Origin of the sequence: Microbispora cellulosiformans, assembly GCF_008728085.1 — a bacterium.
GTDB classification, from domain to species: Bacteria; Actinomycetota; Actinomycetes; order Streptosporangiales; family Streptosporangiaceae; genus Microbispora; species Microbispora amethystogenes.
The window spans coordinates 402,470-858,968 of sequence record NZ_VYTZ01000002.1 but is presented as its reverse complement, the minus strand read 5'-3'; the positions used below and the strand labels follow the sequence as shown (position 1 = coordinate 858,968).

The following is a 456,499-nucleotide window of genomic DNA, read 5'->3' as shown; positions in this document are numbered from 1 at the left end:
GGCGGGTGCCCGAGGACGTGAGCGTGGTGGGGTTCGACGACGTGCCGGAGGCGGCGTACTTCTGGCCGCCGCTGACCACCGTGCGGCAGGACTTCGGCGAGCTCGGCCGCCAGGCGTTCCGCCTCCTGCTGCACCGCATCGCGGACCGCGACGTCGGCCCGGCGCGCCTGGTGCAGCCCGAGCTCGTGGTCAGGGAGAGCACGGCCGCCGCTCGACCGGCCTCGGCGTAGCCGGGGAGATGCGTCGGCGATCGGGGCGATGATTTCGGGCACGCGTGGGGTGCCGGCCGCTCCGGTGCGCACCACCGCGGCTTTGGACCGCTCCGCCGCCACTCCAAGCGATCACCGTCGGTGCAGGCGAGGCTGGTGAACAGGCGTTTCCGGTCACGCTATGCGCTCCTCGGGCAGTTCTGTTAACGATAACACAGCGTCCCGGCCCGTGGGTGAGCGTTAACAGCCGAGATTAGGTCAACAGTTAAAGCTGATGTGGCACATCCGTCAATATGGTGTTACCAGGATGTTTCGGCGTAACCGGACCGTGACCGGCGCCCTCCTTGACGCAGGGTTGTGTTAACGCTCACAGTTCTTGCCAAGCAGTTGAGAGGAGCGACCGTGGGACCCAGCGTCGAGCGCCGCCCGCCCGTCATGGCCGACGTGGCCAGGCTGGCCGGAGTGTCGCACCAGACGGTCTCGCGGGTGCTCAATGATCATCCGAACGTCCGCGCCGAGACCCGCACCCGGGTCATGCGGGCCATCGACCAGCTCGGATACCGCCGCAACCTCGTCGCCCGGGCACTGGTCACCAAGCACTCGCGCACGCTGGGCGTCGTCAGCTTCGACACGACGCTGTACGGCCCGGCGAGCACGGTATACGGAATCGAGCAGGCCGCAAGGGACGCGGGCTACTTCGTGAGCATCGTGAGCCTGCGGACCATCGACAGGGCCGGCGTGAACGACGCGATCGGCTACCTCGCCGAGCAGGGCGTCGACGGCATCGTCGTCGTCGCTCCGCAGCGATCGGCGGCCCGTGCGCTCGACGACCTGCCGGCGGGCATGCCCGCCGTGGCCGTCGAGGGCTGGCATCAGGGCGACGTCTCCGTGGTGAGCGTCGACCAGGTCGAGGGAGCCAGGCTGGCGACCTCGCACCTGCTCGGCCTCGGCCACGAGACCGTCTGGCATGTCAGCGGCCCCCCCGACTGGCTGGAGGCCGAAGGGCGATGCGAGGGCTGGCGCGCGGTGCTGACCGAGGCGGGGCGCCGCGTACCCGACCTGCTGACCGGGGACTGGAGTCCTCGATCGGGCTACCAGGCCGGGAAGCACCTCGCCGCGATGGTCGGCGACGTCACCGCGGTGTTCGTCGCCAACGACCAGATGGCGCTCGGCCTGCTGCGCGCGTTCACGGAGGAGGGGGTGAAGGTCCCCGAGCAGATCAGCATCGTGGGCTTCGACGACATCCCTGAGTCGGAGTTCTTCTCCCCACCGCTCACCACCATAAGACAGGACTTCGGGGCCGTCGGCAGGCGCAGCATCGACGTGCTGCTCCGGCAGATCGAGTCGAGCGAGTCGTTGCCCCATGAACGGCTCGTGGTGCCTCCCCAGTTCGTACGAAGGGGAAGCACGACCGGCGTGCGCTAGCCGTACGGAAATCAACCAAATGATCAGCGCTGACCACCTGACCTGTGTTAGCGCTAACAGCGATGAAAGGATCCCCCCAGTGTTGAAGAGGATCTCGGCACTGATCCTGGCGGGCGTCACCGCCCTGACGATGGCCGGATGCAGCGGTGGCGGCGACGGCGACTCGTCGGCCGGCAACGGCTCGTCCGGCGGTGGCGACGACAAGATCGTAATGGGCTTTTCCCAGGTCGGCGCGGAGAGTGGCTGGCGTACCGCCAACACCAAGTCCGTGCAGGAGTCGGCCAAGGAGGCCGGCATCGACCTGAAGTTCTCCGACGCCCAGCAGAAGCAGGAGAACCAGATCAAGGCCATCCGCTCCTACATCCAGCAGAAGGTCGACGTGATCGCCTTCTCGCCGGTCGTGGAGTCGGGCTGGGACACCGTGCTCAAGGAAGCCCAGAACGCGAAGATTCCGGTCATCCTGACCGACCGGGCCGTGGATTCCAAGGACACCAGCCTGTACAAGACCTTCCTCGGCTCCGACTTCGTCGAGGAGGGCAAGAAGGCCGGCCAGTGGCTGGTCGACGAGTACAAGGACAGCAAGGACACGGTGAACATCGTCGAGCTGCAGGGCACCACCGGCTCGGCGCCCGCGAACGACCGCAAGGCGGGCTTCTCGGAGATCATCTCGGCCGACCCGAAGTTCAAGGTCATCGCTTCGCAGAGCGGCGACTTCACCCGCGCCAAGGGCAAGGAGGTCATGGAGGCCTTCCTCAAGTCCAACCCCAAGATCGACGTGCTCTACGCGCACAACGACGACATGGGCCTCGGCGCCATCGAGGCGATCGAGGGCGCGGGCAAGGTCCCGGGCAAGGACATCAAGATCATCACCGTTGACGCGGTGCACGACGGCATGCAGGCCCTCGCCGACGGAAAGATCAACTACATCGTCGAGTGCTCCCCGCTGCTTGGCCCCCAGCTGATGGACCTCGCGAAGAAGGTCGTCAAGGGCGAGCAGGTTCCGCCGCGCGTGGTGACCGAGGAGACCACCTTCACCCAGGAGCAGGCCAAGGAGGCCCTGCCCAACCGCAAGTACTGATCGTAAGCACTGGTTTCCTCACCGGGCCGCCTCTTCCCGGGGCGGCCCGGTGCCGCGACAGTGATGAGGACGAGAGAGGGGCTCCGCTATGGCCGCGCCCGCGCCGATCCTGCGGATGAGCGGGATCGGCAAGCAGTTCCCCGGCGTCAAGGCGCTGGACGACGTCGACTTCCGGCTGTTGCCGGGAGAGGTGCACGCCCTGATGGGCGAGAACGGCGCCGGCAAGTCGACGCTCATCAAGGTGCTGACCGGCGTCTACGACATCGACGCCGGCGAGATCGAGCTGGAGGGAAGGCGGGTCGCCTTCTCCAGCCCGCTGGCCGCCCAGCAGGCAGGCATCAGCACCGTCTACCAGGAGGTCAACCTCTGCGCCAACCTCTCGGTGGCGGAGAACATCTTCATCGGCCGTGAGCCGCGCCGGCTCGGCCGGATCCAGTGGAAGAAGATGCGCCGCCGGGCGGAGGAGATCCTCTCCCGCCTCGACCTCGACCTCGACGTGTCGGCGCCGCTGTCGTCGTACTCGCTGGCCATCCAGCAGATGGTCGCGATCGCGCGGGCGGTGGACATCGACGCGAAGGTGCTCATCCTGGACGAGCCCACCTCCAGCCTGGACGCGGGGGAGGTCGCCCAGCTCTTCCGGGTGATGCGCCGGCTCAAGGAGCAGGGCATCGCGATCCTGTTCGTCTCGCACTTCCTCGACCAGATCTACGAGATCTCCGACCGCATGACGATCCTGCGCAACGGCACGCTCGTGGGGGAGTACCTCACCTCCGAGCTGAGCCAGGTCGAGCTGGTCGGCAAGATGATCGGCCGCGAGCTGGCCGACCTGGAGAAGCTCGAGGGCCGCCCGCCCGCCCGTGAGGGCGCGCCGCTGGTCGAGACCGAGCTGCTGGGCCGGACCGGGGCGATCGAGCCGTTCACGCTCACCATCCACGAGGGTGAGGTCGTCGGCCTGGCCGGGCTGCTCGGCTCGGGCCGTACGGAGATCGCCCGGCTGCTGTTCGGCGCCGACCACGCGGGCACCGGCGCACTGAAGATCGACGGCCAGGCGGTCAGCCTGCGCACACCCCGGTCGGCGGTCGCCCGCAAGATCGCCTTCTGCTCGGAGAACCGGCGGGCCGAGGGGCTCATCCCCGACCTCACGGTCCGGGAGAACATCATCCTGGCGCTGCAGGCGGCGCGGGGCTGGACCAGGCCCATCCCGCGGCGCAGGCAGGACGAGCTGGTCGAGAAGTACATCTCCGCGCTGAACATCCGCCCGGCCAATCCCGAGCAGCTCGTCAGGAACCTGAGCGGCGGCAACCAGCAGAAGGTGCTGCTGGCCCGCTGGCTGATCCTGGAGCCCCGCCTGCTCATCCTCGACGAGCCCACCCGGGGCATCGACGTCGGCGCCAAGGCGGAGATCCAGCGCCTGGTCGCCGAGCTGTCGGACGGCGGGATGGCCGTGCTGTTCATCTCCGCCGAGCTGGAGGAGGTGCTGCGGCTCAGCCACAAGGTCGGCGTGCTGCGCGACCGCCGGCTGGTCGCCGAACTGGACAACGACGAGGGCCTCACCACCGACAGACTCACGGAGACGATCGCGAGCGGAGCCATCTCATGACGCGGTTCCTCAGACACCGGCTGTTCTGGCCCGTTGCCATCCTGGTCGCCCTGCTGGCGCTCAACCTCGTCTTCACCGACAACTTCTTCCGGGTGCAGATGAAGGACGGCCACCTCTACGGCAGCCTCATCGACATCGTCCGCTTCGGCGCTCCGCTGATCCTCGTCTCGCTCGGCATGACGCTCGTCATCGCCACCAGCGGCATCGACCTGTCGGTGGGCTCGGTCGTGGCCATCGCCGGCGCACTGGCCTGTCTGCGGATCAGCGACCTGGGCGACCAGAACTCGATCGGCGGGGTCCTCGGAGCGGTCGGGATCGCGCTGGCGCTCTCGGTGGCGCTCGGCGTGTGGAACGGCCTCCTGGTCGCGGGCATCGGCATCCAGCCAATCATCGCCACGCTGATCCTGATGGTCGCCGGGCGCGGGCTGGCCCAGCTCATCACCGACGGCCAGATCACCACGGTCAACAGCTCGCCGTACAAGCTGATCGGCGGCGGCTACTGGCTCACGCTGCCGTTCTCGATCATCATCGTGGCGGTCGTGCTCGCGCTCACCGCGTTCCTCACCCGGCGCCTCGCGCTGGGCCTGCTCATCGAGTCGGTCGGCGGCAACGCCGAGGCGAGCCGCCTGTCGGGCATCAGCGCCCGCGGCGTGCTCATCACGGTGTACACGTTCTGCGCGCTGTGCGCGGGCATCGCCGGGCTGATGATCAGCTCGAACGTCTCCAGCGCCGACGGCAACAACGCCGGCCTGTGGATCGAGCTCGACGCCATCCTCGCCGTCGTGATCGGCGGCACGTCCCTGGCGGGCGGCCGCTTCTCGCTCGGCGGCACGGTGCTCGGCGCGCTCATCATCCAGACGCTGACCACCACCATCTACTCGATCGGCGTCCCGCCGGAGACCACGCTGCTGTTCAAGGCGCTCGTGGTGACGATCGTCTGCCTGCTGCAGTCCCCGGCCTTCCGCGAGAAGGTGTTCCACCGCCGCAGGCGCCCGCAGGCGCCGAGCCCGGTGACCGAAGAGAAGGTGAGGGTCTCGGCATGACGAGTGTGACCGGTCTGCTGGACCTCCGCCGCACGGTCCCGCAGAAGTACATCCCCGTCATGGTGACGGCGGGCCTGTTCGTCGCGATGTTCGTCGCGGGCGGCATCCGCTACGAGGGCTTCGCCACCGGGCAGATCGTCCTCAACGTCTTCATCGACAACGCCTTCCTGCTGGTGGTCGCGGTCGGGATGACGTTCGTGATCCTCACCGGGGGCATCGACCTGTCCGTCGGATCGGTGGTCGGGCTCTCCACGATGGTCAGCGCCAGCCTGCTGAAGGACGGCTGGCCGGCCTTCGGGGTCATGGCCCTGGTGCTGGTGATCGGCGCGGTGCTCGGCCTGGGCATGGGCGCGATCATCCACTACTTCGAGATCCAGCCGTTCATCGTGACGCTCGCCGGGATGTTCCTCGCCCGGGGCCTGTGCTACACGATCAGCACCGACTCGATCCCGATCGAGAACGCGACGTTCACGGCGATCGCCCAGACGCGGGTCGACCTCGGCGGCGACATGTGGGTCTCGCCGAGCGTGCTGATCGCGCTCGTGGTCGTGCTGGCCGCGGCGTACGTGCTGCACTACACCCGGCTGGGGCGCAACGTGTACGCCACGGGAGGCAGCGAGCAGTCGGCCCTGCTGATGGGCCTCCCGGTGGCCCGGACGAAGATCGCCGTCTACACCGTCAGCGGGTTCTGTTCGGCGCTCGGCGGCCTGCTGTTCGCCTTCTACTCACTGTCGGGATACGGGCTGAGCGCCGTCGGGATGGAGCTGGACGCGATCGCCGCGGTCGTCATCGGCGGCACGCTGCTCACCGGCGGCAGCGGCTACCTGCTCGGCACCGTGCTCGGTGTGCTCGTGCTCGGCCTGATCCAGACGATCATCAGTTTCGAGGGCACGCTGAGCTCGTGGTGGACCAAGATCTTCATCGGCCTGCTGCTGTTCGCCTTCATCCTGCTGCAGCGGCTGATCACCGCCAGGCGCAGATAGCGCGGGCGGGTCCGGGTCCCCCTCTCCCTTCTCCCTGGTTTGGAGTGCTTGTGAGCGCTAACAGCGAGCGTTACGTCATCGGCGTCGACTACGGCACACTGTCCGGCCGTGCCGTGGTGGTGCGGGTGAGCGACGGCGAGGAAGTGGGCGGCGCCGTCCACGAGTACGCCCATCGGGTGATCGAGGAGGCGCTGCCGGGCTCGGGGGTCCGCCTCGGGCCCGACTGGGCGCTGCAGTCGCCGGCGGACTGGATCGACGTGCTGCGGCACGCGGTGCCGAAGGCCCTGGCCGCCGCGCAGGTCCCGGCCGAGCGGGTGGTCGGCATCGGCACCGACTTCACCGCCTGCACGATCCTGCCCGTCACCGCCGACGGCCACCCGCTGTGCGAGCGCTTCCCCGAGCGGCCGCACGCCTGGCCGAAGCTCTGGAAGCACCACGCGGCCCAGCCCCACGCCGACCGGATCAACGCCCTGGCCGCCGAGCGCGGCGAGCCGTGGCTGCCGCGGTACGGCGGCAAGATCTCCTCGGAGTGGCAGTTCGCCAAGGGCCTGCAACTGCTGGAGGAGGACCCGGAGCTCTACGGCCTCGCCGACCGGTGGATCGAGGCGGCCGACTGGATCATCTGGCAGCTCGCCGGCGTGGAGACCCGCAACGTCTGCACCGCCGGATACAAGGGGATCTTCCAGGACGGCGCCTACCCGTCGGAGGACTTCCTGGCCGCGCTCAATCCCGGCTTCGCGGGCTTCGCCGGGAAGCTGGGCGCCGACCTCGCGCCGCTCGGCGGCCTCGCCGGCCGGCTGACCGCGCGGGCGGCCGAGTGGACCGGGCTGCCCGAGGGGATCGCCGTCGCGGTCGGCAACGTCGACGCCCACGTCACCGCGGCCGCGGCCGACGCCGTGCGGCCGGGTCAGATGGTCGCCATCATGGGCACCTCCACCTGCCACGTCATGTGCTCCGACCAGCTCGCCGAGGTGCCCGGCATGTGCGGGGTCGTGCGCGACGGCATCGTCCCCGGGCTGTGGGGCTACGAGGCGGGCCAGTCCGCGGTCGGTGACATCTTCGCCTGGTTCGTGGACAACTGCGTGCCCGCGTCGTACGCCGAGCGGGCCGCGGAGGCGGGGCTCGGGCTGCACGAGTACCTGACCTCGCTCGCGGACGGGCAGAAGGTCGGGCAGCACGGGCTGGTCGCGCTCGACTGGCACGGCGGCAACCGTTCGGTCCTGGTCGACCACACCCTGTCGGGGGTCGTCGTCGGGCAGACGCTCGCCACCCGCCCCGAGGACGTCTACCGCGCGCTCATCGAGGCCACCGCGTACGGCGCCCGCACGATCGTGGAGACCTTCGAGGCCGCCGGGGTGCCGGTCGAGGAGTTCGTGGTCGCCGGCGGCCTGCTGAAGAACCGGTTCCTCATGCAGATCTACGCCGACGTGCTGCGCCGCCCGCTGTCGGTGATCGGCTCCGACCAGGGACCGGCGCTGGGCTCGGCGATCCACGCCGCCGTCGCCGCCGGGGACTACCCCGACATCACCGCCGCCGCGGCGGCGATGGGCAAGCGCGAGACCGCGGTGTACGCGCCCGACAAGGAGCGTGCGGACGCCTACGACCGGCTGTACGCCGAGTACCGGAGGCTGCACGACCACTTCGCGGACGGTGATCTCCTGCACCGGCTCCGCGCGATCAGGAACGAGGCCAGTGCATGATCGAAGAACTGCGCAGGACCGTGTGCCGGCTCCACGCCGAGCTGGTGCGGTACGGCCTGGTGGTGTGGACGGCGGGCAACGTCTCGGGCCGGGTGCCCGGGGAGGACCTGTTCGTCATCAAGCCGAGCGGCGTGTCGTACGACGACCTGACGCCCGAGTCGATCGTGGTGTGCGACCTGGACGGCAATCTCGTCGAGGGCGACCTCGCGCCCTCCAGCGACACGGCCGCGCACGCCTACGTCTACCGGCACATGCCGGAGGTGAACGGCGTCGTGCACACGCACTCCACGTACGCCTCGGCCTGGTCGGCCCGCGGGGAGGCGATCCCGTGCGTGCTCACCGCCATGGCCGACGAGTTCGGCGGCGAGATCCCCGTCGGGCCGTTCGCGCTGATCGGGGGCGACGACATCGGCAAGGGGATCGTGGAGACCTTGACAGGTCACCGTTCCCGTGCGGTGCTGATGCAGAACCACGGAGTGTTCACCATCGGGGAGTCGCCGAAGGCGGCGGTCAAGGCCGCCGTCATGTGCGAGGACGTCGCCCGCACCGTCCACCTCTCCCGCCAGCTCGGTGAGCCGCTGCCGATCGCCCCCGGCGACGTCGACAGCTTGTACGACCGCTATCAGAACGTCTACGGACAGAGGAGTCACCTGTGAGGTTTTGGTTCCTGACCGGCAGCCAGGGCCTGTACGGCGAGGACACGCTGCGGCAGGTGGCCGAGCAGTCCCAGCGCATCGCCGAGACCCTCGGCGAGGGGCTGCCGTTCGAGCTCGAGTGGCGGCCCGTGCTCACCGACGCGGCGGCGATCCGCCGGGTGTGCCTGGAGGCGAACGCCGACGACGAGTGCATCGGCCTGATCGCGTGGATGCACACGTTCTCCCCGGCCAAGATGTGGATCGCCGGCCTGGACGCGCTGCGCAAGCCGCTGCTGCACCTGCACACGCAGGCCAACGTGGAGCTGCCGTGGAGCTCCATCGACATGGACTTCATGAACCTCAACCAGGCCGCGCACGGCGACCGCGAGTTCGGCTACATCCAGTCCCGGCTGGGTGTGCCGCGCAAGACCGTCGCCGGGCACGTCAGCGACCCCGCGGTGGTGGCGCGGATCGGCACCTGGGCGCGGGCGGCGGCCGGCCGGGCCGAGGTCGGCTCGCTGCGCCTGGCCCGCTTCGGCGACAACATGCGCGACGTGGCGGTGACCGAGGGCGACAAGGTCGAGGCGCAGCTGCGGTTCGGGGTGTCGGTGAACACCTACGGCGTCAACGAGCTGGTCGAGGCCGTCGACGCCGCCTCGGACGCCGACGTCTCCGCCCTGGTCAAGGAGTATGACGACCTCTACCGGATGGCGCCGGAGCTGCGCGTGGGCGGCGACCGGCACGAGTCGCTGCGCTACGCGGCGCGCATCGAGCTGGGCCTGCGCCACTTCCTGGAGGGCGGCGACTTCAAGGCCTTCACCACCAACTTCGAGGACCTCGGCGGGCTGCGCCAGCTTCCCGGCCTGGCCGTGCAGCGGCTGATGGCCGACGGCTACGGCTTCGGCGGCGAGGGCGACTGGAAGACGTCGGTGCTGCTCCGCACGCTCAAGGTGATGTCGGCGGGCCTGCCCGGCGGCACCTCCTTCATGGAGGACTACACCTATCACCTCACCCCCGGCGAGGAGGTCATCCTCGGCGCGCACATGCTGGAGGTCTGCCCGACGATCGCGTCGGACACCCCCTCCTGCGAGATCCACCCGCTCGGCATCGGCGGGCGCGAGGACCCGGTCCGGCTCGTGTTCGACGCCGAGCCCGGCTCCGCCGTGGTGGTCGGCCTGTCCGACATGGGGGACCGGTTCCGGCTGGTGGCCAACGAGATCGACGTGGTAGCCCCGCCCGAGCCGCTGCCGGCCCTGCCGGTCGCGCGGGCCGTCTGGCGGCCCCGGCCCGACCTGCGCACCTCCGCCGAGTCCTGGATCACCGCGGGCGCCCCGCACCACACCGTCCTGTCGTCGGCCGTCGGGGCGGAGGAGCTCACCGACTTCGCCGACATGCTCGGCGTCGAACTGCTCGTCATCGACGAGGCGACCACTCCCCGGCAGTTCGCGAAGGAACTGCGGTGGAACCAGGCCTACTACCGGCTCGCGCAGGGATTCTGACGTCCGCACGGGCCCTTCCCGCTTCCCAGGGGCTTCCCGGGGAGGGGCCCGTCCGCCGGTTACCCGGCTCAGCGCGGACTCCTATACACTGGCTGCGTCGCACGGGGCTATAGCGCAGCTGGTAGCGCACCTCCATGGCATGGAGGGGGTCTGGGGTTCGAGTCCCCATAGCTCCACAGACAGGATCGCCGAGGGGCGGTCGGACGCGTTTCCCGCGGTCCGGCCGCCCTTCGTCGTCGTTCCCCCGGGCCGACGGCCTAAGGGTTGACAATGATCATTGACTCGGATTCCCGGCGAAAAGCCTAAATAGCTTCGGTATGTCTTGACTTGATCGGGCGAAGCCCCCTATCTAGAAGAAAGCAAATACAGCTGATCACCAATGGCGGCCATGATGACAATCGAGTCAGGACCGGACAATCCGCGTCGGGAGTACCGAGCTATGCAGGCCGAGGCGTTCAATCGCATCGGCGCCCGGTACGACGAGGCGTTCCCACACAAGGAGGGACAGGTCGCCGCCGGTGAATGGTTGATCAAGCAGCTCCAGCCGGGAGCGCGGGTCCTCGACGTGGGCTGCGGCACCGGCGCTCCCACCGCTCAGCAGTTCGCCGAGGCGGGCTGCGAGGTCACCGGCATCGACATCTCCCCGGTCATGCTCGACCTGGCCAGGAAGAACGTGCCGGTCGGCACGTTCTTCGAGACCGACGTGCTCGACCTCGACGCCTCGCTCGGCACGTTCGACGCCGTGACGGCCTTCTTCAGCCTGCTCATGCTGCCCCGGCCCCAGATCGAGCGGGCGCTCGGCCGGATCCACGCCGTGCTCGCGCCCGGCGGCCTGTTCTCGCTGAGCATGGTGGAGATCGACCTCGACGACGTGCCCTTCCAGTTCCTCGGCGCGCCGGTGCGGGTGACGGGGTATCTGCGCGACGAGTTGCGCGAGATCGTCGAGGCCGCGGGATTCACCGTGCTGTCGGAGAACCACATCTCGTACGCGCCGGCGACCACGCAGGCGCCGCCGGAGATCCAGCTCTTCGTCAACTGCCGGCGTGACCATCGCTGAACGGCCGAATCCGTGTGGGGAGACGGTGAGCCGTCGACCATGCTGCACGACGTCAGCGCGATCGCCCGGGCCGTGGGCGACAGCCCCGGCCCGGAGGAGGCGACCAGGGCCCTGTGCGAGGCGGCGGTGCCGGGGCTGGCCGACGCCGCCGCCGTCTACGTGGACGGCGCCGTCTGGCACCGGGTCGATCCCGGCGACCGGCTCCCCTCGCGGTGGACGGGCCACGAAACCGGTGAGGAGGCCGGTGAGACCGCCCTGCTCGACGGGCGCCTGCTCGCCGTGCCGCTCCGGGCGTACGGGACGGTCGTGGGCTGCGCGCTGCTGGCGCGCGACGCCGGGCGGCCGCCCTTCGGCCCGGCGGACCTGTTCGCCGCGGGACAGATCGCCGTGCCCGCCGCACTCACGATCTTCCACGGCCGGCGGGACCGCCGCCAGGTCGAGATCGTCGAGACGCTGGAGCGTGACATGCGCCCGGGCGCCCCGCCCGACCTGCCCGGGCTGGAGATCTCCTACCGGTACCGGCCGGCGGCCGAGCGGGTGGGCGGCGACTGGTACGACGTGATCCCCCTGCCGGGCAGCAGGGTGGCCCTGGTCGTCGGCGACGTGATGGGCCACGGGCCGGCCGCCGCGGCCGTGATGGGCCGGCTGCGCACGGTCGTGCAGACCCTGGCCGCGCTCGACCTCCCGGCCGAGCAGGTGCTCCACTCGCTGGACGAGGTGGCGCAGCGGCTGGCCGAGCAGACCATCACGACCTGCGTCTACTGCGTGTACGACCCGGTGCTGCGCCGGTGCACGATCGCGAGCGCGGGCCATCTGCCGCCGATCCTCCTGGGCGCGGACGGCCGGGCGGAGGTGCTGTCGCCGCCCCGGTGCCCGCCGATCGGCGGGCTGGGCCGCACCCCGTTCGAGACGATGGAGATCGCGGCGGAGGACGGCAGCATGCTCGTCCTCTACACCGACGGGCTCGTGGAGGAACGCGGGGAGGACATCGGCCAGAAGGTGGAGGACCTGCGCCGCCGGCTCTCGGACGGCACCTCGATCGAGGACCTGACCGACGCCGTGCTGTCGGCCGCCCGGGCCGACGACGTCACCATGCTGGCCATCCGCTTCCGCGGCATCCCGAGCGAGCACGTCGCCCAGTGGATGATGGAGCCCCAGCCGATGACGCCGTCGCGTGTCCGCGGCCTGGTCCGCCGTACGCTCGACGCGTGGGGTCTCGCGTCGATGACCTCCGTGGCCGAGTTGCTCGTGTCGGAGCTCGTCACCAACGCCGTACGGCAGACGTCGCGGCCCATCACGATCAGGCTGCTGCGCACCGACCACCTGCTGTGCGAGGTCAGCGACGACAACCACCGTCTGCCGGTGCAGCGGGAGCCCGGGCTGCTCGACGAGGACGGCAGGGGGCTCTACCTCGTCGGCCAGCTCGCCGGGCGCTGGGGGACGAGCCGGGTCGCGGGAGGCAAGACCGTGTGGTTCTCGATGCCGATCCCAGGCTGACGGGATCTCCCCGGGGCGGGCCCGCTGACCGGTTTTCGGTTAGGCGCTGCCCCGGAAGTCCTATACACTGGCGACGCGCCGCCGGGCGGCGTGGGTAAGGGGCTATAGCGCAGCTGGTAGCGCACCTCCATGGCATGGAGGGGGTCTGGGGTTCGAGTCCCCATAGCTCCACCGTCACCGAATCATCTCAGGAGCCGTCCTCCGCCGGGAGGGCGGCTCTCGGTGTTCCGGCCGGTCAGTGGCCGGTGCGTACGAAGGCGACCGCGTCCAGCGGGACGGTGTGCCCCTCGGGGTCGGTGAAGGACACGTCCAGCCGGGCCCCGGTCCGCCGATCGCGGCGTTCGACCGTCGGTCCCGCCAGCCGGGGCACGTGGCGGTCCCCCCACTGCTGCAGCGCTCCGAGGATCACGAGTGCGTCGCGGCCCGAATCGGTCAGGTGGTACTCGTACCGGGTGCGGGCTCCGGTGTCGCGGTAGGGCCGCTTCTCGACGACGCCCGCACGGGCGAGCGTCGCCAGCCGGGTGGTCAGCAGATTCGTGGCGATCCCCAGGCGCTGCTGGATGTCGGCGAAGCGGACGACTCCCGTGTGCAGCTCCCGCATTATCAGCGGCGTCCACCGCTCTCCGAGGAGGGTCACCGCCCGCTCGATGGAGCACGTCATCGAGTCAGGGAGTTCGGTGGTCGTCATCGCACGCCTCGATCGCTCGTCGCCGGTGGGGTCCAGGCTAGCCCGGGAAAGCTAGCTTGCAATTTTAAAGTTAGGTCTCTACCGTGGACGCCAAGCCGTCGAGGGATGGAGACACGATGAGGATCGAAGGATCGGCCGCGCTGGTCACGGGCGCGAACCGCGGGCTGGGACGACGTTTCGCGACCGCGCTGCTGGACCGCGGCGCCGCCAAGGTGTACGCGGCGGCGCGCAGGCCGGAGACGGTCGACCTGCCGGGCGTGGTGCCGCTCGCCCTGGACATCACCGACCCCGCGTCCGTCCGGGCCGCCGCCGAGCGGGCCCGCGACGTGAACCTGCTGATCAACAACGCGGGGATCTCCACGGGCTCGTCGTTCCTCGCCGGTGCGTTCGACGACATCCGCCTGGAAATGGAGACGCACTACTTCGGCACGCTCGCCATGGCTCGTGAGTTCGCCCCTGTCCTGGGCCGCAACGGGGGCGGCGCGATCCTCAACGTGCTGTCGGTGCTGTCGTGGTTCACCGCCCCGCAGGTGGCCGGCTACTCCGCGGCCAAGGCCGCCGCGCTGCAGCTCACCAACAGCCTCCGCCTCGAACTGAAGGAGCAGGGCACGCTCGTCACGGCGCTGCACGTCGGATACATGGACACCGACATGGCCGCCCACGTCGACGGCCCCAAGATCGACCCGGCGGAGGTCGCCGCCCAGGCCCTGGAGGGGATCGAGCAGGGGAGCTTCGAGGTGGTCGCCGACGACACGAGCCGCCAGGTGCGGGCCATGCTGTCCGGCGACGTGGCCGGCCTGTATCCGCAGCTGGCGTCCTGAACGGCGGGCACATGATCGCGCTCGCCCCGGGTAGGGGCGAGTGCCATGAAGAGAATCCTTCAGCTCGTCGTCACCCGCTGGCTGGCCCGTACGCCGATCGGGATGGTCGTGCTCGGCCTCGGCTGGCTGTTCGCCCGCAAGCGGCGCGCGGACCAGCGGCAGCAGTCGCAGACCCAGGTGCGCCGTGCGCCGGGCCGCCGGTCGGACCACCGGTACGACCGGCGGAGGCCGGTCGCGGGCGGCCGCCGCTGATCACCCGTCAGGAGAGCGCGGCGGGGGTGCGGAACGTCTGCCGGTAGGCGAGCGGGGACACCCCGACGGCGGCGTTGAGGTGCTGCCGTAGCGAGACCGCGCTGCCGAACCCCGCCTTCCCGGCGATCGCGTCGACCGGCAGGTCGGTGGTCTCCAGCAGATGCCGGGCGTGCGCGACGCGCTGCCCGGCGAGCCACCTGGCCGGGCTGAGGCCGGTCTCCTCCCGGAACCGCCGGGTGAAGGTCCGCACGCTCATGCGGGCGTGCGCGGCGAGGGCGGCCAGGTTGACCGGTTCCTCCAGATGTTCCAGCATCCACGCCCGGGTGGGGGCGGTGGTCGTCCCCGCCGGGTCGGGCAGCGGCCGCTCGATGTACTGGGCCTGGCCGCCCTCCCGGAACGGCGGCGTCACGCACCGGCGGGCGGTGCGGTTGGCCACCTCGGTGCCGTGGTCGCGCCGGATCACGTGCAGGCACAGGTCGATGCCCGCCGCCACCCCGGCCGAGGTCAGCACGTCGCCGTCGTCGATGAACAGCACGTCCGGATCAAGCCGTACGCGGGGGAAGAGGGCGCGGAAGGCCGCGGCGTGGCGCCAGTGGGTCGTCGCGGGCCGCCCGTCCAGCAGACCGGCCGCGGCGAGCACGAAGGCGCCGGTGCAGATCGAGATCAGCCGGGCCCGCCCGGCGACCGCCAGCAGCGCCTCGCGCACCTCCTCGTCGAGCCTGCCGTCCGTCAGCGCGCGCCCGTCGTGCACGCCCGGCACCACCACCGTGTGCGCCGTGGCCAGCACGTCCAGGTCGTGGTCGGGGAGGACGCGGTAGCCCGTCCGGGTCCGCACCGGCCGCCCGCCGGGGGAGCAGGTGACGACCTCGTAGAGCGGCCCCCGTCCGGAGTCACGGCCGGGGGCGCGGTCGCGCGCGGCCGGGAACACCTGCCCGGGGATGCCCAGGTCGAGCGGCGCGAAGTGGTCCAGGACCATTACAGCGACCCGATGCACGGCTGGGTGCACGGGTGGGCGCACGGCTGGGTGCGTGACCGGAGACATGGCCGGATTCTTTCACATGTTGACCTCCCGGCCACTGTCCGCCCGGTAGGCGCGACGGGAGGATGCTCGCCATGAAGTCGTTGCACCGTGCCTGGACAGTGGCCGCCGTCGCCTTCGTCGCGATCATCGGGGCGGCCGGCTTCCGGGCGACGCCGGGCGTGCTGATAATGCCGCTGCAGGACGAGTTCGGCTGGACGAGGGGCACCATCTCACTGGCGGTGTCGGTCAACCTCATGCTCTACGGGCTGTGCGCGCCGTTCGCGGCGGCCCTGATGGACCGCTTCGGCATGCGCCGGGTGGTCGCCTGCGCCCTGCTGCTGGTGGCCGCCGGCAGCGGCCTCACCGTGTTCATGACCGCGAGCTGGCAGCTCGTCGCGCTCTGGGGGGTCCTGGTCGGGGCGGGCACCGGCTCGATGGCGCTCGTATTCGCCGCCACGCTGACCGACCGCTGGTTCGTCCGGCACCGCGGCCTGGTCACGGGCGTGCTCACGGCGGGCGGCGCCACCGGGCAGCTGGTCTTCCTCCCGCTGCTCGCCCACCTCGTGGAGGCGCAGGGCTGGCGGCCGGCCTCGCTCACGGTGGCCGGGGCCGCGCTCGCCGTCGTCCCCCTCGTGTGGTTCCTGCTCAGGGACACTCCCGAGGAGATCGGCCTGACCGCGCTGGGGGCGGACGGGCCGGTCGTCCGCACACCGGGAGGGGGCGCCGCCGCGCGGGCCGTACGGGTGCTGCGGGACGCGGCGCGCACCCGCTCCTTCTGGTACCTCGCCGGGGGTTTCGCCATCTGCGGCGCGAGCACCAACGGCCTGGTCGGCACCCACTTCATCCCGGCCGCCCACGACCACGGCATGCCCGAGACCGTCGCGGCCTCGCTGCTGGCCGTCATCGGCGTGTTCGACATCGCCGGCACGATCTTCTCCGGGTGGCTGAGCGACCGCGTGGACGCGCGGCTCCTGCTCGTCGTCTACTACGCCCTGCGCGGGCTGTCGCTGCTGGTCCTGCCGCAGTTGTTCGCCGCCACGACCGAGCCGAGCATGCTGGTCTTCATCGTCTTCTACGGCCTCGACTGGGTGGCCACCGTGCCGCCGACCGTCGCCCTGTGCCGCAGGATCTTCGGCGCGGACGGCGCGGTGGTGTTCGGCTGGGTCTTCGCCTCCCACCAGGTCGGCGCGGCCGTCGTCGCCACCGTGGCCGGCGTCACCCGCGACCACCTGGGCAACTACGACCTGGCGTGGTACGGCGCCGGCGCCCTGTGCCTGCTCGCGGCGCTCATGTCGTCCCGCATCGTCACGCGTGTCCGGGACCGCGGCGAAGCTGCGATCCTTGTCGGGTGACCGAGCGCGTTCTTCCCCTGGTCGTACGCATCGAGCGGGCGGCGCCGCCGCGCCGCACCGACGCGCTGGAGGCGGCCGCGGCCGCCGTGCCGCGGCTGCTCGACCATGCGGAGAACAGGGCGGAGAACAGCGCGGAGGACGGGGACGAGTGGAGCGGGGAGATCGCCGAGTGGCAGGACGGCCGGATCAGGAAGGTGGTCAGGCGGGCCCGCGGGGCGGAGTGGCGGCGGGCGCTCGCCCTGCCCGGGATCACCGTCACCGTGGGCACGGCCGAGGTGCGGGTGCATCCGCCGGTGCCGCTGGACGACTGGCCGCGTGACCTCGCCCGGCTCCAGGTGTCGGGCACCGATCTGGAGGACGACGCCGTTCCGCCGGAGCCCGGCCCCGGCGACGTGGTGCTCTGGGTCAACCCCCGGCTGACGATGACGGCGGGCAAGGCGATGGCCCAGGCGGGCCACGGCGCGCAGTTCGCCTGGTGGGGTGCGGGCGAGGCGGACAGGGCGGCCTGGCGGGGGCGCGGCTTCGCCGTACGCGTCCGGACGGCGGGCGCCGGCCGGTGGGACGCGCTGGCCGGGAGCGGCCTGCCGGTGGTCCGGGACGCCGGGTTCACCGAGATCGAACCAGGCTCGGCGACGGTCGTCGCGGACGCCCCCTGGCTGCGGGTGGGCGTTCCCGATCTGTGATGGGGAAGGCACCCGAAAAACCGGGATATGCCGTACGCTCCCGATCGTGTCACCTGGGGACTATGGGACGAAGGCCGTGCCCTCCTACATAGCGGCCGAGGCCGAGACCACGCCACTGCCGAAGATCACGGTCCCGCCGCCGGCACCGGCGACGAATTCCGGCAAGGGCCTCGGGGACCTGCCGATGCGGGTGGTCTACCGGGCGGTCGCCGTGGCCGCGGGGGTCGGCATCCTGGGCGCGGGCGCCGCCTTCGTGGTGCTCGGCCGGGGCACTCCCGCGCCGGCCGAGGTACGGGGCCCGGCCGCCCAGGGAGCGACCCAGCAGGTGGTCCTGCCGAGCGGGTTGGGCAGCCCGGCCGCGGTGGCAGGCGGCGCGGGGACCGACACAGGGAACGGCGGAGGGATCGGCACGGCGACCGAGGCCGTGGCGACGCCCGGCCTGAGCCCGCTGTCGAGTGCCAGCCCGCTCAGTGCCAGTCCACTCGGTGCCGGCCCGCAGGCCAGTGCGAGTCCTCCCGGTGCGAGCCCCGAGCCCTCGCCCGACACCGCGATGGCGGCGGCCCTGCACGATCCCCGGGTGCCCACGCTGCCCGCGAACGAGCGCAAGCTGCGCCGCCTGCACGGGCATCCGGCCCGCATCCGCGGCCTGGTCAAGGACCGGCGTTCGGGCGTGGCCCTGCCGCGCTTCACCAAGTCGTGGACGCTCGCCAAGGCGAGCCCGTTCGCCTCCCGGCAGGTGCTGCCGAAGGTCAAGGGCATGTCGTACCGCGGCCTGCTGGTCTCCTGCCCGGTGCCGATCCCGCAGCAGGAGACGCTGCGCGACACCGCCTTCCTGGCCGCGCGGTGGACGCTCAACCACCACCCGTCCGGCGCGACGATCACCTGGACCGCCTCCCAGCCGATGAAGGCGGGCAAGCGGAAGGGCTGGCTGCTGGGCTACACCGTGCACTACACGGTGAAGGGCAAGAAGCGGACCTCCGCGGCGGCGCTGGCCCTCGTGGACGTCAAGGACAAGAAGCCCGCCGTCGTGTTCGTCACGATCCCCGACAGCCAGAAGAAGCGCTGGCGCGACATCAACGCGGTGATGTCCTCCGTCAAGGCGCTCTGACTCAGCGGGAGCGCGGGCGCCGCCACAGGCGGCCGGTCAGGAGCACGGCCACCGCCAGCCCGGCCGTGGTGAGGGCGCCGCCCTCGCCGACCATCCAGGCCGACCTGTCATGCGTCGAGGTCATCGCCTCGGCCACGAAGTACAGCGACGCGTTCACCGTGGCATGGCACACCAGGACGGGCCAGATGCTCCGGGTGCGAAGCCGCAGCCACACGAGCGGGAAGGCCAGCGTGACCGTCTGGAGTGTGAACATCAGCATCGCGTACGGCACCGCCACGCCCTCTTCCACCGCCCCCGGCACGAACAGCATCAGCGGGTAGTGGAACGCGGCCCAGGCCAGGCCGAGGATCACCGCCGTTGTGGCCGGGCTCCTGCGCGCGGCGAGCCTCATGACCAGCAGGGAGCTCCAGCCGAGCTGCTCGCCGAGCGCCAGGACGACGAACGGCACCACACCGGGAACGAGGCCGAGCAGCACGCCGAGTGCCGGATGCAGCCCGGTGGACCCGGCGAGGTCGCCCGGGTCGAAGCGGGCGGCACCGGTCAGCCAGGCCGTGCCGTACGCGATGCCGATGCCGAGGACGGGAACGGCCCAGGCGGCGGCGAGCGTGCGCCAGGGTACCCGGTGGAAACCCCAGTCCACGGCGCGGACGCCTCCGGCGGCCAGGCACGCGACGAGCGCGGCGAGCGCGGGCATGAACGCCTGGCTGTACATGGCGATCTGGGTCCCGATGGGAGCGTCGCCGATTCGGTCGAGGTCGGCGCCCTGCGAGACGGCGAGGGCGACGACGGGCAGCACGAGGGCGGCCAGGGCGACGCCGTAGACCCCGAGCCGCGGCTCGCGGGCGGTGGGAGCGGCGGTCCTGGTGTCGGTGTCGGTGTCGATGGCGGTTGACGTGTTCGTTCGCATGGGCCGATTCCAGCGTCCCGGCGGTCCCGCCCGCCTGAGGGTGAGGTCCCGTTCCGTCCCGTGCGACGGACCTGGGCGGAGTCCCGGATGGGACGGGACCCGGGTCCCATTCCCCTTCGTGCGCGAATGTCCAATGATGTCCTGATGCGAAGCGGTGTGTGGCCCCGAGGTCTCTGGGCGATCCCTGTCCTGTGCGGGGCGGCCGTCGTCGCCGGCGTCGCGCTGACCGCGGCCGCGCCCGTCCTGGACACCACCTATCTCGTGCTCGACGCGGTCGCCGGCCTGACCTGTCCGGCGGTGGGCGTGCTGATCCTCTCGCGATGGCGGCGGCACCTCGTCGGCCTGCTGTTCTGTCTCAGCGGCGCCGGGCTGGCCCTCCAGGCACTTTCCGGGGGATACGCCGCGTACGCAGAGTCGCACGGGCTGCCCGGCGCCCTGGCGGCCGCGTGGGTGACGAACTGGGTGTTCTTCACCGGCTTCGGGCCGCTCCTGCTGCTCCCCATGCTGCTGCCCGACGGACGGCTGCCGTCGCCGTGCTGGCGGCCGGTCCTGGTCGCGGCCGTCGCCGGGATGACGGTGCTCCAGGTCATGCTCATGCTTCGGGACCGCATCTGGGTCTGGGGGCGGGAGGTGCCCAGCTCGTTCGGTTTCGTCCCCACCAAGCCCGTGGTGGAGCTCACGTTCGGCGTGGTGGCGCTCGGGCTGGCCGCGTCGGGGATGGCGGCGCTGGCCGCACGGGTCACCCGATCCGACGACAGGCGACGTCTCCTGCCGGTGTTCGCGGCCGTCGTCGCGGTGGGGCTCGCGGTGGCCGCCGACACGCTGCTGCCGCCCGATCCGCCCGTGGGCGTGTGGCTGCTGGCCGTGGCGCTGCCGCTGTTCCCTGCGGCCACGGCGGTCTCGATCTTCCGCTACCGGTTGTTCGACATCGAGGTGCTGATCCGGCGCACCGTCGTGTACGCGCTGGTCACGGTCACGCTGCTGGGGGCCTACCTGGTCACCGTGGCCACGATCGGCACGCTCCTGCGGGCCGGGAGCGGGATGTTCGAGCCGCTGGCCGCCACCGCCGTCGTCGCGGTGGCGTTCGCACCCGCGCGCGACGCCGCGCAGCGGGCCGTCGGCCGTCTGCTGTTCGGCAACCGGGGCGACCCCGCGGCCGCGTTGTCCCTGCTCGGCCAGCGCCTCGAGTCGTCGGCCGACCCGACGCGGCTGCTCGAACGGGCGGCGGAGACCGTGGCGCACACCCTGCGGCTGCCCGCGGTCGCCGTGCTCGCCGCCGACGGCACGCCGGTCTGCGCGGAGGGCGGTGTCCCCGGCGACGGCGTACGTCTGCCGCTCGTGGTGGGTGGACGCGTGGAGGGGGAGCTGCGCGCGGCTCCCCGGTCGCCGGGCGAGGTTCTGTCGGCGGCGGACCTGGCGGTGCTCGACGACCTCGCCCGCCAGCTCGCGGTCGCCCTCGCGGCCGTTCGGCTCGCCAGGGAGGTGCAGACGTCGCGGGAGCGGCTGGTCATCGCCAGGGAGGAGGAACGGCGCAGGCTCCGCCGTGACCTCCACGACGGTCTCGGGCCCGGCCTCGCCGCCATCGGCGTAAGGCTCGACGTGATAGAGGCCACGGCCGCGGGTGTGTCGCCTGCCGTGCGATCGTCGCTGTCGGAGGTCGGGCAGCTCGTCCGGGGGCTCGTCGGGGACGTGCGGAGGATCGTTCACGACCTGCGCCCGCCGGCGCTCGACGAGCTCGGGCTGGCCGGAGCCTTGGAGGACCTGGCCCTGGAGACGGAGGAGACCGCGCAGGGCGGCCCCGCGGTCAGGGTCCGGGTGCCGGAGCCGCTTCCCGAGCTGGGGGCCGCCGTCGAGGTGGCGGCGTACCGCATCGCCCAGGAGGCGCTGGCGAACGCCCTGCGGCACGCGCAGGCCAGGACCGTCGAGATCGTCGCACGGATCGAGCGGGGCGGGCTGGTCCTGCGGGTCCGCGACGACGGCCGGGGGCTGCCCGAACCGCTCGTCGAGGGCGTGGGGTCGGGCAGCATGAGAGAGCGCGCCGTGGAACTCGGCGGCGTGCTGTACAGGACGTCCGCCTCCGGGGCGGGCACGACAGTGGAGGCGGTGCTGCCGCTGTGATGAACCCCGAGGCCGATTCGGAGACCGCCGAGCCGATACGCGTCCTGCTGGCGGACGACCACCCGCTGCTGCGGCACGGCCTGCGGACGCTGCTGGAACAGGTCGGTGGTGCCGAGGTGGTGGGCGAGGCGGGGGACGGCGAGGAGGCCGTCGCCCTCGCCCTGTCGCTGCGCCCCGACGTGGTCGTGATGGACCTGGTGATGCCGGGCACCTCGGGGATCGAGGCCACCCGCCGGCTGATCGACCGCGAGCCCGCCCTCGGCGTGCTCGTGCTGACGATGAGCGAGGACGACGCGTCGGTGTTCGCCGCGCTGCGGGCGGGCGCGCGCGGCTACGTCCTGAAGGGCACGGGCGGGGCGGAGTTCATCGCCGCCGTTCGGTCCGTCGCCCGGGGGGAGGCCGTGTACGGCCCCGCCGTGGCCCGGCGCATCCGCAGGTTCCTGGCGTCCGGCCCGGACGTCACGCCCTTCCCCGAGCTGACCGCCAGGGAGCGTGGTGTTCTCGACCTGCTCGCGTCCGGCAAGTCGAACGCGGAGATCGCCCGCGCCCTGTTCCTCAGTCAGAAGACCGTGAAGAACCACCTGACGTCCGTCTTCGCCAAGCTCCAGGTGGCCGACCGGGCGCAGGCCGTGGTGCGCGCCCGCCGCGCGGGCCTCGGCGAGTGAGCGGCGGGGACGGCCGGGCTCAGCATTCGGCGAGGACGATCACGGAGTCACCGGCGGTGAACGTCACCGCCCGGGACCGGTCCGGGTTGAGCACGACGCCGTAGTGGGGCGGCTCCCCGGACTTCGCCGCCACGCGGTAACCGATCGCGGTCTCGCCACGGCGCAGGGCCGACTCCACGATCGTGCGGAAGGCGACGGGCCCGCCGGTCGTCACGTAGTCCTCCACGGGCCGGGGATAGACCTCCGAGCCCGCGGAGTCGAAGAGATAGCCGAAGACCTCGGCGAGGTGCGGGTTCTCGGCGAGCTGGGCGAGTAGCAGGCCGATGACGGTGTCGCTGATCACGATGTCGTCGGCCTCGGTGACCTCGGCCAGCGCCCGGTTGTTCTCGTCGTGCATCTCGCTCACGATCGAGTACTTCTCCCCGAGGGTCGCCTGCATGTCGCGCAGTTGCAGCAGCGTCATCAGCGTCCGGTTGTCGGCGTGGCGGGGATCGTGCCGGTCGTCGGAGAGCACGATGACGTGCTGGTAGACGCCGACGCCGAGGGACTCCAGGGCGTACCTGTCGGTGCCGTCGCACTCCTTGACGTTCACCGTCAGGTTGCGCAGGTCCGCCAGGCCGGCGCCGGCGCCGGGGTGGTCGCCGGCGACGTCGAGCACCGATCCGGGGGTCACGTAGCCGTCCAGGTAGCGGATGATCCGCGCGGCCCGGCCGTTCCAGCCGAGCATCAGGGTGCGCTCCGGGGCCGGCGCCGGGGCCGTCGCGGGGACGATGTGCCGTTCGTCCGCGGGAGCCGTTCCGTTCGCCAGGCGGATGAGCGAGTCGTCCTGGGCGAGCACGACGATCTCGTCGGACGTCCCGATCACCGTGTCCGGCGGCGGGTTGAGCATCACACCGCCGGGTGTGCGCAGGCCGAGGACGGTCGCGGTCGCGTACGCGTCGAGGGCCTGGCCGTATGTCCTGCCGGCGAGGGAGGGATCGCGCCGGAGGTAGATCTCGCCGCCGTCGAAGTTCAGCAGGTCCATGCAGACGACGGACACGCCGGACTGCCGGGACGACTGCACGATCAGCCGCGCGGCGATGTCGTCGCTGTCGACCAGGTGGACGCCGGGCCCTCCGGCCAGCCGGGCGGCGGCCATGTTGCGCGAGGAGGCGATGGCGGCGACCACCGGCGGATGCTCGCCCGCCCGCTTGGCCAGCGCGAGCAGGGTCTTGACGACGTGCGCGTCCGGGTCTTCCGTCTCGGGGGACAGCACCACGATCGCTCGCGCGGTGCTCAGGCTCAGCAGGTCGAGGTCGGCCGGCTCGGTGGGCCGGCCGGTGCGGCACACCAGGCGCGTCCTGCCCGTGTCGCCCACGTGGGCCCGGATCGCGTCCTCCATGGCGGGCTTGTCCCTGTCGGCCAGGATCGCGATGACCGAGCCGTGCTGGCTGGCGTGCGCCCTCGTGAGCTCGGAGACGATCGTGTAGAGCTGCTCGGACCAGCCGAGGATGACGGTGTGGCCGCTCTCGATGACGCGGGAGCGGCCCTTGCGCAGCTCCTCGATCTTGGCGCGCAGACCGGTGGAGAGCACGCCCACGAGGATGCTGACGATGAAGATGCCGCCGAGGGACGCCCCCAGCATGATCGCGAGGAACGGCGCCGTGCCGGCGTCTCCGGCGATCTTGCCGGGGCTGAGGGCGTGCATGAGCGACAGCCACAGCACCCCGGGCCAGCCGTCGTGCCGGAGCGCCTCGTCGGGGGCGAACCACATCGTCAGCGCGCTGACCACCACGATGAGCGCCAGCGACACCAGGGCCAGCCACCCGATGAGGGCGGCCGTGCCCTTGGCCATGGTGTTGTCGAACCAGTAGCGCGCGCGCTCTTTGAGCGTGGCTTTTGACACCGGCGTCCCCCATGTGTGATCGGTAAACGTCAGACATAGTAGAAGCGACTAGGCTTCACCATGTGACGGAACTGGTGCTCGCCTCGGCCTCGCCCGCCCGCCTCGGTGTGCTGAGGGCGGCCGGGCTCGACCCAAAGGTGATCGTCAGCGGGGTCGACGAGGACGCGATCACGGCCGCCACTCCCGAGGAGCTCTGCCTGAAGCTGGCCGTGGCCAAGGCCGTCGCGGTGTCGCTGACGCTCGGCGACGGCATCGTGATCGGCTGCGACTCGGTGCTCGAACTCGACGGCGTCGCGTACGGCAAGCCGGGAACGCCGGAGGAGGCGGTGCGCCGCTGGCACATGATGCGGGGCAGGACCGGCCGGCTGCTGACCGGGCACTGCGTCAAGGACGTGGCCGGAGGACGCACGCGATCCGAGGTCGCCGCGACCGTGGTGCGGTTCGGCACGCCGTCGGACGAGGAGATCGGCACGTACGTCGCGAGCGGTGAGCCGCTGCGGGTGGCGGGGGCGTTCACCCTCGACGGCCTGGGCGGCTGGTTCGTGGAGGGCATCGAGGGCGACCACGGCAACGTGCTCGGCATCTCGCTTCCGTTGATCCGCCGCCTGCTCGCCGATCTCGGCGTGCCGGTGACGCGCCTTTGGCGCTAGCCTGCCCGCCATGAGTGGCATCGAGCGGCCCGCCGGGCGGCGTGGCGTCGGCGGTTTCGCCGAGGGGATCGGCTTCTGCTTCCGCGGGCTCGGATGGGTCGCCCGGCATCCCGGCTGGTGGTTGTTCGGGCTGATCCCGGCCCTGATCTCGCTCGCGATCTACGTCGCGGCGCTGGTGTGGCTGGGCACGCACGCCACCGACGTCGCGGCCTGGGTGACGCCGTTCGCCGACGACTGGGGCTGGCGGGACACGTTCCGTGCGCTGGTCGGCTTCATGATCTTCGTCGTGGGGCTCGCGCTCTCCGTACTGACCTTCACCGCCGTCACCCTCGTGATCGGCGACCCGTTCTACGAGAAGCTTTCGGAGAAGGTCGAGGACGACCTGGGCGGGCTTCCCGGCGGCGACCCGCCCTTCTGGTCGTCGCTGTTCCGGTCGGTCCGAGACAGCCTCGTCACGCTGTGGTACGTCGTGCTGTTCACGGTGCCGCTGTTCGTGCTCGGTTTCGTGCCGGTCGTGGGCCAGACCGTGGTGCCCGTGGTCGGCGCGTTCGTCTCCGGGTTCTTCCTCACGGTCGAGCTGACCGCCCTCGCCATGGAGCGGAGGGGCCTGCGGCGCAGGGAGCGCTTCGCCCTGCTCCGCGCCAACCTGCCGGTCACGCTCGGGTTCGGCGTGCCGCTCTTCCTCTCGTTCATGGTGCCGCTCGTGAGCGTGGTCGCGATGCCGGGCGCCGTGGCCGGAGCCGCGATGCTCGTGCGCCTCCGGCTCGCGCCGGCGCCCGCACCGGAAGATCAGGCATCAGGAGGCCGGGCGCCGGGAGGTCAGGCCAGGGACACGAGACCGGCGTAGCCGGCGTTCCACATGTCCTCGACCCCGTCGGGCAGCAGCAGGACGCGGTCGGGACGCAGGGCCTCCACGGCTTTCTCGTCGTGGGTGACCATCACGACGGCGCCCTGGTAAGAGGCGACCGCCGCCAGCACCTCGTCCCGTGACGCCGGGTCGAGGTTGTTGGTGGGCTCGTCGAGCAGCAGCACGTTGGCCTGCGAGCCGACCAGGGTGGCGAGCGCCAGACGGGTCTTCTCGCCGCCGGACAGCACGCCCGCGGGCTTGCCCGCGTCGTCCCCCGCGAACAGGAACGAGCCGAGGATCCGCCGCACCTCGCCGTCGCCCAGGTGCGGCGCGGCGGCGGCGAGGTTCTGGGCGACGGTGCGCGCCGGGTCGAGGGTGTCGTGCTCCTGCGCGAAGTAGCCCAGCCGGAGACCGGGACCGTGCACCACGCGGCCCGAGTCGGGGCGTTCCCGCCCGGCCAGGATCCGCAGCAGCGTGGTCTTGCCCGCGCCGTTGAGACCGAGCACGACGAGCCGGCTGCCCCGGTCCACGGCCAGGTCCACGCCGGTCAGCACCCGCAGGTCGCCGTACGCCTTGGCCAGGCTGATCGCGCCGAGTGGGGTGCGGCCGCAGGGGGCGGGCTCGGGCAGCCGGATGCGCGCGACCTTCTCGGCGCGGCGGACCGGCTCCACCGCGGCCAGCATGCGGTCGGCCCGGCGCGCCATCTCCTTGGCCCGCACGGCCGTCGACTTGCCGGCGCGCATCCTGTCGGCCTGGGCGTGCAGCGCGGCGGCCTTGCGTTCTGCGACCGCCCGCTGCCGGGCGCGCCCGCACTCGGCGGCGTCACGGTCGGCCAGATAGGTGCGCCAGCCGGTGTTGTGCACCTCCAGCGCGGCCCGGTCGGCGTCGAGGCGCCAGATCCTGTTCACGGTGTCGTCGAGCAGCGCGGTGTCATGGCTGATCAGGACCAGCCCGCCGGCCCGGCTCGCGAGGAACGACCGCAGCCAGGCCACTGAGTCGGCGTCCAGGTGGTTGGTGGGCTCGTCGAGCAGCAGCGTGCCCTGCCCGGCGAACAGGATGCGGGCGAGTTCGACGCGGCGGCGCTGCCCGCCGGACAGGGTGCCGACCGGCTGGGTCATGACCCGGTCGGGCAGGCCGAGCCCGGCGGCGATGCGGGCGGCCTCGGCCTGTGCGGCGTATCCGCCGCGGGCCTCGAACTCCGCCTCGGCCCGGACGTACCGCCGCATCGCCCGCTTCCGCTCGGCGGGGTCGGCCATGGCCGTCTCGGCGGCGCGCAGCGCGCGCTCGGCCTCGTCGAGGCCGCGTGCCGACAGGATGCGGGCGGCGACGGAGAGGGACGGATCGGCCGCCGCGGGATCCTGCGGGAGATAGCCGACCTCGCCGGTCCGGGTGACGGTGCCCGCGACCGGCTGCAGTTCGCCGGCCAGGGTCTTCAGCAGGGTGGTCTTGCCCGCGCCGTTGCGGCCGACCAGGCCGACGCGGTCGCCGGGGGCGACGTGGGCACTGACGTCCGACAGCAGGAGACGGGCGCCGACGCGCACGTCGACACCGCGAAGGGTGATCATTTGTTGACGCTCCGGAGAAGCTCAAGGACACACGGGTGGCGTGGAAGCGGGTGTCCGAGCTAAGAGATCCGGGGCAGAGACATGGCGGCGAGTGTAGGCCGAGTGCCCGGCCCGGTGCCAATGGTTTTCCGGCTGCCGGGTTGTCCACAGGGGGACGGCTGTCCCCAGAGCGCGCTTCGGCCGTCTTGGGGGTGCGGCGGTCCGGCGAGGCTTGCCGCTATGACGACTCCGAAGCTCGTGCTCTCGAGCCCGGCGGACATCCTCTCCGCGGTGCCCTATCTCGTCGGTTTCCACCCGGCCGACAGCCTCGTGGTGACCGGGTCCACCGGTCCCGAGGTGCGGCTGACGACGCGGTGGGACCTCCCGGCCGATCCCGGGGAGCTCGACCGGCTGGTCCCGCTGCTCCGCCGCGAGGCGGTGACCTCCGCGTTCCTCGTGGGGTACGGCCCAGGCGCGCTCGTTACCCCCGTCGTCGACGAGGTGACCCGGCTGCTGCTGGCCGGGGACATCCGCGTGACGGAGAGCCTGCGGGCCGAGGGCGGGCGCTACTGGTCCTACTCCTGCGGCAGCGCGACCTGCTGCCCCGCCGAGGGCACGCCGTACGACATCGGCGGCAGCCGGGTCGCGGCCACGGCCGTGATGCACGGGCTGGTCGCGCTCCCCGACCGGGGCAGCCTGCGCCGCTCCGTCCAGCCCTGCGGCGGGACGCGGATGCGGCAGGCCACGCTCCGCGTCGTGGCGGCCCTGCGCACGCGCCTCGCGGCCCTCGATGCGGCGACTGCGGCGGCGGGTGAGGCGGCGACGGACCTGGATGAGGAGGCCGCGCGGTTCGTCGGCGAGGCGCTGGCGCGGGTGCGCACGGCGATCGAGCTTTACGACTCGGGAGGCCGGCTGGGCGACGAGGGGGCCGCGCGGCTTGGGCTGGACCTCGCCGTGATCCGGGTGCGGGACGAGGCGTGGGCGCTGATCGACGACCGGGACGCGCATCTGGCGTTGTGGCGTGATCTCACCCGGCGGCTGGAGCCGGGCCACGCCGCTCCCGCCGCCTCGCTGCTGGCGGCGGCGGCATGGCAGCGGGGGGAGTGCGCCCTCGCGGGCATGGCGCTGGAGCGGGCCCTCGACGCCGATCCGGGCTACTCGATGGCGCTGCTGCTACGGCAGGCGCTGACGCACATGATGTCCCCCGCCATGCTCCACGACCGCATGCCCACCCCGGCGGAGCTCGACGACGAGATGGGCGCCCCGAGGGCGGTCTGGCTCGCGCCGCTGCGCGCGCTGCTGACGCCGGCTCAGACCGGGTCGCTGTCCTGAGCCTGGCGACGGCGCTCGTTGTAGGCGCGCATCCGCGCGGGATACCCGGTGAGCTGCACGTCGTAGACCGGCAGGGCGAGATCTCTGGCGACCTTGGCGATGACGGCGGGCGATCCGACGCGGCGGCGGGTCCACTCCCCGTCGTGGGCCACGGCCACCGCCGTGGTGTCGGTGGCGAAGGTCTCGGGCTCGACGTAGAACTCCACACCACGCCGGGTCTTGGCGAACTCGATGAGCGCCTCGATGTCGGCGTCGGTCGCCTCGCGGTCGAACTTGGCCACGCGGAGGCCGCGCCGCCGCCGGAGCCCGTAACGATCTCGCCATCTCATAGTGCTTGTATACCGTGCCACAGATCACGATGGCGTTAAGGGAACGGTCTCGGGGCCATGTCGGGGATGTCCCTGATGCCGGGGGCGCCTCCCCGGAGCAGGATGGAGGCAGACTTGAGACAAGCCGAGCAGGCCGTCGACGGAAGGCGATGTTCATGATGCCCGCGACAGCGACACCACCGTGGCAGGGCCGCCCGGCCCCCATGCCGCACCCTCAGTTGCGCGTGACGAACCAGGACCGTGAGCAGGTGGTCGAGCACGTCAAGGCGGCCTACGCCGAGGGCAGGCTCGACAAGCACGAGATGGACGAGCGGCTGGACCGGGCGATGACCGCCCGCACCCACGCCGACCTCATGCCGATCATGAACGACCTGTACGGCGCCCGCCCGGCGTACGTGCCCCGGCCGCCCGCGTCCTTCGCTCCCAATCCCGCCCTGGAGGGAGGCGACCGGGCCGGAGCGGCGGCCGCGCACCTGTTCGCGCTGGCGGGCTTCTTCGTCGTCGGCCCGCTGCTGATGATGGTGACCGCGGGCCGCACGTCCCCCTACATCAGGCGGCACGCGGTGGAGGCGCTCAACTTCCACCTCACCGTGCTCGGCGCGACCATCCTGCTGCCGTTCACCGTCGTCGGGGTCGTGCTGGTGCCGGTGGTCTGGGTCCTCGGGCTGGTCCTGTCCGTCGTCGGCGGGGTGTCGGCGATCGCCGCCACCGAGTTCCGCTACCCCCTGACGGTCCGCCTCGTGAAGTAGGCCCGTGAAGTAAGCCCGTGAAGTGACGCCGGTGACGTCAGGGCATGATCGCGCGGACGGCGGCGACGGTGTCGGCCTCCTCCGGCCGCTTGTCCGGGCGGTAGCGCAGCACCCGGGCGAACCGCAGCGCCATGCCCCCGGGATAGCGGCTTGACCGCTGCACCCCGTCGAAGGCGATCTCCACCACCAGCGTGGGCGTGAGCGCGACGACGTAGCCGTCCCCAGGGCCGTCCCCGGGGCCGTTCCCAGAGCCCTCGGCAGGGCTCTCCGCGATCCGCAGGAACTGCTCGGTCTGCCAGGTCAGCAGTTCGTCGGTGAGGCCCTTGAACGTCTTGCCGAGCATCACGAATCCGCCCGTCTCCGGGTCGTAGGCGCCGAGGTGCAGGTTCGACAGCCAGCCCCGGCGTCGTCCGCTGCCCCATTCGGCGGCCAGCACGACCAGGTCAAGGGTGTGCCGGGGCTTCACCTTGATCCAGCCCGCCCCCCGCCGGCCCGCGGCGTACGGCGTGCCCAGCGACTTCACGACGACGCCCTCGTGCCCCCGGCGGACCGCGTCGCCGAAGAACGCCTCGGCCTCCTCGGCGTCCCCGGTGACCAGGCGCGGGGTGATCAAATCGGCCGGGACCGCCGTCTCCAGCGCGGCGTGCCGCTCCTGGTCGGGCAGGTCGAGCAGGTCGGCCCCGCCCACCCGCAGGGCGTCGAAGAAGAAGACGGTCAGCGGCACGGTCTCCCGCAGCGACGCGACGCCGGTCCTGCTGGCCACCCGCCCCGAGGTGACCTGGAACGGCTCGGGACGGCCGTCGGGGCGCAGGGCGAGGACCTCGCCGTCCAGGACCAGATCGGTGCCGGGCAGGCCCAGCACCGCCTCGACCAGCTCCGGAACCTGACCGGTGATGTCGTCGAGCGTCCGGGTGAAGACGGCGACGTCGTCGCCCGACCGGTGCGCCTGGACCCGTACGCCGTCGAGCTTCCACTCGACCGCGGCGGGGGCGCCGGCCTTCTCCAGCGCGGCGGTCACACTGGCCGCGCTCTGCGCGAGCATCGGCGCGACGGCCCGCCCGACCTCCAGATGGAACGCCTTGAGCTCCGCCACCCCGCCGCGCAGCGCCGCCGCCCCGACGGCGGGCAGCGAGCCACGCAGGGTCAGGGCCCGGCGCACCTCGGCGGAGGGAACGTCCGCCGACCTGGCGATCGCCTCGATCATCACGCCGTCGAGCGCCCCCTGGCGCAGCTCGCCCGTCAGCAGCCGGTGCAGGAACGACTGCTCCTGCCGCGTCACGGCGCCGAACAGCTCGCCGAGCAGCTCCCGGCGCGCGGCCTGGGAACCCGTCCCCGACTGGGCCTTGATGCGTTCGAGCAGCGCGTCGACCTGGCCGAGGGTCGCCGTCGCGATCTGGCGCGGCTCGGGAAGGTCGGAAAGGCTCCGCCAGCCCACGCCGATCTGACGCTGCGGCAGCTCCCCCGACAGGTAGGCGATGGCGATCTCGGCCTCGTCCGGGCCCACCCTGCCGAGCAGCTCGGCCAGGTGCCTGATCTTGGCCAGCCGCGCCGAGTCTGCCGCCACGGCCGCGGACGTCCGGGCAAGGTCGATCAGCAACACAACGTAATCCTGCCTTACCGGATGGGCACGTGCCCAGGCAGGGGGGCGAGTCGCCTCAACTGTAGTGACGCATGAGCGGCCACAGCTCGCGCCAGGGCCGGAGGGGGTCACGGCAGACCGTGATCGGCACGCCCTGCTCCTCGCCCGGCATCCCGCTCACCGTGCCCGCGACCGAGCAGGCGGCGAAGACCGTGCGGAGACGGCCGGGCGGATAGCCGACGGAGACCGTCACCCGGGTCCCCTCCGGCGGCGGGCCCCACCACCACAGCTCGTTGTGGCCGCTGTAGACCGCGGGCAGGCCGAAGTCGCCCGCCCAGCGGCGCAGCGCGCCGGCCTCGCCGTAGTTCCCCGCGAGCAGCACGGCCCCCGCCCGCTCGCCGGCGGGCAGCATGGCCACCACCCGCCCAGTTTGCGCCGCCAGGTCACGCATGCCCACCGACTCGCGGGCGACCTCGTTGATCGCCGCGACCGGCGTCCCCGCGAGTGACGCGGCCGGGACGACCGGCAGCGCCAGGACCACCGCGACCACGGCGTTGAGCGCCAGCGCCACGACGAGGACGGGCCGCCTCCGCCATCCGGCCGCCGTCACGCACCCGGCCGCGAACAGGTAGAGCAGGAAGGCGCCGGCGTAGTCGGGGCGGCCGCCCGACAGCAGGATCAGCGCGCAGGCCACGGGGTAGGCCAGGGCCAGCGAGCGGACCCGCCGGTCACGCCAGAGCCGCAGCCAGCCCGCCACGCACACCACCGCCTGCGGGGGACCCAGCAGCAGGATCTGGAGGGGGACGAAGGCGATGCGGTTGTCCGCCCCCTCGTCGACGCGCAGCGCCTCGGCCATCTGGAGTTGCGGCCAGTCATGGGTGACCTGGTAGACCAGGTTGGGCGAGGCGATCGCCAGGGCCAGGAGGGCCCCGAGCCACAGTCGCCTGTCCCGCAGGGCCCCGCGCGGGCCGGCGACGACGAGGCCCAGGCCGGCGCAGCCGAGCAGCAGCACGATGAGGTCGCGGTTGTAGGACGTGATCCCGGCCAGCAGGCCCGTCCAGAGCCAGTAACGGCCGTCGCCGCGCAGCAGCACCCGGAGCAGGCACAGCGTGACCGCGAGCCACAGCACGAGATCGGGGGTGAGGGTCAGCAGCGAGTGTCCCGCGAGCAGCGGCAGCACCGCGCCCGCCGTGCCGGCCGCGGCGAGGACCTGCGCGGAGCGGCCTGTCTCCGAATCCCGGGCGGCCAACTCCCGGGCGACCAGCGCGGCGAGGACGACCAGCGCCCCGGCGCACAGGGAGGGGACGATCCGCAGCGCGACGACCGTGTCCCCGAAGACCGCCGTAGAGAGCCGGGCGATCATCGGCGTGAGCGGCGGCGTGTCGAAGTATCCGAGCCGGGGGCGTTCGCCCAGCATGCGGAAGTACAGCTCGTCGCGGTGGTAGCCGTACCAGGGGCTCACCGCGAGCAGCACGGCCACGACCGCGGCGGCGAGCGCGACCACGGCCCGGGGCAGCCGGACGAGGGGTGACTCCACGGGGGGCGGCTGTGTGGGAGGCGGTTGTGCGGGAGGCACGGTGCTCGCCGGGCCGCCCGCCGCGGCGCTCGGAGGCTCGGCCATACGGGGACCGTCATGAGAGGGGCCGTCATGAGGAAGATCGCCGTTCATGCGGCAATCATCCCCGACGAGGCCGGGACCTCATAGGCTTCGCCGGGCGGCCTCCCACGGCCCGGGCGGCGTCCCGCGGGGCCCAGACCCGCCCCGGACACCCCGATCCCGGACGCTCGATCCTGGGCGCTCGGCCCCGGGCGGCCTGCCACGGCCCGGGCGGCGTCCCGCAGGGCCCGGACCCGCCCCGGACACCTCGATCCCCGGACGCTCGATCCCGGACCCTCGATCCTTGGCGGCCTGCCACGGGCCGGGCGGCCTCCCACGGGCCCGGACCCGCACCGGACACCCCGATCCCCGGACGCTCGATCCCGGCTGTCGGCCCGGACGCCCGGACGTCCCGGGGTGCGCGTGGCCGGGCGGCGGGGGAGCGGTCAGCCGACGCCGAGGAGGTCGACGACGAAGATGAGCGTCTCGCCCGGCTTGATGACGGTGCCCGCGCCGCGGTTGCCGTACCCGAGGTGCGGGGGGATCGTCAGCCGCCGGCGGCCGCCGACCTTCATGCCGGCCACGCCGCGGTCCCAGCCGGCGATGACCCGGCCGCCGCCGAGCGGGAACTGGAACGGCTGCCCGCGGTTCCAGGAGGCGTCGAACTCCTCACCCGAGGAGAACGCCACCCCGACGTAGTGGACGGTCACGTTCTGCCCCGGCCTGGCCTCCGGGCCGGTCCCCTCAACGAGATCGGCGATCTCCAGGTCGGCGGGCGGCTCGCCCTCGGGGAAGTCGATCTCGGGCTTCTCCAGTGCCACGTGGCTCTCCTGTCCTGTCCGTGCCGGACGTTCCGGCGGCAGACGACTCTACCGCCAGGGCCGTGCGGTGATCCCGCGACGGCGGCCGACACGACGACGCCTTCCCCGCCGTGTCCGGACGCAGGCGGGGTCCGGAAGCAGGTGGGGAAGGCGTCGTGGTGTCCGTGGAAACGGCGCTGTGGGAAACGGCGCTGTGGGAGGACGCGAGGGAAACAGCGCCGGGGGACGTCACATCCGGCGGCCCCGCGACAGCCCGGCCTCGTCCCGCGCCTCCTCGTCCCGAATCTCCCTGTCCCGAATCTCCCTGTCGCGGACGTCCCTGTCGAGGGAGTCCTCAGCGCGCTCCTCGTCCGTACGGAGGTCCTCCTGCGGGGCGGTGTCGCCGGAGACCGCCGTAGGCGGCGTCACGGGCTCGGTGACGGCCGGTGTGGCGGGTCCGGCGGACGGCGGCCGCTGGACGACGACCGTGTCGGCCGGCTGCACCCCGCCCTGCAGCAGGGCCTGCGCCTGGTCCAGCATGGTGGCGGCCACCAGCACGTCGTAGCGCCCGGCGACGATCGAGCTCCGGGAGGAGAAGTCGCGCGTCCCGCCGGTGAAGGCGTGGCCGACGAAGCCGAAGGCGGCGCCCGCGATGGCCCCCCACAGGATCGACCACAGCACGAGCCCGAAGAACGAGGTCGTGGTCGAGGTGAACAACCCGAGGAACATGCCGACGATGAGCCCGAAGACCGCGCCGCTGATCAGGCCGGTCAGCGCGGCCCTGCCGTTGGTGAGCCGCCCGGTGACGGTCTCCTCCAGGCGCAGGTCGCTGCCGATGATCGCGCTGTTCTCCACCGGGAAACCGGCGTCGGACAGGGTGTCGACGGCGCGCTGCGCCGCGGCGTAGTTGTCGTAGCTGACCAGCAGCCGTCTGTCGACCGCCGGACTGGCCGGCTCTGCGGCCGGTGAGTACTGCATGAGCGCCTCCGCGGGATAGTGCGGCCGGTACGAGGAACCCCACTACCCCGGCGGAGCCCGATATTCCTTCCGGGAATCGGTGCGGTCACCAGCTCTGGTGCAGCGGCATGCCCTCGCTGTAGCCGGATGCGCTCTGCATGCCGACCACCGCACGCTCGTGGAACTCCTCCAGCGTGGTGGCGCCCGCGTAGGTGCAGGAGGACCGCAGGCCGGCCACGATGGCGTCGATCTGGTCCTCCACGCTCGGCCGCGCGGGGTCGAGGTACATCCGGGAGGTCGAGATGCCCTCCTCGAACAACGCCTTGCGGGCCCGCTCGAACGGTGTGTCCTCGGCGGTGCGCAGCCGTACGGCGCGGGCGGAGGCCATGCCGTAGTTCTCCTTGTACTTGCGGCCGTCGGCGGCGGTGCGGGTGTCGCCGGGGGACTCGTACGTGCCGGCGAACCACGAGCCGATCATGACGTTGGCCGCGCCCGCCGCGAGCGCGAGCGCGACGTCGCGGGGGTGGCGCACGCCTCCGTCGGCCCAGACGTGCCGCCCGAGACGGCGGGCCTCGGCCGAGCACTCCAGCACGGCGGAGAACTGCGGGCGCCCGACGCCGGTCATCATCCGGGTCGTGCACATGGCGCCGGGGCCCACCCCGACCTTCACGATGTCGGCCCCGGCCTCGACCAGGTCGCGTACGCCCTCGGCGGTGACGACGTTGCCCGCGGCGACCGGCACGGCGGGGTCGAGCGCGCGTACGGCCCGCAGCGCGCCGATCATCTTCTCCTGGTGGCCGTGCGCGGTGTCGACCACCAGCACGTCGACGCCGGCGTCGAGCAGTTCCTTGGACTTGGCGGCCACGTCGCCGTTCACCCCGACCGCGGCCGCGATCCGGAGCCGGTTCCGCGCGTCGACGGCGGGCTGGTAGAGGGTGGAGCGCAGCGCCCCGGTGCGGGTGAGGATCCCGACGAGCCCGCCGTTCTCGTCCACGACGGGGGCGAGCCGGTGGCGGCCCCCGTGCAGCGCCTCGAACGCCGCCTGCGGGTCGATCCCGCGCGGCAGCGTCTGCGGCGAGGGGGTCATGACCTGGGAGAGCTGGGTGAACATGTCGACGCCGTGACAGTCGGCCTCGGTCACCACGCCGACCGGGCGGTTGTCCCAGTCGACCACGATGACCGCGCCGTGGGCCCGCTTGGGCAGCAGGGTCAGCGCCTCTCCGACGGTGTCGTGCGGGGTGAGGGCGATGGGCGTGTCGTGGACAAGGTCGCGGTTCTTGACCCAGTCGACGACGTCGGCCACGACCTCGATCGGGATGTCCTGGGGGATGACGGCGACGCCGCCGCGCCGGGCGATCGTCTCGGCCATGCGGCGGCCCGCGACGGCCGTCATGTTGGCGACGACGACGGGGATCGTGGTGCCGCTTCCGTCCACCGTGGACAGATCCACGGCCAGGCGGGACCCGATCGAGGAACGGGAGGGCACCATGAAGACATCGCTGTACGTGAGATCGTAGGGCGGCGTCACATCGTTGAGGAATCGCACGTTTGTCCAGCCTACGTTGTGAGCGGTCGTTTCCGGCATTCCCGCCCGCCGACGAGAGCAGACCCGTCCACGGGATACATTGACCTCGCCTGAGAGGAGCACAAGTGATCATCGTTGACCGTCCGGAGACGCTTGTCGTCGGCTACGTCGTACGGACGACCAACGCGGCGGAGGTGGACCCCTCCCTCGCCCGGCTGCCGGCCCTGTGGGCCCGCGCCGGAGCGCCGGGGGCGTTCGCCCACGTGCCGGGCCGGGTCGACGAGAACCTGTACGCCGTGCTGACGGACTACGAGAGCGACCACAACGGCGCCTACACGCAGATCGTCGGCGTGGCGGTGCGCACGGCCGCGCGACTGCCGGAGGGCATGGTCGCCGTACGGGTGCCCGGCGTGCCCTCGCTGATGGCCGAGGCGCGGGGACCCCTGCCCGGGGCGCTGATCGACGCCTGGCAGCAGGTGTGGAAGCACACCGAGTCGGGCGCGACCCCGGCCCGCGCCTTCACCACCGACCTGGAGATCCACCACCCCGGCGGAGTCGACCTCTACGTCGCGACCCTGCCGTCCTTCGGCGAGCCCTCCGGGCCCCCGGCGCAGGTCCAGGCCGCCCCCGCGTAATCATTCGGGCCTGATCAGGCCCGTCGTCCGGATCAGGCCAGGACGCCGGCGGCGCGCAGCGCCTCCGCCTCGCCGTCGGGCAGCCCCCACGCGCTCAGGTCGTGCAACCGGGTGGCGGGGGAGAGGTCGCCGTGCCCGGCGCCGGGCAGCCGGGGGGCGGGCGCGGCCTGCGGGACGCCGCCGACCTCCACGAACGTGCCGCGCGCCACGTTGTGCGGGTGCCCGGCGGCCTCGCGCGGGTCGAGCACCGGGACCACACAGGCGTCGGAGCCCTCGAAGACCGCCTCCCACTCGGCCCGCGTACGGGACCGGAACGCCTCGGCCAGCCGTTCGCGGATGACCGGCCAGTTGGCCCGGTCGTCGCGGCCGGGCAGGTCGCCGATGCCCATGCGGTCGAGCATCTCCGCCCAGAACCGCGGTTCCAGCGCGCCCACCGCGAGGAACCCGCCGTCGGCCGTCTCGTACGTGTCGTACATGGGGGCGCCGGTGTCGAGGAGATTGGTGCCGCGCGGACCCCACTGCCCGCCGTGCACCGCGCCGTGGAACATCGAGAACAGCAGCGCGGCGCCGTCGACCATCGCGGCGTCCACCACCCGGCCGCGGCCGGTCCGCTCCCGTTCGATCAGGGCCAGCAGCACGCCGTACGCGAGCATGAGCCCGCCGCCGGCGAAGTCGCCGAGGATGTTGATGGGCGGGGTGGGCTTGCCGCCCGCGCGGCCCAGCATCGACAGCACCCCCGCGATCGCGATGTAGTCGATGTCGTGCCCCGCGGTGTGGGCGAGGGGGCCGTCCTGGCCCCAGCCGGTCATCCGGCCGTACACGAGCCGCTCGTTGACGGCGTGCAGGTCGGCCGGCCCGATGCCGAGGCGCTCGGCGACGCCCGGGCGGAACACCTCGATCACCACGTCGGCCCGCTCCGCCAGCCGCCGGAACGCGGCCACGCCCTCGGGCGACTTCAGGTCGAGGCCGATGGTCCGCTTGCCGCGGTCCATCACCTCCCGCCGGGGCTCGTCGCCCACCGCGGCCACCCGGTCGACGCGCAGCACCTCGGCGCCGTGGTCGGCGAGCATCATCCCGGCGAACGGCCCCGGCGCGAGCCCGGCCAGCTCAAGCACCCGGATCCCCGTCAGCGGCCCCCGTGACGCATCCATGCGTTCCTCCTCACCACCCAGTGGAACACGCCCGTCGGCCCAGGTCCTGACGGTTTCCACAGTTACGGCAGGGGCGCGCGAGGCGAAGAACACGGGAAGGATACGATCTGTCCCGACGGGGTGTCGCGAGGCTACTCGATAGTTTTCGCGGGCGTAACGTGTCTACTCTGGTCTGCGTCCCCGTCCGGGGATAGCGTGCCAAGAGGCGATCACTACGATCCATGGGGGTGGTGTCATGCCAGAGCGCACGGCCAGTATGACCGCCCATATCAAGGCAGTCGAGCAGATCAGGGACTCCTACGCCGCCATCCCCGAAGACGCCGCTCCTCGGCTGGCGAAGGCCACGACGAACCTGTTCCGCTTCCGGGCGCCGGCCAAGACGGCGGCGCTGTCCGCCCGGGACCTGGACCAGGTCATCCACGTCGACCCGGTCACCATGACGGCCGAGGTCCAGGGCATGACGACGTACGAGAACCTGGTGGACGCCACGCTGCCGCACGGGCTCATGCCGTACGTCGTGCCGCAGCTGAAGACGATCACGCTCGGCGGCGCGGTCACCGGCCTCGGCATCGAGTCGAGCAGCTTCCGGGACGGCCTGCCGCACGAGTCGGTGGAGGAACTGGAGATCCTCACCGGCGACGGGCGGATCGTGGTGGCCCGGGCCGAGGGCGAGCACGCCGACCTGTTCCGGGCCTTCCCCAACTCCTACGGCACGCTCGGCTACGCCCTGCGCATCCGCATCAAGCTGGCCCGGGTCAAGCCGTACGTGAAGCTGACCCACATCCGCTTCGGCGACGCGGACAAGTGCATGCTCGCCATGCAGGAGATCTGCGAGAGCCGCGAGCACGACGGCGAGCCGATCGACTTCGTCGACGGCACGTTCTTCAGCCCTGACGAGCTGTACGTCACCGTCGGGTCGTTCTCCGACCGGGCGCCCTACACCTCCGACTACACCGGCATGCGGATCTACTACCAGTCGATCCGCAGCCGCGCCCGCGACTGGCTCACGGTCCGCGACTACCTGTGGCGCTGGGACACCGACTGGTTCTGGTGCTCGCGCGCCTTCGGGGTGCAGCAGCCGCTGGTCCGCTCGCTCCTGCCGCGCCGGTGGATGCGCTCGGACGTCTACCGCAGGCTCGTCGGCCTCGACCAGAGGTACGGGCTGACGGCCAGGATCGACCGCTGGCGGAACAACCCCGTGCACGAGTCGGTGATCCAGGACGTCGAGGTCCCGGTCGAGCGGGGCGCGGAGTTCCTTGAGGTCTTCCACCGCGAGGTCGGCATGACCCCGGTGTGGATGTGCCCGCTCAGGGCGACCGGCGAGTGGTCGCTCTATCCCCTCGAACCCGGCCGCCTGTACGTGAACTTCGGCTTCTGGGGGATGGTGCCGCTGCCGCGCGGCCAGTACGACGGGTATCACAACCGGCTGATCGAGCGTGCCGTGCACGCGCTCGACGGCCACAAGTCGCTGTACTCCACCTCCTTCTACGGTCGTGAGGAGTTCTGGCGGCTCTACAACGGGGACGCCTACTGGCCGGTCAAGAGTGCCTACGACCCGGGCGGCCGGCTGCTGGACCTGTACGACAAGTGCGTCAGGGCCAGGTAGGTGGGCGTCAAGACGTCGGGAGAGGTGCAATGACTCTTGCGGAGATCTTCGAGAAGATCGTCGGTCCTGACGCGGGCGTCGAGTTCGTCGCCTACGACGGCAGCAAGGCGGGATCCCTTGGTGCGGACGTCCGCGTCGAGGTGAAGAACCCGGCGGCGGTGGCCTACCTCGCGCAGGCGCCGGGAGAGCTGGGGCTCGCCCGCGCCTACATCGCGGGGCACATGGACGTGCACGGTGACATGTACACCCTGCTCGACCGGATGTGGTCGCTGACGCTCAACGACCTGCCGCTCGGCGAGAAGATCGCCGCCGTCCGCTCGCTCGGGCTCAAGCCGCTGCTGATGCGCCTCCCGCCGCCGCCGCAGGAGGCGCGGCAGAGCACGCTGGCGAAGCTCGGCAGCCGGCACGCCAAGCAGCGCGACGCCGAGGTGATCCACCACCACTACGACGTCTCCAACCGGTTCTACGAGTGGGTGCTCGGCCCGTCCATGGCGTACACCTGCGCGGTCTTCCCCCGGCCGGACGCGACGCTGGAGGAGGCGCAGCACACCAAGTTCGACCTGGTCGCCAGGAAGCTGGACCTCAAGCCCGGCATGCGGCTGCTCGACGTCGGCTGCGGCTGGGGCGGCATGGTCATGCACGCGGCCAAGGAGTACGGCGTGAAGGGCCTCGGCGTCACGCTGTCGCGCCAGCAGGCCGAGTACGCGCAGAAGGCCATCGCCGAGGCCGGGCTGTCGGAGCTCGCCGAGGTCCGTTTCATGGATTACCGCGACGTCGCGGAAACCGGTTTCGACCGGGTCAGCTCGATCGGCCTCACCGAGCACATCGGCAAGGACAACCTGCCGTCCTACTTCTCCTTCCTCTACGGCAAGCTCAAGCCGGGCGGGCGTCTCCTCAACCACTGCATCACCCGCCCGACCAGCACGGAGAAGACCCTGAACAAGGGCGGCTTCATCAACCGCTACGTCTTCCCCGACGGCGAGCTCGAGTCGGTCGGCCACCTGATCCGCCAGATGGAGGACATCGGCTACGAGGTCCGCCACGAGGAGAACCTGCGCGAGCACTACGCGCTGACCCTGCGCGAGTGGTGCAAGAACCTCGACGAGCACTGGGAGGAGGCCGTGGAGGAGGTCGGCCAGGGCACCGCCCGGGTCTGGCGGCTCTACATGGCCGGGTGCGTGGTCGGGTTCGAGCGCAACAAGGTGCAGCTCCACCAGGTGCTCGGCGTCCGGCTCGACGAGGGACGGTCGCATGTGCCGCTCCGCCCGTCCCTCGACTGGCCGTGACGGCGGCTACCGCAGCTCGCGCTTGAGGATCTTGCCGGTGGCGGTCATCGGCAGGGACTCGCGGAACTCCACGATCCGCGGGTACTTGTAGGCCGCCATCGTCTCCCTGCTCCACGCCACCAGTTCCTCCTCGGTGGTCGTGTCGCCGGGCGTCCGGATGACGTACGCCTTGACCTCCTCGCCGTGCGACTCGTGGGGCACCCCGACGACCGCGGCGAGCGAGACCGCCGGGTGGGTCATGAGGACCTCCTCGATCTCCCGGGGATAGACGTTGAACCCACCCCTGATGATCATGTCCTTGGCCCGGTCGACGATGAAGTAGTAGCCGTCCTCGTCGCGCCGGGCCATGTCGCCGGTGCGGAACCAGCCGTCCCGCATGACCTCCGCGGTCGCCTCGGGCCGGTTGTGGTAGCCCTTCATGATGTTGTGGCCGCGGACGGCGATCTCGCCGATGCCGTCCGCGTCGCCGACGGTGTTCCACTCGGGGTCCACCAGTTTCATCTCGACGCCCCAGACCGGGGTGCCGATCGAGCCGGCCTTGGCGGGGCGGCCCGGCTGGTTGAACGAGGCCACCGGCGAGGTCTCCGACAGGCCGTAGCCCTCCAGGATGTCCACCCCGAACGTCGCGCTGAAGTCCTTGAGCACCTCGACCGGCAGCGCGGACCCGCCGGAGGCCGCGGTGACCAGCGACGACGGCGCCGCGGCGGCCCCTGTGCGCACCGCGGTGAGCATCGCCCAGTACATCGTCGGCACCCCGGCGAACAGGGTGACCTCCTCCTGCTCCATCAGGGCGAGGGCCCCGGCCGGCTCGAAGCGCGGCATCAGCACGAGCGTGGCGCGGCGCCGGAACCCCGCGTTCATCAGCACGGTCTGCCCGAAGGAGTGGAACAGCGGCAGCGCCACGAGGTAGGCGTTCCGGTCCTGGCGCCGGAACATCTCGTCACTGATGACGGCGTTCATCACCATGTTCTGATGGGACAGTTCCGCGCCCTTGGGCTGCCCGGTGGTGCCGCTCGTGTAGAGGATGACCGCCGTGTCCTCCGGGGAGGTCTGCACGGTCTCGAACTCGCCCGGCATCCCGTCGAGCGCCGCCCACAGCGTCTCGCCGTACGCGGACTCGGTGGCGAACGGGGTGGCCGGCAGCACGACGAAGTGCTCGGCCCGGCCGGCCTCGGCGAACCCGGCCCGGCCGCGCTCGCCCAGCGGCAGTTCCGGCGTGCCCTCGAAGCAGAAGAACGCCTTGGCGTCGGAGTCGTCCAGGTGGTAGGCGATCTCCCTGGCCTGCAGCAGCACGTTCAGCGGGACCACGGTCGCGCCCGCCTTGAGGATCCCGTAGTACACGAACGGGAAGTACGGCAGGTTCGGGCAGGCGAGGGCGACCTTGTCGCCCCTGCCCACACCGCGGGCGGCGAGCAGGTTGGCGACCTGGTTGGCGATGGTGTTCACGAGTGAGTACGGCAGGCGGAGGTCTCCGAAGACGACCGCGGTGGCGTCGGGCGTGTCACGTGCGCTGTCCTCCAGCACGACGGCCAGGTTGAGCATCTGCCGCTCCTCTTTCTGTCGGACGCGTGGTCCATACCAACCGGTAGGTACCTCAGCGTAACGGCTGATTCGCCCGATTTTGAGTGCCCGGTCGGCAGCGTCGTCAGCGGTGTGGTCAGCAGTGGGCGTACTCGTCGCGCCGGTGAAGCATGGCCGCCAGCATCAGCGGGAACATCGCGACGTGCGCGAGGACCATCACGGTCATCCCGTCGATCAGGCCCAGCCACAGGAGCGGGAACAACGGCACGACCGGGACGAACATGGCGCCGCACATCTCCAGCGTCGCGGCCCAGGCGTGGCCGCGCACGCGCATCCACACGGCCATGCCCACCGACATGTCGAACGCCATCAGCAGGTAGGCGAGCTCGGGGTCGCGGGTGTGGGAGAGCTCGATCCCCAGAGCGGACCACAGCAGGCCGAGCGCGAACATCCCGGCGAACATCGCCACGACCATTTCGAGGTAGTGCAGGGCGAATCGTCTCCATCGCCGCGGGGCGGCCGGGTGGCTGGACGGGGTGCCGGTGTGCTGGGCGGGCGTCGTCTGTGTCATGGCTCGACTGTCCCGGCGGCCGGGGGCTCCGCGAAGTATCCGGCCGCCGAGAGGTCCGGAAACTTGGGATACCGGTCCCTGTGACGTACAGTCCGGGTGTGATCTCGCGGCGGGTGGTCGTGGTCGGGTACCACGCGGCGGAACTGCTGGACATCGCGTGCGTGACGTCGAGCCTCATCATGGCGAACGTCCAGGGCGCCGCGCCTCCGTACGAGGTGTGCCTGGTCACCCCGTCCGGACTGCCCATCACCTGTGGCAGCGGGCTGACGCTGCAGGCGCAGCAGGCCCTCGAACGCGTCACCGGGCCGCTGGACACGCTCGTGCTGTCCGGGGGGATCGGGCACGAGCTGGCCGCCGCCAACCGGGTGATCGTCGGGCACGTCCGCCGTCTGGCCCGGGAGAGCCGCCGCGTCGCCTCGGTGTGCACGGGCGCGGCGGTGCTGGCCGCCGCCGGGCTGCTCGACGGCCGGCGCGTCACCACGCACTGGGGGTACGCCTCCACGCTCGCCTCGCGCCACCCCGAGATCACCGTGGACGCCGCCCCGATCTTCATCCGGGACGGCAACGTCACCACGGCGGCGGGCGTCACCAGCGCACTGGACCTGACCCTCGCCTTCATCGAGGAGGACAACGGCTCCGCCCTGGCCCGGGAGGTGGCCCGCCATCTGGTGACCTATCTGCAGCGTCCCGGCAACCAGGCGCAGATGAGCATGTTCACCGAAGGCCCGCCCCCCGGCGACGACCTGGTCAGGCGGGTCGTCGACCACGTCACCGGCCACCTCGGCGCCGATCTGGGCACCGCCGCCCTCGCGGCCGCGGCGGGGGTGAGCGAGCGTCACCTGACCCGGCTGTTCCTCCGGCACCTCGGCCAGACGCCGGGCCGGTTCGTCCGCCGGGCCCGGGCCGAGGCCGCCGCCCATCTTCTGGCCACCACCTCGTTGCCGGTGGCCGCCGTCGCGGCCCGGTGCGGCTTCGGCACGGCCGAGACCCTCCGCCAGGCCTTCGTCGACCTGTACGGCATCCCGCCCTCGCGCTACCGGCAGGCGCAGGCCTCCGCCCTGCCGCAATCCTTCCGCTCCTGATCCCGGCGCTGTGGCAGACTGACCACCGAATGTCGTTCTGGTCTACGTCGAAGGGCGGGTCCATGACCACGTGGCCCACGGGGCGGGCGCCCATCACCTCCGTGCCGGACATCGACCTGTCGAGCTGGGACTTCTGGGCCCGGCCGGACGAGGAGCGGGAACACGCCTTCCGGCTGCTGCGCGACCTGGACACACCGGCCTTCTTCGCCGAGCCCGAGATCAACTTCGCCGGGACGCGCGGCCCCGGCTACCACGCGCTCGTCCGGCACGCCGACATCCTGGAGGCCAGCCGCACTCCCGAGATCTTCTGCTCCGGCGACGGCGGGGCGACCAACATCCCCGACCTGCCCGCGGAGTTCACCGAGTACTTCGGCTCAATGATCAACATGGACGACCCGCGGCACGCCCGCCTGCGGCGCATCGTCTCCCGGGCGTTCACCCCACGCATGATCAGGCAGTTCGAGGCCGACGTCGAGGCGGCGGCGTCCCGCATCGTGGACGACCTGCTGGAGACCGGGCCCGGCTGCGACTTCGTGACCGAGGTGGCCGCGAAGCTGCCACTGAAGATCATCTGCGACATGGCCGGAATCCCGGAGAAGGACTACGGCTTCGTCTTCGACCGGTCGAACGTCATCCTCGGTGCCACCGACCCCGAGTATGTCGGCGACCCGCAGGGCATCGCCCACGCGCTGCTCACCGCCGCGATGGAGCTGCAGCAGCTGGTGGAGGACCTCGCCGCGCACCGGACCGAGCGGCCCACCGGCGACCTCATCTCGTCGCTGGTCAACGCCAACATCGACGGGGAACGGCTGACCGCCCAGGAACTCGCCTCGTTCTTCATCCTGCTCGTCGTGGCGGGCAACGAGACGACCCGCAACGCCATCTCCTCCGGCATGCGCCTGCTCACCCTCAACCCCGGGCAGCGGCGGCTCTGGCTGGAGGACTTCGAGGGCCGCGCGCCGCGCGCCGTCGAGGAGATCGTCCGGCTGGCGGCGCCGGTCAACTACATGCGCCGCAAGGTCACCCGGGACCACGAGATGAACGGCACGCGCTACCGCGCGGGCGAGAAGGTGCTGCTGTTCTACTGGGCGGCCAACCGGGACGAGCGGGTGTTCGCCGACCCGCTGCGGTTCGACATCACGCGCGACCCCAACCCGCACGTCGGGTTCGGCGGCCCCGGCCCTCACTTCTGCCTCGGCGCCCACCTGGCCCGCCGCGAGATCACCGTGATGTTCCGCGAACTGCTGCGCCGGGTCCCCCGCATCGAGGCGGGCGAGCCGGAGCGCCTGCTGTCCAGCTTCATCAACGGCATCAAGCACATGCCCTGCACGTTCTGACGGCGCGTGTTCTGACGGCGGGGCGGGTCCTCAGCGGATCGGCTTGATCGAGCGGACCACCGTGTTGACGTCGGGCAGCAGGTCGTTCTTCAGCTCCGGCACCGCCATGTAGACGATCGTGGGAAGGTCCGCGCCGGTGTCGACGGCGGCGATCACGACCGTGGTGGAGCCGCCGTCGGCGGTCACCTTGTAGGAGGCCAGCAGACCGGTCATGCCGCCCCGCGACAGGCGCTGCTGCGCGGTCTTGGTGACCTTGTTGTCCTTGGGGAACTGCGTCAGCCGCGCGCGGTACATGACCGCGCTGAGGACGGAGCCCATCTTGTCGGGCGTGGTGTACTTCACCGCGAGCGACTGCGCCAGCGGCCCCGACATCACCACGGCGAACTCCCGCTTGCCCTTGGTGGTCATGCCGGCGGGCACGTACTGCCGGGTGGTGAAGCCGTACGTCGCCTTGGTCTGGGCGGGGTCGGTGTCCGCCTGCCAGGGGCCGCCGAGCCTCGGCAGCGTGATCCGGCCGGCGGTGTCGGTGAGCACGCCCTTCACCGGGGAGGCGGTGCCCTCGTAGACGGGCAGTTGCGGCACCTGTGCCTGTGGCTTGGCACTGGCGCGGGGCGCGGTGGCCGAGGGCTTGGGCGGGGTCGCCGCCTCGGCCGACCTGCCCGAGCTGAGCGGCCCGGCGCCGAACGCCCAGACCAGCACCGCCACCAGCACGGCCACGACCGAGGCCACCAGCGCGTACAGCCAGACCGGACGGCCGGGCCCGTCGTCCTCGTACTCGTCGATCGCCCGGTAGTTCTCCCCGAAGACCGTGTTCCACAGCTCCTGCTGCCGGTGCGCCGGAGGCGTCTTGGGCCCGCTGATCTGTCCCGCCGTCACGAACGGCCGGTACGGGTCGTCCGGCTGGGGCGGGGGCGGCGGAGCCGTCGACATGGGCGGCTGGGCGTGCGGGGGGACGGGCCGGGACGGCGGCGAGACGGGCTGGGAGGTCTCGGCGTACGACCGGACCGAGGGGGTGAACGGGGCGGCCGGGGTGGCGGGGCCGGCCGGGCCCGCGGGGGACCGCGGCGGCGGGCCGGGCTCGCCGAAGGCGGGGGTGGGCATGCGCGGGGCCGCGCCGGGCGGGGGGCCCGCCATGGTCGCCGCGTCCGTGTCGCGCGGCGCGCCCTCGACGAAGGAGCGCACAGTGGGCGTGAAGGAGGCCGGCGGAGGGATCTCGGGCCAGGCCGGGGGGACCTCCGGCCAGGCCGGCGCCCGCTGGGGCTCGCTGCGGTCCGAGGGCACGCTACCTCCCGAGATCATGCCCGAATTGGGGGTGCCTGGCATGATCTCATGGGAGCCGGGGGCTGCCGCAGCGAAACCGGAGAATGCCCCGCGGAACTGCTCACCGGTGGGGTCGGTGGGCGGGTCCTGCATCGGCAAGTCCGGAGGCGGGAAAGAGTTGGCCACGCAAGCACAGTAAGCGAGCGGACATAAGAGGTCACAACGGAACTATCACCATCGGGTATCGCACTTTGACACGCAAGGTCAGCCCCGGATGATCGGAACCGCGGCCACATGGGCGACTGCGCTACGCTTGACACGCGTGCCGCCACCCTGCACTGCGTCACCTGCACTGGGCCACCCCGTACTTGGGGCATCCGTCTCACAGCTCGGCGCGTGAGAGCGCGCAGGCGCGGGCCGCCCCGATCGTATGGCAGGGGTTGCCCGGGCGGGCGTCATCAACCCTGATTCTGCCGCCGGGCGAGGAGTGGAAGTGGACGAGCCGGTGTACGACCCGCAGGCGCTGCAGGCCAAGTGGCTGCCGCGGTGGGAGGAGTCGAACCCCTTCGCGGCGGTCGAGGACGCCGCGGACACCAGGCCGCGCAAGTACATGCTCGACATGTTCCCCTACCCCTCCGGCGACCTCCACATGGGACACGGCGAGGTCTTCGCGATCGGCGACGTCGTCGCGCGGTACTGGTTCCAGAAGGGCTACAACGTCCTGCACCCCATCGGGTGGGACTCCTTCGGCCTGCCCGCCGAGAACGCCGCGATCAAGCGCAACGCCCACCCGGCCGAGTGGACGTACGCGAACATCGAGACACAGGCGAACTCGTTCAAGCGGTACGCGATCTCCTTCGACTGGTCGCGCCGCCTGCACACCAGCGACCCGGAGTACTACCACTGGAACCAGTGGCTGTTCACCCGCTTCTACGAGCGGGGCCTGGCCTACCGCAAGGGCGGCCTGGTCAACTGGTGCCCTCAGGACCAGACCGTGCTGGCGAACGAGCAGGTCGTCGCGGGCAAGTGCGAGCGCTGCGGCGCCGACGTCGTCCGCCGCGAGCTGACCCAGTGGTACTTCAAGATCACTGACTACGCCGACCGCCTGCTCGACGACATGGCGCGGATCCAGGACGGCTGGCCCGAGCGTATCCTGACGATGCAGCGCAACTGGATCGGCCGCTCCACCGGCGCCGACGTCCGGTTCGAGATCGAGGGCCGCGACGAGCCGGTCACCGTCTACACCACCCGCCCCGACACGCTGTACGGCGCGACGTTCTTCGTCGTCGCGGCGGACGCCCCGCTGGCGGAGGAGATCGTCGCCCCCGAGCAGGCCGAGGCGCTGGCCGCCTACCGCGCCGAGGTCGCCAAGCTCTCCGACATCGAGCGGCTGTCCACCGAGAAGGAGAAGACCGGCGTCTTCCTGGGCGTCTACGCGGTCAACCCGGTCAGCGGGGAGCGCATCCCCGTCTGGGCCGCCGACTACGTGCTGTCCGACTACGGCCATGGCGCGATCATGGCGGTGCCCGCCCACGACCAGCGCGACCTCGACTTCGCGCGGAAATTCGGCCTGCCGGTGAAGGTCGTCGTGCACACCGGCCTGGCCGACCCGGGCGAGACCGGTGTCGCCACCCCCGGCGAGGGCACGCTGGTCAACTCCGGCCCCCTCGACGGGCTGACGAAGGCCGAGGCGATCCAGAAGATCATCGAGGTCCTGGAGGAGCGCGGCACCGGCAGGGCCGCGGTCAACTACCGCCTGCGCGACTGGCTGCTGTCGCGGCAGCGGTTCTGGGGCACGCCGATTCCGATCATCCACTGCCTGGACTGCGGCGAGGTCCCGGTGCCGGACGACCAGCTGCCGGTCACGCTGCCCGACCTGCGCGGCGCGGACCTCAAGCCGAAGGGCGTCTCGCCGCTGGCCGCCGCCACGGACTGGGTCAACGTCTCCTGCCCCAAGTGCGGCGGCTCCGCCCAGCGGGACACCGACACGATGGACACCTTCGTCGACTCGTCGTGGTACTTCCTGCGCTACTGCGACCCGGGCTACACCGACGGCCCCTTCGACGTGGAGAAGGTCGGCAAGTGGGGCCCGATCGACCAGTACGTCGGCGGCGTCGAGCACGCCGTGCTCCACCTGCTGTACGCGCGGTTCTTCACCAAGGTCCTGCACGACATGGGCATGGTGGACTTCGTCGAGCCCTTCGAGCGCCTGCTCAACCAGGGCCAAGTGATCAACCGGGGCAAGGCGATGTCGAAGTCGCTGGGCAACGGCGTGGACCTGGGCGAGCAGATCGACAACTACGGCGTGGACGCCGTCCGGCTGACGATGATCTTCGCCGGGCCGCCGGAGGACGACATCGACTGGGCCGACGTCTCGCCGGCCGCGTCGCAGAAGTTCCTGGCCCGCGCGTTCCGCGTGATGACGGAGGCCGGAGCGGCGTCCGCCCCCGGGACGGGCTTCTCCGGCGGCGACGTCGAACTGCGCAAGGTCACCCACCGGACCATCGACGAGGTCACCCGGCTCGTCGACGGCCACCGCTTCAACGTCGCGGTGGCCCGCATGATGGAGCTGACCTCGGCCGCCCGCAAGGCGATCGACGCCGGCCCCGGCGCCGCCGACCCCGCCGTCCGCGAGGCCGCCGAGACCCTGGCGGTCATGCTGTCGCTGGTCGCGCCGTACGTCGCGGAGGAGGGCTGGGAGCGGCTCGGCCACGCGCCGTCGGTCGCGAAGGCGGGCTGGCCGCAGGCCGACCCGGCGCTGCTGGTGCAGGAGTCGGTCACGGCCGTGGTCCAGGTGGCGGGCAAGGTCCGCGACCGGCTGGAGGTGTCCCCGGACATCTCCGAGGCCGACCTGGAGGCGCTGGCCCTGGAGTCGGAGAAGGTCAGGGCGTACCTGGACGGCGCGCCGCGCAAGGTCATCGTGCGGGCGCCGAAGCTCGTCAACATCGTCCCGTGAGCGGACGTTGACGATCGGGCAGCTGTCCGGACAAAATTACGCCCGAGCCACAAAACCACTCATACAGATGAGGCGTGCGGTCAGGGCATGCCGCGACCACCACCGCTCCGGCGGTGGTCTGGGGTGCGCGCCTGACCGTACGGCTCACCGGTGGCGTGCGCCCCGCGTGGGAGGCACGTCTTGTACAGACGCATTCTCGGCGGGCTGGCGACCGCCGTCGCGATGGCGGCGACCGTGCTCGTCGCCACCGGTTCACCGGCGAACGCGGCCGGCACGGGCACCGGCTACCTGCACACCAGCGGGAACAAGATCGTCGACAGCACCGGCGCCACCGTCCGGCTGACCGGCATCAACTGGTTCGGCATGGAGACCGACAACAAGACCTTCCACGGGCTGTGGGCCAGCAACCCGTGGAGGAGCCAGCTCGACCTCATGGCGAACCTGGGCTACAACACGATCCGGGTGCCGTTCTCCGACGACGCGCTGAAGCCGGGCGCGCAGGCGACGAGCGTCAACACCGCATCCAACCCCGATCTCATCGGCCTGTCCCCGCTGCAGATCCTCGACAAGGTCGTGGACTACGCGGGCCAGAAGGGCATGCGGATCATCCTCGACCGGCACCGGCCGACCAGCGCGGGTCAGACGGCGCTGTGGTACACCTCGACCGTGCCGGAGTCGACCTGGCTCGCCGACTGGAAGTCGCTGGCCCAGCACTACGCCGGCAACACCACGGTCATCGGGGCCGACCTGCACAACGAGCCGCACGCCGACGGCACCAACCCGAACGCTACCGGCTCCTGCTGGGGCTGCGGCGACCAGGCGCGCGACTGGCGGCTCGCGGCCGAGCGGGCGGGCAACGCGATCCTCTCCGTCCAGCCCAACTGGCTGATCTTCGTGGAGGGCGTGAGCTGCCCGAGCGGCGGCCTGTCCAACGTCTGGGACAACGACACCAGCAACGACGAGGACTGCGGCTGGTGGGGCGGCAACCTCACCAAGGCCGGGCAGTTCCCCGTCCGGCTGAACGTCGCCAACCGGCTCGTCTACTCGCCGCACGAGTACGCCACGTCGGTCTACCACCAGCCGTGGTTCGACGACCCGACGTACCCGGCGAACATGCCGGCCATCTGGGACAAGTACTTCGGCTACATCTACAAGCAGAACATCGCGCCGATCATGGTGGGCGAGTTCGGCACCACGCTGGCCAGCAACACCGACAAGATCTGGCTCCAGGAGCTCATGAAGTACCTGGGCACCGGCGTGAACGGCATGTCCTTCACCTACTGGTCGTGGAACCCCAACTCGGGTGACACGGGCGGCATTCTGAAGGACGACTGGGCCACCGTCGACCAGGCCAAGCAGAGCATCATCTCGCCGTACCTGATCCCGCCGGTGGGCGGCAATCCGCAGTCGCCCTCGGCCTCTCCGTCGGTGTCCCCGTCGGTGTCCCCGTCGGCGTCCCCCTCGGCCTCTCCGTCGGCGTCCCCGTCGGCGTCCCCATCAGCGTCACCGTCCGCGTCCCCCAGCGGGAACGGGGGCAAGTCCTGCACCGCCACCTACAAGGTCGTCAACCAGTACAGCGGCGGCTTCCAGGGTGAGGTCACGGTGAAGGCGGGCGGCTCCGCCATCTCGGGCTGGACCGTGAAGTGGGCCTTCCCGAACGGGCAGAGCATCAGCCAGCTCTGGAACGGCACGCTCAGCGCGAGCGGATCCAACGTCACGGTGACGAACATGTCCTACAACGGCGCGCTCGGCGCCGGGGCGTCCACGGCGTTCGGGTTCAACGCGAGCTGGTCCGGCACCAACGGCGTGCCGTCGCAGGTCACCTGCACGGCGAGCTGAGCGAGCGGATCACTTCAGCGCGGCGGCGATCCTGGCCAGGATCTCCTCCAGGATCGGCGCCGACGTCGCGAAGTTGAGGCGGGCGAACGTGTCGCCGCCTCCGTAGTTGGGGCCCGGGTTGAGCCTGACCCGGGCCTCCCGCTCGACGAAGGAGGCGGCGTCGGGGATGCCGAAGTCGAGCCATGCGAGATAGGTGGCCTCGGGCAGGCGGTACCCCACCCCGGCCGGGAGCCGCTCGGCGACGAGCCGGCGGTTGCGGTCCAGGATCGCCAGCACCTCCTCCAGCCACGTGTGGCCGTGCCGCCACGCGGCCACCGTGGCCTCCACGCCGAGGACGCTCGGCGCGCCGTAGAGGTGCGCGGGCTGACGGCCGAGCGCGTCCCTGACGTCCCTGGCGCCCAGATGGGCCACCGAGCAGCGCAGCCCGCCCATGTTGAACGCCTTGCTGGCGGAGGTCAGCGTGACCGTCCGCTCGGGCAGGATCGTGGCGAACGGGATGTGCCGGGCCGGGGCGTACGTCAGGTCGGCGTGGATCTCGTCCGCGATCACCAGCGTGCCGTGCCGGTCGGCGTACGCGGCGAGCCCCTCCAGCTCCTCCCGGGTGAACGACCGGCCCGACGGATTCTGCGGGTTCACCAGAAGGAGCACGCGTACGGGCTCGGCGGGGACCTCGAACCGGCCCTCGGCCGTCAGCGGCATCGGCACCAGGCGGCGGCCCATCCCGGTGACGGTGACGAGGAAGGGGTCGTAGGCCGGGACGTGCAGCGCCACGGCGTCGCCGGGCTCGGTCATGAGGTGCAGCAGCACCTGGAGAGCCTGGTTGATGTCGGTGTAGGACCGCACGTGCGCGGGATCGGCCCGCCAGCCGTACCTCGCCTCCATCCGCTCGGCGAAGGCCTCCGCCAGCAGCCCGGCGGTCGGCTGGTCCAGCCACGCGGGGTAACCGAGATCCGTGGCCGCGCGGCGCGCGACGGCCTCCCGGACCGCCTCGGGCACGGGAAAGTCCATGTCGGCGACCCAGGCGGGGATGACACCGGGCGCGGCCAGGGCCCACTTGATCCCGTCACGGGCGCGGGCGGCCTCCAGGGAGAGCGAGTCGAGTTTCACGGGACTCACCCTAATCGCCAGATATCGGTCATCCGGAGAGTGATCATGCCGGCGTCCCGCGGCGGGACGCCGGCACAGGATCTACAGCTTGCGCAGGACGGCCGTGACCTTGCCGAGCACGGTGGCCTCGTCGCCGGGGATCGGCTCGTAGTTCGGGTTGTGCGGCACCAGCCACACGTGCCCGTCCTTGCGCTTGAACGTCTTCACGGTGGCCTCGCCGTCGATCATCGCCGCGACGATGTCGCCGTTGTCGGCGACCGGCTGCTGCCGCACCACGACCCAGTCCCCGTCGGCGATGGCGGCCTCGATCATCGAGTCGCCGGAGACCTGGAGCAGGAACAGCGTGCCCTCGCCGACAAGCTGCTTGGGCAGCGCGAACACGTCCTCGATGCTCTGCTCGGCGAGAATGGGGCCACCGGCGGCGATGCGGCCGACCAGCGGCACGTACGCCGCGGTGGGCCGGTTGAAGCCGGTCTCCTCCTCGGCGGCGTCCGGGTCGACCCACAGGACCGGCTCGCCGGGGAGCCTGACCTCCAGCGCCCGGGGGCGGTGCGGGTCCCGGCGGAGGTAGCCCTTACGCTGGAGCGCCGTGAGCTGGTGCGACACGCTGGAGGTGCTGGTCAGCTGGACGGCCTCCCCGATCTCCCGCATGGACGGCGGATAGCCGCGCTGCTGGACCGAGTCGCGGATCACCTCGAGGATCTTCCGCTGCCTGGGGGTGAGGCCAAGCGAGTCGCGCCGACGAACCGCGAGGTCGCCGACGCCATTCGCCTGCTCACTTCGGTCACTCACGATGCCACCTCTCAATCCGTGTTCCTCATGTCGCACAGAGCGACCGTACCGCGATTCAAGATCACCGTCAAACAATTGTTCGATATCCAGCGAAATCGCCGATCTCGCCGTTCTCCTCATCGTACGGGAGTTCGATCGATCCCGTGTTCGATTTACCCGATCTTCCTGGCCGGTCGTACGCCCAGCTCAGAAGGAATGGAGAAATCCCGGCGCGAAAATGCCGTACGGCCTATTCCCCCGCGCCCGGGGCAGGGGATGCGCCTGGGGCGCGTGGGGCGACACGCGCGGCGAACAGGAACTTCCCCCGCCACGGCCGGTTCGACTTGCGTTCAAGGACGGGCACTTCTACCGTTGGACCCCAACATCTAGTAGTCACAGCGGTGTAAGTTCACTACACCTTGTGTTCGGGATGTGCGTTCAGGGAGGCGATGAAGTGCACTGTCCGTTCTGTCGCCACCCGGACACACGGGTCGTGGACAGCCGCGCAGCCGAAGACGGGGCGGCCATCCGCCGCCGCCGCACCTGCCCCGAATGCGGGCGCAGGTTCACCACTCAGGAGACCGTGCTGCTCATGGTGAGCAAACGCAGCGGGGTCACCGAGCCGTTCTCCCGGGAGAAGGTCGTCGCGGGCGTACGGCGGGCCTGTCAGGGGCGCCCGGTCGGCGAGGACTCCCTCGCCCAGCTCGGGCAGCGCGTGGAGGAGACCATCCGGGCCACCGGCGCCGCGGAGATCGCCTCGCACGAAGTGGGGCTGGCCATCCTGGGCCCGCTCCGCGACCTGGACGAGGTGGCGTACCTGCGGTTCGCGTCGGTCTACCGGAGCTTCGAGACGCTGGCGGACTTCGAAGCCGAGATCGAGCGGCTCAGGGCGGCCCACGGCGGCGGGGAGTAGCCGCCGGGCCGGCGGGCGGGGCGAGGAGCGAGCCGTGCGGCGCGACGATGAGGGTGTAACGAGCGTGGTCGGAAAGAGGGGCTCCATCGGGCCCCGGGAGGGGGAAGTCATGACGGAGACCGTGAGCGGCACAGAGGCGGGTGCGGGAGGCCGGGGAGCGAGGCGTCCGCGCAAGGGCCTGAAGATGAAGCGCATCTTCACCACCCCGGGCGTCCACCCGTACGACGAGGTCCGCTGGGAGCGGCGCGACGTCGTGATGACCAACTGGCGCGACGGCTCGGTCAACTTCGAGCAGCACGGCGTGGAGTTCCCGGCCTTCTGGTCGGTCAACGCCGCCAACATCGTGACCACCAAGTACTTCCGGGGTGCGGTGGGCACCCCGCAGCGCGAGTCGAGCCTGCGGCAGCTCGTCGACCGGGTGGTGGGCGTCTACACCCGGACCGGCGTCGAGAACGGCTACTTCGCCTCCGAGGAGGACGCGGAGATCTTCGACCACGAGCTCAAGCACGCGCTGATCCACCAGACCTTCAGCTTCAACTCCCCGGTCTGGTTCAACGTCGGCACCCGCTCCCCCCAGCAGGTCAGCGCGTGTTTCATCCTCGCGGTGGACGACACGATGGAGTCGATCCTCGACTGGTACAAGGAAGAGGGTGTGATCTTCAAGGGCGGCTCGGGCTCGGGGGTCAACCTCTCCCGGATCCGCTCGTCCAAGGAGCTGCTGTCCAGCGGCGGCACGGCGAGCGGCCCGGTCTCGTTCATGCGCGGCGCCGACGCCTCCGCCGGGACCATCAAGTCGGGCGGCGCCACCCGCAGGGCGGCGAAGATGGTCGTCCTCGACGTGGACCACCCCGACATCGAGGAGTTCATCGAGACCAAGGCGCGCGAGGAGGACAAGGTCCGCGCGCTGCGCGACGCCGGGTTCGACATGGACCTCGGCGGCAAGGACATCGTGTCCGTCCAGTACCAGAACGCCAACAACTCGGTCCGCGTCTCGGACGAGTTCATGCGCGCCGTGGAGGCCGGATCGAACTTCGGCCTGCGGGCCCGGCTGACGGGCGAGGTCATCGAGGAGGTGGAGTCCCGGTCGCTGTTCCGCAAGATGGCGCAGGCGGCCTGGGAGTGCGCCGACCCCGGCGTGCAGTACGACGACACGATCAACGACTGGCACACCTGCCCGGAGACCGGGCGCATCACGGCGAGCAACCCCTGCTCGGAGTACGTCCACCTGGACAACTCCTCCTGCAACCTCGCCTCGATCAACCTGCTGAAGTTCCTGCGCGACGACGACAGCTTCGACGTCGCGACCTTCGTGAAGATCACCGAGCTGATCATCACGGCGATGGACATCTCCATCACCTTCGCCGACTTCCCGACGCAGAAGATCGCCGAGACCACCCGGGCGTACCGGCAGCTCGGCATCGGCTACGCCAACCTGGGCGCGCTGCTGATGGCGACCGGCCACGCGTACGACTCCGACGGCGGCCGGGCGATCGCCGCGGGCATCACCTCGCTCATGACCGCCGTGTCCTACCGCCGCTCGGCCGAGCTCGCCGGGATCGTCGGCCCGTACGACGGCTACCAGCGCAACGCGGAGCCGCACAAGCGGGTCATGCGCAAGCACGCCGCGGCCAACGACGACCTGCGCACGCTCGACGACATGGACAAGGCCCTGCACGCCGAGGCCACCCGGCAGTGGCAGGAGTGCCTCCGCACCGGGGAGAAGAACGGCTACCGGAACGCGCAGGCCTCGCTGCTGGCGCCCACGGGAACCATCGGGCTGATGATGGACTGCGACACCACCGGCATCGAGCCCGACCTGGCGCTGGTGAAGTTCAAGAAGCTCGTCGGCGGCGGCTCGATGCAGATCGTCAACCAGACGATCCCGCGGGCGCTGCGCCAGCTTGGCTACCTGGAGGAGCAGGTCGAGGCGATCGTCGAGTACATCGCCGAGCACGGTCACGTCGTGGACGCTCCCGGCCTGCGGCAGGAGCACTACGAGGTGTTCGACTGCGCGATGGGGGAGCGGGCCATCGCCCCGATGGGCCACGTCCGGATGATGGCGGCGGTCCAGCCGTTCCTGTCCGGCGCGATCTCCAAGACCGTGAACCTGCCCGAGTCGGCCACGGTGGACGACATCGAGCAGGTCTACCTGGAGGGCTGGCGGCTCGGCCTCAAGGCGCTGGCCGTCTACCGCGACAACTGCAAGGTCGGCCAGCCGCTGTCGATCGCGAAGAAGACCTCCGAGGAGGCGCCCGCCGCGGAGGTCGCCGAGAAGGAGCCGGTCGTCCAGGTCGTGGAGGTCGCGCGCCCGACCCGGCGGCGGATGCCGAACCAGCGGCCCAGCACCACCACCCGCTTCACGGTGGGCGGGGCCAAGGGCTACATGACCGCCTCGTCCTACCCCGACGACGGCGTGGGCGAGGTCTTCCTCAAGATGTCCAAGCAGGGCAGCACGCTCGCGGGGGTGATGGACGCCTTCTCGGTGGCGATCTCGATCGGCCTCCAGTACGGCGTGCCGCTGGACACGTATGTGCAGAAGTTCGTCAACATGCGGTTCGAGCCCGCCGGGATGACCGACGACCCGGACGTCCGGATGGCGCAGTCCGTGATGGACTACATCTTCCGGCGGCTCGCGCTCGACTACCTGCCGTACGAGGACAGGGCGGCCCTCGGCATCTTCTCCGCCTCGGAGCGGGCCGCGCAGCAGCGTGGCGAGGACCCGGGCGCGATCCAGGACGTCGACACCGCCGCGCTGGCGCAGTCGGCGCCCATCGAGAAGCGTGCCGACGCGCCGGTCGAGGGGGTGGCGCAGCCGGCGGCGGCGCCCGAGCCGCGCCGGTCCGGGGCCTCCCTGGAGAGCCACCAGGGCCGTACGGCGGACGCGCCGCTGTGCCTGACCTGCGGCACGAAGATGCGCCCGGCCGGAAGCTGCTACGTCTGCGAGGGCTGCGGCAGCACCAGCGGCTGCAGCTGACCTCGGGTCACACCCCGTGAGGGAAGGGGGCCGGCGGACTCGCCGGTCCCCTTCCTCGCGTGAGATGACCGCAGGGACGGATGCCATCGAAAGTTTCGATCACGATGCGATAGTTTCCGCTTCGAACTGTGAACGGATCATCGGTGCCCGTCGAGTGCCGTGCGTGCGTCGTTCAGTACCGCACGGCCGGGAGGAGCGCCCTCCACAGGCCCGCCACCAAGGCGTTGAACAGGGGAGACGGGCCCGAATCGCGGGTGCTCCTCTCCTGGCACGATGAACCGAAATTTTCGGAATTGTTCCTGATATATTGAGTCAAATCTTTCGGCGTGTTATCTCTGTGAGTGTTCCGATCCGGTGTCGCCCTCGGCATGAGCCCCCACCGACCGCTCAGCGCCGCGCCGCGGCCACGCGACGCCGGCCCTGTCCCGAGGTGCCTTCATGGGCGCACAAACCCCTCGACACCGGAGTAGCCATGCGTAAACACGCCCTCGCGGCCGCACTGCTCGTCGCTCCACTGATCGGGCAGGCACAGCCGGCGGCCGCGTCGACGGTCACCATCGACATCGACAACAGCGTGAAATACCAGAAGATCGACGGGTTCGGCGTCTCCACCGCGTTCCGGCGGAACGAGCTGATCAAGGCCCTGCCGGAGGACAAGCAGCAGGAGATCCTCGATCTGTGGTTCAGCCGTGAGAAGGGGGCCGGGCTCAGCATTCTCCGGCTCGGCATCGGAGCGAGGCCGGCGGGCAGCCCGTACGACCAGATGGTCTCGATCCAGCCGGACGACCCGGGCGGCCCGACGGCGCCACCCAGGTACGTCTGGGACGGTGACGACAACAGCCAGGTCTGGATGGCCAGGGCCGCCCAGAGGTACGGGGTGAACCGCTTCTTCGCCGACGCGTGGAGCGCGCCCGGCTACATGAAGGACAACGGCGACGCGAGGAACGGCGGCACGCTGCTGCCGGAGTGGCAGCGGGCGTACGCGAACTATCTCGTGCAGTACACGAAGTTCTACGCGCGGGAAGGCATCAGGATCACCGACCTGGGCTTCACGAACGAGCCCGACTGGACGGCCGGCTACGAATCCATGCGCTTCACCCCCGAGGAGGCCGCCCGGTTCGTCAAGGTGCTCGGCCCGGTCGCCAGGGCCGCGGGCGTGAACATGGTGTGCTGCGACTCGTTCGGCTGGGACCAGGCCAAGACGTACACGCAGGCGATCGAGGCCGACCCCGAGGCCGCCCGCTGGGTGAGGGTGCACAGCGGACACTCCTACGCCAGCCCCCCGACCTCCCCGCTGCCGACGGACCGCAACACCTGGATGTCGGAGTGGGGCCCCGGCGGCAGCACGTGGGACGAGAAGTGGGACGACGGCAGCGGCCAGGACGGCATGACGGTCGCGCAGGCCGTCAACGACGCGCTGACGCTCGGCGACGTGTCCGGCTACATCTACTGGCTGGGGGCTTCGAGCGGGGCCACCAGGGCGTTCATCCGCATCGACACCACGACGAAGACCTACCAGGTGTCGAAGCGGCTGTGGGCGATGGCCGCCTACAGCAGGTTCATCAGGCCCGGCGCGGTGCGGCTCGGGGCGACGGCCTCCGACCCCGGCCTGAAGGTCTCCGCGTTCCGCAACGCCGACGGTTCCCGCGTCGTCGAGATCCTCAACACGGGCACGGAGCCCGTCACCTGGGACAAGATCAAGGGCCATGGCCGGGCCAGGGCCTACCTGACCGACGAGAACAACGCCGTGGCCCCCATCCCTCTGCGGGACAAGGGCGTGACGATCGCACCACGCGCCCTGACGACGATCGTCCTCGGCTAAGTAGCCCCGCGTCGGTGCGGCTCGCCTCCGCCGGCCGGGAATGACACCGGGGGTTCCCGTGTTGCCGCAGCCATGGTCATCGGATTCATCGGCAGCGGCAAGATCGGCGGCACCCTGGCGAAGCTGGCGGTCGACGCCGGCCACTCAGTGGTGCTGAGCAACTCCCGCGGGCCCCAGACGCTCTCCGACCTCGTGGCCCGGCTGGGCCCGGCCGCGCGTGCCGCAACCCCGGCCGAGGCCGCGGAGGCGGGCGACATCGTCGTCGTCACGATTCCCTTCGGGCGATACCGGGAGGTCCCGGCCGAGCCGCTGAGAGGGAAGACGGTGATCGACACGAACAACTACTACTTCGAGCGGGACGGTCGTTTCCCCGAGATCGACTCGGATGAGACCAGCGACAGCGAGGTGCTCGCCGCGCACCTGCCCGAGGCCCGCGTCGTGAAGGCCTTCAACTCCATCAGCCACGTCCACCTGGCCGAGCAGGGCCTGCCCGCGGGCGCGGAGAACCGGCGGGCGCTGCCCATCGCGGGTGACGACGCCGAGGCGAAGAAGCGGGTCGCCGAGCTGATCGACTCCTTCGGCTTCGACGTGGTCGACGCCGGCCCGCTCGCGGAGGGACGCCGCTTCCAGCGGGACAGGCCCGCGTACGGCCCGCGTCTCACCGTCGCGGAGCTGCGCGCCGCCCTCGCCGAGGCCTGAGCGCCGATCCCGGGCCGGCCTGGATCGGCGGCCCGGGACGGTTCGGGCGGCCGGTCAGCCGGTCTCGAAGGCGATCCGGCCGGTGAGCCAGCGGTAGAACTTGATCGAGAACCTGACCCAGTGGGCGATCACCGTGCTCAGATGCTCCCTGGTCACTCCCGCGCCGATGTAGAGCTGGGAGTCTCCGACCAGCCGGAGGGCGCCGTTGTCCTGGGTGAAGGTGTAGACCTTCGGCCACATGGTGTCGGCGTTCCACTCGTTGAGCGCCGTGAGCAGCATCGGCTTGTCGTCCACCGAGTACGGCCTGTCGTAGAAGGTGCGGACCGTGAACAGGTCTCCCTCCTTGCCGAACAGGAAGAAGATGGTGAGGTGGGCGGTGGAGATCGCCAGGTCGCCCTCTGTGTCTATCGTGTGCTCGATGTCCAGCTCGTCCAGGATCTCTTCGACGAGTTCCCGGTCCGGCTGGACGACCGCTGGGGAAGGCGTCACGGATCCCATCCTGCCGCATCGGGCGTACGCCACGGGGGCGGTCGTGACAGGGGAGCCGGCAGAGGAGTGAGGCGGTCACCGATCCGGGGCGTGTGGTAGGGGCGCTTACCGAAAGGTGATTGAACGGCCACGAAGCGTCACTTACGCTCACGCCATGAGCATCCCCACCGAACCCATCGGCAGTATCCCCCGCCCCGCGTCCCTCTTGGCCGCTCTGGCCGGTCACGCCGAGGGGCGGGTGAAGGACGGCGAACTCGCCGCGCGGCAGGAGGAGGCCGTCGCCGACACCATCGGCAGGCTGGAGCGGATCGGCTGCCCGGTCGTGGTCGACGGCGAGCAGGCCAAGCCGAGCTTCGCCACCTACCCCGTCGCGGGACTGGAGACCCTCGCTCCGGACGGTGCCGTCATCCCGTTCGCCGACGGCCACACCCGGCAACTGCCCCGGCTCGCCGAGGGGCCGTTCCGCTACGCCACCCGCGCCGACACGTACCTGCTGGCCGCCCGGCGGCACACGGACCTGCCGGTCAAGCAGGCGGTGATCGCGCCCTCCGCGCTGAGCCTGCTGTATCCGGCCGAGGGGCTCGACGGCTACCCCCGTGAGGAGTTCCTCGACGATCTGGCCGCCGAGGCCGAAGCGGACATCCGTGCCTGTCTCGACGCGGGCGCCCACGTGGTGCAACTGGACTTCACCGAGGGCCGCCTGTCGCTCAAGCTCGACCCCTCCGGCGGCCTGCTGGACGATTTCGTCGCGCTCAACAACCGGGTGCTGGAGCGCTTCACGGCGGCCGAGCGCGCCCGGATCGGCGTGCACACCTGCCCGGGCGGCGACCAGGACTCCACGCACAGCGCCGATGTGGACTACGTCGATCTGCTGCCGAGGCTGTTCCGCCTGCAGGCGGGCAACTTCTACGTCCAGCTCGCCAGCGAGCCCGACCGGGAGCGGGTGCTCGCTGTCATCGCGGACGTCCTCCCGGCCGACGCCAGGATCTTCGTCGGCGTCGTCGATCCGATCGATCCCGTGGTCGAGACGAGCGAGCAGGTGCGCGACCGCGTCCTGGAGGCCGCCCGGCACATTCCGCCCGAGCGGCTCGGCACCTGCGACGACTGCGGGTTCGCGCCGTTCGCCGACGACACCTCGACGTCGCGGGAGACGGCGTTCGCCAAGATCGACGCTCGGCTGGAGGGCACCCGGCTCGCCGCGGATGCGCTGGGGCTGTGACCCGTCAGGGGCGCGCAGCGGCCTCCACCTTGGGCGGCTCGGCAACATAGCCCTCCGAGAGGATCCACTGGGCGACGGCGGCGTACCCGTCGGGGTCGTCGGGCGCGACCGTGGCGAGGCCGTCGACGTAGCGGTTGAACATGCAGAAGGCCGCGGCGATGAGCACGGTGTCGTGGATCTCCAGGTCGGTCGCGCCCTCGGCCAGCGCCGCGGCCACCTCCTGCTCGCCGACCTCGCGCCCGCCGCGCTGGACGGCCGCGGCGATGTCCAGCAGGGCCCGCAGCTTGGCCGGGATCGGGGCCGTCGCCGGGTCCCGCCGCACCTGCTCGACGAGCGTCATCCCCTGCGGCAGCTGGGCGGCGGCGAAGGCGGCATGGGAGGAGTAGCAGAAGCGGCACTCGTTCAACGCCGACACGTACGCCGCGATCAGCTCCCGCTCGCCCCGTGACAGGGTGTTGTCACCACGAAGCAGCGTCTCCACGAGCGCGTTGAGCGGACGTGCGGTCTCGGGACGGAACTCGAAGAGGCCGCGGATTCCCGGCGCGTCCGACCCCAGGGTGATGTGAGGCATAACCGCTCTCCTTTGCCGGCGGATGAGGAACAGGCGTTCTTCCAGCAGCGTCGGACGGCACAGCGCCCCGCGACAACTCCCCCCGTGCTCACCCGGCCCCCCACCGCGCTCACGACGCCCGGTGAGATCGACCTCACCGAGGTCCACCGCCGGGTCCTCCCGGCGTGGCGGCCGGTGATGGGCTCCTGGGTGCTGATCCCCGTCGACGACCTCGGGCGGTAGGTTCTCCCGATACCGGGAAGCCGGATCAACCCATCGGGATCGGAGCTCTGGCAGATGTAGGGACTGTGCGACGTCACGATGAACCGGATGGCTGGGAAGTGCTCCTTGAGCCATTCCCCGATCTTCTTCTGCCAGCTCATGTGAAGGTGCACGTCGATCTCGTCGATGAGGACGACGCCGGGCAGATGGACACGCAATCGATCTGCCGCTGTGGGGTCGGGGCGATAGGCGTCGTGCCCGGCGATTCTGCTGCCTTGCTTGTCGGTGTAGACCTGATCCATCTGCCTGATCGGGTCCAAGACAAGTGCGGTGACCGTACGGTAGCCGTCATTCATCTCGCGCAGTGAGATGACATGGCCGTTCCGCCCTACCCACAGACCTTCGCTGTCGACTCACTGGATGCGAAACTCGATGGCATCCTGGAAGACCTCCTCACGATGCTCGGAGACCATGATCACGTTTCTTGCGTGGGATTGACTGGGAAGAAATGTCTCGACGCGAGGACGTGAGTCGAGTACTGTACGTAACGACGCCGCCGCTTTTCGGAGCGGTTGGAAGTGGGCCCGGGAAGATCCCTCCGGAGGTGGGGTCCCGGGCTCGCGGCTTTCATGGGCCGATTCGGTGGATCTCGATGCGCCCGTCCAGTCGCTTGAGGTAGCCGGGATCTCCGATGCGGCTAGCCACCACGGCTCCCGCCAGGCAGTCGGCCATCCAGAGCAAAGGCTCCAGCGCGCCAACCATGTGGCGGATGCGAGCCCGCTCGGGCACCCGCCGCCGCGCGAGCAGCGCGTCCATGAGGTCTCGATCTCTCTTGTTCTGCGATGCCTCACGAGATTCAAGGACGATCTCTGCGACTCCCGACCTGGACAACTCCTATAGCAGCCGGTCCAAACACTTTCGGCGCCGTCGCTCAGTGCTCGCGACTGGGTCGCCTTCGTGCACCACGACGCAGAAGAGCGCGTCGAGGTCGTCGATGACGGCGATGATCTCCATGCGCCTGCACGCCGACTCCTTGGCCCAGTGCAGCTTGCGCTCGCCACGGACATGAAGTGCGGCCATCCGACTGCGCATGAAGGAGACGGCTTCGGCACAGACAAGTACGGCGGCGAGGATGTACACGTTTGGATCGAGGGCCGAGTTGGACTCGGACTCGTCGACGAAGGCAATCCAGCGTTGTCCGTCTGTGATCGGGGGAGGCGGGAGTATGGCGAATACAATACGCAATCACTTGGATACTCATCGCACACGGCTGCCACCTCCTGCACAGGGCGAGAAGATACGGGGTGCCTTCGTGCCGGCTCGCAGGTCACCATCCGATGCGCCGGAGAACCGCTTTCGCACAGGTCGGCGGGGGCAGGTCCGGCCCATACAGCATGGCCAGCAGGCCGAGCAGGCGGATGGTTCCGTACGAGGCGTCGAACAGCGGCGTTGGCTTACGTAGAACGCGCTCTCGGGCGTTGACCGAACCGGCCGCGAACCCGGCGACGGAAGGATAGGTCCCGGGCTCGCGGCATCCGGGTCCTTGTCGTCGAAACTCAGCACCGAGAAGGCGCCTTCCAGGCCGCCATGAGCAGCGGCTGTCAGGAGGAGGACCTGGAATGACGTTGGGCCAGGTCGCGGCCCGGAGGATGTCGTCAAGCTGGCGACATTTACGCCTGGTGCTCCGACGGCATGGCGTAGCACGTGTTCGTCTACAAGGGCGTGTAGCGTCGGCGCTCGCGGCCCCACCAAGTAGATCTTCCGCGCCATCCGAGCATCCACGTGCCTGCTCACTTCCTCGGCGGTCAGCTCCGGTCTGGCCGCGGAGATGATCTCGTGAGCGTAGCCCTCGTTCTGAAGTAGGCCGGCCCGAGGATCGGCTCCCCACTTGCGGATCGTCGTGCACTCGGTCTCGAGCCCGATGTAGCTGCCGGTGAAGACATCGGAGTAAGCGGTCCACCACCCTCACCCGCCGGCGTCCTTGCCGAGCCGGACCAGACCGGCCTTCCCGGTGCCGTCCACGCTGTACAGATCGCAGGCCTTGCCGATATCGGCCGCGCCTGGAAGAAATCGCGCGTTCTCGACTCGCTTGAGCTTGGATCGGCTCCAGCCGAGTTGGCGAGCGGCCGCATCGGACGGCCCGGGCGGAACCGTGACTGGGACGGGCACCGCGACGGACGTGCATCCCTTCTGGGAACCGGTCCTCGGAAAGTGGCTTACCGCCGACTGGCTGAAGCTGGGCATGTGGCTACGCACCGGCTCGGGCACCCATTCCAGGTCACCTCGGTTGCAAGATAGACAGCTCGCACACGGATATACAAACCTGACCTCTGCCCATCTGCACACCTATCATGTGCTGGCGGGCTCTACCTCCGTCCTCCTTCACGACAGTGGATGCCGGATGGGCTGGCACATGTCCACCTGCACCCGCCGGCTGCGCCAGGTGAGGTGGGGCCCAGCGGCATTCTGTCCTGGCTGTTGAATATTGAAGGAAGTGATGGAATTTAACAAATTTCCTGAATGGATGCAGGAGTTTCGTGATCCGCCGCCAAGCTGGGCACCGCCGGAAGAACTGACGGTGCCCACGCCGGTGCCATCGCTGAACCTTGCACTATCGATTCTGGCGAGCCCGGTTATCGGGAATGATCTCGTCGAACTTGTCGGTTCGTGGATCTCTGCGATGGCCAGACTGAACATGTGGTACAAGGATCCTGGCCGACGCCCACTCCGCAAGGGTGAGCTTCCTCAACTTCTCGTGTTGTCAGGCAACGTGGCCGGCGAGATCTACGGTTTTTGGCAGGCGTATCTGCGTGCCCTTGAGAACCCGTCTTCGGAATACGGTGATCGTGAGTACCAGGCCTTGCTTGACGCGGTTCGTGATGGGACGCATGCCATCCACGCTGCAATGACATAAGTCCCATGGTCCACCGCAGGACGAGGGCCGGCCTGCCGCCTGCAATACGCTGAGGTGCCGCTGGTCGGACACTCTGAACTCGCCCACGCTCGGCCGCTGTTGAACGCGGCCCATTCCGACGAGCGGCTGCGCGAGCTGTTTCCCTATGCCGGCCACGGCGCGCTGCGCCTTTACCGGGATGTTCGCGACACGTCGCTGGGGGAGCTTCGGCTCGTGCCACTGCCTGGCAGAAGGTTCCGGGTCGAGGTGACCTGGAACGGCTCGGCGGCTGAAGCGGACTCACTACAAGAAGCGGTCAGGACAGCCCGCTCTTATTTGCCCTGACCGTCCGGGTCAGTCGGCGGACCCGGGCGGGTGAGGATGTGTGGGGGGATGGGGTGGTGGGCTGCCCGGGGGTCGGTTACGGGGGGTTGCCACGATGTGGTGAGCGGCAGGATTCCGGCCCAGACGTCGTGCGGGTCGTCGGCGTCGTCGGGGTGGCCTTCACGTACCTTCACCGACGCCTCGTCGAGGGGGATCGCCGAGATCGTGGTCGCGGCGAGTTCCCTGCGGTTCGGCCGGCGGGCGTGATCCCACTGGCCGGGAGCGACGTGTTCGGTCAGGAGGCGCAGGGCGGCGAGCTTCTCGTCGCCCTCCAGCACGCGTGGCACGCCGTAGATCATCGCGCTGCGGTAGTTGACCCCGTGCTCGAAGACCGAGCGGGCCAGCACGAGGCCGTCCACGTGGGTGACCGTCACGCAGACCGTCGTGCCCCGGGTGAGGCTCCGGCTGGCCACCGAGCCGTGTACGTAGAGATGGTCGGCGTCGAAGCCGTAGACGGTGGGCACGACCATCGGGTCGCCGTCCACGACCACGCCCAGATGGCAGACGAACCCGGCCTGGAGAACCTCGAACAGCGCCTCCCGGCCGGTGCGGCCCTGCTCGCGCAGACGGCGATGCCGGGTCCGCTCCGTGGCCGACAAAGGGTCGGGCAAAGGGGCCGACAAAGGGGCTGACGAAGGAGCCGACAATGAGGCGGACGAAGGGGTGGACGAATCGCTCATCGGGGGATATTCAACCAGTGAAGCGTGCGGCCCGCCCGGCGGGCACGCCGGGCGGGCCGATCAGCGCGCATCGAGCAGGGTCAGGCCGCCGAGGTGGGACCCGACGTCCGGGGAAAACGGATGACGTTCCCGCCCGTGTAGGCCTTGAGGTCGACGATTTTCCTGTCCCGCTTGGGCCTGCGGCGCAGCGCGGGCCTGATGTCCCTGACCTTCGCGAGCGACGGCACCACCGTGACCATGTTGCATCCCCCCGACCGTGATGGTTCCGTTACCTTTCCGAATAGATACAGGAGGACGGGTAAAGCGGGCGTAAAGCTTCAGCCGTCACAGGAGTCTCAGTAGGGCAGGCGCCGTCCGGAGGGCGTGCGCAGGTCGAGATCGGCGGCGGGCCGGCGGATACGGCGAGGCCTCTGGATCCTGGTACGTTTCATGACCCTTGTCCTTCCGTGACACACGCAGACTATTCGCCCCGCCCGCCGCCGTCCTCCTGTTTTTGCACGAGCGGCCGTTTTCGCGGTTCCGCCAGGTCAGACCCCCGAGCCGGGGACCGTACGGCTGATGACGCAGATCCGGTTCCAGGCGTTGATCTGCGCGACGGCCACGATCAGCGCGGCCAGTTCCTCCTGGGAGTAGTGCCGCGCCGCCTCCGCCCAGACCTCGTCCGGCACCGGGTCGGGCCGGTCGGCGAGCCGGGTCCCGGCCTCGGCCAGCGCCAGCGCGGCCCGCTCGGCGTCCGTGTAGTACGGCGCCTCCCGCCAGGCGGCCACCGACCACAGCCGCTCGTCGCTTTCCCCGGCCTTCTTCGCGTCCCTGGCGTGCATGTCCACGCAGAACGCGCAGCCGTTGATCTGGCTGGCCCGGATCTTGACGAGCTCCAGGGTGGCGTGTGGCAGGCCGCATCCGTGCAGGAACCGCTCCACCCCCCGCATCGCCTCGATCGCCTCCGGGGCCAGCTCACGCACACGGATTCTCGCGGTCATCGTCGGTTCCTCGTCTCGTCGGCCCGCGTCAGGCGGGCGAGTTTCTCCGGATTGAGGACCATGTCGACGGTGGTGATCCGGCCGTCCGCGACGGTGAGCCCGATCACGGTCACCAGCCGGCCCTCGCGGTAGCGCAGCAGCCCGGGCCGGCCGTTCACCGAGGCGGGCACGATCTCGAATCGGCCGAACCTGCGCAGGCCCATCAGCAGCCGGGCGACCTTGGCGGCGCCCAGGACGGGCCGCCGTGCCGCGCGGACCACTCCGCCGCCGTCGCTGCGCAGCACGACCTCCGGGTCGAGCAGCGCGAGCAGCGCGCCGACGTCGTCGCCGAGACAGGCGCGGGCGAAGGCGTCCACCACCCGCCGGTGCGCGGAGGGATCCACGTCGAATCGGGGAGCGCGGGACGCGACGTGCGCCCGCGCCCGGGCGGCGAGCTGCCGGCAGGCGGCCGGGCTGCGCCCGACCGCCTCGCCCACCTCGGCGAACGTCAGGCCGAACACGTCGTGCAGCACGAAGGCGGTCCGCTCGGCCGGGCTCAGCGACTCCAGCACGACGAGCATGGCCATGCTGATCGACTCGTCCAGCGTCACCCGCTCGGCGGGCCCGGTGGCGACAACCCCACCGGTCACGGGACCGGTGAGAACGGGCTCGGGCAGCCAGGGCCCCACGTACTCCTCCCGGCGGTGCCGGGCCGAGCGCAGCACGTCGAGGGCGAGCCGGGAGACGGTGACCACCAGCCACCCGGTCTCGTCCTCGATCTCCGCGCCGCCCTCCTCCTGGTGGCGGCGCAGCCGCAGCCAGGCGTCCTGCACGACGTCCTCGGCCTCGTCGAGGCTTCCGAGCAGCCCGTACGCGACGCCGAGCAGCCGGGGCCGCAGCGCCTCGAACCCGGCGCCCCCATCGGTCACGCTGTCGATCACGCCGTCGTCATGGTCGTTCACGTCGTGAGGACGAGACAGCCCCTCCATGTGTGACATCGCCTCGCCCCCGAGGTCAGGCGGAGTCGCGCACGACCAGCGTCGTGGGGAGGATGACCGGGTCGACGCGGTCGGCTCCGTCGACCAGTTCGAGCAGCAGGCGTACGGTCTCCTCGGCGACCTGGGCGAGCGGCTGCCTGATCGTGGTCAGCGGCGGGTGCGTGGAGACGGCGATCGACGAATCGTCGAAGCCGCCCACCGCCACGTCGTCGGGCACCCGCCGGCCCGCCGCCCGCAGCGTCGCCAGGGCTCCGGCCGCCATCAGGTCGGAGGCCACGAACACCGCGTCGAGGTCGGGCGTGCGCTCCAGCAGCCGCGCCATCGCGCTCTCGCCGCTGAGCCGGCTCCAGTCGCCGTGCTCGATGAGCCGCCGGGACGCCTTGCGGCCGAGCACGTCGGCGAAGCCCTCCAGCCGCTGGATGCCGCCCGGGGTGTCCATCGGGCCGGTGATGGTGGCGATCCTCCTGCGTCCCTGCTCGACCAGGTACCGCGCCATCTGCCGGGCGCCTTCGCGGTCGTCGGCGGCGGCGTACGGGATCGCGTTCTCCCGTCCGACCACCGCGCCCTGCGCGACCGCCGGCACCCTGGTCTTCACCAGGGCGTCCGCCAGCGCGTCGCCGGCGTGGGCGGACACCAGGAAGACGCCGTCGGCGTGGCCGCCGCGCACGTAGCGCAGCACCCGCTCGCGGTCTCCGTCGTCGCCGGCCAGCATGACGACCAGCGAGACGTCGCGCTCGGCCAGGCGGCGGATCGCGGTGCGGATCAGCACGCCGTAGTTGGGGTCCTCGAAGACCTTCTCGTGTGGTTCGGACAGCACCATGACCACCGACCCCGTCCGCCGCGTGACCAGGCTGCGGGCGTTGCGGTTGACGATGTAGCCGGTCTCGGTGATCGCCCGGCGGACGGCGGCGTGGGCGGCGGGGCTCACGTACCGGTCGTCGTTGAGCACACGGGAGACCGTGCCGCGCGAGACGCCGGCCGCCGCGGCGACGTCGTGAATGGTCGGACGCTTCCCCATATCCGTAATTGTCCCCCGGCCGATCAGCGCGTTTCCCCCGCTCGTCAGCTTTTCACGGCTCCGCCGGACAGGTCGGCCCGCCAGTGGCGCTGCATGGTGAGGAACAGCGCGACGAGCGGGACGAGCGACAGCAGCGTCCCCGTGATGATCAGGTTGTAGAGCGAGGGCTGGTTGGCTCCGGCGGCGAGCAGGGTGTAGAGGCCGACCGTCAGCGGGAACCGGTGGTCGTCGCCCAGCATGATGAACGGCAGCAGGAAGTTGTTCCAGATCGCGACGAACTGGAACAGGAAGATCGTCACCATGGCCGGGGTGAGCATCGGCAGCGAGACCCGGCGGAACAGCCGCCACTCGCCCGCGCCGTCCAGCCGGCCCGCCTCCAGCAGCGACGCCGGGATCGCGGCCCGCGCGTAGATCCTGGCCAGATAGACGCTGTACGGGCTGAGGATCTGGGGCAGCAGCACCGACCAGTAGGTGCCGGCCAGGCCGGCCTCGGAGAACAGCAGATACTGCGGGATCGCGAGCACGACGGGCGGCACCAGGATCCCGCCGACGAGCAGGTTGAAGATCAGGCCGCGGCCGCGGAAGGCGTACGTGGCGAGGGCGTACCCCGAGACGGTCGCCACCGCGGTCGCCAGGACCGCGCCGCCCCCGGCGTACAGGACGGTGTTGAGCAGCCACAGCCAGAAGACGCCGTCGCGGTAGGCGAACAGGTCGGCCAGGTTGGACAGCAGGCCGGTGCCGGGCGAGAAGGTCGGGGTGGAGAACAACTCGGCCTTCGACTTGGTGGCCGCGACCACCACCCAGCTCACCGGGAACAGGGTGTAGACCGCGCCCAGCACGAGCACCCCGGTGGGGACGATCCCGGCCGGCCGGCGTGTCCCGGCCGGCGTGGCGGCGGTCATCGGCCCTCCCCGACCCATCAGTCCTCCCCGAACGCGTGGTTCTTCACGATCCGCAGGAAGCCGAACGACACCACGAGGGAGATCCCGGCGATCACCATGGACGTCGCGGCGGCGGAGTGGAGGTCGCCGGTGACGAACGCGTCGCGGTACACCTTCATCAACGGGCTCCAGGTCGAGCTGATCGTGTTCGTCAGCGGCCGCAGCGTGGTCGGCTCGGTGAACACCTGGATGGTCGCGACGACGGAGAACACGGTGGTGAGGATGATCGCCGGGACCAGGATCGGGATCTTGATCCGCAGCGCGATGCCCAGTTCGCCCGCGCCGTCGATCCGGGCCGCCTCGTAGTACTCGCGCGGCACGGCCCGCAGGTTCGTGTACAGGACCAGCATGTTGAAGCCGGTGCCGCCCCACACCGCCACGTTGGCCATCGAGAACGTGACCAGGCCGGCGCTCAGGAACGGGTGGTCGCCGAACGGGCTGAGCCCGGGCAGGTAGAGGAACCCCCACATCAGCGTGGCGGCCACCCCCGGCACGGCGTACGGCAGGTAGATCGAGATCCGGGTGATCCGGGCCAGCCGCACGTGCGCGGCGTCGAGCATCAGGGCGAACACCAGGGCGAGCCCCAGCATGAGCGCGAGCACGAGCGCGCCGTAGCCGAGGACGCGCAGCCATCCGGCCCACAGTTCGCCGTCGCCGATCGCCGCGGCGTAGTTGCCGAGCCCGGCGAAGACCTCCGTACGGGCGCCTGCGCCGAGGCCGAGACCGGAGACCTTGGTGCGGCGCAGGCTCAGATAGGCGGTGTAGCCGATGGGCAGGGCCATGAAGAGCGTGAACAGCACCATCGCCGGGGCGAGGAACAGGTAGGGCACGGCCCCCGCGCGGGGAGCCCCCTGCCGAATCCGCGTCGTCACTGGGCGGCCGTCACTGGGCGAGGGTGAAGCCGGTCTTGCGCATGTCCGCGACGGTGGCGTCCTGCATCGTCCGGACGGCGGCGGTGAAGTCCGACCTGTCCGCGACGGCCTTGTCGAACGCGTCCCGGTAGGCGTTGTACGTCACGTTCACGTCCGGGCCGAAGGTGAAGCCGCGGGCGGTGGCGCCGATGGCGGCGGCCTGCTTCCAGAAGTCGGGCTGGTTGGAGAAGTAGCCGGGGGCCTCGGTCATGAGCGCGGCGCCCTTCGTGGAGGCCGGGTAGACCGCGCCCTCCTTGATCAGCAGCCCGAGCGCCTGCGGGTCGGTGTTCAGCCAGGTGGCGAACGTCGCCGCCGCGGCCCTGGCGGCCGACTTGGCGGCGACGGCGGTGGAGGAGCCGCCCCAGAAGCCGCTGTGGTTCTCGCCGGCGTTCCACTGGGGGAGCGGCGCGACGGCCCACCTGCCCTTGCCCTTCGGCGCGTTGCTGGAGAGCACACCCGGCCCCCACACCGCCGACGGCCAGGTGAGCAACCTGCCGTCGTTGAGCGCCTTGTTCCATTCCGGGGTGAAGTAGGGCGTGTCGTCGATGACGCCCTCCTTCACCAGGCCGCCCCAGTAGGAGGCGACCTTCCTGGTGGCCTCGTCGTCGACCGCGACCTTCCAGGCGTCGCCGTCGATCGACCACCACTGGGCGCCCGCCTGCTGGGCGAGCCCGGCGAACCAGCCCGGGTCCTTGCTGGAGAACGTGCCGAGGAAGACCTTCGGGTCCTTCCGGCGTACGGCCCGGGCGGCCTCGGCGTACTCGGCCCAGGTCTTCGGCACCTCGATGCCGTATTTGTCGAACAGGTCCCTCCGGTAGTACAGCATCATCGGCCCGCTATCCTGGGGGACCGCGTAGACGGCGTCGGTGCCGAGCGTCACCAGCCCCCAGACGCCCTCGCCGAACTCGCCCCTGGCCTTCGCGGTCTCCGCTTTGATGTCGGCCACGGCGCCGGCGGCGACGAAGGAGGGCAGCATCTGGTATTCGGCCTGGACCAGGTCAGGCGGGTTGCCCGCCCTGGCGGCGGTGAGGAACTTGGCCGCCGCGTCGTCCCCGCCCGCCTGCTTGCTCACCGTGACCTGGATGTCGGGATGGGCCTGGTTCCACACGCTGACGATCTTGTCCATGTTCGGAACCCAGGTCCAGTACGTGAGCGTCACCGGGCCGCCGGACGCGGCGCCGCCGCCGGTCGTGGCGGACGGCTCGCCCGAGCCGCCGGAGCAGGCCGCGCCGAGCGCGGCGACGAGGATCGCGGCCGTGGCCAGCGCTGACCGGTACACGCGCATCTGTTCCTCCAGGCGGGGGAGAGCGTCTGGGAGCGTTCACAGACTGAAGAGTCGCTACCGCGCTGTCAATGGCCGTTACGTGGTTGTTAACGGTCCTCCCTTATCTGGGTGAATCACCTCAGACCTTCTCGGAGTGGTCGTTGTGGACTACTGTGCACGTTCACAGAAGAAGAGCTGAGGGGGAGACGTGCCCGGTTATCCCGTCCTGCCCGCGGGCCTCGCCTACGGCGGCGACTACAACCCCGAGCAGTGGCCGGAGGACGTGTGGCGGGAGGACGTCCGGCTGATGCGGGAGGCCGGGGTGAACCTGGTCACCGTGGGCGTCTTCAACTGGGGGCTGATCGAGCCGCGGGAGGGAGAGTTCGACTTCGCCCGGCTCGACCGGATCCTCGACCTGCTCCACTCGGCGGGCGTGTACGCCGATCTCGCCACCCCCACCTCCTCGCCGCCCACGTGGTTCCGCCACCGTTACCCCGGCAGCCGCCTCGTGAACGAGGAGGGCCGCGTGCTCGGCGGGGGTTCCCGGCACAGCTTCTGCCCCAGCTCGCCCGACTACGCCGCCGCGTCGGAGCGGGTCGTCGCCGCCCTCGCCGCCCGGTACGCCAGGCACCCCGCCGTGGCCATGTGGCACGTGCACAACGAGTACGGCTGGGCCAACGCGCACTGCCACTGCCCGGTCTCGGCCGGGGCGTTCCGCGCCTGGCTCAGGGAGAAGTACGGCGAGGTCGGCGCGCTCAACGCCGCCTGGGGGACCGTCTTCTGGGGGCTGACCTACGGCTCGTTCGACGAGGTCGAGCCGCCCGTCGCCGCACCGCCCGGCCTCCTCACCGGCCTCCGGCTCGATTTCATGCGCTTCTCCGTCGACGCCCACATCGCCTGCTTCCGCCGGGAGCGCGAGACGATCCGCCGCTTCGCCGGCCAGCCGGTCACGACAAACTTCATGATCCCCAACTGCAAGCCGATGGACTACTGGCGCTGGGCGGAGGAGGTCGACGTGGTGGCCAACGACCACTACCTCGTCGCCGAGCGCCCCGACTCGCACATCGAGCTGGCCCTGGCCGCCGACCTGACCCGGTCGGTCGCCGGTGACCGCCCGTGGATGCTCATGGAGCACTCGACCGGCGCGGTGAACTGGCAGCCGCGCAACGTCGCGAAGCGGCCGGGGGAGATGCGCCGCAACACGCTCGCCCACGTGGCGCGGGGCTCGGACGCGGCGATGTTCTTCCAGTGGCGCGCCTCCCGCCACGGCGCGGAGAAGTTCCACTCGGCGATGGTGCCGCACGCCGGCGCGGACTCGGAGGTCTGGCGTGACGTGGTCGCGCTCGGCGCGGACCTCCGCCGTCTCGGCGGCGTGCGGGGGGAGCGGGTGACGGCCGAGGTCGCCCTGGTCTGGGACTGGGAGTCCTACTGGGCCGTCGAGTTCGAGTGGCGGCCCTCGGCCGACCTGCGCTTCCGGGACCGGGTGGAGGCCTACTACGAGGCGCTGTGGCGCGAGCACGTCACCGCCGACTTCGTCCACCCGTCGGCCGACCTGTCGCCGTACCGGCTGGTCGTCCTGCCCAGCTCCTATCTGCTCGGCGAGGCACCGGCCAAGAACCTGCACCGCTACGTGGAGGCCGGCGGCCACCTGCTGGTCTCCTGCTTCTCCGGGATCGTCGACGAGAACGACACCATCCACCCGGGGCCGCACCCCGGGGCGCTGCGCGAGGTGCTCGGCCTGACGGTCGAGGAGTTCCACCCGCTCCGCGAGCACGAGACGGTGCCGCTCCGGCGATCACAGGAACCGGACGGCCCGGGCCCGGCGGGCCGGATCTGGTCCGAGCGCGTACGGCTCGCGGGGGCGCGGGCCGTGCACGAGTTCGCGGGCGGCCCCGACGCCGGGCATCCCGCGGTCACCCGGAACGACCTGGGCGGGGGCACGGCGTGGTACGTCGCCACCGCGCTCGACCCGGCGCCGGGCGACGGCGCGCACGACGCCGACCTGCGCGGGCTCGTCGTCCGGATCCTCGACCACGCGGGCGTGTCCCGGCCGCGCGGCCTGCCCGACACCCTGGAAGTCGTCCGGAGGGGCGACCACCTCTTCCTCCTCAACCACGCGGACGCCGCGGTGACGGTCGGCGGGGTGACCGGAACGGGCGTGCTGGACGGCGCCGCCTACACGGGGTCGGCGACGGTGCCCGCCGGAGGCGTCGTCGTGGTCCGCCTGTGAAAACACATGAAAGTGCGTGAAAACACCTGAAATCAGCTGAAATCTCCCCTGGTGCTGCCGGGGGCGGGGGATCCTTTCGGGGGAATCCATCACATCCTTCCCTGACCGGAGGACACATGAGAAAGTTCCTGGCGGCGCTCGTCGCCTGCGCCGCCGCGGCTCTGGCCGCCGGGCCGCCGGCGCTCGCCGCGGCCCCGCTGACCATGCTCGGCGCCGACGTCTCCTCCGTACAGCGCGCCCTGGATCTGGGCGCGAGGTACTACGACGCGGCGGGCAACCAGAGGGACCCGCTGGACATCCTCAAGGGCGTCGGCGTCAACTACGTCCGGCTGCGGATCTGGAACAACCCCGCCAGCGGCTACAACAACAAGGCCAAGGTGCTGCAGTACGCGAGGACGGTCAAGTCCAGGGGCCTCAAGCTGCTGATCGACTTCCACTACTCCGACACCTGGGCGGACCCGGGCAAGCAGTACAAGCCCGCCGCCTGGTCCGGCCACGGGATCGGCCAGTTGCAGAGCGACGTCTACAACTACACCTACGACGTGTGCTCAAGTCTCAAGGCGCAGGGCACGACCCCCGACAGCGTGCAGATCGGCAACGAGATCAACGTCGGCATGCTGTGGAACGACGGCAAGGTCGTCAACAACGACTTCACCAACCTCAGCCTGCTGCTCAAGGCGGGCTACAACGCGACGAAGGCGTGCAACGGCGGCACCCAGGTGATCATCCACACCGCGGACGCCGACAGCGACGCCAACGCCCGCTGGTTCTACGACGGCATCAGGGCCAAGGGCGTCGCCTGGGACATCACCGGCCTGTCGTACTACTGCATGTGGCACGGCACGCTGTCCAACCTCTCCTACGTGATCTCGGACATGCGGTCCCGCTACGGCAAGCCCGTCGTCATCGCCGAGACGGCGTATCCGTTCACGGCCGACAACGCCGACTCCACCGGCAACTCGGTCACCTCGGGATGCTCCGGGTACGGCCTCACCTGGCAGGGCCAGGGCGCGGAGTTCGCGGCGGTGCAGAACACGGCCCGCGACGCGGGCGCGATCGGCGTCTTCTACTGGGAGCCGACCTGGTACGCCGTGCCCGGCAACGGCTGGGACCCGGCCAACATCAACGGCAGCGGAGACGGCTGGGACAACATGGCCGTGTTCAACTGGACCGGCCACATCAACCCGAACGTCAGGTGGACCCCGTAGGCACTCGTGTCAGGCGGGCCGTCTCGCGGGGAGCACCCCCTTGCGCGGCCCGCCCCGGCATCCGGGCCGCCTCTACCCGAACAGTTCGTCGACCGAGGTGATGACGGCGGCCCCGCGAGCCCAGGCATCCAGTTGCTCCGGGTCCTCGCACAGGCGGATCCGCTCGCGCGCCTCGTCGGAGATCCGCAGGCCACGAGATTCGAGCACGAGGAGAATCGCCTTCGCCTCTCCTCTCGCCTCACCCCTTTCCAGCCCTCTCGCCTCGCCCGCCGCCGCCCGGTCCTCGTCAAGCGTCGCGAGCCCGGCCAGCAGCGCTTCCAGGGCGGGCCCGTCATCTGCCTCCTCGGCGTGGGCCACGACCGACATCACCGTGAGCTCGGGGCAGGTGCGCGCGACGGTGGGGTCGGCCGCGCTGCACCTCCACGATGACGGCCATGGTCGCCTTGCCCTTCTCGTCGCGGACCACGACGACCGAGTCGGCCCGGCGTTCGACCGGCACCGGCTGGCTGCTGTCCACCGCTTCCACCCGGGCGGCCGTGAAGGGCGGGATCGGTTTCCCGGTCGCGACGTGGAGGAGTTCCAGCGCGGTCTCCGGCCGGTTGTGGATGAGGGCGATGGGCATCTCGTGGTCGAGTCCAGGCATGGGCGGGATATTACTCTTGGTCACATCCCGGCTACTGGGAGTTCTGGTAAGTCTGTGGGGTGAGCCGGAGGGGGTTGGGGGCCGTTATGGAGAGCATGAGAACTTCACGTGCCGCGCTGCTGTCGCTGGTGGTTCTTTCCATGGCGGCCCTGACGGGCCCTGCCGAGGCGACGACGGCGCCGAAAAGGCCGCTGGTCGAGCTGCGCGAGCAGGGCGGGTTCGCGGGGCTGGACAACCGTGTCCGTGTTTATGCCGACGGCTGCGCCCTGCTGAGCCGCCGTACGGGCCCGGTCACGCGCAGGTGCCTGACGGCGTCCGAGTGGCGCGGGCTGCGCGGGGCGTTGAAGAACCTGCGGCTCGGCCGGTCCGAGGCCCCGCCGCAGGGGGCCGACTTCCTCGCGTACGGTCTGACCTACCAGGGGCGCCGGGTCACCCGATACACGGTGCCGTCGTCCTGGCGGCCGGTGGTGGAAAGGCTGGAGAAGATCCTGGTGAAGTACCGGCCCCGTTAGCGGTGGTCAGGACTCGGGGACGGCCTCCCACTCGCGGCAGTGGCTGAGCGCGTAGTGGTGGTAGATCATGCCGATGGCCGGGTGCGGCCAGCCGGGCATCGCGTCGACGGCCGTGTCGCCGGTGGGGGGAGGGGCGGGCTCGCCGATGTCGGCGGCGGTGACGGACTGCCCGCCCGGACCGCAGACGCAGCCGGGGCTGCCCTCGTGGTCGATCACGTCGTCGATCGGCATCACGTGTACGAACCTGTCCATCCACATCACCCGCCCTTGACCAAGGATTGCGGACACATTACCTGAAACTGTCATAAACGGGAATAACCTGCGCAAACTCCGCCCCAGCAGGACCATTGATTTTTGTTGGGATGGACGGCAAACTAACTCCACAATCGCCGGATGAGCTTGATGGAGTGCCGCAATGCCGTACCGCCCCCCGTTGGTCGCGCGCGAGTTCTTCGTGGCCGATCCTCCCGAGCTACCGGTGCGTGAGCCGGGCGAGACGGGCCTGTCCGCGCTGACCGGCGCGGAGGTGGTGGCCGCCGACGGGCAGGGCGTGACGCTCAAGGGCTCCACCTCGGCGGAGGAGACGCTCGTCGTGCAGATCTCGGCCGCGGGCGAGGGGGTGATCCGGGTGCGGCTGTCGGAGGACCCCGACGCCCGCACCCGGTCCGCCCGCGCGATCGGCATGGTCACCCCCGGCGAGTACGCCGGGACCGTCGTGGAGGCGAACCACAGCCGCGTCGTCGTCGACGCCGGGTCGCTGCGCGCCGAGGTGCGGCTGAGCCCGTGGAACCTGCGCTTCACCGACCGGGCCGGCCGGACGCTGGTGGAGCAGGACCCGGGCCACCCCGACATCAGCGGCCGCCTCCGCACGCTGCCGTTCGGCCGCTCCGCCGTCGACGGCGCCCCCGTCGCCTACCACGACACGTTCCTCGCCCCGGCCGACGAGGCGTTCGGCGGGTTCGGCGAGTCGTTCACGCCGCTCGACAAGCGCGGCCAGCGCCCGCTGATGTGGAACTTCGACGCGTTCGGCGCCGAGTCGCAGCGCGCGTACAAGAACGTGCCCTTCTACCTGTCCAGCAGGGGATACGGCGTCTGCGTCGACAGCGGCACGCCGGTCGAGTTCGACATGTGCCAGTCCACCCACAGCGCCGTGCAGATCGTCGTGCCCGACGACCTCATCGACTACTACGTGATCGCGGGGCCCACCCCGGCCGAGGTGCTGGACCGGTTCGACGGGCTGACCGGGCGGCCGGAACTGCCGCCGAAGTGGGCGTTCGGCACCTGGATCTCCTCGGGCTTCTTCCGGGACAGCCAGGAGCGGGTGCTGGAGCGCGCCAGGAAGATCAGGGAGCGCGGCATCCCCTGCGACGTGCTGCACCTCGACTGTTACTGGCAGGCGGACGGCCACTGGTCCGACCTCCAGTGGGACCCGGAGACGTTCCCCGACCCGGCGGGCATGCTCGCCACGCTCAGGGAGCAGGGCTTCCGGGTCTGCCTCTGGATGAACTCCTACATCTCGCATCTCAGCCCGGCCTTCGCCGAGGCCGCCGCGAAGGGCTACTTCCTCAGGCGGCCCGACGGCGAGACGTACGTCGCCGACACCTGGCACGGCTCCTATCCCGCCTGCGGCATCGTCGACTTCACCAACCCCGAGGCCGCCGAGTGGTTCAAGGGACTGCTGCGCGACCGGCTGCGCGAGGGCGTCGCGGCGTTCAAGACCGACTTCGCCGAGGGCGTGCCGGCCGACGCGGTGGCGTTCAACGGCATGACCGGCACCGACCTGCACAACGTCTACACGCTGCTGTTCAACGACCTCGTCGCCGAGGTGACCCGTGAGGTCAACGGGCACGGCCTGGTCTGGGCGCGCTCGTCCTACCTCGGCGGCCAGCGCCACTCGGCCCAGTGGAGCGGCGACGTCGACACGACCTACCCCGCGATGGGCAGCACGATCAGGGGCGGCCTGTCGCACGGTCTCTCGGGTGTCCCGTTCTGGAGCCACGACGCGGGCGGCTTCACCGGCACGCCCACCCCGGACCTCTACATCCGCTGGTCGCAGTTCGCCGCGCTGTCCCCGCTCGTACGGTTCCACGGCACGACCACCCGGGAGCCCTGGGAGTTCCCGCCGCACGCCGAGCAGGCCGCCATCGAGGCCCTGCGGCTGCGGTACCGGCTCATGCCGTACATCTACTCGGCGGCGGTCACCGCGGCCGAGACGGGCGCGCCGATGCTGCGCGCGCTGTGCGTCGACCACCCGGACGACCCGGTGGCCTGGCAGGCCGATCTGGAGTACCTTCTCGGGACCGACCTGCTCGTCGCCCCGATGATCTCCGCCGACGGCACCAGGAAGGTCTACCTGCCCTCGGGGGTGTGGGTGGACTACTGGACCGGCGAGACGGTGGACGGCGGGCGCTATGTCACGGTGTCGCCGCCGCTCGACCGGATCCCCCTGTTCGGACGGCACGGCTCGATGGTCCCGGTCACCGAGCCGGGGGACACCGTGGCCGACGACCCGCGGGTATCCCTGCTCGTCTTCGGCCTGCCGGAGCGCGAGAGCCGTACGACGATCAGGGACCTGGACGGGGACACGAGGGTCAGGGCGGTGTGGGACGGCGAACGGCTGACCGTCACCGCCGACGGCCCCAAGCGGATCGGCGGCGTCGAGTTCGCCGGCCCCGGCGCCCCGGTCGTCATCAACTGAAGCGATACCCCCTGGAGAACAACCATGGTCAAGTTAGGCAGGAGCGCGGCGGTGGCGGCACTGGCCGCGGCCGTCCTGGCGCTGGGCGCGTGCGGCGGAAGCGACGGCAAGTCCGAGGGCGGCGGCGCGAGCGGCGGTGGTTCCGCGGAGGCCAAGACCCTCACCCTCTGGCACTACGAGACGGGCAACAGCGCCATGGGCACCGCCTGGGCCGAGGCGATGAAGGAGTTCGAGGCGAGCCACCCCGGCGTCAAGGTGAAGTTCGAGGAGAAGGGCTTCGAGCAGATCCAGAAGACCGCCGGCATGGTCCTCAACTCCGACGAGGCCCCGGACATCATGGAGTACAACAAGGGCAACGCGACGGCCGGTCTGCTGTCGAAGCAGGGCCTGCTGACCGACCTGACGGAGGAGGCGACCAAGCGCGGCTGGGACAAGCTGCTCAGCCCGTCGCTGCAGACCACCGCGAAGTACGACGAGCGGGGCATCATGGGCTCGGGCAAGTGGTTCGGCGTGCCGAACTACGGCGAGTACGTGATGGTCTACTACAACAAGGACATGTTCGAGAAGGCGGGCGTGAAGGTGCCCACCACCTTCGACGAGTTCACCGCGGCGCTCGACACGTTCGCGAAGAAGGGCACCACGCCGATCGCGATGGCGGGCGCCGAGTACCCCGCCCAGCAGCTGTTCTACCTGCTCGCCCTGAACAAGGCCAACCGCGCCTGGATCGACTCCTTCGAGCTCTACAAGGGCAAGGTCGACTTCCATGGACCCGAGTTCACGTACGCCGCCCAGACCATCTCCGACTGGGTGAAGAAGGGCTACATCGCCAAGAACTCGGCCGGCATGAAGGCCGAGGACATGGGCGTGGCGTTCATCGGCGGCAAGTTCCCGATCATGGTGTCGGGCAGCTGGTGGTTCGGCCGCATGCAGGAGGAGATCAAGGGCTTCAAGTGGGGCTCCTTCCTCTGGCCGGGTCAGTTCGCCCCGGGCTCCAGCGGCAACATCTGGGTCGTGCCGGAGAAGTCCAAGAACAAGGACCTCGCCTACGACTTCATCGACATCACGATGAAGAAGGAGGTCCAGAACCTGCTCGGCAACTCCGGCGGCATCCCGGTCGCGGCCGACCCCGCCGCGATCACCGACGAGCAGAACAAGGAGCTCATCGAGAACTTCAACAAGCTCTCGACGCAGGACGGCCTGGCCTTCTACCCCGACTGGCCCGCCCCCGGCTACTACGACGTGCTCGTCTCCGGCGTGCAGGAACTGATCAACGGCGACAAGAAGCCGGAGGAGGTCCTGGACGAGATCGCCCAGCCCTACAACGACAACCTCGCCGACATCGGCAACTAGGAGACCCGCCGCATCTTCCTCCGACCCCGGCGGCGGGATCACCTGACCGGTCTCCGCCGCCGGACCCACCCCTGAAAGGTCCGCACATGGCACCACCCGACGCGGGTGCCGCCCGCCCGCGCGGGAGGGGCGGCTACTGGCTCTACCTCCTGCCGAGCCTGGTGCTGTTCCTCGCGATCATCGTCGTGCCGTTCCTGATGAACGTCGCGACGAGCTTCACCCGCTGGTCCGGCGTCGGCACCCCCACCTGGATCGGGCTCGACAACTACACGAAGCTCTTCCGGGACGAGCGGTTCTGGGCGTCCTTCCAGCACAACGTGGCGCTGATCGTCGCGATGGCGGTGGTGCCGACGATCGTCGGCCTGGTGCTGGCCGCCGCGTTGTTCGACTACATCGCCAAGCGGTTCGGCGCGCGTACGGCCTCGGCCCTGCGCGCGGCGTTCTACCTGCCGCAGGTGCTGCCCGTCGCGGTGGCCGGCGTGGTCTGGGGCTGGATGCTGCACCCGTCGTACGGCGCGGTGAACCAGATCTTCGGGCTCAAGGTCAACTGGCTGGGCGATCCCGACCTGGCGCTGGCCACGGTCATGGCGATCATGGTGTGGTTCCAGCTCGGCTACCCGGTCGTCATCTTCATGGCCGGGCTCCAGCGGGTGGACCCCTCGCTGTACGAGGCGGCCGAGATCGACGGCGCCTCCTGGTGGCGCAGGTTCTGGCACATCACGATCCCCCAGATCCGGCCCGAGATCTTCGTGGTCCTGCTCACCTGCACGATCGCGGCGCTCAAGGTGTTCGGCCCGATCTTCGTGCTCACCCGGGGCGGCCCGGGCTCGGCCACGATGGTGCCGTCCTACTTCTCCTACCTGAACTTCTTCCAGAAGGTGAACGTCGGATACGGCTCGGCCATCGCCACCGTGCTCGCCCTGATCATCGTCGTGGTGACCTTCCTCTTCCTGCGCGTCCAGGACCGTGACCAGGAGCGTGACTCGTGACCTCCGATCGCCACTTCGGCCAGCCGGGGCGCTGGGCGGTCCTCGCGGCGCTGGTCGTGCTCGCGGTGGTGATGCTCGTCCCCTTCGCGATCGTCACGCTCAACGCGTTCAAGTCGCCGGCCGAGTACTCGTCGGGCGGCCCGCTCAGCCTGCCGCAGGGGCTGTACCTGGACGGGATCGTCACCTTCTGGCAGCGCGTCGACTTCGGCCTGAAGCTCTGGAACAGCCTCCTGATCAGTGGCGTCGTGGCGGTCGCCGCGGTGCTGCTGTCGGTGCTCAACGCGTACGCGCTGGGGGTCGGCCGGGTCCGCGGCCGGCTGTGGCTGCTCGTGCTCTTCCTGGTCGCCAACACGCTGCCGCAGGAGGCCCTCGTCTACCCGCTGTACTACCTGGCCAAGCAGGTGGGCCTGTACGACTCGAAGCTCGCGGTCATGCTGATCTTCACGGTGATCCAGGGGGCCTTCGGGACCTACCTGCTCTCGTCGGTGCTCGGGCAGTTCCCCCGGGGGATCCTGGAGGCGGCCGAGATCGACGGGGCGAGCAGGTGGCGGATCCTGTGGGGGATCGTCGTGCCCGTCAGCCGCCCGACCCTCACCGTGCTGCTCATCTTCTTCTTCATCTGGACGTGGAACGAGTTCTTCCTGCCGATGGTGTTCCTCATCTCCAACGACAACCAGACCGTGCCGGTCGCCCTCGGCGTCCTGCAGGGGGAGAAGATGATGGACGCCACCATGTCCAGCGCGTCCGCGCTGCTCGGCATCGTGCCGGCCGTGGCCTTCTTCCTGATCTTCCAGCGCACGCTGACCCGTGGCATCACGGTCGGCGCGATCAAGTAAGACCCCCACCCGAGAGAAACCCCAACCCGAGAAACCGAAGAAACGCGTCACTACCTGACCTGGAGGCGCAATGTCCCGTCGCCGTTCGGCGATGCTGTCCGCGTCGGCCGCCCTGGCTCTGGCTCTGAGCCTGGGCGCCGGCCCTGTGCGGGCGGCCGGCGACTATCCGTTCCGAAATCCGTCGCTGCCGCTCGCGCAGCGCGTCGACGACCTGCTCGGGCGGCTCACGCTCGACGAGAAGGTGTCGATGTTGCACCAGTACGCCCCGGCGATCGACCGCCTCGGCGTCGGCATGTTCAAGAGCGGCACCGAGGCGCTGCACGGCGTGGCCTGGTCGACCGACATCGACAACAACGGCGCCGTGGTCACCGCCACCGGCACCGTCTTCCCCCAGGCGCTCGGCCTGGCGAGCACCTGGGACCCCGCCCTGATCAAGCGGGTCGGCTCCGCCGTCGGCGACGAGGCCCGCGGCTTCCACGCGCAGAACCCGCGCGTGTGGGGGCTCAACCTGTGGGCGCCCGTCGTCAACCTGCTGCGCGACCCGCGCTGGGGCCGCAACGAGGAGGGCTACTCCGAAGACCCCCTGCTCACCGGCGCCATCTCCACGGCGTACGGATCGGGCATGGAGGGCGACGACCCCGACCACCTCAAGTCGGCGCCGACGCTCAAGCACTACCTGGCCAACAACAACGAGATCAGCCGGGACGTCACCTCCTCGGAACTGCCGCCGCGGGTGAAGCACGAGTACGACGAGGCGGCGTTCAAACCGGCCATCTCCGCGGACGCCGCGACCGGCGTGATGGCGTCCTACAACCTCGTCAACGGCCGGCCCAACACGGTCAGCCCGGACCTGAACGACGTGGTCCGCTCCTGGACGAACCGGACCCTGTTCAACGTCTCCGACGCCTGGGCGCCGAACAACCTGGTGCAGAGCGAGAAGTACTACGCGACCCAGGCCGAGGCCGACGCCGCGCTGATCAAGGCGGGCCTCGACAGCATGACCGTCGACGACACCAACGGCGGCCCGACGGTCGCGGCGGTCAAGGAGGCCCTGTCGAAGGGGCTGCTGACCCAGGCGGACGTGGACGACGCCGTCCGGCACCAGCTCAGCATCCGGTTCCGGCTCGGTGAGTTCGACCCGGACGGCGGGCCGTACGGGAAGATCACCAAGGACGTCGTCAACAGCCCGGCGAACCAGAAGCTGAACCGCGAGACCGCGGCCAAGGCCATGGTGCTGCTGAAGAACTCCGGCGGCGCCCTGCCGCTGAAGCCCGGCAAGAAGGTCGCCGTGGTCGGCCCGCTGGCCGACGTCCTCTACACCGACTGGTACTCCGGCGCCCTGCCGTACAAGGTGACCCCGCTCGCCGGGATCAGGGAGCGCGCGAAGGCGGTGTCCTCCTCCGAGGGCGTCGACCGGATCGCCCTGAAGGACGTCGCCACCGGCAGGTACATCAGCGCGCCCGCCACCGGGGGAGACCTGAAGGAGAGCGCGGCCACGGCCGGCGCGACCGAGCAGTTCGACGCGTTCGACTGGGGCCAGGGCGTGCTGACGCTGCGCAGCGCGGCCAACGGCAAGTACGTCAGCCGGGCCAACTGGTCGACGCTCGCCAACACCGCCGACCAGCCGTCCGGCTGGTTCGTGCAGGAGCAGTTCAAGCTGGAGCAGCAGACCGACGGCACCTTCCTGCTGCGGTACGCCGGCTACGAGACGAGCGAGAGCTGGTTCGGCCCGAACGCGTACGTCAAGGCCGAGGCCGACGGCTCGCTCAGCCTGACCACCGCCGACCAGGCCACGCACTACGCCAAGGAGGTCGTCTCCCGCGGCGTGGACGACGCGGTCGCCAAGGCGAAGGACGCCGACGTGGCGGTCGTCGTGGTCGGCAGCATGCCGTTCATCAACGGCCGCGAGGCGCACGACCGCACCGACATGAACCTCGCCGAGGGCCAGGAGGCCCTGGTCAAGGCGGTGAAGAAGGCCAACCCCAACACGGTCGTGGTGCTGCAGAACAGCTACCCGACGACGATCAACTGGGAGCAGGCCAACGTCCCGGCCATCCTGTGGACCACCCACGCGGGCGCCGAGACCGGGCACGGCCTCGCCGACGTGCTGTACGGCGACGTCAACCCCGCGGGACGGCTGACGCAGACGTGGTACCGGTCGGCCGCCGAGCTGCCCGACATCCTCGACTACGACATCGTCAAGAAGGACCGCACCTACCTGTACTACCGGGGCAGGCCGCTCTACCCCTTCGGGTACGGCCTGTCGTACACGTCGTTCGCCTACCAGGGCCTGAAGGCCGTGCAGAAGGGCGACGCGTACGAGGTCTCGGTGAAGGTGACCAACACCGGCTCCCGGGCCGGCGACGAGGTCGTGCAGCTCTACACCCACCAGCACCGGTCACGGGTGAAGCAGCCGGTCAAGCAGCTCCGCGCGTTCGAGCGGGTGTCGCTGGCGCCGGGGCAGACGAAGACGGTCACGATGACCGTGAAGAAGGCCGACCTCGCCCTGTGGGACGTCACGCGGAACAAGTGGACGGTCGAGAACGCGACCCACGACATCCTCGTGGGATCGTCGTCGGAGGCCGTCCGCCAGCGCTCGACGATCAACGTCAGGGATGAGGACATCCCGCACCGCGACCTGTCGAAGACCACCCGGGCGATCGACTTCGACGACTACTCGGGCGTCCACCTGGTGGACGAGACCAAGGTCCGCGGCGACGCCGTGGCGGGCGCGGACGGCGGCTGGATCGCGTTCAGGGACGTCCAGCTCCGCAAGCCCGCCAAGGTGACCGTGGGTGTGGCCGCCGAGGCCGCCGGGAAGATCGAGGTGCGCCTCGGCTCCCCGAACGGCACGAAGGTGGCCACGATCCCGGTCGCCGCGACCGGCGGTGTCTACCAGTGGGCCGCCGCCACCGCTCCGGTCTCCGGCGCGAACGGCGTGAAGGACGTCTACGTGGTCTTCACCGGCGACGTCCGGGTCAAGGACCTGACCCTGAGCTGAGCCTCGGGCGGCAGTGCCGGACCGGACATCGAGGACGCCCCGCGGGTGAGCACCGCCCATCCGCGGGGCGTTCCGTCGTCGTACGGCGGCAGCCGGCCGGCATCACCACCGGCCGGTGCGGACCCAGGCGTTCTGGTTGAACCAGCAGGGGCCGCCCCGCCGCCTGCAGACGTTGCCCTGGGAGTTGCCGTTGCCGTTCACGCCGATCGTGGCCTGCTGCAGGCCGTTCGCGTTCTTGAGGCTGCCGATCACCATGTAGTTCCCGTAGACCCCGCCGTTGCCCACGGTGATGCGGGACCCGTTGCCGTTCCTGTCGGACGCCACCACGCCTCCGCCCCCGTCTCCGCCGCCGCGCGTCGGCACGGCGTACGCGGCGGACGTGAGGCCGGGCAGGAAGCCGATCGCGAGGGCCGCCCCGAGGACCGCCGCGACCGCGACCACGAGTGACGCACACCGGCACCGGGCCACTCGGATGAGCGCGTCGCGCGCAGCATGCACCTTCATCTCCGCCGGCTCCGCTCCTCTGGTGGACGTGTGAACGTGTCGCCTTCTGCGACCGCAGTCGTGACGTACCCCGATGCGCGGTCTCGCTCGCGGTCCACGTCGAGCCCCGACGCAGCGGATACCGTTCCTTTCCCGGCACAGGGCGACTTAGGAGCATTCATCCCATTCGACTGGGGCGCGGGTCAGGCCGGCGCCAGCACGTCCAGCGCCCTGTGGTCCTCGTCCACCCCCGGGAGGAGCACGGCGTCCCCCGAGGAGTTCCGCGTGCGCAGGGGCAGGATCTCCTGGTAGGCGGGCGACCGGTACCAGGCCCGCGCCGTGTCGAGGTCGGGGAACCCGATGACGATCAGGGTCTGCGGCCAGCTGCCCTCCAGCACCTCCGCCTCGCCGCCGTGGATGACGAAACGGCCGCCGAACGGCTCCAGCGTGGCGTCGATGCGCCGCAGGTACTCGACGATGTCCGCGCCGACGGCGACGTCGCGGAGCTGGGCGATGGCGTAGGCGGGCATGGGTTCCTCCTGTGGCCTGGGCGGTGGTGCCGGGGACGGGCGTCCCCTCCTGGTTCCGAGCATGTCCCAGGCCGGTCACGGAGGCGATGACCCGTGAGGTAATGCCCGGGCGGCGGGGCCGTCCGCGTCTCGCCCGTCGGACGGGACCGGCGATAAGGAGGGCGATCGATCACGCTTTCGCTATTCTCCCCGTTATGGCCGAATCGCTGGGGGAGCCACTGGCCTCGCGATACCACCTGCTGACCCCGCTGGGCTCCGGCGGCATGGGCCGGGTCTGGCTGGCCAGGGACCCGGTGCTGGACCGCGAGGTGGCCGTCAAGGAACTGCGCCTCCCCGACGGCCTCGGCGACCGGGAGCGGGCCGAGCTCGTCGCCAGGGTCATGCGCGAGGCCGAGGTCACCGCGCGGGTGCGGCACCCCGGGATCGTCGCGCTGCACGACGTGCTCGTCCAGGACGACCGGCCGTGGATCGTCATGGAACTGCTCCGCGGCCGGGACCTCGCCGCGCAGGTCGCGTCGTACGGGCCGCTGCCGTACCGGCAGGTGGCCGACCTCGGCGCCCGGCTCCTGGAGGCGCTGTCGGCCGCGCACGCGCAGGGCGTGCAGCACCGGGACGTCAAGCCGGGCAACGTCTTCCTGTCCGCCGACGGCCGGGTGGTCCTCACGGACTTCGGCATCGCCCGGCCCGCCGGCCAGGCGTCGATCACCGAGGCGGGACTGCTCGTCGGCTCGCCCGGCTTCATCGCGCCCGAGCGGCTCGCGGGCGACCGCGGGGGCCCGGCCGCCGACCTGTGGTCGCTCGCGGCCACGCTCTACACGGCGGTCGAGGGCGTCCCGCCGCACCAGGGCACCCAGGCCGAGGTGATCGCGGCGACGCTCACCCGGGATCCCCGGCCGCCGATGCTCGCGGGGCCGCTCGGCCCGGTGCTGACCCGGATGCTGGCGCGTGACCCCGCCCACCGCCCGGACACGGGCGCGGCGCTCGCGACGCTGCGCCGGATCGCCGGCGGCGGCACGCCCGGCCCCGAGGTCCGGACCGACGCCCCCGCCGGGCCCGCCCGGCGCCGCCGGTGGTGGATCGCGGCCGTCGCCCTCGCCGTGGCCGCCGCCGCTGCGCCCCTGACGGCGTACGCGCTGCGGGACGGCGAGCCCGGCACGCCCCCGCCGCGGGTCTCGCCGGTCTTCACCCGCGCCGTGGACCTGTGCCGGGCGCTGCCCGGAGCGGAGGTGCGCCGGATCCTGGGCGCCCCGGCGGACCCGCGCCCGGAGAAGGCGGGCTGCCAGTGGACCGTCACGGGCGCGGGCGTCGAACTGGGCGCCGAGACCGACTCCGACACCCCGGAACCCTGGGCACTGGACCTCGCCTCCGCGCGGACGCTCATGCAGGGACTGCGCCGGCAGTACGCCTCGGGGCCGCGCGACGGCGACCTGATCTGGTACGAGGTCGGGCTCGACCGGAAGACCCAGGTCGTCGAGTCGGCCGCGCGGGACGTGCCGGGGCTGGCCGACGAGGCCTTCGCCGTGGACGTCACCACGCCGGAGGGCACGGCGAAGGCCGCCTGGGTGTACTTCCGGCTGGGCGACCTGGTGGGCGTGCTGCGGTACGCCCACCTGGACGTGACGTCCCCGGCCCGGCTGCGGGACGCGGCGGTCGCGGCGGCCCGGTCGGCCGCCGGCGGCCTGAGCGGGCTGGCGTAGCCGTGGAGGTGCTCGCCGGGCGGTACCGCCTCATCGAACGGCTCGGTGAGGGGGGCGGCGGCACGGTCTGGCGTGCCCACGACGAACTGCTGCGCCGCGAGGTGGCGATCAAGCAGCTCCGCGTCCCGCCGGATCTGGACGACCGGCGGCTCGCCGAGTTCCTCGGGCGGGCCGTCGACGAGGCCCGGGCTGCGGGGCGGCTGAGCCATCCCTCCATCGTGACGATCCACGACGTCGTCGGGCACGCCGGACAGCCGTGGATCGTCATGGACCTGGTGCCCGGCCGCTCACTTGACAGGATCGTCCACGAGCACGGGCCGCTGCCCTCCGAGCGGGTCGCGGAGATCGGGCTGGCCGTGCTCGACGCGCTGGAGGCGGCCCACGCGCGGGGCATCCTGCACCGGGACGTGAAGCCGGCCAACGTGCTGATCGGGCCGGACGGCCGGGCCCTGCTCACCGACTTCGGCATCGCCGCGCCGATGGGCGAGGGCGGCGCCTCCTGGCGCAGCTCGGCCGGGTCGCCCGCCTACATGGCGCCGGAGCGGTTCCGCGAGGAGCCCGACGGGCCCGCCTCGGACCTGTGGTCCCTCGGGGCCACGCTCTTCACGGCGGCCGAAGGCGAGACGCCCTTCCACCGCCCCACCGCCGCCGCGCTCGTCGCCGCCGTCCTGCTCCACGAGCCCCCGCCGATGACGCGGGCGTCCCGGGTGCTGGCCTGGATCGTGCTCGCCCTGCTCGACAAGGACCCGGCGCGGCGCCCGCCGCCCGACGTCGTGCGGCAGGCCCTGCGCGCCGCCGCCGCGCCGCCCGTCCCCGCTCCCGCCGTACGGCCCGCCCGGTCGTGGCGCCTGGCCGTCGTGGCGGCCCTGGTGATCGTGACCGGCCTGGCGGCGGGCCTCGGCGCCTGGCTCCTGACGTCGGGGCGGGACGAGGGCGGCGGGCGCTTCGCCGCCGTCCCCGACGCCTGCCGCAGCCTCACCGACACGCAGATCCGCGACCTCCTCGGCGCGACGACCCGCCCGGAGCCCGCTGGGGACGAGGGGAGCGAGGGCGGCGCAGGCGCGCGTCCGGGCGGGAACGGCGGAGGCGGCGCGGGCGGATGCGCGTGGACCGAGCGCGTCAGCGGGCACGCGGGGACGATCACCGTCGGCTTCCGGCTCCCCGGCGACGGCGCGGGCGAGGCCGCCGCCGCCCGCGACCTCGCCTCGGAGCGGGCGGTCCGGGGCGCCGCGGCGCGCGACCGCCCGGGGATCGCCGACGAGGCGTTCGCCTGCGACACGGCCGACCCCGGGGCCGGGACCACCGGCGCCACGGTTTGGTTCCGCCTCAGCAACCTCGTCGTCGAGGTGGCCTACCGGCGCACCGGTGACCCGTCGGTCACCCAGGCCGACCGGAGCACCGCCGAGCGCGCCGCCGAACTCGTCGGCATCGGACTCGGCTGAGGGCGCCCCCCATTCGACCCTCCCGTTCGCACCCCCTGTAGGAGACCAGATGACCAGCGGTGACGACAGGCCCGTCGGCCCCGGCGGGCACCCGCCCGAGGACCGGCCCTCGCGAGGCGGGCCGCCGTACCCGCCGCCCTACCAGCCTCCCCAGCAGTCGCCGCAGCAGCCGCCGTACCCGCCGCCGCCCCAGCCCCCGTACGGCCCGCCGCCCGGCGCCGCCCAGCCCGGCCCGCCACAGGGTCCGCCACCGGGCCCGCCACAGGGCGGCCAGCCGGGCTCTTACCCCGGCGGTCAGCCCGGCCAATATCAAGGCCCGCCCCAGCAGGGACCCCCGCAGGAGCCGCCGCCGGGTGAACAGCCTGGCCACTACCCGGGTGGGCAGCCCGGCCAATATCAAGGCCCGCCCCAGCAGTACCCGCCGCAGTACTCCCAGCCGTACCCCGAGCAGTATCCGCAGCAGTCCGGCCCGCCCGGGCAGCAGTACGGGCAGCAGTACGGGCAGCCGCCGTACCAGTCGGGGCAGCAGCAGTATGGGCAGCCGCCGTACCAGTCCGGGCAACAGCAGCCCTGGCAGGGGTGGCAGGCGGCGACGCCGCCTCCACCGGAGCTCTGGCAGATGCCGACGCAGCCGTCGGCCCCGGTGCGTCGGGGATGGGTGCTGCCCGTGGTGGCGGTCGGAGCCGTGCTGCTGGTGGCCGGGGGCACCTTCACGTACATGACCGTGCGGCAGGGCACGACCCCCGCCCGGCCGGTGGCGACTCCGGCCCGGCCGGCCGCCTCGTCCGCCACGGCGGCGCCGCAGGCGGCGGCCGCGGACGTGTGCGCGATGCTCGACCCGGCCGAGGCCGAGCGCCTCGTGCCACGCGCCGAGATCAACTCGTCGAGCAACGACAACCGCGGCGGCACCCTCGTCAGCTACGTCCGGTGGACCTGCGAATGGAGGAACCGGAACATCTCCTACAAGGACGTCACCCGCAGCCGCGAGATCACGGTGAACGTGTCCAGGTTCGACGCGCTCGGGACGACCACCGCCGAACAGGCGGCGCGCGTCCAGTACAACGGTGAGCTCAGCCAGTACAAGTACGGCGCGACCCACTCGGACAAGGAGCACTACTACTCGAAGCCCAGGGAGTTCCGGGAGATCGGGAACGGCGCCGTCGCCCGCTACCAGTGGACGCGGGAGGGCAAGCAGTACTGGTACTCGTTCGGCGAGGGGGCCGGCCGCGTCGGCGACGTGTACTTCCAGGTGAAGTACGAGGCCAGCCAGAAGAAGAAGGAGGCCGACTTCCTCTCGGCCGAGTCGACTCAGTCGATCACCGAGGAGAACGCCATTCGTGAGGTGAAGGGACTGCTCGCCCAGGTCGCGAAGTCGGTGACCGCCTGGCGGGCGGGGCAGCCGCTGCCCTACCACGCGCGTCCCAAGCCGAGCCCCACGCCGTCGCCCTCGCCCACCCGGATCCCGCTGCCCAGGGCCTGCGTGAACCTCAAGTCCCTGGCCGCCGGTCTGGTGCCGGGCACCGAGGGCGCGGCGGCGCGGAGCAAGGAGGGCAACTCGACCGTCACGCAGTGCCAGTGGTGGAACGACGCGCTTCCGGTCGGCGGTGGCAAGGTCCGGTGGCGCAACCTGCGCATCGCCGTGCACACCTTCTGGGACGCCGAGTCCGCCCGCTACTACTTCATCGACGAACGCTCGAAGACCAAGTTCACGGCCAGCAGCCAGATCGGCGGCATCCGGTGGGGCAAGGTCGAGAAGCTGAGCGGCTTCGGGCAGGACGCCTTCGGACAGGCGATCCGGCAGCGTACGGACACGGCCCAGTCCAACCGGTACGAGATCTACGCGCTCGACGGCAAGAACGTCATATGGGTGCTGTTCGGCGGCAGCGACCGTCCGGAGAAGACGCCGATCAACTCGTCCGACTCCGTGCTCATGGACCCGAAGGAGGCCGCCACCGGGGCCAGGTCACTGGCCAAGGCCCTGCTCGACGCCCTGTGACATGACGGCTGCCGAGCGACGCGTCGTCACTCGACGAGCTGGGACGTGGCGGCCTGTGATGTCGTGGCCTGGGGTGACGGTGTTCGTCCGGGATCGCGCGGGTATCTCCCCCCTCGACCGCGAGTCGACGGGGGGACGACCATGGCTACGTGTGAGGTCTGCGGCAACGACTACGACATGGCCTTCGAGGTGCACAGCCAGGGGGCGGTGCACGTCTTCGACAGTTTCGAGTGCGCCATCAGCCGGATGGCTCCCGTGTGCGAGCACTGCGGGTGCCGGATCGTGGGTCACGGCGCGGAGTACGACGGCCGCTGGTTCTGCTGCGCGCACTGCGCCCGGCAGGAGGGCGCGACCAGGATCGTCGACAGGGAGGTCACCGGCGCCGGCATGCGCTGACGGGTGATCATGGTTCGAAGGCGACGAGGCGGATGACGAGGAATCCCTCGCCTTCGGGCTTTGGAGGCAGTGTCGCGCCGGGCACTGCCTCGAACACCTCGGGGTGCTCGTCGCGGGTCACGACCCCGAACAGGTCGTCCGGCGAGGCGACGCCGAGCCTCAGCGCGCGCCTCGCGACGGCGTGGACACCACCGCCCGCCTCCAGTTCGGCGGCGACCGCCTCCGCCGCCGACCGGCTGGACACGCGCAGCCGGGCGACCCGCGCCCGCTTCGGCGGAGCCGACCTGGCACGGAGATAGTCTTCGATCTCCCACACGAGCAGTTCGCCGAGATAGTGCGACTTATCCCTCTTCACGATGACCAGGGTCGCCTGTCGCGTTTGATTCTCGTTTGCACTCGGCTTGCCCCGCCGGCCGCCCACCGGCTGCCCGCCAGCCGCCCGCCGGCAACGGGGCCGACGCCGGGCCGCGAGCATGCGTTGCCGCCGAGACACGCGTGGCGGCGCGGCCCCTGGATTCACGTGCCGCCTCACGGTAGGCTTTAGTTAGTTCCATAGCCAAACAAACGCGGAGGAGCGGGTGCCACCAGGGTACCGGGGAGGCGCTGGGACCGGCGGCCGGTGCCGAGCCGCGCGTGACGGAGCCGGAGCGGCCGCCCGTACCGCCGATCTCATGTCGGATTGCGCGCAATTGCGGCATGATGAGCCCAAGCGGGAACGAGGCGGACAGTGATCACTTCGCACAACGGGCCACAGCCGGCCGACTTCACGGACGTACGGGCGACCAACCTCGCCGTCGTGCTGCGGTTCGTCCGTGAGAACGCCCCCTGCTCCCGGGCCGACATCGCCGCCTCCACGGGCCTCAACAAGGCCACCGTGTCCAGCCTCGTCGCCGACCTCATCGACCGGCGCCTGCTGCGCGAGACCGGCCTGACCGAGCACCGGGTCGGCCGCCCCGCCACCATGCTCGTCCTGGACGGCTCGCCGTACGCCGCGATCGGGATCGAGGTCAACGTCGACTACATCACGGCGGTCGCCGTGGACCTCAAGGGCGAGGAACTGCTCAACTGGCGGCGCTCCTTCCCCGGCGGCACCTCGGGGCCGGGGCGGGCCGTCGTCGCGATGGCGGCGCTGGCCCGGCGGGTCGTCAGCCGGATGACCAAGGAGGCCCGTCAGGTACTCGGCCTGACCGTGGCCGTCCCCGGCCTCGTGGACGTCGACGGCATCGTGCGGGTCGCCCCCAACCTGGGCTGGCGCGACGCCGACCTGGCCGGTGACCTCACCAAGGCGCTGCGCGACCCCGGCTTTCCCGTGCTGGTCGACAACGACGCCAACCTCGCCGCGCTGGCCGAGCACCGGTTCGGGCCCCACCGCAACGCCGCCAACCTCGTGTACGTCACCGGCGAGGTGGGCGTCGGCGCGGGCATCGTCCTGGACGGCCGGCTCAGACGGGGCGGGCAGGGCTACAGCGGCGAGATCGGGCACCTCCAACTCGATCCCGCCGGGCCCGTCTGCCGCTGCGGCCGCCGCGGCTGCCTGGAGGCCGTCGCCGGGGTCGGCGCGATCCTCGCCCACACGGCCCCCGACGCCTCGCCGTCCGATCTCGAACTCGAGATCGACGAGGTCGTACGGCGGGCACGGAACGAGGACCGGGAGGTCCTCGGCCTGCTGGAGAACCTCGGGCGCCACCTCGGCCGGGGGATGGCGGTCGTGGCCAACCTGCTCAACCCCGAAGTCGTGATCCTCGGCGGCTACTACGTGCCGCTCGCCCCCTGGCTCGTCGGCTGCGCCGAAGAGGAGATGTACGGCCGGGTGCTCGCCCCCGGCGGGGGCGGCTGCCGCCTGGAGGTCTCCACCCTCGGGTACGGCGCCGCCGCGCTCGGGGCGGCCGCGCGGGTGCTGGACTCGGTCGACTCCGGCCGCCTGCCCGCCCAGCGCTGACCCGCGCCCCGCCGGCCGACTCTGGCGATTCCCCCTGCCCATGCCCTCTCTGCCATGCCCCTGCCGACGCGGCGGGCCATGACGCCGGGGCATCGGGCGGAGCGCGAGCCGCTCCGATGTCGCACGGCGGCGAACCAACCGGGCCCGCCAGGCGTCGAATGACGGCACACCCGAGGAATTGGAAAAGCATTGAACACTCGCCTGCTCTCCGCCGCCGTGCTCGCGGCCGCACTGGTCGCCCCCGCGACCGCCGCCGCTCCGGCCGGGGCCGCCGCCGCGCCGAAGCCCCTCACCGGGGCGGCCGTCTACCTGTCGCACGGCAAGGGCTACCCGATCAGCCGTTACGAGCCCGGCAAGGGCTTCACGAAGCTGGGCGCCATGCCCATGACCGGCCAGTTCTCGGCGTCCCCGGACGGCAGGAGGATCGCCTGGATCACGGGCGGAGGAGCCGTACAGGTGAGCGACGGGCGCACGGTCTCGACGGCGGCCAAGGGCGCCGGGGCCGGGGCGCCGTGCCTCACGCCGGTCTGGTCGCCCGACTCCAGGCAGGTGGCCTTCCTGGCGCAGGGCCAGGGCGACGCGCAGCGCGTCGTCGTCGTCAACGCGGACGGCACCCGCCGCCGCACCGCCGGCAGCACACGCGGCGTCTGTCACCTGGCCTGGTCCGCCAACGGCCGTTACCTCGCGGGGTACGCCGGGACGACCGAGGGCGTCTACCGGTTCGACCTCAGCACCGGCAGGTCGGTCCGGGCCAAGGGCATCGGCCTCGCCAACCACGTGCAGAGCCTGTCACCCGACGGGATGAAGGTCGTCGTGGCGCCGCTGTCGCGGGACGCGCCCGGGGGCGACGGCTCCTGGCCCGGCGGCTTCCGGCCGGCGATCGTCGACATCGTCACCGGGAAGAAGGTGCCCATCCCGGTGAAGGGCTCGCTGATCGGCGCCTTCTACCTGCCGGACGGCCGCCTGGCCGTCCGGGTCGCCGGGCGCGCCGCCAACACCCTGGTCGTGCTGGACGCGAACGGCAGGCAGTTGCAGCGCCTGGCCGAACCGGCCGCCGCCAAGCGGCAGGCACTGCTCCAGATCGTCCGCTGACCGGCCTTCCCGGACAGCCACGAAGCCGCTGACGCGGAACCCTCATCCACGAACCCTCACGCGGGGCATGCGAGCGCCCCGTCGCGCCGAACAAACGGGCGTGAGCCCCGGCCGTGCGTGCGGCCGGGGCTCACGCCCGTCCCTCACGACCTCTCTTTCCGTCGTCCGTCTCGCCGTGCGGGCCCGTGTGACCGGTTGACATCGCGATGAAACAGGCGCGACGCGGGTCTTGACCTGAGACGAGTGAAAGGGCAATCTTCCGGATAAGCCCGGATTTACACGCCGGAAACGTCCGGTAGCCCTTTCGAAGCGCTTCGACAGGCGGCGCTTCCCAACCGAACAGCGGATCCACGCGACGCCCCCGTGGGCACCTCTTTCGGCAGGTCATCGAAGCGCTTCGACGCGAAGGGGAAGTCTCCAGATGAACGAACCGGCCCAGGACCCGGCATTCAGGAACCCCGCGCTTCCTCCCGCCGACCGGGTGGAGGACCTGCTCGCCAGACTCACGCTCGACGAGAAGATCGGCCTTCTGCACCAGTACCAGGCGCCCGTCGAGCGGCTCGGGCTGCGGCCCTTCCGCACCGGCACCGAGGCCCTGCACGGCCTGGCCTGGCACGGCCCGGCCACCGTGTTCCCCCAGGCCGTCGGGCTGGCCAGCACCTGGAACCCCGACCTGGTCCGCCAGGTGGGGGAGGCGGCGGGCGACGAGGTCATGGCCTTCCACCACAAGGACCCGCAGAGCGTGGGCCGCAACGTCTGGGCGCCGGTCGTCAACCCGCTGCGCGACCCCCGCTGGGGCCGCAACGAGGAGGGCTACTCGGAGGACCCCTGGCTCACCGGCGTGATGGGCACGGCGTACGCCTGGGGCCTGCGCGGGAGCCACGAGGTGCTCAAGACGGCGCCGACGCTGAAGCACTTCCTGGGCTACAACAACGAGACCGACCGGTGCGTCACCTCCAGCGGCCTGCCGCCCCGGGTGCTGCACGAGTACGAGCTGAAGGCGTTCCGGCCCGCGCTCGAAGCGGGGGCCGCGGTGGCGGTCATGCCGTCGTACAACCTCGTCAACGGCCGCCCGGCCCACCTGTCGCCGCTGATCGGCAGCCACCTGCGGGAGTGGGCGCCCGACGACATCCTGGCGGTCAGCGACGCCTACGCGCCGGGCAACCTCACCACGCCGCAGGGCTACCACAGGGACCTGCCCGAGGCGTACGCGCACGCGATCAAGGCCGGGCTGGACAGCTTCACCCAGGACGACGCCGACGGGGCCGCGACCCTGGGCCACATCAGGACGGCGCTCGGCCGCGGCCTGCTGACCGAGGCCGACCTCGACGCCGCCGTGCGGCACACCCTGTCGATACGGGTGCGGCTGGGGGAGTTCGACCCCGCCACGCCGTACGACGAGATCACCCACGAGGTGGTCAACAGCCCCGAGCACCGGCGGCTCGCACGGGAGGCCGCCCGCCAGTCGATCACGCTGCTCAAGAACGACGGGCTGCTGCCGCTGTCCGCGCCGCGCACCGTCGCGGTGATCGGCCCGCTGGCCGGCGCCCTGTTCGAGGACTGGTACAGCGGCACGCTGCCGTACCAGGTGACGGCGCTGACGGGGCTTGCCGAGCGGTGCGCGACGGTCTACCACGAGGGCGTGGACCGGGTGGCGCTGCGCACCGAGGGCGGCTACGTCGGAGCGTCGCCGGACCCCGGCGGCGGGCCGCTGTACGTCGGGAGCGAGCGGTCCTGCTTCGACGTGTTCGACTGGGGCGGCGGCGCGTTCGCCTTCCGTGCGTGCGCCAACGGACGCCACGTGCAGGCGGGCGAGGACGGCGTGCTCGTCAACGACCAGCCCGGCCCGAGCGGCTGGGAGGTGCGCCAGACCTTCCGGATCGAGGAGCGGCCGAGGGGCGTCGTGCTGCGCAACATCTCCTCCGGCCGGTACGTCACCGTGGCCGGCGGCGTCGTGCGGACGACCGACGACCCGGACGCCGCGTCCGTGCTGTCCGTCGAACTGGTCGAGAGCGGCGCCGCCCGCGCGGCGGAGGCGGCGGCCGGCGCCGACGTCGCGGTCGTCGTGCTCGGCGACCACCCCCTGGTGAACGGCCGGGAGACCGAGGACCGGACGACGCTGGCGCTGCCCGAGCGGCAGGAGACCCTGCTGAAGGCCGTCCACGCGGCCAACCCGGCGACCGTGCTGGTGATCTCCAGCGGCTACCCGTTCGCGGTCACCTGGGCGCAGGAGCACCTGCCCGCGATCGTCTGGTCGGCCCACGGCGGGCAGGAGTACGGCAACGCGCTCGCCGGCGTGCTGCTCGGCGACGACGACCCGGGCGGCCGTCTCACCCAGACCTGGTACCGCTCGGCCGCCGAACTGCCCGACCTGCTCGACTACGACGTCATCGCCTCCGACGCCACCTACCTCTACTACCGCGGCCGGCCGCTGTACCCCTTCGGGCACGGCCTGAGCTACACCCGCTTCGCCTACTCGGGCCTGGAACTGTCCGCGGCGGAGGCCGGCCCGGGCGACACGGTGACCGTCCGGGTGACCGTGACCAACGAGGGCGGGCGCCCGGGGGAGGAGGTCGTGCAGGTCTACACCCGTCAGCGGCGCTCCCGGGTGAAGCAGCCGCTGCGTCAGCTTCGCGGTTTCGCCAAGGTGCGCCTCGCGCCGGGCGAGAGCCGTACGGTCGAGGTGGAGCTGCCGGTCGGCGACCTGGCTTTCTGGGACGTCACGCGCGGCCGGTTCGTGGTGGAGGACGCCGCGCACACGGTGCAGGTGGGCGCGTCGTCGGGCGACATCCGGCTGTGCGCGCCGCTGCGGGTGCGGGGCGAGCGGATCCCCCCGCGGGTTCTCACCGGCCGGCCACTGGACGCGGCCGGCCACGACGAGTACGACGGGGTGGTGCTGTGCGACGCGGCGCCCGTCGCCGGGGACGCCGTCCGCTCCGCCTCGCCCGGGGCCTGGATCGCCTTCCGCGACTGCGACTTCGGCGGGGAGCCGGGCGGGGACCCTGAGGGGGACCCGGTTCCCGGTGACGCGGGGCCGCGGACGTGCGCGCTCACGGTGTCGAGCGACGAGGGAGGGGTGGTCACGCTGCGGCTCGACGACCCCCTGACCGGGGAGGTGGCCGGTGCGGTCACCGTCCCGCCCACCGCTACCAGACACGATTTCGTCGGTGTGAGCACCCCCCTGGCGGGAGCGGCCGGAGTGCGCGATCTTTATGTGGTGTACGAAAGCGAGGGGGTCACGGTGAGCACGCTGGCTTTCCTCGGAGGGCTCCGCCCGTGAGGACCGTGACGATCGCCGACGTCGCCAAGCACGCGGGAGTCGCCGTCAGCACGGTCTCCTACGTGCTGAGCGGCAAGCGGGCGATCTCGGCGACGACCCGGCAGCGGGTCCTCGACAGCGTCCGGGTGCTCGGCTACCACCCCAACGCGGGCGCCCGCGCCCTGGCGAGCAAGCGCGCGAAGGTCATCGCGCTGGTGCTGCCGCTGCGGGCCGGCATGAACCTGCCGGTTCTCATGCAGTTCGCGACATCGGTCGTCACCACGGCCCGCCAGTACGACCACGACGTGCTGCTGATGACGGCCGACGAGGGGCCGGACGGGCTGCACCGGGTGGCGGCGAGCGCGCTGGTGGACGGGCTGCTGCTGATGGACGTGGAGATCCACGATCCCCGCGTGCCGCTGCTGCGCCGGCTCGCCGAGCCCGCCGTGCTGATCGGTTTCCCGGCCGACCCGGAAGGGCTGACCTGCGTCGACCTCGACTTCGCCCGGGCCGGCGCGCTGTGCGCCGACCACCTGGCCGACCTCGGGCGCCGCGAGATCGTCCTGCTCGGCGCGCCGTCCGTGGTCTACGAGCGGGGCACCGGTTTCGCCGAGCGGACGATGGCCGGGTTCGCCGAGGCGGCGGCGCGGCACGGCCTGAAGGCAGGGGCCTGGCCGTGCGAGGAGTCGTTCGACGAGGTCCACGCCGCGGTGAAGCGGCTGCTCGACGAACGGCCGGGGCTTTCCGGGCTCGTCGTGCACAATGAGGCGGCCGCCGGCCATGTGCTGGGGGCTCTGCGGATCCTCGGCAGGCGGGTGCCCGAGGACGTCTCGGTGGTGGCGATCTGCCCGGACGACATCGCCGAGCGGGCCAGCCCCGCGCTGACCTCCGTGCTCGTTCCCGCCGAGGACGTCGGGCGTCAGGCGGTCCGGCTGCTCATGGCCAAGCTGGAGGGCCAGGCCGTCCCGGAGTCGACGCTCCTCGAACCACGGTTGACGATTCGCGAAAGTTCACGATGATCTCATTCCCCGACGGCTTCCTCTGGGGGGCCGCGACCGCGTCGTACCAGATCGAAGGAGCGGTCCACATCGACGGCCGCGTCCCCTCCATCTGGGACACCTTCTCCCACACGCCCGGCATGGTCAGCGACGGCCACACCGGCGACATGGCCTGCGACCACTACAACCGTTATCTCGAGGACGTCGAGATCATGGCCTGGCTGGGGCTCAAGGCGTACCGGTTCTCGGTGGCCTGGCCGCGCCTGGCCGACCTGGGCTTCTACGACCGGCTCGTGGACGCCCTGCTCGCCAGGGGCATCACGCCGGTGGCGACCCTCTACCACTGGGACCTGCCGCAGTCGTTGCAGGACGCGGGCGGCTGGACCAACCGGGAGACGGCCTTCCGGTTCGCCGACTACGCCGCGGCCGTGCAGTCGCGCCTCGGCGACCGCGTCGCCACCTGGACGACGCTGAACGAGCCCTGGGTGTCGGCCTTCGTCGGGTACGGCTCGGGGCGGCACGCGCCGGGCGTGACCGACCCGGCCGCCGCCTTCACCGCGGCCCACAACCTGATGCTCGCGCACGGCCTGGGCACGCAGGCCCTGCGTGCGGGGGGCGCCGAGTCGGTCTCGCTGACGCTGAACCTGACCCCGATCCTCGGCGACCCCGAGCCCGCCCGCCTGATCGACGGGCTGGCGAACCGGCTGTTCCTCGATCCGGTGCTGCGCGGCGAGTATCCCGCCGACGTTCTCGCTCATATGGAACGCTTCACCAAGGTGAACCTGGACGACCTGCCGACGATCGCGCAGCCGATCGACGTGCTGGGCGTCAACTACTACACCGTCAACCGGGTCGTCGCCGACCCCTCGGCGGAGGGGCACCCCGAGTATCCCGGCAGCGAGGGCATCGCCTGGGAGGACCCGCACGGGCCGGTCACCGAGATGGACTGGGAGATCAACCCGTCCGGCCTTGAGGACCTGCTCGTACGGCTGTGGCGGGAGTATCCCGGCACAGCGCTGATGATCACGGAGAACGGGGCCGCGTTCCCCGACGGGGTGTCCGACCCCGGGCGGATCGCCTATCTCGACACCCACTTCCGGGCCGCGCGGTCGGCCATGGACCGCGGCGCCGACCTGCGCGGATACTTCGTGTGGTCGCTGCTGGACAACTTCGAGTGGGCCCGCGGCTACCACAAGAGGTTCGGCATCGTCCGCGTCGACTACGACACGCTGGAGCGCACCCCCCGCGACAGCGCCCGCTGGTACCGCGACGTCATCGCCCGCGGCGGCCTGGAGGACTGACCGGAGCGCTGGAGCGCTCCCGGCACGGCGGCGGGCTCCCGCCGCCGTGCCGGGGAACGTCACAGGACGTTCTCCATGCAGATCATCGCGATCACCAGGACCACGAGCGCGCCGAGGTGGGCGGCCGGCGACCACTGGCCGATCGGCACGGCCGCCGCGGCCAGCAGCGCGGCGGCGAGCCGCACGGCGAGCCGTCGGCCGCGCCGGGCCTCGCCCAGCACCCGGCGGAACCACAGGTCGCCGAGCAGGAACAGCGCGGTGCCCGCGGACAGCGCGACGGCGGGACCGGGGGCGAGATGGTCGTGGCCGACCGCCTTCTTGATCCCGGCCGCCGTCGCGACGATCCCGAGCAGGATCGGGACATGGGCGTAGAAGTACGCACCCAGGATGAGCCGCGTCCGCTGGACGACGCCGGCCTGTGCCAGCGCGTGCTCGGGCCCGCTCTCGCCGTGCCCGAAGTAGACCCACCACAGCGCCGCGGTGAGAGCGAGGCCCAGCAGGGCGGTGACGATCAGGGCCGCCCCGGGGTGGCCGTCGGTCGCCCCGATGCCGATCGCCACGATCGACTCGCCGAGCACGATGATGACCAGCAGGCCGTGCCGCTCGACGATGTGCGCCGGATGGAGGGGGAAACCCTTCTGCCCGATGATGATCGGGCTCATCCACACCAGCACGAGAGCCGCCGCCCACAGCGCCAGGTTCCACGGCGGAGCCACGAAGGCGGCGGCGAGGACGAGCGCGGTCGCGGCCAGGTTGAACGGCACGACCCGCGCGATCGCGGCCGTCGCCTGCAGGTAGAGCCCGCCGTGGACGAGCACGATGACGAGGTAGCCGACGGCGAACGCCACGCCGCTGCCGGAGAAGGCGTGCGGGATCGCCAGGGCCATGATCAGGAAACCGGCCATGCCGCACAGGATCAGCACCCGCCGGGCCGTGCGTTCCGGCGGCACCGTGTTGGTCAGCCAGGCGTAGCCGGAGTACATCCACCAGAGCAGGCCGAAGATCAGGACGGCCTGTACGGTGCCCTGGCCGGCGAACCCCTCGCCGTCCTGCCGGGTGAAGTCGCCCACCACCAGCGAGGTGAGCTGGGTGATCGTGAAGACGAAGACCAGGTCGAAGAAGAGCTCGACCGTGGAGACGCGCAGCTCCGCGTCCGGAGCGGTCGGCTCGACGCGCTCGGCGAACCAGCGGGGGAGAGGCATGGCGAATATTGTGCCGGTTGGCCCGCCTTGTCGATCACCTTTCGGCGGGTGTGCCTGACGGGGGTGACAGCACCCGGCCGCCGAGGTGGGGGAAGACCTTCGCCACCTTGGCGGTCAGATAGTCGCCGTACGTGCCGGTGAAGGCGCGCAGGTCCAGGCCGTCCCAGCGGGGACGGCCACCGTCGCGGGCGGGCAGGGAGGGCAGCGGCGGCACCTCGCAGTCCCACCCCGGGTCGAAGAAGAAGGGGAAGGACAGCCTGCCGCGCCCGGTGTGGTTGCGCACGCGGTGCGGAGTGGACCGGTAGAGGCCGCCGGTCAGCCGGTCGAGCATGTCGCCGATGTTGCAGACCAGCGTCCCGGGGATCGGCGGCGCCTCGATCCAGCCGCGGGCCGTGTGCACCTGCAGGCCGGGATTGCCGTCCTGCAGCAGCAGGGTCAGCAGGCCGTAGTCGGTGTGCTCGCCGACCCCCCACTCGTCCGGCCCCCACTCGCCGCGTCCGGACTCGGCCGCGGGCGGGTAGTGGAAGATCCGGAACAGGACGGTGGGCGTCGCGGTGTAGCCGGAGGCGAAGTAGTCCTCCTCCAGCCCCAGGCTCAGCGCCACGCCACGCATGACCGCCTGTCCCACGCCGGTCAGCGCATCCATGTACGCCCGTACGGCGGAGCGCAGTTCCGGCACCTCCTCGGGATAGAGGTTGGGCCCGTGCAGCGGCCGGGGATCCTCGCGGCCGAGGTCGGCGCCGAAGTAGAGGCCCTCCTTGAGATCGGGGCGGCCGGAGGTGAGTTCGCCGCCCACGGGGAAGTATCCGCGCCAGGCCCGCCCGCCCCGGTCCATCGAGATGCGCATCTTGTGCTCGGGCGGCAGCAGGAAGAAGCGCGCGGCCGCCTCCCGGAGCAGCGCGATCAGGTCGTCCGGCACCCCGTGACCGCTGATGTAGAAGAAGCCGCTGTCGAGGCAGGCCGCCTCGATCCGGCGCGCGACACCGGCGCGCTCCCGGCCGGTGTCAGGGGTGGAGGGGCCGGTGAAGGGGCTCACGTCGATCACCGGCAATGGTCCCGCGGTGTTGCCCGCGGGGTTGACCGCACTGTTCATGCCTCCAGATTCCCTCATTCGGCACGCCGCCCGGAAGGTGGCTTTACGCGCTTGCCGTTCGCGTGACACGGGGGATGATTTGCGAAGATTAGAAGCGATTCTTTGAGTTTGTCTCATTGCATCCTAATTAAGATATTTGGCGTAGATTTCGGGGATGCGGTCTATAGGGCCGTATCAGGAGTAGGCGATCGGGTGGGTTTCGGGGATCGATGGACGATCAGGAGTCGTGTCGCGCTTTTCACCGGCACGGCTGTCGCCCTGTTGTGCGTGGCGTTCTCGGCCGTGCTGGTGTGGGCGCTGCACCAGGCGGCCGGCCGGCACCTCGTCAGTGAGGTGACGGCGGCGGGTGAACGAGCGGCCTACCAGGTGGAACGCGCCCGGGCGGGGGCCGCGCTGCCGCCCGAGCCCCAGACGTCGAACGGGTCGGTGCAGGTGGTGGGCCCATGGGGCCAGGTAGGGGCCGCGACTCCCGACATGCGGGGCAAGCCGCCCATGGCGCGCTTCCGCCCGGAGGCGCCGCGGCGCAGGGCCGTCCAGGAGGTCTGCGGCGGCGCGTTCGGCGCCGGCAACTGCCGCGTCGTGGTCGCGCAGCGGGTCCATGGCGACAGCGGGGACTGGACCGTCTACAGCGCCGCGCCGGTGCGGGCCTTCGACGTCCCGCCCGGGCTGGTGGCCGGGCTGGCGGCGGGGTCCGTGCTCGTCACCGCCGCCGTCGCGTACGGCACCCGGCGCAGTGTCAGGCGGGCGCTCCGACCGGTGAAGGCCATCCGGGACGAGCTCGACGAGATCAACACCTCCGAGCTCGGGCGGCGGGTGCCGGTCCCGGCGGACAGAGGGGAGCTCCACGCCCTCGCCCAGAGCATCAACTTCACGCTGGACCGGCTGGAGGAGACCTTCGAGCAGCAACGCCGCTTCACCTCCGACGCCTCCCACGAGCTGCGCAGCCCGATCACCGCGATCCGCGCGCAGGTGGAGGACGCGCTGCTGGCCCCCGAGGACACCGACGTACGGGAGATCGGCGAGGCCGTGCTGCGGAGCCTCGACCGCCTTCAGGCGATCGCCGCCGACCTGCTGACGCTGACCCGCCTCGACGTCGGCGCGCCGTGCGAACGCGAGCCGCTGGACCTCGGCCGGCTCGTGGCCGACGAGCTGGGCCACCGCCGGGCCGTGCACAAGATGGTCCCGCGGCTGCCCCCCGGGGTGACCGTCCGGGGCGACCGCATCCGGCTGGGCCGCCTGATCACCAGCCTGCTCGACAACGCCGACAGGCACGCCGCATCGTCGGTGAGCCTGGAGGTGCGGCGGGACGAGTCGCCCAACGGGGACCCCCGCTTCCTGTCCGGCACCGCGGTGCTGGAGGTGCTCGACGACGGCACGGGCATCCCCGGCGACCAGCGCGAGCGGGTCTTCCAGCGGTTCACCCGCCTGGACGCCGCCCGCAGCAGGGGCGCCGGGGGCGCCGGGCTGGGCCTGCCGATCGCCCGGCAGATCGCCGAGAGCCACGGCGGCACCCTGACGATCATCGACAGCCCGCGGGGCGCCCGCTTCCTGCTGCGCCTGCCGCTGTCGCGGGAGCTCTGACACCCCTCTCAGCGGGCGGGCGGCGCCTCGGCGCGGCTCTCCGTCGTGGTGTCGTCGTCCCGCCGCGTACGGCGCGGGCGGGGCGCGGCGGTCCGGCGGGTCGTCGTGGAGGCCTGTCCGCTCGGGGGCGTCCCCGGGTCGTCGCCGGAGGGCGCGGCGTCCTTCCGGGCCGCCGGAGCGGCGGCGGACGGAGCGGGATCGGCCGGCGTGCCGGAGGGTGCCGTGGCCGCCGGGGCGTCCGTACCGGGTCGTGAGCCGGATCCCGAGCCGGGTCGTGGACCGGAGGGGCGCGCTCCGGACCGCGCCGCCGTGTCCGGCGCGCCCGCCCCTGCCTCCGGACCCTCCCGGACCTCGCCGCGAGACCCGCGGACGTCGCGGGTGTCTCGGGTGTCGTGGGTCTCGCCGGGCCACGGCGGGCGCAGCGCCGCGATCACCGCGTCGGCCTCGGCGTCGGCGGCGAACTCGCCGGCCGCCTCCGCCTCGCGGCGCTTGATGACGACCATGTGGTCCACCGAGACGCGGCCGCCGCCGGTGACGGCGAGCAGCACCGACGCGGCCCCCAGCGCCACGATGAGCTCGATGGCGCCGCCCGTCAGGGGCAGGCCGGCGTCACCGGCGGTGATCACGAACACGGCGAGCGCCTCGGCGAACAGCAGCAGCCCGACGGCCGGCACGGCGAGGCCCGCGATCAGCAGCGTGCCGCCCACCAGTTCGACCAGCATGGTGACGGCCGCCCAGAGGTAGGGGACGGGCGCGTGGAGTTCGGTGAACTGCGCCTGAGTGGCGTTGAGGCCGGCTTCGAGCTTCTGCCAGCCGTTGGCGAAGAAGATCCCGCCGACGCCCATGCGGGCGGCCAGCGAGGCCAGGTCGTGCAAGGTTTTCTTCACGGCTTCTCATCCTGGGGGCTGGGGGGCAGCGGCTTGCCCGGATACTCTCCCCGGCCCGGCCGCCGTCATGCGCGGGCCAGGTCAGGCGTCCGCGCGCTCGGGCGCCGGGGTCTCGGTGCCGGGTTCGCCGGCCGGGTGACGGGGGAGCAGCAGGGCCACGGCCAGCGCGGTGAGCGCGAGCAGCGCCACGCTGACGACGACGGTGCTGTGCAGGGCGGTGACGAAGGCCGCGCGGGCGGCGGCCAGGAGTGCGTCCCCGGCTGCGCCGGCCTTCCCGGCCACGTGCGCGGCCGCGGCCAGCGACTCCCGTGCCTGCGCCATGAGGCCGGACGGGACGCCGGGGACGGTTCCGAGGGACGGGGCGTAGACGATCGTGGTGATCGTCCCGAGCACGGCGATGCCGAGGCCGGCCCCGAGCTCGTAGGCGGTCTCCTCGATCGCGGCGGCGCCGCCGGCGCGCGACTCCGGCGCCGAGGCCATGATCGTGTCCGAGGCCGCGAGCAGGGCGACCTCGACGCCGAAGCCGATCCCCGCGAAACACGCGGCGAGCATCACGGGATGCTGCTCGGTTCCCCAGGTCAGCACCGGGGTGAGGGACAGCGCGGTGAGCGCGAGGCCGCCGCCGACCGTCGCCCGCAGCCCGATCCGCCCCAGCACGTGCGCGGCGGCGAGGCCACCCGCGACGGCCGCGACCATGAGCGGCAGCATCCGTACGGCGGCCTCCAGCGGGGACAGCCCCAGCACGAGCTGGAGATACTGCGCCAGCATCAGCTCCAGGCCGACCAGCGCGAAGACGGCCAGCACCACGCAGCCGACGCCGGTCGCGAAGCCGCGCTGCCCGAACAGCCCGATGTCGAGCAGGGGGAACGCCAGCCGCCGCTGGCGCAGCACGAACCAGACGAGCAGCGCGGCGCCGGCCACGAGGACGACGAGCGCGGGACCCCGCCCCAGCGTGTGGCCCGATCCCGCCTCCTTCAGGCCGAACGCGACCGACAGGATGCCGAGGGTGGAGAGCGCTGCGCTGAGCGCGTCCCACGGGTGGTCGGCCCGCCCCGGCGAGGCGGGCAGGATCCGTACGGCGAACGGCAGCGCGACCAGCAGCAGCGGCACGTTGATGAGGAAGACCGCGCCCCACCACAGGTGCTCGACCAGCACCCCGCCGATCAGCGGCCCGACGGCCGCGCCCGCGGCGGCGACGGCGCTCCAGACGCCGAGCGCGACGGCCCGCTCCCGCCGGTCGGTGAACACCTGCCGGATGATCGACAGCGTCGCCGGCATGATCATCGCGCCGCCGACGCCGAGGAAGGCCCGCGAGACGATCAGCGCGAGCGGCGTCGCGGCGAACGCCGCCGCCAGCGAGGCCAGGCCGAACACCACGTAACCGCCGAGCACGAACGGCCGCCGGCCGTACCGGTCGCCCAGCGTGCCGAACGTCACCAGCAGCGGCGCGACCACCAGCGAGTAGACGTCGATGATCCACAGAAGCTGGACCGACGACGGCTCCAGTGCGGCCGTGAGCGCGGGGACGGCGATGTGCAGCACGGTCGCGTCGACCGCGATCAGGAGCAGGCTGAAACACAGCAGCACGAGGACCGACCACCGGCTGACCCGGGGCTCGCGCAGGGCGCCCGCCGCGCGGACGGGTGCGGACCCGACCGAAACCATGATCATAAACCGCTCAGTGCTCGCGGCCCCGCTGGAACATGCGTGGCAGCTTAAGCCATGGGAAGGGGATCTCTCAGCCCTTCCGGTGATGTCGGGAACACCGCGCCGGTTCCGTATCGTTCCAGGTGATCACAGGGACCGGCGGGCGCCCCGTCCACCGTGCCGCGCGGGTCCACCCATTCCCTTCCCGCGTGCGGTATAACCGGGGTCGAAGCGGGGAGGCGTCGATGCGGGACTCCGACAGAGCACGGGCGGCGAGCCTCTTAAGTCGGACTGCGGCACGTGATCTGTTCGAACAGGTGCGTTTCCGCTATTTCCACCTTCCGCCATTTGTGCGGCGTGTGCTGTTCGTGGTGCTGCTCGTCGCCGTAATGGGGGTGGCCGCCGCGCTCAACTGGTCGCTGATGCCCACCTTCATCTGCACCGTGGCGGTGCTGGCCTTCGTCGCGCTGGCGCTCAGCTATCCCCGCGCCGCCGCGACCGTGCTGGTGCTCGCCGGGTGGGGCCTGCTGCTGCCGCTGTTCATGGTGGTGTTCGGCGGGCAGACGCCCGTGCCCGGCCTGCTGATGCTGCTCGGCCCGCTGGTCGCGATCGTGGCCCACCTGATCCGGTGGGTGCCGCCCTGGCTCACGACGCTCATGTCCCTGGCGGCCGCCGGGCTGGTCGCGCTGTCGCTGTCGCCGCTGTCCTCCTCCACCGCTCTGTGGGGCGCGTACGGCGCGGCCGCCGCGGTGCTCCTCTACCGCCTGATCCTCGCCCGCAGGGCGCGCGCCGGCGCGGAGCGCGAGCCGGTCGGCGTCGAGACCCAGGAGCGGCAGCAGGTCAGGGCGGGCGGCCACCGGCCCGCCGCGGCCGAGACCGGCGCCCCGCCGCCGATCACCGTCGAGCAGGCCCTCGCGGAGCTGGAGTCCATGATCGGTCTCGAACCGGTCAAGGAGCAGGTGCGGGCCATCGCCGCGTCCATCGAGGCGGCCAGGCTGCGCAGGGAGGCGGGCTACACCAACGAGCGGCCGATGCGGCACTTCGTGTTCGTCGGCCCGCCGGGGACGGGCAAGACCAGTGTGGCCCGCACCCTCGCCAAGATCTTCTACGCCTTCGGCCTGCTGGAGACGCCCTTCGTGGTCGAGGCGCAGCGGGCCGACCTCGTGGGGGAGTACCTCGGCGCGACCGCCATCAAGACCAACGAGCTGATCGACCGGGCGCTCGGCGGGGTCCTGTTCGTCGACGAGGCGTACGGCCTGATCAACTCGGGCGACGGCCAGCCCGACCGGTTCGGCGCGGAGGCCGTGCAGACGCTGCTCAAGCGGGCCGAGGACGACCGTGACCGGCTCATCGTCATCCTGGCCGGATACGAGCGCGAGACGAACGACTTCCTGTCGTCCAACCCCGGGCTGTCCAGCCGGTTCGCCACCCGGGTCCGCTTCCCCAGCTACGACCCCGGCGAGCTGTTGGAGATCACCGAGGCGGTGCAGGAGCGCCGGGGCGACCGGCTCGCCCCCGACGCCCGTCCCGTGCTGCGCCGGCTGTTCGAGGACGTCCACCGGCGGGGGCTCGTCGACGACCTCGGCAACGCCCGCTTCGCCCGCAGCCTCGCCGAGGCCGCCGCGCAGGCGCGCGACGTGCGGGTGGTGAGCGCGGGCGGGGCGCCGCGCGGCGAGGACCTGGTGACGATCACGGCCGGCGACGTGACCAAGGCGTTCGACGAGATCACCGCGAGATACCGCGGCTACCAGGCCACGCCGACGCTGGACGAGGCGCTCGCGGACCTCGACAGGATGGCCGGGCTGGAGCCGGTCAAGCGGCAGGTGCACGCGATCACGGCCCAGCTCAAGGTGGCCAGGATGCGGCAGGAGCAGGGGCTGCCGGTCCAGTCGCAGATGCGGCACTTCGTGTTCGCCGGCCCGCCAGGCACCGGCAAGACGACCGTCGCGAGGATCCTCGGCCGGATCTTCTCGGCGCTCGGCCTGCTGGCCCGCCCCGACGTCGTCGAGGCGTCGAGGGCCGACCTCGTCGGCCAGCACCTGGGCGCCACCGCGATCAAGACCAACGAGCTGGTCGACCGGGCGCTCGGCGGCGTGCTGTTCGTCGACGAGGCGTACGGCCTGGTCAACGCCGGCTACTCGGGAGGCGACGCCTTCGGGGCCGAGGCCGTGCAGACCCTGCTGAAGCGGGCCGAGGACGACCGCGACCGCGTGGTGATCATCCTGGCCGGCTACGAGCGCGAGATGGACGCCTTCCTCGCCACCAACCCCGGCCTGGCCTCGCGGTTCAACCAGCGGGTGGCGTTCCCCTCCTACTCGCCGTCCGAGCTGGCCGAGATCGCCAATCTGCAGGCCGCCGCGTCCGGTGACAGGTTCGACGCCTCCGCGGGGCGCGACCTGGCCGACGTCTTCGACTGGGTCTGCCGCGAGGGGCTGATCGACGGGCTGGGCAACGGCCGCTTCGCCCGCTCGCTGTACGAGCGCGCGGCGCTGCGGCGCGACGTGCGCCTGGCGGCCCAGGGGACGGCGAACGCCGCCGAGCTGACCACGATCACCAGTGAGGACGTCCGCAGCGCGGTGGACGAACTGTCCTGATCCGCGCGATGCCCTGATCCGGAGGAGAGCCGTGGCACGGCGGTGCGTGTCCCGCTGACGCCGGTCGTCACTTCCTGCTACTAATCTACTTCGTAGGGTAGCCGGAGGAGCGGAGAGACACGTGAGACCACGACGGCCGGTCGCCCTGGCCCTGCTGGCGGCCGTGTGGGCCGCCACCGCCTGCGGCGCGCAGCGGGGGCCCGGTGAGCAGGACGGCGCGCTCGCCCCCTCCCCGGTCAAGGCGTACGACATCAACCCCCTGCCCCGGGACAAGGTGAAGGACGGCGGCACCCTGCGGTGGGGGCTCGTCGACTTCCCCACCCAGTGGAACCGCAACCATGTCGACGGCGACGGCAACGCGGTCGAGGCCGTGACCGACGCGCTCATGCCGCGCACCTTCCGGTCCGACGAGCGGGGACGGCCGTCCCTCGACACCGACTACGTGACCAACGCCCGGATCACCGCCACCTCTCCCCGGCAGGTCATCACCTACTCGATCAACCCCAAGGCGAGATGGTCGGACGGCAAGCCGATCACCTGGAACGACTTCGCCGCCCAGTGGAAGGCGATGAGCGGGCGCGACCACGACTACCGGGTCGACGCCGCCATCGCCTACGAGAACATCCAGAGCGTGGCCCGGGGATCGAGCGACCGGGAGGTGGTGGTCACCCTCGCCCAGCCGTTCAACGAGTGGCAGTCGCTGTTCACGCCGCTGTATCCCAGCGCGACCAACGCGACGCCGGCCGCGTTCAACTCCGACTGGATCAACCGGATCCCGGTGACCGCCGGGCCGTTCCGGGTGGAGCGGCTCGACGCCAAGGGCAGGACGGTCACCCTCGCCCGCGACCCCGCCTGGTGGGGAAACCGGCCCAAGCTCGACCGCATGGTGTTCCGGACGGTGCGGCCCGACCAGATGGTGCGCGCGTTCACCAAGGGGGACGTCGACGTGTTCGAGGTCGGCCCGTCCCCCGACGACTACGCGCGGGTCAGGGAGGCGTGGGACGCGGTGGTCCGGCAGGCCGCCGGCACGCAGTACCGCCAGTTCACCCTGAACGGCGAGAGCCCGGTCCTGTCCGATGTCCGGGTGCGCCAGGCCGTCGCCGCGGCGCTCGACCGCCGCGCCCTCATGCAGGCCGACCTCAAGGGCCTCGGCTGGCCGACCGTGACCCTGGACAACCACTTCCTGATGAACAGCCAGTACGGCTACCAGCCCAACGCACGGGAGATCGGCGGCTACGACCCGGCCCTGGCCGGCCGGCTGCTCGACCAGGCGGGCTGGAAGATGTCCGGCAAGGGCCGGACGAAGAACGGCAAGCCGCTCACACTGCGCTTCGTCGTCCCCGACGGGATCCCACCGAGCCTCGCCGAGGCCCAGGCGGCCGGGCGGATGCTGCAGCGCGTCGGCGTGCGGAGCGAGGTGCGCAAGGTGTCCTTCAACGACTTCTTCGGCAAGTACCTCATCCCCGGCGACTTCGACCTCGCCGCCTTCGCCTACCCGAGCACGCCGTACCCGGTGTCCGGCTCCTTCGACGTCTACGCCGACGGGGAGCGCGGCAAGGGCGACGACGTCGAGTGGTACTCCAACCTCGGGCGCAGCGGCAGCAAGCAGATCGACCAGGCGATGTACCGCGCCGGCAGCCTGCTCGACCCCGCCCGGGTGCCCGGCCTGCTCAACGACGCCGACCGGCTGGTCTGGAAGGAGGTCAACGTGCTGCCGCTCTACCAGTGCCCGCAGGGCGTCGTGGTGCGGTCCGCGCTGGCCAACATCGGCGCCGGCGGCTTCTACGACCTCAGGTACGAGGACATCGGCTACGCCTCCTGACGGCCGCCGCCGGGCAGGTCCGCCGCCTCCCGGTGGCGGGCCGTGGCCCGGTCGTGAGAGGCCCGGTCGTGAGAGGCCCGCCGTACCAGCCGGAACCGCAGCAGGTCGCCTGGCCGCGCCTGGGCGACCAGCGGCAGGTCGGCGGCGGCGACGACGCCGACGACCGGATAACCCCCGGTCGGCGGGTGATCGGCCAGGAACACGATCGGCTGCCCGCCCGGCGGCACCTGGACGGCGCCGAGCGGCATCCCCTCGCTGGCCAGCTCACCGGCCCTGGCCCGCTCCAGCGGGGCGCCCCGCAGCCGCGCCCCGACCCGGTTGCTGTCCGCCGTGACCTCGTACGCCGCCGCGCACAGGGCCGTGAGCGCCTCCGGGACGAACCAGTCGTCGCGCGGCCCCGGCAGCACCCGGACGACCGGGCGGCGGGGCAGCGGCGGCGGGGCGGCGAAGTCGGCGAGGATCGCGGCGGCCACGGCCCCGGCGCCGACCGGCAGCGTCGTCCCCGCCCGCAGCGGAGGCGGCCCGATGCCCGACAGCGAGTCGGTCGACCGGCTGCCCAGCATCCGCTCCACGCCGATCCCGTCGCGCACCGCCACGTAGGTCCGCAGGCCCCGGCGGGGCACACCCACCCGCAGCACGCCGCCGGGCGGCACCCACAGCGGCGCGTCCGTCCCGGCCGCCCGACCGGCCGCCTCCACCGGGCACGGCGCCCCGGTGACCGCGACCCAGGCGCCGGCGGTGAAGCGCAGCGCCGCCCCGCCCAGGGTCAGCTCGATGCCCGCGGCGGTCTCCGCGTTGCCGACCAGCCGGTTCGCCAGCCGCAGGCTCGGCGGGTCGGCCGCCCCCGACCTCGGCACCCCCAGATGGGCGTAGCCGGGCCGTCCGAGGTCCTGCACGGTCGCGTACGGCCCGGGCGCCAGCACCTCGACGCGGGCGGTCACCGTGCCGCCCCCGGCCGGAACCGCACCCGCGTGCCGGGCGGCAGCATCGCCGGCGGCTCGGCCGCCGCGTCCCACACCCGCACGTCCGTACGGCCGAGCAGCCGCCAGCCGCCGGGGGAGGCCGACGGATAGACGGCGGAGTACGACCCGGCGATCGCCACCGAGCCGGGCGGCACACTGGTGCGGGGCACCGCCAGCCGGGGCACGTGCAGCGCCGGATCCAGGCCGATCAGGTAGGCGAAGCCGGGAGCGAACCCGAGCCACCCCACAGTGAACTCCGAGGCGGCGTGCCGGGCGGCCACCTCCTCGGCCGGAAGGCCGCTGAGCGCCGCCACCTCCGCCAGGTCCTCCCCGTCGTAGACCACCGGGATCTCCACGAGCCGCCCCGGCCCGTCCGCGCCCGCCGGGGCGAGCGCCGTACGCAGGAGCGAGGCGAGCAGCGCCTCCAGGCGCGGCCGGTCTGCGGCGGGGGCCACGACGAGCACGGTCCGCGAGCCGGGCACGACGTCCTCCACCCCCGGCGGGAGATCCGCCCGCAGCAGCGCGTCCAGCCGGTGGGCCGCCTCCAGCGAGCCGGTCTCCACCAGCAGCGCGTGCTCGCCCGCCGCCCGGACGGTCACGTGAACGATCCCACGACGACACCCGCGTCGATCAGGGCCCGCCGGACGGCCGTGGCGATCCGCACCGAGCCGGGAGTGTCCCCGTGCACGCAGACGGACCGGGCGCCTACCCGCACCTCGCCGCCCTCGATCGTCGTCACCACGCCCTCGACGGCCATCCGCACGGCGCGGGCCGCGACCTCGTCCGGGTCGTGCAGCACCGCGCCCGGCCGCCGCCGCGGCACCAGCGTCCCCTCCGGCGTGTACGCGCGGTCGGCGAAGCACTCGGCCACCGTGGGCACGCCGTGCCGGGCGGCCACCCTTGTCAGGGCCGATCCCGGCAGCGTGAGGATCGGCAGCGCTGACGCTGCGGGAGCGAAGGACGTGACGGCCGCCACCACGGCCTCCGCCTGCTCCTCGTCACGGCAGGCCCGGTTGTACAGGGCGCCGTGCGGCTTCACGTACGAAACCCGCCCGCCCATCGACCTCGCCATCCCGTCGAGCGCGGCGAGCTGGTAGAGCACGTCGGAGCACAGCTCCTCCGGGTCCACCTCCATCTCCCGGCGGCCGAAGCCCGCCAGGTCGCGATAGGAGACCTGGGCGCCGATCGCCACGCCGCGGTCCACCGCCGCCGCGCAGGTCCGGCGGATGATCAGCGGGTCGCCCGCGTGGAAGCCGCACGCCACGTTCGCGCTCGTCACCAGGTCGAGTAGGGCGAGGTCGTCCCCCAGCCGCCAGATCCCGTACCCCTCCCCGAGATCGGCGTTCAAGTCCATCATGTAGGTCATCTGGTGGTCTCCCCGGTCGGCCAGGTCCATCCTGCCGCAGGGGGTGCGGGGGTGAGAGGTCAGAGGGGAGGTTCGTCGGGGATGTCGGCGATGTCGTCGAGGGCGGCGGCGAGCTCGTCCGGGTGGTCGCCGATGCGCTCGGCGATCTCGATCAGGACGTGCATCACCTCGTGCCGGTCGTGCCCGAGGTCGAGCAGGCGCTGGGCGGCCTCCCACAGCTGGGGCGGGTCGCCGACCCACAGGCGGCTCGCGATCTCCTCGTGCCAGGCCAGGTGCTCCTCCAGGTCGGCGCGGTCCAGCTCACCGGTGTGGTCGATCTCCAGCAGGATCCGCCGGTCCGCCTCGTCCGCCGGGTTGAGCAGGTCGAGGTTGGTCGCGCCGCGCATGCCCTGGAGCAGGGGGAACGCGAAGGCCCGCCGGGCCAGCGCCGACAGGTCGCCGTCGGGCAGCAGCCGTTCCACGAGGGAGCGGTCCAGCCCGAAGGTGGCCGGGTCCCGGTAGGCCTCGGAGAACCGGCCCATCGCCTCCCAGACCGCGTCGAGCGTCGCCCGCACGCCCTGCTCCGGCAGCCCGATCCGGGGCCCCGCGAAGCGGACCCACGCCGACAGCACGTGCGGCATCGCGTCCTGTTCGGCCGGGGTGAGCAGGACCTTGCGCGGCAGCCAGTCCAGCAGGAACGTCTCGCACTTGGTGGGGCTGACCCGCGTCGGCCGGCCGAAGTCCTGGTCGCAGCCGTACTCGATGATGTGGTCGGCGCACCGCGAGGCGGCCGACGGGTCCGACAGGTTCTCCGCCGCGTCGGAGGCGAGGAACTCGGCGGCCAGCATCGCCCGGCGGTCGCGGCTGTAGGGGGCCTCGGTGTGCGCGGGGGCGGGCCGCAGGCGCCCGGGCGGCAGCGCCTTGATCCGCGCCCGCGCGAAGGCGTGGTAGGCGCTGTAGCTGTCGCTGACCGGCTTCGGCCCCTTGCGGTTGTGCGCGGCGGCCCTGGCGGCCTTCATCGCGAACTCCAGCAGCGCCCGCGCCTGCTGCGGCTCCAGCTCCTCGAACCGGAGCAGCTCGTTGCCGGCCGCCTCCAGCCGCGCCTGGTCGAGCAGCTTGTCGACCTGCGAGGACACCCAGGCGTCCCGGGCCATGCCGCCCATGTTGTAGTCGACGACCACGACCAGCGCGTGCCTGTCCTCGCCGTTGTAGGCGAACGTGCAGACCACGGTGTCCTGGTCGCCGTACACGTCCCTGGAGACGTAGCAGCCGGCCGGCTTGACCGCGCCGACGCGGTCGGCCCAGCGGGGCCGGGGCACGTCGGACTCCATCAGCGCGAGCGCCGCGCCCTCCGCCTTCGCCGCCTGCCGGGCGGTGCCGAGATAGGCGACGGAGACGAGCAGGGACAGGGCCGCGGGGGTGCCCGCCTTGGCCGCGTAGTCGACCAGGCCCTCGCCGAGGATCTGCTCGACGTCGCCGCCGCGCAGCCGCCTGCCCCACCACGCGCCGAGCATGTCGGAGACCATGAGCTCCGCGTCGAGCGGGCTGCGCACGGCCAGCAGCTCCCTGGCCGCCAGCAGCATCTCCGCGAACACGTCGTCCGGCGGCCGGGTCCCCCGGGGGTCACGTCGGCGCCGGTGACTCACGAGATATCGCTCCGCTCGCTCACGGTCACCACCCTCTCGCATTCGCGGCGGGAAGGGCACCAGGAACGCGGCCCGGTGACTTCCCCGTTATCTGCCGCTCCTGCCCCACTGTGCCGTACGGCCACCGACCGCGCGCCGTACGGCCGCCTCAGCGCCGGGAAGGCGGCGCCGAGTTCACCAGTCCCAGGAGGCGCTCCCGGGCGACCCTACCGGCGATCTCCGGCGTGACGGCCACCCCCAGGTGCTCACCGCAGGCCCAGGCGTCGGCGACGCAACGGGCGACGGTGGGCAGGGGGACGGTCAGGAACTCCGCGGCGAGCCGGGTGACCACCGGTTCCACCAGCTCCCGGAGCCTCGGCTCCGGCGATGGGCCGCCATAGATTCGTGCTGCGAGTACGGGCATCGACTGCATTCCTCGCTGAATGGGGACCTGCCGCCCCCAATTCCACCTCTTTCCCGGGCGGTGTCAACCCTCCGTTCGCCGGTGCGTGGGAAGCTGTGGGCATGCGCATCCGGCTCGCCCAGGATCCCGAGGCCGACGAACTGCTCGGACGCAGTCCGCTGGCGCTGCTGATCGGCATGCTGCTCGATCAGCAGGTCCCGCTGGAGCGGGCCTTCGCCGGCCCCCGCGCGATCGCCGCGCGCCTGGGCCACGACCTGGACGCCCGCGCGATCGCCTCCTATGATCCTGACCGGTTCGCCGCCCTGCTCGCGGACCCGCCCGCCGTCCACCGGTATCCGCGGGCGATGGCGGCCCGCGTCCAGGCACTCGCGGCCCACCTCTCCGAGCACTACGATGGCTCGGCCGAGAAGGTATGGCAGGATGTCCGCGACGGCGCCGATCTGCTGCGCCGGCTGCTGGCCCTCCCCGGATTCGGCCGGCAGAAGGCCCAGATCTTCCTGGCCCTGCTGGGCAAACAGTGCGGTGTGCGCCCGGACGGCTGGCGTGAGGCGGCCGGGCTGTACGGCGAGGAGGGGGTGCACCGGTCGGTGGCCGACGTCGTGGACGCCGCGAGCCTGCAGCTGGTCCGCGCGACCAAGCAGGAGGCGAAGCGGGCGGCCAAGAAGTAGGCCGGATCTTCCTGCGCGAGGTGCCGGTCTTTTGACAGGATGCGTTGACCGCATGGCTGGCGGGGCTTCCGTCCGCGCATGCCGATCGCCGATGATGTAGGGCAGATCGCGCTACCAATCACAGTTATGGAGATGTGCCTCGTGGGAGACGCTGGCACGCGACGGAGGTGCCGACCATGAGCGCCGAAACCTCCGTGCCCCGGCCCCGGGAGTCCGGTTTGGACATCGCAGACTCCGACCTCTTCAGAGGCCTGATGTCGGAGGCGCCCTTCGCCTTCGCGTTTTTCGACCCCTCCGGGCGGTTCGTCCGAGTCAACTCGACCTTCACCGAGTTGACCGGCCATCCTGTCGAGTCGCATCTCGACCGCCTCCCGGCCGAGCTGCTGCCGGCCGACCTGACGGCGCTGATCGAGTCGGCGCTGCGCCGGATCGCCGACGAGGGCCTGCCGGTCACCGACCAGCCGTACCCGACCCGGGCGGAGAACGGCGACGCCCGGCACTGGACCGTGTCGTTCTTCCCGATCCGCGGTGACGACGGCGTGCTCGGGACCGCCCTGTTCGGGGTGGACCTGACCGACCGGCAGATGGACAAGGAAGAGCTGGAGCGCAGCGAGGAGCGCTACCGCTCCCTCGTAGAGTCGCAGCAGCAGCTCGTCTGGATCACCTCGCCGAACGGCGGGGTGATCGAGGACGCGCCCCAGTGGCGGGCCGTCACCGGTCAGGGCCTGGAGGAGTACCTCGCGCACGGCTGGCTGGAGGCGGTGCATCCCGACGACCGCCCCGGCACCGACGAGGCGTGGCGCGAGGCCCTGCGCGGCCGGACGATGTTCGAGTGGAGCTACCGGGTGCGCACCCGGGCCAGCGGCTACCGGCACTTCGAGGTGCGGGCCGTCCCGATCATGCGGCTGGGCCGCGTGGTGGAGTGGGTCGGCGCGAACACCGACGTCACGCCGCAGCGCGAGGCCGAGGACATGCGGGGACGCCTGACCGACCAGCTCGGCGCGGCCGCCCTGCGCACGGCCCGGCTCCAGGGCGCGACGGCGCAGCTCGCCGAGGCGCTGACGGTCGAGCAGGTGGTGCAGGTGATCATCGACGTCGGGCGGACGGCGCTGGCCGCCGACCACTCGGCCGTCGCCCTCCTCGACGACAACAGGGCCACCCTGAAGGTGATCAACAGCGGTGGCACCCCCGACGCGCCGGGCGAGGACATCGACCTCGCCCATCCCAGCGTCATGACGATGGCGGTGAACAGCCGCAGGCCCGTCTTCGCCGAGTCCCTGGACAGCCTGCGCACCCAGCTCGTGGACGCCGGCGCCGACGAGACGCAGATCGCCAAGTTCCTCGCGCAGACCGAGGAACGGGCCTGGGTGGGCCTGCCGCTGCTCGCGGCCGGCCGTGCGCTCGGCGCGCTGCGGTTCTCGTTCAACCGGTCGCAGAAGATCTCGCAGGAGGACGGCGTCTTCCTGGAGGCGCTCGCCGGTCAGTGCGCGCTCGCGGTCGAGCGGGCCACGCTGTTCGAGCGTGAGCACCGCACCGCTGAAACGTTGCAGCGGAGCCTGCTGCCCGACCGGCTGCCGGTGGTGCGCGGCCTGGCCCTGGCCCAGCGATTCCGCTCCGGCTCCCGGCACGTGCAGGTCGGCGGCGACTGGTACGACGCGTTCGTCCTGCAGGACGGGCGGGTCGCGGCCGTCGTCGGCGACGTCATGGGCAAGGGCGTCAAGGCCGCCGCCGGGATGGGCCGGATCCGCAACGCCATGCGGGCTCTCGCCCTGACCAACCCGCCGCCCGCGGCGGTGCTCACCGGCCTGGACCGGGTGTTCGAGGCCACCGAGGAGGAAGAGCAGGTCACGACGCTGGCCTACATGGTCGTCGAGCCTGGGACCGGAGAGGGCATGCTGGCGCTGGCCGGTCACCCGCCGCCGCTGCTGGTCTCGCCGCAGGGCGTCGGCCTGCTGCACGAGAGCGAGCCCGGCACCCCGCTGGGCTGGGCCACCAGCCGCAAGCAGGGCCGGTTCTGCGTGCCTCCGGGGCACACCGCCGTGCTGTACTCGGACGGGCTCGTGGAAAACCGCAAGCGCGGTCTGGACGCCGGGCTCAGGGAGCTCTCAAGCGTCGTGGCCGAAGCGCCGCCGGAAGTCGTGAGTCATCCGCATATGCTGCTCGATTTCCTGGTGGAGCGGATGCTGGCCGGGTATGAACAGGATGACGACGTAACGGTACTCGCGGTCCACGTCCCATCGGCCACGAAGAGTGACTGAATGAAACAGTCATAACGGTTGCTTTCGGGTATCAGTGACCTCCGTCCGTACGCAGTAGTCTCTCGGTCGGCCTAGGGTGGAGGAGCAACCGGCGGGACGCGGCCGTATCACGGACCTTGGCGTGCCACAATGGCATGTCGCGGTTCGCGCGACCACACCACCGGAAAAGAAGAAGAACCTGGGTCCATTCTCGCCATGCGTTCGTTCGAGAGGTGTTCGTGTCGCCTGCAAGTTCGACTCGCTCGAAGCCGTCGGAGCTGAACGAGCCAGTGATTCAGCAGCTCCTCGAGCGTGGGCGCTCGCAGGGTTTCCTCGAGTCCGAGGATGTCCGCAAGGCCTTCGAGGAAGCGGACATCCCGATGTCGCAAGCCGCTGGATTCCTGCGAAGCCTCAGCAAGGAGGGCGTGACCGTCGTGGTGACGGCCGCCGACTCCGCGGCTCCCAAGCGTTCTCGAGGTCAAGCCAAGCGCCGCACCACCGCGCCCGTCAAGAAGACCACCAAGTCCGCGGCGGCCAAGGAGTCGCAGCCGGAGACCGTCACCGCAGTGGTGACCGACTCCGCGCCGGCCGCCAAGCCTGCGGCGAAGAAGGCGGCCCCGGCCAAGCCCGGCGCGGCGGCGGCCAAGCCGGCTCCCGGCAAGCCCGCTCCGCCGAAGAAGGCCGCGCCCGCGGCCAAGGACGCCACGGCGGCCCCCGCCGCCGGCCCCGAGGGCAAGGCGCCCAAGGCCGATTCCAAGCCCAAGTCCGCCGACGTCGCCGAGGACGAGGAGGACATCGACCTCGAGGGTGACGTCGACATCGAGGACTTCGAGCTGGACGTCGAGGACGTCGAGATCGAGGCCGAGGCGGAGACCGAGGAGACCGAGACCGAGACCGAGGCGGAGACCGAGGGCGAGGAGCCCAAGGCCGAGGCGCTCGTGCAGTCCGAGGACGAGGTGCTGATCCTCACCGACGACGATGACGACGCTCCCGTCGCGCAGGTCGCGGCGGCCGGCGCCACCGCCGACCCGGTGAAGGACTACCTCAAGCAGATCGGCAAGGTGCCCCTGCTCAACGCCGAGCAGGAGGTCGAGCTCGCCAAGCGGATCGAGGCCGGCCTGTTCGCCGAGGAGCAGCTCGCCCAGGAGGCCGACAACCTCCCGGTCGACGTCCGCGCCGAGCTGGAGTGGATCGCCGAGGACGGCCACCGCGCCAAGAACCACCTGCTGGAGGCCAACCTCCGCCTGGTCGTGTCGCTGGCCAAGCGCTACACCGGGCGCGGGATGCTGTTCCTGGACCTGATCCAGGAGGGCAACCTGGGCCTGATCCGCGCGGTCGAGAAGTTCGACTACACCAAGGGCTACAAGTTCTCCACGTACGCCACGTGGTGGATCCGGCAGGCGATCACCCGGGCCATGGCCGACCAGGCGCGGACCATCCGCATCCCGGTCCACATGGTCGAGGTGATCAACAAGCTGGCCCGGGTCCAGCGGCAGATGCTGCAGGACCTCGGCCGCGAGCCCACGCCCGAGGAGCTGGCCCGCGAGCTCGACATGACCCCTGAGAAGGTCATCGAGGTGCAGAAGTACGGCCGCGAGCCGATCTCCCTGCACACGCCGCTGGGCGAGGAGGGCGACAGCGAGTTCGGCGACCTCATCGAGGACTCCGAGGCCATCGTCCCGGCCGACGCGGTCAGCTTCACGCTGCTGCAGGAGCAGCTGCACTCCGTTCTCGACACGCTGTCGGAGCGGGAGGCGGGCGTGGTGTCGATGCGTTTCGGTCTCACCGACGGCCAGCCGAAGACCCTCGACGAGATCGGGAAGGTCTACGGCGTGACCCGCGAGCGGATCCGCCAGATCGAGTCGAAGACGATGTCCAAGCTGCGCCACCCGTCCCGGTCCCAGGTGCTGCGCGACTATCTCGACTGAGACACGAGTCGATCGTCCTTCGGCCCCGCGGGGAAGGCCGGGGGACGATTAACTTTTCCGTAACATCGTGGTAGCACCACGGGCACGCTGTCGCTCCTAGGCTCGCGCCTCATGGGAGTGATCGAAGTGGATCGGGCACGTGCTCGGGGGCCACGAATGATCCCGGACCGCCCGTGGGCGGACACCATCCTCGACGAGGCGGTCATCTCCGCCCAGCGGGGAGACATCGGACCAGCCATCGCCGCTCTCGCCACGAGCAGGGGCGACCCGGAGACCCGGTCGCTGCGGGTGGAGGCGCTGTCCCGCGCCCTCATCGGCGCGAGCCGGTTCATCGAGGCGCAGCTCGCCTACGACCAGGGCAATCCCGACCTGTGGCTGTGGCTGGGGCGGACCCGGCTGGAGGAGGCCTGGGAACTGCGGCCCGACGTCCGGGCCAGAGCCGTGCAGGCCGACCGGCTGCACGCCTACCAGTCGGCGATGGAGAGCGCGAGGCAGCCGCTGCTGGCGGCGGCGGGGCTCGCCTCCGGCGACCCGGTGCCGTGGGAGTGCCTGATGTGGCTGGCAGTCGGGCTGGACCGGCCGCGGGCCGACAAGGACGCGGTCTGGCACGAGTGCTCCCGGCGGTGGCCGTCGCTCTACTCCGCGGCGGTGGTCCGCCTGATCACGCTGTCGCCGGGCTGGGGCGGCTCCGCCCAGGAGACGCTCGCCTTCGCCCGCTCGGCCGCCGCGCACGCTCCCGAGGGCAGCCCGCTCCCGGCGCTGGTCCCGCTGGCCCACTTCGAGATCACCGCCGCCGGCCGGGCGCCGATGTCCCGGGGAGGATGGTTCCCCTTCGAGGCGCAGCGCGACATCGTCTCGGCCGCCGGGCACTGGTCGGAGCGGCGGTTCGGCGGCGCGCATCCCCGGTCGATCGAGGCGCACAACGCCTTCGGCGCCGCCTTCTTCCTCGCCGACCTGCGCCGCCCGGCGCGCGCGCACCTCAGCAGGACGGACGGCCGCTTCAGCCGCCTGCCCTGGTCGCACCTCGGCGATCCCGCTCAGCAGTACCGCCGGGCCTGCGCCCGGCTCAACCTCTGACTCACTCGCCCACGATCACGTCGAGGGTCCGCGGCCGGTTCCCTCCGGCGGGCGCGGCCAGCTCGACCCGGTGCCCCAGCCCCGCCAGCAGGTCGGCGAGGTCGCCGGCCGTACGCGGCCGGTCGGGGGTCTCGACCAGCGAACGGGCGACCACGCCGCGCGTGGCCTTCGCCATGTGGCTGACGACCGTCCGCTTCCCGGCCGCCTCCCTGAGCACCCGTACGGCCACTCCGCGTTCGCCGGGCTGCCAGGCGGCGGTGTACGTCGCGGACCGCAGGTCCACCACCAGGCCCTTCGTCCCGTCGAGCACCGCACCGATCGACGGCCGCCAGAACGCGGCCAGGCCGCCCATCGGCGGCAGCCGTACGCCCATGGACAACCGGTACGGCGGCACCCGGTCGGAGGGGCGCAGCAGGCCCCACAGACCGGAGAACACGATGATCCGCCGGTCGGCCCGCCGCCGTGCCTCGGGGGAGAGGGCGCCGAGGCCGAGGTTGTCGTACAGCACGCCCGTGTAGAGGTCGGCCACGGGCAGCGTGCGTGCCGCGGGCAGCGCCCGGTTGCGCTCGATCTCCCCGGCCTGCCCGTCCGACAGGCCCAGCACGTCGCGCGCCTCGGGCGTGTGGCAGAGCGAGACGAGGGCGTCGAGGACCTTCTCGCGCGGGGAGGCGAGTTCGGGGAAGCTCAGCCGGCGGGCGCGGGAGGTCCCCCGCTCGGCCTTCCCCTCCGACGGAGGCAGCAGGATGAGCACGATTCCGCAGCTTACTGCGCCCCCGCCGGAGAGGCTCCCGGTCGGGGAGCGGCGGCGGTGCGGTGCTCACTCCCGCCCGGTCTCCACCGCCTTGAGCACGGCCTCCGCGATCGAGCGCGGATCCACCCCGAAGTGCCTGCGGACCGCCTCGCGGGTGCCCGACAGCCCGAACCCGTCGGTGCCGAGCGAGGTCCACGGCCGGTCGATCCACGGGCTGATCTGGTCCGGTACGGTACGCATCCAGTCGCTGACCGCGATCACCGGTCCCGAGGTCCCGGCGAGGGCCTGCCGGATGTACGGCACACCCGTCGTGGTCATGGCGTCGCGCCGCAGCTCACTCCAGGAGGTGACGGACCACACGTCCACGCCCACGCCGTACTCCTCCCGAAGCAGGCGCTGCGCGGCCAGCGCCCAGTGGATCGCGGTGCCGCTGGCCAGCAGGTGAGCGTCACCACCGCCGGCGGAGTACCGGTAGACGCCCCGGAGGATGCCCTCCTCGGCTCCCTCGGGCATCGGGGGCTGCGGCAGCGGCTCGTTGTAGAGGGTCAGGTAGTAGAACACGTCCTCGCCGTCGGGGCCGTACATGCGCCGGAGCCCCTCGCGCACGATCGTCCCCACCTCGTACGCGAAGGCGGGATCGTAGGCCAGGCACGCGGGGTTGGCGGAGGCGAGGAGCTGCGAGTGGCCGTCGGCGTGCTGCAGGCCCTCACCGGTCATCGTGGTCCGGCCGGCGGTGGCGCCGACGAGGAACCCGCGGCCGAGCTGGTCGGCCAGCGCCCACATCTGGTCGCCGGTGCGCTGCCAGCCGAACATCGAGTAGAAGATGTAGAAGGGGATCATGACCTCGCCGTGGGTGGCGTAGCTGGAGGCCGCGGCGGTGAACGACGCCATCGACCCGGCCTCGGTGATGCCTTCCAGCAGGATCTGCCCGTCGGTCGCCTCCTTGTACGACAACAGCAGGCCCCGGTCGACGGACTCGTAGCGCTGGCCCAGCGGCGAGTAGATCTTGGCCGTGGGGAACAGCGACTCCATGCCGAACGTCCTGGCCTCGTCCGGCACGATCGGCACCCAGCGGCGTCCCGTCTCCGGCTCCTTCATCAGGTCCTTGACGAGGCGGACGAAGGCCATCGTCGTGGCCACGGGCTGCTTCGAGCCCTTCTCCAGGGCGCGGAAGGCCGCCTCGGCCGGGGCCGGCAGAGGGCGATGGGAGACGCTGCGGCGGGGGATGGGCCCGCCCAGGTCGCGCCGCCGCTCGGCGGCGTACCGCGCCTCCGGCGAGTCCGGCCCGGGGTGCAGGTACGGCGGCAGGTCGCCGTCGAGAGCCTCGTCCGGGACCGGCAGGCCGAGCCGGTCGCGCAGGGCGCGGAACTCGTCCTGGGTGAGCTTCTTCATCTGGTGGTTGGCGTTGCGCGCCTCGATCCCCGCGCCGAGGGTCCAGCCCTTCACCGTCTGAACGAGGACCACCGTGGGCGCGCCCCGGTTGTCCAGGGCCCTGCGGTAGGCCGCGTACACCTTCCGCGGCTCGTGGCCCGCCCGCGACCCGCCGACGACGCGCCGCAGGTCCTCGTCCGTGTACGGCACGTCGAGTCCCTGGAACAACCGCTCCCTGATGTAGGAGCCCGCCGAGGCGGCGAACGTCTGGAACTGCCCGTCCGGCACCTCGCCCAGCCGGGCCACCAGTTCGTCCGAGCGGAGCAGCTCGTCCCATTCCCGGCCCCACAGCGCCTTGACGACGTGCCAGCCCGCGCCCGTGAAGACGCTTTCGAGCTCCTGCACGACGCGGGTGTTGCCCCGCACCGGCCCGTCGAGCCGCTGGAGGTTGCAGTTGATCACGAACGTGAGGTTGTCGAGTCCTTCGCGGGCGGCCAGGGTGAGGGCGGCCGTGGACTCCGGCTCGTCCATCTCGCCGTCGCCGAGGAAGGCCCACACGTGGCTGCGCGAGGTGTCCTTGATGCCGCGATTGTGCAGATAGCGGTTGAACCTGGCCTGGTAAACCGCGTTGAGCGGCCCGAGCCCCATGGAGACGGTGGGGAACTGCCAGAAGTCCGGCATGGACCGCGGATGCGGGTACGACGGCAGCCCGCCCTCGGGCTCGCGCCGGAACAGGTCGAGCTGGGATTCGCTCAGCCTGCCCTCCAGGAAGGCCCGCGCGTAGACGCCCGGGGAGGCGTGGCCCTGGAAGTAGACCTGGTCGTGCCCGGCGTGGAAGAAGTGGTTGAAGCCCACCTCGTACAACCAGGCGGCCGAGGCGTAGGTCGCCAGGTGGCCGCCGAGCCCCAGACGGCTTCCCCTGGTGATCATCGCCGCGGCGTTCCACCGGTCGTACGCGGCGATGCGTTCCTCCAGCTCAAGGTCGCCCGGATAGACCGGCTCCTCGTCCGTCGGCACGGTGTTGAGGTAGCGGGTGCTCGTGGCCAGCCGCCTCAGCAGGTAGCCGGCCCGTTCGGGGCCGGCCGCACGACGCACCGCCTCGAGGGATTCGAGCCATTCGGCGGTCTCCTGGGGATTCGTGTCTACGTCCATGGATCCATTAAACACCCAATGATCGATCATAGGATGTATGCTCTGCGGCCTATCATCGGTCTCGTGGAACCCGTCGTGCGGTCGCCGCTTCGCGACCAGATCCGGCAAGCCGTGCTCGACGGCCTGATCAGCGGCAGATGGAAGCCCGGCGACCGCCTCGTCGAGCGGCGCATGGCGGCCGAGCTGGGCGTCAGCCAGGCCCCGGTGCGCGAGGCGCTGCGCGAGCTGGAGGCTCTCAGGCTCATCGAGTCCGCGCCCAACAAGGGCGCGCGGGTCCGCAGGCTCACCCGGAGCGATCTCCGCGAGGTGTACGAGGTGCGGGCGGGCCTGGAGGAGACGGCCGTCCGGCTGGGCACGCCCCGCGCGGAGCCGCTGCGCGCGCATCTGGCCCGCCTGCACGAGGCGGCGGCCGCCGGTTCCCTGCACGATCAGGTGCGGCACGGCGTCGCCTTCCACCGCGAGATCGTGAAGGCCTCGGGCAACACGGTGCTGCTGTCGGTGTGGGAGTCGCTCGGCATCGAGGTGTGGACCCACCTGTCGGTCCGCCTCTTCCGGACGCACCCGCACGAGAACGCCGCCGACCACGAACCTCTCGTGGAGGCGTTCGAGCGGGGCGACCCCGAGGCGGGCGTCCTGCTCCGCGAGCACGTGCTCGGCTACGCCCCGGCCGAGCCCTGAACCCGGAGCGGCGCGGGCCGGTTAGGCTGCGGCGGGTGAGTCAGGACACGGCGGAGTTCGACCTGCTGGTGGACGAGGGCTGGCCGGCGCGGGGCCGGATCCGGGAGGGCAGCTGGGTCTACCGTCACGCGGGCGGGGTGACGAAGCGGGCCAACTCGGTGCTGCCGCTGGGGGAGCGGGCGGACCTGCCGGAGGCGGTGGACCGGGCCGAGCGTTTCTACGCGGGCGTCGGCCTGCCGTGCGTGTTCTCCGTGGGCATGGGCGCGACGCCGGGGCTCGACGGGGAACTCGACCGCCGGGGATATCGGCTGGTGGACCCCACCCTGGTGATGACCGGGCCGCTGGCCGCCGGCGCGCCGGACGTGGAGGTGGCGGGCACGCCGTCCGAGCGGTGGCTGCGCGCCTGGTGGAGCGTGGACGGCGGGCGGCGGAGCGCCACCGGGGACGTCCCGGCGCGGGTGTGGGCCGAGCGGATCGTCACCGGGGTTCCCGCCGGCTACGTTCTCCTCGGCGGAGACGTCTCCGGGGACGGGGACACGGACGGCGACGCGGTGGGCCGGGGCGTGCCGCAGGGCCGCTGGCTGGGGATCTACTGCATGGCCGTCCAGCCGCGCGCCAGGCGGCGCGGGCTGGGCGGGGCCGTGCTGCGCGCACTGACCGCCTGGGGGCGGAGACAGGGCGCGGACAGCGCCTACCTGGTGGTCACGGAGGCCAACACCGCGGCCCGCGCGCTCTACGAGCGGGAGGGCTTCGGCGTCGCCGGCCGCTACCACTACCGCGTGCGGCCCTGACGGGCGCCGCGGTCAGGTCAGGTACGGCGGGACGGCATGAGACGGACGGGGAATCGAGGGAATCTATGGTGACGGCGCACGGAGCCGACGTCGTCGTCGTGCTGCTCCGGCACGCCGTCTATGGGGTCAGCGCTCGCCGTCAGGGGCGATCGCGGGGGATGCGGAGAGTCGGGCCGACTCGTCCTGGATCTCAGCACCTTTGCCGCGCAGGACAGCCACGTGCTGACGCCCGTGGTGGGCGCAGAACAGCAGCTCCCCGCCCACGGGCAGGGTCGCGCGGATGTAGGCCTGAGCACCGCACCGGTCACACCGGTCCAGGGCCGTCAGCGGCTTGGCGGGGGCGAGAGCTCCAGTCACGTATCGCCTTTCGGGTCGCCCCACGGATGCGGGGTCGTTGGCGTCAGTCACTTGGGACAACATCTAACCGGATGCGGGCGTTCCCAATCATGCCCCGGCTACGCCCAGAGCAGAATGCCCCTGGAAGTGACGGGGATCACAGGGGAAGTGCCGGTCAACCCGCTGTGCCTGGCAAGCTTGTACGCGTACAAACGGAAGTGACGTTAAGCTGCGTACGCGTGTTCGATTGATAAGTGGGAGCTGGGTGTGACTGCGGTTCGCGCGGAGACGGGGTACACCGCCCGTCATCTCTCTGTGCTCGAAGGCCTCGAGGCCGTCCGCAAGCGCCCGGGGATGTACATCGGTTCCACCGACACACGCGGTCTCATGCACTGCCTGTGGGAGATCGTGGACAACGCGGTAGACGAGGCGCTGGGCGGCTTCTGCACCCGGATCGAGGTCGAGTTGCACCGCGACGGCTCGATCGAGGTGCGCGACGACGGGCGCGGCATCCCCGTCGACGTCGAGCCCAAGACCGGCCTGGCCGGAGTCGAGCTGGTCTACACCAAGCTGCACGCGGGCGGCAAGTTCGGAGGCGGCTCCTACGGCGCTTCGGGCGGTCTGCACGGCGTGGGCGCCTCGGTGGTCAACGCGCTGTCCTCGCGCCTCGACGTCGAGGTCGACCGCGACGGCCGGATCCACCAGATCAGCTTCCGGCGGGGGGTGCCGGGCCTGTTCGACGGCGACGGCCCAACCGCGAAGTTCCGCAAGAAGTCCGGCCTGCGCGACGGCGGCGCCGTCCCCGGCAAGGCCACCGGCACCCGCGTCCGCTTCTGGGCCGACCGCCAGATCTTCCTGCCCGAGGCCGAGGTCTCGCTCGACGAGATCCACGTGCGGCTGCGCCAGACGGCCTTCCTGGTGCCGGGGCTCACCCTCGTCGTACGGGACAGCCGGGGCGAGGAGGAGGCGGCCGAGGAGACCTTCCGCTTCGACGGCGGCATCAGCGAGTTCACCGAGTTCCTCGCCCGTGACGAGGCCGTGTGCGAGGTCCTGCGGCTGCAGGGCGTGGGCCACTTCCACGAGACCGTCCCCGTGCTCGACGACCAGGGCCACATGACGTCGACGGAGGTCGAGCGGGAGCTCACCGCCGACGTCGCGATCCGCTGGGGCAAGGGCTACGACACGACCGTCCGGTCCTTCGTGAACGTGATCGCCACGCCGAAGGGCGGCACCCACGTCGCCGGCTTCGAGCGGGCGCTGGTCCGCACGGTCAACGAGCAGCTCCGGGAGACCCGGCTCCTGAAGAACGGCGACGAGCCGGTCACCAAGGAGGACATCCTCGAAGGCCTGACCGCGGTCGTCACGGTGCGGGTGCCCGAGCCGCAGTTCGAGGGCCAGACCAAGGAGGTGCTCGGCACCGCGGCGGCCAGCCGGATCGTCGCCCATGTCGTCTCCCGGGAGCTCAAGGCGCTGTTCGCCAACCCCAAACGGGGACAGAAGCAGCAGCTGCGCGCGGTCCTGGAGAAGGTCGTCGCCGCCGCCAAGGCCCGGATCGCGGCGCGGGAGCACCGGGACAACCAGCGGCGCAAGTCCGCCCTGGAGAACTCGGCGCTGCCGGCCAAGCTGGTGGACTGCCGCAGCGACGACGTGGACCGCAGCGAGCTGTTCATCGTGGAGGGCGACTCCGCGCTGGGCACCGCGAAGCTGGCCCGCGACTCGGAGTTCCAGGCGCTGCTGCCGATCCGCGGCAAGATCCTCAACGTGCAGAAGGCGTCGGTCGCCGACATGCTCAAGAACGCCGAGTGTGCCGCGATCATCCAGGTGGTGGGCGCGGGCTCCGGGCGTTCGTTCGACCTCGCGTCCGCCCGGTACGGCAAGATCATCCTGATGGCCGACGCGGACGTGGACGGCGCGCACATCCGGTGCCTGCTGCTGACGCTCTTCCACCGGTACATGAAGCCGATGGTCGAGGCCGGGCGGGTGTTCGCCGCGGTGCCGCCACTGCACCGCATCGAGGTCACCAACCCGGGGCGCGGCCAGGACAAGTACGTCTACACCTACAGCGACGCCGAACTGCACAAGGTCCTGCGCGACCTGGAGCGGCGCGGCAAGCGCTGGAAGGACCCGGTGCAGCGCTACAAGGGCCTCGGCGAGATGGACGCCGACCAGCTCGCCGAGACGACGATGGACCCCCGCCACCGCGTCCTGCGCCGGGTGCGCATCGAGGACGTGGAGGAGGCCGAGCGCATCTTCAGCCTCCTCATGGGCAGCGACGTGGGCCCGCGCCGCGAGTTCATCATCGGCAGCGCGGCCGAGGTCGACCGCGACCACATCGACGCCTGACCCGGCGCCCGCACGGTGGGCGCGGGTTCATCTTCGCCTGGTCAGCATCGCTGGGCGCTGAGGAAGTCGACCTCCGGGTGGTAGCTCACGCTCTGGCAGAAGTAGCTTCCGGACGGGATGGTGACGGTCCCGTAGGGGCCGGCGCCCGACCCGGTGCAGCCGCTGCCGAAGATGTAGTAGCCCAGCAGGTCGGACAGAAGGTACCGGGTGCCGCTCGTGCAGGTGTAGTTGGCGTCCAGGGCCGCGGCGGGGACCGCGCTGAGGCCGGTCACCAGCACGGCGGCGGCGCAGATCGTGAGCGCGCGTTTGAACGGAGCGTTCATGGGGGGTGTCCTTTACCGGGGAGGGAGGTGCGGACGCCTGCATCCCTACCCGGCCGGCTCCGGACCGATCCGCCGCGCGGTGTCCGCAAGCGGTCAGTCCCCGGACCCGGCCATGACCACCGGAGGCCGCGTCAGGGCTTGACCTCGCGCAGGCGCCCGGTCTCGACCTCGTAGACGAAGCCCCGAACCGAGTCCTTGTGCGGGATGAACGGGTCGGCCGTGATCCGGTTGATCGACTGGATGACGTCCGCGTCCAGGTCGGGGAACGCTTCGGCGGCCCAGTCGGGCCTGATCCCGACCTCGGCCTCGATGTCCCGCCGGAAGCCGTCGTCGGTGAAGGTCAGCATGCCGCAGTCGGTGTGGTGGATGAGGATGATCTCCCGGGTGCCGAGCAGGCGCTGGCTGATCGCCAGGCTGCGCCGCTCGTCGGCGGTCACCACCCCTCCCGCGTTGCGGATCACATGGGCGTCGCCTTCGCCCAGCCCGAGCAGGCCGTACACATTGAGCCGGGCGTCCATGCAGGCGAGGACCGCCACGCCCCGGGCGGGCGGCAGCGGCAGGTGCCCCTTGTCGAATCCGGCGGCGTACCGCTCGGCGTTGGCGAGGAGTTCGTCGGTGACGCTCATGTGCTGCCCTTCCCGATCGCTGACATGGTCGACCTCACCTTTGCCGGTTATTCCTACCAAGTCAATAGGTAAAGTTGCGGAGAGTGAGTGGAGGGCGACCGAGCGCCCGGCTTTCCGGTGCGGACCTGTGTGGCGTTCCGGTTCCGGGGGGTGGAACAGGCGGAGTCATCCCGGATATGGTCCTTGTTGCGAGGGCTCGCCGAGGCCCGCGACAAGGGCGACTACGCCGCGCTGGTCGGGCTGGAGAAGATTCTCGCGTTCAACCTGTCCGGGCACGTGCTGCACTCGATCTTCTGGAACAACCTGTCCCCGGACGGCGGGGACCGCCCCGACGGTGAGCTGGCCGCGGCGATCGACGAGCACTTCGGTTCCTTCGACGCGTTCGCCGGACAGGCGTCCACGGCCACGAAGACGGTGCAGGGCTCCGGCTGGGGCGTGCTGGCCTGGGAACCGCTGGGTGGGCGGCTGATCGTGGAGCAGGTCTACGACCACCACGGCAACGTCGGGCAGGGCTCCACCCCGATCCTGGTCTTCGACGCCTGGGAACACGCCTACTACCTGCAGTACCGCAACGTGCGCCCGGACTGCGTCGACCGGCTGTGGAATCTCGTCGACTGGGCCGACGTCACGGCCCGCTTCACGGCCGCGCGGGCGGCCGGCCCGGCGATTCCCGGCCTGCGATGACCCACCCGGACCCGGCCCGGCTTTTCGAGCACGGCCAGCAGGCCGCCGGCGTCATCGCCGCCAAACACCGCGGCGACCTCGCAGGCGCAGAAGCGCTGCTGGCCGGCTTCCCCGACGACCAGGCGCGATTGCAGGGATTCTGCCTGCTCGCCGAACTGGCCCTGTCCCTGGTTCGGGCGCAGGCCGGGCAGAGCATGGACGACCTGGTGCGGGAGCTCACCCTGCACATGGCGGCGGTGGCCCTGGAGCCGCCGCCGGGAACCGCCGCGGCCTGAGGCGCGGGCGCCGGTGCGATCCCGATCGCACCGGCCCTTTCTGTTGCCCCGTCGCTCACCCTGTCACCCATCCCGTCGGCGAACCTGACGGGTGATGACTCGGGCCTTCCGGAGGGCTCAGCCGTTCTCGATTTCCAGCGTGCTGACCCGGTTGCGGGCCTCCAGCATGCCCTCCCGGTAGCGCTCGTCCCAGTCGGGATCGTTGTCGGCGATGGCTCGGACCGTCTGCCGGGTCAGCTCCACCGGGCCGTTCCTGCCGGGCGCGACCTTGCGCACCACGATCAGGGTCCACCCGTTCTCCATGACCGTGTCGGCCTCCCAGCGGGCAGGGCCGCCAACGTCCCGCCGGGACGCCGTCCCCGACCGGCGTACGACCGCGAAGAGCAGGTAGAGGAGCACGGCGAGCACGATGAGCGTCACCGGAAGGGTCAGCAGGCGCATCGGATCACGACCCTGTCACTTGGTGGGCGGAGTTACTTGGTGGGCAGAGCGACGCCACCAGTATTGCCCGGCGCGTAGACCGTGATGCCCTGGGGAAGGGCCTTCAGCTTCTCGATCTCGGCGCACGTGGGGCACTTGTTGTAGCCGTCCTGCCGGGCCTTGTTGGCGTCCGCCTCGGCGCGGGCCTGGGCGACCTTCGCCTGCGCCTCGGTGACCTTCGCGAACGCCGCCTGCGCCTGGTTCACCGCCTCCTGGACCTCCGTGGGCAGGGTCACCCGGGAGAGGTTGAAGTGGATGCCGGTGAGGAAGTCGGCGCCGAGGGTCGCCTTGAGGTCCTCGGCCAGGCTCGTGTTGACCGCGTTCTGGATCTTGGCGATGTTGGCGTTGTTGCCCTGCTGCGGGGTGCCGCCGCCCTGCTGGCTGCTGTTGTTCTGCACGAGGGCGCAGGAGGAGACGAGTTCGGCGCAGCGGAAGTTGTTGATCTGGGTGCGCAGGTCGTTGTCGATCACCGGCCGGATGATCTGGTCGAGGAACGCCGACCAGCCCTCGTCGCCCTGCCAGGGGTAGTAGGTCCCGCCGTTGGTGCTGCGGAATTTCCGCGTGCCGAACTTGTCGTCGAACGACTTCAGCGTCTGGTGATCGAGGTTGAGGGCGAAGTAGAGCGTGCCCTCGATGCCCATGTTGACGCCGTCGCCGCTCGGGACGTTCACGACGTCGACGCCGGACCTCTCGCCGTGGCCGCTGTCGGAGGTGATCGTGTAGAACCGCTGCTGGGCGGGGTAGCGGTGCATCTGCGACCACCAGCCGATCCAGGTGACGCCGGAGCCGGGGTCGATGATCTGGCGGACCCTGTTGTCGTCCAGCGGTCCGCCGTCGCGGACGACCGCCACCTCGCCGCCGGTCGTGCGGTCGAAGCCCTGGAAGGCGCCGTACAGGGCAGGCACGCCGATCACGATGAGCGCGAGGATCAGGACGACGGTGAGCCCGCGGAACGACCGGCGGGAGGCGCCGCCGGACGCGGCGGAGGGGGTGCGGCTGGGCATATGTGCTCCTGGGGGTGGAGTGGCGAAAGGTACCTAAGTTACGTCAGTCGCCAGGAGAACGTCGAAGCCGTCATCCCGGGTTCCGTCCTCGCGCCGGCCGCGCCCCCCTCCGTACGGCGGGGTCAGAGCTCGATGGGCTGGAGCCTCCCCGTGTGCACGTCGTAAAGCGCGCCGCCGACGACGAGATCCTTGGGCAGGTACGGGCTCGACTTGATGCGGGTGATGTCGTGCCGCAGCGCCGCCGGCTGGTCGGGAACGGTCTGGAACTCCAGGCTGCGGGTGTCGATGCCGTGCTCCTCGGCGAGGAGGTTGTGGACGTCCTCGTCGGTCGACTTGGACATCCGGCAGTCGGTGTGGGGCATCACCAGGACCCGGTTCACACCGAGCAGGTAGACGGCGAGGACGAGGGTCCGCAGGACGTCGTCGGTCACCCGGGCGCCCGCGTTGCGCAGGATCTTCGCGTCGCCGGCTGTCAGGCCGAGCAGTCCGAGCGGGTCGATGCGGGAGTCCATGCACGTCACCACGGCGAGGCCGCGCGCGGCCCGGCCCGTGAGGCCGGAGTGCGAGAACGTGCTCGCGTACTTCTCGTTGGCGGCCAGGAGATCATCGAAAGCACCGGTCATGTGACAGATGTTGCCCGATCCCCTTTCGGCGGTCGGCGCGGGGGTAGCGGATTTCCCTCTCCGTGTCGCCTGGCCCTCGCCACGACACCGGTATACAGTTTTCACTGGTGTTGCAATGGAAGGAGAAAGATCCCTCATGAGCGGTGTCGCGCGGATGCGCACGGTCGTGCTCGACTGTCCGGAACCAAAGGCCCTGGCCGCCTTCTACGCGGAGGTGCTGGGCTGGAAGATCGCCTACGAGGAGGGAGACGAATGGGTCACGCTCGCCGGTGCCGACCAGGTCCGCGTCGGCTTCCAGCGCGTGCCGGACTACCGGCCCCCACAGTGGCCCGGCTCCGAGCACCCCCAGCAGTTCCACCTGGATCTGACCGTGGACGACATGGCCGAGGCGGAGAAGCGGGTGCTCGCCCTGGGAGCGGTCAGGCACGAGCACCAGCCGGGCGAGGACGAGAACTGGACGGTCTTCCTCGACCCCGCCGGGCACCCGTTCTGCCTGATCCCGTCGGACTGACGGCTCAGCCGGGAGTGCCGTCGGCGGCCTCCTCCCGCGGGGCGCGCGCGAGGCGCCGCAGGACGAGGAGGCCGCCGACGGCCGGCACCCATGCCAGGACCCTGCCGGTCGGGTCGCATCCGGCGTCGCGGGCGGCGGCCACGACCACGAACAGGTACGCACAGCCGTGCAGGGGGCCGACGAGCGAGGAGACGGGCCGCAGGTGCGCGGTGGCCAGGTTGGCCAGGAGGACGGCCAGGGATCCCAGCTCGACGGCGGCGGCGGCTCGCAGGGCGGGACGAGGGCGCGACATGGTCAGACTCCCGTGGTCGAGCCGGGACGGACGATCATCAGCACCGTGACGGCCGCCCACAGCAGGTTGAAGACACCGGTCAGCATGGCGAGCCTCGCCACGTCGCGGCCGGTGCCCGCGGGCGGGGGATCCCCGGCGGTGAGCCGGGCGAGGACGGCGTCCTGACGCGGCAGGACCGCCAGCGCCAGGATCGCGGCCGCCGCGGCGGTGAGCAGGACGGACGCCACCACCCACGCGTCACGCAGCACGCCGAGACCGCTCGCGGTGGCGAACCCGAAAACCGGTACGGCCAGGCCCACGAGGGCGTAGACACGGCAGACGCGGTGCAGGACGCGGAGCGCGGCCTGGTCGGCGGCCATCACGCCTCGCACCGGCGCGCCCGGATGCGACAGGCGCCGCGCGGCGGCGGGGAACATGCTCGCGGCCACGGCGACCGGGCCGATCGCGAGGATCGCGGCGAGGACGTGGACGGCCAGGAAGAACGCGGTCATCGTGCGCGGGCCCCGGCGGCGGACGGCGCGAGGCCGTCCAGGGGGCCGGACCTCTCGGACAGCGCGAACTGGGCCGGCATCGGCATCTCTCCTTGTCGTCGGTGTGCGGTCACCAACCGTAGGAGCACGGCCGCCTCCATCCCAGAGGCGAGAACGCCAAAGACCAACGGATTCTCGCCAATGGCCTTCACCTGGTCACCGGCACCGGCTCGCCGGATCCACCGCTGGCGGGATTCCGTCTATCGTGGCGATTGTGCACACCGTGGCGATCCTGGCGCTGGACCGTGTCGTGCCGTTCGACCTGGCGACCCCCATCGAGGTCTTCGGGCGCACCCGCCTGCCGGACGGCCGGCGGCCCTACCGGGTGCGGGTGTGCGGGCCCGCCCCGGAGGTGGAGACCGAGACGTTCGCCCTGCGCGTGCCGTACGGGCTGGACGCGCTGGCCCAGGCCGACACCGTCGTCGTCCCCGGCTGCTCGGAGCGGGCCGGTTTGCCCCCGCCCGAGGCGCTGGAGGCGCTGCGCGACGCGGCCGCGCGCGGCACCCGCCTCGCGTCGATCTGCGTGGGCGCGTTCACGCTCGCGGCGGCCGGACTGCTGGACGGACTGCGGGCCACCACCCACTGGGTGGCGGCGCCTGAACTGGCCCGGCGGTTCCCGCTGGTGGACGTTCGGCCGGACGTCCTGTACGTGGACAACGGGCAGGTGCTCACCTCCGCCGGGGCGGCGGCCGGACTCGACCTGTGCCTGCACATGATCAGGCGTGACCACGGCTCGGCCGTCGCGGCCGACGCCGCCCGCCTGTCCGTGATGCCGCTGGAGCGGGAGGGCGGCCAGGCCCAGTTCATCGTCCACGAACATCCGCCGGTGCCCGGCGGTTCGCTGCTGGAGCCCGTGCTGGCGTGGATCGAGGACAACCTCGGCCGCGACCTCACCCTCCGGGAGATGGCGGTCCACGGCGGGATGAGCGAGCGGACGTTCAGCAGGCGCTTCCGGCAGCAGACCGGCACCACCCCGCTTCAGTGGCTGCTCCGGGCCCGGGTCCGGCGGGCGCAGTACCTGCTGGAGAACACCGGCCACAGCATCGAGCGCGTCGCCGCGCAGGCCGGGTTCGGCTCGCCCACCGCGTTCAGGGAGCGGTTCAAGCGGGTGGTGGGGACCACGCCGCAGGCGTACCGCTCCTCCTTCCACGGAGGCGCTGCCGTCCCCTGAACGGCGGCGCCCCGGCGGCTCCTCACCGGCCGCGGCCCACGCGAGCGGATCCTCGCCTCGAGCGTTTACGCGAGCGGGTCTTCGCCGCCCGTGTCACCGGTCGTGGCCATGCCGCCGTCGGTGGCGGCGGTCTCCTCGTCGTCGCCGCCCGCGCCGAGCGCGCCGCCGATCGCCGCGATGGCGTGCACGAGGCGCACGCCCGAGCCGTCGCGGCGGCCGATCTCCTCCGGCAGCGGCACCGGCCTGCCGTTCGACGAGACCGCCTTCACCGGCGCGGGCCCGGCGTAGGCGAGCAGCAGCACGTCCTCGCCCTTGAGGAAGCGCTGGGCGCGCACGCCGCCGGTCGCCCGGCCCTTCGGGGGGAAGTCGGCGTAGTCGGAGACCTTGCCCGCGCCTATCTGGGTGCCGGGCAGGGCGGTGGAGGAGCCGGCGATCGTCACGACACGGGCCTCCAGGGCGGGATCGACGGCGCCGAAGAAGACCACCCGGGCATCGCCCTCCAGGCGCACGCCGGCCATGCCTCCGGCGGGACGGCCCTGGGGCCGTACGACGGAGGCGGAGAAGCGCAGCATTTGAGCGTCCGAGGTGATGAAGACCAGGTCGTGATCGGCCGAGGTGAGCTCCACCGCGCCCACCACCACGTCGCCGTCCCGCAGCCCGATCACCTCGAACTCGTCGCGGTTGACCGGGTATTCGGGCACCACCCGCTTGACCACGCCCTGGCTGGTACCGAGCGCGAGGCCCGGCCCGTCGGGATCGAGCGAGCCGAGCCCGACGACCTTCTCGTCCGGTTCGAGCGAGACGTACTCCGACACCGGATGCCCGCCGGCCAGGGAGGGCGGGTTGGCCGAGGGCGGCAGGGCGGGCAGGTCGAGCACCGAGACGCGGATGACGCGGCCCTTCGAGGTGACCACGCCGACCTCGCCGCGCACGGTCGAGCGGACCACCGACACCAGCACGTCGTGCGCCGTCCGCTCGCCCTCGCCGGAGATCGGCGAGGCGTCGGTCGTACGGGCGAGCAGGCCGGTGGACGACAGCATGACCAGGCAGGGGTCGTCGGGCACCTCCAGCGGCACGACGGCGGCCCTGGCGGCGTCCGACGACTCCAGCAGGACGGTGCGGCGCGGTGTGCCGTAGGTCTTGGCGACCTCGGCCAGCTCGGCCGACACGACCTTGCGCAGCCGGTCCTCCGAGCCGAGGATCTCGTTCAGCTCGGCGATGTCGGCCTGGAGCTGCTCCTTCTCCCGGTCGAGCTCCAGCTTGTCGTAGCGGGTGAGGCGCCGCAGCGGGGTGTCGAGGATGTAGTTGGCCTGGATCTCGCTCAGCGCGAAGGTCTCCATGAGCCGGGCGCGGGCCTGCGCGGAGTCGTCCGACCCGCGGATCACCTGGATGACCTGGTCGATGTTGAGCAGCGCGACGATGAGGCCGTCGACCAGGTGGAGCCGTTCCTCGCGCCTGCGCAGCCGGTACGCCGAGCGCCTGCGCACCACGTCGAGCCGGTGGGCCACGTAGACCGAGAGCAGCTCGCGCAGGCCCAGTGTGCGCGGCTGGCCGTCGACCAGCGCGACGTTGTTGATGCCGAAGGTCTCCTCCATCGGCGTGAGCCGGTAGAGCTCCTCCAGCACGGCCTCGGGGTTGAAGCCGTTCTTGATCTCGATGACCAGGCGGAGGCCCTTGTGCCGGTCGGTCAGGTCCTTGAGGTCGGAGATGCCGGTGAGCCTCTTGGAGGTCACCAGCTCCTTGATCTTCGTCACGACCCGTTCGGGGCCGACGTTGAACGGCAGTTCGGTGACGACGATGCCCTTGCGCCTCGGGGTGACCTGCTCGACCGTCGCCTTCGCCCGCATCTTGAACGTGCCGCGCCCGGTCTCGTACGCGTCCCTGACGCCGCTCAGACCGATGATCATGCCGCCGGTCGGCAGGTCGGGGCCGGGCACGAAGCGCATGAGCTCGTCGAGCGTCGCCTCCGGCTTCCTGATGAGGTGCCGGGCCGCCGCGACGACCTCCCCGAGGTTGTGCGGGGCCATGTTGGTGGCCATGCCGACCGCGATGCCGGAGGCGCCGTTCACGAGCAGGTTGGGGAAGGCCGACGGCACGACCGTCGGCTCGGTCTCCTGACCGTCGTAGTTGGGCTTGAAGTCGACGGTCTCCTCGTCGATCGACTGCACCATCAGCATCGCCGCCGGGGCGAGCCGCGCCTCGGTGTACCGCATCGCCGCGGGGGAGTCGTCGGGGGAGCCGAAGTTGCCGTGCCCGTCCACCAGCGGCAGGCGCATCGAGAACGGCTGCGCCAGCCGGACGAGCGCGTCGTAGATTGCGGTGTCGCCGTGCGGGTGGAGCTTGCCCATGACGTCGCCGACCACGCGGGAGGACTTGACGTGCCCGCGGTCGGGGCGCAGGCCCATCTCGCTCATGGAGTAGAGGATGCGCCGCTGGACGGGCTTGAGTCCGTCGCGCGCGTCGGGCAGCGCGCGCTGGTAGATCACCGAGTAGGCGTACTCAAGGTAGCTCGCCCGCATCTCGGCGGAGACGTCGATGTCGACGATCCGCTCCTCGAAGTCCTCGTCCGGCGGAGGTGTCGTCGTGCGTCGGGCCATGTGGATTCCTGCGTGTCGAGGAGCCGGGCCCCGGCCGTCGGGACCGGGGAGGGGCGAACGTCGGGCGTGAACATCGAACATTCTGCCGAGAGTTCGCCATGTTCGCGACTCACCACCCTACTGCCGGGCCCGTGCCCTCCGTTCCGGCTTCGCCGGTGCGCCCGGGCGTACGGCCGCCGCCGCGTGCCGGTTTCCCTGATCACAGGGGTGTCCGGGCATGCGATCGGGGACGCGGCGTCAGGTGCGGGGACCGGCGCCGGGCCAGGGGCCGGGCGTCTCGCCCTCGTCCTCGTCGCCCGGCGCGTTCAGCTTCTCGTCGTAGACGCGGAAGCCCCGGGCCCGGTAGTTGGCCAGCGCCGCCGGGCCGTCGAGGGAGCAGGTGTGCACCCAGACCCGCCGGGCGGGCTCCAGGCCGGGCCACCGGCTCGCGATGTCCCAGGCGCGTGCCGCCGCCTCGCCGAGCAGCCATCCGCCGAGCCCCTGACCGATCGCGTACGGCAGCAGCCCGAAGCTGGTGATCTCGACGGCGCCGTCGCGCGCGACGAGTTCGGCGTATCCGGCGGGAGTGCCGCGCGTCCAGGCCACCCAGGTCTCGACCCCCGGCCGGTCGAGCCAGTCCTTCCACTGCTTCCAGGTCCACGGCAGCCGATTGGTCCACTGCCAGTCGCCGCCGACCGCCGTGTAGAGGAACCGGCCGAACTCGGGGCTGGGCACCTCCGCCCGGACGATCTCGGCGGGGAGCGCGGGCTTCCGGCCGGGGCGCAGGTCGGAGGGGCTGGTCTGTTCGAGGTACCACGTGGTGACGTCCATAACGGGGCTCATCCAACCACGGCGCCCGCCGGCCACTTCGTGCTCGGGGCCGAAACGGTCGGCCGGACCTGGTACCAATGGGCGGGTGAGCGAAGAAGAGGTGACGCTGCGGGAAGAGGCCGAGGCCCGGCTGCGGGCGCTCGCCGGAGACCACGCGCGGCTGCGCGACGACCAGTGGGCCGCCATCAAGGCCCTGGTCATGGACCGCAGGCGCGCGCTGGTGGTGCAGCGCACCGGCTGGGGCAAGTCGGCCGTCTACTTCATCGCGACCGCGCTGCTGCGCGAGCTCGGCGAGGGGCCCACGGTCATCGTCTCCCCGCTGCTGGCGCTGATGCGCAACCAGATAGACGCCGCGGAGCGGGCCGGCATCCACGCGGAGACGATCAACTCGGCCAACCCCGAGGACTGGGAGAAGGTCTACGGCCAGGTGGCCGAGGGCATGGTCGACGTGCTGCTGGTGAGCCCCGAGAGGCTGAACAACCCCGACTTCCGCGACCAGGTGCTGCCCGAGCTGGCCGCGAGCGCCGGGCTCCTGGTGATCGACGAGGCCCACTGCATCTCCGACTGGGGGCACGACTTCCGGCCCGACTACCGCAGGCTCCGCACCCTGCTGGCCGAGCTGCCGCCGGGCATCCCCGTGCTCGCCACCACCGCCACCGCCAACGCCCGGGTCACCCGCGACGTCGCCGAGCAGCTCGCCGTCACCCAGGAGTGGGACGAACTGCCCGGTGGCGAGGTGTTCGTCCTGCGTGGCCCGCTGGAGCGCGAGAGCCTCCACCTGAGCGTCGTACGGCTGGGCGGGGCCGGCCAGCGGCTCGCCTGGCTGGCCAGGACGCTCCACGACCTGCCGGGCTCCGGCATCGTCTACACGCTGACCGTCGCCGCGGCCCAGGAGATCGCCGCGTACCTGCGCGAGCAGGGCCACCCGATCACCGCGTACACGGGGCAGACCGAGGCGGCGGACCGGCTGGCGGCGGAGGCCGACCTGCTCGGCAACCGGGTCAAGGCGCTGGTGGCGACCTCGGCGCTCGGGATGGGCTTCGACAAGCCCGATCTCGGCTTCGTCGTCCACGTGGGCGCTCCGGCCTCGCCCGTGGCGTACTACCAGCAGGTGGGCCGGGCCGGCCGCGGCGTCGAGCGGGCCGAGGTCATCCTGCTGCCCGGCCCGGAGGACAAGGAGATCTGGGCCTACTTCGCCTCGCTCGCCTTCCCTCCGGAGGGGGTGGTGAGGGCGACCCTGGAGGCGCTTTCGCAGGAGGGCGTGCTGTCCACCCCCGCGCTGGAGACGAGGGTCGACCTCAGCCGGAGCCGCCTGGAGATGATGCTCAAGGTGCTCGACGTGGACGGCGCCGTCCGCCGGGTCAAGGGCGGCTGGGAGGCCACCGGCGAGCCGTGGAGCTACGACACCGAGCGCTACGCCAGGGTGGCCGCCGAGCGCCGGGCCGAGCAGGAGGCGATGCTCGGCTACATCACGACCACCGAGTGCCGGGAGCGATACCTGCGCCGCCATCTCGACGACGAGACGGCCGAGCCCTGCGGCCGGTGTGACAACTGCACCGGCGCCCACCGGTCCGCCGAGGTGCCGGAGGAGGCCGTACAGGCCGCTCGGCAGCGGCTGGCGCGGCCCGGCGTGGAGATCGAGCCGCGCCGCCAGTGGCCCACCGGCCTGCCCGACCTGAAGGGGCGGATCAAGCCGGAGCTGTGCGCGGAGCCGGGCCGCGCGCTCGGCCGCCTCACCGACATCGGCTGGGGCACCCGGCTGCGGGAACTGTTCGCCGCGGGTGACGGGCCGGTCCCCGACGACGTGTTCGCCGCGGTCGTCGAGGTGCTGAAGTCGTGGGAGTGGGCGCGGCGCCCGGTCGGCGTGGTCGCGGTGCCCTCGGGGTCGCGGCCGGTGCTGGTCGGGTCGCTCGCCGAACGGCTGGCCCAGGTGGGCCGCCTGGAGCACCTCGGCGCGCTCGGCTACCGCGACGGGTCACCGGCGGCCAGGCACAACAGCGCCCAGCGGGTGGCGGCCATCCGGGGGACGCTCGCGATGCCGCGCGAACTCGCCGCGCGGATCGCCGCCCTCGACGGACCGGTGCTGGTGGTGGACGACCGCGTCGACACCGGCTGGACGATGGCGCTCGCCGCCGCCCAGATCCGCCACGCGGGCGCTCCCGCCGCGCTTCCCCTCGCCCTCGCCGTCACGAACTAGTTCCGGGACGGCCGACCGTCACCGGCCAAGGTGCGACGCCGAGGCCGGCGAGGGCGCACGGGGTGGCGCGCCGGGTCCGCTTCGGCTAGAGGCGGGGACGGGCGCCGAGGTTGGAGATGCACCGGGCGGCGAGGGCGTTGCCCGCGGCCAGGGCCTCCGGGGCCGGCTTGCCGTCCAGCCAGACCGGCAGGAAGCCGGCGGCGAAGGCGTCGCCGGCGCCGGTTCCGTCGACCACCCGGTCGACGACCTCGGCCGACGCCCTGACCGGCTCGGGGCGGGTGTTGGAGTACCAGAGCGAGCCCTCGGCGTTGACCTTGATCACGACCTGGGGGAACCAGGCGGTCAGCACCTTCGCCGCCGAGGCGGGGTCGTCCCTGCCGGTGAGCACCTTGGCCTGGTCGCCGTTGGCGAACAGCAGCTTCGCGCCGTCGGTCCACTCCAGGAACGGCTCGGCGCCGGTCCGCTCCAGTGGGGCGGAGGAGGCGCAGTCGACGGAGATCGACATGCCCGCCCGGCGGGCCATGTCGAGAGCGGCGAGACCGGCGTCGCGCGATCCCTCGTTGATCAGCGTGTAGCCGGACACGTGCAGGTGGCCGCCGGAGGTGAACAGGTCGCGCGGCAGGTCCTCGGGGGACAGCGCGGCGTTGGCGCCCGGGTCGGAGAGCATGGTGCGCTCGCCCTTGTGCGTGACGAGGACGACGCAGGTGCCGGTCGGCCGTTCGGGGTCCATGACGAGCCGGGCGTCCACGCCGTAGCCCATGAGCTCCATGTCCCGGTTGCGGCCGGTGATGTCGGCGCCGCGGCGGCCGATGAAGGCCACCTCGGAGCCCTCCACGGCCAGCCAGGAGGCGATGTTGGCGCCGGATCCGCCGCCGTGCATGGTCACGACGGCAGGGGTGTCGCTCGCCCTCGCGAGAGGGAACTTCGCGCGTGCGACCGCGTCCGTCATGAGATCGCCCACCACGACGACCCGCGTCATGCTGTCACCACCTTGCCGACTGGCTAATGGAGGCGAGCCAGGCCCGAGGAGGGGCGGCGTCCGCTCCGTGCTGTAGAGGCTGACGCCCAGAAACCTAACAGCTTCCAGGGGCGCCGTGGGTGGAGAGCGGACAGACGGGAACAGTCGATGCACAAGCGTTGTCCAACTCGTCCCTCCACGGTTGGTAGATCCCTTATAAGTGCTCTCGCGCAGGTATCCCGATAAGTAAGTAGAAATCCCCCAATTGCCGTCAAGCCGGGCACGGATAATCTCGGGTGCGTGCACCCTCAGTACCCCGCCCACTGGGAGGCGGACGTCGTGCTGTCCGACGGCGGCACCGCCCATGTCCGCCCGATCAGGCCGGACGACGCCGGCATGCTGCGCTCCTTCTACTCACGCCTGTCGGCGGAGTCCATCTACTTCCGCTACTTCGGCCCGCGCCCCCGGTTGACCGACAAGGACGTCGCATTCTTCACGAATGTCGACTACGACAACCGGGTCGCCCTGATAGCCACGATCGGCACGGAGATGGTGGCGGTCGTGCGGTACGACCGCGTGCAGCCCCGCGACCACGCCGAGGTGGCCTTCCTGGTCGAGGACGCCCACCAGGGCAGGGGAGTGGCCTCGGTGCTGATGGAGCACCTGCGGGCCGCCGCCCGTGAACGCGGGATCAAGACGTTCATCGCCGACGTGCTGCCCGGCAACCACCGGATGACGGGCCTGTTCCGCCAGGCGGGATACACGGCGCAGAGCCAGTTCGAGGACGGCGTCGTCCGCATGACGCTCGACCTGTCGAGCACCGAGACGGCCCTGGAGGTGCGGCTCGCCCGCGAGCACCGCGCCGAGGCGCGCTCGATCGCCCGCCTGCTCACGCCGGAGTCGGTCGCGGTGATCGGTGCGAGCCGCGAGCCGGGCGGCATCGGCCAGGCGGTGCTGCGCAACCTGCTCGCCGCCGACTTCACCGGGCCCGTCTACCCCGTCCACCGGCAGGTGCGGGCCGTCGCCGGCGTGCCGGCGCACCGCAGCGTGTCGGCGATCGACGGCGAGGTGGACCTCGCCGTGCTGGCGGTGCCCGCCGAGGGCGTGCTCGAACTGGTCGAGGAGTGCGCGCAGAAGGGCGTGAAGGGCCTGGTCGTCGTCTCCTCCGGGTTCGGCGAGACGGGTCCCGAGGGCCTCGCCCGCCAGGAGGAACTCGTCCGCATCGCCCGCGCGTACGGCATGCGGGTGGTGGGCCCCAACTGCCTGGGCATCGCCAACACCGACCCCGCCGTACGGCTCAACGCGACGCTCGCGGCGACCCTGCCGGGCCGGGGGAGGGTCGGCTTCTTCAGCCAGTCGGGCGCGCTCGGCACCGCGCTGCTGCAGCGGGTGGCGCAGCGCGGCATGGGCATCTCGACGTTCGTCTCGGCCGGCAACCGGGCCGACGTGTCCGGCAACGACCTCCTGCAGTACTGGGAGGAGGACCCGGCGACCGACGTGATCCTCCTCTACCTGGAGTCCATCGGGAACCCGCGCAAGTTCACCCGGCTGGCCCGGCGGATCTCCCGGTCCAAGCCGATCGTGGTGGTCAGGTCGCGGGGGGTGCCCGGGGGGCACGCCGCGCCGGTGCTCGCCATGCCCGACACCGCGCTGAGCTCGCTGTTCGCGCAGGCGGGGGTCATCCGGGTGGACGACCTCGTCCAGCTTTTCGACGTCGCCCAGCTGCTGGCGCACCAGCCTTTACCGGCCGGGCCGCGGGTGGGCGTCGTCGGCAACTCCGACGCCCTCACGCTGCTGGCCGAGGAGGCGTGCGCGGGCGCCGGCCTGGAGCCCCATCCGCCGGTGAACCTCGGCGCCCGGGCCGGCGCCGCCGAGTTCGCCGAGGCGCTGAGGAGCGTGCTGCCCGAGGTGGACGCCGCCGTCGCGATCTACATGCCGCCGATCCCGGGCGACTGCCGCGAGGTCGCCGGGGCACTGCTCGACGCCGCGCGGGAGTCCGGCAAACCGGTGCTCGCCACCTTCCAGGGCCGGCTGGGCATGCCGGACGAACTGCGGGTCCCGGGCGCTCCCGGCGACGAGTCCCCGGGGCGGGGGTCGATCCCGTCGTACCAGGCCCCGGAGGAGGCGGTCCGCGCGCTGGCCCACGTGGTGCGGTACGCCCGCTGGCGCCGGGAGCCGGTCGGCCTGGTGCCGCAGGTGGACGGGATCGACCCGGCCGCGGCGCGGCGAATCGTCGCCGACGCGCTCACCGGAGACGCCGGACCCGCGGCCGAGCGGGAGATCGACGCGACGGCGCTGCTGGCCTGTTACGGCGTCGAGGTGTGGCCGTCGTACGTCGCGGGCGACGCGGAGGAGGCCGTCGCCCTCGCCGAGCGCCTCGGCCCGCCCGTGGTGGTCAGGTCGGCCGACCCGGAGCACGTCCGCCGCGCGGGCACCGTCCGCGTCGGCCTCACCGACGCCGCCGGGGTCCGGCAGGCGTACGCCGGTCTGGCCGCGCTGCTCGGGCCCGGCACCCCGCTCGCGGTGCAGCGCATGGCGCCGCAGCCCTCGGTGCCGGCCGTCGCCGGGGTGACGCAGGACCGCTACTTCGGCGCGGTCGTCACGTTCGGCCTCGGCGAGGTCACCGCCCGGCTGCTCGGCGACCAGGCGCACCGCCTCGCACCCCTCTCGGTGGAGGACGCGGCGGCGCTGGTGCGGTCGGTGCGCGCCGCGCCGCTGCTGTTCGGCGAGTACGGCTACCAGCCGGTGGCGGTCGAGGCGCTGGAGGACCTGCTGGTGCGGGTGGGGCTGCTGGCGGATGCGCTGCCCGAGGTCGTGCGGATGGACCTCGACCCGGTGCTGGCGGGCGCGTCCGGCGCGGTGGTGCTGGGCGCCCGCGCCGTACTGCGGCCCGTCACCACGCTGCGCCCCGACGCCGGGCCCCGCCGTCTGCGCTGATCCCGGCGCGGGCGGAAAACCCGTCCCGCCGGGGTGTGAAACAGGTGTCCCTTACAGGGCAGGATGGACCCATGAGGGAAACCCGAGTCTCCGCCGCGGGCTTGCGCGAGGCCATAGATCGCAGCGGCTACTACCCGGATCTGGTGGCCGACGCCGTCGACTCCGCACTCGGCAGCGAGCAGGTGACGGCGTACGTCGTGCATCACGAGGCGACGTTCGACCCGGCGATGGAGGTGCGCAGGCACGTCACCGTGCTGGTCCTGTCACCCACCCGGCTGCTGGTCTGCCACACCGACGAGCATCCGCCCGCGGAGGGCATGCCCGCCTCGCACGCCTCCACCACCACGGAGGCGGTGCGGCTGAGCCGCATCCAGTCGGTCGCCGTGACCAGAGTCGTGCCCGACCCCGCGTCGTACGCGCAGGGCACGTCCCCGACGGAGGTCACGCTGACGATCGGTTGGGGCGCGATCTCCCACGTCGACCTCGAACCGGCGACCTGCGGCGACGAGAACTGCGAGGCCGACCACGGCTACACCGGCGCGATCACCGCCGACGACCTGTCGCTGCGGGTCAGCGAGGCCGCCGACGGGCCGGAGGCCGTCACCCACGTGCTGGCCTTCGCCAAGGCGTTGTCCGAGGCCACCGTCTGAGAGGACCATTCGAGAGGTCATCGTCCGAGAGGTCACCGTCCAGGAGAGCACCGTCTGAGGAGCGTCCCGTCACGCCGGGGAGTCTGCGGGCACTCCCTGACGCCGTCCCCCTCCTCGTCCGCCGGGAGGCAACGTGATCGACCCCCAGCTTCCAGCGGCGTCGCGCGGGACGTCCGCGGCGGCGTCCGGCGGGGCGCCCTCGGAGGCCCCGGCGGCCGCGGCGGCACCCGCGGCCTCCCCGTCTCTCGCGCCTCCGGCGGATCCCGAGGCGCCCGAGGTTCTCGGGACCGTCGCCGAGGGGCCGCCGGCCGTGCCGTACGTGCCCGCGTACGGCACGGCCTCGCTCGCCGACCTGCCGGGGTCGATGCTCGCCTCCCTCGGCCTGTCCACGGACAACACGCTGGCGCTGGAGCCGGCCGCGCGGGTGTGCCTGTTCCTCGTGGACGGGCTCGGGGCCGAGATGCTGGCCGCCCATCCCGGAACGGCGCCGTTCCTGTCGGCCCACCTGCGCGGCACGCTCACGGCGGGCTTCCCGTCCTCCACCCCGACGAGCCTCGCCACGCTCGGCACCGGCGCGCCTCCGGGGGAGCACGGCATGGTGGGGATCCAGATGGCGGTGCCGGGGGAGGGCAGGCTGTTCAACTGCCTGCGCTGGACCGCGCCCGGCCTGCCCGTCGACCCCGATGTCTGGCAGCCCGCCGAGACCGTCTACCAGCGCATGGCCGCGGCGGGGGTGGATCCCGTCTACGTCGCGCCCGCCTCCTTCGACGGCACCGGACTCACCCGCGCCGTCTATCGGGGCATGCGCTACTGGGCGGCGGAGACCGCAGGCGAGCGCGTCGAGGCGGTGCGGCACGCGCTGCGGGAGACCTCCTACGTCACCGTGTACTACGGCGACGTCGACCGGGCCGGCCACGTCGGCGGCTGGGGCAGCGGCGCGTGGCTCGAACAGCTCGCCGTCGTCGACCGCATGGCCGAGCGCATCGCGGAGTCCCTGCCGCCGGGCGCCGTCCTGTACGTCACGGCCGACCACGGCATGATCAACGCCACTGACAAGGTCGACGTGGACCACCGCCCCGACCTGCGGGAAGGTGTGCTCATGCTCGGCGGCGAGGCCCGCGCCCGCCACGTCTACACGAGGCCGGGCGCGGCGGAGGGGGTCCTGGAGACCTGGCGCGAGGCGCTGCACGGCCGCGCCTGGGTGGTGACCCGCGAGGAGGCCGCCGATACCGGCTGGTTCGGCCGCCGCGTCCGGCGCGAGTGGCTCGGCCGCATCGGCGACGTGCTGGCCGTGCCGTACGGCGAGTGCGTGATCGTGGCCTCGGCCGCCGAACCGGTGGAGTCGTCCCTGACCGGCTATCACGGATCACTGACCCCGGCCGAGCAGAACGTGCCGCTCCTGGAGATCCGCCGCTGACCGATCACCGATCGGTGAACCGCGCCGGGATCGACGGACGCGCTTGATCGCAGGGGTCAGGGGTTAGAAGTTCGTGGTGAGGGGGAGGCCCGCCAGCAGGCGGTCACGCAGAGCGTCGCCGCGGATGCCGATCTCGGGGATGCCGTCGGGGCCGGGGGCGCCGGTGACCAGCAGTTCGGGGACGAGGAGGCTTCTGAGCGGGGCCTCGGGCGCCGGGTCGGCGAGACCGCCGATGGGGGCTGTGGAATAGACGTTCCTCGCCCGCAGGTTCCCGAGGACGATCAGCGCGGCGGCCCCGTCGTCCACATCGGTGATGTTCCCGTCGACGACCAGGTCGCCGTCCACGACGTACCCGGTGGCCGCTTCGGGCGTGCCCTCCCGCCACGGCGTCCGCTCGTGCTCGTCGAGGGGGAGCTCGCCGGTCACCGCGGCGGGACCCGGCACCAGGATGTACTCCTCCTCCTACAGGTTCTCGTACGTTCCCTTCGGCAGCCCGCGCCGCTCGAACAGGTCCACCGCATCGCCCCAGGCGAGGTAACTCGATCGCATTCGCGCGACCAAAGCAGTGAATTTCGCCCGTACCAGCTCGAAACCGCTGCCACCGCGGAGCACCGCGTGACGCCGGGCGGCGGTGACGGCTTGGCACAATGGCTGTGCCACCGTACCGGCCAGGAGGGGTCTCATGAGCGAGCGAGTCGGGGAAGAGCGGACCGGGGAGCACCGCGGCGGGGAGCACAGCCCGCTGATCACTCCCGAGGAACTCGCCGCGCTCGCCGACGTCACGATCCTCGACGTCCGCTGGCGGCTCGGCGGACCACCCGGCATCGAGTCGTACCGTGAGGGCCACGTGCCCGGGGCGGTCTTCTGCGACCTGAACGCCGATCTCGCCGCCCCGCCCGGCCCGGCCGGGCGGCATCCGCTGCCCTCCCCGGAGAATTTCGGCGCCGCCATGCGCCGCCTCGGGGTGTCGGGCGCGCGCCCGGTGGTCGTGTACGACGACGCCGACTCGACGTCGGCCGCCCGGGCGTGGTGGACCCTGCGCTACTTCGGCCACGGCGACGTCCGCGTGCTGGACGGCGGCCTGCGGGCCTGGACCAAAGCCGGGCTCCCGGTGTCCAAGGAGGAAGGGCCGGTGACGCCGGGAGACTTCACCGCCCGGCCCGGCGGGATGCCGGTGCTCGACGCCGACCAGGCGGCCGCGCTCGCCGCCGACGGCGTGCTGCTCGACGCACGGGCGGCCGAGCGGTACCGGGGCGAGGTGGAGCCCGTCGACCCCGTCGCCGGTCACATCCCCGGCGCGGTCAGCGCCCCCACCTCCGAGAACGTCGAACCCGGCGGGCGCTTCCACAGCGGGTCGTTTCTCCGGGAGCGGTTCAACACGCTGGGGGCCGTCGAGGGCGTGCCCGTCGGCGCCTACTGCGGGTCGGGGGTGACGGCCGCGCACGAGGTGCTCGCACTGGAGATCGCCGGACTGCCCGCCGCCCTGTACGCCGGCTCGTGGTCCAACTGGGTGGCCGACCCCGGCAGGCCCGTCGCGACCGGCTGACCTCAGCCCGCCGGGAGGCGGCCGTCGCCGAAGCAGACGAATCCCGGCACGGCCGTTTTCTCCGAGGCCAGGGCCAGCGCCTCGGCGGGGGAGCGGCCGTCCGCCAGCAGCGTGTGGAGAAGCGTCATCAGCGCCGGGGCCTCGTCGTCGCGGACCGGCACGACTCCGGCGACCACGCACACCGCGCCCCGGTCGAGGAAGGTCCCGGCGAGTCCCAGCGCCGCGCCGTCCACCGGCGCGTGCGCCATCCCCGCGTCGCAGGCCGACAGGACGACGAGCCGGGGCATCCGGCGCGCGGTCAGCAGGTCGTACGCCATGAGCGGCCCGTCGTCCAGCGTGATGTGCGACAGCATGGGCCCGCGCGGGCTGAACAGCCCGTGGGCGGCGACGTGGAGCACGTCGGCCTGCTCCAGCGCGCGCAGCACCTCCGCCCTGGAAGCGCCGACGCGCCGCGCCCGCCGATGCGCGGCGGCGACCATCGCGGCCTCGGCGGCGGCGTGGTCGAGCCCCGGGCCCGCCACCGACAGCACCAGCGGATCGCCGCCGGGCGGAGCGGGGGCCGGAGCGAACCATCGGGCGGCGTCCGCCGCGACCGACACCGGCCGTCCGCGCAACGAGGGGAGCAGCGGCCAGGGCAGCGTGCCCAGCGCTCCCGTGGGCACGATCGTCACCGGCCCGGCCGCCCCCTGCCCCGGCGAGCCGGGGGAGGCGAGCGTGCCGGGACCGCTCAGGAGCCGCCGGTCGAGGGCGGACAGTTCACGGGCCACCGCCTCGTCGTCGGCGCCCGCCGGGTGACCGGCGTCGCGCAGGACACGGCGGCGCAGGCCGTACCTGATCCGCTTGGTCGCCTCCACCGCCGCCTGATAGGAGCCCAAGGCGCGCAGCGCGCACCCGCTGTCGTCTGCGGTGACGGCGAACAACTCGTCACCGCGCCGCACCAGCTCCACAAGCAGCCCAGCCCCGGCACGCCGGTCCCCAGGCAGAGGCACGGGCAGGCGGCGGTTTTCGAGTGGCGGGAACGGCGGCGGTGCGCCGCGCACGACCGCCCGCCACCGCTCCGACCACTCCAGCACGGCCCAGGCGTCGCCCGTGCGGCGGGCATGGTCGATGGCGATCTCCAGGCCGAACGAAGCGAGATCCTCGGCGGGCCGTGCGGCGTGGGCCCGCAGCTCCGCGTCCCGCTCAGGCGCGTGAACGTCCTCCGAAGCCGCACCACCCGTCGGCAGCGCGGTGCTTGCCTGCGGAACCGCGTCACCGCTGGTCTCGGTGTCCGCGACGCACCGGGGATGGGTGGCTTCGATGCCGCGGGCGGCGGCGGCCAGGGCTTGGGCCAGATCCCCGTCCAGGTGGTGCCGCAGGGCCACCGCGTGCCACCGGACGAGCGGGCGCGTCGCGGTGGCGGCGGCGATCCGCAACTGCTCGCGGGCGCGGCCTAGCGCGCCCAGCCGTACAGCCGAGGTGGCGGCGGTGAGCCGCAGCGCCGAGGACGCCGCGGACCACCCGCAGGCCGCCAGTTCGTCGGCACAGGCCACCAGTTCGGCGATCAGGTCCTCGCCTGGTGCATCCAAAGAGCGCGGTGCCTCCAGGGCACTGGGCGTTCCCGGAGAGCTGGGCTCCTCCTGGGTGCTGGGCGTTTCCGGGGCGCCGGAGCCCAAGCCGGCCGCCGGATCGGTGAATCCGTCCCGTGGACGGTCGGCCGGGTCGGCCAGGCGGGCCCGCAGGACGACCTCCGTGGCCAGGGGCAGCCAGGCGGTCCTGCCCTGCGCGGCCAGTTCCGCGTACGCCGTGCGCGCGGTCGCGCCGGCGAGCCGGGTGTCCCCGGAGAGGAGGGCGGTCTGGGCGAGCGACAGCCGCGCTTGGGGGATCGCCGCGTGTGCCTGTGCGGCCACCAGTTCGGGCACGGCCTGTTCGAGCAGCGCGCGTGCCTCGCCGGGCAGCCGGGCGGCCACGAGCGCCTCGGCGAAGTCCGTCCGCATCGCGGCGAGCCGCTCGGGAAAGCCGAACAGCGTCTCCTCCGCCGCGCGGTACCGCGTGAAGGCGGCGGCGATGTCGCCCCGGCGGCCCGCCACGAACGGCAGGTTGCCCTCCGCCAGCATCACGAGATGGTCGAGGCCCGCGCACCTGGCGATCCGGGCGCAGCGGGCCAGGTCGGCCTCGGCCCTTCCGTACCGCTCCAGGTAGGCGTGGGCGAGGCCGCGGTTGAGCAGCGCGCCCGCCTGGAAGCGGGGATCTTCGTCCAGCGGGCCGATCGCCCGGTCGCAGTGCCGCACGGCCTCCGCGTGCCGCCCGAGCAGCATCAGGGCGACCGACCGCTGCACGTCCAGCCGCGCCAGGTCGGTCCCCGTGAGGTGCCGCTCGGCGAGGGCGGCCAGGTGCAGCCCGCCCTCGGGATCGCCGAGCTGGGCCCGGACCGTGACGAGCGACATCCGCGCCTGGGCCACCCGCCGCGGATGCTCCCGCGCCGCGCCGATCGCCTCTCGCAGGCGCTCCTCGGCCAGCTCCAGGTCGCCCAGCTCGCGGGCCGCCAGCGCCGACGCGCGCAGCGCCACCGAGGCCGCCTCGCCGTACGGCCCGGCCGGCTCCGCGCGCCGGGTCAGCGCCAGCACGGCCCGCGCCTCCGACAGGGCCCGTCGCGGATCGGTGCCCGAGAGCCGTACGGCCGCCTCGGCCCGGCCGACCAGCCGGTCGTCGTCCTGGTGAGGTTCATGGGAGGGGCCGGTGCGAGGACACGGGCCCGTGGCGTCCGGCCCGGGGGCGGGCTGCCGCGACATCACGGGCGTACGCGGAGCCAGCGGGTGAAGACGGGCGGCCGGCCGGGCCGATGGCAGACCACGCTGACCCATCCGGGCGGCAGGCCCGTGACCGCGAAGTGACCCGTCTCGGAGAGGGCGCGGACCTTGCCGACATGCGGGGTGCGCACCTCGATCGTGGCGTCCGGCCCGGGGGCGGGGGACACCTGCCCGGCCACCTCCATCCGCCCACCGGCGATGGTCGTCTCCAGGTCGATGACCAGGCCCGCCGCGCTGAACCGGCGTACGTGCGCCGGGTTGTCCCGGCCGTCCCCGGCGCCCGGCCGCCATGACTCGTCGCCCGCTCCGGCGGCGCGCGGCTCCCCGGCCGCCGCGTCCGTGCCGGACGAGCCGCCGGACGAGTCGCCGGGCGAGGTCCCGGACGAGGCGTCGGTCGCGGGGGAGGAGCGCGCTCCGGGCGGCGTGGCGAGGTCCACCGGTCCGGCGGGCACCCCTCCGGGCACGCGCAGGCGGAAGACCGCCCGGGCCGCGGCCGAGACCCCCTCGGGCACGGGGTCGGCGCCCGCGCCCATGCGCAGGGCCGCGAGCAGGTATTCCTCCCTCATCGGCGCTCCTCCTGCCTCGTCGTCCCGCTTCCACACGGCCGCCCCGAGGGGCGGGCCCGGTTGCCGTTCACTCCGGTTCCTCCATCAGCGCGCGCAGCCGGGACATGCATCGGGCCCGGGTGGGCCCGATGCTGCCGACCGGCAGGTCGAGCCGGACCGCGATCTGGGCGTACCTCGCCTCGGGATGCAGCACATAGAGGCGGATGAGCGAGCGGCAGGGCTCCCCGAGCAGGTCGAGCCGCCGCCACGCCTGCCTGCCGAAGTCGGCGTCGACCACGGCCGCCGTCGGGTCGGGCTGCGCCGTGTCCGGCACGTCCAGGTCGGAGACCACCTCACCACGGGCCCTTCGGCTGAGCCTGGCGGCCTCGTGCCGGGTGGTGGTGACGAGCCAGGCGCCGATCCGGGCGGGGTCGCGGATGCCGCCCGCGCTCTCCACGAGCCGGAGCCAGGCGCACTGCACCGCGTCGGCGGCGTCGGCGGCGCTGAGCCCGAACGCCCGCGCGACCGCCCACATCCTGCCGTCGAACCGGGCGACCAGGTCCTCCCAGCCGGCCTGGTCGATGGTGGCGAACGAGTCGTCTGTCGGCATGAAGTCACTCTTCGCGCTCGGGGGGATGCGAATGGTGACTGGAACCCTATCGATCCCCGGTCGTCACGACCACCCCGAGATCCCCGGCCCGCCGTCCCGCAGCAGGCGCCGTACGGCCTGGTCGGGCGGAACCTCCCGGCACAGACGGGCGAGCGCGCCGGAGACCACGGCGGCGGCGAAGGACGTGCCGCTCCAGGAGGCGTAGCCGTGGAAGCCGCCGTGGTCCAGGAAGCTGCTGACGAGCCCGACGCCGGGCGCCCACATGTCCACCCAGGGCCCGTACGCCGAGAAGGACGCGCGCGTGCCCCCGTCGAGCGCGCCGACCGCGACGACGCCCGGCAGGGCGGCGGGCCAGAAGGGACGCGAGGAGGCCGTGTTGCCGGCGCAGGCGACGACGGCGGGGAAGGCGGCGAGCGCCTCGGCCAGTCCCAGGGGCGGCCCGTCGTCGAAGGTGTGCCCGCCGAAGGAGAGGTTGAGCACGTCGGCGGGCCCTTCGCGCAGCACGGAGAGGGCGCCCAGCAGTGCCGCCTCGTCGCTGACGCCGTCGCTGTCGAGGAGGCGTAGGACGCGCAGGCGCGCGCCGGGAGCGTGCCGCAGGATGAGCCCGGCCACGAACGTGCCGTGCCCGGCCTGCCGGTCGAGCACGCCGTCACCGTCGGCGTCGGGCGTCTCGGCGATGTCGGCGCTGTACCACCGCGCAAGCCAGGGATGCGGGGCCAGGCCCGTGTCGAGCACCGCGACGGTGACCTCGCAGGGCTCCCCCGGCTCGTACGGCGGAGGCGGCGCGGGGGAGGGCGCCCCGCCGGGCCCGCCGAAGAACAACGGCTGGCCCGAAAGGACGTGGTTCGGGGAGGCAGCGTGCCCGCGGTCGCGCAGCGTGGCCGTCAGGTCGATCACGTCGGCGTCCGGCGCGAGCCGTACGCGGTGCACGCGGCCCGTCCCGGGAAGCGGCCCGGGGAGCGGCTCGGCGGCGAGCGTCCACCGGGCGACCGCGGCGGGGGCGGAGGTCAGCAGTTCGCCCGGGCGGATGAGGGCGGGGCGCCCGGGGACGGGCTCGATGAGCCGGGTGCGCATTCGCGGAGCCTTTCCACGACCTTTCTGGGGATATCGCGGAAGGTGTCATTCCCAATGCAAAGAGTTGCCAAGCACCATTCGGTATGACCCCCCTCTGGTGCCAGGCTGCGACGGACGGTAGTCTCTCCTACAGTCATCCAACCGTGATCATCTCAAACCGTGAGGCCGTTGGGGAAGGCGCACCTCATGCGAATTGGGAGGTCCGGTGGCTGCTGCTCGTGGCGTCCTGTACGTCCACTCGGCTCAGCCTGCGCTGTGCCCGCATATCGAGTGGGCCGTCGCAGGCGTTCTTGGCGTGCCCGTCGACCTGACGTGGACCGCCCAGCCCGCCGCGCCCGGGACCCTGCGGGCCCAGGCGGAGTGGGAGGGCCGTCCCGGCACCGCCGCGGCGATCACGTCATCGCTCATGGGCTGGCAGCGCATCCGCTTCGAGATCACCGAAGACGCCTCGCCGGGTGTCGACGGCTCCCGGCACGCCTACACGCCGACGCTCGGTGCCTTCACGGCCGTCGTCGGCGCGAACGGCGACATCCTGGTCCCCGAGGACCGGCTGCGCAACATCATGCTGATGGCGGCCCAGGGCCGGGTGGTCCTGGAGGACGAGCTCGACCGCCTGCTCGGCAAGCAGTGGGACGAGGAGCTCGAGTCGTTCCGCTACGCGGGCGAGGGAGCCCCGGTCCGCTGGCTGCACGCCGCCGTCTGACCCCGACGCCCGGCCCCGACGCCCGGCCCCGACGCCCGGCCCCGCGCCCGCCGGCTCACGGCGTGCGCGCGGCCGGGCGTCGTCGTACCGCGTCCCGATCAGGCGAGGAGTCCCGATCAATCGAGGGGTCCCGACCAGGCAAGAGAGTCCCGATCAGGCGAGGACGTCCAGGACGGCGACGTCCTCGACGGCCAGGCCGAGCCCGGCCGCACGCATGTTCTCCTCCAGGTGGGCGAGCGAGGAGGTCCCGGGAATCGCCAGCGTGACCGGGGACCTGGCGAGCAGCCAGGCGAGCGCCACCTGCGCCCGGGTCGCGCCGTACCGGCCCGCGACCTCGTCGAGCGTCGCGAGCTGCGCGGTGGAGGGGGCCATACCGGGCGGGGCCAGTGACAGGTCCAGCCCGGGGCGGAGCATGCCGGCGGCGAGCGGGAAGTACGCGGTGAACGCGATGCCGGCGGCCTCGCACTCGCCGAGGACCTCGTCGCCGGACCGGTCGAACAGATGCAGGCGGTTCTGCACCGCGGCCACGGGCGCGATCGCCCGTGCCTTGGCGAGCTGGGCGGTCGTGACGCCGCTGAGCCCGAGGGCCCGGATCAGCCCCCGCCGGTGCAGCTCGGCCAGCGCGCCGAAGGACTCGGCGAAGGGCACCTCGCCGGGGAACAGCAGCCCGTCCCCGCCCACCCGCAGGTAGACCAGGTCAGAGACGGGCACGGATCGACGCGGTGGTGATCGCGCCCTCGGGATCGCGGTCGAGCTTGTGCCGCCGTACGAGGTCGTGCACCCCCTGGCGGGTGATGCCCAGCATCGCCGCGGCGACCGAGACCGGAACCGCGGTGGCGGCCGGGTGCCCCGCGCGCCGGGCGACCGCCCGGCCCAGAGGGGTGCCCCACCACGCCGCGGGCGGGTCGAACGGCTCGTCCCCGGGATACAGGGCGCTCACGAGCCTGATCGCGAGGAAGGCGGCCGCGCGGTCGTCGCCGCCGCACAGCACCTCCGCCCACGCCTGGCTCTTGACCTCGAGAAGCTCGCGGAGCCGCGCGTCCCCGCCGGACAGTTCACCCGGCTCGAACAGGATCTCCAGCGGGTCGAGCACCCTGCCGCCCACGACCCTGCGCAGGTCCTCGGCCAGAGCACGGCACTCGTCCATGCCCGTCTCCCTTCTACTTGACGCCCAGCATCAAGTACTTGTCGTTTCGCGTCAAGTAGATGTCGTCCGCTGTGGGAGAACGCGGCGCCGAGGGTCCCGTCCGGCCCACCGGCCCGTCCGGCGCGGGGCTCCGGACACGACGGAAGCGCCGGCCCCCGTGATCGGGGGCCGGCGCTTCCGGAAAGCGATCAGAGCGGGATGTTGCCGTGCGCGCCGCGGGCCGGGGTGGCCTGGGCGAGCACCCGGGCGATCGCGCCGCGGGTCTTGGCCGGCTCGATGACCTCGTCGACCACGCCGAGGTCGATGGCGCGCTGAAGGCCGCCCGCGGACTTCTCGTGCTCCTCGGCCAGACGGGCCTCCAGCGCGGCCCGCTCCTCCTCCGGCACGGCGGCGATCTCGCGCCGCTTGATGATCCGCACCGCCGCGACCGCGCCCATGACCGCCACCTCCATGGTCGGCCAGGCGAACACGCGGGTCGCGCCGAGCGAGCGGGAGTTCATCGCGATGTACGCCCCGCCGTACGCCTTGCGGGTGATCAGCGTGACGCGGGGCACGGACGCCTCGGCGAAGGCGTGCAGCAGCTTCGCGCCGCGCCGGACGACGCCGTCGTGCTCCTGGCCGACGCCGGGGAGATAGCCCGGCACGTCCACCAGCACGATCAGAGGAACTCCGAAGGCATCGCACATCCGGACGAACCGGGAGGCCTTCTCGGCGGACGCGGAGTCGAGGCAGCCGCCGAGCCGCATGGGGTTGTTGGCGATGACGCCGACGGTGCGGCCGCCGAGCCGGCCCAGGGTGGTCACGATGTTCGGCGCCCACTTGGGCTGAAGCTCCACGCCGGGATCGTCGAGCAGGCCCTTGACCAGGGGATGGACGTCGTACGCGCGGCGGGGGTTGTCGGGGAGCACGTCGCTGAAGTCGACCTCGTCCACGTCGCGCATCCGGCCCTGGTGGCCGAGGAGGCCGGCGAGCTGGCGGGCCTTCAGCAGGGCCTCGGGCTCGTCCTTCGTGACGACGTGGACGACTCCGCTGCGCTTGCTGTGCGGCTCCGGGCCGCCCAGGGCGGCCATGTCGATCTGCTCGCCGGTGACGCTGCGGACGACGTCGGGGCCGGTGACGAAGATGCGGCCGCTGTCGGCCAGGATCACGATGTCGGTCAGGGCCGGGCCGTACGCGGCGCCGCCGGCCGCCGGGCCGACGACGACGGAGATCTGGGGGACGACGCCGGACGCCTTGGTCATGGCCGCGAACACCCGGCCCACGGCGTGCAGCGACTCCACACCCTCGGCGAGGCGGGCGCCGCCGCAGTGCCAGACGCCGATGACCGGCACCCGCTCGCGGACGGCCACGTCGTAGGCGTGGACGATGTGCTCGCAGCCCTCCGCGCCCATCGCGCCGCCCTGGATGCGGGCGTCGCTGCAGAACGCCATGACCGGCACGCCGTCCACCCGGCCGGTCACGGCCAGCACGCCGCTCCTGTCCTCGGGGGTGATCCGCCGGATCGAGCCCTCGTCCAGCAGGTGCCCGAGGCGCACCAGGGGGTCGCGAGAGTCGACGGCCGCCGCTTCGGCGGTCGCGGCCGCCGTCTCCCTGGCTGCCGTGGTCCCTCTGCCGGCCGTCGTCCCGCTGTCGAGCACAGTCATTCGAGACTCCCTTGTCAAACGGTCGTGAAGGCCACGGCGACGTTGTGGCCGCCGAACCCGAAGGAGTTGTTCACGGCCGCGATCTGCCCCTCGGGCAGGTCGCGCGGCTTGTCACACACGATCTCGACGCCGATGCCGTCGTCCAGGTCGTCCACGTTGATCGTGGGGGGGATCAGCCGCTCGGCCAGCGTCTTGATCGTGAAGACCGACTCGATGCCGCCGGCGCCGCCGAGCAGATGCCCGGTCATCGACTTGGTCGAGGTGACGAGGACGTGCGAGCCGAACGACTTCTCGACCGCCTGGGCCTCGACCACGTCGCCCGCGGGGGTGGAGGTGGCGTGCGCATTCACGTGCAGGATGTCGCGTCCGGTCAGCCCGGCGTCGGTCATGGCCCGGGTCATCGCCGCGATGACTCCCCGGGCCTCGGGCTCCGGCTGGGTGATGTGGTGGGAGTCGGCGGACATGCCGAGGCCCGCCACCTCGGCGTAGATCCGGGCGCCGCGGGCCACCGCGTGCTCGTACGACTCCAGCACGATCAGGCCGGCGCCCTCGCCGAGGACGAAGCCGTCACGGCCGCGGTCCCAGGGGCGGGAGGCCCGCTCGGGCTCGTCGTTCCGGGTCGACATGGCCCGGGCCGCCGCGAAGGCCGCCACGTTCAGCGGGTGGATCGCCGCCTCCGTGCCGCCCGCCACGACGACGTCCGCCCGGCCGGCGCGGATCATGTCCAGCGCGTACCCGATGGCTTCGGCGCCGGAGGCGCAGGCGGAGACGGTGGCGTGGACGCCGGCCCGGGCGCCCAGTTCGAGCCCCACCCAGGCCGCCGGGCCGTTGGGCATCAGCATGGGCACGGTGAACGGCGACAGCCGCTGCCAGCCCCGCTCCTTGAAGGTGTCGTAGGCCGACAGCGTCGTGCCGATGCCGCCGATGCCGCTGGAGACGCAGACCCCGAGCCGCTCGGCGGGCACCTCGGGGGCACCCGCGTCCTGCCATGCCTGGCGGGCGGCGATCAGCGCGAACTGCTCGCTGCGGTCGAGCCTGCGAGCCTCCGGCCGCGGCAGCACCTCGGCCGGATCGACGGCCGCCACACCGGCGAACTTCACCGGCACGGAGTCGACCCAGTCCTCGGTGAGCGGGCGGATGCCCGACCGCCCCTCGAGGAGCGCCGACCAGGTCGATGCGACGTCTCCACCGAGGGGCGTCGTCGCGCCGAGCCCGGTGACCACGACACGTACCCGGTCCTTACTCACTTCGTCTGCACTCCTCTTGCTGTTCGGGGCGTGAAGGGACCAGACATGCCCGGCCGCTCCCGGTGGGGCGGGCGGGGCACGTCCGGCGGTTCAGCTCTGGATGAAGCTGATGACGTCCTTGACGGTCTTCAGGTGCTTGAGCTGGTCGTCGGGGATCTCGACGCCGAACTCGTCCTGGGCCGCGACGGCGATCTCGACCATGGAGAGCGAGTCGATGTCGAGGTCGTCCACGAAGCTCTTCTCCGGGGTGACCTCCGCGGCCGGGATGCCGGTGATCTCGTTCACGATCTTGCCGAGGCCCGCGAGGATCTCCTGCTCGGTCAGTGCCATGTCGCGACTTCTCCTTGTTGTGTTTTCCTGGTTCGTCTGGGTCGCCCCAGATCCGTACGGCGGGCCGTACGGGGTCTCTCAGGGGATCTCGATCACCTGGGAGGCGTAGGTGAGGCCGGCGCCGAAACCCAGCAGCAGGGCGAGGCCGCCCGACGCGATCTCGCCGCGCTCCAGCATGCGGGAGAGCGCGAGGGGGATGGACGCGGCCGAGGTGTTGCCGGCGAGCACGATGTCCTTGGCGACGACGGCTTTGTCGGCGCCGATCCTGCGGGCGATGGCCTCGACGATGCGCAGGTTCGCCTGGTGCGGGACGAAGGCGGCCAGGTCGGCGGGGTCCACGCCGGCACGCTCGCAGGCGAGCATGGCCACCGGGTGAAGGGTGGTCGTGGCCCAGCGGAACACCGCCTGGCCCTCCTGGTGGAGGAAGGAGTTCCGGTCCTTGATCATGATCGCGTCGGCCTTGTCGCCGGCGCTGCCCCAGGCCACCGGGCCGATGCCCGGCCGGTCGGAGGGGCCCACGACGGCGGCGCCCGCGCCGTCCGCGAAGATGACGGCGGTCGACCGGTCGTCGCGGTCGACCCACTGGCTGAGCTTCTCGCTGCCCACCACCAGCACGTTGGTCGCCGAGCCCGTCCGTACGGCGTCGGACGCGGCGGCCAGGGCGTAGCAGAACCCGGCGCAGGCGGCGTTCAGGTCGTAGGCGCCGGGCGCGGTGATGCCCAGCCGGTGGGCGACGCGGCCGGCGGTGTTGGGGATGGGCGCCTCGGGGGTGCAGGTCGCCACGATAACCAGGTCGATGTCGTCGCTCGACAGGCCGCTGGCGGCCAGCGCCTTGCCGCCCGCCTGGACCGCGAGGTCGATCTCCGACTCCTGCGGCCCCGCGATGCGGCGCTCCTTGATCCCGACGCGGCTCTGGATCCACTCGTCGTTGGTGTCGAGCCGCGCGGCGAGGTCGTCGTTGGTGACGACCTGCGCGGGCTGGTAGCCGCCGAAGGCGAGGATCCGTGCGGCGGGGGCGCCCTGGCCGAGTCTCATCCGAGCACCTCCCGGGCCGTGTCGAGGTCGGCGGGGGTCTTGAGTGCGACCGTCCTGACGCCGGGCATGGCGCGCTTGGCCAGGCCCGTCAGCGTGCCGCCGGGCAGCAGTTCGATCATGGTGGTGACCCCCCGCTCGGCCATCGTCGCCATGCAGGCGTCCCACCGGACCGGGCTGGCCACCTGGGTCACCAGCCGCTCCAGGAACTCGCCGCCGGCGGTGACCGCCGCGCCGTCCGCGTTGGACAGCAGCGTGATCGACGGTTCGGCGGGGGTGACGGTCGCGGCCTCGGCGCGCAGGTGGTCCACGGCGGGGGCCATGTGGACGGTGTGGAAGGCTCCGGCGACCGCCAGGGAGCGCACCCGCGCCCTGGCGGGCGGGTCGGCCGCGAACGCCTCCAGGCGCTCCAGCGTGCCGCCCGCGACGATCTGGCCCGCGCCGTTGATGTTCGCGGGGGTGAGGCCGTGCCGGTCGAGCGCGGCCAGGACCTCGTTCTCGTCGCCGCCGAGCACCGCGCTCATGCCGGTCGCGGTGACGGAGGCGGCCTTGGCCATCGCCAGCCCGCGCTCCCGCACCAGGCCGAGGGCCTGCTCGGGGGTCAGCACCCCGGCGACCGCGGCGGCGGCGAACTCGCCGACGCTGTGCCCGGCGACCAGGTCGGGCCGCACGCCCAGCGTCTCGAAGGACGCCAGGGCCGCCGCCACCAGCAGCGGCTGGGCCACGGCGGTGTCGCGGATCTCCTCGGCCCCCGCGGTCGTCCCGTACGACGCGAGATCGAGCCCCGCGATGTCGGACCACGCGGAGATTCGGTCCCGGAACTCGGGGATCTCGAGCCACGGACTGAGGAATCCTGGGGTTTGGGCGCCTTGGCCCGGAGCGACGATGACGAGCACGTACTCAACCCTGCCCTGTAGAGGTTCACCACACTGATGGAGATCCGAACGAACTTTGTGGAGGTGGCGTTGTGGGGTACCTACAGTTTCGGTGTCGAGTGGATTAAGGAACCCGGCTCAGGTTACGGACAGGCGACCGAGTATGAGACCGACTTGGAGCGTGAATGCGGACCTGCCCTCCGTCGGCTGGTACCCGGTCAGCTCCGTGATCTTCCGTAGACGGTACCGCACGGTGTTGGGGTGGACGAACAGCAGCCGCGCGGTCGCCTCCAGCGAGGTCCCCTGCTCAAGGTACGTCGCGAGGGTGTCGAGCAGCGGGGTCCCGGCCAGCGGCTTGTAGACGTTCTCCACGAGCTGGGCGCGGGCGTCCTCGTCGCCGTCCAGGGCGCGCTCGGCCAGCAGGTCCTCGGCGAGCACGGGCCGGGGCGCGTCGGGCCAGCCGGCGGCGGCGCGCAGCCCGGCGATGGCGGCCCGGGCCGACCTGGCCGCCGCGTGCAGGTCGGGCACCTCCGGCCCGATCACGACCGGCCCGGGCCCGAAGCGCGACACGACGCCGCGCGCCGCGTCCTTGACGCCGTCCGCCCCGCCCACGATCACGATGAGCCGGTCGCCCTGCACGCCGGCCAGCAGTTCGTGGCCGATGCGGCGGCCCTTGTCGCGCAGCCCGTCGATGACGCTCTGCGGGTCCTCGTCCGGGGCGAACCCCGCGAAGACGACGACCGGCGCGGAGGTCCAGCCGAGCGCGGCGGCCCACGAGTGCAGGCCGTCGTCGACCTGGCCGCGCACCAGCGCGTCCACGATCAGCGCCTCCAGCCGCGCGTCCCACGAGCCGCGCGCCTCCGCCTCCCTGGCGTACACCTGGGCGGCGGCGAAGGCGACGTCGCGGGTGTAGCGCAGCATGGCGTGCCGCAGCAGCTCCGCGCCGCCGGGCGCGGCCAGCTCCTCCACCTGCGCCTCGACGACCTCGACGACGATGCGGACGAGGTCGACGGTCTGCTGCAGCGAGACGCTGCGCTTCAGCTCGCGCGGCGCGGTGCCGAAGAACTCGATGCTCGGCGTCGGCCTGCCCTCGCCCGCGTGGCCGAACCACTCCACGAACGCCGCGATGCCGGCCTGCGCCACCAGCCCGACCCACGACCTGTCCTCCGCGGACAGCGCCCGGTACCAGGCGAGCCGCTCCTCCATCCGGGCCATCGCGGCGGTCCCCAGGCTGCCCATGGCGCGGTCGAGCCGCCGCGCCGTGTCCTCCCGGATCCTGTCGCTCATCGGCACGTCGTCCCCGGCCCCCCGGGTGGCTCCGTCGCTCTGCCCGTCCGTACGCACCTGTCCGCCGTTTCGCGCGCCCCGTTCGCTCACGTCCCCTAGCGTGCCAGGTCGCCGCGCGGAACGCGCTCCCGGTCCCGTACGGCGCGTTGCGGCGGCGTCCTGCGTCATCCGGCGGCCGGGGCCCGTCAGATGACGGCGACCGCCGTGATGAGGCCGATGAAGAAGTGCGTCACCCCGAGGAGCACGGCGGCGGGCCGCAACGCGTCGTCGCTGACCAGCTCACGCACCGAGATCCCCGCGACCTTGTCGAAGGCGACCATGCCGAGCGTCTGCACGGCGATGCCGACCAGCCCGAACACGAGCGTCGCGAGCAGGCCCTCGCGCAGTTCGCCGCCCGACGACCAGATGGACGCCGCCACGATGAGCGCCACGCCGGCCACGCTGGAGGTGGCGAGCACGGTCGCGTTGGGGTTGCGGTCGGTGCGGATCACCGTGCTGAGCCTGCCGGGGATCGCCAGGTCCACGACGTAGAACCCGGCGACGAGCAGCAGCACGCCGAGGACGGCGTACGAGACGATCGCCAGGGCGCCGTGGCCGAGCACACCGGCGAGATTGGTGGTGGTGTTCACGGGGGCCTTCGCTTTCAGCCGTGGATGCGGTGGGGGACGAATGAGGACGTGTCGTCGGTGACGAGGCCGGAGGTCTCCCGGATGCCGAGCCCGGCCGCCTCGTCTTCGACCACCCAGGCCCCGAGCACCGGACGCCAGCCGTCGAAGTCCGGCAGCGGCCGGAACTCCTGGTGGACGAAGCCCTCGGCGCCGTAGTCGCCGCCGGTCTCCAGCTCGACTCCGGGTGCGGAGATGCGCATGGAGGCGCCCTCGCGGCCGAGCAGCGGCTTGCGTACGTAGCCCGGCCCGGCGGCCAGCTCACGGGGCCCGTCGAGATAGGCGGGCAGCAGGTTGGGGTGGCCGGGGAAGAGCTCCCACAGGATCGCCAGCAGGGCCTTGTTGGACAGCAGCATCTTCCACAGCGGCTCGATCCACGTCATGGAGACCTGCTGCGCCAGGGCCTGCGGGGCGAACGGCTCGGCGACGAGCCACTCCCAGGGATACAGCTTGCACAGGGTGCGGATGACGCGGTGCTCCATGTCGACGAACCGGCGGTTGAGCGCGTCCCAGCCGATGTCCTCCATGGCGACCGCCGCGGTGGTCAGGCCGGCCTGCTCCGCGGTCTCCTGGAGATAGCCGACGGTCATCGCCTCCTCGCCCGTCTCGTCGGCGCTGGTCCACCCGAAGTGGACCGGGCCGGTCTGGAGCGTGAGGGACTTCCAGCGGTCGATCAGGCGCTCGTGGATCGAGTTCCACTGGTCGTCGCCGGGATGGGCGTCCTTCAGCCAGAACCACTGCACGACGGAGCTTTCGACCAGGCTGGTCGGGGTGTCGGCGTTGTACTCCAGCAGCTTGGCCGGTCCGGTGCCGTCGTAGCGGAGGTCGAAGCGGCCGAACAGGTGCGGGTCGCGCCGCCGCCACGACTCGGCGACGGCCGTACGGCAGTGCGGGGGGATGCCGAGGTCGGCGTACCGGTCGTGGGTCACGACGTGGTCGGCCGCCGCCAGGCACATCCGGTGCAGCTCCTCGACCTGGTCCTCCAGGCGGAGCACCTCGTCCAGCGTGAAGACGTAGTGGACGCCTTCGTCCCAGTAGGGCCGGGTGAGGCCCTCGGGGTGGGCGGACCGGTGGTAGGCCAGGCCCTGCGACTCGATGATCGCCGCCCAGTCCTCCCTGGGCGCCGAGGTCTGCCTGCGCACCCGTCAGCCACCGCCGCCGCTGTGGAACCCGAACCCGCCCCGCTGGATCACCCGTCCCGTACGGCTGGTGATCTTGGCGTCGGCGGGCCGCACCGTCGTCCCGTTGTGCACCCGGGCGCCTGTGCGGCTGCCGCCGTAGTACCAGCGGTACGCGCCGTGCGAGCCGCTGTAGTGACGATGGTCGTCGTCGTCGCAGTAGCGGTCGTCGACGACCATGTAGGAGCCGTCCGGGTTGCGCGTCGAGGTGTCCACGCAGTCCGCGCCGACCTCCTCGTAGTCGTCCTGGGCCGCGCAGAAGCCCACGAGCAGCACCGACAGCACGCCCAGCGTGCCGAGCTTGACCGCCGTGGACGACTTGCCGCCGCCCTCGGGTGGCGGTGGCGGCTTGTGCCCCGCCCGGCGCGCCGGCCACTGCGCGCCCATCGCCAGCGGATGGGGCGGCGGCGAGGAACCGCCGGAGGGCGGTGTTCCGCGTGGGGGACTGTCCCCGGGCTCTGGCAATCCGGCTCCTGCTGTCGAGATCGGCACACACTATCGTCTCGTTGGACGAACGGGACAGTCTGGTTCAGGGTTCCGGATCGGCGCGCGCGGCGCCGGGTAGCGTGCCCGGTGTGGACCCAGTCGAGGCGCTCAAGCGCATCGCCTTCCTGCTGGAGCGGGCCGGCGAGCCGACCTACCGCGTGCGAGCCTTCCGCGGCGCCGCCGCCGCGATCGAGGAGCTGCCCCGGGAGGAGCTGGTACGGCTCGCGCGCACCGGCGGCCTGACGGACCTGAAGGGCGTCGGCAAGGTCACGTCCCTGGCCGTCACCGAGGCGCTGGACGGCGCCGTGCCGACGTACCTGCGGCGTCTGGAGGACACCGCGGAGACCGATCTGGATGAGGCCGCGCGGGCGCTGCGGTCGGCGCTGCGCGGCGACTTCCACAGTCACTCGGACTGGTCCGACGGTGGGTCGCCGATCGAGGAGATGGCCGCCGCCGCCCGGGAGCTCGGCCACGAATACCTGGCGCTGACCGACCACTCGCCCCGGCTGACCGTGGCGCACGGGCTGTCCGCCGACCGGCTGAGGCGGCAGCTCGACGTGGTCGCCGCCCTCAACGAGACGTACGCGCGGGACGGCGGCCCGCCGTTCCGGATCCTCACCGGCATCGAGGTGGACATCAACACCGACGGCTCCCTCGACCAGGAGCCCGAGCTGCTCGGACGGCTCGACGTCGTGGTGGCGAGCGTCCACTCGCTGCTGCGGATGGACGCCGAGGACATGACGCGGCGGATGGTCACGGCGGTGGCCGACCCGGACGTGGACGTCCTCGGGCACTGCACGGGCAGGGTGGTGCGGGGCCGCGGACGGCCCGAGTCGCGCTTCGACGCCGAGATCGTCTTCGAGGCGTGCCGGAGGTTCGGGGTCGCCGTGGAGATCAACTCACGGCCCGACCGGCTCGACCCGCCCAAGCGCCTGCTGCGCCTCGCGTACGAGATGGGCTGCGACTTCGCGATCGACTCCGACGCGCACGCCCCCGGCCAGCTCGACTGGCAGCGGTTCGGCTGCGAGCGGGCGGCCCTGTGCGGCATTCCGGCGGAACGCATCCGCAACACCCGGCCATGGGGCACTTGAGGTGATAGGGCTGTGGCGTCTGGGTGAGGTGTGTTGTACCGGTCTGTCCGGGCTGATCGACGTAGCGTCGAATCATGAAACGCCGCGACGCGCTGGTGAAGGAGCTGGAGTCCGGCGGCTGCCTGCCGGCCCGCGAACTCGCCTCGCGCCTCGGGGTCAGCAAGAGCACGGTCGTGCGCGACGTGGCGAGGCTCCGGGAGGCCGGGGTCCCCATCCGGCTCGACCAGGGCGGGTACGCGCTCGAGGGGCCGGACACGGTGAAACGGGCGATCGACCGGGCGCTCCGCGGGCGGCGCGTGCTGCGCCTGGAGTACGTCGGCACCAAGGGTGTGGCCACCGTCAGGGACGTCGAGCCGAGCGTCTGCATCGGCGGCAGGGGCGGGCACTGGTATCTGGTGGCCTGGTGCCGGCTGCGTGAGGACGTGCGGGTCTTCCGGCTCGACCGGATCTCCTGGGCGGAGGTCACCGGGGAGCGCTTCCCCGAGCCGGGCCGCGACCGCCTGGCCGAGCTCGCCGAAGCCGCCGGCGGCTGACGGGCTCACCGGCGGGAGCTTGGGCCGGAGAGCAGGACCGACGGCTTCTGAAGGAGCTGCGGGACGGCCGGAGTCGAACGGGTCAGCGAGAAATGTCGGTGGGGTGGCCTACCTTCGAGGGCGTGAACCGTACCGACCGGCTCTACGCGATCGTCGAGGACCTGCGGGCGATCTCCCCGCGCTGCCGGTCCGCGCGTGAGCTCGCCCAGCGTTTCGAGGTGAGCTCGCGGACCATCGAGCGGGACATCTCCGCGCTGCAGCAGGCCGGCGTGCCCATCTACGCCGAGGTCGGGCGCCGGGGAGGGTACGCCCTGGACAGGAGCATGTCCCTGCCCCCGCTCAACTTCACCCCCGCCGAGGCCGTCGCGGTGGCGATCGCGCTCAGCCGCACCGAACAGCAGCCCTTCGCCGACGAGGCGCGCAGCGCGCTTCGCAAACTCGTCGCCGCCATGCCCGGACCGGAGGGGGAGCGCGCCCGTCAGCTGGCGGCCCGCGTCCAGATCCTGACCGAGGAGAAGCCGGAGTCGCGATACACCGGGTCCATCGGCCGGGTCATCGAGGAGGCCCTGCTCAACGGCCTTGTCCTGCGCATCCGGTACGCCGACGCCCAGGGCGTGCTGACCACCAGGGACGTCGAGCCCGGAGCGTTCGTCGGCGGGCGGAGCGGGTGGTGGTATCTGGTCGCGTGGTGCCGCCTGCGCGACGCCGTCCGCGTCTTCCGGCTCGACCGGATCGCGGACGCCGCCCTCACCGACGAGCCGGTGCCCGGACGGCCTCTGGAGGCCTTCGACGCCGACATACCGCACATGATCGCGCGCACTCCGGCACTGGACTGATATTCGAAAAAATGTTCGTGAGCGCGTGGAAACACCGACAGGGGGGTGTCGCGAGGGGCTGGGAGTCTCTACTCACGCGAGCGGCGCACCGGTCCCGGCCCGAACCGATCCGGTCCGTCCCGCACCGCTCAGCCCGCCGCCCGGCGTGCGCTTCCACGGAGACAGCACGTGGAGGCGCCGGGAGGAGACGCCGAGCGGCTCGCCAGAACTCCACAGAGCTGCACCGAGCTGCACAGACTTCAGAGGAAGAGAACCGACGATGACGACTCCCGCCGAGCCCGCAGTCAACACGGTCGCCTGGTTCGAGATCGCGAGCGACGACCCCGAGGGCGTCCAGCGGTTCTACGGCAACCTGTTCGGCTGGCGCTTCAGGACCAGCGACAACTCCGGCGCGATGGGCATCGACTACCGGCTCATCAGCTACCCCGGTGACGACGAGGTGCGGGGCGGAGTGTTCGCCACCCGTGGCGACATGCCCGGCCACGCCGTCTTCACCGTGCTGGTGCGGGACGTCGTGGAGACCTGCCGGCAGGTGGAGGCCCTCGGCGGAAAGGTGCTCAGCGAGGTCGTGGGCAACGACGGGCCCGACTTCGCCTACCTCCACGACACGTCGGGCAACCTCTTCGGCATCTTCGCTCCCCCCACCTCCTGACCCTCCACATGCCGACGCTCCTGTACCAGGTGCCCAGGGTGCTGGTCCTTCACGACGCCGCTGCCCGGCCCGCCATGCCGGCGACCGTGCCGCAGCCGAGCGGCGTGGTGCCAGGGTGTGCGTGCGCGGTGCCGGCGTGGGTGGCGCGAGAGCATGCGGGCTTCTCGCGTCGCCGCTGGGGCCGCACATCCTGGCGGGCGATGCCTGGACTGTGCCTGGTGAGCGGTGGCGGGTGAGTGAGGGTGAGAGTGATGCGTGAGTAAGCTTCGCGACGGCCGGTGAGACCGGCCGGAGCGTACCGAGGCCGTCCGGACGCCCGCCGGGACTTCGTCCCGTGCTTCCCCTGCGGCGCCTTTCCCCCCGGGTCCTTCCCCTCCGGGCCGTCAAGGGCACACGGCCGGCGGAGGCGTCACCTCGCGTGCCCGGCGGAGCGGAGGGCGTGGGGAAGACGCCCTCCTGCCCGGCGCGTCACGCGTCCGGCTGGCGGTGCTGCAACTGGCGGCGCAGTTCGGCGATCTCCCGCTCCAGGTCGGCGACCTGGGGAGCGTCGGAGCCGGCCGGGGCCTGGCCGGGGACGGCCTGCGACGGCTGCGGACGGCCCGGCTGCTGCGCGTACGGCGACGGAGCGGGGCGCACGTACTGCGTCGCACCGTCGGGACGCTGGGGCTCCACGCCCTCGCCCGGCCGCTGGGGGTCGTACCCTCCGGGGCGCGGAGGCTCGTAGCCCCCGCCGGAGCGCTGGGCGTCGCCACCGGCCGGCGGGAGGCTCTGCGGCTGCCAGCCCTGGGGCAGCACCTGGCCGTTCACCGGCTGCTGTCCGTAGCCGGCGCCCACCTGCGCCGGGTATGAGGCGCCGTTCGGGCCGGGGAAGGGACCCCCGCCGTACGAGGGCGCGGACGCCTGGCCCTGCGGGGAGGCGGACGCCTTCCCGCGCCTGCGCAGCACGAGCAGCAGCAGGAGGCCGCCGCCGATCACCACCAGGGCGCCGGCGCCGATCGCGATCCACACCCACATCGGCTGCGGGGTCTCGTCCTTGCCGGACGAGATCGCCTGCTGGGAGTCGGTGATGTACTTCGCGACGTACGGGTGGGACGGGAACAGCGCCTGGACCTCGCGGAACTTCGGCAGCGCGTCCTTGTAGTGCCGCAGGAAGAAGTCGTCGAGCGCCTCGTTGTACTTCGTCGTCGTCATCGACGCGGAGGGCTTGATGTTCTTCTCGTTGAGCTTCTCCTTGATGACCGAGACCGGGAGCACGAAGCTCTCGTTCTCCGACGCCTCGCCGTTCTCGCTGACGGTTCCGGCGATCAGCATGCCGACGACCTTGCCCGCACGGCTGAAGACCGGGCCGCCGGAGTTGCCGTGGTAGGAGGGCGCCTGCGTCTGGATGTACGGCACGCCCTCCTGCGTGGTGCGCTTGGCGTTGTACGGCCCCTCGGTCAGCGCGGGGTCGAGCTTCGACTCGACGCTGAACCACGGGGTGTTGGTCACCAGGCCGGGGAAGCCGCTGATGTAGAGCGTGTTGCCGGTCTGCACGTCCACGTCGTCGCCGAGCGGGACCGTCGGCAGGTTCTGCTGGCCGTTGACCTTGAGCAGGGCGAAGTCCTTGCCCGGGTAGCTCTCGCCCACCGACACGAGCTCGGCCGGAACCTCCTTGGCCGTCTTGTCGACGCCGCCGCCGGGGAGGCTCTGCAGCACCGACAGGCTCTTCTGCAGGCCGCGGATCTGCAGGTGGTTGGTGTTGAAGGTGACGTAGACCTGCTGGGCGAGCTCGAGAAGCTCCTTGTCGGCCTCGATGCCCTGAAGGCCGTTGATGATCTCCTTGGCGTCCTGCTTGTTGAACTTCTGCAGCGCCTGCTGCGCGAAGGTCTGCGACAGCTCGTCGTCGTTCAACTCGACGCAGTGCGCGCCGGTGACCATGTAACCGTCCGGGGTCACCCACCAGCCCGTGCACATGCCGCCGACCTGCGCCTTGGCGGTGCGCTCCGGCGTGACGGGCTCGAGGTACCGGTCGACGTCGGCCGCCATGCGCTGGAACAGGAACTTGGCGATGCTGCGTTCGTCAGAGGGGATCTTGCCGGCGATCACCGCCTGGGTGGCGTCGTTGACGAGCTGCTGGAACGGTCCCTGCCGGACCTGGCTGGTCGGGACGACGACCTCGCCCGAGTAGGTGAGGCTTGTGAGCTGGACGGCCGGGTGCGTGCGCGCGGCCAGTTTGGTGCCCACGGGCACCTCGTCTGCGGTGTCCGCCGAAGCGGGAGCGGCGGTGACGACCACGGCGACGGCCGCCAGCGCGGCCATCCCTCCGGTCAGTCTGCCGAGATATTTTCTGAACGTTCCATCCACGGCAGCAATCGTGGAGGTTTGGTCTTGTTTCTTGCTTGGAGGTGGCTTGGGACTGCTTGGAACCCCTCCAGAAGCCGACTGCAAGCCTGCCACACAGCGGCCGGTCGTCGCGCACGCGCCGGTGACACGCCGATGACACGCCGACGGCCCCCGCCCGGAGGGCGGAGGCCGCCGATGTCGATCGTCGCCGCGTCAGACACCCATGGACTGGGTGTCGTTGGTCTCCGGCGTCTGCTGGGCCGTCACCTCGGTCACCCCGTTCTTGAGGTGATACCGGGCGATGGCCTCCTGCAGCGTCTCGGTCTTGACCTCGCCCCGGCGGGCGAGCTGGGTCAGCACCGCCAGCGTGATCGAGGCCGCGTCCACGTGGAAGTGGCGGCGCAGCGCCGAGCGCGTGTCGGACAGGCCGAACCCGTCGGTCCCGAGCGAGGACCAGTCACCAGGCACCCACTGGGAGATCTGGTCGGGGACGGCGCGCATGTAGTCGCTGACCCCCACGAACGGCCCCGGCACGCCGGACAGCTTGGTGGTGACGTACGGCACCCGCTGCTCGGCGTCGGGGTTGAGCAGGTTGTGCTCCTCGACGGCGAGGGCGTCCCTGCGCAGTTCGCTCCAGGAGGTGGCCGACCAGATGGCGGCCGACACGCCCCAGTCCTCCGCCAGCATCCGCTGGGCCTCCAGCGCCCACGGGGCGGCGACGCCGGACACCAGGATGTTCGCCTTCGGCCCCTCGCCGGCGGCGGGCGCGAAGAGGTACAGGCCCTTGAGGATGCCCTCGACGTCGACGTTCTCCGGCTCGGCCGGCTGCGGGTAGGGCTCGTTGTAGACGGTCAGGTAGTAGAAGACGTCTTCGGGCCGCTCCCCGTACATCCTCCGCAGGCCGTCCCGCACGATGTGCGCGATCTCGAACGCCCAGGCCGGGTCGTACGACACGGCGGCGGGGTTCGTGGAGGCGATCAGCGGGGTGTGGCCGTCCTCGTGCTGCAGGCCCTCGCCGTTCAGCGTGGTGCGCCCGGCCGTGGCGCCGAGCAGGAAGCCCCGGCCCATCTGGTCGCCGAGCTGCCACATCTGGTCGGCGGTCCGCTGGAACCCGAACATCGAGTAGAAGATGTAGACCGGGATCATGTGCTCGCCGTGCGTGGCGTAGGAGCTGCCGGCCGCGATGACCGAGCCCATCGACCCGGCCTCGCTGATCCCCTCGTGCAGGATCTGGCCCTCGGTCGACTCCTTGTACGACAGCAGCAGCTCGCGGTCGACCGCCTCGTACGTCTGCCCGTGCGGCGAGTAGATCTTGGCGGTCGGGAACATCGCGTCCACACCGAACGTGCGGGCCTCGTCCGGGATGACGGGCACGAACCGCGCGCCGATCTCCTTGTCGCGAATGAGGTCCTTGAGCAGGCGAACGAACGCCATCGTGGTCGCGACGTTCTGCTTGCCCGAACCCTTGCGCAGGCCCGCGTACACCGGGTCGCCGGGGAGCTTGAGCGGCTTGGCGCGGACCACCCGCTTGGGCAGGTAGCCGCCGAGCGCCGCCCGGCGCTCCTTCATGTACGCGATCTCCTCGTTGTTCTCCCCGGGGTGGAAGTACGGCGGGATGTCGGCGTCGAGGTCCTTGTCGGGGATGGGCAGGTAGAGCCGGTCGCGGAACTCCTTGAGCTCGGCCTTGCTCATCTTCTTCATCTGGTGCGTCGCGTTGCGCGCCTCGAAGTCCTTGCCGAGCGTCCAGCCCTTGATCGTCTGGGCCAGGATGACGGTCGGCTGGCCGACGTGCTCGCGGGCCGCCTTGAACGCGGCGTACACCTTGCGGTAGTCGTGCCCGCCGCGCGACAGCTTGCGGATGTCGTCGTCCGACATGTGCTCGACCATCTTGCGCAGGCGCGGGTCGCCGCCGAAGAAGTTGTCGCGGATGTAGCCGCCCGACTCGACCGAGTAGGTCTGGAACTGGCCGTCGGGGGTGGTGTTCATCTGGTTGACGAGCACGCCGTCGACGTCGGCCGCCAGCAGCGGGTCCCAGTCGCGGCCCCAGACGACCTTGATGACGTTCCAGCCGGCGCCGCGGAAGTACGACTCCAGCTCCTGGATGATCTTGCCGTTGCCGCGCACCGGGCCGTCGAGCCGCTGCAGGTTGCAGTTGATGACGAAGGTGAGGTTGTCGAGCTCCTCACGGGCGGCGACGCCGATCGCGCCGAGCGACTCGGGCTCGTCCATCTCGCCGTCGCCGAGGAAGCACCAGACGTGGCTGCGGCTGGTGTCCTTGATCTTGCGGCTCAGCAGGTAGCGGTTGAACCGCGCCTGGTAGATCGCGCCGATCGGGCCGAGGCCCATCGAGACCGTGGGGAACTCCCAGAAGTCCGGCATGAGCCGGGGGTGCGGGTAGGAGGGCAGGCCCTTGATCCCGTGCGACAGCTCCTGGCGGAACGCGTCGAGCTGGGCCGCGTCGAGGCGGCCCTCCAGGAACGCGCGTGCGTAGATGCCCGGGGCCGCGTGGCCCTGGATGAAGATCTGGTCGCCCGACTCCCCGTGGTCCTTGCCGCGGAAGAAGTGGTTGAAGCCCACCTCGTACAGGGAGGCGGCGGAGGCGTAGGTGGCGATGTGGCCGCCGACGTTGGTCCGCGCGTTCGCCCGGGTGACCATGACCGCCGCGTTCCAGCGGATGTAGGCCCGGATGCGGCGCTCGACGTACTCGTCTCCCGGGAACCAGGGCTCGCGCTCGGGGGGAATGGTGTTGATGTAGTCCGTGCTGCGCAGGCCGGGTACGCCGACTTGGTGTTCCCGGGCGCGCTCGAGCAGCCGGAGCATCAGGTAACGGGCGCGGGTGCGGCCCTCGGTCTTGATGACGTTGTCGAGCGATTCGAGCCATTCGTTGGTCTCGCTCGGATCGACATCAGGCAACTGGCTGGGTAGGCCGTCACTGATGATCGAAAAACGCTGGCGTCCGGAAGCCACTGGGTCTCGCCTTCCGAGAATGGACTTTGGTCTCGTCGGATCTGTTACGTCTGTGTTGCCTGCAGCGATGCGCTCAGCGCTTGGTCGCGGCGTTGCGGTCGTCTTCCATCCTGTCTCGTCCCACCGGAAAGCGCATCTCTACTTCCCGGTAACCGAGCCGTCCCCGCTGGCAGCGGATGCGGCTTGGCCTAGACCACCGATGGTAGGACGATTTTCGCAGACTGCACATTCCTTGTTGCCCCGGGGTTTCCCCCAGAGCGAACGGGCGGCGTTCCCCCTGATCACCCTAGGCGCCGTCCGCTCCCCCCTACCCCCTCCGGCGCGGCTTCACCCGGGCCGTTCCGTACGGGCTCGGCGAGGGGTGGACGGGCGGTGTCCCGGGCGTTCACCCCGGTCATGGGCCGATCTGTGGGCTTACGTAACGTTTTGGTATGAGTTGTCCCTCCCTCTGTGGAGGGCAGGGTTTCTCCCCTTTCCAGGTGGCGATAGCCGTACCAGGCTCTGGAAGAGGGGGAGGAGTGAGATGCACGCAGCGGTAGGGGACCGGCTCGTGGTGCACAGCGCCGTCGTGGGCGAGCACGAGAAGCACGGTGAGATCATCGAGGTCCGCGGTCCCGAGGGCGGCCCGCCGTTCCTGGTGCGGTTCGAGGACGGGCACGAGGCGCTCGTCTTCCCCGGGCCGGACGCCGTCGTCGTCGCAGCTCAGCGCGGATCGTAATATCACGGTGTGAAATCGACGGTGATCGAGGTGCGGACCGGCGCGTGGGAGCGCGTACACGACATCACCCGGGAGTGCGCGGACTTCGCCCGCGACTGCGGGGGAGACGGGCTGCTGCACGTCTTCGTCCCGCACGCGACCGCGGGCGTGGCGCTGCTGGAGCTCGGCTCCGGCAGCGACGAGGACCTGCTGGCCGCTCTCGGCGACCTGCTCCCCTCGGACGACCGGTGGCGGCATGCCCACGGCTCCCGGGGGCATGGAAGGTCGCATGTCATGCCCGCACTCATTCCGCCGTACGCCACGGTTCCCGTCCTGGGGGGCCGTCTCGCGCTGGGGACCTGGCAGTCGGTCGCCCTGGTCGACCTCAACGTCGACAACCCCGACAGGCGGGTCCGTTTGTCGTTTTTGACCGATTAAGAGATAACGGTGCGGGTCACCCGTCGTGGCGACCGTTGACGACGACCGGTCGCAGCGTGTGGACTGTGCCGAAGCATGGCTCTCAATGAGCCGCGACAACCGCAGACATGGGCGGGGTCACCCCAAGCAGGAGGGATGAACGTGAGCGCGACCGCGGGTCAGGCGCAAGGCGAGCGCGGCCTGGCCGAAAGACTCGGCCTCAAAGCCGGTCAGGTGGTGCAGGAGGTCGGTTGGGACGAGGACTGCGACGAGGCGCTGCGCCAGTCCATCGAGAACCTGACCGGCAACGAGCTGGTGGACGAGGACTACGAAGACGTCGTCGACGTCGTGCTGCTGTGGTGGCGTGACGGGGACGGAGATCTCTTCGACGCCCTGAGCGACGCGATGACGGCACTCGCCGACGGCGGCCAGATCTGGCTGCTCACCCCGAAGGCGGGGCGCGACGGCCACGTGGAGCCCAGCGACATCGGTGAGGACGCGGCGACCGCCGGGCTTTCCCAGACGAGCAGCGTGAGCGCCGCGAGGGACTGGTCGGGCACGAGGCTCGTCGCCCCGAAGGCCCGCCGCTGAGCGTCGCCCTGCCGTACGGCCCGGGGATGCCGTACGGCAGGCTGATGGGCGGACACCTGGGAGGGACTGCTCATGACGGTTGAGGTCGGGCAGCGGGCTCCGGAGTTCGCGCTGAAGGACCAGCACGGTGTCCCCGTGCGGCTCTCCGACCTGCGGGGCAGGCGAGTGGTGCTCGTCTTCTACCCCCTGTCGTTCAGCCCCGTCTGCCACGGCGAGCTCGCGGCGATCCGCGACGAGTTCGCCGGCTCACTGCCCGCGGACGTCCAGGTGCTGGCGGTCTCGGTCGACTCGATGTTCAGCCAGCGTGCCTGGGCCGACCAGGAAAACTTCACGTTTCCTCTGTTGTCGGATTTCTGGCCCCATGGTGAGGTCGCACGGGCGTACGGTGTCCTCGATGAGGACAGGGGGCTCGCCCTCAGGGGCACGTTCGTCATCGACGCCGAGGGCGTCGTGCGCTGGAAGGTCGTCAACCCGATCGGCTCCGCACGCGACCTCGACGAGTATCGCAAGGCGCTCGCGGCAGTCTGATCGTTTCATCGCCTGACTCCGGGCATTGACATATACGGTTTCGTCCCCCCACTCGCCCCATTGGAGGCCACGATGCCCTGCTACAGGTGCGGGGCCCGGCAGATCGACCCCGTACGCGGCGCCAGCCCCTGGAAGCGCGCCGTACGCCGAGAGGCGCAGGTGCTCGTCTGCCCGGACTGCCAGCGTGTGCACGACCTCGACCTCGACACGTGCGCCTCGTGCGGCTCGATCGCGTTGATCTGCCGCCTGGGGGAGATCGAGTGCCGCTCCTGCGGAGAGATACGGCTCGCCCGCGCGGGTGAGCCGCTCGTCGCGGCCGGCTCCTCCGGCTCGCCGGCGTCCGCCGGGCCTTCGGGCTCGTCCGGCCTGGCGGCGGAGGTGGAGGCCGCGCTCAGCCGCGTGCTCGGGCGCCCGTGACGCGTCCGCCCGTGCCGTACGTGGTCGCGCTCGACGTGGGCGGCACCTCGATGAAGGGCGGGCTCGTCACCCGGGCCGGCGAGGTCACGGTCCTCGCCGGTCGTCCCACGGGCCGGGAGAACGGCCCTGAGGCGGTGGTCGAGGCGGTGCGCGCCTACGTCGGCGAGATCGCCTCACTCGGGCGGTCGCGGTACGCGAATCCCCCCGCCGGGGTCGGGCTCGCCGTCCCCGGCATCGTCACCTCCGCCACCGCCGTCTACTCGGCCAACATCGGCTGGCGGGACGTGCCGGCCGAGGCGTTCGTGCCCTCCGGCGTCCCCGTGCGCCTCGGCCACGACGTCCGTACGGGCGGCCTGGCCGAGAGCGTGTTCGGCGCGGGGCGCGGCGTCGCCGACTTCCTGTTCCTGCCCATCGGCACCGGCATCGCCGGCGCGGTCGTGCTGCGCGGCGATCCGTACGGCGGGGCGCACGGCTGGGGCGGCGAGATCGGGCACGCGCCCGTCTGGCCCGCGGGGGAGAAGTGCGCCTGCGGGCAGACCGGCTGCCTGGAGACCTACGCCTCCGCCTCGGCCCTCGCCCGCCGTTTCACGGCCCGCTCGGGGCGCACGGCCACCGCCAAGGAGGTGGTGGAACTCGCGGTCGCGGGGGACGCGGCGGCCGCCGAGGTGTTCGGCGAGGCGATCGAGGCCCTGGCCATCGCCCTCGCGTCGTACGTACTGCTGCTCGACCCCGCGTTGATCGTCCTCGGCGGCGGCCTGTCGGAGGCCGGCGCAGTGTTGCTCGATCCCCTGAGGGAACGGCTGGCGGGACGGCTGACCTTCCAGGAGCCCCCGCCCCTGCGTACGGCCGCCCTCGGGACCCGGGCGGGCATGCTCGGCGCGGCCCTGCTGGGCTGGCAGGCGGCGGGAGAGCATGACGCGGGAGCGGACTGGCCTATCGATGTGCTCAGAGGCGGGTCCGTGTCGTAAGGTGTAGACCGGTCCGGGCGGTTAGCTCAGCGGTAGAGCACTCGCCTTACAAGCGAGGGGTCACTGGTTCGAACCCAGTACCGCCCACCTGGTGAAACGGCGTGTTGCCGATCTTGTTTTCGCGGACCGAGTGACTATCTGAGTGACTATGCCTCGAAGAGGCTGTCCATCTTCTCCGCGCCCTGCATGAGCACCGGGCGGATCTGCTTGCGGTAGACGGTCTCGGTGACCACGGTGTTCCGGTGGCCGACGAGGCGTGAGATGTCCTCGATGGGGACGCCGGAGTCGGACAGTAGCGAGACGAAGCTGTGCCGCATCTCCCGAGGGGACCAGTCCTTGCCGGGGAGATCGGCGTTTTCGAGGATCTTGCGGAAGTCGCGTCGTACGTTGTGCGCGGTGAGCGCCGTTCCGTTCTTGGTGCGGAAGACGAGATCGGACTCAGTGGAGGTCTGCTTGTCGGCCAGGGCGTGAAGGGCGTCGACGCAGAGCCGGGGCAGCTTGAGGGATCGGCGGGACTTGACGGTCTTGGTGTCGCCCTTCTGCCGGACCGAGCGCCAGACGTGGATCGCGAACTCCTCGTGGTCCCAGCCGGCCTCGTCAACGGGCGACCACGCCTGCCGCTCCTCGTCGTACGCGACGACGTGTGACCAGGTGAGCGCGCGAAGCTCCTCGGTCCGAGCGCCGATCAGCAGCGAGAGCACGATGTACGCACGCATGCGCGGCGTGGCCTTAGCCGTCTCGTCGAGGATGGCCTGAGCCTGTGTCAGGGTGAGCGCCTTGGACGGGCGGCCCGCCCGCCCCTCGGGGATCTCGCAGAGATCGACGACGTTCCGTTTCACCTTGTCGCGGCGCATCGCGCTCTTGACCGCACGGTTCAGGATGCCGTGGATCAGCTTGAGCGACCGTGTGCTGAGTTCTCCTTTCTTGCTGGCCAGCCAGGAGTCCACGTCCTCCACGGACAGGTCACGCAGCTTGCGCGCGCCGAGCGCCGGGAGGACGTGGGTCTCCGCGAACGTGGTGTACATCCGGACCGTGCTGGGGGACCGGCCGCCCAGGCCATGAGCGAGCCAGTAGGTCACGGCGTCGCTCACGGTGTAGTTGGTCGGTGCGATGGCCAGACCGTCTTCGTGGTCGCGGATGATCTCTTTGAGCTTGGCCTTGGCTTCGGTCTTGGTCTTGCCGCTGGCCTTCTTCACGATGCGTTTCCCCGCAGGGGAGTAGCCCAGGGTCACCGAGGCGATCCAACGTTGCCGCTGTTCGTCCCAGTGCAGGCCGCCGTCTCCTTTGCTGCGTCGGGCGGTCATGATGCCTTCCTTGCCTCCTTCTCCAGTAGCCGGATGTAGTCGTCGATGGCCGAGGCCGGGATGAGCCGGGTACGGCCCTGCCGGACGGAGCGGAGTCGCCCCGAGCGGATGAGTTCGTAGATGACGCTACGACTGAGGCTGAGCAGGCGCATCGCGTCAGGGATGCGGTAGAGCCGCCGATCGGCAGATGGGGGTGGGGTCATTCGCCCTCGCGCTCTGCCCTGATGGCGCGGGCGGTCTGGACGCGCTGGCGGATGTGTTCGGCCATGATCGCCTCACCGGGCGTGTGGCCGATCCCGGCCAGGCGCCAGTGGCCGAGGACGAGTGTGGTCGCGTCGCCGAGGGCGGGCAGCCCGTGGCGTTCGCGTGCTTCGGCGGCACGGTGCTGGGCGCGAGCGCCGCGCAGGTCGCCGAGCTTGAGGGAGTAGGCGCGGCTCTTGCTGGAGAAGTGGCCCCGGAAGCCGAGCATGTGCGCCCATGGCCGCAGGCGCAGGGCGGCGAACTCCGGGCGTCCGCCGAGGTCCCAGCAGGTGCGGATTATGCGCCGGGCATGGTCGGTGACCGGCAGCGCGTCCAGATGGAGCCCGGGTTTGAGTCCGGTGCCGTGGCAGCGCCCGCAGGTAGCGGTCAGGGTGAGCCGCCCACGACCGCCGCAGGCCGAGCACGACACGCGATGATCGACGGTGCTGGAGGCTTCCGCACCTTTGGTGGCGTACTTGGCGATGTAGCCGGCCACCGCCCGTTCGCTGAGTCCTTCCGCTCTCGGGTCGAGGAGGATGGGTCGGATGTCGAGCTGGTCGCCCCAGGTCAGCTCCCACTGTCCGAGGTCGCTCTCGGGTGAGGAGAGACGGACACGGGCGACCGCAGGTGGGACCGTTCGTACAAGTAGGTCGTGGTCAGCCCATGGGGGAGGGGGTTCGTGGGCTCCTGCCGGGCCGTCGAGGCGGATGACTGAATGGAAGTGGACGAGGCCGCGCCGCTGATACTCGGCGACCTTGGCGAAGGAGACGCGCACCTCCTTGCCGAAGGCACGGCGGCTCACCCCCATCTGTGCGGCCAACTCTTGGCGCATGGCCAGAGTGAAGCGGTGCCAAAGCGCGCCCGCGTGTGCCTGCCAGAGGACGGCGCCGATGTAGTCGTAGCAGTCCGGGCAGATGGGCTGTCCGAGCCGGTCATCTCGTGGTTCGTGCCGGGCATGGCATCCGACCGGCCGCCCGTGCTCGCACACCTTGTCGCGCTTCCGGGGACGGCAGGAACGTCCGTCCCGGTGGGAGTGAACCGGGCCGAAGGACGGAGCGGTCAGCGTAACGAAGGCCCGCGGATGGGAGCTGACTGTCTCCGGGACGCCCTTACCACCCGACAGGCCAGCGCGGATCAGGTGGAAGGTGTCGGCCCGGTAGACCTCCGAGCAGGCCGGGCACACCGAGGCGCGCCGGTTGCCGCAGGCGATGAGCAGGCGACCGCCCGGCTCGTCGGCTGTGGTGTAGCTGTGCAGGACCTCGCCGGTGCCCGCGTCCACGATGGCCGATTCGCCGGCCAGGTGGATGGGGTGGGCACAGCCGCCTGTCGGCTGCCATACGCGGCACGAACCACGAGATGACCGGCTCGGACAGCCCATCTGCCGCCATCTTGCTCGGCGTCCGGCCCGGACACCCGGTGATTCATCGCCGCAGGGGCTCCTGCTGGGCCGTCGAGGCGGATGACTGAGTGGAAGTGGACGAGGCCGCGCCGCTGATACTCGGCAACCTTGGCGAACGAGACGCGCACCTCCTTGCCGAACGCACGGCGACTCATTCCCATCTGTGCGGCCAGCTCTTGCCGCATGGCCAGGGTGAAGCGGTGCCAAAGCGCGCCCGCGTGTGCCTGCCAGAGGACGGCGCCGATGTAGTCGTAGCAGTCCGGGCAGATGGGCTGTCCGAGCCGGTCATCTCGTGGTTCGTGCCGGGCATGGCATCCGACCGGCCGCCCGTGCTCGCACACCTTGTCGCGCTTCCGGGGACGGCAGGAACGTCCGTCCCGGTGGGAGTGAACCGGGCCGAAGGACGGAGCGGTCAGCGTAACGAAGGCCCGCGGATGGGAGCTGACTGTCTCCGGGACGCCCTTACCACCCGACAGGCCAGCGCGGATCAGGTGGAAGGTGTCGGCCCGGTAGACCTCCGAGCAGGCCGGGCACACCGAGGCGCGCCGGTTGCCGCAGGCGATGAGCAGGCGACCGCCCGGCTCGTCGGCTGTCGTGTAGCTGTGCAGGACCTCGCCGGTGCCCGCGTCCACGATGGCCGACTCGCCGGCCAGGTGGATGGGGTGGGCACAGCCGCCTGTCGCGGCCACCATCGAGCGCCACCGGTCATAGCCGGGTGCGTTGATGACCCGAACGAGGTCGGTCATCCAATCGTGTTCGTCGTTCGCGCTCATGATCGGTACCTCCCTCCTGCCGTAGGACTACTTGTAGTACATGTTGACGTGCGTTGCTGGTGCTCGTCAACCTGTAGTACAAGTTGTCTTGAGAGAAGTGGAAGGGATCGTATGGAGACCGAGGAGAAGGACCCACGCTGGCGCGTCATCGCCACCGATCTACGCGCCGCCATCCTCGACGGCCGTTACCCGCCTGGCGGTGCGCTGCCGAGCGAGCCGGAGCTGGTCAGGAAGTACGAGGTCTCTCGTCCCACGGTCCGCAAGGCCATCGACACCCTGGTCTCCGAGGGCTTGGCCTACGTCATGCGGGGGCGTGGCTCGTTCGTGCGTCCCATGCCCGAGCGGCGCGCCATCATCATCACGGACCGGAATCGGCCCGACCTGGCCGCGCCCGGCAACCATCCCGACGTGCAGGAGTTCGGCTGGGACCTGGCCATGAAGGACTTCGAGCCCGAGGCTCCACTGTTCACCGACGAGAAGATCAGCGCGAACCGAGACGTCGCCATCTTGCTCGGCGTCCGGCCCGGACACCCGGTGATTCATCGCCGCAGCATGTGGCACCGCGGCCACACCGCTCGCATCCACGGCGCGTCAGCCCGGCTGGAGATCAACTCCTACACGAACGCCGACATGCTGCCTGAGTGGGACGACCCGAAGCGGTACCACCAGTTCCGCAAGCGTCCGGGCTTCTTCTACCAGTCGCTTATCAGCGAGCACGGCCCGGTCCGCTGGATGACCCTGACGACGGCCCGCATCGCATACGAGGATGAACGGGCGCTGCTGGGGCTGGACTACGCCGAGGCGCTGCTGATCATCCGGCGCACCATGGCCCACGCCAACGGTCGTCCGATTGAGGTCACCGAGGTCAAGGCCCCCGCCAACCGCTACGAGATCGGCTACCACACCGAACTCGCCGACGACCCCGACGCTGACCTCACTCCGCAGGAACTCAGCGACAACGGCATCGACCTCGTGATCTAGAACCTGCCGTCTGGGTGGCTCAGAGTTTCTTTACTGGTTCAAGGCGGCCCGCTGCGCGGGCCGCCGGGCGCGCCGGTCGGCAAGCGTGCCCGGCTGCGGCTCTCCGGCCGGTCCGGGCACGCACCGCCCCGCGCGCCAGAGAGGCCGGTAGAAGTCACCAATTAGAGACCTTCAATGGTGAGGGTTATATGGCCTGACCTCGGCGTGAGCTGGCAGCCGGTCGTCGCGGTGCTACCTGGGGTGCATGAGGTATCCCGATGGCGGTGGCTTGACCGCCGAGCAGCGATTACGCCGCGAGCAGGTGAGGATGCAAGCAGCCGACCGGTTTGCCGACGGCGCGAGTGATGCCCAGGTCGCGGGGGAGTTTCGGGTCTCGCGGATGTCGGCCAACCGGTGGCGGCGGACGCTGGAGACCGGCGGCCGCGAGGCCCTGGTCTCCAAAGGTGCCGGCGGGGCGGTGTGCAAGCTGGATGACGCCCAGCTCGCCCGGCTGGAGCAGGCCCTGGAGGAAGGGCCGACGGCGCACGGCTGGGATGACCAGTGCTGGACCCTGGCCCGGATCGCCGAGGTGATCGGGCGCTTGTTCCGGGTGAGCTACACCGTGGGCGGGGTGTGTTACCTGCTGCACCGCCTGGGCTGGAGCTGGCAGGCCCCCTGTCGCCGCGCCGCCGAACGCGACGAGAAGGCCATTGCCGCGTGGAAGGACGAGCAGTGGCCGATCATAAAAGGGTGGCGGCGCAGCAGGGCGCGTGGCTGTGCTTCGAGGACGAGGCCGGCCAGACCCTGAGGTCCCCCAGAGGCCGCACCTGGGGCCGCAAGGGGCACACACCGATCGTGTTGCTGCCGGTCAAGGGCACCGGACGCGTGTCGATCGCCGGCCTGATCGCCACCCGGCCCGGCACCCCACAGGCGCGGTCGCGGCTGATCTACCGACTCCGGACTCACCGGGGGCGCAAGGGCGAACGCCGGGGGTTCTCCGAGGCTGACTACGCCGCGCTGTTCGACGCCGCCCACCAGCAGCTCGGCGGGCCGATTGTGGTGGTGTGGGACAACCACAACACCCACACCTCCGCCGAGATGCGACGCCTGATCGCCGCCCGTCCGTGGCTGACGGTGTTCTACCTGCCCGCCTACGCCCCCGAGCTGAACCCGGTCGAGGCCGTGTGGGCGCACATGAAGAAGAGCCTGGCCAACCTCGCCATGCGCACCGTCGATCAGCTGATCGCCCTGGTGAAGAACCGTCTCAAACGGATGCAGTACCGCCCTGCCCTCGTCACCGGCTTCCTCACCAAGACCGGCCTGGACTTCCGACCCCCGTAAACCCCCGTAACCCCAGCCATTAAGCGTCTCTAAGGCCGTGACGATCGCTCACTTCGGTCCTCATCGCTCTGGCTGGGGCGATCGGCTGCCGCGGCCCTCCTTCGTCGGGCCTTGCCACCGGGTACGTGTGGCGAGGCATAACGCTCGACTCGCGTCCAGGCTATAGAAGAAAGATCTCTGCGCCTGGGACACTTGTCGCCACGTTGCCCCATCGTGAAGCTTGTGGACGAGAGGAAATGAGGGCCCATTCCACAGTCCATCTTCTCAGCCCGCGCAAGCCTGCCTCCAGGGCGAATTCGACCACTGTCGAACGCGCAGGGTCGACAGGTGCTCCGCGTACCCTTCGGCGCCGCCAGGGAATCCCGCCAATCTCCTGAACCCTGGCTATTTCGTCGGAGGGCCGAGTTACAGTCGCGATGACTTTCTTCACCATTGATCACCTGGATCGTGCCAAATCTGGATGGAGGGCAGGTGCCTAACGAGGTGGACGATGTCGAGCATCTGAAGAAGCGGCTTGCCGACCATCACGCCAAGATTGACGCAGCACAGCCAGGAAGTAAGGAGTACATGACGCTCGCGTCCGTCGTGCTGCAGGACACTCGAACCCTGCTGCAGCATGAGGATCAGCTGGTGGCGCAGGCCCAGGAGAGCAAGCGAATGGCAGCAGCGCGGGTAATTCGGCGGACCGGCGTGCTGACCGCAGGCGGCCTCCTGGTGCTCGGTGCGGTGGCTGGGATCGGCTGGGTCTCTCGCGGCTGGCTGCTTTTGATCATTCCGCTACTGGCAGCGGTGACTTTCGTGGCGTTGAGTGAGACTGGCCGGCCGTACCAAGGTCAACAGCAGCGAACCTTCACTGTGTGGGCATTTATGGCGGCCGCGGCTGCTACGGCGGTGCTGAGCGCCGAAGTGGTCAGCGCGTGGTGGTCCATCGCAGTGATCGCCTTGATTTCAGTGACCTCCACCGCCTATCTGACCGCGGGGATGCCCGCGGGGCCCGTAACCAGCGATGAAGCCTGATTTGGGGAGGGAGACGCCCATGCAGGAGCTGGAGGGGTTCCAAGAGGTCAAGGACGAGCTCAACCAGATGCGCTGGAGCATCGACGAGTTGCGCGACGCACATGAAGAGCTGGAACGGCGCGCCAATGTGATTGAGCACCAGCAGATGGAGAGCCTTGAGTACGACCTACGCGAGGCACGTGAGGAGTTCTCTGAGCTCTCCTCTGAACTAACCAAGGTCAGAACAGCCCTGCGGCGGTTGGTTGACCGCGTCGCATCACTGGAGCACAGCGTCCAGGCAGTCAGCGGGGCCGAGCCTGCGGACCTGGATCTTGTGGACAAGAACATCAGCATGCTGGCGGCCCGGATTGCTAAGGGGCGCGATGCCCAGGCGGCCCTACTCACGGATACTGCGCGAACCACCATGGATTACCGCATCAAGCACTACCAGCGTCTGTACGGCGAATATCAAGGCCATCTCGACCAGGCGATCGAGTACAGCAAGATTCTTATCCAAACTAATGCAGGTGAGGCGGCACACACCAAGGCAGCGACTGGCTTTCGAACGGTGCTGCGGGAAATTAGCACACTGGCTGAGCAGCTAGGCCGACTACGACCGCAGTATGAGGAAGCTCAGAGCGACCTCGAGGCCGATGATGCCCGCCGTTCTACGCATGGTCCGGCGATTATGACCGGAGATGCTGCCTACGCTAAGTTACACAGCTTGATGCGTCAGCGTATCGCCGTCGCAATCAATCAACGGGCGCTGATGCCTGTGTGGTTAACCACCGCGCTGGGTCATCCGCCGGCGGCCCAGACCGATCAGTGGATGAACCTGACAGCGGAAGTGCTGTGCTTTCGGATTAGCTACAACATCACCGACCTCGTGGTCGCCCTCGGCAACCCTCCCGCCCCAGCTCAGCGGGCACGCCATGCTTGGTACAGAGAGTTATCCCATCTGATCGGAAAGCTCGAATCAGCCACGTAAACTGCGGAATCCCTGCGCGAGAGGCTCTGGCAGATCTACCGTCGCTGCTGGCGTGGGGCCTCTCGCGTCTTGCCGTAGTTGGCGCACAGGATTGGGCGCGGGAATCTGGGGTGCGACGGCGATGATCGGAAGGGACTCACCTTTTCGACTGAGGCGGTTTTCTGGCAATCTTCGTCCAGACGTCCATCTCTTGACGCTCGATCCTTGTAACAGCCTTGGCTAGTAAGTGGTCCTTTGTGGCGGGATCCTCATAAGGCTCGCCCCCAGTGAGGTATAGACGGCGCTCCGCCTCAACCGCTTCGCGTGCGGCACTGAATCTCAGATAGTCATCGTGCCAATGGAAAATTGATTTTAATCCCGTCGATACTACGAGTGTGGCTCCAAGTACTGCGGGTATTCTGGCGTTTCCCGGAATCAGTGCGGCCGCTAGTGGGATAGCTGCCGATATAAGAAGTTGCATGACCTCGCTCAATCGGTAGTAACGCCTAGCCTTTATTGAGGCTCGCGCGTACCATTTATGGGATTCGTCAGCTACTTGCAAGGCGTATCCGGCGGATTCATCAGATGGAGTCGCGATCATCCCTTTGTTCCCACGTCCGTGTGCTGAAGATGTCTCCGCCATGATGCAACACTCCTCTCATGCATGCCATCCGTGGATTGCAATGACCTCTGGTTGGCCGAGTGTGTATGTGGTATCACTCAGAGTGATAAGCCGGTCAACTGCCTGGCATTCATTGTCAGTAGTGGGCCGCCGCCTATCGAATGGCGTGTGACCGAACCGAACATCGCCGCGCCCGCTGTGGCTCGGGCCAGAGAGTTCACGCCGAGGGTGATCTCCAGAGAGGATCTTCTACTAGACTATGAGAGGTGAGCAATCAGTCTCCTGAAACTCTGCCAGGTCATGCATTCATCTCGTACATTCGAGAAGACAAGGATCGCGTTGATCGCCTGCAAGACATCTTGGCGGCAGCAGGAATTAGGGTCTGGCGGGACACTGAGGAACTTTGTAATGCTGAGCCAGGTGGCTCCCTGTCGATCGGCAGAGGTCGTTTGTGATCATGAACGGACCGGAATCGAGGGGGCTGCTGCCCGTCTGGTAACCCGCTCGCACACACTCAGGGGTAGCCTAAAAGCCTAGACCGACCTCTCCCGGTTGCTTCGTCTGTTGCTCTACTCTGATGACATGCGCGGCACAGGTGATACACGTCAGAGTGAGGCTTATGACGAGGTAGTCATGTTCGTGCTCCAGTGGGATGACGACCGAAGTGCCGCGATGCGTGGGGAGGCGGTGGAGCAGTCCTCCCTTGACGTTCGCAAGCTCGAGATGCTTGTCGAGCGATACGCGTCCAGCGCTGTCCGTAGCGCTTTTAGTCGCCTTATCCTAGCTGACAAAGAGTGGGCTATCAGCTTCGCAATCGCAGCCCAACAGGCTGGAGTCCAACTCCCTATAAAGATTGATCCAGGGGGCGCCTCTTGGGCAGATCCTAAGGATCAAGCGAAGCTTGCAAGCCTGCTTACAAGGCAGCTCATTCAGCTTATTAGACAAGAACAGGGTTTAGACTCCCGTGTGAGGATTGGCGGAACGAGTGCCCACGCGATGCCGCAGCAACACCACCCTTCTATGGCGGCGGAGCAAGACATGGGGTTCGAACTAACTCGCCTTGGCGTCGCTGGATCGCAGCAGCAAGTTCGCGAGAGGGACACTGCACCGTCTAAGGTGAACCCTGTGAGCGATCAGATCTCTGGCGTAGTTCCCGGTCACGCCTTCATCTCCTACGTACGGGAAGACGCGGAGCGCGTTGATCGCTTGCAAGCCGCCTTGAAGTCAGCAGGGATTAAGGTCTGGCGGGACACAGATAATCTTTGGCCTGGACGGGATTGGAAAATCGAGATCAGTCAGGCAATCAAGGCGAATAGCCTGGCGTTCATAGCTTGCTTCTCGAAGCGCGGCGTGAGCCGGAAGAGATCATACCAGTACGAAGAGCTGAACCTTGCAGTCGATGAAATGCGTCTCCGTCGGCCTGGAGAAAGCTGGCTGATCCCCGTTCGCTTCGATGACTGCGAGCTACCTCACTATGAGATAGGTCCTGGACGAACACTAGGCTCGCTCCAATGGCTAGACCTCTTCGATGACAGTTGGGAGCGGGGTGCCAATCGGTTGGTCAAGGCGGTGCTCAACATTCTTAGCTGAGGAACTCCCGGGATATGTAGGTATGATTTCCCGCAGCCGAGTCCGAGCCGCTCGAGAAATTGTGGCGCCCCTATCGGAAGTGCATGCCGTATCTCGTTCGCTGTATACCTGACGTGATGGGGCTCCACGAGTTCGGCTGAAAGGTGGCCATCGCCGCCTATGGGGTGGCGGACAACCAGCTTGGGAAGATCCAGCGGACGGGACTGGCCGAGATCGTGGACTGCCCTTCCCCTGTAAACAGGAGGTCAGTTCCGATCCCCCAAGCGCCTACGCACGTCCAAATTGGGTCTACTGGGCCCCGCCACAGAGCAGGGTAGTCCACACGTCACGCGCTGCGCTGAGGGGCCAGCGGTGGGTCTCCTTAATTTCATGCTTGGGCTCAGACTGGAGAGTGCTGCGAATGAACGCTTGGCCGCCGGCCTGGCATAGCTCGTAGATCGTCGCCCGGCAGTCGCACGTCCAAGCCAGAACGCGGGCGCGGCCAAACCTGTAGAACGGTTCATGCCAAGCCAGCCTGATGTGCCCTCGCTGAGCCAAAGGGACATGCGGAGCCAGACAGTCGTCAGAGGTGATCATGGTGCGCTGTTCGTCAGCAGGGCGGACAGCGGATGATGTTGGCGGAGATCCTTGTATCGGACGGCGATTCGGCGAGCGGTGGTAACTGGGTCCTCGACTGGACCGAACGCATAGACCCATCGCTGAGACCGTGGGGATTTACGCCCCGACCACCAGCGATAGCACCGGCCATCCGTCCATACGACCAGCTCGACCCACACCGAGACTAAGGCGAGCCCATATCCCTCGTGGACATCAGTCCGGATCCCAAGGGCCGCCAATTCATCACATAATCGTTCAGCGGCTCGTGATGGCGTTGTGAGCGTTTTCCTTCTTGTGTCAACGGGACGGAATCCCGTCATGGCCGGATGCATGCTGTAACGCTATGGGCAGGCACAACAGCTTGGAAGTGCGATTTCGTGTCACATCCTGATGCCTGTAAATGGAAGTGACACGAGCGGTGTCACAACTTAGTAATCAAGCAGTACAAAGTCTGCGAGTTCGCGCATTTCGTCAGTGAGCGTACGCCGCCTGCCGATAATTCCCCTGAGGATGTCTCGGGCGTATCGCTGGTTGGTCATCCACTCCGGGGCATCACGCCGGATGCCTTGCAGGACGTCGAAGGCTTCGCTGTGCCGCTGCATCCGGCGGTGCGCCTCGGCCACGTCGAGGAGATGGCGGTTCCGGTTGTTGGAGGTGGGCCGCAGGTCCGTAACTGGGATCGTCTGCGAGAGCTGGAGGACCTTGTCCGGCCGATCCTCAATCATCGCGTTCTCCACGCGCTTCATCGCCACAGTGATCGGGCCAAAGGTGCGTAGAAAGTCCTCGTTCGGCGTCAGGTCGCGTCCCATCGCTACGGCCGCGGTCCGCGCAAGGCGGATTGTGTCGTCGGCCTCGTCGGGTCGGTTGTCGCGAATGGCGGCTGCTGAGGAGCGAAGCAGCAGCCAGCCCCAGGCGGACAACTGATGTGGCGTGGCACGGGAAATGCGCGGCTCCACGTCGTCGGCCCAGCGCATTGCCATCTGGCGGGCTTCGTCGAGCCGTCCCTGACGTAGGAGAAGCCAGCAATGGGTGCTGACCGTCGCCGCCGCATCGAGGGGATCGTTCATGTCGTCCATGGCCCGAGACAGCGCGAACTCGGCTTCGTCGAACTGTCGTGTCTGGGTCATCAGCCAGCCGACAAGGTGCAGCAGCCTGCCTCGTACGTGGCGTGCCGACAGGTCCGTCTCTACCAGGGCATCGGCGTCCCGAAGCATCACCGGCAGCATGGCTGCGATCTGCGAATAGCGGTCCTGCTTCCACAGTGGCATCGACGCTCCTAGAGCGGAGCCCAATCCTTCTCGGGTCGGCGCCTCTGAGACCGGACCATCAAGGCCGTAAAGCGCCCGCCGTACCGGCGCCCACAGGTCGAGTGTCTTGTCGTGCGCTGGCTCGGCATCGTGCTGAGCGATCAGCGAGGTCGTGGGCACCTTGAGGGCCACCGCGATCTTGCGCAGTGTTTCCAGCCGAACGTCTCTCCGGGCGTCCCGCTCAAGCTTCCGGATGAGCGATGCGGACACGCCGGCAAGGTCGGCGAGGCCCTGCTGAGTCAGACCTCGGCGCTTCCGGACGCTGCGGATACGTTCGCCTAGTGCGGCCATGAATCCATGCTAGAGAAGGAGAGATGAGTCGCAGCATGATCGCGAAACCCGGATCGCCGAGTCCCACACCCAGGGGGTTGCGCTCGTTCGTAAGCGTGACGCATGGAATTGCGGTCGCGAGTATCTTAGGTGAGCGATCTGAGGGGCCTGAGGCATCGCAGTCCCTTTAGACCTCGTTAGACTGATTTGAAAATAGGACCTTGACGACGGTTGTATAACCAGGGCTGCCACGCTCTATGGCGAGCTGAGTAGTTTCCCAAAGAGAGTCTTGATATGCTCGCCTGTTGTCCGCCTCTCTCATCTTCTGGATATGGTCAAGCGTTTTGTCTACAGTCTTCATGAATGTGGCTCTTAGATAGAGCATGACGCCGGAGGCAGTCGCGCTCGTCGCTCCAACGCTTAAACCGGCCTGTAGATCCTTCGTTTGGGTTGCTACTAAAACAACTCCAGTTATTGCACAGGCTAGGCCGGTGAAAAGTGCGATGTGTGCGAACATGAAGTTGCGATCGCGGAACTTAATAAGCTTTTCGTGCTCGCTCTCGAGCGCTAGTCGCTGGATAGCTCTCGCGCCCCTGCTGTCGCCGTTCGAGTAGGCCCCTTCTTGGTTAGGGCTGAGGCGGACGCTCTCCTTCATGATATGCGTATTATCGTCAAGAGAGCGGAGTAGTTTCTGTTCGGGAGGGTGTCTGATCTCCAAAGCATCCTCCCCGTCTATCTGGTGATAGCGTTGCTTACAACGTGATCCACCAGGGAGATGACATCGATCTTTATGTCCTCGTCGACCATCTCAATGAATGCCAGATTCTTTCCGGTCCGTATTGCTGTGGCGATTTGCTTAATAATTTCGTCAGCGAACTGCTCTGTCTGGCTCCTGGTCAGATGGGGATACCTTTTACTTATGGCGTCGGCGATTGGACGCCTGTCGAGTTCTGAATTTGCTCTTTTGAATAAGGTCACTTCGAATGTTCTCCTTAAGGGTGGTAACTCTCAACATATGTCCGGGTGAATTCCCTCTGTAGTCGAGAGGTCGTCTTACTGATTGTGAATGGCTCTAGCTGACTTGTCGAGGTCGCACCTAAAGGTGGTATGGGCTCTGGCTGGAAGGGTAGTGTATTGTCTCTCTTTAGGTATGACAGTGTGCTAGAAGCTGGACACGGATGGTGGCATCGTCGATTAGTTCCCGGCATCTTCTCGCGCCTGCACAACACCTGCATAAGCGACTCCCGCAGGTGAGCGGATCGCCCCTGCCGTCGCCTATGATCCTGGGTCGGTTATCTGGCTAGCGGGGTCGAGTTTCGTCCACCTGCCCTCCCTGCTAAGGGATGGTCTCGACGATAGCCAGTAGATACTCCAGGGGGAGATGTCTGCCTGTGTGGCGACTCCCGTAAGACCTCTCTCCGAGGCAGAGCGGCACTGCTGAGTGACTATCTGGGTGACAATCGCCGTGGACGAGCCTGGACCGGAGTGGACGACGACGGACCGTACGCCCAGGTCAGGGCGGGTCCCGGTGCTGGTCCCGCCCCTTCCTGGGTTGACTTACAAGCGAGGGGTCACTGGTTCGAACCCAGTACCGCCCACCTGCGAGAAGAGCCTCGTCTCCCATCAGGGAAAACGGGGCTCGTGCCATTAACGTGCCATTAGCGAACGCAATCGATGTTGTCCAGTGCCCACTTGCCTCGGTCGGTAGGCCCTGAAGGCCGGGGCGAAGGCGTAAACGGGCCGCCCGCTGGTCGACGACCCGAGCGCCAGCGGAATCAGTTGCCGTCGGTCCAGACGACCAGCTCGACCCAGACCGATACCAGCGCCAGCCGGTACCCCTCGTGCACGTCTTTCCGTAGCCGCCCCGGTGCGAAGGGAAAGCACGCGGATGCCGCCATGCATCGCCGAGCCGTACGGTCCCCGCCTCGCTATGGCACCCCCTGACATGCTCGCCGCGCTCAAGTCCCGAGACATCGGCGCAGTCTTCCGCTTCGTCCGCCAGTATGGCGGCTTGAGCCAGACTGCCATCGGCAGCCTGACCGGCTACAGCCAGGGCAAGATCAGCGCCATCATGAGCGGAAGCCAGCAGGTCACCGCCCTGGAGGTGTTCGAGCGCATCGCCGACGGCCTGCACAGGCCCGACCAGGCCCGCATGGCTCTCGGCCTCGCTCCCCGCGACCCGGCTGCCGCAGCCATCCCACGGCAGGAACCCCGCCCCAGCAGGTCCGCCGCCTACCGTAGATCTCGTCCGACACGGAGAGGACGAGACCGAAGCGCGACGTCGTGACTTCGTCGGTCTCGCGGGGGCCGCCCTGTTCAGTGCCGTAGTAGCCCAGCCCCTCACCCGCGACGAGGAACCCGCAGGTGCCGACGATCTCGCCGCAGCCCTCACCGAATACCCGGTCGCCAGCCCCCAGCTCCCGGAGCTGTCGCAACTTGGCCGCTGTCGCCAGGTGCGGCTGGGTGAACAAGCCAGGCTCGGTCTCGATAAGGATGCCGCGGCTGAGCACGTGCTTGAGCTTAGAAGCGAGGCGGACACGCCGGCAAGGTCGGCGAGGCCCTGTTGCGTCAGGCCCCGGCGCCCCTGTCGGCGGATCCTGAAAACTGGCTCTGGTACTGATTTCGTGCGTTGACCCGTCTCAGTCGGCGAGGAGGATGCGTTTGCGCAGGAGGTTGGGGTTGGCTCGGCCGTACATCTGCCGCTTGAGCATCTTGATGCGGTTGACGTGGCCTTCGACTTGCCTGAGCTGTGGGGCAGGGCCACGCCGACTCTAGCGGCGTCGTAGTCGCGCCGTAGCCCTGACGAAGGAGTGCAGTTCCGACAGGTCATCGGCCTGAACTCGCTTCATCCACCGCTCCGGGCCGTCGCCGGTGAGTCGGACCATCATCTGGGCGGAGACGCGGACGTGCTCACCGAGCGCGGCCAGAGCTGGGACCGTACACCAACGGGCCTGCTCTAACGCTACATCGCTCAGGGCCGGGCCGCGGCGATCGGCCCGTCGTCGCACCACGCCGCCTGGCTCGGCTTCTGCTCACCCGCCCCGGCAGGCCGCGCGAGGCCGCGACACCACGTTGTTGCAGGAACTCGTGGGTGCGTGTCCTGAGCTGGCCGCGCTGGCCCGCCTGATCCGTTTCTTCCCTGAGCTCCTGTCCCCGGCCGCGGGTAACGGCGCCAAGCTTGCCGCCTGGCTCTCTGATGCCCTGGCCGCTTACCTGCCCCACCTGCACGGTTTCGCCAAAGGCCTCGAACTCGACCGTGAAGCTGTTGAACGCCGCCATCACCTTGCCAAATCACAACGGTCGGACTGAAGGCGTCAACACCCGAACCGGTGATGTCCCGTCGGGGGGACTCGCGTCCCGATCCCTGGCTCATGCACGTTTTTGCGTGCTGTCAGGAGCAGTGGGTGTGCTTGCGGCTACCGTCGTTCGTGGCCGGGAAGTTCTTCTTCGCCCAAGCGCCGACCGCGCGGGTGCTGGTGAAGTTGATGCCAGCGCCGATCGCCCCGCCTACGACGGGTGCGAGTTTGGTCAGGTTCACGATGCCCTTGGTGCCGGCCTTGGTGATCAGCCGGAAGCCGACTGTCTTGTTGATCTGGATGAGAACGCGGCCGGGGACCTGCTTGATGGCGCTGATGGCGGACTTCGTGCCGATCTGGACGCCCGCCTGCGACAGAGCCTCGGCCGCTGAGGGCCCGATCAGCGAGATGAGAACGACGGAGCGCACCTCTTCGGAGCGGAGGTCGTATCCGCGCAGGTGCGCGATCGCGCCGGATAGGCGCGCCTGAGTGAGCCACAGCGCCGTGAGGTCGGCGGGCATCGTGACGGGCAGGGTGATCAGCCCGCCGAGGCCGGTCAGGAAGCCGGTGCTGGAGGTGATGCGAACGTGCGTCGCGATAAGGCGCTGGATGGCCTTCTCGACGTCGCCGTGCTTCGTGAGGTGCTCCTCCGCGACCTGGATGGATCCCTTCCAGGGACCCCCGCCGTCGACGCCGACGTTGAGGATCTTGTCGATGGCCTCCTTGGCCTTGCTGCCGAGGCGCTCGAGTCGCGTGGAATCGGTCGTAGCCTCAGCATCGGACAACGGGTCGGGCTGCTGCTCGCTCATCTACTTCCGCCTGAGGATCCGGGGGGTGCTGGGAATGTTTAGCGTGACTCAAGACGCTCAATACAGCACGCGGGTTGACACAGCAACTCCAAAAGAAATTAGGCTCTGGCACTGATTTCGTGCGTTGACCCGTCGCAGTCGGCGAGGAGGATGCGTTTGCGCAGGAGGTTGGGGTTGGCTCGGCCGTATATCTGCCGCATGAGCATCTTGATGCGGTTGACGTGGCCTTCGACTGGCCTGAGCTGTGGGGCAGGGTCAGGCCGGCCTTGGCAGCGTCGTAGTCGCGCCGTAGTCCTGTGACGAAGGAGTGCAGGTCCGGCTGGTCGTCGGCCTGAACCAGCTTCATCCCCTGCTCCAGGCCGTCACCGGTCAGCCGCACATCATCTGAGCGAAGCTCATCTCTCTCGAGGGTGGCGGGGTGGCGGGGTGGCGGGGTGGCGGAGGAACAAGCTGGTGACCTGGCGGACGGTAGGCGGGGATGGCGGCGGCAGGGCGATGGTGGCCTGGGACGTCCCCGACCGGCACACACCGTCGATCTGCAAACCGGCCAGGTGAGGGAAGAGAACCGAGAGCAGAACCACTATCGAGAGTCCGTTGACAGCTTCCGGACGCTTCGGATGCGTTCGCCTATCGTGGCCACGAATCCCTGCTAGGACGGTCCGATCGAGCGTCGCGTGATCTCAAATCCTGCCCCTCGGGACATGGCGAGGAGGGTGCGAGAGCGTCTGAGCCGGCTGGCGCGTCAAGGCCGCGCTTTTTTCCCCTGAACAACGAGGGAGTCGCGGCCGAGGGTCAAGGACTCCACGCTGGCTGTCTCCCTGTCTGTCCGTATTCCGCGTGGGCCATCGAAGGCATCGGCCCGGAGCCGGAACCGGCTCACATCGTCGATCTCGAAAGTGCGCAGCCGCCAACGCCGATTCGGGGAGTCCTGTCCAGAGGGTGGGTGGGCGAGAACTGTGACGGCGGAGGAATCTGTCGGTATCTCATGACGGGTGTGTGCGGCTGTGTACTTGGCGAGCCGGAGTTCAGCCTCCAGCGGTAGGTCGAGATTCGGTCCTGCCGGGAGGTGCGGGAGCGCTGCCCCTGGTGTGGTGATTCCCTCGATCCATTCTCTAGTGGAGCCCGGGAGTCGTTCCAAGCTGACGATGCGACGTAGTTCATCGATGAACCAGGGTTTTAGAGCCGGGCCGCGCGATTTCCCGTTCTTCACGTCGTTCGAGACGGAGCCGGACCTTGCCGAGCGGCATGAGATCCTGCGCTCCGAGATGGGATGCTGACACAGCCCCTATGGCGCTGGTTCTCATCTTGATCTCCGCCAGGCAGTGGCCGCTGCTCGTGCCGCCCTAGTGGTCGGTGAGTCACGTCCTGTAGCCGCGTCGGCCCGCGGGCCAAAGCACCTTCCCAAGTCCTGTGTTTGCCTGGGCCGCATCGAGTGCCCGTACGTACACTGACGGCATGAGCGCGCAACCGCAGGAGTTCACCCCCGAAGGTCCCCTGCCGGAGAAGAACCTGCGTGCCATCCGTAGAGCGTTGGTCGTGCCACAGGACCGAGATGGGTTCGATGCAGGTCTTGACGTTGTCCTGGCCGAGGTCCGCGCCAGCTTGGACCTCGGTCGGTTGAGCGAGTTCATCCACACCTGGTGGCTGATCGCGTGCGACTCGGCCAAAGATCAGCAGGGCCGCAGAGACGTCTACGAGCGGGCCGCCCGCGTCCAGGAACTGGCTGACGCCGGCCAGTCGATCCCTCGAGGCGATAAGACATGGCGCCAGCTGCTGGCGGAGCGCGGGGTCGAGCGGTAGGTGTACTCGATCGTCGAGCCCGATCCCGTCGCTCAAGAACAGATCGCGGCCCTTCCCGAGTATGCCTTGCGGTATCTGGCCGGGGTACTGGACCTGGTTGAGCTGGAGCCCTGGGCGGGTGGACCGCAATCGCCGAGCAAGCCCGACGGCAACATGCGGGTCATGCCGTTTGGAGAGCGTGGGCTGGTGACCTATCTCGTCATGGAGCCCCAACGTGAGGTGTATATCGTTCGCGTGCAGTGGATCTAGTTTCTAGCTTGCCGGCAGGCGCGGCGCGCTGGGTGACCATCGCCGTGGACGAGCCTGGACGGCGGTGGACAACGGTGGACCGTACGCCAAGGTCAGGGCGGGTATAGGCGCTGGTCCCGCCCGTTCCCGGGCTGACCTACCAGCGAGGGGCCACTGGTTCGAACCCAGTACCGCCCACCAAGCCGTGTCGCCAACGCGCTCCTGAGTCGAGGAACATCGGGAAGATGCGGGAATGCGAAACTGGCCGTATCTGACAGAAGATCGGAGGCGGGATGGACATGCGCGCGGAGGTGGAGTGGGTGGACTCGCGGCAGAGACTGCCGGGGGACGGGATGCCCGTGGCCGCCGCGATCACGGGTCGTTTCGCGTCCGACGATACCGACGAGCGCGATCCGGACGCCGGGCAGGAATTCTGGCTGGTGAGGCCGATGTACTTCACCACCCGTCACTTCGCTGAGGACGGGCGTGAATACCGCGACTGCTTCGTCGACTCTGACGGTGTCGTCCGCCTGCCCTACGGCCGGGACTGTGACGAAACGCTGGAATTTGACGATCCGATCACCCACTGGGCGGAACTGCCCACTCTGCCGGGCACGAACGTGCATTACCTGGTGGGTGAGAAGGCGGAGACCGCTCGCGCGAACGCCTTGGGCGAGGGAGCGTAACGGCGTTCATCGGTCGCATGCCTACCCACCGAGATCCCACATCAAGACCTTCTCGGCCTTGCCGCCGGCAAGCACGATGGTGTGCCCGTTCACGTAGCCGAGTGCCATGACGATAAACCGATTGTGAGCTATGAGGGGATCGCCGATCTGCCGTCCGTCGAGCAGGTTCCACACACGGATTTCGCCGCCCAGGGCGGCGGTCACCGCGATCGGGATGTCGCCGAGCCGTCCGGTCAGGATGTGGAGAACGCGCGTGCCGTGCCCTCGGAGAGCGGGCGTGAGTTTGCGACCGGTCCGCAGATCCCAGAAATAGACGCGACCGCTGCGTCTGGTGAGGACACCGGTCGTACAGCGTACGCGGGCCACCGCGATCGGGGATTCGCTGGAGCTGACCCCGCTCACCTCGCCGATGCGGCGGCCGCTCTGGAAATCCAGAATGCGGGTCGTTCCGTTCAGGCTGACGAGGAGAACCGGCCTGCCGTCGATTTCGGCCAGAGTGGTGAGCTGTAGTGGAGTAGTGGCACCGATCTTCACCGGGGCTCCGATTTCCGCATCCGTGACCGGGTCTTTTATCCATGCCCTGGCTCCGCTCCTGCCGAACAGCACAGTGCGATCACCGGCCTGGGTGACCCACGGCACCGTCCTTTCGTCCCTGGCGGGGAGAGCCTCCTCCAGGCTGGAGGCGACGAGATCCCGGAATCGTCCGCCTCCCGTTCGGTCCGCGACGACAGTGCGGTCACGCAGACGCTCGGCCGGGATGTCGTCGAGGGAGCCGTAGGTGTCAGGGGGCAGAGCGGAGATTCTCCGCCCCGTGGCGAGATCCCATTGGATCCTCCGGTCATCCCAACCTTGAGTGATCGCCACCGGGCGTCCGTTCGACTCGCTGGCCGCGATCGCCAGAATCTCGTCGGTGTGACCGGACGGGACGGTCGCGGCGAGCTGCCTCGCGGTGCCGAGGTCCCAGAGCCGGACGGTGTTGTCACCGCCTCCGGTCACCGCGATCGGCCGGCCGTCCAGTTCCCCCACGGCCAGTGAGACCTCGATGAAGGCCGGCCGCGAAAATCCGTAGGATTCGCCGCCCAGAGCACTGGGGGCCGGTGGATTGCCGGGCAGGAGCCCGATCTGCTCGCGCGAGACGGGGTCCCAAATGGAGACGCTGCCCGCGGGCCGGTTCACGGTCAGAAGGACGGTCTTCCCGTTCACCGTTGCCTTTCGCACGGTGGTGAAATCACCGTCGATTCCCGCGAGTTGTCTCCCGCTGGCGAGGTCGAAGAAACGGAGGGGATCCGGTCCCGGTTCGTTCTCGTCGCCGCCATCGTCGTTGACCACCGCGGTGAGCCTGCCGCGCAGAGTGACGAGTTCGAGCGCGTCAACTCCGTTGTCCTCTCCCAGCAGGATCCGCGGCCCGATCTCCCGCCCGGTCGCCGCATCGACCACGTGGAGCTCGTCGTCGGCGGTGACCTTCACGGGGCGACCGTGCAAGCGGCCGATCACGGCACCTTTGGCATCGCCACTGGTCACTGTCAGCGGTCGCCCCTGAAACCGCCCTGCGGTGATCGTCTTCTCTGAGTGGCCCGCCTTGACGAACAGCGTGAGCGGGTGCCCCGGAAACAGACTCGTAGTGATCGCCCTGATGGGTCCACCGACCCTGAGCGGCTCTCCGATCGGGGCGAGGGTGGGAAGGTCCCAGACACGCAGAGTGCCCTCCTCTCCGGCGCTGACCGCGACGGGACGCGATCCCAGCAGGCCCGTGGCCACACCCGTCACATTGGTGTGCCCGTCACCTCCGAGGGTCACCGGAGGCCCGAACGAGCGGGGAACAGGCGTCTTGGCCGTCTCCTCGCACGGTTTCGAGGCGTACGGCCATTTCGGCGGCCCAGCCGCCGACGCACGGAGCGCGGGTCCGGCCAGCAGCAGGCAAAGGAGCAGCGACAAAGGTCTGCGAACCACACTCACCCTCAACAGCTCCCCCAGGGACGGATGATTCGACGATCACTGTAGGGCTTTCCTCGGTTCAGTCGAGGAGTTCGACGTACCCGTCGGTTCCGTGGACGCGGATCCGCTGGCCGTCGCGGATCAACCGGGTGGCCTGCTCCACTCCCACGACGGCCGGCAGGCCGTACTCTCGCGCGATCACCGCTCCGTGCGTCATGAGGCCGCCCACCTCCGTCACCAGTCCGGCGACGGAGACGAACAGGGGGGTCCAGCTGGGGTCGGTGTAGGTGGTGACCAGGATGTCGCCCGCATCGAGGTCGGCCTGCGCCATGTCCAGGACGACGCGCGCACGGCCTTCGACGGTCCCGGCCGAGACCGGCAGGCCCACCAGTGCGCCGGGCGGGGCGTCGTCACGCAGATACCGGCCGGTGACGGCCTCGCCGTCCGACGTGAGGACCCGGGGCGGCGTGAGCGCCTCGTACGACCGGAACGCCTCCCGTCTTTCCAGGATGAGTTCGGCGTCCACGTCGTCGGTGCGTACGACCTCACGCAGTTCCTCGAACCTGAGGAAGAAGATGTCGTCCTTCTCCCGCAGGACGCCGGACTGAACGAGGCGATCGGCCTCCCGCAGCAACGCCTGCTTGTAGACGAAGTAGCGGCTGACCATGCCGTACTTGGGATACTCCCGGTATCCGGCGAAGGTGCGGACGCGGTCGATCATCCGCTTGGTCTCCTCGGCCTTCTGCTCCCCGTCCGGTAGGGCGCGCAACCGCGTCAGCAGGTCCTGCTCTTTCCGCAGTGCCTCCTGGCGTCCTTGTTCGAAGCGTCGCTTGCCGGCGCCCGGCTCGAAGTTCCTGACGTTGCCGAGGATGCTGGGCACGAGCGTGGCGGGTCGCTCGCTCCAGCGCGTCCTGGTGATGTCGATCTCGCCCGTGCAGCGCATGCCGTACTCGTCGAGGTAGGCCCGGATGGCGTCACGCGCTTCCCGGCCGCCGGGCAGCCCGGTCAGCTCGTCGAGGAAGCCGTCTCCCTCCCGGCCTTCGTCCGCGACGCGCTGCAGGAACGCCACGACGTCCGCGTACGGCCGGATCGCGTCCGCGACGTCGAGGAGCGCCAGCCCCATCTCCGACGTGACGTTGTGAGCGACCGACTGCGTGAGCACGTCGGCCGCGTTCTTCTCGCCCAGCCACGTCTCGAGGTGGTCGTTGAGCCACCAGGCCGCCTCCATCCCCGCCATGATCACCTGGATGCTCCGCGGGTCGAACAGGACGCGCTTCAGCTCCGCGATGTCGGCCAGGATGAAGTCGAGCAGCGCCGGGCCGGAGAGGCCCCGGATCTCGCGCCGCAGGGTGGCGACGGACTCCTGACCGCGCCGGATCAGCTCGGTGACGACGGCGGGGTCGGTCTCGATCGGGGCGGGCGGGCCGCCGGCGGGCGCACCGCCGGAGTCGTCGTCCGGAAGCGAGCGGAGGAAGTCGCCGCGGTCGACGACGCTCTGCAGCGCGTCCCGGATGAGCGGGTCGGACCTCCCCAGGGTCCCGATGAGGTTCGCGCGGCCCGCGGGTGTCGCCAGGATGGGAGCGACGTCGACGAACAACCGCCCGCCCGCCTCGTGCATCGGCCGGGGGGTCGTCAGCTGCCACAGGGAGAGCCCCAGCGGCTTCATCGCGTCGGTCATCATCTGCTGGTGACCGACGGAGACGTAGAGGTGGTTGTCCTGGTCGTCGGTCACGGGAACGGGGAACAGGGTGGTGATCGGTCGGCTCTGGACGATGTGGAACTCGTCGCCGGCCAGGCACCATTCGATGTCCTGCGGCCGGCCGAAGTGCGCTTCGATCCGCCGGCCCAGCCGCACCAGGCGGACGACCTGCGCATCGGTCAGGGCCGGCCGCGTCTGCCGCTCCGGCTCGACCGGCACCTCCTGCGTACCGCCCTCCGGCGACGCCTGGACGGACTGCGGCTTGGCGGCGAGGGTCGTGGCCACAACCTGGTCGTCGCGCACCGTGTAGACGTCGCCGGTGACCAGACCGGAGACGAGCGCCTCGCCGAGCCCCCAACCGGCCTCCACGGTGGCGATCTTCCGGTTCGAGGTGACAGGGTCCGCGGTGAACAGGATCCCGGCCGCGTCCGGGAACACCATTCGCTGGACGACCACGGCCATCCGCACCTTCCGGTGGTCGAAGCCGTTACGGAGCCGGTAGGTCACCGCCCGCTCGGTGAACAGCGAGGCCCAGCACCGCCGGACGTGCCGGAGGATCTCCGCCAGGCCCACGATGTTCAGGTACGAGTCCTGCTGGCCGGCGAAGGACGCGGTCGGCAGGTCCTCGGCCGTCGCGCTGGAGCGCACCGCGTAGGCGGCGTCGTCCCCGAGCCGGGCGAGCGATTCGCCGATCGCCGCCACAAGATCGTCGGGAATCGCGACGCCTTCGACGACGCGGCGGACATCCGCGCTCAGGGTACGGATCTCCGCGCGGTCGTCCGGTCGTACGCGGGACAGCAGGTCGAGCTGGGCGTCGATCGACGGCGCCTCGGCCACGATGCGCTGAAAGGCGTCCGTCGTGACGCAGAAGCCGTCCGGCACGCGGATGCCGTCGATTCGCGACAGCTCGCCCAGGTGCACCCCCTTTCCGCCGACCTCCGCGACATTCGTCGAGTCGATTTGCTGGAAACCCATCACGTAGCGCAATTCCGTCGCTCCATCGCTCGTCGGATCGGTTCGCGACGGGCAGTATGAAGCAATTTTTTGAGCCTCATGAGGTTCGCCGATCTGCTATACAGTGAAACTGGAGGGGAGTAGTGCGGTCGTGCGAACCCCGACATCCCCCCGGCACCCGGACTGAACCGCCGGTATCGGCCCGCAGACATCTCGTGGCGTGGCCCCGCTTGACCTTGACACAGTGGCAAGGCCTTCACTGTGGCCAAGGAGGCGATCCCGATGACCACGCCAGAAGAGGACACGACCACGACGCGAGCTCTCCAGGGGCTGGAGAGCGGCAGCTCGTCGGTGCGGCTGCGGGCGGTGCTCGCGGTCGGTACGACCCCTGACCCGCGGTTCGTCGGCAAGCTCGTCGAACGATGCGCGATCGAGCCCGATTTCTACGTGCGCGACATGCTCACCTGGGCGCTCACCCGCCACTCGCCGACGACGACGGTGCCGGCGCTCGTCGGCGAACTGCGCTCGGAGCGTGCGCAGGCACGAAGCCAGGCGTTGCACACGCTGTCCAAGATCGGGGATCGGCGGGCCTGGCCGGCGATCACACGGGCGCTGCTGACCGACGGCGACGACGAGGTGGCGCGGAGCGCCTGGCGAGCGGCGGTCGTACTCGTGCCCGAAGGTGAGGAAGCCCAATTGGCCGGAGTGCTGGCGACACAGCTCGGACGTGGCGGCCGCGAGACGCAGCTGAGCCTCAGCCGGGCACTGGTCGCGCTCGGCGAGGTGATCACGCCGGCCCTGCGCGCCGCGATGACGAGCCGCGACCCTCGCGTACGTCAGCACGCGAACGCCACGGAACGGCTGCTGCGCGACCCGGACGCGGGGTTCGAGTTCGCGATCGAGGAGGCGAAGCGCGTCGCGGTCCTCGGCACGGGGGGCCAGGAGGGATGACAGGCCGTGTTGATCGGTGACGTCGCACGACGGTCCGGGGTCAGCGCCCGGATGCTCAGGCATTACGAGTCGCTCGGCCTGGTGCGGCCGACGGGCCGCACCGAGTCCGGCTATCGGGAGTACTCCGGCGAGGACATCCGGCGGATCTTCCATATCGAGAGCCTGCGGTCGTTGGGGCTGTCGCTGCGCGACGTCGGGCGAGCGCTGGACGATCCCGGCTTCGCGCCCTCGGAGCTCGTCGACGACCTCATCCGCCAGTCGCGGGAACGTATCGCGGCCGAGACGGAACTGCTCACGCGACTGCGCCGGATCGGCGCCGCGGGTCCCGCCGACTGGGAGGACGTCCTCCGAATCGTGGCGCTCCTGCAGGCCCTCGGGTCGGACAGCGCCGGGAAGCGCCAGCGCGCGGCCCTGTCCTCGGCCGAAGAGGTTCAGGTGCCGGTGGAGGCTCTGGTCGAGGCGGCGCTGAGCGAGACGGACCCGAACGTCGCCGGAACGCTTCGATGGGCTCTGGCGCGATCGGGCGACGGCGCGGTGGAACTCCTGGCGGAGGGCCTCGGCTCACCGGTGGCCGACGTACGGAAACGGGCCGTCCAGTCCATCGCCGAGATTCCGGACGGCGCGGCGACCGCATCGCTGCGCGACGCCCTCACCAACAGCGACATCGTGGTCCGCAGATGTGCGGCTCTGGCGCTCGGAGCACGTGGAGTGGCCGAAGCGGTCCCGACGCTCATCGACATGATCATTGAGGGGGTGAACGACGTCGACGCGGCCGACGCGCTGGGCACGCTGGCGAGTGATCCCGGGCTGGCGGACCAGATAGCCACCGGGCTCGCCGGCCGTCTCGCCCACGGCGCCGCCGACCCGTCCGCACGTCTGCGGCTGGCGCAGGCGCTCGCGGACATCCCCGGGCCCACGACGTCACGCGCCCTCGCGGACCTGTCCCAGGACGAGGACCGTGCCGTCGCGCTCACCGCGACATACGTTCTCACGCTGCGCGACGAGGGGCATCGATAACGGCGGCATGCCGATTCGTGCCGCCCGCGCTCCGGTCCCCGTCCGGGCCCGACGAGACCACGCCCAGGATCCCGGCCGTCGCCACGGTCGGCTCGGCCCGGCGCGGGGCCGGCAGGGGCGGACTGGCAAGGGCGGCTCGTTCGCGTGAGCGAGCGGCTCACAGGTGGGCCAGCAGCGCGTCCAGTGGGCGCGGGACGCGATCGGGGTCCAGTGCCGTGACGAGCGGGCCCGAGTAGCGGATCTTGCGGCCGCTGCCTGCTCCCATGAAACGCCGTAGCTGGTCGTGCGTGCTGCGCCCGCGCCATCCGGGTTGCTTCTGGAGTGTCCGGAACGACCCGAGCTCGCCCCCGGCCTCGATGACGCGTTCCACCGCCGCGGTGCCGAGGGCGCGGATCAGCTCGTCTTCCAGGTCGGCCACGCACACGAAGAACCCGAGCGCCTCCAGATCGCTCCTGCCGCGACCGGATGCGAGACCGGACCCGAGACCGGAAGTGAGACCGGTCCCGAGGCCCGCGCGTTCGAGCGCCCTCCGGAAGGCGCCCTCCTCACCGGCGTCGCACAGGCCGGCCAGCCGCAGATCGCGTCCGGGAGGGCCGAACCTGCCGATGTACGTCCCGATGTTCGTGGCGCCGCCCATCGCCACCAGGGAGACGCCCTCGGCGGCGAGGTCCCGGCCACGGCGGGCGGCCAGCGCCTCGACGGCCGACCTGTCGCTGATCCCCTCGACCAGGACCACGGTGTGCGTACGGGTCATCCGCTCAGCCTGGCACCTCATGCGGGGAGTTTCGTACCCCTTTTTCCGGTGCAGGGCTCCCGCAGGCGGACCGCCCCCCGCCGTACGACGGGTGGCGGCCGCCGGACGTCAGCGCAGCGCGGGCAGGACCTTGGCGCCGAAGGTGTCGATGAACGGCAGCAGGTCCTGGCCCACATGGTGCAGGTAGATGCGGTCGAAGCCCAGATCGGCGTAGCCGCGCAGCCAGTCGATGTGCCGGTCGAGGTCGGCGGAGACGTTGACCACGCCACGCACCTGCTCGACGGTCACGTGCTCGGAGACCACGTCGAAGTGCTCCACCAGTTCCAGGTCCCAGGAGACCGGCGGGCCGAAGACGTTGCTGCGCCACTGGTCGTGGGCGATCGCCTCCGCCTCCTCCTCGGTCGGCGCCCAGCTCAGGTGGACCTGCAGGCAGACCGGCCCGCGTCCGCCCGCGTCGCGGTACGCCGCGATCATCTCGCGCAGGTGGCTCTCGGGGGCGTTGACGGTGACCAGGCCGTCCGCCCACTCCGCGCACCGGGCCGCCGTACCGGTGCTCACCGCCGCGCCGATCAGCGGCGGCGGGGTGTCCGGGCGGGTCCACAGGCGGGCGCGGTCGACGGTCACCAGACCGTCATGGGTGACCGTCTTTCCGTCGAGCAGGTCGCGGATGACGTCCACGCACTCGCGCAGGCGGGCGTCGCGGACCTCCTTGCGCGGCCACTGCTCGCCGGTGATGTGCTCGTTGCTGTACTCGCCGCTGCCGAGCGCGGCCCAGAACCGGCCCGGGAACATCGCGCCGAGGGTGCCGATCGCCTGGGCGACGATCGCCGGGTGGTAGCGCTGCCCGGGGGCGTTCACGACGCCGAAGGTGAGCCCGGTGGCCTGCAGGGCGGCGCCGAGCCAGGACCAGGCGAAGGCCGACTCGCCCTGACGTTCGCTCCAGGGGGAGAAGTGGTCGGAACACATGGCGCCGTCGAAGCCGGCACGCTCGGCGGCGATCATCGCGGTGAGAAGGTCGGCGGGCGGGATCTGCTCGTGGGAGGCGTGGATTCCATACTCCGTCATGCGCCGCGCTGCTACCCCCGCGGAGCCCGGCCCAACCGCCGCCGGGGCCATTCTGGGCTAACCGGCCATACTGGCCATACCGGCGGAGACGGCTGAGCCGCAGCCCGGCTACCGGCCTACCCGCCCGCTTCGCGACGTCCCCTGCCGCGGGCGGCGCCCAGGTGCGGCGGTCAGACCGGCTGCGGGCCGGTGTCCTCCGCGCGGAGAACATCGTCGGCCATCTGGTCGTACTTGGCGACGCGTGCCCTGCCGGTCTCGCCGAGCTGCTCGACCACCGCCGCGATCAGGGTCTCGATGAGCGCCACCGCGGGGGTGAGCGAGTCGAACGGCGACGGCGAGCGCACCTGGCCCGGCAGCACCACGTCGGCCACCGCCGCGGCCGGGGACAGCCACGGATCGGTGAACAGGATGATCTTCACGTTGCGGGCCGCCGCCGCGCGGGCGAAGGCGATCGACTCGCGCTGGTAGCGCCGGTAGTCGAACAGCACCAGCACGTCGCGCCGGCCCATGTCGAGCAGGTGCACCGCGTGGTCGGCCGTGGAGCCGCTGATGTAGGTGGCGTTCGGGCGTAGCTGGTGCAGGTGCGCGATGAGATAGTGCGCCAGGATCGTGCTGAACCGGCCTCCGGCCGCCGACACGCGGCGGGCGGAATCGGCCAGTAACTCGGCCGCCTTGACCAGCTCGCCCTCGGGGAGCTGGTCGAAGGTCATCGCGGTGGCCTCCAGCAGCACCCGGCGGGAACGCCCGAGCACCCCGGCGTCGTCGTTGGCCTCGCCGTCCTCGCCGACCGGCTCGTCGTACTGGGTGAGCGGGGAGGAGTAGCGCTGCTGGGTCTCGCGCTTGAGTACCTGCTGCAACTCCGGATAGCCCTGGAACCCCAGCCGGTAGGCCAGCCGCAGCACCGTGGCCGGGCTGGACTGCGCCAGCGTGGCCACGGTCGTGAGCGGCTCCAGCCCCGCAGTGGGGTAGTTGGCCAGCAGCGCGCGGGCGACGCGCTGCTCGGCCCGGGGGAGTTGCGGAAGCGCGTCGCGGAGCTGGGCCGCGACGGTACGCGGCTCTGTCGGGCCGGGCACGCTGCCTCCTTCGGCATAACCGGTCACCACGGGTCGCCGGCTCGGCGGAGCCCTGCGCGGCCCGGTCGCACAAGGGATCCTCGCACGGACGGGAGCACGGTGCGATCCGCGATCACCCGGTCTCCGCCAGGCCGCACCAGTTTATCGCGGTGATCGCGTAGGTCTTGGCCGACTGCACGAGCTGGGCGATCTCGACGTACTCGTTCTCGGCGTGCGCCGTGTAGCCCACGCCGGGGCCGTACACCAGGCCGCCGATCCCCTTGCGGTCCATCCAGGTCAGGTCGCACACTCCCATGAACCCGGTGGTCACGGGGGCCTGCCCGGCCGCGGCCGTATGGGCGGAGGCCAGCGCGGCGCCGATCGGCGCGTCGCCGGGCAGCGCGTACGGCGGCCACAGCAGCTTCCAGTCGAACACGGGCGGGTGGGCGCGCAGCCATGGGTCCTGCCGGCACGCGTCGGCGACCCGCGACTCGATCTCGGCCATGACCTCCTCGTTGGAGCGGTCCGGGTGGTGGTAGACGCAGTACTCCACGGTCAGCTCGTCGGCCAGGAAGAACGGCACCAGGATGCCGGACGGGTTGGCCCGCAGCACTCCGGGCAGCAGGTTGAAGTAGCCGGGCGGGAACAGCGGGTGCCTGTCGTGCCGGGCCCACTCGTCCTCCAGCGCGCGCAGCGCCTGGTAGACGATCCAGAACTTGTCCACCGTGTTGACGCCCAGCGCGTCGCCCTCCAGCGTGGGGTGCACGGTCATGCCGCGCAGCCCCGAGTGCGCGGTCTTGCCCTCCATGGTGATGGAGAACCACAGCAGGCCGGGCGTCACCGGCACCGACGCGGGCAGGGTGCCGGCCTGGCCGGAGGGCTCGCACACGATCGCCGCGTCGGCGCCGAACCCGGCCTCCAGCACCGCCGTGGTGCCGGCCTCGTGGTCGCCGACCTCCTCGCCGACGACCGCCTGCAGCACCAGGTCGCCGGCGAGCCGCACGCCCGCGCGGCGCAGCGCGACGGCGGCGTACGCGGCGGCGACCAGGCCGCCCTTCATGTCGGTCGCCCCGCGCCCGATGACGGTGTCGTCGGTGACCACCGCCCGGAACGGATCGCCGTTCCAGCGGTCGAGCCTGCCTGCGGGTACCACGTCGACGTGCCCGTTGAGCAGCAGCGAGCGTCCGCCGCCCGCGCCGGGCACGACGCCGACCGCGTTGTCCCTGCCACGCTCCATGGTCACATTGGTGACGCCGGCGCCCGCCTCGGAGTAGAGGTGGGCCAGCAGCGCGCTCATGTCGCCCTCGGCACCGACGACCTTGTCGTACTCCTGGCCGGGATAGCGGGGGTTGACGCTGGGCACGGAGATGGCGTCGGCGAGGCTGGCCACCATGCGGGTGGCCAGGCCGTCCACCTCGTCGAGCACCCTGCGGGTGACGTCGCCGTCCTGGCTGTTCATCGCTTCTCCTTCACTGTGGTCGGGGTGGGGGCCGCCGCGCCGGCACGGCGGAGCGGGGGGATGGGCAGGGAGCGGGCGAGGCCGGCCAGGCCCTTGGGCGCGACCCACAGGACCACCAGGATGAGCATGGCGATCGCGATGTCCCGCCAGGCGCCGGCGTCCTGCAACGCGTCGGCGACCACGGTGACCACGACGGCGCCCGCGATCGGGCCGTACACGCTGCCGCTGCCGCCCAGGAAGATCATGCTGAGCAGCAGGGTCAGGTAGCCGAAGCCGAACACGTCGGTGCTGACCACGCCGTTGAGGAAGGCGTTGAAGCCGCCCGCGACCCCGGCCACCGCCGCCCCGATCATGAAGACGATCAGATGCTGCCGCACGCGGGAGACGCCGCGACTGGTGGCCAGTGCCTCGTTGTCGCGAATGGCCAGCAGCGACAGGCCGAGCGTGGAGCGGGTGATGAGCCGCACCAGGAGGGTGGCGGCGAACAGCAGCGCCGCGCCCAGGTAGTAGTAGCCGACGCGGCCGTCGGCGCGCAGACTGGTCTCGCCCAGGGTCAGCCGGGGGATGCCGACGATGCCGTTGGAGCCGCCGGTCAGCCCCGCCTGGCCGAGCACCAGGTAGATACAGAGCTGCGAGAACACATAGGTCGCGAGGCCGACGTAGATGCCGCGCAGCCGCAGCACCGGCAGGAAGGCCACCAGCGAGGCCAGCACGGCCGAGACGCCGGAGATCGGCAGGGCCAGCCAGGGGTCGATCCCGGTCCGCGTGGCCAGGATGCCCGCGGTGTAGGCGCCCACCCCGAAGAAGGCGATCTGGGCGAAGTTGAAGATTCCGGCGAAACCCAGGGTGAGGTTCCAGCCCTGGGCGAGCATGCCGTACATCGTGATCAGGATCAGTAGCAGGCGGGTGTGCGGGTCGGTGAAGACCATGGGAAGGACGAACAGCACGATCGCGTAGAGCGTCCATCCGGACCAGGCACGCGCGTTTCCCATGGCGCTCATGCGCTCCTCACCTGGCTGCGCAGCAGACCCTCGGGCCGGGCCAGCATGATGACGATCATGGCGAGGAACACCAGGACCGGGCTCCACGAAAGCCCGAAGTAGTAGGTGGTCACCGCCTCCAGCAGGCCGATGGCGTACGCGCCGGCGATGGTGCCGCCGAGGCTGCCCGCGCCGCCGAAGGCGAGCACCACGAAGGCACGCAGCAGCGGATCGTCGCCCATGCCCGGTGAGATGAACCGGATGCTGCCCAGAAGCACCCCGGCCACCGCGGCCAGCCCGATCGCGACGATCACCACGAACAGGTAGACCCGGCGGGGTGAGATGCCCAGGAGCTGGGCGTGCTCGCGGTTCTGCTCCAGCGCCCGCACCGTCAGCCCGATGCCGGTGCGCTTGAGCACCAGCGCCAGCAGGCCGACCAGTACCGGCGCCAGCACGATGGTGACGAGCTGGGTGCCCTCGGCCACCGCGCCGCCCAGCTCGACCCTGGCCGAGCCGAGCCGCGGGATCTGCTTGATCTCCGGCCCCCACAGCAGCAGCGCGCCGCTCTGCAGCAGCATGGTGGCGGCCAGCGTGGCCACCATGACCAGCATGTCGCCGTTCGGGCGCCGGATGAACGGGCTGACCAGCAGCAACTCGTAGACCACTCCGACCAGGGCCATCGCCAGCACTCCGCCCACCAGGGCGATGAGCAGGGGCAGCCCGGCGCGTTCCAGCAGCGTCCAGGACAGGTACGCCCCGAACATCAGCAGCGCGCCGTGCCCGAAGTTGAACACCCGCAGTGTGGACCAGATCAGCGTGAGCCCCGCCGCCATGAGCAGGTAGAGCCCGCCCAGGACGAGCGTGCTGGTCAGGATGGCGCTAATGCCGCTCATCGGCGGACCCTCCGAGGAAGAGCGACATCATCTCCTCGCGGCCCACCGAAGCGTCGGAGGCGCCGCTGTGCACGATGTCACCGTGTAGCACGACGTGGTAACGGTCGGTGAGAGCGAGTACGAGGTCCATGTCGCCGTCCACGAGGATGATCGAGGCCACCTCGGCGCGGATGCGCATGATGCACTCGCTCAGCTCATGCTTGACTTTCGGCGACAGGCCCAGCGTGGGCTCGTCGAGGATCAGCAGGGTGGGCCGGGCCATCAGGCCCATGCCCAGGCTGGCCATCTGCCGCTCGCCGCCGCTCAGGGTGCCGGTGAGCTGCCCGCGGCGCTCCTTCAGGCGGGGAAAGACGGAGAAGACGTGCTCCAGGCCCTCCCGCCAGTTCGCCGCGTGCCCGCTGGCGGCGGCCGACAGGCGCAGCGCCTCCTCCACGGTGAGGTGCGGGAACAGCCGGGAGCCCTGGGGAATGTGGACCAGGCCGCGGCGGACCAGGGCGCGGGGCGAGTCGCCCCGCGTGTCGCGGCCCGCGTAGGAGATGGTGCCGGAAGCCGCCCGGTGCAGGTTGGACACGCAGCGCAGCAGCGTGGTCTTGCCGTGGCCGTTGGGACCCAGCAGTCCCACGGCCTCGGTCTCGCCGACGCGCAGCGAGATCCCGCGCAGGACGGTCGAGTGGCCGTATCCCGCGCTCAGATCGGTCACGGTCAGCAGGTCGCTCATCGCCCGCCCCCCGGCCCGAGGTACGCCTCGACGACGCGGGGGTCGGTGAGCACCTCGGCGGGGGCGCCGGTCACGATCACCCTTCCGCTGTCCAGCACGGCCATCCGTCCGGCCAGGGCCTCCAGCACCGACAGGACATGCTCGATGATCACCATCGTGGTGCCGGTGGCGTGTATCCCGGCCAGCAGCCGGATCAGCGCCTCCTGGTCCGCGGGGTCCAGCCCGGCCGCGGGCTCGTCGAGCAGCAACAGGGAGGGCCCGCTCACCAGCGCGCAGGCGATCATCAGGCGCTTGCGGTCGATCAGCGACAGCCCGTCGGCCGGCCGGTCCCAGTCGCCGCCCAGCTCCACCCGTTCCAGGGCCTCGGCGCAGCGAGCCCGGTCCCAGCGTGCCGTGCGCCCGGCGCCGCCGTAGGCGGATCCGACGCGTACGTTGTCCCGCACACTGAGCGACTCGAAGACCGCCTCGGTCTGGAAGGTGCGCTTGAGCCCCGCCTTGGCGATCCAGCGCGGCGAGCGGTTCTGCACCTCCTGCCCGTCAAAGATCACTTTTCCGGAGTCGGGCCGGATCGGGATGCCGGTCAGCAGGTTGAACAGCGTGCTCTTGCCCGCGCCGTTGGGGCCGGCCAGGCCGAAGACCTCGCCGCGGCGCACCTCGATGGAGACCCCGTCCACGGCGAGCAGGCTGCCGAAGGACTTGGTCACCTCCTCGGCGGCCAGCAGCACGGGCGCGGTCATGACGCCTCCGGTCCGCGCCAGTCGCCCTGGGCGAGGAACCCGCCGTCCACGGGCATCAGCACGCCGGTGACGAACGACGCGGCCGGGGAGACGAGGAAGGTCACCACGGCGGCGATCTCGCCGGTCGAGCACTGACGGGCGATCGGCTGGCGGGCGGCCGCCGCCTCCCGCTGCCGGAGCGCCTCCGCCGCGTCGCCGGGGCTCAGCAGGCTGCGCGAGTCGCCCATGTCGTTGTCGACGTAGCCCGGGAGCACGGCATTGACCCGGATGCCCATCGGGCCGCCCTCGACGGCGAGCTGCCTGGTCAGGTTGGCGATCGCGCCCTTCGACGCGGAGTAGGCGGGGAAGGCGGGCAGGCCGGTCACCCCGAAGATGGACGACAGGTTGACCACCGCGCCGTGGCCGCTCCGGGCCAGCAGCGGGAACGCGGCCCTGCTGCACAGAAACGTGCCGGTCACGTTGACGTCCATCACCCGGCGCCACTCGGCGACCGGCACACCGGTCACGCCGCCGCCGCTCTCGGCCACTCCGGCGTTGTTGACCAGGATGTCCAGCCCGCCCAGCTCCCGCTCGGCCCGGGCGACCAGCGCGGTCACCTCCTCCTCGGAGGAGACGTCGGCGCGCTGGAAGACGCAGCCGGGCCCGTCGTTCCCGCTCAGCTCGTGCGCTGTGCGCTCGCCGCGCCCGGCGTCCACATCCGAGATCATCACCTGGGCGCCCTCGTCGAGCAGGCCGCGCGCGACGGCCGCGCCGATCCCGCCCGCGGCGCCGGTCACCAGGGCCCGCCGGCCCGCAAGAGTGCTCCTCGCCATCCGCGATATCCCCTCAGTCCGTTGGAAGTGATGCTGTGCCGTCGTGGCAGACGCCCACGCCGTGGGGCTTCATACGATCGACGCCGGGCGTCCAGCCCGTCCCCTCGCGGCGCGCGATGCCGTTGGGGCGGGCGAAATGCCAGGTGGTGGGCTCCTCGGCGACGACGCGCACGTCGTGTCCGGCCGCCGCCAGGTCGGCGGCGGCCCGCTCCTCGCGGCGGTCCAGCCAGACCCGCGTGCCCTCTGCGTGCAGCCGGGGGGCGTCCACGGCGTCCTGCAGGGTGGCGCCGTCGCGCCAGCGGGCGATGATCTGGGCGACGGCCGAGATGATCCGCCGTCCGCCCGAGGCGCCGAGCACCGCCTCGCCGCCGGGGCCCGTCACGATGACGGGGCTGACCGCGCTGAGCCCGGCGGCCCCGGGTGCGATGCTGGTCACGCGGCCGGGGCGCGGGTCGAAGTACATCATCCCGTCGTTGAGCACGACGCCGGTCTCCGGCTCCACCATCCGGGAGCCGAAGAGGTCGAGCACCGTCTGGGTGAGCGAGACCGTCATGCCGCGGCCGTCCACCGCCGACAGGTGCGAGGTGCAGCCGGCCCTGGCGGGGCCCGCGAGCGGCCGCCGCGCGGTGCCGCGCCCGGCGGTCCACTCCGCGACGACCTCCTCGGCGTGCTCGGCGCCGGCCAGGCGCGCCCACGCCGGATCCTCCTCCTCCCCGGTGCCCACCTCGCGCAGCCGGTCGTCGAAGGCGCGGGACAGGGCGCGCGCCCACAGGCGGGGGCCCCGGTCCAGGCCGGCCCGGCCCGCCGCCTCGACGATCTGCAGCGCCTCGGCGACGCTCACCACACCGGTGGCGAGCGGCCCGTACACGCGCAGCGGGCCGATCGCCACCGGCTCGATCTCGGCCTCGGCGGCCTCGTAGCCGGCCAGGTCCTCCTCCCGCAGCGCGCCGCCCGCCGCGCCGGTGAACGCGGCGATCGCCCGCCCGGCCCTGCCCCGGTAGAACGCCTCGGGGCCGCCTTCGGCGATGTCGCGCAGGGTCGCGGCCAGGCGGGGCTGGACCAGCCGGTCGCCCGGCCCCTGCGACGGGCCGCGCAGCGGCAGCCCGCCGGGCAGGAACAGCGCCGCACTGTCCGGGTACGCGCGAAGCGCGCGGGCCTCGGCGCAGATCGCCGAGGAGGCGAACCAGTTGGTCTCGTGGCCCTCCTCGGCCAGTTCGATCGCGGGGGCCAGCACCTCGGCCAGCGGCAGCCGTCCGAAGCGGGCGTGCGCCCGGCACAGCGCGGCGACCGCTCCCGGTGTGCCCACCGACAGCGGGCCGATGATGTTGGCCTCGCCGCGCACCGCCGGCCAGCCGTACAGGCCGGCGGCGTCCGCGCCGGGCGCGAGCGGGAACATGTCCGCGGTGGCCAGGCCGGGCGCCCGGATCGGACCGCAGACGGTGGTGGCGGTACGCGCACCCGGCTCGCGCACCACCAGCCAGGCGCCGCCGCCGATCCCGCTCATGAACGGCTCGACCACGCCGATCGCGAAGGCGGTGGCGACGGCGGCGTCCACGGCGCTGCCGCCGGCCCGCAGCATCAGGGCACCGGCGTGGGCTGCCCGCGGGTCGGGAGCGGTGACCATGCCGCCGGACGCGGCGCCCCGGTCAGCCACGCCAGGCATCGGCGATCTCGCTGAGGGTCGCGAACCACACGTCGCCCGCCTCCAGCATCCGCTCGATCAGCCCTTCCAGGACCAGCAGATGGTGGGAGCGGCCGATCGTCTGCGGGTGCATGGTGAGCACGTACACCGCGCCCGGCACCCGTTCGCGGGCGTACTGGAAGATGGTGTGCCAGCGGTCCTCCATGTCGCGGTGCGGTCCGAGCGCCGAGACGCCCGCGACGTACTCCACCGACGGCCAGTCGTCGAGGTACCACGAGACCGGGATCTCGATGATCCGGCTCTCGGGGCCGAACTCGTTGGCCGACTCGTAGTTGAGGGTGACCCGGCGTGGCCGGTACAGCTCGAACTCCCGGCCCATCAGGGAGCTGTCCCAGTCGAAGCCGAACTCCTCCAGCAGGTCCAGGGTGGTCTCGGAGAAGTCCCAGGCGGGGGAGCGATACCCGCGCGGGCGGCGGCCCACGACGCGCTCGTGCTGGCCGAGCGCCACCTCCATCAGCCGCCGCTCCTCGTCCGGCCCGAGGCTCGGCACCACCTCGTGGTAGCAGCCGTGCGCGGCGATCTCGTGCCCCGCGGCGAGTATCTGCTCGATGCGGTGCGGGAAGGTCACCAGGTCGTGGCCGGGGGTGGCCCAGGTGGCCGGCAGGTCGTGGCGGCCCAGCAGTTCCAGCAGGCGGGGGACGCCCTGCTCGGCGCCGAAGTCGCCGCGTGACAGGTAGGACGGCGAGGTGCGGCCCACCGTGCCCATCCAGGGCGAGTGCGCGTCGAAGTCGAAGGTCAGCGCCACCGCCATCCGCTTGCCCGGCGGCAGCGTCAGAAGGCTGTCGGTCATGTTCGCGTCCCTCGCGCCGGTCACTTCATCCACGGCGGCAGCCGGAAGGTGCCGGTCTTGTACTTCTCCGGAGCGATCAGGACCTTCTTCTCGTCCTGGAACTGGAAGGACTGCAGCGGGACGAAGTCATCGCCCTGCTTCGCCAGGTGGGTGGCGGGGTCGAAGGCGATCCGGCCGTTGGCCTGCTCGGTGTCGCTCGCGCCGATCGCGGCGCCGACCGCCTTGGCGTCGTCGGGGTCGCCGACCTTCCCGAGCGCCTCGGCGTAGATCATGATCTCGGAGTAGGTGAGCACACCCTGCGGGTCGACCTCCTCGGTGCCGTACGACGCCTTCCAGTCCTTCTTGAGCTGCTCGGACGGCGCGTAGTTCGGCGAGGGCACGAGCCCGGCCAGGTTGTTGAAGAGCACGCCGTCGGCCTGCTGCTTGGTCAGCTCGAAGAACTGGGGCTGGTTGGGGCCGTACTGCAGGAAGACCAGCGACTTGGTGGGATTCTGCAGGAACTGCCGCATGAAGCCGGCCTCGTTGGCCACCTGGTAGTCGGTGTTGACGATGAAGTCGGGGTCCGCTGAGCGGATCTTGCCGATCACCGTGCCCCAGTCGTTGACCGCGCCGAAGGGCACCTTCTCCTGCCCGGCGATCTTCCAGCCCTTGCTCTCGAAGGTCTTGACCAGGCCGTCGGCGATGCTCTCGCTGTAGGGGTTGTCGGAGCGGACCAGGAACACGGTCTTGGAGCGCGGCTTCCACAGGCCCTGATCGGCCCAGGACTCGGCCAGGGTCACCGGTTCGACGCCGTAGGCGTCGTAGTTGGGGGTGACCGACCAGACGGTGGGGTACTTGGCGGGGTCCTTCTCGATGATGGTCTGGGTCTGGGCGGTGTTGCCGCCGATCAGATAGATCTTCTCGGCCGCGGCGAACTCGTCGATCTCGAAGTTGGAGGTGGAGGCGTACCCCGTGACGACGGCCTTGACCGACTCGTCGTCCACCAGGGTCTGCACGCCCTTGGTGACCGCGTCGTTCGACTGGCCCTGGACGTCGACGCTCTTGAGCTTGAAGGTGTACCCCGCGACGCCGCCGCGCTCGTTGAGCTGCTTGATCGCCAGTTCGGCGCCCTGCCGCATGCCTTTGCCGTCGGAGGCGGAGCCGCCGGTCAGGGGGGCCAGCAGGCCGATCTGGATCTCCCCGCCGCCGGCTTTCCCCGTGGACTCGGCCTCGGAGGCCGGGGCGGTGGAGGAACAGGCGGTCATCGTGGCGAGGGCGCCCGCGGTCAGCAGTGCTGCCGCGGCCCGGACGGGTGGGATGCGAAGGAAGGAAGGACGGGCCACGGGGAACCTCTCTGCGTGATCAGGGCTGAGTTGATCGGAAGCCGGCCGGACGGAGGAGGGGCCGGACCGCGTACGGGACGACTACCTGTCTGTTTTGCACCGTTCCGTCACTTCGGGCAATTGAAATGTATGTTGCATCTATGGTCAAATACTATGTTCGTAAAAAATTTGTTACTCCTCTGGCAAGGACCGGTAGGTCTGTGACCTCCTGCGACGGGTCTCAGCTCGGCGGCAGGGGAGTGCCGGCCAGGAATCCGCCGTCCACGTCCAGGACGCTCCCCGTGATGAAGGAGGAGCCGGGATCGGCCAGGAACAGGCAGGCTCGCGCGACCTCCGCGGGGGTGCCCATGCGGTGCACCGGTTGCCCGGCGACGAGCGTCGCGATGTACTCCGGGGCGAGCGCCGCGGTCGCCGGTACCTCGATCAGGCCGGGCGCGACGGCGTTGACCGTGGTGCCCGACGGCGCCAGCTCCAGCGCGAGGACCTTCACCAGCATCTCCAGGGCGGCCTTCGAGGCGCAGTAGTGCGCGGCCCCCACGCGCGCCGACCTGGCCGCTCCGGAGGAGATCGCGATGATCCTGCGCCCGGTCCCCGTGGCGCCCGGCGTTCGGGCGAACTCGCGCGCCGCGAGCATCACGCCGCGGACGTTCACCGCGAACACCTCGTCCCACTCGGCCGGATCCATCTCCGGCAGGGGAGTGTTCGGGTAGACGCCGGCGCAGGCGACGAGGGTGTCCAGACCGCCGTGCCGGGCCGCCGCCTCCGCGGTCGCGGCCGCCACCGATGCCGGGTCGCGCACGTCCATCCGCACCCAGCTCACACCGGACAGCCCGGCGGCCGTCTCCGCCGCCCGGGCCTCGTCGACGTCGGCGATGACGACCTTCGAGCCCGCTTCCCGGAAGGCCGCGGCGACACCTCTGCCGATGCCCTGGGCGCCGCCCGTGACCAGCGTCACGGTGCTGGCCGGCCCGCCGCCGGGCGGTGCCGTGTTCTTGGCCATGAAACGCCTCCCTGCCTGAGACGGCGCCACCGCCACCCCGTGACCTGGGCTTATTCCGTCAGGCCTGGCAGGCTACACGCAGAATAAATTTCATATCAATCCCTTGACTCAACTTCTGAACCATATGTTTCACTAGGGCGGCCGGGACGCGACGGCCGGCCCGGCGTGGAGAGGAGAGCCGATGACGACCGGGACCGCTTTCGTGGCGACCTGCGACCTCGCGGCCCAGGTGCGAGGCCGGGCGATCCCGGTGGCACGGCTGGCGCGGACGTTGGCGACGGGGGTGGGCTGGGTGCCCGCCGACCTGGCGTTGACCTGTTTCGGCCACCTCGCCGACGACAACCCGTTCGGCTCGACCGGCGACCTTCGCCTGCTGCCGGACCCGGCCGCCGGCGTGGACATCCCCGCCGACGGTGACGTGCCCGGCGTGCGCCTGCACCTGGCCGACCAGACAGGCATGGACGGCGCCCCCTGGCCGGGCTGCCCCCGCGGGTTCCTCACCGCGGCCCTGCGGGACCTGCGCGAGAGCACAGGCCTCGAGATCCGCGCGGCCTTCGAGCACGAGTTCATGCTCGACGGGCCCGACGACGAGGCGCCGTTCTCCTTCCAGCGGCTGCGCGCGGCCGAGCCGTTCGGCACCGACCTGGTCGCCCTGCTGGAGAGTGCCGGCCTGGAGCCGGAATGCTGGCTGCCGGAGTACGGCCCCGGCCAGTTCGAGATCACCTTGCGTCCGGCCTCCGCCCTGGTCGCCGCCGACCGCGCCGTCGTGCTGCGCGAACTGGTCCGCGACCTGGCGCGGCGGCGCGGACGTCACGCCACCTTCGTCCCCATGGCCGACCCCGGCGGCGTCGGCAACGGCGTCCACGTGCACTTCTCGCTGTGCGACCAGGACGGCACCCCGGTGATGTACGACGCCGCCGCCCCCGGCCGCCTCTCCGCCGTCGCCGCGAAGTTCGCGGCCGGCATCCTGCGCCACGCCGCCGCGCTCGTGGCGGTCACCGCGCCCAACCCCGTGTCCTACCTGCGCCTCACCCCGCACCGGTGGAGCGCGGGCGGGGTGTTCCTGGCCGAGCGCAACCGCGAGGCGCTGCTGCGGATCACGCCCACGGTCGAGATCGGCGGAGCCCGCCCTGCCCCGCAGCTTCACCTGGAGTACCGTGCCGCCGACGCCACGGCCAACCCCTGGCTGGTGCTCGGCGTCCTGGTCCGCGCCGGGCTGGCCGGGCTTGAGAAGGACGAGCCCGTCCGAGTCTGGCCGGAAAGCGCCACGGAGGCCGACCTCGCCGGCGAGCCCGCGCTGCCGGCCTCGCTGACGCGGGCGCTGGCCGCGCTCGAGAAGGACGAGGTGGCCCGGGGCTGGTTCCCGCCCGAGCTTCTCGATGCCTTCCTGGCCGTGCGGCGCGCGGAACTGGCCGAGGTCGCCGAGCTTTCCCCCGCCGAACTCTGCCGTAAGGTCGCCGATGTCTACTGAGCCCCGCCTGGAGGACGTGGTCGCCGCGCTGCCGCTGGTCGACCACCACGTGCACGGCGCCTCCGCCGTCGACCTCGACCGGCCCGCCTTCGAGACGCTGGTCACCGAGTCCGACCGGCCGATTCCGCCCTTCATGACGCAGTTCGACTCCCAGATCGGCTTCGCGATCCGCCGCTGGTGCGCCCCCGTACTCGGGCTGAGCGCGCACGCCTCGCCCGAGGACTACCTCGCCCGCCGTGCCGAGCTGGGCGCGGCCGAGGTCAACCGGCGGCTGCTGCGGGGCAGCGGCATCGGCCGCTTCCTGGTCGAGACCGGCTACCGCGGGGAGGACGTGCTCGGCGTCGCGGGCATGGCCGAGGCGTCGGACCGCCCGGCCGCCGAGATCGTGCGAATCGAGCGCGTGCTCGAAGAGGTCGCCGCCACGGGGGTGAGCGCCGCCGAACTGCCCGGTCGGTTCCGCGAGGAACTGGCCGCCCGCTGCGCGGGCGCGGTGGGGCTGAAGAGCATCGTCGCCTACCGGTACGGCTTCGCCTTCGACCCCGAGCCGCCCTCTGAGCGCGAGGTCGTGGACGCCGCCGGACGCTGGCTCGCCACCGCTCCCGAGAACGGCCCACGGGTGGAGGACCCCGTACTGCTGCGCTTCGGTCTGTGGACCGGCGTGGCCCAGGGGCTGCCGCTGCAGTTGCACGCCGGCTACGGCGACCCGGACGTCGAGCTGCATCTGTGCGACCCGTTGCTGCTGACCCGCTGGCTGAAGCTGGTCGAGCCGCACGGCGTGGACGTGCTCCTGCTGCACTGCTACCCCTACCACCGCAACGCGGGCTACCTCGCCCAGGTGTTCCCGCACGTCTACTTCGACGTCGGGCTCGCGGTGAACTACACCGGCAGCCGCTCCGGCGCCGTGATAGCCGAGTCGCTGGAGCTCGCCCCCTTCGCCAAGATCCTCTTCTCCTCCGACGCGTGGGGGCCGGCCGAGCTGCACTACCTGGGCGCGCACCTGTTCCGCCGTGGCCTGTGCGAGGCGTTGCGGAGCTGGGTGGACGCCGGGCAGTGGACCGAGCCGGACGCGATCAGGGTCGCCACCATGATCGGTGCCACGAACGCGTCGCGCGTCTACGGGCTGGAGCCCGCGGAGTGACCGGTCCGACGCCCTGCCCCGCTGTGATGCCGGACCGGGACGAGCCGCTGGCCGCTCGTCTGGAGCGCGCCCTGAGAGGAGAGACGGCCGCGGCCGTGGAGCTGCGCCACCGCCTGCACGCCGCGCCCGACCTCTCCGGAGCCGAAGGGCCGACCCGTGACCTGGTCCTGGCGGAACTTCCCGGTCACCCGGTCGATCTGGTGGCCGGCACCGGAGCGCTGGTGCGCGTCGGCGGTCCCGGCCCGGCCGTCGGCGTACGCGCCGAGCTGGACGCGCTGGCCGTGACCGAGCGGACCGGCGCCTCCTGGGCCTCCACCCGCTCGGGCCGCATGCACGCCTGCGGTCACGATGTCCACCTCGCCGCGCTGGTCGCGCTGTGCCGGGCCGTCGCCGTGACCCCCGGCGCGCCACCGCTGGTCGCGGTGCTGCAACCGCGGGAGGAGACCTATCCCTCCGGCGCCCTCGACATCGCCGGGTCGCCGCTCCTGCGCGAGCACGAGATGACCTCGATCATCGGGGCGCACGTCCAGCCCACTCTTCCGCAGGGGGAGGTGGCGGCGACCCCCGGCACCGTCAACGCCGCGGCGGACGAGTTCGTCGTCACCGTCACGGGCCGCGGCGGCCATGCCGCCTACCCACACCTGACCAGGGATCCGGTGCTCGCCCTCGCGCACGTCATCGTCGGGCTGCAGCACATCGTCAGCCGGAACGTCGACCCCGTCAGCTCCGCCGTGCTCGGCGTCTCGACGCTGCGCGCGGGCAGCGCCTCCAACGTCGTGCCGGACCAGGCTGTGGCGGGCGGCACCCTGCGCGCCATGAACGAGCCCACCCGCGAGCAGGTGCACACCCACCTGGCCGACGTGGCCGACCTGCTCGCCCGCGCGCACGGCTGCACCGCCGAGGTGACCATCACCCGCGGGGAGCCGGTCCTGCACAACGATCCCGCACTCGCCGCGCGGGCAGGCGCCGAGCTGGCCGATCTGGGCCTGACCCCGTCGCGCCCCATGGTCTCCTACGGCGCCGACGACTTCTCCTACCTCTCCACCACGCTGCCCGGACTGATGATGTTCGTCGGTGTGGCCACGGGGGAGGAGGTCCGCCTGCACGCGCCCGATTTCCTGCCTGCGGACCAGGCCGTCACCGACGTGGCACTCGCCATGCTGGCCGGTTACCTCGCCGCCACCGGGCGCGGCTAACCGGTGCAGTGGTTCTCGGCGACGGCCGTGTTCGCGGCGGTGCTGCCGAGGGACGCCGCCGTGGTCCAGTCGGCGCAGGCGGCGCGGGTGTCGCCCAGGCGGGATTCGGCCACGCCACGCTGGTGATAGGCGTCGGCGTATCCGGGAAACAGCGCGATCGCCGTGTTCAGATCGGACACCGCCCCCTGCGGGTTGCCCAGCTCGGTCCCGGCGACACCCCTGAGGTAGTACGCCTCCGCCAGCTGCGGGTCGTACTGGACGGCGGTGGAGAGGTCCGCGTACGCCCCCTGGTAGTCGCGCAGGGCGATCCTGGTCTTCCCGCGCTCGTTGTAGCCGGCGGCGAAGGTCGGCAGCCGCGACACCACTTTGTCGAGTTCGGTGAGCGCCCCCGAATAGTCGCCGTTGTGATACTTCGTCATGCCCAGGTAGTGGTGCGCGAGCATGAAGTCCGGGTCGAGTGCGACGGTGCGCTCGAAGTCCGCGGTGGCGCCGTCGTACCGGCCGTCGCGGAACCTGGCGATGCCCCGGGCGTTGTACGTGAACGCCACGCCGGGTTCCTTGGCGATGGCGTCGCTCATGATGGTCTCCGTGTCCCGCCAGGCGGTGTTCCGGATCACCGTCAGCGTGGCGAAGAACGCGACGAACGCCGCCATCGCCCCGATCGTCGAGACCCGCAGCCAGCGGTGACGGTGCCGGATCGCCTGCTCCGCGAAACAGGCCGCGATCAGGAACAGGCCGAGATAGGGCAGGTACACGTATCTGTTCGCGTGGTAGCCGTCGATGAGGAGCACGGCCTGGGCCGGGGCGACGCCGACCAGGAAGAACCCGAGCCCGAACACCACGACCCTGCGGGTTCGCTTCACCAGCAGGAGAACGGCGGCTCCGGCCGCGAGGGCGAGCGGGACGAGGAAGTAGGCCCAGGGCAGCGGTGCGTGGGGGTACTCGTAGGCGAGGGACAGGCGCAGCGGATAAACCGCCTGCACCAGGTGGTTGCCCACCGCCGAGCAGGCCAGGAGGAACCGGTCGAGGATCGTGTACCCCTGCGGCGGGACCACGTCCTCACGCACGTTCAGCGCGACGAGAACCGCGGCCGCGGAGACGGCGAGGAAGGGAATCTTCTCCAGCAGCAGGCGCCGTGACAGCGGGCGGCCCCGGAAGAAGTCCACGAGGAACAACATGAGGGGCAGCACGACCGCGGTCGACTTGGAGAGCACGGCCAGCCCGAAAAGGAGCATCGACCAGACCAGCGGCGGCCACCGCTCCGACTCCAGATGACGCAGGTACGCCAGCAGCGCGGCCAGAGAGAAGAGCGTGGCCAGCAGGTTGCTGCGGGTGGAGATCCACGCGACCGTGTCCACGTTCACGGGATGGATCGCGAAGGCCGCCGCCACGAAGGCGGCCGGGAAGAGGCGTCCGATCAGCCGGCGGGTCAGCAGGAACACCAGGACCACGTTGACCAGGTGCAGCACCACGTTGGTGAAGTGGTACACGCCCGCCGCGCCCTGGCCGAACAGATAGTCCACCGCGTACGACACGTACACCAGCGGCGTGTACATGAACTGGAGCGGAGTCGTGAACCAGTGGCCGATGTTGGCCGCGCTGAACTCCCGGATGGAGATGTTGTCGATCACGCCCTCGGGATCGTCGAAGTAGACGAAGCCGTTGCCGATGCCGTTGGCGTGCACGGCGAAGGCCACCGCGACGATCGCGAAGAGGACCTGCCGTCGCAGGGTGCGATCCTGCGGTTCGCCCGCGGGCCCGCGGGCGACGGCAGTGCGAGCGCTGCGGCGGGTGGCCGGCCGGGCGGCCGGGCGGGCGGGGGTCATCGCACCTCTCCAGCGGGCAACGGGCGCCGGACCCGCCCGGACGGCGGACCCGGTGACATATCAGGTAAGGGCCGGGAGCGGAGGCCACCCGGGCTCCACCCCTTGGTGCGCGGTTCTCTCACCATCACGCGACTTCCTGAGGTCTGTCAGCGTTCAGAATGGCGGGGGCCGCTCTGAGGCGCCTCCCTCTCCGGATGGCTGGTGGTGGTGGTGCAGCGGAGCAAATAGGACGCGATGGGATGCGTCAAGAAATCGACCGTTCCCGGTGCGGAGCACCCGGCCGCGACAATCGCCTGACCAGGGAGGTTCGCGACGCTCCTTGCGCGTCCTGCTGAAACGTTCACCTGCGGCGTCTTTACCGGTTCTGCGGTCTGATCGCCCGGTGCCGTCCGGCGAACCGATTCGTGAACGAGGCGATGGAATTTTCAGGCCGGGCGCCGGCGGGCCTGTCCGAGGGCGGCGCGAACTCCGACGTCAGCGGTGCCCATGGGTGCCGGAAGTGGCTTTCGTGCGGATTCGGACTGGCGCACGGCCCGCGGACCTTGACATCATCTCCGATCATGGGCGCGTCCGCGCTCGCCCGTACGGCCCCGGTGCGGCAGGACCCCCGGCGCGCCCTCGGCCGCGCGGAGCACGACCGGTCCGGCGGCAGACTCCGCCGGAGGCGGAAGGACGTACGGCCACCGCGCACGCACGGCGGTGCCGGCAGGTGCGAGTGGAGGGGCGGCACGTGACGGCTTCTGTCCAGGAGACCGGCCGCGACCCGGAGCACGGGGAGCGGGCCGGGACGGACCCGGAGGAGCGCGCGCCGGAGGCGGAGGAGCCCGGGCGCGGCGACGAGGGTCCTCCGCCGGAGGACGCCTCCGCCGAGGCGGCGGAGCGGAAGGCCACGGTCCGGGACGCGCTGCTGCTGTGGGTCGGCACCAGGGCCGGGATCGTCCTCATGGCGGTCTACGGCGTTCTGGCCGTCTCCGGCACCAACCGGGCCCCGCTGCTGGAGCGGTGGCACTACTGGGACGTCGACCTGTTCCGGGAGATCGCGGAGTTCGGCTACGGCGGCGACCCGAGCCAGGACCCCGATCCCGGGCTGCCGGCCTTCTTCCCCGGCCTGCCGCTGGCGCTGCGCCTGGTCCACGCCGTGGTCCAGGACTGGACCCTGGCCGGGCTGATCATCTCGTTCGTGGCCGGCGCGGTGGCGATGGTGGCGCTGGCCAAGCTCGCCGACCTGGAGAGGCCCGTCGGCGCCGGGCGCTGGGCGGTGCTGGCCCTGCTGCTGTGCCCGCCCGCCGTCTTCCTGTTCGCCGGTTACTCCGAGGCGCTCTTCCTCGCCTTCGCGCTGCCCGCCTGGCTGGCCGTACGGCACCGCAACTGGCCGCTGGCCTGCGCTTTAGCGGCCGGGGCGTCGTGCGTACGGGTGACCGGCCTGTTCCTGGCCGCGGCGCTGGTGACGGAGTTCGTCGTCAGCAGGATCCGCAGGGACGGCTGGACCGGCTGGCGGGACGCGCCCTGGCTGCTGCTGCCGTTCGCGCCGATCGTCGCCTACTCCGCCTACCAGCACTCCCGTACGGGTGACTGGCTGGCCTGGAACCACGCCCAGGAGGCCGGTTGGGGCCGCCGGATGGTCTTGCCCTGGGAGTCGTTCCGCTCGACCTGGGACATGACCGGCGACGCCACGTTCGGGCCGATGTTCCGCCTGGAACTCGCGGTGGCGATCGTGGGGCTTCTCCTGCTCGTCTGGCTCCTGGTCACCCGCCGCTGGGCCGAGTTCGTCTACGTCGGGCTCCAGGTGGCCGTGCTGACCACGTCGACGTTCTACATGTCGATGCCCCGGGGAGCGCTGCTGTGGTGGCCGCTGTGGGTGCTCATCGGCCGCGTGGCCGTCCGGCGCCGATGGGTGATCATCCTCTACGCGACCGTGATAGGGCCGCTCACGGTGCCGATGGTCATCTCCTTCATGAACAGCTCCTGGACCGGCTAAGGGGGCTCATGGGCACGGCCTAGAGTGGGAGGATGCTGATCCACCCGTGGGACGCCGCGTCCGAGGAGGAGGCGCTGGCCTTCGTCCGGGCGAGCGAGTTCGGCCACCTCATCGCGTCGGGACGCGGTCGCGACGTGCCGGTCGTCGTGCCGACCCAGTTCCTCCTCGCCGACGCCTCGACGGTCCTGCTCCATCTGGCCCGGCCCAACCCCGTCTGGGCCGCGATCGAGGAGAACCCCGCGGTCCTGCTGTCCCTGGCCGGAGACTGGGCGTACGTCCGGGGCGCGTGGAAGGCGCTGCCGGGCACCGGCGAGGACCCCCGGCTCGGCATCCCGACCACCTACTACGCCGCGGTGCAGCTGGTCTGCCACGCGGAGATCGTCGACGACGCCGAGGGCAAGGCGGAGATCCTCCGCGCCCAGCTCGCCCGGCTCGACCACGGGCTCGCCGACCCCGCCGAGCACCGCAGGTCCCTGCCCGGGATCCGGGGCCTGCGGCTCTCGATCCAGAAGATCGACGGCAAGTTCAAGTACGGCGGGAACGCGGACGAGGCCCACCGCCGGTACGTCGCCGAACGGCTCGCCGAGCGCGGCGGCCCCGGGGACGAGGCCGCCCGCGCTCATCTGCTCCGCCGGCTGGGCTGACCGGCCGGGCCGATCGAGCCGGGGCGGCCCGGCGGTCAGAGCGCGGCGACGATCTCCTCGACGCGCTGCCGGGCGTCGCCGAAGAGCATCCGGGTGTTGTCGCGGAAGAACAGGGGGTTCTGCACGCCCGCGTAGCCCGTCGCCATCGACCGTTTGAAGACGACGACCCGGTCGGCCTCCCACACGCGCAGGACGGGCATGCCGGCGATGGGGCTGCCCGGGTCCTCGACGGCCGCCGGGTTGACGGTGTCGTTGGCCCCGATGACCAGGACGACGGACGTCCCGGCGAAGTCGTCGTTGATCTCGTCCATCTCCAGCACCACGTCGTACGGCACCTTCGCCTCGGCGAGCAGGACGTTCATGTGGCCCGGCAGGCGGCCGGCGACGGGGTGGATGCCGAAGCGGACCTCCACCCCGCGGTCGCGGAGCCTGCGGGTGAGCTCGGCCACGGGATACTGCGCCTGGGCGACCGCCATGCCGTACCCGGGAGCGATGATCACGGACTTGGCGTCCTTGAGCAGTTCGGCGGTGTCGCCGGCCGTGATCTCCTGGTGCTCGCCGTAGTCGGTGTCGACGGCGTGCCCCGTCTCGACGCCGAAGCCCCCGGCGATCACCGACAGGAACGAGCGGTTCATCGCCTGGCACATGATGTACGACAGGTAGGCGCCGGACGAGCCCACGAGGGCGCCGGTGACGATCAGGAGGTTGTTGTCGAGCAGGAAGCCGGACGCCGCGGCCGCCCAGCCGGAGTAGCTGTTGAGCATGGAGACCACGACGGGCATGTCGCCGCCGCCGATGGAGGCGACCAGGTGCCAGCCGAGCGACAGCGCCACCACCGTCAGCGCGACGAGCAGCCCAAGGTTGGGGGAGGCCACGAAGAGCACGGTCAGGACCGCGAACGCGGCGAGCGCGCCCAGGTTCAGGTAGTTCTTGCCGGGCAGCGTCATCGGCCGGGCGTCGATCCGGGCCGACAGCTTGAGGAACGCGACGACCGACCCGGTGAAGGTCAGCGCCCCGATGAACACCCCGACGGACACCTCGGCGTGATGGATGCCCAGCAGCGAGCCGGCGGCCTCCGGTCGCGCCGCGCCGCCCTCCTCGACCTGGAGGAAGCCGTTCCACCCCACCAGTACGGCGGCGAGGCCGACGAAGCTGTGCAGGATGGCGATCAGCTCCGGCATGGCGGTCATCTCGACGACCCGGGCCCGCCAGAGCCCGACGGCGGCGCCGATCGCCATCGCGGCCACGAGCAGGGCGACCGCGAGGGTGTCACCGCCGTCCGCGGCGAGGGCGACCGTCGCGGCGAGGGCGACGACCATGCCGGCGACGCCGGACACGACACCCGAGCGCGCGGTCTCATGCCTGGACAGGCCCGCGAGGCTGAGGATGAACAGCAGGGCCGCGACGATGTAGGCGGCCTGCGCGGCGGTGGTGAGAGTCACGGTCAGCTCCTCGTGAACATGCCGAGCATGCGCCGGGTCACGGCGAAGCCGCCGAAGATGTTGATGCTCGCCAGCAGGATCGCGACGAACGCCAGGGCGGTGACCACCCCGCCCCCCTGTCCGATCTGCAGCAGCGCGCCGACGACGATGATCCCGGAGACGGCGTTGGTGATCGACATCAGCGGCGTGTGCAGCGCGTGGTGGACGTTCCCGATGACGTAGTAGCCGATCACGATCGACAGGACGAAGACGGTCAGGTGCTCGATCAGCGCGTTCGGCGAGAAGGCGGTCAGCAGGAACAGCGCGACGGCGACGGCGGCGACGAGCAGATGCCGTCGCCTGCCCGGCGGGGGTGACGGCGTCGCCACGGGCGCCGGAGGCGCCGCCGGGGTCGCGGCGGGTGCGGCGGGGGCCGCGCTGACCGCGATCGGCGGGGGCGGCCAGGTCTTCTCGCCGTCGCGGACGACGGTCATCGCCCGCTGCACGGGGTCGTCGAAGTCCAGCCTCAGGTGGCCGTCCTGGTCCGGAGTGAGCAGTTTCATCAGGTTGACGAGGTTGGTGCCGTACAGCTGCGAGGCCTGCGCGGGGAGCCGCCCGGGGAGGTCGGTGTATCCGATGATCGTCACGCCGTTGCCGGTGACGACCACCTCCCCGGCCCGGGTGCCGGCGACGTTCCCGCCCTGCGCGGCGGCCATGTCGACGATGACGCTGCCCGGGCGCATCAGCGCCACGTGCTCGGCCGTGAGCAGCGTGGGGGCCGGACGCCCGGGGATGAGCGCCGTGGTGACGACGATGTCCACGTCCGCGGCCTGCTCGGCGTACATCTCGGCGGCGCGCAGGTCGTAGTCCTGCGAGGTCTCCCTGGCGTACCCGTCCGCGCCCGACCGCTGGGCGACTCCGACGTCGAGGAACTCCGCGCCGAGCGACCGCACCTGTTCGGCCACCTCGGGCCGGGGGTCGGTGGCCCGCACGATCGCCCCCAGGCTGACGGCCGTGGCCGTCGCCGCCAGCCCGGCCACGCCCGCCCCCGCCACGAGGACCTTCGCCGGCGGGATCTTCCCGGCCGCGGTCACCTGGCCGGTGAAGAACCGCCCGAACGCGTGCGCCGCCTCGATCACCGCGCGATATCCGGCGATGTTCGCCATCGAGCTCAGTACGTCGAGCGACTGCGCGCGGGAGATGCGCGGCACGGCGTCCATCGCCAGCACGGTCACCGGCCGCCGCGCGAGCGAGTCCAGCAGGCCCGGGTTCGCCGCCGGGCCGATCAGGGAGACGAGCGTCGCGCCGTCGGGCAGCGCCGCGATCTCCTCCTCCGCCGGGGCGTTCACCTTCAGCACCACGTCGGCGCCCCACGCCTCCGCCCGGCCGCGGATCCGCGCGCCCGCCCCGACGTACGCGTCGTCGGTGAAGCCCGACCTCTCGCCGGCGCCCGATTCGACGATCACGTCGTAGCCGAGTGAGAGCAGTTGCGGGAGGGTGGCCGGGGTGGCCGCCACCCGGGTCTCACCCGGCGCCGATTCGGCGACGACGCCCAGGCGCTGAGCTGGATGACTCATCGCGGCAATGGTCCTTCCTGTCAGGCGGGTCGCCGGGTGGCCGGCCCCGCTGCCGCGCCGCCCGCCGCTCGCTTGTGGGTCGCGGTGGTACGGCGTGGCGGTGTGCCGGGCCGTGGCCGGCCGGACAGCTATGAAAGGGGCGGATGCGGTGTGATGCGACGTACGGAGGAAGTGTCCCCAGTTTTCCCCTTTGGGATCAAGGCATCGCCGCAGTAGTTCCGTCATCGCGAAACAACGGGCGTGCTCACCCGCCCGTCACCGATGATCCGGAGGTCGTACGGCCGTGAACGGAAGACGTTTTGTCGCAGGCAGGGTGTAGAAGGGTGTCGTGGTTCCTGAGACGACGTGGGGGCGGGTGCTCGCCTGGAGGCTGAGGCGGCAGCACATCGATCCTGTGAGCGGCGGTGACGCGGTGGCCGTCGTCCGGCGCCTGTGCGGGGTGCAGGCGCAGGTCGCCTCGTCGGCGGCGCTGGCCGTCGCCGTGCGGCAGCGGAACCCGGCCCCCGGCGAGATCGAGGGCGCCCTGTGGCGTGACCGGACGCTGGTCAAGACCTGGACGATGCGCGGCACGCTTCACCTGCTGCCGGCGGACGAGTTCCCCGCCTACCGCGCCGCCCTCGGAGCGCACCGGTTCTGGGAGAAGCCCTCCTGGCAGCGCGGCCACGGGGTGTCCGCCCGGGAGATCGAGGCGATCGTGGACGCCGTGCCGCGCGTGCTGACCGGCCGGGTGCTGACGCGGGAGGAACTGGTCGAGGCGGTCGTCGACGCGACGGGGGACGCCCACCTGAGGGAGGCGCTCACGTCCGGCTGGGGCGCGCTGCTCAAGCCGCTGAGCTTCCTGGGCGAGCTGTGCTACGGGCCGCCGCGCGACGGCAGGGTCACCTTCACCACCCCGGCGGGCTGGCTGCCGGACGGCGGTGGAGAGCCGCTCCCGGCGGAGGAGGGGGGAGCGCGCCTGCTCCGCGCGTTCCTCGGCGCCCACGGCCCGGCGACGCCGGCGATGTTCGACGCGTGGCTCCTGCGCGGCGCCACGCCGAAGGCGGTCCTGCGCGGCTGGTTCCACCGGCTGCGCGGCGAACTCGCGGAGGTCGAGGTGGACGGCGTGCCCGCCGTGCTGCCGGCCGAGCACCTGGACGACCTGCTGGCGTGCCGCCCGTCCGAGGAGGTGCGTCTGCTGCCCGGCTTCGACCAGTTCATCCTGGGAGCCCCGCGTGACCTGGAGCCTCTCCTGCCCAAGGCCGTGCGCCCGAGGGTGAGCCGTGCGGCCGGATGGATCTCGCCCGTCGTCGTGTACCAGGGCCGCGTGGCCGGGGTCTGGGAGCCCAAGGAGGGGCGGCCGGTCGTGGAGCTCTTCGAACCGGTGCCGGAGGACCTTCTCGCCGCCGAGACGGAGCGCATGGCCGCGCTCCTCGGAGTCCTCCAGACTCCGGGCGCCGGCCCGGCACCGGAGGGATAATCACCGGCGAAGGGCCGCGAAGCCTGTCACTGTGGATGATATGGATCTCACCGACGCCGAGCACCTGGCTCGGGCGCTGAGCGACCTTCTCCACGAGGCCCGCCGGAGCATCGACGAGGGCCGGGAGCCTCCCGAGCTCGTGGCGCGGATCACCGGGCACCTCGGGTGCGACCTGCGGCACGTCGTGAACGTCGCCGAGAGCTTCCCGAGCTGGGAACACGTCAACCTGCAGCGCGGCACGGACGCGTACCTCGCGGCGTACAGCCCCGGCGCCGAGTGGGCCGGCGTCACAGGCCCGGGGCGTGAGCACACCGAGCTCGTCGACATGCTCGCCAGTGCCGCCCGCGGCTGGGAGCGGTTCGAGCCGGGTGCGGTCGACTACGCGACGGCGGCGACCGGGCCCGACCGGACCACGGAGGTCGTCTCGCTCGGCCTGGTCCTGACCCGGTCTCCGGAGGGCGTCCCGGTCGTGCTGAGCCTGCGGGGCCCCCATGAGCACGCGGGGCCGGAGTGCCGGCTCGTCGTGCTCGCCCCCGACCGGACGAGCGCGACCGCCACCCGCGACGAGGTCGAACGTCTCATGCGCGCCGAAGACGTCTACCGGGGGCAGGTCCTGTCGTTCCAGTGGAGCGAGCACCGGGGCAACGACCTCGTCACCTTCCTGCCCCGGCCGGACCTCGACGCCGAGCAGGTGATCCTGCCCGAAGGCGTGCTCGGCACGATCGAACGGCACATCGTCGGCATCGCCGAGCAGGCCGACCGGCTGCGCGCGCACGGGCAGCACCTCAAGCGCGGCCTGCTGCTGCACGGCCCGCCCGGCACCGGCAAGACGCACACGGTGCGCTATCTGATAGGCCGGATGACCGGCTGCACCGTCATCGTGATGACGGGCGCCGCGATCCGCTTCGTCGCGCAGGCGGCCGGTCTCGCCCGGCGGCTGCAACCGGCGATCGTCGTGCTGGAGGACGTGGACCTGGTGGCCCGCGACCGCTCCTTCACCGAGGACGGCAACCCGCTGCTCTTCGCCCTGCTGGACGCCATGGACGGCGTGGGGGCGGACGCGGACATCACGTTCGTGCTCACGACGAACCGCGCGGACGTGCTGGAGCGGGCGCTGGCCGACCGTCCGGGCAGGGTGGACCTCGCCGTGGAGATTCCCCGGCCCGACGCGGCCGGCCGGGCCGCCCTGTTGCGCCTGTACGCCCGTGACCTGCGGCTGACGGCCGCCCTGGAACCGGTCGTCGCGAGGACCGAGGGCGCCACCGCGTCCTTCTTCAAGGAACTGCTGCGCAGGGCCGTGCTGTCCGCGCTGCGCGGCGGGGACGGGACACCCGTGCTCACGGACGAGCACGTCGGACGGGCGCTGGAGGAGATGCTCGGCGAGCGCGAGGCGCTGACCAGGTCGCTGATCGGCGCGGGGGAGCGGAGCCCGGACGAGGACGAGGAGGCGGTGGAGTTTCCGCCGATCACCGGTGGCGGCCCGGTGCCCGGTGCCTACGTTTCGAGGCTCAACCTCGGTTTCGACGGGCCCTGACAGTGGCGCACACGCCGCCCGCACGCCATGCGGCCCGGTGGCCGGTGCCTACGTTTCGAGGCTCAACCTCGGTTTCGACGGGCCCTGACAGCGGCGCACACGCCGCCCGCACGCCATGCGGCCCGGTGGCCGGCGCCTACGTTTCGAGGCTCAACCTCGGTTTCGACGGGCCCTGACAGCGGCGCACGCCACGCTGCCCGAACGCCGGGCCGCCCGCGCTCCGGGCCGCCCACGCTCCGGACCGCCCGTGCTCCGGGCCGGGCCGGCCGGACGACCCGGGCCGTGCCCGGCCTCTGCCCGCCCCGGCGGATGACGGGGGCCGCCCGGGCGGTCGCGGGAAGGCCGGCGGTCAGGTCACCTCCTTGCGGAGCACGCGGATCAGACCGGCGGTCATCGGGACGACGATCCACAGGGTGGCCGACGCCGCGAGCCGGGCGCCGTCGCTCCAGGTCGGGTCGCCGGTCAAAAGGGGCGCGGACGTGGTGCCGAGATCGAGCCATCCGGCGAGGGCCGCGCCGGCCGGCCCGAGCCGGGCGGCCGCGCTCCACAGCATCGGAGCCGACAGGCAGATCACGATCGCGCCCGGCGCGTTCAGGAGCAGGGCGCCGAGGGCGAGGCCCATCGCGGTCACCAGGACGTTCGTCCCCGTCCAGCCGAGCAGCGCGGCGGGATCGACCTCCCAGGTGGCGGGCACGTTCCGGACGCCCGCCGCGACGGCGGTCACCGGCACCGCGACCAGCATGGCCAGCAGCGAGAGCGCCACCGTCGCGACCAGAGGCGGCACGCACTTGGCCGCGAGGACGCGATGACGCCGCGGTTCGAGCACAAAGGTGGTCAACGCGGTGCGATGCGTCCACTCGCCGGTCATCGTGAGGATGCCGAGCACCGGGAGCAGGGTGCCGAGGGCGATCCCGGCGGTGAAGATCAGCCTCTGCGGTTCCGGGCCGGCCACGGTGGCGCGTGCGGCGACGGACGCGACCACCAGCGCGACCAGGAGCACCGCGATGACCTTTCCGCTGCGGGTGTCGGCGAGCTTGCGGGTCTCGACCCGCAGCAGCCGGCGAAAGGGGATGGGCGCGTCCTCGGTCGTCGAGCCGTGCTCCGCGACCGCGTCGCGCGGGCCTTCGGGGCGGTGTGTGCGGGTGGTCATTTTGCGGTCCTCCGTATACCCGGGGTCACTTGGGCGGCGCCGTGCGGGCGGTTGCCGCGGTCAGTTCGAGGAAGGTCCGTTCGAGGCCGCCGCCCCGGCCGAGTTCGGCGGCCGTGCCCTGGGCGAGCACGCGGCCCTGGCCGATCACGACGATGTGGTCCGCCACCTGCTCCACCTCGTGCAGCAGGTGTGAGCTGAGCAGCACCGCGCACCCGGCGCCGGCGAGGTCGCGCAGCAGGTGGCGCATCCAGTGGATGCCCTGCGGATCGAGACCGTTCACGGGCTCGTCCAGGACGAGCGCCTCCGGACGGCCGAGGAGCGCGTGCGCGATCCCGAGCCGTTGCCGCATCCCGAGTGAGTAGGAGCCGACCCTCCGCCTGCTCTCCCGCTCGGTCAGCCCCACCAGGCCGAGAACCTCGCCGACCCGTGCGCGCGGCAGCCCGAGGGTGAGCGCGCCGAGCGTCAGCACCTCCCGGCCGGTGCGGCCCGGGTGCCCGCCCCCGGCGTCGAGCAGCGTGCCGACCCGCAGCCCCGGACAGGCCATCTCGGCGTACGGGCGGCCGAGGACGGTCGCCGTGCCCGAGGAGGGACGGGCGAGCCCGGCCAGGATGCGCAGGGCCGTCGACTTTCCGGCGCCGTTGGGGCCGAGGAAGCCGGTGACGCTCCCCGGCTCGACGGTGAAGGACACGTCGTCGAGCGCCTTCACCCTGCCGTAGTCCTTGCTGACGTGCCTGAACTCGATCACGGATCCAGTTCATCGCGGGCCGGGAGGCCGCCGCATCAGACCCGGGGCCGCCGGCGCCGGACTCGGGGCGGCACTTCGGCCCCGGCGATCGATACCTTCGGCTGCCCACAGGTCGACCCAGGTCGCTAAGAGCAGGTCAGCGCGGTCTCTAGGCTGTGGGGCTGTGCGTGTCCGACCGGAGTACCAGCCGCCCCTGGACAGGTGGGGTGTCGCGCTGCGCTACCTGTGCGCCGCGGTGCCCATGCTGTTCCACGGGGTGGTGCTGGCCTGGCTCGTCGCGCAGGACGGGAGCCGCCTCGCCCAGGTGCTGACCGACGTGGGGCTGGGCCTCCTCGGCCTGGTCCTGATGGGGTGGCGGCGCCGATGGCCGTGGCAGATCGCGGTGGCGACGGTCCTGCTGACCGCCGTCTCCGCCACGGCGACCGGTCCCGCGCTGGTCGCGTACGTGTCGCTGGTGACCCATCGCCGGTGGAGCCGGACGATCCCCGTCGCGGTCGTGTCGGTGCTGTGCCTGCTGGCCGGCGCCGTCCAGGACGGGATCACCCAGGCCACGTACGTCTCGACGGTGTCGGGGGTGACGATCCTCGGCGCGCTCACGGTCTTCGGCCTCTATCTGCGCGGACGCCGCGACCTGGAGCTTTCGCTGCGGGAGCGGGCGCTGGCCGCCGAGCGCGAGCAGCGGCAGCGGATCGAGCGGGCGCGGCTGGCGGAGCGCGTCAAGATCGCACAGGAGATGCACGACGTGCTCGCGCACCGGATCTCCCTGCTGGCGATGCTGGCCGGGGGGCTGGCGTACCGGACGGACCTCACCCCCGAGCAGACGCGCGAGGCCGCGCTGGCCATCCAGGAGAACGCGCACCAGTCGCTCAACGAGTTGCGCACGGTGCTGGGCACGCTCCGCGACGACGGCGCGCTGGAGGCGCCGCAGCCGGGCCTGGATCACCTGGAGGCGCTGTTCGGCGAGGTCCGCGCCGCCGGGCAGCGGGTGGAGGTGGACGACAGCGTCGACGGCCGGGAGCGGCTTCCCGCGCCGACGGGCCGGCACGCGTACCGGATCGTGCAGGAGGCCCTCACCAACGCGCGCAAGCACGCGCCGGGCAGCCTGGTCACCGCGGAACTCGGCGGCCGGCCGGGGGAGGGTCTGCGGATCCGGGTGACGAACCCGGCCAGGCCCGGTTCGTCGCCCGGGCCCGGCGGCAGGCTGGGCCTGGTGGGTCTGGCGGAACGGACCCGGATGGCCGGCGGAACCCTCAGCCACACGATTCGGGATGGCTGTTTCATCCTCGATGTCCGATTGCCATGGGAGACTGCGGATCGTGACCCGACTGGTGCTGGTGGATGACGACCCGATGGTCCGGACCGGCCTGCGCCTCATCCTCGGCGGAGAACCCGACCTGGACATCGTCGGCGAGGCGGAGGACGGGCGGCGGGCCATGGAGGTGATCCGCGACCTGCGCCCCGATCTTGTGCTGCTGGACATCCGGATGCCCGGCCAGGACGGGCTGACCACCACCGAGATGCTGCGCGCCTGGCCGGAGCCGCCGCGGATCCTCGTGCTCACCACGTTCGACGCCGACGAGATGGTGCTGCGGGCGCTGCGGCTCGGCGCGGACGGTTTCCTGCTGAAGGACACCCCGCCACCCCGGATGATCGAGGCCGTCCGCGCCGTCGCGAAGGGCGAGCCCGTGCTGTCCCCGAGCGTCGCCAGACAGGTGATCGCCGCGGCCACCGCCGGACGGGAACCGGCCCGTCCGGAGGCGAGCACGGAGCTCGGCGGGCTCACCGAGCGGGAGCTGGAGGTCGCGGTCGAGATCGCGCGGGGCCGCTCCAACACCGAGATCGCCGAGCGCCTCTACATGAGCGTCGCCACCGTGAAGGCGAACATCACCAGGATCTTCGCCAAGCTCGGCGCCGGCAACCGCGTGCAGGTCGCGATGAAGGTGCGCGACGCGGGCCTCCTGGGGGACACCGAGGATTGAGAGTTCCGACCGGCCGGTGAAGAACGCCGTCGGAGAAGCCTCACCAGGGAGTTCAAGGATACCGTCACGATCATGGACATCAATGACTTAGCCCGGCCGCTCGACGGCGCGGCCGTCTCGGCGTTCCTCCGGTCGTTGCCGGCGCGGCCCCTGCTGCTCGGCCTGGGCGAGGCCAGGCACGGGGTGGAGGCGTTGCTCGAACTGCGCAACGAGATCTTCCGGCATCTGGTCGAGCACGAGGGCTACCGGTCGTTCGCCATCGAGAGCGACTGTCTCATGGGCCTGGTGGTGGACGGCTACGTCGCGACGGGCGCGGGCAGCCTCGACGACGTCATGGAACGCGGCTTCAGCCACGGCTTCGGCGCCTACCCGGCCAACCGCGAGCTCGTGCGCTGGATGCGCGCGTACAACGAGGAGCACGACGAGAAGCTCCGGTTCTTCGGTGTCGACGCTCCGCTGGAGATCAGCGGCGCGGCGAGCCCGCGCGAGGCGCTCACCGGCCTATACGGCTGTCTCGCCGGGCGGCTGGACCCCTCGTCGCTCCCCTGCACCCCCGAGACCCTGGACGAGCTTCTCGGCCCGGACGACCGGTGGTCGAACCCCGCCGCCGCCATGGACCCGTCCCAGTCGATCGGCCGGTCCGCCGAGGCCCAGCGGTTGCGACTGATCGCCGACGACCTGGTGGCGTTCCTCGACGCGCACGCGCCGCAGCTCGCCGGAGCGGACGAGGGCCTGGCGGCGCTGTACGGACGCACCGCGACCGGTTTGCTGCGCTACCACCACTGGATCGCCGACACGTCGCCGGCCCGGCTCACCTGGCTGATGAGCCTGCGCGACCAGATGATGGCCGAGAACCTGCGGGCCGTCGCCGGGCACGGCCCGGCCCTGGTCTTCGCGCACAACCGCCACCTGCAGCGGGACAAGAGCTTCCTGCTGCTGGGCGACGCGCCGGTGGAGTGGTGGAGCGCGGGGGCCGTCGCGGGCGTGGGCCTCGGCGACCGGTACGCCTTCCTGGCCTCGGCCTTCGGCACGGTCGGCGGCGACACCCCGCCCCCGGACACCGTCGAGGGCCTGCTGTCGGAGGCCCCGCAGGGCCGCTCCCTCGTCGACGCCCGCCGTCTGGCCGGAACCCTCCTCAAGCCCAGCCCACGCGTCTCGCGGGACTTCGCCTACTTCCCCCTCGACCCCGCCCAGCTCCACCTGATCGACGGCATCGTCTTCCTCAAGGAGGCCGGCCGCCTGGACTGACCCGCGCGCAGTGTGATCAGCCGTCGCGCGTGCGCCGGAAGCGCCGTCTCGTGGTCGCGGTCCGTCGTTCAGGCGGCCAGGAGGTCGAGGATCCGGGTGGCGTACGCGCGGGGGTGGGTCGTGTTCCCGTTGTGGCCGCCGGGGAACTCCCGCGCCTCCACGCCGAGGAGGGCGGCGAGCTCGTGCGCGCACCGGTAGTCGAAGACGTGCCGGGGCGTGGTGCGCCCGAAGGCGGGGATGACGCGGACCGGTGTGTCCCCGAGCGCGGCGACGTCGAGCGTGTCGCGGGTGACGGCGGTGAAGTCGTTGCGGATGAAGAAGTCGAAGCCGGCCCGCCGCCGGTCGTCCAGCGGATGGGGGGTCAGTCCGGGCTCGGTGTCCTGGGCGACGGGATCGATGCCCAGCGCCGCGGCGATCCCGGCGAAGGCCTCGGCGAGGCCGCGCTCTCGGTAGAGGTCCTGCAGCTCCTCCAGCTCCCGGATGTGGCGGACGCGTTCGGGAGCCGGGAGGAGGCCCGGAGCGACCGGTTCGTGCGCGATCAGGGTGTCCAGCTGCTCCGGATGCTCGACGGCCAGATGCAGCCCGATGACGGCGCCGAAGCTGCATCCGAGCATGCGCGCCGGCTGGTCGGTCACGGCGGCGAGCAGGCGATGGGCGTCGTCCACGTGGTCGGCCATGGTCGCGCCCCGGCTCGGGTCGTCCAGGGCGCTGCGCGACAGCCCCCGCCGGTCGTAGGTGACCACGGTGTGGTCGCCTGTGAGGTGCCGGACCAGGTCGGCGGTGCGGTCCGCGTCGCCCTCCCCGCTCTGTGAGATCAGGAGCACGGGACCGGCGCCGTGCACGTCGTAGTGCAGGGTCGCGCCGTTCGTGCGCAGCGAGCCGCTCATCTCGTCTTCCCTTCAGCAGTGGGCTTCGACGCACACCATAATCCATCAAACTTGATGCATCAACAATGATGTATTATGCGAGAGTGAACGGAGTCGACCTCTTCCTGCTCGGCAGGACCCTGATGAAGATCGGCGAAGAGGCCATGCCGGTCGAGGGCATCACCCCGTCGAGAACGACGCAGGCCGCCAGTCTCCGGACGGTGCTGGTGGTCGTCGCCGATCTCCGCGCCCATCCGGAGACCTCCGTCGGGGAGATCGCGGCGCGTACGGGCCTGCCGCAGAGCGCCGTGTCGGCGGCCGTCGCGCGGCTGAAGGAGGCCGGGGCGGTCGTCACGGCCCCGGATCCGGCCGACCGCCGCCGCGTCGTGATCAGGCAGGCGCCCGGGCGGTCCGCGCGCGTGGAAGCCGTACGGGCGGCCGGAGTCGAGGGGCCTCTCGCGGCGGCGCTGGGCACGGACGACCCGGCGCAGATCGCCGAGGTCGTCGCGGCGCTCACGTTCCTCGCGGGCCGCCTCGCTCCGGGATCGGCTCCGCGCCGTCCCTGACGGAGCTGCTCCCGTCAGCGGTGCGGCGGTCGCCGGCCCGCCGGACGGCCGCCACCGCGATGCCCGCCGCGATCAGCGCGGCGCCCGCCACGTGGAAGGCGTGGATGCGCTCTCCGAGGGCGAAGTAGGCCAGCACCGCTCCGAAGACCGGCATCAGATGGAGGAACTGCCCCGCCCGCGCCCCGCCGGCGAGCTCGACTCCGCGGTTGTAACAGAAGTAGGACAGGATCGAGGGGATCAGAGCCACATAGGCGACGGCGGCGACGGCCCCCGCGGTGACGTGGACGACGTGCCCGCCGGCGGCTTCGGCCGCCGCCAGGGGCGCCAGCAGGAGAGCGCCGAGCCCGAACGTGACCGTCAGGAGGCTCAACGGGTTCACCTGGGGCCTGCGGCGCAGCAGGGCGGTGTAAAGGGCGTAGCTCACCACGGCCACGAAGATCCATCCGTCGCCCGCCCGCAGCCGCAGGCCACCGGACCCCAGCGGACTGCCCTGGGTGACCACGAGCCAGACCCCGGCCAGGGAGACGAGCAGCCCGCCCACCTGGGCGGCACCCGGCCGCTCCCGGAACAACGCGAACGCGAACACGACGATCAGCAGCGGCATGACCGACTGCATCAGCAGCGCGTTGATCGCCGTGGTCGTCTGCAGCCCGGTGTAGATCAGGGTGTTGTACGCGGCGACGCCGAAGATCGACAGTGCCATCACCGTCACCCAGTGCCGGACGAGGATCCGCCGATCCTGCCGCAGCTTCCTCCATCCGAACGGGAGGAGGAGGACGAACGCCGTCAGCCAGCGAAGGAAGGCCAGGGTCGCCGGCGGGATGGAGTCGTGGACGAGCCTCCCGACGATGAAGTTGCCCGACCAGCCGAGCACGGCGAGACACAGAAGCGGAACCGGGGATCCGTACAGCCTGCCTGCCACCCCGCCTGGTCGCATCCGTCTCCTCCGTCCCCTCCGTCGAGGGAGGTCTCAGATCGCCGCCTCCACCGTGGCCCCGCCCGGCTCGTCCAGGGTGAACACGGCCGTCCGCCCGCCGGCCGACACCTCGTACTCGCCGAGGAAGCCGGTGAAGCGTACCCGGCCGTCGTCGTCGGTGACCATCGTCGTGGGCGGCAGCCACCACTCGTCCTTGACGAGCGAGCGCAGCGCCTCGTACGCCGGCTTGGGCGTGCCGTCGACCCGGACGAAGCCGCCCGGCGCGCCGAGCCAGCCGCCGTCCGACAGCCCCCAGTAGGTCATCGCCTCGACCGACGGGTGCGACAGCAGCGTCTTGTAGTGGCGCACGACCTCGTCGGCCTGGCGGGCCTCACCCTCGGGGGTCGTCGGCCACTCGGGGATCTGGTAGTCGTTCAGGTCGACGATCTCCTCCGGCATGATGTGGCCGGAGACGATCGTCGTCTCGGTGAAGTGGATGGGCAGGCCGTACCGCGCGAAGCGGTCGATGGTGGCGAGCGTCTTCTCCTCGCCCCAGTAGCCCTGGTGCATGTGGCTCTGCAGGCCGAGCACGCCGATCTCGACGCCCGCCTCCAGCAGGCCCTCGATCAGGCACTCGTACGCCGCGGACATGTCGAAGTCGTTGAGCAGCAGGGTGGCCTGCGGGTTGGCCTCGCGGGCCGCGTCGAAGACCATCCGGACCATCGGGATGCGGCCCATCTCGCGGCAGATCCGGGTGATGCCGTTGTCGTACTTGTCGAAGATCGGCATGATCACGACCTCGTTGATGACGTCCCACATGTCGATCACGCCGGCGAACTCGGTCACCTCGCGCCGGATGCGGTCCACCTGCGCCTTGGCGATCTCGGCGTTCGGCAGGTCCATCAGCCAGCCGGCCGTCTCGGTGTGCCAGACCAGCGGGTGCCCCTTCACCACGCACCCCCGGTCGGCGAACCACCGCGCGGCGGTGAGTGTCCGCTCGGTGTCCGGGCGGCCGCGTTCGGGCTCGAACCACCCCCAGTAGAAGGGCAGCGTGGCGAAGTTGAACACGTCGAGCCACAGGTCGGCGACCTCCTGGGAACCGGCGGCGGCCGGCTGGTCCGGCGCGGGGGCCTCGCCGTTCGCCAGCGGGATGAAGTCGCCGCCGATGCAGCCGAAGAGGAACTTGTGCCGCCGCTGCGCGACGACCACCTCCTGACCGGCCAGCGGCGCGCCCTGCGCGGTCACGGTGAGCGTGGCGTCCGCGGTGCGGTGCTTCCTGATCAGCGGGCCGGGGTCGAAGGAGGAGGGGGCGGAGCCGGAGAGGTCGAAGGCGGAGCGCGACGACATGGGCGGCCTCCAGGGAGTGCGCGGGGCGGAGGACCCTCTCCGAGAGCCTCCACGCTCCGGCCGGAGGGGTCTCATGATCTCAAGCACAGTATCGCTTGTCTCCGGATAGGCCCAGGCTGCCTGAAAGGTGCAGACATCGGCCGGAACGCACATCGGGCTATCGCCAGAAAGTTCATGCGCTGTCACCATGAGTGCATGAGAGTCCCGGCAGGGTGGCGGCGCGCCGCCCTTCCCTCCGCGGGGCTGGTCGCCGTCGGCGGTCTCGGCTACGGCCTGACGAAACTCTCCGCCTCCGACGCCGCGGCCAACTGGGCCCAGCTCGCGAGCGTGGCTCTCGCCGTGTTCGCCCTGCTCCCGCCCTTGATCAGCAGCTGGCGGCAGCGGCAGCCGGGCGGGACGAGCACGGTCGAGCAGATCGACCGCGCCGAGCGGACGCTGCGGGTGCTGGTGCGGGAGCAGTGGCGCGAGGAGATCGTCATGCGCGAGCTCGACCGCCCCGCCCGGCTGCCCGTCCGCTGGAAGATCTCCGGCCTCGACGTGATGGACCGGGGTGATCGGATCGACGGGGAGCGCCTGCTGCGCTCCTGGTTCGGCCTCGGCAGGGTGCGGTTCGACGGGCGCACCGACCGGATGCCCGAGATGGCCGGACGGTTCCGCAAGCTCGCGCGGCGCCGGCTGGTGATCATCGGTGAGGTCGGCATGGGCAAGACCACGCTGGCCGTCCTGCTGCTCAGCGAACTGCTGAAGGAGCACCAGGAGGGCGACCCGGTGCCCGTGCTGCTGTCGATGTCCGGGTGGGACCCGTCGGCCGAGCCCGTCCACCGCTGGCTGGCCAGGCGGTTGCGGGAGAACTACCCGGCGCTGCGCGCGTCCGGCTTCGGCCCCGACGCCGCGCGCGGCCTCGTGACGTACCGGCGGATCCTGCCCGTCCTCGACGGCCTCGACGAACTGCCGCGCCCGGTGCGGTCCAAGGTGATCGACGCCCTGAACGACGCGGCGGCCGTCGAGGCGCTCATCCTCACCTGCCGTACGTCGGAGTATCTGGCGGCCGTGGGCGCGGACGGCGGCGCGCCGCTGGCCGGCGCGGCCGTCATCGAGCCCAGGGCGGTGAAGAGCGCGGACGTCATCTCCTACGTCCTCGACCGGCTCGCGCCCGGTCAGCGGGCCGGCTGGGCGGAGTTGCTGGCCACGCTGAAGAACGAGCCGGACGGCCCGCTGGCCGAGGCCCTCTCCACGCCGCTGGTCGTGTGGCTGCTGTACAAGGTCTACATCGAGACCCGCGCCAACCCGGCGCCGTTGTGCGACTCCGAACGCTTCGACACGGCGGACGCCGTCACCGAGCACCTGCTCGACAACCTCGTCCAGGCGACGTTCTCGGCCGCCCCGCCGGACGACGACCCCGGCGAGCGGCACGAACACGACCATCCGTTCCGCCCGCAGCGGTCGTGGGACCCGGAGGAGGCCCGCGGCCGGCTGGCCTTCGTCGCGCACCACATGTCCGAGGCCGGGAGCAGGGACTTCCGCTGGTGGCACCTCCACCGCTCGGTGCCGCGGCGTACGAGCATCCTGATCGGCGGCGTGTCCGTCGGCCTGACGGTCGGGACGACCGTGGGACTGGTCAGCGACGCCGTCGTCGCGCTGCGCAGCCCCCACGCGGGCAGCCTGCGCGACGCCCTGCTGTTCGGCCTCGCCGGAGGGCCGGTGGGCGGCCTCGTGGGTGGGCTGACCGGCGGGATCATCCTGGAGCGCCTCAAGGGCTACACGCTGGAGCCGGCGTACGCGAACCTGCGCTGGCGGGGCAACGTCACCGGCCTCGCCGGGCAGGTGGCGCTCGGGCTGGTGACGGCGCTCCCGGTCGGCATGGTCGCGGCGTTCGCCCTGTGGCGGGTCGCGGGGATGTCCTCCGAGGTCGGCGGCCTGGTTCTCTACGGGCTCGTCGTGGGAGCCATCGGCGGCGTCACCCTCGGGCTGAACAAGTGGGTGACGACCCCCCTGACGAACGACCGGCCGCAGGGACCGGTGACCACGCTCCGGCGGGACCTCCGGCTCGTGTACGGCCGGTCCCTCACGTTCGGCACCGCGCTCGGCCTCGCCTTCGGCGTCGCCGGCACACTGGTGGACGGGTTCTCCGGGCTGCTGCGCGGCGCCGAGGCCGGGACCGCCTTCGGCCTCGCCGGTGGCGTCGTGTTCACCCTGACCTTCGGGTTCACCGGCGCCAGCTCGACCTATCTCGTGGCCGTCGCCATGCTCCGCGCCCGGCGCCGCGTCCCGCTCCGGCTGATGACCCTCCTGGAGGACGCCCATCGGGTCGGCCTGCTCCGCCAGGTGGGGCCGGTGTACCGGTTCCGGCACGAGAGGCTCCAGGACCGCCTCGCCCACCTGTACCACCACCCCGGCGAGAACCGCTGACCCTGCCACTCAATGGCGGAAACGGGCGCTGGGCTCGCCGCGCAGCCGTCCCTCGGGCAGCCTGCGGCCGGACAGCACCAGGACCAGGTCCTGCGCCGCGCCGGTGAGCGGGGTGCCCGACCCGAACGACCAGTCCACGTCGTCGGCCCGCAGCTCGATTCCGTCGAGCTCGACGCCGAAGTAACGGCGGGCCCTCGGCGACAGCGCGCCGTCGAGCAGCACGCGCAGCCGTTCGCCGGGAATCGGCCGGTCGATCCCGAGGGCCACGGTGATGTCCATCCCGTGGATCACGTCGTGCGACAGCGCCCCCTCGAAGCCGCCGCCCGGGGGCCGCCACGGGTGCTCCGCGTTGTCCCGCAGGCACGCGGTCAGCTGCTCCGCCGTCAGCGAGGCGGTGTCGCGGCGGGCGAGCCGGTCGGCCAGCCGGTCGAAGTTCCCCCGGGCCGCGACCAGCCCGGCCAGCACGCGCGGCCCCGAGTGGCGGTAGGGCAGGGTCAGGTGCGCCACGACCTCCCGCACCCGCCAGCCCGCGCACAGCGACGGCGCGTCCCACGCCCGCGGCGGCAGCCCGCTCAGCAGGTCCGCCAGCTCGCGGCGCTCGGCCGCGATCAGCCGCCGTATGTCCGTTCCCATCTGTCCGCCGTCCTTCCGTTCGCCTGCCTGTACGTCCTACCGACGAACGGGCGCGGCCCGGACGGACACCTACTCCAGGGCCGCGAGACGGCGGGCGAGATGGCGGCGTTCCGCGCCGGTCGCCGCCAGGCCCATCGCCTCCCGGTAGGCGTCGCCCGCCTCGGCCGTACGGCCCAGGCGGTGCAGCAGGTCGGCCCGGGCGGCGGGCAGCAGGTGGTAGCCCGCCAGCGCGCCCGACTCCCGCAACGCGTCGAGCAACGCCAGACCGGCGGCGGGACCGGCCGACATCCCCACCGCCACCGCCCGGTTGAGCTCCACCACGGGAGACGGGACCAGCCCCTTGAGCCGTGCGTACAGGATGGCGATCTGGGCCCAGTCGGTGTCCTCCGGGCGGGCGGCGGTGGCGTGACAGGCGGCGATGGCCGCCTGCACCTGGTAGGGGCCGGGACGGCCCCGCAGCAGCGCGCCGTCCAGGAGGGCGACGCCCTCGGCGATCCGCGCGGCGTCCCAACGGGTGCGGTCCTGCTCCTCCAGGACCACCAGGTCACCGGCCTCGTCCTGGCGGGCGGCGCGGCGGGAGTCGTGCAGCAGCATGAGCGCGAGCAGGCCCGCCGCCTCGGGCTCGTCCGGCATCAGCCGCACCAGCACCCGGCCCAGCCGGATCGCCTCGGCGGCGAGGCCGGGCCGCATCGGCCCGGCGCCGGACGTCGCCGAGTAGCCCTCGTTGAACAGCAGGTACAGCACGGCGAGCACGGCCGGGAGGCGCTCGGGCAGCAGATGCGCCGGCGGCACCCGGTAGGGGATCGCCGCGTGCCGGATCTTCTGCTTGGCCCGGGCCAGGCGCTTGGCCATCGCCTGCTCCCCGACCAGGAACGCGCGGGCGATCTCGGCGGTGGTGAGCCCGGCGAGGGTCCGCAGGGTCAGCGCCACCCGGGCCTCCGGCGCGAGCGCCGGGTGACAGCAGGTGAAGATCAGCCGCAGCCGGTCGTCGGGCACGTCCGGCTCGTCGCCGGGCTCCGGTGCGTACGGCACGCCGTCCTCCCGCATCGCGCCCGCGACCTCCCGCAGTTTGGCGGCGCCGGCCGCCTCGCGGCGCAGCCGGTCCACGGCCCGGTTGCGCGCGGCGGTGGTCAGCCACGCCCCGGGCCGGCGCGGCACGCCGTCGCGCCGCCAGGCGCGCAGGGCCAGGGCGAACGCGTCCTGCGCGCACTCCTCGGCCAGGTCCCAGTCGCCGGTCCAGCGGATGAGCGTCGCCACGAGCTGTCCCCACTCCTCCCGGAACGCCTCGGCGACGGCGGCCTCGACCGGGGGCGGTACGGTGCCCGCCGTCGGGGTGCGGGGCGGTGCGGCTCGGGATGGTGCGGCGTCGGGCGGTATGGATCCGGTTCTCATCGCGTGGGCACGCCTCACGGCGACACGAGCGGGCGGATCTCGATCGTCCCGTACGTCGCGGCGGGGTGGGCGGCGGCGATCTCGATCGCCTCGTCGAGGTCGGCGCACTCGATCAGGCAGAACCCGCCGATCTGCTCCTTGGTCTCGGCGAACGGCCCGTCCGACAGCAGCACCTCGCCGCCGCGCACCCGCAGCGTGGTGGCGTCGTCCGGCGGGCGCAGCCCGGCCCCTCCCTTGAGCACGCCACGCTCCAGCATCGTCTCCGACCACCCGCCGCAGCCGTCGTCGGCGTGTTCCGCCGCCGACTCGTCGCCGCAGATCAGCAGCACGTACTTCATCCGTCCTCCTCTTCCGGGTTTCCCATCCTGTCCGTACGACGAACGGGACGGCCCGGAACGGACACGGCCGGCGGGAACCCGGCGGGGGAACGGCTCGTTCCGAGCGGTGTACGCCGCAGACAAGGGAGTGATCGGTGTTCCGTAAGCTGATGGCCGCGCTGGGAGCCGGAGTCGAGGTCGACACGGTGCTGCGCGACCCGCACGTGCGTCCGGGGGAGACCCTGTACGGCGAGATCCGTTTCAGGGGCGGTTCGTCCGACCACAAGGTGGAGGGGATCGCCGTCGAATTCACCGCGGTGGTGGAGGTCGAGCGCGGCGACGAGGAACACCACGTCACCTACAGCTTCCTGCGGGCGCCGGTCTCCGGGCCGTTCGACCTGCGGGCGGGAGAGGCGCGCACGCTGCCCTTCGCGATCCCGGTGCCGTGGGAGACGCCGGTCAGCGCGATCGGCGGGCGTCCGCTGCCCGGCATGCGTCTCGGCGTGGCCACCGAGCTCGCGCTCGCGGGCGCGCTCGACAAGGGCGACCTCGACCCGCTCCACGTCAACCCGCTCCCCGCGCAGGACCACCTGCTGGGGGCGCTCGTCCACATGGGCTTCCACTTCAAGCGGGCCGATCTGGAACGCGGCACGATCCGGGGCTCGTCCATGCCGTTCTACCAGGAGATCGAGTATCACGCGGGCCCCGAGTGGCGGCGCTACTTCAACGAGCTCGAGCTGACCTTCATCGCCGGGCCGCACTCGATGGACGTGATCCTGGAGGCCGACAAGAGGGGCGGCTTCCTCACCTCCGGTCACGACGTCTACAACCGGTTCCGGGTGGGGTACGGCGACCACCCCGGCGCGGTGGAGCAGGCGCTGCGCGACGGCCTCGCGTCCATGGCCCGCCACCGCGGCTGGTTCTGACCTCCCGGCCGCCTCCGGCGGGTCAGCCGGGGCGGCCCGCCGGGTGGTGGTCGTGACGGCGATCCTGCCGGTGGTCGCGCCGGTTCTCGTGCCGGTGGGCCCGGCGGTGATCCTGCCGCTGATCCTGCCGCTGATCCTGGCGGTGGCCGTCGAGGACGGCGTGGTGGTCCACGCCGTCACCGGGCAGCGGATCGGGGTGCACGATCGCGGCGGTCAGGCGGGGCACGGCGTGGATCAGGTTGTGCTCGGCCTCGACCGCGACCCGGTGGGCCTCCACCACGGTCGCCCCCGCGTCGACGATCACCTCGCACTCGGCCCGCAGCCGGTGCCCGATCCAGCGCAGCCGCACCTGGCCGACGTCCAGCACGCCCGGCGTACGACGGAGGGTCGCCTCGGCGAGGTCCACGAGAGCGGGGTCGACGGCGTCCATCAGCCGCCGGTACACCTCCCGCGCGGCCTGCCGCAGCACCATCAGGATCGCGACCGTGATGAGCAGGCCCACGGCGGGGTCGGCCCAGGTCCAGCCCAGCGCGGCCCCGCCCGCCCCGGCCAGCACGGCCAGTGAGGTGAAACCGTCGGTGCGGGCGTGCAGGCCGTCGGCGACGAGCGCCGCCGAGCCGATCTCCCGCCCGACCCGGATGCGGTGGCGGGCGACCAGTTCGTTGCCGGCGAAGCCCACCAGGGCCGCCGCCGCGACGGCCCCGAGATGGGTGACCTCCCGCTGCTCCAGGAGCCGCGCGATCGCGGCGTACGCGGCGGCGGCCGAGGAGGCGGCGATCGTCAGGACGATGACCACGCCCGCGAGGTCCTCGGCCCGCCCGTAGCCGTACGTGTAGCGGCGGGTCGGCGGGCGGCGGCCGAGCAGGAACGCGATCCCGAGCGGTACGGCGGTCAGGGCGTCAGCCGCGTTGTGCAGCGTGTCGCCGAGCAGCGCCACCGACCCCGACAGCGCCACGACCACCGCCTGGACCAGCGTCGTCGCCCCGAGACCGGCCAGCGACACCCACAGCGCCCGCATGCCCCTGGCGGAGGACTCCATCGCCGGGTCGACCTTGTCGGCGGCCTCGTGCGAGTGCGGCCGCAGCAGGTGCGCGACCCGCCCCCGCCACCCGCCGCCACCATGCCCGTGCCCGTGGCCGTGCCCACTGCCGTGCCCACTGCCGTGCCCACTGCCGTGCCCACTGCCGTGCCCACTGCCGTGCCCGTGCCCGTGCCCATGTCCGGGCCCGCCGCCCTGCCCATGCTCGTGAGCGTGCCCGTGGCGGTGCTCAGGACCGCGCCCGTGAGCGTGCTCGTGCCCGTGACCACCGCCGTGGTCGTCGTCATGGCTGTGCCCGTGCCGGCGAGCAGGACCGGCCTGTTCCTGTCTCATCAACATCCTCCGTGGAAACCCACGCCTTCAGGCGGGGAGGAATCGGACTCTCTGCGGAGCGGGACATGGGCCGGCGGTTCGCCGCCAGACGAGCCGCCGTGTCGAACACCTGCGCGATGCTCAACTGAGCGTGCATGATGTGAGGCGTGGCGCAGATCGTTAAGCGGGCCTACAAGTACCGCTTCTATCCCACCCCCGAGCAGGTGTCCGAGCTCGCCCGGACGTTCGGGTGCGTGCGCCTGGTCTACAACAAGGCGCTGGAGGAACGCACTCGCGCCTACACCCGGGAGGGCCGCCGCGTCTCCTACGCGGAGTCCTCGGCCGCGCTGACGGCGTGGAAGCGCGAGGAGGAGCTGGCGTTCCTCAACGGGGTGTCCTGTGTGCCGTTGCAGCAGGCGCTGCGACACCCGCAGGCGGCGTTCGCGAACTTCTTCGCCAAGCGGGCCAGCTATCCGGTGTTCAAGTCGCGTAAGAGGTCGCGGGCGTCGGCCGAGTACACCCGCTCGGCGTTCCGCTGGCGCGACGGCCGGTTGTGGCTGGCGAAGATGGACGGGCCGCTGGACATCGTGTGGTCGCGTCCGCTCCCGGAGGGGGCGGAGCCGTCCACGGTGACGGTGAGCAGGGACGCGGCCGGGCGGTGGTTCGTGTCCCTCCTGGTGGAGGAGGCGATCCGCCCTCTCGACCCCAGCGGGGACGTGGTCGGGGTGGATGTGGGGATCACCAGCTTGGTGGCCCTGTCCCGCCCGATCCCCGGCGTGACCGACCAGGACGGCAAGGTCGCCAACCCCCGGCATGAGCGCACCGACCGGCGCAGACTGGCCAAGGCCCAGCGCTCGCTGGCGCGCAAATCGGCGGGCAGCGCGAACCGGGCCAAGGCCCGGCTCAAGGTCGCTCGCGCCCACGCCCGCATCAGCGACCGTCGCCGCGACTTCCTGCACAAACTCAGCACTCGGCTCGTCCACGAGAACCAAGTGGTCGTGATCGAGGACCTGTCCATCCGCAACCTCGTCCGCACCCACACGCTGGCCCGCGCCATCTCCGACGCCTCCTGGCGGGAGCTGCGGTCGATGCTGGAGTACAAAGCCCGGTGGTACGGGCGCGAACTGGTCGTGATCGACCGGTGGTTTCCCTCCTCCAAAGTGTGTTCGGCCTGCGGGGCACTGCAGAAGTCGATGCCGCTGAACATCCGAGCCTGGGAGTGCGCCTGCGGCGCGGTCCATGATCGGGACGCCAACGCTGCCAAGAACATCCTCGCCGCCGGGCTGGCGGAGAGGTGAAACGCCTGTGGAGCTGGTGTAAGACCTCAACGAGAATCCTCTCGGACGAGGCGACCGGCGGTGAAGCAGGAAACCCGGCCGGCGACGGCCGGAATCCCCTCCCTCCAGGGAGGAGGTGGTGTCAAGGCATAACCATGCCTCGGAAAAGCCGCCGCAGCATCTCGACAACAGCGTGCCCGGCGCAGTTGCCAGAGTCCCGCAGCGGCACCCCGTCCACGGCGGGCGCCGAACCGGAGATCCAGCCGGCGTCAGCCGCCCGAGATCTCCCGTACGAGGGCCTCGCTGCGGCGGACGAGATGGGGCAGGCCGAGCCGGCGGTGGGCGTCGCGCGCCGCCTCGGCGTGCGCGAGCGCGGCGGAGGCGTCGCCGGTCCGGTGCAGCAGCCCGGCGACCACGTCGTGGAGTGTTCCCCAGGCGACGCAGCCGGTGCCCATGATCACGAGCTCGTGGGCGATGGGCCGCAGCTCCGCGAGCATGGCGTGGGGGTCCGGACGGCCGAGACGCGCGGCGACCAGACCCCACTGCCAGGCGACGAACTGCCACGCCCAGTCCCGCGGCGCCGTGGTCCCCCAGCGGTCGATCAGCCGGTGGGCCAGGTCGCGGTCCCCCGCCTCGATCGCCGCGAGCACGGCGGTGGGCCGCGCGATCAGGTTGGACTCGTCGGCCGCGGTGTCGACGAGCTCGGCGAGGAGGTCACCGCCCCGGCCCTGACCCCATTCCACGAAGAAGGAGTTGATCAGCTTCAGGACGTCCGGCCCCCAGAGGCTGGTGCGGCGGTAGCTCCCGGTGCTGAGGTCGGCGAGGCGCTTCGCCTCCGCCCAGTCGCCCGCGAGCAACGCTCGCCCGGCCGCGGCGTACGAGACCTGTGTCTCGATCTCCGGCATCCGCACGTCGGCGGTGAGCCGCAGGCAGCGGGCCAGCTCCGCGTCGTAGTCGGCGAGCAGGCCCGCCTTCAGGAACCTGGGCATGCGGTGCAGGCGGGCGATGATCTCGGTGGCCCGGGGGAGGCCCGGAAGGCCCAGCATCTCCTCGGCCGCGCGGTAGCGCTCCTCCTCGTTCTCCGGCGTCCAGGCCGCGATGACGAAGTTGTTCAGCGTGCGCGCCAGCAGCCGGGTGTCACCCGTACGGCGGGCCAGCTCCACGGCCTCCAGGGCGTGCCGGCGGCCCTCCCCGCGCCGCTCGCCGTAGTACAGCTCGACGGCGAGCGTGCCGAGCAGCTCCGCCCGGGTCCCGGCGGCCTCCGGATCCAGGCGGGAGAGCTGGTCCTCCAGCACGGTCACCATGCGCTCGTCCACGACGCCGTACGAGCGCCAGTTCCACAGCGTGACGCCGCCGAAGACCGTGGCCGCCTCGATGACGGCCGCGCCGTCGCCGAGGGCGGTGGCGAGGGTCACGGCCTCGTCGAGCGCGCTCCGCGCGCCGTCCACGTCACCGGTCACCCGCCGGGCCCGGCCGAGGCCGATCAGGAGGGAGCAGCGGGTGGCCGGGGGCCCGGCGGCGCAGGCGTCGAGCGCCTGCTCCCAGTAGAGGACGGCCTCGTCGTAGGCGAGCCGCGCGGTCGCCTGCCCGGCCGCCTCCACGGCGTACGCGACCGCCTTGTCGGCATGGCCGACCCGGGCGGCCAGTGCGAAGTGGTGGGCCAGCGCGGGCAGCCGCGAGGCGGTCTCGCCCCACCGCAGGCTCTCGATCGCCTCGCCGACGCGGCCGTGGAGCTGGGCGCGCTGCCTCCGGCTGAGCCCGGAGTAGAGCGCCTCCCGCACCAGGGCGTGCGAGAAGCGGTAGTCCCAGCCGCCGTCCACCTCGACCAGCAGCCCGGTCGCGACGGCGGGTTCGAGCAGCATCATCACCCGGGAGCCGCCGATGCCGGTCGCGGTCTCCAGCACGTCGGCGTCGACCTCCCGGCCGATGACGGCGGCGGCGCGGAGCAGGGTCTGGGAGTCCTCCGGCAGCCGCGACACCCGCTGGTTGATCACGTCGCGCACGCCGTCGGGCACCGCGAGCGCCAGCACGTCCGCCGCGCCGACCCGGCCGCCGGTGTGGGTGCTGGTCAGCAGGCGCAGCAGTTCGCCGAGGAAGAACGGGTTCCCGCCGGTCCTGTCGTGCAGCGCACGGGCGAGTTCGGGCCCGGAGCCGGCCCGGCCCGGCTCACGCAGGTAGTCGGCGATCTGCTCGGGGGTGAACGGCGCGACGCTCATCCGCTCGGTGCCGCGCTGGCGGGTCAGCTCGCCGAGCGCCTCGGTCAGCGCCTGCCTGCCCGTCGCGGGTTCGGGCCGTACGGTCGCGAGCACCAGCAGCGGAAGGCGGTGCAGGTCGGCGCCGAGAAAGGTGAGCAGCTTCAGCGACGCCGCGTCGGCCCAGTGGAGGTCCTCCATCACGACCAGGACCGGGGTGGCGGCGGCCCGCCGCGCCAGCGCCCGCCCCACGGCGTCGTGCAGCAGGAACCGGGCGGTGTCGGGGTCGCCGGTGTTCGTCTGGTCGCCGTCCGACAGGCGGTGCGCCAGGCGGGCGAGGTCCCCGTCCGTCTCGCCGTTCGTGTCGCCGTCCGTCTCCTGGTTCGTCTCCAGGGCATGCAGCGCCTGGATCCAGGGCCAGAACGCGGGAGCGCCGCTTCCCTCGACGCACCTGCTCCAGGCGACCGCGGCTCCGCGTCCGGCGGCCATCTCCGCGACGGCCTCCGCCAGGCGGGTCTTGCCGATGCCGGACTCCCCGCTGACCAGGAACACTCCGCCCGCGCCCCGGCGCAGGTCGTCGAGCCGCTCGGCGATCCGGCGCAGGTACGGCTCCCGCCCCACGAGGCCCGGCGTTCCGAGGGCGGACGCGTCCGGGGCGCCAAGCGCGGTGCCGTCTCCGCCTGAAGAGACCGGTGTGTCCGGCGCGAGCCCGGCGAGCGGCGCCGGGGCGGCGGGCGCGGGCGGCCACGGGCCCGCCGGCGACTCGTCCTGGTGCAGGATGGCCTGCTCCAGCCGGCGCAGCTCCGGGCTCGGGTCGAGACCCAGTTCGTCGCCCAGCAGCGTGCGGCAGCGCTGGTAGGCCGCCAGGGCCTCGGCCTGCCGGCGTTCCCGGTACAGGGCGCGCATGAGCAGCGCCCACAGCCCTTCGCGGTAGGGGTCCCGTTCCAGCAGGCGCTCGGCTTCGACCGTCACCTCGGCCGCCCGGCCTAGCGCGAGCCACGCCTCCGCCCGTACGGTCAGCGCGGAGAGCCGGGTCTCGGTCAACCGCGAGATCGTGGACCGGGCGAACGGCTCGTCGGCGAGGTCGGCCAGCGGCTCGCCGCGCCACAGGGCCAGCGCGGGCCGGAGGATCCGGTCGGCCTCCTCGGGACGGCCGGCGGCGAGGGCGGCGTGCGCGGCCTCGGCGGCCCGGGTGAACCGCTCGGCGTCGATCTGGTCCGGCTCCACGTCGAGCAGGTAGCCGGGTTCCCTGGTGCGCAGCACCTGGGCGGGCGAGCGCGGACTGCGCCGGGGTTCGAGCGTCCTGCGCAGGTGCGAGACGTACGCCTGGAGCGTTCCCGTGGCACTGGAGGGCGGCTCGTCGCTCCACAGCCGGTCGATGAGCTGGTCGAGCGGCACGACGTGGGGAGCGTTCAGCAGCAGCAGCGCCAGCACGGCGCGTTGCTTGCGCGGGCCGAGGTCGAGGACCGTTCCCGCGGCGTCGGCCACCTCCACCGTGCCGAGAAGGCGGAAGTCCAGAGCGGAGTTCCGCCGGTCGGCCCGGGCCGGGCGAGGCGCCGGTAATCGCCCGCCGCCGATGCTCGTCCGCATCACAACTCCCGAACAAGCCAGACGGCCCCAAGTCGGATTTCGGGCTCATCATACTCAGATGTCCGGTGATCCTCGCCAGTGAACGGATGGCCGGTCCGCTCGATCCGCTCGGCGAAACCGGCGTCCTCCAGCAGAGCGCGCATCGCGGCGTCCCCGAAGCCGGACTCGGGTCCGTCACCGGTGCCGTCGCGGGTGCCGTCGCCGGTGCGGGTGCGGAAGACGACGGCGCGGATCCCGTCCGCGCGCAGTTCCATCAGCAGGTCGTCGAGCAGGCGGCGGACGAGCCCTCCGCCCAGCGCGCCATCGCGGTCCGGCGGGGCGACGGCGAGGGCACGCAACAGGGCCCAGCGCCCGTCGCCCGCCGTATCGCCCACCGCGTCGCCCGTCGTGTCTCTCCCGCTGATCCGGGCGCACGAGGGCTCCGCCGTCTCCAGCAGCGCAGCGGCCAGGGGCGCGGCGGCGGCCGGGCCGGCGAGGTCGGCCAGCACGTAGACGCGGCAGCGCGCGGACGGGACCTCCCGCAGGGCGAGCGGCAGCGCCGGGCCGAGGATCTCGGCGCCCGGCGCGCCCGCGTGCGCGGGCACCTCGCGCAGCAGCAGCGTGCTCGGCGGCCGGCGGCCCCCCTGCTCGCCGGGGCACGGCCCGTCGAGGCACGGCTCGTCGAGGCACCGCTCGCCGCGGCGCTGCTCGTCGGGACCCGGCTCGCCCGCGTACGGCGGCCGCTCGTTCGTTGGCGACGACATCGCCCCAGCGTGTGCGGGGTCTCTTGGACGTCTCTAGGAGTTCGCTTGGTCCGTCCCGCCGGCCGGCCGCGCGGGCGGCGCAAGAACATCCCAAGCGGTGGCTGCGACAAATGTGACGGTCAATCACAGCGACATCGAGGACGGACATGCACAGCACCATCGAGGACGCGCTCCGCGGGCAGGTCACCGGGCGGGTCCTGGTCCCGGGGCAGGACGGGTACGCCGAGGAGGCCGCCGGGTTCAACCTCGCCGTACGGCACCGGCCCGCGGTGATCGTGGCGGCGGAGGGCGCCGCCGACGTGGCGGCGGCCGTACGGCTCGCCGCCACGCACGGACTGCCGGTGGCGGTCCAGTCGACCGGCCACGGAGCCGTGCAGGCGGCCGACGGCGCGCTGCTGATCAGCACCCGCGCGATGCGGGAGATCGTGGTGGACGCCTCCGCCCGGACCGCCGTGATCGAGGCGGGCTGCACCTGGGGCGAGGTGATCGCCGCCGCCGCGCCGTACGGGCTGGCCCCGCTGTGCGGCTCGGCGACCGGCGTCGGCGTGGTGGGCTTCACGCTCGGGGGCGGCATCGGGCCGATTGCGCGGACCTTCGGCTTCGCCGCCGACCACGTGCGGGAGATCACCGTGGTGACCGGCGACGGCGTGGCCCGCACGGCCGGCCCCGACAGCGAGCCGGACCTCTTCTGGGCGCTGCGCGGCGGCAAGGCCGGATTCGGCGTCGTCACCTCGATCACCGTCGACCTGCTGCCGCTCACCCACCTCTACGGCGGCGGCCTGTTCTACGCGGCCGAGGACGCCGGGCGGGTCCTGCACGCCTACCGCACCTGGGCCCGCACGCTGCCCGAGGCCACCACGACCTCGGTCGCGCTGCTGCGCCTGCCCCCGCTGCCCGAGCTGCCGCCGCAGCTCAGCGGCAAGTTCGTCGTCCACCTGCGGGTCGCCCACGTGGGGGAGGGGCAGGAGGCCGAGGACCTGCTCGCGCCCATGCGGGCCGTGGCCGAGCCGGTGCTCCAGGCCGTCGGGCCCCTGCCGTACGCGGCGATCGACTCCATCCACCAGGACCCGGCCGGGCCGATGCCGGTCGCGGAGCGGGGGACGCTCCTGCGCGAGCTGACCGAGGAGACCGTGGAGGCGCTGCTGGCGGCGGCCGGGCCGGACGTGCCCGCGCCGCTCGCCCTCGTCGAGATCCGCCAGCTCGGCGGGGCGCTCGCCCGGGAGCCCAGGCAGCCGAACGCCGTGGGCGGGCGCGACGCCGCCTTCTCGCTGCTGGCCGTCGGCGCGCCGGTGCCCGAGCTGATGGAGACGGCCGTCCCCGCCGCCGTACGGGCGGTGACCGAAGCGGCCGCGCCGTGGGGCACCGGCGGCACGCAGATCAACTTCCAGGGCGGCGCGCTGGCCCCCGAGGAGATCTCGCGGGCCTGGCCGGCGGAGACGCTGCGGCGGCTGGCGAAGCTGCGGGAGGTCTACGACCCGGCGAACCTGTTCCGCTTCGGCCACGTCGTTCCCCGCGAGGGCTGACCCACGTCCGTACGGCCGCCTCCTGATTTTCGGCGAGAAGCCGCATCAGTGCGGCCGTACGCCCGCTCGACGGCCCTTGACTGGAGGGAACGACGAGGGGGACATCGATGCGCGGGCACAGGGACCGGCTCACTCCGGGCGAGGCACTCCAGGTGGCGCTGACGGCAGTCGGCGCCTTCCAGGGCTACGTGCAGCACGCCGACTCCAAGGTGGCCACGGTGACCACCGTGCACCTCGGGGCGGCGGCGGTGGCGGCCACGCAGATCGGGGTGCTCGCCGGTCTCCGGGCGCCCGGCAGGCCGGTGCTGCTCGGCGTCGTCGCCGTGGTCCTTCTCGCGCTCTACGCGGCGGGCTTCTTCGTCGCGGGTTACCACCTCGTCCAGGGGCTGCGGCCCAGGCTCGGCGGGCCGGCGGGTCCGAACAGGTTCGGCCTGGCGGGCGGCGAACCCGGGTCGTCGCCCCCGGCGAACGTGACGCAGCAGGAGCAGGAGGCCTGGCTGCTGGCGGGCAGGCTCGCCGAGCTGAGCCGGGACAAGCACCTCAGGGTGGGACGGGCACTGCCGTGGACGGCGCTCATGCTCGTCGCCACCCTGCTGTGGCTCGCGCTCGGAGGTCTCTACGGCTGACCGGTGCCCCCGGCGGCGACACGGCCTTCCCGCCCGGCTCGCTCCCGCCTCGCCGACGGCGCGGCCTTCCCGTTCGGCTCGCTCCCGCCTCACCGACGGACGCCGGCCCCGCAGCGGCGAAGGCGGCCCTGCGGCGCCCCGACCGGCTAGCCTGGCTTGACTTCGTCGCCGACTCTCAGCTCGCCGAGGTTCCTGGGCACCATGCGGATGCCGAACCAGGTATTCCCGTCCCAGCGGCGGTGCCTGGCCAGGGTTCTCAGGGGTTCCTTGCCGCGTTCCTGGGTGGCCGGGTCCCAGACGGTGGCGGCGCAGCGGTCGCACGGCACCGAGACGTGGAAGTCGATCTCGCCGATGCGGACCGACGTCCAGGCGTCCTCCGCGAAGGGTTCCGCGCCGTCGACGATGAGGTTGGGCCGGAAACGGGCGACGTCGAGGGGGTCCGGGGGGTGCTCCCCGCGCTCCACGGCGCCTTCGGCGATCCAGTCGTCCAGGCGCCGGAGCGAACCGGTGGAGACGAGATGGAGGGGTCCGTCCCAGAGGCCGCCGGTCGCCTCGGTGATCGTCCGGCGTCCGGGGTCGTCCAGCCAGACCAGACGGGCGGGCATGCCGAGCAGGCGGGTGAACCATTCGCAGGCGTCGGCGTGGGCGAGCACGGCCCGGTCGAGGGCGGAGCAACTCAACGAGATCACGTCGCCGGCGGCCGGGGGAACCGTGAGTTCGCCCATGCCCGGCGCCGACAGGCGGAGGCCGCCTTCGGGGGTCTCGGCGGCCGACACCGAGAGGAGCCGGGGGTGCTCCCCGACCCAGATCAGTTCTCCCTGCGGGTCAACCACGCCCCAGCGACGGTCGCCTTCCAGACCCCAGGGGAGGACGCCGGCGGAGAGGCGTGGAACGCCTTTGCCGGACTTGATGGGGTAGGTGCGGATCTCCGCGAGTTCCATTGCGCAAGAATATGAGAAAGCGCTCTCTCGGGATATGGGGGCGCGTTCACAGGGCGTCCGGAGCGCGGTCCCGGGCCCTTTCGGAAATGCGTTTCGCCTGCTCTTCGGCAAGGTGGCCAGGCCCGTTCGGGAAGCCCTCGGAGCGGTTCGGGGTGAAAGACTCATCGCGGGCTCCGGCGAAGCCGGCTCGGCGCTTCACCGGTACGCCGTCCCGCGGGATTTCGGCGGCGTCCCGCGGGATTTCCGGCGGCGTCGTTCAGCCGGACGGCCTGAGGCTCAGGTCGGCGAACGCGGTGAGGCCTTCCATGTCCCGGACGACCACGCCGCGGTGGCGCTGAAGGACGAGGCCACGGGCGGACAGGTCGTGCATCGCCTTCTGCACCGTGCGTTCCCTGATCCCGACCAGCTCTCCCAGCTCGGCCTGGGTCACGGGCACGCCGACGTCGACGCCCTCCCGGTGGGGCCTTCCATGCCGTACGGCCAGGTCGACCAGGACGCGGGCCAGGCGGACGTCGGCCTCGTATCCGGCGAAGTCGAGCCGCCGGCGGTTGGCGAAGCGCAGCCGGTCCATCGTGACCCGGCTGAGGGCGGCCGCGACCTCGGGAGCGCGGGCGAGATGCGCCGTGAAGACGGGCCCCTTCACGACGCGGACGAGTGATCGCCCGCAGGTCGTCACCGTCGCCGTGCGCGCGCAGTCGCCGAAGGCGGCCGTCTCGCCGACGACGTCGCCGGACGCCCGGATCGACAGCAGCGTCCGGGACCCGTTCTCGGCGAGAGCCGTGACCTTCACCAGCGCGTCGAGCAGCAGGTACACCGCGTGGCCCGGGTCGCCCTCGCGGACGAGGACGTGCCGGCCGGGACAGGTCACCGGAGAGCCGAGGCGGAGGAGATCCTCGCGTGCGGCCTCCGGGAGCCGGTCGAGCAACGATCCGGGCGACCACGGTCGTCGCTCGCTCCTCCGCGTCACGTCGGCACCCCCAAGCGAAGTATGACCGGCAGGGCGCTCCACGTCACCGGGTCCCGGCGGGGCCGAATGCCAAGACGCCCTTAGTCACTCATTACGCTCATAACGTTGTGGCACTGATCCGTCACGCGATGTAATCACATCGGCGATGGGCCGGACCTACTGGCTCCGAAGGAGTGACTATGACGTTCACAGCTATGCACCCCGCGTCCATGGCGACCACGCTGGGCTACGGCTCCCAGCACCAGATCACGCCGCTGCAGCTCGCCCAGCAGATTCCGGGGCTGCAGCAGCAGGTGTCGCCCCTGGCGCTGATCCAGCAGGAGGAGCAGATCCTCCCGCAGGAGCACCTGGTGAGCCCGGTGACCTTCTGGACCAAGGTCGCCAGGCACAGCGTCCGCTACGGCGCTCCCGCCGCCCGCCAGATGCTGGAGAGCGTGCTCTACCAGCACCAGGCGCAGCAGCAGATTCAGGCCCAGATCCAGCAGCAGCAGGTGCAGCAGCAGATCCAGGCCCAGATCCAGCAGCAGCTTCAGCAGCAGATCCAGCAGCAGGCTCTGCCGCCTCAGGTGCTGCAGGCGCTGCAGGCCATCCAGGCCCAGGCCCTGCAGGTCCCGCAGGCCGCCTACGCCCACCCGTACGCGCAGGCGTACGCCGCCCAGGCGTACTCCCAGCCGTACGCGGCCCAGGCGTACGCCCAGCAGCCCGGCCAGCAGATCCCGCAGCTCGGCCTCCAGGCCGTACTGCCCCAGCACGTCCAGGCGGCGTACGGGCAGCAGGTCCCGCTGACGATGCAGCCGCTGAACCAGGTGTACGGCCAGCTGCACCAGCAGGCCGCCCAGCAGGTCCCGGTGCCGGCCGGTGCCGGACTCTGAGCGGAGGAACACCGTGGAGTCGATGGGTCCCGGGATGGGCGTCCCCGGAATGGGCGCCGGAGTGGGTCCCGGAATGGGTTCGCCGACGCCCCCGGCCACGGGAGTGACGGCGGGGCAGCCGGCGCCGGCGGCGCACCTGCAGGCGCACTGCGCCGTGACGCTCCAGCGGCTGTACGAATGGCTGCAGGCGTCGATCCCGCAGGCGCCCCAGGTCGCGGGGGTCATCCCGCTGCTGGTGCAGGCCGTGCAGCTCTACCGGGCCGGGCGGTACGAGGCGTGCCTGGCGCAGATCCAGTACGCGCTCGGCGTCGTCGCCCCCGGACGGCCCATGGTTCCACTGCTGTGACGTGATCACCTCGGTGGCCCGGACCGGTCGGCGGCCGGTCCGGGCCCCCGCCGTCCCGAGACCGGCGAACCGTGATGCGTGATGACAGAGCCTGAACTGCCGGCCGCGCCGCGCGCGACCGGTGACACCAGTCTGAGCTGGGGAGAGTCGAGCCGTTGTGACCACTAACGACAAGCCCAAGGACGCAATCGAGGAGCCGCGCCCGGCGACCCCACGGGGGCGGCAGGCGTCGCGCCAGGCGCCGCGGCCGGTGGAGCCCCGGCCGCGGCGCTACATGGTGGCGGCGCTGCCGCAGCCGGACCCGGCGGCGCCGGCGTACGACGACGACACGGTGCGCAGGCTGCTGGAGGACGACCCCGAGGTGCGCGTGCTGCGCCGCGTACGGGGACGGGCGGCGGGGAACCCGGGGGCCACGGTCCCGGGGTTCCCCGCCGTGGTCGTGGCGGAGACGACCCCGGAGCACGTCGAGGCGCTGCGCCGCCAGTATCCGCAGCTGCACGTCGAGCGCGACCGGTTGCTGACCTACAGCGAGGTGCCGCGGCCACCGCGCCGGCGGCGGCCCGCCCCGGTGGTGGCGCCGCCCGGCCTGGAGAGCACGTTCGCCGTCCTGGTCAGGGACGCGGACGGCACGCCGCTGCCGGGCGCGAGCGTCCTGGTGACCGGGCACGGCTGGCCGGGCCAGGCGGTCACCGGGGCCGACGGACGCGCCGTGGTCACGATGGCGGGCGAGACGCCCGAGTCGATCACCGGACTGACCGTCCGGCCGCGCTCGGGCTACTGGAGCATGCACGTCGAGCGCCCCGCCCTGTCGACCACCCGCGACAACCTCGTCGAGCCTGTGCGCCTGGCCGAGACGTTCGGCGGCTTCCCGGACCGGCAGGTCTTCGGCTGGGGCCAGCAGGCGATGAACCTCGACCGGCTGCCCCCCACGCTGCGCGGCGCGGGGGTCAGGATCGCCATCGTCGACTCCGGGGCCGACGTCCGCCACCCGGACCTGCGCGAGCGCGTACGCGCCGGGATCGACCTGGTCGACGCCGAGCCCGAGGGGTGGACGGCCGACACGGCCTACCACGGCTCCCACTGCGCGGCCGTCATCTCCGGCGCGGACGACGGCCGGGGCATCGTGGGCTTCGCCGTCGAGGCCGAGGTGCACGCGTGCAAGATCTTCCCGGGCGGGCGGTTCAGCGACCTCATCGAGGCGCTCGACTACTGCGTCGAGCAGCGCGTCGACGTCGTCAACCTGAGCCTCGCCAGCAGGCACCACTCCCCGCTGGTCGCCGCCAAGATCGACCAGGCCCGGGAGGCGGGGGTGGCGTGCGTGGTGGCAGCGGGCAACGACGGGGGACCGGTCGCCTTCCCCGGCACCCTGCCGGGCGTGCTGACCGTCGCCGCCGTCGGCAAGGCCGACGCCTTCCCGCCCGGCACCGCGCACGAGGCCGAGATCGACGGTCCCGTCACCGGTGACGGATACTTCTCGCCCCGCTTCACCTGCCGTGGGCCCGAGATCGACGTCTGCGCTCCGGGCGTGGCCGTCCTGTCGGCCGTGCCACCGGACGCGTACGCCGTCCTGGACGGCACCTCGATGGCCGCGCCGCACGTCGCCGGCCTCGCGGCGCTCGTGCTCGCCCATCACGGCGACTTCCGCGCCGCCTACGCCGCACGGGACGCCCGGCGGGTCGACCGCCTCTTCCAGATCATCACGTCGAGTTGCGTGCCGCTGAACCTCGGGGACGTCCACCGCACCGGCGCCGGTATGCCGAACGCGCTGCGCGCCCTCGCGCCCGCTCTCGCGCAGATCACTCCCGAGCCGGCCGGGACGGACACGCTGCTCGGACATCTGGCCGCCGAGATGACGGAGGCCGGGCTGCTCGCGCCCGCGCCCGTCGGACCGGGCGGCCGGTCCGGGCATCCCGGGCAACTCGGGCCGGTTGGTCCGGGGGCGCAGCACGGCCTCGCGGGCCAGGCCGCGTACGGCGCGGGCGGCACGGCGAACGGGCCCCTGTCCGGAGGCTCCCTTCCGGGCGGGCTCGCTCCGGGCGGCGCCCGCGGGGAGGCCAAAGGCGGCGTCTCCGGCTTGGACCCGCGCGGCGGAGCCGGAGGCACCGGCTCCGCGGGCAGGCGCGGGAGCGGCCCGTCCGGTGGTCCGTCCGCCACCCGGTCGTACGCCACCGGTTCGACGCCGGGCCGCGCCCAGGGCGCTCGCGGCGGGGCCGGTGAGGCGGCGCCGGAGGTGGACGTCACGACCGGCGGCGCCGCGCGGACGGCCAACGGCTCGCCCGCTGCCGCGCCGGGTTCACCGATCGGCTCTCCGATGGGCCCGCCGATGGGCCCGCTGATGGGCTCGGGGACGGGCGCACCGATCGGTGCCGCGCCGTACGAGCAGGCCGCCCTGGCCTGGCTGGCCGAGGAGATGCGCGCCGCCGGTCTGATCGGGAGCCGACCGTGGCCTGACATGTGACGTGGGCCGAGCGGGGCTGATCGGGGGCGGCACCTGACGTGACCCCGGCCCGGGCGGGGCCGGGGCACCGGCGGCGCCCGCCTCAGCAGGACCCGGCAGGACCTCTCGATGGGGCTTCCCGATGGGGCGTCAGTAGGACTCGTAGGCGGGCCCGGCCAGCTGGGCCACGTCCTCGGCTCCGTCGCCGATCAGTTTCGACCCCAGGTCGGCCAGTGCGCGCCCGGCCGCCAGCTCGTCGCCGATCTCCGGCACCGGCCTGTCGGCCGGGTTGCGGCGGGCCCGGCCCACGCTTTCGTGCCGCCGCCCGGAGGGCGTGTAGAGCACGGCGGTCGCCGTGGTGACGTCGTCCTTGTCGTCCTCGTTCACGAATATCTCGACGGTCCAGCGCTTCGATTCCATGCGGACCACCTCCCAGGAGTCCAGCATCCCTCCGGGCCCGTACGGCCCCGGCACCCACCCCGTCGTGAGGACCGACACGGCCCTGAAGCACACCGCCCCGGCGGTGGTCCCACCGAGGAGGCGGCCAAGGAAGGAGCGCCCATGCCCGGTCAGATCGTCGTCGGCACCGACGGCTCGCCCGCCGCGACGGCCGCCGTGCGGTGGGGCGCGGACGACGCCGCCCGCCGCGGCTGCCCGCTCCGCCTCGTCTCGGTCGTGGACCACTGGGCGTACGGGATAGCGAAGTTCCCCACCTCGGGCGGCGATCCGCTGACCCGGCACGCCGAACGTGCGCTCGCCGCCGCCGAGGCCGTGGTGCGCGAGCACCGGCCGGACGTGCCGATCAGCGCGGAGATCGTCGAAGGCATCCCCGCCCGCACGCTGAGGGACAAGGGGAAGGAGGCCACCGAGATCGTCCTTGGGAGCAGGGGGCTCGGCGGCTTCGCCGGCATCGTCGTCGGGTCGGTCAGCTCCCATGTCGCCGGGCAGGCGCCCTGCCCCGTCGTCGTCGTACGGCCGGGCTGGTCCGGAGGCCGCGGCGAGATCGTCGTGGGGGTGGACGACTCACCCGAATGCGATCCGGCCCTGGCGTACGCCTTCGAGCAGGCGCGGCTGCACGGCTGCGGCCTGCGGGCGGTGCACGCGTGGCGGCTTCCGGCCCACCCGCTCGCCCCCGAGATCACCTACGACGTGGAGGAGGTGCGCGAGGCCCGCAGGCGCGTGGCGGAGGAGAAACTGGCGGGCCCGCGCCGCGGGTATCCGGACGTGGCGGTGCACGAGGAGAGCGTCTACGGCCACCCCGTCGACGCGCTCATCCAGGCGTCACGCACCGCCGACCTGCTCGTGGTCGGCTCGCGCGGCCGGGGCGCGCTGGGGTCGGCGATGCTCGGCTCGGTCAGCCGGGGTGTCCTGCACCACGCCGGGTGCCCCGTCGCCGTCGTACGGCCGCCGTGCTGAGCGGTGTTCCTCGCCCCGTGCCTCGTGTCCCGTGCCTCGTGTCCCGTGCCTCGTATCCCGTGTCCCGTGCCTCGAGTTCCGGCCAAGGGCGACAGCCAAGGGTGGCGGCCCGCCCAGCCGGGCGGGCCGCCGATCGCCCTCGACAGCGGGCCTGGCACGCCCGGGTCGGTCAGACTTCCCGCTGTCCCTCCGGCCGCTCGATAGGGATGCGCCTGCGCTCCTCCCGCTCCTCGGCGAGCCGTACGCTCACCTCAAGGATGCCCTTGTCATAGGTGGCCTTCACGTCGTTCTCATCCACGTTCGGGGGCAGCACGATGGACCGGGTGAAGGTCCCGTACCGGAACTCGGTCCGGTGCCCCTGCCGCTCCTCGTGGCGCCTTTCGGCGTGGATGGTCAGGACTCCGCTCGACACACTGATCTCGACGTCCTTCTCCGGGTCGATGCCGGGCAGTTCCGCCCGCAGCACGTACCGGCCGTCCCTAACGTAGTCCTCCAGTCGCATCTGCTGGCCGGCCATCGGCCTCATCGCGGCCAGCGGCGCCTCCAGCAGGTCGAACAGGTCGGGCACGAGGCCCCGGGACTCCCGCCGCATCGGAACGCTCATGGCTGTCACCTCCGTCCGGCAGAACTCATCAAGAAAGACGTACCCCGGCATGAATCGGACAAATCGCCATGGCTGGGGTGGTGCCGCCTGATGCAGGATGTGATCGTGATGCCGGTAGGGCTGAGGCACGGCTTCGGCAGGGCGCGACCGGCCCGCGGCGAAGGGAGTGCGCGATGAGGTTCGTACGCGAAAGCGACATGAAGGCCACCCGGCCGGGACCGGACAGGTTCACCGACGGCGTGTGGGAGGCGGAGGCGCTGGAGACGGTGCGGCCGGACGGCCTGAGCGCCCAGCGTTTCTCCTACGCCCCGCGGGCCCGCTCGGGCTGGCACACCCACGACGGGGAGCAGGCGCTGCACGTGCTGTCGGGACGCGGGGTGGTGGTGCGCTGGGGCGAGACCGAGGGCACGCCCATCGGGCCGGGCGACTGGGTCCACGTGCAACCGGGCGAGAAGCACTGGCACGGCGCCGCCGCCGACGACATGCTGGTGCACATCGCCGTCACGGCGAGCGGCAAGACCCACTGGCACGGCCCGGTGACCGACGAGGAGTACCACGCCGGCCTGGGCTGATCAGCGGCCGGCCTCAACCGGCGTCTCCAGAGTCCGTGACGATGACGAGGCCGGCCCGGGAACGCACGTCGTGGTGGGCGTAGTACCGCTCCTCCTGCTCGGCCCAGCGCCGCCAGTGGGGCGCGTACGTCTCGCCGTCGCGGGCGAGCGCCCGCGCCCGGCGGACCTGCTCGCCGGCCTCCAGCCACACCAGCCCGGTGAGGTACGGCCCGGCCTCGCGGGCGCCGCAGCCCACGCCTTCGATCACGAGGGTGTCCGGCTCGGCGATCTCGTGCCATTCCGCGTACTCGCCACGCGCCCAGTCGTAGCGGCGCCAGCGTGCCGGGCGGCCGAGGCCGAGCGGCCGCAGCACCCACTCCATCAGGGCGTTCACCCCGGCCTGCAGGCCGTCCCAGCCGTCGTACAGGTCGTCCATGCGGACGACCGGCGCGGTGAGCGCCGCGGCCACGGCGACGGCCAGCGTCGACTTGCCCGCGCCCGAGCGTCCCTCGACGGCCAGGACGCGGGTGCCGCCCGCGTGGGCGGGCCGTGCGCGCAACCAGCGCGCGACGGCGGCGGCGTCCGGTGTCACCCGCGCCGGGCCCGGCGGAGCCGCCGCGTACGGCCGGCGCCCCCTCCGCTCATCCACGGAGGGGGCTGACCCCCGCGACGGCCAGGCCGAGCAGCCGGTCCGCCTCGGCGGCGGCGTCCGGACGGTGTTCCGTGGCCAGGGCGATGCCGGTGATCAGGGTGAGCAGGTCGGCGACGGTCACGCCCGGCGCCAGCGCGCCGTCGTCCGCGGCGCGGCGCACCAGTGGCTCACCCGCCTCGGTGAGCTGCGCCGAGCAGCAGTACTCGTGCGCCACGTCGCCGTCGAGCGTGGGGTCGAGGGTCAGCGCCGTGGCCAGCCCCCGGATGGTCGCGGCGTCCGCGACGATGGCGCTCAGCCATTCCAGCAGCGCGGCCCGGGTGTCGGGCCTGCCGGTCAGCTCGCGGGCGTGGGCGCACAGGGTCTCCACCCGTTCGCGGAAGACCGCCTCCAGCAGTGCGCGGCGGCTGGGGAAGTGCCGGCGCAACGTGGCGGAGCCGACCCCCGCGGTCCGGGCGATCTGCTCCAGGGAGGCCTCGGGACCGTGGGCGGCGATCTCCTCCTTGGCCACGGCGAGAAGGAGGCCGTAGTTGCGCCGGGCGTCAGCGCGCTGGACGGGCATCGCGTCACCTCGTGGTTGCTAAGTGGCGGGGTCCGCCGTATCTTACCGAAACATAAGCGGCGGGGTCCGCCGTTTAGCTGACGCCCACCTGTAGGAGGGGACTCATGTCCACCGAATCCGCACCCGTTCTGGTCACCGGCGCCACCGGACGGCAGGGCGGCGCCACCGCCCGCGCCCTGCTCGCGAGCGGCGTTCCCGTTCGGGCGCTGGTCCGCGACCCCTCGACCGCGCGGGCGAGGGCGGTCGAGGCGCTCGGCGCCGAACTGGTGACCGGCGACCTGAACGACCGCGACTCCGTGGTCAGGGCCGCGCGGGGAGCCCGGGCCGTCTTCTCGGTGCAGATGCCCCCGATCAAGGGAGACGCCTACGACTTCGAGGGCGAGGTCGCCCAGGCCGTCAACCTGGTCGAGGGCGCTCTTGCCGCGGAAGTGCCGCAGTTCGTGCACACATCAGTCACGGGCGCGGGGCGGCACACCGAGGCCCCCGGCTGGGCCGAAGGCCGCTGGGCGTCGATAGAGCCCGCCCTCACCGCCAAGGCCGAGGCCCAGGACCGGGTACGGAAGGCGGGCTTCACGCGCTGGACGATCATCAAGCCCGGCTTCTTCATGGAGAACTTCCTGCCGTCGACGGCCTACCTGCTTCCCCGCGGCGTCGAAGGGGGAATCGTGACCGTGCTGAGGCCCGCCACCCGGCTCTCCCTCGTCGCGGCCGGCGACATCGGCGCGGCGGCCGCCGCGGCCTTCGCCGCGCCGGACCGGTTCCACGAGGTCGAGCTGGAACTGGCCGGTGACCACCTCTCGATGACGGAGATCGCCGCGGTCCTCTCCCGCGCTCTGGGCAGGCAGCTGGCCGCGCCCGACATGACCATGGAGGAGGCGATCGCCGCCGGAATGCCGGGAGCGGGCGTCACCTCACACGAGTACCTCAACGCGGTCGGTCAGCACGCCCGCCCGGAGTACGCGCGGGCCTTCGGCATCCCGCTCACGACCTTCGAGGAATGGGCGCGCGAACACTTCCGGGCCACGGCCTGACCCTTCGCGCAGACACGCGAATCACCGAGGCGGGGCGGGCGTACGCGGGTGGGGCCGGTACGGACATGGAGCGGCCACGGGCCGGACAAGGGGCGGAGACCGGGGCGGACCCAGGGCGCGCGGAGATGGCGAATTGCGAGGGCGCGGTGTGGACACGGGGCGGCCCGGAGGGGCCGTCCGGTCCCTCCGGGCCGCTCGCGGAGCTCCCGGCCGAGTGCTAGACGCCTGCGCGGGTGGGGCGGCGGATGTCGCTGCTCTGCTCCTGCCACTCGGGGGTCTCGCGCCCCTTCTCCTCGGACATCTCCTCAAGTTGCAGGGCGATGCCCATCGCGAAGAAGGTCGGGGCCCACTCGCCGACGAACAGCGCCCAGCGGTCCGCGCGTTCGATGCCCGCCTGCTCGTATTTGTTCGAGAGGATCCAGGAGGCGATCGACATGCCGATCGACCCGAACGCCGCGCCGTACATCATGTTGGAGCGGAGCCCTATCTTGTGGAGCGTCTTGATCATGGTGTCCCCCTTGTGGTGATTTGCCCCTCTTTGTGGGCTACCCGGCCTCTTCTGACGTAACCCGCCGCACCCGCGACGGCGTGCGATACTCGCGACCGCGCATGAGGAGAGGCCGACGGGGTAGCCGTGGAGCCGGACCGGGAGGGAAGTCATGGAAGTTCTGGGCATCGACATCGGCGGCTCGGGCATCAAGGGCGCCACCGTGGACACGCTCACCGGGACGCTCACCCGCGAGCGCCTGCGCGTCCCGACGCCGCGTCCCTCCTCGCCGGGGGCCGTCGCCGCGGCGGTGCAGGCGATCGTGGACCACTTCTCCTGGACCGGCCCCATCGGCGTCACCTTCCCCGGGGTGGTCCTCGACGGCGTCATCCGTACGGCCGCCAACGTGGACAGGTCCTGGATCGGGGTGAAGGGCGCCGACCTGTTCGGCGACCAGTCGGTCGTTCTCAATGACGCCGACGCGGCCGGGGTCGCCGAGATGACGTTCGGCGCGGGGCGGGGCAGGCCCGGGGTGGTCCTGATGCTGACCTTCGGCACCGGCATCGGCAGCGCGCTGTTCGTGGACGGCCGTCTGGTGCCCAACACCGAGTTCGGCCACATCGAGATCCGCGGCAAGGAGGCCGAGCACCGCGCCTCCGACCGGGTGCGCGAGGAGGAGGACCTCGACTGGGACAAGTGGGCCGAGCGCGTCGAGGAGTACCTCGCGCACATGCGCGACCTGCTGTCTCCCACCCTGATCGTCGTCGGCGGGGGCGTGAGCAAGAAGGCGGAGAAGTTCCTGCCGCACATCCATCTCGGGGACACCCCCGTGGTGCCGGCCGTGCTGCTGAACGAGGCCGGGATCATCGGCGCCGCGATGGCCGCCGCAGGGCCGGCACGCCTGCCCTGAGTCAGCCTGCCTTGAGTCAGCCTGCCTTGAGTCAGCCTGTCTTGAGTCAGCCTGTCTTGAGTCAGCCTGCCTTGGGTCAGCCTGCTCTGTGCCTCCCTGTGCTGCGTCTGCCTGCCCTCCGCTGCGTCGGCCTGCGCTGCGTCGGCCTGCGCTGCGTCGGCCTGCGCTGCGTCGGCCTGCGCTGCGTCGGCTGTCCTGGGCTCGCCTGCGCTCGGTCGGCCTGAGCCGGGGTCGTCTGCGCTGAGCTAGCCTGCGCTGCGCGCCCCTGCTCTGTAGGTGCTTACCCTGAGCGATAGATCTCCCTTATTCCTACCTGGACAGCGGGTATTCTCGCTGTCATGATTGACTCATGAGCTCCTCGGGTGGGTTGACCCAGCGCCGGCACATCGACCTGCTGCGCGTCTGCGCCGCCGCTTGTTGACCGCCTGCCGGCGAATCGCCGGCGAGCGTGGTCACCACCATCCCGTAAGACAGGCGTTCCGTACGCGACAGGCCCTTACGTGACAGGCGAGGAGAAGCGACATGTCCCAGAATGTGATCGAATCCGGCGTACAGGGCTACGAGCACGGCCATGAGCCCCCCGACCCCGGGCAGGGCTCCGTGCTCGGCGTGCTTCCCGTGCCGGGCACCGGGGCCGCACTGATGATCGTGGGTTATCTCGTGCCCGCCGACGGCTCCCTGGACGTATCGGCCCGGACGTCCCGTCCGACCGCCGAGGCGAGCGCCGCCGTGGAGAGCGACGCGATGAGCAGGACGGCCCGGGCGGCCGTCGAGTTCGCCGGGGTCGCCATCGCGGGCGGGCCGCCGTCCACCGCGTCCTCCATCGCGGGAGGGCCGCTGTCCACCGGGGCGTCCATCGCGGGCGGGCCGCCGTCCGCGGGCTCCTCCGATGCGCCGGCCACGCGCGAGTGGTCATCCGGACCGGCGTGGCACGAGTTCTCCGCCGCGTCCCCCGCGGAGGAGGAACTGGTCCTGGACCGCACCGCGCGGGTGGCCCGCAGCGGCGGCGAGGAGATCGAGCTCACCTACCGGGAGTTCGAACTCCTCGACTACCTCACCTCGGCGCCGGGCCGGGTCTACAACCGCCGCCAGCTCATGGCGGCCGTCTGGGACCGGTACGACGAGGAGGGCGGGCGCACGGTCGACGTGCACGTGCTGAGGCTGCGCCGCAAGCTCGGCAGGCACGCGGGCCGGATCGTCACCGTCCGGAACGTGGGATACAAGTACCAACCCCCGCGCCGCCAATGAGGTCGCCGCTGGGGTCGCCGACTATGGGCGCTGTCCGAGGCTCCGTCTGGGGCGTCTGTCATCGGTGCCGTGATGACCGGGCATGGGCCCTGACCGGCTCGTAAGCCCACTGCGGGCCCGCTGTGGTCGGCCGTGGCGGGGGTGCCCGGCCGGCCCTCGGCGGCCTCCTCCGGCGGGCCGCCCGCCGCGCGGATCGAAAACGGCTGGCAGATCGGCCGGGGGCGTTGCCTATCCTTGAGCCTGGAATGAACACGCTCGCCGATCTCCAGGGCCGTATCCCCGATCTGATGCTGCGCGACCAGCGCAGGCTGCGCCGCCGTATCGACGGCATGCGCCGGGTCCGCGACCGCGCCTCCCGCCAGTCCGTCGTCCAGGAGATCGCGGGGGACGTGGAGGCCGCCGAACGCCGCGTGGCCGAGCGCCGCGCGGCCGTGCCGGCCATCAGCTATCCCCCCGATCTCCCGGTCAGCAAGCACAAGGACGATCTGCTCGCGGCCATCAGGGACCACCAGGTCGTGATCGTGGCCGGGGAGACCGGCTCGGGCAAGACCACCCAGATCCCGAAGATCTGCCTGGAGCTGGGCCGGGGCGTCCACGGGGTCATCGGGCACACGCAGCCGCGCCGCATCGCCGCCCGCACGGTCGCCGAGCGCATCGCCGAGGAGCTGTCGATCGACCTCGGATCGGCGGTCGGCTACAAGGTCCGCTTCACCGACCACTCCAGCGACGGGACGCTCGTCAAGCTGATGACCGACGGCATCCTCCTCGCGGAGATGCAGACCGACCCGCTCCTGCTGCAGTACGACACGCTGATCATCGACGAGGCGCACGAACGCAGCCTCAACATCGACTTCATCCTCGGCTACATCCGCCAGCTCCTTCCCCGGCGGCCCGATCTCAAGGTCGTCATCACCTCCGCGACCATCGACCCCGAGCGGTTCGCCCGGCACTTCGCCGCTCCGGGCGGCGACCCGGCGCCGATCGTGGAGGTGTCCGGCCGGACCTACCCCGTCGAGGTGCGTTACCGCCCGATCGACGAGGACGACGACCAGACCCAGGCCATCGTCGACGCGGTGGACGAGCTGTGCGCCGAGGGGCCGGGCGACATCCTGGTCTTCCTCAGCGGCGAGCGGGAGATCCGCGACACCGCCGACGCGCTGAAGGGACGCCCGGAGGAGGTCCTCCCGCTGTACGCGCGGCTGACGGCCGCCGAGCAGCACCGGGTGTTCCAGTCTCACCGGGGCCGCCGGATCGTGCTGTCCACCAACGTCGCCGAGACCTCGCTGACCGTGCCGGGCATCAAATACGTGGTCGATCCCGGCACGGCGCGGATCTCCCGGTACAGCCACCGGCTGAAGGTGCAGCGGCTGCCGATCGAGCCGGTCTCCCAGGCCTCGGCCAACCAGCGCAAGGGCCGCTGCGGCCGTACGTCCGACGGTGTCTGCATCCGCCTCTACTCGGAGGAGGACTTCCTCTCCCGCCCGGAGTTCACCGACCCGGAGATCCTCCGTACGAACCTGGCGAGCGTCATCCTGCAGATGACCTCGCTGGGCCTGGGCGACATCGCGGCGTTCCCGTTCGTGGAGCCGCCGGACAGCCGCCAGATCAGGGACGGCGTCAACCTGCTCGTCGAGCTGGGCGCGCTCGCCGACCGCGGCGCCGAACGCAGTGCCGACCAGAGCGCCGAGCTGGACGGCGAACGGGACGGCGAGCGGAGCGCCGAAAGGGACGGAGGACGACGCGGCCGGGAAGGCCGGGGCGGCCGGGGACTCCGGGGTCCGGGGCGCGAGGCCGGGCAGGGGCCGCAGCTCACCCCGGTGGGACGCAGGCTGGCCCAGCTGCCCGTCGACCCCCGGCTCGCCCGGATGGTGCTGGAGGCGGAGAAGAACGGCTGCGCCCGCGAAGTGATGATCATCGCGGCCGCGCTGTCCATCCAGGACCCGCGCGAGCGGCCGGCCGACAAGCAGCAGGCGGCCGACGAGAAGCACCGCCGCTTCGCGGACAAGGAATCCGACTTCCTGACCTATCTGAACCTCTGGAACTACCTGCGCGAGCGGCAGAAGGAGCTGTCGTCGAGCGCGTTCCGGCGGCTCTGCAAGGCCGAGTTCCTCAACTACCTGCGCGTACGGGAGTGGCAGGACATCGACAGCCAGCTCCGCCAGGTGGCGCGGACGCTGAACGTCGTGCCGAACAGCGCGCCCGCCGACCCCCGGCGCGTGCACGAGTCGTTGCTGGCCGGCCTGCTGTCGCACATCGGCGTCAAGGACGTCGAGGCCAAGCGCAGGCAGGACGGCCCGCGCCGGCCGCTCACCGAGTACATCGGCGCCCGCAACGCCCGCTTCGCCATCTTCCCCGGCTCGGCCCTGGCCAAGACGCAGCCGCAGTGGGTCATGTCGGCCGAGCTGGTCGAGACCTCCCGGCTGTGGGCCCGGGTCAACGCCAAGATCGAGCCCGAGTGGATCGAGCCGCTCGCCCAGCACCTCGTCAAGCGCACCTACAGCGAGCCGCACTGGGAGAAGGACCAGGCCGCCGTCGTCGCGCTGGAGAAGGTCACCCTGTACGGCGTGCCGATCGTGACCGAGCGGAAGGTCAACTACGGCCGCATCGACCCCGAGCTCAGCCGTGAGCTGTTCATCCGGCACGCGCTGGTCGAGGGCGACTGGCGGACCCACCACAGGTTCTTCCACGACAACCGCAAGCTGCTCGACGAGGTCGGGCGGCTGGAGGAGAAGGCCCGCCGCCGCGACATCCTCGTGGACGACGAGACGCTGTTCGACTTCTACGAGCAGCGGATCCCCGCCGACGTGGTCTCGGGCCGGCACTTCGACAGCTGGTGGAAGAAGGCGTCCCGCGAGACGCCCGACCTGCTGACGTTCACCCAGGAGATGCTGGTCAACGACAGCGCCGGGGTCAGCGCCCGCGACTACCCCGACGCCTGGCGGCAGAACGGCCAGCGGATGCGGCTCACCTACCGGTTCGAGCCCGGCGCCCCGGAGACGGGGGAGGCGGACGGCGTGACCGTCCACATCCCGCTCGCCGTGCTCAACCAGGTGGAGCCGGAGGGCTTCGACTGGCAGATCCCGGGTCTGCGCGAGGACCTCGTCACCGCCCTCATCAGGTCGCTGCCGAAGAACCTGCGCCGCAACTTCGTGCCCGCCCCCAACTACGCCAAGGCCGTGCTGGAACGCGTACGGGCGGGCGGCGAGCCCATCCTCGGCGCGCTGGAGCGCGAACTGCACGCGATGACCGGGGTGACGATCCCGCGCGACGCGTGGGCCCTCGACCAGTTGCCCGCGCACCTGCGGATCACCTACCGGGTGGTCGACGACCGCAGGCGCACGGTGGACGAGGACAAGGACCTGGAGGCCCTCAAGCGGCGGCTCGCCTCGAAGCTGCGCGCCACCCTGTCGAGGGCCGCCGACGACCTGGAGCGCGACGGCCTGCGGAGCTGGACGATCGGCACCCTGCCGAAGGTGTTCGAGCAGGGCAGGATGCGCGCGTACCCGGCCCTGGTGGACGAGGGCGGCAGCGTCGCGGTCCGGATGTTCGACACCGAGGCCGAGCGGGACCAGGCCATGTGGGCGGGCACCCGGCGGCTGGTGCTGCTCACCGTGGTCAGCCCGGCCAAGGCCATCCTGCGCGGCCTCACCACCGCGCAGAAGCTCGCCCTCAGCCGCAGCCCGCACGGCGGCGCCGCCGCCCTGTTCGACGACTGCACGGAGTGCGCGGCCGACCGGCTGATCGCCGAGGCGGGCGGGCCCGCGTGGGACGAGTCCGCCTTCGAGCGGCTGCGCGACCACGTGCGCGCCTCGCTGTTCGAGACGACGGAGGAGGTCGTCACCCGGGTGGAGCGCGTGCTCGCCGTGTGGCACACCGCGCAGACGCGGCTCGACGCGCTGGGCGGCGCCGTCGCCGACCTCGCCGCCGACGTCCGCGACCAGCTCGACGCGCTGGTCCACGCGGGGTTCGTCACCGAGACGGGGTACGACCGGCTGCCGGACGTGCTCCGCTACCTGCGCGCGGTCGAGCGGCGGCTGGACAAGCTCCCCGACGACCCCGGCCGCGACCGCGAGTGGATGCACCGGGTGCACGACGTCGAGGACGACTACCGCGACCTGCTCGACCGGCTGAAGCCCGCCGAGCGGGACGCCAGGGCCGTACGGGACATCCGGTGGATGATCGAGGAGCTGCGGGTGAGCTTCTTCGCCCAGCAGCTCGGCACCCCCACCCCGGTCTCCGAGAAGCGCATCCGCAAGGCCATGGAGCAGGCGGAGTCCGCCGCCCGGTCCGGGTGACCCCGGCCACCCCGGCGGGCTTCAGCGGCCCTTTCAGCGGCCCAGTGCGGCGCCGATGAGGGCGCGGGGGTCGGCCGCTCCGGCGAGCATGCCCGACGGGAGCAGGTCGATCAGGTGGGCGTGCCCGAAGTCGGTGCCGTACGCGGTCGTCTCGACCGGATGGCCGCGCTCGCGCAGGCCGTCCGCCCACGGCGCCCCCTCCTCGACCTCGACTCCCTGATCGGACCGCCAGGTGTCGAAGCCGGTGTCGCCGCCGTTCAGCCGCCACCGGGGGGAGCCGACGGCCTCCGCCGGCGTCTGCCCGTGCAGGAGGAGACGGGTGACGACCTGCAGCAGGATCTGTGGCTGGGCGTCCCCGCCCATCGTGCCGAGGACCGCACGCAGGGTTCCGTCCGGTCGGGTGACCAGCGCCGGGCACAGGGTGTGGGGTGGCCGGCGGCCCGGGCCGTACTCCGCGGGATGACCGGGCGCGAGCGAGAAGCCGATGCCGCGGTTGTGCAGGTTGATGCCGGTGTTCGGTTCGAAGAGCAGGCTGCCGAATCCCGACGCGTTCGACTGGATGAGCGAGACGCCCATGCCGTCACCGTCCACCGCGCACAGGTACGTCGTGTCGCCGGACGCGGCGGGGGCGGCGGGCAGCGGGGAGCGGCGCCCGGGATCCACCAGGGCTCGCCGGGCGGCCGCCGTCTCCAGGGGCGCGACGGCCGTCTCGTGCAGCACGCCGAGGCGGTCGTGCCCGGCCGCCCTGGCCGACTCCACCAGCAGGTGCGCCCAGCCCGGGTCCGCGGGATCGGCGGGCGGGCCGAGCCCGGCGAGGATCTCCAGCGCGAGCAGCAGCAGGTAGCCCTGCGAGTTCGGCGGCGTCGTCCAGACGCGGTGCCCGAACACCTCGATCTCCAGCGGCTCCACCCAGTCGGCGTTCGGCCGGGCCAGGTCGTCGGCGGTGTATTCACCGCCACCCAGCGCCCGCAGCCCTTCGCCGAACTCGCCCTGGTAGAACGCGGCCCGGCCGCCTTCGGCGAGACCCGCGAGCGCCCTGGCCACCCCGGGGCGGCGGACCACGTCTCCGGCGCGCCGTACGGCCGCGAAGTCGCCTGCTCCGGCGAGCGTGCCGACGAAGTCGGCCGTCGGCCCCAGCAGCGGCGAGGCGGGAAAGCCGCCGGTCGCGTGGCGGATCGCCGGAGCCAGCAGGTCGGCGAGCGGCAGGCGGGCGTACCGCTCGTGCAGCGCCAGCCATCCGTCCGCGCAGCCCGGCACCGGGATCGACCGGACGTCGAACAGGTGCGGCATGCGGTCGCGGCCCTCCGCGCGCAGCCGGGCGGGGTCCGCGCCCGATCCCGCCCGTCCGGACGCGTTGAGCGCGGACACGGCGCCGTCGTGGACGAGCGCGAACAGATCGCCGCCGAGGCCGCACATATGCGGGGCGGTGACCGCCAGCACGGCGGCCGCGGCGAGGGCGGCGTCCACCGCGTTGCCGCCCCGGTCGAGCATCGCGACACCCGCCGCGGAGGCCAGGTGGTCGGCCGTGCACACCATGCCGTTCAGGGCGTACCGCGTCTCGCTCACGACCGGTGATCGTACGGCACGCCGTAGAGTGGCTGCCGTCAATCAGGACGTAAGGGATGGGATGGTCATGGTCCGGGCGCTCGTGTTCGACGTGGGGGAGACGCTCATCGACGAGACCCGGATCTGGTCGCGGTGGGCCGACCGGCTGGGCGTGCCGCGCCTGACCTTCATGGGCGTCCTCGGCGGCATGGCGGCCCTCGACCGAAGCCACCGGGAGGCGTTCGAGCTGGTCAGGCCGGGAATCGACGTCGAGGCCGAGATCGAGTCGTGGCGGCGCGAGGACCCGGCCGGGCTGCGCGAGAACTTCGACGCCGACGACCTGTACCCCGACGTCCGGCACGGCCTCGCGGAGCTGCGCGCGGCGGGGTACGACCTGGTCGTCGCGGGCAACCAGCCGCCCCAGGCCTACGACGCGCTGGTCGCGATGGACCTGCCGGTCGACGGGGTCCACACCTCCGCCGCCTGGAACGTGGAGAAGCCCGACCCCGCGTTCTTCGCCAAGGTCGCGGCCGTGTGCGGGCACGAGCCGGGGGAGATCCTCTACGTGGGCGACCGCCTCGACAACGACGTCCTCCCGGCCGCGGCGGCGGGGATGCGGACGGCCCTGCTGCGCCGGGGCCCCTGGGGCCACCTGCACGCCGCCCGCCCCGAGGCCGCCCGCGCCGACCTGGTCGTCGACGGCCTCGCCGACCTCGTCCACCTGGTCCCCACGCTCACCTGACCCGGCCGCCGCGCCGTACGCCTGCCCGTCCCCGGTGTCTCCGGCCTGGCGTGGCCGGTGGTCGTTCCGCCTATCCGGCACAGCGGGCGGGAGGATGTCATCACTGGGGACGGAGCCGGCGGGAGAGCAGGTCGTTCAGGGCGCCGGTCTCCCGGGCGAGCCGGTCGAGCGACGCCAGGAACTCCTCCGGGGCGTCGAGGAGGCCGAGCATCCCGGCGGACACCTCGGCGCGGGCGGCGCGGCCCGCCTCGATCGCGGCCCGGCCGTACGGCGTGAGTTCGATCATCCGCGCCCGCTGGTCGCCGGGATCGGTGCGGCGCGCGACGTAGCCGACGCGTTCCATCTCGGCCGCCACCTTGGAAGCGCCCTGGGGGGTCATGCCGAGCAGCCCGGCCAGGTCGGAGACCCGTACGGGCCCCTGGAGCAGGTGCTGGAACACGTATCCGTGCACCGTGCGCACCCGGTCGTGCCCGGCCGCGGCCATCCGGGCGCGTACCTCGGCGTCGCAGGCCGCGGTGAGGGCGGCGAACAGCAGGGTCAGGTCACTTGACACCACGGGATGATCCTCAAATACTCAACCTAGGTTTCGCAACCATGGTTGAATAATTGGAGCTGTGATGTGGTGTGATCCGGCGTTCCGGCCCGTCGCCGAGGCGTTCAGGCAGGTGTGCGAGGGGCGGCCGGGCGGAGCCGCCGTCGCGGTGTACGCGGGCGGGCGCCTGGTGGTGGACCTCTGGCACGGCACGGCCGACCGGGACGGCCACCGTGCCTGGGAGCGCGACACGGTCGTCAACGTGTTCTCCGCGTCCAAGGGCGTGCTCGCGACGCTCGCGCACCTGTACGCCCAGCGCGGGCTGCTCGACCTCGACGCCCCGGTGGCCCGCTACTGGCCGGGCTTCGCCACCCCGACCACCGTCGCCGACCTGCTGGCGCACCGGTCGGGGCTGCCCGCCGTCCGCCGCACTCTGCCGCCGGGCTCGCTGTTCGACTGGAACGCCATGACCGGCGCGCTCGCCGCGGAGACCCCGTGGTGGTCGCCCGGCGAGCGGCACGGATACCACGCGGTGACCTTCGGCTGGCTCGTCGGAGAGGTGCTGCGCCGGATCGGGGGACGGCCGGTGCGTGATCTGGTCCGCGACGAGTTGCGCGTACCCGGCCTGTCGATCGGCCTGCCCGCCGCCCAGGCGGGCAGAGCGGCGTACCTGGCGCCCCCGGAGGCGGCCCCGGAGGAGGCCGGGCAGGGTGGGCAGGAGGGCGGGCAGGGCGCCGCAGCGCCGGCGCTGGCGTCGGCCATGGCCGATCCCGGCTCGATCACCATGAAGGCCTTCTGCAACCCGCCGGAGCAGCTCACGCCCGGCCTGGTCAACACCGCGCGCTGGCGCTCCGCCGAGATACCCGCGTCCAACGGACATGCGCACGCACGGGCCCTGGCCACCCTGTACGGCCGGCTCGTGGTGGGCGAGATCCTGAGCGCGGATGTGCTCGGCCGGGCCGTCGAGCCGCGCAGCGAGGGGCGCGACGAGGTGCTGCTCGCCGATACCAGGTTCGCCCTCGGCTACATGCTGCCCTGCGAGATCCGGCCGTTCGCGCCGGACCCGCGCGCCTTCGGCCACAGCGGATCCGGTGGCGCGCTCGCTTTCGGCGATCCGGACGCGGGCATCGCCCTGGCCTACACGCCCAGCCACCTCATCACGAGCCCTGCCGGACCCGACCCGCGGTGGGAGCCCCTCGTCGCGGCCCTGTACGCCTGCCTGTGACCGGCCCCGGCACGACCCCCGGCCCCCGGGCCGGCACGCGGGGCCGGGGAGCCCGGGCCGCCGGGCCGGCACGTCAGGGACCGGCGCCTCGCCCGAGCCATCGGTGAGCATCTGCTTCAGGCGAGGGCGAGAGCGGCGAGGACCTCCGGGCCGGTCGGCGGCGGGACACGGGAGGGCTCAGCCCTGCTGCTTCTTCTGCTTGATCGCGGCGACGAGCTCGTCCTTGGTCATTCCGGACGCGCCCTCGAGCTCCAGCTCCTTGGCCTGGTGCAGCAGCTCCTCCTTGGTGCGGGAGCGCGGCTTGATCGGCTTGGCCAGCACCTCGGCCTTCCGCCTGCTGAAGGCCTTGCCCGCCCGCACCCGCTCCTCCAGGGAGACGGCCTGCTCCAGGATGGGGAGGATGTCGTTCTCCTCCTCCTCGACGTGGTGGGTGACCGCCTTCACGAGCTCCTGGAGCAGGGTGTCGAACTCCGTGCTCTCCGGGTCGGCCTCCAGCAGTTGCGAGAGCATCTCCTCGGCCTCGTGGTGCTCCTCGGCGCCGTGGTGGACCTCTTCCTTCTCCTCCGGCCGCCGCCGGGCGAGCAGGGGATAGACCACGTCCTCCTCGCCTTCGCTGTGGGCGATGAACTTCGCCGCCAGCTCCGCGAGCAGAGCCGGACGGTTCTCCGGCATCTTCTGGAGCCGCGCGAACAGCGACTCCACATCTCGGTGATCTTCTTTGATCAGGCCGATGACGTCGGTTGCCATGGGTTTCCTCCCGTGCGTGGACGCCCTCGCGACTACCCCGCGTCCCGCCGCTCACACCGGTCACGGCCGGTAGGAGCTCCCGCTTGTCGAAACCCTCGCCGGCGCTCCGCTCACGGCCGTGGGCGAATCGGCCCGAAATCGGCTCACACCGGAAAGGCGGCTAGTAGTGTCGCGCCGTGGACAACGGCGACCGCGACGATGCCGGAAAATCGGCGGCCGGCAGACGCCGCGCCACCCTCATTCTGGTCCTGTTCGGCCTGTTCATCATGGGAATGAGCGCCCGAGGGACAACCTCGGCCTACCAGGCGGCCCACGGCGGCGGGATGGTCGGCACCCTCACCCTCGCCTCCCGCACCTGCGGCAAGGCAGGGTGCCGCTACACCGGCTCCTTCGTCTCCGACGACGGACGCACCCGCGTGGCGACGGTGGAGACGGACGACCTCGGGAGCGATCCGCGGCTCGGAGACCGCGTGAAGGCGCGCTACGCCGACGGCAGGGCCTACGCCCCGGAGGACTCCCACGCGTGGCAGGACGCGGCCGTCTTCGTCCTCGCCGGCGCGGCCATCGTCGTGTACGCCCTGTGGAGGCATTTCACCCACAGGCGGCGTCCCACCTGACGCCCATGAAGTACGGGGCGTCGCCAAGACGACCTTTTGTCAGGTGGATGGATACTAGTCATTCCTGGTGAGGTCGCCGGTGTAGGTGAACAATTTGGCGTCGTCGCTGTGGCGGTAGGCGAGGGCGTCGCCCTTCCGGGTGAGCACCACGTCGCCCGGCACGCAGCCGGCCACGTCCTCCAGGCGGAGGGTCAGCGCGGGACCGGAGCCCCCCGTGAGCCCTCCCGTCAGCCGCAGCGTGCCCTCGCAGGAGTTCGCCGGCTCCTTCCACCTGCCCGTCTTCTCGCCTCGCCGCAGTTCGATCTCGATGTCGTACTCGCCCATCAGCGGGGTGTCGGGCGCGATGTGACCCTGCCACTTGCCCGCGAACGCGGCCGGAATGACGGCCACCGTCGTGGTGGTGGCAGGGGGAGAGGGCGGCGTGGAGCCGCCTCCGGGCGAGGCGGTCGTCTCCGCGCCGGTCGCCGGAGTGCCGGTCGGCTCCGTGCCGGTGGGGTACGCGCCTGTCGTGCCGCTCGTCGGCGCCGGGCTCGTGGACGTGGCCGGGGAGGTGCCGTCAGGCGCGGCGGCGAGGCGCGGGACCAGCAGGGCCGCACTGATCCCGAGCGCCGCCACGACCGTGCCCGCCCCGGCCAGGAGGCGGGCGCGCGAGCCCTCGCGGGCCGCGCCGCCGGGAGACGTGACCGCCGCTCCAGGCCCTGCCACTCCGGGCCCTGTCGCTCCGGTCCCCGCTGCCCCGGTCCCCGCTGCCCCGGTCCCCGCTGCCCCGGTCCCCGCCGCTCCGGTCCCCGCCGCTCCGGTCCCCGCTGCTCCGGGCCCTGTCGGTCCGGGCTCTGGCGCGCCGTAGGGCGGGCGCGGCAGCGTTCCGTACGGGTCGCCGCCGGCGGCCGGGGCGGCTCCGCCGCTCACGGCGGCGCCCGCGCGCATCGGGTCGGGCGCGCCGCCGACCAGTGTGAGCAGCAGGTCGCGGGCGGACGGCCGGGGCGCGGGATCCTTCGCCAGGCACCGCTCGACCAGCGCCCGCAGCGACGGCGGCAACGGTGTCAGATCGGGGGAGGCCGTCATGATCCGGTGCAGCACGGCGGCGACGTTGTCGGCGCCGAAGGCCGCGCGGCCGGTGGCGGCGTAGACGATCGTGGCTCCCCACGCGAAGACGTCGGACGCGGGCGTGGCCGGCTGCCCGGCGATCTGCTCGGGCGCCAGGTAGGCCGGGGTGCCCACCGGACCCGCCGTGATCGTCTGGCTCTCGCCCTGGCGGGCGATGCCGAAATCGACCACTCGCGGGCCGTCCGGTCCCAGCAACACGTTGCCCGGCTTGAAGTCGCGGTGCACGATCCCCGCGGCGTGGATCGCCGCGAGCGCGGTCGCCGTGCCCACCGCGAGCCGGTCGAGGTCGCCGCCGCGCAGCGGGCCCGAGGCGGCCACCCGCTGCTGGAGCGAGGGGCCGTCGACGAACTCGCTCACGATGTACGGCCGGCTCCCCTCGACGACCGCCGTGATCACCTTGGCCGTGCAGAAGGGGGCGACGCCGCGCATGGCGTCGAGTTCGCGGGCCAGCCGTTCGCGCACCGTGGGGTCGAGCCCGGTCTTGAGCACCTTGACCGCGACCCGCTCGCCGTCCGGCCCATGGCCGAGGTAGACGACGCCCTGGCCGCCCTCGCCGAGCCGGCCGCCGAGGCGGAACCCGCCGAGCGTGCGCGGGTCTTCTGGCTCAAGGGGGGCAAGCATGGTCAAACCGTAGCGACCCCTGGACTGATCCGGGTCACAGGGCGCTGAGGTTCACCGTGTAGGCGAGCTTGCGCCGGCCGGCGTCGCTCAGGTGCAGATGGTCGCCCGAGTCGTACGACGCGGCGAGCTGCTCGGGGAATTCGGCGTCGCGCACGGCCTTGTCGAAGTCGAGGACGCCGTCGAACGCCTTGCTCGTGCGGATCCACTGGTTGAGCCGCAGCCTGACGTCCTCGCGTTCCGGCGTCCAGGTGCCGAAACCGTAGAACGGGGTGAGCGTGGCGCCCACCACCTTGATCTTGCGGGCGTGCGCGAGGCGGATCAGCCGCTTGTACCCGTACGCGAGGGGTTTGATCGAGGTGTACTCGCCCCGGGAGATGTCGTTGATGCCCATGAACACGACGACGGTCCGTACGCCGGGCTGGGTGAGGGCGTCGCGGTAGAACCGGCTGAGACCGCTCGGGCCGACGCCGGAGTGCAGCAGCCGGTTCCCGGAGATGCCCGCGTTGAGCACCGGCATCCGTCGCGACGGCGAGACCCGGGCCATGCGCTGCCGCAGGTAGTCGGTCCAGCGGCGGTTGGCGTCGGTGTTCTGGCCCGCGCCGTCGGTGATCGAGTCGCCGAAGGCGACGACCGAGCCCGCCTTCGACGTGGTCTCGACCGCGATGCGGTCCAGGAAGTACCACTGCGTGCTGGTGTAGGTGAAGCCGTCGGCGGTCTCCTCCGCCGCGTGGTCGCCGGGGTCGGACAGGAACGTCGTGGCGTAGGCGCGCTCGTGCCCGGTGATTCCGCTGACCGTGCCCGGCAGATAGAGGCTGACGACCAGGGCGGAGCCGGCGACGATCCGGCCCGGGATCGGATCGCTCCAGACGGCCCGCCCGGCCGGCACCCGCACCGACTTCCGGCCGCCGAAGGTGACCTGCCGGTTGGTGCCGGTGAGGATCTCCGCGCCGTACGCCTGGACGCCCACATGGACGTGGGCGAAGGTCACCGGAGCCGTCCCGAACACGTTGGACAGGCGCAGGCGCGTTCCGCCGCCGCCGGCGCTCACGCGCACGACCATCCGCACGGTCTGCCCGCCGAGGGCCGCCACCACGCGGTCGGTCGAGGTGGTCCAGGCGCCCACCAGGCGTGGCCGGACGGGCGTGTCTCCCTTCCGCCGCGAGGCCGCGGACGAAGCCGACGACGAGGCCGCGGACGAGGCCGCGGCCGTGGCGTTCGCCAGGGCGTTCGCGGTCGCCGGAGACTCCGCGTGGACCGGTGCCGTGGGGAGCGCGGTGGTCGCGCCGGTTACGGCGAGGGCAAGAGCGGCCATGGTCAACCGGTGAGCCGGCCGTGCCATCCGGGTCCTCCAAGTGGGTCGGGCTGCCTGGGCGGGTCGACGGCGGCGGGCGATCGGCCGCCGGAACCGTTGATCGTAGAGCATGCGCGCCGCCCTACATTACGGGTCTTTGCCGAAGTCCGGGGGAGAACTTGACGGGTACGAGTGATCACCGGCGCCGTCCCGGTCACCGAGGGGGTTTCGGACCTTCACTCTGCCCACATTCTTCCGTCACAGAGGGGCGGATAGGCTCGGAATGATGAATGCACACAAGCGTTGGATCGTTCTCGAGGGCGCGGCGAACGTACGGGACCTCGGCGGGCTCCCCACCGAGGACGGCGGGACCACGGCGCCCGGCCGGATCCTGCGGGCCGACAACCTGCAGGGCCTCACCACCCGTGACGTCGCGCTGCTCGTCGGCGACATCAAGCTGCGGCACGTCGTGGACCTGCGGTCGGGCACGGAGGTGCGCCTGGAGGGGCCCGGCCCCCTGACCCGCCTGCCGGAGGTCGCCGTACACCATCACAGCCTGTTCGCGGAGGGCGGGCGGTTCACCGACGTCGAGGCCGACACCATCGACGACAGGGCGCTGCCGTGGCAGGACGAGCGGAGCGAGGAGGACCTCGCCGAACTGCGGGTGACCGGCTACTACTACGGCTACCTGCGCGACCGGCCCGACTCCGTGGTGGCCGCGCTGCGGGTGCTCGCCCGCGACGACGGCGCGGCCGTGGTGCACTGCGCGGCGGGCAAGGACCGCACCGGGGTGGTCTGCGCGCTGGCCCTGGCCGTCGCCGGGGCCACCCGGGAGGCGATCATCGGCGACTACGTCGCGACCGGGGAGCGGCTGGAGGGCATCCTCGCCCGCCTGCGGGCCAGCTCCACCTACCGCGCCGACCTCGACGGCAAGCCGGCCGACAGTCACCGGCCGCGGCCCGAGTACATGGCCCAGCTCCTGTCCACCCTGGACGACCGGTTCGGCGGCCCTCTCGGCTGGCTGCACACCCACGGCTGGACCGGCGCCGACACCGAGGCGTTGTACGGCCGCCTCCGCGGCTGACCCGGCCGGGACCGGAGTCATGGGCGGGCGGGCTCACTCCCCGAGGCGGTCACCGTGCGCGGGGACGGGCACCACCTGGCCGAGGGACGCGGAGAGCCGGGCCGCTTCGAGAACGGCGATCGTCTCGACGGCCTCCTCCGCCGGCACCGGCGGCGGCGCGCCGTCGCGCAGGCAGGCCACGACGCCCTCGTAGAACCGCTGGTAGGCGCCCGCCTCCGTACGGACCGGGCGCACGTCGCCCTCGACCCCAAGGGTGCCCCAGCGCTCGGGCGGCTCCGTGCCCCAACTGCCGCGTGGCTCCATGCCTCCGAGGTCGCGTGGCTCTGTACCCCAATCGTCGCGAGGCTGCGTGCCACGGCCGAAGTCGGCGGGACCCGGGCGCTCGCCCGCGCGCAGGCGTTCCTCCTGCGGGTCGAGGCCCCACTTGACGTAGGCGGCGCAGGAGCCGAGCACCCGCAGCCTCGGGCCCAACTGACCGGTCACCGCGCTCATCCACAGATGCGACCGGGTCCCGCTCCGGTGGGTCAGCGCGACGAACGCGTCGTCGTCGTTGCGGATCCCGGCCCGCCTGACGTCGGTCTCCGCGTACACGTGGGCGACCGGGCCGAACAACGTCAGGGCCTGGTCGACCAGATGGCTGCCGAGGTCGAAGAGCGTGCCGCCGACGTCCTCGGGGCCGCCCGCCTCGCGCCAGCCGCCCTTGGGCACCGGCCGCCACCGCTCGAACCGCGACTCGAAGCGGCGGATCTCGCCCAGTTCGGGCAGCACGCGGCGCAGCGTGAGGAAGTCGCCGTCCCAGCGCCTGTTCTGGAAGACCGTCAGCATGAGGCCACGGTCGCGGGCCAGCCGTACGAGGTCGCGAGCCTCGTCGGCGGCGCCGGCCAGCGGCTTGTCGACGACCACGGGCAGACCGGCCTTGAGCGCCTCGGTCGCCAGCGGCACGTGCGTGCGGTTCGGCGTCGCGATCACCACGAGGTCGCACGCGTCCCAGAGGTCCTCCGCCGACGCGACGACCTCGGCTCCGGGGTGCTCCGCGCGTAACCGCGCCGCCCTGCCGGGGTCGCGGGTGACGACGGCGGACAGGCGCAGCCCGGGGGTGGCGGCGATCAGCGGCGCGTGGAAGAAGGACCCGGCCGGGCCGAAGCCCGCGAGACCGACCCGGATGTCGGCGGCGCCGGACGAGGGAGTGAGCGGGGAAGGCATGAGCGGTGGCCGGTTCTAACCGTCGTGGTCGTCGCGTTCGGCGAGGAACGCCTCGAACTGGGCGGCGAGCTCCTCACCCGTGGGCATGGGCGTGTCCTCCGCGAGGAGGCTCTCCCGCGTGGCACCCGACTGGAACGCGTCGTACTGCTGCTCCAGGCCGTGGATCGCGCCCGCGAGCTCGTCGGAGGCCGCGATCTGCTCCTCGATCTCGGCGGTGGTCTTCTCGGCCGCGTCCCGGAGGGCCTCCGTGGGGAACACCAGCCCGGTGCCGCGGGTGATCGCCTCCAGGGCCGTGACGGCGGCCTGCGGATACTCCGCCTGGGCGAGGTAGTGCGGCACGTGGATCGCGTAGCCGAGGGCGTCGTGCCCCTTGGCCCCGAGACGCAGCTCGATGAGCCCGGCGAGACTGCCCGGCACCCGGACCTTCCCGAACGGGCTGTTCTGCCCGTTGACGAGCTCGGGGCGGCTGGCGTGGGACGTCAGCCCGAGCGGCCGGGTGTGCGGGACGCCCATCGGAATGCCGTGCACGGTCACCAGCGTACGGACGCCGAGCCTGGTCACCAGCATGCCGACGGCCTCGGTGACCAGCTCCCACTCCCGGTCGGGCTCGGGCCCGCTCATGATGAGGAACGGGGTGCCGGTGACGTCACGGGTCAGGTAGACGGCCAGTTCCGGAGTCTCGTAGTCGGTCCAGCGGTCGGTGTCGAAGGTCATCACCGGCCGGCGGGACCGGTAGTCGAGCAGCCGGTCGACGTCGAACGTCGCGATTACCCGGTGCTCCAGCTCGGCGAGGAGGTGCCCCAGGGCCAGCCGCCCCGTCGCGCCGGCGTCGACGAACCCCTCGAAGTGGTAGATCAGCACCGGATCGGTCAGCTCGGGAAGGTCCCCGTCGAGCCGATAGAGATCCGTGGGGTCGGACACGTGTCCCAGCCTTTCTCACGAAGCCTTTACCTACTGAACCTACGGGGTGCCCGGTCGATTCCGCGGCGGTTGCGGCGACCTTATCGGTGGACGGTGTCCAACAGGCACCCCGGACCCGGAGCAGGACCGGCCGTGCGCCGGGCGCACCGGCTCAGCGGGAACGGTGTGAACCGGCCGCGCCGAATCGCTGCCCGATGTGTCCGTAATCAGGGCAAGGGTGGCCCGTGTTCACCGGCGGGATCATCCTTGTCGGATGGCTACTGCGAAAGCGGATTCCCTCAGTGGGCACCCCCTCCGCATCCCCCCGCTCGCCTGCCCCTTCCCCCGTGCGGTGAACCCCCACGTGGACGCGGTGGACCGGGACACGCTGGCCTGGCTGGCCGCCTCCGGCATGATCGCCGGCGACCAGCTCGAGCGTTTCCGGCTCGCCCGGTACGGATGGCTCGGCGCCCGCACCTACCCGTACGCCTCACGGGAGCTGTGCCAGCTCGTCACCGACTGGTGCGTGTGGCTCTTCGCGTTCGACGACGCCTACTGCGAGTCGGACCGGCGGGCGGCCGAGATCGCCCGGGCCCTGCCCCAGCTCTACACCGTCGTGGAGGAGGCCGAAGGGGGTGATGTGGTCGAGAACGTCTTCGCCCGGGCGCTGCTCGGCATCAGGGCCCGTATCGCCGCCCACGCCACCCCCGACCAGCTCGACCGCTGGCGCACGACGACCAAGGACTACCTGTTCGCCCAGGTGTGGGAGGCCGCCAACCGGGAGGACGACGTGCTCCCCACCATCGACGACTACGTCTTCATGCGCCGCAGGACAGGCGCGATGCTCACCGTCTTCGCGCTGATCGACGTGGCCGCCGGGGAGCGCCTCACGGTGGACGAGTGGCTCCACCCCGCCGTTCACGAGATGACCGGGCACGCCAACGACGTGGTCGTCTGGGACAACGACCTCATCTCCTACGCCAAGGAGCGGGGACAGGCGAACATCCGCAACAACCTCGTCAGCGTGCTGGCCGGGCACACCGGCTGCGGCGTCCAGGAGGCGATGGACCGGATCGGCGTCATGCGCGACGAGGCGGTCGCCTCCATGGTGGCGCTGACCCCCGCCACCGAGGCGCTCGGCTCGCCCGCGGTCGACGCGTACGTGCGGGGCCTGAAGTTCTGGGTCAGCGGCAGCGTGGACTACTCGCTGACCAGCTCCCGGTACGCCGCCGCCTGGCAGTGACCCCAACCCCAACCGGCCCGGTCAGTCCTCGGGGAGGTCGTCGAGATCGTCGAGGTCGTCCAGCGCGTACTCGACGAGGTCACCCAGGCTGAACCGGGCCCCGGCGGCGTACGCCTCGTCGTAGGCGGCGTCGCCGACCAGCTTCTTGCACTCCTTGACGCACTGCTCGTGCTCGGTCGTGAAGAACGGCGACCCGAACTGCGGCAGCCCGAACGTCCGCCAGTTGGCCTGGGCCGCCCCGAGGAGGGTCGCCGTCCGTTCCGGCTCACCGGCCTCCAGGCCCAGCCGGGCGAGGTTGTCCACGCACAGGACGATGCCGAGCACGTCGTGGAAGCGCCGCTTGATGCGCAGCGCCTCCTTGCACGCCACCAGGGCCTCGTCCCGCCGCCCGGTCTCCCGGTGGACGAGGGAGGTGACGTACCAGGCGTAGGAGCGCAGCCACAGCTCACCACGCTCCTGGCACACCTGGAGGCAGTCGGTCAGCAGCGTCTCCGCCTCCTCGAACTCGCCCTGCGCGAGCAGCACCATGGACAGCTCGACGATCGCCGGGAGCAGGCCCGGATTCAGCTCGCGGCCGCCCCGGTGGAACTCGATCGCGACGCCGAGCAACGCCGTCGCCTTCTTCGCGTCGCCCTGCAGCATGGCGGCGGTGCCCTGCATCTTCGTCGCGAGCAGCACGGCGCCCGAGTCGCCCACCCGCACCGCGTCGGTGCTGCACTGCTCGGCCGCGGCGAGCGCGCCGGCCATGTCTCCCTGGGCGCTGCGGATGTAGGCGAGAACCCACAGCGCCTTGCACCGTTCCCTGCTCGGCGTCGGGCTCGCCGTGAGGGCGCGCTCCAGGTAGACCACGCCCTCGCGGGCGAAGCCGCAGGCCACCCAGAGGAACCACAGGGCCGACAGCAGTTCCAGGCCGACGCGTTCCTCTCCCGGCGTCGACAGGCAGTAGTCGAGGGCGACCCGGATGTTGTCGTGCTCCTGGCGCATCCGGCTGAACCAGTGCACCTGGCGGGGGCCCGACCAGGAGTGCTCGCTGAGCTCGGCGAGCTGGAGATAGTAGTCGCGGTGACGCCGCCGGAGGTCCTGCGTCTCACGGAGCTTGTCGAGCCACTCGCCGCCGTACTGCCGCAGCGTGTCGATCAGCCGGTACCGCTGCCCGGCCGGGGTGGCGAAACTCAGCAGGACCGACTTGTCGACCAGGCCGATGATCACGTCGAGGATCCGGCCGGCGGGCAGGGCGTCGCCGGCGCAGACCTGCCGGGCCGCCTCCAGGTCGAAGTCGCCGGCGAACACCGACAGCCGGGCCCACAGCAGCCGCTCGGCGGGCTCGCACAGCTCGTGGCTCCACCCGATCGCCGCGCGCAGCGTCTGGTGCCGCGGCAGCGCCGTACGGCTGGCTCCCGCGAGCAGGCTGAACCGGTCGGCGAGCAGGGTGAGGATCTGCTCGACCGACAGCGTGCGCAGGCGTACGGCGGCCAGTTCGATCGCCAGCGGGATGCCGTCGAGGCGGCGGCACAGCTCGGCGACGGCCGCGACGTTGTCCTCGTCCACCGCGAAGTCGGGCACCACGGCGGAGGCCCGCGTGCCGAACAGCTCGACCGCCTCGTTGGTGAAGGGGTTCTCCGACGGGCCCTCGCCGGGCACCGAGAGCGGCGGCACGGCCACCGTGTGCTCTCCGGCCGAGTACAGCGAACGACGGCTGGTCGCGAGGATCCGCAGCTGCGGCGCCGTGCCGAGCAGGTGCTCCGTGAGCTGGGCGCACGCGTCGACCAGATGCTCACAGGTGTCCAGGATGAGCAGGATCTCCCGCTCGGCCAGCCATTCGGCGAGCGTGTCCGATCCCTCGCGCGGCGACTGGTCCGCGATGCCGAGCGCGGCCGTGATCGTGTGGTAGACCATCGCCGGGTCCTGCAGGCGGGCCAGGTCGACGTACCAGACGCCGTCCCTGAACCGTCGGCGCACCTGATGCGCCAGACGCAGTGCGATGCGGGACTTGCCGACTCCGCCGACACCCGTGACCGTGATGAGCCGGGACTCCTGCAACCTCTGCCTGAGCGACGCGAGCAGTCGTGTCCGCCCGACGAAGCTGGTGAGCTCCACGGGCAGGTTGCCCTCCTGCCGCCATCCTGCTGGCGCTGTCATGCCGCCTCACGGGGGGATTTGTCCGGCGTGCTCCCTGCTCCCGCATCGTACCCGCGCCGCCGTCGGCTGTCCGGTCGTACGGGCGTGAGACCGGCAGGCCCGCGAGGCTGTTGTTCCTGCCCTCACCGGAAGGAGTTCCAGGGCGGCGCCATCGGCGTTTCCACGGCCGCCGCCGGAGCCGATAGCATTGAGATCGTGAGTGTGCGGCATCCGGATGACATGCGTCCGGTGGACCTCTTCGACGAGGGACTGCCGGTGCTGCCAGACCAGACGAGCGACGACACCGACCTCGGATGGGGCGAGTGGCGCTCCGAATCCGACGTCTCCCACCTGATCGAGGAGCGCCCGCCCCACTGGGACTAGGGATACACCGGGAGCTCGAACCAGACGGCCTTGCCCCTGGGGGTGGGGCGCACGCCCCAGGCGCGGGACAGCGTGTCGACGATCAGCAGTCCCCGCCCGCCCTCGTCGCAGTGCCCCGTCTGGTCGTGAGGTGATGTGCCGCGCGTCCGGACCGGGACGCGGGCCTCGTCCTCGACCTCGCAGCGCAGGATGTCGTCCCGCAGCAGCAGGAGGGTGAGGAGGGGTGCTCCGCGCCCGTGCCGCATGGCGTTGGCGACCAGTTCGCTGACGAGGAGTTCGGCCACCTCCGTGACCTCCCGGTCTCCGTCGGCGCACCAGTCGCCCAGTTCGGCGCGGACGAACCGGCGTGCGAGGCACGTGGACGACGCGTCGGCGGGCAGGGCCCAGCAGGAGCGGTGGACCGGCGGCACGTCGGCGTCCGCCGTGGCCGGGGGCCGCCCGTGCGGCACATCGTCGTCGGGCCGCCTGCTCAACGGGACGAGCGAGCACATCATGACGTCCCCGCCTTCACGCGGCCGGCGCGCAGCGGGCCCGGTGCGCGGGACGGCTCCGGCCGTCGGGCAGCAGTTCGCCGGTGTCCTCGAACACCACGACGCCGTTGCAGAGCAGGCCCCACCCCTGCTCGGGATGGAACGCCACCAGCCGGGCAGCGTCGTGATCGTGCGCGTCCGCGGGCGGACACGGCGGAGTGTGCGGGCACGTGTCCGGGCACATGCGGGTCACCTCGATCCTTCCCATGCGGAGGGTTCGCGGGGGGCAGGGCCCGGCCTGGTGGTCCCGTCGGCCCGAGCCTCGTGACGGTCGGTCAGCATCGCCGCCTTCTTCCTGTCCCGGGTGACCTCGCCGGCTTCGCGCGTCGCCCGCTCACCCTTCCCACGATCGCGCGGGGAGGGCCCGGTGTCTGCGCGGGCAGCCCCCATATCGCGGGAGTGTTCCCCGGCATGCCGGGATGCCCGCTACCTGCAATGACGCGCGCGGGGCCGGATGGCAGTCTGGTTGTGTGCCCGTGAGGTGTCTGATCGTCGACGACAGCGATCACTTCAAGGAGGCCGCCCGTCTGCTGCTGGAGGCGGACGGCATCGCCGTCGTGGGCGTCGCGTCGACCACGGCCGAGGCTCTGCGAAGCCTGCGGGAGCTCCGGCCGGATCTCGTGCTGGTCGACATCGATCTGGGCGAGGAGAACGGCTTCGACCTGGTGCCGCGGCTGCGCGCGGAAACGGGGGAGTGCCCGCCCCGGATCATCCTGATCTCCACGTACGACGAGCAGGACTACGCCGAGATGATCGCGTCCAGCCCGGCTCTCGCCTTCCTGTCCAAGCCGAGCCTGTCGGGCCGGGCCATCGACGAGATCCTGCGCAGAGCGGACGCCTGAACCGGCCGTTCCGGTCCCGGTCGAGCCGAGGTGCGCGCGGCTGAGAAGCGGTCGTGCTCGTCCGGGCGCACGCCGTACGGCGTCAGCGGGCGTCGAGGAAGGCGAGCACCGCGAGAACCCGTCGGTGGTCGTCCTCGGCCTCCGGCAGCCGCATCCTCGACATGATGCTGCGCACGTGCTTCTCGACGGTGCCCTCGGTGATCCACAGTTTGTGCGCGATCCCCGCGTTCGAGCGGCCCTCCGCCATCAGGGCGAGCACCTCGCGCTCACGCTGGGTGAGCTCCTCCAGCGGATCGTGCCGGCGGCGGGCGTTGATCAGCTCCGCGACCAGGCTGGGATCGACGACCGAGCCGCCGTGGACGATGCGTTCGAGCGTCTCGACGAAGTCGGAGACCGCGGTCACCCGGCTCTTGAGCAGGTAGCCGACCCGGTGGCCCGCCGCGAGCAGCTCCATCGCCTGGTCGACCTCGACGTGCGCGGACAGCAGCAGGATGCCCACGTCGGGGAGCTCCGCGCGGATGACCTTGGCCGCCTCGACGCCCTCCGTGGTGTGTCCCGGGGGCATCCGGATGTCGATGACGGCGAGGTCGGGGTGGTGCTCCCGGACGAGGGCGAGCAGCTCGGACGCGTTCCCCGCCTGGCCGGCGACCTCGAACCCCGCGCGCTCCAGCAGGCTCGCGAGCCCCTCCCGCAGCAGGACGTCGTCGTCCGCCAGCACCACCCGCCTCGGAGTCTCGTCCACCGTTCCGCCGCCTTCCGCGTGCGCCCGCCACCCGGATCGAGGGCCGTGCCTCGATCGCGCCGCGGCGATCGGGGGCGGTCGTGCCGTGGTCGTACGAGCCGCGTCGACGTGGTGCGAACAGCCGCGTAACGTGGGCTTATGCGCGCGCGAGTGCTGTCGTCGCTGCTACGCGTGACGCGCCCGCCCTTCCTGGCGGGCGTCATCGTCGCCGTCGCATGCGTGACGGCGGAGACTTTTCTGACCTTCCTGCTGGAGCGGATGGCCCCCCCGAACGCCCTGGACGTAGTCTATCTGCCCGGCGTTCTCGTGGTCTCCTACCTGTGGGGGCTGCCGCTCGGCGTGCTGACCGCGCTGGCCAGCGGTTTCGTCTACGACTTCTACCTGATCCTGCCCCGCCACAAGGTCACCGTCTTCAGCAGCTGGTCGTGGATGCCGCTGCTGATCTTCCTGGTCGTCGGGCTGCTGGTCAGCGCCGCCGCCGCGCTGATGCGGGCACTGCTGATCGAGGCGGAGGAACGCCGCGGCGAGGCCGATCTTGAGGCCGCCACGGCCCGTCTCCTCCTGCGCGCCGAACACCTGCGTGCCGCGCTGCCGGTCGTGGCCCGTCGTCTGGCGCAGGGCCTCGGCCTGCCGTTCCTGGCCGTGGAGCTCGGAGCGGCCGGCGTGGAGGATCCCGGCAAGGTCACCCTGCCGCTGAGCGACGACGACGTGCGGCTCGGCACGCTCGTCGCGCCCACGGACCTGCCGGCGGCGACGATGCGCCGTCTCCGGGAGCGTGTGGCGCCCTCACTGGAGGCGGTGCTCGCGGCGGCGTGTGATCGTGAGGCCATCGGGAACGCCCTGGCCGCGAGCCGGGACGAGCTCGCCAGGGTCGCCGACGAGCAGGCCGCCCTGCGCCGCGTCGCGACGCTGGTCGCGCGGGGCGTCCGGCCGGCGGAGATCTTCGGCGCGGTCGCCCGCGAGATGGGCCTGATCGTGAACGCGGACCACACGGCGGTCGAACGATACGAGCCCGACCGGACGGTCGCCCTGATGAGCTTCTGGAGCGCCTCGGACGACGGCCCCGCGCCGCCGGTCGGCTCGCACCGGCCGCTCCGGGAGGACGGCCTGTCCGCCCTCGTCCTGCGTACGGGACAGCCGGCCAGGATGGCCGCGGCCGAGGGGACGGCCGGGAGGACGGCCGAGGGCGCGACGGGAGAGCTGGACACCTGGGTCGGGGACGAGAAGGTCGGCTCCGCGATCGCCAGTCCGATCGTCGTCGAGGCCCGCCTGTGGGGCGTGGTGATCGCCTTCTTCCGCGGCCTGGAGCCGCAGCCGGAGGACGTCGAGGAACGCATCCGCGACTTCACCGAACTCGTCGCCACCGCGATCTCCAACGCCCAGGCCCGCGACGAACTCGCCGCCTCACGCGCCCGCGTGGTCGCCGCCTCGGACGAGACCCGGCACCGGATCGAACGCGACCTGCACGACGGGGCCCAGCAGCGCCTCGTCTCCCTGGGGCTGCAACTGCGGATGGCGGAGAGCGCCGTGCCGCCCGAACTGCCGAAGCTCAAGGAACAGCTGTCCCAAACGGCCGAGGGCCTGACGCTGGTGCTGGAGGACCTGCGGGAGCTGTCCCGCGGCATTCACCCCGCGATCCTGTCAAAGGGCGGCCTCGCGCCGGCCCTGAAGATGCTCGCCCGCAGATCGCCGGTCCCCGTCGATCTGCGGGTGCGGGTCGACGGGCGTCTTCCCGAACGGGTCGAGGTGGCGGTCTACTACCTCGTCTCCGAGTCGCTGACGAACGTCGCCAAGCACGCGCACGCCTCGCTGGTGTGCGTCGACGTCGACGCGGTGGGCGACGCCGCGCGGGTCGCGATCCGCGACGACGGGAAGGGCGGCGCCGACCCGAGCGGGGGCTCCGGTCTCATCGGTCTCCTCGACCGCGTCCAGGCCCTCGGCGGCACGATCGAGGTCACCAGCCCGGCCGGCCGTGGCACCACGCTGACGGCCGTCATCCCGGTCGGCGGCGGCTGACACCTGGCGCGGCCCCGAGCCCAGGCCCCGCCGCGCCAGGTCAGAGCCGCCGGGTCATAGCCGCCGGGTCAGGAGACTGTCCTTACCCGTGACCGGCGTTCGCCAGGAAACGCCGCCTGGTCAGGAGACGACGTCCCGGCGCCGGAAGCGGCGAAAGGCGAGGGCGATGATGACCGCCGAATAGGTCACCGAGATCGCCACGCCCTTCACCATGCCGCCGTAGTCGGGCTCCGGAGCGAGCGCGTCGAGCCATGCGGCGTTCCAGAACGTGGGCAGGAACTCGCGCAACGAGCCCAGCGCCTCGACCGCCTGGAGGATGCTGCTGACGATCACCAGGCCGACCGCGCCGCCGACCGCGCCGAGCGGCGAGTCGGTGGTCACCGACAGCAGGAAGGCCACCGAGGCGACCACCAGCTGGCTGACCAGGGCGTATCCGATGACGACGGCGAACTTCGGCAGCACGTCGGCGGCGGGGATCACCTCGCCCGTCCCCGGCACGGTGATGTCGTTCCACCCGAAGGCGAGCGTGCCGGCGAGCAGGGCCATCAGCGGGAGCACGGTCACCGCGGCGGCCGAGTACGCCAGCGCCACCACCAGCTTCTGGCGCAGCAGCCGGTCGCGGGGGACCGGGGCGGCCAGCAGGTAGCGCAGCGACGACCAGCTCGCCTCGCTCGCCACCGTGTCGCCGCAGAACAGCGCCACGGCGACGACCAGCAGGAAGCTGGCCGACACCGACAGGGCGAACGCCGCGAAGTTGAGCCCGCCCGCCGTGGCGAGGTCCGACAGCCGGAGGTTGCCCTGGCCCTGCCCGGCCGGGCCGAACTGGAACGCCACCACGAGCACCCAGGGCAGGGCGAGCAGCACGCCGAACATCGCCATCGTCCGGCGGCGGCGCAACTGCCGGACGAACTCCACCCGCAGCGGCAGCGTGTGTCCCGGCGCGTATCCGGGCGCGTGCCCTGCCGCTCCTCCGGGAGCTCGTCCGGGCGTGTGTCTGGGCGTGTGGCCCTGCGCGTCGTTCCCGGGTGCGTCCGGTCCGTCGTGCCGCGCGGGCACCGCCCGCCCGGCGGCGGGGACTTCTCCGGTCAGGTCCGGGGCCGGTCGTTCCGCCGGGCTCATCGGCGCTCTCCGATCAGGTCGAGGAACACGTCCTCCAGGCGCGGGCCGGCGCCGTTGACGGTGGTGGCGGCGCCGAGCAGGTCGCCGACCGGCCCGGCCGACACCAGCCGCCCGCGGTGCATGACGACCACGTGGGTGCAGGTCTGCTCGACCTCCGCGAGCAGGTGGCTGGAGACGATGACCGTGCGCCCCCCTTCGGCGTACGCCTTGAGCACCCGGCGCATCTCGGCGATCTGCGGCGGGTCGAGGCCGTTCGTCGGCTCGTCGAGCACGAGCAGGTCGGGGAGGCCGAGCATGGCCTGCGCGATGGCCAGGCGCTGCCGCATGCCCTGGGAGTAGGTGCGCACCGCGCGGTCCAGGGCCGCGCCGAGCCCGGCGATCTCCAGCGCCTCCTCCAGGTGCGAGTCCTGGGGCGGCCGGCCGGTGGCCCGCCAGTACAGCTCCAGGTTGGCCCGCCCGGACAGGTGCGGCAGGAACCCGGGCCCTTCGACGAACGACCCCAGCCGTGACAGCACGGGAGCCCCCGGCGCCACCCGGGTGCCGAAGATCCGGATCTCACCTTCGTCGGGATGGATGAGACCCATCAGCATGCGCATGGTGGTCGTCTTGCCCGCGCCGTTCGGCCCGAGCAGGCCGAGCACCTGTCCCTTCTCGACCCGGAACGACAGGCCGTCGACCGCCTTCTCGCCGTTGCGGTAGCGCTTGACCAGTCCGCTGATCACGAGGGGCACCTCGGCCGGTCCCATGTCCGCCGCCGGTTCGCCGGGAGCATCCGGGTCGCGCCTCGCGGTGCGCCCGGTCAGCAGGAGGACCGCCGCGATCACGATCGCCGCGAGCGGCAGGGCCCACGTCCACCAGGCGGGACCCGTGGCGGGCGTCCTCAGCGCCGCGAACCCGGGGACCTCCAGCGCCGGGGACTCCAGCGCGATCCGGTAGACGGCGGGGGCGGCGGGCGTCGCATAGCCGAGGTCGGTGGTCGACACCACCACCCGCATCCGGTACCCGGCGTCGAAGCGCCTGTCGACGGCGGGGAGGGTCACCGTGACCGGCGTGCCCGCCTCGCTCGCGGTCACCCGCAGCGGCGCGACGAGTCCGGACGGCAGCACCGGGAGCGATCCTCCGGAGACGTCGTAGAGCTTGGCGAACAGCGTGGCCTCGCCCGTGCCGTAGACCCTGATCCGGACGGCCGGGCTGCCGGTGACCTGGGTGGGCCGGGCCAGCGGGGCGGACTCGAAGACGGCCGCCTGGCCGGGCATGTCCAGCGCGACCGACACGCTGCCGCCGCCGGCGCCGCCGAGCAGCCCGCCGAGGCCGGGCACCGCCGAGATCGACGCCGGCGACCCGCCCGCGGGGTTGGCGACCGGTTGGGCCGCGCCGCGCAGAGCGATCGTGGTGCGTTCCCCGCCCGCCAGGCCGGGGTATCGGCCCGCGGTCGCGTGCAGGAGCACCGGACGGCGGGTGCCCGGGTCGCGCCCGCCGTCGCGGGTCACGGTGAACGCGGCCGAGGCCGCGCCGCCGGGGACGGGAGAGCCCGACTGCTTGAGATAGCGGTCGAACCAGCCCGCCGTCTGGTCGGACAGCCAGTCCGCCTCGCCGTCGCCGCCGTCGTGGCCGCCGTTGAACCAGGCCACCTCCACAGGGGCGCCGGTCGCGGCGATGGCGCGGGCGTTGGCGTCGGCGTGCGAGAGGGGGAACAGCGAGTCGCGCTGGCCCTGCACGAGCAGCGTCGGCACCTTGATCCGGCCGGGTACGGAGATCGGGCTCGACCGCCGGAGGAGATCGACCGCCTCCTTGGTGGCCCTGCCGTCCTCGGCCACCTTCTGGTACATCGCGCAGATCTCCGGCAGGAACCGCCCGCACTGGACCTGCTCCGCCGCTCCGGCCGCCGGGGAGGGCACGCCGGAGGCTGCGCCCGCGAGGCCCGCCAGACCCCCGGCGCCGGGGCCGCCGTCCGGGGCCAGCCGATCGGCGGCGGCGCTGAAGAAGATGCCGGCCCACATCTTCTTGAACACGCCGTTGGCGGGCCCGCCGCCCGAGGCGTCGGGGAAGAGCGCGTCGGCGAGGTCGTACCAGGTGATCTGGGGCACGATCGCGTCGACCCGGTTGTCGTAGGCCGCCGCCATCAGCGCGATCGCCCCGCCGTACGAGCCGCCGGCGATGCCGACCCGCGGGTCGCCGGGGGAGTCGAGACGCACCTCGGGCCGCGCGGCGAGCCAGTCGACCAGCCCCCGCACGTCCTTGACCTCGTAATCAGGGGAGTTGAGCGCGATCTGGCCAGTCGAGCGGCCGAACCCGCGGGCCGACCAGGTCAGCACGGCGTAACCCCGCCCGGCGAGCCGTTCCGCCTGCTCGCGCACGCTGTCCTTGCTGCCGCCGAAGCCGTGGGCGAGCAGCACGGCGGGGGCCCTGCCGCCGGAGGCGGGGGGATAGAAGGTGGCGTCGAGATCGACGCGCTGGTCGCCGGACGGTCCGTCGAGGACGGGGATGACCAGATCGCGCCCCTGGACCGCCGGGCCGGAGGGCCACAGGGCCCACGCCGCCCCTCCGGCCACCAGGATGACCAGCGTGACCACGATCGCGAGGGCACGCCGCCCACCCGGAAACGTCATGTCGCGATGCTACTTGTTCCTCCTGAGAGCGGGCTGAGGAGCCCGCCGCGCCTGTGGACAACCGGTCCGCCGCACCCTGCCCGGCCTTCCTTGGAATGCGAATCGTGATGATGGATCGGGGTAATCCCTGATTGCGCCTGACCTTGGGGGGCGGCATCATTTCGCGCGTGAACGGAACGCCGCTGAAGCAAGTCCCCACGCGCGTCGCCGAGTGGGCCCTTCCCTACTGGACCCGGGGGGAGGCGGGCAGGCAGACCCCGTCCGACCTGTTCCGGGTTCTCTACGCTGGCTGGCTCGCGGCGTTCGCCCTCAAGGTGCTCGGGTCGAGCTGGGACGTGTCGTGGCACTTCAAGTGGCTGCGCGACGACCTGGCCCCGCCGCACCTGCTCAACACCGTCGGCACGGCGATCGCCGTCGCGCTGACCATCGTGCACTGGTACACCGGCTACGGGGTGGACCGCGCGGCCTCCCGCCTGATCGTGTGGGGCACCGGCGTCTTCCTCATCGCCATCCCGCTCGACCTGATCAACCACAAGGTCAACGGCATCGACATCACCGCGTGGAGCCCCTCGCACGCGCTGCTGTACATCGGCACCGCGCTGATGCTCGCCGGAGTGATCCGCGGCTGGTACCTCGGCGCGGGGCGCTACGCGGAGATCACCCGCCGGCGGCGGACGCTGGTGCTGGGCGGGCTGTTCGCGTTCTTCCTGGAGAACGCGCACTTCCCCGAGCTGCAGCAGGAGTACGGCGTGCTGGAGCTGGCCTCCTGGGACCGCGGCCAGCCGTACGCCGAGCCGACGCTGCTGAACTTCGCGGCCGAGCAGATGGGACAGGCCGTCGACCGGGCGATGGTGCTCAAGTTCTCGCTGCCGATCCCCGACGTCGTCTACGCCGTGTACGCGGGAGTGGCCGGCGTCGCGATCCTGGTCTTCGCCCGGGTGATGACCGGCCGCCGTTTCACCGCCACCGCGATCACCGCGGCCTACGTCGCCTACCGCTGCCTGATCTGGCCGCTGCTCGTCGGCGGCGGGTTCCCGCCCTCGGCGATCCCGTTCTTCTTCCTGCTCGCCGGGATCGGCGTCGACCTGGCCTTCCTGGTGCCGATCCGTCTCCTGCGCCCGCTCGCGGGCGGGGTGCTCGCCATCGCCGGCGTGTACGGAGGCCTGATGGCGCAGGACCTCCTGCTGGAGGCTCCGCCGTACGCGCCGGAGGCCTGGCCGTACGCGCTCGCCGGGCTGGTGGTCGTCTGGTACGCCGTCGAGTGGTTCGCCGGGCGCAAGGGGCTGACGGCGGCCGACGCGGAGGCCAGGGACGCCCAGGAGAGGGAGGCGGCGGCAGACTCCGGCTCGCCCGCCTCCGCCTCGCCGGTCTGAGAACGTTCAGGCGACGGGTGTGCGGGTCAGCGCCACCGCGACGCCGAACGCGAGGCCCATCACGGTCACTTCGAGGGCGGCCCAGGCGGCGAACGCCGCGGGCTCGCGCCGGGTGATCGCCGGTAGCAGCCGCCAGCGGATGTTCGCCCCCAGCAGCGCGACCACGCCGGTGAGCACCGCTTTGGCGATCACCAGCCAGCCGTACCGGGTGGTCACGAGCGATCCGGGCAGGGTCTCGCCGGGCGAGAGCGCGAGCTCCACCAGGCCGTTGAAGAGCCCGGAGAGCCCCACCACCAGCAGGGCGTAGGTCGCCAGCCGGGAGAACCTGGGCAGCGTGGAGGCGAGCAGGTCGCGGTGGCGCGGGAGCAGCACGCCGAGCGCGACCAGGCCGCCCACCCAGGCGCACGCGCCGATGACGTGCAGCTCCATCGACACCATGCTGAGGTCGTGCCAGTACCAGTTCGACGCGTGCCCGGTCACCGGCAGCGGCAGCAGCCCGAACCCGGCGACGAGCACCCGCAGCTCGGCCGGCACCTTCTCGCCGAAGCGCACCGCGAGCATCCCCACGGCGGCGCTGGCCAGGGCGCACGACGCGCTCACGATCATGCCCTGCCCCGAGCCGATGCCGTTCACGTACGCCGCGACGTCCGGCACCCCTCCCGGCATGACCTCGGCGGCGCCGAGCACGGCCGACAGCAGGGCCGCCGCGCACCAGACGAGGGAGAAGGCCACGGCCCAGTGCCGCGCCCTGGCGGCGACGGGCTCGGTCCTGTCCGGATCGTCGAAGCCGAGCAGCTTGGGGAGCAGGCTCAGGCCGAGGGTCGCGGTGGCGGCCAGGTCGAGGACGAGCCGGACGACCGGCAGGCCGTACTCAACGACCGCGCCCGGCATCGGGATGCCCGGCGCCGCCTCCGTACGGGTGAGCCACGTCGCGGTCACGACGGCGAGGACGCCCGCCACGGTCAGCCCCGCAGCAGGGATCCGGTTCCTGGCGGGCGTGGCGCGACGGTCCGCCACGGCGGGCCGCTCCGTGGTCGCGGTCATCCGGCCTCCCCGGCGGCGGAGTGGCCCGGCGTCGCGTTCGCCACGCGGCGGTCGTGCCGGAAGAGGACGAGGGTGCACAGCGCCAGCAGCGCCGCGGTGAAGATCAGCAGCCCCCAGACCCAGCCTCCGCCGCCCTGGCCGCCCGCCGCCGAGGTAAGCCCGGTGCCGGGCTTCGGGTCCACCGTCTGCACGTCGACCACGTCGGTGTTCACGTAGCCGGTCGGCAGGGTGAACCGGATCGTGCCGGTGACCGGATGCCCGTCGTTCGACACGATGCGGTAGCCGATGGCGTACGACCCGGCGGGGACGTTGAACGCCTTCCCCCAAGGGGCTGGTGGTCGCACCGCGATCGAGACGTTCCCGCCCTCGACGGTGACGTCCCCGTCCTCGTAGTGCGCCCCGTCCGGCCCGGTGACGGCGATCCGGGCGAAGTCCCGGCGCACCGCCTGGTCGAACGTGAGCGTGACGGTGTGGGGCAGGCTGTCGAGTGCGGCGCCGTCCTTGGGGTCGCTGGACACCAGCACGTTGTGCGCGCTCGCGGGCGTCGCGACCAGGGTGACAGCGACCAGGACGAGCACAGGCGCAGCGAGCAGGGCGAGCACGGGCCGCGCGAGCAGGGCGAGCAGAGACGGCACGCGCAGGGCGAGCACCCGTGACAGGCGCCGGGCGAGCACCTGCGACACGCTCTGGGCGGGCGCGGGCGGCACGAGCCGCGTGGGCCTCCGTGGCTCAAGCGGGGCGGGCGCGGGCGGGGCGGTTCGTCCGGCCGTACGCCGGCCACCGCGCGGGGCCGGGGCGTCGTGGCACGTCCGGGCGCGTGCGACCTGGTCCACCTGCCTTGCCTTCCTTTTGCCGGGCACCGACCCTGACATGGTCCCACTGATCGCGTGCCCCGGATGCCTCGGGCGGGGCGCGTACGGCTGGGACCGCCGGTTGAGCGCGCGCCGGGCGGAGGCCAGCATGGGGGGGCACGACCACCGGCCACTGTCACGACCCGAGGAGAAGCCTCTTGACCCCCCAGCCCTCGTCAGGCGAATCCCAGCGCGACCCGGCCCGAGGAAGAGCGTCGACGCCGCGCTCGTCATGGGTGACGATCTTCGTCATCTACCTGGCCGGGGTCGCCGCGTCGATGAGCCTCGGCAAGTTCTCCTCGGTGGGGCCGCAGATGACGGCCCAGCTCGGGCTGTCGTTGACGCAACTGGGCTGGGTGATCTCGGCGGTGGTCGCGCTCGGAGCCGTCGCCGGGCTGCCGGCCGGCTACCTGGTCCGCCGGTTCGGCGCGGCGAGGTCCCTGGTCGTCGCTCTCGTGCTGATGGTGGCGGCGAGCGCGCTGAGCGCGGCCGCCGGAGACTTCGCCTGGCTGCTGACGTCCCGCGTCGCCGAGAGCGCGGGTTACCTGCTGGTCTCCATCACCTGCCCGGCGCTGATCCTCCGTCTCGCGCACGAACGGGATCGAGGGGTCGCCCTGTCCATCTGGGCGACGTTCGTGCCGGTGGGCATCGGACTCAGCACCCTCGCGGGAGGCGCGGTCGGCGCCGCCCTCGGCTGGCGCGGCTGGGTCCTGCTGATCGCCGGGTCGACGCTGGTGATGACGTTGGTCGTCCGGGCGCGGCTGCCGTGGACGTCCGCTCCCGAGACCGCGGCCGGGTCCGTGCCCGGCGCGCGGGCGCTGGCGTGGCCCGCGCTGCTCACCGTGGCCTTCTGCCTGATGGTCCTGGTGACCATTCCGGTGATCGTGCTGCTGCCGACGCTCTTGATCGAGCAGTACGAGCGGTCGGCCACCGTCGCCGGTGCCCTGACCTCGGTGATCTCGCTGTTGGGGGTGCCGGGAGGGCTGGCCGCGGGGCTCCTGCTCCGCAGGGGCGTCCCGCTCGGGGTGCTCGCGGCGTCCGGGCTGCTGGTCGTGCCGGCCGCCTGGCTCACCTACGCCGGTGGGGGGTCCCTCGCCGCCGCTGTGACTGGCGCGGGAGTGATCTCGCTGGAGAACGGGTTGCTCGGAGCCCTCGTCTTCGCCGCCCTCCCGCACGTGCTGGAGCGGCTCGACCACGCCGACGTGGGCAACGGCCTGGTGACCCAGATGGGCAGCCTGGGATCCCTGCTCGGTCCTCCGCTGTTCGGCCTCGTCGCCGGCGCATCAGGGTACGGCGCCGCCGTGCCGGTCATCGTGGCGGGCATGGTGGCCTCGGTCGGGCTCCTGCTGCTGGTGGCCCGGCACGTGAGCGGACGGGCGCGACGGGTCACGCCGGACACGGCCTGAGCCGCACGCCCGTCAGGCCAGCAGCCAGCCGTACAGCCAGGCGACGAACGCCATCCCGGTCAGAGCGGGGACGATCCTCGCGGCGCCGGCGGTGAGCCGGAACGCCTCGATCACCGACAGCACGGTGCAGACGACGGCCAGCAGGCCGAACCACGCCAGGGCCGGAGGCACTCCGATCGCCAGCACGACGGGATCGGCGACGGCCGACAGGCTGAGCGCCGACAGCGCGCCGAGCACGACTCCCGCGAGACCCGCGAGCGCGCTCAGCCCGCCGCCGCGGCGGCGCAGGAGGGAGACCAGCCCCATGAGCAGCTGTACGGCGGCCACGAGCAGGAACGCCGCGGGTATCACGAGCGGAACCGGCGACCGCAGCATGCGGTAGACCGAGGAGGTGAGGAGGAGATCGCCCGGCCGGACCATCGCGTACGGCGCGGCACCGGGGTCGCACGGCCGGGTGGCCGACGCCGGATCGGCCAGGAACGCCGCGATCGTCCGGCGGCCGCACTCGCTCGACAGGAAGACCGCGTGCCCGACGCCGGCGAACTCGACGAACCGGGCGCCCGGCACCGCCGACACCGCCTCACGGGCGGCCTCCGGCGGCGTGGTCGGGTCGTAGCGCCCCCCGAGAGCCAGGATCGGCACCCCGCTCGCGGCCGCCGCCCTGCCCTCGGAGGTCGCACTCCCGGCCGCCGTGTCCCTTGTCGCGGTGTCCCTTGTGGCCGTGCCCCCTGCAGGCGCATTCCTGATCGCCGTGTTCCCGGCTGCCGCGTTTCCGGCGGTCGTGCGCCCGGCCGCTCTGCCTCCGGCGGCCGTGTTCCTGGTCGCCGTGGCCCCCGTCGTCCCGCTTCCGGCCGGTGCGGCGGTCCTGGCCGCCGCGCTGCCGGTCGCGCTGGCCTCGGTCGTGGTGCCCCGGGTGCCCGTACCTCGCGCGTTCGTGTCCCTGACCGCGGAGCGTCCGGCGATGGTGGCGTCCGCGCCGACGGCGGTGACCGCCGGGTCGGGGGTCAGGGCGTCGGGTTCGGTGCGGGAGGCCGGGAGCCCCCACGCGCCGCACACCGCGGCGTCGACGACCCCGGTGAACAGCCGCGGGTGCGCGGAGCCGGGGAAGGAGTTGCCCGGCGTCTCGTCCTGGCACTGGACCGCGTAGTACAGGCCCCACTCGTGCGAGGTGAGCCCGTCGCCGGCCTGGTCGACCAGAGGTTGCAGCAGCTCGGTGCGCCCCGCGGCCAGCCCGTCGACGAGGGCCGGCATGACCGGGATCACGTCCGTCTCGTGCAGGGCCTCACCCAGGATCGTGGCCACGTCGTCCCCGTTGAGCCACACGGTCAGCCGCTTGCGGGTCAGCGGGTCCCGGGTCTCGTACGCGGCCGGATGGGCGTTGAGCGCGGCCACCATGGTGTCGAACCGGCTGGTGAGCCCCAGTTTCGCCATGGTGGCCATGAGCGAGCCGGGGGACTCGTCGTACCACCGGGCGCGCGGGGGGAGGAGGGAGTCCAGCACGATCCCCCGGCTGCCCTGGGGATCGAGTGCCGCCGCCCGCAGCATCGGGCGGGTCGAGTAGCTGACGCCGAACAGGTACCACCGCCGGTAGCCGAGCGCGGCCCGCAGGTCGACGACGTCGGCCGCGATCTCGGCGGTCCGGTAGCCGCGCAGGTCGACGTGCTCGCTCTCCAGCCGGGACTGGCAGGCCCCCGCCCGCCGGACGACCGCCGCCGTCTCGTTCGCGGTGGGGCCGGGCGTGCGCAGGGTGTCCACGATCCCCTCGACGATCTCCGGACAGCTCAGGCGTGGCTCGGAGTAGCGCCCGCCGCGCTGCTCCAGCACGACCACGTCACGGCCGGGAAGCATCTGCGTGAGCAGCCCGGTGAGCTGGAGCGAGGCGGAGCCGGGGCCCCCGCTCATGTAGACGACCGGATCGGCGTCCTGCGGGCCCGCCTGTCCTGTCGCCTGCCCCGGCGCTTCTCCTCCGGCGCGGTGCACCGCGTACCCGACCTTGATCGTCCTGCTGTTGGGGACGTCACGCCGCTCGGGCACCAGAAGGTAGCCGCACGTCGTGCCGGCGGGAACCGTCACCGGGCAGGGCCGCTCCTCGACCGGCGCCGTCCGCGTCTCCCCGGCCGCCGTGGCGGCCTCGGGCCGGCCGGACGCCGGCGCCGCGACGGCCGCCGACCCGGCGCCTTCCATGAGCATGAGGGCCGTGACGAATGCCGCGACGGCCGCTCCGCGCAAACTCCGCAACCGTCAGCCCCGTCCCGCGAACCCGGCGATATCGGCAGAAACCTTAGCGCGTCCCTTGGTCATCTCGCCCACATTCGCCACATGCGCCATCGGTTGGCCGATCAGCGCGGCGCTCACCGGCTCCCCTCCCGGGAAAGCGGATGACCGGGAGGCGGCCCGAGCGCGAGAATGCGCCCCATGCCCCAGGCGACGTTGCGTACCGACCGGATCGAGCTTGTCCCGCTGTCCGACGACCACCTCGAAGACGAGATCGAGCTGGACGCCGACCCCGAGGTCATGCGATATCTCACGGGCCGTGCCCGCGACCGTGCGGAAGTCGAGGTCCTCCATCGCCGGAGGCTCGCCGCCGCGGAGCGCGTCGACGGGCTCGGCTTCTGGGCCGGTTTCGTCGACGGGCGGTTCGCCGGCTGGTGGATCCTGGAGCCCCCCACCCGCGCCGACCAGGGCCCGGTCGAAGGGCAGGCCGAACTCGGCTACCGGCTCCTGCGCCGCCGCTGGCGTCAGGGGCTGGCCAGTGAGGGAGCCCGCGAACTCCTGCGGCACGCGTTCGAGGACCTGCGGCTGACCCGCGTCTTCGCCGAGACGATGGCGGTCAACACCGCCTCCCGCGCGACGATGCGCGCGATCGGCATGCGGCACGTCCGTACGTTCCACCCGGACTGGGAGGAACCGCTCCCCGGCAGTCATCTCGGCGAGGTCGAGTACGCGATCACCCGGGAGCAGTGGCTCGCCTCCCGGGCGGCCGGAGCGTAGGGGCCCGGCCGATCGGTCGCGGCTCTCATCGCGGCCTGGCGGTGCTCTCCCTGATCACCAGATCGGTGGACAGCTCGACCCGGCGGGCCTCGGTGTTCTCGCCGCGGCCCATGGCCAGCACCATCCGCGCGGCGAGCGCCGCCATCTCCTCCAGAGGCTGGCGTACGGTGGTCAGCGGCGGCCATGCGGAACTGGACAGCGGCAGGTCGTCGAAACCGACCACGCTGAGGTCCTCCGGCACCCGCAGGCCGCGCTGGCGCGCGGCCTCGAACACGCCGAACGCCTGCATGTCGCTGCCCGCGAAGATGGCCGTCGGGGGAGTGTCCAGCGAGAGCAGCGAGTGGCCGTGGTCGTGACCCGAGTTGACCAGGAAGTCGCCGTACCGGATGAGCTCGGGGTCGATGGACACCCCCGCGGTCTCGAGCGCCGCCCGGTAGCCGTCGATCCTGGCCCGGCTGCAGAGCATGTCGGGCGGCCCGCCGATCATGCCGATCCGGGTGTGGCCGAGGTCGAGGAGGTGACGTGTGGCCGCCAGGCCGCCGTGCCAGTTGGTCGCGCCGACCGACGCCACCCCCGGCGGCGGCTCGCCCTCGGGGTCGACGACGACGAACGGGATCGAACGAGCGCTGAGCTGGCCCTGCTGACGCACGGAGAGGCGTGAGCTGACGATGATGACGCCGTCGGTCCGCCGTGCCGCGATGCGCTCCAGCCAGTCGCGGCCGGGACCCGCGTGCGTGTGCAGCACCGAGATCACCACACTCGCCGCCGCCTCGTGCGCGGCCTGCTCGGCCCCGCGCACCAGTTCCATGGCCCACGGGCTCTCGATCTCGGCGAACACCAGGTCGAGCAGGCCGACGGGGCCGTCGCCCTGCCCGGTCCTGCGCTGGTAGCCGTGCTTCTGCAGGAGGCGCTCCACCCGCTGGCGGGTCTCCGGCGCCACCTCGGGGCGGCCGTTGATCACCTTGGACACGGTCGGAACGGAGACCCCGGCCTCCTCCGCTATCTGGGCGATGGTCACCCGCCTTTTCACTGGCATGCTGCAGATCGTAGCCGAAACTTTCGGGGGACCCGTACCGGATACCTCCTGATGGCGCGGATGTCGCAGGTGATCAAGGCCGCAACGCTCTTGACGCTTAACGACCGTGTTACATATTCTCCGGTCCGCGAAAACATTCGGATATCAGCCGAAACCTTTCAAGCGAGGGGCAGGGAGAGGCAGGATCCGTCGCCCCTCCGGCCACGCCACTGGTTTCGCGGTTAAGGAGAATCGATGACGCTGCTGCGCGTGTCCGGATCCCGGCTGGTAGACGAGATGGGCGACACGGTCCGCCTCCGGGGGGTCGGCCTGGGCGGCTGGCTCAACATGGAGAACTTCATCACCGGCTACTCGGCCAACGAGGCCTCCATGCGCGCGGCGGTCCGCGGGGTGCTCGGCGAGGAACGCTGCGAGATGTTCTTCGACCGCTTCCTGACCTCGTTCTTCACCGAGGCCGACGCCGACCTCCTGCGCGACATGGGCGTCAACTGCGTACGGATTCCGGTGAACTACCGTCACTTCGAGTCGGACGACCGGCCGTTCGAGATCGTCGAGCGGGGATTCCGCCACCTCGACCGCGTCGTCACGATGCTCGGCGAGCGGGGCGTCTACAGCGTCATCGACCTCCACGCGCTTCCCGGGGCGCAGAACCAGCACTGGCACTCCGACAATCCCACCCACGTCGCCTCATTCTGGCAGCACCGGCATTTCCAGGACCGGGCGGTCCACCTGTGGGAGGCGGTGGCCGACCACTACAAGGACAATCCGTGGGTGGCCGGCTACAACCCGGTCAACGAGCCGGGCGACCCGAGCGGCCAGGTGGTCGGCCCCTTCTACGACCGGCTGGTCAAGGCGCTGCGCGCCGTCGACCCCGCCCACGTGCTGTTCCTGGACGGCAACACCTACTCCACCGACTTCTCGGTGTTCCGCGAGGTGTACGAGAACACGGTGTTCGTCTGCCACGACTACGCCCTGGCCGGCTTCGCCCACGGGGGGCCGTACCCCGGCTACACCCGGGGCGAGTGGTGCGACCGCGAGGAGCTGGAGCGCACCTTCGCCCGCCGCACCGCGTTCCAGCGCGAGACGGGCACCCCGATCTGGGTGGGCGAGTTCGGGCCCGTCTACACCGGCGACCCCTCCGTGGACGAGCAGCGTTACCGGATCCTGAGCGACCAGCTGGAGATCTTCGACGCCAACGAGGCCGGTTGGTCGATCTGGACCTACAAGGACGTCGGCCTGCAGGGTCTCGTCAGCGCCGGCGGGACGTACATGGAGCGGTTCGGCCCCTTCATCGCGAAGAAGAAGCGCCTCGGCGCCGACCGGTGGGGCTCCACGATGGAGGAGACGGCCAACGAGCTCGCGCCGCTGCACCGTCTGATCGACACCGAGTTCCCCTCCTGGAACCCCTACCCCTGGGGCGCCCGCTACCAGACCGACGACCTCATCCGGCACATCCTGATCGCGCAGGCGCTGGTGCCCGAGTACGCCGAGCTGTTCCGCGGGCTGGACGACGGCGAACTGGTCGCGCTCGCCGACTCCTTCGCCCTGTCCAACTGCACCAGGCGGGAACCGCTGATCCGGCTGCTGACCGCGAACCTGTCCGCGCGCTAGCCACGAGTGATCTCCAGCTGTACCTGAGAGCCGTCGACGAGAACCGGCCCGACGGGCTGGGCCGCCCCTGAATCAAGGCCAGATCATCCAGGTTTGGCTTTTTTGCGCGCCGTACAGTGAGAGCAAGGTCGTCGACTGCGTTGGGGCACGGGTGGCGGAGACATGTGACGTCACAATCATCGGTGGTGGCGTGATCGGCTGCGCGATCGCGCATCGACTTGGCGCCCAGGGCAGCAGCGTGGTGCTTCTGGAGGCGGGGCAGCGGCTCGGGCTCGGCGCGTCCGACGCCGCTATGGGAGGCATTCTGACGCAGACCGAGCCTGCGTGCTTGGGCCCTCTCAGTAGCGTCATAAAGCGCAGCCGGGATCTCTATGCCGCTTGGCTCGACGAGGTCGTCGCCGCCTCCGGGCGTCCGGTTCCGGTGCTCGGCGGTGGCGACATTCAGGTGGCGCTGGACGAGGCGGAGATGGAGCGGCTGGAGTCCAGGATGCTTCCGCAGTGGAGAAACTCGTCGTTCGCTGTCGAGCGGTTGACCGCTGCCGAGGTCAGAGACCTCGAACCGTTGCTGACCGAGGATGTCGTGGGTGGGTTTCTGCTGCCCGAGGAGCTCGCCCTCGACCCACGGGTGCTCATGGCCGCCTTGGCGCGCGCCGTGCTGTCGGGACGCACGCCTGTCAGGGTGCTCACCGCGGCGCGTGCCACCGCGCTCAGGAGTGGGCCCAGCGGCGTGCAGGTGAACCTCCACGACGGTCGCCAGGTGTCCGCGCAGACGGTCGTCGTCGCGGCCGGCCACCTGAGTGGGGTCTTCCTGCCCAGGCACCGCGCTCATCTCTTTCCGATCAAGGGTGCGGCGCTCGACGTCCGGCCTCCTGGCGTCACCACCTACCCGCTGCATCACCATGTCTTCGCGGAGTTCACCGAAGGCGGAAGGGACTATTTCCCCTACCTTGTGCCGCGCCCTGACGGCAGGGTGGCCGTCGGTGTCACCTACGAGGAGAACGTGTCGGACACAACGATCACCTCCGATATGGTCGAGGTGCTCCGGCGCGGGATCGTCGCCCTCATACCGGCTGCGGTGTCCTGGCCGGTCGGCAGGCGCTGGGCGGGGCTGCGACCTGGCAGCGCCGACCACATGCCACTGATCGGCCAAGTGGACGACCACGGCCGGGTGATCGCGGCTACCGGTCATGGCGGGCTCGGCGTCACGCTCGCGCCGGTCACCGCAGAGCTGGTCTCGGTGCTCGCGCATGGCGACGCCGACGAGGAGACGACCCGGCTGTTACACGTCTGCCGCCCTGACCGGGTGTTTCCCACGAGGGGAGCCGATACGTCTAGGCAGTCTGACGGTCCTTCAGGGTATGCGGGTTCAACCATCGGCCTATGACCACAGACGAGTGAACACTCCGGCCATCATCTGGTCGCGGACGCGGTCGACCAGCGACCGCCACTGGCGGCTGAATCCCGGCCGCCGCTCCAGGCTCTCCCAGAACGGCGTCAGCCGCTCCTCGACCCGGGCGGCGGGCATCCACAGGTGCAGCAGATGGTCGACGGCGGGCGACAGCCGGGCCGCCACCTCGGCCGCCGGGGTCGCGCCGACGCGCGCCCGCTCGACGACGACCAGCAGCGAGGTGAGCAGCCAGTCGTGCATCGCCAGGTCCTCGCAGAGGTCCACCACGGCGGGCGTGAAGGGGCCGGGATGTGTCAGCCGCAGCGAACGCTCCTGCTCGGTGTGCAGGGTGAAGCCGATCGACGGCTCGCCGGTCTCCGCCACCCAGCGCAGGATCGTCCGCGGCATCCTGAAGGGCGCCCGCCGGTTCAGCAGCGGGGACGTCTGGACGAGGTCGAGAAAGCGGCCGGTGATCGCCGTCAGATCGAGGCAGCCGTGGCCGCGCGGGGCGCCGTCGCCGGCGAACCCCTCGGCGATGTCGGCCGCCCTGGCCTTGCCCAGGACCTCGACGACACCCGGCCGGGCCAGGTAGTGCGACCAGGACAGCCGCCGGTCGGTCTCCGAGCGCGCCACCCGGACGTACGACGAGCCCTGGGCCACCCGGCCCCCGGTCACCGCGCAGCGGGACACGACGGTGCCGACGCCCCTGATCCGCGAGCCGGAGGCGGCGGGCAGCACGCAGTCCACTCCGGTCAGGCGCTCGGGCGACAGCGCGTGGACGATGGGGCGGCGGGACACCCGCACGGTCTCCCCGGCCATCAGCCCGAGCACCTGCCGGCACGCCGGCTCGGAGATCTCCCCGGAGTTCTGCAGCAGCCCGGTGTGGACCTCCCCCATCACGAGCATCGGGCCCCTCAGGTGAAGACGTAGGAGACGCGGTCGACGAGCTCTTCTTCGAGCCGGACTCCTTCGCTCTCGCTCCGGGCCGCGACCTGCCGCAGGACTTCGTCGTCCACCGCGACCTGGCTGAGGATCGTCCGTACGGCCAGCTCGACGGGCAGGAACCGGGGGGAGAGGACGGAAAGCGTGGTGTACGCGCTGAACGGCGCGGCCTGGGGGTTGATCCGGACGACGGCGGGCAGCCGGTCCCAGTCGCCGGGCCAGGCTCCCTCCAGGGGCACCGGGGGCAGCGGCACCCGGCCCTCGGCGCGCAGCAGGCCGAGCCGCAGGAGCTGCCAGACGGCGGCGAGGAAGGGACACGACCAGGTGCGCCGGGCCCCCCTCTCGTCCCACAGCTCCACGTCCACGAAGATCGAGTGGCCGCGCTTGGCGTTCTGGGTGGGAGGCTCCCAGGGCCGGGCCTTCCCCATCGCCTGCAGCGGGGTGGTGAGGGGCGAGCGGGAGCCGTTGCACAGCCAGCCCGTCTCCTTCACCGGCGGGCGGGACCCGTCGGTGTCCGGCGGCGGATCGTCGACGAGGCGGTCCTCCACCAGCCGGGCCAGCTCCACGGCTCCGGACCGCCCGTCCTCGAACTGCGCGCACGCCGACTCTCGGGCCAGGTAGTCGATGGTCAGGTCGTGCTCGGCCGCGGCCTCAAGGATCATCGGGACCAGCTCGGCCGGCGTGCTGAACCGGCTGAAGTAGTCGTCGACGAGGAAGCAGGTGCTCACCCGGGCCCGGCCCCCGGGCACCCGCTCCCGCCACACGGAGCGGATGGTGGCGAGCCACGGCGCGACCCTGCGGAACTGCTCGCGTAACCGGGCCGGGCCCGCCTCGAAGTCCTCCATGTAGAGGTGCCCGAGCTCGACGGACACGTGCGAGAGGGGGACGGAGGCGATCCTGCGCTCGGCCGCCACCTCGCCGAACGTCGCGTGCACCGGCGTCACAGACCCTCCCACGCGTTGTCGTCGACGATCTTCTTGGCGAGATCGTCGAACGCGGCGGCGGTCTCGACATTGGCGATCTTGCTGGCGAGCACGTCCTCATCGGTGATGAGCTGCTCGCGCCACTGGAGCACCGGGTCCAGCGGCACCTTGCCCAGCATCGTCGTACGGCCGACGCCGTGCCGGCCCGCGAGCTCGCGCAGTTCGCTGTCGCAGGCGCTCAGCCAGGCCCGCTGCTCGTCGCGCAGGCCGACCAGCTCCGCCGCGTCCGGCTCCAGCACGGCCGTGCGCACGAAGCGGATGCGGTCGCGCAGGACCTCCGGGTCGTGCCCGAACCGGGTGCCGACGTCGAACAGCCCGTCCGTTCCGGTGACGAGACCGTCGGCCGCGATGATGTGCTGGCGCGTCCAGCGGTGGAAGACCAGCCAGCGGAACGGGACCATGGGCATCCGCACAGTCGCCGCCAGGACCAGCTCGGCGGTGAACGACCGGCCGGCGCTGACGTCGACCATGCACAGGTCGAACTCCTCCTCCAGCCGTCCGAACAGCTGGACGCACCGCCCGACGACCTCTTCGGTGAGCGCGGACAGCTCGCCGCCGCCCTCGCTGCCCGGCAGCAGCATGAGCCGTCCCGCGCCCGGCGGGCGGGTGCGCAGCCCCTCGCGGTCGGACTCGGCCCACACGTCCACCCGCCGCGGTTGCGGGCAGTCGCCCCGCAGGTACTCGTGCAGGCCGTTCTCCCGCGTGCCGCGCGCCACCGCGCTGACGCTGAAGATCGCCCCGGCGGTGGGCGAACCGAAGTCGAAGTCGAGGTAGCAGACGTCGTTGCCCTGCAGGGCGTGCCGGTAGGCGATGTTGGTGCCGGTGACCGAGCGCCCGGTCCCGCCCTTGTCCGAGATCGCGAAGACCAGCACTCAGATCGCCTCCGACGCGCTGTCGCGGGCGGCGGCCAGCCGTTCGAGGTCGAGCAGCGCGTCGTTGATCAGCGCCTGGGCCGTCGCGGGCCGGTCGCTGATGATCGTCCTGGCCCGCTGGAGCGCGGACTGGATCGTGCGCAGCTTGGGCTGGATCGTCTGCCCGGCCACCAGCGGACGGGTGACCATCTCCTGGTCGAGCAGGTGCTCGGCCTCCCCGAGCATCTGGTAGGCCAGCTCGACGAGCTGCGGGCTGCGCAGCGGCGGCTCCCCGCTGGCCGTCGCCGCGGCGACGAGGAACTCGACCACCCGTTCGCTGAAGTACCAGGACGGCTGATCGTGCTGTACCGGAACGTCTGGGAAAACGTTGGCCGGCTGGTCCCAGAGGCCCGCAGCCGGGCCCTCCTTGTGTCTGCGCAGCGCGACGTGCCGCCAGATCTCGTCTGTCAGCGTAAGCAAGCGCTCGCGAGTATGGGTGCTCTGGGCGATGCTGGCCGCCCATATCGTCCGCTTGAGCAGCCTGACGGCGAAGTCCGACACGATCCAGGCGAGGTGCGGACCGAGCGTGTCGCTGCCGTGCAGGTTGACCAACACGCCGGGGGAGTGCATGAGCACCGGCGGGTCCCCCGGCACCGCCCGGCGAGTGATCCTGGCGCGAATGGCCAGTTCCTCCAGTACGCCGGCGACGCGGCCGAGATTCACGTCGGCCGACCGATTGTTCACCAGGCTCTGCACCACCATCGCGGTGACGCCGAGGCTGTAGTAGTCGGACTCCTCCTCGTCGCTGGTCCGCCAGGGGATGTCCTCCAGGGGCCAGGTGCCCCGCCCGTACGTCGCGATCGCGCGCCAGTAGAGCTGGGTGAGATCCCAGCGGCGCTGGATGGCCTGGGCGAGAGTGATCTGGTCGTCGTTCAGCAGGTCCAGGACGCGGGTACGCGTGGAGAACAGGTCGGAGATGCCCGCCAAGGCGCCGACTGTGAAATACAGAAGCGGCGTGTCCGTGGCTACTCCCCCGGGTTGCGGCCCGATGTCGAGCGGCGTCACGATGTCGGGAGCGTCCTTCACGATGCCCCACGTCCAGCCGCACTCGAACAGCAGGTTCTCGTTGTCGAGGTCGACCTGGCTGCCCGAGCCGATCGTCAGGTCGCGCAGGCCGGCCCGCACCGGCCGCAGCTCGCGCCGCAGGTCGTCGAGCACCCGGCGGGTGGGCGCGCCGGTCTGGTTCACCGTGCGCAGCAGCGCGCGGCCCGCCGGGGAGGCGGGGTCGAAGGCGTTCACGGTGAAGCTGCGCAGCAGGCCCGCCATCGCGGCCGAGAGGCGTTTGCCGGCCAGGTCCTCCAGCTCGCGGATCTCGCGGCGGATGGACTCGCGCCGCACGCTCTGGCGGAAGACCTTCAGGAAGCCGAGTGTGCCGAGCGCGAGCGTGACCGACATCGAGAACGAGTCGACCACGTCGAGCTGGAGCTGAGCGTCGGTGATCTTCGCCTCGTCGTTCAAGGACCGGAAGTAGCTGCCGCCGGAGAAGATCGGGCGTCCGTCCTCGGCGGTGTAGGTGCGCAGGTACTGGCCGATGACCTTGAGCAGCAGCTTGGGGATCTCCACGGAGTCGCCGAGCACGGCGAGTGCGGCCAGCACGTCGTCGCCGGTCTCGTCCGGCGTGTCCAGCCGGAAGCCCGGCAGTTCGGAGGCGGGATACACGAAGCACAGGAGCTGCTCGGCGTCGGAGATGGAGTTCGACCCGTCCCGGCCGCCCCACGTCCAGACACCGTCGCGGTAGGAGGCGCGGACGGCCGCCTCCCAGAACTCGAGAAGCTGCTGCCGCGGCTGGAGCTTCATGACAGTCCGGCCGTGCCCGCAGTGGGTTGCCCAGCGGCCGCGCCATCCCCGGATTCGGAGTGCTTGAACGGAATCGAGCGGTTCTCCAGGTCCCGCCAAATACGCATGAAGACCTCCAGTAACGCCGCCTTGGCGTCCTCGACGATCAGCTCGGACCAGAGGTGCAGATTCCTGTGCTGGTCGAAGTGCTGCAAGGACAGGACGATGGACTGCCCATCCACGATGATGAACTTGTACGGATATCTCTGCGCCGCCACGCGAATGGAGATCATGGTCGAATCCACCAGCTCCTGGCTCAACTTCAGCATGGCCACGTAGTGGTCGTGAGCTTCTGTGTGCTGGGCGCGCTCGAATGGTTCGAGGAGCATACGACTACTCTGGCCCGTATCGTCCATCTCCACCTGGCAGATGCGCCTGTATTCGATAGGCGGCCGGCTGGCACGCACATGCTTGATCACCGATTCGTGATGCTTCCGCATGTGGTCCTTGTTGATGTCCTCGTCGGGCCACTCACCGGTCCGCGAGATGTAGTCCAGGATCAGGATGCTCCGTTTCGCCCCTAGAAGCAGTTGCGTGACGGGGTCGTCCTTGAGATCGGTGAAACGCTTGATCTTCTCGGCGTGCTGCAGATTGACACGCATGCCCGACTGTTCTTTCAGGTCCGTGACCTGGCGCTCGAGTCGATTGACGGCAACGTCTACGGCATGCTCGCGGGCGGTGAGAATCGAGATGACGGTGAGGGTGAGTATGGAGACCAGTCCCAGAGCGGCGAGCATGATCTGTGTGGGGCTCTCCAGGAGTCCTTGAACGACAGCGCCAAGGATCGCTCCCGTCACAGCGCTGGTCAGCGTGACAAGGGTAGTCGCCGCCGTGCGTGGGTTCATTGATGTATTTTCTTGTCTCCCGGTAACCTGATCAATTCCCGAATGCTGTGATGATGCTACCGCGCGGTCGTGCACCGCTGTAGTGCGCCGAGGGGGGCGGCAATCCGGGATGCGGGTATTTTGGGCCCGCTTGAGCTCGGTTTATGGCCGCCTCTTATGCGGGGCAATTCGAGATCGATCTCGGGGGCGTGATTTCGTACACTTGAGCGGCAGCACTCGCACCTCGCGATCCGGATGGAAGCGGCTGGTCGCGGTTGACGCCGGCGATGGCCCACCATGCCGGGGAATCGGGAGGATCATCGCCGATGTTGCGAGCGGGAGGGGCGGAATTCGACGACTTCGCGGATATCTCGGCCGGAGGTAGACGTGCGGCCCGCAAGGGCGCGTCCTTCGGCAGGCTACTCGTCACGGGGAGGGCGATCCCCGCCGAGCTCCTCGCGCCGTTGCGGGCCCGTGGCATGACCGTATCCATGCTCACCTCCGTGCTCAGCGAGGACGAGCTCGCTCAAGAACTGAGGGACGCCGCCGCATACCTACACGGCGGCGAGGAGTACGCGTCGGCCCGCGCCCTCCGCGGCGCATCGCGACTCCAGGTCATCGCATTCCTTGGTGTTGGTTATGAGACGTTCGTCGACGTGGCCGCGGCCGCTGAGCTCGGCATCGCCGTGACGAACACCCCTGGTGCCGCCACCGACTCCGTGGCGGCCTTCACCGTGGGCCAGCTGATCAACGCAAACTGGCGAATTCGTGATCACCTCGACAAGCGCGTCCCGGACTGGAACACGGCGGCGGAGCTCCCTCACGAACTGGGCGCACTCAGGGCCGGCATCGTCGGTCTGGGCGCGATCGGGACACGGATCGCGGAGATCCTCCGTATGGCGTTCGGCATGAAGGTCGCCTACTTCAGCAGGAGCCGTAAGCCGTGGGCGGAGGCCAGTCTGGGGCTCACCTTCTTGCCGCTCCATGAACTGGCCGAGTGGAGTGACGCTCTCGTCGTGATGGTCCCGGGAAACGACAAGACCCGCCATTTAGTCGACGCGAGCGTTTTCGCCCGAATGCGGCCGGGCACCCTGCTGGTGAACACCGCCCGGCCCGCGCTCGTCGATCCCACAGCGCTTCACGCCGCTCTGCGGGAGGGGCGTGTAGCCGCTGCGGTGTTCGACGGTTTCTACGACGATGCGACGGAGGCGGCGACCCGGCTGCTGACGGATTTCCATGACAGGCTCCTCGTCACCGGACACATCGCCTCGCACACGCAGGAGGCCATGAGCAGAATGGTCCGCCAGGCCGTGCGCTCCATCGAGAACGTTCTGATCAGCGGTACAGACGAGTACGAGGTCGGAGGATGGCCGCGGGTCTGGCGAAACAGCCTTCCGTGACAGTGGGCGAGTCTGTTGATCAGGCCGGGAAGCGTATCATCCAGGAACCGGAAGACGTGTTCTCGGAAGGCCCGCTGACGGCTGTCCCGTGGCACCCTGCGAAGCGAGCGAGAGCCGGACGTTACGGTGAAGTGCCGTGATCGTGAGCAATAGACGCTTTTCGCGCCTCACCGGGGCGCGCATGCTCGTCGAGGCGCTGCGACTGCATGGTGTCGACCTGGTTTTCGGCATACCGGGCACCCACAACCTCGCGATCTACCAGGAGCTCGTCGACGCCGGCGTGCGGTGTGTCACGCCGCGGCACGAGCAGGGCGCGGGATACGCCGCCGACGGGTACGCCAGGGTCACCGGCAGGCCAGGCGTCGTCGTCACCACCACCGGTCCCGGTGTGGTCAACGCGGCCACGGCGATCGGGCAGGCGTACTCCGACTCGTCCCCGATCCTGCTCGTCTCCCCGGGCGTCCCGACCGGCCATCCCCGCGACGGCCGCGGCTACCTGCACGAGAGCAGGGACCAGTCGCGGGCGATCGACGCCCTGTGCGACTGGAGTCACCGCGTGACGAGCGTGCGGGAGATCCCCGCCGCCGTCGCCCGTGCCTTCGGGCACTTCGCCGAGGGACGCCCCCGGCCGGTCCACGTCGAGATCCCCGCCGACCTGCTCGACCTGGAGGGCCACGTCAAGATCGTCCCGCCGTACCGGGTCACGCCCCGCGAGCCCGACCCACCGGCCCTGGACGAGGCGGCCAGGCTGCTGCGTGAGGCGCGCCGCCCGGGTTTTGTGCTGGGCGGCGGCGCACAGCGGCCGGGAGCCGACGAGCCGCCGGTGGGCCGCCTGGCGATGCGCCTGGCGGAACGGCTCGGTGCGCGGGTCGTGACCACGGCCAACGGCAAGGGCGTGGTGCCGGAGAGCCATCCGCTGGCGCTCGGCACCACGCTGCACCTCGCGGCCGTCCGCCGCTGGCTCGCCGAATGCGACGTCGTGCTGGCCGTCGGCACCGAGCTGGGACCGGCCGATCTGTGGGAGGACCCCTTCGCCCTCACGGGCCGCCTCGTACGGATCGACATCGACCCTGGGCAGATGCACGGTGACCACGTCGCCGACGTGGCGATCGTCGCGGACGCCGAGCGCGCCATGCTCGGGCTTACCGAGCGGCTTACCGAGCGGCTCGGCGAGCGGCTCGACGGGCGGGACGGCGGGCAGAGGGACGCGCCGGGCCCGGAGCGGGAGCCGGGCGTGGGCCACGAGACGGAGCTCCAGGATCTGGTCCGCAGATGGTCCGGCCAGCTGGCGGCGCTGCGCCGCGCCATGCCGCCGGAGACCGTCGTGGTGGGGGACAACTCCATGTTCGTCTACCACGGCGCGCTCGTCGGCATGCCGATGGACCCGCCCGGCCGGTTTCTGTTCCCCACCGGGTTCGGGACCCTCGGCTTCGCGCTGCCGGCCGCCATCGGGGCGAAGCTCGGCCGGCCCGACCGGCCGGTGGTGGCGCTGGCGGGCGACGGGGCGTTCCAGTTCACCCTGCAGGAGCTGGCCACGGCCGTGGAGCTTCGGCTGAGCCTGCCGATCGTGGTGTCCCTCAACGGCGGTTTCGGGGAGATCCGGGAGGAGATGCTCGCCCGCGGCATGACCCCGGTCGCCGTGGACCTGCACGCGCCGGACTTCCCCGCCCTCGCCGCCGCGTTCGGCGCGCGGGGCCTCGCCGTCAAGACGCCCGGCGAGCTGGAGGAGGCGGTCGCCGAGGCCCTGCGCGCCCCCGTGCCCACGGTGATCGCCGTGCCGGAAGGGGATTAGCCCGATGAGGAGCCAGCCGGGTCTGTGGCTTCCACGCATCCGGCCGTCCCGATCGTCACGTTCCCGGCCGGCCCGCGCCCCCGCTCGCGTCACCGTCCGGACCGCGCGCACCGCCATCCGCACCGCCGCCCAGAGCGCGGCCGAGGTCGCCAGATCGCCGGCTGGGCCGCCGTTCGACGACGTAGCAGCCGTCGGCGAAGCCCGTTACCGGGCCGCCCTCCGCCATCAGGCCGCCGAGCACGTCGCGTACGGCGTGCCGCCACGCCGCGGCCGTCCCGGGGTCGCGACGGCGTAGCGTCTCCATGTCCGCGGGCACGGCGACGAGCACCGCCGGGGCGTCCGTACGCAGGACCAGGGGCCGCCCGTCCCGCTCGGCCAGCGCGACGCCCGCGCCGTCCGCGCTCGCCGGCCGGTACGGCACACCGGCGCAGGCCCGCGCCACCGCCGGAGCGCCGAGCCGCCAGACAGCGAGGAGCCGGTCGGACTCGTCCCCGGCGTTCAGCGCGTCGCCCATCGAGCCGTAGAAGTCGGGCAGGTACTCCTCCGGCCGTGCGGCGAGCTTGGCCAGATTGAAATGGGCGTTACGCCGGACCAGCGGGTCGAAGGTCCAGGTGATCCGGCTCAGCCCGTGCCGCAGGGCCCAGGCGCGCTGGTGCAGCTTGAGCGCGAATCCGGCGCCCGGCCGCACGGTGCCCGTCACGTGCGAGTGCAGCACCTCTCCCGCGGGCGCGGCGAGGAAGCCGACACACGCTCCGACGAGATCGGGTCCGTCGAACGCTCCCGCGACGTATCCGCCCGCGTGCGACAGCGCCCGCATCAGCTCCGCGGTGACCGGCGGGTTCCACGGCTCGGGGTGCCAGATGCCGTCGAACAGCCGGACCACCCGGCCGAACTCGTCGTTCGTGCTCAGTTCGGCGATGCGGAGGCCGCTGCGCGCCGCCGCGGCCCGCGCCTGGCGGCCCGCGTCGGCGGCGCGCCCGCCGGGCGGCGTACGCGGCCCGCCGATCTCCCCGCCGCCCGCGTTCACGCGCTGTCCCCGGCTTCCGGACGGCCGGTCTCCACGTGGCCGGTCCCCGCGAGGCCGGGAGGCGGGCCGGGGTCGCCGTCCACCGTGTCCCCGCCGCCCGGGGCTCCGGCGGTCCCGCCGGTCAGGACGTACGCGGTGAGCGCGGCCACCAGGCGGGCCCGGACCGGCATCTCGGCGACCACGACGTGCTCCCCGGCGGCGTGCGCGCCGCCGCCGACCGCGCCGAGGCCGTCGAGCGTGGGGCAGCCGGCCCCGGCGGTGAAGTTGCCGTCCGAGCCGCCGCCGACCGTCACCCCGCGCAGCGGCGCCATGCCCAGCTCGCGCGCGGTCCGTACGGCGACCTCGAAGAGCCCGGCGGAGGCGGCGGGGTCGAGAGGCGGGCGGTTCGGCCCGCCGCGCAGCTCAAGGCGTACGCCCGGGGTGCGGGGGGTGAGCGCGCGCATCAGCTCGTCCACCCGCCGCTGCGCGGCCTGGTCGGGCACCCGCACGTCGACCGCGACCCGGGCCCGCGCGGGCACGGTGTTGGTGCTCGTCCCGGCGGCCAGCATGGTCGGGGTGACCGACGTGGCCCCCGCCCTGGACGACGACCCGACCTGGTCGCCGATCGCCGCGACGGCCAGCACCTGATGGGCCAGCTCCACGGCGGCGTTGGCGCCCAGCTCGGGTTCGAGCCCGGCGTGCGCGGCCCGGCCGTGCACGATCAGCTCGTACCGCGAGATGCCCTTGCGCGCGGTCTTGAGCGCGCCGCCGTCCGCGCTGGCCTCCAGCACGAACGCGGCGGCGCACCGCGCCGCGATCGATTCGATCAGCGGGCGGGAGGTCGGCGAGCCGAGCTCCTCGTCGCCGACGACGAGCACGCTCAGGCCGTCGGGGGACGGCAGCGAGGCCGCCGCGTGGAACAGCTGCACGAGCCCGGCCTTCATGTCGAACACCCCCGGCCCCCGCGCTACGCCGTCCGCGACCGACCAGGGGTGCTCGCGCAGCGTGCCGACGGGCCAGACGGTGTCGTGGTGGCCGAGCAGCAGCACCCGCGGGGCGCCGAACGACCAGAGCAGGTGCGTCACCCCGTCGATCACCAGGATCTCCGGGTCCGCCCCGAGCAGCCTGCGGCCCTGCGCGGCCACGACCCGGGCGCTGCGCGCCACCGCCTCGTGGTCGCTGGAGTACGACTCGCAGAGCACGAGGTCTTCGAGGTCGGCCAGCATCGCGTCCAGGTTCACCGCGCGGGCTGTCCCTCTCCCGCCCCTTCGGGCGCCGGCCGGCCCAGCTCGGCCCGGAACAGGCGCATCACGTTCGCGCCCAGGATCTTCTGGATCTCCTCCTCCGAGAATCCCCGCTTGACCAGCCCGTCGGTCACCAGTGGAAGCCCGCGCGGCCCCTCCAGGCCGGGGATCGACGCGCCGGCGTCGATGCCCGAATAAGCGAAGCCCTCGCAGCACGGCGGGGTGAGGTCCTCTGTGACCTCGCGCATGAAGTCGGGGCCGAGGCCCACGTGGTCGATCCCGGCGACGGAGGCGACGTGCTCGATGTGGTCCACCAGGTGGTCGCCGGTGGCCGAGCGGGCGTCCTCGGTGAGGAAGGCGGCCAGGAAGTTGACGCAGACCACGCCGCCGCCCGCGGCGACGCCCCTGAGCTGCTCGTCCGTGAGGTTCCTGTGGTGGTCGCGCAGGGCGCGGGCCGAGGAGTGGGTCGCGATGACCGGCCGGCTCGCGATCTCCAGCACGTGCGCGACCCCCGTCGCGCCCAGGTGCGAGATGTCGAAGAGCATGCCGAGCCGTTCCATCTCGCGCAGCGCCTGGACCCCGTGGCTGGTGAGCCGGGAGCCGGTGCCGTCCTGGCCGCTGCCGTCCGCGAGAGCCGTACGGCCCCAGTGGGCGATCGACGCGACGCGGACCCCGAGCCGGTGCAGGGTCGGGATCAGCTCCACGCTCTCGTCGACCCCGGGCATGCTCTCCAGGGCGAGGACCAGGGCGATCCTGCCGAGGGCGAGGGCCTCGTCGATCTGCTGCCCGTCGTGGCACAGCGCGACCGCGTCCGGGTTGCCCTCGGCCAGCACGTGGGCACACTCGATCATGCGCAGGGTCTGGCGCAGCGCCCCCTCCGGGCGAAACCAGCTGTCCACGAACACCGGCAGCACCTGCACGTCGACCCCGCCCTCGACGAGCTGGGGCAGCCATCGGTCGCGGAAGAACGAGGACCAGATCTCCGGAGGTCTGGCGGAGACGGCCATCAGTAGGTCGTTGTGCGTGTCGGCGACCACGAATCTGTCGTGCGGGCTCTGCTGACCATCGGGCACGGCGGGGGTCCTTCCCTGTGTCGAGTCCTCGAATGGGACGTTACCTTTCCCGGGCCGCCCCGCGGCCAGGCTGTAGTGTGCGCGGGTGGATTCGATCTCCTCCTGCGCCCTCGCCGAGGTCGTCGCGCGGCTGGACGCGTTGTACGACCCCTCCTGGGCCGAGTCGTGGGACGCGGTGGGCCTCGTCTGCGGCGACCCCGAGCAGCCCGTACGGAAGATCCTCTTCGCCGTCGACCCGGTCGCGGTCGTCGTCGACGAGGCCCTCGCCTGGGGGGCCGACCTCGTCGTCACCCACCACCCGCTCTATCTGCGCGGCACCACGAGCGTCGCCGCGACCACCTTCAAGGGCCGGGTCGTCCACCGGCTCATCCGCGGCGGCGCCGCGCTGTACGCCGCGCACACCAACGCCGACGTGGCCGACCCGGGCGTCTCCGACGCGCTCGCGCGGGCCGTCGGCCTCGCGGGCGACCTGCGGCCCCTCCAGCCCGCCGCGGACGACCCGCGCCGGGGGCTCGGCCGGATCGGGGACCTGCCCGCCCCGATGCCGCTGCGGGAGTTCGCCGCGCTGGCCGCCGCCGGACTGCCGCGTACGGCGGCTCCGCTCCGCGTCGCGGGCGACCCGGACCGCACGGTGCGGACCGTCGCCGTCTGCGGCGGCGCCGGAGACTCCCTCCTGGGCACGGCCCGGGCGGCGGGAGTGGATGTCTACCTGACGGCCGACCTCCGGCACCACCCGGCCGGCGAACACCTGGAGGCGGGCGGGCCCGCGCTCGTCGACGCCTCTCACTGGGCCACCGAATGGCCCTGGCTCGCCGACGCCGCCGAGCGTCTGACGTCAGTGTTGGCGGCAGGTGGCATTACTGTTGAGGCGCGCGTCTCGGGCGCCGTCACCGACGCCTGGACGGCGACGACCACCGACTTGGACCCCCGAGCATCTTGAGGGATTTGGGATGAAGGCCGCACCGGAAGCACAGAAGCGTCTGCTCGATCTCGCGGAGCTCGACACGAGTCTCGACCGGGTGCGGCACCGCCGCCGCACCCTGCCCGACCTGGCCGAGATCGACGAGCTGTCCAAGAGGCTCGCGCGGCTCGCCACCCAGGTCATCGCCGCCGAGACCGAGGCCGGCGACCTCGCCCGCGACCAGGCCAAGGCCGAGTCGGACGTCGACGCCGTACGCGTCCGGGTCGACCGCGACACCAAGCGCCTCGACTCCGGGCAGGTCTCCTCGCCCAAGGACCTGGCGAGTCTCCAGTCCGAGATCACCTCGCTGCGGCGCAGGCAGTCGGACCTGGAGGAGGTCGTGCTGGAGATCATGGAGCGCCGGGAGGCGGCGGACGCCCAGGTGGAGTCGCTCAGGTCCGAGCGTGACAAGGTCACCGGCACGCTGCGGGCCGCCGAGGAACGCCGCGACGCGGCCTTCGCCGAGATCGACAGGGAGGGCGGCGAGCTGACCGGCCGCCGGGCTACGGTCTCCGCCGACATTCCCGCCGACCTGCTCGCCCTGTACGAGAAGCTGCGCGAGCAGAGCGGCGTCGGCGCGGCCATGCTGCACGGCGGCCGGTGCCTCGGCTGCCGTACGAGCCTGTCGATCGCCGACCTCAACCGCATCCGGGCCGCCGCCCATGACGAGGTGGTCCGCTGCGAGGAGTGCCGCCGGATCCTCGTCCGTACGGCCGAGTCCGGGCTGTGACACCGGCCGCGTGATCGAACGAACGGGTGACGAGGGGCTGCGGGTGACGGGGGTGCGCGGATGACGGGGGGATACGTCATCGAGGCCGACGGCGGGTCGCGGGGCAACCCCGGCCCGGCCGGGTACGGCGCGGTGGTCAAGGACGAGGCCGGGCACGTGCTCGCCGAGGCGGCCGAGTCGATCGGCACCACGACCAACAACGTGGCCGAATACCGCGGACTGATCGCCGGGCTCGGGTCGCTGCTCGCGCTCGGCGCGGAGGGGGCCCGGGTCGAGGTGCGGATGGATTCCAAGCTGGTCATCGAGCAGATGGCCGGACGCTGGAAGGTCAAGCACGAGGGACTGCGCCCGCTCGCCCTGGAGGCGGCGGCCCTGGCCCGTCGCCTGCGCGTCACCTGGACGTGGATCCCCCGGGAGCGCAACGCCCACGCCGACCGCCTCGCCAACGAGGCCATGGACGCCGCCGCCCGGGGGGAGACCTGGCGGCCGGGCCCCGCCACCTCCGCCCCGCAGTCCCCACCCGCCCCCGGACCCGCCGTGAGCCCCGGGGCCGACCCGTCCGACCCCGGCACGCTCTTCCCCGCCCCCGCCCCCGCCCCCGGCCCCGCACCGGACACCGGGGCCGACGACGGGCGCGGGCACGGCTGGATGCCCGGGGCCACCCGGACCGCCACGTCGCTGCTGCTGCTCCGGCACGGGCAGACGCCGCTCTCGATCGAGAAGCGGTTCTCCGGGCTCGGCGACCCGGAGCTCACCCCGACCGGGCTCGCGCAGGCCGAGGCCGCCGCCGCGCGCCTGGCCCGCCGGCCGCAGCGGGTGGAGGTGATCGTCACCTCCCCGCTCGCCCGCGCCCGGCAGACGGCGGAGGTCGTGGCGTCCCGTACGGGTTCGGCGGTGCTGGTGGACGAGGACCTGCGCGAGACCGACTTCGGGGCGTGGGAGGGGTACACGTTCGCGGAGATCCAGCGGCGCTGGCCCGGCGAGCTGGCCGCCTGGCTGGCCGATCCCAGTGTCGCGCCGCCCGGCGGCGAGAGTTTCGCCTCGACCGCCCGGCGGGTCGAGCAGGCGAGGGAACGCATCCTGAAGGCCCACGAGAGCCGCAGCGTCGTCGTGGTCTCCCACGTGACCCCGATCAAGACGCTGATCCGCTTCGCCCTGGGCGCGCCGCCCGAGGCCCTCTATCGGATGCACCTCGATCTGGCCTGCCTGTCGGCGATCGACTACTACGCCGACGGTCCCTCAGTCGTACGCACGTTCAACGACACGTCGCATCTCGGCTGAGGTCACCGCCCGGCGCAGTGGTCACGGCGCTCCCGGAGCGTCTCACCGGGTGACCCGCCGGGTGCGGGGCCGGCCCGATGCCCGCTCACCGGCAGGGCCGACGCGGCGCTTGTCTTCGGCTCATCAGGAGGCGGGGCGAGGCCCGACAGGCGGCGAAGCGGGCCCATTGCTCGCCGGAGGGCTCGCCGGGTGGATGGGCAGGGCGACGCGGAAGGCCGCCCCGGCGCCGGGCGCGGTCCGCAGTTCCACCCGCCCGCCGTGGGCGGCGACGATCGACCGGACGATGGCCAGCCCAAGGCCGGCCCCTCCCGCGCCGCCGCGGCTGCGTGACCCGTCCACGCGGTAGAAGCGGTCGAAGACCCGCTCCGCCTCCTCCGGAGGCAGCCCCGGCCCCTCGTCGGCGATCACCAGGACGCCTTCGGGGCCGCCCGCGCTGGAGCGGACCGTGCCGACACCGATCCGGACCGGGGTGCCCGGCGGCGTGTGGGCGACGGCGTTGCCCACCAGGTTGGAGACCACCTGCCGCAGTCGCGCCTCGTCGCCGCGTACCGGCGCGGCCCCGGCCGGGCCCCCGTCGGGGCCGGTCAGGGTGACCGTACGGCCGGGGTCGAGCGCTCGGAGGTCGTGGAGCGCGTCGGCGGCGAGCGTCCGCAGGTCCATCGGCGCGAGGTCCATCGGCAGGGCGTCCTCGCCCTCGTCGAGGCGGGCCAGCAGGAGCAGGTCCTCCACGAGCCGGACCAGGCGCACCGCCTCGCTCTCGATCCGGCCGAGGGTGTGGTCGACGTCGGGCAGGCCGCCCATCCGGTGCAGTTCCGCGAATCCCTTGATCCCGAAGAGCGGCGTGCGCAACTCGTGGCTCGCGTCCGCGACGAACCGGCGCATCCGGGCCTGCGACCGCTCCCGCCCGGCGAACGCCGCCTCCAACTGGGCGAGCATCGTGTTGAGCGCGGCGGCCAGCCGCCCGACCTCGGTGTGCGGGGCGGCCGGGACGGGCACCCGCCGGGACAGGTCGCCCGCGGCGATCGCCGCCGCCGTCCGCTCTATCGCGCGCAACGGCCGGAGCCCCCGGCGTACGGCGAACCAGCCGATGACGGCGAGCGACGTCAGGAGGGCGGCGGCGGTCGCGGCGCAGACGAGCGTCAGGCGGCCGACGGTCGACCTGACCCCGCCGAGCGACGCGGCCACGACGACCGTGCCCCCTTCGGCCGCGTCCCCTTCAGTCGTGGCCCCCTGAGCCGCGCTTCCCGCGGCGTGCCCCGCCGCCGGTTCGTCAGGCGCCTGACCGGATGCCACGGGCCGAGGTGGCGTCGTTCCGGGCGCGGCCAGCGGGACGGCGACGACCCGCCACGCGGCGCCGTGGTCGTCCCTGGCGTCGAAGGGCCGCCCGCCCAGCCGGCGGACCGCCGCGGCGTCGAGCCGGGGGAGCTCCGGACCGCGCCCCCGCAGCCAGGGGCCGCCCTCCTGCCCGACGGTCCCGTCCGCCCGCAGGTACGCCAGATACACCTGGTCGATCAGGTCCATGCCGGGCAGGGCGCTCAGCGGCACCCGGTTCTGCCCGGCGAGCGGGGCGGTCACCATCAGGGCGGGGACCCGTGACAACAGCGTCGCCATCGGCCCCAGCTGAAGGTCCACCCTTTCGATGAGATGGGCCCTGAGCGTGGCGACGGCGACCGCGCCGCTGACCGTCAGGCCCGCCGCGAGCAGGGCCAGGGTGATCAGCAGGAGCCGTCCCCGCAGCGACAGGCTCCTGCCGCGTGCTGTCCGGCGGATCACGACCGCGGCCCGCGCAGGACGTAGCCCACGCCGTGCATGGTGTGGATCAGCTTCGGCCCGGCCTTGTCGATCTTCCGCCGCACGTAGCTGACGTACGTGTCCACGATGCTGGTGTCGCCCGCGAAGTCGTACCGCCAGACGTGCTCCAGGATCTGCGCCTTGGAGACGACCCTTCCCGCGTTGACGATCAGGTAGTGCAGCAGGCGGAACTCGGTCGGCGACAGGCGTACGGGAACGCCCGCCCGCGTCACCTGGTGGCCGTCGGGATCGAGTTCGAGGTCGGCCACCCGCAGCGTACGGTCCTCCGGCGCCGCCCCGGCCCGCCTGAGCACGGCCTCGATCCGGGCGAGCAACTCCTCCAGGTCGAAGGGCTTGGTCACGTAGTCGTCGCCGCCCAGGCGCAGCCCGTTGATTTTGTCCTGGGTCGTGTCGCGCGCGGTGAGGAACAGGACGGGCACCTGTCCCGGGCGGTCCCCGGACAACGGGCGGGGGCGGTCCCGGAGCCGCCGGATGACCTCGAACCCGTCCATGTCGGGCAGCATGACGTCGAGGAGGACGAGATCGGGAGGCTCGGCCCCCGCGGCCTCGAGAGCCTGTGACCCCGTCGCGGCGGAGGTCACCGTGTATCCCGCGAAGCGCAGTGTGGCCGCCAGCAGTTCCCGCACCACGGGCTCGTCGTCGACCACGAGCAGGCGCCGCCCGTCCACTCCCGGCCTCCCTTCGTCGGTCAGCGGCAGAATAGGCCCCTCACCCCAGAATCACGGCTGTCAGACGTCCCGCGTCCGGAAGACGGCGGCGGCCGCGCACAGCAGCGCGAGCACGGTGGCGGCCAGCACCCCGATCCCCGCGAGCGGGGCCAGCCCGTCCGGCCCCGGATGGACCGCGAACACCCGCGCGCCCGCCGCGCTCGGCCACCAGACGACGATCCATTCGGCGATCGCGTCCGGGAACAGGGCCGCCATGCCGGGCAGGATCAGCAGGAACGTCCCTAGCGAGACGGCGCCCGCCGACCTGCGCAGCAGGAACCCGAGCGCCACGCCGTACAGTCCGACCAGTCCCGTGAACAGGCCCGCGCCCGCGACGGCCGCGAGCACGCCCGGATCGCCGAGGCCCGCACTCGGCACGTTCCGCGCGGCCAGCGAGATCTGGCTCAGCGTGAACGACACCAGCGCCATCGGCGGCCCGGCGACAAGCGCGACCACCGCGACGACGGCGGCCTTGCCGCCGAGCAGCAGGCTCCGCCTGGGCACGGCGGCGACACTGACCCGCATCGTCCCCGAGGCGTACTCCGACGTCACGGCGAGCACGCCGACCGCGCTGACGAGCACCCCCGCGAGCACGAGAGCGCGAAAGCCCGTCTCGGTGGGGTCGAAGGCCGCCCGGTCCGCCGCCGACCCGGCCAGATACTGGCGGGCGGAGGACAGCCCGAAGAGATAGCCGTACGCCGCGGTCGTCGCCAGGGCCCCGGCCAGGCACCCGAGCGTCGCCCGGATGCTGCGGAACTTCCCCCACTCCGAACGCAGGATGTCGTACGCGGTCATCGGGCGGCTCCGCTGGTGGTCATGGACGCGGTGGTGGTCGCGGCTCCGGCCTCCGTTTCGGAGCGGGCCGCGGGCCGGGCGGCGGCCGAGGCGAAATCGGCGCTGTCTCCGGTGAGTTCGAGGTACGCCTCCTCAAGGGAGGCCCGCCGTGGCGTCAGTTCGTGCAGGACGATGCCGTGCGCGCCGGCGACGTCGCCGACCGCGGCGCTGGACATCCCCGTCACCAGCAACTCGTCCCCGGCGCCATGCCGTACGGTCGCGCCGGCTTCTTCGAGCAGTGTGGCGAGTCGTCGCGCGCCCGGCGTGCGCACGACGACCGTCTCCCGGGCCGCGGACCGTACGAACGCGTCGAGGCCGGTGTCCGCGAGCAGCCGCCCGCGGCCGACGACGACCAGGTGATCGGCGGTGAGCGCCATCTCGCTCATCAGGTGACTGGAGAGCAGGATGGTCCGGCCCTCGGATGCCAGATCGCGCGTCAGCCCGCGGATCCAGCGGATTCCTTCCGGGTCGAGGCCGTTGACGGGCTCGTCGAGCAGCACGACGCCGGGATCGCCGAGCAGCGCCGCCGCGATGCCGAGGCGCTGCTTCATGCCGAGGGAGAACCCGGCCGGGCGGCGCCCCGCGACGTCGGCCAGTCCAACCAGTCCGAGCACCTCCTCGACCCTGCCCCGGCCGATGCCGTTGCTGCGGGCCAGGGTCAGCAGGTGGTTCACGGCGCTCCGGTACGGATGCACGGCGTGCGCGTCGAGCAGCGCGCCCACCTCGCGCAGCGGCGTGGGCATGTCGGCGTAGCGCCGTCCGCCGATCGTGGCGCTTCCGCTCGTCGGCCTGTCGAGGCCGAGGACCATCCGCATCGTGCTCGTCTTGCCCGCGCCGTTCGGGCCGAGGAAGCCGGTGACTACCCCCGGCCGTACGTCGAAGCTCAGGCCGTCGACGGCCGTGACGTCGCCGTAGCGCTTGGTCAGTCCGCGAATCTCAATCATGTGCAGCAGGCTGACCCACCCGTCTTCGCGTTCCGGGAGAGAGTCTGTGAGATCTCTGTGAGCGGCGCGTCCGTGGCCTGCGCCGCCGCCGCCGCCCGCCCGCTCGGGCCGGAGAACTCGCAGAATCATCACAGGACCTCCGGCCGTGCCGGGGAATGGAGCGGGAGCCGATAGGCTTACTTTCACGGTGGACGAGCCGGCCGGGCGGCCGCGTCAGGGCCTCGCGCCCTGCCGAGGAAGGTCCGGGCTCCACAGGGCAGGGTGGTCGGTAACGCCGACCCGGGGCGACCCGCGGGACAGTGCCACAGAAAACAGACCGCCCCTTCTCGGGGGTAAGGGTGAAACGGTGGTGTAAGAGACCACCAGCGCCCACGGTGACGTGGGCGGCTCGGTAAACCCCACCCGGAGCAAGGTCAAGAAGGGACGTTCTCCCGGAACGTCCCGCGCGCGACGTTCGAGGGCTGCCCGCCCGAGCCGCGCGGGTAGACCGCTTGAGGCCGCCGGCAACGGCGGTCCTAGATGGATGGCCGCCGGTCAGCCCCCGTGGCTGACCACAGAACCCGGCCTACAGGCCGACTCGTCCACCAGCCGCCCTCTGAGCTGGGCCGACTCCCGGATTACTCCCCCTCGGGGCACATCGGGGGCACATCGAGCGCGGAACGGAATGCCGAATCGAGCGCCGTACGAGCGCGCTCGGAGGCTTCCGGCACGAGATGCCCGTAGAGATCAACCGTCGTGGTGATCGACTCATGACCGAGCCATCGGGACACCTCGGAGATCGGAACGCCCTCGGCCAGGGCCGTGCTCGCGAAGGTGTGCCGCAGGTCGTGAAAGGTCGTGTCCGGCAGCAGAGTGGCCGCCTTGATCGCTGGCTTCCAGATACGAGCGTTGAAGTAGTCCCGCCGCATCAGGTTGTCGCGCGAGGTCGAAAAGAGGAGATCAGCGGGGGAGTGGTCGGCGATGTGCTTCTCCAGCGTTTCGGCGAGGAACACCGGCATAGGAACCTCGCGCACAGACGCGGGACTCTTCGGAGTCGCCAGTGTCGGCCGACGATCCACGATCACCACCTGACGATCCACACTGATCATCTGATCAGCGAACCTGACGCGATCCACCGAGAGCCCGAACGCCTCGCCTTGCCGCAGACCGGCAGCCGCACCCAAAAGCACCAACGGCCCGTACTTCGGCGGCATGGCACGGCTCAGCCTCATTACCTGCTCGGGCGCCAGGAGCCGGATCACGGTCTTGTCGGCGTGCGGCAGGCGGATGTCCCGGCAAGGTGTCTTACTGATCAGACCGTCGCGGACGGCCCCGCGCATGATGCTCGCAAAGATCGTGTAGACGGTCTCGATCGTGCGAGGCGCGAGCCCCTTGGACCGCAGGCCCTTGACCCACTTGCTGTACGGTGGTGGGCCGGATCGACGCGAGGGGCGCGCGGTCAAAGGCCGGGTAGATGTGCTTGCGCAGGTGGTTCCGGTAGGTCTCCTCGGTGGTCGGCTTGTGCAGCCGCGCGGCCAACCATTCGGGCGCGTAGTCGCCGAACTTCGTCTGCCCGAGCTTGGGGTCGATCCAGTCCCCACGGGCCGTGTCCGCCTTGCGGGCAGCGTCGAAGCGGTCAGCGTCAGCTTTGCGATCGAAGCTGCGCTTGAGCTGGAGACCCTTCTCGTCCCGATACCGAACGAGCCACCGGTCGCCACGACCGTGCTCCCGTGTAGGGACGCGCTTGTGCTCGGGACAGACAAGTTCACCCTTCTTCGGGTGGGACTTGTGCCACCGGTCGGTAACCGTCACTCCTGCTCCCGCACCCAGGCGTAGACGTCCTCGGGCAGGTAGCGCAGATACTTGCCGATCCGCCGGCCCCGCGGACCGACGCGGCGATGCCGCCACTGGTACAGCGTGCCGACCGGGATTCCGAGGAACCTCGAAACCTCCTCGATGCTCCACATCCGAGTGTCGTCGGCAGCCAGAGTCGCCTCCCTTCTCGTCATGCGGCGGCCCCGGAAGCGCGAGCGGGCCAGTGAGAGCGGCGGCGTTCCTCGCGTTCCTCTCGGATGAACTGGGCGACGTACAGGTCGGCGGGATGGGTGTAGCCCTGTCCGGCGTAGCGCCAGGAGCCGACGACGAGGGTGGAGTCATCGGCGGGCGTGCCGGTCAGGGCGTCGTGTCCGTGTTCGCGGGCTTGGCGGGCGCGAAAGGAACGCCTCGCATCGCGCAGCTTGCCCAGGGTGGTGGAGTAGGAGCCGGACTTGGTCGAGAAGTGACCTAGGAAGCCGAGCATGTGCGTCCACCCACGCAGCCGCAACGGCTTCAAGCCCAGCCGTGCAGGCAGGGCAACCAGCGGGCGAGGAAGGTCACCGGGAGCAGGTACACGCGAGGCATGGGCTTGCCCCTCCGTCCACGGCCCGCTGTCGCTTCGCGATGGGTCGACGGCAGACGAGAGATCAGGCAGGTGCGCCGCGCCGATTAGTCTAGCGACTGCGTCACAAATTCTAAGTGCATGATTTGCGGGAGAGTCGTAGCTGCTACAACTAGAGGTGTGAGCGCAAAGTTCGGCAAGAGTCTGCGGAGCGCTAGCTGGGTATTTTTTTCCCTTGCAGTGGCCATGACCGGCGCAGCGATCGCACCACCTGGTTCGCGATTGCTCGTCGCTGTAGCCATTGCGGCTGTAATCTCGATCAGCTCCAGGGCTACCTCTGCTAACCGTCAGACCGAACTGAAATGGCGTCGCGCGAGGAGGGGCTCACCTCTCAAGTCGCTTACGCCGGGTTGGACGATCCTGCCGATCCTCGCTGCTCTGGTCGTGCTCCTTGCCATTTTCATGATCGGCCGTGGCGATTATGTCGGCGCCCCGCCAACGACAAGTCCCGACCCTCGGGCCACTGTGACGGTCACCGTGACCGCACCTCCAGTCGCCTCGCCGGCCGCGCATGCAGCAGATCGCTCCTCTCCTTCCGAAGTATCCCTGAGCGTTTTGCTGGGAGTTGCCGCAGCCGTTTTTGCTGCAATTGGCGCCATGATGCAGGGGGTGGGGGCCCTGATGCAGGCAGTCTCAGCGCGTCGGACCGTCAACAATGGCAAGGAGGATACAAGCCAACCCTTCGGACGCTATTTGTGATCATGAGGTCACGCCAGCCGACCAGCAAGGCTCACTGCGTGACCAAGTGTGTGACAACGTCGACGAACGGCCTTGGACGCTGGTGGACAGCGGTGGACAGTCACCGCAGCTAGAGGACGCATCTGACGAGTTCGGACACCTGCCACCGTTACCTGATAAGCAAGCGTGTCACGGCAGTGCGGGCCAGAATTGCAGGCGGTACGTCTCAAGTCCTTCGGGAGGCTGCTCCTCCGGGTAGCGCGCACCGGGACTAGGGCGGACATTTGCACGCACGAGCCAGTTCCGAGCTTTTTGGCGGAGGTCAATGAGTTTGCCGGAGGAGTTACCAAAGGGTCCGACCATACGCAGCTTGCCGGAACTCGAGTACAGCTCTACCGTCTCACTTCTGGCCCACAGGGCGTGATCGGCCGGCGGTTCTCCATCCCAGAGCTCCAGCGTGACCTCGACCCTGTGCCAGTCATCCGCCTCACTGGTGATAATGCCGACGTTCGCCGTGGCGATGAACCAGTTGGTCACGTTCGCGCGGTCTGAGAGTTCCCAGAGGTCCTCGGCCCCTTCCGGTACTCCGTTCGCTCCATCGAGGTCCATGATCATAACCTGTCGATACTCGACGGTGATCACGTCCGTGAGGCTGTCAATCAGGCGGGACATCGCCTGTCCTTAACACGAGGGGGCAGGTTAGGCGCGACGATGCTACCCCTCGTCGATCGCGTGTAGGAGTCAACACAGGAGCAAGCTTGCATGTGACTGGATCTTGTCGAGAGTCTGAAGCCAGGCTTGTGGGCATGAAGGAGCCGGGGCACTTCGGGGGCACATGGCTACGGAGAACGTTGGCAAGCGATGACAACGAACGGAAGCGTTTTTGCAGGTTGCTTATGGTGCAGAGCGAATCCGTGCAGGTAGCGAGCATGCGGAATTAGAACCCGGCCTACAGGCCGACTCGTCCACCAGCCGCCCCTTGAGGACCGGCATGCGCGATGCCGCTGCCGGACCGCGCCGATCGCGTTCGTATGGCTATCCGAGGACGAGCGGGATCCTCGTGGCCAGCTCGCCCAGTTCATTCCTCTCCGCGTCTGTCACGGCCCGCCGTCCGGTGCCGACCAGCAGCGCGTCCTTGTCTGAGAACGACGGGGGAAACGCGCTCCCCGCGATCCTCTCCAGCATCTCGCGAGACCGGGCAAGCCCCTCCACGGGCGGTTCCGGCACGTCCGCCAGGTACGCGACCAGGTCGAGGTGGTGCAGCGTCCACTCCATGACGTACACGGACAGGTACGCGGCCACGGTGAGGACCTCGCCGCGGGTCCCGACCCGGAGGTCCGGGTCGGCGAGTTCAGCGGCGCGGCCTGCGGCGGAGCCGACATCGTCAAGATGGAACTTGAGCAGCCATGGCTCCTCGTACGCGGCGGCCAGCCGGACGACCAGCGCGTCGAGCGGATCATCACCGGCCGGCGGCGTCGTGGAGACCTCCCAGTACGTCACTTCGTCGCGGGTCGGTTCCGTTTCCGTAGGGGTCGCCAGTGTGATCAGGACATCCTGTGCGTCGAGGACCAGATGGCACACCAGATCCCGCACGAGCCAGCCGACGCAGCCCGACCGCTGGGCGAAGGCCTCATCCGGAAGTTCGGCGACCGCCCTGCGCAACGCCGTCCACGAACGCGTGAAGAGATCCACGTCGGTACGGTATTTCGGCGCCACGAGGACATCCACCTCGCCTTCCTCAGCATCGGCTGCGCCCTGATCTGCTGGCGCCACCTCAGCTTGCCACGCCAGTAGCGAGCCTATGCTGAGTGCCGTGAGCGTGAGCGAGCCCACCCTGGAGACCGTACGCGCCTATCTGCTCGCCCAGGCGAACTCCGCTCTGCGGCGACCGGGCATGCACGGCGGAGAGGTCGCCGTCCGCCTCTACCTGGACGCGGTCGCCGTCGCCTGCGGTACCGAGCAAGCTTGGGCCGCAGACATGGACAACCTGCGTGAACGCGGCGGATCGAACGGCGTCGGCGTGACCGGTGCTCTGGCCACGGTCCTCGGCGACGGCACCGAGGACGCCATGGCCTCCGTCTATGCGGACCTGGCCTACAGCCGCAACTGGCTGCACCTGGACCATCGCCTGCCTCCTGATGACTACAACGCGATGCGCGACGGCATCGCCGCCACCTGTCGCACCGGCGCCTCTTGGAGCCACCTGCGCGAGCGCTTCGGCGAGCCGTCCATCCTGTTCGGCGGCACCAGCCCCCACTATCCCAAGACGCTGGGCTACGCCAGTGACCGGCCGCAGGACCCGCTTATCTGCTTTCACCTGTGGAACGATCTCGGCATCCACCCTGAGCCGGTGCTGGTGGCCGTGCGCCGGGCCCACCCGAGCGCCGCATTCCGGGACGCCTTCACCTTCGCATCCGTCAGACGCCCCTGAGCCTGGCTGTCGCGGCCTCGTTTCAGGCGCTTTCTGTCAGGAGCTGTAAGGATCACTCTGATTGAACCACTCCGACTTTCGTAGAGCGCACCGCGGCAAGAAGAACCGGGGCGGGCAGGAGAGGAGACGGGGCGGTCAGTTCTCCGGGTCAGGGAGCAGGATGGAGGGGAGGGAGGTGTCGGGGTGCAGGCGTAGTAGTTGGTAGAGCATGCCGCCCACTCCCGGCATCAGACCTGGGCTGAAGGCGTCACGTGAAAGGCCACTCACCGGGCCGTGCTCGTCCATGCTGCCGATCATGTACGCGGCGAGGTACTCCGGAGTCAGCTCTTCGGGCCCGACACCCACATCGATCGCGCGGCGCACGATTTCCCAGGTGCCGAGGTCTCCGTGGCAGAGCGTGTGGTTCCAGCCGATGCCCCTCGACCAGGACGACGCGGCGGCCCGGCGCAGCACGTCCGCCCAGCGCGGGTCACCTTCGCGGGCCAGCCGGTCGGCCGCGACGAGGCCGATGCCGGCGGCTCCGTGGCACCATGCGCTGGAGGTCACGCGGTGGTCGTCCGTTTCACGCAGGTCACGCCAGCCCTTCTCCGCCGGGTCGTACAGTGACTCCTCGTACAGAAAGGCCCTGTCTGCAAGTGCGCGGAAGTCCGCAGCGCCGGCCGTGGCACTGTCGGCGAGCCGGGCCAGCGCCCAGGCGATCCCGGTGGCGCCGTGTGAGACCCCGCCTAACCCTTGTGGGAAGGCGGTGCTGGGCCAGCGTGCTCCCCGGTCATCGATGTGGGCCAGTGAGAGCAGGCGCTCCCCGATGCGGTCGGCCTGCGTGGACCACTGCTGGTCACCGGTCTGTTCCGACAGGCGGAGCAACGGCACGATGGCGCCTGCCATGCCGGTGAGCAGGTCGTACACCCCGTCGGCGGCCACCGCCTCGGGAAGTTGCCCCGCCAGGGCGCCGGCCCGGGCGACCGCCTCCTCCGAGCCGACGGTGCCCAGCCTGCGCAGCAGCAGCCAGCTCCAGATTTGCGAGCCGATGCCGACATAGCCGCCTGGGGTGGCGGGGCGGCGCCGCGGGCCGGTGCGGCGTGCCTCCGCGTCGCGCTCCTCGGCCAGCCTGATCGTATGGAGGAGATCGGCGAGCAGCCCGTCCAGCCCCGGCACCTCGTCGGCCCTGCCCTGCCCGGTCTCACTCACGTAGGCGGCCAGAGTGATGGCGACCCCGTACGCCCCGCCGTACACGTCGGGAGACAGCGACTGTACGAACCAGCCGTCTGAGGTGAGCACCGGCGCGGTCCAGGTGACGGTGCCGTCGTCGCCCCGGACCGCCGTGTCAAGCATGCTGCGGGCGATCCCGGCCGTGATCCGGCGCCGGCGCCGCTCGAGGTCCTGGTGCCGGATGAGAGGCACGGTCATACGCTTGTTGGCAGGCATCCACCCTTCATTGAGGTAGGCGCTGACCAGAGCGGACCGGATCACCTCGCGGTCCAGGGCCGCGTCGCGGTCGCGCCAGCGCCGCAGCGCGTCCGCGATGAGGTCCTGCTCGTCTCCGTACGAGGTTCCGCCAGGACCATCCAGACGGCCGCGAGCAGGGGTGGTGGCGAAGAAGGGGATGTCGCCGACCAGCAACTCGGCCACCTCGGCGTCGATCACCTCGGGGTTTGACGGCGCGCCGGGCAGGTTCTCGGCATGCTGGGCCAGCAACCCCGCCGCCTTGCCCCTCGCGGTCGGCTCGTCGTGCAGTGAGGCCGGGTGCCACAACATGCGGGCCAGCTCGGCGTACGCCTCGGTGGCGCGGAGCACGACCCGGATCTGACGGTCGGCGAAGTCCGTGAGCAGCCCGGCGAGCTCACCCCGCCGATCCAGCATGTCGAGGTGCTCGACCAGCTCGGTGAATCCGGACAGCACCAGGTCCCAGTAGTGGACGAGGATCGGATCGGGGCTCGGGTGGTTGCTCACCGCTCCCAGCTCGACCCGTTCCATTCCCAATCTCGCCACGTCCGTGCCGGCGTCGACCACGACCGGCACCTGCGTGTACGGCTGCTGGCCGGGCAGGCCCCCGACGGCGGACATGTCGACGCCGCGCCAGGCGAGCGAGACGCCGCGTCCGGGAAGGAGTCCGGTGCGCAGCACCGATCCGCTGAGCAGGTCGGTCGCCTGGTCGACGGCGTTGCCGTATCCGGACGGTTTGGCCGGGACGTGCGGGGTGAAGAGCGTCTCGCAGTCGACGACGACGGGCGCGGGACCGGCCGCGATGAGGTTCTCCATGTGCAGGTCGCTGCCGCCGATCAGCCGCATCAGCGCCAGCCAGTGCCCTACACCGCGGTAGAAGGACCGCAGCTCCGTCTCGTCGGCGCAGTAGCGGTGCTGGATGTGCTCCGCCCAGCCGTACCCCTGGCGAATCAGCACGTCGGGTACCCGGATGCGGCTGCCGGCGGGCAGCTGGGGTGCCAGGCGGTCGATCAGCCGCGCCAGCGCCTCGTCCACGGCGAGGGACCGGGGCTTGTAGACCACCTTGCCCTGCGAGCCGTGCAGGACGGCGACGCTGTGCCCTCCGCGATGGCTGTCTCCCGCCCCGAAGTCGACGCCGACCAGCTCGCCTCGGAGACCGCCGGGCAGTGTGGTGAGCGCCGCGCGATCGGCGGCGAACCTGCGGGCCAGTTCCACGGCCGCGGCGCACCTGTTGTCGATGAGCGTGCCGAGCCTGGACAGCATCGTGGGGTAGTGCCCGGTCAGGGACAGCCAGAACTCGGGCGTCGCGGCCGTCGCCTTCCACTCCTGCCACCGCAGCTGCGGTGTCTCGGCGGTCAGCCTTCCGCTGATCCTGGCGGCGTTGAGTTCCAGCAGCAGGACCCTGTTGACCTTGAGGCGGACGGTCTCCTCCAGCGCTTCGGCGGTTCTCCGGCATATCAGCCGGGCCTCCGCCTCCGTGAGGCCGGGGATCGATCCCAGCGTGGCGGACAGCCCGGCCAGCGCCGGTGCGGTCAAAAAGTCCAGCGACGGGTCGAAGTCCCCGGCCATTCGGATCATCCTTCCTTGATCAGCAGCAGAAGCGGCTGCAGGTGCACGAGCTCGCCAGCCGGGTGTCCAGGGCCGTCAGCGTGATCTCCGACTCGGCGTACTCGCCGATGAACAGCGGACCGGCCGGGCTGTCCCAGCCCTCGACGTCGGCTCCGCTGCGCCACGCGGAGACGATCTCCTCAGAGCGATCCAGTGTGAGAGGCATTGCTACTCCCTTCGTGACTGTGCGTTCTGGTCCGCATTGACCGGGTAGGTGCGATCAGCAGCAGGGAATGGTGTTGGCGCCCGTGCACGAGCTCGGCCTCCGCGTGTCCAGGGCCGTCAGCGTGATCTCCGACTCGGCGTACTCGCCGATGAACAGCGGACCGGCCGGGCTGTCCCAGCCCTCGACGTCGGCTCCGCTGCGCCACGCGGAGACGATCTCCTCAGAGCGATCCAGGGTGACAGGCATTCTTACTCCCTCCATGACCAGGCGTCCCGATCAGCGTTAGTCAGCCGATCGAAAAAATCAATACATAGCGAGCGAAACGTAGACTTGTCGGCATTCAGCAGAAATGGCGAAAGCTGCGGTTGACTGTGACGGAGCTTGCCTAGACGCCGACGGGATGTCCGGAACGCGCGAGCGAGACCGGCCACCCTCCACACCACCCGCTCACGCCCACCAAGGGGACGACAGCGCACGTCAGGGGGGTTTCGTCCCGTAACGGGCCATGACCACCACCTCGGCGACGGCGCTTATGTGCGGGACGACCCAGCGAACCGCTTTGATACGGAAGGGGAGGCCGTGAGAATGTTTCCGCTGTTCGGGAGCGCGGCAGACGGCGGCGAACAGCCCCGGCCGCGGGCGTCCTGCGATATTTCCCACCAATGTACCGGAGATTCTCCACATATTCCGGGCGGCAATTATCGCGATTTGTGAATACAGCCCTCCGGTAGCGCGCCGCCCCGGCCCGGGCGCCCCTCCCTCCAGGCGCAGCACATGATCCACCACTTGGGCGCTACGCGGCCGTTCGCTCACGGTCCGGGGCCTTGGTCGTGTGGTCGCCGTGCCTCCGGTGATCTGGGCAGCAGCCCTGGCCGCGGTCGCCGCCTAAGGTCTCCTCCGCACGACTGGGGCGGGATACCGGCAGCTCTTGGATGACAGACGATCTGCCGGCTCCTGCGCAAGTTGAGCCGGAACAGCACGTCGCCGTTGCGCTCGAGGATCAGCCGGTCTCCTCGCGCAGGCGCCTCTCCTTGCGGGTCAAGACCACAGGTTGGGGGCCAGTTGGCAGTGGCGCGCGATTCAGACAGGGAAACGGTCCACGCGCAGCCCCTTGCCAATACCGGCAGCTGAGCGCGGGAAGATCACAGATTTGGTGCCAGAACCAGTTTTCAGGATCCGCCGACACCTTCTACAAGGAGCGGACGGCCCGAGTGCTCGGTGGGTCCGCACCCGTCTTGACGAGCTCGGATATGACTATCATTCGTTGCTCGGTCAGCCTGATCGAGAGGTCAGGGAAGAACCGAAGGGATGAAGCTGATGCCACCCGTCACCGCTGACGACTATTCCTGGCAGAACGATTGGGAGGACATATACACGGTCACGTTCGTCCGCGGACACGATGAGCGGGAGACGTTGCGCAGGTTCGGAATCGCCCAGGCGGACATGCGGCCGTACGACTGGGAGGGGATCTGGGAGCGTGTCGAGGAGACCGACGGAGAGTCCGACCTGGTCGTCGTGACCCACGTGAACGGATGGACGCTCGCCTTCGAGGCCTGCGGTTGGGAAGGCAACCGGCCAGAGACGTTGCGGGAGCTGTCCCGGGGAGGTGAGGCGGTTTCCGTCATGCGGCATGACTACGCCGCATCCCACCACTTCGCGCATGCGGTCGAGGGCGAACTGCGCACGGCTTTCCGGCCGGACTGGCCCCGGGAACGCTGGGGAGCGCGGCCTGACGCCCTGAACGCCGACCTGCGCGAGCTCGGACTCACGCCTTCGGGCCCACAGGAGGAGTCCCGGTACCGGCGCGAGACAGTGGCTCCCGCGCTCGCGCTGGCCAGCCGGCTCTCCGGGGTCCTGTTCCACCGGGACATGGTTGAGAGTGACGCTCTGCTCGGCGGGGTCATCACCTCTCCCGTACCCGACGACCCTCGGTAAGCCCTCCGCCGATCCCGCCTCTGTCTGACCATCTCCGTGACCCTCACACCAGGAATACGCCGGCACCCGGACGGCACACCCTTTCGTCGGGTCGCGCACCGCTGCCGGGAACTGCGCATTTCGAGAGACGGTGCGAGGGGTGGGGTGCTGGGCCTATTCGTCGGTCTCCTCGCAGGGGACCCATTGCATGCCGACGGGCATGGCGACCGTTCCGACTCCGCTGCGGTCCCATCCGAGCTGGGCCACGGCGAAGATGTTGCCGGCCCGCCCTCGTAAGCCGGCCATGGCGGGGCATGTCGTCTTGTTCGGCTCGTTGCCGGCGGCGACCGTCATCATCCGTACGTCTCCGGCCGCCGTCACGGCGGCCTCGCAGAGATCGCAGGTGCCGTCGCAGGCGACCAATCCCCAGCGGCGTGAGTAACAGCCGAGGCTGATGTTGACGCACACCGGCGACGAGGTCTTCCGCGCGAAGTCGCGGACCCATTCAATGCCCTTGACGAGGTCGCGGGGGGTCGCGTGGCCGTTTCCGTCGGCGACCTTCACGTTGAGCAGACGCGGCCGGCGGGTCAGGCCGTCCGCCAGGATGAGCGCCACCATCGTTCCGTGGCCGTTCGTGTCCTCGCCGTCGGGCTCCGTGGTCAGGTTCGTCCCGTCCACGATCAGCCCGCGCAGAAGGGGGTGACGGGAGAGCAGGCCCGTGTCGACGATGGCGAAATACTCGGGCGTGGGTTCCTGGCGCTTCCTCGTCAGTTCACGCCAGATTCCCGGCCAGGCGGCCTCGAACGCGTCCGCGTCGAATCCGGCTCCCGCCTGCGCCTGCATGTACGCCGTCTTCACGCCCCGCTCGCGGAAGGCGAGCATCTGCTCCGTGTCCGCCGGACGGAGGTACGTGCCGGTGTCGTCGTCGAAAACGTACCGCATATATCTGCCGGGTGAGCTGCCCTCGTCTCCGGCGATCTCGACAATGCGCTCATCCATATGAGCCGTGACCCACGACATGTGCCGGCCTAGGCGAAGAGGGAAATGATCAGAAGGACCACGCCGGCCGCCACCAGAACCGCGCAGAGCCTGACGCCGAACTCGGAGAACCACTCGGTGAAGCCGCTCCGGCCGCCGTCTCCCAGAACGGTCACCTGTGCCGGCAGTTTGACGGCCACGATTCCCGCCAGCAGTGCGCCCACCACCAGCACCGCGAGTCCGACGCTCGTGGTCTCCGCCTTGGCTCCGGCGACCTCGCCCTTGAACTCGACGACCCCGCCCAGGCCCAGTATCGCCACCACGGCCCCCACGACGGCGAGGAGAAGGCCGGTGATGATAAGCGCGGTGTACGTGATCGAAATCCTGGTTCTGTTGGTTTTCTCGCCCTTACGCCCTTTGCCCACGCTGCCGCTCCAGAGCCCAGATCCATCCAGAACCAATGTGAAAGGATCTATATCACATCTTCTTCGGGGGTATCCACGGTTTCCGCGGAGAAGGTTTTCAGCGGCCCTTCTGTCATTGCTCCGGAAATGGGCACTAATGGCGAGATTGGGTGATATTTCCGCTTGTGAGAATCATGAGAAGCGTTCGATGGTCACGGGGATCGGGCCCGTGTGACGTATCGCCGTCGTCAGTCTCCGGAGCAGTGGCCGGAGGGCGTCGTCGGATGTGGTGCCCAGGCGCGCCGTGAGATCGACGCAGCAGGCGACGCCGGGCCCGATGCGGCGCAGTTCCCAGGTGAAGACGTCCCGCGCCGTCCGCAGCCCGCCCCTGCCGGCGATCCGGGTACGCGAGTCGCCGGCGTCCTCGGCGAGCGTGACGACCTCCGGGGCGAGGCGGGCGAGACCGGGGGGCCGAAGGTCGCCCGCGAACAGGACGCGGTAGATCCGGGGATCCGGGAACCCGTCGGAGCCCTCTTCCGGGCCGAGCCGCAGGGGAGCGGAGTCCGGGAGGGCCAGGGTGTCGCGGAAGCACTCCCGCAGCGCCGCCTCGCCGCGAAGTGCGCCTCCCCCGAGGCGGCGATACGTGGTCTCGGCGTCCGTACGGCCGACGGCGACCACGCGGGCGCGCAGTCGCGGATCCTCGCGCATGGCCCGCCCGAAGACCGCCGAGCTCTGCCAGGCGCGGTCGTCCGTGCTCCACGTGGCGGTGTTCAGGCCGATGGTCCGATGGTCGCCGGTGAAGACGAACTCCTCGACGACGAGACCCTCCGCCCGTACGGCGCCGGCCCCCGCCTCGGGCGTGATCACGTAGTAGTCCAGGGCCGGCTGGGCGCCGGTGGAGGCGGTCGCCGCCTGCCCGGCGCGAAGGTGGTCACCAGTCACGGCCATACCGTACTGATCCGCCTCACGTCCGCGGCGGCGTGCTCCATCGGCGAGGCACCCCCGTCCCTCCGGCGAGAGGGCCGGGGGCGCCGTCGCGTCGCGTACCGCCTGACGGTCGCGACGGACCTGCTCGCGTCAGGCCGGGTGCGTGGTCGGGCGGGAACCGGTGTGCCTCAGTGGGACATGTCCATGCCGCCGCCGGAACCGCCACCCATGTCGTGGCCGCCCGGCACGTTCCCGTTCTGGTCGGACACCATGAAGACCCCGGCCATGCCCATGTCCGAGTGGCTCTGGACGTGGCAGTGGTACATCCACATGCCCGGACCGACACGCTCTCCCGCGATCACCTGGAAGCCGAACGACTCGGCCGGGCCGGTGGTCTTCGTGTCGATGATCCGGCTCGGGTCCTGGGGGCTCTCCAGCAGGCCGGTGCGGTTGTCGGCCCACCGGTGGCCGTGGATGTGGAACGTGTGGAAGACGCTCCCGTGGGTGATCACGATGAACTCGACCCGCTCGCCGATCTTCGCGAGGAAGTGCGGCCCGGCCGCGAGGTTGTTGATCTTCACGTCGTTGAAGACGACGGTGAAGGTCTTGTCCGGCAGCGTGTCGCCCTTGCGGCGGACCACCAGCGGGCCGTAGAGGCCCTTCTTGATTCCTCCCGTGCCGTGGTCGGTGCCGACCACGTGGTCGTGGTAGTGCCAGTAGCCCGCGCTGCCGGGCTCGATGGTCCCGCCGGGGCGGCGGCCCGGCGCGTGGGTGCGCCAGACGTAGACGCGCCGGGCGCCCGGCGCGACCACGCTGTCGTTCATCCGCGTGCCGTCGCTGCTGGTCTCGTAGTCCACGCCGTGCACGTGGAGGCTGGCGGTGACGTCCGCGTTGTTCACCAGCTCGACTTCGAGGGTCTCGCCCTCGACCATCTCGATGAGCGGTCCGGGGATCGTGGCCTTGCCCGGCGCGAGTCCGTAGCCCATCTCGCCGTTCGGCAGGTTCTCCACGTAGAGGGTGATGCGGCGCGGCTTGCCGGGGTCGGCGGGCGGTGGCGCGGTCCTGCCGACGGGCGCCGCGTCGGCCTGAGCCGACACGACCAGCGGTGCTATCGCGGCGGCCGTCGCCGCCGTGGTGAAGGCGCGCCGGGAGAACACGCTCCGCGTCATTCCTCTGCCTACCTCGGTCATGGTTCCCCAATCCGTTATGCGGCCCCGTCCGCGAGGCGCGTGGCCACGGGCCGGCGGCGGGGCCGGGCCTCGCGGCGTGACGCCGGGGCCGGACCACGGGCATGGTCCGGCCCTGGAACCAGGCGGGACGAGACGGGCGCCCGATGCTTTCGACGGCACCGGGTGACACTTTCGATCGAATTAGGCGATAGTGGGCGAGGAAAGTCAATAAGTTGGGGATAAAGTGATGACACTTCGTCACATTCTCGCTTGAAGTGGTGTGAGATGGCTCCGTTCTGTCGTCGCACTGTCGCATTCTGTCGTCTACGTGGCTGGTCCAGGCTGATCCGGAAGCCGTGCGGGAGCGCGTGGCGGCTGCACGCGCGGAGGCCGCTCAGTCGGCGCGGAAGGGGTCGTGCTCGGCGAGCAGTTTGTCGAGCCTGGCCTGGTCCACGCGGCTGACGACCGTCGCCTCCTCCTGGCGGTCCCGCACGCACTTGGCCAGCGTGAAGGTCGAGGTCACCACGTACATCAGCCCGAGGGCGAGGAACGACCGCACCCAGGTCGTGACGGGCAGGTAGAGGATCCCGGCGGCCAGGCCGGCGAGGGAGATCACGAACGAGATGACGGCCTGCAGGTAGAAGGCCGTGGTCGTCGTGCTCTTCACGGGTTTCGTCATGCCGCCCATGCTGCGTGTCCCGCGCCGCCCGGGCATGAGCGCCGATACTCAGTTACCGGTGAGTACGATCTCTCAGCCGGGCGGCCGGCCGCCGGAGGCGGAGCTCAGTTCGGGGAGATCTCGTGGAGCCGGCAGACCTGACGCCAGACGCGCGGGTCGAGGGTGCCCGCCCTGTCGTCGAACGAGGCGGAGGGCACCCGGACCGGCCCGGTGAGGTCGAGGAAGCTGTTGTGGTCCGCGCCCGGGTCCCACGTGCGGGTGGGGATCTCGACGTGGTCGGAGCGGTCGCTCCGGTCCTGGCTGGTGATCTTCAGGACCTCCGCGCCGCCGCGGTACGTCCTGAGCACCACGCAGGGACGCACCTTGTGCCCGGGCCCGTCCTCGTACGGCACGTCGGCCCACCAGATCTCACCCGGCCGCGGGCCGGTGCCCTCGCCGGCGGCGGCGCCCGTCCGGGTTCCGCCACGGGCCGTACGGGAGGAGGGCCGGGCACCGGGCCGGGCGCCCCCTGACGGCCGCGCCGTTCCGCCCGAGGGGCGCGGTGCGGGCCGGCGGCGCGACGTCCCGCGGGCGGGCCCGCGGGACGCCTGGCGGACACGTCCGGACGCGACCAGCGCGGCGAGCACGATCAGTACGGCCACGATCAGAAGAGCCACCCAGAGCATGCCCGACAGCCTAAGGCCCAGCCGCGTCCCGGGAGACCCCTTGACCCCTGCGCCCGATGTGGCCGTGGTCGTCCGTGATGCCCCTTCAGTGAGCGGACCACCCGACGGCCGGGGAGCGCGTCAGCGGGCGTCCCAGGCGGCGAGCACGCGGCGCTCCTTGTCGGGGTCGATGCCGCTGCCCACCCGTACGCCGCGGAAGCTGCGCCGCTCCTCCGGGATGTCCTTCAGCCACTCCCAGGTGTCGCGCACCGTCTCGCGCAACGGGCGGCAGGTGAGACCGGCGGCGACGGCCTTGGCGGAGGAGTGGGTCCACACGCCGAGACCGTCCGCGCCCGGGTACCACAGCGGAAGCTCGGTCCACGGCTCCACGCCCTGAGCGGTCAGGAAGTCGTCGTCGGCCCAGACGAGCTCCGCGCCGGAGCCGGTGACCTGCACGCAGTCGCCGAGCCAGCTTCCGAACGTGGCCTCGCCGGGCACCCCGCCCGTCATGTAGCGGCCCGTCGTGCCCGCGGCCGCCTGGTCGAGCGTGAACGCCGCGATGTCGCGGGCGTCGATGAGCTGGATCGGCAGCGCCGGGTCGCCGGGCGCGAGCACCCGGCCGCCCTTGGAGATGCGGTGGAGCCACCAGGGCAGCCGGCCGACGTTCTCGTGCGGGCCGAGGATGAGGCCGGGCTGGACGACCAGGGCGGCGCCGTCGAAGTGCTCCTCGACCGCGCGTTCGCAGCCGGCCTTGAGCACGCCGTAGTCGCCGAACTCGGCGTCCGCGTCCGGGGGACACTCGTGGATGGGGAAGGTCTCGTCGAGACCCGTCTTGTCGGGCCAGTCCGGATACGCCGAGATGCTGGAGATGAACGTGTAGTGCGGGGCGTGCCCGGACAGCGCCCGCACCGACTCCAGGACGACGCGGGGGACGAACCCGCAGACGTCGACGACCGCGTCCCACTGCCTGCCGTCGGCGAGCCGCCGCAGGTCGCCGGTGACCTCGCGGTCGCCGCGCACCGCCTCCACACCCGGCAGGTCCGTCCCGCTCCTGCCCCGGTTGAACGTCGTGACCTCGTGACCGCGCCGGAGCGCCTCCTCCACGATGGCCCGGCCCAGGAACACCGAACCACCGATGACCAGAATCTTCATACGGTCATCCTTGGCGCTGCGGCGCGCGGCGTCCGCCCGGTTTCACGATCGGCGGACATCGTCCGCTGAGAGCGCAAGCGGATTGACGGCCGGTGCGTCTCAGCCGGTGGTGCGCAGCTCCGGGACCGGGGTGAAGCGCTCCTGCTCCAGGGCGTGCACCCGGGCCGCGCCGATGTCGAAGTACAGGCCCGTGAGCTCCAGCCTGCCCGCCCGTACGCGCGCGTCCACGAGGGGGTGGGTCCGCAGGTTGTCGAGCTGCTGGATGACGTTGATCCGGCACAGCCGGTCGAGTGGCCCGGCGTCGTCGGCGTCCTGCCCGGGCCCGGCGGCGACGAACCGGGCCAGGCTCTGCCGTCCGTGCCGCAGCCAGGCGCGCAGCGCCGGCAGGTCGGGCAGCTCGCCGAGCAGGGCGGCCATCGCGCCGCACCCGGAGTGCCCGCAGACGGTGATCGTGCGGACCTCCAGCACGTTCACGGCGTACTCGATCGCCGCCGCCATCGAGTCGTCCGGCGGGACCGCGCCCGCCCTCGGCACGAGGTTGCCGATGTTGCGCACCGTGAACAGGTCGCCGGGGCCGCTCGCGGTGATGATGTTGGGCACGATCCGCGAGTCGGCGCAGGTGATGAACAGGTGCGACGGCGACTGCTTGCGGGCCATCCGGGTGAACAGGGGACGGGCCATCGGCGCCGTCCTGCGCTGGAACTCCCGCGTTCCCTTCAGGAGGTCGGGCACGCCCTGCGGCTCGCAGATCACGGCGTCGCCGTCGCCCGCGGCGCTCCCGCCGTCCGCCTCGATCACCTCGAAGGACCCGTACGAGTGCGCGCCATCGGGGCGCCGGTAGGCCCAGGGCAGCCACCAGCGGTCGTGCCGGGGCGGGATCCTCGCGGGGAAGAGCCGGGCTCCGTTGATCGCGGCGGAGTACCACTCGCCGTGCGTCTCGTCCACGTCGACCTCGCCGCCGGCGCGTTCGTGCTCCAGCCGCCAGTCGTGCAGCGCCACGAAGGCGGCGTTGTCCATGAAGTCGAGGTGCAGGTCGAGCTCCACCGCCGACCCCGCCGGGATGGCGCGCAGCGCCTCGGTCAGCCGGGGCACGCCGAGGAACGTCAGCGATCCGGTGACGACGACCCGCCAGCGGCGCTCGCCGTCCTGGCGCACGTCGACCGAGACCCACGCGAGCCGGCGCAGGGCGAGCAGGGCGGCCAGCGCGAGGCCGATCGCCACGCCCTCGGCGAGCCCGATCAGCACGACCCCGGCCATCGTCACGACGTACACCGGCACCTCGCGGTGGTTGCGCAGGTTCCGCACGTGCCCGAGGTTGACCATCTGCACGCCGATGAACAGCAGCAGCGCCGCGAGCGCCTCCAGGGGGATCAGCGCGATCATCCAGGCGAAGGCCGTGGTGAACAGCAGCACCCACCCGCCGTGCAGGACCGTGGACCAGCGGCTGCGGGCGCCCGCCCGCGCGTTCGTGGTCGTACGGACGACGACCCCCGCCACCGGCAGGCCGCCGAGCACGCCGGACACCACGTTTCCCACGCCCTGCGCGGTGAGCTCGCGGTCGAGGTCGGCGCGGGGGCCGTCGTGCAGGCGGTTGGACGACACGGCGGTCAGCAGCGACTCCACCCCCGACAGGAGGGCGACGAGCAGGACGGCCCCGGCGATCGCGTGCCAGTCGCCCTGCGGCGCGAGCGGCGTCTGGACGGAGGAGAACCCGCCGCCGAGGTCGACCTTCGTCAGGTCCCAGCCCGCGACCCCCGCCGTCAGCGTCGCGATCACCAGCGCCGCCAGTGGGGCGGGCACGGCACGCAGCCGGGGGATCCGGCCCCACACCAGCAGGACCGCGATCGTCAGCACCCCGATCAGCACGGCGTGCGTGTGGTTGTTGACGATCTGGGCGGGCAGTTCGAGAACGTTCCCCAGCGCGGAGCGCTGCGGGCTGCCGCCGAGCACGATGTGCAGCTGGGAGAGCGCGATCAGCACGCCGAGCCCGGCCAGCATGCCGTGGACGACGGCGGGGGAGACCCCCAGGGCCGCCCGCGCCACCCGCAGCGCGCCGAGCCCGAGCTGGAGCAGCCCGGCCATGGCCGTGATCGCGCACGTCGCGCGCCAGCCGTACGTGTGGACCAGTTCCGCGACGACCAGGGAGAGCCCGGCGGTCGGGCCGCTCACCTGGACGACGGACCCGCCGAGCGCACCCACGACCAACCCGCCGACCACGGCCGCGATGAGGCCCGCCGCGAGCGGAGCGCCGGACGCGACCGCTACGCCGAGTGACAACGGCACGGCCACCAGGAAGACGACGACTGAGGCGGGCACGTCATGGCGGAGCACGGACTTCCAGTCACGACGCGAGATCGTCCCGTCACTGATGGTCATGGGCCGACGATACGTCAGCCACGAAGCCCGTCACCAGGCAGGAGACGGCAAAGTCACCGATAGTAGTCGGGATAGTCGGTGTCGGGGTCGCGGTGGCTGCCCCGGCGGCGGCCGCCGGCCGACGTGGAGGCGTCGCCGTACAGCTCGTCGTAGGAGGGCCAGCTTCCGCCCATGTTCTGCTCGGGCCACGACGACTGCGTGCCGCCGTACCCCTGCTGCTGGTCGTAGCCGTACTGGCTCTGCCCCGACGGCGCGTCGTAGCCCGCCGACTCGTACGGCGAGGCGGAACCGGGCGTGGCGCCCGGCACGCTGTCGGAGGCGTCGATCGACGCCCAGCCAGGGTTCACCTCGTACGACGGCGTGGCCTGTGGTGCGTCCGGCGACGCGGCCGGATAGGAGGGCTGACCGGTGTGGTCCGCCTGGTAGCCGTCGTAGGACGGAGTCTGGTAGGTCTCGGCGTTCGGCCAGGAGGACGAGCCGTGCGACGGCTCGGGGTCGTCCAGCACGTCCCGGGCTGCCGCCCAGCCCGGAGCGGGAGCCGAGGCGGCGGGGACCGGAGGATAGCTGCCGGCCACCGGCCACCCGGGGTCGGTGGCACTGCCCTGGTTGCCGGGAACGGGGGTGCCGGCGGCCGGCTCCTGGGTGGGGGAGTACGAGGGGCGCGCGGCCGGGAACGGGCCTGTGGAGGCCTGGGAGGGGTCGTAGGCGTCGGCGCGGGCCGGCTGGCGGGCCGTCCACGGGTCGAAGTCGCTCTGCGGCGCAGGCTCGGCCAGGGCGTCGGCGGGCTGGGCAATGGGTTGAACGGGGGGCTGCACCAGGGGCGTGGCCGCCTCGAACGCGCCGCTGCCGCGGGCCGAGTCGTAGTTGCCCATGACGAAGGTCCCGGTCTCCGGGATGGGAGAGGCCGTCGCCGCGTCGTAGGAGCCGGCGGCGTGACCGTCGTAGGAGCCCGCGCCGCCGGCGGCCGGGAACGGGCCGGTGGCCGCCGCGCGGTTGAAGAAGCCGGTGTCCCCGGACGCGGCCATCGGGCCGGTGTTCGCCTGGACGCCGTCCAGGGCGTCGGCGCCCTGCGGAGCCGGATACGCACCGGTGCCCGACGGCGTGCCGAACGGGCCGGTGCCCGCGGACGCCGGGAAGGGGCCGGTGCCGGGGGGGACGTCGTAGGAACCGCTCGGCTGACCCGAGTCGGCGGCAGCGGCGGCCGCGGCGCGGCGGGCCGCTCGCGACGACCTGCCGGACCTGCCCGGCCTGCCACCCTGCGCACCGGCCGGTGTCGCTCCGGTCGAGGGGGCGTCGAACGGGCCGGTGCCGGGGGAGCCGGCCGCTTCCAGCGGGTCGGGCGTCGGCGCGGCGAACGTCATGGTCTTCTGCTCGGCCATCGCCGAGGCGGGGACGGGGGCGTCGGCGCGACCGGCCGCGGGGCGCGGGGGCAGGGGAGCCTGCACGGTCACCGCGTCGGCGTCGGCCGCCTGCTCCTGAGGCGCGCCCGCCGGGCCGGAGGTGTCCTTGACGGGCCGGGGGGTGGCCATCCTCGCGGCGATCGTGCCGCCGAAGCCGCCCTCGTCGGCGCGTACGCGCGACCAGTAGTCGTCGTCGTAGTCGTCCGGCTCGCCCCACTCGTCCACGCCGCGCTTGCCGCGGGTGGCGGCGGGCTGCTTGCCGCCGCGCTGCGCGGGCCGCGCCTGCCGGCTTCCGGGGCGGGTGCTCGCGGGCCGCGGCTTGGGGGCCTCGGGCTCGGGCTCCTCGAAGGCGTCGAACCCCTTGGGGAAGCTCTCGAAGAACGTCTCCTCGGCCGGCCGGCGTGGCTTGGGACCCTTGTTCTCGGCCATCGCCTTGATGCGCTCGGAAGAGAGAGCGCTCTCTCTGCGGTTCATCGACCGCATGCCCAGCGCCACGACCAGCAGCACGAGAAGCACGACGGCGACAAGACCGACAATGACCGCAGTCATAGCACCACCTTCAAGGCCATGGCCTTTCTGCGGCGCCGGTGAGGTCGCGCGGCCATCGACGCGACCTGCCCCCTCTGGCCACCTGCGCTCAGCAATTGGAACCGATTCTGCTCGACCACAATGACCGTTGTCACACCCTAGGTGAAGATTGGTGTAGCACGACTACCTCCGGTGCCCAGCATGTCACTCGATCGTGTTCGCCGTGAGGCGTCCACGTGCGATGGTGTGGCTCGCGATGCTCTCCAGCGTCCGCGCGAGGCCGGCACCCTGCTCGAGGCTGAGCTTGGCGTCCAACGCGTAGACAGTGAAACGGTAGCTGCCATCGGTCCGGCATGGGGGCGTATAGCCCACCTTCCCGCTCGTCGTCCTGCCCAGCCGGGCGCCCCGGGGGACGTCGTCCATGCCGAGCTCGGTCGTGTCGGGATTGATGTCGAACACCACCCAGTGCACCTCCGGACCGCCATGCGTGCTGCTGTCGTCGACCACGAGGGCCACGGACTTCGCGCCCGACGTGCCCGACCAGCGAAGAGGCGGGTTCCCCTGCCCCCCCTTGCAGGAGTAGTCCTGCGGCAGGGGGGCGCCGTCGCGGAACTGCGGGCTGGACACGCTGATGACGTCGAGGTTCCTCGGCGATCCGCCGCCGATGATCGCACAGCCCTGCGTGGCCAGCATGAGCGCCGTCACCGTGACGGCGGCTCCCGCGACCGCTGATTTTCTCGGCGACCCCATGCCCGATGATGCTACGCGGATTGGACAGGTGCCCCGACCGCATCGCGATGATCCGTACACCCGCCCATGCCCGCGTTGGCCGGTTGACCTCCGCTTTCTCGCCGTACGATCCCTATGACCGAAAAGTGAGTGTGGAGCGCTCCGGAGCTCAGCAGGTGACGTCGGCGGGCGGCAGCGTCCCGGTGGTGAGGAAGGCGTCGACCGCGCCGTTGAGGCAGGCGTTGCCGTACGCGGGGTAGGGCGCGTGGGTGTGGGCGTCGATGGTGACCATGCGCGACCCGCGGATCCGCGCGGCGACGGCGCGGCTGTTGGCGATCGGCACGGCCACGTCTCGCAGCGCGGCGGTCACCAGGACCCCGGGCGACCGGTTGGCCGACAGCCGCACCGGCTCGTCCTCGATCCGCGGCCAGAACGCGCACGGGGTGATGTTGGCGTTGGCCGGCCCGAACAGCGGATACCGCTCGCCGTAGGAGGCGAGGTCGCGCAGGTAGTCGCGGGGGTCGCGCGGCCAGGGCCCGTCCCCGCACCGGTAGGCGATGTTGGTCGCGGTGTGGTTGTCGGCGGGCACGCCGGGCACTCCGGCCGGGGGCAGCGGGCGCAGGGGGAACGGCACGAACGGCTCCCGCCCCGCGGCGAGGGCGGCGAAGGCCGCCGCGACGAGGCCGAAGGACCGCTCGTCGTAGATGCCCACCACCAGCAGCGTCCCCAGCTCGCCTAAGTCCCAGGCGTGGCCCGCCACGACGATCGGGGCCGTCCGGGCGCGGCGGATGAGCCCCGAGACGGCGTCGGTGACCTTCTGCGCGGTGTCGCCGAGCCCGTAGTCGGCGTTCCGCTGGGCGGTCCAGGCGGCGAAGGCGGCCGTCCCTGCCTCGAAGGCCGGGGTGCGGGCCAGTTCGTACGCCCGCCAGACCGTGTCCGGGTTGGGCGGGCTGTCCAGCACGAACCTGTCGACCCGGCGGGGGAACAACGTGCTGTAGACGGCCCCGAGCATGCCGGCGTAGGAGCCGCCGAGGTAGGAGATCTTCTCCTCGCCGAGCGCGGCGCGGATGACGTCCATGTCCCTCGCGGCGTTCGCCGTGGTGGCGTGGGGCAGTGCCCACCCGGCGGCGCGCACGCAGGCACGGGCGTACGCGCGGGCCTCGGCCGCGTCGGCGGGGAAGCTCCCGGAGGTGGCGGTGCGGACCCAGTAGCCGCCGGGCTCCTCCACGTCCTGGCCGCAGCCGATGGGCGTGCTGCGCTCGACGAACCGCATGTCGAAGCCGATGAGGTCGTAACGCGCCCGCACCTCGGAGGACAGCAGAGGAGCCAGGCTCGACGGCAGCGGGACGCCCGGCCCGCCGGGGCCGCCACCTGTGGTGAGCAGCACCCCACGGCGGCGGGTGGGGTCGGTCGCGGGCAGCCGTGAGACGACGATCGTGATTTTCCGGCCGTGGGGACGGTGGTAGTCCAGCGGAACGGCGACCTCCGCGCACCGCAGGGCCGCGTCGGCGACCCCCGCGCAGTCGCCCCAATGCAGCTCCTGCCGCCCGAACCGACCCGCCGCGCCGTCTGTACTGTCCGCGCCCGGCCCAGCCGCCGCCGCGTTGTCTGTGCCCCGCTCGGCCGCTACCGCGCCGTCCGCGGCCTGCGCGGCCGCCGCCGGTGGTGCGGCCAGCACCACCGCGAGCCCGGCGGCGAACACCGCGACGAGCACACGCCGCGCCCCACTCATTTGGTACGCCATCCCGCACGGCCTCCTGATCACGTGAATGCCGTGGATCATGGACGACGTGCCGCACCGCACGCCACCCGCCGCGGTCCGGGCACCGGCTCTAAGGGAGGGCGCGCAGTTCCGGGGCACCTCACCCCGGTCCGCGCGTGAAACTTTCTCGCGGGCGCGCCCCGCGCGTGCGAAAGTCCCCGGAACGGACCGCCGGCGTCGACATATCAGCCGGACGGTGCCCTCCGGGCGCCGTTGGCCCACACGGAGCCTGGCCGCGCGAGATCATCGACCTCTTCGGCTACGCCGCCTGCTACCGCGGCGAGCTCGAAGCGATCGCGTCGGCGGAGAGCCGCCACAGCACAAGCGGATGGATACCGCGACGGCTCCACTCACGGTCGGCGATGGGTTGAGGAGTAGGGCTAGAGCTGCCGCGCTCGTCAGTCCTGCTTGCGCGCTCCGAACATGATCTCGTCCCAGGTCGGTACGGAGGCCCGTCGGCCGCGCGACTTCCGAGGACGCGGGGGAGCGGGCTTCGGCACCGGAGGAGCGGGAGTCTCGGGCTTCGACTCCTTCGGACCATCCTTGGCGGTGTCCTTCGGGCTGTCCTTCAACCCGTCCTTGGCGCCGCCCTTGGCCTCGTCTCCCGTGCGGTCTCCCGCTCGCCTCGGTCGCGGCTGAGGAGCCCTGGCCGCCTCAGCGGGCGGTGCGGGCGCGGGAACAGCGGGCCGCGTCTCCTGGCCCGTGTCAGCCGCGGCGGCGGGTGCGGCAGGCTCCGCTGCCGGTACGGCAGGCGGGGCAGCGGTGTCTGTGGCACTGTCCGCAGCGGCTTCCGTCCCAGCACCCGCCGGAGTGCTCGCCACGGTGTCCGTCTTCGTCTTCGTGGCCGCTGCCGTGGCTGGAGCGGCTGTGGCGTCGGCTGCCGCCGGGCTGGCCACCGCCGCGGGGGCGCTGCCGTCGGTGTTCGCCGTCCCGCCGCTTACGGCGGTGTCGGTATCCGATGCGCCGGCGCTCGCCGTGTCCGCCACGCCGCCGGTTGTCGTGTCTCCAGTCGACGCAGCGGGTGCTGGGCTGTCCTGCGCACCTGGAGTGCCGCCGTCGGACGTGTCCGCGCTCCCTGCGTCCGGGGCCGCAGACCCCGCGGTCACGTCGGTGGCGATGCTCGGTGCTTCGGTCGCCTTCGCCACGGCCGCCGCCTGTTGCGGCGCATCGGTGCCAGGGTCCTGTACGGCAGGAGCGTCGTCGTCCGCGCTCGCGGCTGCCGCAGGGGCCGCTGCCGCTGAATCGTGGGCAGACGACACGTCGGCGCGCGCAGGGGCGGGTGTTGCGACGTCGTGTGCCGCAGCGTCTTCCACCGGATGGGCAGCGGCGTCCGATTCGCGAGCATCGGCATCCGCCTTCGGGGCGGGTGTCGTAGCGGCGGACGGAACGTCCGTCGTTGCCTGCGGCGCCGACTCAGCGGCAGGCGCGGGCCGTGTGTCGCCGTCAGCGACGGTCGCAGCGGCAGACGGAGTATCGGAACCGGGTGTGACCGCCACAGCGGTCTCCTTGGCGTCCAACGCCGTCGTGGGGCCGGGCCGCGAATCCGCCGACACGTCATCGGCGGCGGTCCGAGAGCCGGCCGGGGCGCTATCGGAGGCGGTTTGAGAGCCTGTGGCGGCGTCGGCGTGAGCATCCGGCACCGGGGAGGGCGTGACGGTCTGCACCGCAGACGTCGTGTCCGCACCCGAATCCGTCTGCTCGCCGACAGGGCCATCCTGGCTCGCCATGAGCCCCGTCGGCGCGTCCGCGCCACGCTCCGCTTCCACTGCGGAGGTCGCGGACATGGCCTGCGCTGTGGTGTCCGTCGCGGTGGTGCTCTGCGCCGCGGGGGGCGCGGAGACGGCAGGCGTGGCCGCAGGCTCGGGTTCGGTCTGCGCAGGAGGCGCGGCTGTCGCGGCAGTGTCCGGGGCCGAAGCAGGCTCTGGTTCCGTCCGGGCCGGGGGCAGCGCGTACGCCGCGACCTCCGGGGCTGGGGCGGGCCGCGCGGGCGGGGCAGGCGGCGCGGCCGGGGACACGGGCGCGGCAGCGTCGTGTGGGTCCCGGCTCACGGCAGGAGCGGGCTGAGGCGCGTCGTACGGATCCCGGCTCGCCGGGGGAGCGGCCGGGGCGGCGTCGTAGGGGTCGCGGGCCGGCGGGAGGGCGGGCGGGGCGACCGGTTCGGGCGCGGGGATCAGCGACTGCGGCAGCCGGAAGGGCACGGGGGTGAGCTCCGGCCGGTAGGCGGCCAGCTCCTCCTCGGACGGGTCCGTCCGTCCGGGGTCGCGCCGCGCGGCGGGGTCCTGCTGCCGACCGGGCTCCGGGCGCAGCGGAGCGCCCAGCCGCGGCAGCGGCTCGACGAAAGCTGCGGGCTCGGCAAAGGCCGCGGGCTCGGCCCGCGGCGGCTCATATCTCACCGGCTCGGCGGCGCGCATGGGCTCGGGACGCACCGGCTCGGCACGCGCGGGCTCGGGACGCGACGGCTCATAGCGCACCGGCTCGGGGCGGAACGAGGACTCGTCGCGGCTGCGGACCTCGTTGGGCAGCGGCGGCACGGGGGCGAGCTTGCTGGCGAGGCGGGGCACGAACGGCCGTACGGTGGCGTCGTCCGCCTGGTCCGGCTCGACGTACTCGGCGGCCGACAGGCGCATGGCCTCGTCGCCGTTCGGGGTGATGTGGCGGCGGCGGGGGTCGAAGAGCCACTCGGCGTGCCGGGTGTGGCCGTTCCAGACGAAGCCGAGCCGCACCCGCCAGAGGTTGTCGTCGCGCTTGGCCGAGTCCCAGTCGATCTCGTCGGCGGGCACGCCGCGCCGGGTGAGCCGCTCGGCCACCAGCTCGCCGAGCGTCGGCCCGGGGGTGTTCTCGCCGGGCATCCGGACGGGGACCCGCTGGGCCTGCTGGGCCATGTACTCGCGCTCCTGGAGAACGGGCCCCTCGAACCAGCGGACTCGTTCCACCGGGATGCCGGCGGTGGCCGCGATCTCCTCCGCCGTCTCGCCGGCACGGATGCGCGCCTGGATCTCCTTGGGACGCAACGGGCTCTCCACTTCGATCTCGTACTGGCCGAGACGGGAGAAGTTGCCGCGAACCGCAGCACGGAGCCGGTCGTCGACGGGCAGCGTGAAGCGCGTGCCCCGCCCGGCCGTCGCCAGGACGAGGTACGTTCCGTCTTCACTCACCGCGACGAGACGGAGCTCCTGCATGCGAGTCCCTTCGTCGTCGTGCTCTGTCTTCCCCCGGACCCTTGAGTCTCTCGCGTGAACCGGTTGCCTTCCAGCACCGTACCCGGCATGTCCGAACATCGCCTCGCCAGGAGGCGAGGCAGGTGTTGTGACCCCGGTCACATTTTTGACGTTCACTTCGCCGCAACCCGTCGGTCATGATCGACCAGAGGAAAGGCGGCGCCCGGAACGCGAGAGTGTGGGTCGTGTCTCGGATGGCGCGCGCCCACGGCCCGTCCGTACGGCCTGGCGACGGCGCACGTGCCGTACGCCGTGCGGCCGGACCTGCGGGAGGGTCTCATTACTGCGTTGCTCCCTCGGTTCGAGTGGCGCGCCGGGCTCCGGTCTGCCCGTGCTCCGCAATGTGCCTGCCCCGGGGGAGGCTCGGGCAACGCGACACGCGGAAGACGCCGGACCGTGGAGAGGGACTTTACGCGGCGATGGGGTCAGCCATCCCGCGACGCGCCGAGGACCCGGTCGAGGTAATCGTTGGCGAACAGCCCGTGAGGGTCCATCTCCCGCCGCAGCGCCACGAAGTCGCCGAACCGGGGATAGACGCCGCGCAGGTAGTCCGCGTCGCGGGTGTGCAGCTTGCCCCAGTGGGGCCGGCCCTCCAGCCGGGTCATGATCTCCTCGACGCCCGCGAAGTACTCCGGGTCGGGCGCGCCCCGGTAGACGTGGCAGGCGACGTACGCCGAGTCCCGGCCGTACGCGGTGGACAGCCAGGCGTCCGAGGGCGGCGTGACCCTGACCTCCACCGGGAACGTGACCGGCCGGCCCGAGCGGTCCAGCAGGTCGCGGACCTCCCGCAGGGCGCGCGCGAGGTGGCGGCGCGGGATCGCGTACTCCGTCTCCAGGAAGCGGACCTCCCGGACGGAGGTGAAGACGCGGTGGGAGGCGTCCACGAACTCCGACGTCCCCAGCAGCCGGGCGGACGCCCGGTTGATCGCGGGCACCGCGCGGGGGAAGCGCGCCCCGAGGGCGCAGGCCGCGCCGAACGCCGTGTTCTCCAGGAACACCTCGTCGAGCCACCTCTTGAACGCCGTGGGCGGCCGGGCCGGGCCGGCGTCGCGGTTGTTGCGCTTGACCAGGCAGGTGTCGGTGTGCGGCAGCCAGAAGAAGTCGAGATGGTCGTCGGCCCCGGTCAGGTCGTCGAGCGTGTCGAGGATCCGGCCGAACGCCATCGGCTCCCGCCGCGCGCGCAGCAGGAACGCGGGCTCGACCCGGAACGTGACGGCGGTGAGGATGCCGAGCGCGCCCAGCCCGACCCGGGCCGCGTCGAACAGGTCGCCCTCCCGTACGGTCGCGACCGAGCCGTCGGCGAGCACCATCTCCAGCTCGGCGACCTGGTCGGCGAGCCCTCCGGTGTGCCTGCCGGAGCCGTGGGTGCCGGTCTGGATCGCCCCGGCGGCGGTCTGCGCGGTGATGTCGCCCATGTTGGCGAGCGCGAGCCCCCGGCGGTGGAGTTCCTCATTGAGCGCGTGGAGCGGCGTGCCCGCGGCCACCTTCACCCAGCCGTCGCCCGCGCCGAGCACCCCGGTAAGAGCGTTCGGCCGCAGCAGGACGCCGTCGGTCAGCGCCACGCCGGTGAACGAGTGCCCGGTGCCGGTCATGCGGACCCGGCGGCCCGCTCTCGCGGCGTCCCGTACGGCGTCCGCGACCTCGGCGGCCGAGGCGGGCGTGCGCACCTCGGCGGGCGTGACCGACTGGTTGCGCGCCCAGTTGACGAAGGCGTCCATGCTCTCCATCCAGTGGCCTGGCAGTGAACGTGAACACTACTCATGAACGCCCGCGCTGCCTACACGCCGAAAAAGAGCGTCAGCCGGCTCGCTGCCGTACGCGGGCCAGCGCCGACCCGCCGAGACCGACCGCGACGGCGAGCAGCGCGCACGCGTAGGAGAAGCCGTACGCGTTGGACGCGCCGTAGGCGTCGGTGAGCCGCCCGCCCGCCCACGCGCCGACGGCCACCCCGAGGCCGATGGACGTGGAGATCCACGCCATGCCCTCGGTGAGCTGCCCGGCCGGCACCATCCGCTCGACGAGCGAGAACCCGGTGATCAGCGTGGGGGAGATCGACAGCCCGGCGAGGAAGAGCGCGAGGGCCATCGCGCGGATGTCGTCCATCAGCAGCACCGGGGTGAACCCGGCCGCGAACAGCGACAGCCCCCGCACGAACCGGCTGCGCAGGCCGATCTTCCAGTGCCGGGAGCCGAACCACAGGCCCGAGATCATGCTGCCGGCCGCGACCGAGGCGAGCAGCAGCCCGGCCGCCGCCTTGTTGCCGTGCTCGTCGGCGAAGGCCACGGTGATGATGTCGACCGAGCCGAACACCGCGCCCATGGCGAGGAAGACGGCCGACAGCAGCGCCACCCCCGGGATCGCGATCGGCGACCCGCCCGCCCTCTGGTGCCGGACGACCGGCGGCTCGGTGCCGCGCAGGCAGGCGAAGACCAGCGTGCCCGACAGGGCCAGGATGATCGTCGCGATGAGCCCGGCGTAGGCGTTGACGCCCGTCGTCAGCGCGGTCACGAACGCCGGGCCGCCGACGAAGATCAGCTCGTCGGCCACCGACTCGAACGAGAACGCCGTGTGCAGCCGTGAGGGGTCGTCGAGCACGTGCGACCAGCGGGCCCGGACCATGGAGCCCAGCGACAGGCCGGTGGCGCCGGACGCGACGCCCGCCGCGTAGAGAGCCCACTGGGGGGTCCGGGCGTGCGCGCACAGCATCAGCGCGCTGATCGAGGCGGCGTGCAGGAGGATGAACGGGACGAGCACCCGCGACTGGCCGAAGCGGTCCACGAGCCGCCCCGACAGGGGCGCGGCGATCGCGAAGGCCACCGAGACGGTCGCCGCGACCGCCCCGGCCGTCGCGTACGACCCGGTGACGGCGTTGACGAGCAGGATGACCCCGATGCCGAGCATCGACATGGGCGCCCGGCCCACGAACCCCGCGAAAACGAAGCCCTTGACTCCGGGCGTGCCGAACAGCCCGCGATACGGCCCGACCATTGGTGTTCCCCTTCAGCACGATGGTGCGTGTGCGTCCGGGCCGGCCGTTCGGACAGCGGCGGCGGCCTGCGGAATGTTCCGGTGAGAACTCCCGAGGCACGCGGACGTCGTAGATTTCCGGTTTCGACCATCGCCTGCCCGCCTATCATGGGGCAAGTGATTTTCCGTCGCCGGGGGTGCGGGGTCTGACTGTGCTTTCCCGCTCTTCCTACGCTACCGGGCGCATCCGTCCCGTCGTGACCGGGCTCGCGGTCGTGATCGTCAGTGTGCTCGCCATGGGTGTCGCCGCCCTCGTGACCCGGCCCGACGCCGATGCGCTCGCGGCCGGTGACCGGCCGCGTCCGGACAAGGCGCTGCCGGCCGCGCGGGCCACCACGGCCGCCCTCCTGCCCGACCGCACGCTGCCGTCGAGCGCGCCCGTCGCGGGCGGCCCGGGCGTGCAGGTCACGCCGCCGCAGCTCCTGGCGATCTCCCCGGCCACGGTCCCGGCGGGCACGCTCCGCAAGGTCGCCAAGCTGCCGCACGTGCAGAAGGTGGCGGTCGCCGACGGCGGCGCCGTGCACGTCTCCGGTACGGCCCTGCGCCTGCTCGCGGTCGACCCGGCGCAGTTCCGCTCCTGGACCCCCAAGCGGGTCGCCGAGCACCCGGAGGTGTGGAGCGCGCTCGCCCGGGGCGAGATGGTCGCCGACAGCGGGACGATCAAGCGGCTCGGCATGGAGCTGGGCGTGGACTACCAGATCGACGGCGGCCCCCGGCTGCGGGTCGCCGCCTCGGCCTCGCTCGGGCTGCCCGACATCGACGGGCTGGTCAGCCGGGACGTGGGGCAGCGGCTCGGCTTCCCCGGCGGGGTCGTGGTGCTCGTGCACGGCGACCCCGGCAAGGTGGACCGGGACGCGGTCGCCCGCCTGCTCGGCAAGGGCGCGCAGGTCGTGCGGATCGGCCCGGAGAGCGAAGGGCCGAAGGCCGCGCAGCCGCGGGGCCAGGCCCTGGTGGGCCGGCCGGAGAGCTACCTCGACCTCTACCAGCGTTCGGCGACCGTCTGCCCAGGCCTCTCCTGGACCGTCCTCGCCGCGATCGGCCAGGTGGAGAGCAGCCACGGCCGCAACAACGGCCCGTCGTCCGCCGGGGCGCTCGGGCCGATGCAGTTCATGCCCGCCACCTGGAAGTCGTACGGCGTGGACGGCGACGGCGACGGCAAGGCGGACATCTGGAGCCCCTTCGACGCGGTGCCGTCGGCGGCCACGTACCTGTGCGCCAACGGGGCGGGCCAGGGCGGCGAGAAGCTCAGGAAGTCCGTGTGGTTCTACAACCACTCCTGGGACTACGTGAACAAGGTGCTGTCGCTCGCGGACGCCTACGCCCGCACGTACGCCTCCTGACCCAGGACCCTAGGAAGGCCGGCGGGCGGGGGCCGGGCAGCAGGTGCCCGGGCACGGCGCGGGCGCGGGTTCGGCGAGCAGCTCGGCCACCATCGAGACGAACCGCGGATGGGTGCCGGCGGTCGCGGCCCTGGTGAGCGGCATCCCGAGCTTGCCGGCCAGGTCGGCGGCCTCCGTGTCGAGGTCGTAGACGACCTCCATGTGGTCGGACACGAACCCGATCGGCACCAGCGTCACGGCCGGCACGCCCTCGGCGTGCAGCGCCTCCAGGTGGTCGCAGACGTCCGGCTCCAGCCACGGGACCTGCGGCGGGCCGCTGCGGCTCTGCCACACCAGGTCCCACGGCCGTCCCGCGTCCACCTGCTCGACCACCAGCCGCGCGGTCTCGCGCAGCTCGGCCTCGTACGCGCCCCCGGACGGGCCGGCGGTGCGCGCCATGGAGACGGGGATGCTGTGCGCGGTGAAGACGAGCCGGGCGCCGGTCCGCACGTCCTCGGGCAGCGCGGCGAGCGCCTCGCGGGTGTGGTCGGCCATCGCGGCCACGAAGCCGGGATGGTCGTAGTAGTGGCGCAGCTTGACGATCTCGGGAGCCCCCGGCACGGCGGCGCGGGCCCGGTCGATGTCGTCGAGATACTGCCGGCAGCTCGAATAGGAGCGGTAGGCCGCGGTGACGAAGGCCGCCGCCCGGCGCACGCCGTCCTCCTTCATCCGCCGGACCGTGTCCTCCAGGAACGGATGCCAGTTGCGGTTGCCCCAGTAGACCGGAAGGTCCACATCCAGCGCGTCGATCAGCTCACGGCACTGCCGGTTGATCGGGCTGACCCCGCCGAACCGCTGGTAGTGCGCCTCGACCTCCAGCAGCCGCTCACGCGGCACGCCCCGGCCGCGTACGACGTTCTCCAGGAACGGCATGACGTCCTCGGGCCCTTCCGGCCCCCCGAACGAGACGACGAGCAGAGCGTCGTAGCCCGCGTCAGACCCCGTGGTGCTCCCCATGAACGACAACACTATCGGGGGGTCGAGCCGGGCGGCCCGGGCGAGTAGGTTCGAGCGGTGACCCAATTTCCCGGCACCCGCGAGTTCCCCGACATCCGCGAGTACATGGCCCTGCCGCGCGTGGCGTCGCTGCGACTGTCACCCGACGGAACCCGGCTCGTGTCCGTGGTCCAGTCCCTCAACCCCGACGGCAAGTCGTACGGAACGGCGCTGTGGGAGATCCCCCTCACCCCTGACGGTGAGCCGCACCGGCTGACGCGGTCGGCGAAGGGGGAGGCGGGCGCGGAGTTCGCCCCCGGCGGAGACCTGCTGTTCGTCTCCCGGCGGCCCGACGAGACGGTCAAGGAGCCCGGCGGCGAGGTGCCCGCGCTGTGGCTGCTGCCCGCGCGGGGCGAGCCCGTACGGCTGGCCACCCGCCCCGGCGGGATCGGCGCGGTCCGGGCGGCCGGTGACGTGGTGGTCTACGCCTCCGAGGTGCTGCCCGGCGACGCCGCGACCGAGGAGGAGCGCCGCAAGGGCCGCGAGGACGACGGCGTCAGCGCGATCCTGCACGAGGGCTACCCGATCCGCTTCTGGGACCACGACCTCGGCCCGGCGCAGCCCCGGCTCTTCGCGGGCCGCGCCGCCCGGGACGGCCTGGAGGACGTGCGGGACCTGACCCCCGAGCCGGGCGGCGCGCTGCGCGACGCCTCCTTCGCGGTCGTCCCCGACGGCTCGACCGTGATCGCCGCCTGGCGGGAGTTCCTGCCGAACGGCGGGGGGCGCACCGACCTGGTCGCCATCGACGTCGCGGACGGGTCGCGGCGGACGCTCGCGACCTCGCCGGAGCACGACTTCGGCGGGCCGGTCCTGGTGTCGCCCGACGGGCGGCACGTCGCCTGCACCCGCGAGCGGCACGCCACCGAGCAGGTCTCGGCCACGGTCGACCTGTGGGTGATCGACCTGGACACCGGGGTGGGACGGGCCGTCGCCGAGGAGATCTTCCCGGCGTCGGTCGCGTGGGCGCCCTCGTCGGAGGAGCTCTACGTCGCCGCCGACGACCGGGGCCGCCGCCCGGTCTTCCGGGTCGCCCTCGACGCGCCTTCCGACGCGGCGCTGACCCGGTTGACCTCGGACGACGGCGCCTATGCCGAGCTGTGCCCGGCCGCTGGAGGGGTGGTCTACGCCGTGCGCGGCGCGGTCGACTCGCCGCCCGCGCCGGTGCGGATCGCCCCGGACGGCACGGTGACCACGCTGCCCTCGCCCGTTCCGGCGCTCGACCTGCCCGGCACCCTGACCGAGGTCACCGCCACGGCCGACGACGGCACCGAGATCCGGGGCTGGCTGGTCGTCCCCGCGGAGGCGACCGCCGAGAGCCCGGCGCCGTTCCTGCTGTGGATCCACGGCGGGCCGCTCGGGAGCTGGAACGACTGGAGCTGGCGCTGGAACCCCTGGCTGATGGCCAGGCACGGATACGCCGTGCTGCTGCCCGACCCCTGCCTGTCCACCGGGTACGGCCAGGCAATGATCGACCGGGGCTGGGGCGACTGGGGCCCGGTCACCCACGCCGACCTGATGGCGATCACCGACGAGTGCCTGAAGCGGCCGGAGATCGACGAGCAGCGGACGGCCGCGATGGGCGGGTCGTTCGGCGGTTACATGGCCAACTGGGTCGCCGGGCACACCGACCGCTTCCAGGCGATCGTGACGCACGCCTCCCTGTGGAACCTGGAGCAGTTCGCGGGCACCACGGACGACGCGGACTACTGGTATCGCGAGTTCGGCGCGCCCGGCTCGGCCCGCTACGAGCGCCTCTCGCCCCACCGGTGGCTCGGCGAGATCAGGACGCCGATGCTGGTGATCCACGGCGACAAGGACTACCGCGTGCCGATCGGCGAGGCCCTGCGGCTGTGGTGGGACCTCCAGCGGTCGGGGGCCGAGGCGAAGTTCCTCTACTTCCCCGACGAGAACCACTGGGTGCTCAAGCCCGGCAACGCGATCGCGTGGTACGAGACCGTCCTGGCCTTCCTGGCCCAGCACGTGCTCGGGGAGGAGTGGCGACGCCCGGCCTCCCTGCGGTGACCACCCGAGATCACTCGATCCCGGTTTGGGAGGATGTGCGGGTTACCCGTGGCCGTTCCGTTCCGGCGGACGGCCGCGGGTGATCACGGACGATCACCGACTCGATAGGGGGCACACCGGCATGGACGACCGTGTACGGGAGGAGGAGCTGCTGGACCTGGCGGCCCGCATAGCGGAGGAGGCCGGTCAGATGCTGCTCGCCAAGCGGCCCGCGCGGCCCGAGGTGCTCGCCACCAAGTCGAGCCCCACCGACGTCGTCACCGCGCTGGACCGGGCCGCCGAGGAACTGATCCGCGCCCGCATCGCCGAGGCCAGGCCGCGTGACGCGGTCCTCGGCGAGGAGGGCGGCGACACCCCCGGCGAGGGCGTGGTCCGCTGGGTCGTCGACCCCATCGACGGCACGGTCAACTTCCTGTACGGCGTGCCGGACTGGGCGGTCAGCATCGGCGTCGAGGTGGACGGTGAGATCGTCGCGGGGGCGGTCAACAACGTCCCGCGCGGCGAGCTGTTCACCGCCCGCCGGGGCGGCGGCGCGTGGCTGCGGGGCGAGCGGCTGCGCTGCAACACCGGCGTCCCGCTCGACCGTGCGCTCGTCGCGACCGGCTTCGGCTACGGCGCCGCCCGGCGCCGCGTGCAGGCCGAGGTGGTCGCGCAGGTGGTGCCGAGGGTCAGGGACATCCGGCGGGGCGGCTCCTGCGCGATCGACCTCTGCTCGGTGGCGGCCGGCCGGGTCGACGCCTACTACGAGCGCGGCGCCAACTACTGGGACCACGCCGCGGCCGGGCTGGTCGCCGCCGAGGCGGGGGCGCGGGTCGGCGGCCTGAACGGCAAACCGGTCAGCCCCGACATGGTGCTGTGCGCCGCGCCGGGCCTCTTCGAGGAACTGCACGACCTGCTCGTCCCCCTCGACCCCGAGCGGGACTGACCGCCACACCCCCGGGCTTGTCCCCGGCACAGGCGAGGGGGCCCGCCGTCCGGCGGGCCCCCTCGTCAGGTGACGGTGCGGTCAGCGGTTGATGGAGACGCCGTGATCCTCCGCGAGGCGGTGCAGGTCCTCGATCTCGGCGGTGAGGGTGTCGGCGAGGAAGTCGTCCCCGCTCGTCGTGGCCTCTTCAAGACCCTTGTAGGCCTGGTCGAGCCTGGATTCGATCGTGGTCGTGAACTCGCCCATCTCACCTTCTTTCTCAGGGGGCGGACGTGGCACGGGGACGCCGGCGCGGAATCCGCTCAGGAGAGACGCGCCTACCCCGGCACACGACAATGGAGGGTGCCCGGGGCCATACCCATAACAGGACTCAGCGCAAACCTGTGAATTTCTGTGCTCTACGTCACGTAGAGTGCCGGGGCCGCTTACCGGCGGCTTACGCCGGTCAGGGCCACAATGAGGCGTCCGTACCAGCGAGGAGGACCTGATGCGCGTGCTAGTGGTGGAGGACGAGAGGGTGCTCGCGGACGCGATCGCCACCGGCCTCCGCCGGGAGGCGATGGCCGTGGACGTCGCCTACGACGGCGCCGCCGCCCTGGAGAAGACCGGGTACATCGACTACGACGTGATCGTGCTCGACCGCGACCTGCCGAAGGTCCACGGTGACGAGGTGGCCCGCCGCCTGGTCGCGGAGCGGTCCGCCTCGCGGATCATCATGCTCACCGCGGCGGGCGACGTCGACGCCAAGGTGGAGGGGCTGGAGCTCGGCGCCGACGACTACCTGGCCAAGCCGTTCGTCTTCATGGAGCTCGTGGCCCGGGTGCGCGCGCTCGGCCGCCGGTCCGCGCCGGCGCTGCCGCCCGTGCTGGAGCGGGCCGGGATCCGGCTCGACCCCGGCAAGCGCCAGGTGGCCCGGGACGGCGCGGAGATCCACCTCACCAAGAAGGAGTTCGCGGTGCTGGAGGAGCTGATGCGCGCCGAGGGCGCGGTCGTGAGCCAGGAGGACCTGCTCGACAAGGCATGGGACGAGAACATCGACCCGTTCACCAACGTGGTCAGGGTGACGATGATGACCCTGCGCAAGAAGCTGGGCGACCCGCCGGTCATCGAGACCGTGCCGGGCGTCGGCTACCGGCTGTGACGCGCGGCCGGATGTCGGACCCGATGGGCACCGGTCCCTACCGCAGCCAGGTTCCGCCGCCGCCCAGCGGGCCGCCCGCCTGGGACGGCCCGCCGCCGCTGGTCGCCCACCCCGTCCAGCGGGCCAACATCCTCGACGAGATGCGGTCGCTGCAGAACCGCGTGAGCATCCGCTGGCGGCTGACCCTCACGTACGCCGCGCTGGTCTTCGTCGCCGGCGCGCTGCTGGTGATGGTCATGTACGTGCTGGTCGGCCACGCGATCAACGTCGGCTGGCAGAGCGTGCCGAAGATCCTGCTGCCGCCGAGCGTGCCGCAGGAGGTGATCGACGAGTTCAACAACAACTACGCCAACCTCCAGGCGGAGGCCACGGCGGCGGCGCGGGGCGAGCTGCTGCAGCGGTCGCTGCTGGCGCTGCTGGGCGTGGGCATCTTCGCCCTGATCCTCGGCTACGTCGTGGCCGACCGGGCGCTGCGGCCGATCATCAAGATGACGACCACCGCGCGGAAGCTGTCGGAGACCTCCCTCGCCCACGAGCGCATCGACCTCCAGGGCCCCGACGACGAGCTGAAGGAGCTGGCCGACACGTTCGACGCCATGCTGACCCGGCTCAACACCGCCTTCGACGCCCAGCGGAGGTTCGTGGACAACGCCTCGCACGAGCTGCGCACGCCGCTGGCGATCAACCGCACCGTGCTGGAGGTCGCCCTGTCCGACCCCGAGGCGTCGGACGACCTCAAGGTGCTCGGGCGCACGCTCCTCGGCACCACCGCCCGCAACGAGCGGCTCATCGAGGGCCTGTTGCTGCTCGCCCGCAGCGAGCGGGAGCTGTCGGTGCGCAAACCCGTGGACGTGCAGGAGGTGGCGAGGACGGCGGTGGAGCAGCTGGCCGCCTACGCGGAGGAGGAAGAGGTCGTGGTCGAACACGACCTTCATCCCGCCGCCACGACGGGAGATCCCGTTCTCGTCGAACGCTGCCTCTCGAACCTCGTGGAGAACGGCATCAAACACAATCTTGGTCCCGGCGGAAAAGTATGGGTCCGTACGGGAATGGTGGACGGGGGTGCGGTTGTTCAGGTCGCGAACACGGGACCGCACGTTCCCGCGTACGAGGTGGAGAGCCTGTTCGAGCCGTTCCGGCGGCTGAATGCCGACCGGGTTCAGTCCGCCAAAGGCGCGGGTCTCGGCCTGTCCATCGTGCGCGCGATCGTCCGGGCGCACGGCGGAACGGTCGTCGCCGTCCCCCGCGACGGGGGCGGGCTCGTGGTGACGGTGCGACTCTCCGGAAACGGGGTTTCTCCGGGGATGCCGCAGTCGGCGCGCTGATGGAGCGTGCGCGCCGTACATGTGGTTGGATGTGCCGTCGAACACGGTGGGGATACCGCCGATACTGTGGTTTTCGCCATATTTGGCTAACCGCAGTCCCCGGCGGTGCACGCCACCCGTGTCGGGAGGTTCAGTGTTCGTTCAAGCGGGTACCGATTGCACGATTTTCCGGCCCCCGCGGGCACAACACCGGCCTCCCGAGCGTTAAGACGCGCGACACAGGCGCAGGCAGATAGATGAGGGGGATGGAGTAGCAGATGGCTACCGACTACGACAGCCCGCGTAAGACCGACGACGATCTCAGCGAGGACAGCCTCCAGGAACTACAGGCGCGCCGCAGCGACAAGTCGTCGGGCAGCATCGACATCGACGAGACCGATCTGGCCGAGTCGCTGGAGCTGCCGGGGGCGGACCTGTCGAACGAGGAGCTCTCGCTTCGGGTGATTCCTCGGCAGGCCGACGAATTCACCTGCTCGCGGTGCTTCCTGGTGCACCACCGCAGCCAGCTGGCCTCGGAGAAGAACGGCCAGCAGGTCTGCCGCGAGTGTGCCGCCTAGGAGACCCTGAGGAGGGTCCGTGACTTCAGACGCGGATCGGACGAACGACGAGGTGGCCGACCTGGTCGGCAAACTCGTGGCCCCTGAGGAGACGGACGGGGCCGAGCGGCGACGGCTGCTCGGCCGCCTCAGCAAGGCCTTGGCGCAGTCCGCCAGGAAGGCGCGCGAGCGCGGCACCGGCCGGGGCCGGTGGCTCGCCGACGTCTTCATGAACATCGCCCCGCGGTTACCGATCAGGGACCTGGAGACGCTGCGGGAGCACCACTACGGGCTCACCGGCGACCAGCTCGCCGACGACCTCGTCCGCACCGCCGCCAAGGCGACCACGGCGGTCGGCGCGGTCGGCGGAGCGCTCGCCGCCGCCGAGTTCGCCGCCCCGCCCCTGCTGCTGTCCGCGCCCGCCCAGATCGTCGCCGAGACGCTCGTCGTGGCGGCCATCGAGGTGAAGCTCCTCGCCGAGCTCCACGAGGTGTACGGCGTGCAGGTGCCCGGCAACGGCACCCAGAGGGCGGCCGCGTTCGCCCTCGCCTGGTCGAAACAGCGGGGCGTCAATCCCCTCGCCCCCGGCTCGGCCACGATCGCGCTCGGCACCGCCGCGAAGACCGCGCTGCGCAACCGCCTGATGCGCACGCTCGGCCGGCACCTCACCACCCTCGGCCCCTTCCTCACCGGCGCGGTGGCGGGCGCCGCCCTCAACCGGGCCGCCACCAAGAAGCTCGCCGCCGCCGTGCGCGCGGACCTGCAGCGCCGGCACGCCCTCCCGCCGAGCTGACCCGGTTCCCGGCCCGTCCTCTCCGCCGTCATTCCCGCCGTCCCATGCCGTCCCCGCACGCCTCCGGCGACGGCCGTTGGTCCAGGTGACCATCCCAATCGGCACTTCCCGTCCGTCCCGATGTTCCGGGTAGAGAAGTGTCACCGATTGGTCTAAACCACTTGGCGAGGCCCCGTGAGCTGCGTGAGATCATTCTCACAGTTTCAACTGTGAATTGTGCACGTCATTACGGGTATGGGGTCGCCTGGTGGCTTTCCGTATGGTGGTCACAGACGACCCTGGAGGGTTCATGCGTGATGGCACCAGCTCTTTTCTGATCGTCGCGAACCGGCTGCCGGTGGACCGCGTGGGGGAGAACGAGTGGCGTCGGAGCCCCGGAGGCCTGGTGACCGCCATCGCGCCCGTCATGCAGCGGCGTGACGGCGCCTGGCTCGGCTGGACCGGCGCGGCGGGAGAGGAGCTCAAGCCGTTCGACCACGACGGCATGCACCTGATCCCCGTGCCGCTCTCGCAGCTGGAGGTCGAGCTCTACTACGAGGGGTTCTCCAACGCCACCCTGTGGCCGCTGTACCACGACGTGGTCGCCACCCCGGTCTACTCCCGGGTGCTCTGGGACGCCTACAAGGCGGTCAACGACCGGTTCGCCCGGGCCGCCGCCGAGGCCGCCGCCCCCGGCGCGGTCGTGTGGGTGCAGGACTACCAGCTCCAGCTCGTGCCGGCCATGCTGCGCAAGCTGCGGCCCGACCTGAAGATCGGGTTCTTCCTGCACATTCCCTTCCCGCCGGGCGAGCTGTTCTACCAGCTCCCCTGGCGCAACGAGATCCTGGAGGGCCTGCTCGGCGCCGACCTGGTCGGCTTCCAGCGGCCGGGCGGCGCCGCCAACTTCCTGCGCCTGTGCCGCCGCCTGCTCGGCGTGCAGTACCTGCGCAACGAGATCCAGCTGGAGGACCGGACGGTGCGCGCCGAGTCGTTCCCGATCTCGGTCGACTTCGGCGAGCTGGACCAGCTCGTCCGCGAGCCGCGCGTCCAGCAGCGGGCCAGGGAGATCCGGGCCGAACTGGGCGACCCCGAGCACATGCTGCTCGGCGTCGACCGGCTCGACTACACCAAGGGCATCGGCCAGCGGCTCAAGGCGTTCGGCGAGCTGCTCGACGACGGGTCGGTCAAGCCGGGCGAGGCGGTGTTCGTCCAGGTCGCGACGCCGACCCGGGAGCGGGTCGCCGAATACATCCGGCTGCGCAACGACATCGAGCTGCGGGTGGGCCGGATCAACGGCGAGCACGGCATGCTCGGCCGCCATCCGATCTCCTACCTGCACCAGTCGTACAACAAGGAGGAGCTGGCCGCGTTGTACTGCGCGGCCGACGTCATGGTCGTCACGCCGCTGCGCGACGGCATGAACCTCGTCGCCAAGGAGTACGTCGCCTGCCGCCACGACCTGCGCGGCGCGCTGGTGCTGAGCGAGTTCGCCGGGGCCGCCGACGAGATGCGCCAGGCCTACATGGTCAACCCGTACGACATCGCCGGGATGAAGCGCGCGATGCTGGCCGCGATGCGGGCGACCCCGCACGAGCTCGCCCGCCGGATGCGCTCGCTGCGGCGCAGGGTCGCCTCACACAACGTGGACAGGTGGGCCAGTGACTTCCTCACGGCCCTGGAGTCCGGGGAGCCGGTGCCTACGGAGTGAGGTCGCGGGCGGCGTCCTTCCAGGAGCGCCACTTCCTGGCCGCCGCCCGGGTCGCCACGATCCGGGTGACCTCGATGCCGAGGCCCATCACGACGGCGTAGGCGATCGCCTCGCCGAGGCCGATGTCCGGGGAGTCGGCGCTCGCCGGGGGCTCCTTGCCGGTCGCCTTCTCCCAGGCGTACGCCAGCACCTTGCGGGAGGCGAAGCCCACCGCGAGGCCCAGCAGTCCGCCGATGATTCGCCACTGCATGTCGGGCTTTTCCGACAGGCCGAGTTCCCGCTTGGCCGCGCGAGCCGTGTCCGCCATGATTCCTCCTCCATAACGACCTTAGTGTCTCCCCTCGGGGAGATGCGCCACGCCATACCATGTGGTGGCATGACCGAACAGCGACTCCCCGCAGCCATGCCCGAGAAACCTGCTCTCGACGGCCTGGAGGCGGTATGGGTAGCGCGCTGGGAGGCCGACGGGACCTACCGGTTCGACCGGTCCCGCGGCAGGGACGAGATCTACTCCATCGACACGCCGCCGCCGACCGTGTCCGGATCCCTCCACGTGGGGCACGTCTTCTCCTACACGCACACGGACACGATCGCCAGATACCGGCGGATGCGGGGACGCGAGGTCTTCTACCCGATGGGGTGGGACGATAACGGCCTGCCCACCGAGCGCCGCGTGCAGAACCACTTCGGCGTCCGCTGCGACCCCTCCGTGCCGTACGACCCGGACTTCACGCCGCCGGAGAAGCCGGACGCCAAGCGGCAGGAGCCGATCTCGCGCCGCAACTTCATCGAGCTGTGCGAGCGGCTCACCGCCGAGGACGAGAAGGCCTTCGAGGAGCTGTGGCGCCGCCTCGGCCTGTCGGTGGACTGGTCGCTGACCTACGCGACCATCGACGCCGGCGCCCGGGCCGCCTCGCAGCGGGCGTTCCTGCGGGGCCTCGCCCGCGGCGAGGCGTACGTCGCCGAGGCGCCCACCCTGTGGGACGTGACGTTCCGCACCGCCGTGGCCCAGGCCGAGCTGGAGGACCGGGAGTGGCCCGGCGCCTTCCACCGCATCGGCTTCGACCTGTCGCCCGCGCAGCGCGAGCAGGGGTTCGGCGAGCGCGTGTGGATCGAGACGACCCGGCCCGAGCTGATCCCGGCCTGCGTGGCCCTGGTCGCCCACCCCGACGACGAGCGGTACCGGCCGCTCTTCGGCACCACCGTGCGCACCCCGGTCTTCGGGGTCGAGGTGCCGGTCGTGGCCCACCACCTGGCCGAGCCGGACAAGGGCTCGGGCATCGCGATGATCTGCACCTTCGGCGACGTGACCGACGTGACCTGGTGGCGCGAGCTCGACCTGCCGACCCGGCCGGTGATCGGCTGGGACGGCCGCCTGCTCCCCGAGCCGCCGCACGGCGTGCCCGCCGGGCCGTACGCCGAGCTGGCGGGCCGCACCGTGCACGGCGCGCGGGAGCGGATCGTCGGGATGCTGCGCGAGTCGGGTCACCTGGACGGCGAGCCGCGCGCCATCCGGCGGCCGGTGAAGTTCTACGAGAAGGGCGACCGCCCGCTGGAGATCGTCACCACCCGGCAGTGGTACATCCGCAACGGCGGCCGGGACCTCGCCCTGCGCCGCGCGCTGCTCGACCGGGGCGGGGAGCTGGAGTGGCACCCGCCGCACATGCGGGTCAGGTACGACAACTGGGTGGAGGGCCTGGCCGGCGACTGGCTGATCTCGCGCCAGCGGTTCTTCGGCGTGCCGATCCCGGTCTGGTATCCCCTCGACGCCGAGGGCGAGCCCGTCTATGAGGCGCCGATCACCCCGCCGGAGGGGGCGCTGCCCGTCGACCCCTCCAGCGACGTGCCGCCCGGCTACACCGAGGACCAGCGCGGCAAGCCGCTCGGCTTCGCCGGCGACCCCGACGTCATGGACACGTGGGCGACCTCCTCGCTGACCCCGCAGATCGCCGCCGGGTGGGAGCGCGACGACGACCTGTTCCGCCGCGTGTTCCCGATGGACCTGCGGCCCCAGGCCCACGAGATCATCCGTACCTGGCTGTTCTCGACGGTCGTGCGGTCGCACCTGGAGCACGGCGGGCTGCCCTGGCGGCACGCGGCGATCTCCGGGTGGATCCTCGACCCCGACCGCAAGAAGATGTCGAAGTCCAAGGGCAACGTGGTCACGCCCATGGGCCTGCTGGAGGAGCACGGCTCCGACGCGGTCCGCTACTGGGCGGCGAGCGGCCGGCCCGGCACCGACACCGCCTTCGACACGGGCCAGATCAAGATCGGCCGGCGGCTGGCCATCAAGATCCTGAACGCGTCGAAGTTCGTGCTGGGCTTCACGTCGGGCGGGGGAGGGGAGGTCACCGAGCCGGTCGACCTGTCCATGCTGGCCGCGCTGCGGACGGTCGTCGACGAGGCCACCGAGGCGTTCGAGGCGTACGACTACACGCGGGCGCTGGAGCGGACCGAGCGGTTCTTCTGGTCGTTCTGCGACGACTACGTGGAGCTGGTCAAGGCCCGCGCGTACGCCGGGGACGCGTCGGCGGTCGCCGCCCTGCGCGCGGCGCTCGGCGTGCTGCTCCGGCTGTTCGCGCCGTTCCTGCCGTTCGTGACCGAGGAGGTCTGGTCGTGGTGGCGGGAGGGGTCGGTGCACCGCGCCGCCTGGCCGTCTCCGGAGGACCTGCCCGAGGCGGAGCGCGGCGACCCCGCGGTGCTGGAGGCGGTGGCCGAGGTGCTGCGCCGGGTGCGGCGGGCCAAGTCGGAGGCCCGGAAGTCCATGCGGGCCGAGGTGTCCCGGCTGACCGTGTCGGGGGACCAGGCCGGCCTCGTCAGGCTCGCCCAGGACGACCTGTGCGCGGCGGGCAACGTCGAGGAGTTCGTCCTGGAGCCCGGCGACGCCCCCCTCGACGCCGTGGCCGAACTGGCCGGCTGACGGAGCCGCCGGCAGACGGAAGGTAAAACGACTGCGCGCCGCACCCCCGGGCATGCCAGGCTGGAGCCGTGATCCCGTCTAAGAGGCGCGCCCCCGAGGGGGTGCCGCCGACACTCGCCACGCTGGCGGCGTGGAGCTGGCGGCTGCTTCTGGTGGGAGCGGCGATCTACGTGCTGGCGATGATCATCGGCAGGATCAGTTTCGTGGTCCTGCCGGTGGCCGTCGCGCTGCTGCTCGCCGCGCTGCTGTATCCGCTCACCAGGCGGCTGCGGGAGGCCGGGCTGCGGCCGATCTACGCGACGTGGATCACGATGCTGCTCGGCCTCGCCGTGATCGTGGGCATCGGCATCCTCATCGGCACCCGGGCGAACGAGGAGTTCCCCCGGCTGGTCGCGCAGATCCAGCTCACCGCGCGCAACCTGCAGAACTGGCTGCTGCACGGCCCCCTTCACCTGAAGGAGGCCCAGATCGCCGACATCGTCGACCAGCTGAGCCGGCAGGTCAACGAGCAGCGCAGCCAGATCACCAGCACCCTGCTGACCGGCGCCACCGCCTTCGTCGAGGTCCTGGCCTCGATCGTCCTGCTGCTTTTCGTGACGTTCTTCCTGCTCAAGGACGGTGACCGCATCTGGGCCTGGTTCCTGCGCGGCTTCGGCCAGGCCGCGCCCCGGGTCGACAGGGCCGGCCGGGCCGCCTGGGTGACGATCTCCCACTACGTGCACGGCACGGTGGCCGTCGCGGCCATCCACGGCATCGTGATCGGCATCGTGCTCGCCGGGATGCGGGTGCCGCTGTGGGCCCCGCTCGCCGTGCTCATCTTCTTCGCGAGCTTCATCCCGATCGTCGGCATCCTCTTCGCGGGCGCGATCGCGACGCTCGTGACCTTCGGCTCGCAGGGGTGGGTCTACGCCCTGGTGTTCGTGGGCATCCTCGTGGTCGAGCAGCAGCTGGAGAACCACGTGCTCCAGCCGCTGATCGTCGGCCGCGCGCTGGCCTTCCACCCGCTGGCGATCATCCTCGTCCTGGCCGTCGGCGGCGTGCTCGGCGGCATCGCCGGGGCGGCCGTGGCCGTGCCGCTCACTGCGGTCATCTACCGCGCGCTCCCGGAGCTGCGCTCGGACCGGCCCGCCATCGAGCCGTCGGGGAACAGGGGAGACGCGGGCCCGCCGGACGGTCCTCCGGGGCCCGGCGTGCCCTCTCTGGAGCCCGCCCCGGAGCCGCCCCCGGAGCCCGGGCACGCCCGTTCCGCGGCCGAGAGGGGCGGGGAGGCGGAGGAGGACGGGCCCACGGGGACGGCGCCGCCGTCCTCCGGCGCGGGAGAGGCGGTCTCGCCCCAGCGCAACGGGTAGGGTCTTGCCTCATGAGCAGCCCTGTGCCGAACGCCACATCGCCGGCGGGAACCGAGGCCGCCGCGTGAGCGTCGAGATCCTGATCCACCGGCTCGATCCGGGCCTGCCGCTTCCCGCGTACGCGCACCCCGGCGACGCCGGGGCCGACCTGTACGCGGCGGAGGACGTCGAACTGCTGCCCGGGGAGCGGGCCGTCGTGCGAACCGGCGTCGCGATCGCGCTGCCGGACGGCTACGCGGCGTTCGTGCATCCGCGTTCGGGCCTCGCCGCCCGGCACGGCGTCACACTGGTGAACGCGCCCGGCACGGTCGACGCCGGCTACCGGGGCGAGATCAAGGTCACGATGATCAACACCGACGCCAAGGACGCCGTACGGCTCCGGAGGGGCGACCGGATCGCCCAGCTCGTCGTCCAGCGGGTGGAGCGTGCGGCGTTCTACGAGGTGGACCGGTTGCCCGGCTCCGTACGGGGCACGAACGGGTTCGGCTCGACGGGGAGCTGACGACCCCGGGCACGGGCACACCCGGCACGGGCAAAATACGAGGAGAGTGAGCGAAGTGTTTCGACGCCGGCGACGCGCGGAGGAGGAGACCGCACCGGCCGTCCGGGAGGCCAGCCCCGCCCCGGCGCGGACGACGGGCCCCTGGGACGCGGCGGACGACTACCCGGAGGCCGAACGGGTCGACCTGGGAGGCCTGCGCCTGCCCGTCGACCCCCGGTTCGAGATCCAGCTCAGGGTGGACGGCGACCAGATCACCGGGGTGATCGTCCTGCTGGGTGAGAGCCTGCTGCAGGTCCAGGCGGTCGCCGCGCCCAAGCGGAACGGCATCTGGGACGAGATGCGGGCCGACGCCGTCCGGGACGTCACCGCCGCGGGCGGGGCCCTGGAGGAGCGGGACGGGCCCTTCGGCCCCGAGCTCGCAGGCCGGGCCCCCGCGCAGGGCCAGACGGAGCCGCAGCCGGTGCGTTTCCTCGGCGTGGACGGCCCCCGCTGGTTCCTGCAGGCCGTCATCAGCGGCCCGGCGGCGGCCGGCGGGGAGGCCGGCGACATCCTGGAGGACGTGGTCCGCGGCATCGTGGTGGTCCGCGGCGACGAGCCGATGCCGCCCCGGGAGGTGATCCCGCTGCGTCTTCCGGCGGACCGGCAGCCCGCCGACGAGCAGGCGCCCGGCCGGGAGGAGCTGCGGCCGTTCGAGCGCGGCCCGGAGATCAGCGAGATCCGCTGAGCGGCGGCGCGTCCGGCCCGACGGGCCTCACCCGCGGGCCGGGTGCCCGGCGCGCCGCGACCTCGCCCGCGGGCCGTTGGCGAATCGGGGGCAAGCCCTGCCCCTGCCGTCCTTCTGACGGGTCGGCGTTCTCACGTATGCTGCGGGGAGGCATGGCCCGGGAACGGACACCCGGGGTGGAGCCAGACGATGGGTCCCCCCGCGGGGACAGCGAGCGAGGAAGCCGGGTGAGCGACCGATGGACACGCCGGAGCCTGCCAGACGAGGCGGACTGCGGGGTCTCCTGCGGCGGCTGACCACCAGCCAGGCCGAGCTGGAGGCCGCCGAGCTCCGGGAGGACCTGGAGCAGGAGGGGGCCACGCCCATCGCGCGGTGCGGTGAGCGCCAGCGATCGTGCGTGGCGGGCACGCTGCGCACCGTCACCCTCCGCCCGCGCGGCGGCGCGCCCGCGCTGGAGGCCGAGCTGTACGACGGGTCGGACGTGATCGACCTCGTCTGGCTGGGCCGCCGCAGGATCGCCGGGATCGAGCCCGGCCGGGTGGTGCGGGCCGAAGGACTGATCAGCGTCCAGGACGGCCGTAAGGTCATGTTCAACCCCCGCTACGAGCTGCGCCCGGCTGGTGGCCCTTGATCTCTCAGGAGACCGTATGAGCACAGCGGACATGACGGCCCCCGCGGCGCACGCCACCGTTGAGGCGGCCGTTCGTGCCCAGATGAGCAAGGCGCTGGGCGGCAAGCGGGGGATCGTCGAGGCGGCCGTGCCCACGATCGCCTTCACCGGCACGTGGATGGCCACGCAGGACCTGAAGACCTCGCTGATCGTCGGCATCGCCTCGGCGGTGGCGCTCCTGCTGGTGCGGATCGCGCAGCGGACCACGCCGCAGTTCGTGCTCAACAGCCTGGTGGGCATCGGGATCGGCGCGTTCTTCGCCGCCCGCACCGGCGACGCGAAGGACGTCTTCCTGCCCGGGATCCTCTACAACGGGGCCTACGCGGCCGGCATGCTGCTGTCGATCGTGGTCCGCTGGCCGATCGTGGGCTTCCTGATCGGCTCGGTGACCGGCGACCCGACGGCCTGGCACAACGAGCCCGCCCTGGTGCGGCTGTGCGCGCGGCTGACGTGGCTCCTCATGCTGCCCTGCCTGCTGCGCGTGGTGGTGCAGCTGCCGCTCTACCTGGCCGACCACGTGACCGCGCTCGGCATCAGCAAGATCGCTTTGGGCTGGCCGCTCCAGGTGGCCGGGCTGGCGGCGATGGTGTGGGTGCTCGCCCGCGGCCGCACGCCGATCGAGCCCCCCGCCCAGCCGTCCGTCTGACCCTCTCCGCCGGTACGGCCCGCGCGCCCCGGCGTTTCCCGGTCCGGGGCGGCGGGCGCCGTACGGTCAGGGGCGCTCGTGGGCCGACAGCAGTTCGGTGAGCTCCTGCTCGACCTCCTGGCTGGCGACGAACAGCAGCTCGTCGCCGGCCTCCAGCGGGTCGTCGGCCGAGGGGACCAGCACCCGGCCCTCCCGCAGGATCGCGACCAGGGCGGAGTCCACCGGCCAGGGGACCGAGCCGGTCCGCTGGCCCACCACCGGCGCGTCGTCGGCGAGGGTGAGCTCCACCAGGTTGGCCTGGCCCTGCCGGAAGGTCATCAGGCGGACCAGGTCGCCGACGCTGACCGCCTCCTCGACCAGGGCCGACAGCAGGCGCGGGGTGGAGACGGCGACGTCCACGCCCCACGACTCGTTGAACAGCCACTCGTTCTTCGGGTGGTTGACGCGGGCGACCACCCGGGGCACGCCGTACTCGGTCTTGGCGAGCAGCGAGACCACGAGATTGACCTTGTCGTCGCCGGAGGCGGCGATGACCACCTGGCAGCTGTTCAGCCCGGCCTCGTCCAGCGAGGAGATCTCGCAGGCGTCGGCCAGCAGCCACTCGGCCCGGGGCACGCTGTCGATCTTGATGGCGCGGGGGTCGATGTCGATGAGCAGGACCTCGTGGCCGTTCTCCAGAAGCTCCACCGCGATGGAGCGGCCGACGGCTCCGGCGCCGGCGATGGTGACGCGCATCAGTGCTCCTCGTCGGACGGCGCGGCGGACAGCACCTTGTTGACCCGGTCCATGTCGTTCTCGGCGGCGACCAGGTGGAGGATGTCCCCTTCCTGGACGACGGTCGCGTCCCTGGGCACGAGCGCCTCGCCCATCCGGTTGACGAAGGCCACCCGTGCGCCGGTGGCGTCCTCGATCACCCTGGCCCGGGTGCCGATCCAGCCCTGGTGGAAGGCCACCTCGGCGAGGACGACCGTACCCGTCGGGTCGCGCCACAGGGGCTCGGCGCCCTCGGGCAGCACCCGGCGCAGGATCTGGTCGGCGGTCCAGCGGACCGTGGCGACGGTGGGGATGCCGAGCCGCTGGTAGACCTCGGCCCGGCGGGGGTCGTAGATGCGGGCGACCACGTTGTCCACGCCGAACATCTCGCGCGCGACCCGCGCCGAGATGATGTTGGAGTTGTCGCCGCTGCTCACGGCGACGAAGGCGGCGGCCGAGGCGATGCCCGCCTCTTCGAGGACGTCGCGGTCGAAGCCGATGCCGGTGACCCTGCGGCCCCGGAACCCGGCCCGCAGCCGCCGGAAGGCCTGCGGGTCGCGGTCGATGACCGCCACCGAATGGCCGTTGTCCTCAAGGATGTGGGCCAGGGTCGAGCCGACCCGCCCGCATCCCATGATCACGATATGCATGCTCCCCCGCCGTGGGTTTTGTGGCGGACTCCTATTGGAGACAGTATGTCGCCCTTACCGCCACCGCATGACTCGGGCACCGGGCGGGGGCACTAGGCTCAACAGACGTGTCCAAGGTGCCAGATCTTGTCAAGCGGCTCCTCGTGGGGCGTGCTCTGCGCAGCACCGCGCTCCACCACCAGCTGCTGCCCAAGCGTGTGGCGCTGCCGGTCTTCGCGAGCGACGCGCTGTCCTCGGTCGCGTACGCGCCGCAGGAGATCCTGGTCATCCTGTCGCTCGCCGGGGTCGGTCTCTACGCCATCAGCCCGTGGGTCGCGGCGGCGGTCGTCCTCGTCATGCTCGTCGTGGTCGCGTCCTACCGGCAGAACGTGCACGCCTACCCCAGTGGCGGCGGCGACTACGAGGTGGCCACGACGAACCTCGGCCCCACGGCCGGGCTGACGGTCGCGAGCGCCCTTCTCGTCGACTACGTGCTGACCGTGGCGGTGTCGGTCGCCAACGGCGCCGACTACGTGGGCGCGACGATCCCGTTCGTCGCCGAGCACCGCCCGCTGGTGGCGATCGCCATCGTCGTGCTCCTGACGATCATGAACCTGCGCGGCATCCGGGAGTCGGGCGTCGCGTTCGCCGTGCCCACCTACGCCTTCATGGCCGCGGTCATCGGCATGATCCTCTGGGGCCTGTTCCGTCTTCTCGTGCTGGGACAGGAACTGCGCGCCCCGACGGCGAACTACCGGCTCCTCGCCGAGCAGACGAACATCGCCGGGTTCGCGCTGGCGTTCCTGGTGCTGCGCGCCTTCTCCTCCGGCTGCGCCGCGCTGACCGGCGTCGAGGCGATCAGCAACGGCGTCCCGGCCTTCCGCAAGCCCAAGAGCAAGAACGCCGCGACGACGCTGCTCATGATGGGCCTCATCGCGGTCACGATGTTCGGCGGGATCATCTTCCTCGGCCTCGCCTCCGGGGTGAAGGTGACCGACCCGGCCACCGTGGCCAGGGACCTCATCATCGACGGGCACCCCGCCGGGCCCGGCTACTACCAGCAGCCGATCATCGCGCAGGTCGCCTCCGCCGTCTTCGGCGGCGGCTCGGCCCTGTTCGTCGTCATCGCCGCGGTGACCGCGCTGATCCTCTTCCTGGCGGCCAACACCGCGTTCAACGGCTTCCCCGTGCTGGGGTCGATCCTCGCCCAGGACCGCTACCTGCCGCGGCAGCTTCACACCCGCGGCGACCGCCTCGCCTTCAGCAACGGCATCGTCATCCTCGCGGCCGGGGCCTGCCTGCTCATCTGGGCGTTCGACGCCGACGTCAGCAAGCTGCTCAACCTCTACATCGTCGGCGTGTTCGTCTCGTTCACCCTCAGCCAGATCGGGATGGTCCGGCACTGGACCCGGCACCTGAGGACCGAGAGCGACGCGAAGGCCCGCTTCCGCATGATGCGCGCCCGTGTGATCAACGGCGTCGGCGCGGTCATGACCGGGCTGGTGCTCGTCGTCGTGCTGGCGACCAAGTTCACCCACGGCGCGTACATCGTCTGTCTCGCGATGCCGCTGCTCTTCCTGATGATGAAGGGCATCAGGCGGCACTACGACCGGGTCGCCGCGGAGCTCGCCGCGCCGGAGGAGAGCGAGGTCGACGAGTCGATGCTGCCCGCACGCAACCACGCGGTCGTCCTCGTCTCCAAGATCCACAAGCCCACGCTCCGGGCTCTCGCGTACGCCAGGGCGACCCGCCCGTCGAGCATCGAGGCCGTGTCCGTCAGCGTGGACGCCGGCGAGGCGAACAAGCTCAAGGACGAGTGGGACCGGCGGGGCATCGGGGTGCCGCTGAAGATCCTCGACTCGCCGTACCGCGAGATCACCGGCCCTGTGCTGGAGTACGTCAAGTCGCTGCGCCGCAGGTCGCCGCGCGACGTCGTCACCGTCTACATCCCGGAGTACGTGGTCGGCCGCTGGTGGGAGCACCTGCTGCACAACCAGAGCGCGCTGCGGCTCAAGGGCCGGCTGCTCTTCAAGCCCGGCGTGATGGTCACGAGCGTGCCGTGGCAGCTCGCCTCCTCCGACCGGCTCAGGCGCCGCAGGGAGCCGTCCGCCCCCGGGGCATCCCGCCGTTCCTACCAGCAGCCGTCGAAGGACGCGCAGGTCGGGACATGACCGATACGAAAGGGGCCGGCCTGATGAACGGGAACGGCAGCACGGCGCCGGAGGAGTCCGGAGGGGCGATCCCCGCGCGGCTCGAACTGACCGTGGGCGCGGTCGCCCACGGTGGCTGGTGCGTGGCCAGGCACGAGGGCCGGGTCGTGTTCGTCCGGCACGCGCTGCCGGGCGAGCGGGTCGTGGCCGAGGTCACCGAGGAGACCACCCGGTTCCTGCGGGCCGACGCGGTCGAGATCCTGGAGGCCTCACCGGACCGGGTCACGCCGCCCTGCCCGTTCGCCGGCCCCGGCCGGTGCGGCGGGTGCGACTGGCAGCACGCGTCGCTGGAGGCGCAGCGCCGGCTCAAGGCCGACGTCGTCGCCGAGCAGTTGCGGCGCCTGGCCGGGCTGGACCACAAGGTCGTGGTCGAGGAGGTGCCGGGGGCGCCCGGCGGCCTCGGCTGGCGCACCCGCGTGCAGTTCGCCGTCGACCGGGACGGATCGGCCGGGCTGCGCAGGCACCGGTCGCACGAGATCGAGCACATCACCGGCTGCCTCATCGCCCATCCCGCCGTCGAGGAGGCCGGGGCCGAACGGCTCGCCTGGCCCGGAGCCTCCTCGGTCGAGGTGGTGGCGGCCTCCGGCGGGGACCGGGCCGTGATCGTCGAGCCCCTGCCGCACCGCCGGGCGACGATCCCGGACGTGGACGCCGCGGTCCTCCTCGACGAGGGCAGGCGGGGGACCCGCGCGCTGCGCGGCCGGGCCTCGCTGACCGAGCGGGTGGGGGAGCGGGACTACCGGGTCACCGCGAGCGGGTTCTGGCAGGTCCACCCCGGCGCGGCGGCCACGCTGCTCGGCGCGGTGCTCGACCTCGGCCGCCCCGAGCCGGGGGAGTGGGCCCTCGACCTCTACTGCGGCGCCGGTCTGTTCGCCGCCGGTCTCGCCGAGGCGGTCGGCCCGGAGGGCGCCGTGCTCGGCGTCGAGTCGGACCCGCAGGCCGTCCAGGACGCCCGGATCAATCTGCGCGACCTGCCGCAGGCGCAGGTCGAGCGGGGGAAGGTCGAGGAGGCCCTCGACCGGCTCGGGATCGAGCGGGCCGACCTGGTGGTCGCCGACCCGCCCCGCGCGGGGCTCGGCCGCCCGGTCGTCGACCGCGTCGCGCACCTGGAGGCCCCGCGCGTCGTCTACGTCTCGTGCGACCCCGCCACCCTGGCGCGGGACATCGCCTGGTTCGCCCCGTACGGCTACCGCCTGGAGGACCTGCGGGCCTTCGACCAGTATCCGATGACCCACCACGTCGAGTGCGTGGCCCTGCTCGTCAGGGACTGATCCCGCACCGCCTCACGGGCCCGGGCGGCCCATGCCCCCGAGCAGGAGGTCGGTCAGCCTCCCGACCGCCACGGCCGCGCTCTCGGGCGAACCGGCGCGGAAGGAGGAGATGGCCCTCAGGCCGATCCGCACGTCCTCGACCGACAGCCCGGGACGGACGCCGCCCGCGCTCCGGGCGCGCTCGACGAGCTGCTCGAGCCCTCGGGCCTGGGCGCGGCGCTGCCCGGCGAAGGCGGCGCCCGCGGGGTGGGAACCGTGCAGCGCCTCGTTCAACCCGCGGAGCCGCACCTGGTGTTCGGCGAACCGGCGGACGGTTCCGCGCAGCGCGCGCCAGGGGTCGGGGTCGTCCAGGGCCGCACGCATCTGCGCACGGCACGCCGTCACCTGCTCGGCGAGCACGGCGCGGACGAGGTCCTGTCGTGACGGGAAGTGCCGGTAGACGGTCGCGACGCCCAGGCCGGCACGCCGTGCGATCTCGTGCACGGGCAGGTCGAGCCCGTCCGCGGCGAAGGCGGCACGGGCGACTGTCAGCATGTGCCGCCGGTTGCGCTCCGCGTCCGTCCGTGGTTTCCGAGTCAATGTCGTCCGTGCCCCTCTCACTTCCGGCGATCCGAGACAGCCGCTCCCGTTTGCCCGCCTACGGTGGTCGACGGCCAATCGGAGACAGCCGGATAGGTAGACATGGTGCCAAATGCGGAAATGCGCGCAGTGCGGTTCGACCGGTTCGGTCCCCCCGAGGTTCTCACCGTCGGGGGATCTCCCGAACCTCACGCGGGTCCCGGCGAGGTGCGCATCGCGGTGAGGGCCGCCGGGGTCTCACCGGTCGACCTCGCGCTGCGCGCCGGCACGTCGCCGTCGAGCGGACGACTTCCCCTGCCGCACATCCCCGGAGTCGACGCCGCCGGGGTGATCGACGAGGTGGGCGCGGACATCACCGGGTTCGCCGCCGGGGACGAGGTCTTCGGCGCCGTCGACGTCTCACGACTCGGCGGCGCCGCCGCCGAGTTCGCCGTGCTGGCGTTCTGGGCCGCGAAGCCGCCCTCGATGTCCTGGGAGGAGGCCGGCGCCGCCGGCACGAGCGTCGAGACCGCCACCCGGGCGCTCGACAGACTCGGCGTGCGCGCGGGCACGACGCTGCTGGTCGACGGCGCCTCCGGCGGCGTCGGCAGCGTCGCCGTCCAACTGGCGGCCGCCCGCGGCGCCCGTGTGATCGGCACGGGCCGTCCGGACAGCCACACCTTCATCGCCGCGCTCGGCGCGGTCCCGGTCGCCTACGGGCCCGGGCTGGCCGAGCGCGTCCGGCCACTCGTGGCCGGAGGGATCGATCTCGCGCTGGACGTCGCCGGGGCCGGCTCGCTCCGCGAACTCGTCACGATCACCGGTGCGCCGGAGTCGGTCCTCACCATCGCGGACTTCAGCGGCCCGCGGCTCGGGGTCGGCGTCTCCCGCGGTGAGCTCGGCGGGGAGCCGGACGGGCGGCACGGCCTCCCCCTCGCGGCCGCGCTGTCGGCGGAGGGGCGCTTCCGCGTTCCCGTGCGGGCGGTGTTCCCCATGGACCGGGCGGCCGAGGCGCACGCGGCCGCCGCGCGAGGGCCACGACGGGGCAAGGTCGTCCTCGTGGCTCCTCCCGCTCACGGCTCGGGGCGGCCGGCCCTCGAGCGAGCCGAGGACGCGGGGGCGGGGATAATGGACGGATGAAATTGAGGATCTTCACCGAGCCGCAGCAGGGCGCGACCTACGACGACCTGCTCCGGGTGGCGCAGACGGCCGAACGCCTCGGGTTCGACGCCTTCTTCCGGTCTGACCACTATCTGCGGATGGGGGACGGCGACCCGGGGCCCGGTCCCACCGACGCCTGGATCACCCTGGCCGGGCTCGCCAGGGAGACCTCGCGCATCCGGCTGGGCACGCTGGTGACCGCCGGGACGTTCCGGCTGCCCGGCCCGCTGGCGATCAGCGTCGCCCAGGTGGACCAGATGAGCGGCGGGCGCGTCGAGCTGGGCCTCGGCACCGGCTGGTTCGAGGAGGAGCACACGGCGTACGGCATCCCGTTCCCTCCGCTGGGTGAGCGGTTCGAGCGCTTCGAGGAGCAGCTGGAGATCGTCACCGGGCTGTGGGCGGCGGCGAAGCCGTTCTCCTTCGACGGCGCGCACTACCGGCTGGTGGACTCGCCCGGCCTGCCGAAGCCGGCGCAGCGGCCCAGGCCGCCTCTCATCGTCGGCGGCGGGGGCGCCAAGCGGACCCCGCGGCTGGTCGCGCGGTTCGCCGACGAATACAACGTGCCGTTCCTCCTGCCAGAGGACACGGCCGCCGCCTTCGACCGGGTCAGGGCGGCCTGCGAGGAGGCGGGGCGGGAGACCGTCCTGCTGTCGGCGGCGCAGATCGCCTGCGTGGGCCGGGACGAGGCGGAAATCGCCCAGCGGGCCGCCGCCGTCGGCCGGGAGGTCGACGAGTTGCGGGTCAGCGGCCTGGCCGGCACCCCGCAGGAGGTCGTCGACAAGATCGGCCGGTTCGCCGAGATGGGCGCGGAGCGGCTCTACCTCCAGATCCTCGATCTGGACGACCTGGAGCACCTGGAACTGATCGCCGCCGAGGTGCTGCCGCACGTGTAAAAGCCGGTAGCCGGTGAAAGGGGGCATCCGGCACACTTTGCCGGGTGCTCCTGACGATCACGACGACCCTGCGCCCCGCGACGGACCTCGGTTATCTCCTGCACAAGCATCCCGGCCGGGTGCAGGAGTTCGGGCAGTCGTTCGGCACCGCGCGGGTCTTCTACCCCGAGGCGGACGGGGACCGGTGCACGGCGGCGCTGCTGCTGGAGGTCGACCCCGTCCGGCTGGCCCGCTCCCGGGGCTCGTCCTCGCCCGACTTCTCGCTGAGCCAGTACGTCAACGACCGGCCGTACGCCGCGTCGTCGCTGCTGGCGTCGGCGCTCGCCGACGTGTTCCGCACGGCGCGGACCGGGCGGTGCGCCTCCCGGCAGGACCTCGCCGACTCGGCGATCCCGCTGGAGATCACCCTGCCCGCGCTGCCGTGCCGGGGAGGGGCCGATCTCGCGCACCGGCTGTTCGCGCCACTGGGCTGGGAGGTCGGCGCCGAGGCCGTGCCGCTGGACCCCGGCTTCCCCGAGTGGGGCGACTCCCGGTACGTGCGGCTCGCGCTGCGCGGGAACGTGCGCCTGGCCGACGCGCTCAACCACCTGTACGTCCTGCTCCCGGTGCTCGACGACGCCAAGCACTACTGGCTGGCGGGCGACGAGGTCGACAAGCTCGTCCGCGCGGGGGAGGGCTGGCTGGCCGGCCATCCGGACAAGGGGCTGATCACGCGCCGCTACCTCGGCCGGAGGTGGGCGCTCACCCGCACCGCCTTCGCCCGTCTCGCCGAGCTCGGCGACGACGTGGAGGAGAGCCTGGACCCGCCGGTGGAGGAGGAGCCGGGCGTCGAGACCCCCGCCTCCGCCGCACCCGACGGCGAAGCCGGGCAGGCCGAGCCCGATATCGCCGAGCCCGGCGGTGCCGGGCCCGGCCACGCGCCCGACGCCGGCCCGCGCCCGGACGACGAGCCTGCCCCCGGTGAGGAGCGGGTGCCGCTGAACACGCTGCGCAGGGAGGCCGTCGTGGCGGTGCTGGAGGAGGTCGGCGCCCGCACCGTGCTCGACCTCGGCTGCGGCTCGGGGCAACTGCTGTCGGCGCTGCTGGCCAAGCCGGCCTTCGCCAAGGTGGCCGGCATGGACGTGTCGGCCCGCGCGCTCGCGCTGGCCAAGCGCCGCCTGCGCGCCGACCGGATGCCGGACGCCAAGCGGGCGAGGCTTGAGCTGTTCCAGGGCTCGCTGACGTACACCGACGCGCGCCTGGCCGGGTACGACGCCGCGGTGCTGATGGAGGTCGTCGAGCACGTGGACCCGCCGCGGCTGCCCGCCCTCGAACGGGTGGTCTTCGGCACCGCCAGGCCGTCCCACGTGATCGTGACGACGCCGAACGTGGAGCACAACGTGCGGTACGAGTTCCTCGCGGGGGACCGGCGGCACCCCGACCACCGGTTCGAGTGGACCCGCGCGGAGTTCGCGCGGTGGGTCGAGGGCGTCTGCGCGGCGTACGGATACACGGCCGATCTGCGGCCGGTCGGCGAGGACGACCCCGAAGTGGGCCCGCCGACCCAGATGGCGGTCTTCGGCAGCAAGGAGGAGCGGCCGTGACGGAAGTCAGCGTTCCGGAGTCGTCGCTGGTGGTGCTGGTGGGCGTGTCCGGCAGCGGCAAGTCGACGTTCGCCGCCCGGCACTTCGCACCCACCCAGGTCATCTCCTCCGACTTCTGCCGCGGTCTCGTCTCCGACGACGAGAACGACCAGACGGCGACGTCCGAGGCGTTCGACCTGCTTCATCACATCGTGGGCGTCCGCCTGCGGCGCGGCCTGCTCACGGTGGTCGACGCGACCAACGTGCAGTGGGAGGCCCGCAAGAAGCTGATCGAGCTGGCCAGGGCGCACGACGTGCTCGCCGACGCGATCGTGCTGGACGTGCCCGAGGAGGTGGCCCGCGCCCGCAACGCGGCCCGCCCCGACCGGGCCTTCGGGCCGCACGTCATCACGCGGCAGAGCAGGGAGCTGCGCCGGTCGCTCGGGAAGATCTCCAGGGACGGCTTCCGCCGGGTGCACGTCCTGCGCGGCGACGAGATCGGCGACGTGACCGTCACGTACGAGAAGGCGTGGACCGACAGGACCCACCTCACCGGGCCGTTCGACATCATCGGCGACGTGCACGGCTGCCGGGCGGAGCTGGAGTCGCTGCTGACCGCGCTCGGCTGGGAGGTCGGGCCGGAAGGCGCCGTCCACCCCGAGGGCCGTACGGCGGTCTTCGTCGGCGACCTCGTCGACCGCGGCCCGGACACGCCCGGGGTGCTGCGGCTGGTCATGGGCATGGTCGCGGCGGGCACCGCGCTGTGCGTGTGCGGCAACCACGAGCAGAAGCTGGTGCGGGCCCTGGACGGCCGCAAGGTGCGGGTCGCGCACGGACTGGAGCGGTCGCTGGAGCAGCTCGACGCCGAGCCCGCGGAGTTCCGCGCGGCCGCCCGCACCTTCATGGACGGTTTGATCAGCCACTACCGCCTCGACGGGGGCAGGCTGGTCGTCGCGCACGCCGGGCTCAAGGAGGCCTTCCACGGGCGGGCCTCCGCACGGGTGCGGTCGTTCGCCCTGTACGGCGAGACGACCGGGGAGACCGACGAGTACGGCCTGCCGGTGCGCTACCCCTGGGCGGACGACTACCGGGGACGCGCGACGGTCGTCTACGGCCACACCCCGGTGCCCGAGCCGGAGTGGGTCAACAACACGATCTGCCTCGACACCGGCGCCGTCTTCGGCGGGCGGCTGACCGCACTGCGCTACCCGGAGAGGGAACTGGTGTCCGTTCCGGCCGAGAAGGTCTGGTACGAGCCCGTGCGCCCGCTCACCGCGCGGACGCCCGCCCGCGACCCGGGCGTGCTCGACATCGGCGACGTGGACGGCACCCGTTTCGTGGAGACGCGGTTCGGCGGCCGGATCAGGATCGCGGAGGAGAACTCCCGCGCCGCGCTGGAGATCATGAGCCGGTTCGCCGTGGACCCGCGGTGGCTGGTCTACCTTCCGCCGACCATGGCGCCGCCGGAGACCTCCGCCCTGGACGGTTACCTGGAGCACCCGGCGGAGGCGTTCGAGGAGTTCGCCCGCGCGGGCGTCTCCCGGGTCGTGTGCGAGGAGAAGCACATGGGCTCCCGGGCGATCGCCGTGCTGGCGCGGACCCCGGAGGCGGCGGCGCGCCGCTTCGGCGTCGCCGACGGCACGGCGGGCAGCGTCTACACCCGCACCGGCAGGCCCTTCTTCGACGCGCGCATGCCGGAGCTGGTGGACCGGCTGCGCGAGGCGTGCGCGCCGCTGTGGGAGGCGCTGGAGACCGACTGGGTGGCGCTCGACTGCGAGCTGCTGCCCTGGTCGGCCAAGGCCGAGGGGCTGATCCGCGACCAGTACGCCTCGGTGGGGGCGGCCGCGCGGGCGTCGCTGCCCGCGGCGGTCGCGATGCTTGAGACGGCGGCGGAACGTGGCCTGGATGTAGGCGCTCTGCTCGACCGCACCCGCCGCCGCGCTCACAACGCTGCCCTGTTCCGCGACGCCTATGCGCGTTACTGCTGGCCGGTCTCGGGTCTCGACGGCGTACGGCTCGCACCGTTCCAGATCCTCGCCTGCGAGGGCAGGGCGACGGCGGTGGACGAGCCGCACGAGTGGCACCTGAAAACCCTCGGCCTGATCGACTCCTCGCTCGTCACCGCGACCCGCCACCGGTTCGTCGACCTCGGCGTACCGGAGGAGCGCGAGGCGGCCGTGGCGTGGTGGACGGACCTGACCGAGACCGGGGGCGAGGGCATGGTGGTCAAGCCCGCCTCGTTCACCCCCGTTCCGGTGGCCCGGGTGTCTTCGGGCGGGGTCCGGGAGGCCGGCGCGCCGGACGCGCCGCGGCCGGTGAGGGCGCAGCCGGGCGTGAAGGTGCGCGGCCGGGAGTACCTGCGGATCATCTACGGCCCCGACTACACCGAGTCGCTCGATCTGCTGCGCCGCAGGTTCACCGGCAGGAAGCGCTCGCTGGCGCTGCGGGAGCACGCGCTCGGGCTGGAGGCGCTGGCGCGCCTCGCGGAGGGGGAGCCGCTCTGGCGGATCCACGAGGCGGTCTTCGCCGTGCTCGCCCTCGAGTCGGAGCCGGTCGACCCCCGTCTGTGAGACCGGACAGCCCCGGGTACGGCCTTCCGCGCACGCGGCGGGAGCCGTACCCGGGGGCCGGGTTCAGCGGGACAGAGCTCAGCCGGCGCACGACGTGCAGGGGACGACGGGCTGGATGACCGCGCCGAGGTAGCCGTCGGCGGCGGGGCTCAGTCCGTGAAGCGGGCCAGGAACAGCCCGAGTCTGAGCTCGTGGTGCTCGCGCGGCAGCCGCCCGCCGCGCATGAGGGTCACCAGGCCGTGCAGGGCCGCCCAGAAGGTCTCGGTCAGCGCGCCCAGGCTGTCGCCGCCCGAGTAGGGGCGGACGGCCTCGGCCAGCTCGCCGAAGGCCGCCTGCAGGGCGGGCGGCGCCTCGGGGGTGGCGAACGGCAGCGGGACGATCTGGCTGAACATCACGTCGTAGAGGGCCGGGTGCCGGTCGGCGAAGGCCATGTAGGCCGCGCTGACGCCGGCGATGGCGCGGCGCGCGTCCGGCGCCGCGGTCCTGGCCGCGCGCAGGTCCACGGCCAGGTCGGCGCAGCCCTCCACGGCGACGGCCGCCATGATCGCTTCCTTGCCCTTGAAGTGGCTGTAGAGCACCGGCTGGCTGTACTCGACGCGCTCGGCCAGCCGCCGGGTCGTGACCGCTTCCCAGCCCTCGGCCTCGGCCAGCTCCCGGGCCGCCGCGATGATCAGCTTCTCCCGCTGAGCGCGCTCACGCTCCCTGCGTGACTGGATCGACATGCCTGGAACCCTAGCAGTGCTAGCGTTTAGGGCAACGCTCTGCTAGCGTCATTATTATTCCTAGCGCTGCTAGTTCTCGGGAGAGACATGCTTACCCCCATCGCGTACGGCCTCGCCGTCGTCCTCAACCTGTTCGTCCTGTTCATTGGAGCCCGTTTCCTGCTCGCGCCCCACGCGGCGGCCGCCGGCTACGGGATCCCGGCCAAGAAGGACGGCGACGTCGCCTACCTGACGATCAAGGGCCTGCGTGACGGGGGCTACGGTCTGCTGGGCCTGGCCCTGCTGGCCGGCGCCGGCGCCCGCGCCGAGGCCTGGTACATGCTGATCGTCGCTCTGTTGCCCCTGGGCGACACCCTGATCGTGCTGCGCAACGGCGGCACCCGGGCGGTCGCCTTCGGCGTTCACTTCGCGACCGCCGTGATCGTGCTCATCAGTGCCGGCCTGCTCTTCGCCGTCTGACCCACCGCAGCACTTTGTTGAAGGACTCCCAATGTCGCTGACCGTCCCCATCACCACGCCGGCTCCGCCGAGCTTTTCTACCTGCTCGACGGCTGCGCCCAGCTTCTGACCGGGGAGCGACCAGGAGCGGGCGGCACTAGCATCGCGGCATGGCCCCCACCAAGGCCGACCTCGAGGCGGCCAGGAACGCGACGATCGAAGACGTGCTCGGTCCCGGCCTCGACGTGCTGTTCTGCGGGATCAACCCAAGCCTCTACTCGGCCGCGACCGGTCACCACTTCGCGCGGCCGGGCAACCGGTTCTGGCCCGCCCTGCACCTGTCCGGTCTCGTGCCGCGCAGGCTCGCGCCGTCCGAGCAGCACCTGCTCCCGTCCTACGGGCTGGGCATCACCAACATCGCGGCCCGGGCGACCGCCCGGGCCGACGAGCTGGCCCTGGAGGAGCTCCGCGTGGGCGGTGAGCGGCTCGCGCGGCTGGTGGCGGAGGTCCGCCCCCGCGTCCTGGCGATAGCGGGGGTGTCGGCCTATCGGGTCGCCTTCGCGCGCCCCGCCGCCCGGATCGGCCCGCAGGAGGAGACGATCGGCGGGACGGCGCTGTGGGTGCTGCCCAACCCCAGTGGGCTGAACGCCCACTGGAGGCTGGAGGCCATCGCGGCCGAGATGGCCCGCCTGCGCCCGCCGCAGGCCTGACGGGATCGACCGCGGAGGTCAGGGACGGCCCGCTCCCGGGTCCTCCCCCGCGTGCGTGCCGGGCGCCCCAGGACGTAGCCGCCGTCTCGGCCGCCCATTTCGCACGGACCGCCGCACGCTCGCCATCCTGCGCACGGTGCTGGAGGAGCACCAGCGGGACGGGGCCTGAGCCCTGTCCCGCCGGCTGGGACGGGCGAGTCTCAGGGGTGGCCGGGGTGGGAGAGGATGCGCCAGGGCGAGGGAGGCGGCAGGGGCGCCACCTCACGGTCGTGGAAGGCCACCATGTCCTCCGCCTCCGCGTACAGCTCGGAGATGATCTCGGCGCACTCGTCGATCACACCGGCGTCGGTGATCCGCCGGCCGCCCACGTGCGCCCCCATATCGTCGTAGAGGACCTCGTACATCAGGCCCGGGCCCAGGATGAGCAGCTCGGGCAGCGGCGCGTGCTCCTCCAGATGCCGCACCGCCCGGGCGTGCAGCGCCCGCGCCCGCTCGCCCGCCCGGGTGCGGGCCGCGAGCAGGATGACCTCCCACTGCAGGTACGGCGTCGGCGGTGTCTCCACGATCCGCAGGCGGCGTAGCTCCGCCCGGGGCGGGAGGTCGTCGGCGAAGCGCATCTCGCCCATCAGCGCGAGTGCCCGGTCCCAGTCTCCGCTCACCATCGCGACCCAGCTCGGCGTGTCGGGCTCGTGGAAGTGCTGGGCGCGTTCCAGCTTCCACACCACTCCCTCCACCTCGCGCAGGTGCTCGTAGAGCTCGGTCCGGTACTCCGCCGCGTGGAGGACTTCTCCCGCGACCTTTCTGACGTGCTCGAACGCTTCTCCGGGCATGGGGCCTCCTCGGCCGAAGCCGAATCGTGGTCGGAGCGCGCCCGGCCCCGGCCCGGATCGAGGAACGTGGCGCGCGTCGGTGCTTACCGCGGACGTGTGGCGCGTGTCAGTTCCCCGTCGAGTTGCTGCACACGCTCGTCTCCGCGGCGTCCAGCAACCTGATCCTGATCTGCCTCGTCCCCGCCGTTCGCTCGGTCTGCGGCACCACCTCGGGTTCCGGCTCGGCTGTCTGCATCTCACCCTCCGTTCATCGGGGTGGCCGCAAACTCTCCCCCGAGGGCGACATGTCGATCGTTGGCCTCCGCCGATGCCGGGTCAAGGCCCAATTCGTGATCGGTGCGGCCGGTGCCGGTGCCGCGCGAGGCGGAGGACCGTCGTCACCAGCCACGCCAGGAACAGCAGCTTGGCGACCAGGAACAGCGGCCAGGCGTGCCCGGAGACGAACGCGACCACGAGGACCACCGCGGCCACGATCGGCAGGACCGGCGGCCCGACCCTCGGACGCCTCGCGCCCGCCCAGTGCGCCGCGTGGGGCGCCCCCCAGGCCGCCGCGTACGGCCCCCAGGCGGCGGGGTGGCCGTAGCCGTGGTGGCCGTGACGGTGGTGGTGCTGCCAGGGGTACGGCGGTCCCGGCGGGGGAGCCGCCGCCCGGAAGCCGGGGAGGAGGTCGGATGTCACCCGCCGCAGGTCCTCCTCCGTACGGGCGGCGAGGGTGGTGTCGAGGCGCTCGTCGAGTTCCTCCTGGGTGATGCGGCCCTGCGCGAACGCGTCGTGCAGGATCCGCATCACCTCGTCGCGCTCCCTGTCGCCGATACGCAGGGCCCCGGCGGGAGGCCGGCCGGCCCCGCCGCGGGTGTCGTCGGGGAAGCCCATGATCACTCCTCGGCGGGGTCGCCGTCGGCGAGAATCCGGTAGAGCTGCCGCCGGGTCTCGGTCAGGACCTGCCGCGCCTGCCTGATCTGCCCGTCGCTGCCCGACTGGGCGATCTGGAACAGCGCCGACGCCGCCTGCCTGGACAGGCCGAACAGCTCGTGGACGTCGTCCCCGATGTCCGGCGTCATCTCCTCCCAGGGCGCGCGGACCTCGCTCTCGTGCTGCGCGACGTACTCCCGGCCCGCCTCGGTGAGCTGGAACGTCTTGCGCCCGTCGGTCTCGTCGGCGCGGACCAGGCCCTCGTCGCTGAGCTGCTGGAGCGCGGGGTACACCGCGCCCGGGCTGGGCTTCCAGCCGCCCTGGCTGCGCTCGGCGATCTCCTGGATGATCTGGTAGCCGTTGCGCGGCTCCTCCGCGAGCAGGGCGAGGATCGCCGCCCGCACGTCACCGCGCTTGGCCTTGCGGGGCCGCCCGAAACCCCGGCCGCCGAACGGGAAGTTCCCGCCCGCCCACGGCCCGAACGGGCCGCCGGGGCCGCCCGGACCGAAACCGCCCCACTGGCCGCGCCCCCGCATGCCGCCCCTGTGCCGGTGCTCGTGCGGACCTGCCTGCTGATGCTCCTGGTGCCACATGGCCGCCTCCTTCATGTTCGCGTACGCCCGGCGCAGGGCGCCCCGCAGATGGCGGCGCATCTCGTCGCGGAGCGCCTCCCGGGCGTCCCGGGCGTCCCGGGCGTCCCGGGCGTCCCGGGCGTCGTGGTGGTCGTGGCCGGCCCAGGGCCCGCCGAACGTGTGTGCCTGGCTCATCGCGTGTCCCTTCTTCCCGATCCGTTCTCGATGCTTCAACGATATATCGAGATTGTTCTCCCGGTGCGCGCCAGGGAAGAGTGATGTAGCTCACCGGAACTTTTTCCGGTTGCCGGGAACACCGCCCGAGACCGTAGCGTTATCTGGCACAGGCGGGATCGTTCTGCTCTGGGAGGGCTGGGGGGTGCTCTTGGAGCGGGACGATCCCGCACCCTTTTTCGGCGGATCGCGCCGCCGCCCTCTCTGACGTCGAACGGCCGCCGGATTGACGACGGGAGCCCCGACACAGGCCCGGCCTCGTGGGCGCTTCGCGGATTTTGTCGGTGCTTTGCCGTACAGTCTCAAGGCGTGATCTTGACATGATGGGGCACTCGCACGCCCTCAGCGGGGCGGCGGTGTGGCTCGCGGTCGCGCCGGCCCTGGTGGCGCTGCCGGGCGCGGTGGGCCATGTGGAGCTGGCGACGCTGACGGGCCCGATCCTGACTCCGCCGGAGCTGGTCGCGGGGGCGGTGGTCTGCGCGGGCGCGGCCATGCTGCCCGACCTCGACCATCCCAGCGCCACGATCGCCCAGACGTTCGGCCCGGCGACCTACCTGCTGAGCAAGGGCGTCAACTTCGTGAGCGGCGGGCACCGGCACGCGACGCACTCGCTGCTGTTCAGCATCGTGATGGGGGTGGGCGCGCACCTGCTCGGCGACCGCTACGCCGTGGGCCGCGACATCCTGGTCGTCCTGATGATCGGCCTGGCGCTGCGCGCCGTGGGGCTCGGCGTACCCGGCAAGACGCTCACCTCCGCGGTGGTGAACGTCGGGATGACCGCCGCGCTGTTCTTGACGTTCATGGTGCTCGGGGTCACCTACTCCTGGCTGGGGATCGCCATCGGGATCGGCTGCCTCGTGCATGTGATCGGCGACTGCCTGACCGAGCGCGGCTGTCCCGTCTTATGGCCGATCAAGGGGCGCTGGCTCCTGCCGTACGACATCGGCATCAAGACCGGCAGGGCGTTCGAGAAGCAGTTCCTCGGCCCGGCCCTGTCGATCGTGGTGATCGCGCTGCTCTGCCTGCGGCTGATGCCCGCCTGAGGGAGGGTCGCCGGCCTGCCTGAGAGGCGCGGCCCGGACGCCTACCTACAAGTAACTTGATGTCGAGATATCGGGAGAGATATCTTGATGTCGAGACATCCTCGCGCCGCACAGGTAAGGGCGACCTGATTGTCAGGAGTGTTCCCTCGGTGCGGGAGGATGCATAGCGAACTTGTGGAACAAGCCCGGAACCTGGGGAGGCGAACTTCGTGTCCGCGAACAGCTTCGGCAGCCGTGACACGCTGCGCGTCGGCGACGCGTCATACGAGATCTACCGGCTGGACGCCGTCGAGGGGTCGGCGCGCCTCCCGTACAGCCTGAAGATCCTGCTGGAGAACCTGCTGCGCACCGAGGACGGCGCGAACATCACCGCCGACCACATCCGCGCCCTCGCCGGGTGGGACCCGAACGCCACGCCCAGCGTGGAGATCCAGTTCACCCCCGCCCGCGTGATCATGCAGGACTTCACCGGCGTCCCGTGCGTGGTGGACCTCGCCACCATGCGTGAGGCCGTCCGCGACCTGGGCGGGGACCCCGCCAAGATCAACCCGCTGGCCCCCGCCGAGATGGTCATCGACCACTCGGTCATCGTGGACTACTTCGGCCACCCCGACTCCTTCCAGCGCAACGTCGACCGGGAGTACGAGCGCAACCGCGAGCGCTACCAGTTCCTGCGCTGGGGCCAGACGGCCTTCGACGAGTTCAAGGTCGTCCCGCCGGGCACCGGGATCGTCCACCAGGTCAACATCGAGCATCTGGCCCGGGTCGTCATGATCCGCGACGGCCGGGCGTACCCCGACACCTGTGTGGGCACCGACTCGCACACCACGATGGAGAACGGCATCGGCGTCCTCGGCTGGGGCGTCGGCGGCATCGAGGCCGAGGCCGCGATGCTCGGCCAGCCGATCTCCATGCTGATCCCCCGGGTGGTCGGGTTCAAGCTGACCGGCAAGCTGCCCGCCGGCGCCACCGCGACCGACCTCGTGCTCACGATCACCGAGATGCTGCGGGGGCACGGTGTCGTCGGCAAGTTCGTCGAGTTCTACGGCGAGGGCGTCAGCAGCGTGCCGCTGGCCAACCGCGCCACGATCGGCAACATGAGCCCGGAGTTCGGCTCCACCTGCGCCATCTTCCCGATCGACGGCCAGACGACCGACTACCTCACGCTGACCGGCCGCTCGCCGGAGCAGGTCGCGCTGGTCGAGGCGTACGCCAAGGAGCAGGGCCTGTGGCTCGACCCCTCGGCCCCCGAGCCCGTCTTCAGTGAGTACATCGAGCTCGACCTGTCGACCGTCGTCCCGTCGATCGCCGGGCCGAAGCGCCCGCAGGACCGCATCCCGCTGGCGGACGCCAAGTCGGCCTGGCGCGCGGCGGTGCGCACCTACGTCGCCGACGACAGCGTCGAGGGTCCCGCCGACGAGGCGTCGGCCGAGTCCTTCCCCGCCTCCGACTCCCCGGCGATCTCCCGTTCGGGGGCCGGTGACGTGCCGCACGCGGTGCGGCGGAACGGCGAGCGGCCGAACCGCCCGACGACGGTCACGCCGGCGGAGGGCGCCCCGTTCGAGATCGACCACGGCGTGGTCACGATTGCGGCGATCACCTCCTGCACCAACACGTCCAACCCGTACGTCATGCTCGGCGCGGCCCTGCTCGCCAGGAACGCCGTGGACAAGGGCCTGGCCCGCAAGCCGTGGGTGAAGACCTCCCTCGCCCCGGGCAGCCAGGTCGTCACCGGCTACTTCGAGCGGTCCGGCCTCCAGCCGTACCTCGACAAGCTGGGCTTCAACCTGGTCGGCTACGGCTGCACCACCTGCATCGGCAACTCCGGCCCGCTGGACCCGGAGATCTCCGAGGCGATCCAGGAGAACGACCTCGCGGTCACCGCCGTGCTGTCGGGCAACCGCAACTTCGAGGGGCGCATCAACCCCGACGTCAAGATGAACTACCTGGCCTCGCCGCCGCTGGTCGTGGCGTACGCGCTGGCCGGGACCATGGACATCGACCTGAACAACGAACCGCTCGGCGTCGGCGCCGACGGGCAGCCGGTCTTCCTCAAGGACATCTGGCCCGCGCCCGAGGAGGTCGCGGCCGTGGTGTCCGAGTCGATCGGCCAGGACATGTTCCTGCGCGACTACGCGGACGTGTTCAAGGGTGACGAGCACTGGCGGTCGCTGCCGATCCCGACCGGTGACACCTTCGAGTGGGACGCCGACTCGACGTACGTCCGCAAGGCGCCGTACTTCGACGGCATGCCCGCCAAGCCCGAGCCGGTGACGGACATCAGGGGCGCCCGGGTCCTCGCCAAGCTGGGCGACTCGGTCACGACCGACCACATCTCGCCCGCCGGTTCGATCAAGGCCGACACCCCGGCCGGTCGTTACCTGCGCGAGCACGGCGTCGAGGTCAGGGACTTCAACTCCTACGGCTCCCGCCGGGGCAACCACGAGGTGATGATCCGCGGCACCTTCGCCAACATCCGGCTGCGCAACCTGCTGCTGGACGGCGTGGAGGGCGGCTACACCCGCGACTTCACCAAGGGCGGGGAGCAGGCGTTCATCTACGACGCCTCGCAGAACTACCAGGCCGCCGGCATCCCGCTGGTCGTCCTGGCCGGCAAGGAGTACGGCTCGGGCTCGTCGCGCGACTGGGCGGCCAAGGGCACCGCGCTGCTCGGCGTCCGCGCCGTCATCGCCGAGTCGTACGAGCGCATCCACCGGTCGAACCTGATCGGCATGGGCGTGCTGCCGCTGCAGTTCCCCGAGGGCGAGACGGCGCAGTCGCTCGGCCTGACCGGCGAGGAGACCTTCGACATCACCGGTGTCGAGGAGCTCAACGCCGGCGCGACCCCCGCTACCGTGACCGTGCGGGCCGGGGACGTCGAGTTCCAGGCGGTGGTCCGGATCGACACCCCGGGAGAGGCCGACTACTACCGCCACGGCGGCATCATGCAGTACGTCCTGCGCTCCCTGCTCGCCAGGAGCTGACCCGCGTCCGCGTCGGACCTGACGTCGTCCTGGGCGGGATTCAGTCCCGCCCAGGACGACGCCCTCGCCCTACAACATGTCGGCGACCCAGTCGGTGATCTCCGCCATCACCTCGGGCGGAACGAATCCGATCTTTGTGCCGAGTCGTTCGGGCGAGAGCGCACGTAGCTGTTCGACCATCGCCCAACTCGTCTTTGGCAGCCCCGTCTCCTCAGGCGCTATCTCGATGTGCGTGTCCCAGTCGCGGAATCGTGTGGTCAACGGGACGGCAAGCACGGGGTCTCGTACAAGCCTGTTGAAGATGTCGTTGCTGACGACGACGGCGGGCCGGTCGTACCCTTGCTCGCGGCCGATCGGCTCACCGAGGCTGGCCCACCAGATGTCGCCTTGCCTAACCCTCATCCCTCTCCTTGGACTCGTGGGGGAGATCCTCGGGCAGATCGAGCAGACCTTCCCACTCGGGGGCGATGCGAGTGCGGTTTGACGACGGCCCGAGCCACAGTTCGCGCTCCGCGACGTACTCCGCCCAGCTTTCGGGGTCTTCCCTCCGAGTCCGCTCTATCTGTCCTGCGACACGCTGCCAGCGGAGCTTCTTCCTGTGCTCTCTCACGGCGTCCTCGACCAATGCGGTCATGCTCTTGCCTTCCTGCTCCGAGAGTCGCGCTATCAGGTCCCTGGTCTCGACACTGACCCGGATCGTCGTGTGGCGTGGCTCGCTGCTCATACTGCGAGGCTACGATCCTGTCTACAAAAGGGTCTACAGAAAGTGCTATGCGCTGTCGCTGTGCGGAAGTCTAGGAACCCGTTGACTACTCTCGCCACACTTTTCGATTACTGACGGTGATTGTCTGAGTCCCGGGCTGGATAACCGGTTGCCGCGGCGTGGGGAGCGGCCGTTAGGGTCCCGCCATGGATCATGAGGTGGCGCTGCTGCTGGTCGCGGGCGTGGCCGTCTTCGCCGGGGCGGTCGTCCAGGGCGGGGTGGGGTTCGGGCTCGGCCTGGTCGCGGCTCCCGTGATCACCCTGCTCGACCCGACGGTGATGCCTGGCGCGGTGCAGGTCGTCAACATGACGATGCCGCTGCTCACGCTGGCCCGGGAGTGGCGGGGGACCGAGTGGCGGGGCGCGGGCTTCGCCCTCCTCGGCAGGCTGCCGGGAAGCGCCGCCGGGGCCCTGGTGATCGTCTACGTCAGCACGGCGACGCTGGGCGTGCTGGTCGGCGTCATGGTGCTGGCCGCGGTGGTGCTGACGGCCCGCGCCGTCGCGGTGCCCCGCAACGGCGCGACGCTGACCGCGGCCGGGTTCCTGTCGGGTGTAACCGGCACGGCCACCGGGATCGGCGGGCCGCCGATCGCCCTCGTCTACCAGAGTGCCCGCGGCCCGGAGATCCGGGCGACGCTGGCGACGTTCTTCTGCCTGAGCGCCGCGCAGTCGCTCGTCATCCTCGGCCTTCTCGGCAGGCTGCCGGCCCGCGCGCTGGTCGCGGGGGCGGCCCTGGTGCCGTTCGTCCTGCTCGGCCACGCCGCGTCCGGGCCGCTGCGCCGCTATCTCGACGGCGGAAGGGTGCGCGCGGCCGTCCTCGCCGTGGCGGCGGTCTCCGCGTGCGCCCTGCTCGGCCAGAGCCTCGCCCGGTGAGCCCGCGCGTGCCCGGCGGGTCAGACCCCGGTGACGGTCCACTGGTTGTTGGCGTTGTTGTTCGGCGTCCACATGCCGACGGCGGAGCCGGCGCTGGTGTAGCCCATGCCGTCGAGGGAGGTCCCGGTGCCGCGGTTGACGATCTGGTAGCGGCCGTTGCCCACGTCGTTCAGGCGCCACTGCTGGTTGTTGCCGCCGTTCCAGGCCGACTGCCTGGCGTTGGCGCCGTTGGCGGTGTTGCCCCAGCTGTCGACGACCATGCCGTTGGTGCGGTTGACGATCCGGTACCAACCGCCGCCCAGGTCGACCAGCTGCCACTGCAGGTTGTTGCTGCCGTCCCAGTTCCACTGCTTGATATTCGACCCCGACGCCACGTTGCCGCCGCTGTCCAGCACCAGGCCGGTGGCGGCGTTGGCGATCCGCACGTAACCGGTCGGGGTGCCGCCGGAGCCCGGCGAGGGGATCTGGCCGTTGAAGGTCAGCTTGACCACGTACGCGGGAGCGGTGAACGGGGCGTTGGACGACGGCATCGAGATGTGCAGGCCCGAGCCGTCCTGGGTGCGGTTGGGCAGGTCGGTGTACTGGCCCGCGGATGAGCCCAGCAGCTGCACCGAGGCCAGGTTGCTGAGGCTGATCCGGTTCGAGCCCAGCGTCGCGATGTTCAGCGTGGCACCCGGCCAGCCGAGCACGGTGGCGTACAGGACCGTGTTGTCCTTGCTGCGGGTGAACCGGATGTCCTGCGCGGTGCCCGCCCGGGGGGTGGTGAAGGAGCCGCCGCCCATCTGCGTGGGCCCCTCGCCGAAGACCGACCAGGCCCGGGTGGAGTAGATGGACTCGCCGAAGCGCTTGAGGTAGTCGCCGATGCCCAGCAGGATCGTCCGCTGCCCGGAGGGGATGGTGCCGTCGGCCATCGGGGCGATGTTGAGGAGCATGTTGCCGTTCTTGCTGACCCGGTCGATCAGCGAGTGCAGCATGGCGTTGAGTGAGTAGTAGCCGATGCCGTTCGTGTAGCACCAGCTGGAGCTGGAGATGCTGTCGTCGGTCAGCCAGTAGGGGGTCTGGATGCCCGCCGGGCCGCCGCGCTCGTAGTCGACCACCTCGCCCCTGGTGTTGTACCCGTCCTTGTAGGTGGCGACGACGTCCTTGTTCCAGGCGACCGCCTGGTTGTAGTAGTACGACAGGAAGTTCAGCCGGTACGACTCGGGGATCTGGCTGAGGTTGAAGTCCTCCCAGATGACGTCGGGCTGGTAGCCGTCGATGATCTCCTTGAGCTTGTCGTACCAGAGCTGGTATTCGGTGGTCTTGTCGAGCTGGCCGTACAGCTTCTTGAGGCTGGTGCTGGACTGTGCCGGCACCCATTGGTAGAAGCCCGTGAAGTTGTAGGCGTGGTGCATGGCCACCAGAAGCTTGAGCCCCTTGGACCGGATGGCGTCGGCGTGCAGTCGCAGCAGGTCGAGCTTGGGCCCGGTGGCGACCGAGTTCCATTCGTTCACCCGGCTGTTCCACATCGAGTAGCCGTCGTGGTGCTCGGCCACCGGCCCGGCGAACTTCGCCCCGGCGTCGGCGAACAGCTGCGCCCACTCGTTGGGGTCGAAGTTGCCGCCGGCCGACTTGAGCTTGGGCGCGAACTGCACGAAGTTGCCGGCCTTGTCCCGGGCACCGTTGATGAAGTTGTGGTACGGCCAGGCCGACGGGTCGCCGAAGACGCTCTTGTGGTGGTTGTTCTCGTTCGACCCGTTGTTGTACATGTTGCGCGGATACCACTCGTTGGCGTACGCCGGGACGCTGAAGACACCCCAGTGGAAGTAGATGCCGAACTTGGCGTCCTGGAACCACTCGGCGGCCGGCGGGTGCTGGTCGACCGAGGACCAGCTCGCGCTGTAGCTCTGCGGGCCGGCGGTGGCCCATGCGGGGCCGGCTTTCAGCACACCTGCGGCGGTGGCGACCGCGGCCGACGCGAGTAACTGACGGCGGCTCATCCGGAACGAGGGCGTAGACATACGCGTGCCTTTCGGAGAGAGGGCTCTGTGGTGCGGCGTATGAGGGTTACTGCTAAGACATGGGATGTCTTTGTAAGGCGGGGCACGGGGTCTGTCCAGACCCAACGGAGGCGGCGTCCCGCCGCCGATGCCCGCCCCGCCACCCGCCGCGCCCCCCGGAACGGGGCCACGTCGCATACCTCCGATGACGTTCGCCCATGCCGCACGCCTTGGCGGCCGGTGCCGGGTCCGCCCTGGGGTCGGCGCCCAGGTGCCCCACTCCGGTGACAGGAGCTCTTACAAAGGCATGGGATGTCTGTAAGTTTCACAACGCGGTCTCGCGGAGGGTGTGGTCACCTCGGCGGCTCGTCCGCGGGGCCGGGCGCCGAAGGGCCGAGGTTCTCCCTGAGCCAGGTCTCCGTGGTGTTCACGTGCAGCAGCGCGGCCGCCTGGGCGAGGGGCGCGTCGCCGTCCGCGAGCGCCCGGTAGATGGCGGCGTGCTCGGCGATCGTCCGGCCGGCCGCGTTCTCCACCACCAGCCCGCGCCACACGCGGGCGCGGAGCGTCCGGCCGGAGATGCCGCCGAGCAGCGCGCACAGCGACTGGTTGCCCGTGGCCGCGAACACGGCGCGGTGGAAGGCGTCGTCGTGGTGGTTCAGCAGCTCCACGTCGTCCTGGGCGGCGATCATCGCGTCGAGGTGACGTCCGACCTCCGCGAGCTGGGCGGCGGTGATCCGGGTGGCGGCCAGGGCCGTGGCCACCGGTTCGAACAGCCGCCGCACCTCGGTGATCTCCAGGAGGTCGTCGCCCCGCATCATCTCCACCGCCAGACCGACGCCCTCCAGCAGCAGTTCCGGCTTGAGGCTCGTGACGAAGGTGCCGTCACCCCTGCGCACCTCCAGCACGCGGGTGGTGATGAGAGAGCGGACGGCCTCCCTGAGCAGGTTGCGGGACAGCCCGAGCTCGGCGGCGAGGTCCTGCTCCGGCGGCAGGCGCGCGCCCGGGGGCAGGGCCCCGTCCTTGATGAGCTGCCGGATGCGTTCGATCGCCTGCTCGGTCAACGACATAGCCGAATTTTCGTACGCGGGGACCCGGAACAGCCACATGGACCCTTGGCGCGCCGGCCCGGGAGTGCCGGATATGGGGCGGCCGGAAAGGGGTGGCGGGGCCCCGAGGCTCACGGAAGGTCACTCCGCCGTCTCCTGCTGTGGCAGGAAACATGCGATGTATTCGGTCGGGCCTCCTCGCGCCGCTGAGCCACGGAACCGGTTGCACTCCCGAGAGGAGCAGGACTTTATCCAGGAATTTCGGGGGTTTCGGCGATTGCGACGCCTGGAGGTCTGGACACTGACATGGTTTTGGCCATAGAAAGACATCCCATGTTCTGTCAATAATGAGCACGTACGAGGGCAGCCTCGCCGGAGGCTCGCGCGCCCCCCGGCGCGCGGGCACGATCGCGCCCGCGGGCGCGATCGGCCACGGCAGGCCCGTCGTGGCGATGCAGAAGGAGAGACTATGAGAAGCAGACGCTTCGGGGCTGGGCTGGTTCTGGCCGTCGCCGGTTGCCTCGCCGCCGCGTGCGGGGGGAACGGCGGTTCCGGCGGCGAGGGGACCGCGGCCTCCGGCGGGACGGATACGGCGGCGAAGGCGGTGGTCGGCGTCGACTACCCGCGGTCGGACACCGACTTCTGGAACTCCTACATCCAGTACGTGCCCAAGTTCGCCGGTGAGCTGGGCGTCGACCTCAAGACCACCAACTCCCAGAACGACGTGGCCAAGCTCGCCGCGAACGTGCAGACGCAGATCGGCCAGGGCGTCAAGGCCGTGGTCATGGCGCCGCAGGACACCGCCGCGGTGGCGCCCACGCTGCAGCAGCTGGAGGGGAAGAAGATCCCCGCTGTGCTGGTGGACACGCGCCCCGACACGGGGAACGCGTTCATGGTCGTCCGCGCCGACAACCGCGCGTACGGGGAGAAGGCCTGCAAGTTCCTGGGCGAGAAGCTTCAGGGCAAGGGCAAGGTGGTCATGCTGGAGGGCGATCTGGCCTCCATCAACGGCCGGGACCGCACCGAGGCGTTCAACGACTGCATGAAGCAGAACTACCCCGGCATCACGGTCTTCGGCGAGGCCACGAAGTGGGACGGCGCCGTGGCCGCGCAGAAGCTCTCCACGAGGCTCACCGCGAACCCGGACATCAAGGGCGTCTACATGCAGTCGAGCTTCGCCCTCGCGGGCACGCTGCAGGTGCTGAAGCAGCGTGACCTCCTGGTGGCGCCGGACGACCCCAAGCACGTCTTCGTCGTCTCCAACGACGGCATCCCGCAGGAGCTCAAGGACATCGCCGCCGGGAACATCGACGCCACCGTCTCGCAGCCCGCGGACCTGTACGCCAAGTGGGCGCTGTCGTACGCGCAGGCCGCGGCCGAGGGCAAGACCTTCCAGCCGGGCAAGACCGACCACGACAGCACCATCATCGAGGTGCGGCCCGGTCTGCTCGAAGACCAGCTCTCCGCGCCTCTGGTCACGGCGGACGGCGGTACGTACGGTGACATCTCCAGCGTCAAGCACGACGACAAGTCGCTGTGGGGCAACAACCTGAGCTGAGAGGCATGACAATGGGCGATTTCGCGGCAGGGCCCGCGAGCCCTTCGCCCGCCCGCGACGGCGAGCCGGTCCGCACCGGCCCGCCCGTCGCCGAGGCGGAAAGCATCACCAAGAGATACGGCGAGACGACGGCGCTGGACCGCGCCCACATCACGATCAGGCAGGGGGAGACCCACGCGCTCGTCGGACGCAACGGCGCCGGCAAGTCGACGTTGGTCTCCATCCTCACCGGCCTGCAGGCGCCGGACGAGGGCGAGGTCCGCTTCGCCGGGACCCCCGCGCCGCGGTTGTCCGACCGCGACGCGTGGCGGGAACGGGTCGCCTGCGTCTACCAGAAGTCCACGATCATCCCTGAGCTGACCGTGGCGGAGAACCTGTACCTGAACCGGCACGACCGCGGCCGGTTCGGACTGGTCGGCTGGAAGGGCGTGTGGCGGAAGGCCGCCGAGCTCCTGGAGGCCTGGTCGGTGGACGTCGACGTCCGCCGGCCGGCCGGGGAGCTCGGCGTGGAGCAGCGGCAGTTCGTGGAGATCGCCCGGGCGTTGTCGTTCGGCGCCCGGTTCATCATCCTGGACGAGCCGACCGCGCAGCTCGACGGCGCGGCGATCTCCCGGCTGTTCGACCGGATGCGGGCGATGCGGGACCAGGGAGTGACCTTCCTGTTCATCAGCCATCACCTGCAGGAGATCTACGAGATCTGCGACACGGTCACGGTGTTCCGGGACGCCCGGCACATCCTGACCGCGCCGGTGACCGACCTGCCGCAGGGCGAGCTGGTCGCGGCGATGACCGGGGAGGCGGCCGGCCTGCGGGAGCACGCCGTCCGCCCGCCGGTCCTGGCCGAGGCCCCGGTGGTCCTCGACGTCCGGGGACTGACCGACGGCGACGTCTACCAGGACGTCGACCTCACGGTCCGCGAGGGAGAGATCGTGGGCCTGGCCGGCCTCGGCGGCAGCGGGAAGACCGAGCTCGCCGAGACCATCGTGGGGCTGCGTGCCCCGCAGGACGGGACCATGGAGGTGGGCGGCCGGCGCCCGCGTCCGGGGAGCGTGCCGGACTCGCTCGCCGCGGGCGTGGGATTCGTCCCCAGGGACCGGCACCACCAGGGGCTCGTCCCGCTGATGTCGATCGCCGACAACACCACGATGACCGTGCCCGAACGGCTCGGATCGGCGGGGTTCGTCAGCGGGCGCCGCAAGGACGCGCTGGCCCGCGAGATGATCAGCAATCTCGCGATCAAGACTCCCGGCCCGGACCTGCCGGTCTCCGGGCTGTCCGGCGGCAACCAGCAGAAGGTGGTGATGGCCCGCGCCCTGGCGAACGACCCCCGCCTGCTCGTGCTGATCACGCCGACCGCCGGGGTCGACGTCCGGTCGAAGGAGTTCCTGCTCGAAAAGGTCGAGGAGATCGCCGGAAACGGCACCGGTGTCGTGATCGCCTCCGATGAACTTGACGATCTGCGGCTGTGCAACCGGGTGCTCGTGCTGTTCCACGGCCGGGTCGTCGCGGATCTGGCCGCCGGCTGGCACGACCACGAGATGGTGGCCGCCATGGAAGGAGTCGACCTCGATGCCTGAGACCACCGCCGCCCACCCCGGGACGGGCCACCCCCAGGGCTCCGCGCCGCCGGAGAGCGCGGAGACGGGAAGGCGCCGCTCCCCGATCCCGCTGGCCCGGCTGCGGGACTTCGCCCTGGTCCCCGCGATCATCGTGATCGCGATCGTCGGCCAGGTCGTGAGCCCGATCTTCCTGCAGGCCGACAACCTGATCAACATCCTGCAGACGATGTCGGAGATCTCGCTGCTCGTCCTGGCGCAGACGCTCGTGCTGGTCGCCGGCCGGATGGACCTGTCGCTGGAGTCGACCTTCGGGCTGGCTCCCGGCGTGGCCGCCTGGCTGACGGTCGCGGCGGGGGCGGGACACGGGCTCGGGCTGGTGCCCGGGGCGTGGGCGATCCCGATCACCCTCCTGGTCGGCGTGCTCGTCGGAATGGTGAACTCGCTGTTCATCGTCCGCTTCGGGCTCAACGGCTTCATCGTCACGCTGGGCATGCTCATCGTGCTGCGCGGCCTCCTGACGGGCATCTCCGGCGGGCAGACCTTCTTCAACCTCCCGGCGCCCATGGCCTACCTCGGCTCGACGATGTGGCTCGGCGTGCCCGCGTCGATCTGGATCTGCCTGCTGCTGTTCGCGGCCGGCATCGTGCTGCTCGGGTTCACCCGGTTCGGGCGCGCGTTGTACGCCATCGGCGGCAACGTGGACGCAGCCAAGGCGGCGGGCATCCGTACGGACCGGGTGCTGTGGATCACGCTGATCTCCGCCGGCGCGCTGGCCGCGCTCGGCGGGCTCATGCTGTCGGGCCGGCTCGCCTCCGTCGCCGCCTCCCAGGGCAACGGAGCGATCTTCACGGTGTTCGCGGCCGCCGTCATCGGAGGGGTCAGCCTCAACGGCGGCAAGGGAACGGTGTTCGGCGCGTTCACCGGCATCCTGCTGCTCTACATGATCCAGAACGTCCTGACGCTGGCGGGCGTGCCCGCCCAGTGGATCGACGCGCTCAACGGGGCGATCATCCTCACCGCCCTGGCGATCTCCCGGCTGACCGGGGGCAAGTCACAGAACTGAGGGGGTTCCGGCAGCCCGGGCACGGCTGCCGGAACGTCTTCCCACGGCCGCCGGACCATGCGGCCTGATCACGGGGTCGCGGCGGCGACCGACTCCCGGAGGCGGACGGGCATCGGCACCCGGTGCACCTCGCCCTCCCGCACTGCGCCCTCCCGCACTGCGCCCTCCCGCACTGCGCCCTCCCGCGCGGCGTCGTCACCGTCACGGCCCATCTCCGCGAACAGGACGTCCACCGCCCTGCGGCCCAGGACCCAGGGAGGCCCGGGGAACACGACGATGGTCCCCGGGCTGAAGATCTACCGACCTGTGGGCCAGTGCTCGGCGTTCACGCCGGGGGTGAAGGCCCACGCGGGAGTGCCCGCTAGGGCGCGAGTGTGCCCTGGCCTTCCGCCCGTGAACAGGTCAGCTCATGGTCACGCCCTGGCGGGAGATGCTCACCTCCATCAATCACTGTCAGCTCACATGGGTCGTTTCTGCTGTTCGATGCAGTGCTTGAGGACCGTGAGTGGTGCGCCGCCCACGCTTGTGGCGAGGTGGCAGCCGGGACCAGATGTGCCCGCTCCACGGGTACCGGCGGCCGGGAGCGCTGTATACCTCGCGAGGATCCGCTCCGAGACGCCCTTCCGTGCGTTGGCGTCCGACGCGAATATCGGGGTCACTCAGGGTGTGGATTCCGTCACGGTGGCGTAAACCCGGGGGTGCGATCCGGGTGTGGAGGTGGCCAGGCAGGCGCGGGCGCACGTGGCGCGTCTCGACCTCAGTGCCGCCCAGGTGGCGGTGCTGGACGGTCAGGCCCACACCGCCCGCGCGTTGTGGAACCTGCTGCACGAGTACTGCACTTTCCGGCAGGGCCGGTTGGCCTCGGTCAAGGACTGCGACGCCGCGATCCGGCGGGCCCGCCGCGAGATCGACTGGATGGGGCGGCTGCCCGCTGAGGCGGCCCAAGCGGTGCTGAGAACCTACCGGCAGGCGTGGGCGAACTTCTTCGACCCCGGCCACCCCGCGAAACGGCCCGGCTTCAAGAGCCGGTCCCGGTCCCGGATGGCCGTGGATGTCCCCCAGGGGCGGGACCTGAACATCGCGCGGCTGAATCGGCGGTGGGGCGCGGTCAACCTGCCCAAGGTCGGGCGGGTGCGCTTCCGGTGGACCAGGGACCTGCCCGGCGTCACCAGGGGTGGACCGGCCGGGCGGATCACCGGCGCGCGGCTGGTCAAGGACGCCTTCGGGTGGCAGATCGTGTTCCGCACCGAAGCCGTGGTCGCGGCGGCCCCGATCGCCCACCGGGGCAGGCACCTGGCCCTGTCGGACGGCACCACGCGTGAACATGGGGACTGGCTCACCAGCCGTGAGAAGGAACGTCTGCGCCGCCTGGAGAAGAAGTCCGCCCGCCAGCGCCGCACTCGCTCTCCCGGCCGGCCTGCGTCCAAACGGCTGGCCCGCACCTATGACCGGATCGCCCGGCTCCGCGCGACAGCCAAGCGCCGAGCCTTGAACTGGCAGCACCAGACCACCACCGAACTCGCGCGCACCTACGGCGTGGTCGTGGTGGAAGACCTGCCGATCATGAACATGGTCCGCTCCGCCACGGGCACGGTCGAGCGCCCCGGCCAGAACGTGCGGCAGAAGGCGGGGCTGAACCGCGCCATCACCGGGCAGGCGTGGGGCCGCACCGTCATCCTGCTGGGGTACAAGGCCCGTGATCGCGGCGGGCTGGTGGTGAAGGTGCCCGCCCCGGGCACGTCGCAGACCTGCCACCGGTGCGGGCACCGCGACCCGGCGGCCCGGGTCAGGATCAGGTACGCCTGTGTCAACTCCGCGTGCGGGTGGGCCGGGCACGCCGACACCAACGCCGCGATCAACATACGCAACGCCGCAGGAACTGCGGTGTCAGGACGTGGAGACCTCGGGGCTGCCCGGTCCGCGAAGCGTCAACCCCCGCACGCCGCTTAACCGCGACACGACGGGAGAATCTCCGGCCTCAGGCCGGAGAGGAGTTCAATACCTCGCCTTCTCCGAACGGCAGGTGGGCACGGCCTCCGCTCTCGCCGTCGTGCTCATGGTGCTCGTCATCGTCGTCGCCCTTCCCATCCAGTGGCTCACGAAGGACAGGTCCTCATGATCGTCGGGCGCCGCCCGCCCGCACGCCCGGATTTGGCTGCTCACGAGGGACGGCGACGGCTGGCACGACCTCGGGCCCGCGTTCGCCGACGGCGCCTCGCCGGGCAGCCGCGAGTGGTCCGGATCGGCGGTCCGCCGCCCCGACGGCACCGTGTCGGTCTTCTACACGGCCGCCGGGCACCGCGAGGTCCTCCGCTCGGACGGCCGAATCTACCTGCGGGCCGACGAGATCGACGGGGGACCCGGGCGTATCAGAGCCTTCCGCGACCCGGGCTGGTTCCGGGACCCGGCCGACGGGCGCGAGTATCTCCTCGTCGCGGCATCCGTCGCCGCGCCCGCGATCGGAGAAGCCGAAGACGGCGGAGACGGCGGCTACATGGGCGCGGTGGCCCTCGCCGAAGCGCGGGACGGCGGCTGGTCGATGCTGCCTCCCCTCCTCGTGGCGGACGGCGTCAGCCACGAGCTCGAACGGCCGCATGTCGTGGTCCGCGACTCGTCCTACTACCTGTTCTTCTCGACCCAGCGCCACTCGTTCCACCCGCCGGGAAGCGCGCCCACCGGGCTCTACGGCTTCGTCGCGCCCCGCCTGACCGGGCCGTACGCGCCGCTCAACGGGTCGGGGCTGGTGGCCGCCAATCCCCCGGAGGAGCCCGACCAGGCGTACGCCTGGCTGGTGCTGCCCGATCTGCGCGTCGTGAGCTTCGTCAACTACCGGTCCACCGGCGTCGGCGCGGACCCCTGGCGGGCCGGGGCCGCCGAGGCGCGGGCCGCCTTCGGCGGGACGATCGCGCCGGTCTTCCGGCTCGCCCTCGACGGAGCCCGCACCCGCGTGGTCGCCCTCGCGCCTATAACTGGGCCCTCAGGAGGGGAGCAGCGGCAGCAGGGCGTTCAGGCGCCCGGACGCGAAGCCTGAGAGATCCAGCGAGCAGAAGGTGAAGCCGGCGCCGCGGACGGCGGCGTCGACGTGCTCGCGCGCCTCGGTCACGCGCGGGATCTCGTCCCGCGGCACCTCCACCCGGGCGAGCGTGCCGCCCGCGTGCGCGCGCACCCGGCACACGGGGAAGCCGAGGCCGCGCAGCGCGGCCTCGGCGGCCTCGACCCTGGCCAGCACCTCGGGCGTGACCGGGTCGCCGTAACTCACCCGCGAGGCCAGGCACGGCGCGGCGGGCTTGTCGGCGGTGACCAGCCCGAGCCTGCGGCTGACCATGCGGACGCCGGCCTTGGTCAGCCCGGCGTCCACCAGCGGCGCGATGGCTCCGCGCTCGGCCGCGGCCCGCTGCCCCGGGCGGTGGTCGCCGAGGTCGTCGAGGTTCGTGCCGAGGGCGACCCGGGCGCCCATCGCGGCCGCCAGCGGCGCGACGGCGTCGAACAGCGCCGACTTGCAGTGGTAGCACCGGTCGGCGCCGTTGGCGGCGTACTCGGGCCGCTCGGCCTCATCGGTGCACACCTCCAGATGGGCGAGGTCGTGGCGCCGCGCGAACGCACGGGCCGCGGCCCGCTCGGAGGCGGCCAGGCTGGGGGAGACCGCGGTGACGGCGAGGGCCCGCCGCCCGAGCACCCGGGCGGCGGCGAAGGCGAGCAGCGCGGAGTCGGCGCCGCCGGAGTAGGCGACGACGACCGCGTCCTCCCGGCGCAGCCGGGCCGTCAGCCGCTCCAGGGCCTCGTCGGCGGCCTGATCAGTGGTGTCGTCCACCCTTACGTCAGCCTCCATGCCAGCCTCCATGCCGGACTTCACGTCAGCCTTCCCAGCGGTGCCCGTCAGGGTAGCGGTAGTCGGCGACGGACTCGTCGTGCATCCGGGCGTTGTAGCCGGGCGCGTCGGGCAGCCGGTAACGGCCCCGGTCGATGTGGACCGGGTCGACGAAGTGCTCGTGCAGGTGGTCGACGTACTCCAGGACGCGCCCCTCCAGGCTGCCGCTCACGCAGACGTAGTCGACCACCGACATGTGCTGGACCAGCTCGCACAGGCCCACGCCTCCCGCGTGCGGGCAGACGGGCACGCCGAACTTGGCCGCCATCAGCAGGATCGGCACGATCTCGTTGACCGAGGCGAGCCGGCACGAGTCGATCTGGCAGAAGTCGATCGCCCCGGCCTGCAGGAGCTGCTTGAACATGACCCGGTTGTGCGCGTGCTCCCCGGTGGCCACGCCGACGGGCGCGATCGCCTTGCGGATGGCCGCGTGGCCGAGCACGTCGTCGGGGCTGGTCGGCTCCTCGATCCAGAGCGGCTCGTACGGCGCCAGCCGGTTCACCCATTCGATGGCCTGGGGTACGTCCCACACCTGGTTGGCGTCGATCATGAGGGTCAGGTCGCCGATCTCCTCACGGGCGATCGCGAGGCGGCGTACGTCGTCCTCCAGGTTGGCGCCGACCTTGAGCTTGACGTGGGTCCAGCCGTCGGCGACCGCCTCGCGGCACAGGCGGCGCAGCTTGTCGTCGTCGTAGCCGAGCCAGCCCGGTGTGGTGGTGTAGCCGGGGTAGCCGTGCGCGGCGAGCTCGGCGATCCGCTCCTCGCGGGTCGGGGCGAGCCGGGCCAGCATCTCGACGGCCTCGTCCGGGGTCAGCACGTCGGACAGGTAGCGGAAGTCACAGGCCGCGACCAGCTCCTCGGGCGTCATGTCCGCCACGAACCGCCACAACGGCTTGCCGGCCCGGCGGGCGGCGAGGTCCCAGGCGGCGTTCAGCACGGCCGCCGCGGAGATGTGCACCACCCCCTTCTCCGGGCCCAGCCAGCGCATCTGGCTGTCGGACATGATCTGGCGGTAGAGACCGCCGAGGTTCCCGGCCAACTCGTCGACGTCACAGCCTTGGAGCCGTGCTCCGATCTGCCGGGCGGCGGTCACGCACAGGTCGTTGCCACGTCCGATGGTGAACGTCAGGCCGTACCCGGCGAGATCGCTGTCCGTCTGCAACACGACGTACGCCGCGGAGTAGTCGCCGTCCGGGTTCATGGCGTCCGACCCGTCGAGCGTCGCGGAGGTCGGGAACCTGATGTCGATCACGTTCACCGAGGTGATCGTCGGCATGGGCGAACTCCAAATGATCCGATGAATGTGATTCGAACAGTATGGTCACGTCCACCTCAGGTCAAGTAAGTCGGCAAATATCCCAATCAACGGCTTTACTTCAACCCGATGAATCTGACAGGCTCGGCATCACACTTGCCCCTGTGAACCAGTCGGAGAAGACAGATCGTGAAGCTGTTGCGGGTGGGTCCGCCGGGTTCTGAGCGGCCCTGTGTCATGGGCCCCGGCGACCGGGTGCTGGACCTGTCGTCACTGACGACGGACATCGACGGCGCGTTCCTCGCGGGAGGAGGCGTCGACCGGGTGCGGACGGCCCTGGCGGAGGGCTCGCTGCCCGAGGCGGAGCCGTACGAGCGGATCGGAGCGCCGGTGGCGAGGCCGGGGAAGGTCGTCTGCATCGGCCTGAACTACTCCGACCACGCCGAGGAGACCGGAGCCGCCCTCCCGGCCGAGCCCGTGGTCTTCATGAAGGCGTCCAACACCGTCGTCGGCCCCGACGACGAGGTCCTGGTGCCGCGCCTGAGCGTGAAGACCGACTACGAGGTCGAGCTGGCCGTCGTCATCGGCGCCACCGCCCGCTACCTGTCCTCCCCGGAGGAGGCCGCCGGTGTGATCGCCGGGTACGCGATCTCCAACGACGTCTCGGAGCGGGAGTTCCAGAACGAGCGCGGCGGCCAGTGGGACAAGGGCAAGTCGTGTGAAACTTTCAACCCCCTCGGCCCCTGGCTGGTGACGCCCGACGAGGTCGGCGACCCCCAGGCGCTCGGCCTGCGGCTGTGGGTGAACGGCGAGCAGCGCCAGAACGGCGACACCAAGAACCAGATCTTCGGCGTGCACCACGTGATCTGGTACCTCAGCCAGTTCATGGTGCTCGACCCCGGCGACGTGGTGAACACCGGCACCCCCGCGGGCGTGGCGCTCGGCCGCGGACCGGAGGCCTACCTGCGCGCGGGCGACGTGGTCGAGGTGGAGGTCGACGGCCTCGGCCGGCAGCGCCAGCGGATGGGACAGGCATGAGCGAGACCGAGGGCGGCGCCGGAGGCGAGTTCGAGGGGCTGGTGGCGGTGGTCACCGGCGGCGCCTCGGGCATCGGCAGGGCGGTCGCCGAGGAGCTGACCGCGCGGGGTGCCCGGGTCGCGGTGCTCGACCTCAAGGACACCGAGTTCACGTGCGACGTGACCGACGACGCCTCCGTGCGGCGGGCGGTCGCGGCGGTCGCCGAGCGGTACGGCCGGATCGACGTGCTGGTGAACAACGCGGGCATCGGCGCGGCGGGCACGGTCGCCGACAACGACGACGCCGAATGGCTGCGGGTGTTCGATCTCAACGTCGTCGGGATCGCCCGCGTCACCCGGGCGGCCCTGCCGCACCTGCGGGAGTCGCCGCACGCGGCGATCGTCAACACCTGCTCGATCGCCGCCACCGCGGGGCTGCCGCAGCGGGCGCTGTACTCCGCGTCCAAGGGGGCGGTGCTCGCGCTGACCCGCGCGATGGCGGCCGACCACATCCGCGAGGGCATCCGCGTCAACTGTGTGAACCCCGGCACCGTGGACACCCCCTGGGTCGGGCGGCTGCTGGACGCCGCCCCCGACCCGGCCGCCGAACGGGCCGCGCTCGCCGCCCGCCAGCCGCACGGCCGGCTGGTGTCGGCGCAGGAGGTCGCCCACGCCGTCGCGTACCTCGCCAGCCCGAGGGCGGGGTCGACCGCCGGGACCGAGCTGGCCGTGGACGGCGGCATGGCCGGTCTGCGACTGCGGCCGGTGGGCTCGTGAAGGTGTCCCTCGGGCCGTACGGGCTCGGCACCGCGCCGCTGGGCGGCCTGTTCGCACAGGTGGACGAGGAGCAGGCCGAGCGGACGCTGGCCGCCGCGTGGGAGGCGGGCGTCCGCTACTTCGACACCGCGCCGCACTACGGCACCGGCCTCGCCGAGGAGCGCCTCGGGCGCTTCCTGCGCGGCCTGCCCGGTGGGGGCGCGGGGGAGGCGGTCGTCTCCACCAAGGTCGGCCGCGTCCTGGTGCCCGGTGAGGGCGAGGAGGACGGCTTCCCCGGCCGCACGCAGTACGTGCGGGTGCGGGACTACAGCCGCGACGGCGTGCTGCGCTCGCTGGAGGACAGCATGCGGCGCACCGGGCTCGGCCACTTCGGCATGGTGTTCATCCACGACCCCGACGAGCACTGGGAGCAGGCCGCGGGGGAGGCGTTCCCGGCCCTGGCCGAGCTGCGCGACCAGGGCGTCGTCGGCGCGATCGGCGCCGGGATGAACCAGACCGCGATGCTGACCCGGTTCGTCCGGGAGACCGGCGTCGACGCGGTCCTCGTGGCCGGGCGCTACACCCTGCTCGACCGGTCGGCGGAGGAGGAGCTGCTGCCCGAGTGCGCGCGGCGCGGCGTCTCCGTCGTCGTGGGCGGGGTGTTCAACAGCGGCGTCCTGGCCGGCGGCGGCACCTATGACTACGCCGCCGCCCCGCCCGAGGTGCTCGACCGGGCGCGCGAGATGGCCCGCGTCTGCGCGTCGTACGGCGTGCCGCTCCCGGCGGCGGCGCTGCGGTTCCCGCACCGGCACCCGGCCGTGACCAACGTCCTGATCGGCGCGCGCACCGCGGAGGAGATCACCGAGGACCTGGAGCTGGCGGCGGCGGACATCCCCGACGCGCTCTGGGACGATCTCGAAGGCCTGGGCCATGCGGGTTGACCTCGCCTACGGCGCCGGCGGCCTGACCGTCGACCTTCCCGGGGACCGGACCACCGTGATCACGCCGGTGGCCCGGCCGGCCGTCCCGGACGAGGCCGCCGAGCTGCGGCGGGCCCTGCGCGACCCCGTCGCGGGACCCCCGCTGCGCGAGCGGGTGCGTCCCGGCCAGACGGTGGCGATCTCCGCCTGCGACGGGACCCGGCCCCAGCCCAGGCACCTGATGATCCCCGCGGTCCTGGACGAGCTGGACGGCATCGTCGACCTCGGCGACGTGGTGATCCTCGTCGCAACCGGCACACACCGCGGCAACACCGCCGAGGAACTGCGCGCGATGTTCGGCGACGAGGTCGTGGACGCCGTACGGATCGTCAACCACGACGCGCGCGACGCGTCGTCGCTGCGGTGGATGGGGCGGCACGGCAAGGACGTGCCGGTCTGGCTGAACCGCGAGTGGACCGACGCCGACGTGCGGATCACGACGGGGTTCGTGGAGCCGCACTTCTTCGCCGGGTTCTCCGGCGGCCCCAAGCTGGTCGCGCCGGGCCTCGCCGCCCTGGAGACCGTGCTCACCCTGCACGACGCGGCCCGCATCGGCGACCCCCGGGCGACCTGGGGGGTCATCGAGGGCAACCCCGTCCACGACGACGTCCGCGCGATCGCCGCGGCGACCGGCGTCACCTTCGCGCTCGACGTCGTGCTGAACCGGGAGCAGAAGATCGTCCGGGCGTTCGGCGGCGACCTCGCGCCGATGCACGCCGCCGCCACGGCCGCCGCCCGCGCCGCCGCGATGCGGCCGGTCGCCGAGCCCTTCGACGTGGTGGTCACCACCAACGCCGGTTTCCCGCTGGACCAGAACCTCTACCAGTCGGTGAAGGGCATGAGCGCCGCCGCCCAGGTCGTCCGGCCCGGCGGGACGATCATCTGCGCGGCCGAGTGCCGGGACGGGTTCCCCGACCACGGCTCCTACCGCGAGGTGCTCACCTCGGCGGCCTCGCCCGACGCTCTGTTCGAGGAGATCTCCCGCCGCACCGAGACCATCCCCGACCAGTGGCAGGTGCAGATCCAGGCGCGCATCCAGCGGCGGGCCCGGGTGATCATGCACACGGATTTCCTCGGTGACGCCGACCTGGCCGCCGCCCACCTGGAGCGGACCGAGGACGTCGGCGCCACCGTGCGCGCCCTGCCGGGACGGGTGTGCGTGCTGCCGGAAGGGCCGATGACCATCCCCTACCTCGCGGGAGAGTGAGCGTGCTCCGCTATCCCCTGATCCACCCGCCGCTGCTGGCCGCGCTCGCGGCGACCGGGCACGGCTCGCGCGTGCTGCTCGCCGACGCGAACTACGCCCACGCCACCAACGTGCGGGCCGGCGCCCCGGTGATCCACCTCAACCTGCGCCCCGGGCTGGTCCGCGTGGACGACATCCTGGAACTCCTGGTGGGCGCCGTACCGCTGGAGGCCGTGCACGCGATGCGGCCCGACGAGGGCGGCGAGCCCGGCGTGTGGGCCCGCTACCGCGACCTGCTCGGCCCGGACCTGCCGCTCCAGGTCCTGCCCAGGTTCGGCTTCTACGAGGCCGCGAAGGAGCCCGACGTCGCGTTCGCGGTGGCGACCGGCGACGACCGGCTCTACGCCAACCTCCTGCTGACCGTCGGGTACGTCGTACCGGCATGAGCGAGGCGTACCAGGCATGAGTGAGGCGCTCGACCTCGGCTACGCCCGCGTGGACCTCGGCCGCGAGGCGCGGCAGGGGCTGCCCGAGATCGTGTACGGCCCCGGCAAGCGGGTGGGCGAGATCGCCGGGATCGTCACCGCGCTGCTCGCCCGGAACACCGGCCCGGTCCTGGTGACGCGGGTCGACCCCGGCCCGGCCGCCGAGGTGCGCGAACGCGTCCCCGGCGGCGCGTACGACCCCGACGCCCGGCTGCTGGTCTGGCGGCCCGCGCCGCCGGTCGCGCACACCGTGGCCGTGGTCACGGCGGGCACGGCGGACGGCCCGGTCGCGGCCGAGGCGGCGGCCGTCGCGGCCGCGCTGGGCCTGCGGACCGTCCTGATCAGGGACGTCGGGGTGGCCGGGCTGCACCGGGTGCTCGCCGCGGCCGGCGACCTGCGCGCGGCCGACAGCGTGATCGTCGTCGCCGGCATGGAGGGCGCGCTCGCCAGCGTCGTCGGCGGGCTCGTCGAGACGCCGGTGATCGCGGTGCCCACCTCGACCGGGTACGGCGCCGCGCTGGAGGGCGTGACGGCCCTGCTGGCCATGCTCACCTCCTGCGCCGCCGGGCTGACCGTGGTGAACATCGACTCCGGCTTCGGCGCCGCCCTCGCCGCGTACCGGCTGACCAGGAGGGCGTCCCCGGCGGGCGAGGAGGCCTGATGATCCTCTATCTGAACCCCTTCACCGGGCTCGCGGGCGACATGCTGCTCGGCGCGCTGCTCGACGCCGGCGCCTCGCTCGACGCCGTACGGGGGGCGGTCGCCGAGACGGGGCTGACCGGCTGGCGGCTCGACGCCGAGCGGGTGCGCACCGGCGCGCTGACCGCCACGCGGGCGCTGGTGACGGTGGACGACGACGCCACCGAGCGCCGCGCCGCCGAGCTGCTCGCGATGGCGGCCCGCGCCGGGCTGCCGGTCGCGGAGGCCGCGCTGACCGCGATCGCCGAGGCCGAGGCGGCGCTGCACGGCGAGCCGGTCGCCGAGGTGCACCTGCACGAGCTCGGCGGGCACGACACGCTGGTCGACATCGTCGGCTGCGCGGCGGCGCTGCGCGACCTCGGCGTGACGCGCGTGCACTGCGCGCCGCTGCCCCTGGGCGCCGGAGTCGTCCACACGCGGCACGGCGTGCTGCCCGTCCCGGCCCCCGCCACGCTCGCCCTGCTGAAGGGGGCGCGGGTGCGGGGCGGGGAGGCGGGGGAGGCGGTCACCCCGACCGGGGCGGCCCTCCTGGGCGCCGCGGGCACGACGTACGGCCCGGCTCCGGAGATGGTGCTGCGCGCCACCGGGTACGGCGCGGGCGGGCGCGTGCTGCCCGACCGGCCCAACGTCACCGTCGCCATGATCGGTGAGCCCGTGGCCGAGCCGGAGCCGGTGACGGGGCCCGGCCGTCAGGTCGTCCTGTCGACGAACCTCGACGACGTGACGGGCGAGGTGCTCGGGCACGTCGTCGAGCGCGCCCTGGCGGCGGGCGCGGCCGACGCGTGGGTCACCCCCGCAGTGATGAAGAAGGGCCGCCCCGCGCACGTCCTGCACGTGCTCACGCCCCCCGAACTGGCCGGCGAGCTGCAGCACCTGGTCCTCGCCGAGACGGGCAGCCTGGGCCTGCGGCGCAGCGTGGTCGAGAAGGTCGCGCTGCCCCGGCACTTCGAGACCGTGCGCCTGCACGGGCGGGACGTGCGGATGAAGCACGGGCCGTGGGGGGTCAAGCCCGAGTACGACGATCTCGCCGCGCTGGCCGAGGCCACCGGCAAACCACTGAGGGAACTGGCACGAGAGGCCTACGACGCACTGTGACCCCTTCTGAGACAGCTTCTGAGATGTCCGCCGCACGGATCGACGCCCACCACCACCTGTGGGACCTGTCCCGGCGCCCGCAGACCTGGCTGGAGCCCCCGCAGATGGCTCCGATCCACCGCGACTTCACCGACGCCGACTACGAATCGGCCGCGGCCGGGGCGGGCGTCGGCCGGTCCGTGCTCGTCCAGGTCCTGCCCGACGCCGAGGAGACGCGCGAGTTCCTGGCGCTGGCGGCGGGGTCGCGGACCGTCGCCGCGGTGGTGGGATGGGCCGACCTGACCCGGCCCGATCTCGCCGCCGAGCTCGCCGACCTGGCCGCCTCGCCCGGCGGCGGCCTGCTGCGCGGGATCCGCCACCTGGTGCAGGGCGAAGCCGACCCGCGCTGGCTCGCCAGGGACGACGTGCGCGCGGGGCTGCGGGAGGTGGCGGCGGCCGGGCTCGTCTACGACCTGCTCGTCGTGCCGCACCAGCTGCCCGCCGCGATCGAGACCGTGCGTGCCCTGCCGGAGCTGTCCTTCGTCCTGGACCACCTGGCGAAACCACCGGTCGCGACCGGAGAGATCGAGCCCTGGGCGGGGCTCGTCCGCGAGCTCGCCGCCGAGCCCAACGTGACGGCCAAGCTCTCCGGGCTCATCACCGAGGCGGTCTGGGACGACTGGGACGCCGCCGCCCTGCGGCCGTACGTCGACGTGGCGCTCGACGCCTTCGGCCCCGGCCGCCTGATGTTCGGCTCCGACTGGCCGGTCTGCCTCCTCGCCGGCTCCCTTTCCCGCTGGTCCGAGACCGTCTCGGCGCTGCTCGCGGACGCGGGGCTGCCGGACGCCGAGCGCGAGGCCGTCTTCCGGGGTACGGCGGCCCGGGTCTACGGCTTGAAGGACTGAGCGACAGAGCCTATACATCCTATGAAAGATGTGTATGACGCATCGGAGGGGTGAGGTGAGCCTCGGGCACACATGTGCCCAGAAGGCGGGAGATGTACGTTTCGCGGCTCTCGTGGCCGTGTCAATGGGCCCGCCGGGACCTCCGGCCCGGCGGGCCCGATCTGTAGGGACCCTCTGACGAGGGGCGATGTCCGCCGCCGCGGTGCGCGCTCCCTCTGCCAGGCGTGGCGGCCACGCGGCGCACGCCGCCGTCCCGGGTCCGCCGCGGTGTGATCGCTTGACGGTGGAAAGGGTGGTTCGTACTGTCCGCCTACCGGATACATCCCATGTCTCCGGCCGGCACTCCTCGGTTCTGGAAGCGCACCACGTCACCGTTCCGCCGGTGACGGCTCCGTCCACGAATCCGTACTCCGGGAACGAGTCCTGCGACTCGACCATCGCGCCCTCGTACAACTCCCAGACCGTCACCTCCGGCCCGGAGATCGGCCTGTGGGTGTGGCAGACCTACGTGGCCACCGACGACAGGGCGTTCCTGTCGGCGAACTACCCGATCATGCGGGACTCGGCGAAGTTCATGCTCTCGCACGCCAAGACCGGTGCTGACGGTCTGCTGCACACCCACTCCAACGCCCACGAGGACCAGTGGTCGGTGGACGACCCGATCACCGACGTGGCCGCGATGCAGGCGCTGTTCCCGGTGGCGGTGCGGGCGGCCCAGACGCTCGGCGTCGACTCCGACCTGGTCACCGGGCTTCAGGCGGCGATCCCGAAGATCCGGCCGCTGCCCAGGACCGACTTCGGCCAGACCCAGGTGCTGAGCCTGTCCTCGGACTCGGCCGGGAACAACATGCTCGCCCTGTCGGCGCAGCCCACCGCCGCCAAGCACAACGTGGAGAACCTCGGCCTGGAGCCGGTCTGGCCGTACAACCTGATCGGTGACAGCGGCAACCAGTCCGACCTGGCCAAGCGCACCTTCAGCCACCGCAGCTACGTCACCCAGACCGACTGGAGCTACGACGCGCTGCACGCGGCCCGGCCCGGCCTCGGCAACGACATGAAGACCGCGCTGATCACCGACATCGACAAGTACCAGGTCTTCCCCAACGGGTTCGCGAGCTGGGACGCCGGCAAGCTGACCAACCCGTACCTGGAGCAGCTCGGGGTCACCGCCGCGGCGGTCACCGAGGGCTTCGTGCAGGACTACGACGGCACGCTGCGCCTCACTCCCGGCTGGCAGAGCGGCTGGAACGCCGACGGGACGGTCTACATCCAGCACAAGGGCAGGGTGAACGTCCAGATCCGGAACGGCGTCCTCCTGACGGTCGCCGTCGAGGCCGGGGCCGACGGCGACATCACCGTCCGCAACCCCTGGCCGGCCAGAACGTCGACGTCGTGGACGGCTCCGGCACGACGGTCCTGTCCGGCCAGACCGGCGCCACCTTCGCGATCCCCGCGAGGGCCGGCGCCTCCTACCTGGTCCAGCGCGCCTCCGCGCCGACCACCTCCCTGCCCTTCTGGCCGGTCGGCGGCAGCCCCGCCACCACCCCGAAGGTCCTCGGGAGCCGCACCATCGGCATCCGCTGACACCGGCATCCGCTGACCCGGCGCACGCCGGACCGGCGCCCGTCCACCCGGCCTCGGCCGGGCGGGCGGGCGCCTTCATGTGTTGATCCCACGTTTCTTGATTGTTACCGCGGGCAACAAACGTTACCGTCCTGTGTCTTTCACCACCTGGGCTTTGGGCTTACGTTGTCTCAAACAACATTCCCTGGAGCGGTGAACGCCGTGACCCGGCCACTGCCGTACCGGGTGGCCGGAGCGCCTCGACCCCGAAGGATCTGCGAAGACGTCGGGACGGCGCGGGCTCGGCCGCACCCCCTCATAGACCCCCAGTCAGAGAAAGGACCCACGCATCATGCGCAAGGGGATCCTCAGCATCGGCGCCGCCGCCGCGGCGCTCACCCTCGGTCTCACCGCCTGCGGGGGCGAGAGCGGTGACACCTCCGCCGACAGCGGCTCCAGCGCCGCGCCCTCCGCCGCGGGCGACGCCAAGGCCGGCAAGATCGGCGTCATCCTCCCGGACAGCAAGTCCTCCGCCCGGTGGGAGACCGCCGACCGCAAGTACCTGGAGGAGGCCTTCAAGACGGCGGGTGTCCAGTACGACATCCAGAACGCGCAGGGCGACAAGTCCGCCTTCCAGACGATCGCCGACCAGATGATCACCAACGGCGCGACCGTCCTGATGATCGTCAACCTCGACAGCGGCACCGGCAAGGCCGTGCTCGACAAGGCCAAGTCGCAGGGCGTCGCCACGATCGACTACGACCGCCTCACGCTGGGCGGCAGCGCGGCCTACTACGTGTCGTTCGACAACAACAAGGTCGGCCAGCTGCAGGGCGAGGGCCTGGTCAAGTGCCTGACCGACAAGAAGGCCGACAAGCCGATCATCGCGGAGCTGAACGGCTCGCCGACCGACAACAACGCCACGCTGTTCAAGGAGGGCTACGACAGCGTCCTCAAGCCGAAGTACGACTCGGGCGACTACAAGAAGGGCCCGGACCAGTCGGTTCCGGACTGGGACAACACCCAGGCCGGCACGATCTTCGAGCAGATGCTGACCCAGGAGCCGAAGATCGCGGGTGTCCTCTCCGCCAACGACGGTCTCGGCAACGCCGCGATCTCGGTGCTGAAGAAGCAGAACCTGAACGGCAAGGTCCCGGTCACCGGCCAGGACGCGACCGTGCAGGGCCTGCAGAACATCCTCGCCGGCGACCAGTGCATGACGGTCTACAAGGCCATCAAGAAGGAGGCGGACGCCGCCTCCCAGCTGGCCATCGGCCTCGCCAAGGGTGAGCAGCCCTCGGTGAGCGGCTCCGTCAAGGACCCTGAGGGCAACCGGGACGTCCCGTCGGTGCTGCTGGACCCGCAGGCCATCTACTTCGACAACGTCAAGGACGTCGTCAACGACGGCTTCGTCACCAAGGACGAGCTGTGCACCGGCGAGTTCGCCGACAAGTGCAAAGAGGCCGGCATCAGCTAATCGACCCCACCCACCGGGTGCGTACGGCGACGCGAACCCCTGAGGGGTGACCAGCTGAGCCGCGACGAGCACCGTGCGGGGCGCCCCACCCCGGGGCGCCCCGCACCGCCCGGAGCGACGAGAGGCGGCCCGGAGGACGGCGCCGTAACGGCCCATCGATCTACGGAGTAGCCCATCGTGTCCCAGGGACCGATCCTGGAACTGCGCGGCATCAACAAGAGCTTCGGCCCCGTGCAGGTCCTTCACGACGTCGCCTTCTCGGTCCATCCGGGAGAGGTGACCGCACTGGTCGGCGACAACGGCGCCGGCAAGTCAACGCTGGTCAAGTGCATCGGCGGAATCCACCCGATCGATTCGGGCGAGTACCTCTTCGAGGGCGAGCGGGTCCACGTGAGCGGGCCCAGGGACGCCGCGGAGCTCGGCGTCGAGATCGTCTACCAGGACCTCGCCCTCTGCGACAACCTCGACATCGTGCAGAACATGTTCCTGGGCCGCGAGCGCAAGAGCGGGCTGGTTCTGGACGAGGACACGATGGAGGAGATGGCGGCCAAGACCCTGGCCGGGCTCTCCGTGCGCACCGTGAAGTCGCTGCGCCAGCACGTCTCCAGCCTCTCCGGCGGCCAGCGGCAGACGGTGGCGATCGCCAAGGCCGTGCTGTGGAACAGCAAGGTCGTCATCCTCGACGAGCCGACCGCCGCCCTCGGCGTGGCGCAGACCGCCCAGGTGCTGGAGCTGGTCCGCCGCCTGGCCGACAGGGGCCTCGCGGTGGTGCTCATCTCGCACAACATGAACGACGTCTTCGCCGTGTCCGACCGGATCGCGGCGCTCTACCTGGGACGGATGGCGGCCCAGGTGAAGGCCTCCGAGGTCACCCACTCGCAGGTCGTGGAACTCATCACCTCCGGGCGCAGCGGGGAGCTCGGCATCGGGAACGGCATCGGAGCGGCATCATGACAACCGAAACGCTCCCCAAGCAGGAGAACGCCGACTCCGCGATCGGCTCGCACGTCAAGGGCTATATCGAGCGGGTGCGCGGCGGTGAGCTGGGCGCGCTCCCCGCCGTCTTCGGGCTCATCATCCTGTGCGTGGTCTTCGCGGTCCTGCGGCCGTCGTTCCTGTCCGCGCTGAACTTCGCCAACCTGTTCACCCAGGGCGCGGCGGTCGCCGTCATCGCCATGGGCCTGATCTTCGTGCTGCTCCTCGGCGAGATCGACCTGTCCGCGGGCTTCGCGAGCGGCGTCTGCGCGGCGGTGCTCGCCGTGCTGCTGACCTTCCAGGGCTGGCCCTGGTACCTCGCGGTCCTCACCGCGATGGTCACCGGCGCGGTCATCGGCCTGGTCCTCGGGTCGCTGGTGGCCAAGCTCGGCATCCCGTCCTTCGTGGTCACCCTGGCCGCGTTCCTCGCCTTCCAGGGCGTCGTGCTGCTGCTGGTGAAGAACGGCACCAACATCTCGATCCGCGACGAGACCGTCCTCGCGATCGCCAACAAGAACGTGCCGCCGGCCGCCGGCTGGATCGCCACCGCCGTGGGCGTCGCCGCCTACGCCGCCCTCCAGCTCGTGCAGGCGCGCCGCCGGGCCGCGCGCGGCCTGGTCGCCGCGCCCATGGCGGTGATCGCCGCCCGCGTCGCGGCGCTCGCCGTCATCGCGGGCGCCGCGGTGTACATGCTCAACCTGGAGCGCAGCCGCACGGCCATCGTGTCGCTCAAGGGCGTGCCGATCGTCGTGCCGCTGATCGTGATCCTGCTGATCATCTGGACCTTCGTGCTGCGGCGCACGGCGTACGGCCGGCACATCTACGCCGTCGGCGGCAACGCCGAGGCCGCCCGCCGGGCCGGCATCAACGTGGACCGCATCCGCATCTCCGCCTTCGTCATCTGCTCCTTCATGGCGTCGATCGGCGGCATCATCGCGGCGTCCCGGGCCAACTCGGTCGACCCCAACACGGGCGGCAGCAACGTGCTGCTGTTCGCGGTGGGCGCGGCCGTCATCGGCGGCACCAGCCTCTTCGGCGGCAAGGGCCGGGCGCTCGACGCGGTGCTCGGCGGCGCGGTGGTCGCGGTCATCGAGAACGGCATGGGCCTCATGGGCTACAGCGCCGGCGTCAAGTTCGTCGTGACCGGCTCGGTGCTCCTGCTCGCCGCGGGCGTGGACGCACTGTCGCGCAAGCGTTCGGCGGCGACCGGCCGCTGACAGGGCGGGCTCCGCTCTCCGATCCATCCCAGAGGCCCTCCGGCCTCTGCCCACCCCCCACGGAAGTCCGAGGCTGTTCCGATGATGCGCGCAGGTCCCTCACAGGAGGAGATCCGCAAGCACAACCTCGGGACGCTGCTGCGGCACGTCCACGTGGGAGGGCCGACCTCGCGGGCCGAGCTGACCTCGCTGATGGGGCTCAACCGCAGCACCATCATGGCGCTGACGGCCGATCTCACGGCGGCCGGGCTCGTCCGGGAGGAGCTGCCCAGGGACACCGGAAGGGCGGGGCGGCCGTCCCTGGTCGTCCGGCCGGAGACCGCCCGCGTCTACGTGCTCGCCTTCGACGTGGGCGTGGACCGGCTGGCCGCCGCCCGCATCGGCCTCGGCGGCGTGGTCCTCGACCGGCGGGAGACCAGGCGGGAGCGCGGGCCGTTCGACCTGGCGCAGGTCGCGGGCACCCTGGCGGGCTTCGCCCGGCAGATGCGGCGCAGGACGCGGGAGGACACGATCTGCGTCGGCGCGGCGGCGGGGGTCTCCGGCGTGGTCCGCCGTTCCGACGGCGTGGTCAGGCTCGGGCCGAACATCGGCGCGGTGGAGACACCGCTGCGGGAGGAGCTGACCCGGCGCCTCGCGCTCGGCATGCCGGTGGCGGTGGGCAACGAGGCGAACCTCGGCGCGCTCGCCGAGCACACCCGAGGGATCGGGATCGGCTGCCGCGACCTCGTCTACCTGCACGGCGACGTGGGCATCGGCGGCGGCATCATCGTGAACGGCCAGCTTCTCGGCGGGCACGGCGGGTACGGCGGCGAGGTGGGCCACATGGTGGTCAACCCCGACGGCCGCCGGTGCGGCTGCGGCTCCCGCGGCTGCCTTGAGGCCGAGGTGGGGGAGCCCGCCCTGATGGAGCACGCCGGCCGGTACGGCGAGATGATCGGCCGGGACGCGGTCCGGGCCGTGGTCGACGCGGCCGACCGGGGCGACGTGCGGGCCCAGGAGGCCCTCGCCCACGTGGGCGGCTGGCTCGGCATCGGCGTCGCCAACCTCGTGAACGTCTTCAACCCCGAGATGGTCGTCTTCGGCGGCATCCTCAGGGAGATCTACCTCGGCTCGGCGGCCCAGGTGCGCAGCCGGATCGCCACCGGGACGCTGTCGGCGGCGCGGGAGCGGCTGCGGCTGCGCACCACGGCGCTGGGCGACGACGCGACGCTGATGGGGGCCGCCGAGCTGGCCTTCACGCAGGTGCTCGCCGACCCCCTCGAGGCGCTGTCCCGCCTCGGCCCCGCCTGAGGGAGCCCGTCAGGCGGTGGTGCGGGCGGGGGCGGCGAAGGTGTCGCACGCCTTCGGGCCGTTGCCGTACCAGCCGCGCTTGAGCCAGTAGCGGATGCTCCGGGCCTTGCCGTGCGCGGCGTCGCCGGTGATCCAGTCGAGCTGCTCCTCGAAGTCGAACTCCTCGCGGCCGAGGGAGTGCCACACGCTGCCGATGAAGGCGCCGGAGAAGCACTCGGCCTGGAGCTCGACGCGGCGGGTGAGGTCGTACGCCCGCTTCTTGCTCACCGTGCGGTAGCGCCGGTAGACCTCCGGCAGGATGCCGGCGCGGTCCTGCGCGTAGTGGCCGTACTCGTGGGCGATGACCGTGAACAGGTTGAACTCGGTGGGGTCGGACAGCTGCGACTTGTACAGCAGGATCCACATGGTGTCGTTCTTGGGGCAGTACATGCCCGCGGCGTAGCCCGCGGGGTACTTGCCGCAGCCCGTCGGCACGCTCTTGGTGATGTAGCGCACCTTCGGCGGGGAGAACCTCAGCCCGGCCTGCCGGAACTCCTCGGTCCACGACTTGTTGAGGCAGTCGAGCAGGTGGTCGAGGTAGACCCGGTAGGTGTCCAGGTCGTCGGGGCGGCGGGAGAGCTCCGAGCACTCGGGGAAGTCGAACTCGCCCGTCTTGTACAGCGGGTTGGCCGTCAGCGCGGCCTGGCCCCTGGGCATGGGCCGGGCGGCCTTGCCCGGGGACGCGCCCGCCGTGCCGGCGAGGGAGAGGACGGTGGCCGCCGCCGTGGCCGCAGTCGTGACAGTGACGGCGGCAGCGCGGAGGCTTATGCGAATCATGAGTGGGCATCCCCAGCGGACAGAGAAACAGGGTCACAGAAGGTGGCGAGGGGCTCGAACGCCTCAAAGCGGACTCCCTCGCAAGATCTTGAGAGTAGGGCAGGAGGCGGCGACGGGTAAAGCGGAATAGATGTCGTTACGGAGAAGGTCTGTGGAGGTTCAGTGCGACCCCTGGTAACACCCGGCCTCCGTCGAACTAGACTCGATCCGTTCGATGGCGAGCGGGAAGGATGCACGGTGGGGATTCTGGAGACGATCAAGGACCCGCTCGATGTGAAGCACCTCGAGGCCGGGCAGCTGCCCGCGCTGGCGGAGGAGATTCGCGACGTGCTGGTCTCCACGGTCGCGAAGACCGCCGGCCACCTCGGCCCCAACCTCGGGGTGGTCGAGCTGACCATCGCCCTGCACCGGGTCTTCGACTCGCCCCGCGACCCGATCCTGTTCGACACCGGCCACCAGTCGTACGTGCACAAGCTGCTGACCGGCCGGGCCGGGTCGTTCGGCACCCTGCGTCAGGAGGGCGGCCTGTCGGGGTATCCCAGCCGGGCCGAGTCCGAGCACGACTTCATCGAGAACTCCCACGCCTCCACCGTCCTGTCGTACGCCGACGGGCTCGCCAAGGCGTTCGTGCTGGGCGGCGAGACCGATCGCACCGTGGTGGCGCTGATCGGTGACGGCGCGCTGACCGGCGGGATGGCCTGGGAGGCGCTGAACAACATCGCCGGGCGCAGGGACCTGCCGCTGATCATCGTGGTCAACGACAACGGCCGCTCCTACTCGCCGACGATCGGCGGCCTCGCCTCGCACCTGTCGTCCCTGCGGATGACCCAGGGGTACGAGCACGTGCTGGAGCTCGTGAAGAACAACCTCGGCCGGGTCCCGGTGGTCGGCACGCCGCTGTACGACACGCTGCACGGCATGAAGAAGGGCCTGAAGGACATCCTGACCCCGCAGGCCATGTTCGAGGACCTCGGGCTGAAGTACGTCGGCCCGATCGACGGCCACGACGAGGGCGCCGTGGAGGCGGCCCTGCGCCGCGCCCGGGCCTTCCGCGGGCCCGTCATCGTGCACGTGCTCACCCGCAAGGGGAACGGCTACGCGCACGCGGAGAACCACGACGAGGACTGCTTCCACTCGCCGCAGCCGTTCGACGTCGAGACCGGCGAGGAGCGGCCCCGTCCGCACAGCTGGACCAACGTGTTCGGCGACGAGATGGTGAAGATCGGCGCGGAGCGCAGGGACGTCGTCGCGATCACCGCGGCGATGCTCCACCCCACCGGCCTGGCGGCGTTCGCCGAGGCGTACCCGGACCGGATCTACGACGTGGGCATCGCCGAGCAGCACGCCCTGACCAGCGCCGCCGGGCTCGCGTTCGGTGGGCTCCACCCGGTGGTCGCGGTCTACGCGACCTTCCTCAACCGGGCCTTCGACCAGCTTCTGATGGACGTGGCGCTGCACCGGCAGCCGGTCACCGTCGTGCTCGACCGGGCCGGGGTGACCGGCGACGACGGGCCGAGCCACAACGGCATGTGGGACCTGTCGATCCTCCAGGTCGTCCCCGGGCTTTCGGTGGCCGCCCCCCGCGACGGCGCGCGGCTGCGCGAGCTGCTCGCCGAGGCGGTCAGGATCGAGGACGGCCCGACGGTGGTCCGCTTCCCCAAGGGCGCGCTGCCCGCCGACGTCGACGCGGTCGGCAAGCTCGGCGAGATGGACGTGCTGCGCGCCGGGGACGCCGACGTGCTGCTCGTCGCGGTCGGCCCGATGGCGGAGATCTGCCTGGAGGCCGCGACCCTGCTCGACGCGCAGGGCATCTCGGCCACGGTGGTCGACCCGCGCTGGGTGAAGCCGCTCGACAAGGCCCTCGTGCTGGCCGCCTCGGCGCACCGGCTGGTCGCGGTGGTGGAGGACAACGGCCGGGTCGGCGGCGTGGGCGACGCGGTGGCGCGCCTGCTGCGCGACGCCGACGTGGACGTGCCGGTGCGGACCTACGGCGTCCCCCAGCGGTTCCTCGACCACGCCAAGCGGGCCAAGATCCTCGTCGACGTCGGCCTGACCGGCCAGGACCTCGCCCGCCAGATCACCGAGGCCGTCGCGCGGCGCTCGCAGGTGATGGAGAGCCACCCGGCGCGGCTGGTACATCCAACTGACTGATCACAATGCGTAATACCGGTTCGACCGGGAAGTCTGCAGGTCATCGACGTGAGGAGCCTGCGGATGAACGTTTTCCGGACGAAACCGGTAGAACAGTCCATCGAGGATGCCGAAGGCGGCGAGCACCGGCTGAGGCGCACCCTGAGCGCCCTCGACCTGACGGTCTTCGGCGTCGGCGTCATCGTGGGCACCGGGATCTTCGTGCTGACCGGCGTCGCGGCGCGCAACACGGCCGGCCCGGCCGTCGCGATCTCCTTCGTGGTCGCCGGGGTCGTGTGCGCGCTCGCGGCCCTGTGCTACGCCGAGTTCGCCGCCACGGTCCCGGTCGCCGGATCGGCCTACACGTACGCGTACGCCACGATCGGCGAGTTCCCGGCCTGGATCATCGGCTGGGACCTGATGCTGGAGCTCGCGCTCGGCGCGGCGGTGGTCGCCTCGGGCTGGTCGGGCTACTTCGCCTCGCTGCTGAAGAACTTCGGCGTCGACCTGCCGCCGTCCCTCGCCGGTGACCACGCCGTCTTCAACATCCCGGCGGCCGTGATCGTGCTCCTGCTGACCGGGGTGCTGGTGGCCGGGATCAAGATGTCGATCAGGTTCAACGGCGCCATGGTGGCGATCAAGCTGGCCGTGGTGCTGCTCGTGATCATCGCCGGCCTCTTCTTCGTCAAGGCGGGCAACTACCAGCCGTTCGTCCCGCCGTCGCACCAGCTCCCTCCCGACAGCGGGCTGAAGGCGCCCCTCATCCAGGTGCTGTTCGGCGTGCAGCCGGTCGCCTACGGGATCTTCGGCGTCTTCACCGCCGCGGCGCTGGTGTTCTTCGCCTACATCGGCTTCGACGTCGTGGCGACCGCCGCCGAGGAGACCCGCCGCCCGCAGCGCGACCTGCCGATCGGGATCATCGCCTCCCTCGTCGTCTGCACGATCCTCTACGTGGTGGTCTCGCTCGTGGTCGTCGGCATGCAGCACTACTCCGAGCTGAGCGAGTCGGCCCCGCTCGCCGACGCGTTCCGGTCGGTGGGCCAGCCCTGGGTGGCGACCCTGATCAGCGTCGGGGCCATCGCCGGGCTCACCACGGTCGTGATGACCCTCATGCTCGGCCAGAGCCGGGTGCTGTTCGCGATGTGCCGCGACAGCCTGCTGCCCCGCTCACTCGCCCGGGTCCACCCGAAGTTCCGCACGCCGTACCGGATCACCGTCGTCATCGGTGTGGTGACCGCGCTGCTCTCGGCGCTGATCCCGCTGAGCGCGATCGCCGAGTTGGTGAACATCGGCACGCTGTTCGCCTTCGTGATCGTCGCGGTGGCGGTGGTGATCCTGCGCAGGACCCGGCCCGACCTGCCGCGCTCCTTCCGCACGCCGCTGGTGCCGCTGGTGCCGATCGTCTCGGTGCTGGCCTCGGCCTACCTGATGCTCAACCTGCCGGTGGAGACCTGGATCCGGTTCTTCGTCTGGATGGCCGTGGGCACGGTCGTCTACTTCCTGTACGGATACCGGCGGAGCCGGGTGGCGAATCCTAGGAGTAAGCCCGGGGAGCCAGCCCTCGGGCGATGAGCACGACGCCGACGGCGGCCAGCAGCACGCCGCTCGCGCCGAGCAGCAGGCGGTAGCCGCGAGGGGTCAGCCGGTGCCTGCCCGCCCCCACGGCCCCCGCCAGCGCCACCTTGGACCCCACCAGGACCAGGTAGAAGGCCCCGGCGAAGCCCAGCGCGTACGCCGGGGCCCGGTCCCAGGCCGCGAGGAACACCGGTGAGCCCACCGCGATCCAGAACAGCCACGGGTGCGGGTTGAGCAGGTTGACCACCACCCCGCGCAGGATCTCCCGCGCCGAGGACGGCGCGTCCTCGCCGGGCCGGGGCGGCAGCGCCGTACGGGCCTCGCGCAGCGTCTCCACGCCCAGATAGACCACGTAGAGGCCGCCGCACACCGACAGCACGCGCAGCAGCGCCTCCGGCAGCGCCCCGACGGCCGTGACGGCGAGCAGCACCACGGGCAGGTCCGAGAGCAGCGGCACGCAGGCCAGGCGCACGCCCGCGCGGAACCCGCCGCGCAGGCTGGCCGTGATGACGAGCGTCAGCAGCGCCCCGGGCATGACACCCGCCCCCAGGCCCAGGCTGAGCCCCATCAGCAGTTCCGGCACCGCGACCTCCCGATTTGCCCGCACGAGAGGTTATCGCCGGTCGTCCACCGAGAGGACGCGGCGAGGGTGATCCCCGCCTTCCCGCGCGGACCGCGGGCCGGTCCCGGCGCCGCCGAGCCAGCGCGAACCCGGATCAATCCGGTGCCGGATTCGACCCCGGTTCAATCCGGTTCATTCCGCGTGAACCGGCAGTGGATCCGCTCCTGATCTGCTGGCGGAGAACCATCGCGTTCTGCGCGTACCCCCCCCGCCTGATGGAGATCCGATGCGCCTTCGCCCGCGCGGCGTCGCCGTGGCCGCTTCCGCCCTGCTGATGGCCGGCGCCGTGCATGCCGACCCCGTGCACGCCGGTCCCGTCGTCCCCGCGGCGGCCGAGAGCGTCGCCGGCCCGGCGCCGTCTCCGGCCGTCGCTCCGGCCGTCGCCTCGACCGAGAGAGAGGCGCTGGACCTCGCGCGGAGGTCGCGGCAGCGGGTGGAGGTGCTGGCGCTGCGCACCGAGACGCGGCAGGCGTTCGCCAACGCCGACGGCAGTCTAACCTCGGAGACGTCGGCGCTGCCCGAGCGGGTGCGGCGCGGCGCCGGCTGGGCCGACGTCGACACCACCCTGCGCTTCGCCGGGGACGGCACGGTGCGGCCGGTCGCCACGCCGCTGGACCTGTCCTTCTCCGGGGGCGGGACGGCGCCGCTCGCGACCATCGGCGAGGGCGGCCGCTCGGTCTCCATGACCTGGCCCGGGACGCTGCCCAGGCCCGCCCTGGACGGCGACACCGCGACGTACGCGTCGGTGCTGCCCGGGGTCGACCTCAAGGTGACCGCCTCGGTGCTCGGATACTCCGAGGTCCTGGTGGTGAAGACCCGGGAGGCCGCGGCCAACCCGGCGCTGGCGCGGCTCACCTTCGGCACGCGGGCGGACGGGCTGACGGTGCGCAAGACGCCGGACGGAGCCCTGAGCGCCGTGACCGGCTCCGGCGCCGAGGTCTTCCACGCGCCGCGGCCCCGGATGTGGGACTCCTCCGGCAGGGACCTCGGACCGGCGGTCTCCGGGCCGCGGCAGCAGGCGAAGGAGGCGCCCATGGGCGTCGACGTCTCCGGGGACCGGGTGGCCCTGAAGCCCGACAGCGCGGTGCTGACCGGCCCGGACACGGTCTACCCCGTCTACATCGACCCCCAGTGGTCGGGGTCGAAGCTGCACTGGACCTACGTGGACAAGGCATATCCCTCGCAGTCGTACGCGGACTCCACGCACACGCCCGAGATCGGTTACTACGGCAGCGGGGTCAAGCGGTCGTTCTTCCGCATGGACTCCGACAACGTCAACGGCAAGCACATCCTCAAGGCGACGTTCCGCATCACCCAGACCAAGTCGTGGGGGTGCCGGTCGGACCCGCAGGCCGCCCAGATCTGGCTGACCGGCGGAATCTCCTCGTCCACCACCTGGAGCCGCCAGCCGTCCTGGAGCAGTCATCTGGACAGCGTCTCCTCCGACGCCGGATACAGCTCCTCCTGCCCGGACAAGGGCATCGAGTTCGACGTCACCACCGCGATCGTCAAGGCCGCCAAGAGCGGCTGGTCGAACACGACGTTCGGGCTGAAGGACTACGACGACGGCGCGGGCAGCGTGTGGGGCTGGAAGGGCTTCAGCGGCTCGCCCAAGCTCGTGATCGACTACAACACCCCGCCGGCGGCCCCGTCGGGCATCGGCACCTATCCGGCGACCCCCTGCGTCACCGGCGCCTCCCGCCCGGCCGTGAACGCCGGGGACGCGGCCAACCCGCTCCAGCTCAAGGCCCGCATCTACGACCCCGACAAGGCCAACGACGGCGTACGCGCCGAGTTCGTCATGCACCACTACAACGCGGCCACAGGCGTGTGGGACGACATCACCTCGACCCTGCCCGGCGGCGGCAGGACCGCCTACAAATACACCACCTCGGCCACCGACCACTCGGTCAAGCTCGCCGGGCTGGTCACCGGTCACAGCTACAGCTACAAGGTCAGGGCCTACGACGGCACCGACTCCAGCGCGTGGAGCAAGTGGTGCGAGTTCACCGTGGACACGATCGACCCGGCCACCCTCCCCAAGGTGACCTCCGCCGACTATCCGGCCGGCACCCCCGACGAATGGAAGGGCAGCGTGGGCTGGGCGGGCGCGTTCACGCTGGCCCCCGGTGACGGCGAGAGCGACGTGGCGGCCTTCCGATGGGCGCTGGACGACCCCGCCCTGGCCACCGCCGCCACCCAGGTGAAGATCCCCGCCGGGCAGACGTCCGTCAACGTGCGCCTCGCCCCTCGCCACGACTGGCTGAACGCCCTGTACGTCTACGCGGTCGACCAGGCGGGCAACGTCGGCAAGACCCCCGCCGTCTACAGCTTCTACGTCAACCCGGGGTTCGGCCCGGAGGGACACTGGCGGCTCGACGAGACCTCGGGCACCACGGCGGCCGACTCCGGGGCGACGACACACCCGGCTGCGATCGCGGGCGGCGCCACCTGGTCCGGTGGCCGTGTGGCCGGGGGGCTGCGCCTGGACGGCGGCACCGGGTACGGCAGCACCGACGGCCCGGTGGTGCACACCGACAGGAGCATGAGCGTCTCGGCCTGGGCGCTGCTGAACGACAAGAGCAAGAACTCCACCGTGGTCAGCCAGGACGCCGTGCGCGGCACGGGATTCCAGCTCTACTACTCCTCCGGCTCCAAGCGGTGGGTCTTCAGCAAGTTCGACGCCGACGTCGACGACAAGACCATCGTCCGGGCGCTCAGCGACGCCGAGCCGACGACCGGCATCTGGACCCATCTGACCGGCGTGTACGACGCCCCGCGCAGGCAGCTGCGCCTGTACGTCGACGGCATCCTCCAGTCCACGACGGGCCCCTACCCGTACACGCCCTGGGACGCGACGGGCCCGCTGCAGATCGGCCGGGTGCGGTCGCACGGCGCGTACATCGAGAACTTCGCCGGCGACGTCGACGACGTGAAGATCTGGAAGCGGGAGCTGTCGGACGACCCGCGCACCGTCAACGACCCGGCGCTCGGCGACGAGATCGCCGCGATGGCCAAACAGCCGCCCATCCAGCGCGGCTGGTGGACGTTCGAGGAGGGCGCCGGCACCACCGCGGCCAACACCACCGACAGCCGCTGGCCCGCGGCGCTCGGCGGCGGCGCCGGCTGGTCCGGCGACGGCTTCGACGGCGGCGGCGCGCTCAGCCTCAACGGCACCACCGGCTACGCGGCCACCCCGTCGGCGCCGCTGCGCACCGACCACAGCTACGCGGTGACGGCCTGGGTGCGTCTGTCGGGCGACGACACCTGCGTGCTGCCGAGCCACGCGATCACCGTCCTGGCCCAGGACGGAGCCACCTACAGCTCCTTCTACCTCGGTTACCGGCTCATCGCCGAGAACGGCGCCGTGGTGCCGCACTGGTCGTTCTCGACGACCCCCGACGCCGCCAGCGGCGCCCTGACGCACGCCATCTCGGCCGAGCCCGTCGACTGCTCGGTGCTCAACACCTGGACCCACCTGGCGGGCGTGTACGACGAGCAGGCCAAGCAGATCCGCCTCTACGTCAACGGCCAGCTCAACGACCAGCGTCCCGTCACGGGCGGATGGGCGGCAGGGGCGCTGCAGATCGGCCGCGCCAGATACCGCAGCGCGGCCGTGGACTACTTCAGCGGTGACATCGACGACGTCCGCGCCTACACCGGCATCCTGACCGACCGCCAGGTGGTCGACATCGCGATGAACCTTCCCCTGGACAGCTGACCGTCGCCTCGTCCCCTCTCATCCACGTTCAACCGGAGGTAGTCGTGCTCGCTTCGTGGCGAGGCTGGGCCGGGGTCGCCGGCATGCTGGCGGTCGTGGTGCCGGCCGCTCTGGCCGTACCCCTTCCGGAGGCGCGGGCGTCAGGCGGCCCGGGCTGGCACAAGGCGCAGGACCAGCGTCCCGTGCCCGGCCACGAGAGCCGCGCGCGGGCCGCCGTCCCGGACCCCGGAGCCCGGTTCGACCTGAGGGGCGCCCCCGCGGTGACCTGGCCACGGCCCGGCGGGCTGCCGGTGTGGATCGGCCCGGCGGGCTCCCACGCCGGGACTCCGGACGCCGGGGAGAAGGCGGCCACGGCGGAGCAGGTCCCGCCCGTGTCGGTGCGGGTGCTCGACCCGCGGACGGCTGAGCGGTCGCACATCCTCGGCCTGGGCCTCCAGCTGATCCCGCAGGCGACCCAGGGAGCGACGACGCGTGCGACCCCGGGAGCGACGTCACAAAGGGCCGCGCGGGTCGCCGTCCAGGTCGACTACTCGGGCTTCCGGTACGCCTACGGCGGTGACTGGGCGTCCCGGCTACGCCTCGTACGCCTGCCGGACTGCGCGGCCACCACCCCCGATCAGCCCGCCTGCCAGGCGCGGACGCCGCTGCCGACGCGCAACGACGTCACGACCGGCCGGCTGACCGCCGACGTGGACCTCGCCGTCGCCGCGACGACGACGCTGGCGGCGGAGGCGGCGCCCTCGGGATCGGCGGGCACCTACGAGGCCACCTCGCTGTCCCCCTCGGCCACCTGGGCGGTGAGCAACCAGAGCGGGGCGTTCTCCTGGTCGTACCCGCTGCGGTTGCCGCCGGTCCCCGGCGGCCCGACGCCCAACGTCGGGTTCGCCTACTCCTCCGGCAGCGTGGACGGCCGCACGGTCGCCACCAACAACCAGGCCTCCTGGATAGGCGAGGGCTTCGACTACTGGCCGGGATTCGTCGAGCGCAGATACAAGGCGTGCGCCGACGACGGCGTCACACCCAAGCGCAACGACCAGTGCTGGGGCAACTCCAACGCGACGCTGTCGCTGAACGGGCAGGCCACCGAACTGGTGCTGGACGACGCGACCGGCACCTGGCAGCCGAAGGAGGACGACGGCGCGAAGATCGAGAAGCTCTCCGGCGCGGACAACGGCGACGACGACGGCGAGTACTGGCGGGTCACCAGCCCCGACGGCACGCAGTACTACTTCGGCCGCAACCACCTGCCCGGCTGGGCCGACGGCAAGGCGGAGACGAACTCCACCTGGACGGTGCCGGTCTTCGGCGACGACGACGGCGAGCCATGCCACAAGAGCGCCTTCTCCGACTCCTGGTGCCGGCAGGCCTGGCGGTGGAACCTCGACTACGTCGTCGACCCGCACGGCACGGTCAGCACCTTCTGGTACGGCAGGGAGACCAACTACTACCGCCGCGACGTCACCACGCTGACCGACGGCGTGCCCAACGGCACCCCGACCGCGTACGACCGGGGCGGCTATCTCAGGCGCGTCGACTACGGCCAGCGCTCGGACGCGATCTTCACCTCGTCCGCCCCGGCGCGGGTGGCCTTCGACGTCAAGGAGCGGTGCGTTCCGACGTCGGCCTTCGACTGCGCGGAGAGCAAGTTCACCAAGGACAACGCCAAGTACTGGCCCGACGTGCCGTACGACCAGAAGTGCGACTCCGGCGACAAGTGCCTCGACAGGTACGCCCCGACGTTCTGGACGCGCAAGCGGCTGGCCGCCGTCACCACCCAGGTCCTCTCCGGCGGCACGTACAAGGACGTCGACACCTGGACGCTGGACCAGCAGATGCGCGCCCCCGGCGACGGCACCGCGGCCACGCTCTGGCTGGCCGGGATCACCCACACCGGCAAGGTCGGCGGCACCGCCTCGCTGCCGGCGGTGAGGTTCGCGGGCGTGCAGAAGCCCAACCGCGTCGACGCCCTCGAAGGACGCCCGCCGCTGACCAGGTGGCGGATCTCGGCGATCGACAACGAGACCGGCGGCTCCCTGTCCGTCGCCTACTCCGGCGAGGACTGCACCGCCGGTGACAAGCCGGACATCGGGACCAACACCCGGCGCTGCTATCCGCAGTACTGGTCACCGGAGGGCGCGACCTCGCCCAAGCTGGACTGGTTCCACAAGTACGTCGTCACCCAGGTGCGGGAGATCGACCGTACGGGCGGCGCGCCGGACGAGGTGACGAGCTACGAGTACCCGGGCGGCGGCGCCTGGCACCACGATGACGACGACGGGCTGACCAAGGAGAAGTACAAGACCTGGTCGCAGTGGCGCGGCTACGGCAGGGTGCGGGTCACCCACGGCGAGGCGCCCGAGCGGCGTTCCCAGTCGGAGTACCTCTATTTCCGCGGCATGGACGGCGACGAGCTGCCCGGCGGGGGCACGCGGAACGTGAAGGTCACCGACTCCGCGGGCACCGCCGTGGACGACGCCGACGCGCTGCAGGGGCGGGTCCGGGAGGAGATCCACTACGACGGGCCGGGCGGCCCGGCGCTGAGCGGCACCGTCACCTCCTACTGGGTGAAGCAGACCGCCAAGCGGGTGCGCTCCTGGGGCACGACCAAGGCGACCATGGTGCGTGCGGACACCGAGCGCACCCGCACCGCGCTCGCCTCCGGCGGCTGGCGCTACACCAGGACCGAGACCGGCTACAACGCCGACGGTCTGCCCACCCAGGTCGACGACCTCGGCGACGAGTCGGCCGCGAGCGACGACCAGTGCGTCCGCACGGAGTACGCGCGGGACGCCTCCCGCTGGATGGTCTCCTACGTCTCGCGAGTGGAGACCGTCACCACGGCGTGCGACGCCACTCCGAAGCGGCCGGACGACGTGGCCTCCGACGTGCGCAAGTACTACGACGGCAAGGCGTTCGGCGCCGCGCCGACGAGGGGCGACGTCACCAGGACCGAGAAGCTCGGCTCCTGGAACGGCGGCCCGCGGTACGTCACCGTCGGTGCCACCACCTTCGACGCGTACGGCAGGCCGTCCGTGGTGACCGACGCCTCCGGCGGCAGGACGACCACGGCCTACACCCCGGCGACCGGCCTGGTCACCGGCACCACGGTGACCAACACGCTCGGGCACGTGAGCAGGACCGAGGTCGAGCCGGCCTGGGGGCTCCCCACCGCCACGATCGACGTCAACGGCAAGCGCACCGACCTGGCGTACGACCCGCTGGGCCGGCTGGCCGGCGTCTGGCTGCCGGGACGGGCCAGGTCGGCGTACGCCTCGACACCGACCATGAAGTTCGGCTACCTGGTCCGGGCGGACGGGCCGACCGCGGTGAGCACCTCGACGCTCCGCAACGACGGGGCGACCTACACCACCGGCTACGCCCTCTACGACGGCCTCCTGCGTCACCGGCAGACCCAGCAGCCCGCCCCCGGCGGCGGCCGCGCGGTGAACGACACGCTGTACGACACGCGCGGCCTGGTCTACAAGACCAACCAGGACTACTACGCCGAGGGAGCCCCCGGCACCACGCTCTGGACCCCCGGCAGCGACGACGACGTCCCCGGCCAGAACGTCACCCTCTACAACGGCATGGAGTGGCCCACCGCGCAGATCTTCCGCAAGCGCGGCACCGAGCAGTGGCGCACCACCACCACGTACGGCGGCGACCGCGTCAGTGTCGACCCACCGTCCGGCACCACCCCGACGACCAGCATCACCAACGCGCGCGGCGAGCTCGTCGAGTTCCGGGAGTACGGGAGCGACGGCCCTGCCGGGGACTACGACGCCACCACCTACACCTACACGGCCACCGGACAGCCCAAGACCATCAGGGACGCCGACGGCAACGCGTGGACCTACCACTACGACCTGCGCGGCCGCCTCACGCAGCTCGACGACCCCGACAAGGGCACCGCGAAGCTGACCTACGACGACGCGACCGACCGGCTGCTGACGGCCACCGACGCCCGTGGCAGGAGCCTCTTCTTCGCCTACGACGGGCTCGGCCGCAGGACCGCCGAGTACGAGGGCACCTCGGCGAGCGGCACCAAGCTCGCCGAATGGAGGTACGACACCCTGCTCGACGGCACCGTCGTCAAGGGCCAGCCCACCGGCTCCACCCGGTATGTCAGGAACGCCACGACCGGCGCCATGGACGCCTACACCACCGCGGTCACCGGCTTCGACGACGCCTACCGCACCCTCGGCACCGAGTCGGTCATCCCGGCCTCGGAGGGCGCGCTGGCCGGCACGTACAAGACCAGCACCGACTACAACCCCGACGGCACCGTCCACCGCACGGTGCTGCCCGCCGCCGGCGGGCTGCTCGCCGAGACGATGCTGTACGGCTACGACGAGCTCGGCCACCCCACCACGACGCGCGGCCTGACCAACTACGTCACCTCCACCACCTACTCCAAGCTCGGCCAGGTGCTCGACATGACCATGAGTACCGGCCTCAAGCGGGTCAAGGAGACCAACTTCTACGAGGAGGGGACGGGCCGGCTGACCCGGTCCCTCCTCGAACGGGAGACCTCCCCGATCTCGGTGGCGGACACCAACTACACGTACGACCCGTCGGGCAACATCACCAGGATCGCCGACACCCCGTCCGGTCAGACGCCCGACGTGCAGTGCTTCCGGCAGGACCATCTGCAGCGCCTGACCGAGGCCTGGACCGCCACCGACGGCTGCGCCTCGGGGCCCTCGGCCGCCGTGATCGGCGGAGCCGCGCCGTACTGGCAGTCCTTCGGCTACGACAAGGTCGGCAACCGTACCGAGGAGGTCGACCACCAGGCGAACGGCGACGTCACCAGGACCTACGCGTACGCGGGGGCCGGCAAGCCGCAGCCGCACACGCTGACCTCGGTCGCCTACCGGGGCGGCGACCGCGACGGGCAGATCGACAGCTACGCCTACGACGCCGCCGGCAACACCACCGAGCGCGGCCCGGGCCGGGCGCTGGAGTGGGACATCGAGGGTCATCTCGCCAAATCCACCGATCCGTCCGGCGTCAGCACCTTCGTCTACGACGCCGACGGCGACCGGCTGATCCGCCGCGATCCCACCTCGGCGACCCTCTACGTCGCGGACATGGAGATCCGGCTGGACAAGGCCACCGGCGCCAGGACCGCCACCCGCTACTACTTCCACGGCGGCCAGGTCGTCGCCGCCCGCACCACCGGCCAGGGCGTCACCTGGCTCGGCGCCGACAACCACGGCACCACCGACGTCTCGGTGACCGACGACGACACCCAGACGCCCGTCCGCCGCCGCTTCACCCCGTTCGGGCAGCAGCGCGGCACGCCGCCGTCGTCCTGGCCCGGGCAACGGGGCTTCGTCGGCGGCGTCATCGACGAGGCCACCTCCCTCACCCACCTCGGCGCCCGGGAGTACGACGCCGAGACCGGCCGCTTCATCTCCGTCGACCCGGTGTTCGACGCCTCGGACCCCCAGAGCTGGAACGGCTACGCCTACGCCGACAACGACCCGGTGAACGGGTCGGACCCGACGGGGCTGATGCTCGACGGCGGCGGCCAGTGCGGCGTCGTCAAAGAGAATCCGTGCAATCCGCCTTCCGGTGGAGGCGGTGGAGGCGGTGGCGGCGGTGGCGGTGGTGGTGGCGGTCACCCGACGTACAACCCGCCGCCTCCGCCGAGCGGTCCGCCGCACTGCGGGCGCTGGGACTTCGGCTGCAAGGCCAAGAACATCTGGCACGAGCACAAGGCCACCATCGTCAACGTCGCCGTCTCGGTGACCGTGACCCTCGGCTGCGAAGCCGCCACGATGGGCGCCGGCAGCGTCGGCTGCGCCGCGGCGGGCGGAGCCGCCGGCAACCTCGCCGGATATCTCGTCTCGACGCCGCGCGACCAGTGGAGCATGGGCGGCGCGTTCAAGTCCGCGGCGGCCGGGGCCATCGCCGGGGCGGCCGGCGGCGTGCTCGGCAAGGCCGCCTCGGCGGCGCTCGGCAAGCTGGCCACCACGGCGGCGGGCAAGGCCGTCACCGGGGCCGTCGGCAAGGCCGCGAGCAAGGCGAGATCGGCACTGGGCAAGGTGGGCGGAGCCGCCGGCGAGGCGGCCGAGGGCGCCGGTGCGAAGGCCGCGGGCAAGGCGGCCGGGAAGCCGCGGGCGGGCTCCGGGACGCGGACGTCCTGCCCCACCAGCTTCGTCGCCGGAACCAAGGTCCGGCTCGCGGACGGTACGTCCAAGGCGATCGAGAAGGTCAAGGCCGGTGACAAGGTCCTCGCCACCGATCCGGCCACCGGGAGGACGGAGGCGAAGCTCGTCGTCGCCGCCTACTCGGGCGCCGCCTATCTCAACCTGGTGCAGATCACCGTCGACACCGACGGCGGGAAGGGCCGCGGCACCGGTGTCATCCTCGCCACCGAACACCACCTGTTCTGGGACAGCCAGGACAAGGCGTGGGTCCGCGCCGACCACCTGACCCCGGCCGACCGTCTCCGCACCCCGTCCGGCGCCACCGTCCGGGTCGTCTCCACGGACATCGTCTCCGCTCACCCCACCGTCCACGACCTCACCGTCGCCGGCACCCACACCTTCTACGTCCAGGCCGGCCCCACCCCCGTCCTCGTCCACAATTGCGGAGGCGAGCTCGCGGGCCATCCGGAAGCGTGCAGGTGCAACAAGCGCCCCGCGTTCGTGACGGGGGCGGACGGCGTGACCGAGGCCGCGAACAACTACAGCGTCACCGAGCGGCTGGCGGCGCGGTCCACGCGGCTGTCGGAAGCGGTCCAGTCCGCGTACAAGGCTCAGGACACGTATTCGACGACGTTCGGCCACCTCGTGGCGCAAATGCCAGGACACTGGGCGGGCACCGCCTTCACGGTAGGGCGGGTCATAGCGGCGATAGGGGGCGGCGTTCGGGGTTTCATACGATCCGGCCGGGCGGAGGAATGACCGGGCGTCGGCGTCGGCCGGCTCGGCACCCGGGACGGCCCGCGCCCTCCACAGTCTGATCTTGCCCTGAGTCAGGGAGGTGCCTAGGATCTAGGCACCTTGCGACTCAGGGTGGAGGCGGCGTGGAATACCGGCTCCTCGGTTCCGTCCGGGTCCGCGACGCGGACGGCCGGGAGGTCCCGCTCGTCCGCCCCAAGCACCGTCAGGTCCTCGTCGCCCTGCTGGTGAACGCCAACAGGGCCGTCCCGGCCGGGCGCCTCGCGGAACATCTCTGGGACGGCGCCGCGCCCCGTTCGGCCCGGGGCAACCTCAAGACCTACGTCTCGGCGCTGCGCCGGTTGTTGTCGCCCGAGGACCCCGGAGCCGCGCCGATCGAGACCGTGGGAGACGGCTACCGCCTCGTCGTACGGCCCGGAGAGCTCGACCTCCTCACGTTCCGGGACCTCGCGCGGCAGGGCCGCGGCCTGCTGAAGGCAGGTGAGGTGCGGCAGGGGGAGGCCGCCCTCCGGCGGGCCTTCCTGCTGTGGCGGGACGACCCCTTTGAGGGCGTGCCGCTCACCCTCCTGCTCGAACAGATCGCCGCGGGGCTGAGCGAGGAGCGGCTCGGCGTCTTCGAGGACTGGGCCGGCGCGCGGCTCGATCTCGGCCTGCACGCGGAGGTCGTCGGCCCGCTCCGGCAGTGCGTACGCGACCACCCGCTGCGGGAACGCCCGTGGGGCCTGCTGATGCTGGCCCTCGTGCGTGACGGGCGGCGGGCGGACGCGCTCGCGGCCTTCCAGGAGCTGAGAACCCGGCTGGTCGAGGAGCTCGGGGTGGAGCCGGGCCACCCCGTGCAGCTGCTCCACCGGCGGATCCTCGCGGGGGACGCCGATCCCGCCCCTGTCGTCCCGGCACCGGATGTGGAGGCACGGGCGAGGCATCCGGCGGTGCCGAGGCAGCTTCCCTCCGGCACGCCCCACTTCGTGGGCAGGGAAGGGGAGCTGAACCGCCTGGAGAACTGGCTGAACCCGCCGGCAGGGTCGCCGCCGACGCCCGTGGTGGCGATCTGCGGCCCGCCCGGCGCGGGCAAGTCCGCGCTGGCGCTCCACGCGGCGCACCGGGCCGCGGCCCGCTTCCCCGACGGGCAGGTGTACGTCAACCTGCGCGGCGCGATGCCCGGAGTGCGCCGCCTCGACACGGGTGAGCTGATCGGCCGGCTCCTGCGCACGTTCGGCACGCCGGGGTCGGAGGTCCCGCCCGACGTCGACGAGGCCGCCTCGGCCCTGCGCACGCTCCTCCACGGCAGGCGGGTGCTGCTCCTCCTCGACGACGCCGCGTCGATCGCGCAGGCCGGCCCCCTTCTGCCGATGACGTCCGGCTCCACCGTCCTGCTCACGTCCCGCGAGAACCTGGCGCCGGCCGCTCCCGCCTCGCACGTCGACCTCGGCCGCATGCCGCGCGACGAGGCCGTCGCCATGCTCGTGCGGCGGTTCCGGTCCGGCGGCGTCGGCTTCTCCCAGAAGGCCGTCGAGCGGCTGGCCGATCTCTGTGACGGGTTCCCCCTCGCCCTGCACATCGCCGGCGCCCGGCTCGCCAGCCGCTCGGGCTGGTCGGCCGACATGCTCATCGAACGCCTGGAGGACGAGAGCGGCAGGCTGGACGAACTGCGCACGGGGGAGGTCGGCGTGCGCAGCAGCATCGCGGTCAGCCACACGGCCCTGGCCGGCAGCGGGCAGGACCTCGACCGCGAGGCCGCGCGGGCGTTCCGCCTGATCGGCCTGTTGCGCGTGCCCGACCTCGGCACGGAGGCGGTGACCGTGCTGCTCGAACGGCCGCCGCGGGCCGCCGCGCGGGTCATCGAGAGGCTGGTCGACGCGCGGCTGGTGGAGAGCCCGGTTCCGGGCCGCTACACGATGCACGACCTCATCAGGTTGTACGCGCAGGAGCGAGCGCTGGACACCGAACCACCGGACCGGCGGGAGGCCGCGCTCCGCCGTGTGCTCGGCTTCCTCCTCGCCACCACGAGCGCGGCCGTACGCGTGATCGACCCGCACCGCCTGCACGCCGCCGTGCCGGAGGTGCCGCAGACGCCCAAGCCGCTGCGCGACCGGGACGAGGCGACCCGCTGGCTGGAGCGGGAACGGCCCAACCTGCTGACGATCGTCGGCCAGGCCTGGGACGCGGACGCCGCGACGGCCCGTCTCGCCGTCGGCCTGGCCCTCAGCCTGCAGTGGCATCTCGCCGCGCAGGGATACCGGCACGAGATGCTCTGGCTCGGCACGAGGTCGCTGCAGACCGCGCGCCGGCTCGCGGACCAGGGGAGCGAGGCGCAGGCCCTGGCGATGGTGGCGATGGCGCACCGCCTGCTCAACCACGACGCGGACGAGCTGAAGTGCCTCGACGACCTGCTGGATCTCTGCCGGAAGCTCGCGGACCCCCTCGGAGAACTGCGGGCGCTCGGCAACCTCGCCAGCGCCTGCCTCCTCCAGGAGCGTCCGGAGGAGGCGTTGCGGTACGCCGAGCGGCAGCTGGCCATCAGCCGCCGGGTGGGGTCCCCGGTGGGCGAGCGCTACGCGCTGATGATGGTGGGCGACGCGCGGCTGGTGCTCGGATTCCCCGACGAGGCCGCCGCGACGCTGCGGCAGGCGCTGCGACGCGCCCGGGAGGCGGGTGACGCGATGCACGAGGCGATGACGCTCCGGCGCCTGGGTGAGGCGTACCTCGCGGCCGGGGACGCCGTCGCCGCCCGCGCGCATCTGCGGGACTCGCTGGCGAGTTTCGACGCCTGCGCGCAGGGGCCGCAGGAGCGTTCACAGGCCCTTGTCGCGCTGGCCCGGTCGTCCCGGATGCTCGGCGACCTCGACGGGGCGGCGAGGCACCTCGCGGAGGCGCTGCGGATCGCCAGGGAGAGCGGCGACCGGCACGACGAGAGACGCGCACTCGCCGAGAGGGCCGAAATACACGGCCATTACTGACCGTTTCGGGTCGTCCGAACTTTTTCGTCGGGAAAATCGTCAATCTCCCCAAAGGAAGGCCGTTCGAACGGGAGAAAAATGAATAGACACGTGAAGCGCCTCCTGGTCGTCGCGTTGGTCGGCGCCGGGCTCGTCACAGGGGTCCGCGCCGCCGCTCCGGCCCAGCACGCCGAGGCGAGCGTCCCGGCCAACCCCGGCCCGGCGGGCAGTTGCTGCTGACGCCGAGGCTGCCACGGCAGCCGTAGACCGTTCGATCTACGGCTGCCGTGAGTAATGGGGACGAGTTAGTCATTATTTGGAGCTATACGCACCGACCTGATCGATATAGCCTCCAGTCGAATGATCCAATGATCACTTCTGACAGGACTCCTCCCGCATGGCGACAGCACTTGTCGTACCGATTTATCTCGATGCCCTCTGCCTGCCCGAAGACCGCGACGTGACCGGTCCCGAAGCCGACTTCACCCTCCTTCCCCACGTGGGACCGGACGGCCGCGACCACAACGCCGGCCTTCCGTACCTCAGCGGGGCGATACTGTCCGCCCCGTTCGACGACCGGCCGTTCCGCCTCAAGGCCGGTGTCCACCTCCACTGGTCCCTGCCGGACGCGCTGACCCGCCTCACCCAGGACGAGAACGGTCGGACGCGGGTCATGGCCGTCCCGAACCGCTGGCTGGTGACCCGGACCCGGTCCGGGGCGATCGACGCTCAGTGGGTGGTCGAGAGCGATCACGTGTCCGACGACAACCTGAGCGGCACCGTCCACCCCCGCACCGACCCCCCGGCGCCCGGCATGCGGCCCTACCGCTACCTGGGCCGCCGGATCCGCCTGGACCAGTGGCCGGTGGGAGGCGGCGAGTACCTGCCGGAACTGACCGCGGTGGGCCACGGCGACCCGGTGTTCGCCGCCTTCTACCCGAACTGCCACAGCGTCTTCGGCTGCCACGACCCCGACTTCACCACGCCGCCGCAGGACGTCTCCTACGACGTCGTCGGCTGGTACGGAACCCTCGCCCAGGACCCCCTGGCGTACCCCTCGGCTCCCCTGGACGAGATTCTCGATCGCTTCGGTTGGAGCGTTCCATCCCATTCGGGGCCCATCGCCCGGACTGTCTGTTACGCGAAGCTGACCTTCGCTCCGGCCGGGCGCACAGCCAACCCTTTGCTCGTGGACGCCGCCACCGGCGTCTACGTCGGCCACAGCCCCACCGAGGCGCTCGCCGCCTCCCTCGGCCCCACGCTGGACGCCGGCGACCCCGACGGGATCGAGAACCTCCTGGAGGCCGTCGCCTTCGCCGGCGACCTGGAGTCGAGGGCCTGCGACCTGGAGGTCCGGCTGTCGGAGGCCCGGCACACCGCGACGTTCGACCCGATCCCGGGCGGTCTGCGCTGGACCGTACGCCGCCGCGACGACAACGACGGGGTCACCGCCGAGCAGAAGCAGGCCAGGGAGGCGATCACGCTCCCCGAGTCCGTCGCCGATCTCCTGGACGAGGTCAACCGGGCCCAGCGGGACTACGACGACGCCCGCGACGTCCTGGTCAGCCTGCGCGACCGGTTGTTCGCCGACTGGCACAAGTACCTGATCTGCGTCTACCCGGACGACGCCACCCGCGACGGCTACCCGGACCCGGACGAGGTCGCCTTCTTCCTGGACCGGCAGGTCACCTGGATCCAGGCGTACGACGCCGCCACCGGCGCCTTCCCGCCGACCGGCCAGGGCACCAGCCGGGCCCACGTGCTGGGCGGCGCGATCAAGAACCTGGTGACGGCGCTGGACGCCGTCAACACGGCCGCGGCCGCCGCGAAGACCGAGTTCGCGCTCGAACGGGTCCCGGCGCCGCCCTGGTGGCGGCCGAGGGAGCCGGTGGTGCTGTTCACCGGCCCGGCCGCGACCCCGACCGACCGGCACGGCGCCGACGGCACGCTGTCGTGCGCGGTCGCCGACGTGCCCGAACCGGCCTCGGCCGCGGCCCTCACGGGCGTACGCGCCGCCGTGGACGGCCGCTTCCCCGCGCAGGCGTGGCGGACCGACCCGTGGCACCCGGTGCTACTCCAGTGGGAGGCCGAATACTTCCCCGTGGCGGTCGGCGACAACCTCGCGGCCGACCAGCGGGACTACGCGCCGTACTTCGTCGTCAACGGCTACGACCTGCCGCCGGGCGAGGCCGACCTGGTGTCCTCGGCGATGCTGCTCGACAAGGGCGCGAACGTGTACGCGGGAACCACCGTGCTGTCGTCGGGGGCGCGGCCGGTGCTGTCGGAGCGGATCCTCACCTACCTGGCGGGCGCGATCCTCCCGGCGTACAACGCGGGCCACCCGCCGGTCACGCCGGACGACTTCGCCCGCGCCCCGGAGGCCGTCCTCGCCTGGTACGAGTCCGGCGACGACCGGCAGGCGCGGCTGCTCAGCCTCATCGCGGCCTACCGCCACCTGGTCGCGCGCGAGGACGGCAACCTGTCCCAGTCGCTGGGCGGCTTCAACGACGCGCTGGTGATGCGGCGGCTGGTGCGCCAGCTTCCGATCGCCGATCCGGTCAACTTCCCCGCCTACCAGGCGTTCGCGCGGCGGGTGGCCGACGCGGCCGGCGACGAGACGCGGTCGGCGCCCCAGCCGCTGACCGACTTCAACCCCATCCGGGCCGGGGCGATGCGGCTGCTGCGGCTCCGGCTGGTCGACAACTTCGGCCTGACGCACGACGTCGCCACCGACCCGACGGGCACCACCGAGCGGCTGCGGGTGCCCGGTCATCCCGCGTGGGTGGCGCTCCCGCCCCGGCTGGCCCAGCCCGCCCGGATGCGGTTCCACCTGCTGAACGCCACCCGCGACGACGAGGCGGGCGACCTGCCGGGCATGTCGCCGGTCTGCGGCTGGCTGGTGCCGTCCGATCTCGACGACACGCTGGCGGTGCACGCCGCCGACGGGACCGCGCTCGGCGCGCTGGGCGCGGTCGCCGACGGGAGCCGGGCCCGCTGGACCCCGGTCCCGGGGAGTACGGGCACAGGAAGCACGGGCACCGATCCCGGCGCCATCGCCGACCCGACCCTGCGGGCGATCGTGACGCGGCTGCGCGAGGCCGGGCCGGACGCGGTCGGGGACGTGCTGGCGTCGCTGTCGGACGCGCTGGCCTCGATCGACCCGGAGAACGACACCCCGGCGGGCGCGCTGCTGACCACCCGGCCGCTCGCGGTCGTACGGGCCGAGCTGGATCTCCAGATCAAGGGCCTGCCGGCCGTGCACCAGGACTGGAACGTGTTCCGGGAGGACATGCGGCGCTACGGGCGGGAGACCAACGCGGTCACCGACGTGCTGTTCCCGGTCCGGATCGGCCAGCCCGGCCGGTGGGGCGACGGCGTGGCCGGGCTGTGGCTCCTCGACGAGGAGGGCCGGCCCAGCGGCGACTTCCTGGCCCAGGCGACGCTGCATCAGTCGATCGACCTGCCGCCCGTCCGCATGGCGCTGCTGCTCGACCCGCGCGGGAGGGCGCACGCCGTCAGCGGCGTCCTGCCGGTCGCCTCGGCCGGCCTGGACGCCGCGCAGTACGCCGCCGCCCTGGGCGCGATGGAGCTCGACGTCTTCACCGCCCCCGTGCTGGGCGACGCCGGGCGGCTCGGCCTGCCGGTGCCCGACGTGCCCGGCCGCCGGTGGGCCTGGCGGGAGAAGCGGGGCGCCGCCTGGATCACCGCCGACCTGGACGCCTCCGCGCTGGACGCCCATTTCCCCGCCGACCTGACCGCGCGAGAGGGCTGGCTCACGCTCCGGCCCGACTCCTCCGGCACCACGACCTGAACGAGGACCCCGTGATTCCCGACGACAAGGAGATCCCGCTGAGCCTGACGCTCGCGGAGGTCAACCTCATCCTCGAAGCCCTCGGCAACCTGCCGTACGTCCGCGTCTTCGAGTTGATCGGCAGGCTCCACGAGCAGGCCAGCAGCGTACTGTCCCCCTCGCCCAAGGAGCCCGAGTGAGCGCGAACCTGATCCTGCACTGGCCGCTCGACGAGATGTCCGGCCAGCGCACCGTCTTCGACGCCTCGGGCAACGGCATCCTGGGGCAGGTGAGCGGAGACGCGAAGGCCGTGCCCGACGAGCAGTTCGGCAGCGCCCTGGCGTTCACCGGCAGCGGGCAGTACGTGACCCCGGCGGGCGGCAGGGGGATGACCGTCCCCCGGTACACGGTGGAGCTGTGGGTCCGCACCGACAAACCACCGGCCGCGGCCATCCCCCTCGTGAACCGGCGCAACAGCGTCGACCTGGTGATCAACGTCAATCCCGACGGCTCGGTCGAGCACCGGTTCGTCACCCAGGAGAGCATCGGCAACACGCACACGACCCCGCCGGGACTGCTCTCGTGGAACACCTGGCAGCACATCGCGGTCACCAACGACGCCGCCACCGCGCGGATCTACGTCAACGGTGAGGCGGCCGCCGAGTGGGACTATCCCGGCACCCGCCAGCAGGGCGACCCGACCCCGCTCGTGGTGGGCGCCGACCTCGCGCGCAAGGTCTACACGGCCGGCCGGTACGCCCACGTCCGGGTGTACGACGGCGCGCTCACGGCCGCCGAGATCCAGCGCGACATGGCCGAGGACAGCTCCACCCTCGCCGCGTACGTGCGGACCCACCCGCTCGACCTGGAGTTGCTGAACCTCGACGAGCAGCCGGTGCTGTTCATCGACAACGACCCGGCCGGCCAGCCGATGCGGCTGCGGCTCACCAACAGCTCCCGGCAGAACATCGAGTTCCTGCCGCAGGGCGCCACCCCGGGCCCGGCCAACTTCCACGTGGCCGCGCGGCTGCGTCCCGGCGTGCTCGCCACCCCCGCGGCCGTCTCCTCCGGCGCCTCCGGCTGGGCGGCGCAGGCCGCCGCCGACGGCACCGCGCTCTACCTGGTGGCGGCGAACGCCGCGCCGATCGCGCCGGGCGCCTGGGTCGACGTGCCGCTGACCGGCCTGAGCGCCGACCCGGGCGGCGGCAGCCGGGGCACCCGGATCGAGTTCGACTACCAGCGGCTGAGGTCCGCGGGGGAGACCGCCGAACTCACCGGCACCCGCCTGCAGTACCTCGACGTCGTCAACCACCGGGGCCGCCCGGACATCCCGCTGGTCATGGGCTTCGCGGCCGGCGACACCGTGCTGAACGACGGCGTCACCCGGAGCACCCTCACCCTGTACGTCGCCAACACCTCCACCGACACCACGGTCACGCTGGCGGGCGGCGGGCCCGGCAAGGGCGGTTCGCTGTTCACCGTCACCTTCGACGTGGGCGCCGACGGCAACGACTGGGCGCTGGCCGAGAGCGTCGCGGGCGTCTCGGTCACCGCGACGGCCCCCGGCACCTCCACCGCCTCGTGGGGCCAGGTCGCCCACGACCTCGGCACCCGCGCCTCGTGGACGCTCTACCCGACCGCCGGCATGGACCTGGCACCGGGCAAGGCCGTCGTCATCACCGTGGCGGGGGTCGTCGGCCTCCGCGACCCCGGCCGGGCCGGCATCGTCGTCGGATACGAGAACATCCCCGGTTACCGCGACGGCGCGCAGACCCTGGAGGCCGACCGGCGACCGCTCGCCTTCTCGGGCTCGTCCACCGGCGTCGGCACCCTGGCGCCCGCCGCGAAACTGCACGTCTCCGACACCGTGCTCGCTCCCACCACCAACGGCACGCTGCTGATCGGCCCGCCCGCGGCCGCTTCTCTCAAGATCGGGTACGGTGCCGACCACGCCTGGCTGCAGTCCGGGCCGAACGCGGTGCTGTCCCTCAACCCGGCGAGCGGCCGGGTGATCGTCGGCGCGACGAGCACCACCACCGTCGACGCGGGCAGCAAGCTGACCGTCGTCGCCGCGTACAGCCACCTGCAGCTGCGCCGCACCGCGGGCACCGCGGGCAGCGGAACGCAGGTCTTCCTGGAGCTGTACCAGGAACAGCAGAGCGCGACCGTCTATCCCGCCATCCGGTTCCACCAGTCGAACAAGTTCTGGCACCTCATCGAGGGCCGCCCGGAGGGCCTCTTCTTCCGCTTCGCCGGCGACACCACGAGTATGACCGACGTCTACGCCGCCGGGCTCAAGGGGAGCTCGCTGACCCTCGGCGGCACGACGATCGGCGAAGCCGAGCTCCAGATCCTCAGGAGGCTGGCCGCCGGCACGCTCACCGTGACCCTCTACAACGACGAGATCCGGGCGACCGCCTCGCCGTTCCAGATCCAGAACGGCACCGCGCGGCCGTACGTCGTCGGGCTGGAACAGCCCAACCAGTACAACCTCATGCAGCGGTTCCGACTCGTGCCCGTGTCGAGCTGAGAGGCGGAGAGCGGATGCCGCAGAAACGCAAGCGCAGCATTTCCGAGGCCGACAAGCTCAGGGCGGAGAACGAGGCCTGGCTCGATCACGCGGAGGCCGTGAAGAAGGCGAAGACGAAGCGGGCGGCCGACGACGCGGAGGAGGAGACCAAGCGGCTGGCGCGGATGGCGGAGAACCGCGCCGTCCTCGCGGTGCCGGGGGAGAGGGGAGACGGCAACTTCTACATCTCCTTCGTCCAGATGGGTCAGGGCGACTGCGCCATCATGACCACCCCCGCGGGGAACACCCTGATGGTCGACTGCGGATCGGACGCCACCGAGGCCGACCGGGAGCCCTACGACTCGAAGGTCGACGGGACCAACAGGAGCGCCGCGCAGACCAGGAAGTACCTGGAACGGATCAGGGGCGTGATCCACCATCCGCGGCACCTGGGCAAGGCCAGGCAGCTCGACTACCTGATCTTCACGCACCCGAACACCGACCACTACAACAAGATCGACGACGGCCTCTACACCGGCACGGTCACGGACGAGAAGACCGGTGTCAGGATCAACACCTACCTCGGCATCGGGGTGCTCTACCACAGCGACGACACCACGGCCTACAGCCTGCAGATCGACGGCGACAACCTCACGGGCTGGCTCCTCCAGCGCATGAACGACAACCCGTCGCTGACCCGGAGGGTGACGCTCATGCACGAGGTGACGCGGCCGGGCGCCGCAAAGAAGGGCAAGGCGGTCAAGAAGACCGCGTCGGACGTGGCGGCCGCGGGCGGCCTCGACACCGACAACTTCGAGGTGGACTCGGTGGAGAGCCCCACCGAGGAGGCGAACCTCGCCGGCATCACCGAGGCCATCGTGTCCACGGTCAACGGCGACAAGGTGGCGAGCGCGGCGACCCCCACCGTCGGCAGGCTCGACGCGCAGGGCGGATACGTCATCCACACGGAGACCGACTGCACGGTGACCCTGCTGGCCGCCGGAGTCCGCTACAACTACCGGAACGATCCCAGCGACTTCACCAACCGGGGCAGCGTGATCACCCTGGTCGAGGTCTTCGGCAAGAAGGTCCTGATCTGCGGCGACGGCACGACCAGCACCGAGCAGTACATCCGCTACGACCGCCTCAAGCGGGCCACCGAGAGCGACCGTGTGAAGAACCTCGCGATCCTCCAGGTGGGCCACCACGGCAGCGTCACCTCCTCCCACCACAAGTTCGTCACGGGGGCGAACGCCGAGTTCGTCGTCGTCAGCACGGGCTACCGGGTCGAGAAGGACTCGCTGCCCAAGGGCAGGATCGTCTCCCGGCACCGGAACGTGCAGATCGCCGCCGGCCGGACGGCCAAGGACCACGAGATCGGGATGTGGGTCTCCGGGAGCGGCAGCCACTACTTCCTCACCCCTCTGCCCACCGCCAAGGTGCCGCTCTACACCACCGGCACGAACGGCAGCCTGTGTTTCAAGATCGATAAAACGACCAAGGCGGTCGTGTTCCTGAACGAGGAGAAGAAGAAGGACGGGGGCGAGTAACCATGACTCCCGAGGAACTCCGCGCACGGATACCCGAGGGCCCGCGCCTCGACCTGGCGCTGGACACGCTCGGCTCGGCCGGCCTCACCGCGCTCTTCGGCAGGTTCCTGCCGGACGGCCGCCTCGTCCTCGACCCGGTCGGGGAGCGGCGACGCACCGATCTCGGGGTTACCGTGACCGGCACCGGCACCGCCGGGCCGTTCACCGGGATGTCGGTCACCGCCGAGTTCGCCGTGTCGGGCGAGCTCCCGGCGCTGCGGCTGACCGCCGTCGCAGGCCGGTCCTGGCGGTTCGGCACCGCCTTCCCCGTGCTGACCGGCACCTACTTCGACGACCTGGTGATCGACGCGCCGTCCTTCGTGCTCGACTGGGGGCCGGACGTCGTGGCCGCGGCCCCCGACCCCGGCGACGTGCTGATGTCGTTCTCCGGCACGCTGGTGATCGACGCGGCGACGGCGCTGCTGGACCTGCTCATGCCGGGCGTCGGCGCGCACCGGCTTACCGGGTCGATCGACACGACGTCGCTGCCCGCCCTCCAGGGCCTGCCCGCCTCGACCGTGCCCATCATCGTGATCTCGGGCCCCGACGACGCGCGGCTGGACCTGGGCGGCATGCTCTCGGTGTCGTCCCTGCGTTACCAGCTCACCGCGATGCCGCAGTTCAACTACGAGATGGCGGCCCTCGACGTCATCGCCGAGGTGACGTTCGAGGGCCTGGTCACGCCCACGAACAACTCCCTGGGTCCCGTGCTCATCCACGCCAGGACGCGGGGTCTCGGGTCGGGGCTCACCCTGAACGCCCAGTTCAGGGGCCCGGCCGACGGCGACAGGCCGCCCGGCGACGGAGACCGCGGGCTGCCGCTGTCCCTCGCCGTCATCAAGACGATCATGGGGAACCCGTCCCTGCCGGTGCCGGCCGGCCTCGGCGACGGCTCGCCGGTCCGGCTGACCGGAATCACCGCCCGGGTGACCACCGACCCGGCCTTCGGCCTCGACTTCGTCTCCTTCGCCCTGCAGGCGGACGTCGACTGGCCCATCGTGCCCGGCCTGCTCACCCTGCAGGCGATCGACCTGTCCGTCGGGTTCACCGGCATCATGTCCGGGAGCAGGAGGACGACGGGGGCGGTCTCCGGGTTGCTCGCCGTGGGCGACTCCGGCACGCTCGTGCTCACCGCCGACCTGTCGGGGGCGATGCTCTCCGGCGGCCTGCGCGAGGGCGATCCACCCCTCAAGATCGCCGAGGTCTACGAGCACTTCGCGGGGCACCCGGCCGATCTGCCCGACCTGACGGTGCCGAAGTTCAACCTCCAGGTCGTCACCCCCGGCGCGGGACGCACCCTCGCCTACCACGGGGTCGTCGAGCTGCGCGACCTGTGGCACATCGGGCCGGTGGCGCTCACCGGCGTCTGGTTCGCCGTCGACCACGACGCCGCCGGCACCACGTTCAGGGCCAACGCCACGTTCGTCGTCCACACCGTGGACATCCTGGTCTCGGCGTCCTACGACCCCGCGACGGGCTGGACGTTCTCCGGAGAGTCCGGGTACGGGCAGCGCATCGCCGTCGGCGAGCTCATCGAGGCCGTCGCGCGCGACCTCGGGGGCCCGCCGACCCTGCCGCGCCCCATCGCGGGACTCGTCGTCCAGAACCTGTCGGCCTCCTTCTCCACCGGATCCGACCGGCTCGTCCTCACCGCCGAGGCGAGCTTCCCCGTCGACACCGTCGAGGTGGACATCGCGGTCGGCATCGACACCGGCGCCGGGAGGTTCGACGGCAGCCTGACCGCCATCGCCGGCGACGACGCCTACGCGTTCGACGTGCACTTCGCCGAGGACCACGGCGCCGGCCTGCTGGCCGCCAGCTACACGCACAGGACCACCGATCCGCTTCCCGACCTGCGCACCCTGCTCTCCGGCCTGGCCCCCACCGCCGCCGCGTTCATCCCGTCCGGCGTCACCGTCGACGTGGAGGACGTCGTCTTCGGCGCGGGGAGCGCCTACGTCTTCAGCGTCGACCTCGTGGCGACAGTCGACCTGTCGGGCCTGCCGCTGGTCGGGCCCCACCTGGTGGGCGACCGGAGGATGGGCTTCGACCCGCTGCGGATCGTCGCCGCCACCGGCACGCTGCCCGCCACCGACGTCACCGCCCTGAACGGCCTGCTCCCTCCGGGCGTCACCCCGTTCCCGGCCCGCGACATGGCCGCCGGGTTCGCCCTCGACGGCACCCTCCTGCTCGGCCTGCTGGAGAGCCCGGTCGTCCTCCCGGTCACCGACGGCGCCCCCGCCCCCGTCGTCCCCGACCCGCCGAAGGCGCAGAGCCCAGGGGGTCAGAACGCCGTCTGGTACGCCGTGCAGCGCGGCCTCGGCCCGGTTCACGTCGAACGGGTCGGTCTCGCGTACCAGCACGAACCGAACAAGCCGCCCGTGCTGGCCGTCCTGGTCGACGGCACGGTCAGCGTCGGCGGGCTGGCCCTGTCCCTGGACGGGCTCCAGGCGGCGGTGCCGCTCAGCCTGCCGGTCCAGCCGCCGTCCTTCGACCTCAAGGGCGTCGGGGTGTCCTACTCCGAAGGGCCGGTCAGCGTCTCCGGGGCCTTCCTCAAGGGCGAGCTCGTCTACAAGGGGGTCACGTACACGGCGTACGGCGGGCGGGCCTCGATCAGCACCGAGGAGCTGACCCTCGGCGCGATCGGCTCCTACGCCCAGCTGCCCTCGGGCCCGTCGCTGTTCGTCTACGCCGTGCTCGACCACGCCTTCGGCGGACCGCCGTTCTTCTCCGTCACGGGCCTGGCCGCCGGGTTCGGCTACAACCGGCGGCTGACCACCCCGCCCGTGACCGGGATCGCCTCCTTCCCGCTGGTCCAGGAGGCCCTCGGCACCCGGGCGCCGGGATCGCTCGCGGCCGAGCTGCAGGCGCTGGATCCGTACATCACGCCGTCGGAGGGCGACGGGTTCGTCGCGGCCGGGATCCGGTTCAGCACGTTCGAGATGATCGACTCGTTCCTGCTGGCCACCGTCTCGTTCGGCGGGCGGTTCGAGGTCGACGTGCTCGGGCTGTCGACGCTGGTGCTGCCCGTGCCCGACGACACCCGGGCCGGCGCGACGCCGATCGCGGAACTGCAGCTCGCGCTGAAGGCGACGTTCGCGCCGAGCGACGGGTTCTTCTCGCTGGTCGCCCAGCTCACCCCCAACTCGTTCCTGCTGTCGCGGGCCTGCCACCTGACCGGCGGGCTGGCGTTCACCAGCTGGTTCGACGGCCCGCACAGCGGCGACTTCGTGCTCACCGTCGGCGGCTACCACCCGCAGTACGGCAAGCCCGCCCACTACCCGGCCGTACCGCGAGTAGGGTTCTCCTGGCAGGTCAACGACCGGCTGTCGATGCGGGGGGCCGCCTACTACGCGCTCACCCCGTCGGCGCTGATGGCCGGGGGGTCGATCTCGGTCACCTACCAGGACGGCGACCTGCGCGCCTGGTTCGACGCCTCGATGGACTTCCTGATCGCCTGGCAGCCCTACCACTACGACGCGCGTTTCCGGGTCAGCGTCGGGGCGTCCTACACGTTCAGCTTCTTCGGCAGGCACACGGTCAACGCCCACGTCGACGCCGACGTCCACCTGTGGGGGCCGGAGTTCGCCGGGACCGCGCGGGTCGACATCAAGGTGATCTCCTTCACCATCCCCTTCGACACGAGCACCCGGAAGACCGGCGCCACGATCCCGTGGGACCGGGTCAAGGCCACCCTGCTCCCCGCCGACCGGGTGTCGGTCGCGGTGCGGAGCGGGGCCACCGCCATGGGAACGGGCGCCGACCTCGGAGTCGTCGACCCGGCCACGCTGGAGCTGGTCACCGACTCGGTGATCCCGTCCACCACCGGCCAGGCGGGCGCGACGACGCTGCCCCGCGCGGGCGGCGCCTTCGGCGTCGCCCCGTCGGGCATCACCGGCGGCGTCACCTCCACCCACCGCATCCGGATCTCGCGGAACGGGCTGAGCGCCGAGGGCGACTTCGTGTTCCGCCCGATCACCAAGGCCCTGCCGTCGGCGCTGTGGGGCACGGACCCGGCCGTCACCGTCCACCGCCCGGAGCTGACCGCCCCGTTGCTGACCGGCTACGTGGTCGCCCCCGCGCCGCACCGGGACGCCGCCTCGGTCACCCTGGCCCGCGCGGCGCTGACGGCCGGGACCGCGACGTACACCGAGCGCACCATCGCCTGGGCACCCGCCGACGACCACGCGCCCACGAGCAGGGCCGACCGGATGGGGCAGGCCATCGTCGACCCGTCCGTGGCGGCGGTCCGGGCGGCCGTCGCCGGGGCGGTGCTCAAGGACCCCGAGATCTCCTTCGCCGGATTCGACTTCGCCGACTACGCCGAGACCCCCTTCCTGGACGGCCATGCCCGACGCCCTGCCTGACGCCCTGCCTGACGCCCTGCCTGACGACATCGTCCTCATCGACAGCCGCACGCCCGCGCTGGCCTCCGGCGACTACCGCCTCACGGTCGACCAGACGATCAGCCTGGACGGCTCCCCGGCCTCGATCACCAAGACCTTCACGGTGGCGGGCGAACGGCTCGCGCTGCCGCCCTCGGGCGTCCGGGCGGTCTACCCGCCCGACGGCGCGACCGGTGACTACACGCAGACGCTGCCGCACGTCGTGCTCGCCGAGCCGACCCTGCCGTGGCAGCGGCAGCCGGGCGCCGGGACGACCGGGCCGTGGCTGCTGGTGCTGCTGTTCGCGGGCGACGAACGGCCCGAGCCGCACGTCGTGCAGGCCGGGACGCTCGGCCTCACCCTGGAGGGCGCCGAGAAGTCCGCCGACCCGGTGACCGTGATCGACGTGCCGAGAAGCCTGCTGACCTCGCTGCTGCCCGCCGCCGCGGACCTGCCCTACCTGGCGCACGTACGGTCCGGGGACGGCTCCGACGCGGCCGTGGTGATCGGCAACCGGCTGCCGCCCGCCGGTCAGCCCTGCGTGGCGCACCTGGTGTCCGTGGAGGGCCGGCTGCGGAACGGCACGCTCGTCCCCGGCCCGGCCGACCAGCCCGTGCGGCTGGTGTCGCTGGCGAACTGGCGTTTCACCGTGCTCGACGCCGACCACTCCTTCGCCGCGCGGGTGCGCGACCTCGCGGCCGGCAGCGGCCCGTTCCGGCTGCCCGCGACCGGCGACCCGGCCGCCGACGCGTTCCTGTCCCGGGGGCTGGTCCCCGTACGGCACCGGCTGCGCGGCGGCGGCGCGACCGTCTCCTGGTATCGGGGGCCGTTCGCGTGCGGCCCGGTCGGCGGCGGCCCGCTCGCCGCGGATCCCCGGCCCGTGGTGCGCTCCGCCGACGGGCTGCTGCGTTACTTCAAGGCCGAGGGCATGCTCGACATCGGCTACGCCGCCGCGTGGCAGCTCGGGCGGCTGCTCGCGCTGCGGGACGACGGCGTGGCCACCGCCCTGCACACCTGGAAACGCCGCCGCGACCGGCCGGCCGGGGCGGGCGGGAACTATCCGCTGGACGTGCCCGCGGCCGTCTCGCCGCCGCCCGCCGTCGTCGGCTGGCTGGCCGATCTCGCCACGCTGACGCGGGTGCCGTTCACCTACCTGATCCCCGACGAGCGGCTGCTGCCGCCGGAGTCGATCCGGTTCGTGGACGTCGACGCCGAGTGGATCCGGTGCCTGGTGGACGGCGCGTACAGCATCGGCAGGATCACCCGCGCCGACGCCGAGCGGGACGCCGCGAGCGAACCGCCCGTCGGGACGCCCCGGCTGACCGGGGCGCTGATCCGCTCGTCGGTGGTGTCCGGCTATCCCGGCCTGCTGATCGACGGGTACGACGCCGGCGGCGCGGCACTCCGGGTCGCCCGGCGCGAGACGATGTCGCCGAACGTCCTGCTGGTCCTGTTCGAGGGCGTCCTCGCCCGGCTCGACCTGCACCAGAGGCCCGAGGACCAGCACTTCGCGGTCGAGCCCGCCGGGCCGGGCAGGCTGACCCGCTCGCTGCGCGGGCCGAACGGCGAAGCGCTGGGCACCGGCGACCCGGTGCCCCTGGGCGCCTCGGGAACGGTGCCGGTGGCCCGGCTCGCGGCCGGAATGGCCCGCGTGCTGAACATCCCGAGCGGGTTCGGCGCGGCCGCCTTCGCCCGCCAGATGCTGGAGACGGGAGAACGCGTCACGTTCCTCACACCCTGAGCCTGACCCCGTGAGCCACGGGGAGCGTCATTCCCGATTGATCTACCGATATGACGCTTTATCAATTACCTTGACTTGATGAAAAGGTGATCGATAACACTGTCGGCGATTAATGGGGGTTTCGGAATGGCGTTATTCCGTCACGGCGGCGGGCGGCCCGGAAGAACGCGCCGGCTCCCGGCGGTGATCACCGCCGGAGTCATGGCGATCGCGGCGGTTCTCATCGCGCCTCTGGTCGCGCTCCTTTCCGCGCCCTGGCCGGCCGTGGCGGACACGCCGTGGCTGACCGTTTCGGACGACGGCTACCTGTCGATCAGCATCCCGGCGGCCTCCATCGAGGCCACGGTGGGCCCGGTGTCGGAGGTGATGGTCGAGGGGAACTTCGGCCCCTCCTTCGCCTGGGCGGAGTACGGCCTGACCCGCCGGGGGGACATCTGGTGGGGGGCCCTCGGCCCGCTCAAGCCGGGGCTGTACTCCTACCAGGTCACGGGTGACATCACCAAGGGCCTCAAGGATCCGACGAACGCCAGCAGCGTGGCCTCCCGGCCCCTGTGGAGCACGTTCCTCGTTCCGGGAGACTCGGCGCGCCTGCTGGCGGACGCGCCGCAGGGACAGGGCGGCAAGGTGGAGACCCTGGCCTACCAGGCCGGGCAGCAGAAGCGGTCGGCGCTGGTGTGGACCCCGCCCGGATATTCGGCCAAGGGCCGCCGGCCGTACCCGGTGCTGTACCTGCGGTCCGGTGCCGGGCAGAGCGCGAGCGACTGGCTCGACCTCGGCCGGGCCAGGCAGATCCTCGACAACCTGTCGGTCCGGGGCTCCGTCGAGCCGATGGTCGTCGTGATCGGCGACGGTGCCGGGCCGGACGGCGACAAGGACCTCAAGGACCTCCGCAAGGCGGTCGCGGACGCCTACCGCGTCCGTCACGACCGGGAGCACCAGGCGATCGCCGGTGTGGCCGAGGGCGGGACGCGGGCGCTGCGCGCCGCTCTGACCAAGCCGGGCGACTTCGCCTACGCCGGCTCGTTCTCGGGCCTGCCGACGGGCGGCGCTCTTTCGGGCGGCGCCGGCCGGGACCTCAGGCTGCTGCGTCTGTACACCGGGAACGTGACCGATCCCGCCTACAACGCCACCGTCCGCCTCACCAAGGCGCTGGACCGCGCCGGTGTCGGGTACGAGTTCGACGGGGTCAACCCCGACGCCGGGGCGAACTGGACCGCCTGGCAGGAGAACCTGATCGACTTCCTGCCGCGGCTGTTCCGCACGGTGCGCGATCACGGCCCGAGCGCCGGTCACGGGCGGATGAAGGGCGAGTTCCACCCGCCCGCGCCCGGCACGACGCCGACGCCGTTCCTGAGCGAGGGCGGCTTCGTCACCTTCGAGACCACGACGGAATTCACGGACGCCAAGCACGTCACGGTGTGGGCGAACGACGCTCCGGGCGGAAGCTGGCTGCGCGTTCCGATGTCCCGTGACGGCGACCGGTGGCGGGTGACCGTGGGCCCGCTGGACCCCTGGTTCTACTACTACCAGTGGATCGTGGACGGGGTCTCGGTCAAGGACGCGTCGAACCCGGCGAAGGTGACCTCCGAGCCGAACTGGAGCCACTTCCTCGTCCCGGGGGAGAGGTCACGCCTCCTGTCGGACGTGCCCGCCGGCCGGGGCGGAAAGGTCGAGAGCCTGACGTACCCGAGCACCGTGGCGAACCAGGACCGGACCGCGCTGGTGTGGACCCCGCCCGGATACGACCCCCGTCGGGCGGAGCCGTATCCCGTCCTCTACCTCCAGCACGGCAGCGGCCAGAGCTACACCGACTGGGTCGAGATGGGACGCGCCAAGCAGATCCTCGACCACGAGTTCCTGGACGGGAAGCTCGTGCCGATGGTGGTCGTGATGGGCAACGGCAACGTGCCCGACTTCACCAAGGAGCTTCTCGACAACATCGTCCCGGCGGCCCGCGCCCGCTACAACGTCTCCGGCGACCCGTCACGGCAGGCCCTCGCCGGTCTCTCGATGGGCGGGGTGCAGACGCTCGGGGTGCTCAAGGCGTACCCGGGCCGGTTCGCCTACGTCGCGGCGTTCTCGGCCTGGTTCGGCAGCGGCGACGGCGTCGACGCGGAGGCGATCAACAAGGGGACGAAGATGCTGCGCCTGTACGTCGGCGACCAGACCGACTTCGTGCAGCCGTTCTTCCTGTCGTCCCTGCCCGTCCTGGACGGCCTCGGCATCCACTACGAGTACGACGGGGTGACCCCCGGGCCGCACGGCTGGGACGTGTGGCAGAAGAACCTCATCGACCTGGCGCCGCGTCTGTTCAGACGCTGATCCTCGGAGACGATGGTTTGTGGCCGTCCACAAACCATCGTCAATCTTCCGTCGCCACACCAATTGCCGGTCCTTTCGCTCCTGCTGCAGACTTGCCGATCCATAGCCCCTGACCTGGGGCTTCGCAGCGGAGTGAAAGGATCGGGTATGACCGTGCCCCGGGGGCCCGCCGACTCGTCCCGAGTCCCGCGATTCGCCGGACCGGCCACCTTCGCGCGGCTGCCGCGCCTGGACGAGGTCGGCCACGCGGACGTCGCCGTGGTGGGCGTGCCGTTCGACAGCGGGGTCTCCTACCGCCCCGGCGCCCGCTTCGGCCCCTCGGCCGTCCGCGAGGCCAGCCGCCTGCTCCGGCCGTACCACCCGGGCCTGGACGTCTCGCCGTTCGCGGCGATGCAGGTGGCCGACGCGGGGGACATCGCGTGCAACCCGTTCGACATCCGCGAGGCCGTCGAGACGATCGACGAGGCGGCCTCCGGGCTCATGGAGGGCGGCACCCGGCTCGTCACGGTCGGCGGCGACCACACGATCGCGCTGCCGCTGCTGCGCGCCGCCGCCCGGCGGCACGGCCCGGTCGCGCTGCTGCACTTCGACGCCCACCTCGACACCTGGGACACCTATTTCGGCGCCGAGTACACGCACGGCACGCCGTTCCGGCGGGCGGTCGAGGAGGGCATCCTCGACACCGAGGCGGTCTGCCACGTCGGCACCCGCGGCCCGCTGTACGGCAAGAAGGACCTGGAGGACGACCGGCGCCTCGGCTTCGGCATCGTGACCAGCGCCGACGTGATGCGCCGGGGCGTGGACGAGGTGGCCGGCGCGCTGCGGGAGCGCATCGGCGGCCGCCCGCTCTACATCTCGGTCGACATCGACGTGCTCGACCCGGCGCACGCGCCCGGCACCGGCACCCCGGAGGCCGGGGGCCTGACCAGCCGGGAACTGCTGGAGATCCTGCGCGGCCTGACCGGGTGCGACATCGTCGGCGCCGACGTGGTCGAGGTCTCCCCGGCCTACGACCACGCCGAGATCACCTCGGTCGCGGCCTCCCACGTGGCGTACGACCTGATCAGCCTGCTCGCACTCAAGGAGGAGCGGTGAGCGACGCGTTCGCGGCGACGGGTCTTCCCGCCGCCTTCGCCTGGTCCCCGAAGGGCTGGCCCTCGGAGCGTGCGTTCGCCACGCCGGAGGCGGCCGAGGTGTGGTGTTACACCGACCGGTTCTCGTATTTCCCCGGGGAGACCGTCCGCTTCCACCTCAGCGCGAGCGTCCCGTCCTTCGACCTGGAGGTGGTCCGCGACGGGCTGGAGCCCCGCGTGGTGTGGTCGCGGAGCGGGCTGTCGGCGGGCCGGCACGAGGCGCCGCCCGACGCCCACGCCGCCGGCTGCGGCTGGCCGGTGGGGCTGGAGCTGGA

At 71.7% G+C, this 456,499-nt stretch carries 395 protein-coding genes, 4 tRNA genes, 1 other RNA gene and 3 pseudogenes (1 of these 403 only partly in view); 209 read left to right on the top strand and 194 right to left on the bottom strand.

The window, feature by feature from the left end; translation table 11 throughout:
• From F5972_RS07860 to F5972_RS07800, 13 genes are all read left to right on the top strand, one after another.
• Window positions 1-230: substrate-binding domain-containing protein (locus F5972_RS07860; protein WP_191909992.1), on the top strand; the 230-nt coding region annotated here is incomplete at its 5' end.
• A gap of 414 nt (window positions 231-644) precedes the next feature.
• A complete protein-coding gene (locus F5972_RS07855; protein WP_150932696.1) occupies window positions 645-1,634 on the top strand; it encodes a LacI family DNA-binding transcriptional regulator in 990 nt (329 codons plus the stop codon).
• A gap of 79 nt (window positions 1,635-1,713) precedes the next feature.
• Window positions 1,714-2,712: an ABC transporter substrate-binding protein gene (locus tag F5972_RS07850; protein WP_225311251.1), complete on the top strand. Its 999-nt coding sequence runs from the start codon at window positions 1,714-1,716 to the stop codon at window positions 2,710-2,712.
• Window positions 2,713-2,800: 88 nt separating this feature from the next.
• Window positions 2,801-4,312: a sugar ABC transporter ATP-binding protein gene (locus F5972_RS07845; protein WP_150932497.1), complete on the top strand. Its 1,512-nt coding sequence runs from the start codon at window positions 2,801-2,803 to the stop codon at window positions 4,310-4,312.
• The gene (locus F5972_RS07840; RefSeq protein ID WP_150932495.1) at window positions 4,309-5,355 is read left to right on the top strand and encodes an ABC transporter permease; all 1,047 of its coding nucleotides are present in this window, start codon (window positions 4,309-4,311) and stop codon (window positions 5,353-5,355) included. The genes F5972_RS07845 and F5972_RS07840 overlap by 4 nt, the downstream gene beginning before the upstream one ends.
• Window positions 5,352-6,338, top strand: a complete 987-nt coding sequence (yjfF, locus tag F5972_RS07835; protein ID WP_150932493.1) for a galactofuranose ABC transporter, permease protein YjfF — start codon at window positions 5,352-5,354, stop codon at window positions 6,336-6,338. The genes F5972_RS07840 and yjfF overlap by 4 nt, the downstream gene beginning before the upstream one ends.
• Before the next feature lie 50 nt (window positions 6,339-6,388).
• On the top strand, window positions 6,389-8,038 hold the full coding sequence (gene araB, locus F5972_RS07830; protein WP_150932491.1) for a ribulokinase: 1,650 nt from the start codon (window positions 6,389-6,391) through the stop codon (window positions 8,036-8,038).
• Complete coding sequence (locus tag F5972_RS07825) at window positions 8,035-8,694, top strand: L-ribulose-5-phosphate 4-epimerase (RefSeq protein WP_150932489.1); 660 nt, start codon at window positions 8,035-8,037, stop codon at window positions 8,692-8,694. The genes araB and F5972_RS07825 overlap by 4 nt, the downstream gene beginning before the upstream one ends.
• On the top strand, window positions 8,691-10,172 hold the full coding sequence (gene araA / locus F5972_RS07820; protein ID WP_150932487.1) for an L-arabinose isomerase: 1,482 nt from the start codon (window positions 8,691-8,693) through the stop codon (window positions 10,170-10,172). Before F5972_RS07825 ends, araA begins: the two co-directional genes overlap by 4 nt.
• A gap of 103 nt (window positions 10,173-10,275) precedes the next feature.
• Window positions 10,276-10,348: transfer RNA gene (locus F5972_RS07815), tRNA-Ala, on the top strand.
• Between the two features lie 263 nt (window positions 10,349-10,611).
• Window positions 10,612-11,229, top strand: coding sequence for a class I SAM-dependent methyltransferase (locus F5972_RS07810; RefSeq protein WP_225311250.1), 618 nt, complete (start codon window positions 10,612-10,614; stop codon window positions 11,227-11,229).
• Between the two features lie 39 nt (window positions 11,230-11,268).
• Window positions 11,269-12,726, top strand: coding sequence for an ATP-binding SpoIIE family protein phosphatase (locus tag F5972_RS07805; RefSeq protein WP_150932484.1), 1,458 nt, complete (start codon window positions 11,269-11,271; stop codon window positions 12,724-12,726).
• A gap of 98 nt (window positions 12,727-12,824) precedes the next feature.
• Window positions 12,825-12,897, top strand: a tRNA-Ala gene (locus tag F5972_RS07800).
• A gap of 64 nt (window positions 12,898-12,961) precedes the next feature.
• Here the strand turns inward: F5972_RS07800 and F5972_RS07795 are convergent.
• Complete coding sequence (locus F5972_RS07795; protein ID WP_150932482.1) at window positions 12,962-13,414, bottom strand: winged helix-turn-helix transcriptional regulator; 453 nt, start codon at window positions 13,412-13,414, stop codon at window positions 12,962-12,964.
• Window positions 13,415-13,530: 116 nt separating this feature from the next.
• On the opposite strand from F5972_RS07795, the gene F5972_RS07790 reads away from it, so the two are divergent.
• Together F5972_RS07790 and F5972_RS07785 are read left to right on the top strand one after the other, a co-directional pair.
• Window positions 13,531-14,235, top strand: coding sequence for an SDR family oxidoreductase (locus tag F5972_RS07790; RefSeq protein ID WP_150932480.1), 705 nt, complete (start codon window positions 13,531-13,533; stop codon window positions 14,233-14,235).
• Between the two features lie 45 nt (window positions 14,236-14,280).
• Complete coding sequence (locus F5972_RS07785) at window positions 14,281-14,487, top strand: DUF6203 family protein (RefSeq protein ID WP_150932478.1); 207 nt, start codon at window positions 14,281-14,283, stop codon at window positions 14,485-14,487.
• 7 nt (window positions 14,488-14,494) lie between these two features.
• Here the strand turns inward: F5972_RS07785 and F5972_RS07780 are convergent, their stop codons facing one another.
• Window positions 14,495-15,529 carry a GlxA family transcriptional regulator gene (locus tag F5972_RS07780; protein WP_150932476.1) on the bottom strand — a complete coding sequence of 345 codons (1,035 nt, stop codon included), beginning with the start codon at window positions 15,527-15,529 and terminating at the stop codon, window positions 14,495-14,497.
• A gap of 71 nt (window positions 15,530-15,600) precedes the next feature.
• Between F5972_RS07780 and F5972_RS07775 the strand changes: the two genes are divergently transcribed.
• From F5972_RS07775 to F5972_RS07765, 3 genes are read left to right on the top strand one after another with little or no spacing between them, the layout of a single operon-like run.
• Window positions 15,601-16,860, top strand: coding sequence for an MFS transporter (locus F5972_RS07775; protein WP_150932474.1), 1,260 nt, complete (start codon window positions 15,601-15,603; stop codon window positions 16,858-16,860).
• On the top strand, window positions 16,857-17,543 hold the full coding sequence (locus F5972_RS07770; protein ID WP_225311249.1) for an aminoacyl-tRNA hydrolase: 687 nt from the start codon (window positions 16,857-16,859) through the stop codon (window positions 17,541-17,543). Before F5972_RS07775 ends, F5972_RS07770 begins: the two co-directional genes overlap by 4 nt.
• A gap of 46 nt (window positions 17,544-17,589) precedes the next feature.
• Window positions 17,590-18,651, top strand: coding sequence for a hypothetical protein (locus F5972_RS07765; RefSeq protein ID WP_150932469.1), 1,062 nt, complete (start codon window positions 17,590-17,592; stop codon window positions 18,649-18,651).
• 1 nt (window position 18,652) lies between these two features.
• Here F5972_RS07765 and F5972_RS07760 read toward each other — a convergent pair whose 3' ends face one another.
• On the bottom strand, window positions 18,653-19,558 hold the full coding sequence (locus tag F5972_RS07760) for a CPBP family intramembrane glutamic endopeptidase (protein ID WP_150932467.1): 906 nt from the start codon (window positions 19,556-19,558) through the stop codon (window positions 18,653-18,655).
• Window positions 19,559-19,702: 144 nt separating this feature from the next.
• Here F5972_RS07760 and F5972_RS07755 point away from each other — a divergent pair, with 144 nt between their 5' ends.
• Together F5972_RS07755 and F5972_RS07750 are read left to right on the top strand one after the other, a co-directional pair.
• A complete protein-coding gene (locus tag F5972_RS07755; RefSeq protein WP_191909990.1) occupies window positions 19,703-21,676 on the top strand; it encodes a sensor histidine kinase in 1,974 nt (657 codons plus the stop codon).
• Window positions 21,676-22,341, top strand: a complete 666-nt coding sequence (locus F5972_RS07750; RefSeq protein WP_150932692.1) for a response regulator transcription factor — start codon at window positions 21,676-21,678, stop codon at window positions 22,339-22,341. Before F5972_RS07755 ends, F5972_RS07750 begins: the two co-directional genes overlap by 1 nt.
• A 19-nt stretch (window positions 22,342-22,360) precedes the next feature.
• Here the strand turns inward: F5972_RS07750 and F5972_RS07745 are convergent, their stop codons facing one another.
• Window positions 22,361-24,226 carry a CASTOR/POLLUX-related putative ion channel gene (locus F5972_RS07745; RefSeq protein ID WP_150932463.1) on the bottom strand — a complete coding sequence of 622 codons (1,866 nt, stop codon included), beginning with the start codon at window positions 24,224-24,226 and terminating at the stop codon, window positions 22,361-22,363.
• A gap of 62 nt (window positions 24,227-24,288) precedes the next feature.
• Between F5972_RS07745 and F5972_RS07740 the strand changes: the two genes are divergently transcribed.
• Together F5972_RS07740 and F5972_RS07735 are read left to right on the top strand one after the other, a co-directional pair.
• Window positions 24,289-24,876: a Maf family protein gene (locus F5972_RS07740; RefSeq protein ID WP_150932461.1), complete on the top strand. Its 588-nt coding sequence runs from the start codon at window positions 24,289-24,291 to the stop codon at window positions 24,874-24,876.
• A gap of 10 nt (window positions 24,877-24,886) precedes the next feature.
• Complete coding sequence (locus tag F5972_RS07735) at window positions 24,887-25,723, top strand: EI24 domain-containing protein (RefSeq protein ID WP_150932459.1); 837 nt, start codon at window positions 24,887-24,889, stop codon at window positions 25,721-25,723.
• Here F5972_RS07735 and F5972_RS07730 read toward each other — a convergent pair.
• On the bottom strand, window positions 25,696-27,288 hold the full coding sequence (locus F5972_RS07730) for an ABC-F family ATP-binding cassette domain-containing protein (protein WP_150932458.1): 1,593 nt from the start codon (window positions 27,286-27,288) through the stop codon (window positions 25,696-25,698). The two genes, F5972_RS07735 and F5972_RS07730, sit on opposite strands and share 28 nt — an antisense overlap.
• A 219-nt stretch (window positions 27,289-27,507) precedes the next feature.
• Between F5972_RS07730 and F5972_RS07725 the strand changes: the two genes are divergently transcribed.
• Window positions 27,508-28,599: a DUF4192 domain-containing protein gene (locus F5972_RS07725; protein WP_150932456.1), complete on the top strand. Its 1,092-nt coding sequence runs from the start codon at window positions 27,508-27,510 to the stop codon at window positions 28,597-28,599.
• Here the strand turns inward: F5972_RS07725 and F5972_RS07720 are convergent.
• A complete protein-coding gene (locus F5972_RS07720) occupies window positions 28,578-28,928 on the bottom strand; it encodes a hypothetical protein (RefSeq protein WP_138462612.1) in 351 nt (116 codons plus the stop codon). The two genes, F5972_RS07725 and F5972_RS07720, sit on opposite strands and share 22 nt — an antisense overlap.
• A 224-nt stretch (window positions 28,929-29,152) precedes the next feature.
• Between F5972_RS07720 and F5972_RS07715 the strand changes: the two genes are divergently transcribed.
• Window positions 29,153-29,677: a DUF1707 and DUF4870 domain-containing protein gene (locus F5972_RS07715; protein WP_263641802.1), complete on the top strand. Its 525-nt coding sequence runs from the start codon at window positions 29,153-29,155 to the stop codon at window positions 29,675-29,677.
• A 37-nt stretch (window positions 29,678-29,714) separates the two neighbouring features.
• Here F5972_RS07715 and F5972_RS07710 read toward each other — a convergent pair whose 3' ends face one another.
• The 5 genes from F5972_RS07710 to F5972_RS07690 form a co-directional block, all read right to left on the bottom strand.
• Complete coding sequence (locus F5972_RS07710) at window positions 29,715-31,277, bottom strand: ATP-dependent DNA ligase (protein WP_150932454.1); 1,563 nt, start codon at window positions 31,275-31,277, stop codon at window positions 29,715-29,717.
• A gap of 55 nt (window positions 31,278-31,332) precedes the next feature.
• Window positions 31,333-32,877 carry a glycosyltransferase family 39 protein gene (locus F5972_RS07705; RefSeq protein ID WP_191909989.1) on the bottom strand — a complete coding sequence of 515 codons (1,545 nt, stop codon included), beginning with the start codon at window positions 32,875-32,877 and terminating at the stop codon, window positions 31,333-31,335.
• 422 nt (window positions 32,878-33,299) lie between these two features.
• On the bottom strand, window positions 33,300-33,674 hold the full coding sequence (locus F5972_RS07700; RefSeq protein ID WP_150932449.1) for an FKBP-type peptidyl-prolyl cis-trans isomerase: 375 nt from the start codon (window positions 33,672-33,674) through the stop codon (window positions 33,300-33,302).
• A gap of 228 nt (window positions 33,675-33,902) precedes the next feature.
• On the bottom strand, window positions 33,903-34,631 hold the full coding sequence (locus tag F5972_RS36990) for a YrzE family protein (protein WP_191909988.1): 729 nt from the start codon (window positions 34,629-34,631) through the stop codon (window positions 33,903-33,905).
• 85 nt (window positions 34,632-34,716) lie between these two features.
• Entirely contained in the window at window positions 34,717-36,156 is a 1,440-nt protein-coding gene (locus tag F5972_RS07690) for a GuaB1 family IMP dehydrogenase-related protein (protein WP_150932447.1), read from the bottom strand.
• 104 nt (window positions 36,157-36,260) lie between these two features.
• On the opposite strand from F5972_RS07690, the gene F5972_RS07685 reads away from it, so the two are divergent.
• Window positions 36,261-36,770 (top strand): GyrI-like domain-containing protein, encoded by a 510-nt coding sequence (locus F5972_RS07685; RefSeq protein WP_150932445.1) that lies wholly within the window; start codon window positions 36,261-36,263, stop codon window positions 36,768-36,770.
• 32 nt (window positions 36,771-36,802) lie between these two features.
• Here F5972_RS07685 and F5972_RS07680 read toward each other — a convergent pair whose 3' ends face one another.
• On the bottom strand, window positions 36,803-37,921 hold the full coding sequence (locus F5972_RS07680) for a CaiB/BaiF CoA transferase family protein (protein WP_150932443.1): 1,119 nt from the start codon (window positions 37,919-37,921) through the stop codon (window positions 36,803-36,805).
• A gap of 235 nt (window positions 37,922-38,156) precedes the next feature.
• On the opposite strand from F5972_RS07680, the gene F5972_RS07675 reads away from it, so the two are divergent.
• Complete coding sequence (locus F5972_RS07675) at window positions 38,157-39,527, top strand: FAD-binding oxidoreductase (protein ID WP_150932441.1); 1,371 nt, start codon at window positions 38,157-38,159, stop codon at window positions 39,525-39,527.
• Window positions 39,528-39,556: 29 nt separating this feature from the next.
• Complete coding sequence (locus F5972_RS07670) at window positions 39,557-40,813, top strand: class I SAM-dependent methyltransferase (RefSeq protein WP_150932439.1); 1,257 nt, start codon at window positions 39,557-39,559, stop codon at window positions 40,811-40,813.
• Window positions 40,814-40,819: 6 nt separating this feature from the next.
• Here F5972_RS07670 and F5972_RS07665 read toward each other — a convergent pair whose 3' ends face one another.
• Entirely contained in the window at window positions 40,820-42,355 is a 1,536-nt protein-coding gene (locus tag F5972_RS07665; RefSeq protein ID WP_150932437.1) for a long-chain-fatty-acid--CoA ligase, read from the bottom strand.
• A gap of 115 nt (window positions 42,356-42,470) precedes the next feature.
• Window positions 42,471-42,905, bottom strand: coding sequence for a hypothetical protein (locus F5972_RS07660; RefSeq protein WP_225311248.1), 435 nt, complete (start codon window positions 42,903-42,905; stop codon window positions 42,471-42,473).
• A gap of 98 nt (window positions 42,906-43,003) precedes the next feature.
• Between F5972_RS07660 and F5972_RS07655 the strand changes: the two genes are divergently transcribed.
• A complete protein-coding gene (locus F5972_RS07655) occupies window positions 43,004-43,987 on the top strand; it encodes a GlxA family transcriptional regulator (protein WP_225311247.1) in 984 nt (327 codons plus the stop codon).
• A 62-nt stretch (window positions 43,988-44,049) separates the two neighbouring features.
• Window positions 44,050-45,324: a cytochrome P450 gene (locus F5972_RS07650; protein ID WP_150932435.1), complete on the top strand. Its 1,275-nt coding sequence runs from the start codon at window positions 44,050-44,052 to the stop codon at window positions 45,322-45,324.
• Between the two features lie 30 nt (window positions 45,325-45,354).
• On the opposite strand, the gene F5972_RS07645 is transcribed toward F5972_RS07650, so the two are convergent.
• Window positions 45,355-46,647 carry a hypothetical protein gene (locus tag F5972_RS07645; protein ID WP_150932433.1) on the bottom strand — a complete coding sequence of 431 codons (1,293 nt, stop codon included), beginning with the start codon at window positions 46,645-46,647 and terminating at the stop codon, window positions 45,355-45,357.
• 430 nt (window positions 46,648-47,077) lie between these two features.
• Here F5972_RS07645 and leuS point away from each other — a divergent pair, with 430 nt between their 5' ends.
• Together leuS and F5972_RS07635 are read left to right on the top strand one after the other, a co-directional pair.
• Complete coding sequence (leuS, locus tag F5972_RS07640; RefSeq protein WP_225311246.1) at window positions 47,078-49,540, top strand: leucine--tRNA ligase; 2,463 nt, start codon at window positions 47,078-47,080, stop codon at window positions 49,538-49,540.
• A 180-nt stretch (window positions 49,541-49,720) separates the two neighbouring features.
• Window positions 49,721-51,379, top strand: a complete 1,659-nt coding sequence (locus F5972_RS07635) for a cellulase family glycosylhydrolase (protein WP_225311245.1) — start codon at window positions 49,721-49,723, stop codon at window positions 51,377-51,379.
• 9 nt (window positions 51,380-51,388) lie between these two features.
• On the opposite strand, the gene F5972_RS07630 is transcribed toward F5972_RS07635, so the two are convergent.
• Window positions 51,389-52,486 carry a MalY/PatB family protein gene (locus F5972_RS07630; RefSeq protein WP_225311244.1) on the bottom strand — a complete coding sequence of 366 codons (1,098 nt, stop codon included), beginning with the start codon at window positions 52,484-52,486 and terminating at the stop codon, window positions 51,389-51,391.
• An 81-nt stretch (window positions 52,487-52,567) separates the two neighbouring features.
• Entirely contained in the window at window positions 52,568-53,281 is a 714-nt protein-coding gene (lexA, locus tag F5972_RS07625) for a transcriptional repressor LexA (protein ID WP_404803042.1), read from the bottom strand.
• 430 nt (window positions 53,282-53,711) lie between these two features.
• Here lexA and nrdR point away from each other — a divergent pair, with 430 nt between their 5' ends.
• The 4 genes from nrdR to F5972_RS07605 all read left to right on the top strand — a co-directional run bounded on the left by nrdR (window position 53,712) and on the right by F5972_RS07605 (window position 59,665).
• The gene (gene nrdR / locus F5972_RS07620; RefSeq protein WP_111697938.1) at window positions 53,712-54,170 is read left to right on the top strand and encodes a transcriptional regulator NrdR; all 459 of its coding nucleotides are present in this window, start codon (window positions 53,712-53,714) and stop codon (window positions 54,168-54,170) included.
• A gap of 109 nt (window positions 54,171-54,279) precedes the next feature.
• The gene (locus F5972_RS07615) at window positions 54,280-57,144 is read left to right on the top strand and encodes a vitamin B12-dependent ribonucleotide reductase (protein ID WP_150932426.1); all 2,865 of its coding nucleotides are present in this window, start codon (window positions 54,280-54,282) and stop codon (window positions 57,142-57,144) included.
• 472 nt (window positions 57,145-57,616) lie between these two features.
• On the top strand, window positions 57,617-58,966 hold the full coding sequence (locus F5972_RS07610) for a glycoside hydrolase family 30 protein (RefSeq protein ID WP_150932424.1): 1,350 nt from the start codon (window positions 57,617-57,619) through the stop codon (window positions 58,964-58,966).
• Between the two features lie 72 nt (window positions 58,967-59,038).
• Window positions 59,039-59,665, top strand: a complete 627-nt coding sequence (locus tag F5972_RS07605) for an NADPH-dependent F420 reductase (RefSeq protein WP_150932422.1) — start codon at window positions 59,039-59,041, stop codon at window positions 59,663-59,665.
• 54 nt (window positions 59,666-59,719) lie between these two features.
• Here the strand turns inward: F5972_RS07605 and F5972_RS07600 are convergent, their stop codons facing one another.
• A complete protein-coding gene (locus F5972_RS07600) occupies window positions 59,720-60,154 on the bottom strand; it encodes a type III secretion system chaperone family protein (protein WP_191909987.1) in 435 nt (144 codons plus the stop codon).
• A 154-nt stretch (window positions 60,155-60,308) separates the two neighbouring features.
• Here F5972_RS07600 and F5972_RS07595 point away from each other — a divergent pair, with 154 nt between their 5' ends.
• Window positions 60,309-61,373: a cobalamin-independent methionine synthase II family protein gene (locus F5972_RS07595; protein WP_150932416.1), complete on the top strand. Its 1,065-nt coding sequence runs from the start codon at window positions 60,309-60,311 to the stop codon at window positions 61,371-61,373.
• A gap of 4 nt (window positions 61,374-61,377) precedes the next feature.
• On the opposite strand, the gene F5972_RS07590 is transcribed toward F5972_RS07595, so the two are convergent.
• Entirely contained in the window at window positions 61,378-61,908 is a 531-nt protein-coding gene (locus F5972_RS07590; RefSeq protein ID WP_225311270.1) for a carboxymuconolactone decarboxylase family protein, read from the bottom strand.
• On the bottom strand, window positions 61,800-62,306 hold the full coding sequence (locus F5972_RS39275) for a hypothetical protein (RefSeq protein ID WP_404803041.1): 507 nt from the start codon (window positions 62,304-62,306) through the stop codon (window positions 61,800-61,802). The genes F5972_RS07590 and F5972_RS39275 overlap by 109 nt, the downstream gene beginning before the upstream one ends.
• Between F5972_RS39275 and F5972_RS37885 the strand changes: the two genes are divergently transcribed.
• Window positions 62,232-62,513 carry a hypothetical protein gene (locus F5972_RS37885; RefSeq protein ID WP_225311273.1) on the top strand — a complete coding sequence of 94 codons (282 nt, stop codon included), beginning with the start codon at window positions 62,232-62,234 and terminating at the stop codon, window positions 62,511-62,513. The two genes, F5972_RS39275 and F5972_RS37885, sit on opposite strands and share 75 nt — an antisense overlap.
• A 259-nt stretch (window positions 62,514-62,772) precedes the next feature.
• Here F5972_RS37885 and F5972_RS37880 read toward each other — a convergent pair whose 3' ends face one another.
• The 4 genes from F5972_RS37880 to F5972_RS07575 all read right to left on the bottom strand — a co-directional run bounded on the left by F5972_RS37880 (window position 62,773) and on the right by F5972_RS07575 (window position 64,413).
• Window positions 62,773-62,961 carry a hypothetical protein gene (locus F5972_RS37880; protein WP_225311243.1) on the bottom strand — a complete coding sequence of 63 codons (189 nt, stop codon included), beginning with the start codon at window positions 62,959-62,961 and terminating at the stop codon, window positions 62,773-62,775.
• Between the two features lie 78 nt (window positions 62,962-63,039).
• Window positions 63,040-63,285 carry a hypothetical protein gene (locus F5972_RS37875; RefSeq protein ID WP_225311242.1) on the bottom strand — a complete coding sequence of 82 codons (246 nt, stop codon included), beginning with the start codon at window positions 63,283-63,285 and terminating at the stop codon, window positions 63,040-63,042.
• A 117-nt stretch (window positions 63,286-63,402) separates the two neighbouring features.
• Window positions 63,403-64,068, bottom strand: a complete 666-nt coding sequence (locus tag F5972_RS39270; RefSeq protein WP_225311268.1) for a DUF5753 domain-containing protein — start codon at window positions 64,066-64,068, stop codon at window positions 63,403-63,405.
• 42 nt (window positions 64,069-64,110) lie between these two features.
• Window positions 64,111-64,413, bottom strand: coding sequence for a helix-turn-helix domain-containing protein (locus tag F5972_RS07575; protein ID WP_150932410.1), 303 nt, complete (start codon window positions 64,411-64,413; stop codon window positions 64,111-64,113).
• 229 nt (window positions 64,414-64,642) lie between these two features.
• Between F5972_RS07575 and F5972_RS07570 the strand changes: the two genes are divergently transcribed.
• Together F5972_RS07570 and F5972_RS07565 are read left to right on the top strand one after the other, a co-directional pair.
• A complete protein-coding gene (locus F5972_RS07570; protein ID WP_150932408.1) occupies window positions 64,643-65,059 on the top strand; it encodes a hypothetical protein in 417 nt (138 codons plus the stop codon).
• A gap of 54 nt (window positions 65,060-65,113) precedes the next feature.
• Entirely contained in the window at window positions 65,114-65,383 is a 270-nt protein-coding gene (locus tag F5972_RS07565; RefSeq protein WP_150932406.1) for a DUF6193 family natural product biosynthesis protein, read from the top strand.
• On the opposite strand, the gene F5972_RS07560 is transcribed toward F5972_RS07565, so the two are convergent.
• The 8 genes from F5972_RS07560 to F5972_RS07530 form a co-directional block, all read right to left on the bottom strand.
• Window positions 65,371-66,033, bottom strand: a complete 663-nt coding sequence (locus F5972_RS07560) for a pyridoxamine 5'-phosphate oxidase family protein (RefSeq protein ID WP_225311241.1) — start codon at window positions 66,031-66,033, stop codon at window positions 65,371-65,373. The genes F5972_RS07565 and F5972_RS07560 overlap by 13 nt on opposite strands.
• A 149-nt stretch (window positions 66,034-66,182) precedes the next feature.
• Window positions 66,183-66,341, bottom strand: coding sequence for a hypothetical protein (locus F5972_RS36980; RefSeq protein WP_191909986.1), 159 nt, complete (start codon window positions 66,339-66,341; stop codon window positions 66,183-66,185).
• Window positions 66,342-66,629: 288 nt separating this feature from the next.
• Window positions 66,630-67,082, bottom strand: coding sequence for a carboxymuconolactone decarboxylase family protein (locus tag F5972_RS07555; RefSeq protein ID WP_150932402.1), 453 nt, complete (start codon window positions 67,080-67,082; stop codon window positions 66,630-66,632).
• A complete protein-coding gene (gene sigJ, locus F5972_RS07550; RefSeq protein WP_225311240.1) occupies window positions 67,079-68,023 on the bottom strand; it encodes an RNA polymerase sigma factor SigJ in 945 nt (314 codons plus the stop codon). Before sigJ ends, F5972_RS07555 begins: the two co-directional genes overlap by 4 nt.
• Window positions 68,024-68,075: 52 nt before the next feature.
• Window positions 68,076-69,077, bottom strand: coding sequence for a LacI family DNA-binding transcriptional regulator (locus F5972_RS07545; protein ID WP_150932398.1), 1,002 nt, complete (start codon window positions 69,075-69,077; stop codon window positions 68,076-68,078).
• A gap of 44 nt (window positions 69,078-69,121) precedes the next feature.
• The gene (locus tag F5972_RS07540) at window positions 69,122-69,979 is read right to left on the bottom strand and encodes a carbohydrate ABC transporter permease (RefSeq protein ID WP_225311239.1); all 858 of its coding nucleotides are present in this window, start codon (window positions 69,977-69,979) and stop codon (window positions 69,122-69,124) included.
• Window positions 69,980-69,996: 17 nt separating this feature from the next.
• Window positions 69,997-70,890, bottom strand: a complete 894-nt coding sequence (locus F5972_RS07535; RefSeq protein WP_225311238.1) for a carbohydrate ABC transporter permease — start codon at window positions 70,888-70,890, stop codon at window positions 69,997-69,999.
• Window positions 70,891-70,900: 10 nt separating this feature from the next.
• The gene (locus tag F5972_RS07530) at window positions 70,901-72,214 is read right to left on the bottom strand and encodes an ABC transporter substrate-binding protein (RefSeq protein ID WP_150932394.1); all 1,314 of its coding nucleotides are present in this window, start codon (window positions 72,212-72,214) and stop codon (window positions 70,901-70,903) included.
• Between the two features lie 187 nt (window positions 72,215-72,401).
• Between F5972_RS07530 and F5972_RS07525 the strand changes: the two genes are divergently transcribed.
• Together F5972_RS07525 and F5972_RS07520 are read left to right on the top strand one after the other, a co-directional pair.
• On the top strand, window positions 72,402-74,423 hold the full coding sequence (locus tag F5972_RS07525; protein ID WP_225311237.1) for a beta-galactosidase: 2,022 nt from the start codon (window positions 72,402-72,404) through the stop codon (window positions 74,421-74,423).
• A gap of 116 nt (window positions 74,424-74,539) precedes the next feature.
• Window positions 74,540-75,631, top strand: a complete 1,092-nt coding sequence (locus tag F5972_RS07520) for a glycoside hydrolase family 53 protein (protein WP_150932392.1) — start codon at window positions 74,540-74,542, stop codon at window positions 75,629-75,631.
• 72 nt (window positions 75,632-75,703) lie between these two features.
• Here the strand turns inward: F5972_RS07520 and F5972_RS07515 are convergent, their stop codons facing one another.
• Entirely contained in the window at window positions 75,704-75,988 is a 285-nt protein-coding gene (locus F5972_RS07515; protein ID WP_150932390.1) for a hypothetical protein, read from the bottom strand.
• Window positions 75,963-76,274 (bottom strand): hypothetical protein, encoded by a 312-nt coding sequence (locus tag F5972_RS07510; RefSeq protein WP_150932388.1) that lies wholly within the window; start codon window positions 76,272-76,274, stop codon window positions 75,963-75,965. Before F5972_RS07510 ends, F5972_RS07515 begins: the two co-directional genes overlap by 26 nt.
• Before the next feature lie 95 nt (window positions 76,275-76,369).
• On the opposite strand from F5972_RS07510, the gene F5972_RS07505 reads away from it, so the two are divergent.
• Window positions 76,370-76,786: a hypothetical protein gene (locus tag F5972_RS07505; protein WP_150932386.1), complete on the top strand. Its 417-nt coding sequence runs from the start codon at window positions 76,370-76,372 to the stop codon at window positions 76,784-76,786.
• Between the two features lie 6 nt (window positions 76,787-76,792).
• Here F5972_RS07505 and F5972_RS07500 read toward each other — a convergent pair whose 3' ends face one another.
• Window positions 76,793-77,038, bottom strand: a complete 246-nt coding sequence (locus tag F5972_RS07500) for a hypothetical protein (protein WP_150932384.1) — start codon at window positions 77,036-77,038, stop codon at window positions 76,793-76,795.
• 163 nt (window positions 77,039-77,201) lie between these two features.
• Here F5972_RS07500 and F5972_RS07495 point away from each other — a divergent pair, with 163 nt between their 5' ends.
• The 5 genes from F5972_RS07495 (at window position 77,202) to F5972_RS07475 (ending at window position 85,660) form a co-directional block, all read left to right on the top strand.
• Window positions 77,202-79,484, top strand: coding sequence for a TIM-barrel domain-containing protein (locus F5972_RS07495; protein ID WP_150932383.1), 2,283 nt, complete (start codon window positions 77,202-77,204; stop codon window positions 79,482-79,484).
• 24 nt (window positions 79,485-79,508) lie between these two features.
• Window positions 79,509-80,834: an ABC transporter substrate-binding protein gene (locus F5972_RS07490; RefSeq protein WP_150932380.1), complete on the top strand. Its 1,326-nt coding sequence runs from the start codon at window positions 79,509-79,511 to the stop codon at window positions 80,832-80,834.
• A gap of 86 nt (window positions 80,835-80,920) precedes the next feature.
• Window positions 80,921-81,823, top strand: coding sequence for a carbohydrate ABC transporter permease (locus F5972_RS07485; protein ID WP_150932379.1), 903 nt, complete (start codon window positions 80,921-80,923; stop codon window positions 81,821-81,823).
• Complete coding sequence (locus F5972_RS07480; protein WP_225311236.1) at window positions 81,820-82,659, top strand: carbohydrate ABC transporter permease; 840 nt, start codon at window positions 81,820-81,822, stop codon at window positions 82,657-82,659. Before F5972_RS07485 ends, F5972_RS07480 begins: the two co-directional genes overlap by 4 nt.
• A 70-nt stretch (window positions 82,660-82,729) precedes the next feature.
• The gene (locus tag F5972_RS07475; RefSeq protein WP_150932377.1) at window positions 82,730-85,660 is read left to right on the top strand and encodes a glycoside hydrolase family 3 protein; all 2,931 of its coding nucleotides are present in this window, start codon (window positions 82,730-82,732) and stop codon (window positions 85,658-85,660) included.
• Window positions 85,661-85,762: 102 nt separating this feature from the next.
• Here F5972_RS07475 and F5972_RS07470 read toward each other — a convergent pair whose 3' ends face one another.
• Both F5972_RS07470 and F5972_RS07465 read right to left on the bottom strand, forming a co-directional pair.
• A complete protein-coding gene (locus F5972_RS07470; protein ID WP_150932375.1) occupies window positions 85,763-86,164 on the bottom strand; it encodes a hypothetical protein in 402 nt (133 codons plus the stop codon).
• Between the two features lie 182 nt (window positions 86,165-86,346).
• A complete protein-coding gene (locus tag F5972_RS07465) occupies window positions 86,347-86,673 on the bottom strand; it encodes a DUF1330 domain-containing protein (protein ID WP_150932373.1) in 327 nt (108 codons plus the stop codon).
• 194 nt (window positions 86,674-86,867) lie between these two features.
• Between F5972_RS07465 and F5972_RS07460 the strand changes: the two genes are divergently transcribed.
• From F5972_RS07460 to F5972_RS07445, 4 genes are all read left to right on the top strand, one after another.
• Window positions 86,868-88,370 carry a serine/threonine-protein kinase gene (locus F5972_RS07460; RefSeq protein ID WP_191909985.1) on the top strand — a complete coding sequence of 501 codons (1,503 nt, stop codon included), beginning with the start codon at window positions 86,868-86,870 and terminating at the stop codon, window positions 88,368-88,370.
• 2 nt (window positions 88,371-88,372) lie between these two features.
• Entirely contained in the window at window positions 88,373-89,812 is a 1,440-nt protein-coding gene (locus F5972_RS07455) for a serine/threonine-protein kinase (protein WP_191909984.1), read from the top strand.
• A 49-nt stretch (window positions 89,813-89,861) separates the two neighbouring features.
• Entirely contained in the window at window positions 89,862-91,808 is a 1,947-nt protein-coding gene (locus F5972_RS07450) for a hypothetical protein (RefSeq protein WP_150932367.1), read from the top strand.
• 141 nt (window positions 91,809-91,949) lie between these two features.
• Window positions 91,950-92,204, top strand: coding sequence for a hypothetical protein (locus tag F5972_RS07445; protein WP_150932365.1), 255 nt, complete (start codon window positions 91,950-91,952; stop codon window positions 92,202-92,204).
• A 7-nt stretch (window positions 92,205-92,211) separates the two neighbouring features.
• Here the strand turns inward: F5972_RS07445 and F5972_RS07440 are convergent, their stop codons facing one another.
• A complete protein-coding gene (locus F5972_RS07440; protein ID WP_150932363.1) occupies window positions 92,212-92,559 on the bottom strand; it encodes a hypothetical protein in 348 nt (115 codons plus the stop codon).
• A gap of 372 nt (window positions 92,560-92,931) precedes the next feature.
• Between F5972_RS07440 and F5972_RS07435 the strand changes: the two genes are divergently transcribed.
• From F5972_RS07435 to F5972_RS07415, 5 genes are all read left to right on the top strand, one after another.
• Entirely contained in the window at window positions 92,932-94,143 is a 1,212-nt protein-coding gene (locus tag F5972_RS07435) for an ROK family transcriptional regulator (protein ID WP_150932361.1), read from the top strand.
• Between the two features lie 189 nt (window positions 94,144-94,332).
• Entirely contained in the window at window positions 94,333-95,235 is a 903-nt protein-coding gene (locus F5972_RS07430; RefSeq protein ID WP_150932359.1) for a TolB-like translocation protein, read from the top strand.
• Between the two features lie 421 nt (window positions 95,236-95,656).
• Entirely contained in the window at window positions 95,657-98,515 is a 2,859-nt protein-coding gene (locus F5972_RS07425; protein ID WP_150932358.1) for a glycoside hydrolase family 3 protein, read from the top strand.
• Window positions 98,512-99,513 carry a LacI family DNA-binding transcriptional regulator gene (locus F5972_RS07420; protein ID WP_150932356.1) on the top strand — a complete coding sequence of 334 codons (1,002 nt, stop codon included), beginning with the start codon at window positions 98,512-98,514 and terminating at the stop codon, window positions 99,511-99,513. Before F5972_RS07425 ends, F5972_RS07420 begins: the two co-directional genes overlap by 4 nt.
• Window positions 99,510-100,793 (top strand): GH1 family beta-glucosidase, encoded by a 1,284-nt coding sequence (locus tag F5972_RS07415; protein ID WP_150932354.1) that lies wholly within the window; start codon window positions 99,510-99,512, stop codon window positions 100,791-100,793. Before F5972_RS07420 ends, F5972_RS07415 begins: the two co-directional genes overlap by 4 nt.
• A gap of 59 nt (window positions 100,794-100,852) precedes the next feature.
• Here F5972_RS07415 and F5972_RS07410 read toward each other — a convergent pair whose 3' ends face one another.
• Both F5972_RS07410 and F5972_RS07405 read right to left on the bottom strand, forming a co-directional pair.
• Window positions 100,853-101,995 (bottom strand): low temperature requirement protein A, encoded by a 1,143-nt coding sequence (locus F5972_RS07410; RefSeq protein WP_150932352.1) that lies wholly within the window; start codon window positions 101,993-101,995, stop codon window positions 100,853-100,855.
• 34 nt (window positions 101,996-102,029) lie between these two features.
• Window positions 102,030-103,088 (bottom strand): isopenicillin N synthase family dioxygenase, encoded by a 1,059-nt coding sequence (locus tag F5972_RS07405; RefSeq protein WP_150932351.1) that lies wholly within the window; start codon window positions 103,086-103,088, stop codon window positions 102,030-102,032.
• A gap of 474 nt (window positions 103,089-103,562) precedes the next feature.
• Here F5972_RS07405 and F5972_RS07400 point away from each other — a divergent pair, with 474 nt between their 5' ends.
• Window positions 103,563-104,669 (top strand): sensor histidine kinase, encoded by a 1,107-nt coding sequence (locus tag F5972_RS07400; protein ID WP_404803040.1) that lies wholly within the window; start codon window positions 103,563-103,565, stop codon window positions 104,667-104,669.
• An 8-nt stretch (window positions 104,670-104,677) separates the two neighbouring features.
• Here F5972_RS07400 and F5972_RS07395 read toward each other — a convergent pair whose 3' ends face one another.
• Together F5972_RS07395 and F5972_RS07390 are read right to left on the bottom strand one after the other, a co-directional pair.
• A complete protein-coding gene (locus F5972_RS07395) occupies window positions 104,678-105,556 on the bottom strand; it encodes a DoxX family protein (RefSeq protein WP_150932347.1) in 879 nt (292 codons plus the stop codon).
• 81 nt (window positions 105,557-105,637) lie between these two features.
• A complete protein-coding gene (locus tag F5972_RS07390; protein ID WP_150932345.1) occupies window positions 105,638-107,227 on the bottom strand; it encodes an MFS transporter in 1,590 nt (529 codons plus the stop codon).
• 221 nt (window positions 107,228-107,448) lie between these two features.
• On the opposite strand from F5972_RS07390, the gene F5972_RS07385 reads away from it, so the two are divergent.
• Window positions 107,449-109,797, top strand: coding sequence for an AAA family ATPase (locus F5972_RS07385; protein ID WP_150932343.1), 2,349 nt, complete (start codon window positions 107,449-107,451; stop codon window positions 109,795-109,797).
• A gap of 121 nt (window positions 109,798-109,918) precedes the next feature.
• Window positions 109,919-111,619 carry an ABC transporter family substrate-binding protein gene (locus tag F5972_RS07380; RefSeq protein WP_150932341.1) on the top strand — a complete coding sequence of 567 codons (1,701 nt, stop codon included), beginning with the start codon at window positions 109,919-109,921 and terminating at the stop codon, window positions 111,617-111,619.
• Here the strand turns inward: F5972_RS07380 and F5972_RS07375 are convergent.
• The 5 genes from F5972_RS07375 to F5972_RS07355 all read right to left on the bottom strand — a co-directional run bounded on the left by F5972_RS07375 (window position 111,607) and on the right by F5972_RS07355 (window position 115,975).
• On the bottom strand, window positions 111,607-112,560 hold the full coding sequence (locus F5972_RS07375; RefSeq protein WP_150932339.1) for a 5-oxoprolinase subunit C family protein: 954 nt from the start codon (window positions 112,558-112,560) through the stop codon (window positions 111,607-111,609). The two genes, F5972_RS07380 and F5972_RS07375, sit on opposite strands and share 13 nt — an antisense overlap.
• Window positions 112,557-113,180, bottom strand: coding sequence for a 5-oxoprolinase subunit B family protein (locus F5972_RS07370; protein WP_150932337.1), 624 nt, complete (start codon window positions 113,178-113,180; stop codon window positions 112,557-112,559). Before F5972_RS07370 ends, F5972_RS07375 begins: the two co-directional genes overlap by 4 nt.
• The gene (locus F5972_RS07365; RefSeq protein ID WP_225311235.1) at window positions 113,177-113,947 is read right to left on the bottom strand and encodes a LamB/YcsF family protein; all 771 of its coding nucleotides are present in this window, start codon (window positions 113,945-113,947) and stop codon (window positions 113,177-113,179) included. The genes F5972_RS07370 and F5972_RS07365 overlap by 4 nt, the downstream gene beginning before the upstream one ends.
• Window positions 113,948-114,006: 59 nt before the next feature.
• Window positions 114,007-115,509: a hypothetical protein gene (locus tag F5972_RS07360; protein ID WP_150932677.1), complete on the bottom strand. Its 1,503-nt coding sequence runs from the start codon at window positions 115,507-115,509 to the stop codon at window positions 114,007-114,009.
• A gap of 211 nt (window positions 115,510-115,720) precedes the next feature.
• The gene (locus F5972_RS07355; RefSeq protein WP_191909983.1) at window positions 115,721-115,975 is read right to left on the bottom strand and encodes a hypothetical protein; all 255 of its coding nucleotides are present in this window, start codon (window positions 115,973-115,975) and stop codon (window positions 115,721-115,723) included.
• A gap of 101 nt (window positions 115,976-116,076) precedes the next feature.
• On the opposite strand from F5972_RS07355, the gene F5972_RS07350 reads away from it, so the two are divergent.
• From F5972_RS07350 to F5972_RS07335, 4 genes are all read left to right on the top strand, one after another.
• Entirely contained in the window at window positions 116,077-116,643 is a 567-nt protein-coding gene (locus F5972_RS07350) for an HhH-GPD-type base excision DNA repair protein (protein WP_150932335.1), read from the top strand.
• A gap of 176 nt (window positions 116,644-116,819) precedes the next feature.
• On the top strand, window positions 116,820-118,901 hold the full coding sequence (locus tag F5972_RS07345) for a SpoIIE family protein phosphatase (RefSeq protein WP_150932332.1): 2,082 nt from the start codon (window positions 116,820-116,822) through the stop codon (window positions 118,899-118,901).
• Window positions 118,902-119,119: 218 nt separating this feature from the next.
• The gene (locus F5972_RS07340) at window positions 119,120-120,808 is read left to right on the top strand and encodes an RNA polymerase sigma factor (protein ID WP_150932330.1); all 1,689 of its coding nucleotides are present in this window, start codon (window positions 119,120-119,122) and stop codon (window positions 120,806-120,808) included.
• A gap of 156 nt (window positions 120,809-120,964) precedes the next feature.
• The gene (locus tag F5972_RS07335; RefSeq protein WP_225311234.1) at window positions 120,965-121,885 is read left to right on the top strand and encodes a hypothetical protein; all 921 of its coding nucleotides are present in this window, start codon (window positions 120,965-120,967) and stop codon (window positions 121,883-121,885) included.
• Between the two features lies 1 nt (window position 121,886).
• On the opposite strand, the gene F5972_RS07330 is transcribed toward F5972_RS07335, so the two are convergent.
• Entirely contained in the window at window positions 121,887-122,636 is a 750-nt protein-coding gene (locus F5972_RS07330) for a YaaA family protein (RefSeq protein WP_150932326.1), read from the bottom strand.
• 66 nt (window positions 122,637-122,702) lie between these two features.
• Window positions 122,703-125,159 carry a pyruvate dehydrogenase (acetyl-transferring), homodimeric type gene (aceE, locus tag F5972_RS07325; RefSeq protein WP_150932324.1) on the bottom strand — a complete coding sequence of 819 codons (2,457 nt, stop codon included), beginning with the start codon at window positions 125,157-125,159 and terminating at the stop codon, window positions 122,703-122,705.
• A gap of 63 nt (window positions 125,160-125,222) precedes the next feature.
• On the opposite strand from aceE (F5972_RS07325), the gene F5972_RS07320 reads away from it, so the two are divergent.
• Window positions 125,223-125,837: a GntR family transcriptional regulator gene (locus F5972_RS07320; protein WP_225311233.1), complete on the top strand. Its 615-nt coding sequence runs from the start codon at window positions 125,223-125,225 to the stop codon at window positions 125,835-125,837.
• 35 nt (window positions 125,838-125,872) lie between these two features.
• On the top strand, window positions 125,873-126,628 hold the full coding sequence (locus F5972_RS07315) for a GNAT family N-acetyltransferase (protein ID WP_150932320.1): 756 nt from the start codon (window positions 125,873-125,875) through the stop codon (window positions 126,626-126,628).
• 126 nt (window positions 126,629-126,754) lie between these two features.
• On the opposite strand, the gene F5972_RS07310 is transcribed toward F5972_RS07315, so the two are convergent.
• Window positions 126,755-126,985: a DUF7455 domain-containing protein gene (locus tag F5972_RS07310; protein WP_150932318.1), complete on the bottom strand. Its 231-nt coding sequence runs from the start codon at window positions 126,983-126,985 to the stop codon at window positions 126,755-126,757.
• Between the two features lie 246 nt (window positions 126,986-127,231).
• Between F5972_RS07310 and F5972_RS07305 the strand changes: the two genes are divergently transcribed.
• Window positions 127,232-129,307 (top strand): DNA gyrase/topoisomerase IV subunit B, encoded by a 2,076-nt coding sequence (locus tag F5972_RS07305; RefSeq protein WP_191909981.1) that lies wholly within the window; start codon window positions 127,232-127,234, stop codon window positions 129,305-129,307.
• A gap of 41 nt (window positions 129,308-129,348) precedes the next feature.
• Here the strand turns inward: F5972_RS07305 and F5972_RS07300 are convergent, their stop codons facing one another.
• On the bottom strand, window positions 129,349-129,630 hold the full coding sequence (locus F5972_RS07300; RefSeq protein WP_150932315.1) for a hypothetical protein: 282 nt from the start codon (window positions 129,628-129,630) through the stop codon (window positions 129,349-129,351).
• A 131-nt stretch (window positions 129,631-129,761) separates the two neighbouring features.
• Window positions 129,762-130,256: a beta-class carbonic anhydrase gene (locus F5972_RS07295; protein ID WP_150932313.1), complete on the bottom strand. Its 495-nt coding sequence runs from the start codon at window positions 130,254-130,256 to the stop codon at window positions 129,762-129,764.
• 183 nt (window positions 130,257-130,439) lie between these two features.
• On the opposite strand from F5972_RS07295, the gene F5972_RS07290 reads away from it, so the two are divergent.
• A complete protein-coding gene (locus F5972_RS07290) occupies window positions 130,440-130,940 on the top strand; it encodes a superoxide dismutase (protein ID WP_225311232.1) in 501 nt (166 codons plus the stop codon).
• Window positions 130,937-131,215 (top strand): superoxide dismutase, encoded by a 279-nt coding sequence (locus tag F5972_RS07285; RefSeq protein WP_150932309.1) that lies wholly within the window; start codon window positions 130,937-130,939, stop codon window positions 131,213-131,215. Before F5972_RS07290 ends, F5972_RS07285 begins: the two co-directional genes overlap by 4 nt.
• Before the next feature lie 117 nt (window positions 131,216-131,332).
• Here the strand turns inward: F5972_RS07285 and F5972_RS07280 are convergent, their stop codons facing one another.
• The 3 genes from F5972_RS07280 to F5972_RS07270 form a co-directional block, all read right to left on the bottom strand.
• The gene (locus tag F5972_RS07280; protein ID WP_150932307.1) at window positions 131,333-131,656 is read right to left on the bottom strand and encodes a hypothetical protein; all 324 of its coding nucleotides are present in this window, start codon (window positions 131,654-131,656) and stop codon (window positions 131,333-131,335) included.
• Between the two features lie 32 nt (window positions 131,657-131,688).
• The gene (locus F5972_RS07275) at window positions 131,689-132,699 is read right to left on the bottom strand and encodes an SPFH domain-containing protein (protein ID WP_150932305.1); all 1,011 of its coding nucleotides are present in this window, start codon (window positions 132,697-132,699) and stop codon (window positions 131,689-131,691) included.
• A 122-nt stretch (window positions 132,700-132,821) separates the two neighbouring features.
• Window positions 132,822-133,322, bottom strand: coding sequence for a beta-class carbonic anhydrase (locus F5972_RS07270; RefSeq protein ID WP_150932303.1), 501 nt, complete (start codon window positions 133,320-133,322; stop codon window positions 132,822-132,824).
• 136 nt (window positions 133,323-133,458) lie between these two features.
• Here F5972_RS07270 and F5972_RS07265 point away from each other — a divergent pair, with 136 nt between their 5' ends.
• Entirely contained in the window at window positions 133,459-133,833 is a 375-nt protein-coding gene (locus tag F5972_RS07265; RefSeq protein WP_150932301.1) for a VOC family protein, read from the top strand.
• A gap of 4 nt (window positions 133,834-133,837) precedes the next feature.
• Here F5972_RS07265 and F5972_RS07260 read toward each other — a convergent pair whose 3' ends face one another.
• Both F5972_RS07260 and F5972_RS07255 read right to left on the bottom strand, forming a co-directional pair.
• Entirely contained in the window at window positions 133,838-134,125 is a 288-nt protein-coding gene (locus F5972_RS07260; RefSeq protein ID WP_150932299.1) for a DUF3817 domain-containing protein, read from the bottom strand.
• A 2-nt stretch (window positions 134,126-134,127) separates the two neighbouring features.
• Entirely contained in the window at window positions 134,128-134,616 is a 489-nt protein-coding gene (locus F5972_RS07255; protein ID WP_150932297.1) for a hypothetical protein, read from the bottom strand.
• A gap of 253 nt (window positions 134,617-134,869) precedes the next feature.
• On the opposite strand from F5972_RS07255, the gene F5972_RS07250 reads away from it, so the two are divergent.
• A complete protein-coding gene (locus tag F5972_RS07250) occupies window positions 134,870-135,826 on the top strand; it encodes a helix-turn-helix domain-containing protein (RefSeq protein ID WP_225311266.1) in 957 nt (318 codons plus the stop codon).
• 65 nt (window positions 135,827-135,891) lie between these two features.
• On the opposite strand, the gene F5972_RS07245 is transcribed toward F5972_RS07250, so the two are convergent.
• Together F5972_RS07245 and F5972_RS07240 are read right to left on the bottom strand one after the other, a co-directional pair.
• Window positions 135,892-138,423, bottom strand: a complete 2,532-nt coding sequence (locus F5972_RS07245) for a DNA gyrase/topoisomerase IV subunit A (RefSeq protein WP_150932293.1) — start codon at window positions 138,421-138,423, stop codon at window positions 135,892-135,894.
• 237 nt (window positions 138,424-138,660) lie between these two features.
• Window positions 138,661-139,233, bottom strand: a complete 573-nt coding sequence (locus tag F5972_RS07240; RefSeq protein ID WP_150932291.1) for a GNAT family N-acetyltransferase — start codon at window positions 139,231-139,233, stop codon at window positions 138,661-138,663.
• 85 nt (window positions 139,234-139,318) lie between these two features.
• On the opposite strand from F5972_RS07240, the gene F5972_RS07235 reads away from it, so the two are divergent.
• On the top strand, window positions 139,319-141,430 hold the full coding sequence (locus tag F5972_RS07235; protein ID WP_150932289.1) for a RecQ family ATP-dependent DNA helicase: 2,112 nt from the start codon (window positions 139,319-139,321) through the stop codon (window positions 141,428-141,430).
• 85 nt (window positions 141,431-141,515) lie between these two features.
• Here the strand turns inward: F5972_RS07235 and F5972_RS07230 are convergent, their stop codons facing one another.
• A complete protein-coding gene (locus F5972_RS07230) occupies window positions 141,516-142,409 on the bottom strand; it encodes a carbohydrate kinase family protein (RefSeq protein ID WP_150932287.1) in 894 nt (297 codons plus the stop codon).
• 279 nt (window positions 142,410-142,688) lie between these two features.
• On the opposite strand from F5972_RS07230, the gene F5972_RS07225 reads away from it, so the two are divergent.
• The 3 genes from F5972_RS07225 (at window position 142,689) to F5972_RS07215 (ending at window position 147,392) form a co-directional block, all read left to right on the top strand.
• Entirely contained in the window at window positions 142,689-145,325 is a 2,637-nt protein-coding gene (locus F5972_RS07225) for a bifunctional acetate--CoA ligase family protein/GNAT family N-acetyltransferase (RefSeq protein ID WP_150932285.1), read from the top strand.
• A gap of 71 nt (window positions 145,326-145,396) precedes the next feature.
• Window positions 145,397-145,975 (top strand): DUF5998 family protein, encoded by a 579-nt coding sequence (locus F5972_RS07220; protein ID WP_150932283.1) that lies wholly within the window; start codon window positions 145,397-145,399, stop codon window positions 145,973-145,975.
• Between the two features lie 133 nt (window positions 145,976-146,108).
• Complete coding sequence (locus F5972_RS07215; RefSeq protein WP_318527530.1) at window positions 146,109-147,392, top strand: alkaline phosphatase family protein; 1,284 nt, start codon at window positions 146,109-146,111, stop codon at window positions 147,390-147,392.
• Between the two features lie 63 nt (window positions 147,393-147,455).
• Here the strand turns inward: F5972_RS07215 and F5972_RS07210 are convergent, their stop codons facing one another.
• Entirely contained in the window at window positions 147,456-147,836 is a 381-nt protein-coding gene (locus F5972_RS07210; RefSeq protein ID WP_150932281.1) for a hypothetical protein, read from the bottom strand.
• A 238-nt stretch (window positions 147,837-148,074) separates the two neighbouring features.
• Here F5972_RS07210 and F5972_RS07205 point away from each other — a divergent pair, with 238 nt between their 5' ends.
• The gene (locus F5972_RS07205) at window positions 148,075-148,938 is read left to right on the top strand and encodes a sulfurtransferase (protein ID WP_150932280.1); all 864 of its coding nucleotides are present in this window, start codon (window positions 148,075-148,077) and stop codon (window positions 148,936-148,938) included.
• Window positions 148,939-148,940: 2 nt separating this feature from the next.
• On the opposite strand, the gene F5972_RS07200 is transcribed toward F5972_RS07205, so the two are convergent.
• From F5972_RS07200 to F5972_RS07185, 4 genes are all read right to left on the bottom strand, one after another.
• Window positions 148,941-151,709 (bottom strand): CHAT domain-containing protein, encoded by a 2,769-nt coding sequence (locus tag F5972_RS07200; protein ID WP_225311264.1) that lies wholly within the window; start codon window positions 151,707-151,709, stop codon window positions 148,941-148,943.
• Window positions 151,709-152,293: a hypothetical protein gene (locus F5972_RS07195; RefSeq protein WP_150932276.1), complete on the bottom strand. Its 585-nt coding sequence runs from the start codon at window positions 152,291-152,293 to the stop codon at window positions 151,709-151,711. Before F5972_RS07195 ends, F5972_RS07200 begins: the two co-directional genes overlap by 1 nt.
• Window positions 152,294-152,360: 67 nt before the next feature.
• A complete protein-coding gene (locus F5972_RS07190; RefSeq protein ID WP_150932275.1) occupies window positions 152,361-152,882 on the bottom strand; it encodes an RNA polymerase sigma factor in 522 nt (173 codons plus the stop codon).
• Between the two features lie 63 nt (window positions 152,883-152,945).
• Window positions 152,946-153,956 (bottom strand): S8 family peptidase, encoded by a 1,011-nt coding sequence (locus F5972_RS07185; RefSeq protein ID WP_150932273.1) that lies wholly within the window; start codon window positions 153,954-153,956, stop codon window positions 152,946-152,948.
• Between the two features lie 205 nt (window positions 153,957-154,161).
• On the opposite strand from F5972_RS07185, the gene F5972_RS07180 reads away from it, so the two are divergent.
• Window positions 154,162-154,659, top strand: a complete 498-nt coding sequence (locus F5972_RS07180) for a DUF3145 domain-containing protein (RefSeq protein ID WP_191909980.1) — start codon at window positions 154,162-154,164, stop codon at window positions 154,657-154,659.
• 153 nt (window positions 154,660-154,812) lie between these two features.
• On the opposite strand, the gene F5972_RS07175 is transcribed toward F5972_RS07180, so the two are convergent.
• The 11 genes from F5972_RS07175 to F5972_RS07125 form a co-directional block, all read right to left on the bottom strand.
• Window positions 154,813-155,370 (bottom strand): aldo/keto reductase, encoded by a 558-nt coding sequence (locus tag F5972_RS07175; protein ID WP_191909979.1) that lies wholly within the window; start codon window positions 155,368-155,370, stop codon window positions 154,813-154,815.
• Window positions 155,357-155,806, bottom strand: a complete 450-nt coding sequence (locus F5972_RS07170; RefSeq protein ID WP_150932269.1) for a hypothetical protein — start codon at window positions 155,804-155,806, stop codon at window positions 155,357-155,359. The genes F5972_RS07175 and F5972_RS07170 overlap by 14 nt, the downstream gene beginning before the upstream one ends.
• Before the next feature lie 188 nt (window positions 155,807-155,994).
• Window positions 155,995-157,449 (bottom strand): acyl-CoA carboxylase subunit beta, encoded by a 1,455-nt coding sequence (locus F5972_RS07165; RefSeq protein ID WP_150932268.1) that lies wholly within the window; start codon window positions 157,447-157,449, stop codon window positions 155,995-155,997.
• A 14-nt stretch (window positions 157,450-157,463) separates the two neighbouring features.
• Window positions 157,464-158,696: a beta-ketoacyl-ACP synthase II gene (gene fabF, locus F5972_RS07160; protein WP_150932266.1), complete on the bottom strand. Its 1,233-nt coding sequence runs from the start codon at window positions 158,694-158,696 to the stop codon at window positions 157,464-157,466.
• A gap of 90 nt (window positions 158,697-158,786) precedes the next feature.
• Window positions 158,787-159,026 (bottom strand): acyl carrier protein, encoded by a 240-nt coding sequence (locus F5972_RS07155; protein WP_150932264.1) that lies wholly within the window; start codon window positions 159,024-159,026, stop codon window positions 158,787-158,789.
• Between the two features lie 78 nt (window positions 159,027-159,104).
• Window positions 159,105-160,061 carry a beta-ketoacyl-ACP synthase III gene (locus tag F5972_RS07150; RefSeq protein WP_150932261.1) on the bottom strand — a complete coding sequence of 319 codons (957 nt, stop codon included), beginning with the start codon at window positions 160,059-160,061 and terminating at the stop codon, window positions 159,105-159,107.
• Complete coding sequence (locus F5972_RS07145) at window positions 160,058-160,954, bottom strand: ACP S-malonyltransferase (protein ID WP_150932259.1); 897 nt, start codon at window positions 160,952-160,954, stop codon at window positions 160,058-160,060. The genes F5972_RS07150 and F5972_RS07145 overlap by 4 nt, the downstream gene beginning before the upstream one ends.
• A 117-nt stretch (window positions 160,955-161,071) precedes the next feature.
• A complete protein-coding gene (locus F5972_RS07140) occupies window positions 161,072-162,220 on the bottom strand; it encodes a PucR family transcriptional regulator (RefSeq protein ID WP_225311263.1) in 1,149 nt (382 codons plus the stop codon).
• Window positions 162,221-162,405: 185 nt separating this feature from the next.
• A complete protein-coding gene (locus tag F5972_RS07135) occupies window positions 162,406-162,849 on the bottom strand; it encodes a DUF350 domain-containing protein (RefSeq protein ID WP_150932257.1) in 444 nt (147 codons plus the stop codon).
• Window positions 162,850-162,863: 14 nt separating this feature from the next.
• Window positions 162,864-164,027: a glutathionylspermidine synthase family protein gene (locus tag F5972_RS07130; protein ID WP_150932255.1), complete on the bottom strand. Its 1,164-nt coding sequence runs from the start codon at window positions 164,025-164,027 to the stop codon at window positions 162,864-162,866.
• A gap of 3 nt (window positions 164,028-164,030) precedes the next feature.
• Entirely contained in the window at window positions 164,031-164,450 is a 420-nt protein-coding gene (locus F5972_RS07125; protein WP_150932665.1) for a hypothetical protein, read from the bottom strand.
• Window positions 164,451-164,638: 188 nt separating this feature from the next.
• On the opposite strand from F5972_RS07125, the gene F5972_RS07120 reads away from it, so the two are divergent.
• The 4 genes from F5972_RS07120 to F5972_RS07105 all read left to right on the top strand — a co-directional run bounded on the left by F5972_RS07120 (window position 164,639) and on the right by F5972_RS07105 (window position 167,661).
• A complete protein-coding gene (locus tag F5972_RS07120) occupies window positions 164,639-165,640 on the top strand; it encodes a PHP domain-containing protein (protein WP_150932253.1) in 1,002 nt (333 codons plus the stop codon).
• Window positions 165,641-165,714: 74 nt separating this feature from the next.
• Window positions 165,715-166,173 (top strand): helix-turn-helix transcriptional regulator, encoded by a 459-nt coding sequence (locus tag F5972_RS07115; protein WP_150932251.1) that lies wholly within the window; start codon window positions 165,715-165,717, stop codon window positions 166,171-166,173.
• Between the two features lie 122 nt (window positions 166,174-166,295).
• Entirely contained in the window at window positions 166,296-167,009 is a 714-nt protein-coding gene (locus F5972_RS07110) for a helix-turn-helix transcriptional regulator (protein WP_150932249.1), read from the top strand.
• A gap of 259 nt (window positions 167,010-167,268) precedes the next feature.
• Window positions 167,269-167,661 carry a VOC family protein gene (locus F5972_RS07105; RefSeq protein WP_150932247.1) on the top strand — a complete coding sequence of 131 codons (393 nt, stop codon included), beginning with the start codon at window positions 167,269-167,271 and terminating at the stop codon, window positions 167,659-167,661.
• A gap of 468 nt (window positions 167,662-168,129) precedes the next feature.
• Here F5972_RS07105 and F5972_RS07100 read toward each other — a convergent pair whose 3' ends face one another.
• Both F5972_RS07100 and aceE (F5972_RS07095) read right to left on the bottom strand, forming a co-directional pair.
• Entirely contained in the window at window positions 168,130-170,004 is a 1,875-nt protein-coding gene (locus tag F5972_RS07100; RefSeq protein ID WP_225311231.1) for a trypsin-like peptidase domain-containing protein, read from the bottom strand.
• Window positions 170,005-170,196: 192 nt separating this feature from the next.
• The gene (aceE, locus tag F5972_RS07095; protein ID WP_150932245.1) at window positions 170,197-172,950 is read right to left on the bottom strand and encodes a pyruvate dehydrogenase (acetyl-transferring), homodimeric type; all 2,754 of its coding nucleotides are present in this window, start codon (window positions 172,948-172,950) and stop codon (window positions 170,197-170,199) included.
• A gap of 523 nt (window positions 172,951-173,473) precedes the next feature.
• On the opposite strand from aceE (F5972_RS07095), the gene F5972_RS07090 reads away from it, so the two are divergent.
• The 7 genes from F5972_RS07090 (at window position 173,474) to F5972_RS07060 (ending at window position 176,655) form a co-directional block, all read left to right on the top strand.
• Window positions 173,474-173,668: a DUF1918 domain-containing protein gene (locus F5972_RS07090; RefSeq protein WP_150932243.1), complete on the top strand. Its 195-nt coding sequence runs from the start codon at window positions 173,474-173,476 to the stop codon at window positions 173,666-173,668.
• A 9-nt stretch (window positions 173,669-173,677) separates the two neighbouring features.
• Window positions 173,678-174,085 (top strand): YjbQ family protein, encoded by a 408-nt coding sequence (locus tag F5972_RS07085; RefSeq protein WP_150932241.1) that lies wholly within the window; start codon window positions 173,678-173,680, stop codon window positions 174,083-174,085.
• A 141-nt stretch (window positions 174,086-174,226) separates the two neighbouring features.
• The gene (locus tag F5972_RS07080; protein WP_150932239.1) at window positions 174,227-174,655 is read left to right on the top strand and encodes a DUF3052 domain-containing protein; all 429 of its coding nucleotides are present in this window, start codon (window positions 174,227-174,229) and stop codon (window positions 174,653-174,655) included.
• Between the two features lie 72 nt (window positions 174,656-174,727).
• Complete coding sequence (locus F5972_RS07075) at window positions 174,728-175,183, top strand: peroxiredoxin (protein WP_150932237.1); 456 nt, start codon at window positions 174,728-174,730, stop codon at window positions 175,181-175,183.
• Between the two features lie 72 nt (window positions 175,184-175,255).
• Window positions 175,256-175,600, top strand: a complete 345-nt coding sequence (locus F5972_RS07070; RefSeq protein WP_150932235.1) for a hypothetical protein — start codon at window positions 175,256-175,258, stop codon at window positions 175,598-175,600.
• Entirely contained in the window at window positions 175,597-176,568 is a 972-nt protein-coding gene (locus F5972_RS07065) for an ROK family protein (protein WP_225311230.1), read from the top strand. Before F5972_RS07070 ends, F5972_RS07065 begins: the two co-directional genes overlap by 4 nt.
• Before the next feature lie 15 nt (window positions 176,569-176,583).
• Window positions 176,584-176,655: transfer RNA gene (locus tag F5972_RS07060), tRNA-Val, on the top strand.
• 59 nt (window positions 176,656-176,714) lie between these two features.
• Here F5972_RS07060 and F5972_RS07055 read toward each other — a convergent pair.
• The 4 genes and pseudogenes from F5972_RS07055 to F5972_RS37865 form a co-directional block, all read right to left on the bottom strand.
• Entirely contained in the window at window positions 176,715-177,872 is a 1,158-nt protein-coding gene (locus tag F5972_RS07055) for a tyrosine-type recombinase/integrase (RefSeq protein ID WP_150932233.1), read from the bottom strand.
• Complete coding sequence (locus tag F5972_RS07050; RefSeq protein WP_147942865.1) at window positions 177,869-178,075, bottom strand: helix-turn-helix domain-containing protein; 207 nt, start codon at window positions 178,073-178,075, stop codon at window positions 177,869-177,871. The genes F5972_RS07055 and F5972_RS07050 overlap by 4 nt, the downstream gene beginning before the upstream one ends.
• Window positions 178,072-179,391, bottom strand: a complete 1,320-nt coding sequence (locus tag F5972_RS07045) for a replication initiator (RefSeq protein ID WP_191909978.1) — start codon at window positions 179,389-179,391, stop codon at window positions 178,072-178,074. The genes F5972_RS07050 and F5972_RS07045 overlap by 4 nt, the downstream gene beginning before the upstream one ends.
• A gap of 131 nt (window positions 179,392-179,522) precedes the next feature.
• A pseudogene (locus F5972_RS37865) lies at window positions 179,523-180,257 on the bottom strand (replication initiator); the annotation flags it as partial.
• Between the two features lie 138 nt (window positions 180,258-180,395).
• Here F5972_RS37865 and F5972_RS07035 point away from each other — a divergent pair.
• From F5972_RS07035 to F5972_RS37860, 5 genes are all read left to right on the top strand, one after another.
• On the top strand, window positions 180,396-181,265 hold the full coding sequence (locus tag F5972_RS07035; RefSeq protein WP_150932231.1) for a GntR family transcriptional regulator: 870 nt from the start codon (window positions 180,396-180,398) through the stop codon (window positions 181,263-181,265).
• Between the two features lie 307 nt (window positions 181,266-181,572).
• Window positions 181,573-182,052 (top strand): winged helix-turn-helix domain-containing protein, encoded by a 480-nt coding sequence (locus F5972_RS07030; protein ID WP_449843636.1) that lies wholly within the window; start codon window positions 181,573-181,575, stop codon window positions 182,050-182,052.
• Window positions 181,995-182,585 carry an IS630 family transposase gene (locus F5972_RS07025; RefSeq protein WP_150932226.1) on the top strand — a complete coding sequence of 197 codons (591 nt, stop codon included), beginning with the start codon at window positions 181,995-181,997 and terminating at the stop codon, window positions 182,583-182,585. Before F5972_RS07030 ends, F5972_RS07025 begins: the two co-directional genes overlap by 58 nt.
• 471 nt (window positions 182,586-183,056) lie before the next feature.
• On the top strand, window positions 183,057-183,602 hold the full coding sequence (locus F5972_RS07020; protein WP_150932224.1) for a hypothetical protein: 546 nt from the start codon (window positions 183,057-183,059) through the stop codon (window positions 183,600-183,602).
• Between the two features lie 19 nt (window positions 183,603-183,621).
• A complete protein-coding gene (locus F5972_RS37860) occupies window positions 183,622-184,569 on the top strand; it encodes a hypothetical protein (RefSeq protein WP_225311228.1) in 948 nt (315 codons plus the stop codon).
• A gap of 136 nt (window positions 184,570-184,705) precedes the next feature.
• Here the strand turns inward: F5972_RS37860 and F5972_RS07010 are convergent, their stop codons facing one another.
• Entirely contained in the window at window positions 184,706-185,191 is a 486-nt protein-coding gene (locus F5972_RS07010) for a DUF4231 domain-containing protein (RefSeq protein ID WP_225311227.1), read from the bottom strand.
• 245 nt (window positions 185,192-185,436) lie between these two features.
• On the opposite strand from F5972_RS07010, the gene F5972_RS39265 reads away from it, so the two are divergent.
• Both F5972_RS39265 and F5972_RS36975 read left to right on the top strand, forming a co-directional pair.
• Window positions 185,437-185,625, top strand: coding sequence for a toll/interleukin-1 receptor domain-containing protein (locus F5972_RS39265; RefSeq protein WP_150932222.1), 189 nt, complete (start codon window positions 185,437-185,439; stop codon window positions 185,623-185,625).
• 670 nt (window positions 185,626-186,295) lie between these two features.
• Window positions 186,296-186,760, top strand: a complete 465-nt coding sequence (locus F5972_RS36975) for a toll/interleukin-1 receptor domain-containing protein (RefSeq protein WP_191909976.1) — start codon at window positions 186,296-186,298, stop codon at window positions 186,758-186,760.
• Between the two features lie 1,025 nt (window positions 186,761-187,785).
• Here F5972_RS36975 and F5972_RS06995 read toward each other — a convergent pair.
• Complete coding sequence (locus F5972_RS06995; RefSeq protein ID WP_150932218.1) at window positions 187,786-188,955, bottom strand: helix-turn-helix domain-containing protein; 1,170 nt, start codon at window positions 188,953-188,955, stop codon at window positions 187,786-187,788.
• A 166-nt stretch (window positions 188,956-189,121) separates the two neighbouring features.
• Complete coding sequence (locus F5972_RS06990; RefSeq protein ID WP_150932216.1) at window positions 189,122-189,589, bottom strand: hypothetical protein; 468 nt, start codon at window positions 189,587-189,589, stop codon at window positions 189,122-189,124.
• A 104-nt stretch (window positions 189,590-189,693) separates the two neighbouring features.
• On the opposite strand from F5972_RS06990, the gene F5972_RS06985 reads away from it, so the two are divergent.
• The 3 genes from F5972_RS06985 (at window position 189,694) to F5972_RS06970 (ending at window position 192,243) form a co-directional block, all read left to right on the top strand.
• The gene (locus F5972_RS06985; protein WP_150932213.1) at window positions 189,694-189,888 is read left to right on the top strand and encodes a hypothetical protein; all 195 of its coding nucleotides are present in this window, start codon (window positions 189,694-189,696) and stop codon (window positions 189,886-189,888) included.
• A gap of 991 nt (window positions 189,889-190,879) precedes the next feature.
• Window positions 190,880-191,221, top strand: a complete 342-nt coding sequence (locus F5972_RS06980; protein WP_150932211.1) for a helix-turn-helix domain-containing protein — start codon at window positions 190,880-190,882, stop codon at window positions 191,219-191,221.
• A gap of 788 nt (window positions 191,222-192,009) precedes the next feature.
• Complete coding sequence (locus F5972_RS06970; RefSeq protein WP_150932209.1) at window positions 192,010-192,243, top strand: hypothetical protein; 234 nt, start codon at window positions 192,010-192,012, stop codon at window positions 192,241-192,243.
• Between the two features lie 82 nt (window positions 192,244-192,325).
• Here the strand turns inward: F5972_RS06970 and F5972_RS06965 are convergent, their stop codons facing one another.
• A complete protein-coding gene (locus F5972_RS06965) occupies window positions 192,326-193,039 on the bottom strand; it encodes an EcsC family protein (RefSeq protein ID WP_150932207.1) in 714 nt (237 codons plus the stop codon).
• Between the two features lie 1,455 nt (window positions 193,040-194,494).
• On the opposite strand from F5972_RS06965, the gene F5972_RS06955 reads away from it, so the two are divergent.
• The 4 genes from F5972_RS06955 (at window position 194,495) to F5972_RS06940 (ending at window position 195,753) form a co-directional block, all read left to right on the top strand.
• The gene (locus F5972_RS06955; RefSeq protein ID WP_150932205.1) at window positions 194,495-194,839 is read left to right on the top strand and encodes a DUF6247 family protein; all 345 of its coding nucleotides are present in this window, start codon (window positions 194,495-194,497) and stop codon (window positions 194,837-194,839) included.
• Entirely contained in the window at window positions 194,840-195,088 is a 249-nt protein-coding gene (locus tag F5972_RS06950; RefSeq protein ID WP_150932203.1) for a hypothetical protein, read from the top strand.
• A 95-nt stretch (window positions 195,089-195,183) separates the two neighbouring features.
• Window positions 195,184-195,268: transfer RNA gene (locus tag F5972_RS06945), tRNA-OTHER, on the top strand.
• Between the two features lie 92 nt (window positions 195,269-195,360).
• Complete coding sequence (locus tag F5972_RS06940; protein WP_225311226.1) at window positions 195,361-195,753, top strand: AQJ64_40280 family protein; 393 nt, start codon at window positions 195,361-195,363, stop codon at window positions 195,751-195,753.
• Window positions 195,754-195,774: 21 nt separating this feature from the next.
• Here F5972_RS06940 and F5972_RS06935 read toward each other — a convergent pair whose 3' ends face one another.
• Window positions 195,775-197,511 (bottom strand): WD40 repeat domain-containing protein, encoded by a 1,737-nt coding sequence (locus F5972_RS06935; protein ID WP_150932201.1) that lies wholly within the window; start codon window positions 197,509-197,511, stop codon window positions 195,775-195,777.
• A gap of 256 nt (window positions 197,512-197,767) precedes the next feature.
• A complete protein-coding gene (gene rph / locus F5972_RS06930; RefSeq protein WP_225311260.1) occupies window positions 197,768-200,365 on the bottom strand; it encodes a rifamycin-inactivating phosphotransferase in 2,598 nt (865 codons plus the stop codon).
• A 258-nt stretch (window positions 200,366-200,623) separates the two neighbouring features.
• Between rph and F5972_RS06925 the strand changes: the two genes are divergently transcribed.
• Window positions 200,624-201,292, top strand: coding sequence for a HEAT repeat domain-containing protein (locus F5972_RS06925; RefSeq protein ID WP_150932199.1), 669 nt, complete (start codon window positions 200,624-200,626; stop codon window positions 201,290-201,292).
• Window positions 201,293-201,298: 6 nt separating this feature from the next.
• Window positions 201,299-202,309, top strand: coding sequence for a HEAT repeat domain-containing protein (locus F5972_RS06920; protein ID WP_150932197.1), 1,011 nt, complete (start codon window positions 201,299-201,301; stop codon window positions 202,307-202,309).
• Window positions 202,310-202,466: 157 nt separating this feature from the next.
• Here F5972_RS06920 and F5972_RS06915 read toward each other — a convergent pair whose 3' ends face one another.
• From F5972_RS06915 to F5972_RS06855, 13 genes are all read right to left on the bottom strand, one after another.
• Window positions 202,467-203,063: a TOPRIM nucleotidyl transferase/hydrolase domain-containing protein gene (locus tag F5972_RS06915; RefSeq protein WP_150932196.1), complete on the bottom strand. Its 597-nt coding sequence runs from the start codon at window positions 203,061-203,063 to the stop codon at window positions 202,467-202,469.
• 108 nt (window positions 203,064-203,171) lie between these two features.
• Window positions 203,172-204,128 (bottom strand): TIGR03885 family FMN-dependent LLM class oxidoreductase, encoded by a 957-nt coding sequence (locus F5972_RS06910; RefSeq protein WP_150932194.1) that lies wholly within the window; start codon window positions 204,126-204,128, stop codon window positions 203,172-203,174.
• Between the two features lie 170 nt (window positions 204,129-204,298).
• On the bottom strand, window positions 204,299-205,201 hold the full coding sequence (locus F5972_RS06905; RefSeq protein WP_150932192.1) for a MurR/RpiR family transcriptional regulator: 903 nt from the start codon (window positions 205,199-205,201) through the stop codon (window positions 204,299-204,301).
• A 112-nt stretch (window positions 205,202-205,313) separates the two neighbouring features.
• The gene (locus tag F5972_RS06900) at window positions 205,314-206,639 is read right to left on the bottom strand and encodes an ArgE/DapE family deacylase (protein WP_150932189.1); all 1,326 of its coding nucleotides are present in this window, start codon (window positions 206,637-206,639) and stop codon (window positions 205,314-205,316) included.
• Complete coding sequence (locus tag F5972_RS06895; protein ID WP_150932187.1) at window positions 206,636-207,640, bottom strand: branched-chain amino acid ABC transporter permease; 1,005 nt, start codon at window positions 207,638-207,640, stop codon at window positions 206,636-206,638. The genes F5972_RS06900 and F5972_RS06895 overlap by 4 nt, the downstream gene beginning before the upstream one ends.
• Entirely contained in the window at window positions 207,637-208,512 is an 876-nt protein-coding gene (locus F5972_RS06890) for a branched-chain amino acid ABC transporter permease (RefSeq protein WP_150932185.1), read from the bottom strand. Before F5972_RS06890 ends, F5972_RS06895 begins: the two co-directional genes overlap by 4 nt.
• The gene (locus F5972_RS06885; RefSeq protein ID WP_150932183.1) at window positions 208,499-209,230 is read right to left on the bottom strand and encodes an ABC transporter ATP-binding protein; all 732 of its coding nucleotides are present in this window, start codon (window positions 209,228-209,230) and stop codon (window positions 208,499-208,501) included. Before F5972_RS06885 ends, F5972_RS06890 begins: the two co-directional genes overlap by 14 nt.
• On the bottom strand, window positions 209,227-209,967 hold the full coding sequence (locus F5972_RS06880) for an ABC transporter ATP-binding protein (protein WP_150932180.1): 741 nt from the start codon (window positions 209,965-209,967) through the stop codon (window positions 209,227-209,229). The genes F5972_RS06885 and F5972_RS06880 overlap by 4 nt, the downstream gene beginning before the upstream one ends.
• Entirely contained in the window at window positions 209,964-210,779 is an 816-nt protein-coding gene (locus F5972_RS06875; protein WP_150932178.1) for an SDR family NAD(P)-dependent oxidoreductase, read from the bottom strand. Before F5972_RS06875 ends, F5972_RS06880 begins: the two co-directional genes overlap by 4 nt.
• A gap of 13 nt (window positions 210,780-210,792) precedes the next feature.
• The gene (locus F5972_RS06870) at window positions 210,793-212,442 is read right to left on the bottom strand and encodes a gamma-glutamyltransferase family protein (RefSeq protein ID WP_150932175.1); all 1,650 of its coding nucleotides are present in this window, start codon (window positions 212,440-212,442) and stop codon (window positions 210,793-210,795) included.
• On the bottom strand, window positions 212,426-213,271 hold the full coding sequence (locus tag F5972_RS06865; RefSeq protein ID WP_150932174.1) for a polysaccharide deacetylase family protein: 846 nt from the start codon (window positions 213,269-213,271) through the stop codon (window positions 212,426-212,428). Before F5972_RS06865 ends, F5972_RS06870 begins: the two co-directional genes overlap by 17 nt.
• 20 nt (window positions 213,272-213,291) lie before the next feature.
• A complete protein-coding gene (locus tag F5972_RS06860) occupies window positions 213,292-214,593 on the bottom strand; it encodes an ABC transporter substrate-binding protein (protein WP_150932173.1) in 1,302 nt (433 codons plus the stop codon).
• 220 nt (window positions 214,594-214,813) lie between these two features.
• Window positions 214,814-215,593 carry an SDR family NAD(P)-dependent oxidoreductase gene (locus F5972_RS06855; RefSeq protein WP_150932172.1) on the bottom strand — a complete coding sequence of 260 codons (780 nt, stop codon included), beginning with the start codon at window positions 215,591-215,593 and terminating at the stop codon, window positions 214,814-214,816.
• A gap of 181 nt (window positions 215,594-215,774) precedes the next feature.
• On the opposite strand from F5972_RS06855, the gene F5972_RS06850 reads away from it, so the two are divergent.
• Genes F5972_RS06850 through F5972_RS06840 form a run of 3 tightly spaced genes read left to right on the top strand, consistent with a single transcriptional unit; the run spans window position 215,775 to window position 219,398 of the window.
• Complete coding sequence (locus F5972_RS06850) at window positions 215,775-217,064, top strand: glutamine synthetase family protein (RefSeq protein ID WP_150932171.1); 1,290 nt, start codon at window positions 215,775-215,777, stop codon at window positions 217,062-217,064.
• The gene (locus F5972_RS06845) at window positions 217,054-218,202 is read left to right on the top strand and encodes an amidohydrolase family protein (protein WP_150932170.1); all 1,149 of its coding nucleotides are present in this window, start codon (window positions 217,054-217,056) and stop codon (window positions 218,200-218,202) included. Before F5972_RS06850 ends, F5972_RS06845 begins: the two co-directional genes overlap by 11 nt.
• Entirely contained in the window at window positions 218,199-219,398 is a 1,200-nt protein-coding gene (locus F5972_RS06840; protein WP_225311225.1) for a M20 metallopeptidase family protein, read from the top strand. The genes F5972_RS06845 and F5972_RS06840 overlap by 4 nt, the downstream gene beginning before the upstream one ends.
• Here F5972_RS06840 and F5972_RS06835 read toward each other — a convergent pair.
• On the bottom strand, window positions 219,395-221,224 hold the full coding sequence (locus tag F5972_RS06835; RefSeq protein WP_150932168.1) for a glycosyltransferase family 39 protein: 1,830 nt from the start codon (window positions 221,222-221,224) through the stop codon (window positions 219,395-219,397). The two genes, F5972_RS06840 and F5972_RS06835, sit on opposite strands and share 4 nt — an antisense overlap.
• A 730-nt stretch (window positions 221,225-221,954) precedes the next feature.
• On the opposite strand from F5972_RS06835, the gene F5972_RS06830 reads away from it, so the two are divergent.
• Together F5972_RS06830 and F5972_RS06825 are read left to right on the top strand one after the other, a co-directional pair.
• Window positions 221,955-223,202, top strand: a complete 1,248-nt coding sequence (locus F5972_RS06830) for a glycosyltransferase family protein (protein ID WP_225311224.1) — start codon at window positions 221,955-221,957, stop codon at window positions 223,200-223,202.
• A 32-nt stretch (window positions 223,203-223,234) separates the two neighbouring features.
• Window positions 223,235-223,846 (top strand): FMN-binding negative transcriptional regulator, encoded by a 612-nt coding sequence (locus tag F5972_RS06825; protein WP_150932166.1) that lies wholly within the window; start codon window positions 223,235-223,237, stop codon window positions 223,844-223,846.
• 35 nt (window positions 223,847-223,881) lie between these two features.
• On the opposite strand, the gene pntB is transcribed toward F5972_RS06825, so the two are convergent.
• Both pntB and F5972_RS06815 read right to left on the bottom strand, forming a co-directional pair.
• Window positions 223,882-225,288 (bottom strand): Re/Si-specific NAD(P)(+) transhydrogenase subunit beta, encoded by a 1,407-nt coding sequence (gene pntB / locus F5972_RS06820; protein ID WP_150932164.1) that lies wholly within the window; start codon window positions 225,286-225,288, stop codon window positions 223,882-223,884.
• Between the two features lie 2 nt (window positions 225,289-225,290).
• Complete coding sequence (locus F5972_RS06815; protein ID WP_150932162.1) at window positions 225,291-226,844, bottom strand: Re/Si-specific NAD(P)(+) transhydrogenase subunit alpha; 1,554 nt, start codon at window positions 226,842-226,844, stop codon at window positions 225,291-225,293.
• Between the two features lie 328 nt (window positions 226,845-227,172).
• Here F5972_RS06815 and F5972_RS06810 point away from each other — a divergent pair, with 328 nt between their 5' ends.
• Both F5972_RS06810 and F5972_RS06805 read left to right on the top strand, forming a co-directional pair.
• Entirely contained in the window at window positions 227,173-228,300 is a 1,128-nt protein-coding gene (locus tag F5972_RS06810; protein WP_150932153.1) for a winged helix DNA-binding domain-containing protein, read from the top strand.
• A gap of 40 nt (window positions 228,301-228,340) precedes the next feature.
• The gene (locus F5972_RS06805; RefSeq protein ID WP_150932151.1) at window positions 228,341-229,834 is read left to right on the top strand and encodes an AAA family ATPase; all 1,494 of its coding nucleotides are present in this window, start codon (window positions 228,341-228,343) and stop codon (window positions 229,832-229,834) included.
• A gap of 349 nt (window positions 229,835-230,183) precedes the next feature.
• Here F5972_RS06805 and F5972_RS06800 read toward each other — a convergent pair whose 3' ends face one another.
• Window positions 230,184-230,984: an ABC transporter permease gene (locus tag F5972_RS06800; protein ID WP_150932149.1), complete on the bottom strand. Its 801-nt coding sequence runs from the start codon at window positions 230,982-230,984 to the stop codon at window positions 230,184-230,186.
• 25 nt (window positions 230,985-231,009) lie between these two features.
• Entirely contained in the window at window positions 231,010-231,729 is a 720-nt protein-coding gene (locus tag F5972_RS06795) for an ABC transporter ATP-binding protein (RefSeq protein ID WP_150932147.1), read from the bottom strand.
• Between the two features lie 163 nt (window positions 231,730-231,892).
• Here F5972_RS06795 and F5972_RS06790 point away from each other — a divergent pair, with 163 nt between their 5' ends.
• From F5972_RS06790 to F5972_RS06780, 3 genes are all read left to right on the top strand, one after another.
• Window positions 231,893-233,071, top strand: coding sequence for a sensor histidine kinase (locus F5972_RS06790; RefSeq protein WP_150932145.1), 1,179 nt, complete (start codon window positions 231,893-231,895; stop codon window positions 233,069-233,071).
• Window positions 233,046-233,708: a response regulator gene (locus F5972_RS06785; protein ID WP_225311223.1), complete on the top strand. Its 663-nt coding sequence runs from the start codon at window positions 233,046-233,048 to the stop codon at window positions 233,706-233,708. Before F5972_RS06790 ends, F5972_RS06785 begins: the two co-directional genes overlap by 26 nt.
• Before the next feature lie 72 nt (window positions 233,709-233,780).
• Complete coding sequence (locus tag F5972_RS06780; protein WP_150932141.1) at window positions 233,781-234,956, top strand: erythromycin esterase family protein; 1,176 nt, start codon at window positions 233,781-233,783, stop codon at window positions 234,954-234,956.
• Window positions 234,957-235,024: 68 nt separating this feature from the next.
• Here F5972_RS06780 and F5972_RS06775 read toward each other — a convergent pair whose 3' ends face one another.
• On the bottom strand, window positions 235,025-235,843 hold the full coding sequence (locus tag F5972_RS06775; protein WP_150932138.1) for an alpha/beta fold hydrolase: 819 nt from the start codon (window positions 235,841-235,843) through the stop codon (window positions 235,025-235,027).
• An 83-nt stretch (window positions 235,844-235,926) separates the two neighbouring features.
• Between F5972_RS06775 and F5972_RS06770 the strand changes: the two genes are divergently transcribed.
• Complete coding sequence (locus F5972_RS06770; protein ID WP_150932137.1) at window positions 235,927-236,388, top strand: MarR family winged helix-turn-helix transcriptional regulator; 462 nt, start codon at window positions 235,927-235,929, stop codon at window positions 236,386-236,388.
• On the opposite strand, the gene F5972_RS06765 is transcribed toward F5972_RS06770, so the two are convergent.
• Together F5972_RS06765 and F5972_RS06760 are read right to left on the bottom strand one after the other, a co-directional pair.
• The gene (locus F5972_RS06765; protein ID WP_150932135.1) at window positions 236,336-237,325 is read right to left on the bottom strand and encodes a DMT family transporter; all 990 of its coding nucleotides are present in this window, start codon (window positions 237,323-237,325) and stop codon (window positions 236,336-236,338) included. The genes F5972_RS06770 and F5972_RS06765 overlap by 53 nt on opposite strands.
• Window positions 237,326-237,358: 33 nt before the next feature.
• The gene (locus tag F5972_RS06760) at window positions 237,359-238,651 is read right to left on the bottom strand and encodes an endo-1,4-beta-xylanase (RefSeq protein WP_150932133.1); all 1,293 of its coding nucleotides are present in this window, start codon (window positions 238,649-238,651) and stop codon (window positions 237,359-237,361) included.
• Between the two features lie 195 nt (window positions 238,652-238,846).
• On the opposite strand from F5972_RS06760, the gene F5972_RS06755 reads away from it, so the two are divergent.
• On the top strand, window positions 238,847-241,060 hold the full coding sequence (locus F5972_RS06755) for an NACHT domain-containing protein (RefSeq protein ID WP_191909974.1): 2,214 nt from the start codon (window positions 238,847-238,849) through the stop codon (window positions 241,058-241,060).
• Window positions 241,061-241,069: 9 nt separating this feature from the next.
• On the opposite strand, the gene F5972_RS06750 is transcribed toward F5972_RS06755, so the two are convergent.
• The 3 genes from F5972_RS06750 to F5972_RS06740 form a co-directional block, all read right to left on the bottom strand.
• Window positions 241,070-241,693, bottom strand: coding sequence for a maleylpyruvate isomerase family mycothiol-dependent enzyme (locus F5972_RS06750; RefSeq protein WP_150932128.1), 624 nt, complete (start codon window positions 241,691-241,693; stop codon window positions 241,070-241,072).
• A gap of 69 nt (window positions 241,694-241,762) precedes the next feature.
• Entirely contained in the window at window positions 241,763-243,085 is a 1,323-nt protein-coding gene (locus F5972_RS06745; protein WP_150932126.1) for an RNA polymerase sigma factor, read from the bottom strand.
• A gap of 14 nt (window positions 243,086-243,099) precedes the next feature.
• Entirely contained in the window at window positions 243,100-243,423 is a 324-nt protein-coding gene (locus F5972_RS06740; RefSeq protein WP_150932124.1) for a YciI family protein, read from the bottom strand.
• Between the two features lie 134 nt (window positions 243,424-243,557).
• Between F5972_RS06740 and F5972_RS06735 the strand changes: the two genes are divergently transcribed.
• Window positions 243,558-244,328, top strand: coding sequence for a sporulation protein (locus F5972_RS06735; RefSeq protein ID WP_225311222.1), 771 nt, complete (start codon window positions 243,558-243,560; stop codon window positions 244,326-244,328).
• 22 nt (window positions 244,329-244,350) lie between these two features.
• Here the strand turns inward: F5972_RS06735 and F5972_RS06730 are convergent, their stop codons facing one another.
• A complete protein-coding gene (locus tag F5972_RS06730; RefSeq protein WP_150932122.1) occupies window positions 244,351-245,700 on the bottom strand; it encodes a cation diffusion facilitator family transporter in 1,350 nt (449 codons plus the stop codon).
• A 146-nt stretch (window positions 245,701-245,846) separates the two neighbouring features.
• Between F5972_RS06730 and F5972_RS06725 the strand changes: the two are divergent.
• A pseudogene (locus F5972_RS06725) lies at window positions 245,847-247,109 on the top strand (RNA-guided endonuclease InsQ/TnpB family protein).
• A gap of 116 nt (window positions 247,110-247,225) precedes the next feature.
• Here the strand turns inward: F5972_RS06725 and F5972_RS06720 are convergent.
• Both F5972_RS06720 and F5972_RS06715 read right to left on the bottom strand, forming a co-directional pair.
• A complete protein-coding gene (locus F5972_RS06720; protein ID WP_150932118.1) occupies window positions 247,226-250,738 on the bottom strand; it encodes a BTAD domain-containing putative transcriptional regulator in 3,513 nt (1,170 codons plus the stop codon).
• Window positions 250,738-251,481: a hypothetical protein gene (locus tag F5972_RS06715; RefSeq protein WP_150932116.1), complete on the bottom strand. Its 744-nt coding sequence runs from the start codon at window positions 251,479-251,481 to the stop codon at window positions 250,738-250,740. Before F5972_RS06715 ends, F5972_RS06720 begins: the two co-directional genes overlap by 1 nt.
• 146 nt (window positions 251,482-251,627) lie before the next feature.
• On the opposite strand from F5972_RS06715, the gene F5972_RS06710 reads away from it, so the two are divergent.
• Both F5972_RS06710 and F5972_RS06705 read left to right on the top strand, forming a co-directional pair.
• Window positions 251,628-253,004 (top strand): FAD-binding oxidoreductase, encoded by a 1,377-nt coding sequence (locus tag F5972_RS06710; protein ID WP_150932112.1) that lies wholly within the window; start codon window positions 251,628-251,630, stop codon window positions 253,002-253,004.
• A gap of 107 nt (window positions 253,005-253,111) precedes the next feature.
• Entirely contained in the window at window positions 253,112-253,630 is a 519-nt protein-coding gene (locus F5972_RS06705; RefSeq protein WP_150932110.1) for a hypothetical protein, read from the top strand.
• A gap of 146 nt (window positions 253,631-253,776) precedes the next feature.
• On the opposite strand, the gene F5972_RS06700 is transcribed toward F5972_RS06705, so the two are convergent.
• Window positions 253,777-254,571 (bottom strand): MOSC domain-containing protein, encoded by a 795-nt coding sequence (locus tag F5972_RS06700; protein WP_150932107.1) that lies wholly within the window; start codon window positions 254,569-254,571, stop codon window positions 253,777-253,779.
• Between the two features lie 256 nt (window positions 254,572-254,827).
• A complete protein-coding gene (locus F5972_RS06695; RefSeq protein ID WP_150932105.1) occupies window positions 254,828-255,538 on the bottom strand; it encodes a Crp/Fnr family transcriptional regulator in 711 nt (236 codons plus the stop codon).
• A gap of 179 nt (window positions 255,539-255,717) precedes the next feature.
• On the opposite strand from F5972_RS06695, the gene F5972_RS36970 reads away from it, so the two are divergent.
• The 3 genes from F5972_RS36970 to F5972_RS38755 all read left to right on the top strand — a co-directional run bounded on the left by F5972_RS36970 (window position 255,718) and on the right by F5972_RS38755 (window position 259,214).
• Window positions 255,718-256,410 carry a hypothetical protein gene (locus tag F5972_RS36970; protein ID WP_191909973.1) on the top strand — a complete coding sequence of 231 codons (693 nt, stop codon included), beginning with the start codon at window positions 255,718-255,720 and terminating at the stop codon, window positions 256,408-256,410.
• A gap of 13 nt (window positions 256,411-256,423) precedes the next feature.
• Window positions 256,424-256,756, top strand: a complete 333-nt coding sequence (locus F5972_RS06685; protein ID WP_225311221.1) for a hypothetical protein — start codon at window positions 256,424-256,426, stop codon at window positions 256,754-256,756.
• A 157-nt stretch (window positions 256,757-256,913) separates the two neighbouring features.
• Window positions 256,914-259,214, top strand: a complete 2,301-nt coding sequence (locus tag F5972_RS38755; RefSeq protein ID WP_150932102.1) for a S8 family serine peptidase — start codon at window positions 256,914-256,916, stop codon at window positions 259,212-259,214.
• A gap of 129 nt (window positions 259,215-259,343) precedes the next feature.
• Here F5972_RS38755 and F5972_RS06675 read toward each other — a convergent pair whose 3' ends face one another.
• Window positions 259,344-259,613, bottom strand: a complete 270-nt coding sequence (locus F5972_RS06675) for a DUF1876 domain-containing protein (protein WP_150932100.1) — start codon at window positions 259,611-259,613, stop codon at window positions 259,344-259,346.
• Window positions 259,614-259,754: 141 nt separating this feature from the next.
• Between F5972_RS06675 and F5972_RS06670 the strand changes: the two genes are divergently transcribed.
• Window positions 259,755-260,609 carry a universal stress protein gene (locus F5972_RS06670; RefSeq protein WP_150932098.1) on the top strand — a complete coding sequence of 285 codons (855 nt, stop codon included), beginning with the start codon at window positions 259,755-259,757 and terminating at the stop codon, window positions 260,607-260,609.
• A 169-nt stretch (window positions 260,610-260,778) separates the two neighbouring features.
• Here the strand turns inward: F5972_RS06670 and F5972_RS06665 are convergent, their stop codons facing one another.
• Window positions 260,779-261,213 (bottom strand): Hsp20/alpha crystallin family protein, encoded by a 435-nt coding sequence (locus tag F5972_RS06665; RefSeq protein ID WP_150932096.1) that lies wholly within the window; start codon window positions 261,211-261,213, stop codon window positions 260,779-260,781.
• A gap of 173 nt (window positions 261,214-261,386) precedes the next feature.
• On the opposite strand from F5972_RS06665, the gene F5972_RS06660 reads away from it, so the two are divergent.
• Window positions 261,387-261,785 carry a cupin domain-containing protein gene (locus F5972_RS06660; RefSeq protein WP_191909972.1) on the top strand — a complete coding sequence of 133 codons (399 nt, stop codon included), beginning with the start codon at window positions 261,387-261,389 and terminating at the stop codon, window positions 261,783-261,785.
• 13 nt (window positions 261,786-261,798) lie between these two features.
• Here F5972_RS06660 and F5972_RS06655 read toward each other — a convergent pair whose 3' ends face one another.
• Together F5972_RS06655 and F5972_RS06650 are read right to left on the bottom strand one after the other, a co-directional pair.
• Window positions 261,799-262,413, bottom strand: coding sequence for a nucleoside/nucleotide kinase family protein (locus F5972_RS06655; protein ID WP_225311220.1), 615 nt, complete (start codon window positions 262,411-262,413; stop codon window positions 261,799-261,801).
• Window positions 262,406-262,975, bottom strand: a complete 570-nt coding sequence (locus tag F5972_RS06650) for a TetR/AcrR family transcriptional regulator (RefSeq protein WP_150932093.1) — start codon at window positions 262,973-262,975, stop codon at window positions 262,406-262,408. Before F5972_RS06650 ends, F5972_RS06655 begins: the two co-directional genes overlap by 8 nt.
• Before the next feature lie 104 nt (window positions 262,976-263,079).
• Here F5972_RS06650 and F5972_RS06645 point away from each other — a divergent pair, with 104 nt between their 5' ends.
• A complete protein-coding gene (locus F5972_RS06645; protein WP_150932091.1) occupies window positions 263,080-264,006 on the top strand; it encodes an NmrA family NAD(P)-binding protein in 927 nt (308 codons plus the stop codon).
• A gap of 217 nt (window positions 264,007-264,223) precedes the next feature.
• Here the strand turns inward: F5972_RS06645 and F5972_RS06640 are convergent, their stop codons facing one another.
• Window positions 264,224-264,514 (bottom strand): hypothetical protein, encoded by a 291-nt coding sequence (locus F5972_RS06640; protein ID WP_150932089.1) that lies wholly within the window; start codon window positions 264,512-264,514, stop codon window positions 264,224-264,226.
• Between the two features lie 151 nt (window positions 264,515-264,665).
• On the opposite strand from F5972_RS06640, the gene ppgK reads away from it, so the two are divergent.
• From ppgK to hrpA, 3 genes are all read left to right on the top strand, one after another.
• Window positions 264,666-265,403: a polyphosphate--glucose phosphotransferase gene (gene ppgK, locus F5972_RS06635; RefSeq protein WP_150932087.1), complete on the top strand. Its 738-nt coding sequence runs from the start codon at window positions 264,666-264,668 to the stop codon at window positions 265,401-265,403.
• A 522-nt stretch (window positions 265,404-265,925) separates the two neighbouring features.
• Window positions 265,926-266,651 (top strand): winged helix-turn-helix domain-containing protein, encoded by a 726-nt coding sequence (locus F5972_RS39150; RefSeq protein WP_318527522.1) that lies wholly within the window; start codon window positions 265,926-265,928, stop codon window positions 266,649-266,651.
• Between the two features lie 245 nt (window positions 266,652-266,896).
• Window positions 266,897-270,946 (top strand): ATP-dependent RNA helicase HrpA, encoded by a 4,050-nt coding sequence (hrpA, locus tag F5972_RS06625; protein WP_150932086.1) that lies wholly within the window; start codon window positions 266,897-266,899, stop codon window positions 270,944-270,946.
• A 33-nt stretch (window positions 270,947-270,979) separates the two neighbouring features.
• Here hrpA and F5972_RS06620 read toward each other — a convergent pair whose 3' ends face one another.
• A complete protein-coding gene (locus F5972_RS06620; protein WP_150932084.1) occupies window positions 270,980-272,512 on the bottom strand; it encodes a gamma-glutamyltransferase family protein in 1,533 nt (510 codons plus the stop codon).
• Between the two features lie 67 nt (window positions 272,513-272,579).
• On the opposite strand from F5972_RS06620, the gene F5972_RS06615 reads away from it, so the two are divergent.
• Window positions 272,580-273,233: an HAD family hydrolase gene (locus tag F5972_RS06615; RefSeq protein WP_150932082.1), complete on the top strand. Its 654-nt coding sequence runs from the start codon at window positions 272,580-272,582 to the stop codon at window positions 273,231-273,233.
• Window positions 273,234-273,333: 100 nt separating this feature from the next.
• Here F5972_RS06615 and F5972_RS06610 read toward each other — a convergent pair whose 3' ends face one another.
• Window positions 273,334-273,789, bottom strand: a complete 456-nt coding sequence (locus tag F5972_RS06610; protein ID WP_225311219.1) for a MarR family winged helix-turn-helix transcriptional regulator — start codon at window positions 273,787-273,789, stop codon at window positions 273,334-273,336.
• Between the two features lie 61 nt (window positions 273,790-273,850).
• Here F5972_RS06610 and F5972_RS06605 point away from each other — a divergent pair, with 61 nt between their 5' ends.
• Window positions 273,851-274,990, top strand: a complete 1,140-nt coding sequence (locus F5972_RS06605; RefSeq protein ID WP_150932080.1) for a serine hydrolase domain-containing protein — start codon at window positions 273,851-273,853, stop codon at window positions 274,988-274,990.
• 177 nt (window positions 274,991-275,167) lie between these two features.
• Here the strand turns inward: F5972_RS06605 and F5972_RS06600 are convergent, their stop codons facing one another.
• Window positions 275,168-275,737 carry a hemerythrin domain-containing protein gene (locus F5972_RS06600; protein ID WP_150932077.1) on the bottom strand — a complete coding sequence of 190 codons (570 nt, stop codon included), beginning with the start codon at window positions 275,735-275,737 and terminating at the stop codon, window positions 275,168-275,170.
• A gap of 176 nt (window positions 275,738-275,913) precedes the next feature.
• Here F5972_RS06600 and F5972_RS06595 point away from each other — a divergent pair, with 176 nt between their 5' ends.
• A complete protein-coding gene (locus F5972_RS06595; RefSeq protein ID WP_150932075.1) occupies window positions 275,914-276,354 on the top strand; it encodes a hypothetical protein in 441 nt (146 codons plus the stop codon).
• Between the two features lie 54 nt (window positions 276,355-276,408).
• On the opposite strand, the gene F5972_RS37845 is transcribed toward F5972_RS06595, so the two are convergent.
• Together F5972_RS37845 and F5972_RS06585 are read right to left on the bottom strand one after the other, a co-directional pair.
• On the bottom strand, window positions 276,409-278,082 hold the full coding sequence (locus F5972_RS37845) for a serine/threonine-protein kinase (RefSeq protein ID WP_225311218.1): 1,674 nt from the start codon (window positions 278,080-278,082) through the stop codon (window positions 276,409-276,411).
• Between the two features lie 34 nt (window positions 278,083-278,116).
• Window positions 278,117-279,421 (bottom strand): SGNH/GDSL hydrolase family protein, encoded by a 1,305-nt coding sequence (locus tag F5972_RS06585; RefSeq protein ID WP_150932073.1) that lies wholly within the window; start codon window positions 279,419-279,421, stop codon window positions 278,117-278,119.
• A gap of 238 nt (window positions 279,422-279,659) precedes the next feature.
• Between F5972_RS06585 and F5972_RS06580 the strand changes: the two genes are divergently transcribed.
• Window positions 279,660-280,457 carry a tyrosine-protein phosphatase gene (locus F5972_RS06580; RefSeq protein ID WP_150932071.1) on the top strand — a complete coding sequence of 266 codons (798 nt, stop codon included), beginning with the start codon at window positions 279,660-279,662 and terminating at the stop codon, window positions 280,455-280,457.
• Between the two features lie 33 nt (window positions 280,458-280,490).
• On the opposite strand, the gene F5972_RS06575 is transcribed toward F5972_RS06580, so the two are convergent.
• Both F5972_RS06575 and F5972_RS06570 read right to left on the bottom strand, forming a co-directional pair.
• Complete coding sequence (locus tag F5972_RS06575; protein WP_150932069.1) at window positions 280,491-281,660, bottom strand: Gfo/Idh/MocA family oxidoreductase; 1,170 nt, start codon at window positions 281,658-281,660, stop codon at window positions 280,491-280,493.
• Window positions 281,661-281,675: 15 nt separating this feature from the next.
• On the bottom strand, window positions 281,676-282,581 hold the full coding sequence (locus F5972_RS06570) for a proteasome assembly chaperone family protein (protein ID WP_150932067.1): 906 nt from the start codon (window positions 282,579-282,581) through the stop codon (window positions 281,676-281,678).
• A gap of 253 nt (window positions 282,582-282,834) precedes the next feature.
• Between F5972_RS06570 and F5972_RS06565 the strand changes: the two genes are divergently transcribed.
• On the top strand, window positions 282,835-283,803 hold the full coding sequence (locus F5972_RS06565) for a 4-epi-cubebol synthase (RefSeq protein WP_150932065.1): 969 nt from the start codon (window positions 282,835-282,837) through the stop codon (window positions 283,801-283,803).
• A 21-nt stretch (window positions 283,804-283,824) separates the two neighbouring features.
• On the opposite strand, the gene F5972_RS06560 is transcribed toward F5972_RS06565, so the two are convergent.
• Window positions 283,825-285,942 (bottom strand): ATP-binding protein, encoded by a 2,118-nt coding sequence (locus F5972_RS06560; protein WP_150932062.1) that lies wholly within the window; start codon window positions 285,940-285,942, stop codon window positions 283,825-283,827.
• A gap of 195 nt (window positions 285,943-286,137) precedes the next feature.
• On the opposite strand from F5972_RS06560, the gene F5972_RS36965 reads away from it, so the two are divergent.
• The gene (locus F5972_RS36965; protein WP_191910000.1) at window positions 286,138-286,305 is read left to right on the top strand and encodes a hypothetical protein; all 168 of its coding nucleotides are present in this window, start codon (window positions 286,138-286,140) and stop codon (window positions 286,303-286,305) included.
• Here the strand turns inward: F5972_RS36965 and F5972_RS06555 are convergent.
• Complete coding sequence (locus F5972_RS06555) at window positions 286,302-286,799, bottom strand: ATP-binding protein (protein WP_150932060.1); 498 nt, start codon at window positions 286,797-286,799, stop codon at window positions 286,302-286,304. The genes F5972_RS36965 and F5972_RS06555 overlap by 4 nt on opposite strands.
• A gap of 13 nt (window positions 286,800-286,812) precedes the next feature.
• Complete coding sequence (locus F5972_RS06550; RefSeq protein WP_150932059.1) at window positions 286,813-287,019, bottom strand: DUF5999 family protein; 207 nt, start codon at window positions 287,017-287,019, stop codon at window positions 286,813-286,815.
• A 286-nt stretch (window positions 287,020-287,305) separates the two neighbouring features.
• Between F5972_RS06550 and F5972_RS06545 the strand changes: the two genes are divergently transcribed.
• A complete protein-coding gene (locus F5972_RS06545) occupies window positions 287,306-287,677 on the top strand; it encodes a response regulator transcription factor (RefSeq protein WP_225311217.1) in 372 nt (123 codons plus the stop codon).
• Window positions 287,678-287,759: 82 nt separating this feature from the next.
• Here F5972_RS06545 and F5972_RS06540 read toward each other — a convergent pair whose 3' ends face one another.
• Window positions 287,760-288,419 (bottom strand): response regulator, encoded by a 660-nt coding sequence (locus tag F5972_RS06540; protein WP_150932057.1) that lies wholly within the window; start codon window positions 288,417-288,419, stop codon window positions 287,760-287,762.
• A gap of 138 nt (window positions 288,420-288,557) precedes the next feature.
• Between F5972_RS06540 and F5972_RS06535 the strand changes: the two genes are divergently transcribed.
• Window positions 288,558-290,435, top strand: a complete 1,878-nt coding sequence (locus tag F5972_RS06535; RefSeq protein WP_150932055.1) for a sensor histidine kinase — start codon at window positions 288,558-288,560, stop codon at window positions 290,433-290,435.
• 120 nt (window positions 290,436-290,555) lie between these two features.
• Here F5972_RS06535 and F5972_RS06530 read toward each other — a convergent pair whose 3' ends face one another.
• Window positions 290,556-291,554 carry an ABC transporter permease gene (locus tag F5972_RS06530; protein WP_150932053.1) on the bottom strand — a complete coding sequence of 333 codons (999 nt, stop codon included), beginning with the start codon at window positions 291,552-291,554 and terminating at the stop codon, window positions 290,556-290,558.
• Window positions 291,551-294,163, bottom strand: a complete 2,613-nt coding sequence (locus F5972_RS06525) for a CocE/NonD family hydrolase (RefSeq protein WP_150932051.1) — start codon at window positions 294,161-294,163, stop codon at window positions 291,551-291,553. The genes F5972_RS06530 and F5972_RS06525 overlap by 4 nt, the downstream gene beginning before the upstream one ends.
• 167 nt (window positions 294,164-294,330) lie before the next feature.
• Between F5972_RS06525 and F5972_RS06520 the strand changes: the two genes are divergently transcribed.
• Window positions 294,331-295,536: a hypothetical protein gene (locus tag F5972_RS06520; RefSeq protein WP_191909970.1), complete on the top strand. Its 1,206-nt coding sequence runs from the start codon at window positions 294,331-294,333 to the stop codon at window positions 295,534-295,536.
• A gap of 6 nt (window positions 295,537-295,542) precedes the next feature.
• On the opposite strand, the gene F5972_RS06515 is transcribed toward F5972_RS06520, so the two are convergent.
• Window positions 295,543-296,580, bottom strand: coding sequence for a copper resistance D family protein (locus tag F5972_RS06515; RefSeq protein WP_150932049.1), 1,038 nt, complete (start codon window positions 296,578-296,580; stop codon window positions 295,543-295,545).
• On the bottom strand, window positions 296,577-297,287 hold the full coding sequence (locus F5972_RS06510) for a copper resistance CopC family protein (protein ID WP_150932047.1): 711 nt from the start codon (window positions 297,285-297,287) through the stop codon (window positions 296,577-296,579). Before F5972_RS06510 ends, F5972_RS06515 begins: the two co-directional genes overlap by 4 nt.
• A 380-nt stretch (window positions 297,288-297,667) precedes the next feature.
• Here F5972_RS06510 and F5972_RS06505 point away from each other — a divergent pair, with 380 nt between their 5' ends.
• Window positions 297,668-298,837: an MFS transporter gene (locus F5972_RS06505; protein WP_150932045.1), complete on the top strand. Its 1,170-nt coding sequence runs from the start codon at window positions 297,668-297,670 to the stop codon at window positions 298,835-298,837.
• Window positions 298,838-298,849: 12 nt separating this feature from the next.
• Here the strand turns inward: F5972_RS06505 and F5972_RS06500 are convergent, their stop codons facing one another.
• Window positions 298,850-301,066: an alpha/beta fold hydrolase gene (locus F5972_RS06500; protein ID WP_150932043.1), complete on the bottom strand. Its 2,217-nt coding sequence runs from the start codon at window positions 301,064-301,066 to the stop codon at window positions 298,850-298,852.
• A gap of 186 nt (window positions 301,067-301,252) precedes the next feature.
• Here F5972_RS06500 and F5972_RS06495 point away from each other — a divergent pair, with 186 nt between their 5' ends.
• A complete protein-coding gene (locus F5972_RS06495; RefSeq protein ID WP_150932040.1) occupies window positions 301,253-301,828 on the top strand; it encodes a GNAT family N-acetyltransferase in 576 nt (191 codons plus the stop codon).
• A 25-nt stretch (window positions 301,829-301,853) separates the two neighbouring features.
• Here the strand turns inward: F5972_RS06495 and F5972_RS06490 are convergent, their stop codons facing one another.
• On the bottom strand, window positions 301,854-302,864 hold the full coding sequence (locus F5972_RS06490) for a LacI family DNA-binding transcriptional regulator (protein ID WP_150932038.1): 1,011 nt from the start codon (window positions 302,862-302,864) through the stop codon (window positions 301,854-301,856).
• Between the two features lie 234 nt (window positions 302,865-303,098).
• Between F5972_RS06490 and F5972_RS06485 the strand changes: the two genes are divergently transcribed.
• Together F5972_RS06485 and F5972_RS06480 are read left to right on the top strand one after the other, a co-directional pair.
• Window positions 303,099-304,475: a glycoside hydrolase family 5 protein gene (locus F5972_RS06485; protein WP_150932036.1), complete on the top strand. Its 1,377-nt coding sequence runs from the start codon at window positions 303,099-303,101 to the stop codon at window positions 304,473-304,475.
• 151 nt (window positions 304,476-304,626) lie between these two features.
• Entirely contained in the window at window positions 304,627-305,859 is a 1,233-nt protein-coding gene (locus F5972_RS06480) for an NAD(P)/FAD-dependent oxidoreductase (RefSeq protein ID WP_225311216.1), read from the top strand.
• On the opposite strand, the gene F5972_RS06475 is transcribed toward F5972_RS06480, so the two are convergent.
• From F5972_RS06475 to F5972_RS06455, 5 genes are read right to left on the bottom strand one after another with little or no spacing between them, the layout of a single operon-like run.
• The gene (locus F5972_RS06475; RefSeq protein WP_150932032.1) at window positions 305,854-306,768 is read right to left on the bottom strand and encodes an SCO2521 family protein; all 915 of its coding nucleotides are present in this window, start codon (window positions 306,766-306,768) and stop codon (window positions 305,854-305,856) included. The genes F5972_RS06480 and F5972_RS06475 overlap by 6 nt on opposite strands.
• A gap of 8 nt (window positions 306,769-306,776) precedes the next feature.
• On the bottom strand, window positions 306,777-307,748 hold the full coding sequence (locus F5972_RS06470; RefSeq protein ID WP_225311215.1) for an SCO2522 family protein: 972 nt from the start codon (window positions 307,746-307,748) through the stop codon (window positions 306,777-306,779).
• Window positions 307,745-308,659 (bottom strand): SCO2523 family variant P-loop protein, encoded by a 915-nt coding sequence (locus tag F5972_RS06465; protein ID WP_150932030.1) that lies wholly within the window; start codon window positions 308,657-308,659, stop codon window positions 307,745-307,747. The genes F5972_RS06470 and F5972_RS06465 overlap by 4 nt, the downstream gene beginning before the upstream one ends.
• A complete protein-coding gene (locus F5972_RS06460; protein WP_150932027.1) occupies window positions 308,660-310,495 on the bottom strand; it encodes an SCO2524 family protein in 1,836 nt (611 codons plus the stop codon).
• Window positions 310,492-311,379: a hypothetical protein gene (locus F5972_RS06455; RefSeq protein WP_150932025.1), complete on the bottom strand. Its 888-nt coding sequence runs from the start codon at window positions 311,377-311,379 to the stop codon at window positions 310,492-310,494. Before F5972_RS06455 ends, F5972_RS06460 begins: the two co-directional genes overlap by 4 nt.
• A 305-nt stretch (window positions 311,380-311,684) precedes the next feature.
• Between F5972_RS06455 and F5972_RS06450 the strand changes: the two genes are divergently transcribed.
• Entirely contained in the window at window positions 311,685-312,758 is a 1,074-nt protein-coding gene (locus F5972_RS06450; protein ID WP_191909968.1) for a 2-hydroxyacid dehydrogenase, read from the top strand.
• A 142-nt stretch (window positions 312,759-312,900) separates the two neighbouring features.
• Window positions 312,901-314,550, top strand: a complete 1,650-nt coding sequence (locus F5972_RS06445; protein WP_225311214.1) for a thiamine pyrophosphate-binding protein — start codon at window positions 312,901-312,903, stop codon at window positions 314,548-314,550.
• A gap of 55 nt (window positions 314,551-314,605) precedes the next feature.
• Here F5972_RS06445 and F5972_RS06440 read toward each other — a convergent pair whose 3' ends face one another.
• Genes F5972_RS06440 through F5972_RS06430 form a run of 3 tightly spaced genes read right to left on the bottom strand, consistent with a single transcriptional unit; the run spans window position 314,606 to window position 317,873 of the window.
• Entirely contained in the window at window positions 314,606-315,577 is a 972-nt protein-coding gene (locus tag F5972_RS06440; protein ID WP_318527521.1) for a GNAT family N-acetyltransferase, read from the bottom strand.
• On the bottom strand, window positions 315,574-316,797 hold the full coding sequence (locus F5972_RS06435; protein ID WP_225311213.1) for a M20/M25/M40 family metallo-hydrolase: 1,224 nt from the start codon (window positions 316,795-316,797) through the stop codon (window positions 315,574-315,576). The genes F5972_RS06440 and F5972_RS06435 overlap by 4 nt, the downstream gene beginning before the upstream one ends.
• The gene (locus tag F5972_RS06430; protein WP_225311212.1) at window positions 316,794-317,873 is read right to left on the bottom strand and encodes a dipeptidase; all 1,080 of its coding nucleotides are present in this window, start codon (window positions 317,871-317,873) and stop codon (window positions 316,794-316,796) included. Before F5972_RS06430 ends, F5972_RS06435 begins: the two co-directional genes overlap by 4 nt.
• 85 nt (window positions 317,874-317,958) lie before the next feature.
• Between F5972_RS06430 and F5972_RS06425 the strand changes: the two genes are divergently transcribed.
• Genes F5972_RS06425 through F5972_RS06415 form a run of 3 tightly spaced genes read left to right on the top strand, consistent with a single transcriptional unit; the run spans window position 317,959 to window position 320,845 of the window.
• A complete protein-coding gene (locus F5972_RS06425) occupies window positions 317,959-318,813 on the top strand; it encodes a Nif3-like dinuclear metal center hexameric protein (RefSeq protein WP_150932021.1) in 855 nt (284 codons plus the stop codon).
• A 10-nt stretch (window positions 318,814-318,823) separates the two neighbouring features.
• Window positions 318,824-319,564, top strand: a complete 741-nt coding sequence (locus F5972_RS06420; RefSeq protein WP_150932019.1) for a zinc ribbon domain-containing protein — start codon at window positions 318,824-318,826, stop codon at window positions 319,562-319,564.
• A 60-nt stretch (window positions 319,565-319,624) separates the two neighbouring features.
• Complete coding sequence (locus F5972_RS06415; protein ID WP_150932017.1) at window positions 319,625-320,845, top strand: bifunctional RNase H/acid phosphatase; 1,221 nt, start codon at window positions 319,625-319,627, stop codon at window positions 320,843-320,845.
• Window positions 320,846-320,968: 123 nt separating this feature from the next.
• Here F5972_RS06415 and F5972_RS06410 read toward each other — a convergent pair whose 3' ends face one another.
• From F5972_RS06410 to F5972_RS06395, 4 genes are read right to left on the bottom strand one after another with little or no spacing between them, the layout of a single operon-like run.
• The gene (locus F5972_RS06410) at window positions 320,969-322,618 is read right to left on the bottom strand and encodes a sensor histidine kinase (RefSeq protein WP_225311211.1); all 1,650 of its coding nucleotides are present in this window, start codon (window positions 322,616-322,618) and stop codon (window positions 320,969-320,971) included.
• Window positions 322,615-323,325, bottom strand: a complete 711-nt coding sequence (locus F5972_RS06405; RefSeq protein ID WP_150932015.1) for a response regulator transcription factor — start codon at window positions 323,323-323,325, stop codon at window positions 322,615-322,617. Before F5972_RS06405 ends, F5972_RS06410 begins: the two co-directional genes overlap by 4 nt.
• Window positions 323,326-323,385: 60 nt before the next feature.
• Complete coding sequence (locus F5972_RS06400) at window positions 323,386-324,159, bottom strand: hypothetical protein (RefSeq protein ID WP_150932013.1); 774 nt, start codon at window positions 324,157-324,159, stop codon at window positions 323,386-323,388.
• Window positions 324,156-325,142: an ATP-binding cassette domain-containing protein gene (locus F5972_RS06395; protein ID WP_150932011.1), complete on the bottom strand. Its 987-nt coding sequence runs from the start codon at window positions 325,140-325,142 to the stop codon at window positions 324,156-324,158. The genes F5972_RS06400 and F5972_RS06395 overlap by 4 nt, the downstream gene beginning before the upstream one ends.
• Window positions 325,143-325,334: 192 nt before the next feature.
• Between F5972_RS06395 and rnpB the strand changes: the two genes are divergently transcribed.
• Window positions 325,335-325,726: RNase P RNA component class A (gene rnpB, locus F5972_RS06390), an RNA gene on the top strand.
• A gap of 33 nt (window positions 325,727-325,759) precedes the next feature.
• On the opposite strand, the gene F5972_RS06385 is transcribed toward rnpB, so the two are convergent.
• The 4 genes from F5972_RS06385 to F5972_RS06370 are packed head-to-tail and all read right to left on the bottom strand — an operon-like array spanning window position 325,760 to window position 327,444.
• Complete coding sequence (locus F5972_RS06385; protein ID WP_150932010.1) at window positions 325,760-326,461, bottom strand: tyrosine-type recombinase/integrase; 702 nt, start codon at window positions 326,459-326,461, stop codon at window positions 325,760-325,762.
• Window positions 326,427-326,933, bottom strand: coding sequence for a tyrosine-type recombinase/integrase (locus F5972_RS06380; protein ID WP_191909967.1), 507 nt, complete (start codon window positions 326,931-326,933; stop codon window positions 326,427-326,429). Before F5972_RS06380 ends, F5972_RS06385 begins: the two co-directional genes overlap by 35 nt.
• Window positions 326,930-327,130, bottom strand: coding sequence for a helix-turn-helix transcriptional regulator (locus tag F5972_RS06375; protein ID WP_150932006.1), 201 nt, complete (start codon window positions 327,128-327,130; stop codon window positions 326,930-326,932). Before F5972_RS06375 ends, F5972_RS06380 begins: the two co-directional genes overlap by 4 nt.
• Window positions 327,127-327,444 (bottom strand): replication initiator, encoded by a 318-nt coding sequence (locus F5972_RS06370; RefSeq protein ID WP_318527520.1) that lies wholly within the window; start codon window positions 327,442-327,444, stop codon window positions 327,127-327,129. Before F5972_RS06370 ends, F5972_RS06375 begins: the two co-directional genes overlap by 4 nt.
• A gap of 234 nt (window positions 327,445-327,678) precedes the next feature.
• Here F5972_RS06370 and F5972_RS06365 point away from each other — a divergent pair, with 234 nt between their 5' ends.
• Window positions 327,679-328,257, top strand: a complete 579-nt coding sequence (locus tag F5972_RS06365; RefSeq protein ID WP_150932002.1) for a hypothetical protein — start codon at window positions 327,679-327,681, stop codon at window positions 328,255-328,257.
• Window positions 328,258-328,425: 168 nt separating this feature from the next.
• Here the strand turns inward: F5972_RS06365 and F5972_RS06360 are convergent, their stop codons facing one another.
• Together F5972_RS06360 and F5972_RS06355 are read right to left on the bottom strand one after the other, a co-directional pair.
• A complete protein-coding gene (locus F5972_RS06360; RefSeq protein ID WP_150932000.1) occupies window positions 328,426-328,908 on the bottom strand; it encodes a hypothetical protein in 483 nt (160 codons plus the stop codon).
• Window positions 328,909-329,271: 363 nt separating this feature from the next.
• Window positions 329,272-330,069, bottom strand: coding sequence for a maleylpyruvate isomerase N-terminal domain-containing protein (locus F5972_RS06355; RefSeq protein WP_449843635.1), 798 nt, complete (start codon window positions 330,067-330,069; stop codon window positions 329,272-329,274).
• On the opposite strand from F5972_RS06355, the gene F5972_RS06350 reads away from it, so the two are divergent.
• Window positions 330,050-330,667 carry a hypothetical protein gene (locus tag F5972_RS06350; RefSeq protein WP_150931998.1) on the top strand — a complete coding sequence of 206 codons (618 nt, stop codon included), beginning with the start codon at window positions 330,050-330,052 and terminating at the stop codon, window positions 330,665-330,667. The two genes, F5972_RS06355 and F5972_RS06350, sit on opposite strands and share 20 nt — an antisense overlap.
• A gap of 135 nt (window positions 330,668-330,802) precedes the next feature.
• On the opposite strand, the gene F5972_RS06345 is transcribed toward F5972_RS06350, so the two are convergent.
• From F5972_RS06345 to F5972_RS06335, 3 genes are read right to left on the bottom strand one after another with little or no spacing between them, the layout of a single operon-like run.
• Entirely contained in the window at window positions 330,803-333,679 is a 2,877-nt protein-coding gene (locus tag F5972_RS06345; RefSeq protein WP_150931995.1) for a type 2 lanthipeptide synthetase LanM family protein, read from the bottom strand.
• Window positions 333,680-333,698: 19 nt separating this feature from the next.
• Window positions 333,699-333,884, bottom strand: a complete 186-nt coding sequence (locus F5972_RS06340) for a DUF6229 family protein (RefSeq protein WP_111701617.1) — start codon at window positions 333,882-333,884, stop codon at window positions 333,699-333,701.
• A gap of 54 nt (window positions 333,885-333,938) precedes the next feature.
• Window positions 333,939-334,130 (bottom strand): DUF6229 family protein, encoded by a 192-nt coding sequence (locus tag F5972_RS06335; RefSeq protein WP_208758842.1) that lies wholly within the window; start codon window positions 334,128-334,130, stop codon window positions 333,939-333,941.
• A 1,071-nt stretch (window positions 334,131-335,201) separates the two neighbouring features.
• Here F5972_RS06335 and F5972_RS06330 point away from each other — a divergent pair.
• A complete protein-coding gene (locus tag F5972_RS06330) occupies window positions 335,202-335,819 on the top strand; it encodes a DUF6461 domain-containing protein (RefSeq protein ID WP_191909966.1) in 618 nt (205 codons plus the stop codon).
• A gap of 153 nt (window positions 335,820-335,972) precedes the next feature.
• Here the strand turns inward: F5972_RS06330 and F5972_RS06325 are convergent, their stop codons facing one another.
• From F5972_RS06325 to F5972_RS06260, 14 genes are all read right to left on the bottom strand, one after another.
• Complete coding sequence (locus F5972_RS06325) at window positions 335,973-336,797, bottom strand: S8 family serine peptidase (RefSeq protein WP_191909965.1); 825 nt, start codon at window positions 336,795-336,797, stop codon at window positions 335,973-335,975.
• 29 nt (window positions 336,798-336,826) lie between these two features.
• A complete protein-coding gene (locus F5972_RS06320; protein WP_150931989.1) occupies window positions 336,827-337,108 on the bottom strand; it encodes a hypothetical protein in 282 nt (93 codons plus the stop codon).
• 264 nt (window positions 337,109-337,372) lie between these two features.
• Window positions 337,373-338,122, bottom strand: a complete 750-nt coding sequence (locus F5972_RS06315) for a hypothetical protein (protein WP_150931987.1) — start codon at window positions 338,120-338,122, stop codon at window positions 337,373-337,375.
• 173 nt (window positions 338,123-338,295) lie between these two features.
• Window positions 338,296-339,276, bottom strand: a complete 981-nt coding sequence (locus tag F5972_RS06310; RefSeq protein ID WP_150931985.1) for a multicopper oxidase domain-containing protein — start codon at window positions 339,274-339,276, stop codon at window positions 338,296-338,298.
• 394 nt (window positions 339,277-339,670) lie between these two features.
• The gene (locus tag F5972_RS06305; RefSeq protein ID WP_150931982.1) at window positions 339,671-339,955 is read right to left on the bottom strand and encodes a YiaA/YiaB family inner membrane protein; all 285 of its coding nucleotides are present in this window, start codon (window positions 339,953-339,955) and stop codon (window positions 339,671-339,673) included.
• Window positions 339,956-340,059: 104 nt separating this feature from the next.
• The gene (locus F5972_RS06300; RefSeq protein ID WP_150931981.1) at window positions 340,060-340,620 is read right to left on the bottom strand and encodes a type II toxin-antitoxin system PemK/MazF family toxin; all 561 of its coding nucleotides are present in this window, start codon (window positions 340,618-340,620) and stop codon (window positions 340,060-340,062) included.
• Between the two features lie 120 nt (window positions 340,621-340,740).
• Window positions 340,741-341,751, bottom strand: a complete 1,011-nt coding sequence (locus F5972_RS06295) for an NAD-dependent epimerase/dehydratase family protein (RefSeq protein WP_150931979.1) — start codon at window positions 341,749-341,751, stop codon at window positions 340,741-340,743.
• Between the two features lie 99 nt (window positions 341,752-341,850).
• A complete protein-coding gene (locus F5972_RS06290) occupies window positions 341,851-344,127 on the bottom strand; it encodes a SulP family inorganic anion transporter (RefSeq protein ID WP_150931977.1) in 2,277 nt (758 codons plus the stop codon).
• Window positions 344,128-344,180: 53 nt separating this feature from the next.
• A complete protein-coding gene (locus F5972_RS06285) occupies window positions 344,181-346,076 on the bottom strand; it encodes a hypothetical protein (protein WP_150931974.1) in 1,896 nt (631 codons plus the stop codon).
• 183 nt (window positions 346,077-346,259) lie between these two features.
• Window positions 346,260-346,805 (bottom strand): YbhB/YbcL family Raf kinase inhibitor-like protein, encoded by a 546-nt coding sequence (locus F5972_RS06280; protein WP_225311210.1) that lies wholly within the window; start codon window positions 346,803-346,805, stop codon window positions 346,260-346,262.
• 148 nt (window positions 346,806-346,953) lie between these two features.
• Window positions 346,954-348,516: an alpha/beta fold hydrolase gene (locus F5972_RS06275; RefSeq protein WP_150931972.1), complete on the bottom strand. Its 1,563-nt coding sequence runs from the start codon at window positions 348,514-348,516 to the stop codon at window positions 346,954-346,956.
• A 428-nt stretch (window positions 348,517-348,944) separates the two neighbouring features.
• Window positions 348,945-351,725 (bottom strand): septation protein SepH, encoded by a 2,781-nt coding sequence (gene sepH, locus F5972_RS37840; RefSeq protein WP_225311209.1) that lies wholly within the window; start codon window positions 351,723-351,725, stop codon window positions 348,945-348,947.
• A 464-nt stretch (window positions 351,726-352,189) separates the two neighbouring features.
• Window positions 352,190-353,482, bottom strand: coding sequence for a D-arabinono-1,4-lactone oxidase (locus tag F5972_RS06265; protein WP_150931970.1), 1,293 nt, complete (start codon window positions 353,480-353,482; stop codon window positions 352,190-352,192).
• Window positions 353,483-353,561: 79 nt separating this feature from the next.
• Entirely contained in the window at window positions 353,562-354,752 is a 1,191-nt protein-coding gene (locus tag F5972_RS06260; protein WP_150931968.1) for an MFS transporter, read from the bottom strand.
• A 236-nt stretch (window positions 354,753-354,988) separates the two neighbouring features.
• On the opposite strand from F5972_RS06260, the gene F5972_RS06255 reads away from it, so the two are divergent.
• Window positions 354,989-356,131: a lytic transglycosylase domain-containing protein gene (locus F5972_RS06255; RefSeq protein WP_225311208.1), complete on the top strand. Its 1,143-nt coding sequence runs from the start codon at window positions 354,989-354,991 to the stop codon at window positions 356,129-356,131.
• A 9-nt stretch (window positions 356,132-356,140) separates the two neighbouring features.
• Here F5972_RS06255 and F5972_RS06250 read toward each other — a convergent pair whose 3' ends face one another.
• A complete protein-coding gene (locus F5972_RS06250; RefSeq protein ID WP_150931966.1) occupies window positions 356,141-357,127 on the bottom strand; it encodes a ferrochelatase in 987 nt (328 codons plus the stop codon).
• 105 nt (window positions 357,128-357,232) lie between these two features.
• On the opposite strand from F5972_RS06250, the gene F5972_RS06245 reads away from it, so the two are divergent.
• Window positions 357,233-359,188: a S9 family peptidase gene (locus F5972_RS06245; RefSeq protein WP_150932620.1), complete on the top strand. Its 1,956-nt coding sequence runs from the start codon at window positions 357,233-357,235 to the stop codon at window positions 359,186-359,188.
• 121 nt (window positions 359,189-359,309) lie between these two features.
• Window positions 359,310-360,113, top strand: coding sequence for an inositol monophosphatase family protein (locus tag F5972_RS06240; protein ID WP_150931964.1), 804 nt, complete (start codon window positions 359,310-359,312; stop codon window positions 360,111-360,113).
• Between the two features lie 81 nt (window positions 360,114-360,194).
• Here F5972_RS06240 and F5972_RS36960 read toward each other — a convergent pair whose 3' ends face one another.
• Complete coding sequence (locus F5972_RS36960) at window positions 360,195-360,359, bottom strand: hypothetical protein (RefSeq protein WP_165900481.1); 165 nt, start codon at window positions 360,357-360,359, stop codon at window positions 360,195-360,197.
• Between the two features lie 241 nt (window positions 360,360-360,600).
• On the opposite strand from F5972_RS36960, the gene F5972_RS06235 reads away from it, so the two are divergent.
• The 5 genes from F5972_RS06235 (at window position 360,601) to F5972_RS06215 (ending at window position 365,595) form a co-directional block, all read left to right on the top strand.
• The gene (locus F5972_RS06235; RefSeq protein ID WP_111698089.1) at window positions 360,601-361,254 is read left to right on the top strand and encodes a response regulator transcription factor; all 654 of its coding nucleotides are present in this window, start codon (window positions 360,601-360,603) and stop codon (window positions 361,252-361,254) included.
• 11 nt (window positions 361,255-361,265) lie between these two features.
• Window positions 361,266-362,579 carry a sensor histidine kinase gene (locus tag F5972_RS06230; protein ID WP_404803039.1) on the top strand — a complete coding sequence of 438 codons (1,314 nt, stop codon included), beginning with the start codon at window positions 361,266-361,268 and terminating at the stop codon, window positions 362,577-362,579.
• A 257-nt stretch (window positions 362,580-362,836) separates the two neighbouring features.
• The gene (locus F5972_RS06225) at window positions 362,837-363,136 is read left to right on the top strand and encodes a DUF4193 domain-containing protein (RefSeq protein WP_030454398.1); all 300 of its coding nucleotides are present in this window, start codon (window positions 362,837-362,839) and stop codon (window positions 363,134-363,136) included.
• A 19-nt stretch (window positions 363,137-363,155) separates the two neighbouring features.
• Entirely contained in the window at window positions 363,156-363,908 is a 753-nt protein-coding gene (locus F5972_RS06220; protein WP_225311206.1) for a hypothetical protein, read from the top strand.
• A 289-nt stretch (window positions 363,909-364,197) separates the two neighbouring features.
• Window positions 364,198-365,595: an alpha,alpha-trehalose-phosphate synthase (UDP-forming) gene (locus F5972_RS06215; RefSeq protein WP_150931962.1), complete on the top strand. Its 1,398-nt coding sequence runs from the start codon at window positions 364,198-364,200 to the stop codon at window positions 365,593-365,595.
• Here F5972_RS06215 and F5972_RS06210 read toward each other — a convergent pair.
• A complete protein-coding gene (locus F5972_RS06210) occupies window positions 365,585-365,902 on the bottom strand; it encodes a DUF4235 domain-containing protein (protein WP_187406012.1) in 318 nt (105 codons plus the stop codon). The genes F5972_RS06215 and F5972_RS06210 overlap by 11 nt on opposite strands.
• A gap of 69 nt (window positions 365,903-365,971) precedes the next feature.
• Here F5972_RS06210 and valS point away from each other — a divergent pair, with 69 nt between their 5' ends.
• The 6 genes from valS to F5972_RS06180 all read left to right on the top strand — a co-directional run bounded on the left by valS (window position 365,972) and on the right by F5972_RS06180 (window position 372,406).
• The gene (gene valS, locus F5972_RS06205) at window positions 365,972-368,515 is read left to right on the top strand and encodes a valine--tRNA ligase (RefSeq protein ID WP_150931960.1); all 2,544 of its coding nucleotides are present in this window, start codon (window positions 365,972-365,974) and stop codon (window positions 368,513-368,515) included.
• A gap of 68 nt (window positions 368,516-368,583) precedes the next feature.
• On the top strand, window positions 368,584-369,864 hold the full coding sequence (locus tag F5972_RS06200) for an AI-2E family transporter (RefSeq protein WP_225311205.1): 1,281 nt from the start codon (window positions 368,584-368,586) through the stop codon (window positions 369,862-369,864).
• A gap of 64 nt (window positions 369,865-369,928) precedes the next feature.
• The gene (dut, locus tag F5972_RS06195; RefSeq protein ID WP_150931957.1) at window positions 369,929-370,366 is read left to right on the top strand and encodes a dUTP diphosphatase; all 438 of its coding nucleotides are present in this window, start codon (window positions 369,929-369,931) and stop codon (window positions 370,364-370,366) included.
• A gap of 46 nt (window positions 370,367-370,412) precedes the next feature.
• A complete protein-coding gene (locus F5972_RS06190; RefSeq protein ID WP_225311204.1) occupies window positions 370,413-371,090 on the top strand; it encodes a DUF3710 domain-containing protein in 678 nt (225 codons plus the stop codon).
• A 238-nt stretch (window positions 371,091-371,328) separates the two neighbouring features.
• Window positions 371,329-371,721 (top strand): OB-fold nucleic acid binding domain-containing protein, encoded by a 393-nt coding sequence (locus F5972_RS06185; protein ID WP_150931955.1) that lies wholly within the window; start codon window positions 371,329-371,331, stop codon window positions 371,719-371,721.
• Between the two features lie 16 nt (window positions 371,722-371,737).
• Window positions 371,738-372,406, top strand: a complete 669-nt coding sequence (locus F5972_RS06180; RefSeq protein WP_150931953.1) for a DUF3159 domain-containing protein — start codon at window positions 371,738-371,740, stop codon at window positions 372,404-372,406.
• A 66-nt stretch (window positions 372,407-372,472) separates the two neighbouring features.
• Here the strand turns inward: F5972_RS06180 and F5972_RS06175 are convergent, their stop codons facing one another.
• Window positions 372,473-373,141: a potassium channel family protein gene (locus F5972_RS06175; RefSeq protein ID WP_150931951.1), complete on the bottom strand. Its 669-nt coding sequence runs from the start codon at window positions 373,139-373,141 to the stop codon at window positions 372,473-372,475.
• Window positions 373,141-373,809: a potassium channel family protein gene (locus tag F5972_RS06170; RefSeq protein ID WP_150931949.1), complete on the bottom strand. Its 669-nt coding sequence runs from the start codon at window positions 373,807-373,809 to the stop codon at window positions 373,141-373,143. Before F5972_RS06170 ends, F5972_RS06175 begins: the two co-directional genes overlap by 1 nt.
• Before the next feature lie 107 nt (window positions 373,810-373,916).
• On the opposite strand from F5972_RS06170, the gene F5972_RS06165 reads away from it, so the two are divergent.
• Entirely contained in the window at window positions 373,917-375,959 is a 2,043-nt protein-coding gene (locus F5972_RS06165; protein WP_150931947.1) for an APC family permease, read from the top strand.
• Window positions 375,960-375,982: 23 nt separating this feature from the next.
• Window positions 375,983-377,269 (top strand): class I SAM-dependent RNA methyltransferase, encoded by a 1,287-nt coding sequence (locus tag F5972_RS06160; RefSeq protein WP_150932609.1) that lies wholly within the window; start codon window positions 375,983-375,985, stop codon window positions 377,267-377,269.
• Window positions 377,270-377,281: 12 nt separating this feature from the next.
• Here the strand turns inward: F5972_RS06160 and F5972_RS06155 are convergent, their stop codons facing one another.
• Entirely contained in the window at window positions 377,282-377,803 is a 522-nt protein-coding gene (locus F5972_RS06155) for a TetR/AcrR family transcriptional regulator (RefSeq protein WP_150931945.1), read from the bottom strand.
• 165 nt (window positions 377,804-377,968) lie between these two features.
• Here F5972_RS06155 and F5972_RS06150 point away from each other — a divergent pair.
• The 4 genes and pseudogenes from F5972_RS06150 to F5972_RS06135 form a co-directional block, all read left to right on the top strand.
• Window positions 377,969-378,892 (top strand): annotated as a pseudogene (locus F5972_RS06150) (NADP-dependent oxidoreductase); the annotation flags it as partial.
• Window positions 378,893-378,963: 71 nt separating this feature from the next.
• Complete coding sequence (locus F5972_RS06145) at window positions 378,964-379,881, top strand: LLM class F420-dependent oxidoreductase (RefSeq protein WP_150931941.1); 918 nt, start codon at window positions 378,964-378,966, stop codon at window positions 379,879-379,881.
• 44 nt (window positions 379,882-379,925) lie between these two features.
• On the top strand, window positions 379,926-381,464 hold the full coding sequence (locus tag F5972_RS06140; RefSeq protein ID WP_150931939.1) for a 3' terminal RNA ribose 2'-O-methyltransferase Hen1: 1,539 nt from the start codon (window positions 379,926-379,928) through the stop codon (window positions 381,462-381,464).
• Window positions 381,461-384,013 carry a polynucleotide kinase-phosphatase gene (locus F5972_RS06135; protein WP_150931938.1) on the top strand — a complete coding sequence of 851 codons (2,553 nt, stop codon included), beginning with the start codon at window positions 381,461-381,463 and terminating at the stop codon, window positions 384,011-384,013. Before F5972_RS06140 ends, F5972_RS06135 begins: the two co-directional genes overlap by 4 nt.
• Before the next feature lie 149 nt (window positions 384,014-384,162).
• On the opposite strand, the gene F5972_RS06130 is transcribed toward F5972_RS06135, so the two are convergent.
• Window positions 384,163-384,735, bottom strand: coding sequence for a TetR/AcrR family transcriptional regulator (locus F5972_RS06130; protein WP_150931936.1), 573 nt, complete (start codon window positions 384,733-384,735; stop codon window positions 384,163-384,165).
• A gap of 87 nt (window positions 384,736-384,822) precedes the next feature.
• On the opposite strand from F5972_RS06130, the gene F5972_RS06125 reads away from it, so the two are divergent.
• Window positions 384,823-385,194 carry a DUF4267 domain-containing protein gene (locus F5972_RS06125; protein WP_150931934.1) on the top strand — a complete coding sequence of 124 codons (372 nt, stop codon included), beginning with the start codon at window positions 384,823-384,825 and terminating at the stop codon, window positions 385,192-385,194.
• A gap of 149 nt (window positions 385,195-385,343) precedes the next feature.
• The gene (gene mug, locus F5972_RS06120; RefSeq protein WP_150931932.1) at window positions 385,344-385,883 is read left to right on the top strand and encodes a G/U mismatch-specific DNA glycosylase; all 540 of its coding nucleotides are present in this window, start codon (window positions 385,344-385,346) and stop codon (window positions 385,881-385,883) included.
• Window positions 385,884-386,083: 200 nt separating this feature from the next.
• Here mug and F5972_RS06115 read toward each other — a convergent pair whose 3' ends face one another.
• The 4 genes from F5972_RS06115 to F5972_RS06105 form a co-directional block, all read right to left on the bottom strand.
• The gene (locus tag F5972_RS06115; protein WP_150931930.1) at window positions 386,084-386,713 is read right to left on the bottom strand and encodes a DUF6879 family protein; all 630 of its coding nucleotides are present in this window, start codon (window positions 386,711-386,713) and stop codon (window positions 386,084-386,086) included.
• Between the two features lie 106 nt (window positions 386,714-386,819).
• Window positions 386,820-386,948, bottom strand: coding sequence for a hypothetical protein (locus F5972_RS38750; RefSeq protein ID WP_263641801.1), 129 nt, complete (start codon window positions 386,946-386,948; stop codon window positions 386,820-386,822).
• An 80-nt stretch (window positions 386,949-387,028) separates the two neighbouring features.
• The gene (locus F5972_RS06110) at window positions 387,029-387,586 is read right to left on the bottom strand and encodes a DUF1707 SHOCT-like domain-containing protein (RefSeq protein WP_150931928.1); all 558 of its coding nucleotides are present in this window, start codon (window positions 387,584-387,586) and stop codon (window positions 387,029-387,031) included.
• Window positions 387,587-387,588: 2 nt separating this feature from the next.
• Window positions 387,589-388,392, bottom strand: coding sequence for a PadR family transcriptional regulator (locus F5972_RS06105; RefSeq protein ID WP_150931926.1), 804 nt, complete (start codon window positions 388,390-388,392; stop codon window positions 387,589-387,591).
• A gap of 359 nt (window positions 388,393-388,751) precedes the next feature.
• Between F5972_RS06105 and F5972_RS06100 the strand changes: the two genes are divergently transcribed.
• Window positions 388,752-389,474, top strand: coding sequence for a metal-dependent hydrolase (locus F5972_RS06100; RefSeq protein ID WP_150931924.1), 723 nt, complete (start codon window positions 388,752-388,754; stop codon window positions 389,472-389,474).
• A gap of 209 nt (window positions 389,475-389,683) precedes the next feature.
• On the top strand, window positions 389,684-392,458 hold the full coding sequence (locus F5972_RS06095; protein WP_150931922.1) for an aconitate hydratase: 2,775 nt from the start codon (window positions 389,684-389,686) through the stop codon (window positions 392,456-392,458).
• Window positions 392,459-392,527: 69 nt separating this feature from the next.
• Here the strand turns inward: F5972_RS06095 and F5972_RS06090 are convergent, their stop codons facing one another.
• Window positions 392,528-392,860, bottom strand: coding sequence for a type II toxin-antitoxin system PemK/MazF family toxin (locus tag F5972_RS06090; protein WP_150931920.1), 333 nt, complete (start codon window positions 392,858-392,860; stop codon window positions 392,528-392,530).
• Window positions 392,850-393,182, bottom strand: a complete 333-nt coding sequence (locus F5972_RS06085; protein ID WP_150931918.1) for a ribbon-helix-helix protein, CopG family — start codon at window positions 393,180-393,182, stop codon at window positions 392,850-392,852. Before F5972_RS06085 ends, F5972_RS06090 begins: the two co-directional genes overlap by 11 nt.
• Window positions 393,183-393,367: 185 nt before the next feature.
• Between F5972_RS06085 and F5972_RS06080 the strand changes: the two genes are divergently transcribed.
• Window positions 393,368-394,093 carry a sulfite exporter TauE/SafE family protein gene (locus tag F5972_RS06080; protein ID WP_150931916.1) on the top strand — a complete coding sequence of 242 codons (726 nt, stop codon included), beginning with the start codon at window positions 393,368-393,370 and terminating at the stop codon, window positions 394,091-394,093.
• A 20-nt stretch (window positions 394,094-394,113) separates the two neighbouring features.
• Here F5972_RS06080 and F5972_RS06075 read toward each other — a convergent pair whose 3' ends face one another.
• Both F5972_RS06075 and F5972_RS06070 read right to left on the bottom strand, forming a co-directional pair.
• On the bottom strand, window positions 394,114-396,093 hold the full coding sequence (locus tag F5972_RS06075) for an alpha-L-fucosidase (RefSeq protein WP_150931914.1): 1,980 nt from the start codon (window positions 396,091-396,093) through the stop codon (window positions 394,114-394,116).
• A gap of 332 nt (window positions 396,094-396,425) precedes the next feature.
• A complete protein-coding gene (locus F5972_RS06070) occupies window positions 396,426-397,139 on the bottom strand; it encodes a FadR/GntR family transcriptional regulator (RefSeq protein ID WP_150931912.1) in 714 nt (237 codons plus the stop codon).
• A 326-nt stretch (window positions 397,140-397,465) separates the two neighbouring features.
• On the opposite strand from F5972_RS06070, the gene F5972_RS38745 reads away from it, so the two are divergent.
• The 4 genes from F5972_RS38745 to F5972_RS06055 are packed head-to-tail and all read left to right on the top strand — an operon-like array spanning window position 397,466 to window position 401,298.
• Entirely contained in the window at window positions 397,466-397,591 is a 126-nt protein-coding gene (locus tag F5972_RS38745; protein WP_263641800.1) for a hypothetical protein, read from the top strand.
• A complete protein-coding gene (locus F5972_RS06065; protein WP_150931910.1) occupies window positions 397,588-398,676 on the top strand; it encodes a sugar ABC transporter substrate-binding protein in 1,089 nt (362 codons plus the stop codon). The genes F5972_RS38745 and F5972_RS06065 overlap by 4 nt, the downstream gene beginning before the upstream one ends.
• Before the next feature lie 5 nt (window positions 398,677-398,681).
• Complete coding sequence (locus F5972_RS06060; RefSeq protein ID WP_150931908.1) at window positions 398,682-400,253, top strand: sugar ABC transporter ATP-binding protein; 1,572 nt, start codon at window positions 398,682-398,684, stop codon at window positions 400,251-400,253.
• A complete protein-coding gene (locus tag F5972_RS06055) occupies window positions 400,246-401,298 on the top strand; it encodes an ABC transporter permease (protein WP_150931906.1) in 1,053 nt (350 codons plus the stop codon). Before F5972_RS06060 ends, F5972_RS06055 begins: the two co-directional genes overlap by 8 nt.
• A 68-nt stretch (window positions 401,299-401,366) precedes the next feature.
• On the opposite strand, the gene F5972_RS06050 is transcribed toward F5972_RS06055, so the two are convergent.
• Window positions 401,367-401,570: a hypothetical protein gene (locus F5972_RS06050; protein ID WP_150931904.1), complete on the bottom strand. Its 204-nt coding sequence runs from the start codon at window positions 401,568-401,570 to the stop codon at window positions 401,367-401,369.
• A gap of 439 nt (window positions 401,571-402,009) precedes the next feature.
• Here F5972_RS06050 and F5972_RS06045 point away from each other — a divergent pair, with 439 nt between their 5' ends.
• Together F5972_RS06045 and F5972_RS06035 are read left to right on the top strand one after the other, a co-directional pair.
• Window positions 402,010-403,248, top strand: coding sequence for an RNA-guided endonuclease InsQ/TnpB family protein (locus F5972_RS06045; protein ID WP_225311203.1), 1,239 nt, complete (start codon window positions 402,010-402,012; stop codon window positions 403,246-403,248).
• Window positions 403,249-403,447: 199 nt separating this feature from the next.
• Entirely contained in the window at window positions 403,448-404,329 is an 882-nt protein-coding gene (locus F5972_RS06035; RefSeq protein ID WP_225311258.1) for a glycoside hydrolase family 68 protein, read from the top strand.
• Here F5972_RS06035 and larE read toward each other — a convergent pair.
• Together larE and F5972_RS06025 are read right to left on the bottom strand one after the other, a co-directional pair.
• Window positions 404,276-405,127, bottom strand: a complete 852-nt coding sequence (gene larE, locus F5972_RS06030; RefSeq protein WP_150931900.1) for an ATP-dependent sacrificial sulfur transferase LarE — start codon at window positions 405,125-405,127, stop codon at window positions 404,276-404,278. The genes F5972_RS06035 and larE overlap by 54 nt on opposite strands.
• Before the next feature lie 25 nt (window positions 405,128-405,152).
• Complete coding sequence (locus tag F5972_RS06025; RefSeq protein WP_150931898.1) at window positions 405,153-406,442, bottom strand: L-fuconate dehydratase; 1,290 nt, start codon at window positions 406,440-406,442, stop codon at window positions 405,153-405,155.
• A 168-nt stretch (window positions 406,443-406,610) separates the two neighbouring features.
• Here F5972_RS06025 and F5972_RS06020 point away from each other — a divergent pair, with 168 nt between their 5' ends.
• From F5972_RS06020 to F5972_RS05960, 13 genes are all read left to right on the top strand, one after another.
• Window positions 406,611-407,459 (top strand): fumarylacetoacetate hydrolase family protein, encoded by an 849-nt coding sequence (locus F5972_RS06020; protein WP_150931896.1) that lies wholly within the window; start codon window positions 406,611-406,613, stop codon window positions 407,457-407,459.
• Window positions 407,456-408,214: an SDR family NAD(P)-dependent oxidoreductase gene (locus F5972_RS06015; protein WP_150931894.1), complete on the top strand. Its 759-nt coding sequence runs from the start codon at window positions 407,456-407,458 to the stop codon at window positions 408,212-408,214. Before F5972_RS06020 ends, F5972_RS06015 begins: the two co-directional genes overlap by 4 nt.
• Entirely contained in the window at window positions 408,211-409,134 is a 924-nt protein-coding gene (locus F5972_RS06010) for an aldo/keto reductase (protein WP_150931892.1), read from the top strand. Before F5972_RS06015 ends, F5972_RS06010 begins: the two co-directional genes overlap by 4 nt.
• Entirely contained in the window at window positions 409,124-410,380 is a 1,257-nt protein-coding gene (larA, locus tag F5972_RS06005) for a nickel-dependent lactate racemase (protein WP_150931890.1), read from the top strand. The genes F5972_RS06010 and larA overlap by 11 nt, the downstream gene beginning before the upstream one ends.
• A 2-nt stretch (window positions 410,381-410,382) precedes the next feature.
• Window positions 410,383-410,805: an RbsD/FucU family protein gene (locus F5972_RS06000; protein ID WP_150931888.1), complete on the top strand. Its 423-nt coding sequence runs from the start codon at window positions 410,383-410,385 to the stop codon at window positions 410,803-410,805.
• 16 nt (window positions 410,806-410,821) lie between these two features.
• Window positions 410,822-411,505 (top strand): nickel pincer cofactor biosynthesis protein LarB, encoded by a 684-nt coding sequence (gene larB / locus F5972_RS05995; RefSeq protein ID WP_150931886.1) that lies wholly within the window; start codon window positions 410,822-410,824, stop codon window positions 411,503-411,505.
• Window positions 411,505-412,638, top strand: coding sequence for a nickel pincer cofactor biosynthesis protein LarC (gene larC, locus F5972_RS05990; protein ID WP_150931885.1), 1,134 nt, complete (start codon window positions 411,505-411,507; stop codon window positions 412,636-412,638). The genes larB and larC overlap by 1 nt, the downstream gene beginning before the upstream one ends.
• Before the next feature lie 23 nt (window positions 412,639-412,661).
• Window positions 412,662-413,522, top strand: a complete 861-nt coding sequence (locus tag F5972_RS05985) for an amidohydrolase family protein (RefSeq protein ID WP_150931883.1) — start codon at window positions 412,662-412,664, stop codon at window positions 413,520-413,522.
• Between the two features lie 382 nt (window positions 413,523-413,904).
• Window positions 413,905-415,122 carry a glycosyl hydrolase family 95 catalytic domain-containing protein gene (locus F5972_RS05980; protein ID WP_150931881.1) on the top strand — a complete coding sequence of 406 codons (1,218 nt, stop codon included), beginning with the start codon at window positions 413,905-413,907 and terminating at the stop codon, window positions 415,120-415,122.
• Between the two features lie 315 nt (window positions 415,123-415,437).
• The gene (locus tag F5972_RS05975) at window positions 415,438-416,562 is read left to right on the top strand and encodes a sugar ABC transporter substrate-binding protein (RefSeq protein ID WP_150931879.1); all 1,125 of its coding nucleotides are present in this window, start codon (window positions 415,438-415,440) and stop codon (window positions 416,560-416,562) included.
• A gap of 177 nt (window positions 416,563-416,739) precedes the next feature.
• Window positions 416,740-417,516 (top strand): ATP-binding cassette domain-containing protein, encoded by a 777-nt coding sequence (locus F5972_RS05970; protein ID WP_150931877.1) that lies wholly within the window; start codon window positions 416,740-416,742, stop codon window positions 417,514-417,516.
• The gene (locus tag F5972_RS05965; RefSeq protein WP_150931875.1) at window positions 417,513-418,754 is read left to right on the top strand and encodes a sugar ABC transporter permease; all 1,242 of its coding nucleotides are present in this window, start codon (window positions 417,513-417,515) and stop codon (window positions 418,752-418,754) included. Before F5972_RS05970 ends, F5972_RS05965 begins: the two co-directional genes overlap by 4 nt.
• 84 nt (window positions 418,755-418,838) lie before the next feature.
• Entirely contained in the window at window positions 418,839-420,044 is a 1,206-nt protein-coding gene (locus tag F5972_RS05960) for an ROK family transcriptional regulator (protein WP_150932605.1), read from the top strand.
• Between the two features lie 9 nt (window positions 420,045-420,053).
• Here the strand turns inward: F5972_RS05960 and F5972_RS05955 are convergent, their stop codons facing one another.
• Entirely contained in the window at window positions 420,054-420,860 is an 807-nt protein-coding gene (locus F5972_RS05955; RefSeq protein ID WP_150931873.1) for a neutral zinc metallopeptidase, read from the bottom strand.
• A 237-nt stretch (window positions 420,861-421,097) separates the two neighbouring features.
• Between F5972_RS05955 and dxs the strand changes: the two genes are divergently transcribed.
• Both dxs and F5972_RS05945 read left to right on the top strand, forming a co-directional pair.
• A complete protein-coding gene (dxs, locus tag F5972_RS05950; protein ID WP_150931871.1) occupies window positions 421,098-423,011 on the top strand; it encodes a 1-deoxy-D-xylulose-5-phosphate synthase in 1,914 nt (637 codons plus the stop codon).
• Window positions 423,012-423,074: 63 nt separating this feature from the next.
• The gene (locus F5972_RS05945; protein WP_150931868.1) at window positions 423,075-424,562 is read left to right on the top strand and encodes an amino acid permease; all 1,488 of its coding nucleotides are present in this window, start codon (window positions 423,075-423,077) and stop codon (window positions 424,560-424,562) included.
• Here F5972_RS05945 and F5972_RS05940 read toward each other — a convergent pair.
• The gene (locus tag F5972_RS05940; protein ID WP_150931866.1) at window positions 424,525-425,148 is read right to left on the bottom strand and encodes a LysE family translocator; all 624 of its coding nucleotides are present in this window, start codon (window positions 425,146-425,148) and stop codon (window positions 424,525-424,527) included. The two genes, F5972_RS05945 and F5972_RS05940, sit on opposite strands and share 38 nt — an antisense overlap.
• Before the next feature lie 265 nt (window positions 425,149-425,413).
• Here F5972_RS05940 and F5972_RS05935 point away from each other — a divergent pair, with 265 nt between their 5' ends.
• The 13 genes from F5972_RS05935 to F5972_RS05885 all read left to right on the top strand — a co-directional run.
• Window positions 425,414-428,908 carry a LamG-like jellyroll fold domain-containing protein gene (locus F5972_RS05935; RefSeq protein WP_150931864.1) on the top strand — a complete coding sequence of 1,165 codons (3,495 nt, stop codon included), beginning with the start codon at window positions 425,414-425,416 and terminating at the stop codon, window positions 428,906-428,908.
• Window positions 428,909-428,952: 44 nt separating this feature from the next.
• Complete coding sequence (locus F5972_RS38740; RefSeq protein WP_150931862.1) at window positions 428,953-435,822, top strand: polymorphic toxin-type HINT domain-containing protein; 6,870 nt, start codon at window positions 428,953-428,955, stop codon at window positions 435,820-435,822.
• A gap of 122 nt (window positions 435,823-435,944) precedes the next feature.
• A complete protein-coding gene (locus F5972_RS05925; RefSeq protein WP_150931860.1) occupies window positions 435,945-438,776 on the top strand; it encodes an AfsR/SARP family transcriptional regulator in 2,832 nt (943 codons plus the stop codon).
• A 90-nt stretch (window positions 438,777-438,866) separates the two neighbouring features.
• Window positions 438,867-438,995 carry a hypothetical protein gene (locus F5972_RS38735; RefSeq protein ID WP_263641799.1) on the top strand — a complete coding sequence of 43 codons (129 nt, stop codon included), beginning with the start codon at window positions 438,867-438,869 and terminating at the stop codon, window positions 438,993-438,995.
• A gap of 157 nt (window positions 438,996-439,152) precedes the next feature.
• Window positions 439,153-442,566, top strand: a complete 3,414-nt coding sequence (locus F5972_RS05920; protein WP_150931858.1) for a hypothetical protein — start codon at window positions 439,153-439,155, stop codon at window positions 442,564-442,566.
• Between the two features lie 11 nt (window positions 442,567-442,577).
• Complete coding sequence (locus F5972_RS36950; RefSeq protein WP_182880417.1) at window positions 442,578-442,745, top strand: hypothetical protein; 168 nt, start codon at window positions 442,578-442,580, stop codon at window positions 442,743-442,745.
• A complete protein-coding gene (locus F5972_RS05915) occupies window positions 442,742-445,075 on the top strand; it encodes a LamG domain-containing protein (RefSeq protein ID WP_150931856.1) in 2,334 nt (777 codons plus the stop codon). Before F5972_RS36950 ends, F5972_RS05915 begins: the two co-directional genes overlap by 4 nt.
• Window positions 445,076-445,089: 14 nt before the next feature.
• Complete coding sequence (locus F5972_RS05910; RefSeq protein WP_150931854.1) at window positions 445,090-446,604, top strand: ComEC/Rec2 family competence protein; 1,515 nt, start codon at window positions 445,090-445,092, stop codon at window positions 446,602-446,604.
• A 2-nt stretch (window positions 446,605-446,606) separates the two neighbouring features.
• Window positions 446,607-451,010, top strand: coding sequence for a DUF6603 domain-containing protein (locus tag F5972_RS05905; protein ID WP_150931852.1), 4,404 nt, complete (start codon window positions 446,607-446,609; stop codon window positions 451,008-451,010).
• Window positions 450,991-452,769: a hypothetical protein gene (locus tag F5972_RS05900; protein WP_150931850.1), complete on the top strand. Its 1,779-nt coding sequence runs from the start codon at window positions 450,991-450,993 to the stop codon at window positions 452,767-452,769. The genes F5972_RS05905 and F5972_RS05900 overlap by 20 nt, the downstream gene beginning before the upstream one ends.
• Window positions 452,770-452,952: 183 nt before the next feature.
• Window positions 452,953-455,091 carry an alpha/beta hydrolase gene (locus F5972_RS05895; protein ID WP_225311202.1) on the top strand — a complete coding sequence of 713 codons (2,139 nt, stop codon included), beginning with the start codon at window positions 452,953-452,955 and terminating at the stop codon, window positions 455,089-455,091.
• A 147-nt stretch (window positions 455,092-455,238) separates the two neighbouring features.
• Window positions 455,239-456,186, top strand: a complete 948-nt coding sequence (gene speB / locus F5972_RS05890; protein WP_150931846.1) for an agmatinase — start codon at window positions 455,239-455,241, stop codon at window positions 456,184-456,186.
• Window positions 456,183-456,499: the 5' portion of a N,N-dimethylformamidase beta subunit family domain-containing protein gene (locus F5972_RS05885; RefSeq protein WP_150931844.1), read on the top strand. Its footprint extends 1,327 nt past the window's final position; the window shows 317 of its 1,644 coding nt (coding positions 1-317); it begins with the start codon at window positions 456,183-456,185; the stop codon falls past the right edge of the window. The genes speB and F5972_RS05885 overlap by 4 nt, the downstream gene beginning before the upstream one ends.

What these genes read in the sequence shown, in the direction of transcription:
- F5972_RS07675 (WP_150932441.1), top strand. Translation starts at nt 38,157, where the DNA reads ATGCCAGAGCGCACGGCCAGTATGACCGCCCATATCAAGGCAGTCGAG.
- F5972_RS07170 (WP_150932269.1), bottom strand. Translation starts at nt 155,806, where the DNA reads ATGGACGAGTGCCGTGCTCTGGCCGAGGACCTGCGCAGGGTCGTGGGC.
- F5972_RS07505 (WP_150932386.1), top strand. Translation starts at nt 76,370, where the DNA reads ATGAGAACTTCACGTGCCGCGCTGCTGTCGCTGGTGGTTCTTTCCATG.
- F5972_RS06105 (WP_150931926.1), bottom strand. Translation starts at nt 388,392, where the DNA reads ATGAGCCAGGCACACACGTTCGGCGGGCCCTGGGCCGGCCACGACCAC.
- F5972_RS07810 (WP_225311250.1), top strand. Translation starts at nt 10,612, where the DNA reads ATGCAGGCCGAGGCGTTCAATCGCATCGGCGCCCGGTACGACGAGGCG.
- F5972_RS06125 (WP_150931934.1), top strand. Translation starts at nt 384,823, where the DNA reads ATGCTTACCCCCATCGCGTACGGCCTCGCCGTCGTCCTCAACCTGTTC.
- F5972_RS06965 (WP_150932207.1), bottom strand. Translation starts at nt 193,039, where the DNA reads ATGAGCGAGCAGCAGCCCGACCCGTTGTCCGATGCTGAGGCTACGACC.
- F5972_RS07140 (WP_225311263.1), bottom strand. Translation starts at nt 162,220, where the DNA reads ATGAGCGACAGGATCCGGGAGGACACGGCGCGGCGGCTCGACCGCGCC.
- F5972_RS07295 (WP_150932313.1), bottom strand. Translation starts at nt 130,256, where the DNA reads ATGAGCGTCACCGACGAACTCCTCGCCAACGCCGAGCGGTACGCCGCC.
- F5972_RS07490 (WP_150932380.1), top strand. Translation starts at nt 79,509, where the DNA reads ATGGTCAAGTTAGGCAGGAGCGCGGCGGTGGCGGCACTGGCCGCGGCC.
- F5972_RS06385 (WP_150932010.1), bottom strand. Translation starts at nt 326,461, where the DNA reads ATGCGCGGGGCCGTCCGCGACGGTCTGATCAGTAAGACACCTTGCCGG.
- F5972_RS06555 (WP_150932060.1), bottom strand. Translation starts at nt 286,799, where the DNA reads ATGATGTGCTCGCTCGTCCCGTTGAGCAGGCGGCCCGACGACGATGTG.
- F5972_RS07445 (WP_150932365.1), top strand. Translation starts at nt 91,950, where the DNA reads ATGGCTACGTGTGAGGTCTGCGGCAACGACTACGACATGGCCTTCGAG.
- F5972_RS06055 (WP_150931906.1), top strand. Translation starts at nt 400,246, where the DNA reads ATGCCTGAGACCACCGCCGCCCACCCCGGGACGGGCCACCCCCAGGGC.
- F5972_RS06990 (WP_150932216.1), bottom strand. Translation starts at nt 189,589, where the DNA reads ATGAAGGAGAGCGTCCGCCTCAGCCCTAACCAAGAAGGGGCCTACTCG.
- F5972_RS05985 (WP_150931883.1), top strand. Translation starts at nt 412,662, where the DNA reads ATGTCCGCCGCACGGATCGACGCCCACCACCACCTGTGGGACCTGTCC.
- F5972_RS06310 (WP_150931985.1), bottom strand. Translation starts at nt 339,276, where the DNA reads ATGACGCGGAGCGTGTTCTCCCGGCGCGCCTTCACCACGGCGGCGACG.
- F5972_RS07845 (WP_150932497.1), top strand. Translation starts at nt 2,801, where the DNA reads ATGGCCGCGCCCGCGCCGATCCTGCGGATGAGCGGGATCGGCAAGCAG.
- F5972_RS06550 (WP_150932059.1), bottom strand. Translation starts at nt 287,019, where the DNA reads ATGTGCCCGGACACGTGCCCGCACACTCCGCCGTGTCCGCCCGCGGAC.
- F5972_RS07705 (WP_191909989.1), bottom strand. Translation starts at nt 32,877, where the DNA reads ATGGCCGAGCCTCCGAGCGCCGCGGCGGGCGGCCCGGCGAGCACCGTG.
- F5972_RS06065 (WP_150931910.1), top strand. Translation starts at nt 397,588, where the DNA reads ATGAGAAGCAGACGCTTCGGGGCTGGGCTGGTTCTGGCCGTCGCCGGT.
- F5972_RS06340 (WP_111701617.1), bottom strand. Translation starts at nt 333,884, where the DNA reads ATGCCTCTCACACTGGATCGCTCTGAGGAGATCGTCTCCGCGTGGCGC.
- F5972_RS07075 (WP_150932237.1), top strand. Translation starts at nt 174,728, where the DNA reads ATGACGGTTGAGGTCGGGCAGCGGGCTCCGGAGTTCGCGCTGAAGGAC.
- F5972_RS06580 (WP_150932071.1), top strand. Translation starts at nt 279,660, where the DNA reads ATGAATGCACACAAGCGTTGGATCGTTCTCGAGGGCGCGGCGAACGTA.
- F5972_RS06665 (WP_150932096.1), bottom strand. Translation starts at nt 261,213, where the DNA reads ATGAGCGTTCCGATGCGGCGGGAGTCCCGGGGCCTCGTGCCCGACCTG.
- F5972_RS07050 (WP_147942865.1), bottom strand. Translation starts at nt 178,075, where the DNA reads ATGACCCCACCCCCATCTGCCGATCGGCGGCTCTACCGCATCCCTGAC.
- ppgK (WP_150932087.1), top strand. Translation starts at nt 264,666, where the DNA reads ATGGAAGTTCTGGGCATCGACATCGGCGGCTCGGGCATCAAGGGCGCC.
- F5972_RS06760 (WP_150932133.1), bottom strand. Translation starts at nt 238,651, where the DNA reads ATGTCGTCGCGCTCCGCCTTCGACCTCTCCGGCTCCGCCCCCTCCTCC.
- F5972_RS06280 (WP_225311210.1), bottom strand. Translation starts at nt 346,805, where the DNA reads ATGGGGTCGCCGAGAAAATCAGCGGTCGCGGGAGCCGCCGTCACGGTG.
- F5972_RS06955 (WP_150932205.1), top strand. Translation starts at nt 194,495, where the DNA reads ATGAGCGCGCAACCGCAGGAGTTCACCCCCGAAGGTCCCCTGCCGGAG.
- F5972_RS06175 (WP_150931951.1), bottom strand. Translation starts at nt 373,141, where the DNA reads ATGCGCGTCACCATCGCCGGCGCCGGAGCCGTCGGCCGCTCCATCGCG.
- F5972_RS06870 (WP_150932175.1), bottom strand. Translation starts at nt 212,442, where the DNA reads ATGCCTGGCGTGGCTGACCGGGGCGCCGCGTCCGGCGGCATGGTCACC.
- F5972_RS06895 (WP_150932187.1), bottom strand. Translation starts at nt 207,640, where the DNA reads ATGAGCGCCATGGGAAACGCGCGTGCCTGGTCCGGATGGACGCTCTAC.
- F5972_RS06215 (WP_150931962.1), top strand. Translation starts at nt 364,198, where the DNA reads ATGCGTGATGGCACCAGCTCTTTTCTGATCGTCGCGAACCGGCTGCCG.
- F5972_RS07645 (WP_150932433.1), bottom strand. Translation starts at nt 46,647, where the DNA reads ATGCCAGGCACCCCCAATTCGGGCATGATCTCGGGAGGTAGCGTGCCC.
- F5972_RS07245 (WP_150932293.1), bottom strand. Translation starts at nt 138,423, where the DNA reads ATGGCCCGACGCACGACGACACCTCCGCCGGACGAGGACTTCGAGGAG.
- F5972_RS07405 (WP_150932351.1), bottom strand. Translation starts at nt 103,088, where the DNA reads ATGAACAGTGCGGTCAACCCCGCGGGCAACACCGCGGGACCATTGCCG.
- F5972_RS07275 (WP_150932305.1), bottom strand. Translation starts at nt 132,699, where the DNA reads ATGCCCAGCCGCACCCCCTCCGCCGCGTCCGGCGGCGCCTCCCGCCGG.
- F5972_RS36970 (WP_191909973.1), top strand. Translation starts at nt 255,718, where the DNA reads ATGACGTTCACAGCTATGCACCCCGCGTCCATGGCGACCACGCTGGGC.
- larE (WP_150931900.1), bottom strand. Translation starts at nt 405,127, where the DNA reads ATGGAGGCTGACGTAAGGGTGGACGACACCACTGATCAGGCCGCCGAC.
- F5972_RS07485 (WP_150932379.1), top strand. Translation starts at nt 80,921, where the DNA reads ATGGCACCACCCGACGCGGGTGCCGCCCGCCCGCGCGGGAGGGGCGGC.
- aceE (WP_150932324.1), bottom strand. Translation starts at nt 125,159, where the DNA reads ATGGACGTAGACACGAATCCCCAGGAGACCGCCGAATGGCTCGAATCC.
- F5972_RS06240 (WP_150931964.1), top strand. Translation starts at nt 359,310, where the DNA reads ATGGACGACCGTGTACGGGAGGAGGAGCTGCTGGACCTGGCGGCCCGC.
- F5972_RS07285 (WP_150932309.1), top strand. Translation starts at nt 130,937, where the DNA reads ATGACCCACCCGGACCCGGCCCGGCTTTTCGAGCACGGCCAGCAGGCC.
- F5972_RS05960 (WP_150932605.1), top strand. Translation starts at nt 418,839, where the DNA reads ATGCGCGCAGGTCCCTCACAGGAGGAGATCCGCAAGCACAACCTCGGG.
- F5972_RS07185 (WP_150932273.1), bottom strand. Translation starts at nt 153,956, where the DNA reads ATGCGCACCCGGCTCATCGAGCCCGTCCCCGGGCGCCCCGCCCTCATC.
- F5972_RS06535 (WP_150932055.1), top strand. Translation starts at nt 288,558, where the DNA reads ATGCGCGCGCGAGTGCTGTCGTCGCTGCTACGCGTGACGCGCCCGCCC.
- F5972_RS06455 (WP_150932025.1), bottom strand. Translation starts at nt 311,379, where the DNA reads ATGAACCCACGCACGGCGGCGACTACCCTTGTCACGCTGACCAGCGCT.
- F5972_RS36960 (WP_165900481.1), bottom strand. Translation starts at nt 360,359, where the DNA reads ATGGGCGAGTTCACGACCACGATCGAATCCAGGCTCGACCAGGCCTAC.
- F5972_RS07605 (WP_150932422.1), top strand. Translation starts at nt 59,039, where the DNA reads ATGGTCATCGGATTCATCGGCAGCGGCAAGATCGGCGGCACCCTGGCG.
- F5972_RS06415 (WP_150932017.1), top strand. Translation starts at nt 319,625, where the DNA reads ATGACGGGGGGATACGTCATCGAGGCCGACGGCGGGTCGCGGGGCAAC.
- F5972_RS07720 (WP_138462612.1), bottom strand. Translation starts at nt 28,928, where the DNA reads ATGAGATGGCGAGATCGTTACGGGCTCCGGCGGCGGCGCGGCCTCCGC.
- F5972_RS06110 (WP_150931928.1), bottom strand. Translation starts at nt 387,586, where the DNA reads ATGGGCTTCCCCGACGACACCCGCGGCGGGGCCGGCCGGCCTCCCGCC.
- F5972_RS06210 (WP_187406012.1), bottom strand. Translation starts at nt 365,902, where the DNA reads ATGGCGGACACGGCTCGCGCGGCCAAGCGGGAACTCGGCCTGTCGGAA.
- F5972_RS06850 (WP_150932171.1), top strand. Translation starts at nt 215,775, where the DNA reads ATGACGACCGGGACCGCTTTCGTGGCGACCTGCGACCTCGCGGCCCAG.
- F5972_RS06615 (WP_150932082.1), top strand. Translation starts at nt 272,580, where the DNA reads ATGGTCCGGGCGCTCGTGTTCGACGTGGGGGAGACGCTCATCGACGAG.
- F5972_RS07350 (WP_150932335.1), top strand. Translation starts at nt 116,077, where the DNA reads ATGCGCATCCGGCTCGCCCAGGATCCCGAGGCCGACGAACTGCTCGGA.
- F5972_RS06925 (WP_150932199.1), top strand. Translation starts at nt 200,624, where the DNA reads ATGACCACGCCAGAAGAGGACACGACCACGACGCGAGCTCTCCAGGGG.
- larC (WP_150931885.1), top strand. Translation starts at nt 411,505, where the DNA reads ATGATCCTCTATCTGAACCCCTTCACCGGGCTCGCGGGCGACATGCTG.
- F5972_RS06300 (WP_150931981.1), bottom strand. Translation starts at nt 340,620, where the DNA reads ATGCTCTGGGTGGCTCTTCTGATCGTGGCCGTACTGATCGTGCTCGCC.
- F5972_RS07775 (WP_150932474.1), top strand. Translation starts at nt 15,601, where the DNA reads ATGAAGTCGTTGCACCGTGCCTGGACAGTGGCCGCCGTCGCCTTCGTC.
- F5972_RS07230 (WP_150932287.1), bottom strand. Translation starts at nt 142,409, where the DNA reads ATGACGCGGGTCGTCGTGGTGGGCGATCTCATGACGGACGCGGTCGCA.
- F5972_RS06675 (WP_150932100.1), bottom strand. Translation starts at nt 259,613, where the DNA reads ATGGAATCGAAGCGCTGGACCGTCGAGATATTCGTGAACGAGGACGAC.
- F5972_RS06090 (WP_150931920.1), bottom strand. Translation starts at nt 392,860, where the DNA reads ATGAGGGTTAGGCAAGGCGACATCTGGTGGGCCAGCCTCGGTGAGCCG.
- F5972_RS06420 (WP_150932019.1), top strand. Translation starts at nt 318,824, where the DNA reads ATGAAGGCCGCACCGGAAGCACAGAAGCGTCTGCTCGATCTCGCGGAG.
- F5972_RS06890 (WP_150932185.1), bottom strand. Translation starts at nt 208,512, where the DNA reads ATGAGCGGCATTAGCGCCATCCTGACCAGCACGCTCGTCCTGGGCGGG.
- F5972_RS06345 (WP_150931995.1), bottom strand. Translation starts at nt 333,679, where the DNA reads ATGGCCGGGGACTTCGACCCGTCGCTGGACTTTTTGACCGCACCGGCG.
- F5972_RS06290 (WP_150931977.1), bottom strand. Translation starts at nt 344,127, where the DNA reads ATGACCATCAGTGACGGGACGATCTCGCGTCGTGACTGGAAGTCCGTG.
- F5972_RS06715 (WP_150932116.1), bottom strand. Translation starts at nt 251,481, where the DNA reads ATGTCGTCGCCAACGAACGAGCGGCCGCCGTACGCGGGCGAGCCGGGT.
- F5972_RS06450 (WP_191909968.1), top strand. Translation starts at nt 311,685, where the DNA reads ATGTTGCGAGCGGGAGGGGCGGAATTCGACGACTTCGCGGATATCTCG.
- F5972_RS07730 (WP_150932458.1), bottom strand. Translation starts at nt 27,288, where the DNA reads ATGATCACCCTTCGCGGTGTCGACGTGCGCGTCGGCGCCCGTCTCCTG.
- F5972_RS06640 (WP_150932089.1), bottom strand. Translation starts at nt 264,514, where the DNA reads ATGATCAAGACGCTCCACAAGATAGGGCTCCGCTCCAACATGATGTAC.
- F5972_RS06515 (WP_150932049.1), bottom strand. Translation starts at nt 296,580, where the DNA reads ATGACCGCGACCACGGAGCGGCCCGCCGTGGCGGACCGTCGCGCCACG.
- F5972_RS06230 (WP_404803039.1), top strand. Translation starts at nt 361,266, where the DNA reads ATGTCGGACCCGATGGGCACCGGTCCCTACCGCAGCCAGGTTCCGCCG.
- F5972_RS07680 (WP_150932443.1), bottom strand. Translation starts at nt 37,921, where the DNA reads ATGGATGCGTCACGGGGGCCGCTGACGGGGATCCGGGTGCTTGAGCTG.
- F5972_RS07265 (WP_150932301.1), top strand. Translation starts at nt 133,459, where the DNA reads ATGAGCGGTGTCGCGCGGATGCGCACGGTCGTGCTCGACTGTCCGGAA.
- F5972_RS06130 (WP_150931936.1), bottom strand. Translation starts at nt 384,735, where the DNA reads ATGTCGATCCAGTCACGCAGGGAGCGTGAGCGCGCTCAGCGGGAGAAG.
- F5972_RS06755 (WP_191909974.1), top strand. Translation starts at nt 238,847, where the DNA reads ATGAGAGTCCCGGCAGGGTGGCGGCGCGCCGCCCTTCCCTCCGCGGGG.
- F5972_RS05955 (WP_150931873.1), bottom strand. Translation starts at nt 420,860, where the DNA reads ATGATTCGCATAAGCCTCCGCGCTGCCGCCGTCACTGTCACGACTGCG.
- F5972_RS07790 (WP_150932480.1), top strand. Translation starts at nt 13,531, where the DNA reads ATGAGGATCGAAGGATCGGCCGCGCTGGTCACGGGCGCGAACCGCGGG.
- F5972_RS07055 (WP_150932233.1), bottom strand. Translation starts at nt 177,872, where the DNA reads ATGACCGCCCGACGCAGCAAAGGAGACGGCGGCCTGCACTGGGACGAA.
- yjfF (WP_150932493.1), top strand. Translation starts at nt 5,352, where the DNA reads ATGACGAGTGTGACCGGTCTGCTGGACCTCCGCCGCACGGTCCCGCAG.
- F5972_RS07725 (WP_150932456.1), top strand. Translation starts at nt 27,508, where the DNA reads ATGACGACTCCGAAGCTCGTGCTCTCGAGCCCGGCGGACATCCTCTCC.
- F5972_RS05920 (WP_150931858.1), top strand. Translation starts at nt 439,153, where the DNA reads ATGGCGACAGCACTTGTCGTACCGATTTATCTCGATGCCCTCTGCCTG.
- F5972_RS07595 (WP_150932416.1), top strand. Translation starts at nt 60,309, where the DNA reads ATGAGCATCCCCACCGAACCCATCGGCAGTATCCCCCGCCCCGCGTCC.
- F5972_RS06485 (WP_150932036.1), top strand. Translation starts at nt 303,099, where the DNA reads ATGACGCTGCTGCGCGTGTCCGGATCCCGGCTGGTAGACGAGATGGGC.
- F5972_RS06080 (WP_150931916.1), top strand. Translation starts at nt 393,368, where the DNA reads ATGGATCATGAGGTGGCGCTGCTGCTGGTCGCGGGCGTGGCCGTCTTC.
- F5972_RS07105 (WP_150932247.1), top strand. Translation starts at nt 167,269, where the DNA reads ATGACGACTCCCGCCGAGCCCGCAGTCAACACGGTCGCCTGGTTCGAG.
- F5972_RS06475 (WP_150932032.1), bottom strand. Translation starts at nt 306,768, where the DNA reads ATGCTCGTGATGGGGGAGGTCCACACCGGGCTGCTGCAGAACTCCGGG.
- F5972_RS07665 (WP_150932437.1), bottom strand. Translation starts at nt 42,355, where the DNA reads ATGCTCAACCTGGCCGTCGTGCTGGAGGACAGCGCACGTGACACGCCC.
- F5972_RS07805 (WP_150932484.1), top strand. Translation starts at nt 11,269, where the DNA reads ATGCTGCACGACGTCAGCGCGATCGCCCGGGCCGTGGGCGACAGCCCC.
- F5972_RS06605 (WP_150932080.1), top strand. Translation starts at nt 273,851, where the DNA reads ATGTGGTGTGATCCGGCGTTCCGGCCCGTCGCCGAGGCGTTCAGGCAG.
- F5972_RS06565 (WP_150932065.1), top strand. Translation starts at nt 282,835, where the DNA reads ATGGCTACTGCGAAAGCGGATTCCCTCAGTGGGCACCCCCTCCGCATC.
- F5972_RS06495 (WP_150932040.1), top strand. Translation starts at nt 301,253, where the DNA reads ATGCCCCAGGCGACGTTGCGTACCGACCGGATCGAGCTTGTCCCGCTG.
- F5972_RS06325 (WP_191909965.1), bottom strand. Translation starts at nt 336,797, where the DNA reads ATGGATGAGCGCATTGTCGAGATCGCCGGAGACGAGGGCAGCTCACCC.
- F5972_RS07555 (WP_150932402.1), bottom strand. Translation starts at nt 67,082, where the DNA reads ATGACCGCGAGAATCCGTGTGCGTGAGCTGGCCCCGGAGGCGATCGAG.
- F5972_RS07410 (WP_150932352.1), bottom strand. Translation starts at nt 101,995, where the DNA reads ATGCCTCTCCCCCGCTGGTTCGCCGAGCGCGTCGAGCCGACCGCTCCG.
- F5972_RS06180 (WP_150931953.1), top strand. Translation starts at nt 371,738, where the DNA reads ATGAGCACAGCGGACATGACGGCCCCCGCGGCGCACGCCACCGTTGAG.
- F5972_RS07785 (WP_150932478.1), top strand. Translation starts at nt 14,281, where the DNA reads ATGAAGAGAATCCTTCAGCTCGTCGTCACCCGCTGGCTGGCCCGTACG.
- F5972_RS06650 (WP_150932093.1), bottom strand. Translation starts at nt 262,975, where the DNA reads ATGCCCGTCCAGCGCGCTGACGCCCGGCGCAACTACGGCCTCCTTCTC.
- F5972_RS07195 (WP_150932276.1), bottom strand. Translation starts at nt 152,293, where the DNA reads ATGAGGGAGGAATACCTGCTCGCGGCCCTGCGCATGGGCGCGGGCGCC.
- F5972_RS06880 (WP_150932180.1), bottom strand. Translation starts at nt 209,967, where the DNA reads ATGACCGCGCCCGTGCTGCTGGCCGCCGAGGAGGTGACCAAGTCCTTC.
- F5972_RS36980 (WP_191909986.1), bottom strand. Translation starts at nt 66,341, where the DNA reads ATGGTCACGGTGGTGCCGTCGCTCGCGAAGGTCAGGGACATCAGGCCC.
- larB (WP_150931886.1), top strand. Translation starts at nt 410,822, where the DNA reads ATGAGTGAGGCGCTCGACCTCGGCTACGCCCGCGTGGACCTCGGCCGC.
- hrpA (WP_150932086.1), top strand. Translation starts at nt 266,897, where the DNA reads ATGAACACGCTCGCCGATCTCCAGGGCCGTATCCCCGATCTGATGCTG.
- sepH (WP_225311209.1), bottom strand. Translation starts at nt 351,725, where the DNA reads ATGCAGGAGCTCCGTCTCGTCGCGGTGAGTGAAGACGGAACGTACCTC.
- F5972_RS06375 (WP_150932006.1), bottom strand. Translation starts at nt 327,130, where the DNA reads ATGACGAGAAGGGAGGCGACTCTGGCTGCCGACGACACTCGGATGTGG.
- F5972_RS07615 (WP_150932426.1), top strand. Translation starts at nt 54,280, where the DNA reads ATGACGGAGACCGTGAGCGGCACAGAGGCGGGTGCGGGAGGCCGGGGA.
- F5972_RS06400 (WP_150932013.1), bottom strand. Translation starts at nt 324,159, where the DNA reads ATGACCGCGTACGACATCCTGCGTTCGGAGTGGGGGAAGTTCCGCAGC.
- F5972_RS07495 (WP_150932383.1), top strand. Translation starts at nt 77,202, where the DNA reads ATGCCGTACCGCCCCCCGTTGGTCGCGCGCGAGTTCTTCGTGGCCGAT.
- F5972_RS06765 (WP_150932135.1), bottom strand. Translation starts at nt 237,325, where the DNA reads ATGCGACCAGGCGGGGTGGCAGGCAGGCTGTACGGATCCCCGGTTCCG.
- F5972_RS37845 (WP_225311218.1), bottom strand. Translation starts at nt 278,082, where the DNA reads ATGCTTGCCCCCCTTGAGCCAGAAGACCCGCGCACGCTCGGCGGGTTC.
- F5972_RS07010 (WP_225311227.1), bottom strand. Translation starts at nt 185,191, where the DNA reads ATGGCGGAGACATCTTCAGCACACGGACGTGGGAACAAAGGGATGATC.
- speB (WP_150931846.1), top strand. Translation starts at nt 455,239, where the DNA reads ATGACCGTGCCCCGGGGGCCCGCCGACTCGTCCCGAGTCCCGCGATTC.
- F5972_RS07650 (WP_150932435.1), top strand. Translation starts at nt 44,050, where the DNA reads ATGACCACGTGGCCCACGGGGCGGGCGCCCATCACCTCCGTGCCGGAC.
- F5972_RS07390 (WP_150932345.1), bottom strand. Translation starts at nt 107,227, where the DNA reads ATGATCATGGTTTCGGTCGGGTCCGCACCCGTCCGCGCGGCGGGCGCC.
- F5972_RS07240 (WP_150932291.1), bottom strand. Translation starts at nt 139,233, where the DNA reads ATGGACGTCACCACGTGGTACCTCGAACAGACCAGCCCCTCCGACCTG.
- F5972_RS07155 (WP_150932264.1), bottom strand. Translation starts at nt 159,026, where the DNA reads ATGGCACTGACCGAGCAGGAGATCCTCGCGGGCCTCGGCAAGATCGTG.
- F5972_RS06705 (WP_150932110.1), top strand. Translation starts at nt 253,112, where the DNA reads ATGCGCGGGCACAGGGACCGGCTCACTCCGGGCGAGGCACTCCAGGTG.
- F5972_RS07660 (WP_225311248.1), bottom strand. Translation starts at nt 42,905, where the DNA reads ATGACACAGACGACGCCCGCCCAGCACACCGGCACCCCGTCCAGCCAC.
- F5972_RS07280 (WP_150932307.1), bottom strand. Translation starts at nt 131,656, where the DNA reads ATGCGCCTGCTGACCCTTCCGGTGACGCTCATCGTGCTCGCCGTGCTC.
- F5972_RS07500 (WP_150932384.1), bottom strand. Translation starts at nt 77,038, where the DNA reads ATGGACAGGTTCGTACACGTGATGCCGATCGACGACGTGATCGACCAC.
- F5972_RS07035 (WP_150932231.1), top strand. Translation starts at nt 180,396, where the DNA reads ATGGAGACCGAGGAGAAGGACCCACGCTGGCGCGTCATCGCCACCGAT.
- F5972_RS07670 (WP_150932439.1), top strand. Translation starts at nt 39,557, where the DNA reads ATGACTCTTGCGGAGATCTTCGAGAAGATCGTCGGTCCTGACGCGGGC.
- F5972_RS06700 (WP_150932107.1), bottom strand. Translation starts at nt 254,571, where the DNA reads ATGGAACTCGCGGAGATCCGCACCTACCCCATCAAGTCCGGCAAAGGC.
- F5972_RS06075 (WP_150931914.1), bottom strand. Translation starts at nt 396,093, where the DNA reads ATGTCTACGCCCTCGTTCCGGATGAGCCGCCGTCAGTTACTCGCGTCG.
- F5972_RS07260 (WP_150932299.1), bottom strand. Translation starts at nt 134,125, where the DNA reads ATGTCGCGCCCTCGTCCCGCCCTGCGAGCCGCCGCCGCCGTCGAGCTG.
- F5972_RS07825 (WP_150932489.1), top strand. Translation starts at nt 8,035, where the DNA reads ATGATCGAAGAACTGCGCAGGACCGTGTGCCGGCTCCACGCCGAGCTG.
- F5972_RS06775 (WP_150932138.1), bottom strand. Translation starts at nt 235,843, where the DNA reads ATGAGCGGCTCGCTGCGCACGAACGGCGCGACCCTGCACTACGACGTG.
- F5972_RS06575 (WP_150932069.1), bottom strand. Translation starts at nt 281,660, where the DNA reads ATGCCTTCCCCGCTCACTCCCTCGTCCGGCGCCGCCGACATCCGGGTC.
- F5972_RS07520 (WP_150932392.1), top strand. Translation starts at nt 74,540, where the DNA reads ATGAGAAAGTTCCTGGCGGCGCTCGTCGCCTGCGCCGCCGCGGCTCTG.
- F5972_RS06265 (WP_150931970.1), bottom strand. Translation starts at nt 353,482, where the DNA reads ATGGACGCCTTCGTCAACTGGGCGCGCAACCAGTCGGTCACGCCCGCC.
- F5972_RS06225 (WP_030454398.1), top strand. Translation starts at nt 362,837, where the DNA reads ATGGCTACCGACTACGACAGCCCGCGTAAGACCGACGACGATCTCAGC.
- F5972_RS06245 (WP_150932620.1), top strand. Translation starts at nt 357,233, where the DNA reads ATGGCCCTGCCGCGCGTGGCGTCGCTGCGACTGTCACCCGACGGAACC.
- F5972_RS06780 (WP_150932141.1), top strand. Translation starts at nt 233,781, where the DNA reads ATGGACATCAATGACTTAGCCCGGCCGCTCGACGGCGCGGCCGTCTCG.
- F5972_RS06460 (WP_150932027.1), bottom strand. Translation starts at nt 310,495, where the DNA reads ATGAAGCTCCAGCCGCGGCAGCAGCTTCTCGAGTTCTGGGAGGCGGCC.
- F5972_RS06100 (WP_150931924.1), top strand. Translation starts at nt 388,752, where the DNA reads ATGATGGGGCACTCGCACGCCCTCAGCGGGGCGGCGGTGTGGCTCGCG.
- F5972_RS07450 (WP_150932367.1), top strand. Translation starts at nt 89,862, where the DNA reads ATGACCAGCGGTGACGACAGGCCCGTCGGCCCCGGCGGGCACCCGCCC.
- F5972_RS07415 (WP_150932354.1), top strand. Translation starts at nt 99,510, where the DNA reads ATGATCTCATTCCCCGACGGCTTCCTCTGGGGGGCCGCGACCGCGTCG.
- F5972_RS06395 (WP_150932011.1), bottom strand. Translation starts at nt 325,142, where the DNA reads ATGATTGAGATTCGCGGACTGACCAAGCGCTACGGCGACGTCACGGCC.
- F5972_RS06815 (WP_150932162.1), bottom strand. Translation starts at nt 226,844, where the DNA reads ATGAGTCATCCAGCTCAGCGCCTGGGCGTCGTCGCCGAATCGGCGCCG.
- F5972_RS06865 (WP_150932174.1), bottom strand. Translation starts at nt 213,271, where the DNA reads ATGACCGACAGCCTTCTGACGCTGCCGCCGGGCAAGCGGATGGCGGTG.
- F5972_RS07205 (WP_150932280.1), top strand. Translation starts at nt 148,075, where the DNA reads ATGAGCGAGCGAGTCGGGGAAGAGCGGACCGGGGAGCACCGCGGCGGG.
- F5972_RS06025 (WP_150931898.1), bottom strand. Translation starts at nt 406,442, where the DNA reads ATGCCGACGATCACCTCGGTGAACGTGATCGACATCAGGTTCCCGACC.
- F5972_RS07335 (WP_225311234.1), top strand. Translation starts at nt 120,965, where the DNA reads ATGATCCCGGACCGCCCGTGGGCGGACACCATCCTCGACGAGGCGGTC.
- F5972_RS07365 (WP_225311235.1), bottom strand. Translation starts at nt 113,947, where the DNA reads ATGACCTACATGATGGACTTGAACGCCGATCTCGGGGAGGGGTACGGG.
- F5972_RS06720 (WP_150932118.1), bottom strand. Translation starts at nt 250,738, where the DNA reads ATGCGGACGAGCATCGGCGGCGGGCGATTACCGGCGCCTCGCCCGGCC.
- F5972_RS05945 (WP_150931868.1), top strand. Translation starts at nt 423,075, where the DNA reads ATGAACGTTTTCCGGACGAAACCGGTAGAACAGTCCATCGAGGATGCC.
- F5972_RS06015 (WP_150931894.1), top strand. Translation starts at nt 407,456, where the DNA reads ATGAGCGAGACCGAGGGCGGCGCCGGAGGCGAGTTCGAGGGGCTGGTG.
- F5972_RS06145 (WP_150931941.1), top strand. Translation starts at nt 378,964, where the DNA reads ATGAAATTGAGGATCTTCACCGAGCCGCAGCAGGGCGCGACCTACGAC.
- F5972_RS06745 (WP_150932126.1), bottom strand. Translation starts at nt 243,085, where the DNA reads ATGAGAACCGGATCCATACCGCCCGACGCCGCACCATCCCGAGCCGCA.
- F5972_RS06660 (WP_191909972.1), top strand. Translation starts at nt 261,387, where the DNA reads ATGAGGTTCGTACGCGAAAGCGACATGAAGGCCACCCGGCCGGGACCG.
- F5972_RS06335 (WP_208758842.1), bottom strand. Translation starts at nt 334,130, where the DNA reads ATGCCTGTCACCCTGGATCGCTCTGAGGAGATCGTCTCCGCGTGGCGC.
- F5972_RS07795 (WP_150932482.1), bottom strand. Translation starts at nt 13,414, where the DNA reads ATGACGACCACCGAACTCCCTGACTCGATGACGTGCTCCATCGAGCGG.
- F5972_RS07530 (WP_150932394.1), bottom strand. Translation starts at nt 72,214, where the DNA reads ATGCGCGTGTACCGGTCAGCGCTGGCCACGGCCGCGATCCTCGTCGCC.
- F5972_RS05905 (WP_150931852.1), top strand. Translation starts at nt 446,607, where the DNA reads ATGACTCCCGAGGAACTCCGCGCACGGATACCCGAGGGCCCGCGCCTC.
- F5972_RS07400 (WP_404803040.1), top strand. Translation starts at nt 103,563, where the DNA reads ATGCGGGGCAAGCCGCCCATGGCGCGCTTCCGCCCGGAGGCGCCGCGG.
- F5972_RS05965 (WP_150931875.1), top strand. Translation starts at nt 417,513, where the DNA reads ATGACAACCGAAACGCTCCCCAAGCAGGAGAACGCCGACTCCGCGATC.
- F5972_RS06885 (WP_150932183.1), bottom strand. Translation starts at nt 209,230, where the DNA reads ATGAGCGACCTGCTGACCGTGACCGATCTGAGCGCGGGATACGGCCAC.
- F5972_RS05900 (WP_150931850.1), top strand. Translation starts at nt 450,991, where the DNA reads ATGCCCGACGCCCTGCCTGACGCCCTGCCTGACGCCCTGCCTGACGAC.
- F5972_RS07190 (WP_150932275.1), bottom strand. Translation starts at nt 152,882, where the DNA reads ATGCCGACAGACGACTCGTTCGCCACCATCGACCAGGCCGGCTGGGAG.
- F5972_RS06645 (WP_150932091.1), top strand. Translation starts at nt 263,080, where the DNA reads ATGTCCACCGAATCCGCACCCGTTCTGGTCACCGGCGCCACCGGACGG.
- F5972_RS07760 (WP_150932467.1), bottom strand. Translation starts at nt 19,558, where the DNA reads ATGCGAACGAACACGTCAACCGCCATCGACACCGACACCGACACCAGG.
- F5972_RS06730 (WP_150932122.1), bottom strand. Translation starts at nt 245,700, where the DNA reads ATGAGACAGGAACAGGCCGGTCCTGCTCGCCGGCACGGGCACAGCCAT.
- F5972_RS07255 (WP_150932297.1), bottom strand. Translation starts at nt 134,616, where the DNA reads ATGACCGCGTTCTTCCTGGCCGTCCACGTCCTCGCCGCGATCCTCGCG.
- F5972_RS06155 (WP_150931945.1), bottom strand. Translation starts at nt 377,803, where the DNA reads ATGCTGACAGTCGCCCGTGCCGCCTTCGCCGCGGACGGGCTCGACCTG.
- F5972_RS07360 (WP_150932677.1), bottom strand. Translation starts at nt 115,509, where the DNA reads ATGCTGCTGGCGGCCAGGGAGCTGCTGGCCGTGCGCAGCCCGCTCGAC.
- F5972_RS06070 (WP_150931912.1), bottom strand. Translation starts at nt 397,139, where the DNA reads ATGTCGTTGACCGAGCAGGCGATCGAACGCATCCGGCAGCTCATCAAG.
- F5972_RS07355 (WP_191909983.1), bottom strand. Translation starts at nt 115,975, where the DNA reads ATGCCCGTACTCGCAGCACGAATCTATGGCGGCCCATCGCCGGAGCCG.
- F5972_RS06995 (WP_150932218.1), bottom strand. Translation starts at nt 188,955, where the DNA reads ATGGCCGCACTAGGCGAACGTATCCGCAGCGTCCGGAAGCGCCGAGGT.
- F5972_RS06740 (WP_150932124.1), bottom strand. Translation starts at nt 243,423, where the DNA reads ATGAAGTACGTGCTGCTGATCTGCGGCGACGAGTCGGCGGCGGAACAC.
- F5972_RS07345 (WP_150932332.1), top strand. Translation starts at nt 116,820, where the DNA reads ATGAGCGCCGAAACCTCCGTGCCCCGGCCCCGGGAGTCCGGTTTGGAC.
- F5972_RS07570 (WP_150932408.1), top strand. Translation starts at nt 64,643, where the DNA reads ATGGAATTTAACAAATTTCCTGAATGGATGCAGGAGTTTCGTGATCCG.
- mug (WP_150931932.1), top strand. Translation starts at nt 385,344, where the DNA reads ATGGCCCCCACCAAGGCCGACCTCGAGGCGGCCAGGAACGCGACGATC.
- F5972_RS07070 (WP_150932235.1), top strand. Translation starts at nt 175,256, where the DNA reads ATGCCCTGCTACAGGTGCGGGGCCCGGCAGATCGACCCCGTACGCGGC.
- F5972_RS06085 (WP_150931918.1), bottom strand. Translation starts at nt 393,182, where the DNA reads ATGAGCAGCGAGCCACGCCACACGACGATCCGGGTCAGTGTCGAGACC.
- F5972_RS37880 (WP_225311243.1), bottom strand. Translation starts at nt 62,961, where the DNA reads ATGGACGCGCTGCTCGCGCGGCGGCGGGTGCCCGAGCGGGCTCGCATC.
- F5972_RS07200 (WP_225311264.1), bottom strand. Translation starts at nt 151,709, where the DNA reads ATGTCGCGGCAGCCCGCCCCCGGGCCGGACGCCACGGGCCCGTGTCCT.
- F5972_RS07470 (WP_150932375.1), bottom strand. Translation starts at nt 86,164, where the DNA reads ATGAAGGTGCATGCTGCGCGCGACGCGCTCATCCGAGTGGCCCGGTGC.
- F5972_RS06275 (WP_150931972.1), bottom strand. Translation starts at nt 348,516, where the DNA reads ATGAGTGGGGCGCGGCGTGTGCTCGTCGCGGTGTTCGCCGCCGGGCTC.
- F5972_RS07150 (WP_150932261.1), bottom strand. Translation starts at nt 160,061, where the DNA reads ATGAGACTCGGCCAGGGCGCCCCCGCCGCACGGATCCTCGCCTTCGGC.
- F5972_RS06160 (WP_150932609.1), top strand. Translation starts at nt 375,983, where the DNA reads ATGAACGGGAACGGCAGCACGGCGCCGGAGGAGTCCGGAGGGGCGATC.
- F5972_RS39150 (WP_318527522.1), top strand. Translation starts at nt 265,926, where the DNA reads ATGTCCCAGAATGTGATCGAATCCGGCGTACAGGGCTACGAGCACGGC.
- F5972_RS06585 (WP_150932073.1), bottom strand. Translation starts at nt 279,421, where the DNA reads ATGGCACGGCCGGCTCACCGGTTGACCATGGCCGCTCTTGCCCTCGCC.
- F5972_RS06915 (WP_150932196.1), bottom strand. Translation starts at nt 203,063, where the DNA reads ATGACCCGTACGCACACCGTGGTCCTGGTCGAGGGGATCAGCGACAGG.
- F5972_RS07780 (WP_150932476.1), bottom strand. Translation starts at nt 15,529, where the DNA reads ATGTCTCCGGTCACGCACCCAGCCGTGCGCCCACCCGTGCACCCAGCC.
- F5972_RS39275 (WP_404803041.1), bottom strand. Translation starts at nt 62,306, where the DNA reads ATGAGCTGGCAGAAGAAGATCGGGGAATGGCTCAAGGAGCACTTCCCA.
- valS (WP_150931960.1), top strand. Translation starts at nt 365,972, where the DNA reads ATGACCGAACAGCGACTCCCCGCAGCCATGCCCGAGAAACCTGCTCTC.
- F5972_RS07270 (WP_150932303.1), bottom strand. Translation starts at nt 133,322, where the DNA reads ATGACCGGTGCTTTCGATGATCTCCTGGCCGCCAACGAGAAGTACGCG.
- F5972_RS06600 (WP_150932077.1), bottom strand. Translation starts at nt 275,737, where the DNA reads ATGGCAACCGACGTCATCGGCCTGATCAAAGAAGATCACCGAGATGTG.
- F5972_RS06825 (WP_150932166.1), top strand. Translation starts at nt 223,235, where the DNA reads ATGCTGATCCACCCGTGGGACGCCGCGTCCGAGGAGGAGGCGCTGGCC.
- F5972_RS07735 (WP_150932459.1), top strand. Translation starts at nt 24,887, where the DNA reads ATGAGTGGCATCGAGCGGCCCGCCGGGCGGCGTGGCGTCGGCGGTTTC.
- F5972_RS06875 (WP_150932178.1), bottom strand. Translation starts at nt 210,779, where the DNA reads ATGGCGAGGAGCACTCTTGCGGGCCGGCGGGCCCTGGTGACCGGCGCC.
- F5972_RS07425 (WP_150932358.1), top strand. Translation starts at nt 95,657, where the DNA reads ATGAACGAACCGGCCCAGGACCCGGCATTCAGGAACCCCGCGCTTCCT.
- F5972_RS07755 (WP_191909990.1), top strand. Translation starts at nt 19,703, where the DNA reads ATGCGAAGCGGTGTGTGGCCCCGAGGTCTCTGGGCGATCCCTGTCCTG.
- larA (WP_150931890.1), top strand. Translation starts at nt 409,124, where the DNA reads ATGCGGGTTGACCTCGCCTACGGCGCCGGCGGCCTGACCGTCGACCTT.
- F5972_RS07385 (WP_150932343.1), top strand. Translation starts at nt 107,449, where the DNA reads ATGCGGGACTCCGACAGAGCACGGGCGGCGAGCCTCTTAAGTCGGACT.
- F5972_RS06710 (WP_150932112.1), top strand. Translation starts at nt 251,628, where the DNA reads ATGCACAGCACCATCGAGGACGCGCTCCGCGGGCAGGTCACCGGGCGG.
- F5972_RS06285 (WP_150931974.1), bottom strand. Translation starts at nt 346,076, where the DNA reads ATGACTGCGGTCATTGTCGGTCTTGTCGCCGTCGTGCTTCTCGTGCTG.
- F5972_RS06805 (WP_150932151.1), top strand. Translation starts at nt 228,341, where the DNA reads ATGGATCTCACCGACGCCGAGCACCTGGCTCGGGCGCTGAGCGACCTT.
- F5972_RS38750 (WP_263641801.1), bottom strand. Translation starts at nt 386,948, where the DNA reads ATGCAGACAGCCGAGCCGGAACCCGAGGTGGTGCCGCAGACCGAGCGA.
- F5972_RS06750 (WP_150932128.1), bottom strand. Translation starts at nt 241,693, where the DNA reads ATGGGAACGGACATACGGCGGCTGATCGCGGCCGAGCGCCGCGAGCTG.
- F5972_RS06305 (WP_150931982.1), bottom strand. Translation starts at nt 339,955, where the DNA reads ATGACGAAACCCGTGAAGAGCACGACGACCACGGCCTTCTACCTGCAG.
- F5972_RS06260 (WP_150931968.1), bottom strand. Translation starts at nt 354,752, where the DNA reads ATGGTCGGGCCGTATCGCGGGCTGTTCGGCACGCCCGGAGTCAAGGGC.
- F5972_RS07545 (WP_150932398.1), bottom strand. Translation starts at nt 69,077, where the DNA reads ATGGGGAAGCGTCCGACCATTCACGACGTCGCCGCGGCGGCCGGCGTC.
- F5972_RS07125 (WP_150932665.1), bottom strand. Translation starts at nt 164,450, where the DNA reads ATGGGCGCGCAGTGGCCGGCGCGCCGGGCGGGGCACAAGCCGCCACCG.
- F5972_RS36990 (WP_191909988.1), bottom strand. Translation starts at nt 34,631, where the DNA reads ATGCAGTACTCACCGGCCGCAGAGCCGGCCAGTCCGGCGGTCGACAGA.
- F5972_RS07460 (WP_191909985.1), top strand. Translation starts at nt 86,868, where the DNA reads ATGGCCGAATCGCTGGGGGAGCCACTGGCCTCGCGATACCACCTGCTG.
- F5972_RS07300 (WP_150932315.1), bottom strand. Translation starts at nt 129,630, where the DNA reads ATGAACGCTCCGTTCAAACGCGCGCTCACGATCTGCGCCGCCGCCGTG.
- F5972_RS07030 (WP_449843636.1), top strand. Translation starts at nt 181,573, where the DNA reads ATGCAAGCAGCCGACCGGTTTGCCGACGGCGCGAGTGATGCCCAGGTC.
- F5972_RS06800 (WP_150932149.1), bottom strand. Translation starts at nt 230,984, where the DNA reads ATGACCACCCGCACACACCGCCCCGAAGGCCCGCGCGACGCGGTCGCG.
- F5972_RS07115 (WP_150932251.1), top strand. Translation starts at nt 165,715, where the DNA reads ATGAAACGCCGCGACGCGCTGGTGAAGGAGCTGGAGTCCGGCGGCTGC.
- F5972_RS06835 (WP_150932168.1), bottom strand. Translation starts at nt 221,224, where the DNA reads ATGACCCCCGCCCGCCCGGCCGCCCGGCCGGCCACCCGCCGCAGCGCT.
- F5972_RS07220 (WP_150932283.1), top strand. Translation starts at nt 145,397, where the DNA reads ATGAGGGAAACCCGAGTCTCCGCCGCGGGCTTGCGCGAGGCCATAGAT.
- F5972_RS05910 (WP_150931854.1), top strand. Translation starts at nt 445,090, where the DNA reads ATGCCGCAGAAACGCAAGCGCAGCATTTCCGAGGCCGACAAGCTCAGG.
- F5972_RS06855 (WP_150932172.1), bottom strand. Translation starts at nt 215,593, where the DNA reads ATGGCCAAGAACACGGCACCGCCCGGCGGCGGGCCGGCCAGCACCGTG.
- F5972_RS07475 (WP_150932377.1), top strand. Translation starts at nt 82,730, where the DNA reads ATGTCCCGTCGCCGTTCGGCGATGCTGTCCGCGTCGGCCGCCCTGGCT.
- F5972_RS06235 (WP_111698089.1), top strand. Translation starts at nt 360,601, where the DNA reads ATGCGCGTGCTAGTGGTGGAGGACGAGAGGGTGCTCGCGGACGCGATC.
- F5972_RS07610 (WP_150932424.1), top strand. Translation starts at nt 57,617, where the DNA reads ATGCGTAAACACGCCCTCGCGGCCGCACTGCTCGTCGCTCCACTGATC.
- F5972_RS07855 (WP_150932696.1), top strand. Translation starts at nt 645, where the DNA reads ATGGCCGACGTGGCCAGGCTGGCCGGAGTGTCGCACCAGACGGTCTCG.
- F5972_RS07090 (WP_150932243.1), top strand. Translation starts at nt 173,474, where the DNA reads ATGCACGCAGCGGTAGGGGACCGGCTCGTGGTGCACAGCGCCGTCGTG.
- F5972_RS05975 (WP_150931879.1), top strand. Translation starts at nt 415,438, where the DNA reads ATGCGCAAGGGGATCCTCAGCATCGGCGCCGCCGCCGCGGCGCTCACC.
- F5972_RS06170 (WP_150931949.1), bottom strand. Translation starts at nt 373,809, where the DNA reads ATGCATATCGTGATCATGGGATGCGGGCGGGTCGGCTCGACCCTGGCC.
- F5972_RS06060 (WP_150931908.1), top strand. Translation starts at nt 398,682, where the DNA reads ATGACAATGGGCGATTTCGCGGCAGGGCCCGCGAGCCCTTCGCCCGCC.
- F5972_RS06845 (WP_150932170.1), top strand. Translation starts at nt 217,054, where the DNA reads ATGTCTACTGAGCCCCGCCTGGAGGACGTGGTCGCCGCGCTGCCGCTG.
- F5972_RS06530 (WP_150932053.1), bottom strand. Translation starts at nt 291,554, where the DNA reads ATGAGCCCGGCGGAACGACCGGCCCCGGACCTGACCGGAGAAGTCCCC.
- F5972_RS06330 (WP_191909966.1), top strand. Translation starts at nt 335,202, where the DNA reads ATGCCACCCGTCACCGCTGACGACTATTCCTGGCAGAACGATTGGGAG.
- F5972_RS06670 (WP_150932098.1), top strand. Translation starts at nt 259,755, where the DNA reads ATGCCCGGTCAGATCGTCGTCGGCACCGACGGCTCGCCCGCCGCGACG.
- F5972_RS38745 (WP_263641800.1), top strand. Translation starts at nt 397,466, where the DNA reads ATGAGCACGTACGAGGGCAGCCTCGCCGGAGGCTCGCGCGCCCCCCGG.
- F5972_RS06525 (WP_150932051.1), bottom strand. Translation starts at nt 294,163, where the DNA reads ATGACGTTTCCGGGTGGGCGGCGTGCCCTCGCGATCGTGGTCACGCTG.
- F5972_RS06560 (WP_150932062.1), bottom strand. Translation starts at nt 285,942, where the DNA reads ATGACAGCGCCAGCAGGATGGCGGCAGGAGGGCAACCTGCCCGTGGAG.
- F5972_RS07510 (WP_150932388.1), bottom strand. Translation starts at nt 76,274, where the DNA reads ATGCCTGGACTCGACCACGAGATGCCCATCGCCCTCATCCACAACCGG.
- F5972_RS07840 (WP_150932495.1), top strand. Translation starts at nt 4,309, where the DNA reads ATGACGCGGTTCCTCAGACACCGGCTGTTCTGGCCCGTTGCCATCCTG.
- F5972_RS06185 (WP_150931955.1), top strand. Translation starts at nt 371,329, where the DNA reads ATGGACACGCCGGAGCCTGCCAGACGAGGCGGACTGCGGGGTCTCCTG.
- F5972_RS06295 (WP_150931979.1), bottom strand. Translation starts at nt 341,751, where the DNA reads ATGAAGATTCTGGTCATCGGTGGTTCGGTGTTCCTGGGCCGGGCCATC.
- F5972_RS37860 (WP_225311228.1), top strand. Translation starts at nt 183,622, where the DNA reads ATGCAGGAGCTGGAGGGGTTCCAAGAGGTCAAGGACGAGCTCAACCAG.
- F5972_RS06940 (WP_225311226.1), top strand. Translation starts at nt 195,361, where the DNA reads ATGGACATGCGCGCGGAGGTGGAGTGGGTGGACTCGCGGCAGAGACTG.
- F5972_RS05935 (WP_150931864.1), top strand. Translation starts at nt 425,414, where the DNA reads ATGCGCCTTCGCCCGCGCGGCGTCGCCGTGGCCGCTTCCGCCCTGCTG.
- F5972_RS06490 (WP_150932038.1), bottom strand. Translation starts at nt 302,864, where the DNA reads ATGCCAGTGAAAAGGCGGGTGACCATCGCCCAGATAGCGGAGGAGGCC.
- F5972_RS06250 (WP_150931966.1), bottom strand. Translation starts at nt 357,127, where the DNA reads ATGGGGAGCACCACGGGGTCTGACGCGGGCTACGACGCTCTGCTCGTC.
- F5972_RS07540 (WP_225311239.1), bottom strand. Translation starts at nt 69,979, where the DNA reads ATGACCGCCGCCACGCCGGCCGGGACACGCCGGCCGGCCGGGATCGTC.
- F5972_RS06980 (WP_150932211.1), top strand. Translation starts at nt 190,880, where the DNA reads ATGCTCGCCGCGCTCAAGTCCCGAGACATCGGCGCAGTCTTCCGCTTC.
- F5972_RS06910 (WP_150932194.1), bottom strand. Translation starts at nt 204,128, where the DNA reads ATGACGGAGTATGGAATCCACGCCTCCCACGAGCAGATCCCGCCCGCC.
- F5972_RS07750 (WP_150932692.1), top strand. Translation starts at nt 21,676, where the DNA reads ATGAACCCCGAGGCCGATTCGGAGACCGCCGAGCCGATACGCGTCCTG.
- F5972_RS06360 (WP_150932000.1), bottom strand. Translation starts at nt 328,908, where the DNA reads ATGTCCCGCCTGATTGACAGCCTCACGGACGTGATCACCGTCGAGTAT.
- F5972_RS06115 (WP_150931930.1), bottom strand. Translation starts at nt 386,713, where the DNA reads ATGCCCGGAGAAGCGTTCGAGCACGTCAGAAAGGTCGCGGGAGAAGTC.
- F5972_RS06900 (WP_150932189.1), bottom strand. Translation starts at nt 206,639, where the DNA reads ATGAACAGCCAGGACGGCGACGTCACCCGCAGGGTGCTCGACGAGGTG.
- F5972_RS07165 (WP_150932268.1), bottom strand. Translation starts at nt 157,449, where the DNA reads ATGACTGTGCTCGACAGCGGGACGACGGCCGGCAGAGGGACCACGGCA.
- F5972_RS07465 (WP_150932373.1), bottom strand. Translation starts at nt 86,673, where the DNA reads ATGCCCGCCTACGCCATCGCCCAGCTCCGCGACGTCGCCGTCGGCGCG.